We start from the raw sequence: 382,095 nt of genomic DNA on the forward strand, positions 1-382,095 counted from the left end.
CCCCCCGAACACCCGGTTTCAGCGGTTCTCGCGCGTCAGTACGAGCGTGACGGGACCGTCGTTTTCGATGCGTACCATCATGTCGGCGCCGAATTCACCGGTTGCGACCTCGAAGCCGCTGGAGCGAAGCCGATCACAGAAGCATTCGTACAGCGGGATGGCGTGTTCGGGCCGCGACGCGTCCGCGAACGAGGGGCGCCGACCCTTTCCCGCATCCCCGTACAACGTGAACTGTGACACGACGAGCACGCTCCCGCCGACGTCGTCGAGACAGAGGTTCATCTTGCCGTCCTCGTCGGCAAACAGCCGCAGGCCGGCGATCTTGTCGGCCATCCATTCGACTTCCGCATCGGTATCGCCGTGCGTGAACCCGACCAGCAGACAGAAGCCGTGCCCGATGGCACCGGTCTGTTTTCCGTCGATGGAAACGGATGCGCTGGCGACTCGCTGCAGGACGACTTTCATCGGGGATTCCGGCGGCTCGACTACGGCATCGCGCGAATCTCGGCAAATCGCACCGACGCTCAGCTGCCGTTCGGTGTCACGGGTGCCGGCGCGATGGCCGCCGAAGCGTCGATCGCAATTTCCTCCAATTCGGCGGCCGCGCGGGCGTGCTAGGTTGGCGCAATGCCAGCAACCGGTTTTACTGTTTTCGACACGCCGATCGGCGCGTGCGGCGTGGCATGGAGCGCACGCGGCATCGCCGGCGTGCAGCTTCCCGAGGCACGCGAGAGCGCGACGCGCACGCGAATGAAAAAGCGGTTCCCGCAGGCCGAAGAAGGCGCGCCACCGCGGCACGTGGCCGGGGCGATCCGGGAAATCCGCGCGCTTCTCAGCGGAAAGACGGCCGACCTGAGCGGCATCGCGCTCGATACCGCCGACGTTTCGCCGTTCTACCTGCGCGTCTACGAAGCCGCGCGAGCGATTCCGGCCGGACGCACGCGGTCGTACGGAGAGATCGCAACTGCGATCGGCTCGCCGAGCTCCGCACGTGCAGTCGGCCAGGCCCTCGGGCGCAACCCGTTTCCGATCGTCGTGCCGTGTCATCGCGTGATGGCTGCCGGCGGAAAGACCGGCGGCTTCACCGCCGAAGGCGGAACGAAGACAAAGCTGCGGATGCTCGCGCTCGAAGGCTGCGATACCGCAACGAACGGAGCGTCGCGCGCAGCACGTCCGCCAAAGCGCACGACATCGGTACGCGAAACCGTACCCTCCGCGGCTTTCGACCTGCGCCGTGCGGTTCGCGAGCTTCGCGCCGCCGATCCGGTGCTCGCGCGCGTGATCGATATCGTCGGACCGTGCCGGCTCGAGCTCAAGAGCGCCCAGAGCATGTTCGCCGCGCTTTCCGAGGCAATCGTCTACCAGCAGCTCACCGGCAAGGCGGCCGCGACGATTCACGGACGGGTCTGCGCGCTGTTTCCGAAGTCGCGGCGCGGCCTGACACCGCAGCTGATTCTCGGCGCCAGCGATGAAGCGCTTCGCGGCGCCGGCCTGTCGCGCGCAAAAGTCGCTGCGCTTCGCGACCTCGCGAGCAAGGTCGAAGCGCGCGCGATACCCACGCTCGCAGGCGTGCGCGCAATGACCGACGACGAGATCGTCGAATGCCTCACCGCCGTACGCGGCATAGGGCGCTGGACCGCCGAGATGCTGCTGATGTTTCGCCTCGGCCGTCCGGACGTCCTTCCGGTGGACGACTACGGAGTTCGCAAGGGCTTCGCCGTTACGTATCGCAAGCGCGATCTGCCGTCACCGAAACAGCTCGCGCGCCACGGCGAGAAATGGCGGCCGTGGCGCACCGTCGCGAGCTGGTACATGTGGCGCGCGTGCGAGCTTCCCGGGCTCGCCGACCTGGCCGCCGGCAAATGAAACGTCGTGTTGTAAACGGCCGCGTCCCGGTTTAGCGATCGCGCCTGCGGGAGGACACGACATGAGCATCGACGTACTGGACGCCATCCGGCATCGCCGCTCGACGCGCGCGTTTCTCGACCGGCCCGTTACCGAAGAAGACCTGCGGGCAATCCTGGAGACGGCGCGCTGGGCGCCGTCGGGCGGCAACTGCCAGCCGTGGCACGTCTACGCACTGAGCGGTGCATCGATGGGGCGCTTCCGCGCGGAGGTCGCCGCCGCGATCGAGACCAATCCGTTCGGCGAACCGACCGAGTTCCCGATGTATCCGCCCGCAATCAAGGAGCCGTACCGCACGCGCCGCTTCGAATGCGGCGAGGCGCTCTACCGCAGTCTCGAGATTCCGCGCGAAGACAAGGCGGCCCGGCTCGGGCAGCTCGCGAAGAATTTCGAGTTCTTCGGAGCACCGGCCGCGCTGTTCTTCGCGCTCGACCGGCAGATGGGCCCGGGGCAATGGGCACACCTCGGGATGCTGATGCAGACGATCGCACTCGCGGCCGAGGCGCAGGAGCTTGCCACGTGCATGCAGGAATCGTGGATGATGCGCCACGGCCTCATCCGGCGCTTCTTCGCGATCCCCGACGAGCTGCAGTTCTACTGCGGCATGGCCGTCGGGTACGCGGACCAGAGCGCGCCGATCAATTCATGGCGCACCGAGCGGGTGCCGGTCGAGGAGTTCGCAACGTTCTTCAGCTGAACGCCGGCAGCGTTGTTGCGGTGGTGCGGCGGGCGCGGAAACCGGTCCTTCGCGTCCACGCATAAAAATTTGCATGCGCGCACCGTTACTCTCGCGTGGAGATTTTCTTCGGGATAATTTCAGCGGATGGATGACAATCGGATCCGGCCCGGCGTGTGGCTGGCTGTCGTCGGCTCGCTGGGCGTTCTGATCCTCGTGCTGTCGCTGCTCGGCGGCGGCCGCCGCTCCGCAGTCGCTCCGGCGCCGCCCGAAACTGCAGCCATACCTGCCAAACCGGATTCGGCGCCGGTCGCATCGGGACAGCGGTCGCATGCCGCGTCGCGCAGCGCGCCGGCGCCTGCGGCCGTCGAGCAACCCGAATACATCGACGGGCTGGTCTACGGCGACATCGACCTTCGCGAAGCGAAGGCGCTGATGCCGGATAACCTGTACTGGCAGCTCGGAGCCCCGACCAAGGACCCGGAGGTGCTCGCAAAGCGCGACGAAGAGCGCAAAAAACGCAACGAGGAGTACGGGCGGGTCCTGGCCGGCGATGCCAACGAGGACGAAGTCAAGGCGTACTACGACTACAAGACGAAGCTTTCGAGCGACTACCTCGAGTTCGCCGAGTTCATGTCGCGCCGCTACCGCAACTCGGACAACAAGGAGTTCGTCGGCATGCTCGAGCTGGCGACCAAAATGCACGCCGACCGCCTGAAAATGCTGCCCGGCGAGATGGAAGACGCGCTCGAACGAAGCCGCGAGCGCGAGAAGGCGCGCGAAGACTGGAAGCGCCAGCAGGACGAGTTCGGAGCCGCCGGCCGGATTCCGAACGACGACGAAGAAGAATAATCGCCCGGCTCGAGATCCGCGACGAAGAATCAGCCGCTCAGCTCGCGGGCTTCGCGGCTGTCAGGCTGCGGCAATACGGAGCCGTTTCTTCCGCACGCTGCGCTGCCGTGCGACCTTCCTGATCCTTCGCCGTAACGTCGGCGCCTTTCTCGACGAGCACCTTCGCGATCTCGTCGATGCCTTTGTTGCAGGCCTGGATGAGCGGCGTGTCGCCGAAGTTGTCGTGCTGATTCGGATCGGCGCCGGCCTCGAGCATCATCACGACGAGCTGACGGCTTCCTGCAAGCACCGCAGTCTGCAGCGGCGTGCGGCCCTGCATGTCCTTGCGGTCGAGCTTCGCTCCATGCTTGAGCAGCCATGCGGTGATGGCCGTGTCTCCGTTGCCTGCGGCATCGTCGAGCGGCGAGCGACCGGCGGCGTCCGGCTCGTCGACGGGAAGGCCGAGCCCGGCAAGCAGCTCCACGATCTCGAGGCTGCGCCCGTCGCGCACGGCATACGCCAGCGCCGATCGTCCGACCTGGTCCTTGACCTTCGGATCGACTCCCTTGTCGAGGCACAGGCGCACGGCCGCCATGTCGCCGCGGCGGGCGGCGTCGAAATAGCGGTCGGTCAGCGTGAACGGGCGAGGGTCGGGAGCGCCCGCTTTCGGAAAGATCGATGTGGAAGGTTTCGGTTGCGCGGCGTCCGCGGGCGGCGCAGCTGCCGCAGCGTTAGCCGCATCGTCGGCCGGGCCCGGCTTTTCTTCTGCAGATGCCGGGGCGCATCGAAATACGACTGCCGAAACGAAGAATGCGGCGGCAAGGCTGCGAAGGATCGGTTGCATCGTGGTGCGCTCAAAAAAGAACGGCAGGGGCCCGGAGCGACCCCTGCCGTGAATGATCGTGTCCGCTTGCCTGTTAGAGCGCGGCGGAGACGAGGTCGTTGACGATCCCCATGCCGGGGTCTTCGTTGTTGTAGTAGTTCTCCGGCTCCTTGATCCGGCTGCGCGTGCCGCTGTTGATCCAGTTGTCGAAGAACACGTCGAACGGCTTGTTGCCGGACGGGCAGATCCAGCTCTGCCACGGATCGAGCGTGATCGCGTACTCGTACCAGTACTTCTTGCGTACCGTCGGACACGCGTGGCTGCCGATGTACGTCACGATCGTCGTGCAGTGACTGTCGTTCAGCGGCCGGTGCCACGGAATGTGGTAGCTGAAGTTGGTGTACAGGTTCATCTGCGTGATCAGGTTGGCCTGATCGGCGCGCCAGTTCGCCAGGATCTGCGCCTGCGTGATGCCGGGGTAGAACAGCTCGTACGAGAAGCGCGAGAAATTGTAGTCGCTCGAGTAGCCCGTATACGCGTGGTAGTCCGACGGATACTGCGTCGCCAGAGCCCTGGTCGCCGTACCGAAGTCAGCCGGGTTGAAGCTCGTCGGCATCTGCGAGTACACCGAAGCGAGATTCCACGACGACTCGATCTTCTTGTGCAGCAGCCACGACTTGTAGCTCGAGTTCGGCGCCGGGAAGAGCGGGCCCGAATCGTTGAGCGAGTAGCCGCGCGCAGGATTGAGCGTACGGCGCATCGTGTGGAACTCGGTCGCCGTGCCCACGCCGCCGGCGCTGAAGCCGGTCACGAGCAGCTTGTTGATCGTCGGGAAACGCCCGTGCAGGAAGTTCGCGGCGGCCAGCGTGTTGTTGAAGCCGTTGTGATGCCACGTGAGCGGAGGATTCACGCCGGTCGGATCGGTGTACGTCTTGGTGGCATTGCCGGTATGCACGTCGCCCGTGCAGTACGGCATGTAGACCATGTCCCAGCCGTTGGTCGCGATGTAATCCTTCGAACGGAACGGCAGGCCCGGATCGGCGCCGTTGATGATCGGCGAGACGTACTTCGGTTCCATGCCCGACATGTACGTGTCGGGAAGGCCGTTCGGGTTGGATGCGCCGAGCGAGCCCGCGCGACCGCTGCAGGTGTTGTAGTCCCAGCACGCGCCGCCGCCCTCGAAGAGGATGACCATGTTGTTGGATGAGGGGGAGTCGTAGTACCAGAACTTGTACTGCGAGCCGTCACCGCAGACCGTTCCGGGAAGAGCTACCTTCTGCCACGCGTAGGTGTTGCCGCCGTCGACCACGAGATCGACGATCAGATCGAGTTGGGCGAAAGCGGTGCTTGCCGGCAGCAGCGCCGCGGTGAGAACGGCAAGCTTGGCCGCTTGCCAGGTCCGTTTTTGTTTCATGGTCGCGTACCCCTCCGTACGGGAATGAGAACGTTGTGTTTGGATTTCTGCCCCTGTCGCCGGGACAGTGGCGATTTTGTATCCGACTGACGTTAATGCGACAAGACCCATGCGGAACTTTTTTTACAATCTGACACTAAATGGGGATTCACGCTTGATTCGTTTGTTCCAGCGGTGAGAAGCTAACGCGACGCGTTGCGGAAGAGGTCACGGTCAATGTGATCGTTTCAACAATGCGATGCCGGCTAAGGCCGAATCATCATCGATTGTAAGTAAGACCCGCAACGGAACTCCAAGATGTCGAAAGTTCACAACAAAGAGATGCCGCCGGCGACAGCGCCTGCGGACGATGCGAGCCCATCCACCGAGGTCCCGCCTGCTTCGGCTGCGCGCCGCCCGCGCGGCCGGCCTCGCCAGGTCCCGCTCGAAGAACAGCGCGAGACGATTCTTTCGACCGCCACACGCCTGTTCGCAACCGACGGCTTCGACGGCGTGACCAGCGAGCGGATCGCGGAAGCGTCGGGGGTCGGCCGGCCCACGGTCTATCAGCTGTTCGGCTCGAAGAACGACGTCTTCATTGCGGCGATCGACCGGGCGTTCGCGCGCATCCTCACGCATGTCCGCCGCAGCTTCGGCACGACCGTCAACCTTCGCGGTCGCAAGCAGGCCGTCGCGAACATCACTGCGTATTTCGAAATCGTCACGCAGGAACCCGACACGTTCACGATGCTGCTGCTGGCCGACCGCAGCGGTGATGCGCCGACTCGCGAAGCGGCCAAGGTGATCCGGCGCCGCATGCAGGACGCCGTCGCGGCGTACATGCGCGCTACGTGGGAGGGTTTCCAGGACCTGACCGAGCGCGATGCGCAGCTGGCCGCAACGCTGATCGCGTCAGCCGTCGAAACGTCGGCCGTCTATCATCTCGAAAGACCCGACCGGACGACGCCGGAGATCGTGCAGTTCGTTGCCGACTTCGTATGGGCCGGCATCTACGATCTTGCGGTCGGCCACGACATCCCGATGGGCCGCAAGGGCACTGCGCGCAAGCCCGTCTGATTGCGGCCGGGTGCTGTGCGCGAAGCGCGCAGCCGATTCACCAGAAACGCCACGAGATTTCGCTGCGCGCCTGCACGAGCGAGTCGCGCTCTTCGGATGTGTCCGGAGGACGCGTCACCCACAGCGGCGTGTAGAAAACGCCGATCGCGAGCCGCAAGCGGTCGCCGATCGGCAGCGTTGCACCCGCGCCGAGCGAGAACGTCCACGTGTCGGCCGCGAGCCTGGTGCGGTCCGGGGCTCCGAACGTCGTGTTGTGCACGTGAAACTCGGTGTTCAGGTAGTTCGCGCCGAGCGTCAGGTACGGGGCAAGATCGAAGAGCCGCTCGATGCGATACGACCCGGCGAGCTCGAGCCCGACGTAGCGCTGCACGGCAGTATCGTTCGACCGGGTTTCGCATCCGTATGGATTCTGATCCGAGCCCGGTTCGAACCGGATGATGCGCCCGGGACACGTCAACGCACCGCGCAGATGGCCGACCTCACCGTGAAGGCGCGCGCCGACGGTCCACGGACCGCGCTCGAGGAGAGGCCGCTCGATCGCGATCGACAGCAGATTGGTGCGCACGCCGAACAGTCGAATCGGAGGAATGTAGCCGACCGACAGCGCGAATTTCCACGGCAGTCCCACGGTCAGTCCGGGCCGTCCGAAGATGTGCGACTTGTTGAGGTCCTCGACCTTGGTGCCGCCGAAGCCGACCCTTCGTTCGGATTCGCTGAGGTCGGGAAGCGACGCGAGATCGAGAAAGATTTCGAGCGACCATGGCTCGCGTGTCCTCGGAGCTCCCATGCCCGAGAACGACGACGCCGACGTGTAGAAGAACATCGCCCATGACTCGGGGGCATCGGTCGGGAGATGATCCTCACCGGCGTGCACACCCCGCGGGCCGCCGAGAAAGGCAGCGAGCGCGACGGTGACCGCGAAAACCCGGGACCACCGCTTCGTCATGCGTGGGATTCCTCGTGACGGGGACTCCTCGTGACCGACCGGACAGGGGATCGCGCGCACCACGGCGAGCGAGTTCTCGCGCAATTTCGAGCTGGCGTAAACCGAAATCCTGTCCGTATTGGCGGACGCGTGCTTAGCTGGACCCGTGATGGCAGCCGCCCGAATCCCGGAGCCGCCACTGTGGCGGCGACAAACGTCACTTCTTCTCGTCGCGCTGCTCTTCGGTATGCCGACGGTTTGCGGTGCGGAGGCCGCGATGAAGATTGAATCCACCGCATTTGCGCCCGGCGGCGAGATCCCGGTCAAGTACACGTGCAAAGGCGACGACGTGTCGCCTCCTCTTTCCTGGTCGGGAGTGCCGGCCAATGCCAGGAGCCTCGTACTGATCGTCGACGATCCGGACGCACCGGATCCGGCGGCGCCAAAACGAACGTGGGTGCACTGGGTCGTTCATGGACTTGCTCCGGCATCGACGGGTCTGCCGGAAGCCGCGGGCAGCTCGCCGCCTCCTGCGCCCGCAAAGGCCGGCCTCAACGACTGGTCGCGCCCGACGTACAGCGGTCCGTGTCCTCCGATCGGACGCCATCGATACTTCTTCAAGCTGTACGCGCTCGACATCGAGCTTCCCGCGATGGAAAGCGCGACCAAGCCGGCACTCGAGAGCGCGATGCAGGGACATACGATCGCGCACGCCGAGCTGATCGGAACATTTCAGAAATAGAACCGATCAGATCGATGCTGGCGCGCGCTGCCCGGATGTCCGCGAATCCCGTGATTCCCGTGAATTGTGGCCGAGCACGCGCAGGATCTCCTGGTCGCGATCGTAAATGTCCGGCAGGAACTCGACGATTCCGTCGCGGCCGACGCCGACCGACGAATACATCACAAGGACCGGAACCGGATTTCGCAGCGTGATCCACCTCGTCTGTCCGCGCGCAATCGCGCGATTGAGCGCGGCGACGCTCCACGCCGGATCGTCGAGGGCGAGCGCTGCGAGCTCGACCGGATTCTCCACGCGCACGCAGCCGTGGCTGAACGTTCGCGTCGCGCGGTCGAACAGCGATTTCGTCGGCGTATCGTGCATGTAGACGGAGTACGGATTCGGAAACAGCATCTTGATGCGCCCGAGCGCGTTGTCCTTGCCCGCCGCCTGCACGTAATCGTCTCCGGTGCGCACGATGTGCCTTCGGGCAAGATAGCGCGGATCTTTGCGCAGGCCTGGAAGCAGCTCGTTGCGGACGATCGAATCGGGCACCGACCAGGTCGGGTTGAGCACGACCGACTGCATGTCGGCGCGGAACATCGGCGTTTCCTTGTCGCGATCGCCGACGATCACGCGCGAACGCCAGATCACGCGGTCGTTCTCGACGAACGCCACCCGGAACGCCGCAACGTTGACCATCACGTAACGCTCCGGAAGGTCGTGAAGGAACCAGCGGCCGCGTTCGAGGCTCGCGCGGATCTGGTCGATGCGCGCGTCCACCGGCACGTTGAGCGCAGCAAGCGTGCGCGTGCCGAGCGCACCGTCGGCCGCAAGACCGTGGCGCAACTGAAACGCGCGCAATCCGTCGCGAAGCTCGTCGTCGAAAACGTCGCCCGGCTTTCGCATCCATGAGCGGTGAAGATCTCCAGTGACCGCGAGACGCTCACGCAGCGCCGCAACGCGCGGATCACGCTGCCCCGGCTGCAGCGGAGGTCCGGCCGCAACCGTGCGCCATCCGCCGGCGGCGCGGATCTCGCGATAGGTTGCGAGGGCCTGTTTGAGCCTTTCGTACGTCGAGCTGTGCGGCTCGAGCGCTGCGACAAATTCGCGCACCTGTTGGCGGTCGATTGCCTCCTGGAGCTCGGCAGCCAGATCGTCACCATCGGCGAGACTGGCCGGAAGCATGTCGGGACTCGGCGGACTCGGGGGCGCAACGCCGTAGCGCACGTCGTGCGCGAGGCGAACCAGCGCGTCGGTCATCAGCACATCGCGCGCTGCCGCATCGAACGCGGCATTGCCGCTCCCGCGAGCGCGGCCGGCAATCGCGTCGTAGTGGTAATCGCGCGCATCGAGGCCCTGCGCTTCGCCGTCGTGGATCGCGTCGACGAGGTCGGCCACGTTTGCGCGGGCCGTCCACAGCGGCTCGAACTCGCGGCGCCGGTACAGCTCGAAAAGCGTCGCCGACCGCGAGACGGTTTCGCCGGCTACGACGATGCGGCCGTCCTGCTGCATGTCGCCGAGCAGGCGTTCGATGACCGGCTCCTGCGGGGACGCCGCAGCGAGGGCACCGCGGGCAGCGGCGAGAGCAACGAAACACCAGAGACCCATCTGCGCAATCGACTTCATCGGCGCCGACGTTAGCGTGGTTCCGCGACGACAATCACAACGATCGTCGTGTTTCGTAAAAGACCGGCGCTTTCCGCCTCTCCGGCGCTCGTCACGGGGAAACCTGCATTTTGACCGGTGCTCGCGGCGGCGCGATCGAGTGCGATCCGTTTCCTCTGCTCGAACGATCACGTCGGCTTTGTTGTTAGCCCTGACTGCGCGGGTCATTGTCGTTTCGGGAACAACGAAATGGACTGGCGGCGATCAAGACAGAGCGAGAATGTCGTTACCGGCGGCGCTGCGCGCCTCGGCGGCGGCGTGGGACTTGGCGGAGTGGCGATCGTCGTGCTGGTCGGGCTCGTGATGGGCCGGAGCCCTCTCGAGATCCTCGGCCAGCTCGTGAACATGAACGGCGGCGGCCAGTACGAGAGCGGCGAGGACGTTCGTCCGACGACGCCCGAGCAGGGCGAGCAGGTGCAGTTCGTGCGTGCGATCCTCGGAAGCACCGAGGACACGTGGGAAGAGGTTTTCTCCGCCGCGGGAAAATCCTATCCGGCGCCGCGCCTGGTGCTGTTCGGAGGCGCGGTCGAATCCGCGTGCGGCCGGGCGTCTGCCGCGGTCGGGCCTTTCTATTGCCCCAACGACGCTCAGGTTTATCTGGACCTCCAGTTTTTCCGCGACATGGAGCAGCGCTTTCATGCGGCCGGCGACCTCGCGCGAGCGTACGTGATCGCGCATGAGGTCGGGCATCATCTGCAGAACGTGCTCGGCGGAATGAGCGCGGTCGACAGGGCCCGGCAGCGCGGCGCCAGCATGGAAGGCGCCGAGGGACTGTCGGTGCGCCTCGAGCTCCAGGCCGACTGCTTTGCGGGCGTATGGGCCAACCGCAGCGAGGAGCGCCTGCACTGGCTCGAGCCCGGTGATGTCGAAAGCGCACTCGCCGCCGCCACTGCGATCGGCGACGATGCGCTGCAGCGGCAGGCGCAGGGCTACGTGGTCCCCGACTCGTTCACGCACGGAACCTCGCAGCAGCGAGTGAGATGGTTCAAGGCCGGCCTCAAGAGTGGCGACATTGCGAACTGCGATACGTTCAAGGCCGACCAGCTCTGATTCCGTGCCTTTTCCGTAAGTGATAAATCGTCCGCGCTTGCTGCGGCACGGCGCATTCTCCGATATGGGTGCGTTCGTCCTCGCGACCACGCTCGGCGAACCAGGGAGGGCTCACCAATGGCGCATCGTCATCTCGCATTCCGGCTCGGCCTTTTTCTGCTTATCGCAATCGCCCGCCCCTCGGCCGCGGACGAGACCTGCATGTCGCCGTACATGCCGAAGATCACCGGCCAGGAGGATTACGTCTACGTCTGGACGCTCGGCGTCGATGGTCTTGGTGACGGTTCCGACAAGCTCGTGACCGTCGGGGCCAATCCGGCGTCGCCGGATTTCGGCAAGGTCGTATCGTCGACTTCGGTCGGCGGGCGTCACGAAGCGCATCACGGCGGCTTCACCGACGACCGCCGCGAGCTGTGGCTGGCCGGCATCGACGACGGCTCCATCTTCGTCTTCGATGTCGCTACCGATCCGGCCAAACCGAAGCTCACGAAGACGATCACGACGTTCGAGAAAGACAGCGGTCTCGCCGGGCCGCACGGCTTCTATGCGCTTCCCGGCCTCATGCTCGTGCCGGGCCTTTCCAATGCGAAGGATCGCGACGGGCGTACCGGGCTTGCCGAGTACGGCAACGACGGCAAATTCGTGCGCACCACATGGATGCCGGCCGGCGCCGAGTACGGCTACGACGCGCGCGTGCAGCCGCGCCTGAACCGCATGCTCAGCTCCTCGTTCACCGGATGGAAGAACTACATGCGTCCGCTCGGCGACCTGATGAAGGATGCCGAAGCGATGAAGAACTTCGGAAACACGATGGTCGTCTGGGACTTTCACGCGCGAAAACCGCTGCAGACGCTGTCGGTGCCGGGCGCGCCGCTGGAAATCCGCTGGGCGCTTCAGCCGCGTCACGATTATGCATTCACGGCATCGGCGCTGAGCGCCAAGCTCTGGCTCATCGAAGCCGGCAAGGACGGCAAGTTCACGGCGACTGCGGTCGCCGACATCGGCGATCCGTCGAAGATTCCGCTGCCGGTCGACATCAGCCTGTCTGCCGATGACAAGTATCTGTTCGTCGCGACGTTCATGGACGGAAAGGTACGCGTCTTCGACGTCAGCGACCCGCATCATCCGCACGTCGCGCACGAGCAGGTGATCGGCAAACAGGTCAACATGATCTCGGAAAGCTGGGACGGCGAGCGCGTGTACTTCACGTCGTCGCTGCTCGCCAACTGGGACAAGTCCGGCGCCGACAACGAGCAGTTCCTCAAGGCCTACCACTGGGACGGCAAGGAGCTGAAGCCGCTGTTCGCGGTCGATTTCAACGCGGAAAAACTCGGCCGGCCGCATCACATGCACTTCGGCCAGAACGGCTTCTACGCGGGAACGGTCACTCCGAAGCCGGCTTCGTGAAGCGCACAGCCATCGCCGCTGCTCTCGCCGTCGTGCTCCGGGGCGCGACCGGCCTGGCGGCCGCAGCGAACGTGGCCGGCAGCGCAGAGGCCGGCGATCCCGCGCCGTACACGTTCTCGATCGGACCGTTCGTTCCGTCGTACGCGCCGCCGGCGGCCGGAACGTACGAGCTTCCGCCGATCGGTGCGGTCGGCGACCATCCGCTGATCGATGCGTCGGGCGCGAAGACGACGCTCGCTGCCGTCGTCGGCGGGCGCATGGCCGTCGTCTCGTTCATCTACGGCACGTGCAGCGAGAAAACCGGTTGCCCGCTCGCCACGGCAGTCCTCCACCGCCTCGATGAGCGCATTGCCGCGAACCCCGACATGGCGCAGCGCGTGGCACTGGTTTCAATCAGCTTCGATCCTGCGCATGACGCCGACCGCCTCGCTGCGATGCAGCGCATGCGCGCCCCCGGCTCGACGTGGGCATTCGTCACGGCGCCCGACGAAGCTGCGCTCGGGAAACTTCTCGCGGATTTCGGTCAGTCGATCACGATGCTTCGCACCGCGGACGGGCGCGCGACCGGCAAGTTCCGCCATGTGCTCAAAGTGTATCTGCTCGACCGCGCGCAGAACGTGCGCAACATCTACAGCGTCGGCTTCCTGCATCCCGATCTGGTCTGGAACGATCTGGAGACGCTGCGCATGGAACAGGCGTCGAGAGCTTCAGCCGGCGCGGCAAGCCGGCAGAAATCACGGTAACCGTCAGAGAATCACTTCGATCAGCCGCGGGCCGCGGCCTTTCATCGCGCTCGCGAACTGGTCGTCGAGCTCCTCGGTGGTCGTCGCGCGCGAGGCTTCGACACCCAGCGCACGCGCGAGACCGCACCAGTCGATCTCCGGATTGTGAAGATCGAGCATCGACATCGCTTTCGGCCCCGGGTCTCCCGCACCGACGCGACCGAGCTCGATGTTGAGGATCGCATAGGAACGGTTCGCAAAGATCACGGTCGTGACGTCGAGCTTTTCGCGAGCCTGCGTCCACAGCGCCTGCAGCGTGTACATTCCGCCGCCGTCGCCCTGCAGCGCGATGACCTTGTGGGCCGGACATGCGACTGCTGCACCCGTTGCGAGCGGAATCGCAATGCCGATCGAGCCTCCCGTAAGAGCGAGATGGCAGTGCGGCGGCGCGGTCGCGGTCGCGAACGCAATGCCGAGTCCGGAGGTTGCGGCTTCGTCGGCAAGGATCGACTCCTCCGGCAGAAGCCCCGCGATGATCTGACCGACGCTGAACTGATTGAGCCCGCCCTGCGGTTTGGACGGACGCTCGAGCGCGGCGCGGCCCGCCGGTTCCTTCGGCGCGTGCACGGCTTCGGCCAGCGAGCAGAGCGCGGCAAAGCCGTCCTCGTGCGCGTGCGCGAGGTACTGGATCTCGCAGCCGGCCGGCGTACACCAGCTCGGCTTGTCGGGGTACGCGAAGAACGAAACCGGCGGCTTTGCGCCGACGAGGATCAGCACTTCGACGTCGGCGAGGAAATCGACGATCTGCTCGGCGAAATACGGGATGCGCTCGACGGCAACGATGCCGGCTCCGCGCTCGAGCCTCGGCGCGAACGTATCGCACATCAGGCGCGCGCCGGTTGCCGCGGCGATGCGCCCGGCGGCGTCGAGGCCGTCGCGCCGCAGCACGGCGCCGCGCAGAAGGATTGCGCAGCGCTTTCCCGAACGCAGCGCGGTCGCAGCGGCGTCGATCGCATCGTCGGAAACTTCGGCCGCGAGCGGAACCTCGAGCGGCAGCGCGACCGGCCCGCCTTCGTTCCAGGCCGTGTCGGCGGGAAGAATCAGCGTCGCGACCTGGCCCGGCGCCGTGCGCGCAGCCTGCACGGCGCGCGCACCGTCGGCCGCGACCGAAAGCGAGCTCGTGCTCGAATGGATCCAGCCGGAGACCGGCCGCGCGAAGCCGACGATGTCGGATGCGAGCGGCGCGTCGTACTGCGCATGATACGTCGCGTGATCGCCGACGATGTTGACGATCGGCGTGGCCGCGCGTCGCGCGTTGTGGAGATTGGCCAGGCCGTTGGCGAGCCCCGGTCCGAGATGCAGCAGCGTTGCCGCCGGCTTGTCGGCCATGCGGCCGTATCCGTCGGCCATGCCGGTCACCGCGCCTTCGAACAGGCCGAGGATCGCGCGCATGCCTTCGACCTTGTCGAGCGCTGCAACGAAGTGCATCTCCGAAGTTCCAGGATTGCTGAAGCAGACTTCGACGCCGGAGTGGACGAGCGTGCGGACGAGACTTTCTGCGCCGTTCATGGGGTCCCTCGTGCGAAACAGGTTATTCGACTGCACCGCGCGGCGGCGGCTGGCTCGTCTCCGCGTATTTCCGACCACGGGCAAAGTCGACCGCATCGCGCGCCGACGGGCCGTGCGGTCACGCGGACAGTGCGACCACCTCGCCGCTGAGCCGGTCGGTGATTGCGCTCGAGACGCGCAGCAACCCGCGCAGCAGCGCGTTCTGAAGGCCCGGATCGTCACGCCCCATGCGATCGAACGCCTCGCGCGTCAGGATCAGGCATTCGAGCTTGCGGTCGGCGCGCACGTCGGCGGTCCGCTTGCCGCCCTGGAGCACGCCGGCTTCGCCGAACGCCATGCCGGGTGCGATCGTCGACAGGCGCTTCTGCTGTCCGCTCGCGAGGTCGAGCGTTGCGCTGCATTCGCCGGACACGATGAAGAACAGGCGGTCGGCCTCGTCGCCTTTGCGGACGATCATTGCGCCGCGCGCGAAGCTCGCGCGCTCGACGTAGGCGGCGAGCTTCTCGATGTCGTCGGATTTCATTCCCGTGCAGATCTGCTGATGCGGCAGCTCGCACGGTTTGTCCGCGCCGAGGCCCGGCGCCACCTGGTCGATCAATGTGTTCTCGCACCACTCGATGCCGCTCTCGAGCTGCGGGAACGTGCGCACGCCCGCCGTGTTCTCGCCTCCGAGCTGCTCCTCGGCGTGGCGCACGAACGCGTGGACGGTCTGGGTTCCGGTAAGGATCGTGCGTGTTCCGACGCGTGCCATCGTGCGCATGAGATCGACGAGAAGATGCATCGCCGACGAATCGATGCTCTCGACGCGCTTGAAGTCGAGGATCACGAACAGCGATGCTTCGACTCCGGCAAGCAGATGGCGGCTGATGGTCTCGGCGGCGGCAAAATCGACGTCGCCGTGAAGCTCGAGCACGCGCGCGCGGTGGCCGTGCTCGGCAAAGACTTCGAGCTCGCGCGAACGGCGGCGGCGCTTGGAACGCACGCTCGACAGCGAGTACTCGGCGCGCACCGTCGCCATCGACGAGCGCGGCGGCGTCAGAAAGTGCAGGCCCCAGTCGCGCGAAAGACGCTCGCACGCGAGCACGCCGCGGACGCTGTTGCCGCGCGCATCGAGCCGCGGCGAGAACACGCCGATCCCGAGCCGCCCGGGAAGCACCGCCATGATGCCGCCGCCGACGCCGCTCTTGGCCGGCATACCGACGCGGTAGACCCATTCGCCGGCGTAGTCGTACATTCCGCACGTCGTCATCACGCACAGCAGGTCGCGCACGATGGCCGGCGAAACCACGCGTTCGCGCGTGACCGGATTGGTGCCGCCGGCCGCGAGCGTCGCCGCCATCATCGCGAGATCGCGGCATTCGACTCGCACCGAGCACTGCCGGAAGTAGAGGTCGAGCGCCGGATCCGGATTGTCGCTGACGATGTCGAAGTTGCGCAGCATGTGGCCGATCGCGCGGTTGCGATGCCCGGTCTCCTTCTCGGACTGGTAGACCGCGTCGTCGAGGTCGAGCAGGCGGCCCGCATACATCGAGAACAGCGCGAGGATGCGTTCGAAACGATCGGGCTCCGAGCGCCCGGCGACGAGCGACGCGGCCGTGATCGCACCCGCGTTGATCATCGGGTTGAGCGGACGGCCGGATCCCGGCTGCAGGCTGATCGAATTGAACGCGTCGCCGGTCGGCTCGACGCCGATCTTGCGCAGCACGCCTTCTTTGCCGCGGTCCTCGAGCGCAAGCCCGTAGACGAGCGGCTTGGAGATCGACTGGATCGTGAACGGGATGCGCGTGTCGCCGACTTCGTAGACCGCACCGTCGGTAGTCGCGACGGCGATCCCGAACCACGACGGGTCGGCTTTGGTGAGCTCGGGAATGTAGGACGCGACCGCGCCGTCGTCGATCGGGGCAAGCTCGGCGTGGACACGCTCGAGATAGAGCCGGATCGGAGAGGATGCGAGGGGTCGGGTCGCAGCAGCTGTGGACACAGGAACCTCCTGCCGACCGGCTCGCGCCGGTCCTCAGATCGACCGGCCTGCGCCGGTGTCCTCAGATCGACCGGCTCGCGCCGGTGTCCTCAGATCGACCGGCCTGCGCCGGTCTCAATGGGTGGTCCCCGATGGCGTTGTGTCAGAGCCTGAAAATGATGCAACGACCGCCAAACGCGCGCGGCGCCGGTCGCATGAATGCCACCGGCGCCGCGTGTCGCTCTGTCGTGAGCTCAGCCTACTGCCTGCACTTGAGCGCGGTGTCGGACGCAGTGCAGTCCGAAATGCTGCCGGAACGCTCGACCGCCGAATTGTGCAGCAGCGTCACCGTCACCGGGCCGGTAAACGGCGCATCGATCGGCTGGCCGCGAAGCGACAGCTTCAGCAGCATGAGCCCGTCCTTCGGCGTCAGCGTTGCGCGGTAATCCGCGTCCGCGACCGTGTCGCGGCAGGTGATCTTGCCCTTCGCTGTCGTGCGGCAGCTTCCGAACGTGTGCGACACGTCGAGACCGGCAGCGTCCTGGATGCGGACGTTGAACGGCGGCGGCGCGCTGAACTCGGGCGACGCGTCGAACGAACCCTTTGCATCGACGCGCCCGTCCGCGGAGCCGGCGCTCTTTTCCGCACGCACGTTCACGCGCGAGAGCGTCAGGCTGAGCGGCGTGCGCGCCTGCGCGCACGTGTAGTCGACTCCTGCGGTCTCGTCGGGACCGAATGCGTATCCATTTGGAAGGACCTTACCGGACGGTGCATCGATGAGACCGCCGTCCGGCGCCTCGAGCACCGGCAGCCGCAGGCGCAGGTTCGTCACCGTAACCGGCAGTTGGCCGTTCGAGTTGCGACCGTACGGCTGATCCGCCGGAAGCAGCTCGAGCTTCGGAATGTGACCTTCGCGGAACTTCCATCCGTTCGGATGAAGCTGGAACACCTGGCATGACGCTACCGTGTTGATCTCCGGACGATACAGGCCGCGCGCGACCAGCGTTTCGGTTCCCGCCACGGGATCGACATCGAGCAGACGTGCAGCGACCTGCGACGTGGAACCCGGCGAAAGGATGTCGGCAACGATCGTTGCCGATCCCATCAGCGTGTAACCTGCCGCCGGTGCCGGCTCGCCGCGATACGTCGCGGCGCCGGTCTGGTCGTCAGCCGGAGCTGTCGCGCATGCACCGCTGCCGGAGATCGGATCGAATGCCTGTCCGACCTGCTCATCGGTCGGCACGTCGTCGGCGATGATCTGCTGGGCGGCGCTCTCGATGCGTACTTCTCCCGGCGCGAGCGCAGCCCACGTCGGCGCCTGGAACGGACCAGCCGACGGGCCGTCGCAGACCTGCGTCACCGTCTGCACGCCATCGAACGGCGCGGCGCCGTCGCCTTTGACGTAGAAGTCGAACCACTCGTGAAGCTGGGAATTGCGGAACGCGGTGTCTTCCACCTTGTTCTGTCCGCGCTGGTGACCGTGATCGCCGAACATCAGCGAGATCGGCGTGCCCGGATGGTTCGTGCGCGTGCGATTGTAGTAGCGGATCGCTTCGTCCGGCGGGAACAGGTCGTCGGTAAAGCCGTTGGAGATCAGCATCGGCGCCGGCGCGACAGAATCGTCGATGTAATAGCTCGAATGGTGGCGCGTCAGCTCGTCGACGGTGTCGAGCAGCACCGGATTGTCGTCGTACGGCTCGCCGGCGTTGGTGACGGTGAACCATTTGGTCAGATCGGCATCTTCGTCCTGGCCGGTCGGTGCGTAGTTGCTGCCGGCAAGGCCGAGCGCGTAGAGGCCGGCGACGAACGACTGCTTCATTACGCCGCCGCGGCCGCGCGCGTCGTACCGTGCGTCGGCAACGTAATCGAGGGTATGACCGTTCGGCGTGAGCGCATATGCCATGTCGGTCCACGGGATGTCGGGCTGCGCCGCCGCGATCTGCATTGCCTTTCCGCCGGGGCTCACCCACGGCACGAGATGGCCGTCGGCGTTCGGCGAGCCTTCGTGCGCGCCCATCATCTTGCGGTTCCTGAGTGCGCCGAGCGCCATCGAGATGCCGCCGCCGTACGAGCTGCCCATCGACGCGATCTTCTGCGGATCGATGAGGCCTTCTCCGGATCCGCCGGACGCCGCCTGGTCGGCGAGCGCTTCGAACACTTCCTGCGCATCGCGCACTTCGTAGCGCGTATCCATCAGGTGGTTGTAGCCGTTGTCGCAGACGCCGGGCATGAGACGCTTCGGGTCGGTCGCGCCGCACGAGTTTCCCCAGCCGCGATCGCTCATCGAGAACACGGCGTAGCCGTTGTCGAGCCACTGCTGCATCGAATCGGATGTCAGCGAGATCTTCGCGCCGCCCCAGCCATGGAACACACCGACGATCGGGAAGTTGCCGTCGGGGCCCGCAGCCGGCGCGGGCGGAAACGCAACGTTCACGTCGATCGGTGCGCCGTCGAAGCTCGTGAAGATTCCCGAGCAGTGGCGCTCGCCGGCGTTGGCGTCGGCCTGGACGGTGCAGACGACCGTGCCGCCGAAAATACTGGTGATGTCGGCCGACGCCGGATCGGCCATGGATGCGATCGAAAGCGCGGCGACTGCCGCGATCATCTTCTTCATTGAGGGTCCCTCCGCCTTTGGCGGCTCTCAGGCCGCGGGGGCACCCTCTGGTCTGCACCCGGTCACTACTTACAGCAATGACAGTTACATCGATGTCAGCCCGTCGCCCGCATTTTTTCCACGCCTGGGGGTGGCCGTCGGCGGAGACGATTGCGGCCGGGCCGCGCGCCGACTATCGGCCGAGCATGGATTTCCGAGAGGCCATCGAAACCACAGGGACCTGCCGCTTCTTCCGCCCGGATCCGGTTCCCGAGGATGTCTTGAAACGGGTGCTCGATGCCGCGCGCTACGCGCCGACGGGCGGCAACCGCCAGGGAGTTCGGTTCGTCGCAGTTCGCGACGACGCCAAGCGGCGCGCGCTCGCCGGCCTCTACCTGCCGCTGTGGCAGCAGTATGCGTCGCGGGCTGTCGTCAAACCCGGCGCGCCGCTTCCGCGGCTTCTCGAAAATGCCGACCACATGGCCAAGCACCTTCACGAAGTGCCGGTGCTGGTCGTCGTCTGCGCGCAGACGGCCGACCTGATGGCGACCGATCGTCATCTCGATCGCGTATCGGTCGTTGCCGGAGCGTCGATTTATCCGTCGGTGCAGAACTTCCTGCTCGCTGCACGCACCGAAGGTCTCGGCACCGCGCTGACTACGCTGCTGTGCGCCGTCGAGCCCAAAGTGAAGGAGCTGCTCGCGATACCCGACTACGTTGCGACCGCGGCCATGGTGCCGCTCGGATATCCGGCCCGCGACTTTCCGAAGAAGCTCTCGCGGCGACCGATCGAAGAGCTCGTCTTCGCAGATACGTACGGCGAGCGACTGTTCAAGTAGCCCGCCGTACTCCGTTCGTTGAATCGTCACGCCGCCTTCGCGATCACGTAGCCCGATCGCGGAAAGTGCACCGCGATTTCGCCGACCACGGGATCGCTGCGCCGGATCGCGATCTCCTCGCCGGTGACGCGCGCGACGACTCCCTCGACCTTCTCGACTCCGATGTCGTCGGCGCGGATCGAGACCGTATCGCCGACCTCGATTCCATCGAGCTTCCTGCCTTCGATCGGAGCCAGATCGGCCGGCGTCGCGGTGCGCGCGATTTCGAGCGCCGCCGACGGCTCCATTGCCTCGGAGTCGCCGGCGCCGAACGCCGCGATCCTGTCGACCCAGCTCGCGAGCGCGCGCCGCTCGCTGACCGCCTCGAACAGATGCGGAATGTGCCGCATGAACCAGAGCGGGTGGTAACAGGCCGCGTCCGCCAGCGTGAACTCGTCACCGATGAGGAACGACTTCCCGCTGAGCCGGCAGTCGAGCTGATCGAGCGAAAGCAGCGCCTGCGAGCGTGTATGCGGCGCCATCGCGAGCAGGTTCTGCTTCGACAGCATCGGCGACATCTTCGCCCGGTCTTCGAGGATGTCGGCCGGGAGCACCGGCAGCAGCTCGGCGATCACCGACGGAACGACCTGTCCGGTGAAGCGGTGATCGGCCCAGTCCTCGAGCATGCCGATCTCGCCCCAGCGGTCTTCGGGAATGCAGGCCGGATCCGGATGAAGCTGCTCGATGCGGCGCGCGATGCACGCGGTGTCGCAGTAGATGTCCGCGCCCACCTGCATCACCGGAATCTTGCGGTAACCGCCGGTCAGCGGCGCAAGGTCGGGCTTCGGAAGCATGTTCGGCTGCGCGACCGAGCGCCACGGAACGTTCTTGTACGCGAGCAGGCAGCGGATCTTCTCGGCGAACAGCGAGATCGGGTAGTGGTGAAGGATGATGTCGTGCATGGGACCTCCATATTGCTCGGCCTCACGGCCTCGCGAGTTCGCGTTCGGCCTCACGGCCTCACGAGTTAGAGGTCAGCGTACGGCGAATTCGGCGAGGCGATCTTGGAGAATCTTGCGGTCGCCGCGGGCGGCCTTGCGGAAAGCTTTCGGAGACACTCCGGCCGCGCGGCCGAACGTGCGGACGAAGTTCGACAGGTCACCGAAGCCGACTTCGTACGCGATGTCGGTGATCGGGCGATCCTCGTCCGCGAGCAGCCGGGCCGCACGGCGAAGCCGCGAGCGTACGAGATACTGGTGCGGCGTGACGCCGAGCACCGACGAGAACAGTCGAAGAAAATGAAACGGGCTCAGCTCGGCGCCCGCTGCCGCAGTCTCGAGATCGATGTCTTCGCCGGAATGATCGTCGATCCAGATCGCGGCTTCGACCGCGCGGCGACGGTCGCGCGCGACCGGATCGCCGACCGAGCGCTCGGTCGCGAGCCGCACGAAACGCGCCGCCAGCAGCATACCGGCCTCATCGATGCCGACGTCGCTGGTTCCGCCGACCGCCGACTGCGCGAGCTCGCCAAGCACCATCAGCTCCGCGAGCGGAGGCAGGCAACCAACGCGCCATGCCCGGGTGTCATCGTCGATCTCCGCAGCGGCTTCGGGCGTGAGATGGAACGAAAGGCACTCGTCGCCCTGGACGTGATCGTGCGTGCAGAGGAACTCGTCGCCCGGATGTCCGACGAGGAACGAACCGGCAACGAGATCGTGCCGGCGCCCTTGCGAGAGATAGCCGAAGCTGCCCCGCCGCACGTAGGCAATCGAGAAGCCGTGGTGGATTTCGACGAACGACGGATCGTGCGGTCCGAGCTCGCAGCGGTAGTCCTGTACCGACAGCGAAGGACTTTCGAGCACTCGCGTCACGGCCATGACGCGGCGACGTTAGCGCCTGGGAGGGCGTCGAACAATCCGGGAATCCACGAGTTTGTGGTGCTTGGGCCGCGGTGCGCGGTGCAGCTGCCACCTCATCGCTGCCGGCCAATGGCCACTGCCCCTCAACCGCTGGCCTGCCGACGGAGGCCCCGGCCGGTTGCCTCCGGCCGCCCTCCGTGGTCAAACTCCCCGATTCCGATTCCGAGGAGCACCGTAGAGAGCATGTCCGTCAAGATCCGCCTCAGCCGACACGGCAGCAAGAAAAGGCCCTTTTACCGGGTCGTGGTCGCCGACGAGCGCGCGCCGCGCGACGGCCGCAGCATCGTTTCGGTCGGCACTTACGATCCCCTCGTGGAACCGGCGAAGATCAAGCTTGACGCGGAGACAATCGGATCATGGTTGAAGAAGGGAGCGAGGCCGACACCGATCGTGGCGAAGTTGATGAAGCAGGCGGGAATCCCGTCGGCGTAAGCAACGCGCCCGCTGCATCGGGCGAAGCGCCCGTTCAGTTGTCCGAAGCGCCCGTTCAGTTGTCCGAAGCGCTCGTTCAGTTGCCCGAAGCGCCCGTTCAGTTGTCCGAAACGCCCGTTTCGTCGTCCGAAGCACCCGCCACCTCGGGCGAAGCCCCGGCCTTCCTGTTCGATCTCGTCGATTTCCTGACCAGAAATCTCGTGCTTCATCCCGAAGCCGTCGAGGTCAAGCAGAACTCCGCCGAGCATGCGACCAGCTTCGAGCTCCACGTCCACAAGGAAGACCTCGGGCGCGTGATCGGCAAGCAGGGCCGCACGGCCAAGTCCTTGCGAACGATCCTCAACGCGGCCGCCTCGCGTCTCCAGCACAAGGCCTCTCTCGAAATCATCGAGGAGTAAGGCCACGGCCGGCGCACCATGCCTGCGGCCGCAGCAAAATCCCCCGTCACGCTCGGTTACGTCTCGAGGCCCAACGGCCTTCAGGGCGCCGTCGTCGTGCACAGCGATCCGTCGATGACGGGGATGTTCGCCAAAGGGCTCGAGGTCGAGCTCCGGCCACGCAGCGGCACGGTACTGCGGACGACAGTTCGCAGCGCGTCCCATGTGAAGGACGGCGTGCGCGTCACGTTCGACCGCGTCGCCGATCGCGACGCCGCCGAAGCGCTCGTCGGTGCGACGATCGTCGTCGAACGCAACGCGCTCGGCGAGATGCGCGAAGGCGAATACCTGGACACCGACCTCGTCGGCCTCGAAGTCCGGGCGCACGACAACCGCGCTCTTGGGCGGCTCGTGGAAGTGATCGCGACGGGCGCCAACGACGTGTACGTAGTCGCTGCGGCCGACGGTTCGGAGATCCTGATTCCGGCAACCGCGAACGCCGAGATTGAAGTCGACCTTGCGGCCGGGCGCATGACCGTGGCGGCCGAAGCGCTCGAATATGGAGCGCCCCCGCAGAAGAACGACGAAGAATCGCGATGATCGCGTTCGACGTCCTGACGCTGTTTCCCGAATTCATCGAGGCGGGCGCGCGCCTCGGCGTGCTCGGCCGTGCGGCAGAATCCGGTCTGCTCGCCGTCCGCGCGCATCAGCTTCGCAACTACACCGGCGGCAGCCCGCATCCGGTCGACGATTCGCCGTACGGCGGTGGTCCCGGAATGGTGATGCGTCCAGAGCCGATCTATGCGGCGGTCGAAGACATCACGGCACGCTTCTCTCCGCAGCGGCGCGTCCTGCTCACTCCGCAGGGAGCGCCGTTCACGCAGGCCGTTGCGGCGCGCCTCGCGGCGGCCGGCGAATCGATGCTGCTGTTCTGCGGTCGTTACGAAGGCGTCGACGAACGCGTGCGCCCGCTGTTCGATGAAGAGATCTCGATCGGCGACTACGTGCTGACCGGCGGCGAGCTCGGCGCGCTGGTCGTGATCGACGCGGTCGCGCGGCTGGTCCCGGGCGTGCTCGGCAGCGCGGATTCGCCGGCGGCCGAAAGCTTCAGCGATCCGGCGCTGCTCGAGTATCCGCAGTACACGCGGCCGGCCGAGTTTCGCGGCATGGGCGTGCCGAGCGTGCTGACGTCGGGCAATCACGCGGCGATCGACCGCTGGCGGCGCGAGCAGGCGCTCGAACGCACGGCCGCGCGCCGGCCGGACCTCGCTTCAAAAAAGCGGGACTGACGGCCATGCCGGATCTTCTCGTCGCGATCGTGCACTACCCCGTCTACGACAAGCACGGCGACGTGGTGACGAGCGCGGTCACCAACATCGACGTTCCCGACATCGCGCGAAGCTGCCGCACATACGGTGTTTCCGGCTTCTACGTGGTGACGCCCGTGCAGGCGCATCGCGCGCTGATCTCGCGCGTGATGCAGCACTGGGAAGCCGAGGAGCAGCGCGACTACAATCCGAGCCGCAACGAAGCGCTCTCGCTGCTGCGCCTCGAGTCCGATCTCGAAGGCGTCGGCATCGACGTCGAACGCCGCTACGGCTCGCTTCCGCGCATGTTTGCGACGAGCGCGAAGCGACACGCCTCGGCGACGAGCTTCGAGGACATGCGGAGAATGCTCGAGAGCGACGGTCCGCCGTGGCTCATGCTGCTCGGCACGGGCTCCGGCCTTGCGCGCGAAGTCCTCGAGCGCTGCGAAGCGATTCTCGAGCCGATCGACGGATATCGCGGCCCCGACGCTGGAGTTTCCGGTGCCGGTGCGGTCGATTCCGGGGGTGGGACCGCTGCCGGTTCGCCCGAGTACAACCATCTGTCGGTCCGGGCCGCGGCCGCCGTTCTCCTTGACCGCCTTCGATGTCCGCGGTAAACCCCGCGCTTCCGCCTTTTCAAGGAGCCTCCCGTGGACGTCATCAAAGCCCTGAATACCGAGCAACTTCGTAGCGATATCCCCGAATTCCGTCCGGGCGACACCCTCCGCGTGCATGGCATCATCGTCGAGGGCGACAAGGAACGAATCCAGGTTTTCGAGGGAGTCTGCATCCGACGTCAAGGCGGCGGCCCGGCGGCCACCTTCACCGTCCGCAAGAGCTCGTACGGCGTCGGCGTGGAACGAACGTTTCCGATTCACTCGCCGCGCATCGACAAGATCGAAGTGAAAAGCCGCGGCGAAGTGCGTCGCAGCCGCCTTTACTACTTGCGCGATCTTTCGGGCAAGGCTGCCCGCATCAAGGAGCGCAAGAGCGTCGTTTCCTGACCTGATCGCTGCGACCAGGCGATCAGCGTTCTGAAACGAGCGGCGCCGGGAGAAATCCCGGCGCCGCTTTTTTTTGATTCGCCGGCAGCCGCACGAGCGCGCGCACCGCCCGGCCCGGCGCGGTCACGCTGTGAAGATCGACTTGAGCTCCTTCTTCACGATCTTGCCGTTGGCGTTGCGCGGCAGCGTCTCCGGCAGGAACACGATCCTCACCGGCACCTTGAACGCGGCGAGGCGCTGCGCGACGAAATGCCGCAGCTCGTCTTCAGTCGCATTGGCGCCCGGCTTGAGGTGCACGGCGGCAACCGGCTCCTCGCCGAGCGTGCGATGGGGCACGCCGATCACGGCGGCGTCCATCACCGCCGGATGATCGTACAGCGCGTTCTCGACCTCGACACAGTAGATGTTCTCACCGCCGCGAATCAGCATGTCCTTGGCGCGATCGACGATGTAGACGAAACCTTCCTCGTCGATCTTCGCGAGATCGCCGGTCTTCACCCAGCCGTCGACGAACGTCTCGGCCGTAGCTATGGAGTTCTGCCAGTAGCCGCGCACCACGATCGGTCCGCGATACCAGAGCTCGCCGACTTCTCCCGCCGGCAGCGTCTCGCCTTTCGCACCGACGATCTTCGCTTCGCCGGTCGGCGGCACCACGCCGCAGCTCATCGGCTTGCGCTCGTAGTCCTCGGCGAAATTGCTGGTCGCGGTGGCCGAGGTTTCGGTCATGCCCCAGCCCTGCCCCGGCTTGAGGCCGGGAAAGCGCTCCTTCAGACGGCGCACCAGCTCGGGCGCCGACGGCGCGCCGCCGTACGAGATGGTCTCGAGTGACGACAGGTCGAACTCGTCGAAGCGAGGGTGCTCGATGATCTGCCACGCGATCGTCGGTACGCCGCCCGCGGTGTTGATCTTCTCGCGCTCGATCAGCTCGAGGGCCTGATCCGCGTTCCAGCGGCGCTGCAGCACGAGCTTGGTGCCGCCCATCATCGCCGGGATCATCACCGCGAAGCATCCGGTGGCATGGAAGAACGGCACCGACAGCAGCGTCGCTTTCTGCGGCGCGGCGGGATCCGGCGCCGGCAGCTTTTCGCCGCGACGCACGAACGAGCGCGCCTGCGCGCACAGCGCGTTGTAGAAATTCGAGATGATGTTGCGATGCGTGATGATCGCGCCTTTCGGCTTTCCGGTCGTGCCCGACGTGTAGAAGATCGCCGCGTCGTCGTCCGGCGCGATCGCGACCTGAGGCGGCTCGATCGGCGAAAGCGATGCCCACGAGTCCGGCGCGCCGATGACGTCCTCGAGGCGCGCGACGCGCGGATCCGCAATCTCGTTGGTCGAGCGGCTCACATAGATTCGCGTAAGGCTCGGGCAGCGGTCCACGTGCTCGCGCACGCGTTCCCAGCGCTCCGCATCCATGAGCGCGATTTTCGACCCGGAGTCGCAAAGACCGTATTCGAGCTCCGGCCCGGTCCACCACGCGTTCAGCGGCGTGACGATCGCGCCGATTACCGACGCCGCCCAGAACGCCACCGACCATTCGGGAACGTTGCGCATGATGATCGCAACGCGGTCGCCCTTCTTTACGCCGTCAGCCACAAGGCGCGCGGCCAGATGGCCGACCGCGGCGCGATGCGCATCGAACGTCACGCGCTCGTCTTCGAGCACGATGTACGTGCGCGCGCCGAACGGCCGGTTGACGTCGTGGACTTCCTTCAGCGTCGGCGGAGCATTCTTCCACGTACGGATGCGAACGCCGCGGATCTCGCGTTCCTCGATCTCGAACGGCGAGCCCGCTGCGGACACCAGCAGCTGGTGGGCCTGCACGATCGACATTGCGGGAAAACCGGGCGGCAAGGCGGGCGACTGGGAAGTCGTCATGATCGTCTCCTCTCGAACGAAATGGTCGGCGGTGCGATCCTCGCAGAGATTCCGCGATCGGGCGAGCAACCGCTTCTTCGTCGCAGCGAATCGACTAGTATGCCCGCCATGACGACGCCCGGGAATTCGAGCCACCGCGTTTCGGCCTTCGCCGACGATGCCCTCGGCAGCGATGATGCCGTGGAGATCCGACGGCGCCTCGCTGCCGGCGAGGTGAGTTGCACGCAGATCGTCAGCGCCGCCATCGAACGTGCACGCGCCGCCGGTCCGGCCCTGAATGCCATTGCGCACGAAAGATTCGACCGTGCGCTGGAAGAAGCCCGCGGCAACAACCACGGCGCCTTCGGAGGCATCCCGACTTTCGTCAAGGATACCGATGCAGTCGAAGGTTTGCCGTTGCGCATGGGCAGCCATGCGTTGCCGGATGCACCGCAGCCCAAGTCGTCCCAGTTCGTGAAGCAGCTGCTGGGCACCGGGCTGATCTGTCTCGGCAAGACCACGCTGCCGGAGCTCGGCCTGACCGCCACCACCGAATCGCTCGCGTACGGACCGACGTGCAACCCGTGGAACACCGCTCATTCGACGGGCGGTTCTTCCGGCGGCTCGGCGGCGCTGGTGGCTGCGGGGGTGGTTCCGCTTGCGCACGCCAACGACGGCGGAGGCTCGATTCGAATACCCGCTTCCTGTTGCGGCCTGGTCGGCCTCAAGCCGTCGCGCGCGCGGCTCGTCGGCGCGGACGGCGGCAGGCTGTTTCCGATCGACATCATCTCGCAGGGAGTCGTCACGAGATCGGTGCGCGACACCGCAGCGTTTCTTGCCGCAGCCGAACAGGTCAAGCCTTCGCGCCGCTACGCACCGGTCGGCATGGTCGAAGGAGCAGGCGGCAAAGGACTTCGCATCGCGTGCTTCACCGACTCGGCGCACGGCGTGGAAAGTCACCCCGACTGCACGCGAGCCGTCGTCGAGACGGCCGAGCTTTGCGAATCCCTCGGTCACCACGTCGACCGGATCCGCTGCCCGTACGATGAACACGTCGTCGACGACTTCTTCGCGTACTGGGGCTTTGCGCCGTTCGGGCTCGGCCTCGTCGGGCGCTGGGTATTCGGCCCGGGCTACGATCATTCGCGCATCGATGCGTGGAGCCACGGCCTGGCCGAACAGTTTCGCCGCAACATCTGGCGCATGCCCGGCGTGCTGCGGCGGCTGCGCAGTTTTGCGCAGCGCTACGACGCATTCTTTGCGCGCTACGATGTCCTGCTTTCTCCGACGCTGGCCGAGCCGCCGATGCCGCTCGGCTACATCAGCCCCGACATTCCGTTCGCGACGGCCGTCGAACGGGTCATGCGTTATGCGGCATTCACTCCGGTGCAGAACCTGAGCGGCGGCGCGGCGATCTCGCTGCCACTCGGCAGAAGCGCGGACGATCTGCCGATCGGCGTGCAACTCGGCGGCGATCGCGGCTCGGAGCGAAGGCTGCTCGAGCTGGCCTATGCGCTCGAGGAAGCGCGGCCGTGGCCGACGCTCGCCGGGAATTCGCACTGACATTTCGAAATCGGGGACAGACACTGATTTTGCGAATCGGTGTCTGTCCCCGATTGGCCGACGCGAAGCCGTTCACCACCCCACAGGACGGCGCAATCGGGCCTGTCCCGGCAGAAAGGCTCTGGCAACCAGACAGCAGCTGGTCGATGCTGGCCGATGATGCCGCGCACAAGCTCGACAAGACGGTTGCTGCTTCTTGCGGCTCTGCTGCTGGCAGCACCCGCGCATGCCGACGTGAGCATGACGACCGACGTCGAGTGGGGAGCCCCTACCCCGCTATTCAGCAACGGCATGATCCTTCAGCGCGAGATGACGGTGCCGATCTTCGGAAAAGCCGACGCCGGCGAGTCGGTCACCGTCACGTTCAACGGCCAGCAGAAGTCCACGGTCACCGGAGCCGACGGCAGATGGCGCATCGACCTCGATCCCATGGTGGCCGGTGGTCCGCTCACGATGACGGTCACCGGAAACAACACGATCGTCATTTCCGACGTCCGCATCGGTGAGGTCTGGATTGCCGGCGGCCAGTCGAACATGCGAAGGCTGCCGGTCGAGCGCAGCGTGCTCGACGCGCATCCGACAGTGCGCACGCTGATCCGCACCGGATGGAACGATCAGCCGGGCATCAATCCGTATAAATTCGCGCTCGATCTCGAAGAGAGCCTCGGGGTTCCGATCGGCATCCTGAATCTGGCCGTGAGCGGCTCGAGCGTTGCGTCGTGGCTCGGCACGACTGGTGCGACCGATCCGGATCCCGCCGTCCAGCCGTACCTCATCGACGACTGGGGCATCAACTATCGCCGGCTCGTCAAGCCGCTTCAGCCGTTCCGCTTTCGCGGCGTCATCTGGTGGCAGGGCGAGGAAGACGCGCGCCATCCGCAGCGGCATCGCACGCTGTATCCCGCGGTGATCCGCTCATGGCGCGCGGAATGGGGCAACGGAGACTTTCCGTGGATCTCGATGCAGGTCCCGACCGGCCGCGGACTGCGCGCGGACCGCTCGGTCAGTGCGCTGCCTTCCAACGCATCGGCGTCCGACAAGGACTCGTTCATTCGCCAGACCTACGTTCGCGCGCTCGCCGAGTTTCCGTACACGAGCTTCGCGTCGTCGCTCGATCTCAAGGGCGGCACCCATCCGCCGGACACCGATGCGTACTCGACCCGCCTGTTCTACCAGGCTCTCGCGCTCGTCTACGGCGAAAGCTTTCTTTACTCGGGCCCGCTGTTTTCCTCGATGGAGATCGAAGGCAGCACGATCCGGATCCATTATCGCAATGATACCGACGACGGCCTCACCGCGCAGGGCGGCGGCCCGATCCAGGGTTTTGCGATCACCGGCGACAACGTGACGTGGCACTGGGCCGATGTCGCGGTCGACGGCAACGACATCGTGCTGTCGAGCGCGAGCGTCGCGAGCCCGGTGGCCGCGCGCTACGCGTGGGGCAATCGACCGACGTGGGCGAATCTCGTCAACGCAGCGGGTCTCGCTGCGGCGGCGTTCAGCACGGAGGTCACGCCGGGAGAATACGGGCCGTAAGCCGGCGCGATCGCCGCCGACGAATCGTCAGCAGCGATCGCACCCCTTCGTCGACCAGGCTCGCTAGAACCGGCTAAGCGCAGAAATTCTCCGAGACCAGCGTGAACGGTACCGTGGTCTCGCCGCTGCAGAGATCGCACGTGTTGGCGGGGCTGCACGCGTACGACAGGCTCATCACGTAATCGCCATCCCACTGGCACGCACCCGTCGACTTGAAGAACGCCTCGTGCCGGCAGCGATAGTCGCCGCCGCTCGGCGCGCAGGTCGAGCTGGTCGATTCGAGAACGATGCCGGTCGCCGAGGTCGTGACATCGGTTGGAGTGAGCTGGAACGGCGACGCCGTGACCGTGACGATCTCGACTTCGAGATGCGGGACGTCGTTGCTGTCGATCGTGGTGATCTGCTTTGTGATTGCCGCACGCAGGTTCGGACCGTGCATACAGCTCGTGGTCGCGCCGTCCATGCCGAAAACGATCTTTTTGAGCCCTTTGTCGTCGCAGTCGGACATCAGGCTGGCAGCGCTTTCGTCCGATTCGATGTGGGCGGTCACCGTAGCGCCGGCGAACGACCCGGCGGTGATCGTACCGGTCAGGTCGAGAGTCTGGTTGCCGTCCAATGCGACGCTGCCGGGCTGCAGCGAGAACGTTGCCGTCGAGGGGTTCAACTTCGGCGAACCCTTTGCGACTTTCCATTTGAACGTCAGAGCGAGGTCGCTCGATGTCGCGCCGTCGAAGCTCGTGCAGGTGTTGGTCGCGGTGGTGCCGGCGCCCTTCGCCTTGAAGTTCACGATCGACGAGCCGTCACCGGTGCCGCCGCTGCATGCACCGGAGCTCGCTACCTTGAGTTTCACGATGCCCGCCACGCTTCCATCCGTGACGAGCGCCGGCTTCAGATCGATCTTGCCGAGTGACGGACAGGTCGGAATCGAACCGCCGCCGTCGATTCCTGCGGCCTGCGCAAATGCAGGCAGCAGTACGGTCATCGCGTATAGTACGCCGTGTGCAAAAACTGCTCTTCTCATGCGATCCTCCCCTGGACGCGTTTTACACGAAGCATCGTCCGCGCGGTGTTAGTTGCGCGGCGTGCTCCACGCCGTTTTCTTGCGGAGCATGTTCCGCCGTTTTGCGGAACATGCTCAGCGCCGTGTCGATGAGCGGAGGCTTTTGGCACGCGAGCGAACGACGTTGCAACTCTCGACGCGGTCCGTTCGCAGTTTTTTTTCGCACCCCTTCGTCGTGGGGAGAAACGCGGATCGAAAACGCAGCTGCGCCGCGTCAGACAGAAGGAAATCGCGCGCCGAACGGCTCGGGCGCGAGCCGCAACGCATTCGTCGCAAACGAAATCACGTGGTACAGCCCCGCAAGCACGACCAGCTCGATGAGCTGTTCGTGCGTGAATTCGCGCGCCATCTCGTTCCACAGTGAATCGTCGACCGTCGCCGACGCGTGCAGCTCGTCGCACATGCGCAGCAGCAGCTTCTCGCGCTCGCTGAACACCGTCGCAGCCGGATCCTCGCTGCAGATCCCGGCGATCTCCTGTTCGCCGAATCCGACGCGCGCGCCGAAGAACGCAACGTGCACGCCCCACTCGTACTCCGAGCGGCATCGCCACGTGGTGCGGTCGATCACGATCTCGCGCTCGCGCAGCGTGATGCTGCCGCGGTCGAGCAGGCCTCCGGCCATCACGCGCGAGAACACGCGCTCGTTGACGGCGAGCGTGCGGAACAGGAGCAGCGGCTCTATGCCTTCCGGCATGATGCGGCGGAACCAGTCTTCGGCCTGGGCGGAATAGGGCGGTTCCACGGGGGCGATTCTCGGAACGGATGCTGTGCTCATCGGCTTCTCCTTGCGCGCGAAAGGCTGGCTCCAGCTGCCGGCGCCGTGCTATGTATTCCGTAGCAGAGTAGCGCTATGTTTTCCATAGCGCAAGGGACGAGGACGAATGGCCAGATCATCCACGACCAGCCCAGGCACGTCCGCGACGCGAACCGTGCGCGGCTCGCGCACCGGCCGCCCCGTGATGGCGCTGCTCGACCTGCTCGGTCGCCGCTGGACGATGCGCGTGCTGTGGGAGCTCCGCAGCGGCCGTCAGACCTTTCGTGCACTGCAGGAAGCCTGCGACGGCATCAGTCCGGCGGTTCTCAACCAGCGGCTGCGCGAGCTGCGCGACGCTCGCCTCGTCGATCTTGCCGACGGCGCCGGTTACGGGCTGACATCTCTCGGCACCGAGCTTCTCGAGAAGTTCTCTCCGATCGTCGGCTGGGCGGAGAAATGGGCGAAGCGAAAAAGCTGACGGTGTTGCTGTGAAGCGCTCGCCGGGGCACTCTCGCCGGGTCCGGATGGCCCCGTCGACGTACGACTACCCGAATCGTCCGGTTTTTCGTGAGCGGCCCGAGTCCGGGCGATCGATGTCAGAAGCGAACGTGTCAGAAAAGGAAAGCCAGATGCGAACCCGTACTCGAACAATTTCCGCATGGTCGGTGTTCGCCTTGTCGGCCGGCGCGATCGTTGCCGTATCGATCACCGGGTGCTCGATGAAGATGCCGCACGACTACATGGACGAGAAGCCAGGCCTCGGCGACGTCCGCGTGCTCGGCCCGAAGGGGCAGAAGTGCTACGACTTCTGCGCGACGTCGCATGCGAACTGCGACGAGATGTGCCCGCGCACGTCGAACCACGAAGACTACGATTGCGCCGACGATTGCCTGTCCGACTCGAAGGTCTGCCTCGAGGACTGCCCGGAGCTGCAGAGACCGCTCCCGCGAACGCCGAAGAAGTAACGGCGCGGCTAGGGCTGCACCGCGTCGAGCAGATGGCACGCGGCCTTGTGCCCGTCGCGATCGACGAGCGCCGGCACCTCGACGCGGCAGCGATCGAATGCGTACGGGCAGCGCGGATGGAACACGCATCCGCTCGGAGGATCGACCGGGCTCGGCACGTCGCCGCCGAGCACGATCCGCTGCTTTCGCGTTGCGCCGTCGACCGTCGGCACGGCCGACAGCAGCGCCTGCGTGTAGGGATGCTGCGGCGCCGCATAGATGCGCGCCGACGGTGCCGTCTCCACCACGCGTCCGAGATACATGACCGCCATGTCGTGGCTGATGTGCTCGACCACGCGCAGATCGTGCGAGATGAACGCGAACGCGAGGCCGCGCTCCTCCTGCAGATCCATCAGCAGATTGAGGATCTGCGCGCCGATCGAGACGTCGAGCGCCGAGACCGGCTCGTCCGCGACGATGAAGCGCGGCGACAGCGCCAGCGCACGCGCGATGCCGATCCGCTGGCGCTGCCCGCCGCTGAATTCGTGCGGATAGCGATCGTAGGAGTCGGTTCCGAGACCAACGCGGTCGAGCAGATCGCCGACGCGCGCGCGGAGATCGCTTCCGGAGGCGATGCCGTGCGCTTCGAGGCCTTCGCCGACGCTGCGCCCGATCCGCATGCGCGGATTGAGCGACGCGTACGGATCCTGGAACACGATCTGCATGTGGCGGCGCGCGGCGCGAAGCGAGCGCCGATCGAGCGACGCCAGATCGACCCCGTCGAACTCGACGCGTCCCGCCGTCGGCTCGAGAAGACGCAGCAGCAGGCGCCCGAGCGTGGACTTTCCGCAGCCCGATTCGCCGACGATTCCGAGCGTGCGGCCTTCGCGGATCTCGAGATCGACCGCGTCGACCGCCCTCAGCGTGCGTGACTTTCCGAGCGGACCCGAGCTGATGCGGAACTCTTTCGTCAGTCCCACGGCGCGCACCAGCGGCGAGCCGGCTGCCGAAGCATCTGTCGCAATGGCCGCGCTCACGTCGTTCCTCCCGAAGTGTCCGACGTATGGATGGTCACCGGGCACGCCGCGCTGCGGTCGGTGGCGAACGCCTCCAGCGGCGGATCGAAATCCGCGCACGTCGCCAGCGCGAAGTCGCAGCGGTCGCGGAAGCGGCAACCCGACGGCAGCTCGGTCAGGCGCGGAACGTGCCCGCGAATCGTCTCGAGGCGTGCGCGCGTTCCGCCGAGCCGCGGGAGCGAGCGCAGAAGGCCGCGGGTGTACGGATGCTGCGGCGCGCGGAACACTTCGTCGACCGGGCCCTGCTCGACGACACGGCCCGCGTACATCACGAGCACGCGCTCGGCGCGCTCGGCCACCACGCCGAGATCGTGCGTGATCAGCAATAGCGCCATGCCGAGGCGTTCGCGCAGGCCGTCGAGCAGCTCGAGGATCTGCGCCTGGATCGTCACGTCGAGCGCCGTCGTCGGCTCGTCGGCGATCAGCAGCTCCGGCCCGCACGAAAGCGCCATCGCGATCATCACGCGCTGGCGCATGCCGCCGCTCAGCTGATGCGGATACTGGCGCGCGCGCGACTCGGCATCGGGAATCTCGACGAGGTCGAGCATGCGCACGGCCTCCTTCCACGCTTCGGCGCGCGAAACCCTGCGATGGAGCTCGACCGCCTCGGCGATCTGGAATCCGATCGTCAGCACCGGATTGAGCGACGTCATCGGCTCCTGGAAGATCATTCCGATGCGTGCGCCGCGTATCTTGCGCATCTCGCTCTCTGCAAGGGTCGCAAGGTCGACGCCGTCGAGCAGAACCCTGCCGGAATCGATGCGTCCCGCCGGGCCCTGCACCAGACGCATGATCGACAGCGCGGTCACGCTCTTTCCGCAGCCGGATTCACCGACCAGCGCGACGGTCTCGCCTTTGCCGACCGTCAGGCTCACGCCGTCGACCGCACGCACGATGCCGTCCATCGTCCGGAACGAGGTCACCAGGTTCTCGACCTGGAGAAGCGTCGTAGTCCCGTTCAAGATCGTCACCTCGCCTTCAGGCGCGGATCGAGCACGTCGCGCAGGCCTTCGCCGAGAAGGTTGTAGCCGAGAACCGTGATGAGGATCGCGAGGCCCGGATAGACCGAAAGCCACCACGCCACGCCGAGCGTCTGCTTGCCTTCTGTCAGGATATTTCCCCAGCTCGCCGTCGGCGGCTGCACGCCGATACCGAGGAACGACAGCGCGCTCTCGACGAGAATCGCGCCGGCAACGCCGAGTACGGCCGAAACGAAGACCGGCGCCAGCGCGTTCGGCAACGCGTGGCGTACGATGATGCGCACCGGCGACAAGCCGAGCGCCTCGGCGGCGACCATGAAGTCGCGTTCGCGCAGGCTCATGACTTCGGCGCGCACCAGGCGACAGACGCCCATCCACGAGGTCAGGCCGATCACCGCCATGATGTTCCAGATGCTGGCGTCCATGTACGCAATGACCGCGAGGATCAGGAAGAACGTCGGGAACGTCAGCATGACGTCGACGAAGCGCATGACGATCGTATCGACTATTCCGCCGAAGAACCCCGCGATAGCGCCAAGCAGCACGCCGATCGCCGTCGAGATGCCGACGGCCACGAAACCGACCAGCAGCGAGACGCGCGCTCCGAACAGCATCCGGCTGGTGACGTCGCGGCCGAGGCTGTCGGTGCCGAACAGATGCGCCGCGCTCGGGGCTTCGAGCACGTGCTTGGCGTCGAAGTCGTACGGATCCCACGGGGCGATCCACGGCGCGGCAACGGCGAGCACGACCAGCACGATCACGATGATCGCTCCGGCGACGGCAAGCGGATTGGCAAGAAGACGGCGCAGCACTTCAGCGTTTCCTCAGCCGCGGATCGACGGCCACGTAGAGCAGGTCGGCGGCAAGGTTGCCGAGCAGTGTCAGCACCGCGCCGATCATCAGGATCCCCATCACGACCGGATAGTCGCGCGACATGACCCCGGTAAAGAAGAGCCTTCCCATCCCGGGAATGCCGAAGATCGTCTCGGAGATCACCGATCCGCCGATCAGGCCCGGGATCGACAGTCCGAGCAGCGTCACGACCGGCATCAGCGCATTGCGCAGCGCGTGCCGCCTGAGCACCACCCGTTCCTCGAGGCCCTTGGCGCGAGCGGTCTGCACGTAGTCCTGCCGCAGGACCTCGAGCATGCTCGAACGCATGTACCGCGACATCCCGGCAAGGCCCGTCACCGCACCCATCATGACCGGCAGGATCAGGTGTGCGGCGCGATCACCGATTTTTCCGAGCAGCGACATCGAGTCGTAGTCGAGCGATGCGAGGCCCGAGATCGGAAGCAGGTTGAGCTGGGCTCCGAACAGCGTCATCGCGAGCAGCGCGACCCAGAAATCGGGGCTCGCGAATCCGACGAACACCAGCACCGTCGTGATGCGATCACTGGTCGAGTACTGACGTGCGGCCGAATGGATGCCGATCGGAATCGCGATCAACAGGATCAGCGAAATCTCGAGCACGTTGAGCATCAGCGTGATCGGCAGCGCTTCGACGATCTTGTCGAGCACCGGGCGCCGGTCGCGTGAGAAGGACGTGCCGAAATCTCCCTTGACGACTCGGCCGAGCCACAGTCCGTACTGGACGTACAGCGGCTTGTCGAGGCCGTAGTATTTCTCGAGCTGCACCCGGGCTTCGGGACTCGCTTTCGGGTTGAGGTCCGTCATCAGGTCGACCGGGCTTCCGGGAGCGAGCGCCATCACCATGAACGAAACGAACGAGATCCCGAGCAGAAGCGGGATGAATCCGGCAAGACGTTTCGCGAGGTAGCGCAGCATCGGTTACTCGGTGATCACGTACTTCTGCTCGCCCTTCGGGACGTACCAGAACGGGAAGTTCCACGAAATTCCGGCCGGCGCCTCCTCGATGCCGTGAATCCTGGCCGCGACGATCGGAGTCGCCTCGGGTACGTAGAGGAACGTGTACGGCTGGTCCTCGTAGAGGATCTCCTGCAGCCGATCGTACATGCGTTTGCGCTCGGCGACATCGAACGTCCGGCGACCCTTCTCGAGCAGGTCGTCCACCTCCGGATTGTTGTAGCCCACGAAATTGAACTTCTTGTAGCCGGTCTGGGACGAATGCCACATCGGGAACTGGTCGGGATCGAGCGACAGGCTCCATCCGAGCACGATGACCTCGAAGCGGCGCTTGTCGATGAAATCGTTGATGAACGCCGACCACTCGAGCACACGAAGCTGGGCATCGACGCCGATGTCGCGCAGCCTCTTCTGGATCATCGTCGCGGTCTTCAGACGCTGCTCGTTCTGGTTGGTGAGGATCTTGAACGAAAACGGTTTGCCGTTCTTGTCGAGGATTCCGTCGCCGTCGCTGTCGGTCCAGCCGGCCTCCGCAAGCAGCGCCCGCGCCTTTGCCGGATCGAACTCGTAGGGCTGGAGCTTCTCGTTCATCCACGCGGTGCCCGGGCGGTACGGCCCTTCGGCGGGCCGGCCGAGGCCGAACAGTACCGCGTCGACGATCTCCTGCTTGTTGATCGCGTGGCTGAACGCGCGCCGGACGCGCACGTCGGCAAAGCGCTCGTCCGACAGGTTGTAGCCCATGTACGTGTACGAGTTCGAAACGTATCGGTACTTGCGGAAGTCGCGTGCGAACGCCGGGGTCGACGTCTGGCGGCTGTACTGCAGCGGCGTCAGGCCCATCTCGTCGATGCCGCCCGAACGCAGCTCGAGGAACTGGGTGCTCTCGTCGGGGATCACGCGATAGACGACGCGCTCGATCCACGGTCTGCCGCGATAGTAGTCGGGATTCGCGCGCAGCGTGAAAAGCCGGTTGCGTTCCCAGCTCTCGAACCTGTGCGAGCCGAGCCCTACCGGATGCTGCCCGAAATCGGTCTCGTTGATGTTCTTGCCTTCGAGAAGGTGGCGCGGCAGCACCACCATCGAACCCCACGACTCGAGCGCCGGTGCATAGGGTTTTTCGTACGTGACGCGGAAGCTGTAATCGTCGAGCAGCTCGAACGTCTGCACCTGCTTGTAGTCTTCGGCGTACGGCGTCAGCGTCGCCGGATCGCGGATCAGGTTGAAACCGAATTCGACGTCGCGCGCCGTGAAGGGCTGCCCGTCGGTCCAGTGCACGTCATGGCGAAGATGAAACGTGATCTTCTGCCCGCCGTCTTCGACCTCCCATTTTTCCGCCAGGCGCGGTTCGAGCCTGCTCAGCGTCTTGTCGTACTCGACCAGCCCGTCGAAGATGTTGCCCGAATACTCATGAGACGCGCTGTCGGAAGCGAGCATCGGGATGAGCGTCGACGCATCGCCGATGGTACCGAATACGATCGCGTCGCCGCGCGCGGGCGTGGCATCTCCGCTGGCGGGCTGCGCAGCCGGCGGCGTCGCGGCATTGTCGCCGGCGCCGTCGGACCCGCCGCAGCCGGCCGCAAGCACGAGCGCCAGAACGACGGCGAAGCTGCGCTCAGAACGCACCGCGACCTCCCGGGGCATCCACGTTGACGAAGCGCGCGCCGGGCGGATGCTCGATATGGAACGCCTCGTCGGCGACGACGACGTCGCGCTGGATGGACTTGTACACGAGCTCGAGATGGCTGCCGTCCTTGAACGACACGTCGATGCTGTGCGCGACGAACACGCCGGAGACGTCGCGATAGTCGTCGTAACGGATTTCGACGTCGCGGCGCTCGCGGTCGGCCGAGATCTTCACGCTGAGAGGCACCAGGCTGTTCGCCTGCACGACCAGCTCGAGCACGCCGCCGGTTGCGAGACGGCGCTTGAGAAGCCAGCCGCCCTCGGTCGGTCCGATCGACAGCCAGCGCGATTCGCCGAGATTCGGCGGCAGCCCGCGAAGCACGGCCGACAGCTCGCTGGCGCCGAGCGCAATGCCGATGAAATGCCGGAAGCTGTCGGGCTGCGCGTGGCCTTCGTAGAAGACGCTCTTGCGGCGGTCGTACGCGGAGACGAGCTTGCCGTCGGTCGCCACGGTGTAGCTTACGCCGAACGGATTCATCACGTCGATGCGCGCGCTCGATGGCGCGCGCACGACCACGACCTGCGTCGATCGGAAACTCTGCTCCGGCGAGTGGTAGTCGAGCCGAGCCTGGGCCCGGAACTGCGAGAGCGCCTTGTCGCGCGACTCGAGCACGTCGAGCACGCGGCGGATCGTCGGCGCGTTTCCGGTCGGAATCGGTGCGGGAGGTCGTCCGGTCGTGGCGGTGCATGCGGACAACGCGGCGAGTGCGATCGCCGATGCCCGTACGATCAGCCGGCGGTAAGCGTCAGAGGTCCTCACCGCCGAGCGCTGCATTCGAGCCGTTCCAGCGGCTGCGGATCTCGTGGATCTTCCGTTCGAGCGACCGTCTCTGATCCGGATCCTCGGTGCGCGCAGCGGCGTCGCGATAGCTGCGGTCGGCGTCCACCTCGCGGCCGACCTTGAGATAGACGTCGCCCAGATGCTCGACGATCACCGGGTCGCTGCCGCCTTTCTGCGTGGCCTTCTCGAGCTCGCGCACCGACGCCTTGTAGTCCCCGCGCCGGTAGTACACCCACGCCAGGCTGTCGATGATCGCCGCGTTGTCCGGGTGCATTGCCAGCGCTTTGCGGATCAGGGCGTCGGCCTCGTCGATGTTCTCGCCGCGCTCGGCGTACGTGTAGCCGAGATGATTGAGCGCATCCGCATTCTGCGGATTCATCGCGATCACCTTGCGCAGCGTTTCGATCGCCTTGGTCTTGTCGCCGGACTCGTCGTACAGCCAGGCGAGACCGTAAAGGTACGCATCGTTGGCGGGGTCGAGCGCAACCAGCTTCTGCGCCGTTGCAATCGCGTCGCCGTAGCGCTTCTGCTCGCGATAGAGCGCGATCAGGCGGCGAAGCGCATCGACGTTGTCCGGCGCACCGGCGAGCAGCTGCTTCACCGCATCGATGGCCCCGGGAAGATCGTGCTTCTGCTCGAGGATGCTGCTCAGGAACAGGCGCGAATCGGTATAGCGCGGTGAGCGCGGAGAGATCGCCGCCATCTCGCGGGCCGTCCCGTCGACGTCGCCGACCTTGTCGTAGGCGAGCGCCAGCCAGTAGCGGATCTCGTCTTCGCCGGGCCTCGCGCCGAGCACGATGTGGAAGTCGGTGATCGCGCGCAGGAAATCGTTGTGCTGGAAGTCGATCAGGCCGATCTTCGCGCAAGTCGCGAGCGGATCCTCGGCGAAATCCACGAGCTTTTCGTACTTCTTGAGCTTGGCCTCGAGGTCGGGATCGTTCTCGCTGAGCACGCCGATCTGTCGCCTCGCCTGCTCGAGCTGCGGATTGAAGTCGATCGCGCGGTTGAAGCTGTCGGCGGCCTTCTTGTGCAGGCCGAGGCGCTCGTAGACGTACGCGGTATACAGGTGGAGATCGGCAACCGATGCGCTCAGGCGCGCCGCATGCCGAAGCGAGCGCAGCGAATCCTCGTACTGGTTGGTGGCCGCGAGCTCTTTGCCGAGCCCGAAGTTGGCAATGAACGATTCCGGGCTGAGCGCGGTCGCTCGCCGCAGCACCTCGACCGCGTGCGCGTGCTCGCCGATGCGGCTGTAGAGCGCACCGAGCAGCACCAGCGCTTCTTCGTTGTCGGAGTCGAGCTTGAGGACTTCCTGGTAGCCGGCGATCGCGCGCGTGTATTCCTGCAGCGCGATGTCGACGCGCGCAGCAAACAGCCGCGGCTCGACTTCGCGCGGCTGCAGCGCCATCAGCGCCGCCGCCTGCTCGCGTGCCTTGCGGAGCTCGCCGGCGCGAACGTAGAGCTCGGCCAGCTCGGCACGAAGCCGCGGGACGTTCGGATCGGCGGCCACCGCTTTTGCCGTCTCACGCGTGGCGGTCTCATAGTCGTTGTCGAAGCGCGCGACGATCGCCGCAAGAAAATGCCCGCCGGCGCGATCGCGCTCGGTGAGAAGCGGCTTCGCCATGAACTCCGCATCGCCGCCCGCGAGGATGCCACGCGGCTTCGTGGTCGGATGCGACATCGTCGAACAGCCCGACAGCGCAATAAAAATGGACACGAGCAACAGCGCATGAAGACGGACACAGACGCGCCTGCTTCCCGCGCCGGAGCGGACGATGCAAAAACTCGACATGGGAGGCGCGGAACCTACCATGCGCGTTGCGACGGTAACAATTCGCATCGGCGACGCAGTTGCTCGCGGCGACCCTCTCGGTTAGGCCTCGCCCCGTGTTCCTGCGCTGGCTGCTGACGACGTTCCCGCACGAGATGAGACTTGGATGGGCCATGCTGCGGCCCGACCTTCTCCTGTGGCTCGCCTTCGCCTGCCTCATCGTTCTCGCGACCATGTCGATTCCGCTCTCCGGCGACGACCCGCTTCCGCTGGTTCCGTTCCTCATCTTCGCCGTCACGCGGCTCGTGACCGCCATGCTTCCCGCCATCCTGTTCACGGCCCAGCTCGAAGGGCGCCAGCTGAGCTGGGGTCCGGTGCTGCTGCTGATGGCGCGCAGGGCCTTGCCGGTCCTCGTTTACGCCACCATTGCCAATGTCCTGGCGGAGCTCGCCGAGCGCGCGATGGCAGCCTCCCTCGGGCAGGCGCTCGGACCCGGCGCGCCTTCGACGGTGCTCGCGACGATGGCCGGTGTGATCATCTACGTGTCGGTGCTGGTCCATTTCAGCTTTCTTCCGTTCCTCGTGATCCTTCTCGACCGGCCCAGGCTTCCGCCGGCGCTCTGGCAATGGAACCGGCTGCAGGCAGTCGCGCCGGTCTTCTGGCCGCTTACGGCCAGCTCGCGCATGACGGAAGGTTTTCGCTGGAGACTCGCGTTCTACATGCTGCTCGGACGTGTGGTACCGAGCGCCGCGATGCTCGTACCGCCGACGGTTCTGCTTCCCGCGCTGGTCCTCGCGCTGCTCCTGCTGATGACGGTCCAGGCGGTGTTCTTCCTGCACTATCGCACGCGCTGCGAGGAAACCGGCGTTCCGGCGCCCGCGCTGCCGCTCGAACCCGCGCTCGCGATCTGACGTCGCGCCGCAGTCCGCCGCGCGATCAGCCGTGGTGCGAACCCGGCGCGTGCGAATGCGGATGCTCGCCGGTGTGATCGCAGTCGGCGAGCGAGCCGATCCAGACCTCGCCGCCTTCGAAATGTTCTTTCTTCCAGATCGGAGCGACCAGCTTCAGCGAATCGATGCACGAATGACACGCTTCGATCGCATCGCGGCGGTGAGGCGCGGATACCGCGATCGCGACGCTTGCTTCGCCGAGCGGAACGACGCCGACCCGGTGTACGATCGCGACGCGTACGAGCTCCCACCTGCGCATGGCATCGGCGGCGATTTTTTCGAACTCGAGGACGGCCATCTCCGCGTAGGCCTCGTATTCGAGCTTCAGCACGTTGCGTCCCCGATTGGTTTCGCGCGTGGTGCCGAGAAACGTCGCGACCGCGCCTGCCGATGGATCCGACACGTGGCGGATCAACGTCATGATCTCGATTGGTCGATCGGTGATTTCGAACATCGTCTACTCTTCCTTTACGACGCTGCGCGTGCTGGCGACGCTACGCGTGCTGGCGGCGCGCTACGCGTGCGACGGTCGAACATGGGCTGCACGCCGCATCGGAGACGCTCTCTGCGGCGTACGCTCGGCCAGATCCGCCCGCAACCGGCGGGATCACCGCGACCTCGTCTCCGTCGGCGAGCACGTGCCCGTCTCCGACATATTCCCGGTTGACGGCAATGCGCAACGACCCGGCTCCGAGCGCGAGAATGTCGTGGCTGCGCGCGAGATCGGCGACGAGCTCGCCCACCGTGATTCCGTCCGCGCAGCTGCGCGTCTCTTCGCGGCGGCCGAGCCGCTCGCGCACGATCCCGAAGTAGCGAAGGCGCAGATTCACTGCCGGAGCTCCGCGGCTGCCGCCTGCGAGAGAATCACGTGGCCGGCCCGCCGGCGCCGGCAAGGCCGACGAGGTGCGGCAGCTGCGGGACGATGAGCTTTTCCATCGCGAGCCGGCACGCGGCCGTCGAGCCGGGCATCGAGAAGACCGCCATCTCGCCGCAAAGACCGGCGACGGCTCGCGACAGCATCGCAGCCGAGCCGATCTCCTCGTAGCTCAGCATGCGAAACAGCTCGCCGAATCCGTCGATGGTCTTGGTCAGCAGCGTGGAGATGGCTTCGAATGTCGTGTCGCGCGCTGCGATGCCGGTGCCGCCGGTCAGCAGCACGGCGTCGACCAGCCCGCTCGCGGCATGCTGCTCGATCTCGCGGCGAACGAGCGCGGCTTCGTCGCGGACGATCTTCGACGCAACGACGACGTGACCTGCCGCTTCCAGCCGCGAGCGGATCTCGTTGCCGGACGTGTCGTTGTCGGGCGTGCGGGTGTCGGACACCGTAACGACTGCACATCGGATCCGGCGTGCGTCCGCAGCGTGGTGTGCGCCCATGCGTCCTCCATTTCACAGGCACGTTTCGGCGCCAATCCGGTGCTCCGGCTGCGGCGCCGGCGGCCGCGCACGGATCCGGCGGCCGCCGGCGGCAGGTTCTCCCCGAAAGTCTTTCCCGCTATACGTCGGCGATGTCCGCTCCGCACAGTCGGGAAATCGAGGTGTCCGCCGGCGCAGCGCCGCAGCGCACTGTCTATATCGAGACGTACGGTTGCCAGATGAACGTCTCGGACAGCGAGCTCATCCACGGAGTCCTGTCGGCGCGCGGATACCGGACCGTCGCCGAGCCGTCACGCGCGGACGTCATCCTGCTGAACACCTGCGCGATCCGCGAGAATGCCGAAGAGAAGGTCGCGCGCCGCGTGCGCCAGCTGATCTCCGAGCGCCGCAGCGCGCGGCGCGTGCGCATCGGCCTTGCCGGCTGCATGGCGCAGCACCATCGCGACCGCCTGCTCGAAAGCATCCCCGGCCTCGACTTTGTCGTCGGTCCCGACGGCTACCGGCGTCTCGGCGACCTGCTCGAGGCCGAAGAGCCCGCCAGTGCGGTCACGCTCGACCGCCGCGAAACCTACGCCGACATCCTGCCCGTTCGCGAGTCCGGCGTGCGCGCGTGGCTGACGATCATGCGCGGATGCGACCGCTTCTGTACGTTCTGCGTGGTGCCGTTCGTGCGCGGTCGCGAGCGCAGCCTTCCGCCGGCCGTGCTGCGCGAGGAGCTCGTTCGCATCGCAGCCGAAGGCTTTCGCGAGGTGATCCTGCTCGGACAGACGGTCAACTCCTACCGTCATGAAGATACCGGCTTCGGTGACCTGCTGCGCATGGCGTGCGACATCGCCGGCATCGAGCGCGTACGCTTCACGTCGCCGCATCCGGCCGACTTCGACGATTCGACGATCGAGGCCCTGCGCGACTGCCCGAAGCTCGGCTCCTACCTGCACCTGCCGCTGCAGAGCGGCGCCGACCGTGTGCTCGAGTCGATGCAGCGCGGACATACGACCGGCGAGTTCCGCACGCTGGTCGATCGTTTGCGCGACGCCGTGCCGTCGCTCGCGCTCTCGACCGACATCATCGTCGGTTATCCCGGCGAGACCGAAGAGGAGTTCGAAGTCACCTCGCGGATGATGGACGAGATCGGCTTCGATCATGCGTTCCTGTTCAAGTACTCGCCGCGCGAAGGGACCCGCTCGTTCAAGCTCGCCGAGACCGTGAGCGACGAAGACAAGGGCCGGCGCCTCGAGCGCCTGATTGCCGAGCAGCAGGCGCGCTCGCTCCGCATCAACCAGCGGATGATCGGCCGCACCACCGAGGTGCTGGTCGAATCCACGCCCAGGAAGCAGCCCGAATGGCTCTCCGGCAAGAACGGGCAGTTCAAGACCGTGGCGTTCGAACCCGCCGGCGCGCAGCTCGGCGAGATCGCGACCGTGCTCGTCGAAGCGGCTACGTCGCAGACGCTCAGCGGGCGCGAGGTCGCGCGTGCCTGAACGCGTCGTTCGCGTACTTGCCGATCATCCGTACCGCTGCGCAGTCGTCAGCCTTGTCGCGTGCGCGCTTGCCGCATGGGCAGGCTACGGGGCCGGCATGGAGGGACTGCACGCGCTCACCCGTTTTACCGGCCGCGCCGGTCTCTGGTGGTTCGCGGTCATTTTCGTGCTTGCGGCGAAGCATCGCTTCGCCGATGCGGCGCAGGCACGCGACGGACTTCGGATCGTGCTCGGCTTCGGCCTGCACCACACCGTCCATCTCGCGCTGCTGCTCGCGTATCTTCATGCGTCCGGCCATTCGCTGAACGTTTCGCGAGCCGCCGGCGGAATGTTCGGCTACGTGCTGCTGTTCGCAATGATGGCGACTGCGAACGAATCCGCGCGCGAACGTCTCGGCGCCACACGTTGGAGAACGCTTCACCAGGCATCCCTCTGGTACCTGTGGATTGTTTTTGTGCTGACGTACCTCCCGCGCGTGCTCGGCAAGCTTCCGGACGTCGGCGGAGGGCCGCTCGAGTTTGCCGCCGGCTTGTCGCTGCTCGCGGCGCTCGCTCTGTACCGTTTGGGTGCGTCCGTAAAAGGGAAAATACGCACCCACCCGCCTGCACCCGCACGCTGATCTCGCATTAGAAACGCTGGCGCTTCCGCGCGTATTGCACGTGCGCAATCGACGCAGCGCTTCCTTCGTCCGCTCTTAAAAAGTTTTTGCGCCTGGGTGACTCGCAAGGGTTGTGGGTGACTCTTTCGCGTGGCACTTTTCGATCTCCGCATTCGAAGTGGGTCTCGAACGCGGGGTTGCCTTTAACCCTTCAAGGGGGGAGTCCGGAATGACGATAATGAGTCGGCGCTGCCGGTGCGCTTACGCGTTCGGCGGTTTCTTTTTATTCTTTGTACCAATCGCCGCTTCAGCGGCACCAGTTGAAATTAGGGCCGGTAATCGAGGCTTGGCTGCCGCGGCGCGGGCCGTCGGCAAGGGCGCGGGTCTTCGCATCAAAGGTCTCACCCTTCAGGGGCAGACCGAAGGTGCGACGCTCGATCTCAAGCGCTTCGAGGTCTGGGGCCCGGATGCCGTCGTCGAAGTGGACGGGCAGCGGGTTACTCCGCCGTCGACCGCATATTTCCGTGGCAAGGTTGCGGGCGACGACGGATCGGTTGCGGTCGTCTCCGTCCGCGAGAGCGGCGAAGTCCAGGGTATGGTCCAGAAGGCCGGCCATTCCTGGCTGATCGGCAAAGGGCGCAACCACAAGAGCCTGCACTCGCGCAGCACCGACGACAGCGAGCTGCCGCCGTTCGAGTGCGGCAACGACGACGCGTTCTCCGCCGAAGAATTGCTCGGCGTCGACGAGCCCGCGCCGGCGATGCTGACGAGCGGCACCGTGCTCGATCAGACGCACGTTGCGACCATCGCGCTCGACAGCGACTACGAGTACTATGCAAAGTTCGGCAACGTCACGAATGCGCTCGACTACATGGGCGACCTCATCGGTTACGCGGACGTGACGTATTCGCGGGAGATCAACACCGACATGCAGATCGGTTTCTCGCGCCTGTGGACAGGCGGTGCGACGTCGGATCCTTGGACTGCCGGAACCTGCGTCGACGCCAACGGCGACGGCATTTCCGACAATCCGCCGTGCGGCACCAGCGGCGCACTGACCGAATTCCGCAACTACTGGAACGCGAACATGACCGGCGTCAACCGCACGCTCGCCCACATGCTGTCGGGAAAAGGCCTCGGCGGCGGAATCGCGTACGTCGGCGTGCTTTGCCAGAACTACTCCACGTCGAAGGGCTCGACGAGCGACTACGGCGTGTCGTCGAGCCTCGGCGGAACGTTCGTCTGGGACGGCGATCAGACCCACAATCCGTCGAACGTGGTCTGGGACATCGTCGTCACGCAGCACGAGATCGGACACAACTTCAATTCCCCGCACGCCCACGACTACTGCAACATCGGCAACAGCGCGCTGCCGATCGACAACTGCTACGCGGGTTGCCAGGCCGGCGCGACGATCGCGCTGCCGACGTGCTCGCAGCCGACGCCGCGGTTCACGACCGGCAGCGGCGCGGGAACGATCATGAGCTACTGCCACCTTCGCTCGGGCGGTTACGGCAACATCGCGATGACGTTCGGCGAAGGGCACACCTGCGGAACCATGCCGGGCCGCGAGGCCGACCGCATGTCCGCGTTCGTGACCACGCGCGCTGCCACGTATCCGACATGCTTCGCGCCGACTTCGGCGCCGACCTGCGGCAACGGGCTCGTCGATTCGGGCGAGCAGTGCGACGGAACCAACCTCGGTGGTGCGACCTGCACGTCGAAGGGTTTCGCCGGCGGCACGCTGAGCTGCTCGTCGTCGTGCACCCTCGTGACGTCGTCGTGCACGGCTTCTCCGTGCGGTAACGGGATCATCGACTCCGGCGAACAGTGCGACGGGACCAACCTCGGCGGCGCGACCTGCGCGTCGAAGGGCTTCGGTGCCGGCACGCTCAGCTGCTCGTCGACGTGCACGCTCAATACGTCCTCGTGCAGCAACTGCGGCAACAACGTGATCAACGCCGGCGAAGTCTGCGACGGCACGGCTCTGGGCGGCAGCACGTGCGCCCTGCAGGGCTGTACGAGCGGCGGCGTGCTCGCGTGCAACTCGACCTGCAGCGGCTACAGCACCGGCGCGTGCTTCGGCTGCCCGGTCTGCGACCACGACGGCGTCTGCGAGACCGGCGAGCTCTGCTCGACGTGTTCGAGCGACTGCGCAAGCGGAACGACCACCGGCGCACGCTGCGGAAACGGCATCTGCGAAGCCGGAAACGGCGAGGACTGCCTGTCGTGCCCCTCCGACTGCAACGGCGTGCAGAGCGGAAAGACATCGAGCCGCTACTGCTGCGGCGACGGTTCCGGCGCCAACGCCGTTCCGTGCTCGGACGGACGCTGCACGGCGGGCCGTCAGTGCACCACCGTCACGAAGAGCGCGGCGAGCTACTGCTGCGGCGACGGCATCTGCGGAGGCGGCGAGAGCTGCTCGACGTGCGCGCTCGACTGCAAAGGCGCGGTCGAGATCTGCGGCAACGGCATGGACGACAACTGCAACAGCAAGATCGACTGCACCGACACCGCGTGCAGCACGGTCTCGACCTGCCAGTGCCGTTCGCCGGGCGCCAGCTGCACCGTCAGCAGCCAGTGCTGTTCGGGAAGCTGCGCGACGACCGGCAAGAATCCGTACACGTGCAACTGATCATGAGGTGAGTGGTGGGGGTTGCGCGGCCGGTCCCGAGAGACCGGCCGCGTAACGTTACGTTGGTCCACGATTGTGGGCGGACGACGATAACGGCCCATCTGCTTCGTTGGATTCCGCCTCGCATCTGGACCGTTCTCGTCGCCCGCGCATGGAGCGCGTCATCAACTCATTCGCTGCGTGCGGGCGGGTTGATTGCTCCTTCTCTTTCGTCCCAGGCCAGCGGCCAGGCTTCGAGGGCCTGGATGTACCCTTCCGGAAGTCCGTGCTCGCGCGCGCCTTCGATGAGCAGGCCGCGGTAGCGGTGCGACGGGCGGCGCGCCGGGTCGCGGAGCTCGCTGACGTAGGTTTCGGCCACGACAAGGTCGCCCGACGACTCGACCTCGACACGCACGCGGTTGTAGAGACCGTTTCCCACGCCCTCGGTGCGGTCGAGGTGCGCGTGCTGCTCGGGTCCGAGAAGGTAGAGCACGCCCCAGACCGAAGCCCCGTCGTCGATCGCAAGGTTGGCGACGCCGCGCTCGCCCGGGCCGATCGGGATGTCGAAACGCAGGCCGTATCCGGCGAGGCAACCGATGCGCGTCTCGAGCGGCTCGATCAGGCGGCGTCCGCGAAACGTCGCCGGCTGCATGTTGCTGCCGTATGCGAAGTACCACCAGGCGCGATCTTCCATGGGCTCCTGCGGACAGTCTGTGGCCCGCGCAATGCTTCAGGCAAGCATCGCAATCATGCCGGAGGCAGACCGGCGTGACGCTTGAGAAAGTCTCCGAGCTTGTTCGCGAACCAGTCCGGATCCTCGAGGTAGATGCCGTGACCGCGGCCGGCGACGATCTCGATCTCGCTTCCGGCAATCGTGCGGCTGAGGATCACCGAGCCGCCGACGCCGAGAAAATCCTTCTCGCCGACGACGATCATTGTCGGAACGGAAACGCTGCGCAGAGCGGCGGTCAGCGGATTTTCGTTGAGCGTGCGCATCGCGGCGATTACCGGCGCCATGCCCGGGCCGTCCGGCACCGGGCCGCGATCGGGCTTCATCCCCATCAGCTTCATGACGGCCGCGCCGCCTTCGGCCACGGCGATCTCCATGCAGCGCGAGTACCACGCGGCTGTCTTGTCGTTGCATTCGCTGGCCGTGCCGACGAGCCCGAGCGCCGAAACGCGCGATGGAAAGTCCACCGCCGTCTGCTGCGCGACCACACCGCCGGCGCTGTGGCCGACGACGGCAGTTCGATCGATTGCGAGCGCGTCGAGAAGTGCCACGAGGTCGGCCGCAAGGTCGTGACGCGAGCAAGGACCCGCGGGAGCCGTGGTCCCGCCGTGCGCGCGCAGATCGTAGCGCAGCACTCGAAAGCGATCGGAAAGCCGCTCTTCCTGGCCGGACCAGATCTCGAGCGACGCCGCAAGGCCGTGGACGAACGTGACCACCGGGAGCCCGGCATCGCCGGTGAGCTCATAGCGGACGTCGAGTTTGCCGGCGCGAACGTTCATGCGGTTTCCTTCGTTGCCGGGTTCACTGTCCGCGCGAAGACGACGAAAGCTTTTCGAGAGCGACCTCGACATACGCGCTTTCGGCCGGCGACCACGAGAATGCCTTCGCGACTTCGCAGCGCCGGTGACGGACCGAGATGACGATCTGCAGCGCGTCCGGATAGGACGGTTCGCCGAACGGTGTGGCCTGCAGCGTGTCTTCCGCGGAGAAGTACGCGTCGTGATCCGGATGCGAATGATAGAACGCAACCAGCGCCGCACCCGGCTCCTCGGCCGCTTCGAGCGCGGCGCGCAGGTCCTGCGGATGTCCCGTGTACGCCGTGCGCGCGGTGCGCGGATACGAAGCCGGATTCTCGGCGTGCATCTGGTTCTGGATGTTGCGGATGCGCATCGCCTTGGTCGTGCCGTCGGCGAGCGAGACGATCACGCCGCAGCATTCGTCGGGATAGGCCTCTTCGCAGTGGATGCGAAGGTCGTCCATCACGAGGTCGGTCAGAAGGTTCGGCGTCGTCATGTTCACTGGCCGCCGGGAGCACGGCTGCCCACGAGTGCCAGAAGCACGCGGTTGGCGGAAACGTCGACGCCGTGGCTGTCGCCGCGCCGGCAGACTTCTCCGGTGATCGCGTCGATCTCGGTCGGCCGACCGCGCTCGAGATCCTGCAGCATCGACGATCGATGGCGCGCGGTCACCGGAAGCAGGCGCTCGTAGAAGTGGCGGCGATACGCGTCCGCGTCAGGCCACGGCAGTCGCACACCTTCGGCCGTCGCGACGGCGAAGGCTTCGTCCATCACGCGATCCATCACGCGCCGTCTTTCGGGATCGTTCGGAAGGTCGCCGTAACAAAGCCCGAGCAGCGCACCCATCGGATTGAGCGCGGCGTTGTAGAAAACCTTCGCCCACAGCGCGGCCACGATCGACGCTGCCTGATCGGCCGGCGCACCGGCCTTGCGGAAACGCGCCGCCCAGTATGCGGCGCCTTCGTCGTGCTCGTGCAGCGGATGGCCGATCAGCGTGGGCTCGGCCTCGACAGTCACACGCGCGCAGCCGGGCCGCGCGATTTCGGTTCCGAAGATCACGCGGCCGCCGAGCGTGCGCGCAGCTCCGAACACATTGGCTACGCGTTCGACATTGCCCAGCCCGTTCTGCAGCGAGATCACGCGGCCGCGCTCGGCAAGACACCCGGGATCGAGCGTGGCCAGCAGCGCGTCCGTCTGGAACGCCTTGCACGTGACGAGCACGGCATCGAAAGGCCCGGCCGCAGAGCGGCCGTCGTCGTGCGCGTGCGAGAGCGAACCGCGATGTGCGCCCCAGATTCCTTCGAGTTCCATTCCGGCGGTCCGCACGGCATCGAAATGCGCGCCGCGACCGATCGCTTCGACGCGTGAGCCGCTTTCGGCCAGCAGGCACGCGAAGACGGTTCCGATCGCGCCGCATCCGGCGACAAGAACTCTTTCGCTTCCATGCACCGGAGATTCGAAGCGATCGGAACTTTGGACGTCCATGCTCACGATCCTGACCTCGATCCTTCGAAAAGCCGGCCGGGCGCTGCGCCTGGCCGCTCTGCACGCTGCGATTCGTGTAACGCGGGTCGCAGTTTGACGCACTGCGACGCATCGAGTATGGACCGCCTTTTCTTCAAACTTCCAAGACCCCCACAACGATCCGGGAAACAACGCTGATGGAACAAAGCTCCGATTCCACGTCCATGGAACGCTTCCTCAAGCCGAAGGCGGTCTCGTCGCGAAAACTCGCGCGCGACCTGCAGGGCCGCCTTCTGATGGCGGAGGAAAGCGCACTCGATATCGACCGTATCCGCGATGCCGGCATTACCGTGACCGACCTCGGGCGCCGCGTGCGCGTCTATACGTCGGACATGACCAAGCAACTGGCGTCCTACATCGTTCCGGTCGAGGTCTGCCGTCTCACGCCCGACCAGGCGAAACTCTCGGACGGCGCCAAGGTCCAGATCGGAAGGCTGATCGCGAACGAGGGCCTTTATATCCGGCACAATCCGGGGCTTCGCGAAATCGGCATCAACGACCGTGGCGACGTCATCCTTCGCCAGGACGCGGAGACCGCCGAGGACGCGACCATCGGACCGCTGCTCAATTCGCACAACACGACGCAGTCGGTACTGACGGACCGGCTCGTGGCGCGCATCGACAAGAAGACCCACGACCGCGACGTCAAGGAAGCGCGCGCGTGGCTCGAGGCGATGGCGGTCCTGTCCGACGAGAAGACGCTGCGGGCGCGCTTTCTTTCCGGGGGCGTGCAGTGCGAGCATCGCGGCAACATCGACCAGCTTTACCGAACGACGCAGGCGAACTTCTTCCAGCTCAACGATCCGGTCGCTCTCGAGCTGCAGACCGCGCTCGAGGAGCGCTTCCGCCTGCTCGAAAAGCCCGTGCCGATGGTGCGCGTGATCTCGGTGGTCGGCATTCCGCCGAACGAGCGCGCGTACAAGGAATACGTCGCGCAACTCAAGGCGAAGAAGCAGAACCCGATGACGCTCGGCCTTCCGAGCCGTCTTCGCGATTCGCAGTTCTTCGACGGCGCCTCCAAGTCGATCCCGCCGTCGTGCTTCTTCTATGCGTGCCCGCTCGAGGAAATCGGCGAGGCGATCTACGTGATCACGATCAACACCGACTACCACGGCGAGATCAAGAGCCGCGGCATTCACGCGGGCGTGACCACGGTGATGTCGCGCGCCGAAGTGCTCTCGGCGCACGCTTCGTGCGCGATCCTGTCGAGCAACGCGAACTCGACGATCTTCCTCGGCGCGACCGGCGCCGGGAAATCCGAAGCCGCCACGTTCTGGGGCGAGCGCAACATGCATGCGCGCCGTCTCGAGCTCGAGCGCCGCTATGCGATCGACCACAAAGGCGACAAGAAGAAGGCGACCGAGATCATGGGGACCGTCGGGTACATGTGCCAGGACGACTGGATCCACATCGTTCCATCGGGAAAATCGCAGTGGGACGTGTGGCCCTCCGAGCGGTACTTCTACGTACGCTCGCGCAACCTGCTCAGCCGCGATCTGATCCTCGCCGAATCGGAGCCGATCCTCGAGAACGCAACGGCGGACTACGGCGCCGGCGGCGAACGCGAATCGCTCGGCCGCGTCACGCACCAGTACCCGGATGAACGGCTGCTCTACGATCCCGACTCCGATACGTACTACTGCGACCGCGACGTCCACCAGATCGGCACCGTCGTGATGCTCGAGCGTGATCCCGAATACGATTTCGCGGTGCGCCGGCTCTCGCCGTCGCAGGCGATCGAGTTCCTGCTGCGCGGCGGCACGCCGACCGGCGGCTCGCATCCGTTCTACAACGACTACACCGACCTCTCGAGCCTGCTGATCAGCCAGGGCGTCGTCGGCGATCGGCTGCTGTCCGCGTTCGAACAGGCCAAGAAGGGCGACGTGGCGGCGCTCATGAACGGTGACGAGGCGCTCGGAAAAATCGTACTCGATCGCCTGACCGCGCAGATGGAAATCTGGAAGTTCTTCTTCACCGACCTTCCGGTCTTCGTCGTCAACGCGACGGTCGGACGCGACCTGTGCCAGGACATCCTGTGGTACGCGTCCGAGCATTCGGCATTTCTCAAGGCGGGCAAGGAAAAGACCGCCGCGGAGATGCGCGAGCTCATGAAGAAGACCTACCAGGTCGACTACGATGCGGCGGGGAACTGGGTGTCGCTGCCGGCAGCGGCCTGAGGCAGCGGCCGCGCACGAAGCGTAGGCACGGCGGCGCCGCTCCACAGATAGACGACGCCGCCGACCAGCGACGACGCGAGCAGCACGGCGAACCACAGGATGCCGAACGCCGTCGCGGTGTCGACGTCGACGCCCTGCTGCTGCAGGAACCACACGTAACCGGCCTCGCGGATCCCGAGGCCGTTCATGCTGATCGGCACTGCGCTCAGCACCGTGACGAGCGGGTGGAAGATGAAGTAGTAGCGCCAGTCGACGTGCATCGAGATGGCGCTGCCGAGAAGGATCAGCGACGACGCCTGCACGATGTGGAATCCGATCGAGATTCCGGCCGTACGTCCGAGAAGCTGACGGTCGCGCCAGAACGGCTCGAGGTCGCGCTCGACGAGCCGGTTCACTCGCCCGTCTGCGGGTAGAAACCGCCTCGCCAGGGGTGGTACGAGGAACCAGCCGATCACCATCGAAAGCCCGGTCGCGACGACCAGCGCAATCATCGGCAGCGGCAGGCTGAAGCGCCCGAACAACGTGATGGCGGTGACCGCAACGACCACGAGCATCACGAGCCCGGAGAGCCGGTCGAAGATCACGGTATGCATCGCGACCGTGCGCCGGCCTGCGGACGCGCCGAGATAGAGCGCGCGCACCACGTCGCCGCCGAGCGTCGACGGCCCGAAAAGATTGAAAAACATCCCCACGTAGTAGTAGCGGAGAAAGTCACCCGGCGATTCGTTGAATCCGACCCGGCGGGCAATCAGACACCAGCGCCACGCGGTCAGCGCCTGGCCGACGAGATAAACCGCTATGACAACGAGCACATCGGCGGCATCGGCCTTGGCCAGCGCGGTCGCCATCTTGCCGGTGTCAACCTGGCGAACGAGCAGGAAAAGCGCCAGAGCAGAAACCCCGACCTTTGCGAGTTGGGAGGCAATGCGAACCAGCACGGCCCTCCCCGAGCGGCGAGGCTTCGAGCTCACGAAGCGTAGCCGATACCACCGTTCTGCGGGCCGCTCCAAGTCGAATGTGCCGTCCGGTCGCGGGCCTTGCCAGGGGTCCTCGCGGACGCGGACCTCGCTCGCGGCAGGCTGGCGGCGGCGCGGCGCAGCCTTGACACCCCGGCCGTGCAGCTAAAAAATGACCGCCTCGTTGCGTGGCGACGATCGGAGGTACGAAACGACGGACGGCACCCCGGCCTGATCGGTGGAACGCATCGCCTGCGCCACCGAAAACGGCGAGAAGCCATACGGGACATCCGGTCGAAACTCTGCAAACCAACCCGACTTACAAGGACGAGGACGAAGAAGCGGGAAAGACACCAAAGACGCGCGACCACCGTTTCGCGTCCGAATAAGCGTCGGGCTCGCCCGTCTTGTCCACGAATCACCGTCGCCACCAAAGCGGCGGTCACCTGGTCGTCGACCGGGACAACTACTGGAGGATGAAATGAAAGCACCGTTCCGTTCGATTGCCCTGCTTGCCGCTGGCGCGGCCCTGACCCTCTCGGCCTGCGCCGATCCGCAAGCCGTCGGGGACATCAAGGCCTCCGTCGACAGGATTGAGGCTTCGCAGAAGGACATGGTCACCAAGATCGAGGCGCTCGAGAAGAGCAACAAGGAAATGATCGCGAAGGCCGCCGCTGCCAAGCCGGCCGCGCCGAACGCTCCCGATCCGAACAAGAAGTACGACATCAACATCGGCAACGCGCCGTGCAAGGGCCCCGCGAATGCGGCCGTCACGATCGCCGAGTGGTCGGACTTCCAGTGCCCGTTCTGCTCGCAGGCAAAAGATCTGGTTCACCAGATCGTCGACGCGTATCCGAAAGACGTCCGCTTCTGCTTCAAGAAGTACCCGCTTCCGTTCCACCCGAACGCGATGCCGGCAGCCAAGGCCGCCGTCGCCGCCGCCAAGCAGGGCAAGTTCTTCGAGATGCACGACAAGCTCTTCGAGAATCAGCGCGAGCTGAGCCCGGAGAACTACGTGAAGTGGGCCGGCGAGATCGGGCTCAACGTCGACCAGTTCAAGAAGGACATGGAATCGCCGGAAGTCGCCGCCCAGATCACCAGCGACATGAAGGAAGCCGGTGACGTCGGCGTGCGCGGCACGCCGAGCTTCTTCATCGACGGCAAGCAGCCGGCGGGCCGTTCGTTCGAGCTGTACAAGTCGATCATCGACGAGAGCATCAAGAACAAGAAAGCCTGAAGCTCGCGCTCGACCAGTTGAACGAGCAAGGGGGCCGTCCCTCGGGACGGCCCCCTTTTTTTTGACGGACCGGCCGTACACCACTCTTTTCGCGGTTTCGCCGGAACGCGCTCGTCGCCGCAGCCCGGTTTCTGTCGCCTTTCGTGCTGTTTCGGTCCCGCGGGCGACTGTGGCATCCCTGTAGAAGGACCCGCTGTCGATGAAAAAAACGTTCTCCGTGCTCGTCAAGTTCGCGGTCACGATCGCGATCTTCGTCGGGATATTTCTCGAGTTCGGCGGGGGATTCCATCCCGTCCGGACGTCGTCGCTCCGCGAGCCGGGCGCGATCGAAGTTTCCAATCCTGCGTATCCGGGCATCGTCGGACGCATCAAGGCGAAGCTTGCGGGCAAGCCTCTCCCTCCGCCCAGGCTTCCCGCCACCATCGACGATGCGTGCGCGAATCCCGAAGGCGCGGTCTTCGTGCGTGTCGCCGACGGATCGATGCGCCACCTGAAGACCTTGCGTCACTGCGGCGACAAGGCGCTCGCATTTCTCTACACGAAGACGAGCGACGGCGACTATGCGACGGTGCCGCTCGCCGCCGCGCCCGAAGAATCATTCGTTCGCATCCAGGGATTCCAGCTGGTCCCGGCCGATCCCGCCGAGCTGTGGGCCGAGATCCGAAACGTCCGGATGTCGGTGTTCCTGCCGTGGTTCCTCGCGGCCATGGCGATCAAGCTGGTCGGCATCTTCGCGAACATCTGGCGCTGGCAGATCCTGCTGCAGGGCCAGGGCATCCGCCTCAAGTTCGGATTCCTGACCAGCACATATTTCATCGGCCGTTACTTCGGCATCGTCACCCCGAGCACGATGGGCCTCGATGCGTGGCGCATCTACGAGACGGCGCGGCTTACGAAAAAGCCGATCGAGTGCACGACCGCGCTTGCGGTCGAGCGCATCATCGGGCTGGTCGGGCTACTCGCGACGATTCTTCTGTTCATGCCGTTTGCCGGCCGCCTGATCGAAGGGCATTCGTTCGGCGAGATGGTCGGCGCCATGAAGGTCCCGCTCGCCGGCGCGCTCGTACTCGGCGTGCTCATGCTGATGCAGCCGGCGTGGTTCGGACAGCTTCTGCGGCTCATCCCGCACGAGAAAGCGCGAAAGTTCGCCGCCAACGTGGTCCATGCCGCCACCGCGTACTCGAATCGCCGGCTCTACATGCTGGGGGCGCTCGCGCTCGCCGTGATCGGACAGATCACGACCACGCTCATGTACTTCTGCAATGCGATGTCGATCGCGGCCGAAGGCGTCCACACGTCCGAAGTGCTGTTCGCATCCGCCGTCATGACACTCGGAACGTTCATCGCGCCGTCCGCCTCGGGCGAAGGAGTCCGCGAGCTCGTCTTCGTATGGCTGATCGGCAGCAAGACCGGCGCCGTCAAGGCGTTCCTGATCGGCAATCTTGGTTTCTGGATCGAAAAAGTCCCGCTGTCGGTTCCCGGCGGCATCATTCTTCTCATGCGCAACGACCCGACGCTTCATGCCGTGACCGAGGAAGACCTCGCGCGCGTGACCGGCCGCCGGGCCTGAGCGGCCGGCACGACGACGAACAGGAGTAGCGGCTTGCAGGGATTCTGTACGAAATGCGGCGCTGCTCTTCAGGACGGCGCGAAGTTCTGCACGTCGTGCGGCGCGCCGATCGCGCCCGCCGGCGCAGCCGCGAGCTCGGCTCCGCAGGCGCCGGTCGCGGCAATCGTGATGGGCGCCGTGCTGGTCGCGCTCGGCGGCATCGCTGCGTACTTCGCGCTGCGCACGAACACCGATGTTCCCCGCGCCGTTCCAGGCACCGCCGGTACTCCGGGCGCGAATTCCAGAGCGGCCGCAGACGAAGACGGCCTTCCGAACGGACATCCGAGCATCGAGCTTCCGAAAGAAGTCCTCGATTTCCTCGACGGCCTGACGGCCGACGCCGAGAAGAATCCGCAGAGCATCGAGGCTCTCCAGAAGCTCGCGCATGCGCGCTACCGGGCAAGCGTGATCAACGCGTCGTATCGCGTGTCGGCCGACCAGGCGCTCCAGAAACTGCTCGCGCTCGACCCGACCAACATCGACGGCCTTCGCATCTCGGCCAACCTCGCGTACGACGCCGGCGACTATGACGAAGCCCGCAAGCGCTTCGAAGTGTTCCTCGCGAAGTATCCCGACGACGTCAGTGCGATCACCGATCTCGGCTCGACACTGCTGTTCCAGGACAAGGTCGACGATGCGATCGCACAGTATCGCAAGGCGCTCGCGAAAGATCCGAAGTTCATGCAGGCGCAGTTCAATCTCGGCGTCGCGCTCGAGAAGCAGGGCAAGAACGACGAAGCGATCGCATCGCTGCGCAAGGCGCTCGAGCTGTCGGAAACGCCCGACGAGCGCCAGCACATCGAGAACACGCTGGCCGCGATGGAGCATCGCGAGCCGATGAAGATCGCCGGTGCGCGCAGCGCCAGGCCGGGAGCCGGCGCAGAAGCAGCCGGTGGTTCGGCAGGCGGCATGCCCGCAGCAAACGCTTCGGGCACCGCTCCGCCCGCGCAAGGCTCGATGCAAGGCGGCATGCCGATGCCGCCTCCGGCTCCCGATCGCGACGTGCCGACCAACGCGAGCAGCGATTTCCAGCGCCAGGCGGAAAAGCCGTTCGTGACGCATCCGATGATCGGGCCGCGTGTCGTCTCGTTCGAGTGGAAGAGCGCGACGTCGATGGCAGTGAAGATCGCCGACTTCCCGATGGACAAGATGCCGCCGTTCGCGCGCGCGAAGTTCGAATCCGGAATGGCCGCGCGCATCGGCGAGATCGCATCGCGCAATACGGTGGCCGGCCCGGTCACGGTCGAGCTCATCGACAACGCGAGCGGCAGCGTCATGGACAGGATCGAAGCCGGTCCGCCCGCGAGCAAGCAAGCCCCGCCGGCAGCCGCACCAACCGGAATGCCAGGCGCGGTCACTCCGGGACCGGCAGGGAGCGGAAAATGACGAGCCAGCCCGCGCAGCCGTACTATCTTCCGCTCGCCGACGAGGTCGAGGTCTTCGAAGCCGCGTTCCGGCAGAAGCTTCCGGTGCTGCTCAAAGGTCCGACCGGCTGCGGCAAGACGCGTTTCGTCGAATACATGGCGTGGCGCCTGCTTCCGGAGAGCGACGCGCGGCCGCAGTCGCTGATCACCGTCGCATGCAACGAAGACCTGACCGGCAGCGATCTCGTCGGACGATATCTCGTGCGCGGCGACGAGACGCTGTGGATGGACGGTCCTCTGACGCAGGCGGTTCGCGTCGGCGCGATGTGCTACCTCGACGAGATCGTCGAGGCGCGCAAGGACACGATGGTGTTGATCCATCCGCTGACCGACCATCGCCGCATTCTTCCGGTCGACAAGCTGGCCGTCACGTTGACGGCGCACCCGGATTTCACGCTCGTGGTGTCGTACAATCCCGGCTACCAGTCGGTGCTCAAGGACCTCAAGCCGTCGACGCGCCAGCGCTTCGTCACGCTCGAATTCCACTATCCGCCGCGCGACAAGGAGGCCGAGATCATCGCACACGAGAGCGGGATCCCGATCGACGTCGCGATGGATCTCGCGCATCTCGGCGAGCGCGTGCGCGAGCTCAAATCCGGCGGGCTCGAAGAAGGCGTCTCCGCGCGGCTGCTCGTCTATGCCGGTCAGCTCATCCGCCAGGGCATGAAGCCGCATCGTGCGTGCGAAGCGACGGTCGTCCGCGCGCTCAGCGACGACCGCCAGACGCAGGCCGCCATCGCCGAGCTCGTGAGCGCGATCTTCGCGTAGCGTCCGCGGCTGCCGGCGCATCGATGACAACTCCCCGAGCGTCGCGCGCGTGGATCGACAGCCGGCACCTGCGGGAAAGCGCCGGCGGTGCCGCGGCGCTTGCAGGGCTCGATCAGCTTGCGCCCGCGACACGCGAACGACTGCTCGAGCGCGCCGACCGCATCGCCACCGTCTCGACGAGCCTTGCGCACGCGTTCCTGCCTCGCGCCGTCGAGGCTGCGGCCGCGGGCGTACCGGTTTACGACGCGTGGGAAGCCGCGCTCGCCGACGTCGCCGGAGCCGGCGACGTCGCGCGCGAGCTCGCGACGGCGTTCTTCCGGATTGCTCCGCAGGGTTTTGCCGCATGGCCGGAGCCGCGCCGCCGCGCATGGATCGATTCGGTTCGAGCGCTCGCGGAATCGTCGAGACGGCTTGCTGCGTCGATGCTCGATGCTACCGCCGCGATTCTCGACGATGGTCGCACGCTTGACGACGCGTCGCTGGCCGCGTGGCAGCACGCAACCGAAGGCCTGCTTTCGCGCGGCGGCTGGCGAAGCGAGTTCCTCGCGGAAGCGTTCGTCTCCGGCGCGGCGCTTCTCGCCGGTCGCGCGGAGCCGGCCGCGTTCGAGCACTGGGCGACGCTGGTTGCCGTGATCGGAACGACCGGCCGCAATCCGAAGCCGCCGTCGCCGCCTGCGCAGCTTCTCAACCTGGATGCTTCCGCCCTTACCGGCGTCGTCCGACTCTGCGCCGCCGCAGCCGCAACTCACGCCAAAGCGGCACAGAGGCTCCTCGAGCTGATTCCGCCCGCGATCTCGCGGCTGGAGACCCGGCAACGACGCAGCCTTCTCGATTCGTGTGCGCGCTGCCGTTCGCTCGATGCGCTCGCCGACGCGATGGCGCTCGTCGGCGCTGTGCTGCACGGAATCCGCGCCGGTGATCTCGATTTCCTGCTCGCCCAGGCGGCGCGCATCGGCGAGGCGGCGCCGGCGGTGCTGCCCGCATTCCTGCGCACGATGGATCGCGCGATCGACGAAGGCGGCCAGCCCGGCGTGGAGCTGTGGGTCGAGCGCGGCATCGAGCTCGCGACGCACGACCAGAACATCGACGCCGCCGCGGCGCATTTCCGCCTCGAGACGCGCACGTCGCACAAGCTGCTCGTCGAGCGCAGCTCGGCCGTCACGTTCGAAGAGATCGACGGAATGCTGCGCCGCTACCTGACGATGATGTCGCGGCGATCGTTCCAGCTGATGCCGTCGCCGGGAATCTGGATGCGCCCTCCGCTCGTCGCCCCCGAAGACGTCGCGATCCGGCTGCCGGAGCGCGTCGACCTGTTCGATGCGCCCGAGGACAACCAGGCGCTGTACAAGATCGTCGCGACCCACATCGCCGGGCGCTTCGAGTACGGCACCTACGACTTCGACCTCAAGGCCCTGCTCGAGCGCGGGTGGCAGCCGCCGCTGGTCCCCGCAGACGACGGCGAGTATCCGCGCGACATCATCGCGTTCCTCGGCTGCTTTCCGAATCCGCTGCTCGCGTCCGCGCTGTTCGTGCTGCTCGACGGCGTGCGCATCGATGCGTGTCTCGCCCGCGACTTTCCGGGTCTTCGCAGGGAGCTCGAGCGCATGGGGCGGCTCTACGCGTCGACGACCGTGCCGGCCGCGCACGATCGCCATGACGAGCGCCTGCTCGAGACGCTGTTCCAGATCGGCCTTGCGCACAGAAGCATCGCCGAGCTCGACGCGCGGCTTCGCGCGCAGGGCGAATTCGTCATGGCCAGCATCGAGCTGCTGCGCTCGGCCGAAGCGACGGTCTACGACAGCGCGTCGCTTGCGATCGCATATTACGGCGGCCTCGCGTTCGCAGAGGCCCGTGCGCTCGACGACAGCGACGAGACCGCGTTCGCCGAAATGGGCGGCGCGACCGTCATCGATCCGTTCGAGCATCTCGACGGCAGCGACCGCGAGGAGAACACCGCACCGTGGAGACCCGATCCGGTGCGTGCCGAGCCCGGCGGCGAGCAGGCCGAAGTGAAGCTGCAGCTCACCGACGAAGAGACGCCTGCGGGCGGCGGCCGTCCGGTTTCACTCGAAGAGCTGAAATCGCTGCTCGAGCGCGGCGGCGATCTCAAGATCAGCGAAGCACACGGACAGATCGAAGAGGGACTCGGCCTCTACATCACCGACCTGCTCGGGAAAATTCCTGCCGAGCAGCTTCGCGAGCTGCGCGAGAAAATCTCGACCGGCGATGCTGCGGCGATCCGTGCGTGGCTGTCGCGGCAGGCCACCGGCAACAGCTTCTACTACGACGAATGGGACTATCGCATCGCCGACTACCGGCGCCGCTGGTGCCGCGTAACCGAGATCGCCTGTGACGAAGACACCGGCGAATACTTCCAGCAGGCGCTCGCGCGCTCGGGCGAGCTCGTTGGCCAGATCAAGCGCGATTTCCAGATGCTTCGTCCCGACCAGCTGCGACGCGTGCCGCGCGATGAACAGGGCGAGGAGTTCGACCTCAATGCGCTCGTCGAGGCGCACTCGGACCGGCGCGGCCGGCGCACTCCGAGCGACCGGCTCTACGTCGCGCGCAAGCCGGAGGAGCGCGACGTCGCGACGCTGTTTCTCGTCGACATGAGCGCATCGACCGACGAGCCGCTTCCCGGCGAGAGCATGGCCGGACCGAAACGGGTCATCGATCTCGCCAAGGATACGCTCGCGGTGCTCGCGCAGGTGCTCGGCGAAATCGGCGACAGCTATGCGATCTACGGTTTTTCGGGTCACGGCCGGCAATCGGTCGAGATCTATCCGGTCAAATCGTTCGGCGAGCGCCTGAGCGACAAGGTCAAGGGCCGCATCGGCGGCATCGCCCCGAAACGCTCGACGAGGATGGGAGCGGCGCTGCGGCACGCCGGCGAAAAGCTCGCGCGCACGAGCGCGCGCTCGCGCCACCTCATCCTGCTGAGTGACGGCTTTCCTCAGGATTTCGACTACGGCGACGATCGCCGGTCGAACACCTACGGCATCCGCGACACCATGCAGGCGCTGCGCGAGATCGAGAAGCGCGGGATGCAGACGTTCTGCATCACGGTCGATCCGGCCGGTCACGACTATCTCGGCGAGATGTGTCCGTCGGCGAGATACGCGGTGATCGAGGACATCCGCCAGCTGCCGAGCGAGCTGGTGCGGATCTACCGGCGGCTGACCCGGCACTAGCCCCGCATCGGACCGGGAATCAGCCGGCTTGCGAAAGCCGAAGCGCTAACGGCGTGGCTCTCGCATCAGGGCGCTGCGCCAAGCTTCGAGCTTTCGTTCATAGGACCACGATGCATTGGCCGGGCTCGTCGACGGAAGACGAGTCACCGTCAGCGATTCATCGATCTTCATCGTCGCAGCGTGGCGGCGGAACGCATCCCACGCTTTCGTTCCGTTGAGGAGCACGCAGCGGATGTCCGGATGTGTGCGGAAAAACGACTCGAAGTCGTTGGCCGTCTGGGTCTCGCGGTTGATGCTGGTGTCGAGGCTGCCGGTGCGTTCGCACGAATGCAGCACGTCCCACAGCGCGATCCGGTTCGAGACCAGCGCATCGAGGCGCTGCTCGTACGTCGCCGACGGATCGATGCTCAGCAGCTCGGTCATGATGCGCCAGAAGCTGTTGCGCGGGTGGGCGTAGTAGCGGCCGGCGTCGAGCGATGCGACACCCGGCATGCTTCCGAGAATCAACACGGTCGCGTCGCGGCGCTCGATCGGCGCGAAGCTGTGGATGCGCTCGAGGCCGGAAGGCTGGATGTCGCGTGTCGCCGAGGTAACGCGCCGCGGGCCCAACGCTCAGCCTTTGGTCGAAGCGGGCGGCAGCTCGAGCTCGGTTTCGGCCGGCTGCTGCGCAGTGACTTCTGCCGCCGCGCGTTCGAGCAACGCCGCGGCGCCGTCGCAGAGCTCGCGGACAATATCGGCCGCCGGCTCGACGCGCTCCACGGCGCTGACCGATTCTCCGGCGTAAAGCGCCATCGCGTCGACGTGTCCGGTCGTCTCCCGGGTCGGCACCGGCACGGCGAGGCGCGGAATCGGATACGCAACGCCTCCGATCATGGTTTCGCCGGCGACGTCGGCGTCGAGCGCCTGCGCGCGTTCGACGCACGAGCGCAGCACCCGGTGCGGCGCATCCGGCCACATGACGGAGAACGCGTCGGTGAGCACGGTATCCTCCGCCTGCGACCGGATCAGCGCGGCCACGTACGACGGATGCGCGCCCGACTCCGCGGCAGCGACGAAACGCGTGCCGATGCGAACCCCGGAGGCGCCGGCCGCGAGCACCGCAGCCATCGCGCGTGCGGTACCGATTCCGCCGGCTGCAATGACCGGCACGTGCACCGCATCGAGCACTTCGGCGAGCAGCGCCAGCAGCGTGACGGTGCCGCGCACGTGGCCGCCGGCCTGTACCCCCTGCGCAATCACGACGTCGCATCCGCAATCCACGGCGAGCCGCGCCTCGCTGGTCGAACCAACCTGCCAGCACGCAAGGGCACCGGCGCGATGAACGATCTCGACTAGCGACGCATCGGGATCTCCGTAGAAGAACTCGACCATGCGAACACGGGGCGAGACGAGCTCGAGCACTTCGCGATCGAGAAACGGAATCAGGAAATTGACGCCGAACGGCTGCGGCGTGCTGCGAAGCACCTCGTCGAGCGCGCTTTCGACCAGCGCCAGCGGCGATCCTGCCGTCGGCAGCATTGCGAGCCCGCCGGCGTTCGCAACGGCCGCGACGAGCGCAGGGGTGCTCACTCCCGGCATACCCGCAACCTGAAGTGGAAGGCGGCAGCCGACGAGCTCGGTCAGGCGCGTGGTCAGCATGGCGACGAGCCGTTCACACCGTGGCCCCGTGCTGCCATGTTTCCTCGAAAACGATGTCTGCGATGGGCTTGCGTGTGCGCGGCGCACGGTCGCGCTCGCGCAGCGCCTCCGGCGATTGCGTTTCGTCTCCGAGGTATCCGATCGCAAGGCCGGTCAGCGGCTCTGCTTCGGGCGGCACGCGATAGAGCTCGCGGACGCGCTCGGGAACGATGCCGATCATCTGGTGCACGAACAGTCCGCGCGCCGTCGCTTCGATGCAGATGTTGCCGGCTGCGAGCCCGAGGTCGTGCTGCGCCGCCCTGTTCGGCTTGCCGTTGCGCGAGAACGTCATCACCGCGATGCCGATCATCAGAACCGGCGCGTTCTTCGCCCACGCCTGGTTGCCCTCGACGAGGCACGAAACAAGCTTCGCATGGGCGGCGGCATCCGAGCTTCGCGCGAGGATGTAGCGCCATGGCTGCTCGTTGTACGACGACGGCGCCCAGCGTGCGGCTTCGAGGATCGCGCGCAGGTCGCTTTCGGGAACGGGCTTCGTCGAGTAGCAGTACGGGCTCCAGCGGTCTGCGATCAGCGCATGAATCGGGACATCGGGATGGGCCTTCTTCTCGGCAGTCGACATGGTCTCTCTCCTTCGCAGGCTCCGCTAGGCAAGATCGAAAAGCAGCAGCTCGCAGGAATTCCCGGCAACGATCTCGACCAGGCTTTCGCCGCTGACGGCCGCACCGTCGCCTTCGCCGAGCCCGACATCGGAGCCTTCGGCCGCGCCGCGGACGGTGGCCTGTCCGCGCGCGATCTGGATCCAGGCATGACGACCGGGCGCGATCTCGCGCCGGACGCTGCTCGCGGGATCGAGGATGGCGGCATGCATCGAAACATCCTGATGCACGTGCAGCGATCCCTCGCCCGGTGCGTTCGATGCAACGCATACGAGAGCGTTTCGAAGGACTTCCGCTTCGAAGTGCAGCTGCTCGTACGCGGGTGTCAGGCCCGCCGTGTCGGGCACGATCCAGATCTGCAGGAAATGAACCGGCTCCTGGCGCGAATGGTTGTACTCGCTGTGCGTGACGCCGTGCCCCGCGCGCATCAGCTGCACATCGCCGGGAACGATGACCGAGCCCGTGCCCATGCTGTCGCGATGCTCGAGCGCACCCTCGAGCACGTAGCTGATGATTTCCATGTCGCGGTGCGAGTGCGCGGCAAAACCCTTCCCCGGCTCCACCCTGTCTTCGTTGAGGACACGAAGCGCGCGAAATCCCATGTGCATCGGATCGTGGTAATCGCCGAACGAGAACGTGTGACGGCTGTCGAGCCAGCCGTGGTAGGCGCGGCCGCGATCGGCCGATCTGCGCACGGTGATCACCGGGCCTCCGGCGAACCTGTGTCGAAGCCGCCCTTCTTCAGCTTTTCGCGCGCGCTTTTTGCGAGTCGCTCGTAGCGGTCACGGCATTCCGCAAGCTCGGCCTCGTCCATCTCCTCGAGATCGATCAGCGCGTTGTGCGCACCGGTCGTCGCGCGGATCAACTCGTCGAGCTTGACCTGGATGGCTTCGGTGTCGCGGTTCTGGCTGCTCTGGATCAGGAAGACCATCAGGAACGTGACGAGTGTCGTGAACGTGTTGATCAGCAGCTGCCACGTGTCGCTGTACTCGAAGTACGGACCGGTCACGAGCCATACGATGATCGACAGCAGCGCAAGGATGAAAACGATCGGCCTGCCGCTGAACCGCGACGCCTCTCGGGTGAATTGGGAGTACCAGCCGGCCTTCGCCATCCCGGCGTTCTACGCCTTCCGCCCGGATCAGACCACTTTGGGAACACCGTGATCGGCCCGGTCGGTGAGGATCTCGAACGCGGCGCGGTGCTGCGTGAAGAAGGTCTCGTCCGCGAATCCCTTCCTCCTCAGCGTCAGCTCGCACGCGGCGAGCTTCGTGTTGAGACAGGTCTTCGCTCCGCCCGGGGGGTTATCGTACGTCAGTGCAACGAACTCCGACTTCGGCGCCGTGATGCGAATCGAGACGCCGAGCTCGGCGGATCCCGATTCGATCCGCCATTCGAAGAAACGGAAATTTCCGTTCGCACGCAGCGATTGTGCGAGCGAGTTCAGCGGATACTCATTTCCGCCGGTGCGCAGGACCACGAGCGACATGCGCGGAGTCCAGATCGGCCCGATCCGCAGCTGCGCCGTCGAGCATTCAAGAAACGTATCAGGTGCGCCGTCGAAGCCTGCGACCTGGCCCCACGCGTACGAATCGGTGTGACGGCTTCCCCAGTTGTGATTCTGACTGCCCGCCCATCCGTCGATTGCGACGGTTTCGCCGTCGACCGTCATCGAGCCTCGAAACGTTGCGTTCGGCGATCCGACGAGGGCCTTCGCCCTGGGAAGACTGCGTTCGTAGAGCGCCGCCGGAAGCAGCAGCAGCGGCGGCTGCGGGCTCTCGTAGCCGAGCGACCATTTCAGTTCATGACCCGGCGAGCTGGTCCGTTCATCGCTCGGCGAGCTGGCCAATCGATCGCTCGGCGACGTGGTCAATTGATAGCTTGGCGAGCTGGTCATTTGATAGCTCGGCGAGCTCGCTAGGCCTTCGAGCGCGCGGTCGTTCAGGCTTGCAGGGCCGATTCGCACATCGAGAGGGCCCTGTCCGAACGTGCAGCTCGAGATCGGGAACTCTTCCTTGACGGCCGCGATGCGGCCGTTTTCGCCGTCGAAGAAGATCGCCCACAGCTCGCCGAGTGCGCCTTCGGGGCGGCCGCGCGGACAGAAGATCGTGTATCGTATCCAGAATGCCAGCCGCTCGGTCGGATGGTTCGCGCGCTGGAACCAGCTCTCGTAGTGCCCTTCGCTGCTGCCGGCAATGTACCGCGGACGGTTGCAGCTCGCGCGGTCGGCAACCGAAAGCGGCATCATCGCGATGCTCCTGTGCTTACCGCCAGCCGCCGGCTGCGCCATTTCGCTGCGTCGATGCGAAAGCGGTCGCGTTCGAACTCCTCGAGAAATTCCACGCGTTCGAATCCGGCCTTGGCCAGCACGCGCACCGACCGCGTGTTCTGCGGTCGCGCGAACGCGCCGACCTCGCGAAGACCAAGCTCGGTGAAGGCCAGCTCGAGCGACGCTTCCACGATCTCGGACGCGAGGCCTCGGCCCCAGCACGACCGCTCGAGGAAATAGATGACCTCGGTTCCCCACTGCGGCGCCGCCGGATCCTTGTAGAGCCCGCCGTAACCGACGATGCGCTGCTCGCTTCGTAGAACGGCGATCCACGGCGCGAAGCCGTGCCCGGCGCGTCTGGCCGCATGCGACTGGAGATACGCGGCGGTCGCGGCCAGGTCGGGCGCCACCCACGTGTACTGCATTGCATCGGAGTCACGCTGGATCGCATGGACTCGATCGACGTCGCCCGGCTCGAAAGCTCTCAACAGCAGGTGACGTGTCGTGCGCGACGTCGCGGCGAGCGTGCTGCCGGCGAGGATCGAATTTTCTTCGGGATTCATGCTTCGTTCACGCCCGGTACATCCCTGCTTGATGGCGCGCATCACCCAACCATCGATCCGATGGGGGCGGCTTACGGTGTTGCGCCCGCTGCTTGCAGGATCAATCATCCGCCCCGATTTTGCGCGACGGCTTTTGCCGGACAACTCACCCCAGGAGGATCCCCCATGACTCTTCGAATTGGAGACACTGCACCGGATTTCGAAGCAGACACGACCGAAGGCCGCATCCGGTTCCACGACTGGATCGGCGACTCATGGGTCGTTCTGTTCTCCCACCCGAAGGATTTCACGCCGGTCTGTACGACCGAGCTCGGATACATGGCGCGCATGAAGCCCGAGTTCGACAAGCGCGGCGTAAAGATCCTCGGCCTCAGCATCGACCCCGTCGACTCGCATTCGAAGTGGGCCGAAGACATCCGCGAAACCCAGGGCGTGGCACCGAACTATCCGCTGATCGGCGACCCGGATCTCAAGATCGCAAAAGCCTGGGGCATGCTCCCGGCCGAAACCGCAGGAACGTCCCAGGGACGCACCGCGGCCGACAACCTGACCGTACGCAACGTGTTCGTCGTCGGTCCCGACAAGAAGATCAAGCTGGTCCTCGTCTACCCGATGACGACCGGCCGCAACTTCGACGAAGTGCTGCGCGTGATCGACTCGCTGCAACTCACCGCCAAACACAAAGTCGCCACCCCGGTCAACTGGAAGAACGGCGACGACGTAATCATCGCCGGCTCCGTCTCCGACGAAGACGCCAAGAAACAATACCCGCAAGGCTGGAAAGCCCCGAAGCCCTACCTGCGGATCGTACCCCAGCCCCGTTGATCGGTTCGAACAATCGAGGGCCGAGAGGAATCGCGTAGCGAGCCGGCCGTCGAGAAGGGTCCAGATGCAAGGCGGATTCCGGCGTAGAGAGGGAGTCGTACTTCCCGTACGTCGACCGAACGAAGCCGGAATCCAACGCAGCAGATGGGCCCTTATCGGCGGTCGGCCCTAGGTTCGAGGCTGTGACGCGTGATCGAACACGCCGGTCTCAAGAAAGCGGATGGTCTGATCGATGACTTTCGTGTTGCGCATGATGAAGGTGTGCGAGACCGGGATCACCAGGAAATCCTTCATCCCGTCGAGCCGGGCGCTCGCAACCGAAACCTTGCCGTCATTCCGTCCGGGAATGAACGCCGACAACACCAGATTGGTCGTGCGATCACCGGTGATGATCCCGACCTCGAACGGCGCGGGGCCGAGCTTCATCGGAACGGATGCCGCGGTGGTTCCGAGCTCGTTGCCCGCCGGTCCGTTGATGCGCCGGAACAGCCACCAGCTTCCGAACTCGTCGACCAGCTCGCTGCCGTGATTCGGCGGTGCGAGCATCACGACCCGGCCGAACGATCCGATCGCGTGCGTGCTCGCAAGCTGTCGGACGACGATGCCGCCCATCGAATGCGTGACGAAATCGACCGGGGCCGTCGAGCCCGGAAAGCAGCGCTCGACCGCCGGTGCGACGTAATCACGCGCCAGCACTTCGATCGAATGCATGCGCGACGGATACGAGACGTTGCAGACGTTGAAGCCGCGCGCGGCCAGCGAGTCGGCCAGACGCGACATCGACGACGAGCTTCGCAGCAGGCCGTGCAGCAGCACCACCTGCGATCCGGAGGACGCCGCTCCGGCATGCACCGGCAGCAGACCGACCGCGATCAGCAGCGCGGCACGTAACAGACTCTTCATTGGATTTCCCCGTGCACCGGTCCGAACGCCCGGAGTCTAGCTCGCTCGCTTTGCCGATCTCAAGGGATTGCGCGGATTCTTCCGGCGCCGGCGCTGGCGGCACGTCGCCGAAGACTGGCGGGAGGGATTTTTCTGCGCCGCCGCTAGAGCCGGCGCGCCACAAACGCGATCAATCCTTCCGGCAACGCCAGTCCGGCATAGTCCCTGGTCGCGACGGCTGAAAAGCCCGCGTTCGTGAGCTCGCCGGCCACCGTGGCCGGGTCGCAGAGGTACAGGCGATGCTCTTCGAAGTCGCGCCGGTAGAGCGCGCCGGCTGCGCGGAAGCTCGTGATGCGGCGGACGAGCGTACGGGCTTCCGCGTCGAGATCGGTCTCGACCAGCACCGTCCAGCCCTCTCCTTCGACGAAGGTGCGACCGATTCCGCGAGGAGCGCGATCGCAGCCCGCGACGTCGAACAAGAAGATCCCGCCACGCTCGAGCGCGTGATGCACGGTCCGGAACAGACGCGGCCAGGCCGCGGGACTCGCCGCGGAATCGAGCCCGTAACTCAGCACCTCTCCGATCGCGGTCACCGCCACGCACTGCGGAAGCTCGGTCAGGTCGAGCCACGATGCGACGATAAAACGGCCCTCCGGCACGCGGTCGCGGGCGAGAGCGACCATCTCCGGCGAGATATCGTAGCCGCACACGTCGAAGCCGGCATCGACCAGCATGCGGGACGTGATGCCGCTTCCACATCCGAGCTCCACGATCATGCCGCGCGTCACGCCGGCGCGTGAAAGCGTGTCGATGAGCGCCCGCGCCGCAGCGCGCGCGATATCGCCGAAGCCGGAGTCGTGGATGTGAGCAAGGTCAGCGCGATACGCGGCAGGCATCGCAGTTACGCCGGGGCGTCGGAGGACGTTTCCATGAAAATCAGCTCCCACAGGTGGCCGTCGAGGTCCTGGAACGCATGGCCGTACATGAATCCGCGGTCCTCGGGCTCGCGCGGAATCGAGCCGCCGGCGGCCACGGCGGCGGCGACGATACTGTCGACCTCGGCGCGGCTCTCGCACGACAGGCACACCAGCACTTCCGTGCTCGTTTTCGCATCGCAGATCTGTTTCTTCGTGAACGTCTGGAAGAACGGCTCGGCCAGCAGCATGACGAACGTGGACTCGTTGATGATCATGCAGGCCGCGTTCTCGTTCGAGAAGCGCGGCTCGAATGCAAAGCCGAGATGCGTGAAGAATTCCTTCGAACGCGTGACGTCCTTGATTGCGAGGTTGACGTAGGTCTGGCGTGCCACCGGGTCTCCTTGTGCGCCGCTTCTGCACTGTTGCAGCTGCCGTCGCATTCTGCAGCCGCACGGCAGCGCTTCACTGGCTATTTCACCGTCAGCACGGACACGTCGCCTTCGCGACGGGGTACGTGGATGCCGACGTCGTCGCCGTGCCGCGTAAGCACCAGATCGAGCGTCGCATCCGCAACGCGCAGCCCTTCGATCCGGACTTCGTCAAGAAACTGCGGCAGCAGCGACCGCGTGAACGTCACCTTGCGCTCCGCTCCGCATACTTCGAGGCCGAGCGAAGACTGCAGCACGAGCGCGATTGCACCGGCTGCCCAGGCCTGCGGCGCACAGGAAACCGGATACAAGGTCGGGCCTTCGTCCTCGCGGCGCGGAAAGCCGCAGAACAGCTCCGGAAGACGGTGCAGATCGAAGAACAGGCTCGCGTCGAACAGTCCGCGAAGTATCGTTGCGGCCTCCCGCGTCATGCCGTAACGCGCGAGCCCGGCTGCAATGATCGCATTGTCGTGCGGCCAGACCGAACCGTTGTGGTACGACATCGGGTTGTAACACGCCTCGGTGGTCGCAACCGTGCGTACGCCCCAACCCGAGAACGAAGCGTCGTCGCCGACCAGAGTCTGCGCGACACGTGCGGCGCGCAACGGATCGGCAATTCCGCTGAAAAGGCAGTGCCCGGCGTTCGACGTACGCACCTCGCAGCGCCCGCGCGAGCCGTCGAGGGCGAGGGCATATGTGGAAATTTCCTCGCACCAGAAGGCTTCGTCGAAGCGGCGCCGCAGCAGCTCCGCCTGTCGCGAAAGCTGGTCCGCTCGCGCCGCAAGGCCGAGCATCGTCGCGAGCGATGCGGCGGCGACCCTGGCGGCGTACGCGTAACCCTGGACCTCGCAGAGCGCGATCGGCGGCTCGGCCTGCCGGCCGTCCGAATGGAACACGGAGTCGTGCGAGTCCTTCCATCCCTGGTGCACGAGGCCGCGCGGCGACTGGCGCGAGTACTCGACGAAGCCGTCGCCGTCGGCGTCGCCATAGCGGTCGAGCCACGACAGCGCGCGCTCGACGTGCGGCCACAGCGTGCGGATGAAACCGAGATCGCCGGTGCGGTCGTAGTAGGCACCCGCCAGCACAACGAACAGCGGCGTCGCATCGACCGATCCATAGTATCGGCCGAACGGAACTTCTCCGAGGTTGGCCATCTCGCCGGCGCGCGTCTCGTGCAGCACTTTGCCCGGCTGCGCGTCCTGCACGGGATTTTCGGAGTCCGCCTGGGTCGCGGCAAGATACGACAGCACTCCGCGGGCAATCGCAGGCTGGAACCACAGGCACTCGTACGCCGTGATGATGCCGTCGCGCCCGAACGCGGTGCTGAACCATGGTACGCCCGCATACGGATACGGACCGTGCACCGTTTCGGTGCGCATCATGCGAAGATCCACCAGTGAGCGATGCCACCAGTCGTTGAACTGCTTGTTCGACGTCGTCAGCACCGTCTGCTGACCGGCAGATTCGTCGTACTCCGTGCGCGCTTTCGCCGCGGCGTCCTCGAAATGAAACGTCGCCGGCGGGCACGGTCGGGCGACAGAGCCGCCGAACGTGGCGATTTCCGCGCGCTCGGGCTCGCACGAGACCGACCATCGATAGGTCTGCTCGCAGTACGGATCGAGTCGAAGACGGTGACAGGCTGCAGCGTCCGTGAGCGAGTCCGGCGGCGTATCGAAGCACAGCCGCGTTCGCCGGATCTGCCCGTCGAGGCCCTCGTACGACATCACGATCGAGTCGCCGCTGTTGCGTGTCGGCAGCCGCCTGCCCTTGCGCTCCCTGACCTGGCCCCGGACCTCGAAAATGTCGGCAAAATCCGCGTCGATCTCGATCGAAAGTTTCAGGTCGACGGGCAGCTGGCCGTAGTTGTGAATGCGCAGGCGCTCGTAGCAGGCCCGGTCCCACAGGATTCTCGAACGAAACATGTGCACGGTGCCGCGCGGGACGAGGACTTCGCCGGCGCCGACCAGATCGGGATTCATCAGGTCGACGGCGAGGCTCGCGTTGTCGTGCTGGATCGACGAATTCAGGAGCAGCGGGCGCCGGCCTTCGAGGCGAAGGACGAGGCGCGACAGATAGCGGGTGTCCTCGTGATAGATGCCCAGCTCGGCGGGACCGAATCCGTCGATGTCGCCGAACCGGTCGAACACGGCGAACGTATCGCCGTGCTTGAGCACGCGCGTGCGGTCGTCGAGGCGCGCAGACGTCGAGAGGATGTAGAAATCTTCACTGATGCGTACGAGCTCGTCGGCCATAGGCAGCGATCTCCGGTACCCGCATGCTCCCCGCAATCAGGCGTTCGTAAAGACGGATGTAATCGTCTGCCATTCGAGTCGCGGTAAAGCGATCCTCGAATGTTTCCCGGCAGCACGCACGACTCAGCTCCGATATGCGTTCGACCGCGCGTACGCCTTCATCGATCGATCCGACGAGGAAACCCGTGCGCCCGTCGTCGATGATCTCGGGGACGGAGCCATGCGGGTAGGCGATGACGGGAGTTCCGCACGCCATCGCTTCGATCATCACGAGTCCGAAAGGCTCCGGCCAGTCGATGGGAAACAGCAGCGCACGCGCGTTGCCCAGGAAGTCCGCCTTGGCGTCCTCACCGATCTCGCCGATGCACTCGACGATCGGATCGTCGAGAAGCGGGCGAATCTTCTCGTCGAAATAGCGCCGGTCGGCCGCATCGACCTTCGCGGCGATCTTCAGCGGAACTTGCGCCCGCCGCGCGATCTCGATGGCACGATCGACGCGCTTTTCGGGGGAAAACCTGCCGATGAACGCGAGGTAATGGCCGGGGGGAGAACAAAACGGGTAGAGCTGCGACGGCAGTCCATGGTGAACCGTGGCGGTCCAATTCGACCCTGGCAGCGGCTTCCGCTGCGCATCGGAAATCGACACCAGCGGCATGTCGCGGAATTCGCGATAAAGCGGTGCGAGGTCGGGCGTGTCGAGCCTGCCGTGGAGCGTCGTCACGTGCACGTATCCGGCACGGCGCGAAAGCGGATAGTGAAAGTAGTCCGCATGGAAATGCAGCACGTCGAAATCGTCAGCCCTCTGCATCACGTGTTCCAGCGCGAGCACGTGATGCGCCATCTGGTCGACGCAATCCTGGTCGAGGCGGAGCGAGCGCGGGCAACACGGGACGAGCTGCGCGCTCGTGAGCGAGTCACCGCTCGCAAACAGCGTCACGTCGTGACCCTGCCGGACCAGCTCTTCGGTCAGATAGGAAACGACTCGTTCCGTACCGCCGTAATATTTTGGCGGAACGCTCTCATAGAGAGGTGCAATCTGTGCAATCCGCATGACTCCGCCTGCCGAGAAACCACCAGATCGAGCTTGAACCCTAACGACATCGTCATCAATGATCTTCACGGTTATCGCGCTCGTCTGCGCCGACTGGTCGCAGATGCGTGTGTGCGAAGTTCGCCGCACGAGTGTGCGTGCGAACGCGTGCGGATGTTCAGCGCCGGCGCACGACACCGATTTTCGGGCACAGCGCCGCAACCGGACATTCGCTGCAACGCGGTGATGCGGGCCGGCAGATCGTCTGCCCGAACGATACGAGCAGGTCGTTGTATTCGTTCCAGTAGCGTCTCGGCAGTTTCGCGCGCAGCGCCGTCTCGGTTTCCGCGGGATTTTTGGTTCGCACGTAGCCCCAGATGTTCGAGATGCGATGCACGTGCGTATCGACGCAGATGCCGGGCTTTCCGTAACCGGCCTGCACGACGAGGTTCGCGGTTTTGCGGCCGACGCCTTTCAGCGTCAGGAGCTCGTCGATCTCGTCGGGCACGCGACCGTTCCATTCGGCGACGATCCGGCGCGCCATTTCGACGAGCTGCGGCGCCTTGGTGCGGTAGAAGCCGACCGGATAGATGACCTTTGCAACTTCGTCGGCGTCGGCCGCGGCCATCGCGCGAACATCGGGCCAGCGCGCGAACATCTTCTCCGCCGCTTTCGCCGTCGTCGCATCCTGCGTTCGCAGGCTGAGAATGCACGACGACAGCACGCACCACGGGTCCCTTGTCGTCACCGCGATCAGCGTGACCACCGGCGCATCGCGGCGCGCGGCCAGATTTCGCACGCGCCGCAGCACTGCCGCGAGCGAGCGATTGTCGACCGGCCCGATCTTTTTCGCCGCCTTGCGAAAATCGGGGACAGACACCGATTTCGTGAAACCGGTGTCTGTCCCCGATTTCGCCGGCCCGGATTTCGCTGCTTTGGATCGCGCCACGGCGACCGCAATAGGAAGCCGCGCGCCGGCTTGCAAACCGCACGTGCATCTACGGACATCTCCATTTAGCTTTCGCGGATGACGACAGGCGCTCACTCGGGAAAAGCCAGGCTTCGGCTCGCGATCGTCGGGGCCGGAAAGCATGGCAGCCGCTATGCAACCCACGCGGCACGCGACGTCGACGGGCTCGAGCTGGTTGCGGTCTGTCGCCGCGACGAAAGCAAAGGCCGCGAGCTTGCCGCGGATCTCGGATGCGAGTTCGACGCCGACGCCGAGCGGCTGCTGCGGCGGCGCGACATCGACGCGATCGTGCTGGTGACGATTCCGCGGCTGCTTCCCGCTTTCGTCTCGCTCGCCGTCGAGTCCGGCAAGCGCCTCATCATCGAAAAGCCGGTGGCGCCTACGCTCGAAGGCGGCCGCGCGATGCTGGCGATGATCGAAAAATCGGGCGTCTACTGCCTCGCCGGACATACGCTGCGCTTCAACGCCGCGGTCGAATGCCTCCGGCGCGAGCTTCCGTCACTCGGACGACTCGACTCGCTGATCTTTTCGCAGAGATTCCCGCCCCAGCGCGAGCTCGCGTGGCTCGACAATCCGGACGAGTCGGGCGGCGGCAACATTCTTCACACCGGAGTGCACTGTTTCGACCTGCTGCGCTGGCTGTCGGGCCTCGAGGTGAGCTCGGTCGCGGTCGAGGCGCGCGCGATCTGCACCGAACGCACCGAGGATCTTTTCTCCGCACTGCTCGAGATGAACGAGCCGGGCCTCATCGCGCAGGTTGCGTGCTCGCGCACCACCGCGAGCCGCAACGGTCTCATCGAAGCCAGCGGCGAGAACGGCCAGCTGGTGATCGATCATGTGCTCGGCACCGGCTACCGGCTGACGGCGCGGGGGCGAGAGCAACTCGTCATCGAACCGCCGCGCATGACCGTGAAACTGCTTCTCGAGCGTTTCGTCGAGGATGCGCGAAAGGACGCGCCTCCGGCGATCACTTACCGGGACGGTCTCGCCGCAATCTCCGTAGCGGATGCGTGTTATCGAGCGATGGCGTCGAGGTGCTTCGAGGTCGTGCAGCCCGTCTGACCCGTCTGTGGCTGCGATTGTTCCCGCGAAAACCCGTACAAAACCCCGGGGCCTCCCCCGAAGGCATTGTCTTGCGCGAGCAAGGCGCTAAAGTCAGTCCGTGCCGTCCGACCGCCGCGTTACCGTCGTCAGTCACGGACCCAACTGCCTCGACGGACTGACGTGCGCAGTGGTCGCCGCCCGGCATTTTGCCGGACGCGAGTACCATCCGACATTCGCCAGCAATCGCCAGATCGACGACATGCTGCGTCGTTTTTCACCCGCGCAGCCCGAGCGCGAAGAGCTCTGGATCACCGACATCTCGTGGCGCGACGAAGAAACCACGCAGCATCTGAACTCGCTCGTGAAGGACGGCCTCGAGCTGTACTGGGTCGACCATCACAAATCGGCGCTCGAAGCGCGAGAAAAGGGCCGGCTGGCCGCGAACTTCACCGACTACGTTCTCGAAATGCGCTATGCGGCGAGCCGCCTCCTGTTCGACAAGCTCTGCGCCGTCGAGGAAGCCCATGGCGGCGTCAGCCCGGAGCTGCTCTCGCTTCGCAACCTGGTTCTGACGGCCGACGACAACGATCGCTGGATCCTCGCAATCGAAGGCTCGCGCGAGCTCGCACTGACCGTTCGCGCGATGGACCAGCACGAGGCGTACAAGGCGCTTCTCGCGATGAACTCGGACCTCGAGTACGGACCGGAGCTGCGGCGCGCGCACGAACGTGTGCAAAGCGAGCTGGCGATGACGTTCCGGCTGGCCGAAAGTACCTGCGTGGTCAGTGAAGTCCCCGCCCGCGATCTTCGCGTCGTAGCCACCGAATGCGACGGCTATTCGGGCGAGATCGCCGACCGCTGGCGCGGACGCTACAAGCACGCCGTGTTCGCGCTCTACGACCGGCGCGGCGGCGGCATCAGCTTCCGCCGCACGCCGGACTGCACGGTCGACCTTTCGCGCCTCGCGAGCAGCTTCGGCGGAGGAGGCCACGAGGCCGCCGCCGGCTGCGAGATGGAAGTACCAGGTCCTGACCACGCTGCGACGCTCGCCCAGAAAACCGCCGATGCGCTGACGCGCGGAGTGGACCTGTGAGCGTGCAGACTCCCGGCGCACCGGCGGGCCCGCTCGTCGAGGTCACCTGCGAGCTGCCGTCGATCCAGTTTCCGCCGGTCAGCGAGCGCGCGCACGGCGAGGTCTGCATGGCGATCCTGCGGCGCAGCGGACGATTCCTCCTTCAGACCAAGCAGAACTATCCCGGCTCGGTCATGCGCCTGCCTTCGGGAGGAATTCAGCGCGGTGAACGCGTGCAGGAAGCGCTGCTTCGCGAAATCTGGGAAGAGACCAACCTGACCGTCGAGATCGAGAAATTCGTCGCACGCATCGGCTACCAGGCCGGCCGCGCACGCTCGCGTTTCTTCACGCATCTGTTCCTCGTTCGCGAAGTGTCGGGCGTGCTGCAGAGCAACGATCCCGACGAGAAGATCTCCGACTGGCAGGAGGTGCTTCCCGAGGAGCTTCCGGTGTACGCCGACAAGCTCCGTGCGATCACTCCGTCGTGGCGGAGCTGGGGCATCTTCCGCGCGGCCGCGATGGACGTCCTGTTCCAGCACGCTCCGAAGTGATCGCCCGCATCGGCCTTGTCCTCGGCCTCCTCGTTTTTTTCGCCATCGGATTCGCCTCGCCGCCCGCTGGCCTGAGCGCGGCCGGCCAGTGGGCCGCTGCAACCGGCGCGCTGATGTCCGTCTGGTGGCTGAGCGAAGCACTGCCGCCGGCTGTGACCGCGCTGGTTCCGATCGTCGCGCTTCCGATGACCGGCGCGATGGCCGCCGACGACGTCACCAGGTCATACGCGAGCGAGACCAACCTGCTGTTTCTCGGCGGCCTGATGATCGCGATGGCCGTCGAGCACTGGGGCCTGCACCGGCGCATGGCGCTGTGGATCATCGAGAAGTTCGGCCGCACGCCGTCCGGCCTCGTATTCGGTTTCATGGCTGCCACCGGCGCGATCTCCGCATGGATCTCCAACGCGGCGACCACGATGATGATGCTGCCGATTGCCACCGCCGTGCTCGCGCATTTCCGCGAGGAACACCCGAAGCTCGAGCGCGAGCTCGCGCCGCCGCTGCTGCTGTCGATCGCACACGCGTCGACGATCGGCGGGCTCGCCACGATCGTCGGCACGCCGCCGAACGCGGTGTTCGTCGGCCAGATGGCAAAGTTGTTTCCCGACGCGCCGCCGATCGGATTTCTCCAGTGGATGCTGGTCGGCGTGCCGGTGACGCTGCTGTTGCTGCCGGTGACGTGGTTCTATCTCGTGCGTTTCGCGTCGCCGCTGTGGCAGCGCACGTTCCTGCTCGACCACAGCGCAGTCGCCGACCAGCGCCAGGTGCTCGGCCCGATGACGACTCCCGAGCGCCGCGTGATGATGGTCTTTGCCGCCGCCGCGCTGCTGTGGATGCTGCGCGCGCCGATCCACACCGAGAGCTTCACGTTTCCGGGATGGTCGGGACTGCTCTCGGTCCCGCGCGCGGTCGGCGACTCGACCGTCGCCATCGCGATGGCGCTGGTGCTTTTCGTGATTCCGTCCGGCCGCAAACCGGGCGAGCGCCTTCTCGACTGGCCGACGGCCGCAAAGCTTCCGTGGGGCGTGCTCGTGCTGCTCGGCGGCGGCTTCGCGCTCGCCGATGCAACGCGGGCGACGGGCCTCGCCGAATGGATCGGTTCCAACCTCGGGTCGATCGGCGGAGTCAGCGCGTTCGTCAAAGTCGCCACGCTCTGCCTCGTGATCACGTTCCTGACCGAGGTGATGACCAATACCGCGCTGGTCACGATCATGATGCCGGTGCTTGCGGCAAGCGCGGTCGCGAGCGGAACCGATCCGCTGCTGCTGATGCTGCCGTGCACGCTGTCGGCCTCGCTCGGGTTCATGATGCCGTCGGGGACTGCGCCCAACGCGATCGTGTTCTCGACCGGGCATCTGACGGTCGCTTACATGGCCCGCGTGGGGTTCGCGCTGAACCTGCTGTCGGTTGTCGTCGTCACTGCAGCAACGTTCCTGCTGGCGCGGCCGGTGTTCGGAATCTCGCTTGTCGCGCTTCCGCCGTGGGCTCATCCCTGAGATGCTTGCCGCCGCGTCATGAGCAAGCCCACCTGCACGCACGTCGCGCTGTTCTGCCGCGACATCGAGGCATCGGTCGCGTTCTACGCGCGGCATGTCGGGCTCCACGAAGTTCACCGGCGGGTGGACGATGGAACGACCGTCGTCTGGATGGGCGAGGACGCCCGCAAGGATGTGTTCGTGATCGTGCTGCTCGGGATTCCGCATCCGGCCGGGGAAGGACCGGTCGCGCATCTCGGCTATGCGGTCGGCTCACGCGCCGAGGTCGATGCGGCGGCCGAGCTTGGGCGTGCAGACGGCATCGACGTGCAGGGCCCGGTCTATGCCGGGCCGATCGTCGGTTACTTCTGCATGCTGAAGGATCCGGACGGCAACCTGGTCGAGCTGTCTCACGGACAGTCGCTCGGGCCGCAGCCGTGATCTCGTAAAGCCCCGGTCAGCGCGCGTGCGTGAGCCGCGCGCCCTTGGTCGGGTTCTCGAGCCAGGTGGCGATGTCCTCGGCGATCACCGCCATCACCTTGGACAGCATTCCGCAGGCAGTGGCCGACGCCATCGAGGATTCCTTGACGGTGAAATCGCCCTTCACCGATTTTCCGGACATTAGCTTGCCTTCGACGGTGATCCACTTCGGTCCGGAGAAGAAACCACCGTTGGGCGCGTGAACGTCGACGATGCGCAGGTCGAGGTGCGTGCCGGACGGCGAATCGACGAGCGTGACCTTCGTGCTCTTTTCCGCAACGAGCTGCGGCAGCGTCGTCTCGAGATTGCACTCGGAGAGCACCTTGTCGTGCACGTTGATGCCCGCCGACACCGTGGCCCGGCGTGCGAGCTGGATGCCGGACGAGGCCGGCTTTTCGGTCTTCTCGGCTTTGGCAGTGCTCGCGGGCTTGCTGCGTCCGTTCGGACCGCCGGGACCCATCGGCTTCGACGAAGCCGCCTCACCCGCAGCGGAATCTTCCGCGAATACCGGAGTCGTCCGGATCGAGAGGATTGCGGCGAAGGCCAATGCCATCGCGAGACTGGTGGTCTTTACGCTGATGCGTGCGTGCATGAAAAATTCTCCCGCGTCGAGATGTCGACTTCGTCAAACCGTGTCTTTGCGAATCGCGGCGATCAAACGCCGAGCTGCTGCCAGAGCGCATCGGGCGTCTTGAGTCCGAGCACGCGGATCGCGGCGTCGATGCCCGACAGCACTACTCCGTATATTCCGCCGCCCGGACGTGTCCAGTGTCCAGCCAGGTAAAGGCCTGCGATCGGTGTCACACCCATGAGACGACCCGGGCCCACCTGCGCGGGCGACAGCTCCCAGCCGTAGATCGCGCCGCCGGTGTTGCGCGTATAACGCTCCATCGTTCGCGGCGTAGCACCTTCGGCAAAGCGCAGGTTCGCCGTAAGGCCCGGCACGCGAGCTTCCGCCTGGGCGAGCATGCGCTCGACGATGCGCTTTTTTTCCGCGCGCCAGTTTGCGGCGGCTTCCTGCGGCATCAGGGTCGTCAGCACCACGACGCTGTGGCCTTCGGGTGCAAGCGACTGGTCGAGCAGGCTCGGAACCGTCATCGAAAGCCAGTCGGGACTTCCCGCCATCGTGGTTGCGTACGCGCCGTCGTGGTCGTGGCTCGAGAACTGGAAGCTCTCGTGGCAGACGCCCGCCTGCGCAAGGTCCGCGTCGGTCGCCGCGTACACGACGAATGCGGAGATCGACCGGCGCTGGCGCCGCAGAGATCGCATCCATCGTGGCGGCAATCGCGCTTCGCCGACCAGCTCTTCGGCGGTCTGCAGCGCGTCGGCGTTGGAGATGACGACGTCGGCTTCGATGCGGTTGCCCGTCTCCAGCACGACGGCGCGAACGTGTCCGCGCTCGGTCGCGATGCGGCGCACGGCGCTGCGAAGCAGCACCTCGCCACCGGCGCGCCGCACTCCGTCGGCGAGCGCGTTCGCGAAATTCTGAAACGTACCGCGGCAGTACCACGGCCCTTCGACCAGGTACGTGCCGAGCATGTTGGCCCAGTAAAGAAACGACACGCGTGACGGCGGCAGCCCGACGTACGGCCACGTCGTCGACACCAGCGCTCGCAGCGCCGCGTCCTGTATGGATGCGTCGAGCACTTCGGCGAGCGTCGCGCGATGGTACTCGACCAGAGCCGGAAAACGCTCGGCCGATCCAAGGATGTCGAAGGTCGATTCGAGCGTCTGCGCGACGCGGGTCTGTCGGTAGACGTCTTCGACGAGAGCGAGGAACTTCGCGAGCCGCTCGCGCTCGGCCGGAAAGCGTGACGCGTGCGTCTCGAAGAACGCGTCCATCGTGCCCGGAACCTCGATGCGCTCGCCGCCGTAGACGGCTTCGTAGAACGGATCGACCGGTACGAACTCGCACTGGCCCGCAACGCCCGCTCCCGCAAGCACGCGTTCGACGAGGCTGCCGTCGTCGGCGTGTCCGTCGCGTGTGCCGCAGCCGCCGACCAGGTGCACGGCCGAATCGAATCGATATCTGCGCCGCCGGAATGCATGCGCGTAGCCGCCCACGCGGTCGTGGCGCTCGATGACCAGCACGCTGCGGCCCGCGCGGGCGAGCAGCGCCGCTGCGGTCAGCCCGCCGATCCCGCTGCCGACGACAATGACGTCGTAGCGGCTGGCGCTGGCCTCCGAATGGAAGTCGGTACCCGGCGTGCGTCGGCCGGACATCGCGTGTCAGCGCACCCGCAGCTCAGCGCAGTCGTGGCCGTAGGTACCCCACTTCACCATGAAGTCGACGAGGCCGACGCTGTAGCGGCTGCGCGTCGCTTCGCCGGTGAACACACGCGGCATGTGGCGCCCGAAATGCCGGTTGACCACTTTCCATCCGCGCTGTGCCTGTTTGTGCTGGCCGATCTTGAAGAGCGTGAACAGGCTTCCGTTGTAGTAGTAGTCGACGAGCCGCTGCCAGACCGTGAGATTGTAGAGCACGTGCTCTTCGAACTTCCGGAGCGAGCGCTCGCTTCCGGACACGAGCGCCCGCGACAGCTCGAGCGCACCTTCCATGCCGATCAGCAGCCCGCTCGAAAACACCGGATCGATGAAACCGAACGCGTCTCCGACCGTGGCCCAGTTCTCGCCGACCCCGCGCGTCGAGCGCTGCTGGTAGTTGGTGTACTTGACGACCGGCGTGATGCGCTCGGCGTCCGCGCTCCAGCGCGCAAGCAGCGGCTCCTCGCGCAGCGTGCCGGCAAACTGATCCTCGACCGACGGACCGAAGCGTGCCAGGTGCTGCTCGTTGACGACCAGTCCGAGCGAGACGCGACCGGGAAGAGGAATCCGCCAGCACCAGCCGCGCAGCATGCGATCGGTGTGCACGTTGCCTTCGACCACCAGCGGCACGCCCGTAAGATGCGCGTGCAGCGCCGAATCCTTGCGCGGACCTTCGACGTACGGGATGTCGAGCAGGTTCCCGATCGTGCGCGAGCGGCCGGTCGCATCGACGATCCAGTCGGGCTGGCCGGAAAACACGCCGGCGGTCATCTCGAGTGTTTTCGCCGAGAGCCGCACGCGATCCGTCGTGCCCTCGCGCTCGACGCCGGCGGTTGCTTCGATGACCGTCGCACCCGCGTCGCGTGCCGCCTGCAGCAGCACGGCGTCGAACTTGTCGCGCGGGGTGTTGTACGAGTAGTTGACCTCGGCGCCGATGGCCTGGTCGAAACGGAAACTGATGTCGTCCTGGAGGTCGAGCACGAACGTCGCGCCCGGCTTGTACGTGCTGAACGCCTCGACCTGCTGCTCGACGCCGAGGCGACGCAGGAATGGAACGATCGCCGGCACCAGGGATTCGCCGACGATGATCGGCGGGCGCTTGGCCTTGTGGAACAGCACCACGCGCACGCCGGCACGCGCGAGATACGCGCCGAGGCTAGCCCCCGCCGGTCCACCTCCGAGAATCGCAACGCTGCGCGCCGGGCGTTTCGACATCCGCGGGACCTTATACCGGCAGATACTCGGCGCAACGTTGCGAAGCCGGGAACATCGATGCAGCGGCACGATCGCGCGCATTTGACAGCCGCGCCCTGCTCGGGCGAAACAGTCCGTTCGCGCCGCGGCGCATCCGCAATCCACCATGACGAAGCAGGATCTCGAGCAGAAAATTTTCGACATCGTCCGCGAGGAGATTCTGCGCGTGGACGAAAGCTTCACGCCCGAGACGAACCTCGTCGAAGCCGGCCTCGACTCGCTCGCGCTCACGCAGCTCATGCTCGCGATCGAAGAGTCGACCGGCGTCTGGATCGACGAAAGCCTGCTCACCGAAGAAACCCTCGCCAACGTGATCTCGCTGTCGGCGCTGGTCCACAAGGAACTTTCCTAGGCTTCTTTCCCCGATGCCGAGCCGCGACGCCGACGTATTGCCGCTGACCGGCGCGGACTGTTTCCTGCGGGCGTTCGAAGCCGAAATCGGCCGCACCGCGGGCGCGAGCCATCTCTCGCAGCTGGTCCTGCGGCTCGGCCCCGGGTTCGACGCCGGCGCATTTGGCGAGCTCGTCGGCGACATCGCGCGCGCCAATCCCATCATGCGCTCGCCGATCCGGCGTCGCGCTGCGTTCGGTGCGCCGGTTTACCGGCTCGATCGTGCCGCGCCGCCGACGGCCGTGCGCATCGTGGAGCATCGCGACGATTCCGCGGACCGTGACGCAGCTTCACGAAATGAACGCGGCGCAACGCCTGCCGACGGCGACGACGCGCCGCTCGGACCGATCCCGGCCGCGTTCTCGCGCCGCCTCAACGAACGCTTCGATGCCAGGCGCGGCAGTCTCGTCTGTTTCGACGTCGTGCCGCGCGGCGGCGCGCATCCGGGCACCGACGTCGCGATGACGTGGGTGCACATGCTGTTCGATGGCTCGGGCAGCGAAGCGTTCGTCGAGCATCTGGCGGCGTGCAGCGCCGATCCGTCGCACGCGCGCGAAATTGCGATCACCAGGGCCGATCGCGGCGCGTCGTCACCGGCGGCGGCCGAGCTTCCGGCGGCGTCGGGAGCGCGCGGCCACATGGCACAGGCGTGGAACGTGTACATGCAGGGCATGAAGAAACACCCGCCCACGTCGCTCGCCGGACCTCTTCGCCGTGTACGGCAGAATCTCCGTTACCGGCAGCTTCGGCTCGAAGACGGCGAGGCCCGCGTCGCGATCGACCGCGCGAAGAAAACGGCCGGGTTCCTGACCCCGATGCTGTTCTTTCTTGCCGTCGCCGTGCGTGCGCACCAGGCAGTCGCAGACCTGCGCGGCAAGTCTCCGGCGAGCTGGATCGTGCCGCTTCCGGTCAACATGCGGCCGAAAGGAAGCCACGGCGAAGTCTTCCGCACGCATGTCTCACTGCTGTGGTTCCAGGTGACGCCGGAACAGACGCGCGACCTCGCGACGCTGATCGAATCACTGAAGGCCCAGCGCCTCGACGCGATCCGTACGAAGCTCGTCGAAGCCGGAGTGGCGGCGATGGATTTCGCACGTTATGCACCGGCGCGCGCATATTCGTGGATGGCGCGCCGCACGTTCGGCGGCGAGCTCGCCTCGTTCTTCTTCGCGTACACGGCCGAGTTCGCGCCGGCGGCTCAATCGCTGTGCGGCGCGCCGATCCTCGATGCGTTCCACGTCCCGGGCGTGCCTCCGTCTCCGGGCAGCGCGGTCGTCTTCAGCCTGCGCGGCGGCGGGCTCGACGTCGTGCACGTTCATCAGGACGGCGTCCTGTCTGCGCGCGAGCAGCACGTTTTTCAGGACAGCGTGCTTCGCGACCTCTCCGGCACGTGATGGCCGGCGCGCCACCCACCGCTCGCGAATACGACGTCGCCGTGATCGGCGCAGGCTCCGCCGGAATTGCGGCTGCACTCGCCGCAGCCGGCACCGGTGCACGGGTGCTGCTTCTCGAGCGCGAGTCGCATCCGGGCGGCAACATTTCGCAGGCGTTCGTGCACACGATCTGCGGCCTCTATCACGCGTCCGCGCAGCGCGACGCCAAGTTCGCGCATCCCGGACTTCCGCAGGCGCTGGCCGGACGGCTCATCGCGTCGGGCGCAGCGGGCGCAGTCGACTGGGCCGGGAACGCCGCGTTTCTCGCCGTCGATCCGGAAGCGTTCGCCCGCGAGACAGCGAATCTGTGCCGCCGCGACGAGCGCATCGACGTCCGCATGCAGTCCGAGCTCGTGGCGGTCGAGCTTGCCGCCGGTCCGCGCGAATGCTGCTCGATCACGTTCGACGATCCGGACGGCCGCCGGGTGACGGCGATGGCATGGACCGTTGTCGACACGACCGGAGACGCCAACGCCGCCGACCGTGCCGGCGTCCGCACCGAACGTGCTGGGCCGGAGGAGCTTCAGCACGCGTCGTTCATCTTTCGCATCGACGGAGTCGACACCGGCGACCTGACGCCGATGGAGCGCGCGCGCACAACAGCCGCCGTCGCGCGCGCGGCGCGCACCGGCCGCATCGCGCCTACGGCGTCGTCGATCCTCGTACGTCCCGGGCTGCGCCGTGATTGCGTCTTCGTCACGCTCAATTGCCCGAAGTCGCCGAACGAAGCGTTCGATCCCCTCGACAGGGACACGCTCGGCCGCATGCAGGCGGCAGCCGCACGCGACGCCGCGCAGGTGCTCGAGTTCCTCGTCGCCGAACGCGGACCGTTCCGCGGCGCGCGCGTCGGCGCATGGCCGTCCCGAATCGGAATTCGCGAGACTCGCCGGATCGCCGGCATCGAGCGGCTCGAAGCGTCCGACGTGCTTTCCGGACGGCGGCGCGACGACGAAGCGTGCGTTTCGACGTGGCCGGTCGAGCTCTGGGACAGTCACGAGCGAATGTCGTTCCGCCACACGGCCGGACCGTCGTCGATCGCGCTCGGATGCCTCGTCGCCGACCACCCCGGACACCGGCTTGCGATGGCAGGTCGATGCGCGTCGGCCAGTCACGAAGCGCTCGGCGCGATCCGCGTGATCGGCACCGCGATGGCGATGGGCGAAGCGGCCGGCGCCGCCTGCGCGCTCGCCGCCGCGTCACGATCCGATCTGTCTGCCGTCGATGCCGCCGCCGTTCGCGAAGCAATCGCCGACGGGCGAACCATCGCGGCGCCGTAGCTTGCGCGGCGCACTCGCCGCTGGAGCACGCCGGCATTCTCGTGCATCTGTCGGGCCGTGAACGTCTACGAGTGCATCCTCGAGCGCGCCCGCCTGCAGCCGGACCATCCTGCCGTCATCGCCGACGGGGCGCACGCTCGCACGATCACCTATGGCGAGTTGGTGGCCCGCGCGCAGCAGCGCCGCGCCCGGCTCGAAGCGGCGGGAATCCGTCCGGCGTGGCGCGTCGGAATGATCCAGCCGCAGGGAATCGAGTTCATCGAGACGGCACTTGCGATCCTGGCCGCCGGTGCGTGCATGGTTCCGATCGCCGACGATCATCCGGCCGCGACGATCGCCGACATCCGCCGGCGTGCCCATCTGCATGCGCTCGTCGAGCACGACCGCGAGATCGAAGTCGCGAACGACGCAGCCGATGGGCGGCTCGATGAAGGTGTCGAATCTGCATTCGCGGCGTGCGGACCGGCCTATCTTCGCTTCACGTCGGGAACGACGAGCGAGCGCAAAGGCGTCGTGATCGGCCACGATCGAATTCTCGAGCGCCTCGAAGCCGCCAACGCGGGACTTCGCATCGGCCCGGAAGACCGCGTGCTGTGGCTGCTGCCGATGGCGCATCACTTCGTCGTGTCGATCCTGCTGTACCTGCGCTACGGCGCGACCATCCTGCTTCCTTCCGGATCGCTTGCACCGGCGATCCTGTCGATCGCGAACCGCGAGCGCGCGACGGTTCTCTACGCGTCTCCGCATCACATGAAGCTGCTCGCGAAGGATGCGACCGAGGCGCGGCTGGATACGCTGCGCCTTACGATCTCGACCGCCGAAGGCCTGCGCGCCGACATCGCCGAGGCATTCGGCGCGCGCTACGGCATTGCGATCGTGCAGGCGCTCGGCATCATGGAAGTCGGCCTTCCGGTGATGAACACCAAAAGTGCGCGCACCAAGCCGGATGTGCTCGGCCAGCCGCAGCCGGCGTACGAGGTATGGCTGCGCGCCGAAGACGGCCACGCTGCGCGCGGCGACAGTCCGGAGACGACCGGCGAGATCTGCATCCGGGGGCCCGGAATGCTCGATGCGTACCTCGATCCGTGGACTCCCGCGTCGAAAATTCTCGAGCTCGACGGTTTCCGTACGGGAGACCAGGGCTGGTTCGACGAGGACGGGGACCTGCGACTTGCCGGACGCCGTGCGGCGCGCATCAACATGGCCGGCATGAAGTTCTTCTGCGAGGAAGTCGAGGCCGTGCTCGACACGCATCCGGCGATCGAGCGCAGCCGCGTGTCGGCGCGCCAGCATCCGCACCTCGGCGAGCTGCCGGTCGCGGAGATCGTGCTGGCCGCGGGTGAAGCTGCTCCCGCGGCGAAGGAGCTGGCATCGTACTGTCGCGAAAGGCTCGCGGGCTACATGGTTCCGCGCAGCTTCGACGTCGTCGCCGAGCTTCCGCTGACGCCAACCGGAAAGCTTGCACGGCGATGACGCGAAGGAGCGCGCATGCGCGACGATGAGAAGGGAGCGTTGCGGCGACGAATGAAGAAGGAGCGCGCATGCGCAACGGGATGAAGAAGGAGCGCGAAAGCGCGACGGATGAATAAAACGGCATTCACGCGCGGACTCCGCATCGCCGTCGTCGCGCTGGCCGTCGCGTCGTATCCGTTCGTGCTGGTCGCCGGGCTCGATCATCTGGCGGCGCGGACGATCAGCGCAGGCGCGCTTGCGATCCTGCTCGCGGCTTTCGCGTTCTCGGGCACCGGCCGCAAACGCCTCGTCTCCCTTCTCATCCGCCGTTTCGGAATACTTCTGGTGCTGCTCGCGATCGCGACGGCCACCGACGAGCCGGTCCTGCTCAAGCTGCTGCCGAGCCTGACGAGCCTGTGGCTGCTCGCGACGTTCGCGCTGACGCTTCGCGAACGGCACAGCATGGTCGAGCAGTTCGCGATCGCGTCGCACGAAGCCTTTCCGGATTTCCTGCTTCCGTATTGCCGCCGCGTGACTTGGGTGTGGTGCGGGTTCTTCCTCGCGAACGCCATCGCCGGCATCGTGCTCGCGATCGCGGGAACACCGCGAACATGGGCGCTGTACACCGGAGCGCTCTCGTATGTGCTGGTCGGGCTGCTCGCGGCCGGCGAATATGTGTTTCACAAGAGTCGCTTCCGTTTCTACGAGGACGGCTGGGCGGACGGCGTCTGGCGGCGACTGTGCCCGCCCGAACGAACGGCTCTCGGCAGGAGAACGCTCGAGTGGCAGCTTGCACGCCGGAACAAGACAGGCGCGGATGCTTCCGCTATCAGCGAGGATCTCCGCGGCTCGCTGGGAAGCACAGCACGATGACGCACATCGTTTCGTATTTTCGCGGGCTGACGAACGGAAGGATCGTGCTGTGGAGCTATCTCATCTGGTATCTGGTCACGGTCACGACGCACTTCGATGCGCGGCCGCGGCTGTGGGCGACGTCGCTCGGCATCAGCGCGATCATCGGCTTCGCGCTGTGGATCAGCACGAGCTCGTCGAGCGCGGGAACCACCAGGCTCGACCGCTGGCAGATTTTCCGGCTGTTCCTGATGCCGTTCTGCGTTTCGAGCTTCGCGGCGCTCGTCAAGGATGCGGGCTACGTGCTGGTGTTTCCTCCCACGCTCGCGCTCAATGCGGTCGGATTTGCGCTGATCGGTGCGTTCGTGGCGACGGTGCTGTGGCTGCGTCGCACCGTGAGCCTGGCGGAAAGTCCATCGCCGGTTCAGCCGGCGGTCGAGTAACGCCGACGCCTGACGCCGGCTCGCTCTCTGCGCGTTGCAGCGTCTTGTGCACCCGCTACGATACGGCGCTTTCCGATAACCCCTGCATGGCAACGAGCGCCAGCTTTTTCTCCGTGAGATCGTGAGCGACTACCTTTGAAAGACACCTTCGCCGACACCCTTGCGGCTCTGCCGCTCACGCGCCGACAGTTCCTGCTCGGATCGGTTGCCGCAGCGCTTCCGCTGTACGGCCTGTCCTGCTCCAGCAGCGAAAAGAGCGGCTCCGTTCTGCAGGTCGGCGGGCTGCCGGTCACCTGCAACCTGACGCTGCCGGTGGCGTGCTCGTCCCGGCTCAAATCGAACGCGGCCCTTGCGGCCGGCCAGCCGAAATTCGAATACGAGTACAGCAAGTACAGCGGCTGGCCGGAGATCAAGGAATCGCTGATGGCCGGCCGCATCCAGGCCGCGTACATGCTCGCGCCGCTCGTCATGGATCTGGCCGACAAGAAGATTCCGGTCAAGATCGTCTCGCTCGGTCATCGCTCGGGGGCAGTGATCATGGTGCGCACCGATTCGGGCTACGAGCACTTCCGTGAGCTTGCCGGCAAGCGCATCGCAATCCCGAGCCGCTTCGCCGTCGATTTCCTGTTCCTGCGCAAGATGCTCGCGCAGGAGAAGATGACGCCCGACGACATCGAGATCGTCGAGATGCCGCCGCCGGACATGCCCGCTGCACTCTACGCGAAAGCGGTCGATGCGTACTGCACCGGCGAACCGTTCGGCGCGGCCGCGCAAAAGGCCGGCTACGCGAAGCCGCTGCGCATGACGCGCGACGAATGGCGCAACTACATCTGCTGCGTGCTGACGGTGCGCGAAGAGCTGATCGCCACGAACCGGCCGCTGGTGCAGGACCTCGTCGATCACGTGCTCGGCGCGGGCCTCTGGCTCGATGCCGAGCAGGGCAATCGCGACAAGGCCGTCGCGGTCGCGGCCGGAACGAAGTTCTTCAACCAGGATCCGGAGATCCTCCGTTTCGTGATGGAGAATCCGACCGATCGCGTTACCTACGGCGACCTGCGGATGATTCGCGCGGAGTTCGAGGACCTCATGCAGCTGTCGATCGAGGCCGGCACGATCAAGCACCCGGTGCCGTACGAAAGCTACATGGACGAGAGCTTCGCGAAAGCCGCGAAGCCCGCAGCGATCGCGATCTGAGATCATGATCGGCCGCATCGCGACGGGCGTTTTCACTCGGCACGCAATTGCTGCCGTCCTCGTGGCCGGCGCGAGTCTGGTGTCAGCGGCCCGCGCATCTGCCGAGGAGCTTCGCGCCGGAGAGTTCAGCCCGCCGCGTCCTGCTCCGGATTTTGCACTGAAGGGCTCGGACGGAAGCGAGCTGACGCTGCGGCGTTTTCGCGGAAAGGTCGTGATCGTCGAGTTCGGCTTCACGTCGTGCCCGGCGATCTGCCCGACGACGCTCGCGACGCTGGCGCGCGCGCACAAGGACCTCGGCGAGAGCGCTGCGGACGTGCAGGTCGTCTACATCACCGTCGATGCCGAACGCGACACGGTCGAACGGCTGCACGATTACCTCGCGAAGTTCGATCCGACGTTTGTCGGCGGCACCGGCAGCGAGGACCAGCTGACTTCGTTGCGCAAGAGCTACGGAGTCGAAGCGGCGCGGGTGAAGGACGGAGGCGGCTACGTGCACTCGTCGTCGGTCTATCTGGTCGACCCGGACGGCAACCTGCGCGCGCTGATGCCGTACGGACAGACGCCCGACGACTACGTACACGACGCAAAGATCCTCCTCGGTCGATAGCGGGATGCTCGTTTGCTCGCACAAAATCGGGGTCAGACACTGATTTCGAGAAATCAGTGTCTGACCCCGATTTTACGGGTCATTCGCGGCCATCCGCTTCTGTCGGCGCTTGCGTTCGCGGCGCTCGCCGCTACGACATGGGCCGCGCTCGCTCCGATCCATGTCGATTCAGCATCCGGCGCATCCAGAGATGAGATCTTCGTGATTCCGAAAGGAACCTGGGCCCGGCGTATGGCAGGCGAGAAGAACGAAATCCTCCCGGATCACATCCGGCTCGTGCTCGGAGCGCGCGATGTCCTCGTGCTGAAGAATTCGGACGACGTGCCGCAGATCTTCGGACCGACCCTGATGATGCCGGGCCAGAGCCTGCGCCTGCCGTTCCGCACTGCATCGACGAACCAGTTCACGTGCACCGCGCACGCGAGCGGCCAGATGACGGTCGAGGTCGAGCCGTTTCCCGACAATCCGTGGAGGCGGCTTCGCTGGCGCGTGCTCGAGCTGGTGCGTCGCCTGTCCAAAGCGCCCGGGGAATCGCCGGCGTGAACGATTTGCTCCGAAGGTCGCTGCCGTCGATCGCCGTGATGGCGATGATCGTCGCGCTGTGGTGGATCGTCGTGCGCACCACCGAAAGCGCGATCTTTCCGACCCCGTGGCAGGTCGTCACCGGCACCGTAGAGCTCATTCGCAACGGCACGCTGTGGGACCACATCGGCGCGTCGCTGATGCGCGTCGGCGCCGGCTTCCTGCTCGCGGTCGCCATCGGGATCCCTCTCGGCCTGTGGATGGGATGGGTGCGCGGCGCGTTCGATACGCTGAACCCGATCTTCCAGATCCTGCGGCCGATCTCGCCGATCGCGTGGATTCCGATCGCGATCCTGTGGTTCGGCGTCGGCAACGCATCGCCGATCTACCTGATCTTCATCTCGTCGGTGTTTCCGATGATCGTGCAGACCACCGCCGGCGTGCACACGATCGAGAAGCGTTACCTGTGGGCAGCCGAAAACTTCGGCGTCTCGCGCTACACGCTGTTCACGCGCGTCGTGATCCCGGCCGTGCTGCCGCAGATCATCGTCGGCATGCGCATCGGGCTCGGCGTCGCGTGGCTGGTCGTCGTTGCGGCCGAGATGATCGCGCTGCGCTCGGGTCTCGGCTTCCTGATCATCGACTCGCGCAACGCCGGCAACCGCTACGATCTGGTGATCGCGGCGATGATCATCATCGGCCTGATCGGCCTTCTGCTCGATGGAATGATGCGGCTTCTCGAAGGCCTCAGCGTGGTGCGGTGGAGATATGCGCACCAGGATTGAAGTACGCGGCATCCGCAAGTCGTTCCCGTCCGGCCGGGAAACGCTTGCCGTGGTCGACGACGCGTCGCTGTCGGTCGGCGACGGCGAATTCGTCGCGATCGTCGGCCCCTCCGGCTGCGGCAAGTCGACGCTGATGAACATCATCGCCGGCTTCGTGCGGCCCGACGAAGGCTCGATCCTGATCGATGGCGAGGAGCGCACCAAGCCCGACAAGCAGGGAATCCTCATCTCGCAGCACGGCTCGGTGTTCCCGTGGCTCACCGTTCAGGAAAACCTGATGTTCGGCCTCAACGGCCAGTCGCCGCAGGAAAAGACCAGGCTCGCGGATCACTATGCGGCAATCGTCGGACTCAAAGGCTTCGAGAAAAGCTATCCGCACGAGCTGTCGGGCGGCATGCTGAAGCGCGTCGAACTTGCACGCGCGCTCGTCGTCAAGCCCGAGATCCTGTTCATGGACGAGCCGTTCTCGGCGCTCGATGCGCTGATGAACCTGCGCATGCGCGGCGAGCTGCTGCGCATCCTCGCCGAAGAGCGGCACACGGTCGTGCTGATCACGCACGACGTCGAGGAGGCGATCCATCTTGCCGACCGCATCTTCGTGCTGTCGCCGCGGCCGGCGAAGATCCAGGCCGTCTACGATGTGAAGATTGCGCATCCGCGCAAGCTCACGAGTCCGGAGGTTCAGGAGCTTCGCGTGGCGATCCTTCGCGAGCTCGGGGTGGACCGGTCGGACTAGCGATGCAGCCATTCACGCGTCGACTATACGAAGACGGTACACTCCGAGAGGACCGAGTGACTGCTATCACCTCATAGCGTTTTTTCTCGGTCAAACCGAGGGATTTGGAGACTGGTCACCATCCTCTGCATAGCAGAATAAGCCACACGCTGGCCATAGGTTCGCCGCCGTCGTATCGCGTGCGTAAAGTGGCCGCGCTAACCATATACGATTGGAGGGGCTAGAATCGTGAGTTTTGATATCGCGCGTTTCCGAAACTGTGTTCAACAGTCGCGCCAGTACGAGCGTCAACTGAAGCGTCTTACTGATAGCGGAAAGGATGTGAGCTGCATTGAAGTTGCCGCACGAAAAGCCATCGAAAATCTAAGACAGAAGCGCGGAAATTCGTTTGTCATTTATGGCGAACCCCAGAGCGGTAAGACCGAGATGATGATATGCCTTACCGGTTTGCTGATCGACGAGGGGTTCGGCTTTATCCTTCATCTCCTGAACGACAGCGTCGATCTACTCGACCAGAATTTGGGGCGCTTCAAGGAGTCGGGACTCGCACCAGCACCGCGTAACTATTCTGAGATCCTCGACCCTGCCGTGCAGATCGAGAGTTCACAGTACGTCGTCTTCTGTAAGAAGAATGCGAATGATCTACGGAAACTTTCAGAAAAGCTCGATAAATTAGGATCGGTCGTCGTAATCGACGACGAGGCTGACTACGCGTCGCCAAATTCGAAAATCAATCAAGGCGCGCAAACGAAAATCAATGAGTTAATTTCCGCCATATTAGGAACGTCGGGCATCTATATCGGTGTTACCGCCACTCCAGCACGCCTAGATCTTAACAATACTTTCAGCAACGACAGCGAGATCTGGGTGCATTTCCCCGCACACCCGGACTACACGGGCCAAGACGTATTTTTCCCATTGGAAGATGAGCCGCGCTATCGACGGACGTTGCTGCCGGATTCAGGCGCAGACCCTAAATACGCAAGAAACGCCCTGTTCAGCTTCCTAGTAAATGTTGCGTTCCTGAATAAGTACGCGAACGCGCACGAAAAGAACTACTCCATCCTTGTACATACAAGTGGAAAGAAGGTGGACCACAAAACCGATTGGGGAACTATGCATGAAGCGTTGAATGCGCTTCTAGACCATGACTGCGAAAAATTCGCGCCGTATACTAAAAATATTTGGGAACTTGCCGCGGAACGATATCCGGATGCCGACCCTGACCGGATCACACACTACATTTTGGACAATGTTTCCAGGCACTCACTCATCGTTCTGAATAGCGAGCGCGACTGGACCCGAAACGCTTCCGCAGCGATAAACCCGACCAGCCTGTTCACCATCATCATCGGGGGGAATATCGTCTCGCGCGGTGTAACCCTCAACAATCTTCTCTCAATGTTCTTCACGCGCGACGTAAAGCACAAGATTCAACAAGATACTTACATTCAAAGAGCCCGAATGTTTGGGAGCAGGGGTGGGTATCTCCGATATTTCGAACTCACCATGCCGATCGCACTTTACTGGGACTGGCACCGTTGCTTTGTGTTCCACCGACTAGCGCTTGAAGCGATCCGAGCAGGTCAAGGTTCGCTCGTCTGGCTCAGCGACAACCGCATAGCTGCAGCAGCTTCGTCAAGCATTGATCGATCCACCGTTGATCTGAACCGCGGCGAAATGTCCTTTCCGCTATTCGCTCTCTCTAAGAACCTTCGCCACGAACTCGACGAGATTGCCGAAGATGACACCATTTCCGGCAGCGGAAAACTCGCGCAATTTGTGAATCTGATCGGCGATGCTGCCTTTCCAGAGTACGTACGTCGATTTATTGTCCGAATGGACTCGAGTGGAGACGACTCGATTGCGGTCCACCGATGTTCGTCGATAGCTGGGTACCCCGACACAGAAAAAAGCAAAATACGGCGCAAGAAAGGGTTCTTCGGGAAATCACAGATGCAACCCGACAAATTTCCACGAGCGGTACATCACGTTCGAGTGTTCTTTAATGAAGCCGAACAAGCTCGAGTCTTCTATAAATTTGCCGGCTCTATTCAGTTCATCAAGAATAACGCATGATCCCTGACTATAAATTATACCAAGGAGCAGTTCTTGCTGATCTAGTTGATCTAGCGGAGCGCGGTATTTCTATCTCAGAGCTACTCGAAGAAGGGCGGCTGCACTCATATCTTATCGATCAGAAAGTTGGCTTACATGTAAAACATTCAGGCGCCCGGTTGTCACCTTGGCAATTTACGTTTTCACCCGAAAATCGTTCGTCTTTGGAGAAGCTATCAAAAACAGTCGAGCACGTTTTTGTCGTACTCGTGTGCTGGCTCGATGGGATTGTTGCCCTTAGCTCGACGGAATGGTCGGTACTTCTAGGTGCTGACCATGCGCGCCAAGGATGGATCCGCGCGGAACGGCGCAAACGCGGATTATATACAATAACTGGGTCTGCAGGTTCATTGTCATACAAGAAAGAGCAGGGCGTGTGTTCAGTAGTCTCCACACTGGGTGCACCGTAGTGCCATCTTCGTCCAGAGGGGTTTCGTCGAAGGTATCGTCTGATACCGCTACGATTAAAGAGATTTTGGGGCGTGGCCCTGCGCATCCATTTCCGGCGCGTATGGCGCCCGGGATAGCACTCGACGTGCTAGGAAGCGCTCGCACACGATTGCGAATTTTGGACCCGATGATGGGATCTGGAACCGTCTTGGCGGTGGCTCGAGCTCGTGGCCACCGCGCAATTGGCTATGACATCGATCCGTTGTCGGTCTTGATAGCATCCGTTTGGACGCGTTCTATTGATGAAGCAGCAGTCTCGAAGAAGGCAAAAGATGTGCTTTCTCGTGCTCAGGTAATTTTCGGCTCGTCAGATGACGACTATCCTAAAAATAGCGACGACGAGACTCGTCGCTTCATGCGCTACTGGTTCGACAAAAAATGCCGCCGACAACTCACAGCTTTGTCGCAAGCAATAGACCGCGTTCGTGATACCGCCATAAGAGATGTCCTCTGGTGTGGCTTTTCACGCCTAATTATTACCAAGCAGGCAGGCGCTTCTCGTGCATTGGATTTATCGCACAGTCGGCCGCACCGGGTATTCGCAAGTGCGCCACAAGATCCGTTCGAAAATTTTCTCAGACTTGTCGCGGTAGTGGCGAAAAATTGCCCGGCTCGTGGAGCAACGGGACTTGGGCCATCCACGATCACACGCCGCGGCGACGCCCGCAAACTATCGTTAAAGGATTCTTCGATCGATCTTGTCTTAACGTCCCCACCGTACCTTAACGCTATCGACTATCTGCGGACCAGCAAATTTTCGCTTGTATGGATGGGATATACGATCTCCGAGCTTCGCTCGATCCGTGCCAACAGTGTGGGCTCGGAACGCTCTACGAGAGAGGCTCGTGAAACCCTCTGGATCGACAAGCTGGTGAAAGACCTTCTGGGTAGATCAACGCTCGCCCACAGGGAACGCTCACTCTTCGCTCAATACGCTTTGGATATGAGCCGCGCGCTCGCCGAGACATCGCGTGTTCTGATCAATAGAGGTCGAGCGGTGTATGTTGTAGGCGATTCGAATATTCGCGGCACGTTCGTGAAGAACTCGAACCTGCTGGAAGCACTTGCCGAGATTCACGGCTTCTCACTGTATTCACGCTCTGAACGAGCGCTGCCGCCAAACCGAAGGTACCTTCCGCCCCCGGCACGTGCTGACTCAGGATCAATTAATTCCAGGATGCGTCGGGAGATTATCCTGACGTTCAAAAAGCGATGAGCCATATCGACCTGAAAGACTCTCGGCCAATGGACCAAGCTCGCAAGACCGAGTTGATTTCAGCACGAGATGCTTGCCGCAATTAAAGGGGTCGGACGAAGTATGGCCTAGTGCTTGAACCGCCGCGGGCGCGTCCTCGACGTGCAGGAAGTTCGTAAACCTGGTCGCTCACGTCTCGCTGGATGAGCTGCTCCATGCGACGAATGCTGCATCGCACGAGTAATTCGCCCAAGGCTTTCAGCCCAAGACCGCGATCCCGCGGAAATCGGTGCGGTGGGTGAGCAGATACGCATGATCAGACACTTGCCTGCTCGTCATGGCGCCGTTTCGAACGTAGCTATCAAGGCATAGTCAATTCGAGTCCCTGATTGCGAAGCAGGAACTGGGCCATTGTGGAGGTAGGGCTTTTGACACGACGGAATAGGGACAACCGCCACATGCTATCGTGGATTGAGCCAAAGGATGGCATCAGCCTCGTCGCGCTCCTCATATCATTCTCGTCTGCCTACATTTCTTGGGAGGCTTATCTCGCGTCTCGAGCGCCGGCACATTTGGAGGCCCGCTTTGGGCAGAGTGTGTCGCTTGGGTATATGGAGTTCGAAGATGCTACCATTATCGGAACCATCGCAATGACGAATACGGGAGGACGGTCCGGAGTAATCGAACGCATCCTCGTGGTTGTTCAACCGAACCTTCCCGCTACGTCGTCTGGTTCGGAAGAGAGGGGCGATCGTTACGCTCTTCTCCCACGCGAGGAGATAGCAATTGACACGACGCTGAATGAATGGAGTACCATCGGGCCGCCCCTTCCAGTAACCATCAGCGGCAATACCACTCTCGTGCACCACTATCGTTTTCGCGACAAAGCGCACGGCGCATTGCGCTGGGTCGAGCAACGATATCGTTTAACCCTACTCGCGAAAATACCGGGCGAGAAAATGTACAAGCTTCTTGACGAAGCAGTCATTGATATCGGTGATGTAGTCCAGTTAAGTCCTGTGCACGACGCATACCGAGTGATCCCCGTGCGGGTGCTACCGCTTGATCCTGACGGCCTAGTGACTGAATCCGGTAAAATTTCGGAGGGGCACGTACTGGAAGCGCTGTTCACGCGCGGCGCTCGAGAAGCATCAGCAGCTCACTGAAGGGTACCGCCGAAAGACCGCGAAAAGAGGTTAGAGCGGCCGAGATCGATGCGTCGGTTGTAACGATCGCCAACCCGGCGTCCGGCGCGTGCACGAAGCATAGAGTTGGATCGTGTCAGGACTAGTCGGTCGACCCGGCCGCATCGCAGTCCTCAGCGCACAGCCGGAGAACTCATCGAAGTTTCATTCCAACGCCGCCGGGGTGATTGGCGTGCTGATCTTCCCTGACGTGGCCGGACCAACAAGCCATTGCGACTTCACACTCTCTGTCAGCGCAGCCCCAGATCCGCCAGCACTCGTTGCGCCGAATTGTGCCCGGCCGCGCCAATTACCGAGCCGGCCGGGTGCGTCCCTGCGCTGCAGGAATACACGCCGGCAATCGGCGTCGCGTACGGAAGCCGGTCGGCAAACCCGAAGCCGTTGTCGACGTGATGGATGTGGCCGCCGGTGATTCCGAAGTGGCTCTCGATCTTCTTCGGGTGCAGCACGAACGTATCGACGACGAGGTCGGACGTGCCCGGCGCGAAGCGGTCGCACAAAGACAGCAGGTGGCGCGTGTAGCGCTCCTCCTCGATCTCCCACGTGGAATCGCTCAGCTCGTACGGGACCGACTGCACGAACAGCGCCGAGTTGTGGTTGCCGTCGGCGTCGCGAAGCGACGGATCGACGGTGGTGTGGATGTACCATTCGATGGCTGGGAATGATGCGAGCCTTCCCGCCTGAACTTCCGAGAATCCGTGCGCGAGCGTCGCGAGCACGCCGTCCTCGTCCGGAAGAAGATGGATCGTCGGTCCGTACTGCCCGCGATCTTCGGCGAGGCAGCGAAAGCGCGGAAGGCCGCGCAGCGCGAGATTGACCTTCAGCGTCGAGCCGGGCTTGCGCAGCCCGTCGACCATCGTGTTGTAGTCCGGAGTGAGACTGCTGCGCCCGATCATCTGCTGCATCCGGAACGGATCTGCGTTGACGACAACGACACGAGCGCGGATGTCGTCCGCGCTTTCGGTCAGCACGCCCTCGGCGATTCCATGCGAGTGGAGGATGCGCTCGACTTTCGTGCCGCACTCGATGGTCGCGCCGGCGCGGCGGGCGGCGTCGGCCAGGCGCTGCGTGACGGTCCCCATCCCGCCTTCGACGATCATCCACGTGCCGTCCGCGCCGGGAAGGCGGCACAGGTTGTGAACGAGGAAATTCATTCCGCTTCCGGGCGAATCCCAGCTTCCATTGAGACCGGAGAGCCCGTCGGTCACCGCGTACATCGCCTTGACGAGGTCGCTGCGAAAGCCGAAGCGGTCGAGATACGCGCCGACCGAGCCGCGGCACAGATCGACGAATGTTTCGCGCAGCGCCGGACGAACATAGCGGTCGGCCGTCGCTTCGATCGAAAGCGGCTCGGCGAGCCACGTCGGAGCGACGTCTTCGCGCAGGCTTGCGATCTCTGTTTCGAGCGCCTCGTTCGCGCGCCAGTCGGCCTGCGAGAAGAACGACAGGAATTGCTCGCGCATCGCCGCGCGATCGGAGCCGAAAAGCAGGTACCGGTTCGTCGTCGTCGGAAGAAAGTAGTGCGGGTCGCGCCGCCTGAGCGGCAGCTCGATTCCCAGAGTGGCGATCAGCTCGGGCGGCATCAGGCCGAGAAGATACGCGCCGGTCGACGTGCGAAGCTCGGGCGCCCTGGCAAACGGGCGCTCGGTTTTGCATGCGCCCCCGACCTCGCTCTTCTCCTCGACGACGAGCACGGAAAGGCCGCGGCGCGCGAGCAGGCTCGCGGCCACCAGGCCGTTGTGGCCGGCGCCGCACACGATGACATCGAACGTGCGACTCATGGCGGGCTTACCTTGCTCAGAAAAACCCCACGCATTGCAATCGAGTCATCACCCCACATTGCGACGACTTCGATGCCGCCGCACGGAGCACAAACCTGACCCGTCGGCGTCGACCCATAACAGAAAAACGCGCACCGAGGCGAGCGCCTCGCCGATACGGGTTGCCAAATCCACTGACGCTCCCAACTTGGACGGCGAGCATACAGCTCGACCCTGCGGAGGTGACGCCATGCCGACATGCGAGAACTGTGGAAACGACTACGCGAAAACGTTCGAGATCCACTGGGGCAGCGAGGTTCACACATTCGATTCGTTCGAATGCGCGATTCACTCGCTGGCGCCGGCCTGCGATCACTGCGGCACGCCGATCGTCGGTCACGGCGTCGAAGCCGGGAGCCACCTGTACTGCTGCGCGCATTGCGCGCGCGGCGACGGCGAGCAGAAGCTTCGCGATCACGCGTAAACGTGCGCTAACCGTGGCCGGCTGAGCCGGAAGGTCCGGCGGCTTCGCGCAGCCATTTCATCGCTTCGATCATGTCGTTGTAGAAGACCCGGTAGTCGCCTTCGCCGAATGCGAGGCGCGCGAGGTAGGCGAGTTTGCTGTTCGGCACGACGATCGCGCGCCGCAGGTGGATGTCGCCGAGACTCTCGTCGAGCTCACGCTGCACCCACGGAACGTCCACCGCGGGAGGTTCCATCTCGAGCGTATCGTAAAGGACCTTGCCGCGGCCGGAGTCGCGGACGAGCGACAGCACGCGCTGCTGGCAATCGGCGAGCAGCTCGGCCGTCGGCTCGCCACTGAGCCGCGCGACGACGAGCTCGCCGACAAGGTCGATCTGTAGTTGGCCCTGCATGTGCCCCCCTCGCGCCGTTACAGTTGTAGGCCCTGCTGCAGCATGCGAGCAAGCACACGAGAATTTTTTCACGCCGCATGCGCAACGCCGGCACGACCGATGCCTGGCGATGCCTGTTGATATTCCATGCGCGCGGGATCAGACCGGATGCGATGAAGAAACGCTCGAGCGCCGGCTGCCTCCTGTTTCGCCGCACGAATACGTCACTCGAAGTTCTGCTCGCCCATATGGGCGGACCGTACTGGGCGCGCAAAGACGACGGCAGCTGGTCGATCCCGAAAGGCGAATACGACGACGACAGCGAGGACCCGTTCGAAGTAGCGCTCCGCGAATTTGAGGAAGAGCTCGGCTCACCGGTTCCTGCCGAGCACTATCTGGAGCTCGGATCCGCGCGCCAGCCGAGCGGCAAGATCGTGACGATCTGGGCAGCCGAAGGCGACTTCGATCCGGCAACGGCCGTCAGCAATACGTTTACGATGGAATGGCCGAAAGGTTCCGGGAACGAGCGCACGTTCCCGGAGATCGACCGCGTCGCGTGGTTCGACGTCGCGGCCGCGCGCACCAAGCTGCTGAGAGGCCAGGTCGTCTTTCTCGACCGGCTCGTCGAAAAGCTGGAGAGCTCGCCGGAGTGTTCGCCAGCAGCAGTCTGAACACCACGCGTTGGCTCGACGACCGAACAATCTGATCCGCTCCTACGAAATCGTCCCCCACGCATCCGGATGCGACTGCAGGTACCGGTTCACCTTGAGATTGGCGACGAGGTACGCCGCGGTCTCGAGCGAGCGGCGACCTTTCGGCGGCACCAGGCGCCGCAGGATCGACGGCACCGAATAGAACTCGCGGTAGACGCTCTGGAAGCCTTCCAGCATTTCCTCCGACGTCATGTGCGTCGGGCGCACGATCGCGCTGCCGTAGTCGTAGCGTCCCCAGTCCGACTCGAGGATGCGGCCTTCGGCAAGCATGTCGTCGTAGTACTTCGTTCCCGGATATGGGCACGGCGTGAAAAGCTTGAGGAACGAGATGCGGTTGCGCACGAGGAAATCGAGCGAGCGGCCGAACGTCGCCGTGGTGTCGCCGTCGAGGCCGATCATCAGTAGCGCGATCACCTGGATGCCCGCGCGGCGGATCTTGGCGAGGTCGCCGACGAAACGCGACGGCTTGTTAAAGCTCTTCGAGACGCTCGCGAGGCTCGACTCGTCGAGGCTCTCGAGGCCGATCGACAGGCTCACGCAGCCGCTGCGCGCGGCAAGGTCGAGCAGCTCGTCGTCGCGCGCGATGTTGATCGTCGACTGGCTCGCCCATTTCATCTTGAGCGGGATCATCGCGCGGAAAAGCTCCTTGGCTTTTTCGGGATGCGCGACGGGATTGTCGTCGAGAAACAGCAGGCGGTCGGCGCCGAGCGACTTGATGCGCTTGATTTCGTCGATCACCTGCTCGACCGGCCGCGTGCGGAAGCTGCGCTTGTAGAACGTCTGCACGGCGCAGTATTCGCACGGGTGCGGACAGCCCCGCGAGAACGTGATCGGCCAGTGAAAGTACATCCGATAGAGCCAGCTGGAACGGAACGCGTCCCATTTGAGTAGCGGCAGCTCGCGGTGGTCGATGACCGGCATCTTCGCGAGATCGAACCAGCCTTCGGACTTGTAGACGCCGCGGCTGCGGCCCGCCGCGAGATCCTCGAGCAACGACGCCCAGACCAGCTCGGCTTCGCCCGCGACGATCGCGTCGGCATGGCGCAGAGATTCCTCCGGTGCGAGCGTGACCCACGTGCCGCCGAGCACGACCTTGGAGCCGAGCTCGCGGAAGCGGTCGGCGAGATCGTACGCACGCTTGATCTGCGGGCCCATCGCCGTGATGCCGACGACGTCGAATCGCACATCCGGCTGCGCAGTCCCGTTCGGCAGTCCGGGCACATCGGCAAACAGCTCGTCGACCATCGTCACGTCCCACCCGGGCGGCGTGATGGCCTTCAGGTACGGAAGCGTCGTGCCGCTGGTCCAGTAGCGTGTCGTCTTGAGGAGCGCGCCGCTGCGGTCGTAATGCGTCGGAGAAATGAGAAGAAGTCGCATCGCGCGCGCAGTATCCGGGCCGATCCGGCGCGAGTCAATTGCGCGGACGCTCGTGATTTGACTCGACGGACGTCCGCTCGCATGGAGACACGATGTCGAGCGCCGCTCCGCCGGCCGCACTGGATGCGGCGTCGCAATCGCAGGTCGCAGTCTCTCGGCTGCGCGTTTTCACCAACCGGCTCATCTTCCGCACGATGCTGTTTACGATGGGGTCAGCAGCCGTGCTGCTTCATCTGGTCGGCCGCAACGAACAGCGCACGTGGCGATTTGCGAAAGCCCGGGCCCGCACGCTTGCGCGCGTGCTCGGAGTCACGGTCCACGTGCGCGGTCTGGAGCATCTGGACGGCAAGCCGTGCGTGTTCGTCTCGAACCACCGCAGCCACTTCGATATCGCAGCCATTCTCGGGTTCGTCCCGGGCATCAACCGTTTCACGGCCAAGAAGGAGCTTTTCCGCGAGCCGGTTCTCGGGCTGGTGATGCGTACGATGGGAATGATTCCGGTCGACCGCGAGCATCCGGAAAAGGCCATCGAACGTCTGCGCCGGCTGCAGCACGACGGGCACTCGCTGGTGTTCTTTCCCGAAGGCACGCGCAGCCGCGACGGCATGCTCGCGCCGTTCAAGAAGGGCGCATTCGTCACGGCGATCGAGCTCGGGCTGCCGGTGGTGCCGATCGCGTGCCGCGGCAGCGAGCGGATCATGCCGGCAGGCGGCTATCTTGCGATTCTTCCCGGCGAGATGGAGCTCGAGATCCTCGAGCCGATCGCGACGGCCGATCTCAGCTACGAACAGCGGGGCGAGCTCGCGAATCGGGTTCGGGCGCGGATTGCGGAAGCCCTCGGGTAGGCGCGGCGGCATCGGGCGACGCCCAGAAATCGGCAAACTGGAACCACTGGCACGGATGCTCGCGCACGATCGCCTCGAAGTCCTCGGCGACGCGCGCGGCCAGCCCTTCGATGCCCACGCGGCGCGAGCGGCCCGCGACTTCGTGCACGCGCCCGAAGCGGATCTCGTAGTGGCGCACGCCGACACGCGGCGCGAAACACGGAAGGATCGGCGCGCCCGCAACCCGCGCCAGGTGGAACGGGCCGGCCGAGAAGTGCGCGTCCGCCCCGAAGAACGGCAGCCGGATCGTTCGCGCCGATGCATTCGTTCGATCGAGCTGCATGGCGACGATATGGTTCGCGCGCAGCGCGCGCACCAGATGCACCGAAGAGAAGATCGAATTGTCCGAGTACACGACGCGGATGTCGTGCGCCTCGCGCATGCGTTTCACGTATTCGTGCGTGCTCGCGTTGGCTTCGTGGGCCATCACGACGGTGACCGTGCGGCCGTACTTGAGCAGCCGCGCCGCAGCCACGTCCCAGTTGCCGAGATGACCGGTCACGACCACGACGCCGCGGCCGAGCTCGAGCGCGTCGGCCAGCAGATCCGGCTCCGGCACGTCGACGGTGACCGGATGCGGGCGCGGCCCGAAGTATTCCATGGTCTCGGTCATGCAGTTGGCGAATTCGACGAACATCCGCAGCGCCGCGGGCATCGTCACGCTCGCCTCGCGCGTGCCGAGGATGCGGCTCATATTGGCCATCGCACCGCGGCGATTGGCAGGAATGAGTCCGAAGATGATCAGCGCAATGACCGGCGGCGAGTAGCGCTTCCACCACTCCGGTCCGTAGACCGACCCGAGCATCGCAAATTTGCGCCACCACAGGCCGTCCACCCGGAGCTCTTCCGGAAGCGCCTCCGGGGACTTCACGACCGACATGACCGTCGCTGACTACCACGCCGCCGGAGGCGGTCCAACTTCGCCGACACCGTCATCGATGCGGATTGCCGTGATCATACCGTGCCTGGATTGCGCGGCCACGGTTACGAGCGTCGTCGAGAGTGTTCGCGAGCATGTTGCCGACGTTCTCGTCGTCGACGACGGTTCGAGCGACGAGACTTCGGCGCTCGCCGCAGCCGCGGGCGCCGAAGTGCACCGCCATCCGGTGCGTCGCGGCAAAGGCTGCGCGCTGCAGTCGGGCCTTGCCTGGGCGCGCGGACGCGGCTTTACGCACATCTTCACGGTCGACGGCGACGGGCAGCACCTTGCGAGCGAGATGCCGATCCTGCTCGACGCCGCCGCCGGCAATCCGAACGCGATCGTGCTCGGCGAGCGCAGCCGCGACGGGCACGACATCTCGTCGGTCAAGCTGTTCGGGAACCGCTTCGCGAATCGCTGGGTCGAGATCGCCAGCGGGCGGCTGTTCGATGACACGCAGTCGGGGTTTCGCATCTATCCGGTCGCCGCAACGATCGCGCTCGGCGGCCACGCACGCCACTACGGCTACGAAACCGAAGCGCTGATCCGCGCGCTGCGCAGCGGCGTGCCGGTCGAGTGCCGCACCGTGCGCGCGTATTACCCACCGGCAGCCGAGCGCATCAGCTACTACCGTCCGTGGATCGACACGATCCGGATCATCTTCATCGTGGTCGGGCTGATTCTGGGCCTTCGGCGCTAGTTACGGCGTCGCGCCCGCTGGCTGCGATGAAGCCGGTGCCGGCGAAGCCGCAGCGGGCGGCGGCGTTTCCGTTGGCTGCGCTTCGCCCGGCGTCGAAGTCTTCTTTTTTTGCCACCATGCTCCGAGCGACTTTGTCGTGCGCGGGATGATCTTCGTCGGTGCGGCCTGCGGCGTCGTCGTCGAATCCGCCGCGGGTGCTGCGGGCGGCGCGGGCGTGACGGCAGCTGCAGGCGCCGGCGTTGCTTGAGCCGGCGGCGCGGGCGGCACGCCTGCTGGCACTCTTTGAGCTGCCGCCGGTGCAGGAATCGGCGGCAGTGCCGGTGGCAGCGGCTTCGCCGCAGGCGCGTTGGTGACTCGAGGAGTCGACGGCGCTGCGGGCAGCGGCGCAGTCGCAGGCGCAGGCGCAACGCTCGCCGCCGGAGCTGCCGGCGACGGCGCAGCGGTCTTTGCCGGCGCGACTTCCGCAAGAGCCGTAGCCGCCGCGACCGGCGCGGTCTCGAGCACGTAGCGCGCGAGATACTTGCACGTGTTCTGGCGCACCATGATCGCGTCGCCCTGATAGGTGACCTCAACGTCGGGTTTCTGGCCGGCAGCGTTGGTCTTCTTCGCAATGCTGCGGTCGAGCGGACGGCCGTCCTTGCAGTTGTCGCTGACCTGCCAGTCGCCGACCGGTGTCGCGAAGACCCCGTCCTGGCTCGGCGAGCACGCGCTTGGAATCGACATCGCGAGCACGTCGGACATCACGTTCTTCGGCGGCACGCGCTGCGCGGCGCTCATCAGCGTCTGCACGTCGACGTTGTCGCCGCGGCGCACGAGCGTGAACGACTTGGTGCCGAGAGGCGTGAAGCCGATCATCACGAACGATTCGGGCGCGCTCTCGGTGACGAAAGCGAAGTCGCTGTCGACGTGGCGGGCGACGACGCGCACGTGCAGCTGCTTGCGCGACGTTCCGAACAGCGTGGTCAGCGGAACGTCGAAGCCCTCGCAGTCCCGCACCTTGGTCTGCATCAGCTCGCCGACGAGCGTGCAGCCGCACGCACCGACGGACAGCGCGATCAGCGCGGCGGCCAGCGGCCATCGCTGCGGGCCGCGGAGACCGGCGGACGTCCGGCATCGCCAATGATCGAAAATCCGAACGGGCCGAACGGGGTTGATGCGCACGGCGCCAAGATGATGAGGACCGCCATGCGCAGCAAGTTGAGCGCGCATTCGCACTGCGCTGCCAGCGCTCGATTGCACGCACGTGCCGCCACCGACAAGTTCCGCCCGGCGTGGCCGACCTCTCGTTTCGCAGCAATTGCTTTCCAGCCTGGACGCGGGCCGGCATCGGCGTGAAGGATCCGGCGTGACGCGCCGCAGCCGCCTGATCGCGTGGGGAGCTGCGTTCGCGCTTCTCGCCGCGTACTCGCTCCAGCGAATCGAATTCACGACCGACATCACCAATTTCCTGCCCGACGGGCGCGGCGCGGAACCGGCCAGGATCTCGCGTGAGCTCGCACGCAGCGATCTTGCGCGCACGATGGTCCTCACCGTCGGCGCCGCCGATCCGGATCGAGCGGTCGCCGCGATTCGCGCCCTGGCGGCCATGCTGCGCACGCAGCCCGAAGTCGCCTGGGTGCGCGAAGGCGCCGACGAAGAGCTGCTGACCAGGATCTACGACCTCTATTTTCCGCGGCGGCTGTACTTCCTCTCCGAGGATCCGGAGAGCGAGCTGGCGGCACGCCTTTCCGACCGCGGGCTCGAAGAGCAGGCGCGCAAGGTGCGCGAGTCGCTGACGCTTCCGGTCGCATCGCTTCTCAAGCGCGTGCTGCCTGCGGATCCGCTCGGCGGCTTTGCCGCGATCACCGAACGGCTCCGGTCGGAAGAGCCCCCGCTCGCCACGCGCGACGGCGTCTTTACGACGCCGGACGGAAAGTACGCGGTGCTGTTTCTCGCCACGCGCAGCTCCGCGTTCGACTCGTTCGCGCAAAGGCCGCTGCTCGATGCGATCCGCCGGACGTTCGACGAGCAGCGAGCGCTCCTCGGGCCCGACCTCGTGCTCGAACAGAGCGGCGCCAACCGCTTTTCGATCGACGCGGAGAACAAGATCCGCGGCGACGCATCGCTGATCTCGACGCTCTCCGGCATCGGCGTCGCCGCGCTGTCGCTGCTGTTCTTCCGTTCGCTGATCTCGCTCGCGATCGTGACGATACCGGGCGTCGCGGGCCTGCTCTTCGCGCTCGCGGCCGGCCTGTTCTTCTTCGGCCGTCTCGACGGCATGACGATCGCGTTCGGCGCTTCGCTGATCGGCGTGACCATCGATTATCCGACGCACGTGCTGATCCTGTGGAGCCTGTCGAAGTCCGGCGAGACGCCGTGGCAGGTCACGCGCCGGCTTGCCGGATCCCTTTCGATGGCCGCGCTGACGACGATGGCAAGTTTTGCCGGGCTTGCCTGGACGTCGTTCCGCGGCTTCCGCGAGCTCGGCTGGTTCGCGGTGCTCGGCGTCGCCGGTGCGCTCGTGGCATCGCTGCTGCTGCTGCCGGATCTCTTGCCGCGCCGGCGCAGGATCCAGCCGGTTTCCGAAGGGCTCGCGAACGTCCTCGGTCCGTGGCTGGTCCGCCTTCGCGAGCGGCGCATGGTGCTCGCGCTGGCGCCAATCGCGATCGTGATCGTCGCGGCATTCGCGCTGCCGAAGCTCGCATGGAACGACGATCTCTCGCGCATCTCGTCGCCCGATCCGGTGCTCAAGGCAGAGGACGACCGCGTGCGCGAGCGCGTGTCGAACTTCGACCCGGGCCGCTTCGTGATTGCTGCCGGCAACGACGCTGCGGCGATGCTCGAGCGCAACGAACAGGTCCATGCGCGGCTCGAGAAGCTGGTTCGCGAAGGAAAGCTCGGGGGCATGCGCTCGCTGCACGCGCTGCTGTGGCCCGAGTCGCTGCAGCGGCGCAATCTCGAGGTGCTGCGCGCAAGTCCCGATCTTCCGCGCCGGCTAGACGCCGCGTTCGTGCACGAAGGGTTCCGGCCGCAGTCGTTCGCGCCGTTCGCCGAGATGCTCGCGAATCCGCCGCCGCCGCTCGACCTCGCCACGCTTCGCGCGTCGGCGCTCGGACCGCTGGTGAGCTCGCTCGTGCTCGACCTCGGCGACCGCGTCGCGGCCATCACGTATCTGCGCGGCGTGCGCGACGCCGACGCGGTGCGTGCCGCGCTCGGCGATCTTCCCGACGTGACGTTCTTCGAGCAGCGCACGTTCCTCAACGACATCTTCGCGCACTTCCGAAACCAGACGCTGCGCCTCGTCGTCGTCGGCACCGTGCTCGTCTACGTGCTGCTGCTCGTGCGCTACCGCCACTGGCGGAGCGCCACCGCGGCGTTCCTTCCCGCGCTGCTCGTGCCGGTCGTGCTGCTGTCGGGCTTCGCGCTGGCCGGCGTCGAGACCAACCTGCTGCACGCGGTCAGCCTGCTGATGGTGATGGGCATGGGAGTCGACTACGGCATCTTCATCGTCGACACCGCGCGCGACGACGAGGCCGAGGTCGGCGCGACGCTGGTGTCGTGCCTTTTGTGCTGCCTGACGACGATCCTGTCGTTCGGCACGCTCGCGATCTCGAGCCAGCCGCCGCTGCGCGCGATCGGCATCACGACCGGTGCCGGCGTTGCGCTGTCGCTGCTGTTCGCTCCGATCTCGCTGCTTCTGCTGAGCGTCAAATCGCGGTCGCAGCGGTAGCCACTCGGTCTAAATCGACACTCAACTTCCCTTGAGGTAAAGTGTTGTGAAAACATGGCTGCTCTCCTGCGTTGCTGAAGACTCCGTACTGGACGAGTCGGCCGAGGGGCCGACGAGATGGGCCAGTGGGTCAAGAAAGAATACAGCAACAAACGGATCAACGATGCCGCGGCACAACTTGCGCCTTGGTGGCTTCGTCCAGACCGCTCCGCTGCAGACGCAATGGCAGAGGCATACGACGTCGTCGATAACTGGCGGGCTTCACACTCCTTTCCCCTCAACCACTTCCAAGATTCACTGAGGAAACGGTCACGAAAGGTCGATTCGAATGTCATCGTAGCGCGGCGGCTTAAACGCATGCCGTCCGTGTTAGCAAAGCTCGCTAGGTCTCCCTACCCGGTGACAACTATGCAGGATCTAGGCGGCTGTCGCGCGATATTAGGCTCTATGCGTGAGGTTAACGCTGTCCTCGACACATTTATTGGTGAGCCGTCCCTATTTCCGCTGGAAGGGACTCCGCGTCATTACAATTACATACAGAAACCAAAAGCAGACGGTTATCGAGGTATTCACATCGTTGGCCGCTACAAAGCCAAGTCGCAGCAAACAAGCTTTTGGAGTGGGTATAGGATTGAGATTCAACTCAGGACCGTCCTGCAGCACGCGTGTTCGACAGCCGTTGAAACAGTCGCGACATTTACTGGGTTTCCACTCAAATTCGGCAAAGGACCGGATGACTGGAAGCGGTTTTTTGTGCTCGCCTCTTCTGCCTTCGCGATTCTCGAGCGCAGCCCCCTCTGCCCGGGAGCCCCTGAAGACTCCGAAGAAGATACAGCCTCGACCGCTCCCCTCCCCTTCGTCGTCGGGTCTTTCCCCGCTCGGAGCGCCGCCGAAGCGCCGGACGTTTACGGTGCCTGGCTCCCTTAAAAGCTGAGTCATCATGACTCCCACAGTACATGTTCGTGAAGGATCAGATCGTCGCAAACCTTCTGACCCGGAGACTACGGCGGCTTGATGACCGGCGGGCGGCCTGCCCCGGAGTCGGATCGTCGTATGGCAATGCGGCCCCCAGGTGCCTTGCCGACGCCCACAACTGGCCCGGCCAAGGGGCTTCGGGTTTCTCTTAAGTTGGCCACAGCAGTATGGATCTCAGTAGGTGGTTTTTATCGCACAGGGGACGTATTCCAGCTATGAATCCTGTACATTACTTGCCAGCAGTGGCCTTGGCATATATAGAGGCGCGTTGACTCTCGCCGACTCGGGCGCATAGGGAAACCGCAATGACCTCCAAGACTGTAATCTACTCAAGTCCGCGTCTAGCTGAAGCGGTTGGGAAGAAGAGCGCCACTGCGCAGCAGGGATCATTCGAGGTGCAGATTCGTCGGGTCAGGGATGTGCCAAGATACCTGCGGCGACTCCGGGAAATGAAGGACAGCGCGAAGCATAGCGTTCTGCTCTTCCGTTAGCCCCTCACCCTCCGCGTCTCCTCCTCTCATGCCGCAGCCATCGTCCGCTCCGCGGCTATCCCCTTCCCTCACTTGCCGCGTCCATTCGATGGCGCGTCCTTTTTCAAATTTCGACTACGTCGAATCCCACTATCAGCGGGAACCCGCCATTCGTCGCATATTCTCGCAAGCACGAATGCATCATGCCCAATCCTTCGCGGTCGAGGACATCGAAGCAGACGGACTGGTCGCTGACGAAAACGCGGAAATCCATTCGTTCCTGGCGTCCTACCAAATGACAGGCCTGCAGCGTCTCTCGTTCTGGACCGCTCCCAATGACGCTGTAGAGAATGGAAATATCAACAGCGAAAATCTTGTCGGATACGCCGTCGTCAAAAAAGACAGAGTTCCGTCACGACAGAGTCTTGCAAATGGATCATGGCATGTTTTCGAGTCGGTAATTCGGAAATACCCGGATCGACACAATTACATACCAGCCAATCCCAAATTCCCCGTAGTTTTCGGAACCAGACAGTTCCAGCTGCAAGGGGCTCTCTATTGCCAACAAAACGGTTTGAACAAATCTTGTGCTCAGGTCGCGATTCGAAGTTTACTAGCCACGATCTCACCTGAACTCGATATTTCGTATTCGCAGTTGAACGCGATCGCTCGCAACTATCCGCCGCTGACGCCAAGCGAAGGGCTCAGCGTTCAACAGATTAGTGGAATATTTGATAAGCTAGGAATGAAATATACGGCAATCGAATACGGTGAAGACGAATCGAGTAGCGGTGGTAGTGACAGTCCAACTGATCGCGCGGCCTTCCCTTACCAGAAGTTTCTTTACGCGGGAGTCGAGGCTGGCGCCGGAGCGTTGCTTGGATTTCGGCGCGATGCGGCAGAGCCCGCCGAACGTTCTCATATCATCCCATTCTTCGGCCATACATTTAACAGCGATACTTGGGTTGTGAATGCAGATTCTGGCTACTTCTCAATCGGCGAGGCAATACGATACATCCCCAGCGATGCTTGGGTGAACAGTTTCATCGGTCATGACGATAACTACGGATCTAATTTCTGCGTTCCGCGTTTGTACGTAAAACCACAAAACGTAGGGTACGTGCTCGCACTGCATAAGGCAGGATTTGGAACTAGTGGTATTGAGGCCGAAGCAATAGGGAGTGAGTACGTTTATGCGCTACTGGGCGTAGAGACGATTAAGGATTCAACAAATCCTTGGCTCAGAAGGCTAGTCGCTTTTGCGGACCAACAGCGCGTCGTAATACGTGCAGTACCACTTACTCGAGATGAATATGTGTCACATCTGAATGCTGCTCAGGACTGGGAATGGAATCGAGAGCACTCCTCTACGCGTGAAGTAATGAGAGCCCATCTACCGGAGCGACTTTGGATGATAGAGGTTTCTCTACCGGAACTCTTCCCAGCAAATCATCGAAAACTGGGAAGCATACTATTGAATGGGGACGGAGAGTTCGGGGAAGATCTTGACCTCTCCGAGTTCGTCTTTGCCCAATTTCCTTCGATAATCGTCTTCGCTCGTGGCTTGAGCGCAGGTGGCACTCCGGAATTCACTTTCTCCGAGAGCAACCTCAAATCACATATCCCGGTTTATCCGGGCGAGTAATCGTTCCGACAGCTAGGCATCACAACACCGCTCATTCCGAATCGCCCTGACGGTCCGCGGGCGCCGCAGGCCGCGGCTGCGCGAACAGCTCGGCGAGCTCCTGCTCGCTGAATCGGTGCTCGACGTCGGTTTTCCCGAACCGCGTCACGGTGCGGTCGCCGTCCGGCTCGACGGCTTCCATGCGGTCGACGTGCGCGCCGTGGCCGGTCATGTCGAAGTACGAGATCATGCGCTCGAGCGGCATCGAGCGCGGCGACAGGTGCAGGTGCCACTCGCTTCCGCCGGCCTGCGCATCGCCCGCATCGTGCGGCGTTTCGCTGTATTCGGCGCGGTAGAGCTCCTTCAGACGCGCCTCGTCGCCGTTGAACAGCACGACGAAGCTGTCGACGATCTGGCGCGCGATCGGGCTCGACGACAGATCCAGCGCCTTGCTGCCGGTCGCTTCCTCCATGCGCACCTTGTCGCCGTCGACGACGAGTCGCGACCGCGACGGGCTCACGACGACGCGCACGAAACGATGCGGCGGAATGAAGTAAATCGTCCCCGAAGATTCGAGCGGCGCCGACAGCAGCGCAAGCTCCTTCGTTTCGGTGAACTCGGCGACGACGCCGGGCGACGCGCGCATCGCCGACAGCATCGACGACAGATCGTGGACGGCCGCGGGCTCGGTCGCCGCGGCCGGCTCGGCCAGAGCGAGCGCAGCTGGTTCAATGCCGGCAAGGAATGCCGAGCCGCTGAAACCGAGTGCCGCGATCACGCCGCGAGCCGCCGCCGATAGCGCCGCCATTCGCGAAACCCAGGCCAGCCGTCGAAGCTCGAGCTGTTGCTCAGCCACCGATGCGCTCGACAATGCCGGGCGGCGTCTCCAGCAGCAGCCGTCCTTCGAGATCGGTGGTCGCAAGGATCGTGTGGCCGCGCGCCGCGCGCCGCCCCGTCGCGATGTTGGTGACATCGTAGAGGATCCGGATGCGATGGCGGAGGTCGCCGAACCACGCGGAGACGCGCACGTTGTCGCCGTAGCGAAGCGCGGACGTGTAGCGGCAGTGGCTCTCGACGATCACGAACCGGTAGCGCGGCCCGATGATGTCTCCGGAGTCGAGGCCGACGCTGCGCAGCAGTCGCGTGCGCGCGATCTCGAGGTACTTGTAATAGTGTCCGTGCCAGACGATGCCGAGCCCGTCGATGTCGTGAAACGGAACCTCGAGCTCGATCGACGTCTCGCGCAGCTTGTCGGTCATTCCGGTGTCTTTGCCGGTGTGTTCACGCAGGTCCGGGCTCGGGCAGCTCGAGATCGATCGGCAGACCGTCGCTGCGCAGCAGCTCGAGCACGGCCGCAATGTCGCCGTCCTGCCGGCGATCCTGCTCGAGTGGCGGCACGCGGCGCCGAACCGCGTCGTGCAGCGTCGCTACGGCTTCAGGGACCGAGCCGCCGCTTCGCATGCGGAGGTCGACGGCCTGGCACGCGGCCAGCAGCGTAATCGTTGCGACCGTTTCGGCGAGCTCGACCACGCGACGGGCTTCGCGCGATGCGAGCGTACCCATGCTGACCTTGTCCTGGTTGTGCGACTCGGTGCTGCGGCTGAAGACCGCAGCGGGAAGACTCGTCTTGGCCGCTTCGGCCGCGAGCGCCGACGCCGTGATCTGCATGGCCTTGAACCCGTGATGCGACACGCGCGGCGATGCGACCAGATTGGCCGGAAGACCGCCGCTGGTCTCCGGCAGGCACAGCAGCACGAGCTGGCGGTCGAGGAGGTCGGCCGCCGAAGCCATCGCGCCCTTGAGCGCATCGAGCGCGAAGACGACGTGCCCGCCGTAGAAATTTCCGCCGTGCAGCACGCGGCCGGATTCGGGATCGATGACCGGATTGTCGTTGACGCCGGCGATCTCGATGTCGAGCACTCGCCTCGCGAGCGCGCATGCATCGACGAGCACGCCGAGCACGTGCGGAGCGCAGCGCACCGAATAGCGGTCCTGCAGGCGAAGCGGCTCCGGGCTGGGGCCGCCGGCGAGGAACGCGCGGATCCAGCTTCCGACTTCGACCGTACCGGCATGCGGCTTGAGGCCGAGAACCGCGTCGTCGAAGTGCTCGGCGTTGCCGAGCGTGGCCGCGCTCGTCATCGCGGTGATCGCCGCCGCGAGCTTCGCGAGCCGCTCGGCGCGCACCAGCACGAGGCTCGCGATGCCGGCCATCACGCTGGTGCCGTTCATCAGCGCGAGGCTTTCCTTGGGAGCCAGCACGAGCGGTGCAATTCCGGCCGCGGCGAGCGCATCGCGCGCGGGCACCGTCTGACCGCTGACGACGGCTTCGCCTTCGCCCGCCAGCAGCCCGGCGACATACGCGAGCGGAGTCAGGTCACCGCTCGCGCCGACCGAGCCTTCTTCGGGAATTCGCGGCAGCACGCCGCGCGCGACCAGAAGCGCCAGATGCTCGAGCACCACCGGGCGGACCGCCGAGTAGCCGCGGGCAAGCGACGCGAGACGCACCGCAATGACCGCCGAGGCTTCGGTGGGGTCGAGGATTCGTCCGGTTCCGCAGCCGTGAAAGCGGAACAGGTTGCGGGCGAGATCGGCCTGCAGGTGCTCGGGGACATCGTTTTCGACCGATGCGCCGACGCCGGTGGAAACCCCGTAGACGGGTTCCCCGGCCGACAGGCATCGCTCGAGCACGGTGCGCCCGGCTTCGAGGCGGGCAAGGAATGCGGGGTCGGCGCTGATCGCCGGCTCGGCCAGACCGAACGCGATCGAGACGACCTCGTCGACGCCGACCAGGTCCGACCCGAAGACGACGCGTGCTGCAGCCGGCACACCCGCCGCGGCTGCCTCGCTGGTACGGGCCGTCATCGTGCGACGTATAGGGCGGATACCGGCCCGAATCGAGCCGTCCGGGCCCGTCCGGGATGCGGCGCCACGAACGGCCGACGGCGGGCCGCAACTGATCGATTCGCGCGGTGCTGCAGGCCACAAACGCGCCGCAGGCCGTCGCGATCGGCCTTCGTTTTCCGCAGGAGATGAGGTATCGAAGCGGGTGGCAACGTCGCCAGGCGTCGACTGGTTCGAGGTGGAAACGAAAAGCATGCGGCATGTGACGCTCGAGCGGCCCATCCGAGCGCACGCTGACCAGCCGGCCGCACGCGCGACCGGCGAAAGCGGCCGGTCGCTGTCGGTGCGCGGACCCTCATCGGATCGAGATGCCGCGTCCGGAGCCCTGGCCGCAGGCCGTCGGTACTGGCGGCAGATCCGCCTCGCATGCTCGTTTGCCCAGTTCGGGGTGACTGCGCTCGCGGTTGCGTTCGTCGTCGCACCGGTCGTGCGCCTCTCGGCGGCCTCGAGCGAGCAGGCCGAGATGGCGGTGCAGCGCGCGATCCGGCGCGCCTATGCGTTCTCGGTCGCGCTCTGGAGGCTCGTCGGGATCTTCCGGCTGGACGCACGCGGCCTGGCCGGGCTCGCGGACTGCGGCCCGTGCATCGTCGTCGCGAACCATCCGACGCTGGTCGACGTGGTCCTGATCGGATCGGTCCTCGAGCAGATGGACTGCATCGTCAATGCGGGCTGGACCGCGAAGAGCCCGTTTCTGGCCCGCGCCATCGAGGTGGCCGGGTACGTGCGCAACGACGGCGGCGTTGCGGTCGTCGAGCAGTGTGCGCGGCGCCTGCGTTCGGGACGGCGGCTGCTGGTGTTCCCGGAAGGCACGCGGTCGCCGTGGGGAAGTTTTGGAAAGTTCCATCGCGGTGCGGCGCATATCGCGCTCGCCAGCGGCGCTCCGCTGGTTGCGGTGGCGATCCGCTGCCGCCCGCGGATGCTTGGAAGCGGCCGCAAGTGGAGCGACACCGACGGCCGCCGGCCCGCCTACGAGCTCGCGATTGCCGGCCGGCTCGATCCGGCCGACTACGCCGGCATGACGACGCCGCTTGCCGCACGAAAGATGACCGACGACCTGCTCAGGATTTTTCTCGAGGAGCCCAATCTTGCAGACGCGTGACGAACTGACCGCAGACATCAAGGCCATGATCGTCGAAGTGCTCGCGCTCGAGGACATCCGGCCGGAGGAGATCGAAACCGACGCTCCGCTGTTCGTCGAAGGCCTCGGGCTCGATTCGATCGATGCGCTCGAGCTCGCGATGGGCCTCGAGGAAAAGTACGGCGTAATCATCACCGACGACCCCGAACGCAACGAGAAGATCTTCGCGTCGGTCGGCGCGCTCGCCGATCTCGTCACGGCCGAACGCACCCGCTGAGGCCATGACGCGCGAGCAACTCGAAGACGAGCTTCGCTCGATCCTGGTCGCCGAGTTCGAGCTCGCTCCCGAGAAGATCACGCGCGAGGCACGCCTGGTCGAAGATCTCGATCTCGACAGCATCGACGGCGTCACGATCGTGGTTCGTCTCGAGTCGCGCCTGCGCGTGGTGATCGCCGACGAGGAAATCCAGAAGATGCAGGCCGTGGGCGACATCGTCGACGCGCTCGCCGCGCGGCTCGGCATGGCCTGATGCCGGGACTTTGCCTTCGACGTTGCCGAAGTCGCCGATCGAGCCGACCGTTCCGGCGGGGCCGACGTTGCCGGGCATAGTGGCAAGCCGGCCGCTGGTCGGACTTCTGCGCGAGGCGCCGGACGCGAGTCGCATCGTCGCCTTCGGACAGACACCCGACCAGAGTGCGAGTCACGCGCGGCTGCTGGCGGACGTGTTCGCTCTTGCGTCGCATCTCGAAGGCGATCGCGGGAAGCGCTGGCTCATCGAGTCCGAGGACGCCTACCGCATTGCGGTCTCGCTGCTGGCGGCGGCTGTCGCGGGCGCGCGCATCGCGCTGCCTCCCAATCTTCAGCCGGGAACGCTTCGCGAGCTCCGCGCGGAGTCGGATCGCGTATTCGTCGATGACGCAGGGAAGCCTTCCGACGCCCGCACGCTCGATCCGCTCGCGCCTGGTCGCGCGGTCGCGAACGAAGCCCAAAGCACGAGTGCCACCTCAACGGCGGTAGAAACGGCAGCGCGCACCGGAATTGAGATCGACAGGCGCGTTGCGCTCGTCGAGTTGTTCACGTCCGGCACGAGCGGTCCCGGAAAGCGCATCACCAAGGCGCTGTGCCACCTGGAAGACGAAGTTGCCGAGATCGGCGAGCTGCTCGCAGTTGCCGGGCATCGTGGCGGCCGGACCGCGAGCGTGCTCGCGACCGTCTCGGCCCATCATCTGTACGGATTGCTGTTCCGCGTGCTGTGGCCGCTCGCCCGGCATTTTGCATTCTGCCGGCAGAGCGTCCTGCTTCCCGACGAGCTGCTGGCTCGCTGCGCGGAAACCGGCGGCGCGGTCGTCGTCTCGAGCCCTGCCCATCTTCGCCATCTCGCTGCGCTGCCGCGCGCGCGCGAGCATGCCTCCGCAATCCTCGAGATCATTTCTTCGGGCGGGCCGCTCGAGTCGCCCACGGCACTCGCGCTCGAAGACGCGTTCGGGCGCGCACCGGTCGAGATCTTCGGCTCGACCGAAACGGGCGGAGTTGCGCTCCGCCGGCAGCGCGCGTCGGATCCCGATCCTTGCTGGACGACGTTTCCGTCCGTAACCGCAGAGATCGACGACGCGAGCGGCGCGCTCGTCGTCACGTCTCCGTTCGTGACTGCGCCGGACAGTGCCGCCACCGAATCGCAAGCTGCCGATTCGCCCGAGCCGGGGACGATGCGCATGGGCGATCGCGCAGAGCGCGAAGGCGACGGCTTCCGGCTTGCCGGCCGCGCCGACCGCATTGCCAAAGTCGGCGAGAAGACGCTGTCGCTGCCGGAAATCGAAAGCTTCCTCGCCGCGCACGAGCTCGTCGAAAATGCCGTCGCTGCAACGTACCCCGCAAAAAGCGGCGCGCGTCTCGGCGCCGTCGTGGTTCTGTCGCGCGAAGGGCGCTTGCGGCTCGCGCGGGAAGGACGGCGCGCAGTGCAGCGCATCCTCGCGGCGCATCTGGCCGAGCGCTGGAATCGCGTGGCGCTGCCGCGCCGCTGGCGTTTCGTTGACGCACTGCCCGTCGACACGCGCGGGAAGCTTGCGCAGCGCACGGTCGAACAAGAGCTGGCCCGGCCGGTCGAGCCGCCGCGCGAGCCGCTTCTTCTCGATGAACAGAGCAGTGCCGGTCCGGGACTCCTTGCGAGCACGCGAGGCGTCGGCCACCTTCCGGACACGAGAAGCGTGCTGGTGCGCGAGCTTGTCGTACCCCGCGATCTCGCCTACTTTGACGGCCACTACGACGAGTTCCCGCTCGTGCCGGGAGCCGTGCAAATCCACTGGGTCATGCTCGCACTCGGCCGCATCGCCGGCCGGCGCGTCACCGCCGAGCGGATGGAAGCCGTCAAGTTCCGAAACGTTTTGCGTCCAGCCGAGCTGTTCACGATGCAACTGGCCATCGATGAAGCCTTCTCTCATGTGACCTTCACGCTCGGCCACGGATCGCGCGTGTTTTCGAGCGGACGCATCACGCTCGAGCGATAAGCCATGCGACCCGCAACGCCCGACAACGACCGCGCGCACGCGATGCGGCTCTGCCTGCTGATTCCCCACTACGAGCACGCCGGTGCGATCGGCGCGCTGCTCGATCGCCTCGCGCGCTACGACCTGCCGTGCATCGTGGTCGACGACGGCAGCGGCAAGGCTGCTCGCGACGTGCTTGCCGAGCTCGAACGGCGGCTGCCGTGGGTGACGATCGTCTGGAGAAGCGAGAACGGCGGACAGGGCGCGGCCAAGCGCACCGGATATCGTCACGCGCTCGCGGCGGGATACACGCATTCGCTCGAGCTCGACGCCGACGGGCAGCACGACACCGACGACGTTCCGCGCTTCGTCGCTGCGATGCGCGCCAATCCATCTGCTGCCGTGCTCGGCAAGCCCGTGTTCGGCACCGAAGCGCCGAAAGCGCGGCTGTGGGGCCGCCAGCTTTCCGTCGGCCTGGTGTGGCTGGCGTGCGGATCGCGGACGGTTCGCGATCCGCTCTGCGGATATCGCGGGCTGCCGCTGGCGGCCGCCGTAGCGATCATCGACTCGGTGCACACAGGCAATCGCATGAGCTTCGATCCGGAGATGTCGGTGCGTCTGTTCCGCGCCGGGCTTCCGATCGTCACGCTGCCGACGCGCGTGTCGTATCCGACCGACGGCGTGTCGCACTTCGACATGCTGCGCGACAACCTGCGCCTTGCGGCAACCTACCTGCGGCTTCTCGTCGAGCTGCCGCTCGCCGCGCCCGCGATCGTGCTCGCGCGCCGTCGCGCACAGCAGCAGGGCGGAGCGGCATCGTGCCCATGACCGACCACGGCACGCTCGTCGATGCATCGTCCGACGACGTCGGGACATCGCCCGCAGCAGTGCTTCCGAAGACGTCGGGTGCATGGGGAAGCATCCCGGAGCGAGGCTCGATGCTCGCGCTGCGGTTCATCGTCACGGTCTACCGACTGCTGGGCCGGCGCGTGTGCCTGATCATGGTGTACGGCATCGCCGCGTATTTCGCGCTGCTCGCGCACGGTGCGCGCCGGGCATCGCGGGTTTATCTCGAGACGCTGTGGGCGACTCCCGAGGGCCGTCGCGCGCTGGGCAGGCCGCCCGGGTTCCGTCAGGTGCTGCACCACATCCACGAATTCTGCATCAACGTTTTTGACCGGCTCGTGGCGTGGTCCGGCAACCTCGACGAAATCGAATTCCGCCACCGCGGCAGCGAAGTGCTGTTCGACCTCGCCAGGAGCGGCCGGGGCGCATTCCTGATCGGCGCGCACCAGGGCAGCTTCGACATGATGCGGCTGCTCGCAAACAAGTACGAGATGACCGTCAACGTGCTGATGTTCACGAGGCATGCGACGCGCATCAACACGTTCTTCGAGCAGCTCGACCCGAACAGCCGCATCCGCGTGCTCGAGATCGAGCCGAACTCGCTCAAGACGGCGTTTCTCATCCGCGAATGCATCGCGCGCGGAGAATTCGTCGGGATACTGGCCGACCGCATCCATCCGGGAGCGAGGGACCGGCCGGTCGAGCTCACGTTCCTCGGACGCCCGACGCAGTTCTCGCTTTCGCCGTTCGTGCTCGCGGCGACGTTCGGATGTCCGGTCGTGCACACGCAGTGCATCCGTCTCGACGAGCGCACCTACGAATCGTCGGCGACGGTGCTGACCGAACGGATCGATCCGGCGCTGCCGCGACGCAAGCGCGCGGATGCTCTGCTGCGTGCCTACGCTGCCGAGATCGAGAAGACCTGCTGGCGCGTGCCGTACCAGTGGTTCAACTTCTTCGACTATTGGGCCGAAGCGGCCGAGCCGCAGAAGCCGGCGCCGCGTGAAGCCGGACGTGGCGAAGGCGCCCATGGCGGCTGACACCGAGTTTCCGCCGGTGCGCGAGCTGCTCCCGCATCGCGGCAGCGCGGTGCTGCTCGCGCGCGTGCTCGGGCACGATGCGAAGCGAACCGTGTGCGCGGTCGATCCCGACGCCGGGGCGAGCTTTCGCGACGCCGACGGCTCGATCCCGGCCTACGTCGGCCTCGAATTCATGGCCCAGACGATCGCCGCCCACGGCGGACTTCTCGAGCGCGACAAAACCCGCGACAGGAAATCGGGGACAGACACCGATTTCGCGAAATCGGTGTCTGTCCCCGATTTGGCGCAGCCGGCGCCTGACGCCCGGCCGGGCTTCTTCGTCGGGACGCGCCGGATCTCGTTTCACGTGGACCGCTTCGCGCAGGGGCAGCCGCTGGCCGTAACGGCCGTTCATCTGCGCTCGTCGGCAGGCCTTCACGCGTTCGATTGTTCGATCGACGACGGCGCCGGCGGTGCGCCCATGGTTTCAGGTGTCCTCACGGTCTATCTGTTGGAGAGCTTCGAGGCCCTCGCCGAGGACTTTTCCGACAATGACTGAACCCACAACGGCAAGACGCGTGCTCGTCACCGGTGCCAGCGGCGGCATCGGCCGTGCGATTGCCGTCGCGCTCGCCGGAGCCGGCTACGACGTCGTCGTGCATTACCATGCCAACGCCGAAGCGGCCCGCCGCACCGCAGACGAAGTGGCGGCCGTTCGCGGCGCCAGCCCCGTGCTCGTGCAGTTCGACGTCGCCGACCGCGAAGCGACAGCGGCTGCGCTCACCGATGAGATCCGCCAGCGCGGCGTGTTCTGGGGCATCGTGCTCAACGCCGGCATTCACGCCGACGCGCCCCTGCCGGCGATGAAAGGCGACGCGTGGGACCGGGTGCTGCGCACCAATCTCGACGGCTTCTACAACGTCGCGCAGCCGCTGCTGATGCCGATGGTGCGACGCCATGACGGCGGCCGCGTCGTCGCGATCTCGTCGATTGCCGCGCTGGCCGGCAACCGCGGCCAGGCCAATTACGCCGCGTCCAAAGCCGGCATCATCGCGGCGTCGAAGTCTCTCGCGCAGGAAGTGGCCAAGCGGGGAATCACCGTCAACTGCGTTGCACCCGGCCTCATCGAAACCGACATGATCGCCGGCGCTCCAGTCGAGGAAATCGTAAAGAGAATCCCCATGCGCCGCCTCGGTCGGCCTGACGAAATCGCCGCCGCCGTTGCATTTCTGTTCTCGGACGGTGCAGCTTACATCACCGGACAGGTGATCTCCGTGAACGGAGGAATGCTGTGAAGTGGGACGTGGCAATTCTCGGTGGCGGCTTCGCCGGCCAGCTCCTGGCGCGCCAGCTGACGCGCCAGACGCCCGGCCTTCGCATCGCCGTCTTCGAGAAGTCGACCGGCACGTCGTTCAAGGTCGGTGAGGCCACCGTCGAGATCGCCGCCAACTATCTTGTGCGGCGCCAGGGCCTGCTGCGCTACCTGTACGACCGCCACTATCCGAAGAACGGCCTGCGCTACTTCTTCGACAATCCGCAGAAGTCGGCCCCGCTTCAGAGCATGAGCGAGATCGGGCCGATCAATTTTCCGTTTCATGCCGCGTTCCAGATCGATAGGGCACGCATCGAATCGGACCTGCGCGAGATGAACGCGGAGGCCGGCGTCGAGGTGCGGACCGGAGTGCGCGCGCTGCCGACCGATGTGCGCGACGACGGCGGGCTGCACACGATCACCGTCGAATCGGCGAGCGGAAGCGAGGTGCACGAGGCGCGCTGGGTCGTCGATGCCGCCGGGCGCGCGGACCTTCTGGCACGCGCCAAGGGTCTTCGCGTGCGCGAGAACGAGCATCGCCTCGGCGCGGTGTGGGGCCGCTTCGAGAACGTCGTCGACATCGACAGTCTCGGTCCCGACAGCTTCCACGAGCGAGTCCGCCATGCGACGCGCGGACTGTCGACGGTGCACTTCTGGTATCCCGGCTACTGGATCTGGTTCATTCCGCTGCGCGACGGCATCACCAGCGTCGGCGTCGTGGGGCATCCGGTCACCGAGGTTCCCGGCATCCGCACGATCGAAGGCTTCCGCAAATTCCTCGACACGCACGGCGCGGTGCGGATGCTGCTTGCCGGCTCGCGGCCGGTCGACGTCGGCAGCTATTCGAACATGGCTTACAACACGAGCCAGTTCTTCAGCACCGGCCGCTGGGGACTGGTCGGCGAGGCCGCCACTTCGGCCGACGCGCTGTACAGCCCCGGCAGCGACTTCATCGCCATCGAGAACGACATGCTCGCCGACCTGATCGCGCGCGATGCCGGCGGCGAGCCGGCCGCCGAGCTCGCCGAGCGCACGCGCCTCTACAACGAGTTCATGCAGTTCCGCCAGGAAGCCACGCTCAACCTGTATCGCGGCCAGTACTCGACGTTCGGTAGCTTCGAGCTGACGCGCATGAAGTGGGATCTCGACATCGGCTCGTATTTCAACCTGTGGGTTACCGCGTACATGCAGGACCAGCATCTCGACCGCACGTGGCTCCGCAGCCAGCTGCGCATGCGGCCGCTGGTGCTGCAGGCGCTGGTCACGTTCGGAGACCTGTTTCGCGAGATCGCGCAGGTGCTGCGCGAGGAAGGCCGCTTCTACTCGAAAAACCTCGGCCAGTTCTCGTACGGGCTCGAGCGGATCGATTTCGTGCCCGAAGTCGGGCTGCCGCGCTCGCGCCGCCGCGTGCTCGAGAAGCAGACCGAGATTTTCAACTCGGTGCGCCGCAGCGCCGCCGAGCTGCTCGGACGTCCGGGCGATCCGGACGTGATCCCGTCGCTTCCGCTTTCCGCGTTCGTCGGGAACCAGCCGATTCTTTGATCGAACCCGCGATGCCGCTGCGGTCCGAACGACGCCCAGGAACGCAATCCGACAGGCTCGAGCTCGACGACGCGCAGCGGGCCGTGCTCGACCGGCACGCTTCGGCAATCGCCGACCGGCATCATCCCGACGTTGCGCTGACCGCGTCGCACGTGTTCCGTCCTCCGAGCGACATGACCGCCGCGCAGGGACTCGGGCTGCTCGCGGCAATGGCGCTGGTGCTGCTGAGCGGGTTCGCAACCGGGCATCTCATCGAAGCGTTCGGCGTGCGCGCCGCGGCCGTGCTGCTGTTTGCGCTCGCGACCGGCGCGTCCGTCGGCCTCGGCGGGATCTCGCTCGGCGGCGGGCGCCCACTTTCGGTCGTCGAACGATTCGCGATCCTCGGCACTCTCACGCTTGCGATCGCCACCGGCGCAGCTGCTGCGATCGCGATGGTACCGGCAGTCGTCCATCTGCTCGTCGCGCGCGTGTTCGCGGCGAGTCTTCTCGACGACGAAACGCTGATCGAGAAGGCGGCGCGCATCGCGCACCCGCTCGCGCCGCCTTTCATCGCACCGTACTGCCGCAAGCTCACAGCCGTCTGGGCCGGACTGTTCGCCGCGAGCGCGGTGATCACCGCAGTTCTCGCGATACGGGGGCTGCTCGACGCGCATCGCGCGTGGACCGGCTGGATCTTCTGGACAGTGCTCGCGATCTTCTCGCTCGTGGAGTTCCTCTGGCGCAAGGCGTGGTTTCGCTACTACGGCCCGGGACCGTTCGACCGATTCCTGTCGCGCGTGTTTCCGCCAGGCAATACGCCGCGCGGGCGGCGCTCGGCGGCGTACGTCGCAAGCATGCGCTCCGAGCTCGCCCGGCTTGCCGAAGCCAAGCGCACCGCGACGCGTAACGCGCGTCCACTCAACGAGCGCTGACACCGAAAAGACTCGATCGATACTGCCCGCTCCGATCCGCAGGCCGCAACCGCGTGGGAAGCGCATGCAGCGTGTCGCACGCATGCACGCCGGCATCTTGCACGTGCGCGGTAGGCGTGACGCAGCATGCGGGTCAGAAAAACCCGCATGGTGGACTCTTGTGGCCCACCGATCGCCGAACCTTCCCCTGTTGGCATCGCCGAGGTCTGTGCGCCGTGAATTTCCGGTGTCAGCGTTTCATCTGACTTTCATGCTTCGTGCGGTTCCCGCCCGGGTACCGCCCTTGAGTGGAGACAATCCGGTCACGAAGCGGTGGAACGAAGAAGTCGAGGTACGAGCGAGGAGGATGCGATGAACTGGAACTCGAGCCAACGAAACCCGAACGAGTACAAGGGCGCAACCCGGCAGAGACTTCTTGCGATCCTCGCAGCGCAGGGTGTGCTGACCGAAGCTTTGCTGGCGAGGGCGCACGACAGCCCGGACGAGGATGTTCTCGAAATCGAGATCACCGAGTTCGAAGGATGTCTCGGTGGTGACACCGACGACGAGGCGGACGAGCTCGATGACGACGAGCTCGACGACGAAGAAGAGGAAGAAGAGGAGGACGAGGAAGAATAACCAACCGGAGCCGTTGCGATGCCGCCCGGCATCGGCGGGTCCCAAGGAGTAAACCATGCTGCATTACGCGATCGTATTCTTCGTGGTCGCCCTGATTGCGGCCGTACTGGGATTCAACGGCGTCGCCGGCCTCTCGGCCAACATCGGGTGGCTGTTCGCGGTTCTGGCGCTCGTCTTTCTTGCCGTGGCCCTGCTTGGCGGGCGCGGCAGCTCCAATCTCCCCGCTCCGTAGAAGGATGGCCAACAGGCTGCCGCAACTGCCGGGCTCGCGGATCGCGAGCATCCGGCAGGAGCGGGAGAAGCGGACACGCAGGGTCGTGTCTGCGCGGCGGGCGGGATGACCGTCCGCCGGGATCGACCGTGATGCGGCGGCTCTGCGAAAGCGGGGGCGTCGACTCACAAGGAGAACGTGACATGAGAAAGCTCAATTTTGACGGAAGGCTGAAAATGGCCGCTGCGGCTGCCCTGGTTGCGATCATGGTGGGGGCCGGCGCCGCCCACGCGGCCTCTCCGAACGACGCGTGGATCACCAGCAAGGCGAAGCTCGCGCTCATGACGACAGAAGGCGTCAGCTCGAACGCGATCAACGTCGACACCGTGGGACGCAAGGTGACGTTGCACGGAACGGTAGCCACGAACGAAGAAAAGCAGAAGGCCGAGGAAGCGGTCCGTTCGATCGAAGGCGTGACCAGCGTCCGCAACCTTCTTCAGGTGACGTCGCAGAAGCAGAGCGCGTCTGTCGCGCGCGCGGACGACCAGATCACCACGGATGTGCGTGCCGCGCTTGCCCGCCAGAAAGCGCTCGATGACAGCACGATCACGGTTGCGTCCGTGAACAAGGGCGTCGTCCTGCTTTCGGGCAAGGCCGACGACATGACCGACAAGCTCACGGCCGTGCGTACGGCGCGCAGCGTGCCGGGCGTGCGCCGCGTGTCGAGCGAGATCGAAGGCCCCGACACGATCGCGGACACACGCGACCCGCGTGACGAAACGTACGCCGAGCCCGGGCACAAAAGCGTGACCGACAGCGCACGCGATACGGCAAAGTCCGCGGGCGAGACGGTCAGCGACACCGCGAAATCAGCGGGTCATGCCGTCAAGAACGCGGCGAAGTCGACCGGTGAGGTCGTCTCCGACACGACGAAGTCGGCCACCGGCGTAGCCAGCGACATGTACACGACGTCGATGGTCAAGATGCGGCTGCTTGCCGACCGCGAAACGCCGGCGCTCGACATCAACGTCGACACCGACGACGGCGTCGTGACGCTGTTCGGCATCGTTCCGAGCGCCAATGCGAAGGCGCAGGCCGCGGCCGAGGCAAAGAAAGTCGCCGGCGTGAAGAACGTCCGCAACGAGCTTCAGGTCGTCGCCGAAGCGAAGCAGGAAAACGTCAAGGCCAGCGACCAGGAAGTCGCTTCGGACGTGAAGCAGAAGCTGCGCGAGAATGACCTCGACAACGTCAGCGTGGATGTGAAGAACTGCATCGTGCGCCTGACCGGCAAGGTGCCGTCGCGGCAGGAACGCATCGAAGCCATGCAGGTTGCGCGTGCGGCACGCGGCGTGTGTGCGGTCGAGAACGACCTGCGCTTCCAGTAAGCCGGCGGAGCCCCGCGCGCTCGCGCGGTGATGGAATCAGCGGGACGCGGACGCGGTGTCCGCGTCCCGCTGCCACCACCATTCCCTTCCATTTCCTTTCAGCACGAGCCCCGCTTCTTCCGACAGCATCCAGCGAACGAATTCGGCTGCATCCGACCAGCCGCGCCGCAGCGCCTCGTCCGCTGCGACCGCCGTTCCCGGCTTCGCGGGTTGTTCGTCGCCGCGCACGCCGAACCGCACGGCCGTGCCTTCGCCGGATGACGCGAGCACCAGGGCCACCGAGTAGACGGCCGGAGGATCGTCGATCAACGAAGCAAACGCTTCGGCCAGCGTCACGTCGCCCATCACCAGCAGCACCGGCCGCTCGGGCTCGCGGTGAAGATGCGTCGCGGCTTCGAGGAACCCGCACGCGAAGCTTTCCGCCCGCGCGGACAGCGCGCTCGACGCATGCCGGTTTCCGACTGCGATCGAGAACAGACCCGACTGCGCGTTGTGTACGGTGTGGGTGAAGCGCGACGGCGACATCTTCTCGTCGTACGCAATGTTGCGAAGCAGCGGGACCGACTCGTTGATGCTGCCGTAACGCGAGGCAAAGACCGTGCGCACGCTCGACGCGGCAATTCCGCTCGTCGCGCCGTACGCCGCAGTCAGCATCGCGCGCGACAGCGTCGTGCAGCGGCGGCGGATCATCGCGGGCACGGCGCGCGCATCCGGAGCACCGTCGTCGCGCAGCGGCGCCGGCGACGCAGCCCACTCTTGCCACGCTTCGCGGCTTTCGAGCCCCGGCGCCCACGCCGACCAGTCCCGGACAACGGCGCGAATCAACTTCCGACCTCCGGACCGTGCGAGAACACCAGCGTGCAGTTGTTGCCGCCGAAACCGAACGAGTTGCTCATGACGTGGCACGTCTCGCCCGTGACCGCGCGGCGACCATCGCCGGCGAAATCGAGGCGCGGAAGCGCGGGGTCGGCGACGCCGTCCCAGCGGTGCGGCGGCAACACGAGCTCGCGGGCCGCGCGATGAAGGAGGATCTCCGCGCAGAACGCCGCTTCGGTTGCGCCGGCCGCGCCGAGCGTGTGGCCGGTCAGCGGCTTGGTCGAGCTGGCCGGCACGCGATCCTCGAACAGCGTCCAGATTGCGCGGCATTCCATCGCATCGTTGGCCGGAGTGCCGGTGCCGTGGATGTTGAGATACGAGATGTCGCCGGGCGCGAGGCCCGCATCGGCAAGCGCACCGCGCATCGCGGCGAGAGCGCCGGCGCCGTCGGGATCCGGCGCCGACATATGGTGCGCTTCGCTCGACTCGCCGACTCCCGTCAGCTGTACGCCGCCGCTCTCGCGCGTGACCAGGAAGAACGCGGCAGCCTCGCCGAGCGTGATTCCGCAGCGGTTGACGCTGCACGGATTGGTCAGCTCCTCGCAGATCAGCCCGAGCGAGCTGAAGCCGCTCGAAGTGAGGCCGCAGATGGTGTCGGCCGCGCCGCACACGACGGCGTCGGCAACGTCCATCTCGAGCAGCGACCTCGCCGACGCGAGCGCACGCGCACCGGACGAGCAGGCCGTCGACAGCGTGAACGCCGGACCGGTCGTGCCGAGCCACGACGCGACAAACTCGGCGATACCGCCGAACTCGAGCTGCGCGGCGCGAAACCGGCGCGGCAGCGAGCCGGTGCGCTCGCGATGGCGGATGGCTTCTTCGGCATCTCCCACACCGGACGTGCTCGTGCCGGCGACGACGGCGATGCGCCCGCGCCCGAAACTGCGGATCGCATCCTCGATCGGCGCGCGGATCTGCGAGAGCACTGCGGCAACCAGGCGGTTGTTGCGACAGTCGTACTCGGCCATCGAAGGATCGAGCACCGGAAAGTCCGCGTCGATCATTCCGACGAGGATCTCACGGTCGGGAGCGAGGCCGCGGCGGCGGACGAAGCGGCTGGTATCGCCGCCCGCAAGGCGCGGCCAGATCTCGGCGATACCGGCGCCGAGGTTGTTCGCCATCGCGATCGCAGACAGGCGGCATGCGCGAGGCCGGCCGGTCATTTCCGGTTTTTCTCTGCGGCGCGATCCGGTCCCGCCGATGGTGCGTTGCCCGTCCCAGGCTCAGGAAATGTTTCCGGCGTGTCGGTTGGTGAAGACGGCGGCGGCGCGGGATCGTTCCTGTGTACGGCCGCCTCGTGCGCCGCAAGATTGGCTTCGGCGCCGACCGGTACCATTTCTTTCGACGACAGCCAGACCCAGCCGATCGCGATGCCGCCCATGAATGCGCTGTCGCTGCCGACGAGAGGGCTGTTTTCGAACGCCGCGCCGGCAAGATTCGTATAGCGCGCGAAGATGCCGACGTAGAACGGTCCGAAATAACGGCTCACGCCGGTGGAGATACGAAACCCCGCGTATCCGCCGTTCGGGTTGTACGCGCGGCGGCTCGGCGTCTCGAACTGCGGCGCCACGCCGTAGATGTATTCGTTGTATTCGTTGTTGCTGAATTCCAGGCCCGCGTTGGCCTCCACGCGGTAGACGTCCGGCTCGAACCGGTACTGCAGCTTCGGGCTCGCAACCAGCCCTTCGTACGCGAAGTTGTCGAGATCGACGGCGAGCGCCGTGCGCAGCGGAACGTCGACGTCGAGCACGTGACGGCCGTTCTCGCTCATCGCAACGCGGAATTTCACGGTCGGCCCGATCTGCGCGATCCAGTCGAGATCGTGCATCCCGTGACGGCGGTCGTTGTCGTCGCTGTCGACCGAAACCTGGCCGCCGGCCGACAGGTCGAGCCGCACGAGGTCGGTTCCGAAGATCCGCGTCTGCATCGATTCGCGGTCCAGGCGCAGCCGCGAGCCGCGATAGATCACCCACGGAAACGGGATCGGATGGAAGCGGTACTCGTCCGAGCCGACGTAATCGGGCTGCGTGTAGAAGACGCTGCCGACTCCGAGCTCCCACTTCGGGCGGGTCTCGGCCGACGCGCGGTCGCAGGCAATCGCGCCGACCATCACGGAAACGGTAACGATCGACCACGAACGCAGCGACAGAGCCCGACGGGAAGGGAATTTCACCGGCGCAAACTAAGGGCCCTCCGCCGGGCGATCAAATCGCGACGGCAGCCGGTAGCGCCCGCGTCAGCACCTGCAGGCCAGGTTCACCCCGGCATCGACCGCACGCTTGAGCGTGATCAGCGCGTCGGTTGCCGAGAGCGTGCCGTTGCCGTTGGCGTCGCAGATGCAGAACTTGCCGCCGCTGCACTGCGAACCGCCGACTGCCGCCTTGAGAATCGTCAGCGCGTCGGAAGCCTTGACGATGCCGTCCCCGCTGACGTCGCCGCAGATGCTGCCCGGCGGCAGCGACGTGGTCGTGGTGGTGGTGGTCGTCGTCGTGCAGTCGGGAATCGGGGTGTGGGAGCAATGCTGCGGTCCCTCCGTGCACGCATCGGTCGTGCACGGATCGTGATCGTCGCAGTCGCTGGTCGCGCTGCCCGTGCAGGCTCCGGCACTGCTGCACGTCGACGCCTGCGTGCACGGATTGCCGTCATTGCACGCGCTGCCGGTCGGATCGTGCGCCGTGCACGTCTTTGCCTGTTCGTTGCACGACTCGGAACAGTTCGCATCGTTGTCGGGGCCCGGGCACGGGCTTCCGGCGTGCTGGCTGCAGGCCCCGCCGAGGCACGTGTCGAGGCCGTTGCAGAAGATCCCGTCGTCGCACGGGATTCCGTCCGGATCCGGATTGGTGCAGCCGGGCAGGCCGTTGTCGCTGCACGATTCGGAGCAGTTGGCGTCGCCGTCGTTGCCGGGGCACGCAAGACCGATGTGCACGCTGCACTCGCCGAGGTGGCACTTGTCGACGCCGTCGCATGTCAGCCCGTCGCTGCAGTCGCTGCCTTCGGGATCGGCGCCGGTGCACGCATCGGCCACGTCGTCACAGGTTTCGGAGCAGTCGATGTCGCCGTCCGGGCCGTCGCACGGATTGCCGGAATGCGAGCTGCAGGCGCCGCCGAGGCAGGTATCGGTGCCGTTGCAGAACAGCCCGTCGTTGCACGCCGAGCCGTTCGGATCGTTCGAAGAGCACGAATCGCCCGCTTCGTTGCACGACTCGGCGCAGTTGCCGTCGCCATCCGGGCCGGCGCACGGATCGCCGGCATGCTGGCTGCAGCTCCCGTTCGAGCAGGTGTCGGCGCCGTTGCAGAACACGGCATCGTTGCACGCGGATCCGTTGGGATCGTTGGCAGTGCAGGCTTTTGCCTGCTCGTTGCAGACTTCGGAGCAGTCCGAGTCGCCGTCGGGCCCGTCGCACGGATTGCCCGGATGAACGCTGCACGAGCCGTTCGAGCATGCGTCGGCGCCGTTGCAGAAGAGCCCGTCGTTGCACGGCGCGCTATCGGGATCGGCCGCGGTGCAGGTCTTGAGCTCCTCGCTGCACGACTCGGCGCAGTTGGCATCGTTGTCGGGCCCTGCGCACGGGCTGCCGGCATGATGGCTGCAGGTTCCGTTCGAACAGGTGTCGGCCCCGTTGCAGAAAATTCCGTCGTCGCAGGCCGATCCGTTCGGATCGGGATTGGTGCATCCCGGCGATCCGCTGTCGCTGCACGATTCCGAGCAGTCGGCGTCTCCGTCGCTGCCGGGACACTCGACACCGACGTGTACGCCGCATTCGCCGAGATGGCATTTGTCGGTGCCGTTGCATGCAAGTCCGTCGTCGCAGTCGGTGCCTTCGGGGTCCGCGCCGGTGCACGCATCGGCGACGTCGTCGCATGTCTCCGAACAATCGTTGTCGCCGTCCGGTCCGTCGCACGGGTTGCCGGCGTGCGAGCTGCACGCGCCGGCCACACAGGTGTCCGGGCCGTTGCAGAACTGTCCGTCGTTGCACGGCGCGCCGGCCGGATCGTCGGCGGTGCACGAGTCGTTCGCCTCGTTGCACGACTCCGCGCAATTGGCATCACCATCCGGGCCCGCGCACGGATTGCCGGCGTGCTGGCTGCAGCTTCCGTTCGAGCAGCTGTCGGGGCCGTTGCAGAATTCCGTGTCGTTGCAGGCGGACCCGTTCGGATCGCTGGCGGTGCACGCTTTTGCTTGCTCGCTGCAGCTTTCCGAGCAATCGCCATCTCCGTCCGGTCCCCCGCACGGATTGCCCGAGTGAATGCTGCACGATCCGTTCGAGCAGGTATCGGTGCCGTTGCAGAAGATCCCGTCGTTGCACGGGCTGCCGTTCGGGTCCGGCCCCGTGCACCCGCCGGCAGCGTCGCTGCACGACTCGGCGCAGTTCGAATCGCCGTCGGCGCCGGGGCACTGGACGCCGGAATGCTGCGTGCAGAATCCCGTCGCGCTGCAGCTGTCGGCGCCATTGCAGAACAGGCCGTCGTTGCACGGCGATCCCTGGGCTTCGCGCTCGCAGCCGGCCGAGCAGCAATCGCCGCCGGCGGTGTTGCCGTCGTCGCACTGCTCGCCGATCTCGACCACGTGATTTCCGCAGTCGGTCTGGAAGAAGCCGACGTGCAGGAAATAGCGGTTGAGCTTCTTGCCGCCGTACGTCGATACGCGGATGTCGTACTGGCCGGCCGGCAGCCGGTGCTCCAGCCGCGAGCACAGCGAAATCCCCGAGTCGTCGTCGAACGCGATACACGGCAGATCGTCTCCGTACGACGTGCAGGTTCCGCCGGCGCCGGCCTGGCGCAGGGTGATGATCGTATCGCCCGGGCAGCCGCCGAATCCGTTGGTGGTCTCCGCGAGCAGCACGCGCGTGCCCGTGATCTCGAACGTGTAGGTGTCGAACGATCCGGCCGGAAAACCGCCTTCGAAGTCTCCGCCGCCGCTAACGTCGACCGGGATGAACAGCGTCGTGGTCGTGGTTCCCGGCAGCGCAGTCGTGGTCGTCGTCGAAGCGAAGATCTGCGCGTGCGCCTGTCCCGGCGCCAGAGTGGTCGCGAGGATGGTTGCCGGGATGCTCGCGCACATCGCCGCGAGCGTCAGATCCGCCATCACCAGGCGGCGCAGCATCGGTGCCGGGCCGCGCGATCTCGGGAATGTCATCGCTTTCCTCTGGTCACGGAAGAATTCTCGACGCGGCGAGCGCAGGGATCGCTGCCGGCGCGGCGTTCGTGGCCGCCGTCCCTCCACGCAGCCGCTCGCGGAAGAAACCGATCACGCGCGTGACGGCTTCGCGGGTCGGCTCACCGTCCCTGTCGATCAGATGCTCGGTCAGCACGCTGTGCGCCTGCTTCTGCAGCGCATCCGGATTCGCGCAGGAATCCTCGAGCTCGATCCCCTCGAATGCGCTGCCGATCTCGCGGCGCAGGGTTTCGAACTTGGATGCCGGCGACATCGGATCACCCTTGAACCGGAGCGCGAGGACCTTCTCGCCGTCGAGACACCGCTGCTTCAGGCAGGTGAGCTCTTCGGGCGAGACATGAAGCGCCTTGCCGTGGGCGCGGCTGACACAGAACGGCATCGACGGCTGCGACAGCACGGGCGCCTTCAGGCACGGCTCCATCATCATCGCGAGCGCGAAGTTGCCCGAAAAGCACATGCCGAGCGCGCCGACCGGTCCGCCGCCGGTCTCCGCCGAAGCGTGGCGCGCAAGCGCGCGCAGCCAGACCGTGATCGGGCTCGAGCGGTTGGACGCAAGCACCGCGAACTCGCGGCTGACGCAGACGCGCGCAATCGATGCGAGGCCGTAGGCGAGCGTCGGCTCGCGGCCGGCCTCGCCGACCAGAAGCGGCATGTACACGCGGAATCCGGCCTCGACGATCCAGTCGGCAAAGCGCACGACTTTCGGAGTGACGCCCGGAATCTCGTGCATGACGATGACCGCCGGGCCGTCGCCGCGAACATAGACAGGTTTCGTCGTTCCCTCGTGCGAGAAGTCGGAGCGGCGGTAGTCGGCGAGCATGACGGCGGAATCTGAGCCATTTCCGCATGCGGGGCAAGGAAGGGAGGCGGGAAAGCATTTGACGGTACGCAGCGCAGGCTCTACCCCGGCCGGCAGGTCGACGAATCATGGATCTGGTCCATCGCACGCTGGAAGTCCTCGACTGGCCGTTCGTCACCGAAGCGATGGCAAGCCACGCACGCACTCCGGCCGGCCGCGAGCGCGCATTGCGGGTCGATCTGGCCCGGGATGTCCCGACGGTGGAAGAGTCGTTCGATGCAATCGACGAAGTCTTCGCGCTCGTCGACCGGCGCGCCGGCATGCCGCCGGTCGGCGGCATCGAGCCGATCGACGGGCAGCTCGAGCGGGCCGCGCGGGGCGAGGTTCTCGCGACCGACGAGATCGCGTTCGTCGCATCCACGCTCGGTGCGCTCGCGTCGCTCGAGGATTTTGTTCGCCGCCACAGCGCGGATGCTCCGGCGCTTGCGAGGCTCGGCGCGGCAATTTCCCCCGACCGGCGGCTGTGCCGGACGTTCGCGGCCGCCATCGACGAGCACGGCATGCTGTCGCAGCAGGCCTGGCCGGTGCTCGGCGAGCTGCGGCGCCGCATCGCTTCGCTCGAGCGCAGCATCCGCACCACGCTCGAAGCGCTGCTCGATTCGCCCGAGTATGCCGACGTGCTGCAGGATCGCTTCGTCACCGTTCGCGGCGATCGCTTCGTGGTTCCGGTCAAGTCGCACGCGAGAAACCTCGGGCTCGGAATCGTCCACGATGCGTCGCGCAGCGAACGCACCGTGTTCGTCGAGCCGGCATCGATCGTTCCGATCGGAAACGAACGCCGCATGGCCGAGTCGGCGCTCGCCGAGGAAGAACGACGCATCCTTGCGGAGCTGTCGGCCGAGCTCGGCGGGCACGCGGCAGCGCTGCGGGCTGCTCTCGACGGTGCCGCTGCACTCGATCTCGCGTGCGCGCGCACCGACTTTGCTGCGCGCATCGACGGCCACCGTCCGCGCGTAGGCACCGACGGCATCGTGGCCCTCGAGCGCGCGCGGCATCCGGTGCTTGCGCTCGGCCGCGCGAGCGTGGTCGCCAACGATCTGCGGCTCGACAGCGCGCGCCCGGTGCTGGTGCTGACCGGCCCCAACGCCGGCGGAAAGACAGTCGCGATGAAGACGATCGGCCTGTGCGCGCTGCTGGTGCGCGCCGGCTGTTTCATTCCGGCCGCCGGCGGATCGCGCGTCGACATTTTCGACCCGGTGCTCGCCGACATCGGCGACATGCAGACCGTGCACGAAGGGCTCTCGAGCTTCTCGGCGCATCTCGCCACGCTCGCGCGCATGCTCGAGACCGCCGGCCGCGGAACGCTGCTGCTGCTCGACGAGATCGCGGCAGGTACCGATCCTGCGCAGGGCGGCGCGCTGGCGCGCGCGATCCTCGAGCGGTTTGCGGATGCGGGAGCGCGCATCGTCGTGACCACGCACTACACGCAGGTCAAGCGCATGGGCGCCGACGATCCGCGCGTCGAGGTTTCGGCGCTCGAATACGCCGACGGTAAGCCGACCTACCGCGTGGTGCCGGGCTCGGTCGGCGAGAGCCATGCGCTCGCCGCCGCCGGCCGCGCCGGCATCGACAGCGTTCTCATCGAGCGCGCGCGCGAGCTGATGGACGCCGGCGAGCGTGCCCTCGCCGATGCGCTCGCCGCGCTCGAGGCCGAGAAGACCCGTGCCGCCGAGGCGGCCACGCGCGCCGAGGCTCTGGCGCAGTCGCTGGCGTTGCGCGAACACGCCGTGGCTGCGCGCGAAGAGGAGATTCGTGGCCGCGCCAAAGAAGTCGAGCGGCGCGCGGCCTCGAAGCTCGTCGACACCCTGCGCGCGGCCGAAGACGACGTCCGGCGAGCGGTGCGCGAGCTTCGCGAGAACACCAGCCGCGAGCGCGCGGATGCCGCACGCGCAGCAATCGAGACGGCACGATCCGCGATCGCCGAAGCCCGCCGTGACAACGCCGCGCCGCCGCGCCAGCCGAAACCCGGAGACAAGGTGCGCGTAACCGGCGTCGGGCTGGTGGGCGAAGTCGTCGAGGCGCGCGATGGAGAGCTCGAGATCCGCGCCGGCGCGATGACGGTGCGCGCGAAAGTCTCCGAGGTCGAAGTCCTGGCCGCGCCGCGAGCTGTCGGCGCATCGCCGGCGCAGGTGCACAGCGAGCCGAAGCCGCGGCGCGCTTCCGGCGACTGGCTCGACGCGGCGCTGCGCATGCCGGCCAACACGCTCGATCTGCGCGGCGTGCGCGTGGAGGAAGGCCTCGCGCGCCTCGAGGAGTTCCTCGACGAATCGATGCTCGCCAGCCGCGAAGTCGTGTTCGTGCTGCACGGCCACGGCAGCGGCGCGATGAAGAGCGCCGTGCGGCGCGCGCTGTCGCAGTCGCCGTACGTGAGCGCCACGGCGCCGGCGCCGGAAGACCAGGGCGGCGACGCGCTGACGGTGTCGCGGCTGCGCGGGTAGCTTCTTCCGCCGCGCGGCGCGCGAACGCTCGTTCGGCCACTGCTGAATTCGCGGCTGCCGAATTCTCGCTCGTCTCGCGGCTACTTCATCGCATCGAACAGATCGACGTAGCTGTCGGTCCACAGCGCATGCTGCGCGGTGCCCGCAAGCCGCGAGCGTTCGCTCCAGCCGAATTCACGAACCAGCCGCTCGTGCAGCGCAGCATCGCCGGTCATCGCGTACCAGATGCTCGGGAAGCGTCCGGTCGTCCGCGAGACCTCCGGATCGACCACGCCGCGCGCCACCGCGAGCTCGAGGCCGAGCTCGCTGCCGATTCGCGTCAGGATCGGGTCGAGATCGAAAAGCCGGTTGCTGATGTGAAAGAACAGCACTCCGCCGGGCTTCAGCTTGTCGATGTAGAGCGCGACCGCTTCGCGCGTGATGAGGTGAAGCGGCACGAAGTCGCTGCTGAACGTGTCCATGACGAGGACGTCGTAGCGGGCCGGCGGCGTCTTCTCGAGCGACAGCCGCGCGTCGCCGAGCACGACGCGGCTCGGCTCTCCGGCGGAATCGCCGCGGCCGAGAAACGAGAAATACGTGCGCGCGATGTGCTCGACCTCCGGATCGATCTCGTAGTAGTCCCACGACTGTCCCGGTTGCCGGTAGGCGGCGAGCGCGCCGATGCCGAGACCGACGATGCCGGCCGCCGGTGCGCCGCCCGACTTTTCGAGATAGCGGCCGATCGGCGAGTCGCGGTGATAGTACGCGAGCGGCTCGCTGCGCCGCCCGGGATCGAGGCTCTCGACGCCGTGGACGGTGTTGCCGTGGAACAGCCGCCGGAGTCCGCCGCGGTCTTCGACGTGGTAGATCCCGTAGAACGTGCGCGAGCCGTAGACGTCGGCGGCATCGCCAGCGAAGATCGCCGTACCGAACGCCGCCAGCGCCAGCGCCGCCGTGCCTGTCGCAGCGGCAATTCGAAGCGGACGGCCGCGAAGCCACGCCGTCCACCGCGGCGCATCGTGGACGACGAACGCCGCAACGATCAGCGCCGCGGCGAACGCGAAGTCGATCGAATGCGACGCGAGCCAGCCGAACGCGACCGGCGCGACGAGGCCCACCAGCACGCTGCCGAGCCATCCGCCGAGCGAAATCGAAAGATAGAACGTGCCGAGGAATCGCGGATCCGCGGGCCGGCCGCGGATCAGCCGGTCGTGGCACATCATGCATGCGACGAACAGGATTGCGTTCTGGAGCGCGATGGTCGCGATCTCCGGCCGGATCTGGCGGGCGATTGCCACGAACGACGCGATCGCGATCGCAGTGCCGCCGAACGTCCACGCGCGAACGGCTCTTTCGGACGGCGGAGTCGGCGCGAAGCAGATGATCAGTGTGACCAGATAGAGCGTCAGCGGCAGGATCCAGATCAGCGGCACCGGTGCGTCGGTGGAGACGACGCTCGTCACCACCATCAGCAGCGCATTGGCTCCGCCGGAAAGCAGCAGCCATTCGGCACGCGCGGACGCACCGATTGGCGGAAGCCGTTCGTCGAGCGGCGACGCTCGCACCAGCTCCGGAGCAGGCGAATCGCGGGCGACGCGGCGGCTCGCCGCAGCCAGCGACCAGACACACCAGACGTTGAGCAGCGCATACAGTCCGTAGCCTGCGTACCAGAGCAGGAGCTGCGCAGGCAGGTCGAGGCGGCGTTCGATCACGAACGGGTACGTCATCAGTGCGGCGAGCGCACCGGCGTTGGAAAGGCCGTACAGGAAGTATGGGCTCGACCGGCGCGGATGATCGGTGGTCGCGAGCCACGCCTGGCAGATGACGCTCGTCGTCGACAGCGCGATGAACGGCACGCCGGCCGAGAGCATCAGTGCCGACAGGATGCGTGCAACCGGCGGCAGATCCGGCTGCCACAGGCGGAACGGAAAGAATGCGATCGGCACGAGCACGAACGCGACGTGCGCCCAGCGATAGCCGCCGCGCGCGATGCGCCCGGACGCGGCTGCCGCATAAAGATACCCGGCAAAAAGCGCGCCCTGATAAAACATCAGGCACGTCGTCCATACCGATGCGCTGCTGCCGAACGCGGGCAGAAGCAGCCTCGCCATCACGAGCTCGACCTGGAACAGCAGGAACGAACCGACGAGCACCAGCAAGCCGAACGGCGCAGCCGAAAAAGCGGGCGCCGGCGCGGCCGCGGCCTCCCTCGCAGGCGGTGCCGCCGCGCTGCCGGCATTCGGCGCAGAGGAACGGACAGAAGAGTTGGAACGTTGATCGGGCATCCGTGATCGAAGTCGTCGCAGGCAATGCGCTCGACGCGGAGCGATCGTAACCGTCGTCACGCCCCGATGCGATTTGACGGCTCACGTTGACCGCGATGGTCCGGTCGTTGTACAGGCTCTCTCCTCATGGACTGGTGGATCTGGATCATGATCGGCTTTGCGTTTCTCGCGGCCGAAACCGTCACACCGGGCGGATTCTTCGCGTTCTTCTTCGGAGTCTCGGCGATCCTCGTCGGAATTCTCGACGCGATCGGCATCAGTGGCCCGGCGTGGGGCCAGTGGCTGCTGTTCTCGCTGCTGAGCGTCGCGATGGTCCTGTTCGTCCGGCCGACGATCGCGAGCCGCTTCGCCGGAAGCGCCGGCGGCAACACGCCGCTGCCCGAGCTGGTCGGAAACGTCGCCGTGCTGCTCGAGGACCTCGAGCCCGGCGCGGTCGCCAAGGCCGAGCTTCGCGGCACGTCGTGGAGCGTGCGCAGCCGCCACGGCGAACGCATCGCGCGCGGCACGCGCACGACCGTCGAGCGCGTCGAAGGCCTGACGCTCTGGATCGTTCCCTAGATGCGCGTTCCGTTGCGCTGACCTGACCGGATCCGCCGCAGCTACAGGAGATCAGACCGATGCCGGAAACCCTTCTCGTCTTCGTCACGCTTGCAGCCCTGGTGCTGTTCCTCGTCGCAAAAACCGCGGTCGTCGTTCCGCAGCAGAACGCGTACGTCGTCGAGCGGCTCGGCAAGTTCAGCGACACGCTCGGAGCGGGCTTTCACATTCTCGTGCCGTTCGTCGACGTGATCCGCTACCAGCATTCGCTCAAGGAAACGGCGGTCGACATCCCCGAGCAGATCTGCATCACGCGCGACAACGTGCAGGTCCATGTCGACGGCGTGATCTACCTGCAGGTCCTCAACGCCGAGCGCGCGTCCTACGGCGTCAACGATTACCTCTTCGCCATTTCGCAGCTCGCGCAGACGACGCTGCGCAGTGAGATGGGCAAGATCGAGCTCGACCGCACGTTCGAGGAACGCAGCCACATCAACGTGCAGGTCGTCAACGAGCTCGACAAGGCGTCCGAGCCGTGGGGAATCAAGGTCCTGCGCTACGAGATCAAGAACATCACGCCGCCGGCCGACATCCTGGCCGCGATGGAAAAGCAGATGCGCGCCGAGCGCGAGAAGCGCGCCGTGATCCTGACGTCCGAAGGCGAGCGCGACGCCGCGATCAACGTGGCCGAAGGCGAAAAGCAGCAGATCATCAAGTCGTCCGAAGCCCACAAGCAGCAGCAGATCAACGAAGCTGAAGGACAGGCTGCGGCCATACTTTCCGTAGCTGCGGCAACCGCCGACGGAATTCGCCGCGTCGCCGAAGCGATCAACGTCGCAGGCGGCCCCGCCGCCGTGCAGCTACGCATCGCAGAGAGCTACATCGAGCGCTTCGGCCAGCTCGCCAAAGCCACCAACACGGTCATCCTTCCCGCGAATGTCGCCGATGTGGCATCGATGATCGCAACCGCGATGAATGTGATTCCGAAAACAGCCGATCGGCAGCTGTGAGAAAAACTCGCTGATTAGTTTTTTCACACTCTAAGACCACGTCACACCGATGCGCGCACGATGCGCAGTGCAGACGAAATGTGTCTTCCCCCACGCGTGAATCGTTGCATACGTGCATCGATGATCACGCAATCGAAGTAGGCGACCACTCAGCCGAGAAGTATTTCCACAACGCACCACGCATCCGTAGCGAGTTGTGTTTACAGGTTTGCGACTGCGTTCTACGTTCAGCGCGTCACGGCTGGCCGCCGTGATGTGCCGGGGGTGCGGGGGCATCGACGACACAACGGGATGTCGGGGCGGACATTCCACTTAGCACGACCTGAAACACGAGCATGGCCTTCGCGCCGCGCTCGAGCGGACCCGCAAGGGCCCGATGGCATCGCTTTGCGCGCAAAAGGTCAGTGTCGCGGGCGATCCTTTGACGGGGTGGAAAAATGCAACTCGACAGCCCGACTTCGTCCAGCCGCGAACGCGGCGCAATCGCCATTTTCCTCGCACTGACGCTGGTCCTGATCCTCGGGGTCGCGGCTTTCGTCATCGACATCGGAGGCGGGCTCGTCACCCGCGCGCAGCTCCAGAACGTGAGCGACGCGGGCTCGCTGGCGGCAGGTCGCGAGCTGGTGCGGATCTACCAGGCGCTGCCGGCGACGACGAACAACAAGACGTACATGCTCACGCCGGGCGACCAGGCCCGCATCTTCGGCAAGGCGTACGAGTTTGCGGGCGCGAACAAGGCCGGGGGTGTGGCGATCTCGGTTCTCGAGCCGGACCTCATTTACGGCACGTACGATCATGCGACCGGCGAGGTCACCCCGACGACGACCGGTGTGCGCGCGATCAAGCTGCTCTCTCGCCGCGACGATACGGCAAACGGCGTCGTCGAAACGACGCTCGGCGGAGTCCTCGGCGTTCAGACGCTGTCGGTGCGGGCATCGGCCGCCGTCGGAATCAGTGCGCTCGGCACGATGGCAGAAGGGGACGCAGATGTGCCGGTCGGCATCTCGTCGCACTGGTTCGACTCGAACGCGTGCAGCCCGACGTCGACGATCAAGTTCTTCCCGACCGGTACCGCCGACGGGTGCGCAGGCTGGCATACGTTCATCGAATCTCCGGCGAGTGCAGCGCGGCTCGGAAGAATCCTCGATGCGCTTCGCACGGACACCTACGAGTCGCCCGAGACGACCGCAGGCCAGACGTCGTACAATTTTACCGGCGGCACGGTCTCATCGCGGTTCAGCGACATGAAGGCGCTCTACGACGCGAAAAAGGACGGTAACGGCGACTGGTCGGTGCTGGTGCCGGTCTACCAGGACTCGACCTGCAACAACCCGAACGGCGCGCTGCCGATCATCGGTTTCGCTCGTGCGCGCATCTACCAGGTCACGACGGCGCCAAGCCCGACCATCCTGGCCAACGTCGAGTGTGGCGTCGTCAGCGACGGCGCGGGGAACGGGCCGAATGATTATGGGACGCTCTACGCCAGCCCCGGCATGATCCAGTAGCGCGGACGCGGATAAGGGCCGATCTACTTCGTTCGAACGCGGGCCGGTCGCTGCGACGTGGCTCCGCCACGCCTCGCTTCCTTTCCCCGCGTTCTGCCTCGTATCTCGACCCTTCTCCGCGCCCGCGGGTTGGTGGTGGGTCGTGTTTTGCGTCGCGGTTTTTTTGCGTCGGGAGTTGGGGGCTGAGGTTCAGGTTTGCGGGTGCTTGTCATCGCTCGGGGGTTCGTGGGCGATGAAGGAGGGGACGGCGACCTTTTCTACGGCTTGGTCGTCGTGGCCGGGGATTACGATCAGGTGGGGCTCGAGCATCGCGAATTTTCGGATGCGCCAGATCTGTTCCCACCACAGGGTCATGTTGGCGGCGGAGATCGGCATCGCGGGCCATTTCCAGCTCTGGGCGGTCCAGGCGGCGTCGCCGGTCAGGAGGAACGGGGCGTCGGCGGTCTTGATGATGAGGCCGGTGCTACCCGGCGTGTGACCCGACAGGTCTACGGCAAGCAGTGAGCCGTCGCCGAGAAGGTCGTGCGCGGCGAAAAGAGTCGCGAGCGGCTTCTCGTTCTGGAAATCGATGGTCTGCCACTGGCCGATCTTCATCAGTGGGTCGACGTCGACGAAGTCCATCTTCGAAAGGCCGGTCAGCACCCAGTTCTTCTCGTTGGCCGAGACGATGACGGTGGCGTTCGGGAAATCGGGGATCGCGCCGGTGTGGTCGAAGTGCAGGTGCGACAGCACGACCTTCGTAACGCCGAGCGGATCGAGTCCGGCGGCGCGCATCTGCTCGGCAAGGCCCGCGCCGGCGGGAACGTCGAGCATGCCGAGCTTTGCGCCGAGCCATCCGACGTAGTGCTCCGGCTCGGTGCGCGCGCGCTGGGCGATTCCGGTATCGAACACGACGAGGCCGGCGGTCGGGTGCTCGATCACGAACGCCCACGCACCCATGTCGATCATCGACGTCCAGCTGCCGCCGGCGAATGCCGCGCCCTGAGGCGTACGGACAGCGCCGGTACGGAACGCATGGATCCGGATGCCCGAGAGGCCGTGGTATGGCTGCGGCCATCCCTCGAGCGTCGACTTGATCGGAGGAATCGGCAGCGGCTGCTGGCAAGCCGACAGGGAGACGAGGCAGAAGCAGAGCAGGGCGGCGGCGAGTCCGACGCGACGACCGCCGAGCGGCTTCAAGACCAGTAACATCCGTGCGAGTCGCGGGCGATTTCCGAAAGACACTCGTCGATCGAACCGGCGAACGGCTCCGCGCACGGCCCGCAGTACGCGGTCCAGCGACCGCTGCCGTTCTTCCAGAACAGCTGGTACGCATCGCCGCCGATCGCGCGAAGCTGTGCAAAGCGATTCTCGACGGCGTCGGCTGCGCACGTTGCGCGCTGCTGCATGGCGAGCGTGAACACGCCGTCGGCGCTCGCGTAGACGTGCAGCGCCTGTCGACAACCGATGCGCGTTGCCAGGTGACGCCTGGCAAGAGCCGGTATGAATTCGAAGACGGTGGCGAGTCTCGCTTGAAGCGGCGAGGCCGAGGTCAGCGGCATGGCGGCGGACCCTAGCCAAGGTGAAATCGAGGGGCAAACCGACTGTGCACCAGTTTCGCAACGCGGATCGCTGACGGTTATAAGTCAGCAGTGCGACTGACACGTTGTTCGCACCGCTGGTGACCCGTGGATGTGAAGCCGATGCGAGAGTTCCTCTGAAAGGATACGGCAAATTTCTTGCCGGAGCGGCCATTGCTGGCCTGCTCGTCCTGTCTGCCGTTCTCGCTGTGCCCGCCGTCACCGGCCGAACCCCGTTCTATACGCGAGGAGAGCCCCGCGAGGCGCTGGTCGTGCAGACCATCGTTCGCGACGGCCAGCTCGTGCTTCCGATGCGCAACGGCAACGAGCTGCCGTCCAAGCCTCCGCTGTTTCACTGGCTCGGCGCGCTCGCCAGCTTCCTGCACGGACGCGTCAGCGAAGGAACGATCCGCTTTCCGAGCCTCGTCGCCGCACTGCTCGCCGCGCTGGCCACCGCGCTCGCGGCATGGTCGTGGTGGGGCGCCGATACCGCGCTGATGACGGCCGTGGTGCTCGGCACGAGCTACCAGTGGCTCGCGTCGTCGGTCACTGCACGCGTCGACATGGTGCTGGCCGCTGCCGTCACACTGGCGCTGCTGTCGTTCGCGCGGGCGATCGAGACCGGCCGCAGCATCCCGGTCACGGTATTCGTGCTGCTGGTCGTCGCGACGCTCACCAAAGGGCCGATCGGACTCGTCCTGCCGTGCACGATCGCGGGCGTGACGCTGGCACTGCGCGGCGAGCTCGCGTTCCTCGGAATGCGCGAGGCGAGGCTGCTGCTGCTTGCGATCGCAGCGTCGTCGGCGTGGTACGTGGCGGCGTTCTTCGTCGGCGGCGATGCGTTTTTCGCCAAGCAGATCCTCAAGGAGAACGTGTTTCGTGTGCTCGATCCGGATTCGGTCGAAGCCGGACACGTGGCTCCGTTCTGGTTCTACGTACCGCTGATGGCCGCGGGCCTCGCGCCGTGGAGCCTGTTCATCCCGGGGCTCGTCGCTTTCGCGGTAACCAGACCGACGGGAGCGGACACAATGACGGACGGTGCGGGCGCTGCGGTGAGGGTCGTGGCGAGCTCGGCCGCGCCCACGACTACAGCGGCAGCAACTCAGGCGGCGACGACTGTGGCGGCTGCGCCGACGCCGTCGCTGCTCCGGCGCCTCGATCCGCACGTCGTCTTCGCGGTCGTGTGGGGCGCAGTCACGTTCGGAATCTTCTCGCTCGCCGGCTCCAAGCGTGCGGTCTACCTGCTGCCGGCCTACCCCGCCTACGCAATGCTGATCGCAAGGGCGTGGACGAGCGTCATGCGCAGCCGTACGGCGCCCGTTGCGGCCGCCCTCTTCGTGGCCGGCGCCGTGCTGTCGGCGGCCCTGCTTGTCGCGGTTGCGATCGTCGTCGTCGCGGGCGCCGCGGGTGTGCCGATCGACGGACGGCTCGCCCAGTTCGTCAGCAACGCCGACGTCAACAACGTGACGCCCGTGCTCGAAGCCACGCGCGAGCATCGCGCGATCATCATTCCGCTCGGGCTCGTGATGCTGTCGGCCGCATGGGTCACGGTCCGCTCCGCGCAGGGCCAGCGCTGGGCACGCGTCGCAGCCGCAACCGCATTGGCGATGATCGTGCTCCAGGCAACGCTTTCGACGACGCTGCTTCCGGCTCTTGCGTCCAAACGCAGCGCACGAAGCTTCATCAATCATGTGCAGGAGCTCGTTCCTGTCGAAGTGCCGCTGTCTTTTTACCGGGCCTTCGATTATGGGGCCGTGTTCTACCGGGGAGCGCCGATTCCCGTCCGGCAGGCGCTCACCGACGTTCCCGAAATCGACGGAGCATGGCTCCTGACCTGGCCCGCCTTCCTTTCGGACCTTTCCGAAGAAGTGCGGAAACTCGACACCGGCGGCGAAGCAGCCGGAGCGTACGAGGTCGAGGAGGCAATCGCCTCCAAGGACGTCGACCCTTCGGATCGAACTTCGCTCGTACTGGTGCGCATCAAGAGGCGGATCCCAGAGGATCAAACAGGGGATCGAACGGATGAGCGCTCCGGCGACCGAAACTGAGACTCCGGATCACGCCGAGCTTCGGGCGCTGCTCGAAGCCGGCGATGAAGCCGCTGCTCGCGCCGCGATCGCCGACCTGCATCCTGCCGACCTTGCCGACGTTCTCGATGCGCTCGACCAGCCCGAGCGCCAGCTCCAGCTTTTCCGGCTGCTCGAGCCCGAGACCGCCTCCGAAGTCGTCCGCGAGATCAGCGAGCATTCCAAGGCCTCGCTGGTCGAGCTGCTGTCGGACGCGCGCCTGTCGGCCGTCCTCGAACGGCTCGACACCGACGATGCCGCCGACCTGCTCGGCCATCTCGACGAGGACCGCAAGGACCGGCTGCTGCGGCGCACGAGCCCCGAGGCCCGCCGCAACGTCGCCGGGCTGCTGACCTACGCCGAAGACACCGCCGGCGGCATCATGAAGACCGAGGTCGCGACCGCGACCACGCTCTCGACCGTGCGCGAGGTCATCGAGTCGATCCGCCGCCACGCCGACGACTACCACGACATCCAGGAAATCTACGTCACCGACGAGCAGCGCCGCCTGAAAGGCGTCGTCCCGCTGCGCGAGCTGCTGCTGTTCGACGACGAGACGCCGCTCGAGCGCTTCATGCAGACCGAAACGGTCCCTGTCGACGTCGACATGGACCAGGAAGAAGTCGCGCGCGTGTTCGGCAAGTACGACCTCCTGTCGGTGCCGGTGCTCGACTCGCTCGGTCGCGTCGTCGGCCGCATCACCGTCGACGACATCGTCGACGTCATCGCGGAAGAGGCCACCGAGGACATCCTGAAGCTCGCCGGCGTCGGCGACGAAAGCTTCGTCGGCGCCAGCCCGTTCGATGCGGTCCGCTCGCGGTTGCCGTGGCTCGTATTCAACTTCGCGACCGCCGGTCTCTCGGCGCTGATCATCGCGCAGTTCGAGGAGACCATTCGCCAGGTCGCGGTCGCCGCAGCGCTGATGACGGTGATCTCGGCGATGGCCGGCAACGCCGGCACGCAGACGATGACCGTGCTCGTGCGCGCCATCGCGCTCGGCGAGGCGCGCGGTCCGCAGGCCCGCCGGCTGCTGGCCCGCGAGGCGCTGACGTCGCTGATCAACGGTGCGCTGCTCGGCCTTTCCGGCGCGCTGATCGTCTACCTGTGGCGAGGCGACGCGCGCGTCGCGGCCGTCATGGGGTTCGCGCTGCTCATCAACCTGCAGGTATCGGCGGCGGTCGGAACCATGGTTCCGCTGGTGCTGCGCAGCTTCTCGCTCGATCCGGCGGTCGCGTCGTCGGTCCTGGTGACGGCCGCGACGGACTGGGCAGGCTTTTTCGTGTTCCTCGCGCTGCTGAGCGTAATGCTGTGACGACCGGAGTTTCCGAACCTGCGGGAAGCGCGTGGGCGACCGCCACGACCTCCGGCAGGCCGCTGCGTGTCGCGGTCGTCGGCGCAGGTCCGGCCGGGTTCTATACCGTCGAAGCGCTGCTCAAGCGCAAGGACGTCGATGTCGACGTGGATCTGTTCGAGCGCCTGCCCGCGCCGTACGGGCTGCTGCGTTACGGCGTCGCGCCCGATCATCCGAAGATCAAGTCGGTCTCGGTCGCATACGACAGGCTCTGCGAGGATCCGCGCGTGCGCTTTTTCGGCAACGTCCATGTCGGCCGGGGTCTTGCCGTGAGCGACCTTCTCGCGTGCTACGACCAGGTGGTGTTCGCGACCGGCTGCGAGACCGACCGCCGCATCGGTGTGCCGGGCGAAGAGCTCGCCGGCAGCCTTTCGGCGACCGCGTTCGTCGCCTGGTACAACGGACATCCGGAATACCGCTCGCTTCCGGTCGATCTGTCGACCGAACGCGTCGTCGTCGTCGGCATCGGCGATGTCGCGATGGACCTCGCGCGCATCCTGCTGCGCAACCCGGACGATCTCGCGAACACCGACATCGCCGATTACGCGCTGGCCGCGCTGCGCACGAGCCGCGTGCGCGAGGTCGTGATCCTCGCGCGGCGCGGGCCTCGCCAGGCCGCATTTGCCGCCAAGGAGCTCGAGGACATCGCCGAGCTGCCGGGCGTCGGCGTCAGCGTCGATCGCGACCAGGTCACGCACGACCTCGAGACCGTCGATCCGCACCACGGAACCGAGCGCCACAAGCTCGAGGTGCTGGCCGCGATCGCGGACGCCGGTGACGGCGGCGCTCGACGCCGGCTCGAGATCCGCTTCCTTGCATCACCCGCGGCGATCCTTGGCGAGGGAGGCCGTACTGCCGCGATTCGCATCCAGCACAACGAGCTGATCCGCAGTGCCTCGAGCGACGTCGTCGCGCGCGGCACCGGCCGCTACGAGACGATTCCGTGCGGGCTCGTGCTGCGCTCGGTCGGCTATCGCGGGCTTCCGCTCGCCGGCCTGCCGTTCGACGAAGAGCGCGGCATCATCGCCAACGCGGGCGGGCGCGTGCTCGACGGCGGCGTAATCGTGCCGGGCCTGTACGTCTCCGGTTGGATCAAGCGCGGTGCGACCGGCGTCGTCGGTACCAACAAAGGCGATGCGGCGGCCACGGTCGCGAACATGCTGGAAGACGCGGCGACGACGCCCGCCCGCGATGCGGCATCCGTTTCGCGCGGCGCGATCGATCGCGTGCTCGGCGAACGCGGCATTCGCGTCGTCACCTGGGACGGCTGGAAACGCATCGACAGGGTCGAGCGCGAGCGCGGTGCGGCCACCGGCAAAGTCCGCGAAAAGCTGACCGACATCGAAGCCTGCCTCGAAGCCGCCGGCGTCTGAGCTGGAAAATCGGGGACAGACACCGATTTCGCGAAATCGGTGTCTGTCCCCGATTTCGGCTAGCGGCGTCAGATCTCTTCGAAAAGCGTGCGGTACGAAATCAGCTCGACGTTGCTCGTCGCGAGCGCGTCGCGTACGCGGCGGCTGGTGACGATCGCCGCCTCGGCGACGCCGTCGAACTGCGGCAGCAGCGAGCCGGGCCGCGCGACCAGCTCGGTGACGCCGGACGGCAGCGACGACAGCCGCTTTGCCACATCGCCTTCGGTGGCCGGACGGATCGGGCTCAGCACGTCGACACGATCGGGGCCGACGAACGACCGCGCGCGAAAACCGCCGTAACGGATCATCGTGCCGATCAGGTCGCGCTCGACGCGCGCTTCGAAGCTCTGCGGTCCCGAGCGCTTCTCGTAATCGACGAGATGCGTGCACGGCCGCCGCAGCGCGTGGATCGGATAGTCCTCGGCCAGCTCCTTCAGCAGCGAAAGCACCGTCGGATGCAGATGCAGGTTGTGGTGGCCGGTGACGAAGCTGAGGTACAGGCTCGTCGACAGAAACTTCTCGACCTGCGCGCGGATTTCGGCCTTGAGCTGATCGCGAAGGCCGCCGCTGCGGCGGTAATGCCACGCGGCTTCGAGCGGCCGGTCGACGAATCGCCCGGTGCTGTCGACGAGGTCGCGGATGTGACGGCGCGGCAGCGTGGAGTGCCCGTCGCACAGGACCAGCTGCAGGCCGACCGACAGGCCAGGCCGGATGCGTGCCGCCACCGCCGCCGAATGCGAACCGGTCGCAGAGACCCGCAGGCTTGCGCTCGTCACCACGCCGCTTTCGTACCCGGCAACGACAGCGTCGTTGATCTCGGGCCAGAGACCGAAGTCATCGGCAGTAATGATGAGGCGGGGTTTCTTCATGCGGGGACGGAACGGCGGCTCGAAGGGCCGCGCCGGAGGCCGTCGCGGGCGGTTGGCACCGGTTCGAGCCGGTGCAGGTGGATATCAGCCGACCATTTCGCGGGCAAGCAGGCGCTTCTGGTAGAAACTCTGCAATTCCGATCGGTTGAGCAGACCCGCCACGGTGCGTGCATGTTTGTCTTCGACGACGACGATTTCCTCGACGCCGTGCAGGACGACCATCTGCAGCGCATCGTAGAGGCTGTCGCCGAGACGCAGCACCGGACCGTCGCGACGCACCAGCTCGCGCACGCTTCGGTCGGCCCACGAATGGCTCTCGAGCAGCACCGCACGCAGGTCGACCATGCCGACGGTGCCGACGAGGCCGTCGTCGTCGTCGACGACCGGAAACACCGCATGCCGTGACTCGCTGACCGTGCGCACGAGCTCGGCAACCGAAGCATTCTCACGAACCGGCGTGATGTCGCGCGCGACCAGGCTGTGGACGAAAAACTGCCGGAGCACGCGCGTGCGGCCATCCGAATGCAGATGCAGCCCGCGGCGCGCGAGGTCGTACTCGTCGATGCTGGTGGGGACCAGCTGGCGTGCGACCGTGGTGGCCGTGATCGCGGTGATCATGATCGGCACCACGACGCTGTAGTCGCGCGTCAGCTCGAAGAGCAGGAAGATCGCCGTCATCGGCGCATGCGTCGCGGCAGCGAGAAGCGTTCCCATCCCGACCAGGCCGAATGCGCCCGGATGCGCGATCGAACCGGGCAGCACGTGGTTGACGACGACGGCGAAACCGGCGCCGAACGCAGCGCCGATGAACATCGCCGGAGCGAACACTCCACCCGACCCGCCGAAGCCGAGCGTAACGCCGGTCATCACCAGCTTCACGAGCGCCAGCGACAGCAGCAGGCGCGCGCCCATTTCGCCGAGAAAGAACTGGTTGATCACGTCGTAGCCGCTGCCGCCGATCTGCGGGAACAGGACGAGCGCGGATCCGACGATCACCGCACCGGCGACGGGCCGCAGCGCGACCGGAATCGCCGACGTGCCGACCCAGTCCTTGATCGCGTAGAACCCGCGCAGGAACGCGACGGCGACCGGACCGCTGGCGATGCCGAGCAGCAGGTAGAAGACCAGCTCGTGGTTGATCGGAAACTCGAAGTGCGGCGCGGCAAGGACCTGGTGGTAGCCGGTCAGATACTGCGACGTGATCGTCGCAACGCATGCTGCGACCACCAGCAGCGTCAGCGACTGCAGCTGCGACTGGCCGAGCAGCACGATCTCTTCGGCAAACATCACGCCGGCGATCGGCGCACCGAACGTCGATGCGATCGCCGCGGCCGTTCCCGATGCGATCAGCACGCGCAGCCGCTCGGGCGACGGCCGCAGCAGCCGGCTTACCGTCGATCCGATCGCGCCTCCGATCTGCGCAACCGGACCTTCCACCCCGGCGCTCATTCCGGAGCCGAGCGTGATCGCACCGGTGATGGTTTTCAGCGTGATCCAGCGCCTTCGGATGTATCCGCCGCGCACGTTGACGATCTCGAGGAAGCGCGGCAGCCCGTATCCGTGGATCTCGCCCGGAAACCATCGGTCGAGCAGCACCAGCAGCGCCATGCCCGACATCGGCACCAGCGGAATCAGCCACCAGTTGGCGCCGAGCGCCGCCGTCCCGTCGGCGAACACGTCGGTGGTGACGCTTCGCGCGGGAATACCGAGCGCACCGCCGAGCGATCCCCAGAAAACGAAGTGCGCACCTTCGATGGCCGCATGAAAAATGAAGTTGGCGAATGCGGCGGCAATGCCGATCACGATCGCCGCCGCCAGAAGCCAGCCGTCGCTTTCGTGAATGTAGCCGGGGAGCTCGCTTCGATCAGCCGGTTCCGTCACCGCGCAGCGTCCGCGGTCGAGTAGCGACGCCTGTTCTCACGACGCGCCTGGTTCGGACGGAGGCGCGTCACCGCGACACGCCTTTGGCTTTGGCGATGCGATGCACGGTGGCGCCCTGCTGCCTGCGCTGGCTGCCGAGCTCGTCGAGACGAACGGCAAGACGCTCGCGACCGGCGAGCAGGCTGGCTTCGTCGCCTTCCTCGAGCGGAATCAGGAACTCGCCACCGGTCGGATCGGCTTCCTGCAACCAGACGGCGAGAATCGTGCTCGCGTCGGCGATCGGAAGCTCGTCGCGCGGCGGAATCTGCCCGGCCCACACTCCGCGCACCGATGCGGCGACCTGGTCGATGCCGGCGCGGCTCGAAACCGTCCATGTGCCGATGCAGCGTCCCGCGACCACGGCCGCGACGAATACGCCGGGCAACGGACCTGGCGCGCCGGGTGCAACCGCGAGATAGTGAAGCGCGTTGACGAGCCAGTGCGAGCGCTGGGCGAGCCGCTCGAGCCGGCGCGCCGCGGCCTGGAAGCGGCCGTAGTCGCTCGCACCCGAGACCACTCCCGCAGCGGCCATGAGCTCGCGCGGACCGAAGCGGCTGCGCAGGCAGCGATCGAGCGCGTCGATCTGCGCGGCATAGTCGTCGGCCGACACGCTGGCGTTGCACGGGCTCGTGCAGCGTCCGGCCGGACCGAGCTCGCACGGCTGACACGCAGGGTCCGGACGCATCAGGCCGGGGCACGTGCGCAGACGGAACGCGGCCGCAACCAGCTCGGCGGCATCGTCCGCGAACGCGCGGCCGCGAAGCGGGCCGACGTAAAGTGCACCGTCGGCGGATACGCGTCCGGCGACGAAAACGCGCGGGAACGGAGAGCGCACCGTGACCTTGACGAACGAGCTTCGCGGAAGATGGCGATCGCCGCGATTGTACGCCGGCTCGAGACGATGGACTTCGGCGGCCTCGACGAGCGCCGCTTCGAGCGGCGAGCCGCACGCCGTGAACGAAACTTCCCAGGTCTTGGCGACCATCGCGAGCTGGCGATCGCTCATGTGATCGATGTCGAGGAAATACTGCAGCACGCGCTCGCGCAGATTGGCGGCGCGGCCGACGAACAGCGGATCTTCGTCGCGCCCGATCAGGCGGTAGACGCCGGGCCCTTCGGGCAGATCTTCGAGATCCGCCTGGCGTACGCGGATTTCGAGCCGCCGCGGCGCGACCGGATCCTCCTGGGCCTCGATCAGATGATGCACGGTGGTCGCGCCGCGTTCCTGAAGGATCGGAACGAAGCGCGCGAGCAGGTCGACGGTTCGCTCGGCGTCGGCCATCGCGCGATGGCGCGTGCCGGACGTGAATCCGAAATGCTCGCTCAACGCCTCGAGCGACGTGCGGCGCTGCTCCGGCATCAGCCGCTGCGCGAGCTTGACGGTGCACAGCGCAGGCAGCCCGAGCGGACGGCCCAGCCATTTGCGGCACGCGTAGTCGAGAAGCCGCGCGTCGAACGCAGCGTTGTGCGCGACCAATACCGCGCCTTCGGCGAATTCGGCGAACTTTCCGATCACGTCGCGAAGCGGCGGTGCGTTCGCCACCATCGCATCGGAGATGCCGGTCAACTTCGTGACGAAGCCGGGAATCGGCCGGCCGGGATGAACCAGCGTCTCGAAGCGGCCGACTTCGTGAAGGCCTTCGAGGCGGATCGCGCCGATCTCGGTGACGCCGCCGTCGTCGGGACGATGCCCGGTGGTCTCGAGATCGACGACCACGAACGGCGCGCTTGCGAGCGGCGCATCGAGCACGTGCTCCTCGACAAGCTGCCAGATGCCGTCGTCTTCGCGGAAGCGCGGATCGTCGGCGAGAAGCGATGCCAGGAACCTGCGGCCGAACGGCGTGTCGCGACCGCGACCGACGAAGACGATGTCGAGCATCTCCGCCGCCGTCGACATTCCGCCGTGCGAGCTCAGGAGTCGGTGCAGGGTGGCTCTCATGATTCGGGACCCCGCCGCTCAGAATTCGACGAGGAAGCTCTCGAGCTCTTCCGCGGCGACGTCCATCATCTGGATCTTCGCGCGATCATAATCGCCGACCGGATAGTAGACGTAGCCCGTTACCGATGCGCCGGGTGTCAGCTTCGCGGGCTTGAGCTCCTTGTCGACGATGATTTTCTTTGCGGATTCGACGTTGCCGACGTCGGTCTGCGAACCGCTCGAGCCGGCCTTGGCCGCAAGCTTTGCCGCCGCGTCGGCCGGGGACAGGCGCGTCGCCACGTCGCCCGCCTTGGTTCGAAGCGTCAGGCCGTCGAGCGCGAACGTGTAACTGCGCTTGCTGCCGTTGCGAATCGTCACACGGATCGGAAGGATGCCGGCTGCGGCAAGATCCGCATCGAAGTCGAGCACCGTCTCGAAGCCGTGCTGCGGCTGCACTTCGACCAGCACGTCGCCGCTCGGAACCGGTGCGCCTTCGGTCGCCGCCTGCGCGAGATTGAGCGCCGGAGTTTCGCGGCCGGTGACCGAGCCGCGATCGATCTTGAGCCCGCTGCGTCCGGTCACGGAAAGGAAGATTCCGCGCTCGAAGATCTTGTCGCCCATCGATGTCTGCGACGGGTCGATCGTGACGCCCTGGTCGGTGCACGAGATCGTCACTTCCCCGCGGCGGTCGCGCCCGACGGCGGAAAGATGACCGGGCGTACCCGGGTGCGCCTGATTGAACGACGTGACCTTCATCTGCATGTCGCCGACCGCGTCGTAGACGTAGCGGTTGGCTTCGTCGCAATTGATCTCGGCGCTGTGGACGACGTACGACTGCGAAACCGGCGTGCATCCGGCGACGACCGCACCAAGCAGGAACGACGCGATGCGTCCTGAGAATTGGCTCGCGCGACGATGATGGGAAGAATCGGCGACGCGACGCTCAGGGAGACGGACGATCACGCCGGCATTGTAGGCCCGCCGCGCTGCCGGTGGAACATGAGCGCGGCATTCTCGAGAACTGCTGCCGCATTGAGCAAGGCGACGCCCAGCATCGCCGACTCGAGCAGCCTCGGCCCGAGGTCGACGTCGGGCAGCATCTCGAGTGCGCCGAGGATCGCCAGGCCGTAGTTGGCAACGCCCGCTGCGTGGCCGCGCGGCGATCCCTCGGGCTTGCGCGCGGCACGCAGGTCCATGCAGAGCCTCGCGAAGTAAATGCCGAACGACGCCAGCAGCGCGTAAACCGGCACGCGGTTTACGCCGTCCCAGTGTCGCAGCAGATTTCCCCAGACCGGCGGCGACCACAGCTCGGCGCCCGCGTAGAACAGGAACATGCACAGCAGAAAGCCGAAGTCGCAGAGATTGTCGACGAGGCGTCCCGCGTAGTTTTCCCATCGATCGGCGTGCTTCGCCGCGGCTCCTTCGTCGACGCCGAGCGCGGGAGCCCGGCCACGATCGATGGCGCGGGCAACGCGGCCATCGACGAAGTCGCTGACGCACGCGACCGCCACGATCAGAAGCGGCACCGTGGAGCTCGTCGAGACGGCTCCGGACAAAACATAAAGACCGAGAACGGGGCGCAGGAGGCTGATCGCAGACGGCAGGAGAGCAGGCAAGGCCGCAGTCCGTTTCTTCAGGATGGCGCGGAACGCATGCGCGCGTCCCAGCATGCGAAGTGCCCGGAGGCGACCCGATCGACTCGTCCCGCATCGACGAGCGAGGCCACGTAGACGTTGCTCTGCGCGCGCGACGCGATCGGCGCACCGCCCTCGACTCCCATGTGGCCGGCGAACACGAGACGCGTGCCGTCGGCCGAGATCGGAGGGTGCGACACCGCGAACTGATCGAAGAACCACGAGAAGTAGACGAGCTCGCGGCTCGGATAGAAGTTGCTTCCGAGTCGCCGCTTTTCGCATCCGTGGGTTTCGATCACCGTCCAGCACATGCCCGCTTCGTGATCGAAGGCCATCGTGACGAGCCGCTTTGAGCACGGCGTCCAGAAGAAGCTGACGATTTCCGTGTCGTCGACGATGCGCGCGTCACCGGTTTCGACGTCGACCAGCGTGATGCCGGAATAGACGTGCGGCGAGTCTCCGAGTGCCTGCGACAGCGCCAGCGTGCGGCCGTCCGGCGACCACAGCATCGCCGTCTGACCGTGAACCTGGAGCATCACGTCGATGCTGCCGTCGTCCAGACGGTAGAGCGCAAGGTACTCGCCGGCGGGATCGCTGGCATCCACGTAGGCAAGGCGGCTGCCGTCGGGCGACCAGGTCGGCGTGCGGAATTCGCCCGGAGTCAGCTCGACGAGTTTTCGGATCGGCACGCCCGCGCCCTGGCGGTTCGACGCGCCCGCACCCTGATTGATCGGTGCATCACCGCCGACCTGAAAGACCGACAGGCGCGCGTCTTCATAAATGCTGGAGCTGCCGCCGGTGTGCACAGCGAGATAGCTGGCACGCGGAGACCACGACCAGAAAAGCGGCGCGCCGCGATCGACGAGCGTCGTCCGCCCCGGGCGGTCGACGCTGGCGACTTCGAGGTGAAGCTCGTCCTTGCCCTGCAGCAGGATCGCGATCGAGCGCGAGTCGGGTGACCAGCTCTCGCAGACCGGCGCGGCTGCTTCGGTCATGCGCCAAAGCTCGCTCATGCGGATGCCGTCGTTGGCGACCGTGTACAGGCTGGCTTCGGGCACGCTGCCCGAGCGGACGCCGAAACAGGCGATCTGCGAGCCGTCGGGCGAGTACGCAGGCCAGACGTAATGAAGCCGGTCCGAGCTCGACAGCTCGTTCCAGCCCCAGGTCAGCTTGCGGGTCGGGCTCCCGAAGTTCGATTGATAGACGTCGCCGTCGTCTCCGACATAAAGCAGACGACAGGCTTGCTCCGCTTCCAGCACCACCACCTCCGCATCCACAGCCTCCAGCCAGAGCGCAGCGGCCGTCCCGGGACGAGGACGGGCCATTGCGCCGGAGCGAAGCCACAACTTGTCTCGGCAAAAGTGGAAGTAGCGCTTTCGATTACCGCGCTCAGGTCCCCAGAGGACCAGCTCCACCGTGCTCGACGTCGATTCGAGTCTTACTCGAACTGCCGGCTCGCATCAACACAACCAGTGCGCCGACTCCGCCGTCGCAGGCTCTCGCGCTGGCGAATGCGAGCACCCGCCGCGAGCTCGGTCCGCGCGCGAGCCACGCCGGCACGCGTTCGCGCAGCACGCCCTGTCCGTTTGGCGAGTTTTTCCCTTTGCCGGTGACGATCAGCACGCAGCGATGACCCTTTTTCTGCTGTTCGGCGAGGAATTCGTCGACCGCGCGGCGAGCGTCCTCGAACGGCATCCCGTGCAGATCGAGGTGTGCAGAGATCGCGAATTCGCCTTTCTCGAGACGACCGAGCGTCTCGAGGCTGACGCTCGCCGCTCGCGCCCGCACGTGATGGTCTTCGTAGGTGACGTCGAAGCCCTCGCCGCGAGCCATCGCGGCTACCTCTTCCTGGCGGCGCGCCTCGATGTGGGAGAGATCGGGGGGACGGCGGATCCGTACCCGCGTCGAAAGCTGGGCCATGCGCGACGCACCGGCGCGCGAGGTCGCCAGCAATTCTTCGTCGGACATCGCGGGCCCAGCCGCCGATGGCGCGGCTGCCACGCGAGGCGTTGCAGCCGCAACAGCCTTTGGTTGCACTATCGGAGGCCGGGGTGCGGAAACCGGACGGGGCGCCGGCGCTGCAACGAAGGACTTCGCGAAGTCGCGAAACGGCGAGTGGAACGGCGCTTGAACCGCAGGCGCCGGCCCGCTCTTGTCGCGTTTGCCCGAACCCACAATGTCCTCCCGGCGTTTGCGCGCAGATGCGCGAAAACCAGTGGTCAGGATACGGGTCGTAGACTCTTACCGCCAGCCGGCATTCAACAGTTGCCCGCCGAGCCATATCGCGCCGCGTTGGATGCAGGAGACGAGGACGTTAGGATCGGCCCCATGCAAGCGAAGCGTCCTGCAACATTCTCGCTGTTTCTCCCACAGGCCGGATTCCCGCATTCGATGCTGCGCGAGCGCGCGCTGCTGCTCGAACAGCTCGGCTACGACGGGCTGTGGCTGGTCGATCACTTCTGGGCGCGCGGCCTTCCCGATCTCGAGTTCGTCGAAGGCTGGACGACGCTCGCGGCACTGGCCGAAGCCACGTCCAGGCTGCGTCTCGGGCTTATGGTGACGTGCAACTCGTACCGAAACCCCGCGCTGCTCGCGAAGATGGTCTCCACCGTCGATCGCATCAGCGGCGGACGCGTCGAGCTCGGAATCGGCGCCGGCTGGATGGACGAGGAATACCGCGCGTACGGCTACGATTTCCCGTCCATGGGCACGAGGCTCGAGCAGCTCGAGGAAGGCCTCGAGATCGTGACGCGCATGTTCTCGGAGCGCCGCACGACGTTCGAGGGCCGGCACTATCGCGTCGTCGACGCGCCGAACTCGCCGAAGCCGGTGCAGCAGAAAGTCCCGATCACGATCGGCGGCGCCGGCGAAAAGAAGCTTCTGCGGCTCGTCGCGCGCTACGCTTCGCGCTGGAACTGCCCGATGAGCAACGCACACGAAATCGAGCGGCTTTGCGGCGTGCTTGCCGCCCATTGCAGCGACGTCGGCCGCGACGCCGGCGAGATCGTCGTCAGCGAGCAGATGATGGTCGTCATCGGCCCCACCGAGGCCGAGTTCGAGTCGAAGTTCGAAACCGCCAAGGTGATGCTCGGCGGCTTCGCCGACGTCGGCGCGGTCGCAGTGGCCGGAACGCCGGACCGCGTGATTGCCGGGCTGCGCGCGAAGATGGACCGCGGCGTCACCGACTTTGCAGTGATGTTCGGAGATCTCGGACTCGACGACACGCTCGAGCTGTTTGCGCGCGAGGTCATGCCCGCGCTGCGCTGATTTGCAGGCTCAGCTCGCCGCGCGCGTCGTGGCGACCAGGCGCTTGCTGTCGGCCTGCAGGTACTCGATGAAGCGCTCGACAGCCGGGCTGAAGTGCTTGCCGGTGCGGTAGATGATCCCGATCGGACGCGTGATGCCGCGGTCGTTGAGCTCGATGCGCACGAGCGAGCCCGACTGGATCTCGTGCGCGCAGGCCTTGTCCGGAAGGATCGCGATGCCGGCGCCGACCTCGACAAGGCGCTTGACCATCTCGATGTTGTCGAGCTCGGCCACGTACTGCACCGCGACCTGCTTTTCGTTGAACAGGCGGTCGAGCGCGAGACGTGTCGGGATGCCTTTTTCGAAACCGACCATCTTCTCACCGTCGAGATCGGTCACGGCGATGCGCGGCTTGTCGGCGAGCGCATGACGCGGCGAGCAGACGACCACGAGGCGATCGGTGCGGAAATCGAGCACCGTGATCTGTGCGCGCGCGGTCGGGTACGCGACGATGCCGAGGTCGACGTTGCCGCGCAGCACCTGCTCGTACACGTGACTTGCGCGGTCGTATTCGAGGTAGACGTTGACGTGCGGGAAATCGGCGAAGTAGTGCTTGAGCGGCTCGGAAAGCTCGTAGAGACCGATGCTGTGCACCGTCCCGACCCGTATGCTTCCGGTCACGACGTTGCTCAGCCCCTGCAGCTGCGCCTCCATCTCGTTGAAGCTGTGAAGGATCTCGCGACACGAGCGATGCAGGATCTCACCTGCGGCGGTCGGCCGGACGCTGCCGCGCTTGCGCTCGAGCAATCGCTTGCCGTAGCGCTCCTCGAGGCCGCGGATCTGCTGGCTGACGGCGGACTGCGTGATGAAGTTCTGCGATGCGGCCAGCGAGAAGCTCTGGTTTTCGACGACGTCGCAGAAGATCTTGAGCGTTTCGATGTGCATGGCGCGGCTCCGGCCGTATTACCGGCCTTAACGTTCCGGCAAAAATATTTCGCGAATTCTTATAGCGAGGCGATTTCCGACAGCCAAGCGATGCGGGCTAACCCTGTCGATAAGCCCGGCTTCATGGCGGCCCTCTGCACGGCATCGCCGGCGCCATTTGGCCATGTCCGCCGCGATGCTAGACAGGCGCGCCGGAATGCAGCGGCGGGCGGTGCGGTAGAGGGGCCTGCATGGAAGCGGAGCGGGAGTGGAGATGAAAGGAACCAGCAAACTACACGTGCTGCTGCTTGCCGGCGGCCGATCGGCGGAACATCCGATCTCGCTCCGCTCCGGTGCCACGGTGCTCGACGGCCTCGTGAAGGCCGGGCATCGCGTGACGCCGGTGGGGATCACGCGCGAAGGCCTCTGGGTCCACGGCAACCTCGCCGCGCAGCTCGAGAAAGCCCGCACCGGCATCATCGATCTCGACCCGGCCGGCATGACGCCGGTCGCGCTCGTCTGGACCGGGTCGGCGACCCGGCTGATCGCGCCGGGCGGCGAGAATCTCGGGAGCGCGGGCGATCCGATCGATGTCGTGTTCCCGATCCTTCACGGGCCGAACGGTGAGGACGGAACGCTGCAGGGCCTGCTCGAGCTTGCGCGCGTGCCGTACGTCGGCGCCGGGCCGACCGCGAGCGCGATCGCCATGGACAAGCTCGCGATGAAGATGCTCTGCGATGCCGCGGCCATCCCGCAGGTCGAGTTCTTCTCCGCAGGCAGCGATGACGACTCCGCGATCGATGCGCGCGTGTGCTCGTCGTTCGGGTACCCGTGCTACGTCAAGCCGGCCAATCTCGGCTCGTCGGTCGGCGTCACGCGCGTGCGCGAGGCATCCGGGCTTGCGCCGGCTCTCGCCGAAGCCCGCCGCCACGACAGTCGCGTGATCGTCGAGCGCGGCTGCGACGCGCGCGAGATCGAGATCGGAATCCTCGGCAGCAAACCCGGCGAGCTGTCGCCGGTCGGAGAGATCCTGCCGGCCGACGGGATCTACGACTTTGACAGCAAGTACGTCGACGCGAGCGCAGGCCTTCGCGCGCCGACCGAGATTCCGGCGGCGGCGCTCGAGGATCTGCACCGCATCGCGCACCAGGCGTGGGAAATGATCGGCGGGCGCGGCATGGCGAGAATCGACTTCTTCCTGGAGAAATCGACCGGCCGCGTGCTGCTGAACGAGATCAACACGATCCCGGGCTTCACGGCAATCAGCATGTATCCTCGCTTGTGGAACGCGGCCGGGCTGACGCTCGACGAGCTCGTCGACCGGCTGCTCGAGCTCGCGCTCGAACGCAGATGAAGAACCGCGTCGCGCTTGGCGGTCTGCTGGCCCTCTCCGTTGCAGCGGGAGCATGGCTGTTCATGCCGGCGCCGCAGACGGAATCGGTTCGCTCGTGCGACCAGGGCGGAGCATGCACGGCTCCGGAAGTCGCAGCGCCGGACGAAAGCGCGACAGGAGATTCACAGCAGACAAGCGCACCTGACCAGCCGGTCGCGGTGGATCGGACCGCTCAGGCGCCAGCGGCGGCACCAGCCGCACCAACAGCTGCCGCGCCACCCGCGGACGGCATCGCGCTGCGCAAGCAGGCCGACGAGCTTCGTGCGGCCGGCCGGATCCCCGAAGCGATCGTGGCTCTGAAAGCGGCAACCAGGGCGGACCCGAGCGCGCGCAACCACGGCGACCTCGGCGAGATGCTGGCGAGCGTGCTGGCAATGGACGAGGCGCTCATCCACCTGCGCAAGGCTGCAGATCTGGATCCGGGCAACGCCGACCGCTGGATCACGCTCGCCAACGCGTACTACCGGAAAATGGACCCCGGCAAGGCGTGGGCTGCCGAGAAGCGGGCCAAACAGGCCGATCCCGGCCTGGAGCTCGGTTTCGATGCCGGTGGAAGGCGGGTCCGAAAACCCGCCGGGGCGGGTGACTCACCCGCGCAATAGCAGTAGAACGTGTCGCGCTCGGCGGTGACGACCAACGCCGTCCCAGAAACAGAATTGACCGAACTTTCGTCACCATGGTAGGCAGCCGATGGCCTTTGCGATCGGCACCGAGCCTCCCATGGCAAGTCCGAACATGCTGATCCGAAGCGGGAGGGTGCTTCATCCATGAACAATCCAAGGTTTTTCCAATCGATTCTTGCGACCGCGGCATTCGCGCTCGTCCTTGCGGCGCAGCCGGCGTTCGCCGACTGCATCGACGGCCAAGTCTGTCGCGCCTCCACGGGAGTATGCGACGTCACAGAATACTGTGGCAACGGCGGGATCTGTGGGCCCGACACGGTCGCTCCGTTCGGTCTGGGGTGCCGAGCGGCCTCGGGCGAAGAATACGACGTCGCAGAGTTCTGTGACGGCGTGCACCCGACGTGCCCGGGCAACGAAGTCCGCGCGCAGGGCAAGAACGGCGGTTATTTCCGCATGACCTTCCCCGACAACTGGGACGGTGATCTCGTCATCATCAACCACGGCTTCGATCTGAACCCGCTGCACATCCGCCCGCACCACACCTGCGGCGATGCGTCAGCGTCCCCGTGCTACGATGACGTCGACTGCACCGCAGGCAGCGACGCCCAGCAGTTCTGCAACGACATCTCGTACACCGGCCTTGACGATCTCCTGCTCCCGCAGGGCAAGGCAGTCGCAGCCGGCACCTACAGCAGCACCGGCTGGGCGGTCTTCGATTCGGCCAAGGACATCAAGGACATGATGTCGTTCGCCAAGAAGAACGCAGTCGACATTACCGGCACCGAGCTGAAGCGCGTCATCATCACCGGCTTCTCGCTCGGCGGCGCGGTCACCGGCGATGCGATCCTGAAGCTGAAGATCCAGGGCGCGGTTCCGCTCTGCGCCGCAGTCGGCGGCGGACTTCCGACCTGGGACGTGGCCATGGACGTCCGGCTGGTCTACGACTTCCTTTGTGACAACGCGCCGACACTCCCTCCGATTCCGGTATCGCCCAAGTTCAACGAAGCTCCGGATTACGGTCTCACTACGACGAACGACTCGGACGCCGATGCCCAGAACATGGCGCTCAAGGTCAATGGCTGTTTCGGCTGGCTGGCTCCTTCACCCGACTCCGGCGAAGCAGCCGGACAGGCGCAGCGCCTGTCCGACTTCATCGAGCTGACGCAGTTCACCGGATACCCGACTCCGGCAGACGCGATCAACATCCCGAGCGCAATGGGTTTTGCGACCCTCGGGCTCGGAGATTTCGTCCGCGACCCGAACCGCCTCGACTCGAAGAAGATCGGCTTCAACACCGATCCCGACCTCGATTACTCGGCGCTCGGCGGCTCGCCGCTGGCGGGTCCGTTCGACGACGGCGTCAAACGCCTGACCAAGGGCGCGGGACGAAAGACACTGAACAAGTACAGCAACCCGAACTTCCTCAAGGGCAAGGGCAAGAAGGTGAATTTCCCGATCCTGATGATGGCCGGCGCCAACGACTGGCTTGTCATCCCGGAGTTCGAGCGCGTCTTCACGACGGCCCTTGCCGACGGCAGCAAGCCGGTCACGCAGACGTGGATCGATACGTTCGGCCACTGCGTGTTCACCGAGCAGGAAGTTACGGCGACGTTCAACGCGTTCTTTGCGTGGCTCGGACCGTACGGAAGCTCCCTCAACGCGCAGCCGACGAAGGAAGAGATCCACACCGCGTGTCTCGCGCTGCCCGGCGCGACCGCGTCGGACTGCAACTTCAACGATACGTTCACACCGAACGCGCTGATGAACCGCATCCCGGCACGCGAGGACTGGCCGGAGGCAGCCGCCCACCTCTGACCCTGTCATGATCCTTTAGTCGTCCCGGTTCTCCGGGATCAATCCAACGCCCCCGGCAGTCATGCCGGGGGCGTTGTCGTTTTGAGCGTGCGCCGCAGCACCTTGCCGGCTGCGTTCTTCGGAAGCTCGGCGACGAAATCGAACGAGCGCGGCTTCTTGTAGCCCGCCGTGCGCTCGGCTACGTGCGCGGCCAGCTCGCCTGCATCGACGCTCGCACCGGCCCGCAGCACGACGACCGCGTGCACGCGCTCGCCCCACTCCGGATCGCTGCGGCCGACGACCGCTGCTTCGAGCACTGCGGGATGCTCGGACAGGGCATCCTCGACCTCGCGCGGATAGATGTTGAAGCCGCCGCTGACGATCATGTCGTGCAGCCGGTCGACGATCGTGACGAAGCCTTCCTCGTCGCGGACAGCAACGTCGCCGGTGTGCATCCAGCCTTCGGCATCGAGGCCCTTGGCGTCGCCGCGGCTTCCGCCCCAGTAGCCGAGCATCGTGTTGCGGCCGCGCAGGAGGATCTCTCCTGCTTCGCCGGATGCCGCGTCGCCGCCATCGCCGCGCAGGATGCGCAGCTCGCCGACCGCGGTCGGCCGGCCGCAGCTCGACAGCCGTCGTCTTCGCGCTTCGGCGGTTCCTGCGACCACGTGGTCTTCGCGCCGCAGCGCCGCAACCGGCCAGTTCGATTCGGTCAATCCGTAGATCTGGACGAAGACGGGGCCGAGAAGCTCGAGCCCGCGCTCGAGACGATCGGCCGGCATTGACGCACCGCCGTAAACGATCGTGCGCAGGGTCACCGGTCGCTCATTGGCCGGGCATTCGGCGACGGCTTCGATGAAGCGCACGAGCATCGTCGGCACCAGGAACGCGGCGGTGACGCGCTCGCGTCGCACCAGCTCGACGAATCCGCGCGCGTCGAAGTGGTCGGCGAGCAGCGCTTGCGCGCCGCAGACGGCGTGCGGCAGCCACATCGCGCCGGCGGCGTGCGTCATCGGCGCGACCTGCGCGAGCACATCGCTTTCGGCGAGCGGGCCGATCACGTCGGTGACGACCTCGACCGAAGCGTCGTAGCAGCGGCGCGGCAGCACGGCGCCTTTCGGATGCCCGGCGGTGCCAGACGTGTATCGGATGCGAACCGGATCTTCGGGACCCGGCCCGCTGCGAGGCACCCTGGGCTTGCCGGAGCGAAGAAATTCGTCCCAGCCGCCCGACGCGCCGACTTCGATGACCATCGCCCGTTCGGGAAGCGCGCGGCGGTCGATGCGATCGCGGTAGCGCTCGGAAACGACGACCGCCGACGGCGCGCAGTCCAACAGAATGGCCGCGTGCTCGGCTGGCGACGAGCGCACGTTGAGCGCAACCCAGACGATCCCCGTCAGCAGGCATGCCCATTCGCTGGCAACGATCTCGACCGAATTGTCGAGCAGGACCGCGATGCGATCGCCGCGGCGGATGCCATGGGCCGCCAGAGCGTCCGCGAAGCAGAGCGTCTGCCGGTAGAGCTCGCCGTACGACGTCGGTGCGCCGCGCATGTAGCGGTGCGCGCTCTGATCCCATGCGAGCGCCGAGAGCGCCGGACGCTCGCTGTGGCGCTCGGCAAGCTCGTGAAGAAGCTGTACGACCGACGACAACGGTAACGTCACTGCGCCCCGGCGCGCGCCGATTCGATTTCGAGCTGGAGATCGGCCCACGCCGCCTGGACTTCGCCTTCGAGGTCGAGCAGATCCCCGTTGTTCTCGATTACGCGGGTCGCGCCGCGACGGCGCTTTTCGTTGTCGGCCTGCGCGGCCATGCGGCGGGCGATTTCCCCGGGTTCCATGCCGCGAAGCTGAACCAGGCGCTGGATGACGACGTCCGGATCGGCGATCACGGTCCAGAGGCGGCCGGCGCCGCCGCTCCAGCCGGTTTCGGTCATCAGCGCCGCTTCGATCACGACCACCGAGTCCGGATCCTCGTCGACAATCTGGGCAATCCGCGACGCGACTTCGGCGCGCACCAGCGGATGGACGATGCGGTTGAGATCGGCGAGCGCTTCCGGATCGCGAAACACCATGGCCCCGAGGCGTGCGCGGTCGATCGCCCCGTCCTCGCCGACGACGTCGTCGCCGAAGCGCTCGACGATGCTGTCGAAGCCGGCCGTTCCCGGCGCATAGACCTCGTGCGCGACACGGTCGGCATCGATCACATGCGCGCCGCGTTCCGCGAGAAGCTCGGCCACGGTGGACTTGCCCGAACCGATCCCACCGGTGAGCCCGACGATGATTGCCATCGGAAGATAGTAGCAGTCCGCAGCGAAAGGCCCACCGCCAGAGCGCGAGGCGCGCGGAGTGCTTCACTCGAGCGGCAGGAGCGCGCAGCGCTCCGTTAGAGATGGAACCTCGCGACCGGCATCCTTCGCGCCTCTGCTGGAGCTTCGTTGAAATCCCGAGACCGCGACCTCGTCGGCGCCGGCGCGATTTTCGTTGCCGCGATGGCCTATTTCGCGTCGTTCGCGCCATGGACGCGCCCCGTGCTGCTGGACGCCGCGACGTGGGACTACATGGCGCTGGAGACAGCGCGCGGGCTGGTTCCGTACCGCGACGTCTTTCTCCACAAGACTCCGGGTGCAGCGCTTCTCGGCGCCGTGGCAGCACGGATCGGCATGGCTACGGCGATCGAGCCGGTGCTCGCGGTGCACGCGCTGTCGCTCGTTTTCGGTGCGCTGGCGGCGGTGCTGCTGTTCGCGCTGTGCCGCACCCGCCTGCCTCTGGGCGTCTCACTCGCCGCAGCGGTCGGCCTCTTCGCTTACGACGAATGGGTGGTCTCGGCGCTCGAAGGCTGCAGCCCGAAGGTTGCAACCGTGATGTTCGGGCTTGCCTCGATGCTCGCCGCCGAGCGCGGCGCGGCATTCTCCTCGTCGGTGCTCGGCGGATGTTCGGTGCTGTGCTGGCAACCAGGGCTCGCGTTCCTGCTCGGGTCGTGGGCAGCAATCCTGCGCCGCGGTGAACGCCGCCCGCTCGGGCTGCTGGCGATCGCCGCAGCATCGCTGATCCCGTCGATCGCACTGCTGTCGTGGTTCGCCGCCCACGGAGCGCTGCGCGATTTCTTCGACCAGGCCGTGCTGTTCAACCTGCAATACATCGATACGAAGGCGCGCACGCCGCTCGGGACGCTGCGTGCGCTGACGCGCACCATCGGCGAATGGAACGACATCGAGACGCTGCTCGCGCCGGCCGCCATTGCCGGGCTCGTTCTCGGCCGCCGGCTGGCGCCCGGCGGATCGCACGTGCGGCTTCCGGTATCTCTCGTCGTCTACGGTCTCATCTACGGCGGCATGACGTTCGTCAGCTACCAGTCGTGGCCGGATGCGATTCTGCTGGGCCCGATCGTCGCGGCATTGCTTGCGACCGGGCTCTGGTCGCTTCTTCGCCTACGCCTGTCGGATTTCGCGGCAGCGGCGGCGGTCGTCGCGGTGCTGGCGCTGGCCGCGATCCCGGGTGCACGCCCGAGGTTTCATCCACCGGTCGATTTTTCCGAGCAGCGCGAGCGCTTCGCGCAGCTGGCAGCCGGGCTGTCTCCGTCGGACCGGGTAATCTCCGTCAGCGTGCCGGAGTTCCTGATTCACACGGGGTTGCGCAACGGCTGGAAGTGGCCGTACCTGTGGTTCGGCGTCGACAGCTTCGCGGCCGACCACACCGACGGCGGATTCGACGGAATCCTCGGTGATCTCGATCGCAGCCCTCCGGCGCTGATGCTCGTCGGACGGCTGTGGGCGGGACCCGAGCGCGCGCGTTTCGAGCAATGGGCCGCCGGTCGCTACGAGATCCGCAGCGTGCGGATCTTCCCGCACGTCAAACGGCCGCTTCGGATGTACCGGCTCAAAGGCTGAGGGGCGTCGGCGCGCGGGCCCTGGCACCGCTCAGTCTTTCAGAAGTTGTCCTTGAGCCGCCGCGTGGCGGCGAAGATCGACTCGGCGTCGGTGCCGGCGCCGGACTCGCGCGCGCGCACGGACGCCGCGAGCTCCGGGCTCGACCAGCGCAGAAAGGGATTGGTCTGCTTCTCGAGCGCGATCGTCGTCGGAACCGTCGGCTTGCCGGCGCGCAGCAGATCGGCAACTTCTTCGCGGCGCCGCGCGAGCGCTCGGTTCGACGGCTCGAGCATTGCCGCAAACTCGAGGTTCCTCGCCGTGTACTCGTGACCGCAGTACACGCGCGTGTCGTCGGGCAGGCCGGCGAGCTTCGTCAGCGACGACATCATCTGGCGGGCGTCGCCTTCGAACAGCCGCCCGCATCCGCCGGCGAACAGCGTGTCGCCGGTGAACACGACGCGCTCCGCCGGGAAATGGTACGCAAGATGCCCGCGCGTGTGGGCCGGAATGAAGATCGCACGTGCAGCGAGCGAACCGACGGCGAGCTCTTCCCCGTCGGCCAGGCCGCGCGTGATGCCGGGAATGCGTGCGCGGTCTTCGGCGAAGCCGTAGACCTCGACGCTGCCGGCCGGCAGCCTGGCGAGCAGGTCGTCGTTACCGCCGACATGATCGAAATGATGGTGCGTCGAGAGAATCGCGACGATCGTGACGCCTTCGCGGTCGGCCGCGGAAATGACCGGGCCTGCTTCGGCGACGTCGACGACGCCGCAGACGCGCGCAGACTCGTCGATGACGAGGTACGCGTAGTTGTCGGCAAGCTGCGCGACCGGGACGACGCGCACCGGGCTATTCCTGTCCAGCCGGCTTCGCCGGTTGTCCAGCCGGCTTCGTCGCTTCTCCGGCTGGCGTCGCGGGCTGACCGGCTGGCGCGGGTTGCGATGCTGCGGGAGCCGGCTTCGTTGCCGCCGCGGCTGCGCCCTTTGCCGGTTTTTCCGCCTGCAGCTCGCCCTCGAGCATCTCGCTCGTCACGCTGTCCTGTCCGCCGCCGCCGGTCGGTGCGGCCTCGTCGTCATCATCCGGCATCCGCGCGGGCGGGTAGTAACTGATGGATGCTTCCTTGGTGCGAATGACTTCGCCGGTTTCGGGATCGATGTCCTCGGTCGTCTGCTTGTAGCGCTTGATGCTGTCGTCGTTGACGTTGTGTTCGCGCGCGACCAGCTTTTCGTCGCGATAGCTCTCGGCGTATTCCTGCCAGAACAGGCCGTCGCGCATGACGCCGCGGTGAACGGCCAGCAGCTTGCCGTTGCCCCAGACGCGGTATTCGAGCTGATTGCCGTCGAGCTTGACGCCGAAGATCATCCCGCGGCTCGGCGGCTGCTCGACCTCGCCGTTGAACTTCGCGATGCGGAAATGCCCGTACGGATCGCGCTTCAGCGAAGGTCCGCCGATGTAGTATTTGAAGCCGGGCAGGATCGGGATTTTTGCGACGGTGGCCGTGCTTCCGGTCGCGCCGGTGCCGGGAGCCGACGTTTCCTCTTTGGAACATCCGAGCAGCGCGGCGGCGAGAACGGCCGGCAGTAGAATCGCAAATCGCTTCTTCATGCTTTTTTCCTTCCTGGGATTCGAGGCTCGACCGTCGAGCGGGCGGATGCCGGAAGCGTCAAACGTGTTTCACGCCGGGCGAACCTTCGGCTCCAGGCTCGGAAGTCCTTCGAGAATTTTCTGGGCTCCGGTGGTCGGCTTGACGACACGCGACGGCACGCGGCGTGCCCCCGAAGGCTTGACGCCCTCGCCGGTGTCCGCATCGCCGGCAGGAACGAGGCCCACTTCCGCGGCAAGCCGTTCCTCGAGCTCATCGATGCGCTTGCGCAGCCGTTCGACGTCTTCGAGCACGCGTGCTCGCTGCTGCTGAGTACCCTCGATGGAGCCGGCGCTTTCGGCGAGCGCGTCGAGGCGTTGCTGCGTACGCGCCTGCAGGTCGGCGAGCGTTGCCGTCGTTGCGCCGAGCGCCTCGACAGCCATGACCAGCTCCTCGAGTCTTGCGGCCGAAGCCGCCTGCTCGCGACGGACGCGAGCATCGCTGGTCAGCAGCGCCCGCACGTCGCGTGCGAGGGCGTCGACCGCGGCGGCGTCCGCTATGCCGAGCGCAGCGGCCAGCGGCCGGACTGCCTCGGACGACAGGCTTCCGAGCGTGTCGAGCACCCGGCCGATCGCATCCGAGTCGAGACCGAAGCGATCGAGCACGAGCCCTGCCTCGCGTTCGAACATCGCGATCGCGTCGAGCAGGCTGCGAAGGTTTTTATCGAAAGATGAACGACCCGAATCGTGCTGGCTCATGCTGCCCTGTCCCCGCTTCGCCGCCGTCGCGACGGAAATCGGAAGGCGGCACTATCGGCCTTGCGACGCTTCGCCGCAAGCTTCATCTGCGGCGCGAACGCGCCGCAGCGCGATGCGCTATCGGATCGCGAAAGTCGCGGTCACGTCGGCCCCTATTTCGAGACTGCCGGGAGCGACCTCGGTCTGCACCGCAGCCGATTCCATCGCCATCGCCTGTCTTGCGAACACAGGCACCGGAGTGACGCTCATCGCACTCGAGGCCTCGATCACGTCTCCCAAGCCGACATCGAGGCTCTGTGCAATCGTTGCGGCTTCCGCGCGGGCCCTGCGACCGGCTTCGAGCAGCGCCTGGTTTCGCGCCGACTGCTCATCGGCGAGAAAAAATCCGATCGAGTCGATCTGGTTCGCTCCGGATGCAATCGCCGCGTCGATCAGCGCGCCGACGCCGGCGAGATCCGCGCTGACGATCGCGAAGCGGTTGATCGCGGTATAGCCGGCCAGCTTCGGTGCGCGGACAACCGTGCCGTCGTTCTGTCCGTAGTCGTAGACCGGCGTCAGATCGTAGCCGGCGGTCGAGACTTCTCCCGGCGGCTGCACGGCTGCGCGCAGCTTCGCGAGCACTTCCTTGCTGACGCGGGCATTGGTTTCGGAGGCCTCACGGGCGGTGCCGGCCCGTGTCGTTACCGAAACGGCGACGCGCGCGCGATCCGGCTGGGTCTTGACCGAGCCGTGCCCGCTGGCGTGGATCGTCCGCTGCTGCGGCGAGGTCTCGGCGCTGGCGGAAAGCGCGCCCGCGAAAATGATTGCGGTGATCAGCACACGCGCAGCGCGCAGCGGCGAATAGAGCGAGTTCATTCGGATTCCTCCGTTTTGCGTGCTGCCGGTCCGGGCTCGCCCCGTTCAGCGGACGCTGCGCTCGACCGGTCATCCGCAACGAGCCGAGAGGCGGCTGTCGCAGCAATCCGCCGCGAAGCGGCCATGACGTAAATCTCCGACGAGCCCTTGCGTGTCGACGGTGGCCGCCATGCGGTCACGCGTGAAAATGATTCGCGCAGCTTTCTGGTCATCGCGACTTCGACGTCCGAGAAAAGTTTGACGAGCAGACGCCCGTGCGGCGTGAGCACGCGGTGCGCGAACGCAATGGCGACTTCGACGAGCGCTTCTTCACGAGCCTGGTCGGTGGCGCGGATGCCCGTGAGCTTCGGCGAAAGATCCGACAGCACGACATCGATGGGGCCGCCGGCGGCCGCAATCACGCTGGCCTGGATCTCGGGATCGCACGCGTCACCGACGATCGTCGTGACGTTGGCGCGGGCAAGCGGCTCGGTGCGAACCAGGTCGACACCGACGACCGTTCCCGTCGGGCCGACGCGCTGCGCGGCAACCTGCAGCCACGCGCCCGGCCAGCAGCCGAGATCGACGACACGATTTCCCGGTGCGAGCAGGCGGAAACGCTGATCGAGATCCTCGAGCTTGATGCCGGCGCGCGAACGAAGCCCGGCCTTCTTCGCTGTCCGGTACGTCGCGTCCTTGCGTTCGTATGCGCTCATCGGCGTTTCGCGCGCCGGGCGGTTGCCCGACCCGAAGTGCTGGGGCACCATCCCAGTTTCCCCGATGACTCTCAACGCAAGTCAGCTCGAAGCGGTCCAGCATCACGAAGGACCGCTTCTCGTCCTCGCCGGCGCGGGCAGCGGCAAGACACGCGTGCTGGTGCATCGCATCGCACGTCTTCTCGAAAGCGGTCTTGCGTACCCGAACGAGATACTCGCCGTCACGTTCACCAACAAGGCGGCGCGCGAGCTCGTCGAGCGCTGTCGCGCGATGGTCGGACGCGCGGCCGACGAGCTGTGGGTCGGCACGTTTCACGGCATCGGCGCGCGGCTTCTTCGCCGCCATGGCGGGCTGCTCGGATATCCGTCGTCGTTCTCGATTCTCGACACCGACGACCAGGTCCGGCTTTTGAAGGACGTGATCATCTCTTCCGGTTTCGCCGAGGACCGCGTGCGGCCGGAGTATCTCCGCAGCTTCATCGATGCGGCCAAGAACGACGCACGCAACCCGTCGGATGCAATGGCGGCGGCCGAAACGGCGGCGGAAGTCGATGCGGCAAGCCTGTACGCGAGCTACCAGCAGAGGCTCGCGACGATGGGCGCCGTCGACTTCGGCGATCTCATCACCGGCATCCTGCGCCTGTTCCAGTCCCATCCGGAAGTTCTCGAGCGCTACCAGAGGTCGATCCGCTTCCTGCACATCGACGAGTACCAGGACACCAACCGCGCCCAGTACCTGATGGTCGGCATGCTTGCCGCGCATCACCGCAACCTGTGCGTGGTCGGGGACGACGACCAGTCGATCTATGCATGGCGCGGCGCCGACCCGCGAAACATCCTCGAGTTCGAGCGCGATTTTCCCGGCGCGAAGGTCATCCGGCTCGAGCAGAACTACCGGTCGACCCGCAACATCATCGACGCCGCGGCCGCGGTGATCGCAAAGAACGAGAGCCGTCATTCGAAGACGATGTGGACCGACGCCGAGCCGGGCGCGAAGATCACCGTCTACCACGCCAGCGACGAACGCGACGAAGCGCGCTACGTTGCGGCCGACCTGATGTCGCTCGGTGCGGCGCGCGGCCGCGCGGCGGTATTCTACCGCACCAACGCGCAGTCGCGCGCGATCGAGGAAGAGCTCGTGCGCGCGCGCATGCCGTACGTGATCGTCGGCGGCACGCGTTTCTATGAACGCCGGGAGGTGCGCGACCTGATCGCGTACCTGCGTTTCGCGAACAACCCGGCCGACGACCTGAGCCTCGAACGCATCATCAACGTCCCGGCCCGCGGCATTGGCCGGACCACCTGGGAACGCCTTCTCGATTGTGCCGCGCGCGCACCGCGCGACCCGCGGGAGCCGACCAGGGGAACGTCGGTATGGCAAGCGATTGCCGACGACAGCTTCGCGGTGACCCTGGGCGGCGCGGCCCGCTCGCGCCTGGTGCAGTTCCGCACGGCGGCGCACGGCTGGCTGGAAGGCGTCTTCGATGGTGTTGCGCCGCTTCTGCTGCGGATTCTCGACGATACCGGCTACCTCGCGTACCTCGAAGGCCGGCCCGACGACGATCCGACCGGACGCATCGAAAACGTCAAGGAGCTCGTCAGCGTCGCGCAGATGTTCGACGAAGAGTTCGATGCGGCCGCCAATCCGGAAATCCCGTCGCCGCTGGTCGGATTTCTCGAGCGCCTTGCGCTCGCGTCCGACGTCGACAGCTACGAGAGCCGCGAGCAGGCCGTCACGCTGATGACGGTCCACAACTCGAAAGGCCTCGAGTACTCGCACGTGTTCATGCTCGGCATGGAGGAAGGCGTCTTTCCGCATTCGCGCTCGGTCGGTGAGGACGAGCGCGGCGTCGAGGAAGAGCGCCGGCTCTGTTACGTCGGGATGACGCGCGCGCGCGAGCGTCTGGTCCTGACGAGAGCGCGGCGGCGCTACGTGTTCGGATCGGTGCAGTACAACTTCGCGTCGCGCTTTCTCGACGAGATCCCGCCCGCCCTGCTGGTCCACGAGCGCAGCTCGAGCGAGCACCTCGAGCCGGCCGCGCTTCGCGAAAAGCCGGCCCAGGAACGGTTCGACGACGGGTGGTCACGGGAATGGCACGACTGGCGCGACGATGCGCCGGTTCGCAGCGCAACAGTTTCACCGTCGCGCACCATGCGGCGGCCGGAAACAAAGCCGGCGCCGGTCGCGCGTCCCGGCAGCCTTTACAAGCCCGGGATGCGGGTCGTTCATCCGATGTTCGGAACGGGAACGGTGCGCGAGACCGATGGAACCGGCGAAAGCGAGAAGCTGATCGTGCAGTTCCAGCGCTTCGGACTGAAGAAGCTCGTCGCGCACCTGGCGCGACTGGAGATCGTGGCGTAAGCGCCGGCGATTACTTCGGGGAGACTACTTGATGACGTTGGTGCACGAACGGGCGGGCCGTTCGCGCGAGCAGCCGCTGAACGACCTGCTGTCGATGTGCTCATACGGCGCGACGTAGGCGCCGACCCTGGCCATCGGGCGGGTGACGGTCCATTCGAGGAACCTTCCGATCGGATCGATGAAGTAGTGGGCGATCCGCAGCGGATGGTCGCCGTCGGGCGGATAGGTCGAGTTCCATTCGGCGAAGGAAGTCGAAGCCGGAAGCACAATCGCGGAAGCGAGCAGAACCGCCGCGAGACGGGCCCTGAGAACGGAGTCGGATCTGGGCTTCATAAAATTCCTCTCTCTCGCTCGCCGCCTGTTGACTCGTGCCAACCGCCGGCCGCTTCCGAATCTGGCCACGCTCTTATACACCACGCTTGGCGGCCGTTCCCAGCCGCAACCACGTTCGATGTCGAGCCAGCCACCAGCGGTGCCACAGCAGCGACGAGCGGTCACGGACCAGCAGGCGGCAATTCCGGCGCAACGAGACGCAATTCCCCGACAGCAAGCGACTCCAGATGCCCCGCCGCGCTTCCGCCGAGCCGAGCGGCTATCCCCATGGCGCCGGCTCGCCGTGCACGTCTGGCGCGCGCCCACCGATCCGACCGTCTACGGCGTGCTCGAAGTCGACATGCGGAAAACCCTTTCCTGGCTCGCCGAGATCAACGCGATCCCCGGATCGCGCGTGACCCCCACGCACCTGGTCATCAAGGCGATCGCCAAGGCGCTGGCCGAAACCCCTGCCGCGAACGCGATGATCGCACTCGGCCGCGTCTATATCCGCGACAGCGTCGACATCTACTGTCAGGTCGCCACCGACGGCGGCCGCGATCTGTCCGGCGTCAAGGTTCGCCACGCCGACCGCAAGTCGCCCGCCGAGATTGCCGAGGAGCTTGCATACTCGGTCGCCGCCGTACGCTCCGGCCGCGATCGCGGTTCGGAAGCGACGAAGAAATCACTGTCGCGGATGCCCGATTTTCTGCTGCGGCCGCTGCTGCGCCTGACGAGCTTCCTGACGTTCGATCTCCAGCTCGATCTCTCCGCGATCGGCATCGCGTACGACCAGTTCGGCGGCGCGATGGTTTCCAACGTCGGCGGATTCGGGCTCGGCAATGGGCTGGCTCCGCTGGTTCCGATCAGCCGCTCACCGATCGTCCTGCTGGTCGGAGAGATTCGCGAGCGGCCGCTTGCCGAGAACGGGCAGGTGATCGCGGCGCCGATGGTCAACATCGGTGCGACGTTCGACCATCGGCTGATCGACGGTTACCAGGCGTCGGTGATGGCGCGCACGGTGATCGAATCGGTCCGGGATCCCGAAAACGCGTTCGGACCGCCGCGACGCACTGGCACTACTTCCAGCCGATCCAGCTGACCTGTCGTCCGTCGGACCCGGGCTCGGCGCGATACGAATGGTAACGCTCGTGCGCGCAGCGCGTGCACGGACCGACGAGCTGAATCTTCTCTGCGGATACGCCGCTTTGCTCGAGCAGGATCCGGTTGGCCAGTCGCAGATCGAGATGCGGCCGCAGCGCGATGTCAGCCGCAGCGTCCTTGCGCTCGCGATCGTCGCCGCCGTACGCCGGAGCGATTCCGGCACGCGAAAAATCGGCGGCGAGCTCCGGCGATACCTCGTAACAGCACGGGCCGATGCTCGGACCGAGTGCTGCCTCGAGCTCCGATGCCGGCACACCGGCCGCGCGCGCCGCAGCTACCGCTTCCCGCACGATTTCCGCCAGCGTTCCGCGCCACCCCGCGTGCACCGCGGCCGCCCACCGCGATTCGCGCGCAACGAGAAGGATCGGAACGCAGTCGGCCGTACGCACGCCGACGACGATTCCCGGTTGCCGCGCGACGAGCGCGTCGGCTTCCTCGTCGATCCGCCGCAGGCCGTCCGGATGGTCCGCCGCGTACGCCTGCAGATTTCCTTCCACGATTCGGCGGCCGTGCACCTGGCGCACGAGCAGCACCGTTTGCGGCGGCGGCTCGGCGCTGCGGTCACCGAAGCCGCAGAGCAGACCCGGCACGGATAGCCAGCCTGAGGGGACGAGTGGCTGCGGCGGTGCCGGCATCGTCGACGCGTGCGTCACGACGCGAGGATGCCTTCCTCGCGCCGCATCCGAAAACGGTCGCGATGCTGTGAGTTTTGCGCCGAGCTGCGCGCGCCGGGAGGTGCTTCGAGGCGAGAGCGAACCGGCTGCGACGCGCCCCTGCGAGCTGGCTCGAAAAATTGCGGGTCCGATTCGCTGTGATAGGTTCGGCCGTTGGACCGTAGCGGATGAGCCTCCATGGGACACCGCGACCGGCCCGCAGGCTCCGGCTTCGCGGGTCGCGAGCGGCGAAACCAGCCCGGGGGCGAGGCATTCGGTCCGAACGATCGCCCGCTTGAAACGCGCCATCAAAATCGCCGGGGCCCGCACCCACAACCTGAAGGGCATCGACTGCCAGTTCCCCGCGCGCCGGATCTCCGTGGTGACGGGTGTATCCGGATCCGGCAAATCCTCTCTGGTCTTCGACACGCTCTACGCCGAGGGGCAGCGCCGCTACGTGCAGTCGCTGTCGACGTACGCCCGGCTGTTTCTCGAGCAGATGCAACGTCCGGACGTCGATTCGATCAGCGACATTCCCCCCGCACTGGCGCTCGAACAGAAGAACGCGATCAAGAACGCACGCTCGACGGTCGGGACCGTCACCGAAGTCCACGACTACCTGCGGCTGCTGATGACCCATGCCGGCGTCGCGCGCTGCAGCGAGTGCGGCGGCGAGATCCGCGCGGACACGGTCTCGTCGGCGGCCGATGCGCTCACGGCCGCGCATGGCGGACGACGCGTCGCGATCACGGCAAACATCGACTTCCACGGCATGGATGCGGCCGAGGCGCGCCAGACCCTGCAGCGCCAGGGGTACGGACGTGTGATGACAGCAGGAGAAGCTGTCCCGATCGACGAGGTCGACGTCGAAGTTTTCGCAGCGGGGGTCGCGGAAGTCGTGATCGACCGGTTTTCACCGGGGCCCGACCGTCTGACGCGAGCGGCTGAAGCATTCGCGCGCGCGTTCCAGATCGGTGCGGGCTCGGCCCGAGTGCTGCTGCTCGACGACGGCACCGCCGTCGGCTTCACGACGCGCCTCGCATGCCGCGCATGCGGGCGCGACCACGTGGCCGCGAGCCCGCACCTGTTCAGCTTCAACAACCCGCTCGGCGCGTGCGTGCGCTGCGAGGGGTTCGGCCGCGTCGTCGACATCGATCGCGACAAGGTGGTGCCGAACAAGCGCCTTTCGCTGAGCGATGGTGCGATCGCACCATGGAGCACGCCCGCATACGTCGATTTCCAGCAGAAGTTCCTGCAGGCCGCCGAGCGCCGTGGAATCTCGACGCAGGTGTCGTTCTCGCAGCTTGCCGAGGAAGACCGCCGCTGGATCTTCGAAGGCGACAAGCGAAATCCGGGCGTGCAGGGTTTCTTCCGCTGGCTCGAGGAGCGCCGCTACAAGACGCACGTGCGCATCCTGCTCGCGCGCTACCGCAGCTACCGCATGTGCGGCGAGTGCGAGGGATCCCGTCTGAAGCGCGAGGCGCTCAGCGTGCGCCTCGCCGGCAAGAACATCGCCGAGCTGAGCGCAATGGCGATCTCGAAGCTTTCACGCTTCCTGGCACGGCTCGACCTCGATGCTACCGCGGCGAGCCGCACCGAGTCGGTGCTTCGCGAGCTGCGCGCGCGGCTCGGATATCTCGAGGAAGTCGGCCTCGGATATCTCACGCTCGACCGCCAGGCGCGCACGCTTTCGGGCGGCGAAGCGCAAAGAATCCACCTCGCGTCGGCGCTCGGCAGCGCGCTGACCGATACGCTCTATGCGCTCGACGAACCGACCGTCGGCCTGCATCCGCGCGACAGCCGGCGCCTGCTCAAGGTACTGCGACATCTGACCAAGATGGGCAACACCGTGGTGCTGGTCGAGCACGATCCGACCATCATCCAGGGCTCCGACCATGTGATCGATCTCGGGCCCGGCGGCGGCGCCGGCGGCGGCAGCGTGATGTTCGAGGGCAAACCGTCGGGACTTCCCGGGCGTGAGAGCGCCACCGGCAGGCTGCTCCTGATCCGCACCGTGCACCGGCAGGAGAAGCGCGCCGCGAAGGTTCTCGATCGCGGATCGATCGTCATCCGCGGTGCGAAGGAGAACAACCTCGCGATCGACCGCGTCGAGATCCCGCTCGGGCGGTTCGTCTGCGTGACGGGCGTCTCGGGATCGGGCAAATCGACGCTGGTCGAACAGGTGCTCTACGAGAACTGGCTGCTGCAGCGCGGGCTCGGCGGTCACGATGCCGGCCGCTGCGACGGCATCGACGGCTTCGAGCGGCTCGATGACGTGCTGATGATGAGCCAGGCCTCGATCGGCCGCTCGGCGCGCTCGAACCCGGTCACGTACCTCAAGGCATACGACGACATCCGCAAGCTGTTTGCCGCAACGCCGCAGGCGAGGCGCACGAAGATCACGCCCGGTGCGTTTTCGTTCAACACGCCCGGCGGGCGCTGCGAGCACTGCCAGGGCACCGGGATCACGACCCTCGAGATGCACTTCATGGCCGACATCGAAGTGCCGTGCGACGAATGCGGCGGGCGCCGCTTCAAGCCGCACGTGCTCGACGTTCGCTACCGCGATCGCAACATCACCGACGTGCTCGCGATGACGGTCGACGAGGCGGCAGAGTTCTTCTCGGACCGGGGTGCGATCGCTTCCAAGCTGCGCTGCCTCAAATCGGTCGGGCTCGGGTACCTGACGCTCGGACAATCGACGTCGACCCTGTCGGGCGGCGAGGCCCAGCGGCTCAAGCTCGCGGCGTTCCTGGTCGAGGAAAAGCGCGGTCGCGGATCGCTGTTCATCTTCGACGAGCCGACGACGGGCCTTCACCTGCAGGACATTCACACGCTCATCGGGGTGCTCGACGGGCTGGTCGCGCGCGGGCATTCTGTGCTCGTCGTAGAGCACCATACCGACTTCATCGCGCATGCGGACTGGGTGATCGATCTCGGGCCCGAAGGCGGAGATAAGGGCGGCAAGGTGGTCGTGGCCGGAAGCCCGCTCGACGTCGCGGGCTGCGCCGCATCTCACACCGGCGCCGAGCTGAAAGGGCTTCTCGGCCTGTAGCGGTCTGTCGCGGGTTTCAGGCGCGCGCCGCAACCGGCGGTCGTCTCGCGGATTCGCGGGGCGGTCGCGCGTCTTCAGCTTCGATTGGGCAGGACGACCTGCACGAGGTCGACACCCGACCGTTCGCGAAGCTCCGCGATCGTCTCGAGCTTGTACGGCTTTTCGTAGAAGATCCGGCGGATGCCGGTGTTGACGATGGTCTTGAAGCAGTGGACGCACGGCGTGTGCGTCACGTAGATGTCGGCTTCGCGGATTGCCGTTCCCTGCCGCGCCGACTGTGCGATGGCGTTGATTTCCGCGTGAATCGTCCGAAAGCAGTTCTGCACGACCTCCCCGCCGGGATTGCGGGATTCATAGATCTCGCATCCGACGTCGAGGCAGTGCGGCATGCCGGCGGGCGCTCCGTTGTACCCCGTGGCAAGGATGTTGCGCTCGCGAACGATGACCGCGCCGACCTTTGCGCGCAGGCACGTCGAGCGCTCGGCGACCTCGCGTGTGATCGTCATGAAATATTCGTCCCAGCTCGGCCGGTCGTCCATGGCTTGGCCTCTAGCAGATGGACGAAACATTTCTACGGCGGCCGTCGCGTGCGCCCGGCATGTGCATCCCCGCTGCCAATCGGGAACGGGTTGACCCGAGGATCGACCTCGCCCATCATCCGTCGCCGCCAGCTGATGCCGGCCGCGAGCGGGTGTAATTCAGTGGTAGAATGCCAGCTTCCCAAGCTGGACGTCGCCGGTTCGATCCCGGTCGCCCGCTCCACTTCTTTCCGTCCGATCCTGATCGTGCAGGCACAAGTCCCGCCCGTGCCGATGCATCGATTCGTTGGCAGAGTTCCTTTTATGGGCGCCGAGCCTGGCCCGCAGGGATATGCGGCCGGAGAGAACACATGGCATCGACCCTGAGAACCGAGATCGTTCGTGGCGTCGGCCACGTCGTCCTGTCGCGCGCGTCGGAATACAACACGATCACTCCCGCGCTGCGCGACGAGCTTGCCGATGCGATCGACGAGCTCGAACGCGACGAAGAGGTCCACGTGATTCTGCTGCGCGCCGAAGGCCCCGCGTTCTGCGCCGGATACGGCCTCGACTGGTCGACCGTCGGCCAGGCGCGCGAGGACAAGGCTTCGGCCGAGGGAGCGCGCAGGGTCTGGGACTCGGTCGCCGACATGCGGATGATGGGTCGCTTCGTGGAGACCTACATGAAGCTCTGGTACGCCCGGAAACCGACGATCGCCGCCGTGCAGGGGTGGTGCATCGGCGGAGGCACCGACATGGTGCTGTGCGCCGACATCATCCTCGCCGCCGAAGGTGCGTCGTTCGGTTATCCACCGTCGCGGGTGTGGGGAACGCCGACGACCGCGATGTGGGTGTACCGAATGGGTCTCGAGCAGGCCAAGCGCTACCTGCTGACCGGTGACGAGATTGTCGCGAAGAAAGCTGCGGAGATCGGGCTCATCCTGGAAACCGTCCCCGACGATCGCCTGCTCGAGCATGCCACGGCATTTGCCGAGCGCATGGCCCGGGTGCCGACCAGCCAGCTCATCATGCTGAAGCTGCTCTGCAATCAGACCGCGGAGAACATGGGGATGTCGTCGACGCGCACGCTCGGGGTGCTGTTCGACGGCATCGCCCGGCACACGCAGGAGGGACTCGACTTCGTCGCCCGCTCCTCGGACGTGGGATTCCGCCAAGCCGTGCGCGAACGCGACGATCCCTTTGGCGACTACGGCAGCAAGCCAAAGTCCAGAAGCTGAAGGCGCAACCTTCGATCTGGACATCGCCGGGCTGCATCCTACGATGACATCCATGCGCTGCCCGACCTGCAAACAGAGCGTGGAGCCCGGGGCGAGGTTCCGCCCGTTCTGCTGCGAGCGCTGCAAGCTGATCGATCTCGGCCGCTGGCTGGACGGTAGCTATGCAATTCCCGGCGAGCCGGCGTCCGACGAGGAACTTTCCGAAGACCTGCTTTCACAGGGTCCACTCGCTCCGCACGAAGAGGACGATACTCCCGGCCGCGACGCGAAGCCGCGACGACATCGCAACTGACGCGTTTTCGCAGCACGGCAGCGCCAAAAATACGCGGAATGCACCCGTTCGTCCCGGTTGTCCGCGGACCTACCCCGCGTTAGGCTCGCGGTCCGCGCACGCGGATCGAACTCATGGGACGCCAGCTCAAATTCATTGCCGGAATCAGCCTCATCATCGCCACGGTCGGCTATCTGGTCTGGACCAGCGTCGATCAAACCAAGATGTACATGATTACGGTGCCGGAGTTTCTGGGGTCCGGCGAGGCGTATGCCAATTCCACGGTACGGATCGCCGGCAAGGTTGCGCCCGGCTCGATGCAGTGGAACTCGACTGCCCGTGACCTGCGTTTCACCGTCGTCGACATGAACGGTCAGCCCGGAGAAGTGAAGGTCCAGTACGAAGGACTTCTTCCCGACATGTTCGCGGAGAATCGCGACGTCGTCGTCGAAGGCTTCTACACCAGCGCCAGCCCGTTCAAGGCCACCAAGGTGATGACGAGCTGCCCGTCCAAATATCAGTCCAAGGACAACGCCAAGGACAATGCCAAGGACGGTGCCAAGGCCGGCACCATGGATAGCGCGAACGGCGCAGGGAATGGCAAGCCGTCATGATCGAAATCGGCACGCTCGCGATCTACCTCGCCCTTGCGACGTGCCTTTGCGCAATCGCAATGTCGATTGCCGGCGCGCAGCGGTCGCGCCGCCGCATGATCGCCAGCGGCGAGCACGCGGCGTATGCGACCTGGGGCCTCGTGCTGGTTGCCGTCGGCGTGATGCTGCACGCGCTTCTCACCAACGATTTCCGGCTGAAGTACGTCGCAGAATACAGCAGCACGACGCTTCCGCTGCGCTACAAGATCACGTCCCTATGGGGAGGGATGGAAGGCTCGCTGCTGTTCTGGTGCCTGCTGCTGACGACGTTCCTGTCGATCTGCCAGTACCAGAACCGCGCACGCAATCGTGCGCTGATGCCGTACGTCACGGCAACCAGCGCCACGGTCGCCGCGTTCTTCCTGTCGCTTCTTGCGTTCATTACCCCGCCGTTCGCGCTGCTTCCGTACGTGCCCGTCGAAGGCACCGACCTGAATCCGCTGCTGCAGAACTACTGGATGCAGATCCATCCGCCGTCGCTCTACCTCGGGTACGTGAGCTGGACGATTCCGTTCGGCTTTGCGATCGCCGCGCTGGTGACGGGACGGCTCGACGACCTGTGGATCCGTACGTCGCGTCGCTGGGTTCTCACCGCGTGGTTCTTCCTGTCGCTCGGCAACCTCTTCGGCGCGCGCTGGGCCTATGAGGTTCTCGGCTGGGGCGGCTACTGGGCGTGGGATCCTGTCGAGAATGCGGCGTTCATGCCGTGGCTGACGGGGACCGCGTACCTGCACTCGGTGATGATCCAGGAACGCAAGGACATGCTGAAGGTCTGGAACATGGCCCTCATCATCATCACGTTCTCGCTGACGATCTTCGGCACGTTCCTGACCCGGTCCGGCGTGATCTCGTCCGTCCATTCGTTTACGCAGTCCGGGCTCGGGCCGTATTTCATGGGCTTTCTCTGCCTGATCCTGGCGGTCAGCTCGGGGCTGCTCATCTGGCGCCTGAAGGAGCTCAGGCCGCGGCACAACCTCGACAGCCTGCTGTCGCGTGAGTCCGCGTTCCTGTTCAACAACCTGCTCCTCGTCAGTATCGCGTTCGTTACGCTCTGGGGCACGATCTTCCCGGTGCTTTCCGAGGCCGTCCGCGGCATCAAGATCACCGTCGGTCCGCCGTTCTTCAACCTCGTCAACACGCTGCTCGCGATTCCGCTGCTTCTGCTGATGGGCATCGGGCCGCTGATCGCATGGCGGCGGGCATCGATGCGACACCTGCGCGACGTTTTCCTCGTGCCGGCGGGGTTCGGGCTGGTCGCCGGACTGGCGGCTTTCGCGCTCGGAATGCGGTCGATGTCGGCGGTGCTGGTCGTCAGCTTCGCGGCGTTCGTGCTGTTCACGGTCGTGTCCGAATTTCACAACGGCGCACGCGCGCGCATGTCGATGGTCGGCGAAGGATACGGCACCGCGCTTCGCGGGCTGCTGCGCAAGAACCAGCGGCGCTACGGCGGCTATATCATCCACGTCGGCATCGTCTTCATGTTCCTCGGCATCACGATGTCTTCGGTCTACCGGGTCGAAGAGCTGCACACGGTCAAGAAAGGCGAGGAGTTCACCGTGTCCGGCTATACGCTTCGTTACGAAGACTGGCGCGGCGAAGACGATCCGCACCTCCAGAAGCTGATTGCGACGCTGCACGTCTCCGAGGGCGGCCGCGAGATTGCCACGCTCCAACCCGAGAAACGCTTCTACAAACGGCCGGAGCAGCCCGCGACCGAGATCGCTCTTCGTTCGACGATGAAGGACGACCTCTACGTCGTGCTCGGTACGCTCGAGAAAGACGGCACGGCGACGTTCCAGGTTTACGTCAACCCTCTCGTCTGGTGGCTCTGGTTCGGCGGGTTCGTTCTCGTGCTCGGAACCGGCGTCGCCGCGTTCCCTGTACGGCGCGTCGTCGAGCGCGAGCGCGCGAGGGAAACCGCTGCCGTCCACGGCCCGGTTCGTTGATGGCGCGTCTCCGGCTGTCGGTAGCCCTTGCCGCAATCCTGGTTGGACTCTCCTCGTGGACGCCGGCGTTCGGCGTTTCGACCGTCACCCAGCGCGAGATCGAAGAGAGCCTCACGTGCCAGTGCGGTTGCGGGCTGACGGTTGCGTCGTGCAATCACCTCGAATGCGGCTTCGCCGTTCCGGTGCGCAAGCATATCGCCGAAGCGCTCGCCGCAGGCCAGACAGCCGATCAGATCCTCGACTACTACAAGAAGGAATACGGCGAGAAAGTGCTCTCGTCGCCCGTCGCCGAAGGATTCAACCTCCTCGCATGGATCGGGCCGCTCGTCGCCATTGTCACGGCTGCGATCGCCATGTTCGCGTACTTCCGCCGGCGCAGGGTTGCTGCGGCGCCGCCGTCGAACGTCGCTGCGACCCCGGCGGCGGTCGAAGTCGCCGACAGCCGGCTCGCTCAGCTCCGGCACGAAGTGGAGGACCTGGAACGGTGACGGTGGTTTTTGCGATCGTGCTGATCCTGGCTGTCGCCGCATTCGTGATCTCTCCGCTTCTCGCTCGAGACGGGGAGACGGTGGCGGAGGCTCCGGGCCGTCGCGGAGAGCTGTGGGCCAGGGAGAAGGCGGTGGCGGTGCTGGCCATCACCGAAGCCGATTTCGATCGCGCGACCGGCAAGCTGAGCGACGACGACTACCGCGTGCTGCGCACCGACTACGAAGGCCGGGCCCTCCACGCGATGGACGAAATGGACAAGCTGGACTCCGGCCCCGCCGAAGGTCCGGTCCGGTTCTGCGCGGGATGCGGATCGCCGTTTTGCGACTCCGATTCATTCTGCGGCTCGTGCGGCCGGCGTCGTTTTGCCGCCTGAGCCGCCCGCGGCGGCGGCATGGCAATGCGAAAGTCTCTCCTGTAGCGTCCGGCGCGAATTTCCATGGCAGTCAGCAGCAATTCCTCTCCGCTCGTCACGAGCATCGATGAGCTCGAAGCGACCTTCCACGCGGGCGGCAAACCGCGCGACGCGTGGCGGATCGGCGTAGAGTACGAAAAGCCGGTCGTGGACGCGGTGACCGGCGAGGCCGTGCCGTACGAGGGCGAACGCGGAATCGGACGCGTCCTGGAATCGCTGCGGGACCGGTTTCCTCCGTGGAAGCCGGTTTACGAGGACACGAGCGTCATCGCGCTCGAGGATGGGCTGTCGTCGATCACGCTCGAACCGGGCGGCCAGCTCGAGATGTCGGGCCAGCAGTGCGACTCGCTGCACTGCGCGTATGAAGAGCTCCGGCGGCACGTACGCGAGATCCTCGCGGTCGGTGACGACCTCGGCATCCGCTTCCTCGGCCTCGGCATCGTTCCCAAGACGCCGCTCGAGCGCATTCCGTGGATGCCCAAGCAGCGTTACAGGATCATGCGCGAAATCATGGGCCGGACGGGGACTCTCGGTCGGCGCATGATGGGCCAGACTGCGACGGTGCAGGGCAATTTCGACTATTCGGACGAAAAGGACGCGCTCCGCAAGATGCGCGTGTCGCTCGCGCTCGGACCGATGCTGGTCGCGATCTCGGCAAATTCTCCGATCGTCGACGGCGCGCCGACCGGTTTTCAGAGCTTCCGCGCGCACATCTGGACCGATACGGATCGCGATCGTTGCGGATCGCTACCGTTCGTCTTCCAGACCGATTCGCTGTTCCGCGCCTACACCGAATACGCCCTGGACGTGCCGATGTATTTCATCTGGCGCGACGGACGTTATGTCGAGGTCGGCGGGATGAGCTTCCGCAAGTATCTCGAGAACGGGCATGCGGGCGAGCGTGCGACCATCGCCGACTGGACGATGCACCTGACCACGCTGTTTCCCGAGGTGCGGCTGAAGTCGTACATCGAAGTGCGTTCCGCGGACAGCCAGCCGGTCGATCTGATGCTGGGAACGCCGGCGCTCATGAAAGGAATCTTCTACGACGAGGACTGCCTCGACGCGGCGTGGGACGTAGTGCGAAGCTGGGCGCCGTCGAACCTTCCGGAGCTTCATGAAAACGCCGCTCGCAACGGGCTTGCGGGGCGCGCCGGCCGCATGACGCTCGGCGATTACGCGAACGAGATCGTCAGCATCGCCCGCAGCGGGCTCGCGCGTCAGGCACAGCGCAACGGCGAGGATCGTGACGAGGCAATCTATCTCGACGAGCTGGCCGACAACGTGCAGCAGAGACGCAATCCCGCGACGTCGATCATCGAGCGCTGGGAAGGGGAATGGGGGCGAAGCATCGACAGGCTGATCCAGGGGACGTCCTATCGATAGCCGCGCCGCGGCCTTAAAAAGCGCCTTGCCTTTCGTTTTTCTTTCGCTATGCTCAATCCATGGTTGACGCGCCCGCACATGCTCCATCCGAGCGGAAAGCCTGTCGGCAAAGTCGCCGTCCCGACCCTGCCCCGACCCTCGCAACAGCTCCCGAAGGCCTGTCACCCCGGCGCGTAGAACGCTGGCTCGACCTGCCTCCGGGAGCATGGCAGCGGCGGCGGCTCTATGCCTTGCGGGTCAAAGGAACGGCGTTTGAAGGGCTGGGGTTCCGCCGCGGCGACTTCGTGATCGTCGAGCCCGGCGCCAGGCAGCAGCCCGGAACCATTGTCGTCACGCGCAGCCAGCTCGGAGTGTCGCTGAAGCGCGTGGCTTCCCATTCGACCCGTCCCTCGGCCGGCGATCGCCGAATGCCTACGGTGCTCGAGCTTCCGCTTCGCGATCGGTCCGCGGAGATCTCCGAGCATATCGTGGGCTCGGTCATCGGGCGCCTGCGGGCGACCGGTACAGGTGCACTGCGGCCCGTTGCCCTTTACAGCGCGCGACCGAAAAAGCGCGGAGAACCCCGCGACGCAACGCCGGATCGCAGCGCCGCGCCCACAAACGCGGACCTCTCGCCCGATACTCTCGGACGGCTCCATGACCAGTGGCAGAAATGGCTGCGGACGAGGCGCGAATCGGGCGAATCGATGGCAGAAGAGCTCGAGCGCTGGGACCGGCTCGACGGATCGCTCGCCGCGTTGTGCGAATGTCTGGCGAGGACGCATAATACTGAGCTCCGCGCGGCGTTGCTCGATGAAGCGGCGACGCTCACAGCTACAGCGGTCGGCGAAATGCGTAGATATTCCAACTATCCATTTTTGCAGTAGAAGTTGCGTACCTGATCATTGCCGACCCTGTTCCGGCGGCCGCGCTTTGACCGGTTTTCGCCCCCCGACACAGGTGAAATAAGAATCGCTAACTCTCTAGGGGATTTTATTTCATGCGCGTGAATCTTCCATCGCGAGCGGCCGGTGTGTTATATGACGCTCCGCATCAGGCACTTCGGGCTTGAATGCTTTGTCCGTCAAGTGAGGGATCATCATGGCAGACCGATTTGTAAACCTTTTCGAGCCGGACACTTTGTTGCCGGCACAATACTTTGCTGCCTTTGCCCGCGAGGGCGGTCTGGTTCGTGAGCGTCGCCTGATGCTCGCGGTCCTTCAGGACGCCGTCGAGTGTTACCAGAAATACGCGCTGGCTCGTGACCCACGGGGCCGGCTTCTTTTCGAGGATGCGCAGGAGTGGATCGAGTCCGGCGAACGGGAATGGGCCTTCGCCTATGAGAACATCTGCGAGGTCCTCAGCCTGAACGCCGAATACATTCGACGCGGGCTTTCCAAGTGGCGTCAACAGCGTGGACCCGTTCGGCGTTCCGCTGCGAAGATCGTACCTCTGTCAGAGCGCCGTGCACTCGGCGAGCTGATCGAGCTCGGCGAGCAGGAGTTGCAGCAGGCCTCGTAGCTCAGGCTGCGATGCGAAAACCCGAAGCCCGGCTTCTAACGAGGCCGGGCTTCTTTTTTGCCAGGCTTCTGTCTTGAACGGATCAGTTCGCGGTCGCAGTCGGCCCCGCGACCCATCCCACGTCGGTCGGCACACCGGTTCTGGCTTCGATCGTCGCTTCGAGCAGCTCCGGGTCGACCTCCGCAGACCATCCCCGCTTTGCGATCAGCTGCATCGCCGTCTTGTAGAGCGCCGGCTCGAATCCGTAGATGTCGTCGTGGACTTCGACCAGCACGCGGCCGTTGTGTTTGCCGACTTTGACCGGCTGGTAGACGAACGCGCCCGCCGTCCCCACTTCGATCATCGGGAACAGGGTCGCGATGTCTTCATTGTAAAGGCGAAGACATCCGTGGCTGACCAGCATCCCGACTCCCCATTCCTTGTTGCTGCCGTGAAGCCCGTAGGTCGGCAGAGTCAGCTCGAGGCGATACTTGCCGAGCGGATTGTCGGGACTGCCGCCCGGAATCGAATGCTCGCTGAAACCGTTCTCCTGGATACGCTCCTTGCGGATCGTCTCCGGGATCACCCACGTCGGATTGACGGTTTTTCCGCGTACCCGAAAGCTGCCCTGCGGCGTCTTCCAGTCCTCGCGGCCGAGTCCGACCGGGACCGTGATCACACGGCTTCCATGATCGCGGAAGTAGTACAGGCGCATCTCCGGGATGTTCAGCACCAGACCATCCCGCGGTGCGTCCGGAACAAGCCATCGGCTTGGAATGACGAGCGGCTCCTCGCGCTTCGGAATCCACGGATCGGAGTTGCGATTGGCGGCGATGACCTCGTTGTAGCCGAGGTCGAACTGCTCCCCGATTTCGAGAAACGTCTCGCCCTGGCGCGGTACCAGCGAAGTTGCCGTGCCGATCAGCCAGCTTGCCGGGGTAATCGCGTAGGCAGGAAGGTCGCGGGGGCTGGCCTGCATCCCGAGCGGTTCGGGATCGGCCAGGGCTGCGAGAGGAAGCATGACACAAAGCGCTCCGGCGACCGTCCAGGAGAGATCGCAGCAGAGAAAGGTTCTGCCCGACGACGAAGTCCTTCTGCTCATTTCGCCTGCGCCGCGCCCTGTCGAAGAGCCCGTCTCAGCTCGCGCTCCTCGACGATCGGCATCGTACACGTCGTGCCTTCGCAAATGTATGCCGCAGCACCCTCCGCTGGCGGTTTCTTTCCGCGCAGCGCGGAGGCCAGCGACCCGTCGTCAGCGTGGTCGAGCGCAATCACGGTGCTTCCCGGATCGAAAACGAGTCGTGCTGCCCGCGCGAGCCGGCGACGCGCCGACTCTTCGCCCACCACCACAACCGTTTTCAATCCACGCCGATAGCGCGCGGCAACGGTCAGGATCAAGCCTGCTCCGTATGGACGGGCGGCGGCTTCGGGAAGAAATCTCTCGAGCACGCCCTCACCGGCAGCGCGGTAACGCTCCTCGCCGGTGAGCGTCCACAGGCGCAGCAGCAGCTCGGCCGCCACCGAATTGCCGGACGGCACGGCGCCGTCATGAAGGTCGCATGTCCTGGCCACGAGCTTCTCGCCCGTCGAAGCGGTGAAGAAGAATCCGCCGGCGTCGCGGTCGCAAAACTCGGCGAGCAGACGGTCGGCACAGAAAATCGCCGTCTCCAGATGCTCTCCCGCAGGATCGGCGGCGAAAAGATCGAGGCACGCCCGCCCGAAGAATGCGTAGTCGTCAAGGAACGCGGGGATTCTCGCGGCGCCGCCGGCGTGGATGTGCTGCAGTCCGCGGGCATCGATCATCGCGCTGCGGATGAAACGTGCGGCGCGAGCTGCGGCGGCGAGGATGTCGTCGCGGTCGAGGATCGTCGCGCCGGACGCCATCGCGCTGATCATCAGGCCGTTCCAGTCCGCGACGATCTTGCGATCAGTCCCGGGCGGGACACGCGAGCTTCGGCGGGCCAGAAGCTCTGCGCGGGCGGCGGCAAGGCCACGCTCGTCGACGCGCCCGGCCGCCCGGCGCGCGGGGCGATGAAGGATGTTGCGCCCTTCGAAGTTGCCGTCGTCGGTGACGCCGTACTCCTCGCAGAAGATCCGCGCGCGCTCGGGGCCGAGCACATCGACGATTTCGGATTTGGTCCAGACGAAGAACTTGCCCTCTTCGCCTTCGGAATCCGCGTCCTGCGCGGAGAAGAACCCGCCGTCGGGCGACGTCATCTCGCGCGTGACGTAATCGAAAATCTCGAGCGCGACGTTTGCGTAGTCCCGGTCGTCGAAGAAACGAAAAGCCTCGACGTAGAGTGCCGCCAGAAGTGCCTGGTCATAGAGCATCTTCTCGAAATGCGGGACCAGCCAGGTGCGATCGACCGAATAGCGGTGGAATCCGCCTCCGAGATGATCGCGAATGCCGCCGCCCGCCATCGCGTCGAGCGAAGTCCGGACAAGCTCGCGAAACTGCCCGCTGTCCGAGGCTGCTTCGGCCTCCATCATCAGCTCGAGCGACATCGTTCCCGGAAACTTCGGAGCCCGCCCGAACCCGCCGTACTCGGCGTCCATGAGCGGGACCAGCGCCTCGGCAGCACCAACCAGCAGGTCGCCGGACTCCGGAATGTCCGCGGGTTCCCTCGGCGCAGACGCCGCGAGGAAATCGACCATGCGCGCCGCACTCTCGTCGACGTCGCTGCGCTTCTCCGAATAGGCGTTCGCCACGCCGAGCAGAACGCGCGGGAACCCGGGCATGCCGCTGCGGTCCTCGGGTGGAAAGTAGGTCCCGGCGTAAAACGGCTGGGCGTCGGGTGTCAGGAACACCGTCATTGGCCATCCGCCGCGACCCGTCATTCCCTGCAGGGCCTTCATGTAGATGTGGTCGAGGTCGGGGCGTTCCTCGCGATCCACCTTGATGCAGACGAAGTGGCGGTTCATGAGCGACGCGATCTCGTCGTTCTCGAAACACTCGCGCTCCATCACGTGGCACCAGTGACAGGCGGAGTAACCGATGCTCAGAAGGATCGGCCGGTCAAGACTCCTGGCCAGAGCAAGTGCTTCCTCGCCCCACGGAAACCAGTCCACCGGATTCGAGGCATGCTGGAGAAGATAGGCGCTCGACTCGGACGCGAGCCGGTTGCGGTGCGGCGAATGGTCCATCGATCGCACGTTATAGGCGCGATCGAACAGCGTTACGACAAGGCCTGCGGCCCCACCTACGCCTGATCGTCTATCGGGTGCTTGCCGACGACCGCGCTTCGGCGAGCGCAAGCTCGCGAAGAAGCCGCTCTGTGACTTCGGCGCTTTCGGCGCCTCGGGAGAGCTCTTCCTGAACCCGTGCCGCGTCTGCGCGTGCGGCCTCGACGTCGACTTCTTCCGGAAGCTGAGCGTCGTCGGCGAGCACGGTGATCACGTCCTGACGAACCTCGGCGTAACCGCCGCTGATGACCACACGCTTTCGGGTGCCGTCTTCGACGTACGTGACGATGCCCGGCTTGAGGCTGCCGAGAAATGCCACGTGCTGCGGAAGGACGCCGAATTCGCCTTCGGTGCCTGGCGCGACGAAGTCGCTGACCTCGGCGTCAACGACCGGCCGCAGCGGAGTGATGATGCGGAGCCTCATGCTCAGGACGCCATTTTCCTGGCTTTCGCGATCGCTTCCTCGATGGTTCCCACCATGTAGAAGGCCTGCTCGGGGAGGTCGTCGTGCTGTCCGGCGAGCAATTCCTTGAACGCGCGGATCGTATCCTCGCGCTTCACGTACGCGCCGGGTGTTCCGGTAAACGCTTCGGCGACGTGGAACGGCTGCGACAGGAATCGCTGAACCTTTCGCGCTCTGGCGACGAGCATCTTGTCGTCTTCCGAAAGCTCGTCCATGCCGAGAATCGCGATGATGTCCTGCAGATCCTTGTAGCGCTGGAGGATCATCTGCACGTCGCGCGCGACGTTGTAGTGATCCTGGCCGACGATGTTCGGATCGAGGATCCGCGACGTCGAGTCGAGCGGATCGACGGCCGGATAGATTCCGAGCTCGGCGATCTGGCGCGACAGAACGGTGGTGGCGTCAAGATGCGCGAATGTGGTGGCGGGGGCAGGATCGGTAAGATCGTCGGCCGGGACGTAAATGGCCTGCACCGACGTGATCGAGCCTTTGGTCGTCGTCGTGATCCGCTCCTGCAGCGTGCCGAGGTCGGTGGCGAGCGTCGGCTGGTAGCCGACGGCGGACGGCATGCGTCCGAGCAGCGCCGACACTTCCGAGTTCGCCTGCGTGAACCGGAAGATGTTGTCGATGAACAGGAGAACGTCCTTGCCTTCGGTGTCGCGGAAATATTCGGCGCAGGTCAGCGCCGTCAGTGCGACACGGGCGCGCGCTCCGGGCGGCTCGTTCATCTGGCCGAACACGAGAGCGGCCTTGTCGATGACGCCCGACTCCTTCATCTCGTGCCAGAGATCGTTGCCTTCACGGGTTCGCTCGCCGACGCCGCCGAACACCGAATAGCCGCCGTGCTGCTGCGCGACGTTGTTGATCAGCTCCATGATGATGACGGTCTTGCCGACGCCGGCGCCGCCGAAGAGGCCGATCTTTCCACCTTTCGCGTACGGGCAAAGAAGGTCGACGACCTTGATGCCGGTTTCGAACGCTTCGACTCCCGTCGCCTGCTCGGTAAATGCAGGAGCCTCGCGGTGAATCGGAAGATACGTGTCGGTCTTGACCGCCGGACCGCCATCCACGGGCTGGCCGATGACGTTGATGATGCGCCCGAGGACCGCCGCGCCCACCGGCGCGAGGATCTTGTCGCCGGTATCCTTGACCGCAGCCCCGCGAACGAGACCCTCGGTCGAATCCATCGAGATCGTTCGCACGGTGTTCTCACCGAGATGCGACGCGACTTCGAGAACGAGGTTGTCCGGCTTGTCGTCGATGGCGTCGTTCGTCACGGTCAGCGCGTTGAGAATCGGCGGCACCTGGCCGGCGGGAAACTCCACGTCGACGACTGCACCGATGACCTGCGTGATATGCCCAGTTCCCATGATCGTTTGAACTCCTTAGCCCTTGAGCGCTTCCGCGCCGCCCACGATTTCCATGAGCTCGGTCGTGATCGTTGCCTGACGCGCGCGGTTCATCTGCAGCGTGAGGCGTTCGATCATGTCGGATGCGTTTCGCGTTGCACTGTCCATTGCCGTCATGCGGGCGCCATGCTCGCTCGCGGTCGACTCGAGGAACGCCTGAAAAATCTTGGTGTCGACGTATCGCTCCAGAAGGGTGCCGAGCAGCTCGGCAGCCTCCGGTTCGAACAGGTATTCGGCGTTTCCCTCGGTTTCTGCAGAGCGCTCCACGGGAAGCAGCTGCTCGCGCACGGGGAACTGCGAAATCGCGGAACGGAATTTGGATGACACGAGGTGGACGCTTCCCACCTCGTGCTCGCGAAACCGTTTCGACACGAGCGCGGCCACTTCGCGCGCAAGAGCCAGCGTGTACGGCTGGTTGATGAAGTGCGCAGTGATCCGCTGCGGATAGTGCCTGCGAAAGTAGTCGTCGCCGCGGCGGCCGCAGGCGACGACGGTTGCACCCTGTCCGGCCTCGGAGCGCAGAAAGATCTCCGCGGTCTTGATGAGGTTGGTGTTGTAGCCGCCGCACAGGCCGCGATCCGAGGTGACCACGACGAGCTCGGCCGGCTTGGCTGCGCCCGGCTCCAGGAAGGGATGGGATCCGTCGCCCGCGCTCGCGGCGACGCTCGCGAGCAGCTCGTTCAGCCGCGTCCCGTACGGGCGTGCCTTTTCCGCAGCCTCCTGCGCACGGCGAAGCTTGGCCGCGGAGACCATCTTCATCGCCTTCGTGATCTGCTGCGTGCTGCGGACCGAAGCGATGCGCTTGCGTGTTTGCTTTAGATTCGGCACGGCTCGTTATGCGCCAAAAACGCCTTTGAATTCATTCAACACGGCAGTCAGCTTCGCCTTGACGTCGTCGTTCAGCTCTTTCTTCTCGCGGATCAGCTTGAACAGATCCTGGTGCGAACGGTCGAGGAAGCTCGTCAGCTCTTCTTCGTAGCGCCGGATGTTCTTGACGTCGACGTTGTCGATGAACCCGTTGGTCGCTGCGAACAGGATCACGATCTGCTGTTCGACCGACTGCGGAACGTACTGGCCCTGCTTGAGCACTTCGACGAGCCGCTGTCCGCGCGAAAGCATGCGCTGCGTGGACGCGTCGAGATCCGACCCGAACTGCGCAAACGCGGCCATCTCGCGGTACTGCGCGAGGTCCAGTCGAAGCGTGCCGGCGACCTGCTTCATCGCCTTGATCTGCGCCGATCCGCCGACTCGCGAAACCGAAAGGCCGACGTTCACGGCCGGGCGTACGCCCGAATAGAACAGGTCGGTTTCGAGGTAGATCTGGCCGTCGGTGATCGAGATGACGTTGGTCGGAATGTACGCGGACACGTCGCCGGCCTGCGTCTCGATGATCGGAAGCGCGGTCAGCGACCCTCCGCCCTCGGCGTCGCTCATCTTCGCGGCGCGTTCGAGAAGCCGGGAGTGCACGTAGAACACGTCGCCGGGATACGCCTCGCGGCCGGGCGGACGGCGCAGCAGCAGCGAGAGCTGACGGTACGCAACGGCCTGCTTCGAAAGATCATCGTAAATGATCAGTGCGTGACGGCCGCTGTCGCGGAAGTACTCGCCCATGGTGACGCCGGTATACGGCGCGATGAACTGAAGCGGCGCAGACTCCGACGACGTCGCGGCAACGACGATCGTGTACTCCATCGCGCCGTGCTTCTTCAGCCGGTCGACGACCTGGGCCACGGACGAACGCTTCTGTCCGATCGCGACGTAGATGCAGACGACGTCTCCGCCCTTCTGGTTGATGATGGTGTCGATCGCGATCGCGGTCTTTCCGGTCTGGCGATCGCCGATGATCAGCTCGCGCTGGCCGCGACCGATCGGAATCATCGAATCGATGGCCTTGACTCCGGTCTGCATCGGCTGCTTGACCGGCGCGCGCGACACGATGCCGGGCGCCTTGATCTCGATGCGGCGGCGATGCGGCGTCTTGATCTCGCCGAGCCCGTCGATCGGCTGTCCAAGTGCGTTGACGACGCGCCCGAGCAGCGCCTCGCCCACCGGGACGTCGGCGATGCGGCCGGTACGGCGCACTTCTCCACCTTCGCGAACCTTGTCGGGGTCGGCAAAGACCGCCGCGCCGACGTTGTCTTCCTCGAGGTTGAGGACCATGCCCTGTACGCCGCCCTCGAACTCCAGCAGCTCACCGGCGGCTGCGCGCTCGAGGCCGTGGATGCGCGCGATGCCGTCGCCGGTCGCCAGAATGCGACCGGTCTCGCGAACCTCGACCTCCCGGCCGAAGTCGCGGATCTGCTGTTTGATGAGATCGCTGATCTCGGAAGCCTTGATCTGCTGCACCGAATTCCTCCAGACTCTTTACGCTTTTCAGGAGCCGGCGTTTGACGCGGCGGCTTCCAGCGGCCGGCTCAGCCGGCCATCTGGCGCTCCAGTCGCGCCAGCTGTGTACGAACACTACCGTCGTAGACTCGACCTTCGGTCTCGACTGTCACTCCTCCGAGGAGCGAGGGGTCCACTTCCGCGGTGTCGACGACCTTTCGGCCCGTGATTGCTTCGAACTTTTTACCGAGCGCCGTCCGCTCGTCCGCCGAAAGCGGAAAGGCGCTGCGAATGCGCGCGCGGACGCGGCCCGCCGCTGCGTCCTCGAGCTTCTCGTAGGTCTCGCGGATTCTTGGAAGCTGGTCGAGGCGGTCGTTGGCGGCGAGCACACCGAGAAAGCGGCCGAGCAATGAGTCGCCGCCGACACGCAGACCCAGCGCCTTCGCGAGCTGCTGCCTCTGCTCCTCGGTGAGCAACCCGGGAGAGAGCGATCCTTCGTCCAGGCTCGAGACGGCAGAGGCGAGCTCCGTCAGCGAGACGCCCACGGCTTCGACTTCGCCGGCTTCGGTCGCCAGCTCGAACAGGGCTTTGCCGTATCTGCGGCCTACGGATCCCGGCGTCACTGCTTTGCCACTCCCTCGACGAATTCCTTGACCAGGCGCGCGCGGTCGGCATCCGTCAGTCGCGCTTCGACCTCTTTTTCAGCCAGTTCCGCAGCGAGTCTGGCCGCTTCGGCCCGAAGCTCTCGGCGCGCACGGGCAAGATCATGTTCGGCCTGGCGCTCTGCCTCGGTGCGAAGCCTGGCGGCCGCTGCTTCCGCGTCGCGAAGCGACTTCTCGCGATCCGCGACGGCACCCTGGCGGATCTCTTCGAGCATGCGGCGTCTGGTTTCCTCCAGCGCGGCTTCCTTCGCAGCGTACTCGGACCGGATCGCGTCGGCTTCGCGGCGAGCCTGCTCGGCCGCGGCCATCGCATCGGCGACCTCTTTGTGGCGGCTGGCGAGAAAGTCGCGAAGTGCAGGCCACGCATACCGGTACATGAGGAACAGGAAGATGAGGAAGTTGACGGTCGAGAACCCGAGCGACAGCCATGCCTCCGAGCTCGACGAGTCTTCGTGGCCGTGCTCGGCGGCGAACGATAAGGGCTCGCTGCCCGACAGCACCGCTGCGGCAAGCGCCGCACGCATTCCGTTTCGTGTCAGTCGCGTCATCGCGCCGCCTGGCCGCCGAGAATCGCGGTTACCATCGTTTCGGCCATCGCGCGGGCTTCGCCCTTGAGCGACACGCGGGCATCCTCGGTCGCCTTTGCGACCTGCGTGCGCAGCTCGGCAAGCCGCTCGGCTGCTTCGTGCTGGGCTTTGTGGAACAGCGCATCGGCTTCGTCGCGCGTCGTCGCGCGAATCGCTTCGACTTCCGTATTCGCGCTCGCGCGCGCCTTGGCGAGCTCGGCGTCGAGGTGGGAGAGAAGAGAATTCACTTCTGCGCGCGACGCCGCTGCAGCCGCAATGTCGCCCGTCGTTCTTGCGTCGCGCTCGGCGAGCAGCTCGATGAACGGGGCAAACAGCAGACGGCTCAGCACCAGGAACAGGACGAGGAATGTCCCGAGCTGAATGAAGAACGTAAAGTCAGGCGGTAAAGTCAGCATCTCGGGATGCGGCCGTAGTCCTTGCGGTGATTTGCTCCCGAGAAACGCGGGCGTCACCCGAGCCGTGCGTGCGAGCATTCATCGCGCGCATCGAATGCGGAAAGGGCGAGTGAACTTCCCGGCGAGCGGCTTTCGCTACCATCGCACTACCGGGTTGTCAAAGTTAGCCGGACTCTCTCGACGACAGAAGATCGATTAGACGCATTAATTCTTCTTGCGAGTAGTACTCAATTTCGATCCGGCCTTTTTTCATTCCGCCGCGGAAGCGAACTTTGGTTCCGAGCATACGGCTGAGCTTCATTTCGACTGGTCCTGCCGATCGTTTGTCGGCCGGTTTCGACGCGCCGGCCGGATGCTTGTCGTCCGGCTCGAGCCACTCGCGCACGAGTTGCTCCGTCTCTCGTACGGAGAGCGCGCGGCGTACCACCGATTGCATGCCTTCGATCTGGCGCGTCGCGGTCGGCAACGCGAGGAGGGAGCGAGCGTGGCCCTCGGTGATCAGACCCTGTTCCATCGCATCGAGGACCGGCGACGGCAGGCCGAGAAGTCGAAGCGTATTGGTGACGGCTGTGCGGGATTTTCCGACCTTCTTCGCAATGTCGTCCTGAAGCATCCCGTGGGTCTGAAGGAGCCGCTCGTAAGCGCGCGCGCGCTCGAGCGGTCCGAGGTCCTCGCGCTGAAGATTCTCGACGAGTGCGAGCTCGAGCATCTCGCTGTCGGACGTGGTCTCGCGGATCACGACCGGAACCTTTTCCAGGCCAGCGCGCACAGCGGCGCGAAGACGCCGCTCACCCGCGATGAGCTCGTAGCTGCCCCCGAGATCTTTGACGACGAGCGGCTGCAGAATCCCGTTCTCGCGAATCGACGCTGCGAGCTCATCGAGTTGCTCATCAGCGAATATGCGTCGCGGCTGCCCGCGGCCGGCAACGACGCGTTCGACGTGCACCAGCAGTGGTTTCCCTTTTTGTTCGCCCTGAGGAACGGGGCCCGGGCGGGATTCAGCCGAATCCTTCATATTGACGGGCCCGCCGAGAATTGCGTCGAGCCCGCGTCCGAGAGGTTGTCTCATTCTGGCGCCTCCATCTGGGTTTGCTCGGCCGTCGTGGCGGTAAGCGCTGCGACTTCGCGTGCGGCGTTCCGATAGGCGATGGCCCCGAGCGAAGTCGGATCGTAGAGCACGACCGGAAGCCCGTAGGACGGGCTCTCGCTGATCCTGATATTGCGGGGGACCATCGCGCGCAGCACCTTGTCGCCGAAGTATTCGCGGACCTGGCGCGCTACCTGTCGATTGAGCGATGTCCTGGCGTCATACATCGTCAGCACGATGCAGAGGATTCGCAGATCCGGGTGGAACGATGAGCGCACCCGTTCGAGAGTATCCACGAGCGCACCGAGTCCCTCGAGTGCATAGAACTCGCACTGCAGGGGAACGACCACGGCATCGGCGGCGCAGAGCGCGTTGAGCGTGAGCATGCCGAGGGACGGCGGACAATCGATCAGGATGTAGTCGTAGCTCCCACGAAGGGTGTCGAGCTGCTGCCGGAGGCGCGCATGCCGGTCTTCGTATGTGACCAGCTCGACTTCGGCGCCTGCGAGGTCGCGAGTACCGGTCATCAGCGACAAGCGATCGATGCTCGTCGCCCGGACCGCTTCCGAAGCAGCGATCTCGCCGATCAGGACTTCGTAGCTCGAAGTACCCTTGACGGGCGTTTCGCCAAGACCGCTCGAGGCGCTGCCCTGGGAATCGAGATCGATGATCAGAACCCGGGATCCGTCTAGCGCGAGGGATGCGCCCAGGTTGACCGTAGTCGCGGTTTTCCCCACCCCGCCTTTCTGGTTGGCCACCGCCAGCGTCAGGCCCATCTCACCGCCACTCCACGCCAAACAGTTACCATGCTGACGGTGGGAACGCGAAACGGCCGTCGCACAGCCTCGCAACGTTTCACGTGAAACGTCATCGGCGGGGGCGTCGCGATCCAGGTTTCACGTGAAACCTGGATCGCCGGCGACCTTGCCGCGGAAGTGTGCGGACGACGGCGAGCGTGAATCAGCTATGCGGTCGGAAGCTGATGATCGTCCTGGGCTCATCCCCGCCGGGCAGCACGAATCTCTTCTCGTCAGAAGCGATGAACTCCGAAGTGCGCTGGAGCTCGCTCAAAAAGTCGGCGGTGGGGTCGGCCATCAACATAACGACTTGGCCGTCGTCGCGGACGAGCTCGCCGGCAATCTGGAGAAATTCGTGGGGAGGGCGGAATGCACGAGAGATCACGGTGGGGTAACGGTGATCTCGCGAAAGGTCCCGTATATCCGACTGCACGATCTCGACGTTCGTCAGTCGCAGGAGCCGGGAGGTTTCCGAAAGAAAGCTGCACCGTTTGCGGTTGGATTCGACGAGCACGAACCGGACGGCCGGGAGGACGACCGCAAGGACCAACCCGGGAAGCCCCGCGCCGGTGCCGATATCCAGACAGGGCCCGGTCCTGACGAACGGACGAGCAGCGAGAGAATCGAGGAGGTGCAGGCGGACCGCATTCTCACGCGGGATCGTCGTCAGACCCGCCAGCCGGTTCCAGATGTAGATCTGATCAAGGAAAGTCAGAAGGGCCGAGGTCTGTGCAGCGTCAAGCTCGGCTCCGAGCTCGCGCGATCCGGCCTCCAGCAGCTCGCGATCGCGGGCGTGCGGCCCGGTCATGCCGAATGGCGCCTCTTCAGATAGATCGCGATCGCGCTGAGCGCAGCGGGCGTAATGCCGCTGATCCGTCCTGCCTGACCGAGGGTTTCCGGACCGATTCGCCGCAGCTTTTCGGTCGCTTCTGCCGACAGGCCTTCGATGGCGGAATAGTCGATTCCGGTGGGAATCCTCGCCGCTTCGAGCCCCGAGATCCGCGCGACGTCGTCGTGCTGTCGCTGGATGTAGCCGTCGTACGACGCTTCGATCTCGATCTGTCGTTCGACGTCGGCGTCGTATCGCTCGATTCCCGGGATCACCGATGCGACGACGTCATAGGTCATTCCGGGCCGTCGCAGAAGGTCGTATGCCGTCCCGGGAGACGAAATCGGCGACTCGCCGGCTGCGCTCAGGCGGCTCTGCGTCCCGGCATCGGACTTGAGCCGGAGCGATTGCAGGCGTCGGAGACCGTCCGAGATCGCGCTTTCTTTGCGGCGAAGCCGTCTGGTCCTGTCCGGCCCGAGCAGCCCGAGCCGGCCGGCCGCCGCACCGAGGCGGCGGTCTGCGTTGTCTTCCCGAAGCAGCAGCCGGTACTCGGCGCGCGACGTGAACATACGGTAGGGTTCGCCATCCACCCCTCGCGTGACGAGGTCGTCGATCAATACGCCGAGGTATGCCTCGGCTCGCGAGAAGATCAGCGCCGGCTCGCCGCGGACTGCGAGTGACGCATTGATGCCGGCCATCAGGCCCTGCGCCGCTGCTTCCTCGTAGCCGGTGGTTCCGTTGATCTGGCCGGCCAAGAACAGACCGGGCAGTGTCTTCACTTCCAGCGAGGGCCGTAGCTGCGTCGGAATCACGTAGTCGTATTCGATCGCGTACCCCGGCCGCACGATCACCGCGTCTTCAAGCCCCTCGATCGTTCGAACGAAGCGGCGCTGCACGTCGAGCGGCAGGGAAGTCGACAGACCGTTCGGATAGACCTCGACAGTCTCCAGTCCCTCCGGCTCGAGAAAGATCCGATGACGGTCGCGATCCGGGAACTTCATGACCTTGTCTTCGATGGACGGACAGTAGCGCGGTCCTCGCGAGCTGATCGTCTTGTTGTAAATAGGTGATTTATCTATTGATTCTCGAATAACGCTATGCGTCTCGAGATTCGTATAGGTCAGATGGCAGGAAACTTGGCGAAGCGGCGGCGGCGCTCCATCGAACGAAAACCCCTCCGGAGACGGATCACCGGGCTGTTCCTCCAGCCGCGAGTAATCGATCGTGCGCGCGTCGAGGCGAGGACAGGTTCCGGTCTTGAGTCTGCCGGTAGCGAGGCCTGCTCGCTCGAGAGCCGCCGTAAGGCCGATCGCGGCGCGGTCTCCAACTCGTCCTCCGCTCTGCTGGCTCGCGCCGACGTGGATGAGGCCATTCAGAAAGGTTCCAGTCGTCAGGATGACAGCGGATGCGCGCAGCACGTCACCGTGCTCGGTGACGACTCCCGTGACGCGGCCGTCTTCGATCACCAGATCGACGGCCTGCGACTGGCGCGCCGTGAGGTTGCCCGTGCACTCGACGATCCGCTTCATCCGCTGGCGATAGAGCGCCTTGTCGGCCTGGGCGCGCGACGCCTGCACGGCGGGACCCTTGCGCGTGTTGAGCTTGCGAAACTGGATCCCGCACTCGTCGATCGCGCGTCCCATCTCGCCGCCGAGCGCATCGATCTCCCGCACCAGATGGCCTTTGCCGATGCCGCCGATGGCCGGATTGCACGACATCTGCCCGATGCCGTCGAGGTTCATCGTCAGCAGCGCCGTCGAATGGCCCATGCGGGCGGTGGCAAGAGCGGCTTCGATGCCGGCGTGTCCCGCACCGACGACGATGACGTCGAAACGCTCGCTCATCGCATCCGCCCGCTCATCGTATCCGCTTCGCTCCTCGGATCCGCTTCGCTCCTCGGATCCGCTTCGCTCATGGCATCCGCTTCGCTCATTGCATCCAGTTCCTTCTCACTTGCCGATGCAGAACTCGGAGAATATCCGGTCGAGCACCTCCTCGTTGTCGAGCGGCAGACGTATGGCGGCCAGCTCAGCCAGAGCTCCGCGCAGCTCGATTGCCGCCAGATCGCACATTTCTTCCGAGGCCGCCAGATCGCGGGCGCGTTGCAGCGGCAGCAGCATTCTTTCCAGCGCCGCGCGGTGCCGGATCCGGCTGATCCCGGGCGCATCGTTTTCAAGCCTGCGCCGCGCCAGCGCCGTCAATCTTTCGACGAGCTCGTCGCAGCCCTGGCCTGTCACTGCGCTGGTCACGACGACGCTGGCGCCGGCCCATCGTTCGCCGCCGGGACCAGCGGCCAGGCCCAGGTCGCATTTGTTCAGCAGCACGATGCTGTCGGTATCGCCGTCCGCCGCGAGTTTCACGTCGGACACCGATTGCGAACCGTCGAGCACGTGAACGCAGATATCGGCCTCTTCGAGCGTCGCGTGCGCGCGACGGATGGCTTCGGCTTCGGCGCCGCCCGGTGCGTCGCGGATTCCGGCGGTGTCGACCAGCACGAACGCGATGCCGCCGAGATCGACGACCTCTTCGACCACATCGCGGGTCGTCCCCGGCTCGTCCGATACGATCATGCGCCCGCTGCCGAGCAGACGGTTGACGAGGCTCGATTTGCCCGCGTTCGGTCGTCCCGTGAACACGACCCGAAAACCGTCACGCTGGCGTCGCGACGCCGCAAAGCCGTCAAGCAGCTTGCCTGCACGCTCGAGCACCAGCTCGATGGTACGACTGCGACGGTCGAGATCCGGGTCCGGCAGCTCGTCGTCGGTGAAATCGGCCTGCGCTTCGATGTCGGCAAGAACGGCGATCAGCGACGTGCGAAGCTCCTCGAGCTCACTCGAGAGCGCACCTTGGAGCTGGCGCCACGCGCTCCGTGCGCCCGCCGCCATGCGCGCGTGGATCAGGTCGGCAATCGCTTCGGCCTGAAGAAGATCGAGCTTGCCGTTGAGCACCGCTCTCCGGGTGAACTCGCCGCGCTCCGCCGCCCTCGCGCCCGCTGCAATCGCACTGGCCACGATCTGCTCGACGACGACCGGAGAGCCGTGACTATGGACTTCGAACGTGTCCTCGCCGCTGAAGGAAAATGCGGCGGGAAAAAAGACGCCGAGCACCTGGTCGATCGACGACGAGCCGTCCGCGCCGAGAACCGTGCCGAGACGCATCTTCCAGGGTTCTATGGGGCCCGGTGTCGCAGGCACGAATATGCGACCTGCGATCGCGAGACTGTCGGTGCCGCTCCAGCGAACGATCGCGATCGCACCTCGTCCGGCGGCCGTCGCACAGGCGACGATCGTGTCGGCGCGATACAGGCTCCTGGACAACGCTTGCGTGTTCAGTGCTCGGCTTCCGCAAAGCCGGAGATCAGGTCTTCATCCTCGACATCTGCGTTCGCTTCGACGACGGGACCGGTCGCCGCTCCGGCCGGCGCAACGATGACCCGTCGGTAGAAACCTGCTCCGAGCGCGCGGACTTCGACGGCCTCGTCGTCGGCGAAGGCCTGCATGAAGTAACGCCGGTCGCGCGGGCTCATCGGACTGACCTGCACGCTGCGCCGCTCGCCGACCGCACGCGTCCGCAGTCGGGTTGCGAGCTCCTCGAGACTCTCACGGCGCCGGCGGCGATAGTCGCCGATGTCGAGCAGCACGCGACCTTCGACGTACGCCTCACCCCGCAGCGCCATGCGATTGACGATGTGCTCGAGGGAATCGAGAGTCTGGCCGCGTCGTCCGATCAGCAATCCCTCGTTGTCCGACCGCACGCAGACGATGGCTTCGCCGGCCGCGAGATCGCTCGTCGAAGTTACTTCCGCCGCGAAGCCCATCTTCACGAGCAGCTCGCGGACGAGCTCCTCGGCACGCAGGCGAATCGCATCGAGAGACGCAGCGTCGAGCGGTTGGACGTTTTCCGGCGGCTGGCGGCGCGCGCGGCCTTCTTCTGTCGCCCGGGTCGATTGGCCGCGCTCCGTTTGGCCGCGCTCGGCGCGTTCCATCTGGCCGCGCTCAGGGCGATCCATCTGGCCACGCTCCGGGCGATCCATTTGACCGCGCTCGTGTGGAGCCGACTCTACCCCACGCGGCGCGCCTTCGGATTTTTGCGGCGCTTCGCTGCGTCCGCGGTTTCCGCCGGCATCGCGATCGCGGCGCTCGTTCTGCTGCTGCTGGCCTCCGCGCTGCGACGAACGCTCACGCGGCGGATCGCGTCGTTCCTGACCGCCGCGCGGCTGGGCCTCGTTTCTCGGCTGACCCGTGCCGCGCTCACCACGCTGGTCGCCGCGATTGCGGCCGCCGCGCCTGTCTCCGCGTCCCGCGTCTCCGCGATTCCTGGCACCTTCCTCACCGGCAGGTCTCGCATCACTGCGCCGATCGTTGTCGGCGCGCGGCGCTTCGCGCGCGGGCATCGCGGCACGAGCGGGAACCTTCTCGGCTCGCGGCTCGGCTCCTTCGCGACCCGTGCGATTGCGACCTCCACGCCGTCGCCGCCGGCGCGGCTTGTCATCGAGCGAGTCGTCGCCTCCGGACATGTCGAACTCTTCGCCGTCGAGCATCACGCTCTCGCGAATTGTCGCTCGAACCTTGGCCCGGCGCGCGCCGATTCCGAGAAGTCCGCGGCGCGGATGATGAAGGATGTCGATCTCGACTTTGTCGCGGCTGACACCGAGCTGGTTGAGCGCGATCTGGATCGCCTCGTCCACGGTGTGTCCCTGAGCTTCGATAGTGGTGGCCATGATCGTTACTTGCCTTGCCGATTCGACAGATACTGCTGTGCGATCGACAGAACGTTGTTCGACAACCAGTAAAGGACCAGTCCCGCGGGGAAATTGACGAACATGACGGTGAAGACGACCGGCATGATCATCATGACCCGCTGCTGGGCCGGATCGGCAGTGCTGGGAGTCATTTTTTGTTGAAGGACCATGCTCGCTCCCATCAGGAGCGTCATGACCGGAATTCCAGAGGGCTCGACGAACGGTATCGGCATTGCGCCGAGACGATCGGGCTGAGAAAGATCCTGCATCCATCCGACAAACGGTGCATGGCGAAGCTCGATCGACTGCAGGAGCACGTTGTAGAGGCCGATGAACACGGGCAGCTGGACGAGCATGGGAAGGCATCCGGCAAGCGGATTGACCTTGTGCCGCCGGTACAGCTCCATCATCTCCTTGTTCATCGTCTCGCGATCGTCGGCGTAGCGCTCCTGGATTTTCTTGACCTCCGGCTGGATCGCCTGCATCCCCTTCATCGCTTCGATCTGCTTCTTGTTCACGGGGTAGAACATCACGCGGACCGCGACCGTCAGCAGGATGATCGCCCAGCCGTAGTTGCCGATGAGCCCGTGAATCAGACGGAGCGCGACCAGCAGCGGCTTCGCGATGAACCAGAACCATCCGAGATCGATGGCCTGGACGAGCTCTCCACCGGCCTTCTCGAGGTCGTGGAAGCTCTTCGGACCGAGGTAGAGGCCGTAGTGAAGCGCAGTCGCCGGAGTGGTGGTCCACAGCGCGCTGCTTCCGCTCGTCTCGCTCTTCGATGCAACCAGCTTGAGCGGCTCGCGCTTGTCCGCGACGTAGGCGGCGAGAAAGTAGTGCTCGGCGTACCCGCCCCACGAGGCGTTGCCCTCGAACACTTCGGTCTCCTTGAGCGTGGAGGCGTCGAAGCTGTGGAGCTTTCCGTCGAAGTAGCCGACTGCCCCTTCGACATCGGCGCGCGCCTTGTGGGGATGGAGCTTGCGTGCCCACCCGACGGCGAGCGGCGTCTTGCCGATTCCTTCGGTCTCGACCTTGTAGTCGAGCAGATAAGAGTTCGGCGGAATCTCGATGGTTTTGGTGATCGTGCCGCCGGCCTGCGTGCGCCCGCGCATCGTGATCACGACTGGCTTGTCATCGAGGGCGCTGTCGCCGGTTTTCGTGATCTCGTAGACCACCGACCGGTCGTCGACAACTTCTCCCGCCTCGTTGCGCCACATGAGCGCGAGCGGGGCTGGGCTGACGGAGTTGACGAGGTCGTACGGCCCGTCGCCCGGCGCCGGGTCCTTGCGGTACTCCGACAGCTCGAAGCTGATCAGGCGCCCGCCGCGCGACGCAAAACGCGCGCGGAAAAGGCGACTGGAGACGTCGACGGTCGCGCCCGGATCAGCTGTTCCCGGGTCGGGCTCGGGGGCGGCCTCCGTGGCCGGTATGGCCGCAGGCTGCGTGTGCGCAGCAGTCGTCGCAACCACGTCGGATGGAACCCGCTCGGGTGGCCGATGGGGAAAGAGCACCTGAAAGCCCACCAGAATGGCGAGCGACAGGGCAAGAGCCAGAGCTAATCTTCTTTCCACGCTGCCGCCTCCAGCGGCTGCAGCAAGGTTTCCGACCGGCGATTCCCTGCGGGACCGATGCGGCGGTCCCTATTGGAACCGATGCGACGGTCCCTTACGGGACGGATGCCGCGGTCCCTTTGGGACCGGTGTCGTGGTCCTAACGGACCGGATCGTAGCCGCCCTCGCAAAGAGGGTGGCAGCGGGCAAGACGCCCGAGAGCGTACGCGGTGCCAAGAAACGGTCCATACCGGACGATCGCGTCTGTGGCGTAGCAGGAGCAGGTCGGATGGAAGCGGCAGTTCGAGCCCAGCAACGGCGAAATCCATCTGCGATACAGGGCGATCGCGCCCAGCAGGGATGCCGCAAGAACGTTCGACAACGCTTTGAAGAAAGCGGTGAGCGGCTCAATTCCCGAGCCGGCCCTCGACGTTCCCGAATAGAATGCTGCCCAACTCCGATTCCGCATGCTCAAAGCTCAATTTGTCCGCGCCGGCTCTCACGATCACAACGATGTCGGAGCCTGGCTGCAACTTTGCACGATGCAGTCGAAAAACTTCTCGCACGAGCCGTTTCGCACGGTTGCGCTCGACAGATCCCCCGACCTTGCGACTCGCCGTGATTCCGAGGCGGGTCTCGCTGGTCTTTCCGGGACTCTGGAGCACCAGAAAATGTCGGCTCGCTTTGCCATGCCTTCCGCGCTGGATCCGAAGGTAATCCTTGCGCGACCGGACACGGCGCGCCCGTGTCAGCCGAAGATCCGTACTACCTTCGCCCTGGCTTGGGCGGAGTGACGACGGAAAGGCGTTTGCGCCCCTTCGCCCGTCGCCGTTTGATCACCAGCCTTCCACCGGGCGTGGCCATGCGTGCTCGAAATCCATGCCGGCGTCGGCGCCGGAGATTGCTGGGCTGGTAAGTTCTTTTCACGGTAACGGATCCTCTGGCAGAACACCTGGCGGTACACCCGCAGGCGCGCGGTCAAAAAACCGCAATTCGGCTTCTTGTCAGCGAAGTTCCGGATTGTCAACGCACAGGAGGGGTTGAAACGGCTTCACGGAAATTCGGGTTTGAGGCTGCGCCCGAAGAGCTCCTCGAGCGCCTGGCTGGGCGGAAGACCCTCGTAAAGAACCTTGTAGGCGCATTCGACGATCGGCATCTCGACCTTCTGCCGGCGCGCGAGATCGAGAACAGACTTGGTGTTGCGAACGCCTTCGGCGACCATTCGCATCCCGCCTAGAATCGAATCGATGCTTTCGCCGCGTCCGAGACGCAGGCCCACCTGCCGGTTGCGCGAGAGGTCTCCGGTGCAGGTCAGCACGAGGTCGCCGATGCCGGCAAGGCCCGAGAGCGTTTCCGGCCGGCCGCCCATCGAGATCGCCAGCCGCATGATCTCGGCAAGCCCGCGCGTGATGGTCGCGGCGCGCGCATTCAGCCCGTAGCCGAGGCCATCCGAGACTCCCGTCGCGATGGCCATCACGTTCTTCACGACGCCGCCGAGCTCGACTCCGACCATGTCGGTGCTTCGGTAGACGCGCAGCATCGGTGCGTGGAAGTAGTGCTGGACGCGTTCGGCGGTCTGCTCGCTGGTCGCGGCAGCCACCACGACCGCCGGCTGTCCGCCGGCGACCTCCACCGCGAAGCTCGGGCCGGAGAGCGCGGTCACCCGGTGTTCGTCTCCGACCGCGTCGGCGATCACGCCGTGCATCGTCAGCAGCGTATCGTCCTCGATTCCCTTGCTCGCCGAAACCACGAGCGCATCGGAACGCATCACCCGTGCCGCGCGATTCATCGTATCGCGCATCGCATGCGACGGAACGACGGCGACGACGAGCTCCGCATCGTCGAGCGCTTCGTGCAGATCGACGGACGCGCGCAGCGTGCGTGGCAGAGCCACGCCGGGGAGATAAGCCCTGTTCTCGTTGTGGTCGTTGATCGATGCGGCGATTTCCTTGCCGCGCGACCAGAGAATCACGTCGTAGCCTTTGCCGCTGAGCAGGCTCGCCAGGGCGGTTCCCCAGCTTCCGGCGCCGACTACCGCGACCCTGGTATTCATTCGGGCGTCACTCTTCGTCTCCGACCGCTTCCTTTTCCACGACGGGAGCTACCGACACGACGTGCTCGCCGGTCTCCTGGTCGAGCCGCACGAGCGTGACGCCCTGGGTATTGCGGCTCATGACGCGAACGTTTTCCATCGCAATGCGGATCATCTTGCCCTGGTCGGTGACGATCATGACCTCGTCTTCGTCGCTGACGATCTGCAGCACACCGGCAACCAGGCCGGTCTTGGGAGTGACGTTCATGGTCTTGACGCCGACGCTGCCGCGCCGGGTCAGCCGGTAGTCATCGATCGAGCTGCGCTTGCCCATACCGTTGGCCGACACGGTCAGCAGCGAGGCCCCGGGCCGCACGATTTCCATCGCAACCACGCGATCGTCGTCGTCCACGTTGCAGCCGCGCACGCCGCCGGCGCCGCGGCCCATCGCGCGAACCTCGCCTTCGTTGAACCGGACCAGCTGGCCGCTTCGCGTGGCCAGTGCGACCTGGTCGTTGCCGGTCGTCAGCCTGGCGGCGATCAGCTCGTCGTCTTCGGCGAGCGTGATGGCAATGATTCCGCTGGAACGAGGACGCGAGTACTCGAGCAGCGGGGTTTTCTTGACGATCCCGCGGCACGTCGCGAACAGCACGTACGCGTCCTCGCGGAACTCGCGCACGGACAGGAACGCCGACAGCTTCTCGCCGGGGGCGAGCTGCAGCAGGTTGACGATCGCCTTTCCGCGCGACGCCCTGCCGGCCTGCGGCACTTCGTGAACCTTCTTCCAGTAGACGCGGCCGCGGTTCGTGAAGAACAGGATGTAGTCGTGCGTGGAAGCCGTGAACATCTGCGCGACGAAATCGTCGCCCTTGGTCGACGCTCCGACTTTGCCGCGCCCGCCGCGCCGCTGCTGGCGGTAGAGCGTGACCGGATTGCGCTTGATGTAGCCTTCGTGGGAGACGGTCACGACCATCTCCTCTTCGACGATCATGTCCTCGATCGTGATTTCGCCGGAGGCATCGACGATCTGGGTGCGCCGCTCGTCGCCGTACTGTTTCTTCAGACCCTCGAGCTCTCCCGCGATGATCTTGAGGACCTCGCGCTCGTCGGAGAGGATCGCGCGCAGGCGCGCGATCGTTTTCACCGTCTCCGCATGTTCCTGCAGGATCTTGTCGCGCTCGAGGCCGGTCAGGCGCTGCAGGCGCATGTCGAGAATCGCCTGGGCCTGGATCTCGCTTAGCCCGAATTGCGACATCAGGCCGTCTTTCGCGGCCGGCGTATCCTTGGCGGCGCGGATCAGCTTGATGACGGCGTCGAGGTTGTCGAGCGCGATCTTGAGTCCGTCGAGAAGATGGAGCCGCGCTTCGGCCTTGCGCAGGTCGAACGCGGTCGCGCGCGTGACGATGTCCTGCCGGTGCGCGAGGAATTCCTGGAGCAGGTCCTTGAGACCGACGAGGCGCGGCCGGCCGCCGATCAGCGCGAGCAGGATGATGCCGAACGACTCCTGCATCGGCGTGTGCTTGTACAGGTTGTTCAGCACTACGAGCGGAATCGCATCGCGCTTGAGCTCGATCACGATGCGCATGCCGTCGCGGTCGGATTCGTCGCGAAGGTCGGACACGCCGTCGAGCTTCTTTTCGTTGACGAGCTCGGCGATCTTTTCGATGAGCCGCGTTTTGTTGAGCTGGTACGGGATCTCCGTGACGACGATGCGCGTGCGCCCGGTGCGCTCCTCGGTCTCGGTGATCGCCTGCGCCCGCACCGTGAGGATCCCGCGTCCGGTCTTGTAGGCGTCGATGATCGGCTGGCGGCCGTAGATGATGCCGCCGGTCGGGAAGTCCGGCCCCGTCACGATGCGCAGCAGCTTCTCGATCTTGATGTCGGGATTCTCGATCATCGCCAGCAGCGCATCGCAGATCTCGCCCATGTTGTGCGGCGGGATGTTCGTTGCCATGCCGACCGCGATGCCGGTCGAGCCGTTGATCAGCAGGTTCGGGATCCTGCTCGGCATGACCGCGGGCTCGATCGTCGTCTCGTCGTAGTTCGGGACGAAGTCGACGGTCTCTTTGTCGATGTCCGCGAGCATTTCGCTGGCGATGCGGGCCAGGCGGCACTCGGTGTATCGCATCGCAGCCGGCGGATCGCCGTCGATCGAGCCGAAGTTGCCCTGGCCGTCCACGAGCGGGTAGCGCAACGAGAATTCCTGCGCCATGCGGACGATCGTGTCGTAGACCGCCGAGTCGCCGTGGGGATGATACTTGCCGATCACGTCGCCGACGATGCGTGCCGACTTCTTCGGCGCCTTGTTCCACTCGTTGCCGAGCTCGTGCATCGCGAACAGCACGCGTCGGTGCACGGGCTTCAGGCCGTCGCGCGCGTCGGGCAGTGCGCGCCCGACGATGACGCTCATCGCGTAGTCCAGGTAGGACGTACGCATCTCGTTTTCGATGTCGACGGGGACGGTGGGGTTCTTGCCGGCTGCTGCCATGGAAAATGCCGATCAGATGTCGAGATTGCGGACGTTCAGGGCGTTTTCTTCGATGAACTTGCGACGGCCTTCGACGACGTCGCCCATCAGGCGATCGAACATGTCTTCGGCCGCGACGGCGTCATCGACGCGCACCTGCAGCAGCGTGCGCGTTTCCGGATCCATCGTCGTTGCCCAGAGCTGCTCCGGGTTCATTTCGCCGAGGCCTTTGTAACGCTGGATGTCGGTGCCCTTGCGGGCATTGGCCATGATGCAGGCGTGCAGCTCGCCGAGGCTCGCGACTTCCTGCTCGGTCTTGCCGAAGTTGACGACGTAGGGCGCCTGGCCGATGCCGGAAATGCCGGTCAGCAGCCTTCGCAGCCGGAAGAATTCCGGCAGCTCGATGAACGTGCGGTCGATCTCCGTGCGGGCATTGGTTCCGTTGAGCCGGCAGACAATCGAGATCTTCTCGCAGGAGTGCTCGGCATCGCTCGAAAACTCCGCGCGAACCGGTTCGAGATCGGGATATTGCGCAGTGATGTCGGAAATGAGCTTCGCGACCACTCGCCGCAGCTCGTCGGGATCCGCGAATGTCTCGGCGGTGAGCTCCATGCAGGCGGCGACCGAGGACGTGACCTGGCGGTTCTTGCGCTTCTTCTCGAGCACGTCGAGCAGGCGGTCGATCTCGGCCAGCTCCTTGAGCACTTTCTTCAACTGGTCACCGGCAACGCTCCGCTGCGCGCCCTTGGACTTGACCTTGACGTCTTCGACTCCGAGGTCGACCAGATGCGCGGCGAGCGCGCCTTCGTCCTTGAGGTAGCGCTCGGTCTTGCCACGACGGAAGCGGAACAGCGGCGGCTGCGCAATGTAGACGTAACCGTTCTCGATGAGCTCGCGAAAATGCCGGTAGAAGAACGTGAGCAGCAGCGTGCGGATGTGCGAGCCGTCGACGTCGGCGTCGGTCATGATGATGATCGTGTGGTAGCGCAGCTTGTCGATGAGCTTGTCGCCGTCTGCGTCGCCGATGCCCATGCCCAGGGCCGTGATCAGCACGCGGATCTCGTCCGATGAGACGGTTCGATCGAAGCGTGCACGCCACACGTTCAGGATCTTTCCGCGCAGCGGCAGGATCGCCTGGAAGCGGCGGTCGCGTCCCTGCTTCGCCGAGCCGCCGGCCGAATCACCCTCGACGATGTAAAGCTCGCTGCGGCTCGCGTCGCGTTCCTGGCAGTCGGCAAGCTTTCCGGGCAGCGAGAGCCCGTCGAGCGCGCCCTTGCGGCGCGTAAGGTCGCGCGCTTTCCGCGCCGCCATGCGGGCGCGGGCCGCGTCGAGCGCTTTGCTGACAATTTTCCGCGCGTCCGACGGATGCTCCTCGAAATAGGTTCCGAGGCTGTCGTTGACGAGCGCTTCGACGAGGCCCTTGACCTCGCTGTTGCCCAGCTTGGTCTTGGTCTGGCCTTCGAACTGCGGCTCCGGAACCTTGACCGAGAGCACGGCGGTCAGGCCTTCGCGGCAGTCTTCGCCTTCGATCGCCTCGTCGCCTTTCTTGATCAGGTTGTTGGCGGTGCCGTAGTTGTTGATCGTGCGCGTCAGAGCCGAACGGAAACCGGAGAGATGGGTTCCGCCTTCGATCGTGTTGATGTTGTTCGCGAACGTGTAGACGTTCTCGGCGTAGCCGGAGTTCCACTGCATCGCGATCTCGATCTCGATGCCGGACTTCTTGCCCGAGAGATAGACGACCTTGTTGTGGATCGGCTGTTTCTTCTGGCTCAGGTGATCGACGAACGAGACGATCCCGCCCTCGTAGAAAAACTCCTGCTTCTTGCCGGCATCGCGCTCGTCCTCAAGCGATATGCGGACGCCGCGGTTCAGGAATGCGAGCTCGCGCAGGCGGCTCGCGAGGATGTCATAGCTGAACTCGGTGGTCTCGAAGATGCCCGCGTTCGGCAGGAAGTGAACCGTCGTGCCGCGCTTGGTGGTGGTGCCGACTTCGGCCAGCGGCTGTTTGGGAACACCGATGTCGTAGTGCTGCTGGTAGACCTTGCGGTCACGCCGGATCTCGACGTCGAGCCACAGCGACAGCGCGTTGACGACCGATACGCCGACGCCGTGCAGCCCGCCGGACACCGTGTACGATTTCTTGTCGAACTTTCCCCCTGCGTGAAGCTTGGTCAGGACGACTTCCGCCGCCGAGACGCCTTCTCCGGCATGCAGCTCGACCGGAATGCCGCGGCCGTTGTCGACGACCGTCACGCTGTTGTCGACGTGGATCTCGACGTTGATGGTGTCGCAGTGGCCCGCGAGCGCCTCGTCGATCGAGTTGTCGACGACTTCGAACACGAGATGGTGCAGCCCGCGCACGCCGGTGTCGCCGATGTACATGCCGGGGCGTTTGCGCACCGCCTCGAGGCCTTCGAGGACCTTGATCGAGTCCGCGCCGTAGTCGGCGGAAGCCTTCGTCCGGGACGATTCTGTGGACTGCTCGGGAGGCTGCTCTGACATCTCGATGATCCGATTTGGGGTTCCGGGGAAGCTGTGCGCCGGCCTTCGCATGAGTGCGGCGCGGTGCCCGGAACAACCTGCTTCGAGTATCAGGCGACGGGTCGAAAGTAAAATTTTCGAAGTGCTTTATGATCTAAAAATCATATTGGGATTTCGCGTATTTATGCGCACAGGGCGGGGTCAGATCCGCATCGGCATCACGACGTACGAATAACCCGCATCGGCCCCCTTGATGACGCCCGGACTCAGCTGGTCGCCGAGTCCCATTTCGACCTGCGAACCCTCGGGGAAAACCTGCAGCACGTCGAGGATGTATCGGGCGTTGAAACCGATCTCGAGGTCGCCGCCGGCGTAATCCACCTCGAGGTCCTCGCTGGCCTCGCCGAGGTCCGGATTGTTCGCGCTGATCTCCAGGCGCCCGGGACTGAGGCCGAGCCGGATACCGCGTGCCTTCTCGCTCGACAGCAGCGAGACCCGCCGCACGGTCTGGAGCAGGGCGTCGCGGTCGACGTGGACGACCTTGCTGCTCTCTTTCGGGACGACCTGCTTGTAGTCGGGGAATGTCCCCTCGACGAGCCGCATGCTGAGCACGCATCCCGGCAGCTCGACGATGGCCTCGTTTCCTACCAGGCGCACCGTGATCGTCCCGGTCACCTCCGGCAGGACCTTGAGAACCTCGCTCAGACCTTTGCGGGGCAGAATGACCCCCTCTTTGGGCGACGTTCCCTTCGCCTTGCGGTCGACCACGGCGAGCCTGTGGCCGTCGGTAGCGACCAGGCGGATGAAACCCTTCTTGGCGCCGGCATCGAGGTGAACGCCGGCCAGGTTCGAACGGGTGTCGTCGTGAGAGACCGCAAACAGCGTTTTCTCAATGATCTCGGCAAGCTCTTCGGCTTCGAGCTCGAATGCTGCGCCGGGATCGCTGGTCGCGGCGCTCGGCATCCCGGGATGCTCGGACGCATCGATTCCGAGAAGGCGAAAGTTCGAGCGCCCATACGAAACACCGACTCCGTGTCCGTCGAGGCTCCGTACGGTCACTTCCGGCGACGTCGATTCACGAACGATCTCGAACAGCTTGCGCGCCGACAGCGCAACGCTTCCGGGTTCCGTGACTTTCGCGGCGATGGTCTGGCGCAGGCTGACTTCGAGATCGGTGGCGAGGACAGCAATTTCACCAGAGCCTGCGTTGATCACGAGGTTGGTCAGAATCGCCATCGAGTGACGACGATCGACGACTCCCTGCGTCCGTCCCAGGATCTTCAGGAAATCCTCGTTTCCGACGGTGATGTTCATGGCAATCGCTCGCTCCCTGACAGCCTTTAATAAAGGTATTTGTATTCTTTGTTGTTATTGAAGGCCGCAAAATCCGTGGACAGATAACTGAAGCCCGTGTTCCGGCAACGCAAATTTCTGCAGGCGCGCTGTGTGCTGCGCTAACCGGCGCGTGCATAGCCGTTGGCGGACGCGTTGTGAAGTCTGTCGCGCACGCACGAATGAACAGGAGACGCAGAGCTTGTCCACACTCGGGTCGGACAGACGGGAACGAAGCGTAGCCGCGGTCAGCCCGCGGCCCTGCGTGCGCCGTCAGTTCGTCTGGAATCGCTTTGCGACGGTCTCCAGGACCAGGCGCATCCGGGAGTCTTCCTTGCGCCGGCGCTCGATCGACTGGCAGGCATGAATGACGGTCGAGTGATCCCTGCCGCCAAGATGCGCGCCGATCATCGGGTACGAAGCGCCGGCTTTCTGACGCATCAGATACATCGCAACCTGGCGGGCTTCCGCAATTTTCTTGGTACGCCGGCGGGCGCGCAGGTCGCCACTGCGAAGACCGAAGTGACTGATCACTTCTTTTTCGACGTCGTCGAGGCTGACGACGGCGGGCGCCGAGCCGTTCGACTTGTTCTTGCCCAGCAGCTCCTCGGCGAGTCCGCGGTCGATCTCGCGCCCGCTCAGCGACGCGTGTGCGCTGATCCGCGTAAGTGCGCCTTCGAGATCGCGAATATTCGAATCGACCGACCGCGCGATCATGGAGGCGACCTCCATGCTCAGCTCCACGCCTTCAGCGCGGGCCTTGCGCTCGAGGATCGCGATCCTGGTCTCCATGTCGGGATTCTGGATGTCGGCCACGAGGCCCCATCCAAAGCGGTTGCAGAGCCGCTCCTCGACGCCGGGAATCTCGTTCGGGAACTTGTCGCTGGTCAGCACGATCTGCCGGCCGCCTTCGTATAACGCATTGAAAATGTGGAAGAACTCTTCCTGCGTGCGCTCGCGTCCGGCGAGAAACTGGACGTCGTCGATGATCAGCACGTCGACGCGCCGCAGGCGGTTCTTGAGTGCGGCGGCCTTGTTGCGCGCGATCGCTTCGATCAGCTGCGTCATGAACGTGTCGGACGAGAGAAACACGACGCGCGCGTCGGGATCGCTGCGCTGGATGGAATGACCGATCGCGTTGGCAAGGTGCGTTTTGCCGAGGCCGACGCCGCCGTAGAGAAAAAACGGATTGTACAGACTGCCCGGCTGCTGGGCCACGGCGAGTGCGGCCGCTCGCGCGAACTGATTGCTCGGGCCGACGATGAAGTTTTCGAAGTCGTAGCGTTCGATGAGACCGCTCGAGCTGGCGGGCTTGCGGACCGGCACGCGCTTGGCGTGATCGGCTTCGTACTCCTGGAAGAGTTCTCCCTGCAGTCCCGTGCCGTTCCACGTGAATGTGAAACTGGTTTCGTGCCCGTGCGCGTCGACCCATGCCTTGGCAATGAGGTCCAGGTAATTCTCTTCGAGCCAGGATGCGAACAGCTTGTTCGGCACCGAGAGCTCGAGCGTTTCGCTGTTCAGGGAGAGGGGGACGAGGGGACGGATCCAGTTTTCGAAATCGTCGTCGTCGAGGCGCTCGCGCAGCGAGCTAAGTGCACGATTCCAAAGATCTTCGAGCTGGGTTCGGGAAGACGCGACCAAAGCCGACCTCGCTAGTTGCCAACAGCTTTATCCACGCCTGTGGACAACCCACAGGACGAGAGCTTCGATTCGCCCTTTCCTCTTCCGTCGACCACCCAGCATGCCTGCCGTGAGGGTCTGCACGTGGTCCGCTTTTGTTTCGTTCGCGATGTGCGTCGACGCGCGGTGTGTAGTGTTTCGAGTGGAGCGTTGCAAGAGTTTCGTTTCATAAATTTCTAACGTCGCGAGATAACGCGAGTTCATCGGACGAGTTGTCGTCGTCTCCGCGCGCGGCGAACGAAGGTTGACGTAGTCATGAACAAGACCGGACAGACTTCCGAGATGTGGTTTGCGCGTGCACGACGCGTAATTTCCGGCGGAGTCAACTCACCGGTGCGCGCGTGGTCGCAAGTGGGAGGATCGCCGCGCTTCGTCGCATCTGCATCCGCATCTCGTATTCGCGACGTTGAGGGTCGCGAGTACGTCGACTACATCGGATCGTGGGGACCGATGATCTGCGGTCACGCACAAGCGTCCGTTGTCGACGCCATTTCGCAAACGGCGCGCCGGGGAACCAGTTTTGGAGCGGCGACGGCGGCAGAAGTCGAGTTCGCCGAACGCATTTGTGCGAGGATTCCGTCGATCGAGCGCGTCCGTCTTGTCAGCAGCGGCACGGAGGCCACGATGAGCGCCCTCAGGCTCGCGCGCGCAGCGACCGGTCGCGACGGAATCATCAAGTTCGCCGGCTGCTATCACGGCCATTCGGACGGCCTGCTCGTGCGCGCAGGTTCCGGTGCGATGACGCACGGAGTTCCCGACAGTCCCGGCGTACCGAAAAGTGTCGGGGATCTCACGCGCGTCGCGGTGTTCAACGATGCCGAGTCGGTGAATCGCCTTTGCGATTCGAACGTTGCCGCCGTGATCGTCGAACCGGTCGCCGGCAACATGGGAGTGGTTCCTCCCGATCCGCAATTTCTGGAAGACCTGCGCAGCATTACGCACGAGCGCGGCGCGCTGCTGGTGTTCGATGAAGTGATGACCGGTTTTCGCCTCGGTCCTGCCGGTTACCAAAGTCTTACCGATGTGCGGCCCGATCTTACGACGCTCGGAAAAATCATCGGCGGAGGTTTGCCGCTCGCCGCGTACGGCGGACGCGCAGACCTGATGGATCAGATCAGCCCGGCCGGTCCCGTCTACCAGGCGGGCACGCTCTCCGGGAATCCGCTCGCCGTGGCGGCGGGAATGGCCACGCTCGACCTGCTCGAAGGCGAAGAACCGTACGAGCGGCTCGAGCACGCGTCGGCGTATCTCGAAGAAGGACTGAAGGATGCGCTGGGGACGAGACCCGGCTGCGTGCAGCGGGTCGGCTCCATGCTGACGCTGTTTTTCGGCCCCGGCTCGGTGCGCAACTTCGAAGACGCAATGACCTGCGATACCGAACGCTTCGGACGCTTCTTCTCGGCGCTCATCGAGGAGGGGATCTGGATTCCACCGTCGCAGTTCGAGGCATGGTTCGTCTCGCTCGCGCACACCCGCGAAGATCTCGACGCGACGATCTCGGCCGCCGGCCGGGCCTTGCACGCGATCGATTAACGCGCTCCTGATGGCGCCCATGCCTGGCCCATCCCCAGGCCCGTTCCGCGGGCCGTCCAAAGACCGCCCCGCGCTGATGCAGCTGATGGCAATTTCGTGGAACTTCGGCTGGCCGGTGGCCGCCGGCGTCATCGTCGGAAGCTGGGTGGACGGCAAGCTCGGCTCCTCACCGGCCGCGACTCTGACCTTCGGTCTGGGAGCGATGATCACGGCGGTGTGGCGGCTGATTGCGCTCGGAAAACAGGACGCCGTCGAGCGCGAGCATGAGCTCGACGCCGAACGCGAAAAGGAAACGCACCAGCGGTGATCGCCAGAATCGTCCGAGTCGATCGAATCTGGAAAACGACAATTTTCTTAACGGTCGTATTAGCTCTTCTTTGCGGCGCCGCGAGGGTCGCCGATCCGGCAAGCATCGTGCTCGGCGGCGCAATTTCCGTCGCCAACTTCCATTTGATTCGTTTCCTGGTTTCCCGCCTTATGTCACCCGCAGCCGGAGACAGGCTCGCGCTAATAGTCGCGCTGAAATTCCTGTTGCTGCTTACGCTCGTCGCCGTCGCCCTGAAGCGCCTCCCGATCGATCTGGCCTCGTTCCTTGTCGGGACTGGAACGATCGTCGTCGCGATCGTCGTGGACGCACTCTGGCTCGGCGAGCGAGTGGTGGATCCGGGCTGAGCCACTGTCCGCCTGCAGGGAAACGAGGAAATGGAACATCATCCGATCACGCTGCACTCGCTCGTTCCGGGCCTGAATCAGTTGCCGCAGCAGACCTTCTACGCGCTGCTGGCGATGCTCGTCGTGCTCGCGTTCGCCTACAGGGCGACGCAGCAGCTCGAAGAGGCGCGTGCGAAGGGAACGCACCTTACGCCGGACCGCGGGCTTACCGCGCGCAATCTCGCCGAGCTCCTCGTCGGCGGAATCCAGTCGATGTCGCAGGGCGCGCTCGGCGAACAGGGCAAGCCGTACATCGCGCTGTTCGGATCGTTTTTCCTCTTCATCCTCGTCAGCAACGCGATGGGGCTGATTCCCGGGTTCGTGCCGCCAACGAGCAATTTCAACATCACGTTTGCGCTGGGCGTGTTCTCGTTCGTCGCGTTCACGATCATCGGCATCCGCACCCAGGGCCTGGGCAACTACATCAAGCACTTCGCGGGCCCGGTCTGGTGGCTGGCGTTCCTGATGTTTCCGCTCGAGATCATCGGCAACATCTTCCGGCCGATCTCCCTCGGGATGCGTCTTTTCGGCAACATGACCGGCGATCATCTGGTGCTGGAGATCTTCACGGATCTGACGAAGCTCGTGATCCCGGTGATCTTTTATTTCCTGGGCGCATTCGTGTCGCTCGTACAAGCCTTCGTGTTCACGCTGCTCAGCATGGTTTACGTGTCGCTCGCGATGGGTCACGACGATGAAGGCGCCGGGCATGACCATGGTCATGCCGATGCGCATGATACCGTCCCTGCCGTCGCGCACGGGCACGCCCACTGAGCCGGAACTGCGAAGCACGCGCCGTTCGCCGCGGTGGTAGAGGATAGAGGGGTTGTGATGGCGAGGAATGAGACGGCGCAATTCAAAAGGGGCTGAAGGAATCATGAAGAAAATGAAGTTGTTCGTGACGGTATGTGCGGGCGCGATGCTCGCGGTGCTTGCAAGTGCTCCCGTGGCCATGGCGGCTGAGGAAGCCGGTGCCGGCGGCTCGGCCGGAATGATCGCTCTCGGCGCGGGCCTCGCGATCGGTCTCGGGGGCCTCGGCTGCGGAATGGGCCAGGGTCGTGCGGTGGCTTCGGCCATGGAGTCGATCGGCCGCAACCCGAGCTCGGTCGACCGCCTGATGACGCCGATGATCATCGGTCTCGCGCTGATCGAATCGATCGCGATCTACGCGCTCGTCATCGCGTTCTCGCTGCAGGGCAAGATCTGAACGAGCGTTGTCGCCGTTTCCGGCGACGGCAAGACCTGGGAACGGGAGGTTCGGCGACGAGCCTCCCGTTTCTGCTTCCGAGGAGGAACATCCGGTGAACGAATGGCTGCGTGAGTACAAGCGTGAGTGTCTCCTCGACGAGCATCGCTCGCTGTCATCGTTCGTCGAGAAGGAAATCGTCATGACGACGGTGACCAAGCTTGTCGCCGTGGCCCTGTGGCTTGCGGCGATCGGCAACCGCTCGCTGGTTGCGGTCGAAGTCGCCGTGCTCGCGCTCTGGTCGATCGACGTGCTGTACGCGTACTACGGCGACGTCTACAAGCGCCGCCGGCTCCAGGTGCGGGCGTGGCTCGAGCTGCTTCCGCGCTCGGCCGAAGCCGACGTGGCCGCATGGAAGACGCCGGCCAATCCGTTCGACGGGCTGTCGCGCTCGGAGAAAATGTCCGCGCTCACCGGAACGATCGCGAGCCCTGCGGTAAGCGGCGTCTACGTCGCTCTTGCGGTGATGGCCGCGATGCTTTCGCTGGCCTGAGCCGTCCGGGTCCGGGTCCGCCGCGGTTCGCCGTGCAGCGAAACCGCGGCTGCCGGATACGAAATCCCGCCGAGCTCTTTCGCGCCGGATCGGTCGCGAAACCTACTCGCAGCCGGACGACTCGTAGCGGCTGTCGATCACACTCGTAATCCAGTCGTCGAGGACGGCCAGTCCTTCGTCGTGGGCAACGCTGCGGGCGACCGGAGGCATGCGCGCGCCCGGATCGATCGAATGCGCGCGGTACGAAAGAATCGAATCGGCCGCACTGCCGGGAACGATGTCGTACGTGTGGCCGCCTGACGAGCTGCCGGCCGTCGTCGGCGTCTTGCAGACGCCCATGTTGATGTTGACCTTGCGGAAGATGTCGAAGAACACGCCGGTGCTCTGCGCGAGGCCGTTCTGATTGTGGCAGTGCGCACAGTTGGATTCGAGCCAGGCGCGCGCACGCATCTCCTTGTCGATCTCGCCCGACGTCATCTGGTCGAGGCGACCCTGCTCGCTCGCCGGGATCAGGAAGCGATCGTTCGGCACGTTGTAGCGCGGGGTGCGCTGCACGTTGGTAGCGATGCCGGCCGCGTCGACGTCGAGCGCGGGCGCACCCGAGAGAATCCCGAGGTCGATCCAGTGCTGCAGCTGGTTCTCGATTCCGTTTCCGTAGTTCATCGGCCGGTTGAGGGTTCGCACTTTCGGCCCGATCGGCGCGTCGCCCGGCTCGACGTCGTTGCGGATATGGCAGTTGCCGCACTGGTTCGGGTGCGGGATCGCGTAGTGGTCGGTGCTGCCGACGTAGGTCGCCGTCACGTCCGGATCCGGATCTTCGAAGTTCCACGAAACAGCCGCGGTTCCGCCGCCGAGCGCCAGATGCGCGTCGGTACGGTGCCCGGATTCATCGGTGTCCCAGATGTACGGAATTCCTTCCCAGTACGCGTTGCCGTTGCGGTCGCTGCGATGGATGAGCAGCCGCGTCTCGACCACGTTCTCGCCCGCGCCGTTGCGGAACGCGAATGTCTTCGCGATCACGGTGCCGACCGGGAAAACAAGAGTCGCGTTCGGGGCGCTCGCGCTGCCTTCGTACCAGCCGGCCTGCGAGCCGGGCGGAATGAACGCGAAGCGGTATTTCACCGCGTAGTCGGAGAACAGCGGCGTGGTCAGGTCGAACAGCACGCCGCCGTCGTTCGCGCCGCTGCGCGGATCGGTCGGATCCGAGAACAGGTTGTACTGCGAGAGCAGCGGGCAGTTGTACTCAAGCGCCGCGCGGTTGACGAGATTGCCGCTGTAGTCGGCGCAGGTTGCCGCGATCTCCGCCTGCGTCGGCGGCCTCTCTCCGCCGACGCCCGGCTGATACTCGGCAACCACGGCTGGATCGAGAGATGGCAGGCCGGTACCGAAGCGACCGGGGCAGTCGTGCTCGTTGATGTCCACGACCGGCGGATCGGTCGGGTCGGTGTTCTCGAAGTTCATGAACTTGCGGCTGTCGGACGAAAACGTGTTGCCCTGGGGATCGCCGGCGTCGGCGATGCACATCCAGTACTCCGGATGCTTGCGGCTGGCAGGATCCGCGGGGTTGGCGAACTTGTACTTGTTGTAGCGGCAGGTCGGATTGTCGCTCCCGGTGTACTGCGGCTTGCCGTGCGCATCGACTTCGTCGAGGAACTCGGGAGCCAGCTCGCACGCATACGCGCTGTGGTCGTACATGCCGTCCCAGACGATGTGTGCGCCCGTCGGCCCGTATCCGTCGGCAGCGAGCGTGCCCTTGATCTGGATCAACGCAGGCAGCAGCGAGTCGTGCGCGTCGTTGATGCCGGTCGGAATGCACGGGATGCCGGTGTTCCCGCCGGTTCCGGCGGCACAAAGGATCACGCCTTCCTCCGGCGGCTGCGGGGACGTGCCGTTGGTCTGGAAGACGTTGTCGTGAAGGAAAATGCCTTCCGGGTACAGATCCATGCGCCGGTCGGGATTGTCGATGTTGCCGTCGAGGAGCTCGTGGCTTGCGGCAACGAACCCGACGCTGCGATTCCATTCGATCTGATTGCCGAAGACTTCGACGCGGTCGTATCCGAGCTGCAGCATGCCGATGCCCTGCGGCACGCCGGTAACCACGCCGCCGGGCGCGAAGTTCACGGTGTTGTTGTAGCCGGAGTAGTTGTTGAAGATGCGCGTCTCTTCGCCGTACTGGTTGAGGCCGGGAAGATCGAAGACGAGGAAGCCGCCCGTATTGCAGTGCGCGACGTTGTCATACATGTCGGCATCGTCGCTGTTCTCGATCTCGTAGCCGGCCACGTTGAACAGCGCTTCGCTGTTTCGGACGATGATGTCGTTCGATTGTCCGACGTAGATTCCGGCGTCCGACGCGCCGAGCGCCATCACGTCGTCGAGCAGCACATTGTTCGAAAGCACCGGGTAGATCGCGTATCCGCCGTTGCTGCCGTCCGTCGCATAGGGCCTCGGCACTCCTTGAGCGTCCGTGTAGGTCCCGCGGCTTTCCGGAAAGGAGAGCTCGTGCACGCACGTCACGTCGAGCGTCGATGGGATCTTCGGGTCCATTCCGCCGCGATCGTCGGCGCCGTCGCCTGGTGTGGAGTCGGCGCTCGACCACATCGCCCTCAGGCCGCGAAGGACGACGTAGTCGGAGTCGGAGACCTTGACGGAAAAGCCTGGCGTATCGATGACCGTCAGGTCCTCGATCGTGACGCCGGTCATGTGGCTGAGCGAGATGCCTTCCGGCGAGAGACTTTCATGGAAATCGAGGATCGTTTTTCCGCGCCCCTGTCCGCGGATGACGATTCCTTCCTTGTGCGCCATGACGAGCGTCGTGTTGAACTCGAAGGCACCTTCGCCGAATTCGATCGTGTCGCCCGCAGCGGACGCGAAGAATGCCGCGAGTGTCTGCGACTGTTCGTCGGGGCCGTCTTCGATGTGCCAGATGACGCTGCCGCTGCCTTCGGTCGGACACGCGGCCGGAGCGGGAGCACCCGCCGCTTCGAAGCGGCCCGCCCGCGAGCGGCGGATGCCCGAGTCGAACAGCGAGCAGTAGCGAGTGGTGCCGACCGTCAGCACCATCCCGATCCACGCGGGCGATGGCTCCGCCACGGGTACGCCGGTTGCGTCGCCGCGGACAAGGAGCGCGCCATCACGAAGCGAGACGTGGGTTGCCGAGGTTCCGTCACCCGCACGCCGGAATTTGTATGCGCCGCCGTCAGCCGAACGCGTCCACGACGCAGCGGGAAGCCCGAACGTCGCGGTATCGCCAGAGCTCGACAGCACCTGGAGGTTTGCGCCGGTGATCGTCGGGTCGTCGGAAGAGCCGGCCGCCGGTGCCAGGACCTCGTCGCCCCTCGATACCCACAGCAGGTTCTGCTTGCCGGAGGATGCGACGCGCAGCCTCAGCTTGTCACCGGGAATGGTCTGGTCGGCCGCATGGGCGCCGACGGCAACAGCCAGCACGGCCGCGAAGAGCGCGAGTCGGGAACCCCAAGAAACCATCGTGCCACCCCCAAACTGCCGGCACGGCCGGCGAAAAAGCTTGGATTTCCTGCGCAAAAGCCGCCGCAGAATCAGGCAACGGTAAACTTACTTGGATGTCAGTAGCAAGATGGAAGGGCTCCTCCGCGCAAAGATTCCTCCAGTGAGGAGGCTACCCGCAGGCCTTGACGGGCATCGTGCGCGCGAAGTTCGAGATCGTCGCGATCAGCTCCGACGGCTCGACCGGCTTTGGCACGAACACGTTGAAGCCGGCCTCGAGCGCCGCGCGGCGATCCTCCACGCGGACATAGCCGGTCAGCGCGATGGCCGGTATCTGACGCCCTCCGCGTTGCTCGCGTGCTCGAAGACGGCGGATGAACGAGTAGCCGTCCTCGCCCGGCATGGCGAGATCAGAAATGACTACCGACGGCTGGTACCAGCGGAGGATCTCGAACGCCTCCGCCGCGGAGCCCGCCGTGCGAACTTCGGCTCGCTGCTCTCCGAGAATCGCGCACAGCATCGCCAGCGTGTCCGCGTCGTTGTCGACGAGGAGAATCCGCATGCCTTCGAGCTGGCCGGCGCGGCCAGGCGAGGCGGTCGCCTCGTCGCTCGCGCGCACCGGAGCTACTTCGCGGACGCGCGAAACCGGCAGCATCGGAAGACGAACGGTGAACGTCGCACCGTGCCCCGGCCCCTCGCTCTCGGCGCGTACGGTTCCTCCATGAAGCTCGACCAGATGCCGCACGATCGCGAGCCCGAGCCCGAGGCCCTGATGCCGGCGAGTGCTGCTCCCGTCCGCCTGGCGAAAGCGATCGAAGAGATACGGAATGAATTCGGGTTCAATCCCTTCGCCGTTGTCGATGACCTGGATCTCGAGCTCCGACTCGTCTCGAGTCAGCCGCACGTCCACGCGACCGCCGCTCGAAGTGAACTTGATTGCGTTCGACACGAGGTTCCAGACGACCTGCTGCAGACGGATCGCGTCACCGAGAATCGGCTTGTCACCATGGATGCCTGCAGGTCCGATCACGACCGACAGATTGATCAACTTCGACCGCGCGGCCAGCTCCAGCGCCGACGTCGCACCCTCGATGACGCGCAACGGATCGACCGGCGCCACGTTCACCTTGAGATTTCCGGTAATGATCCGCGAAACGTCGAGGATGTCCTCGATGAGCTGCGCCTGGGTGGTCGCGGCGCGCTCGATCGTCTCTACGGCGCGCTCCGCGATGGCCGGATCGAGGGAATCGTCGCGAAGCATGTGGGCCCAGCCGATGATCGACGTCAGCGGTGTGCGCAGCTCGTGGCTCACGGTTGCAAGGAATTCATCTTTCAGGCGGCTCGCTTTCTCGCTCACCGTGCGGGCATCCTGCTCGAGCCGCAGCAGCCGATGCCGTTCTTCCAGCTCGTGCTGGGCCTGGCGATGAAGGCTGACGTTCTCGATCGCGTTGGCCGCCATTTGCGAGAAGAGATCCATCAGCTGCATTTCGCGGTCCGACGGACGGTGCGGCTGGCGGAAATGCACCGACAGCACGCCGATGATCTTGCCGGCGCGCGTGATCAGGGGGGTGCTGTGACAGGCACGAAATCCCGCGCGGCGGGCAGCACCCCGATGCTCCGCGAACAGCGGATCGGTTTCGGTATCTTCGACGACGATGCGCCGTCGCATCGTGAGGCACGAGCCGCAGCTTCCTCCGCCAGGCGGAACCCACGCGACCTCACGCAGGAACTTCGCGTCGAACCCGTTGTGAGCCTTCAGCGTGAGGCCTTCGCGCGTGGTTTCGCAGAGCGAGAGCAGGCCCATATCCGTGCCCTGCACCGCGAGCGCTCCGCGCAGTGCGACCTCGAGGACCGAAGCGATGTCGAGATTCTCGGTCAGCTTCGCGCTCAGCTCGTGGAGCTGGCGCAGATCCTCGACCTGCTGTTCCAGCATGGCGTTGACGCGCGAGAGGGCGGTCTCCGCGCGCTGGCGCTCGTGAACCTCGAGCTCGAGCAGCTGAGCCTTGTGCTGCCACTCGACGATGCTGTGCAGGCGATCCTCGGCGCTATCGAGCCGCGAAAAGCTCTCCGGCGGTATGATGCGCGAGTGACTGCGGCAGACTTTCTCGAACGGAGGGGCCGCGTCGAGCCCGGACATGCCGTGGAACGGATACGCGCAAAACAGCGTGAAGGAGCGCTCCTTCAGCAGCTCGTTCCAGCGCTCCTCGAGCTCGATCGCAGCTTCGCGGCTGCCGCGAGCCCATAACAGCGCAACCATCTCGCCGAACACCCGGACCCGCGGATAGCGCTGAAACGAGCTTTCGACCAGACGGCCGACGATCGTCCGAAAGCGGTCGCGGTCGACGAATCCGTCGACGAGCATCTTTTCCAGAAGCTCTGATGCGTCGAGCATCGTGAGCTGCCCGGTTTCGCTGGCACTCGCGAGGTCGATGCCGGCGTCTGTCAGCCTTACGTGCAGCCTCTGGTTGTGCGCGGACGTCCCCACCACGATGCAGGCCTCGCCGTCTGCGAGACCCTCCGTGACGAATTCGAAAAGCGCAGTCAGGAGGACTTCGTCGTGCTCGAAGAACTGGACGTAGTGCTCGGGTACCTCGCCTTCCCCTGCCGGGCACGCGTGCGGGCCGAGAGGAGGAGCGAACACTGGCGCCGGGGCGCCGGAGTACGCGGTTGGCGAAGTGGATGAAGAACCCATGAAACCTCCGAAGCCGTCCGCTGGCGCGGTCGAGGCCGATGTCGGCCTTCTGCCGTACCGCGTCCCGAAACTCGTCAGCGACGCTAACAAGCAGACACCGGGGCGAGAAGACGTTCTGCCCGGAAGCGAGGAGGTTTTTGTCAGATGGGCCCCGGACGGGGCCTCAAGCCTGCGCAGCCGCGATGATTTCGCTGCGCGTGGCAAGACTCTCGACGATCGCGCCGGTTGCTTCGAGAGCAGCGACGCCATCGTTTTCCTGACGATCGACGACCGTGATGACGAGCGCGACCTTGCCCCCGGCGGCGCGTACGGCATCGATCGCCATGAGCGTCGACGCACCGGTTGTCACCACGTCCTCGACCAGTGCGATGCTGGCATCCGGACGGAACCGTCCGTCGATCTTCTGCGCAGTGCCGTGGTCCTTGACGTCCTTGCGCACGAAGAATCCGTCGAGCGGATACCCGCGCGCCGACGCTGCCGAAAGCGCCGCAGAAACCAGCGGGATCGCGCCGACGGCCATTCCGCCGACGAGAGTGATTGCGTGCGACTGCAGGCGGTCGCACAGCAGCTCGCCGACGGCGCGCGCACCGTCCGCGCGAAACACCGTCTGCTTGACGTCGACGTAGAAATCGCTGTCGCGACCGGACGCGAGCCGGAAGATTCCTTTCCTGTAGGAGAGCCTCGCGAGAAGCTCCACCAGCGTTCGTCGATCCACAGCAGGGGCCATGATTGCTCCTTCGGTCATGATGCACTCACGATCGGGAGTCACGCAGCGATTCCGAGAAACCGGTGCAGATGACCGGTGAACTCGGCGAAGCGATCGTGATGGACCCAGTGCCCCGCATCCGGGACCTCGACGTACGTCGAATCGTGAAACGCGCCGGCGCGGCCGTCCTCGACCGGATTCTGCGCCCAGCTCTGTCCGCCGCGCACGAGCAGCACCGGGCACTGGATGCGGCTCCAGAGTCTTCGCACGCCTTCCGCGTCGTAGCGGTAAGGGCCCCACACCCGCACGTAGTTGTCGAATTTCCAGACGTAGTTGCCGTTTTCGAGGCGCATCACGCCGTGAATGGTCAGGTGGCGTGCCATCTCGACTGAAAGATGCGGATTGGCGTCGCGCATGCGCGCTTCGGCATCGGCAAGAGTCGCGTATTCGTGCGCCTTGCGCGCGGGAAGCGCCTGCGTGCCGGTGATGTACTCGCGGATGCGCTCCTCGATCGGCTTCTCCATGAGATCTTTGAGCATGGCGGGCGGCGGGCCCATGCCTTCGATCGCACAGATTCTCGAAACGCCGTCGGGGAATACGCCGGCGTATTGCAGCACGATCGCACCGCCGAGCGAGTGGCCGACGAGCGTGACCGGAGTCTTGCCGACATGCCGCAGCAGCTGGGCGAGATCGAGGACGTATTCGGCAATCCCGTAACTGGATCCGATCGCCCACGCCGAATCGCCGTGCCCGCGAAGGTCGGGCGCAATCACATGATAGTCGCGGCACAGTGTCGTCGCGACGAAATCCCAGTTGCGGCAGTGATCCTGGCCGCCATGCACCAGCACGCACAGCGGCTTGTCGTCGTTTCCGTAGTCGACGTAGTGCAGCCGCAGCCGCTGGGAGAAGAACCAGTGCGACGTGGGTGAGACGATGGCTTCGGTCGGGAGCACGCCGGTTCCTCCTTGGCTTGCTGAGGCCTGCAGAAAAGCCGCGGTATCAAACCGGAAAAGATTCTCGCAGTCCATGCGGGCGTCTCGTGCGATCATTCCCGCGGGGTCGCGTGCATTCGCCCGCTTGCCGAGGCGGTGCTAGAACGCGCCGCCATGCTGGCCTTCGTGATGGAAGCAGGCGGACCGCGCCTCGAGCGCGAGTACGCCGCGCCGGTTGCCGACGGCAAGCTCGGACAGAACCTCGTCCGCGTGCGCACGCTGGTTGCCGGGATCTGCAACACCGATCTCGAGATCGCCCGCGGATACATGGGTTTTCACGGCGTGCTCGGGCACGAGTTCGTCGGTGAAGCGATGACCGGCGCATGGGCCGGTCGGCGCGTGGTCGGCGGAATCAATTTCGGATGTGGATGCTGCCACTGGTGTGCGAGCGGGCTTGCCCGCCATTGTCCCTCGCGAAGTGTCCTCGGCATCGCCGGTGCCGACGGAGTGCTGGCCGAGGAATTTCTCATCCCCGAGCAGAACCTGCTGGCCGTTCCCGACTCGGTCTCTGACGAAGTCGCTGCGTTTGCGGAGCCGGTCGGCGCCGCGTGCGAGATTCTCGAACAGCTCGGCGCAGCGCCGCGCGGTGACGCTCTGGTTCTCGGAGCCGGCAAGCTCGGAGCGGTCGTCGCGCAGGTGCTCGCGTCGAGCGGCTATCGCGTCGATCTGGTCGGACGTCATCTCGATCGCGTGGGATGGCTCGGCGAGCGTGGCGTGCGGCTGGCCGGTGCCGTGCCGGACCGGACCGGGTACGCGCTCGTCGTCGAAGCAACCGGAACCACCGATGGACTTCGCATCGCGATCGATTGCACGAGGCCGCGCGGACACCTCGTGCTCAAGACCACCGTCGCCGGCGCCCACCAGATCGATCTTGCGCCGATCGTGATCAACGAGATCACGATCGTCGGATCGCGCTGCGGCCAGTTCGAGCCCGCGCTTGCAATGCTGGCCGACGGTCGCGTGTCGGTAGCTCCGCTGGTCGACGCGCGTTACGCGCTCGAGGACGTCGAAACCGCGTTCGAGCATGCCGGCCGCCGCGGCGTGCGCAAGGTGCTCGTGCGGGCCAGCTGATGGATTTCTCGTATACGCCCGAACAGGAACGTTTCCGCGGTGAGCTGCGCGCGTGGCTCGAGCTGCGCAAGTCCGAGGGCGCGTTCGGATCGCGCGAGCACCGCACACTCGACGAGGTCGTCCGCGACGGCCGCCGCTGGCAGGCCACGCTTCACGAGGGCGGCTGGTGCGGCATTCACTGGCCGAAGGAATATGGCGGGCGAAGTGCCGGTCTGCTCGAACAGATCATCTTCCAGGAAGAGCTCGCCCGTGCCGGCTCACCGCAGCTGATCAACCTTCTCGCGCTCAGCATGGTCGGGCCGGTGCTCATCGCGCACGGAACCGAGGAGCAGAAGCGTCGTTATCTCAAGCCGATCCTGACGGCCGAAGAGATCTGGTGTCAGGGCTACAGCGAGCCCGGAGCCGGTTCGGACCTCGCCGCGCTGTCGACCAGGGCGGTGCGCGACGGCGACGCATACGTGATCAACGGACAGAAGGTCTGGACCAGCTACGCGCAATATGCGGATTTCTGCATCCTGCTGGCGCGCACCGATCCCGAAGTGCCCAAGCACAAGGGCATCACGATGTTCATCATGGACATGCGCGTCCCGGGAGTGGAGGTGCGGCCGCTTCGCCAGATGAACGGCGACAGCGAGTTCAACGAAGTCTATCTCGAAGACGTGCGCGTGCCGCGCGAGAACATGGTCGGAAAGGAAGATCAGGGCTGGGACATGGCGGTTGCGCTGTTGATGCACGAACGCGCCACGCTGACGTTCCAGCGCCAGCTTCAGTCGCGCGTTGCGCTTTCCGATCTGGTCCGTTTTGCGAAGGAATGGACCGACGCAGGCCCGCCGCCGATCGAGGATCCGATCCAGCGCCAGCGCATCGCCGAGGCCTGGATCGAGAGCGAAGCCATGCGCCTGACCGCGCTGCGACACCTGACCCGCCAGCTTCGCGGCGGCCATCCCGGGCCGGAAGGGTCGATGGAGAAACTGTTCTGGAGCGAGATGTACCAGCGGATGCTGATGGGCGCGGTCGCGATGCTCGGGCCGTATGGAAACCTTTCGCCGGATGACGAGCTTGCGCCGCGCGGCGGCCAGTGGCCGCACCTCATGCTCTATTCGCGCGGCCGGACGATTGCGGCCGGAACGTCCGAGATACAACGCGGCATCATCGCCCAGCGCGTGCTCGGATTGCCGAAGGATCGCTGAGCTATCCTGCCGGTTTTGCGCGGACTCTGTTATCTATTGTCACTTACTGTGCACAAAAATCTGCATAGTATGACTTGGGACACAGCGTGGCGCGGCGTGGTCTGGTACACCTGACTGCGCAGCTGGTGCCAGCCGGCTGAACTCCGGGGCCGGCTCCCGCGATCTCAACCGTCCCCCGGCGAGGCCGGATGTTCGTGACTCCTCCGCGATCATCCGGCCTTTTTTGGCCTGATTCGCGCACGAACAGCGTCCCGGGATGAAAGGCTGGATGCGTGGCTGCTACAGCGCGCCGGCTTCGCTGCGTCGATCCGCTGAAAAGCTGTTGCGGATTGCCGCCGGCATCCGCTCTGCGAGCAGCGACGGATCGTGCACGATCACGTGGCCGCGGCCCCATTCGATCAGGCCGGCCTTCTTCCAGTCGGATATGACCTTGTTCAGCGCTTCGCGCGACGCCCCGATCGAATCGGCGAGCTCCTGCTGCGACAGGCCGTGCTGGATGACGAGCGAGCTTCCGGTGCGCTGCGACTCGAAGCGGGCAAGGTAAAGCAGCCGCTGGTAGAACCGCGACGGAACGTCGAGAAACCGCATGCTCAGGCTGAGATCGCACGCCGTGCGCAGCTTCGAGGAGACGGCCTCCAGCAGACGGATCGCCACGGCCGGTCGACGCTCCAGAAGGGCGATGAGCTCCACGCGCGGAACGAACGCAATTTCGGTTTCGGTGATTGCGATCGTGCTGGCAACGTAAGCCGGCTGCTCGAACGCGGCGATCTCCCCGAACACGTCTCCCGGCCAGAACATCGCGATGATGAACTCGGCTTCTCCGTCCGGCGACGGAAGCACGACCTTGACGCGGCCCTTTCCGACAACTCCGAGCGAATCGCCCGGAGCACCTCGTCGGATGATCTCGGCGCCTTTCCGGTAGCGTTCCCACAGGCAGCGCGGAGCAAGGCGTTCGAGGTCGGATGATGGCGCCGCCTGGAAAACCGGCGACATCGCGAGGATGCCGAGCGCAGATTCCTTTGTACGATCACCCATAGTGACTCCCCGGCCCCCCGGTGTTGTCGCGGGCGCAGATCCGGAAGGCTTGCTGCAAACGGACAGTGCCTGCCGGTTGTGCAGCCGCGCACCTTAACGTGGCAGTCACAATGTCAGTACTGTTTCGTCACTGTAGAGAAAAAAAGGACAGCAATCAGGTGACTTTTTTCACCTCACGTCCGAAACTCGTCGCACGGGTGCGAATTCCCGAAAATGAAACGGGCGCGGACACCTTTCGGTGCCGCGCCCGGACAAATCCCAACAATTTCCCCGCGCGAACCGTCGCGCGGAGGATCTTCGTCAGCTCGCCTTCGCGTGCCGGATGCGTTTGCGCTCCCGTTTTGCGTTGATGCTGTGCCGCCTGCCGTTGACGCGCCGGAACGGGAATCGATAGACCTGCCCCTTCATTCCGTCGCGCTGCGCTCGTGAGCGCCAGTCGGCAAGTCCGGTGCGCAGATAATCGGGTTCCATGTCGAGTGCCTGGCAGATGCTCGCGAACGAGAACGGCCAGCTCATGTCGTCCGACTGCAGCCACGCCTCCACGTCGAAGTCTTCCGCTTCCTCGATCATCGCCCGCGGCTGGATGAATGCGCGCTGGAACGACGCGATTGCGTCCTCGAGCACGGCCAGCATGAGGCGCTTTTCCGGAACGAGTGACGCCTCGGCGAAGATCCGGTCGTAGAACTGAAGAGGCGTCATCGTGTCGGGCTCGACCATTCTCGTGGCCGGGTCTTCGACACACACCGTTTTCGATTTGCGCGGCTCCGAAGCCGGTTCGGACGCCGCTCGAGCGAGTTGGCTCATGTTCCCCTCATTTTCCTTCTGCGAGACGCAGCCCTCACTCGTCTCGCGTTGCGAACGATAACCCCGCCGGCTTCACCCGGCGGCCTTCGACTTCTTCCCCTCTTCCTTTTCCTGACGCATCTCCTGAATCAGGCGGAGCAGAAGCTTCCGCCGCAGCAGGACGATGAAACGCTCGACGAGCTTGACGCCGGCAAGCGCCATCGTGGCGACCTGCCCTTCCTCGATCTTCCCGGTCACGGCGCGCGAGAACATCTTGAGCTCCTCGCGCGCGAGCCTCTCGACCGCATCGACGTAAATCGGCAGTGAGACCTGCTGGGGAATGAGGTCCTGCCGGAGCCCGGCCTGCTCGAGCTCGGCCATGGTCTCGAGCATCAGCAGATCGTCGCCTTCGAAGTACCGGGTTCCACCGCGATCGACGGGCTCGAGGGCGCCCTGGCGCACGGCGAACTCGATCTCGTCCTTGTCGATGTGGAAACGCTCGACTGCCTGCTCGAGCGTCATCGGAAGCTGGCCGGGAGTGAAATGGATCGCTTCGTAGAACGTCCCCTCGAGCCCCAGCAGCGTGTCGACCTCGCGCGGGCTGATGATCGAATCGTTCTGGTCGAGGATGGCCTTGATGACATCCAAGGGAAGGAAACGCTTCTGCTGAAGCTCCTTGATGAAGCGGATGCGCGTGACGAACGAGCGATCATAGTAGGCCATGTTGCGGCCCGTCTTGAGTGTCGGCGCAGGAAGCAGTTTCTCGCGGATGTAGAACTTGATCGTCGCGGTGGACACGCCGGTCTCACGGGACAGGTCCGAGATTCGAAGGAGCCCGTTCGTCGTAGGAGTTTTTCGGCGCAGCGCGGAGGGCATGACTTGACTCAGTGGAGTGTGTGATCGGGCCCCGCTTCTTACTGAAACGCGTTCCCTTCTGTCAACGAAAATCGTAGGTTATTCGCGATGATGCGAAGCGTCATCGCTTATGCCGCTATCTACTCGACCCGGTTCGCATGACCACGCTCACCGCCGTTTCCGGGTCTGTCGTCCGGGTAATGCATCGCAGGTCACATTTGCCGGGTCCGTGGGGCGATCCGCCACGAAGGCCTGCCGACCGGTCATGCAGACGCCGCCGGCGATCGATTTGTTGACTCCCCGCGGCTGAGGACATAGGCGGCGCGAGTGCAAACCGCCGTTTTCGACCTCACTACGCGGCGAAAAAACCTCGAATTGGCGGCCTCGGCCGTCGCCGATGTCGTCATCGTCGGCGGCGGCATCACCGGCGCCGGAGTCGCACGTGAGGCATCCCTGCGCGGCCTGGCCACGGTACTTCTGGACAAAGGCGACTTCGCCTCCGGCACCAGCAGCCGCTCCTCCAAGCTGATTCACGGCGGCCTTCGCTACCTTGCCCAGGGCGACATCGCGCTGGTGCGGGAAGCTGCCCGCGAGCGAGCGGTGCTTCGAAGGCTGGCGCCGCACCTCGCCGAGCCTCTGTGGATGATGATGCCGACCGCGTCGCTGGCCGGTCGCATGAAGATGCAGGCCGGGGTCTGGACGTTCGAAAAGCTGGCCGGCGACGAAGCCGGCGAACGCTACCAGGTTCTCGATCGCACGCAGACGCTCGACAAGGAGCCGGGACTGAGGCCCTCGCCGCTCGCCGGAGCCGTCGTATTCCAGGAATACCTGACCGACGACGCCCGCCTGGTTCTCGAAAACATCCAGTCTTCGTCGGCGCTCGGTGCACTGGTCGCAAACTATGCCGAGGTCACCGCCGTCGAGAGCGATCCCGAAGGCCTTCGGCTGAGCGTGGTCGACCGCCTCAGCGGAGAGTCGCTCGTCATCCGGGCGAGAAGTCTCGTCAATGCAGCTGGTCCGTGGTTCGAGCGCGTCCAGTCGATGGCGTCGTGCTCGCGCGCGTCCGCAGAAGGCGGCGCACGCCTCGCGCTGACGCGCGGCATCCATCTGGTGGTGCCGCATTCGCGCCTGCCGGTTCGTCACAGCGTGGTGCTGAAGTCTCCCGACGGACGCTCGACGTTCGTCGTTCCGCGCGGCCGCGTCGTCTACATCGGCACGACCGACACGCATTACACGGGGGCTCCGGAAGAACCGGGCGTCTCGGCTGCCGATGCGCGCTATCTGCTCGACTCGGTGGCTGCGACATTTGCCGATGCACCGGCCGCACACGAGATCGTCGGCACGTGGTCCGGCGTGCGCCCGCTGCTGGCACAGGAAGGCAAGTCTCCTTCGGAAATTTCCCGCCGCGACGAGATCATCACGGGCCCCGGGCCGGTCGTCGCGATCGCCGGAGGAAAGCTCACGACGTACCGCCGCATGTCCGAGCGCGTCTGTGCCGAGGTGTTCCGCGTGCTCGGGAAGTCGGCGGATGCTTCTGTCGACTCTTCTCGCATCCCGCTGGCCGGCGGCGGATCGGCCGATCAGGAGACGGCGCGCGCGTCGGCCACGCCGCTGAAGGACTCCGCGCTCGAGAAAAGACTCTGGCGCACGTATGGCACCGCCGCCCGCAACCTTGCGGAAAGCATTCACGCCAATCCGGAGCTCGGCGCGCCGGTCGCAGGCCTCGAAGACCTCACGCACGCCGAAGTCGAGCACGCTGTCCGCTTTGAAATGGCGACCGGGCTCGACGACCTGCTGAGGCGTCGCAGCCGCATCGCGATGTTCGACACGGCTGCGGCAATCGCTGCAGCTCCCGGAGTGGCACGCGCGCTCGGGCGCGTGCTTGGCTGGGACGACGAAAAGATCCGAAACGAGAGCGATCGAATGATCGCGCAATGGACGGGGGAGCTGGCTGTCGTTCGCTCCGCGTGAGCAACGCCGATTTTCAAGAATCCGCGAACCGATTGCCATTCGAACAGGGCGTTCGCGGCACGAGCGGCAACGACGGCGGACACGACACACGTCACACGGCACGATACGCGTCATATCGACACGACGCAGAACCGACGGAGGTAGGACACATGAGCTCGACGATCGCCTGCGCAGACCTCGCACCTGCGCTCGCACGCGAAATCGCCGGACTGGAGATCGTGACCGACGCCGCGTCCGTCGAGGCGAAAAGCCGCGACTCGTGGATGCGGTCGCTGCTCGAATCGCGCCGCAGCGGCGCTCCTCGTGCAGCGGTTGTCGTTCGTCCGTCTTCGGCCGCCGAAGTGGCCGCCGTGCTCGCGTTCGCCGATCGTACGCGTACCCCGGTCGTGCCGTTCGGCCTCGGCTCCGGTGTCTGCGGCGCGGTGCTCGCCGACGGAAACGAAATCATCCTCGATCTCAGCCGCATGAACCGGCTCCTCGAGATCAACGACCTCGCGCTGACCGTGCGGGTCGAAGCCGGAATGCGCGGCTCGGACTTCGAGGAAGAGCTGAACCGGCGCGGCTACACGATGGGCCACTGGCCGCAGTCGATCGGCATCTCGACAGTCGGCGGCTGGTGCGCGACGCGCGCATCGGGCCAGCTTTCGACGCTCTACGGCAACATCGAGCAGATGCTGCTCGGTTGCCAGATTGCACTGCCCGGCGGGCGCCTGATGAACCTGCCCGCGGTGACCCGCTCGGCCACCGGTCCGGATCTTCGCCACCTGTTTCTCGGCAGCGAGGGCACGCTCGGCGTGTTCACCGAGCTCGTGCTGCGGATTCATCCGAAAGCCGAAGCCAGCGTCGGGCGCGCGCTGTCGATGCCGACGCTTCGATCGGGGCTCGAAGCTCTGCGCGAGATGCTGCGCGCGGGCTGGACGCCGGCAGTCACGCGCCTTTACGATGCCACCGAAGCCGGCCGCAATTTCGCAGTGAACGCCGACGGCAATCCCGTTCTGCTGCTGATGAGCGAAGGCGCGCCGGATCGTGTTCGCACCGAAATGGCGGCTGTCCTCGGCATCGCGCACAAACATGGCGGTATCGATCGGGGAGAGGAGCCGGTCGCGAGCTGGATCGAGCATCGCAACAAGGTTCCGTCGTTCGAAAAGCTGCTCGCTCAGGGCCTCGTGGCCGACACCATCGAAGTCGCGATCGGATGGGACCGCATCGGCGACCTGTTCGATACCGTCAACCAGCGCGGCGCGGCGATTCCCGGAGTCTTTGCGATGTCGGGTCACGTCTCGCACTGCTACACGCAGGGCGCGAACATCTATTTCACATTCGTTGCGGCCGAGAGCGATCCGGGTGCCGCGATCGGCATCTACGACAGTGCGTGGCGCACGACCATCGAAACGACCATCGAGCTGGGCGGTACCATCGCCCATCACCACGGCATCGGTCGCGTGCGAAAGCAGTGGCTTCGGCGCGAGCTCGGCGAAGGCGTCGAGCTGCTTGCCGCGCTCAAGCGCTCGTTCGATCCGAACGGCATCATGAATCCGGGGGTTCTGATCGACGCCTGAGCGAAAGCTTTCGCGGACGGCTGCGAGAAGCACGATCGTTCCGGCCGCCGCAGCCATCGCGCCGAACGGTCCGGCAACGTGCGAAGGGGGGAACATGGCGCGTTACGTGATGGGAATCGATGCCGGAACAACCGGCGTGCGGGCGCTCGTTTTCGACGAGCGTGGGCATGCCGTCTCGACGGCGTATCGCGAAATCCACAGCAGCTATCCGCGCCCGCAATGGATGGAGCAGGATCCGCTCGAGGTCTGGTCGTCGACACGTGCGGTGATCGGCGAGGCGATCGCCGCGGCTTCCGCCACGCCCGCCGACGTGGCTGCGGTCGGGATCACCAACCAGCGCTCGTCGATCGTCGCATGGGACGGACCGACAGGAAGGCCGCTCTCGCGCATGCTGATCTGGCAGGACACGCGCACCGCCGAACGCTGCCGCGAGCTTCAGGGCCAGGGCCTTTACATCACGCCGATGATGGCCGCTTCCAAGGCCGAATGGATCGTCCAGAACCTTCCCGAAGCACGCGCCGCGCGCGAGCAGGGGCGGCTGCGACTCGGCACGCCGAACGCGTATCTCGCCGCGTGCCTGTGCGGCGACATCAACGTGAGCGATCACGGCAATGCCAGCCCTACGGGCCTCTACTCGTACTTCGACCACGCGTGGGATCCTGCTCCGCTTGCCGCTCTCGGGCTCGACACGGGCGTGCTGCCGACGCTCGTCGACTCGAGCGGTGAGATCGCGAGAACCAGGCCCGATGCGTTCGGCGCCGAAGTCGCACTCGCCGGCATGGCGGGTGACCAGCAGGCTTCGCTGTTCGGACTCGGCTGCATCGAGATGTCGCAGGCGAAGTGTTCGTACGGCACGTCGGCGATGATCACGATGAACTCGGGCGAATCGGTCGCGTTCGGCGGAAGCGGAACCTATCCCATCGTCGCGTGGCGCTTCGGCGGCAGGACGGTGTTCAGCCTCGAAGGACAGGTTGTCACGGCCGGCGCCGCAGTGCAGTGGCTGCGCGACGGAATCGGTATCGTCGCCGACGCGGCCGAAAGCGCAGCTCTCGCCGAGAGTGCGGGAACCACCGGTGGCGTGTGGGCCGTCCCCGCGTTCCAGGGCCTCGGCACGCCGATGATGCAGGCCGAAGCGAAGGCGATGATCGGCGGCCTCTCGCGCGGCTCGACGCGCGGCCAGATCGTGCGCGCCGTGCTCGAAGGCATCGCGCACCGGGTAGCCGACGTTGCCGAGAGCATCGCCGAAGGCGTTTCCGCGCCGACCATCCTTCGCGCCGACGGCGGCGCGAGCCGCAACGATTTCCTGATGCAGGCGCAGGCCGATCTTCTCGGAGTGCCGGTCGAGCGTTCGAGTTTTGCCGACGGCGCCGCTCTCGGCGCAGCGCGCCTCGCCGGATGCGGCGTCGGAGTGTGGCCGCAGGAGATGACGCACCACTTCGAAATCGAACGCACGTTCGAGCCGGCGATCTCTGCCGACGAACGCCAGAGCCGTCGCGCCCAGTGGAAGAAGCGCCTCGCGCTCGTCGTGGCCGACGCGGGCTGACGGCGTGACCATCCGGCTCGTCATATTCGACTGCGACGGCGTCCTGTTCGATTCCGAACCTGCCAATCTCGCGTTCTATCGTGAGGTGCTGCGTCGTGCGGGAGCTCCGCCGATGCCGGAATCGGTCGAAGCCGCCTATCATTCGCTGGCCTCGTCGCAGCTGTTCGAGAAGATCTTCGCGGATCAGCCGGCGATGCTGGCGACGGTCAAGCAGGTCGCGCGCGAAACCAGTTACGCTCCGTTCTTTCCGCTGATGCAGCCGAAGCCGCTGCTGCGCGAAACGCTGCTGCTCCTGCGATCACGCTATGCGACCGCAATGGCCACCAATCGCGGCCAGACGACCCAGGGCGTGGTGGATTATTTCGCGATGCGCGACCTGTTCGATCTGGCGGTCGGGGTGCTCGATGTTGCACGCCCGAAGCCGGAGCCCGACATGCTGCACAGATGCCTCGACTACTTCGGCGTCGATGCGGACGAGGCGGTCTACGTCGGCGATCAGCCGACCGACCTCGAGGCTGCCGAAGCTGCCACGATCCACTTCATCGGGATGGGTCCGATGTGCGGCCGCACGCCGCTTTCTGCGCAGCGTTTCGAAGAGATTCCGGACCTGGTCGCAGGTCTGGCCTGACGCTTTGCGGCTCAGCTCTCTTCCTCTTCCACCGTACGCGCCTTCGCTCCGCCCGATGCGGGCATGCCGGCGTCGCCGCGCCCGCCGAGCTCGTTCAGGCGGTTGATCAGCATGCGCAGGCGGCCAAACCGCAGCAGGTTGAAGTCGAGGCCGAGCCGGGGAAGCGACGCGACCTCGGGCTCGTCGCTTTCCTCGCGCATCGCCGGAATGCGCCGGATCGGCCGCCCGCCGAGGATGTCGGCGAACTCGAACGACAGTGTTTCGATCACGCTGTCGTCGATCGCATGGTTCAGCCGCAGCACGGTGATCCTGCGGATCGTCCTCATCGAGTGAAACACGCGATAGAACCCGGTGATCTCTTCGACCGCCGACTCGACGTCGTCCGTGATGCGGTACAGTGCGAGATCGTCCTCGCTGATCAGACCGCGCGCGAGCAGCTCGCCGCGCACGAGCTCATCCCACTGCTGCCAGTACGTGCCGCCCGGAACGTCGACGCAGACGATCGGAACCATCCGCGCCTTGCCGGTCTGCACGAGCGTGAGCGTCTCGAAGCCTTCGTCGTGGGTACCGAATCCGCCGGGAAAAAGCGCGACGCCGGAGGCCTCCTTCAGGAAGAACAGCTTGCGGGTGAAAAAGTACTTGAACTCGATCAGCTTCGCATCGCCGATCAGCGAGGCGTGCGGCTGCTGTTCGAACGGAAGCCGGATTCCGACGCCGAAGCTCCTGTCGACCCCCGCGCCGTCGACGACCGCGCCCATGATACCGGGTCCGCCGCCGGTGATGACCATGAAACCCGCCTGCGAAATCCGGCGCCCGAAATCCATCGCCATCTGGTAGACCGGCTCTTCGGGCCGCGTGCGCGCGGACCCGAACGCAGTGACCTTCCGCGGTCCGCTCGTCCACGGGCGGAAAACGTCGAGCGCCTTGCGGATTTCCGAGAATGCCGCCGAGACGAGCTTGAGATCGACGACGCCGTTGCCGTCGGCGACCAGGCCGATCGCATCCTCGATCAGGGCATTGAGCAGGCGGCGCGCCCGCGGGTCGGTGTGACCGAGATGCGCTGCGGCCAGACGCTCGATCAGCTCGAGGTGCAGCGGATCCGGTTCTTCGTTTGCGCTCATGGAAGCCGCATTGTTGGCCGCCCTTGCGGCGGACTCCAGTCGCGGGCACTGCGGGCGCTGCGGGTGCATCCGGGCATCGCAGCCGTTAGCATCGGCCGCGCGATGCGAGACCTGCGCCGCGACACCTGAAGATCGACGATGGAGCGCTCAGCGGCAATTTCCCTGTTCCTGCGGTTTCTCGTCTACGCGGCGCTGATTGCCGGGACGTTCGAGTGGATGGTCGTGGCCGTACGCTCGCACGACCTGCACTGGCTGATGCGCGACGACGGACCGGTCGAGATCACACAGTTGCTCGCGGCGCTGTTCACAGCGGTGCTGTTCTTCATGCTTTCGCGAGAGCGAGCCTCTTCGCGCGAGCTCTTGCGGCTGCTGTCGGCGCTCTCGCTGATCGCGTGCGCACGCGAGCTCGACAATCTCACGCTCGAGCTCGGATCGCGCGATGCCTACAAGTACATGGCGGCGCTTCCGCTCGTCTGGGCGCTGTCGATCATCGGGCGCGCCCGCGGACGCCTGCTCGACCAGCTGGCGGTGTTCTCCCAGACGTCGGGGTTTTCCCTTCTTCTGGCAGGATTTCTCATCGTGGTCGTCTACGCGCAGATCCTCGGACAGAAGGCGTTGTGGATGGCGGTGCTCAGCGCCGACACGTACCGGCCGATCAAGGAGCTCGTCGAGGAATCGTCCGAGCTTCTCGGCTATCTGCTGATGCTCTTCGGCGCGGCCGAAGTCGCCGTCAGCGACGATGCGGAGTAGCGAATGACAGCGGCGCAGTGGCACGACGCGTATGCCACCGGGGAGGAACCCAGCCTTGCCCGCATGTCCGCGTCCGTCGCTGCCGCACTTGCCCTGCATGCGGCCGCCGTCGCGCTGCTTGCTGCACGCGAGACGACCTGGCTCGAGCTGCAGCCGGCACCGATCGTCGTCACGCTATTTCCGGCCGCCAGTCGCACCGAAGGCCCGGGCGCACATTCGGACGAGCTTCATGTCGCAAGTGCTGCGGCCGGGCCCAGAGCCGAGCCGCCGGCGACTGCGGCAAATCCGGTGATGTCGCTGCCGCGCGAACCCGAGGACGTGGCTCCGCCGCATCCCGAGAGTGTGCCCAGGCCGCTGCCGAAACCCGCGAAGAGAATCGCAACGACGGCAAAGCCGCACGCCACCGATCATCCGGACGCCGCAGCAACTCCGCCCGATACCGATACCGGGGCAATCGCCCGCGGCGGAACGGGAACAGCAACGAGCAGCGGGACGAGCGATGCGGCGAGCGCACCGTCGTGGGCGCCGGCTGCGCGCATCCGCTACGAAGAGCTGCTGTTCGCGTGGATCGACCGCCACAAGGAATATCCGCTGCTTGCGCAGCGCCGCGGGATCGAGGGTTCCGGATTGATCCGCGTTCGTATCGGGCGCGACGGCCGCTTGATCGACCGCTCGCTCGTGCGCAGCACCGGGCAGCCGATGCTCGATGATGCCGCGCTCGAGATGGTTCGCCGCTCGAGCCCGTTTCCCGCCGTACCCGGCGAATATTCCGGCGCGAGCTTCGAGTTTGTCGCGCCGGTCGAATACCGCCTGCACTGAAGGAGCTGCCGATGAGCGAGATGAAGCCGTCGCTGTCCTGGAAACGTTGTGGAGTCTGCAAACGCGAGCTCGGCTTCGGCGCCGACTTCTTCGAGTGCAGCGTGTCGACGTGCACGACGGGCCGCAACCATCCGGTCTTCTGCAGCGTCACATGCTGGGAGCAGCACGTGCCGGTGATGCGTCACCGCGACGCGTGGGCGGAGCAGAAGAAGTCGCCGTCGCGGGCGGACTGGGAACGCGATCAGGCGGCGGAAGGCAGTTCGCCGAGCGGTGCGCAGGCGCCTGCGCCGAGGCGCATCGTGGTCGGCGGCTCCTCGAGCGCGGCGCCCGCTGCTCCGCCGGCGGACGACATCCTGATCGTCGTATCCAAGCTCAAAGCCTACATCCGTGCCCGCTCCGGCATGAACACGTCGGAGTCGGTGCTCGACGAGCTGTCCGACATCGTGCGCGAGCACGCCGACCGCGCGATCGAAAACGCCCGACTGGACGGCCGCCGCACGGTCATGAACCGCGATTTCAAACGCTGATCGCCCGCGCGATTCCGTCACAAGAATCGCGAGAGCGATGCTCTCAGAAGGAACGCGAGAGCGATCCGATCAGAAAATCGCCGCCAGCGACAGGATGATACCGACGATGTAGGTCCCGACGGCGCCGACGAGCCGGAGCGGGTGACCCCTGTCGAGCGTCGGCGACAGAATCATTCCGGCGGCATGCGAGTAGCGTACGAACACTGCGGCGGCGTACAGAAGTCCATGCCAGCCGCCGTAGCCGCTGTTCGCGAGCGCATAAATGAGAATTGCGAACATCGGAGCGAATTCGCACGCATTGGCGTGCGCACGGACCCATTTGTAGAGCGGATCGGCCGGATCCTCGTTGCAGCCGATGAACTTGCCGGTCTGGCCGCGCATGCGCGATACGCCGAGTCCGAGCCCAAAGACGAGAAGGCCGAGCAGGCCGATGCAGGTGAGCGCAAATCCCATTTGTTCCTCCACGACTCCGTTTGCCGGAACGGTCGATGTCGCATCATCCGCCAGGGACGGCGCCGCCGCCATCTTCCGCTACGGGTTTGTCGGACCGTTTGCCGATGCTCCGGCCGACGTCGCGGCGCAGCATCTCTGACACCGCCGCGGGATCATCCCTGCCGATAGGCTTCCGCGAGCAGCTCGACCGGATGGCGCACGATCGTCGGAAGCCCGGCTTCGGCGACGGCCTTCGAGATCTGCAGCATGCATCCCACGTTGCCGACCGCCACGACCGTCGCCTTTCGTTCGAGGACCAGCTCCGCCTTGCGCTTTCCGAGCTCGGCCGAAAGCGCCGGATGATCGACGTTGTAGCTGCCGGCGCTGCCGCAGCAGATCGCATTCTCGCCGAGGTCGACGGGATCGCGTCCGATGGCCGCCTCGCAGATCGCGCGCGGCGCCGCCGCAATGCCGCGTGCATGAAGGAGGTGGCACGCGTCGTGGTACGCGACGTTACCCTTGAGCTCGAGCGGTTTCTTCGGACGCTCGAAGCCGATCTCGACCAGCAGCTCGCTGATGTCGCGCGCGCGCGCAGCCAGCTCGCGGCCGCGATGCTCTTCGTCGCCGCCGGCGAGCACGTGTTCATAGTCGCGAAGCATGGCGCCGCATCCGGCCGCGGTCGTCACGACGAAATCCACATCCGCTCCGGCAAACGCGGTGGCATTGCGCGACGCCAGCGCGCGAGCTTCGTCGGGGTGGCCGGAATGCAGCGCCAGCGCGCCGCAGCAGCCCTGCGCCGGCACTTCGACGACTTCGATCTGGTTGCGCTGGAGAACTTCGACGGTGTCGCGATTGATCCCCGGCATCAGCCGGTCGCCGACGCATCCGGTGAGGACGGCGGCTCGCGCCCGCGCGCGCAGCGGCTGATGCATCTGGCTGCGGCGGAGCGGCGAAACCGCCGAGCCAGCGGCCGAACCGGCAGCCGCGGGTCCCGCGGCGGGCAACAGGCCGAGGCCCGGAAGCTTGCGCCGCATCGGCCCGAAGCCGGCGCGGTCGAGCAGGTTTGCGACGTGAAGGCCTGCTCCGACCATCGCATCGCTGGTGTACACCTTGCGTGCGACGCTCCTCCACATTTCTCCGGCGTCGTGACGCTCGGCGAGCCGCGGACGGAACTCTTCGATGCGGCGACCGAAGGAAACTCCCGAAGGACACGCGGATTCGCACGCGAGGCAGCCGAGGCACTGCGACAGGTGAAGCGCCGCTTCGGTGTCGAGCTCGATCTCGCCGCTGTCGATTCCTTCCATGATGTAGATGCGGCCGCGCGGTGAGTCGGCCTCGGTGCCGAGCACGCGGTAGGTCGGGCATGTGTCGAGACACAGGCCGCAGTGGATGCATGGAAGTCCGGGCCCGCTCATCGAAATCTCACAAGCCTCCGACGAAGCGGCCCGGCGACAGTGCGTCGGCCGGATCGAGCCTGCGCTTGACCGCGCGCATGAGCGGAAGCGATGCCGGCGGAGCGCCCCACACCTGGTGCCCCTGCTTGATCGAAACCGGCGCACGCTCGATCACGCGCGTCGCAATGACGCCGTCGGGCTCGGTCGCCGCAAGCAGCGACTGAAGCGCGGCAACGTCGACAGGATTGCCGAACGCGGGTCTCGCCGCCGATCCGCCCGCGTCCTCGCTCGACGAGGCGAGATGAAAGCGCGCGATTCCGGCACCGAGGTGCCCCGCGACCAGCAGCGGAGTGCGTCCGAGCCGCGACGCCGTTTCCTTGAGTTTGCCGAGCACGGATCGCACCGTCCCGACGATGCTCGCCGGCGGCGTGGCGATGCGCAGCGTGGCCCCGCCCGGCGCATCGATATGCGCAGGACTCGTCCAGTCCTCGACCGCATCCGACGGCTGGCGGCCGACCGCGGCGCACACGCGGTCGCCTTGTACGGCAACTTCCTGCTCCGTGCCTTCGACGCGCACGGCAAGAATCCACAGCATCGTCGCTTCGCTCATGTCGACCGCAAAATCGACGGCCGCGAGCGGCAGCGACTGGCCGAGCAGGCGGCCACGTGCCGCGTCGAGCTCGGCCGGCGAGACGAATTCGAAGACGAGCGTTGCACCGGCCTCGGGAAGCGGATGCGTACGCAGCGTTGCCTGCGTGATGATCGCCAGCCCGCCCCACGAACCGGTGAGCAACCGCACCAGATCGTAACCGGCGACGTTCTTGACGACGCGCCCGCCGCAGACGAGCGTACGACCGCAGCCGTCGATCGCCGTCATGCCGAGCACGAGATCGCGCGGAAGGCCGAAGCCGTGGCGCAGTCCGCCGGTTGCGTTGGTCGCGAGAATTCCGCCGATCGATGCGCGGTCTTCGATCGCGGCGTCGATGGCGACGCGCTGGCCGACTTTGGCAAGGCTGCGCTGGAGGCGCGACAGCGAAACACCAGCCTCGCAGATGACCGTCATGTCCTCGGGATTCTGCTCGAGGATGCGGCCGATCGCCGTCATCGAAAGCCGCACGTCGTAGGCCCGCGGCGGCGCTCCGATGTGCAGCATCGTCGCTCCGCCGCTGGTGACGACGCCGAGCCGCTTGGCGCGCGCTTCTTCGATCGTGGCGATCACGTGTGCCGGCTCGCGGGCGGTGATCACGGCCTGAGGCAGCATGCCGTCGATCTCGTCGACGTCGCGACCGGGCCGCAGCTGGCCGGGACCGAGCGACGGAAACGCGGCCAGATCGAGGCGCGGCCGCGCGGCGCTGGTTTCCGCCGCGCTCGTTCCGTTGGCCTTCGCTGCGCTCATCCCTTCCAACTTCGCTGCGCTCGTCCCTTCCGCCTTCGCTGCGCTCATCCCTTCGAACTTCGCTGCGCTCATCCTCCGCCTCGCGGTCGCGGCCTGGTGACTTCGACGCATGACCTCGACGACGGAACGATCTTGCCCGGATTGCACAGCCCGTGCGGATTGAACGCGTCGCGCAGGTCGGACATCGCGGCGAGCGTATCGGCGGTGAATGCCGCCGGCATCATCGCGAGCTTCTCGACGCCGATGCCGTGCTCGCCGGTAATCGAGCCCCCGAGCTCGAGACACGCCGTCAGGATCTCGTCGCCCGCGGCCAGCACGCGCTCGACTTCGCCCGGCACGGTCTCGTCGTACAGAACCAGCGGATGAATGTTTCCATCGCCCGCGTGCATCAGCGTCGCGATGCGAAGTCCGTAGCGTTCGGAGACCTTCGCGATCGTCGCGGCGATCTCGGGCAGGCGGCTGCGCGGAACGACGCCGTCCTGCGTGCAGTAGTTCGGCGTCAGCCTGCCCATCGCGCCGAAGGCACGCTTGCGCGATTTCCACAGCAGCGCGCGCTCGGCCTCGGTGGCCGCACGCCGCACTTCTGTCGCGCTCTCGGTCATGCAGCAGGCTTCGACGCGCTCGGCGATCGGCTCGAGGCTGTCCGCGAGCCCGTCGAGCTCGATCAGCAGCACGGCGCCGGCATCGGACGGGAAGCCGAAGTGGTAGGCCGCCTCGACCGCCTCGATGACGAGCGCGTCCATCATTTCGAGCGCGGCCGGAATGATGCCCGCCGCAATGATTGCCGAAACCGCGCGGCTGGCTTCCCCGACGCCGGGAAAGACCGCGAGCATCGTCGAGACCGCCTCGGGTTTCGCGAGCAGCCGCACCTTTGCGGCGGTGACGATGCCCAGAGTTCCCTCCGAGCCGGTCATCAGACCGACGAGGTCGTAGCCCGGCGCATCGCACGTGCGGTCGAGCCAGACCACCTGGCCATCGGGAAGCACGACTTCGAGCGCGAGCACGTGATTGACGGTGACGCCGTACTTGAGCGTGTGCGGCCCGCCCGAATTCTCGGCGACGTTGCCGCCGATCGTGCACGCCGACTGGCTCGACGGATCGGGCGCGTAATAGAGGCCGTGCGGTTCCACGACGCGGCTGACCTCGAGATTGACCACGCCGGCCTCGACCTCGGCCACGCGGTTTTCCAGGTCGATCGAGCGAATGCGCTTCATGCGCGACGTCCCGATCATGACCGACGAGTCGATCGGCAGACACCCGCCCGATACGCCGGTTCCCGCACCGCGCGGCACGAACGACGCGCCCGCCTTTGCCAGAAGAGAAACCACGCGCGACGCTTCCCGCGTCGTCTCCGGCAGCAGCACGAGCCGCGGGGCGGTCTTCTCCAGCGTGTACCCGTCGCACTCGTAGACCTTGAGGGACGTCCGCTTTTCGACGATGCCGCGATCGCCGACGATGTCGCGAAGCGCCGAGGCGAGCGAAGCGTCCATTTTTACGACGCCCGCGCCCGCGCCGAAGTCCCGCGCGGCGCTTTCGCCGGCGGCTCGCGGAGCTGCGGGTTCCGGCGCGATCGCGGGCCGCGCGGTGTCCGGATGGCCCGCGTCCATGTCCAGACCGTCCGTGCCGGCTGAAGATTCCGTTTCCGTCGTGCTCTGCAATCCGGTCCGCGCTCCAGCGTCTCTTATACCGGTCCCCGGTCCGAGGATGGAATGCGCCGCGCACGCGTGTGCCCGATTGGCCTCACGGCGGCCCCCGCGCTATCGGGCCACCATGAACAACGTCCAGCCGCCGTCGCGCCTGCTGCTCGGCCCAGGCCCTTCCATGGTCAATGCCCGCGTCTACGCGGCGATGGCGCGGCCGCTCGTCGGTCATCTCGATCCGTATTTCCTCGAGCTTCTCGAGCGCGTGCAGGGCGACCTCCGTACGGTCTTCGGAACCGCCAACGCGGTCACGCTGCCGATCTCCGGTACCGGCTCGGCCGGCATGGAGACGTGCTTTGCGAACCTCGTCGAGGACGGCGACGAGGTCGTCATCGTCGTCTCCGGAGTATTCGGCACGCGCATGTGCGACGTCGCGACGCGGCTCGGGGCTCGCGTCGAGCGCGTCGAGGTCGAATGGGGCCGCGTGGCCGATCCGGCCGACGTCGAGGCGGCGATCGGCCGCTGCAAACGGCCGAAGATCGTCGCGGTCGTGCACGCGGAGACTTCGACCGGCGCGTGGCAGCCTTTGCGCGAGATCAGCCGCCTCGCGCACGAAGCCGATGCGCTGCTGCTCGTCGACTGCGTGACGTCGCTTGCCGGGTGCCCCGTCGGCATCGACGAGCTTGCGATCGATGCGGCCTACAGCGGGACCCAGAAGTGCCTGAGCTGCCCGCCAGGGCTGTCTCCCGTGACGATGAGCGAGCGCGCGATGGCCGCCGTCGCGGCGCGCAAGACGAAACCGCGAAGCTGGTATCTCGACCTCAGCCTGATCGGCGCCTATTTCGGCAGTCAGCGCCTCTACCATCACACCGCGCCGGTCTCGATGATCTACGCGCTCGCCGAAGCGCTGACCCTGGTCCTCGAGGAAGGGCTCGACGATCGCTATCTGCGGCACGAGCGCAATCATCACGCGCTGCTCGCCGGCCTCGGCGCGCTCGGCATCCACGCGGCAGCCCAGGAAGGCCACCTGCTGTGGATGCTCAACTGCGTTCACGTGCCGGACGGTGTCGACGAAGCCGCGATGCGCCGCCGGCTTCTCCTCGATCACGGCATCGAGATCGGGGCCGGCCTCGGACCGATGGCCGGCAAGGTCTGGCGCATCGGGCTGATGGGCGAATCGAGCCGGCCGGCCAACGTGCGGCGCGTGCTGCTCGCGATCGAATCCGAGCTGCGACGCGAAGGCCGGCGCCCGCCGGCCGGAGATGCGATCGAAGCGGCCGACCGCGTCTACGCGGAGCGCGGCTGAACCCGATGCGGACGGCCGCGCTGCTGCGACCGCTCGCGATCGTTGCCGGGATCGCAGCCTTCGCGGCTTCCGAATGCCCGGTGGTTTCGCTACGGACGGCCGCGGCGGCGACCGGTGTGTTCGCGCAGAACACCGACGACCTCGACCCGCAGTCGCTTGCCGTTGCCGCCGAGCGCACGGCGAATGCGCTCGATGCGCAGATGGAAACCGGCCCGTTCGTTCTCGGGCACACGCGCGTTACGACTTCGGATCTTGCGGCCAGTGCAAGGATCGTCGCGAAGGTCGCACGCTCCGCCAGGGATCCGCGCGACCTGACCGCCCGGCTTGCTCAGGAATGCACGGCATATCGTTTCCGCTCGGCCGCGAAGATCACCGGCTACTACGAGCCGGTGCTTGCCGCGCGCCGCGCGCGCGATGCCCGCTTCCTGTATCCGATCTACCGCGAGCCGCCGGCGCCCGATCTCGCGGCCGTCACGCAGCGGCTCGGACACGCGCCGCTGCGCGAAGACATCGACCGTGGCGGCGCGCTCGCAGGTCTCGGACTCGAGATCGCGTGGCTCGACGATCCGGTCGAGCGCTTCCTGCTGCACGTGCAGGGCTCGGGCCGGCTCGTGTTCGACGACGGCACGAGCGAGCGCATCGGCTTCGCGGCGACCAACGATGCCGCCTACCGCAGCATAGGCTCCGTCATGCTGAAAAAGGGCATGCTCGCGCGGGGTCATGCCAGTGCGGACGAGATCCGCGAGTGGCTGCGTGCCCATCCCGATCGCCGCGACGCGATCCTTTTCGAGAATCCCCGCTACGTATTTTTCCGCGAGACCGGCCAGGAAGGTCCGGTCGGTTCGCTCGGCGTGTCGCTCGTCGGCGGACGCTCGATTGCGAGCGACGACCGGTACGTGCCGCGCGGAATTCTCGCGTGGCTGGTGACCACGGCGACGGCTCCGGGGTCAACTCCGGTCGCGAGATTCGTGTTCGCGCAGGATGCGGGCGCGGCGATCAGCGGGCCGGCGCGCGTCGATCTCTTTGAAGGATCCGGGGAGCAGGCAGGGACCGCTGCCGGAAAAAGAAACGACAGCGGCGAGCTGTACATGCTCGTCTGCCGGGAAGACGGCCGGCAGGAGTAACGGATCAGGCGTCCGCGTGCTCGGCCGAAACCCGCTCGCGGGTCGCGGCGAATGTGACGTTCGGCCACTGCTTCTGCGCGTAGCGAAGCTCCCAGCTGTTGCGCGCGAGATAGACCGGAGCGCCGTCGCGGTCGTCGGCCATCGCCGAGTGGTTGGCCTCTTCGAAGCGCTTGAGCTCGGCGGGATCGGCCGCGCCGACCCAGCGCGCGGTCTCGTACGGAGCCGCTTCGAACCCGACCTTGATCCCGTATTCGCTCTCGATCCGTGACGCGAGCACTTCGAGCTGCAGGCGGCCGACGACGCCGACGATCCAGTTGGCGCCGAGCTTCGGCTTGAACACCTGCGTGACGCCTTCTTCGGCGAAGCTCTCGAGCGCGCGGCGCAGCTGTTTCGACTTCATCGGATCGTCGAGCCGCACGCGCTGCAGGATCTCGGGCGCGAAGTTCGGAATGCCGGTAAACCGCAGCTCTTCGCCTTCGGTCAGCGTATCGCCGACACGGATCGTACCGTGGTTCGGGATGCCGATGATGTCGCCGGCCCAGGCTTCGTCGACGAGCTCGCGGTTCTGCGCGAAAAAAAGAATCGGATTGTGGACGCCGATGGTCTTGCCGCTGGTCGAAAGGCGAAGCCGCATGCCGCGCACGAAGCGGCCCGAGCAGATCCGCATGAACGACACGCGGTCGCGGTGGTTGGCGTCCATGTTGGCCTGAACCTTGAACACGAAGCCGCTTACCTTGGGCTCGGTCGGCTCGACCGTTCGCGTCGACGTGGCCTGCGGTCGCGGAGCGGGCGCGAAGCGAACGATAGACTCCAGCAGCTCGCGCACGCCGAGCGCGCGCAGCGCGCTGCCGAAGTACACCGGCGTAAGGTGCCCTTCGCGATACTGCTGCTCGTCGAACTCGGGATATCCGGCGCGCGCCAGCTCGAGCTCGTCGCGAAAGATCGCGAGCTCTTCGGGCTCGAGGTGCTTTGCGATCGAGCCGTCGTCGAGTGCGATCGGATCGAGCACGGCTCCGGTGCGGTCGAACGGCAGGAAACTGTTCTTCTCGGCATCGAGCACGCCGCGCAAGAGCCCGCCCGTTCCGGCCGGCCACATCATCGGGGTCACGTCGAGCGCCAGCTGCGACGCGATCTGATCGAGCAGCTCGAACGGCGACAGGCTCTCGCGGTCGATCTTGTTGATGAACGTGATGATCGGGATGTTGCGCATCCGGCAGACCTCGAACAGCTTGAGGGTCTGCGGCTCGATGCCCTTGGCGGCGTCGAGCACCATGATCGCGCTGTCGGCCGCTGTCAGCGTCCGGTACGTGTCTTCGCTGAAGTCTTCGTGGCCCGGGGTGTCGAGCAGGTTGCAGGTGGTGCCTTCGAACTCGAAGGTCATGACCGCCGACGACACCGAGATTCCGCGGTCCTGCTCGATCTTCATCCAGTCGGAGCGCGCGCGGCGGTTCTCGCCGCGCGAGCGCACCTGGCCGGCGAGGCGGATCGCGCCGCCCATCAGCAGCAGGTGTTCGGTCAGCGTGGTCTTTCCCGCATCGGGATGCGCGATGATCGCGAACGTGCGGCGGCTGCGGATCTCCGCGCCGGCGACGCCCTGTCGGGTTGCCTCGGTCGTGCTCAATCGTTGCTCCTGCGTTGCTCCCGAAGCCTTGAGGGCGCGCGCCCAAGGTCCGGTTGCGGGCCTTTTGCGAGCGGTGAACGCGCAAGAAAGCCTCCGGCACAACGGAGAGTCAACGCGAGGCGCCGCAAGCCGCGCCTCGCCTCGGGCCGGCCGTGCGTGTTATAAGCCGCGTCCGGTCGCGCACTACTCCTCCGGTTTCATGGCGGCCCCGGCTGCCGGCGAAAGCGCGAGCCGGCCGGACCGCTCGACGCTCGCGAGAAGCGCCCGGCGAGAAGAATCGCAATGAACAGAACGAACAGGCTGAACGCGATCATTGCCGGGACGAGCATTGCCGCTGCCGTCGTTGCGCTCGCAGGTGCGATTCTGGTGCCCGCAGGCGTGCAGGCGGCCGACATCGCACCCGAGAAAGTCGGCAACGTCTTCGAGCTTCCCGCCAAGCCCGGACCGTCATGGTTCTGGGCGAGCGACATCCTGCTGCATCGCACGGCGCTGTACGACGCGGCCGAAGGGCGCCTGCTCGGCACGATCAGCTCCGGATCGGCCGGAACAGGCTTCGTCGTATTCCCGCTGTTCCCGCCCGCGCACGACGAGATCTATCTTGCCGAGACGTACTGGTCGCGCGGCATTCGCGGAGAGCGCACCGACGTCGTCACTGTCTACGATGCGCGCACGCTGAAGCCGAAGGCGGAGATTCCGATCCCCGCCAAGCGCGGCGAGTACTATCCGGGCAATGCGTCGAATGCGCTGACCGACGACGGTCGCTTCATGGCGGTCTTCAACATCACGCCGGCCACGTCGCTGTCGATCGTCGACGTCAAGGAGCGCCGCTTCGCCGGCGAGGTCGAAGCGCCGGGCTGCAGCCTGGTCTATTCGGCCGGCCCGCGGCGCTTCTTCATGCTGTGTGCGAACGGCAGTGCGCTCGTGATCGATCTCGACGACCGCGGCGGCGTCACCAGGGCCGAGCGCACCGAGCCGTTCTTCGATTCGGTCAAGGATCCGATCACCGAAAAAGGCGTGCGCCGCGACAACGAATGGATCTTCACGTCGTACGACGGCGTGATCCATACGATCGACGTCAAGGGTCCGACGCTTGCGTTCGGCCCGACGTGGTCGCTCACGGACGACGCCGATCGCAGCGGCAACTGGCGCATCGGCGGCCTGCAGCACCTTGCGGTTCATGCCGCGAGCGGACGGCTCTACGTGCTGATGCACCAGGGTCCGGCGGGCACGCACAAGGATCCCGGCACCGAAATCTGGGTCTACGATCTCGAGGAACGAAAGCGCATCGCGCGCTTTGCGGTTCCGAGCCCGCTCGTCACGTTCATCGCCGACCAGGCCAAGCTCGGCGCGATCGACAAGCAGCCGCTGAGCACGCGCGCGACGCGGGCCGTGCTCGAGGCGACGCTGCCGAACGTCGGCGCCGAGCGCATCCTCGTTACGCAGGAGGACAAACCGCTTCTGATCGCGTCGTCGGGCTTTCCGCCGACGATTGCCGTGCTCGATGCCGAAACCGGCGCGGTCGAGCGTGAAATCCAGGAGCCCGGCGTGGGCTTCAGCCTGTTCTTCAATCCATAGGCGCACCGGTGATCGATCCTGCGTTTCAGCTCGTTGTCCGTTCGTCGCTCGCGCTGCTGCTGCTGGCGGCAGCCCGGCACAAGCTGCGCGACCTCTCGCACTTTCGATCGACTGTCGACAGCTATCGGATCGTGCCCGCTTCCGCAGTGGGCGTGCTGTCGATCGCCATGCCGGTTTTCGAGCTCGCGCTGGCGGTAATGATTGCGACCGGCATCGCACTTTCGATGGCTGGCGCCGGCGCGATGGTGCTGCTTGGCGCGTACGCGCTCGCAATCGCGATCAACGTGCGGCGCGGGCGGCTGGATCTCGATTGCGGCTGCATGGGACCGGCCGCGTCGGTTCCCGTCAGCGCGGCGCTGGTCGCGCGCAACGCCGTACTGGTGCTGGCGGCGGCGGTGCTCGTTCCGCCGGTATCCGTGCGCGGGCTGACGCTGCTCGACGGCATCGCGGTGCTCGGTTCGACCGCCGCGCTCGCCGCATGCTGGGCCGCGAGCGAACGCATGCTCGCGCTCGCTCCGCGCGTGGCGCTGGCAAGGCGCCGCGATTCGACGAACGCTGCGAGGTCCGCGTGATCGTCGCGTTGACAGTCTCCGTCGTGCTGCTGTGGATCCTCGTCGCCGTGCTCGCCGGCGTGGTGTTCGCGCTGACCCGGCAGATCGGCGTGCTCTACGAGCGCGTGGCTCCGGCCGGTGCGCTGATGATCGGACGCGGAGTCACGGTCGGCGAGGAAGCTCCCGTCGTTCGCGCAACCACGCTCGGCGGCGAATCGGAAATGGTCGGAGCGCCGTCGGCCGACGGCCGCTCGACGCTCGTATTCTTTCTTTCTCCGACTTGTCCCGTCTGCAAGACGCTGCTGCCGGCGCTGCGCTCGATCGCCAGGGCCGAAGCGGCGCGCGTGCGCGTGCTCATCGCCGGAGACGGCGCGGCCGACGAGCACGAGGCGTTCGCACGGCGCGAAAAGCTCGCCGACCTCGCGTACGTGCTCTCGACGCAGCTCGGGATGACCTGGCAGATCGCGAAGCTTCCGTACGCGGTGCTCGTCGACTCGCGCGGTGTCGTGCGCAGCCACGGCATCGTCAATTCGCGCGAGCATCTCGAAAGCCTGGTCGAGGCCGACGAGCGCGGCGTGGCATCGATCCAGGAATTTGCGCGGCAGGAAGGGCTTCTGCCGGCGCATCACGAACACGAGGCCGGACACGGCACCGCGCCCGACCGGCGCGTGAAGGTGGCATGACGATGGCGACACGCGAACCGTGGAAGCTCTTCGATGCGTGGCTCGAGAACGGCTCGCGGCAGATCGCCCGCCGCAGCTCGCGGCGCAGCTTTCTTGCGCGCGTCGGAACGCTGCTCGTCGGCGGCGCGGCACTGCCGCTGCTTCCGGTCGCGCGCATCGAAGCGGCGGAGGAGTCGCGCGCGCCGGCTCCGGACGAAACCGGCGACCAGACCCAGTGCGAGTACTGGCGTTACTGCGCGATCCACGGCTATCTGTGCGCGTGCTGCGGCGGCGCAGCCAACACGTGTCCGCCGGGAACCGAGATGTCTCCGATCACGTGGCTCGGCACGTGCCGCAACCCGGTCGACCACAAGGAATACGTCATCGCGTACAACGACTGCTGCGGGCAATCGCTGTGCGGCCGCTGCCTCTGCAGCCGCACCGAAGGCGAGCAGCCGGTCTACAACACGTTCCGCAACAACGACCTGCTGTGGTGCTTCGGCACCGAAAGCCGTGCCGTGCACTGCAGCGTCTCGGTCGTCGTCGGCGTCGCAACCAAGACGTAGGCGACGGGTGGGGGTTCCGAGCGCACTGCAGATCGCGCGCGGCGCGGCGGCTGCCGCGCTGATCACCGTCGCACTGTTCGTGTCCACTGCGGCGTTCGCACAGGGCGTCAGCTTCGCATCGCCGGGGCGCGTTCCACGCGCGCAGGACAGCGACATCGGCTCCAAGACGACCGGCGATCCTTCGCTCGACTACACGCTGCATTGCCAGGGCTGTCATCAGGCGGGAGGCGTCGGCCTTGAAGGCTCGGTGCCCGAGCTCAAGGGTTCGGTTGCGCGCCTCGTCTCGCTGCCGGGCGGACGCGAGTACATCGCGCGCGTGCCCGGCGTCGCGCAGTCGCAGCTCGACGACGCTGCGCTCGCTGCGCTGCTGAACTGGCTGATGGCGTATTTCGATGCGGCGCATCTGCCGGCCGACTTCCGGCCGTTCACCGCCGAGGAAGTCGGGCCGCTGCGGAAGAATCCGCTCGTGCATGCGTCCGAGGTGCGGGCTGCGCTGTTCCGTTCGACCGGCGACAGCGCTGCACGCTCGCCGTCGCCCGTGCCGGTTGCCGCGAAACCCTGAGAACGTCCGCTACTCGATGCGCCCGGTTTCGATTTCCTTCGAATTGGCCGGCAGCGTCACCATCAGCCCGTCGCGCGCCATCACGACGCCGCTCGGACGCACGTCGGAAACACCGCGCACGAAGATCCACTCGAGAATGCGCGACGGCGGCGGCGGCGTCAGGTGGTAGAGCACGAGCAGGCCGACTCCCGCTTCGTTCGCGATCTTTGCCGCATCGACCGGCGACGTGTGGTAGCTCGGAATGTCTCCGAGAATTTTTGAGTACTGCGTGGATCCCGCCGCGACGGCTTCTTCGCGGATGATCGAGACCAGGAAGTTCGCCTGCGCTTCGTGGAAGAGCACGTCGGCGCCCTGCGCCGCCGCCACCAGTGACTTGGACGGAACGGTGTCACCGCTGACGGCAACCGAACGCCCCTTGTAATCGAACCGATAGCCGACGGCCGGTTTGATCGGCGTGTGGTCGACGAGGAACGCGCGCACGACGAGCCCGTTCTCCTCCAGAACGACGGTGCCTTTGGGATCGTTCGGATCGACCTCGAACGGCATGGCCTGCATGCGGCCTTTTTCGGGATTCATCACGACCGGACCGTGGTGCGCCGTGCGATACGTGGCGTCGAGCGCATACGCTTCGGTAAAGCCATTGACGAGACGGTCGATGCCGGTCGGACCGAACACACGAAGCGGCCCGGGGCGTCCTGCGCCCCACGTCTGCAGGTTGAACTCGCCGAGCTCGGCGATGTGGTCGGAATGGTAGTGCGTGTAGAAGATGGCGCCGATCTTCTCGGGCGGAACCCGCCACAGCGCGAGGTTCTTCCACGAGCCCATGCCGGTATCGACGATATAGAAATGGTCGCCGGCGAACACCGCGACGCACGCGCTCGCGCGGTCGTGATCGGACAGCGGGGAGCTCGTACCGCAGGCCACGACGCGCAGTGCGTCGTCCTTGAACAGCTCCTCGTGGTGCTTGGTCAGGATGCCGCGCGCCGTGCGGTGCACGAGCCAGTCCTGAAGTGGCTCGAGGCGTGTCACTGCCATGAACAGGCCGAAGCCCACAAAGACGAGTGCCACGAGGATCTGTACGAGACGTCGCATGTTTTTTCTGGCCCCTGAGATTCGCTACCAGGCGGTGTATCCGCCATCGACCGGCACGACAGCACCGGTCACGTACGAGGACGACGGCGACGCGAGGAAAAGGCAGGCGGTGCGGAGCTCGCCCGCCGCACCGATTCGGCCCATCGGATTGCCCGCGGCCATCCGCTCTTCGATGCTTTCGCGAACGATGCTTTCGTGCGTCATCTCGCTCGGAAACCACGCGGGAGCAATCGCATTGACGGTGATGCGGTCGGCGGCCCACTCGACTGCAAGCTGGCGCGTCAGGTTTTCGGCTGCGCCTTTGCTTGCCGCATAGCTCGCCACGCGAAACAGCGAGCTGCCGAGGCTGCCGAAGATCGACGTGATGTTGATGATCCGTCCGCCCGAGCCGGCCCGCTTCATCTGAGCGGCGGCAAGCAGGCTCGCCTGAAATGTCGCGGTCGCGTTGACCGCGAGCGTGTTGTCCCACTGCTCAGGCCACTGTTTTTCGGCGCGGCCCGTGGGCGCGATCCCGGCGTTGTTGACCAGCACCCAGACCGGACCGAGCGACGATTCGACGCGAGCGAACGCGTCCGCGAGTGCCGCACGGTCGGTGATGTCGACGGCGACGGCGAGGGTTTTCACGCCGTATCGCTCGCGAAGATCCTGCTCGACCGCGGCCAGACGGTCCGCGCGCCGCGCGAACAGCGCGACGCTGGCACCGGCGCAGGCAAGCGTTTCCGCGAACTCGATGCCGAGGCCGGAAGACGCGCCCGTCACGATCGCGACGCGACCGGAAAGACCGAAGAGCTGATCGATGGAAACGGACGGGACGGACACTCGGGCGAACCTTAGCGGACGAGCGCGAGGCTGTCACGGCGACGCGCGCGATTCGCATGCGGTCGACGTTGCCAACGGCCGGCCGCATCGAGCTGCGGTGGCGGTCCGTGGCACCGAGCACCTATGGCGTTGGTTGCACCGACCGCGGGAGGTGCGACAAGCCGCGCTGCCCATGGCAGCCGATTCTTCTCCGTTTCCCGAGCGCCGCGACCAGCGGATCCGCGTCGGCAGGCTCATGCTTCACGTTACGGACTGGGGCGGGCATACGACCGACGATGCGATCGTTCTTGCGCATCCGACCGGTTTCCTCGGCGCCGTCTGGAGGCCTCTTCTCGCAAGGCTGCGCGCGCTCGGAGTGACGTCGCGGCTGGTCACGTACGATCAGCGTGGCCACGGTCTTTCGTCCAAACCCGACGACGACTACTCGTGGGAGCATTTCCTGACCGATGCGGTGGAGTTGCTGCGCGCAATGGGCATCCGCAATGCGCTCGGGGTCGGACATTCGGCGGGAGCGACGACGCTCGCCGGCGTTGCGGCTGCGGCGCCCGGCCTTCTGCGACGCGTGGTGATGATCGACCCGGTGCTTTTTCATCCCGAGCTCGCACGTCTCATGCGCGAGATCGATGAAAATCCGATGGCCGCGCGCACGCGCACACGCCGCGTCGTCTGGGGATCGCGCGAAGAGCTGTTCCGCTCGTATCGCGGGCGCGAGCCGTACGACACGTGGACCGACGAAGCCCTGCACGCGTACGTCGACGAGGGAACGTTCGAACGGCCCGACGGCGAGATCGAGCTGCTGTGCCCCGCGCGCATCGAGGCGCAGGTCTATTCGGCCGCGGCCGGTTTCGATGGCTTTGCGAAGGTTGCCGAGGCCGGCGTTCCGCTGCTGTTCGTGCGAGGCGAGCGCAGCACGACGTTCGATGAGGAACGCGCGCGCCGTGCCGTGGAGGTCGCGCGCAACGGTCGGCTCGTGACCGTGCCGGAAACGACGCACTTCGTTCCGATGGAGAAGCCCGACGAAGTTGCACGCCTCGTCGTTGCCGAGCACCGCGCCGAGGCGTAGGACATGCGCGTGGATCGAACCGAAGCGCCCATTCCGTTTGTTCGCGTCGTGTTCGCTCTTGCCGTCCATGGATACACGGCGTTCGGCGCCGTGCTCGGATTTGCCGCGCTGTCGGCGGCGTTTCACCAGGATTACGCGACCACGTTCTGGATGCTGTCGGCCGCATTCCTCGTCGATGCGACCGACGGAACTCTTGCGCGCAAGGCCCGCGTCAAGCACGTCGCGCCGTACATCGACGGCAGCCTGCTTGACAACATCGTCGACTACCTGACGTACGTCGTCGTGCCGGTGGCCGTCATGGTGCAGCCGGGAATCCTGCCGGCCGGTTACGAATGGCTGGCGTTGTCGGTGCTGCTCGCGAGCGCGTACGGATTCTCGCGCACCGACGCGAAGGGATTCGTCGAGCACTACTTCCAGGGATTTCCGTCGTACTGGAACGTGCTGGTGTTCTACTACGTCGTGCTCGGCACGCGTCCGTGGGTCAACCTGTTCTTCCTCGTCTTCTTCGTGACGATGGTCTTCGTGCCGATGCGCTGGCTTTATCCGAGCCGCATGGAAGGCGGCCGCTCGGCAACGATCTGGCTCGGCGTGCTGTGGGGATTGATGTCGGTGGTGCTGATCGTGCAGATGCCGCACCCGTCACCATGGCTGGGGTGGTTGTCGCTGTTCTATCCGATCTACTATTCGGTCGGATCGCTGATGTATCACCTGCGCAGCCGGTGATTCTGCGGCTCTTCCGGTAAGCCGCTACTCGCCGTCTACCTGCTACCGGCCAGCCGATCCGCTACTGGACTCATCCGATCCGCTACTGGCCATCCGATCCGCTACTGCTCGTCGAGCCCGAAGAACCGTCCGATCTTGCGCAGCAGCTGTGCGGTCGGTGCCGGGGCTTTCATTCCGCCCGGCGTCTGCGGCAGGTCGGCGATGCGCTCGGCAGTGTTGCGCGCGCGGGTTTCGAGCGCCGCCGACAGGCCGACGATGATTCCCGTGTCGGCCGTCAGCACCGGTGCGAACGCTTCCTTGCTGACCATGACGACTTCGGTTTCGTCCTCGGCGATGATCGATGCGGTTCGCGGCTCGCCGGTCAGCAGGCTCATCTCGCCGAAGAATTCACCTGCGCCCATCATCGCCATCGTGGTCGCGTGGCCGCCGTCGAGCGATTTGTCGATGCGCACCTTTCCCGAGCGGATCACGAACAGCGATTCACCGCGGTCGCCCTGGCGGACGAGCATCTCGCCCTGCATGAAGCGCTGAAGCGCGGCGGCTCCGACCAGGGTCTGGATCTGCTCGTCGCTGAGCGGCTCGAACACCTGCAGCGGCCGCAGCACCGAGAAGATCTCGCGGCGGCGCTGATCGGCGGCCTGCATCTCCTGCTCGTCGGAGGCAGTGCGGATCGTCACGTCGCGGGTCGGGAACGGGATCGAGATGTTGGCGCGCTGCAGCTCGTACCAGCAGCGTGAGTAGACGTCGTCGGTGATCTGCAGCAGGCGCGAGAAATCCGTGATCCAGAACCGCACGTCGTACGTGATCGCGAAGTCGTCGAAGGATTTGACGAGGATCTCGACCGGCGGATCGGCCGCAACTTCCGGACAGGACTGCGCTGCCCGCGCGAGCGCGGCCTTGACGATTCCCGGAGGATGCCTGTACGCGATGCCGATCGTCGCGTGCGTACGCTGCAGCCTCGTCGGCCTGGAGAAGTTGACGACCTCGGTCTTGGAAACGGTCGAGTTCGGGACCAGCACCTCGTGGCGGTCGCGGGTGAGCAACGTCAGCGTGCGCCAGTTGAGCTGCGTGACGATGCCTTCGTGCGTTCCGATCAGCAGCCAGTCGCCGACCGAAAAGGGCTTCTCGATCTGTACTCCGAGACCCGCCGCGACGTTGGCGAGCATGTCCTGGATCGCGAGGCCGATGACCGCCGAGACGACCGTCGAGGTCACCAGCAGCCCGCTCAGCTCCATTCCGTAGTCGTATTTGAGGATCGCGATGATGACGCCGACGATCGCGATCAGCTTGAACAGATCGACGGCGAGCCGCGGCACGGAAACCTGACGCCTCGTGCTGAGGAACCAGTCCCAGAAGATGAGGTCGACGAGCCGCAGCAGCGTCGCGGTACCGGTCAGCACGAACAGCGCGAACAGCGCCTGCAGGAGCGCCGATTCGTACGGAATGCCGGAGCCCCAGACGGCGATGTACGCTCCGGTCAGCAGCCCTGTCAGCACGGCCCACATCCGCAGCCGCCGGACCGATCCGAAGCCGCGCAGCACGCCGACGAGCGCGGCGGCGGCGAGGGCAAGCAGCGGCGCCATCAGGAGGCGTTCGAGGAAAATCAGCTCCACCTTCGTTCCCGGGGTTCGTGCTCGCGCGCGAGACCGGCGCGGCCCGGCATTCTTGCTTGCGCGCCGACACCGGTCTACCCCTCGCGGACCTCCAATGGCCATCCGCATCGTCCCGGCGCGCCGGCCGCGCGCACAGGACTCGTTCGAAGGAGTACGCCCATGTGTCGTCTCGAAGGAAAAATCGCACTGATCACCGGCGGCGCGTCGGGCATCGGCCTGGCCACGGCGAAGGAATTCCATGCGGCCGGCGCGAAGCTGGCGATCGCCGACATCAACGATGCCTCGGCGATCGCACGCGAGCTCGGCGGGATCGCGATCCGCGTGGACGTGACCAACTCGGACGACGTCGAAGCGATGGTGCAGAAGACCGTCGAGCATTACGGGCGCATCGACGTGCTGTTCAACAACGCCGGCATCGAGCGCCACGCACCGATTGCAGCCATGGACCTCGCCGAGCACCGGCGCGTCATGGATGTCGACCTGAACGGCGTCTACTACTGCCTGCAGTCCGCGATCCGCGCGATGGCGAACAATGAAGGCCCGTGCCGCGGATCGATCGTCAACACGGCCTCGGTGGCCGGACTGATCGGAGCGCCGGGACTTTCCAGTTACAACGCGGCCAAAGGCGGCGTGGTGCTGCTGACCAAAGTCGGCGCGCTCGAAGCCGCGCCGCTCGGGATCCGCGTCAATGCGGTGTGCCCGGGCATCATCCGCACGCCGATGGCCGACGCGTTCGGCGATGGCAGCATGGGACAGTTCACCGTCGAATCGTTCGCGCAGCGCGTGCATCCGCTCGGCCGCCTCGGCGAGCCGCACGAAGTCGCCAAGCTGGTCACGTTCCTTGCCAGTGACGACGCGTCGTTCATCACCGGTGCGGCGATTCCGATCGACGGCGGCATGACGGCGGGAGCACCGGTTCCGGTCGGAATGTAACGGACGTGAGGCTCGACCAGAGAGCCTTTCTTGCCTGTTTCTGCCTGCTGGTGGCCGCGGTCATCGGCAACTTCTTTTATCGTGCGCTGGCCGCACCGGACGTTCAGTTCCTTGCGCCGTCGGCGCGCGGCAGCTGGATCGTGCCTCCCGATCCGCTGCCGGGTTACACGCGCGCGACGTTCACGAACCGCTTCGAGCTCGCCGACGCAGCGGGTCCGTGTCCGGTCGAGATCCGCGCGATGCGGATCGCAGAAGTCACCGTCAACGGCCAGGCGCTGGCGAAGGCAAGCGCGGCCAACTGGAAGGACGCGGTCCACTACGATCTCGGTCCCGCGCTCCGAACGGGAGCCAACGAGATCCGCATCGCCGTGACCAATCCGGAGTCGCCGCCGGCGCTGCTCGTGGAAGGCCCCGAGAACATCCGCACGAGCGAGCGATGGGTCGTCGACCAGGCGCCCGAGAACACAAAAGAGCGCGAGGCTGCGATCGCCGATCACGGCGAGGATTTTATGCGGCCGAAACCGAACGCACTGCGCGCGTCGCCCGACTATCCGATGTGGCGGGCGGCGCTCGCCGCGTACCTGCTGTTCGTCGCATACGCGCTCGTTCCGGCGAGCTGGAAGCCGTGGCGGCGCGGGAAAGACGACGAGCCCGTCCGGCGTCGGCCGGCCGGGCGGTGGGACCTTGCGTTCTGCGCGGCGATGCTCGGCGTGATCGCCGCGATCCACTTCCACAATGCCAGCCGTTATCCGACCGAAGGCGGCTTCGATTCAAAGCAGCATGCCGAATACATCCAGTTCGTCGCCGAGCGCTGGGAGGTTCCCGACGCGAGCCAGGGCTGGGAGATGTCGCAGCCGCCGCTGTACTACGCGCTCGGCGCCGCGCTCTACAACGCGCTCGGAGCGACGCCCGCGGCGCTGCGGACGATCCAGCTGTTCACGGCGCTGACGGCGCTCGCACTGCTGCTGCCGGCCTGGTGGATGCTCGCGATCCTGCATCCGGACAATCCGCGGGCGCGCGTGATCGGGTTTGCCGTCGCGGCCATGGTTCCGATGACGTTCTACATTGCACCGCAGGTCACGAACGAGGCGATGGCGGCACTGGTGATCAGCTCGACGATGGCTCTGGCAGCGTACTCGTCGGCGCGGTCGAGGACGCTGTGGCGTGACGCGGTCTTTCTCGGAGTCGCGTGCGGGCTCTCGCTGCTGTCGAAGTACACCGGAGCGTTCGTCACGGCGGCGGTGCTTGCGCTCGCCGGCTTCCGGCTGCTGACCGGCGCGGCGCGTGCGGATCGCGGCAGCGGTCGCGGCGCGTTTCGCGCGCGCTTCGTCCATCTCGGATGGGCCGTGGTGGTTGCGGCGATTGCGCTCTCGATGTCGGGCTGGCTCTACGCGCACAACATCCGCAAGTTCGGCACGCCGTTCATGGGCGCATGGGACGTGCGCAGCGGCTTCCGCATCGTGCAGCCTCCCGGATACCGCACGGCGGCGTTCTATTCGCGGTTCGGCGCCGTGTTCTGGCAGGAGCCGCCGTTCACGCGCATGACGAGCTTCTGGGACGGGATGTACGGATCGATGTGGTCCGACAGCCACAACGTCTTCGTGAGCCGCGACGCGCCGCAGCTGCAGATGCTGTCGTCGATCGGGCTCTGGCTCGCGCTGCTGCCGACCGTCGCGATCGCAACCGGCTTCTTCGCGGCAATCCGCCGGCTCATCCGCGAGGACTGGGATCATCCGTACTTCGTGCTGGTCCTGACGACGCTGCTCACGGTGGCATCGACGCTGATGTTCACGCTCGAGCACCCCTGGTACTCGACGCTCAAATCGCACTGGGCGCTGTCGCTGGTTCCGTGCGCCGGAGTGTTTGCGGCGCTCGGCTTCGAGATCCTGTGCCGCAATCTCGGTCGGCTTCGCTATCTCGCGTACATTAACGTCGCCGGCCTCGGCGGCCTCGTGCTCTACATATTCTGGTATCGCGGGCCGTAGGCGCTTGCCTGACGATCCGGGACAATCCGCCTTTCCGTGCGGGCCGGCGTTTTGCTTTGCGCGGCGCTGCTACAGCGAGCCCCAGACCTCGAGCTTCTTGGAGACGCGCCCGATCACCTCGTCGGTGAACTCGGTGGTGCCGGTGTGGTGGCCGAGGTCGGCGGTTGCGACGCCGTCGTAGATCGCTTCGAGAGCGGATTCGTAGATTGCCCGCGATGCGCGCTCGGCCTCGGGCGTCCCGACGTACGTCAGCAGCCCCGCGCCGGCGAGGATCATCGCGAGCGGATTGGCCACGTTCTTTCCGAAAAGGCCCGGCGCCGTGCCGTGCGGCGCCTCGGCGACGACGGTCTTCACGTTGAAGCCTTCGTCGAACGCGAGAATCATCGACTCGCTGCCGGCGATCGACCCGAACATCTGCAGCACGAGGTCGCTCAGACAGTCGCCGTCGCGGTTGAGCGCAGGGATCACCAGCGCTTCGCCGGCCTTGACGAGCAGCAGCGCATACGTCGCATCGATCAGCTGCGGCTCATACGGCACGCCGGGATGCCGCAGCGCCGCAGCATCGAGCTCCTCCTTGAGCATCCCTTCGTACGTCGGACTGACCGTGAACTTGGGGCCGCCGAAAACTTTCGCGCGCGTGCGTTCGGCATAGCGGAACGCGAACTCGGCAACGGCATGACAGGTGCCGCGCGTGATCTTTTCGGTGCGGTACGCGATTTCGTCGAGGCCGCTGCCTTCGCGCCATTCCTTGGCGCCGTACGCGTCGTCGACCGCCATGCGCACGACGGCGATCGGCGAATAGACGCCGGCGACCGGCCGCACGTTCGGAAGCCTTCGCCCGACGCGCAGGATCACCTTGCCATCGATTGCTTCGCGCAGGATCGCGTTGGGGCTGCCGGCGTCGCCGGCTTTTTCCGGCGTGATGGTCGCAGCCTTGATGCCGAAGCCGCACTCGCGAAGTCGCGCGGCCGCGTCGAGCACGACCTGATTGCGGGTTGCACGCCGGCTTTCGAGCGACAGGTCGAAGTGCTCGAAAAGGAGCGGAACGCGCGTTACCGCCGGATCGAGCACGCGAAGCGATTCGGCAAGCAGCTCCTGGCCGGTCTGGTCGCCGTCGAGTACCACGATTGTCGTGCTGGACATCAGAAACTCCTCAGAGGCGAAGCGTCGGATTTCGTTCGGCGAACGGGCAGCGTCATCTGTCACCCGCTTCGAGCTCGATCATCAGTGTCGGAACTCCGCACGTTCGCGAACGCACGGTGATCACGCGCGTGCCGGGGCGCCGTCCGGTGCGGACTTCGGAGACATCGACGCCCGCGGCCGACAGGCGTTCGCGCGCAGCCTCGATGCTGCGCACGCGATACGACATGCCGTAGACGCGGTCCGCGGCATCCGCCGCATGCCCGCCGGGAAGCGAGGCCGCGGCGTCGGTGCCGGCAAGCGCGGCTGCGACCTCGACGGTGACTCCCGCGATGCGGAAGAACATCAGGTGCACGCCCCAGTCCGGAAACTTCTTGTCTACCGCGAGGCGAAGTCCGAGCCCGTCGCCGTACAGCCGCCGCGCGGCATCGGCGTCGGTCGTCTGGACGACCGCATGATCGATCGCGTGCACGCACGCCGCCGGATCTCCGGTCGCACCCGCCATCGGCAAGGCGTCCGGCGGCGAATCATGCTGGATCGGGAAAAGGAGAACGCCACGCGTTCGATCGAGCGGCAGGCCGGCCCGGCGCCACGCGCGCTCGCGTCCGGAATTCGAATCGACGCCGCGTCCGGCTTCGACGGGGCCCGGCGCGAGGCCGCGCTCGAGAAGCGCATTGCGGCACGCGTCGATGTCGTCGGTCGCGAACACGAGGCCGATCGCACCGTCGCCGTGCTCGTCGAGCCACGCGCGCAGCATGGTACCCAGCATCCCTTCGCCCGACGGCGACAGCAGCTCGACGTAAGAGTTCTCGAGACGGAACAGAACGTTGGCCGATCCCCACTGCGGATGCGTGCCGCGCCACGACGGCTCGAGCCCGAGGATCGTGCGGTAGTCTTCGGCGGCGGCGCCGAGATCACGGACGGCGATGATCACGTGATCGAGCGCGGTCAGAGCGGGCGACGCGGCCGTCACGCAGGATCCTTCGACGCAAGCAGCCGCGCGGCCGACGGATCCCATACGGCCCACAGCCGCGCGCCAGGCTCGAGCCCATGAGGACGTTCGGACTGGTCGATGTTCGCGATCACGTCGTCGTCCTCGTCGTCGCGCATCAGGCAGCGAAGCACCGGGCCCTGAAAGATCACGTCGCGCACGGTTACCGGAACGACGCAGTGACCGGTTTCGCCGGACGGCGGATTTGCCGTTACCCGGACACGCTCGGGACGCACCATGACGACGCCGCTCTGGCCACCGCCGGCGCCGTAGCTGCACGGCACGCTGGCTCGACGACCGCCGGCGAATTCCACTTCGGCGCTGCCGTCGTTGCCGGAGACGATACGCACCGGAATCAGATTGGCCGCACCGATGAAGCCGGCGACGAATACGGTCGCGGGGCTCAGATAAATCTCTTCGGGCGTGCCGACCTGCTCGATGCGCCCGTTGCTCATGACGGCGGTGCGGTCCGACATCGTCAGCGCCTCTTCCTGGTCGTGCGTGACGAAGATGAACGTGATGCCGATCTCGCGCTGGATGCGCTTGAGCTCGAGCTGCATCGCCTGGCGAAGCTTGAGGTCGAGCGCCGACAGCGGCTCATCGAGCAGCAGCGCGCTCGGCAGATTGACGAGCGCGCGCGCGAGCGCGACGCGCTGGCGCTGTCCGCCGGAGAGCTGGTCGGGGCGCCGGCGCGCAAAATCCCCGAGCCGCACGACCTCGAGCATCTCGATCACGCGCTTTTTGGTTTCGGCTTCGGGCACGCGGCGCGTGCGCGGGCCGAACGCGACGTTGTCGAAGACATCGAGATGGGGAAACAGCGCGTACTGCTGGAATACCGTGTTCACGTTGCGGCGATACGGCGGGACTTTCGAGACGTCGGCGCCGTCGAGAAGCACGCGACCGCTGGTGGCATCCTCGAACCCCGCGATCAGCCGCAGCAGCGTCGTCTTGCCGCAACCGGACGGACCGAGCAGCGAGAAGAACTCACCGCGACGGATCTCCAGGCTCGCGGATTCGACCGCGACAAACGTTCCGAATTTCTTGTGAACGTTCTCGAGCGTGATGACGGGGACGCTGGAGCTCGGCGATGGCAACGCGGCGCTTGTGGCAGAAGCAGTGCCGGCCCGCAACAATCGGGGACAGACACCGATTTCCGGAAATCGGTGTCTGTCCCCGATTACGCGGCGATGCGGTCGAGCGTGCGTTCGACGGCGTCGAACAGAAAATCGATCTCCGCCCTCGTGATCACGAGAGGCGGCGCCATCGCGATGAGGTCGCGGATCCCGCGCACGATCACGCCGCCTTCGCGCGCGAAGCCTGCCGCCTTGACGCCGAGCGTATTCGGCGCTGCGCCGGCGTCCTTCGACACCAGCTCGATCGCACCGATGAGCCCGTCGCCGCGCACCTCGCCGGTAGCGTGATGGCCGGCGAGCGCGAACAGCCTTTTCTGGAAGTACGGTCCGATATCCGTCGCGACGCGTTCGACGAGATGCTCGTCTTCGAGAATCGCGATGTTCGCGAGCGCAGCCGTGGCCGCAACCGGATGGCCGCTGTACGTGAAGCCGTGCGCGAGATAGCCGGCCGGCGACAGCACGCCGCAGATCTCGTCGCTGACCGCAGTTGCACCGAGCGGCACGTAGCCGCTCGTGATTCCCTTGGCCATCGTGATCATGTCGGGCTCGAGCGACCACAGCCCGGACGCGAACCATCCGCCGAGGCGCCCGAAGCCGGTGATGACTTCGTCGGCGACGAACAGGATGTCGTGCTTGCGACACAGCTCGCGAAGCTCGCGCAGATGGCCGGGCGGCGGAACGATGACGCCGCCGGCGCCCTGGATCGGCTCGGCAAACAGCGCGGCGATCGTGTCCGCGCCTTCGGCAAGAATCGTCTTTTCGGTTTCGGCGATGCACTGCGCAGCGTAGTCCGCCGCGGAGAGCGGGCTCTGTACGCCATACGCATGCGGCCCGGGAACCTGCAGGAACCCGGGAAGTGGAAGGTCGAACGGGTCCTGGCAGCTCGCAAGTCCGGTCATGCTCGTCGTCGCGATGCAGACGCCGTGGTACGAAAACGTGCGCGTGAGGATCTTCGTCTTGTGCGGCCGCCCGAGCGTCTTGTTGTACGCCCGCACGAGCTTGAGCGCGGACTCGTTGGCTTCCGACCCCGAGTTCGAAAAGAAAACCCTGCCGAGCCCGTTCGGAAGATGCTCCGCGAGCTTCTCGGCGAGCAGGATCGTCGGCTCCGTCGTCGAGTTGAAAAACGACGGATAGAAGCTGAGATCGAGGATCTGCCGGTGCACCGCGTCCGCGATCTCGCGGCGGCCGTATCCGGCGTTGACGCACCAGAGGCCCGCCAGACCGTCGAGCAGCCGCTGTCCGGTCTCGTCGACTATGTGGCAACCCGATGCGGCCTGGATCACGTGAGTGCCGCCGCGATGCAGGTCGTTGTGGTCGGTGAACGGATGCAGAAGATGAGCCGCGTCCGTGCGGCGCAGCTCCGCGAGGCGAGCGTCGTCGATCCCGCGAAGTTTTTCTGGATGTCCAGCTTCCATGGGTGGTTTAGAGCATAACGACTTCCGGGCAGCCACCTTGTCCGCCTTTACTGCCTCGCCGAAAACCGACACGCTCGCGAGCATGTCTCTCGGACCGTTCGAGCCGCACGCATCCGATCTCGCTCCGGGAGATCGCGGCGTGCTCGAAACTCCGTGGTCGTCGCTTGCAATCGAGCGCATCACGTCGACATCCGATCCGCTGTTCGAAAACGCGTATGCCCGCCTGTGGCAGGAGTTCGGCGAGCGCGGCGAGATGGAAAGACCGGACGTGATCGCCGGCCGTCTCGCATGGGATCCGCGCCGCCCGGTGAACGGATACGCGCTGATGTACGAGATGCTGGTCCTTCGCGACGGCAGCGACGTCATCGCGATCCGCGACCACACCATCATCGTGCCGCCGGACGCGCTGGCGAGCGTTCCGGACGGCGGCAGCGCTGGCGGTGGCGACAACGACGGCAGCGAGGACGGCGATGCCAACGACGCCAGCGGCATCGTCGTGCACCTGTCCCACGTGCTCGTCGAGCCGGCGATGCGCGGTCGCGGCGTCGCCGCGTGGCTTCGTGCGCTGCCGGTCGCGAGTGCTCGCGAGTGCTACCGGATCGCACGCGGTGCGGCCCCGTCAGCTGTCCTGCCGCAGATCACACTGGTTGCAGAAATGGAGCACGACGACGGACAAACCGACGCCGTGCGCCGGCGGCTGCGCTCGTACGCCCGCGCGGGCTTCCGCATGGTCGATCCATCCGCGGCCCGGTACAGCCAGCCCGATTTTCGTGCGGCCGCCGAGATCGACGCGACGTCCGTACGGCCGGTGCCGCTCGGCCTCGTGCTGCGCCGCATCGGACGCGAGCACGAAAACAGCGTTTCCGCCGCAGCGCTCGCGCGCATCGTCGATGCGCTGTACGCGATGTTCGCCGTGCACGTGCGGCGCGATCACATGGACGCCGCGCGCGCTCATCTTCGCATCCCCGCCGGCGACGAGCGGGTCGCGCTGGTCGTTCCCGGGTTTGCCCCGCCGGCCGATCGAAGGGTCATCCGATGACGATCTCGGTGTTCTATCATCCGGGTTACGCGGCCCCGATCGGCAGGCACGTGATGCCGATCGACAAGTTCGAGAAGGTTGCCGACGCACTTCGCTCCGAGCCGGGCATCGCGCTCAAAGAGCCGGCGCCGCTCACGCGCGGCCAGCTCGAGCGCGTTCATACGGCGGACTACATCGACGCGGTTCGAACCGGAGAGCCGCGCGCGCTCGCCGAGTCGCAGAAGTTTCCGTGGACGCCCGAGCTTTATCCGTCCGTGCTGCTGACCGGTGGAGGCTGCCTCGCGGCGGCGCGGCGCGCGCTCGAAGACGGCATTGCCGGAGCGCTCGTCAGCGGGTTCCACCATTCGCATGCGGATCACGGCGAAGGCTTCTGCACGTTCAACAGCCTTGTGGTCGCCGCCGAAGCGCTGCGGGCCGGAGATGCGGTCGCCGGCCTGCCGCCTGCGAAGGTCGAGCGCATAGCCGTGCTCGACATGGATCTGCACTACGGCAACGGCACGGCGTCGCTGGCGGCGGCGCGGCCGTGGCTGTTCAACCTTTCGATCTACGGCAACGACTACGACCGCAACACGGCCATCCGCGACGTCAGCCGGCGCGCGCACGAGGACGGGCCGAACCATCGGTCGATCGCGCTCGGCGCCGGCTCCGGACGCGCCGAGATGCTGGTGGCGATGGACGAAGGCCTCGCGATGCTCGAAGCGTGGGGCAGGCCGGATCTGCTTCTTTATCAGGCAGGAGCCGATCCGTTCCGGGAGGATCCGTACTCGCCGCTCGCTCTCGACCACGACGATCTTCTCGAGCGAGACCGGCTGGCGTTCGCGTACGCGAAGGACGCCGGGATTCCGGTCGCATGGGTGCTGGCAGGCGGCTACACGCCCGACGTCTCCAAAGTCGTCCGGGTGCACACGAACACGTTCGTTGCAGCGCGCGAAGTTTTCGCGTGACGGGCGCGGCCCGCCTTTGCAAAACGGCGGTGCTGTGATGTACGCCGGCATCGTGGCACCGAGCGCACAGACGCCGGCACGGCAGGACAGGTCGGCGTCGTGAAGCGGTTCGAGCGCTTCTTCGGCGCGTGGACCGCAGCGATCCTGGTTTTTCTGTACCTTCCGATCGCGATCCTCGTCGCGTTCTCGTTCAACACTTCGCGGCTGAACATTCTCTGGCAGGGTTTCACGTTCGAATGGTATCGCGCGGTCTGGAGCGACGCGGTGCTGGTGCGGTCGCTCGAAAACAGCCTGCGCGTTGCCGCGATCGCCACCGTGCTGTCGGTCCTTCTCGGTACCAGCGGCGCGTGGCTGCTGCACCGCTACCGGTTTCCCGCGCCGAGCCTGTGGCGCACGCTGGTCTACGTTCCGATGCTGGTGCCGGAGGTGACGATGGGCGTCAGCCTCCTCATCCTGTTCGTCGTCATTCATCTCGAGCTCGGCTTTACGAGCATCATCATCTCGCACGTGACGTTCTGTTTTCCGTTCGTGCTGGTGGCGGTCGACGCGCGCCTGGCCGGGCTCGATCCCGCGCTCGAGGAGGCTGCACTGGATCTGGGCGCGACGCCCGTCCAGGCCTTTCGCAAGGTCCTGGTTCCGTACCTCATGCCGGCGGTCATCTCGGGAGCGCTGATGTCGTTCTCGCTGTCGCTCGATGAGCTGATCGTCACGTACTTCACGGCGAGCGCCGGCTCGCGCACGCTGCCGCTCGAAATCTTCGGGCGCGTCAAGAAGGGTCTCGATCCGACCCTGAATGCGATCTCGACGCTGTTCATTCTGCTGACTGTCGTACTTGCCGTGACGGCGGAGCTGATCCGCCGCCAGGGCACACCGCAGGCGGCCAAACTGGAGGAAGCATCATGAAACGTTCCACTGTTCTTGCTGTCTCGCTGGTGCTCGCGCTCGTGTCGGGCGGATCCACGAGCTTTGTCGTTGCGGCCGAAACGGGCGACGCCGCCAAACCCGACACGGCGGCCGACAAGCAAGCCGCGCCCGCTGCGGACAAGGACGCCGCCGCGGTCGAGCCTGCAAAGGCTGCTGCGCCGGCCAAGCTGCCCGAGGGAGCCGGCAAGGAGCTGAACCTGTTCGCGTGGTCGGAATACGTTCCGCAGTCGGTCATCGACGGCTTCACCGCGGAGACCGGAATCCAGGTCAATTACGAAACCTATGCGTCGAACGAGGAGATGCTGGCCAAGCTCATCTCCGGCGCGCAGCGCTACGATCTGATCCAGCCGTCCGAGTACACGATCGAAGCGCTCGTCAAGGAAAACCAGCTGATGCCGGTCGACTGGTCGAAGGTTCCGAACATCAAGAACATCGGAAAGGAGTTCAAGAACCTCCCGCACGATCCGCAGCAGAAATACACGGTGCCGTGGATGGCGGGCTCGGTCGGGATCTCGATCAACACCGAGAAGGTCAAGGACCCGGTCAAAGGCTACAAGGACGTCTTCCAGAAAAAGTACGATGGCCGCATCGTGATCCTCGACGACCCGCGCGAGATCGTGAGCTGGGCGCTCGAGACGCTCGGGCACGGTCCGAACGATGTGAGCGACGAAACGCTCGCGGCGGTAAAACCCGTGCTGCAGACGTGGCTGCCGCTGGTCAAGGTGTATGATTCGGACAGCCCGAAGACCGCGCTTCTCAACGGCGACGTCGATCTCGGCGTGATCTGGTCGGGCGAAGCCGCGCTTCTCTACAAGGAAAACAAGAAGTTCGAGTACGTCCTTCCCGCCGAGGGCGCGCACCAGTTCCTCGACAGCCTTGCGATTCCGGTCAGCGCAGCGAATCCGATCGGCGCGATGGCGTTCATGAACTACATCCTGCGCCCCGAAGTCAGCAAGCTCATCTCGGCCGATTTCCCGTACACCAATCCGAATCTCGAAGCGCGAAAGCTGCTGACGCCCGAAGAGCTAGCCAATCCCGCAAGCTATCCGAAGGGCAATCCGAAGCTCGCCGGCTTTCGCGACATCGGTGATCGTGCGGCCGCAATCGACAAGCTCATCACGGACCTCAAAGCCGAAGGGTGATGTGCGGTCGTCGAAGAGCGCGCGGTGATGAAGCGCGCACGGCAGGCGACTGATGCGACAGGACACCGTCGACCCGAAACCCGCCGAGGCGCGGCCGCAGCGTTCCGCCACGCCGGCGGCGTGGCTGATGCTGTCGCCGCTGCTGGCGTGGGTTCTCGCGTTCGTCGTCGCGCCGACGCTGCTGCTGCTCGTCTACAGCTTCTGCCGGCGCGGAATGCTCGGCGGCGTCGTCTACGAATTCACGCTCGACAACTATGCAGCCGTGCTCGATCCCACCTACCTGCGGATCTTCGTGCGCTCGATCGTCTATTCCGCTGCGACCACGGCGATGTGCCTCGTGCTCGCGTACCCGGTCGCGTACTTCATCGGCCGCGCACCGCCGTCGCGTCGCGGCCTGCTCATCCTGCTGGTGATGATTCCGTTCTGGACGAGCTTCGTCATCCGCACGTACGCGTGGCTGACCATTCTCAAGAGCGAAGGCCTCCTCAACAGCCTGCTGGTCGCGCTCGGCATGATCTCGTCGCCGCTCGAAATGCTCTACACGCCGGGAGCGGTGCTTCTCGGGCTCGTCTACACGTTTCTTCCGTTCATGATCCTGCCGATCTATTCGTCGGTCGAAAAGCTCGATCCGGCGCTGATCGAAGCCGCGTCCGATCTCGGTGCGACGCCGGGCCGCGTGTTTTCGAGGATCATCGTTCCACTGACATGGCCGGGAATCTCGGCCGGCGCTCTGCTCGTGTTCGTTCCGGCTCTCGGCCTTTACGCCGTCAACGACATTCTCGGCGGCGGCAAAGTCGACATGATCGGCAACATCATCGAAAACCAGTTCAAGAACGCTCGGAACTGGCCGTTCGGCGCTGCGCTCGGAATGACTCTCGTCGCCGCGTTTGCGACCGCGCTGTGGCTCACCAACAGCCGGCAGCCGCGCGAAGCCCGCTCGGGAGTGTCCGCGTGAGTCTCGGCCGGCGCGTACGGCTCTGCCTCAAGGACCTCTACCAGCAGGACATCGTCGAGATGATCGAGCGCGAGAGCCGTCGCTACGAGCTCATCGAGATCGAGCATCCGGACCATCCCGACTTCCGTCGCGCCTACGGGATCCTGAGCGATGCGTTCGGAGCCCAGGGCGAGATGGAGCCCGAACACGCGATCCGCCAGTTCCTTCTCGACGATGCGTACGAAGCGCTTCCGACCGGCACGTTCATTCGCTACTTCCTGATCGTCGCGAAGGATCGCGACGGAAACCTGCGCGGCGTGCGCGACGGTTCGGTCATCTACAATCCGAAGTGGGCGCCCGACCTCTGCACGGTGTACCTCTCGCACATCTACGTGCTGCCCGAAGCGCGTGGAACGGTGCTCACGTACTGGCTGCGCATCGCGCCGGTCGAGCTCGCGATCGAATATCTCTTCCAGCTTCACAAGCGCGGCCTCGTCCGCCTTCCGCTGCCGGACCAGCCGGCGAAGTACTTCGGTGTGAGCCTCAATCTCGCGGCCGAGATGGAATACTTCTCGCCGGAAGATCGCCTTTCGCTGCAGCGGATCCTGTTCTACGGGCGCGGCGGCTTCGACGTGATCGATCCGCGCCATTTCCCGTACCGGCAGCCTGATTTCCGCAGCGCCGAGCGGATTGCCGCCACCGGCCACCGTCCGGTGCCGTTCATGCTGCTGCTGCGAAGAATGGGCCGCGAGCGTCAGGCGCGGCTGCCGCTCGACGAAGCGATGGTCACGATGCGGCTTCTGTACGACGAGTTCGCGTGTTTCTGCTCGAAGAGTCTGCTGCAAAACAGTCTCGACATCGTCCAGCGGCGTCTCGACGAACGGCGCGTTCGCGGCCGCACCGATGTTGCGCTGTTGCCGCTGCCGACCGGTGCAAAAAACCTTCAGCGCCTCAAGAAACTGTTCCGCTACGATATCTACCGCCGCTACTACGACGACGTTCCCGGGCTCGACGCCTATATGCGTGCGATTCACGATCGCATCGCGGCCAATCCGCGCTGGTTCGACGAAGAGGTCGCGCAGCTCGCCGCACGGCTCGAAGCATCACCGCACTACGTCTACGGCTCGCGCGACAAGCGCTACGAGCTCGAGACCATCCCTGCGCTTCTCGCGGAGGCCGAGGAGCAGTCGCGCTGATCCTTCCAACGCGGGCCGACGCGCCCGCCGATCCGCGCCCGTCGACGCGTCGCGGCATTAGTGATCTGCTGCGAAAAGAAGCCAGCCGTACGACTCCGGCAGTCTCGGGTTACGCAATTCCAGCCGGATTTCAGGGTTTGCGACGCAGCGCGGCTCACGTGGATCGGCGTTTTTCGTTGCATCACGTACGTCGGAATCATAGTTAACCGCGGGCCACGTCGCTGGGGACGGCGAGCGGAGGCGCGGCAGCAAACTGCCGGCTTTGGTGGGGTTCCTTCTCTTTTTGATTGCTCATCGGGACCTGCGCCCTCACCATCGCGCCTCGACTGCGTCTCCGCATATACAGGACGGGTTCTGACCGGCAGTCGGACGGGACTCGCAACGAATCCAAATCGTCGTGAGGACGAACAGGACAACGAAAACCTTGGCCAAGCCTTCCGCCAGCGCTTTCCGCCACGTTTCCCGATTTCGCCGGCTCCGCATCGCTGCGACGATCGTCGTGCTCGCCGCGGCGAGCGCCGTGCTCGCGCAGGAGGCCGGTGCTCCGAAAGCCGGCGCTCCGGCAACCGAGGCCGACTACGATACGCTTCGCAAACTGCTCGGCGTTCAGGCTCCGCCGACTCGCGAAGCGGCGCCCGCCGCCGAACCGGAACCGGCTCCTGCGCCGGAACCTGTGCCGTCGGTCGCGGCTCCGGAGCCCGAGCCCGAGCCGGAAGCGCCGGCTAACGGCAAGGGCAGAACCGCTGCGAAGAAAGCCCCACCGAAATACAAGCCGAAGCCTCGTCCGGTCTACGTACCGAAAAAAGCACCCCAGCCGCAGGAAGCCGGCAAGCCGGCACCGGCCGTCGAGGCTCCTGTCGAAGCCAGCGCGCCGGCGGCGACGTTCATCTCGCCGGGCGTTCCGCCTCCGGGCACCGTCGTCGAAGCGTCCAATCTCGATCGCTGGAAGGATTTCATCAGCCCGTCGATCGCGTGGGCGGTGCGGCGCGGCGCAAAGCTGAACGTCGTCGAGAATCAGCCGGTCGAGCTCGAGCCGGCAAGGGCGGAGGCGACGCAGCGCTACAGCGCGCAGGTGCAGCTCTCGCCCGACAAGACGTACATGCAGAACTACGTCGCCGGCATCCCGTTCCCGTTCGTGCAGACCGACGATCCGGACGCCGGCATCAAGATGATCCTGAACTGGGATGCCCGCATCGTCCTCGACGATCTCGACATCCGCAATTTCGGCTGCGAGACGGGCAATTTCGGTGCGAAGACCGGGATGGTGGTCGAGCGCGACTACATCACGGGCCACTTCCGCCGGCTCTACTACCTGTCGCGGCTCTACCACGAGCCGAAGCCGACCTGGCAGAACCCGGAAAACATCCGCTACCGCGAAATGCTGCACCCCGTCCTCGAGCCGTTCGACCTCAAGGGCGCCGGGTTCACGTACAACCGCTACCAGGATCCGCGCCGGCAGGACGATTCGTGGCTCTACTTTCCGCAGACCAAGCGCGTGCGGCGCCTGAGCACGGCGCAGCGGTCCGAAGGCGTGTTCGGCCAAGACATCGATCTCGACAGCTACGGCGGCTACGCCGGCAACCCGTCGTGGACGTCGTGGCGGCTGCTCGGTACCAAGACGATCATCGCGTCGATGCACGGCCGCGAGCTGCCGGCCCCGTGGATGCCGCCGCCCAACGATTTCCTGCACGACGACGTGTGGGAACCCCGCGACGTGTGGGTGCTCGAAGGGCGCTCGCGCCTGCCCGGCTACGCGTTCGGCAGCCGCGTCATCTACATCGACCGCGAGTCTTTCTTCATCCCGTATACGGAGATCTTCGACCTCCAGGGCAGGCTCTGGAAGGGTCTGGTCCAGAACTGGGTCTATCGCGACGGAATGCGCCCCGAGTCGAAGTACAAGGTGGGCTACAACCGCATCGTGCTGAGCAACGTCGAGATGTTTGACATGCAGGCCGGCCACGCGACCCGCTGCCAGTTCCCGGACGAATCGCTCAAGGGCCAGGAGGACGGCTGGTACCTGAACACCGGGTCCGAGGAAGGGACCACGGAAAATGCCTTTGACGTCGCGACGTTCATCGGAGAGGGTCGCTGAGCCGGCGACCGGAAAGGGAGGCAGCAATGAGCGATCCCAAGATCGAAGTCCTCCGCAGGCGGCTTGCCGAGAGCGAGAGGTCGGGACCTGAGATCGAGACGGCCTTTGCGGCGCTGGAGGAAAAGATTCTTCTGCTGGTAGATACCATCGAGTCGGCGCATTCTGTGCGCCTCGAAGAGCTCCGGCAGGAGGCGGCCCGGCTGGCGGCAAGCCGGGCCTTCGGCAGCGACTATTAGGCGGCCTGACGACGACGATGAAACTGGAGACTCCAGAGCCGGCTCTGGCAACCGACGCGGTCCTGAACCGCATTGAAAGCGTCAAGCGCGAGGCCGTTGCGTCGGTCGTCGCCCTTCGCGATGCCCTGCAGTCGCGCGTCGACGTCATCGGCCAGGTCCGCACCGAGCTCGCCCGCGCGCTCGAGACGTTCGAAGAAGAGCGGCGGCTGTTCGACCTTCAGCGCGACGAGCTCGAACGCCGCGCCATCCAGCCGCTCGATCCGGCAAAGTTCGAACAGCACCTCATCGACGAGCGCGACAAGCTCGACGAAGAACGCGCGCTGTTCGAGGCCGAGAAGAAGACGCTGCGCGACCGCGCGGCCAAGCGCGCCGAAGAGCTGACGACCCGCGAGAAATCTTTCCAGGAAGCGCACGACCGCCTCGATGAGGATCTCCAGGCGCTGGCCCGCGAGCGCGCCGCCGCCGCCGCTCAGGCCCAGGCCAGCACGCGCGAGATCGCCGCGCGCGAGGCGATGGTCGTCGCCGAGCGCGCGCAGATTACGCGCGAGATGGAAACCTTCCGCCTCGAGCGTGCCAAGGTCGACGCCAAGGACACCGAGCGCGCCGCCAACCTCGAGCTGCGCGAACGCGAGCTCGAAGCCGGCCGCCTGATCCTGACCGAACAGCGCGCCGAGCTCGAAGCCCGCCTGAAGGAAGCCGAGACGCGCGAGTCCGCCACTGCGCGTGCGTTCGCGCTGCGCAGCCGTGAGCTCGACGAGCGCGGGGCCGCCCTCGAGCTCGAGCGCAACGCGCTGACCGCGGAGCGCAACGACCTCAAGCGCCATCACGACGAAGGCCTGGCGGCGGTCGAAGCGCGCGCACAGGAAGTCGAAGGCCGCCGCCTGCTGCTCGAGAAGGAGCACCAGTCGCTGCGCGACATGGTCGCCGCCGACGAAGCGCGCGTCCGCGAGCTCGAGAAGGCGATTCTCAAGGCCCAGGACGACTTCGCGAAGGATTGCGAGGCCGTCGAAGCCGAACGTGCCGGCGTGCGCGCGGCGCTCGATGCCGAGCAGGTCGCGCTCGACGGGCGCGCCCAGCAGCTCGAGCGCGAGCGTGAAATGCTGGCGCGCGACCGCCAGGGCATGGAAAAAGACGCTCGCGAGCTGCGCGGCGATGCCGAAGCAAGGGTTCGCGCTGCATCCGAGTTGGAGAGCTGGCTCGCGTCGTCGCGCACGAGACTCTCGGCCGAGCTCGCCCGTCTCGAGGAAGAACGCGGCCAGCACGCCGCCGCCGTCGCGAAATCGGAAGAAGAAGGCCGGGCACGCCTCGCTGCGATCGCAGCCGAGCAGGCCGAGCTCGCCCGCAAGGCCGCCGAGCTCGAGGCGCGTCGCGATCAGCTTGCCGTCAGCCTCGACGAACGCTCCGACATGCTCGACAAGCGCGAGAACGAGCTGCTCAAGCTCGACGCGCGGCTGGTCGCCGACCGCGACACGCTCGAAAAGGATCGCAAGGGCCTCGACGAACGTTCCGACGCGGCCGCGCAGGTGATCGCGGCCGGAGAGCGTGCGCTGGCCGAGCGCAAGGAAGAGCTCGCCCAGAGCCGCGAGGATCTTCAGAAAGAGCGCGACAATCTCGAATCGGAGTTCGCCGACCGCAGGAACGAAATCGCGTCCCTCGAGCGCTGGCTTGCCGACTCGCGGATGCGCCAGGAAAGCGAGCTCAACGCGCTCGACGTCAAGCGCCGCAAGCAGGAAGCCGAGCTCGACGAAGCAACCGCGCGCATCGTCGATCGCGAACGCGAAATGGCCAAACGCAGCGAGGAGCTCGACGCGAGCTCGAAGGAGCTCGAAGCGCGCCGCGACGAGCTGTCGGTCGACATCGATCTTCGCGCGGCGGCCGTCACCGAGCGCGAAAAGGCGATGCTCGCGGCCGAGGCCCGTCTCGCCGACGACCGGGCTGCACTGGAAAGCGAGCTCGATGCGCTCGCGAAGAAGACCGAGGAAACATCGCGCAGCTTTGCCGAGCGCGAAAAGGAGCTCGCCGACCGCCAGGCCGAGCTCGCTCGCGAACGCGAGAACGTTGCCGACGAGCGCAAGCGGCTCGGCGTCGAAGCGGCGGCTCGCCTCGAGGAAAGCAAGGCTCTCGAGAAATGGCTCGCCGATGCGCGCACGCGGCTGACGACCGACCGTACGACGCTCGACGCCGAGATGAAGAGCCACGCCGACAAGTCCGCCGCAGCCGACGCCGAGGCAGCCGATCGCGAAGAGGCGCTCGCCGACGCCGAAGCCGAAATCGAGCGAAAGACCGCCGATCTCGAAGCCCGGCGCGACGAAATGGCGATGGACCTCGACGAACGCACGACTGCCCTCGAAGAGCGCGAAGCCGGGCTCGGTGCGGAGCTGGCGCGGCTCAAGGGCGATCGCGAGGCGCTCGAGAGCGAGATCGCGTCGCTCGAAGAGAAGTCGGAGGTCGCCGCGCGCGAATTTGCCGCGCAGGAGCGCACGCTCGACGAGCGTCGCATGGAGCTCGCGCGCGAACGCGACGACATCCAGCGCGAACGCGACAAGCTCGAGGAATCCGTCGCCGACCGGCTCAAGGAAATTTCCGGGCTGGAGAGCTGGCTCGCCGATTCGCGAAAGCGCGCCGAGGCCGACAACGCACGCCTGACGTCGGGCCTTGCGGACCTTGCCAAACGCGAAGGCGAGCTCGCCGAGCTCGCAAAGAAAGTCGAAGCCGATTGGGAAGCGGCCAAAGCCCGCATCGAGACCGAGCGCAAGGCGATCGAAACCGACCGCGCTGCCGCCATCGCGAAGCTGGAAGAGCGCACCCGTCAGCTCAAGAGCGATCGCGAGACGCTCGAAAGCGACCGCCAGGCGCTCGAGGACGAGCTCAGCGCGCTCGAGAAGAAGGCCGAAGAGCAGGGGCGGCGCTTTACCGAACAGGAACGGCTGCTGCGCGAGGCGCGGGCAGCGCTTGCGCGCGAGCGCGAGAGCCTGCTCGACGACCAGCAGCAGCTCGAAACACGCATCGCGAGCCGCCGCAAGGATCTTCTGTCGCTCGAAAGCTGGCTTGCCGACTCGCGCGTACGCCTCGAGACGGCTCTGCGCGAAGTCGCCGAGGAGCGCGAGGACATCCGCCAGGATCGCATGCGGCTTCGTAAACAGGCGCTGGCCAGTGCCACCGATCTCGGGGAGGAAGTGTGAGTCCGATGAACAAGGCGATCGTGGATGACGTGATGAAGATTCGCGGCGTGCGGGGCGCGGCCGTGCTGGCGAGCTCGGGGGAGATCGCGAATTCGAGCATCGGGTCGAAGGAGCTCAACGAGTTCTTCGAGCTTCTGTTCAAGGTGGCATTCGAGGGCAAGAGCGCGGCGTCACTCGGCGAGGTTCGCAGCATGATGGTGCGCACCGACAAGGAAGAAGATCTGTCGCTCGTGATGAAGGACAAACAGGCCCTGGCGATCGTCTCGGAACGCTCGCGGCCACAGACGGAACTCTTCGCCGAAGTGAACGAGTTGATGAAGCGGAGTTAACCGGTGCGTACGCTTTTGAGAGATCTCGGCACCGTAAACGGGGTGCAGGCCGCGTGCATCGTACGCGGCGGGGAAGTGATGGCCTCGTCGTTCGCCGACGGGGATGCGGTCGCGCAGGCCGCCAGTCTCGGCTTCGTGCGCGGGATCAGTGACGGGCTCGAGCTCGTCGATCGCGGCTTCGAGGAGCTGCTGATCGAGTTCGGCGGAAAGTCGCTGATGGTTGCGCCGGTCGAGAAGGATTTCGTGCTCGCCATGCTCGCTGCACCGGATGCCAATCTTCCGCTGCTGCGGGTCGTCATGGGTTCGTCGATTCGCCAGCTTCGCCGCATGCACAACGTGGCGGAGAAGCCCGAGCCAGCTCCGGTGCAGGCCGCAACTCCTCCCAAGGCCGAACCGGCGCCGGCGGCAAAGCCCGCAGCTGCCGCTCCTCCCGCAGCCGCCCCTCCGAAGCCGCAGGCTCCCGCTCCTCCGCCGCCTCAAGCTGCCAAACCGCAGGCGACAGGCCGGCCGCAGCCCCAGCAGCAGGCCAAGAATGCACCGCCTCCGCCTCCGCCGAAGGGCGGCCAGATGCCGCGGCCGCCGCAGCCGCAGCAGGCTCCTCCGCCGCAGGCGAAAGCCGCAGCCAAGCCGGAACCCGCGCCGGCTGCCCCGAAAGCGGCCGACAAGGATGCCGAGCCGATTCTTCCTCAGGTGCTCGCGCTGCTGACGGAATACATCGGTCCGGTCGCACGCGTCACGTTCAAGCGCGGCGTTACGCGCTGGCGCGAGACCGGCACGCCCACGGTGGGCACGCTCGGGGAGCTTGCGAAGATCCTCGCAGCCGACCTTTCGAGCGACAGCGAGAAGAAGGCGTTCATGGACGCCGTCGATCGCCTGAGGGGAAGCTGATCCCTCGGAACAGCCGCCGGCCGTGCAACCGCGACGCGTAGCGTGTAAGTAGTGGCGTTGTCCACAGGCCGCTCCTGCGAGCAGCCTGACGCCCGTCCAATCGAAGGAGAGACGTTTAGCCCATGAGCAGTATGCGCAACAAGCTCGTGCTGGCCTCGGCCGCCGTCACGCTGCCGCCCCTGATCATTCTCGGGTGGTATGGCGGAAGCCGTATCGAGGGAGTGCTGCGAAGCGACGGCCTCGAGCGTCTGGAGGCCAGGATTTCGGGGCTTTCGGCCCAGGTCGAACGCTATCTGGCCGGCGTCGACGGCGACCTCCTGCTGCTGGCCGACACCCCGGCGCTCGCGCAGTACCTGCTGGCATCCGACAGCGGCGACACCGCGCTCATCGACGCCGCCCGCAAGAACCTGTCGCTCGCGTTCGTGCGCCTTTCGGAGATTCGCGGCAACTACTACCAGATCCGCTACATCGACAGCTCCGGCGCCGAGCGGCTGCGCGTCGATCGCGACAAGGACGTGACCGTTGTCGTCGCCCCCGACAAGCTCGAAACCCGGCGCTCGACCCCGGACTTCACGTCGGCGCTCAAGCTGCCGAAGGGCGAAGTGATGATTTCGCCGGTCGAGCTCAACCGCGAGAAAGGAACGCTCGAAGACACGCCGAGGCCGCTCCTGCGCTACAGCACGTCGGTCTTCGACAACACGTCGCGGCGCCGCGGCGTGCTGATCATCGGAGTGTCGGTCGACCCGATCCTCAAGCTGATCGCGTCCGCGCCCGAGAAAGGCGAGACGCTGTTCGTTGCCGACTCGGGCGGCGCGTACCTCAGCCATCCGAACTCGGCGAAGCTGTTCGGCAGCGATCGCGACCTCGCCACCGGCGAGAATCTGACCAAGGATTATCCGGAGCTCGGACCGAAGCTGCTCGCGGCAACCGAGCTGTACAAGGACGAAGGCAAGGACGTGCTCACGCTTGCCAGGCCGATTCCGATTCCGGGCGTCACGCGTGGCGGGCTCGGTGTGCTCGTCGACCAGATGCCGACCGAGATCCTGTACGCGAAGGCGTCCGGGCTGCGCACGGTGTTCAACTGGCTCACGCTCCTGGCGCTCGTGCTCGCGCTCGGCTTCGGCCTGATCGTCGCGCAGTGGGTGACGGGTCCAATCATCAAGCTGACGCAGGCCGTCGAGCGCATGAGCAAGGGCGACCTCGATTCTCCGATCGAATCGGTCTCCGACGACGAGACGCAGAAGCTCGCCAGCGCGATGGAACGCCTGCGCAAGTCGATGAAGCTGATGATCGACAAGCTCTCCGAGGAGTAGCCCTTCCGCCAGCGCATCGAGCGTTCCTGCGAATCGACTCAACGAAAACGCCGCGCAGCACCTGGGGTGCCGGGCGGCGTTTTCGTACGTGGCGCCCGGGAGGGGCGCCTTATGCGGCGGCGAGGCCCGCCGCTACGGCTGCTTCGGAGCGGCGGCATCCGCCGGCGAGGCAGCGGTCTTCGGCTTGTACGGCAGCGCAGTCGGAATCATCAGCCGGCTCGCGGCGATCTGCCAGGTCTTGTCGAGAAGCAACACCGACGTCAGTTTTCCCTCGCGCGTCGGGACGGCCTCGCCGTCGGGCCGCACCGCGCCCGACAGCTCGTAGGTTCCGTCGACCAGCGCGACCGTGTCCGACATGATCCATACGCTTTTCACGGTGAGCTTGAGCGTCGAGTTCTTGAACACGCTCGCATGCTGCTTGGTCAGCAGCGCCGTCACTTCGTCGCGTCCCTTGGCCATCGTGCCGTCGGGCTCGACGTGATCTCCGTCAATCGCCCAGTGCTGCGCCATCTTTGCGACGTCGTGCTTGTTCCATTCCGTTTCGAACTCGGAATAGAGCTTGCGAATGGCGTCCTGGCTCTTGACGTCTCTCGTCGTGCCTCCGCCAAGGCCGAATGCGTGCGACGAGGTCACGTGCACCGGCGCAAGACCGACGGCAGCGATGCAGGCCAGTGAGACGAGGAAGGATTTGTTCGTGATGTAGCTCATGGTGCCGACTTCTACGCCCGCGCCACGAACCACGTCAACGGCTGCGCCGAGGATTTATCCGCTGCGACGCGCACACGCTTCGACGCCATGGCACGGAGCCCGCGAGGCCCGCGCGATCGGGGGCTGACGCGCCGCAGCAACGATCGCGCGGCTTGCCGATCAGTTCTCGAGCGTGCGCATCAGCTGTTTTCGAATGATTTCCTCGGCGTCCGCGACGATCCGCTCGATCAGGTCCTTGCACGTCGGAATGTCGTGGATGAGGCCGGCGACCATGCCGCAGCTCCAGGCGGCTGCATCCATCTCGCCGTTTTGCAGAACCTTGCGATTCTGTGTGCCGGCGACCAGCGGACGGATGTCCTCGATCGTGACCGCCGCGCCCTTTTCTTTTTCGATCTCGCGGATCTTCTCGACGGCCGCGTTGGTCAGCACGCGCTCGGTATTGCGCAGCGAACGCATGATCAGCCGCGTCGACATTTCATCGGCATCGACGAGCGCCTGCTTCACGTTGTGATGGATCGGCGCTTCGACCGTCGCCATGAAGCGCGTGCCCATGTTCATGCCGTCGGCGCCGAGCGCGAGCGCGGCGACGAGGCTGCGCCCGTTGGCCATGCCGCCCGAAGCCACATACGGGATCGTCAGCTCTTCCGCTGCGCGCGCGAGCAGCACGAGGCCGGGAACGTCGTCCTCACCGGGATGCCCGGCGCATTCGAACCCATCGACGCTGACGGCGTCGCAGCCGATGCGCTCGGCCTTGAGCGAATGACGCACCGACGTGCACTTGTGGATGACCTTGACGCCGGCGGCCTTGAGCGTCGGCATGAACGGCTCGGGGCTTCGGCCCGCTGTTTCTACGATCTTGATGCCGCCTTCGACGATGACGCGCATGTATTCGTCGTACGGCGGCGTGACGAACATCGGCAGGATCGTCAGGTTTACGCCGAACGGCTTGTCGGTCATGTCGTGGCAGCGCGCGATTTCTTTGCGCAGGTCTTCGGGCGTGGGCTGGGTCAGGCCGGTGATGATGCCCAGGCCTCCCGCGTTCGAGACGGCGGCGGCCATCTCTGCGTAACCTACGTAGTGCATGCCGCCCTGGATCACTGGATGCTTTATGCCGAATAGTTCGGTGATGCGTGTCTTCACTCTGTCCTCCAGATCGGTGCGACGGCCGCGGATAAGGGCCCATCTGCTTCGTTGGATTCCGCTTCGTTCGCTTCGACGTACGGGAAGTACGCCTCCGCTCACTACGCGGAATCCGCCTCGCATCTGGACCCTTCTCCGCGACCGCTGAGATAGGTGCCCGCGCAGCTTCTTGCTGACTTCGGGCCGGCACGAAAAAAATTTTGCGGAAGGTAGCTTGGGGTTGTGCTCGTTGCTAGCGGAATGCTCGTTTGACGCCGCGGCTTGGGCCGGCGCTATGCTCGTTCTTCGCTTCGCTCAGCTCTTTGGGAATGTTCCGTCCAGGATGAAGCCGAAGGCTGTGAGCGGGAAGAGGTACTGGATCGGCATCAGGATGGCGTAGTCGATGGCGGAGATGAGCGGGGCTACGGGTTTCGGGACGCGGCCGCGGAATTGTTCGGAGTGGTAGTAGTACGGGAAGAGGGCGGCGTTCTCGAGGCGGAGGCGGGCTGCGAGGGTGGTCAGGGTTTTGTACGAGTAGACGTGCAGGTGGTCTTCGTGCTGGCTTTCGCGCGAGGCGAACGACAGCAGGATGTTCAGGATCGACGTGGCGTTTGGTGTCGTCGCGATCAGGCGGGCGCCGGGAGCGGCGGCGGCGGCGCGCGTCAGCCAGCCGAGCGTATCCGGGGTATGCTCGATGAGCTCGCCGGCGACGACGACCTCGGGGCGGAAGTCGCGCATCAGCGCGTCCAGGTCCTCGACTTTCCCATAAACGATTCGCGTGCCGGCGTCGGTGCGGATCTCTCCGCTTTTTCGCACCTCTTCGCCGGCGTCTACGCCGAGCACTTCGGCGGCCGAGCGCGCGATCTCGCGGTGAAGCCATTTCCAGGACGAATGCTGCGGCTTGCCGATCAGCGTTTCGTCGAGCGCGCCGAGGTCGAGCACGCGGCGGCCGGCGCAGCGCTCGACGATGTAATCGATGCGCTCGACCGGCCTGGCGACCGACAGCTTCTCGAGTGGATGATAGGTCAGCGCGTGCATCGAAGCCTTACGAGCCGGCGTGGTGCCTGCCGGTGATCGCCCACGCAAGACCGCCGACGGCGAAACCGACGGTGGCTCCGGTCAGCGTGTTCCAGCACATGCACGGCGCTCCGCACAACGGATTGGAAAGCCCGACGAAGCCGAGCGGGATCATCGCGAGCGCACCGCAAAGAGGACCGCGCAGGTACCACGGCGGCGGCACGCTGGTGATGCCGACCCACAGGCCGATCGACATGCGCGCGACGTAGTAACCCCACACCAGGATCCCGCCGGCGACTCCGTACACGCTCCACTTCTCCGGCACCGGCCCATGCACGAGCGCAGGCATCCAGCCGAGGACGAGCCCGAGCAGCACGCAGACCAACGTGTAGCCGAGCCTGGCGGGCGAGGAGCTCACCCGTCGTCAGGCTTGCGGCAGCAGGCGCGCGACGAGCGCTTCGCAGTCGGCCATCTCCATGTAGCGCGGCACGGGATAGTTCATGCGCGCTTCGGCGAGCGCGGCACGGGAGATCTCGGGAATGTCGTGGCGCTGCAGTGCTGCGAGCGTCGGTGGAATGCCGACTCTCGCCGCCAGCTCGCGCACCGCATCGAGAAACGCCCTGGCCAGTGCGAGCTCGCCGGTTCCTTCGAGGCCGATCATGCGCGCCATGTCGGCCATGCGCGAGCTTGCCGAGTCCATCGAAAACTCGAGCACGTGCGGCAGCACGGTCGCGTTCGCGAGCCCGTGCGGCGTGCGGTAGTGCGCGCCGAGCTGATGCGCGATGGCATGCACGTATCCGACGCTCGTACGCGTGAAGGCGAGGCCTGCGTAGTATGAGGCCAGCGCCATTGCGCGACGCGCATCCAGGTTCGAGCCGTCTTCGTAAGCTTTCGGCAGATTCGTAAAGATCAGCCGTATGGCGGCCGACGCCCAGCGCTCGGTCTGCTGGTTGGACGTCTTCGAAAGATAGGATTCGATCGCGTGCGTGAGCGCGTCCATGCCGGTCGCCGCGGTCACCGCGGGCGGAAGCCCGACCATCAGCTCCGGATCGAGGGCCGTCATCAGCGGCAGAAGCTTGGGATCGACGAAGAACTTCTTGGCGTGCGTGACCGGATCGGAGACGACGGCGGCAATCGTCACCTCGGAGCCGGTGCCGGCCGTGGTGGGAATCGCGTACAGCGGCACCGGCTGGCGTCGGACTTTCAGGAGGCCTTCGAGCTTGCGCAATGGCTTGTCGTTGGTTGCCGCGGCGGAGATGACCTTCGCGGCGTCCATCGGTGAGCCGCCGCCGATGGCCACGATCGCATCGCAGCGCTCGCGCTTCAGCATCGCGAGGCCCGCGGCGACGTGATCGGACGTCGGATCGGGCTCGACGCCGTCGTAGACGCACGTCGCAACGCCGCATTCCTCGAGCGCGCTGGTGATGCGCGCGACGATCCCGAGCTTGACCAGCACGGCGTCGGTGACGACCAGCGCCTTTTTCACGCCGGCTTCTGCGATCGCGGAGCATAAATCCCTGGAGGAGCCGGCGCCGAGCAGCGTCATCGGGACGCGATCCGGAATCAGTCGGGATGCCACTCCGGTTACGGCGATCGCGATGTCGTGCGCGGCCTTCAAGGCAGTCGTTCGCATGGTGCTCATGGGCCCGCTTGTAGCGAGTCGGTGCCGCGAGGTCATGCGGGATCGTATCGACGGCCGTCCGCGAAACGTCCGCAGCTTTTGGGCAGGCTGGTTGCGACGTTCCGTAACGACGCTGCGCGGCAAGAAAACGCTGCGCCCCCTCGCTTGCGCCGAGTCCGACCGTGAGAGTACTCTGTCGCCGCGACCGTGTTCTCGGGGGATCCGGACGGGAAAGACTGGAGGGAAACATGAACCGATTCGCACGCCCGCCTCACGGCGAGTTTCCGGCGTTCGCAATGCGCCGATCCGGAGAGATCGTCCCATCCGTGCTCGCCGCGGCGCTTGCACTCGCTGTCGCCGGTCCGGCGCGCGCCGCGGATAACGCGTCGGTCGCGCGCGCCGCCGACGCCCCGGTTTCCCGCAACTCTGCAAAGGCCGCGCCGGTGGCGGTTCCGCCGCCGGGTACAGTCGTAAGCGCGGCCAACGTCAACCAGTACCGCCACCTGCTGAGCCCGGGCATGCAATGGCTGGTCGAGCGCGGAGGCGCGATGCCGGTCCGCGCGTACGAAAAAATCGACGATCCGCCGCCGTATATCGAAGCCACCGAGAAGTTCGCGGGCCAGGTGTCGCTGTCGCCCGACGGCGTGACGCTCGTCAATCACGTCGCGGGCAAGCCGTTTCCGAAGATCGATCCGGACGATCCGTGGATTGCGAACAAGCTGATGTTCAACTTCGGCGCCGCGATCGCGATCGACGATTCGGATACGCGCAACTTCGACTGCGACACCGGCCAGGTCGGCGCCAAAGGCAATCCGACTCGAGTCGAAAAGCATTTCCTCATCGATCACATCCGCCGGCTCTTCTTCCGCGAACGTCTGGTGGTCGATCCGAAACCGGCGATGGCCAACCGCGACCAGGCGCGCTTCAAGGAAGCGCTCTATCCGCTGATCGAACCGTTCGACCTCAAGGGAACCGGATTCACGTTCACGCGCTACACCGACAACGCGCGCCAGGACGACACGTGGCTGTACCTGCCGCAGCTTCGCCGGGTGCGGCGACTTTCTTCGGCGCAGCGCTCCGACGCGCTCTTCGGCCAGGACACCGACGCGGACAGCTTCGAAGGCTACCAGGGCAACATCGCGTGGATGACGTGGAAGCTCGTCGGCGAGCAGAAAATCCTCGGCACGATGCATGCGAAACAGCTGCCGGTGGTCTGGCAGAAAGGCTCGGGCGATTTCCTCCACGACGACGTCTGGGAGCCGCGCGATGTGTACATCATCGAAGGTGTCTCGAAGCTGCCGCAGTACGCGTATTCCAAGCGCGTGATCTACCTCGACAAGGAAGTCTTCCGCGTGCCGTTTACCGACATGTACGACAACGGCGGCGAGCTCTGGAAGGTGTGGGTGAACAACTACAAGTTCGCCAAGGAGCCGATTGCCGGCGCGAAGTACGGCATGCCGTGGGTGTTCGGCTATCGGCCGTCGATCTCGATGGTCGACATCCAGCTCGAGCACGGAACGTACTGCTCGCTGCCGAGCTCGCGGTTCCCCGGCGAACAGGGCTGGTACGTCGACCTCGGTGACAAGGAAGGGACGACGGAAGAATTCTTCGATCTGTCGGCGATCATCGCTGCCGGCCGCGGTTAGGCGGCCGGCAGCTTTCGTCGCACGATCCTGTCGGCCCGCACGATCAGGTCGGACAGACCAGCGAGACCACCTGCGCGACGGCGGCCTTGAGGATGCGCAGCGCATCTGAAGCCAGCACGGTCTGATTGCCGTCGACGCTGCAGACACGCGGGTCGCAGAGCGTTCCGCTTACGGCCGCTTTCAGCACGAACAACGCGTCACTCGACTTCGGAAGGACGCCCGTCGAGTTCGTGGGTTTGCCGCAGGGGATGCGCACGCAGTCGACGCCGCAGTATTCTCCCGGCGTGAACGTCTTGTTCCCGTCGTCGCACGCCTCGCCTTCGTCCACGTTGCCGTCTCCGCACTGGCCGTTGCAGGGATGGATAGGCGTCGACTCGCACACCCCTCCGACGCATTCGTCGGTCGTGCACTGGTCACCGTCGTCGCACGCGGTGCCATTGGGCTGGAAGGAATCCGTGGGGCAGCTCGCCGACGTGCCGCTGCAGTTCTCCGCCTTGTCGCAGACGCCGGCGGAGGCGCGGCAGATCGTCGACGAAACGCTGAACGAGTTCGCGGGGCATGCCGCCGAGCTGCCGCTGCAGGTCTCGGCAACGTCGCATAGGCCGGCGGAGCCGCGGCACGTGGTTGCCGCGCTGCTGTAGGAACAGTCGCTCTCGCAGCACGCGCCGCCGTCGCAGTCCTCGCCGGCGTCGACGATGCCGTTTCCGCAACCGGCCGGTGCGACGCCGCAGATCGATTCGCAGCCGGACTCACCCGCAGTGCAGCGACAGAGTTTTACGAAGGTATTGATCCGAAGGTCCGCAGGGCCGGTCAGCCCCACCACGTTGTTGATGAGGGTCGAAGTCGATGCCGGAACGCAGAAAAGCCCGGCCAACTGCTCCCGGGTCGAGTCCGGTGCGCAGAAGTCGCCCGTGGCCGTACAGTCGGCATTCGATGCGCAAGTCTTGTCCTGGAACGCGCAGAACATGCCCACCGGCGAAGCGTCGCCGGAGCGGGTGATGCGTGATTCGTAGCAAGGTCTGCCCGCGACGATGCAGGTGCCTGCGATCTCGTTCTCGCAATCGGCGTTACTGTTGCAACCGAGATACGGCTTCAGCGAGCAGCTCCTGGTCTTTGTGACCTCGCAGCGCTCGCTCTCGTTGGTGCCGCAGATGCCCTTGTCCTGCGAGCAGTCATTCGGCTTCTGCTGTGCAAGGTTGGGTGACGTCACGCCCCCGGTGCCTTTCTGGCAGGTCTGTCCGGCCGAACACTCGCTGCTTTCGAAACACGGCTGCGCGGGATCGTTGTTGCAGAACCCGCAGTGGCACCAATACCCGCACGTGACGGGCTGTTCCGGTGCTTCGGCACAAACTCCGTGGCCGGTGCAGTTTCCGTCGCCCGCGCAATGGATCGACGAATCGCCGGTGCAGCGCCTGCAGTCGGCATTGCTCGTGCATACACCTCCCGTCGGGTCGTCGGTGCATTTCGGGTTGGTGGCGGGATTGAGGGGATTGGCCGCGAACGATCCGTTCCCGCACTGCAGACCGGCGGTTCTCGTGGTCGTGCCGGTGCCGAGATCTCCTATCTTGAAGACCAGGCCTGTACCGGCGATGTTGTCTGCGATTGCCGGCGCACAATCCGACGATGTCCCGCCAAAAAACGGGGTAACGCCCTCGACCGTGCAGGTCGCGCCATCGGACGGCCCTCCTTCGCAAGTGAACGTGTCACCGACCGCCGGGCTCTGGTTCGGCGGCCCGCAACGCGGACACGGCTGCGCCGAGCTGATGCCGAGGTACAGCCGCGTGCGCAGGACCGCCGACAGCGAGGTCTCACCGGTCGCCGTATCGAACGTTCCCGACGCGACGCTGTCGTAAGACGTAACGGCGCAGAACGGGGTGTTCAACAGCGAAAGGGGAATGGGCGGTTCGAACAGCTGCACGCACGCGACATTGGTCGGGCAGTCGGCGTTGGTCGAACATTCGGCGAGCGTCGTGGCGCAGCTGCCGGTGCCGACAGGCCCGGCGATCTCGCACGTCGAGTCGGCATTGCAATCGCACGTCGCGGTGCACTGGCCGCCGCCGCAATCGGAGTTGGCGCTGCACGGCTCCTGATTGTTCGAGCATCGCCGGACGATTTCCCACGAAGTGCCAAAGCCAGCCGGAAGACTGCGATCGTCGCCAATGCCGGCCCATCCCAGGCTCAGCGAGGACCCCGGCTCGCTTTCGATGACGAGGCCCTCGCAGGCTGGCGCGCCCGCGCTCGCGCCCGCGCGGAGCGTGACAACGATCGCAACTGCGATCGTCACCAATGGCCGATGACGCCGCAACGATTTTTCCTGCAGTTTGCTGGTTCTCAATTGCTCACTCCTGACGAGAATGTGACGAAACGAACGGCCTTTTGCGGTCAGCGCTGTTCGTCAGTTAAACGGTAGGCGCGCTCTTGTCCAGAAAATTCGGCCCGGCTACGACCGCGCATGATCGAAGTCCGACTCGCCTGCTCCACCGAGATGGAGCAGCTGTTTGCGATCCGCCGCGAAGTGTTCGTTCGGGGTCAAGGCGTGCCGATCGATCGAGAGATCGACGGACTCGACGGCGATGCGACCCATTTCATTGCAGTGATCGGGGACAAAACCATCGGCACGGCGCGTCTTCGGGTCGTGGATGGCCATGCAAAGGTAGAGCGCGTGGCCGTCCGCGAGCCGTGGCGCGGTTGCGGCGCGGGAAGCCGCCTCATGGATGCGGTCGAGTGTCACGCACGGGCCATTGGCCTCACCGAGGTCGTACTGTCCGCGCAGGTTGCCGTCATCCCGTTTTACGAACGGCGCGGTTACGCGGCACACGGGCCGGTATTCGAGGATGCCGGAATTGCGCATCGATCGATGCACAAGACGCTGTGCCGGGAATGATCCGCTCGCGAGCGGCTCGCATTTCTCGACCGGCTTTCTCGCGTGCCGAACATTCGCTGCGCGGTGGCGTTTCTGGCTACTTGATCGCCACCGCATTCGGCGGCGTCGCGATGCCGCCTTCAAGGTGCATCGGCGCCGACACCAGCATGAATTCGTAGCTTCCGTCGGCGGCGCAATCCGCCGCGAGCTCGTCGAGGACGAACTGCTCGCCGAGCGGAAGACCCATCAGCGAAAGCGTGCGGTAGTGGAGCGCGCTCTCGTCGCCGAACGACCACGGCCACGGTTCCACGGCCGGGCAATCGGTGCCGATCGCGGCCACGCGATGATCCCACAGCCATGCGATGAGCTCGCTCGACGATTCGATCCCGCACGCTGCGAGCGCATTGAGCGGAGCCATCGCGATCTTCTGTTCGTCGCTCGATGCGAGATAGGCCCCGAGCCAGCCGGTGCGCACCAGCAGGATCGATCCGGGCTCCAGCGTGGCGTGCTGCGCGGCCAGCGCATCCTCGAGGTCCGCCAGCGAGTAGGAGGCGCTCGTGAGCGGATCGATCGGTCGCCCCAACTTTTCGGTATGCGCACGCACGTCGATCAGCACGCCGCGGCCGACGAACTTGTTCGACCACTTATGGATTCCGAGCTTGCCGCCGGTGCCGTCCTGGATCTGGTCGTCGGTGACGCCGTTGTAGTACGCGCGATGGCGGACGTGGCCGACATGCCCGAGTCCGTCCCACTGGCTGCCTTCCTGCGTGTTGTATGCGTCGAGCGAATCGTCATGGCCGAGAAGCCCGTACTGCTCGAAGCTCACGATCGTGTGACGCGCGGGGCTGCGGTTGAACAGCGGCGGCGTTGCGTAGTTGATCGGCGTGTCGAGCCGGAACACACGGCCCTTGCGCACCAGCTTTGCAGCTTCGACGACGCCGCGCGCGGTCAGGAAGTTGAGGCAGCCAAGCTCGTCATCGTCACCGAATACGCCCCAGTTCGATTCGGGAGGCGCATCCTTGCGGACCGGAAGCTCGGAGAAGCGCGGGATCTTGTCGAAGTCGATGTCGGCCATGGCGGCGACGGTGCCACGTCCGCGCTGCTCAATCACGCGAAGCCGGGTTCGACGTCAGATGGCCGCGTCGAAACCCCGGAATGTGCACGGAATCGCCTTGAGATCCGCGACCAGCTCGGCCGCCTGCTCCGTCGAGACGCCGCGCGGGAAATCGATCGTGATCGAGTCGGCGATGCCGCCGAAGCGCTTCGCGACGGCCGCCGCGAGCTGGTCGTAGCGGCCAATCGCGACGAACTCGTAGAGCAGGTCGTCGGGAACTTCCGCGGCCATTTCCTTCCAGCGGCCCTGCTTCGACATGTCGTGCAGCTTGTGGCCGAGCTCTTCGGCGCCGTGCGATTCGAGCACGCCGTGGTAGCTGCGCGTCGAGCCGTAGAACGCGATCCGGTAGCGGATTGCTTCGAGCGACTTCGCCACGGCCTCGTCGTCTGCGCCGGTCGCGATGAAGCCTCCGCCCCAGATCTCGAATGCCCTCCGCTCGCGCCCGCTCGCGCGCAATCCTTCCTCGAGCGCCGGCATCGCGACGGTTTCCAGGTAGCGGCGCGTTGCGAAGCCGTGCAGGCGGATGCCGTCGCACAGGCGGCCGGCAAGTCCGATCATCGCAGGCTTTACGGCTGCGATCGTCACCGGAATCGGACCGAGCCCGGTCGGCGGCGGCGAGAACTCCGGCGTCATCAGCGTGAACGTGTAATGCTGCCCTTCGAACGCGAGCTTTCCTCCGGTCTCCCAGCAGCGCCAGATCGCGCGCAGCGCTTCGACGTATTCGCGCAGCCGCGGAAGCGGCGCCGTCCATGGAACGCTGAAGCGGCGCTCGTTGTGCCCTTTGACCTGCGTGCCGAGGCCGAGCGTGAAGCGCCCGCCGCTCTCGGCATGAAGATCGCGGGCGATGTTGGCCATGACCATCGGGCTGCGCGGAAAACACACGGCGATCGCGGTGCCGAGACGCACGCGTTCGGTCGCGGTCGCGGCGATCACCAGCGGCGCGAAGGGATCGTGTCCGATCTCGTAGCTGAGCACGCCGTCATAGCCTGCAGCTTCGGCCCTGCGGGCGTGGTCGGCGACGCTGCGCCAGTTGCCAAGTGGGAGACCGGTCTCTACGCGCATGGACAAATCCTTTGCCGGACGATGTGCCGGACGATCTGCGAAACGGAATGCGAGCGTATCGGCGTGACGAAGCGCGCTACTCGGGCAGCCGCGCGCCGGCGGCGATTGCCTGCGCGGTGACGCGATTTTCGTAATCCGGTGCCAGTGCCTTGATCGGATGACTTGCGGTCACCTGTCCGATGAATGGCGGGTGTATCGAATAACCGAGCAGCGCCTGCAGCCGCGGCGGCATCTGGCGGGCAACGTCGATCGGAACGCCGAGAAAGAAGTTTTCCTGCGGGCGAGCCCACGGCTGGCAGTACTGGTTCGAGAACGCGAGCCGCGGCGCATTGCTCGAGTTCGCACCGCCGCCGTGCAGCAGCGTCCCCGAGAACACGATCGCCGCACCCGCCGGCATGATTGCGGGAATGGCCTGGCGCGCGAGGCTCTCCATGTTTTCGTCGTGCCCCGGCCGGAACGAATACTGCGCGCTCGCGCGTTCCTCGTCCCACAGGTGGCTGCCGGGGATGATGCTGGTCGCTCCGTTGTCGGCGGTGAACGCGTCGACCGCGACGATCGTCGAGAGCGAGATCATCGGACGCGGCCGCGGCAGCAGATGGAACGAATCGTCGCTGTGGACCGGCTGCGGCGTCTCTCCGGGAAGGATGCGGATCGCCTGCGACGCGGTCAGCAGGTAGTTCGGAAGCAGGAAGCGATCACAGAGCGCGAGCACGCGTTCGTCGAGCACGATGTCCCAGAACACCCGCGCCCGCGCCACCAGCGTATAGACACGCTCGGTCTTGAGCCCTTCGAAGTCGTTACGCCCCGAGTTGGTATCGAGATACAGCGCCAGGACCCGCCGCACCTCCGCGAGAACGTCGGCGGACAGGAAGTCCTCGATGACCGTGTAACCGTCGCGTTCGATCCGCGCGATGTGCGAGGCCGTGTCGAAATCCATGCGCGCAGAAAAAAGCGGTCGGCGCCTGCGCAGTCAACAAACCTGACGCGCCAGGCGCGCACGATCGCGGGGAAGCCGTGGCCGCAGGCGCCGCAGGATGCCGGCCGGACCGTCGGCGATGCGCCGTTCCCGGCGCTGACAAGTGCGGCCAGGGCCATTCCCAATCTCGCCAAAATCTGCCCGGTTCATCGATTTGCGACGCAGCGTGCGGATGGCAAAGGCCTGCTGTTTCGGTGCTCGAGAACGGCTGTCCGGCCTCGGCATGCTTCCTGCTCAGACCAGCGCGCAATGTTCTACCGGGAAGCACTTCGCCGATGCTCCGCACTCGAAGACGAGGTGGCGTCCGCGTACGCGGCACTGGCGGCTTCCCCCGCGGTCGCATCGGAGCGAGCAGCCGCATGGGCAAGCGCCGCCGCGGGCGAACGGCAGAAGGCGAGGCTGCTGCATGCCGCTGCCGAGATGTCGGTCGCCCTCGGAGACGACGGGCCGTTTCTCGTCCAGGTCCCGCTGCAACTGGCTTCGCTTCGAAAGGCCGTAGACCGCGTGCGCGCGCGTCTGGACGAGGCGCCGGACGAACCGAGCGCGATCCAGCTGGTCGAATCGCTCGACGCCGCGCCGCGCAGCGAGCTCCATTCGACCCTCCTCGAGGTTGCCGGAGTCGAGATCCGTCGCGTTCTTCGACTGATCGAATCCGACACGAAATCCGCGAAACGCGGACGCGGCGCCGTTCGCAAGGCAACGTCGCACGACAGGACCGGCAAGCCTGCGGCGTTGCCGGTTCACTCGTAGGCTAGGCAGGCAGATGAACGACGAAGCGTGTTCCGCGTCGCGGAGATGGCTGGAGCTCGAGCAGTCCTCCCATGCGGTCGCATGCCATGCGGCAGAACGGCAGGCCGAGCCCGCTGTCCACGTACGCTCCCACATCGGTTCGGGGCCGAAGCGAACCCGGGTCCTTCAGCGCATCGCGAATCGTTGCCGGAAGTCCCGGGCCATCGTCGGCCACGACGACTCGGCACCAGTCCCCGTCGCGCACGCAGCCCACTTCGATCCTGCTACCGGCCGGAGTGTGACGGCACGCGTTGACGAGAAGGTTGGAGATCACGCGCCGCACCAGCACCTTGTCGAGCTGCGTAGACGGCGTGGGCGCAAGCATGGAGACGACCATCGTGTGGCCGGTCTGTTGCGCGAACGGCATCAGCTGCGAGACGCATGCGCTGACCACCTCGGAGACGTCGAACGGCTCGGCCACGAGCGGCAGCTCGCCGCCCGGAGCGCGCGCGTGCGAGACCATGTTGTCGATGATGTGCAGCACGTTCTGGCCGGTGGCTTCGACGAGCGCGAACTGCTTGCCGGGGCTTTCGGCGACATCGCGATAGCGCCGCAGCGCGGCCCGCGCGGTCGCCATCATCGCCGTGACGGGGCTACGAATGTCGTGCACGACCATGCGCAGAAGCTCCTCGCGCTTTTCCTCTTCCCGCACCTTGTTCTCGAGCGCTTCGTTGGCGAGCGCGGCTTCGTACGCGCGAACGTCGGCGGTGGCGCGCTCGACGAAGCCGCCGTAGATATACGCGTCGGTGGCAAGCGCGATGTCGAGCATGATGATCTTGCCGAAGGCTCGCGTGCAGCGCTCGGCCTGGTCGGGCTCCCCGCGAAAGCGTTCGAGGAAACATTGCCGGACGTAGTCGATCTGCACGAGGTAGCCGCCCAGGTACAGGTGCGGCTCGAGCCGGATCCGTGCGTGCGCAAGCCCAACACGAAGACGGCTCTCGAAGTACGCTTCGTCATACGGTCCGGTGCAGAGCTGGATGAAGTGCGCGCGCTGCGCCGCCTTGAGGCGCGTGACGAGAGCCGGGTCTTCCAGAAAACACCGGGTTTCCGGAAACGCCAGGATTCGCCGGTAGAACACGTCGACCATTCCGTCGGCGATCGACTCGACGAACTCGGCCTGGGCCCCGAGCAGGCTCCTGTCTTCCTCGGTGATCCCGAGGAATTCCATCCGACGCGCGCGGGCCTCCGCGTCGATACCGACAAGCTCGAGGAGCGTCGCCATGTGGACTGATTCGCACCGCACAACCAGTGAGTCAACGACTGGCGCATTGCAGCAGCAGCATCCCTGGACAAAGGTGGCACCCGATATGGCGCGCGGTTCTATTCTGGTCGTCGACGACGAGGCGGCAAGCCGCGAGAGTCTGAAGGACGTGCTCGGCGACGAAGGCTACGACGTCACCACCGCTGCCGACGGCAAGCTGGCCGTCGAGCTTCTGCAGAACAGCGAGTTCGATGTCGTGATCACCGACCTGCGCATGCCCGGGCTCGACGGCGTCGAGCTGCTGCGCGAGGTACGCCGCGTCTGCCCGCAGACCCTCGTCATCCTGATGACCGCCCACGCGAGCGTCGAGACGGCCGTCGAAGCGCTTCGCCAGGGCGCGCACGACTACATGATCAAGCCGCTGTCGTTCGACGACGTGCTGGCCAAGCTCGGACGTCTGCTCGAGCGCCGCGAGCTCGCGTGGCAGATCCAGTACCTGCGCCGTGAGGTCGAATCGAAATACGACTTCGACAACCTGATCGGCGAGAGCGCGTCCATGCGCCGCATCATGGCGCTGATGCACAAGGTGGCCGCGACCAACTCGACGGTGCTCATCACCGGCGAAAGCGGAGTGGGCAAGGAGGTCGTTGCGCGCGCGATCCATCGCGACAGTGAGCGGCGCGACAGTATCTTCCTGCCGGTGAACTGCGGCGCGATTCCCGAGACGCTTCTGGAAGCGCAGCTGTTCGGTCACACGCGCGGTGCGTTCACCGGAGCGGTGACGGCGCAGGAAGGCCTGTTCCAGCGCTCGCGCGGCGGAACCATCTTCCTCGACGAGATCGGCGAGATGCCGCTGTCGCTTCAGGTCAAGCTGCTTCGTGCAATCGAAGAGAAGGAGATCCTGCCGGTCGGCGGCACGACGCCTTCGCGCGTCGATCTTCGCATCATCGCCGCGACCAACCGGGATCTCGCGAAATGCTGCCAGGAAGGCACGTTTCGCGAAGACCTGTACTATCGCCTGAACGTGTTCGGCATCGAGATCCCGCCGCTGCGCGAACGGCGCGAGGACATTCCCGCGCTCGTCGAGTTTCTCGTGCGGCGCCACAACACCGAGATGAACCGCCGCTTCCGCGGCGTGGACAATGCGGCGATGAAAGCGCTGCTGCGCATGCCGTGGAAGGGAAACATCCGCGAGCTCGACAACGTGATCGAGCACGCGATGATCGTCGGCGACGGCGAATGGATCACGACCGCCGATCTCCCCAACCGGGTGGCCGCCGCTTCGGCAGCCGACGGCGCTGCGGTCGGCGACGAGCTGAAGAGCGCGATCCAGTTCTACGAGCGCGGACATATCGGCAACGTCATGCAGCGTTGCGAAGGCGACAAGAAGAAGGCCGCCGACCTGCTCGGCATCAGCCTGTCGTCGCTGTACCGCAAGATCGAAGAGCTCGGGCTCTAGCGGAAATCGGGGACAGACACCGATTTCGGAAAATCGGTGTCTGTCCCTGATTTCCTGCGTTCCGTGCATTCCGGCGCTCGCCGCACCGCGGCGAAAGGTCGGCGTGCAGACGGACTCTCGCGCCGCGCGTTCTGCGATGGATTCCACCCGCCGATCGGCCATACATTGGGCCCCCGGCGCCGCATTCGACCCGGTTTCGCGCCCACACATCGATGATCACAACACGACGAATGTTTTCCGTCGCGGCGACGGTCGTTGCGGCCATCGTGCTCGCGGCAACACCCTCGCACGCCGTGGGCGTCGACCAGCACCTGTTCACCAACGGAATGGTGCTGCAGCGCGGGATGCCGGTTCCAATCTGGGGCACGGCGAATGCGGGCGAACAGGTCACCGTGACGTTCGCCGGCCAGAACAAGATCACGACCGCCGCGGGCGACGGAACGTGGCGCATCACGCTCGATCCGCTGGTTGCGAACGCGGGCCCGCTGGGACTGATCATCCAGGGAACCAACCAGATCGCATTGACCGGAGTGATGGTCGGCGAAGTCTGGCTGTGCGGCGGCCAGTCCAACATGGTGCTCGAGCAGCCGGGACCGGTGCGCCTCGCGGCGAATCCGGAAGTGCACGCGCTGCGGTTCAACGACTGGTCGGACGCTCCCGGCGACATCTGCTGGGAGTTCGCGCTGACGATGCACGACGTGCTCGGCGTTCCGATCGGCATCATCAACAACGCGAAAGGCGGCACGCGCATCCGCACGTGGCTTCCGCCGTCGACGATCAATGATCCCGATCCGAAAGTGCCGGAGATTCTCGCGAACTATCCGATCTGGGGCGACGTCTGGCAGGAAGTCGGCGTACATCTGGTTCCGTACGCGATGCGCGGCGTGATCTGGTGGCAGGGCGAGGCCGACAGCCGCACGGCCAATGACCACCGCTACATCCTCCCCGCGATGATTCGCGCATGGCGGCGCGAATGGAACCAGGGCGATTTCCCGTTCGTCTACGTCCAGCTGCCCAACGGCAAAGGACTTCCGTTCGGCGAGCCGGTGCGAAACCTTCCGGCGGGCAGTCGCGGCAGCCCGTGGGCGTCGACGCTGCGGCAGGCATTCATCGACACGCTCGACGTCGTTCCGAACACCGCCATGATCGTCACGTCGGACCTGATCGGCGGCATTCATCCGCCGCCGCAGGAATATCCCGAGTACGCCGCGCGGCTCGCCGACGCCGTCCTCGTCGAAGTCTACGGACAGGACTTCACGTATTCCGGCCCGATCGTCGAGTCGGCCACGGCCGAAGGCAGCAGCGTTCGCATTCGCTATCGCTCGCACACCGCCGACAGCCTCCAGTTCACCGGCGCCGCCCTCCAGGGATTCGCGCTCAGCGCCGATCACGAGAACTGGGAATGGGCCGACAGCGCGGCCATCGACGGCAACCAGGTCGTGGTCGCGAGCTCGCTCGTCCCGTCGCCGGTCGCCGTGCGCTACGGCTTCGCGTCGAAGTTCCGGTGGGCAAATCTTTACAACGAAAGAGACATGGTCTCCGGACCGTTCCAGATCGACGTCGAGCCGGCTCCATGAACAGACTTTTCCGTTTTTTCCTCGCCGTTCTGGCGGTCCTGGCGCCGGCAGGTTACGCCGGCGCGCATTCGAGCACGCCGGTGCTGATCCAGGTCACGCGGAACACTGTGGGCGAGATCGAGGCGCCGAAGATTCGCTCGCAGCAGGGCAGCTCGATCGTGTTCGTCTCCGACGGCGACGTGCTCGGTCCCGGCACCGCGCCCGGTCACCGCGAAGTCTACATGTACAGCGCCGAGAGCGGCGCGATCACGAGGATCACCAATACGGTCGCCGGCGAGAGCTATGAAGCTTCGCGCGAGACCGACGACGTCAACAGCGGCCGCGACGTGCTGGTCGCATTCGTCTCGACGGGCGATTTCGATCCGTCCGTCGGCAACGCCGACCACAATCCGGAAATCTTCCTGTGGTTCGAGCAAGACGGCTCGTTCCTGCAGGTGACCGACACCGTGGCGCCGGTCGTCAACGGCGAAGTGTACGCGAGCGAAAGCGGCAAATGCCTGACGTTCCGCAGCAACGCCGATCTCGACGACAACGACGGCTCGGACGTCGGAAATCCCGGCAGGGGTTTCGGGAACGCGGACGGAAGCGACGAGGTCTTCAACCTGTCGTTTGGCGACAACGATCTCGACCGCAACTTCTGGGTCACGACGCAGGTCAGCAACGGGCCGGCGGGCACGGCGAGCTCGCATCCGGTGGTCGGAGGCTACTGGTTCACGCGCCAGTGCCGCTCGAATGCGTACCAGTCCGATCACGACCAGCTCGGCAACGGCTCGTCGGGGTCGCACATCTACAACTACACGAAGAACACGGGCGTGATCGAGCAGCTGTCCAAGCCCGGCGCCGGCATCAACCGCAACCCGGCGATGTCGAGCGCCAGCAACTTCGCGCGCGGCCCGTTCGTCGTCTACGAGACCGATACCGATCCGATCGGCAACGGAAGCTCATCGTACGAGCTGTTTCGCTTCCGCCTGTTCAAGAACGAGCTGTGGCAGTACACGTTCGCGACCGAGGACAGCGCGCGCCCGGCGATCAGCGACGGCGGCGGCCGGATGACGTTCGAATCGAAGGCCGATCTTTTCCGGCCGAACCGGCCGCTTCGCACCGGCGACATTCCGCCGTTCAACAGCGATGCGAACCCCGAGATCTTCCTGACCAAGGGAAAGCACCAGATCACGCAGGTCACCGAAACCGTCGGTTGCGAGAACAACTTCCCGACGCTTCGCGACACCGGTGACGCGGTTGCATTCCGTTCGACGTGCGACCTCGTCGGGCTCAATCCCGGCGGCGTGCCGCAGGTGTTCCACTACGTGCTCGTCGATCGCGACGATCCGCTCGCGACGACCGCCGGCTGCCAGACGGCCGACGGCTGCTGCAACGAGGCCAACGGCTGTTTCTATCTGCTGTTCGGCGCGAAGCAGTCGCCGCCGCGCGAAGGCATCCACCCGGATTACTAGAGGGGGTGTCTTATGGACGGGTCCTCGCCTTGAACGAGTCGTGTTGATTGATGTCTGCGCCGGCGACGGAATACTGCGACGTCGCGCAGAAACCATTCGCGCCGACGAGACGTACCGTGAGGATGGCCGACTCGTCGAAGTAGCTGGTGTCACTTACCGGCGGAGGAATCGCCGCGACCCCGTACGACGAGCTCGCCTTGAACATGGCATCGGATTCGGTCGGTGACGGGCGCATCCTCAAGTTGCGAACTTCATCGGGGTTGAAGCCCTGCGCTGCGTGGAACGACCATCCGCGGGGATCGAAGTCGGTCCACCTCGTTGCCTCGTCGTATCCACCATAAGCGTCGAACCAGGTCTTCAGCCGCTCTACGCCGGAGATCTCCTCGTACACGCATAGCGTGAACCGATTGTCGATTGTCGGCGTTCCGAGCTCGCTGTGATCGAAGGGCTCGCCTTTCTTCCAGGTCCACGTGAGCGAGTCGCGGGGCCTGCGGATTTTCAGCACCGTATCGCCGGCCAGATAGCAACTCGCCCAGTCGGAGATGACGTGGAGACAATCGGATTCGACGAGCGAGCCTTCGCCGTCGAACGTCGCATCGGGAGACCCGTCGGTGTTTACGCGCACGACCGCGGTGGTCGTGTTCCCACCATGGTGCCAGGATCCCGCGCCAACGAGCTTACCGTCGGCCTGAAGCGCCATCGCCGTAAACTCGCCGTAGGCCATGTCGCCTCCGCCCGCGTCCGTGGAGGAGATGCCGCTTACGCCGAAGGTGGTGTCGACGGTACCGTCGCCGTTCCAGCGATCCGCTGTGAGCCCGCCGCCATACGGTGCAACGATCCGTCCATCCGGCTGAATGATCAGATCCCGTCCGCCGCTGCCGGAGTAGCCGGGAGGATTCAGGACCCCGTCCGCAGCGAACGTAGTGTCGAAGGTCCCGTCGGGGTTGTACCGTGCGATCACGCCCTCCGACTCCAGCCCATACTTGACGACGACTTTGTCGTCCGGCTGGACGGCGACGCCGCCAGGCCGGCCGTCCGTCAGGCGGGAATCCGAGCTCGCGTGGAACGTTCCATCGAGCGAACCGTCGGGATGGAACCGCGCGATCGGCATCGGCCCGCTGCTCACGACGACGATGTCGCCATCCGGAGCGATCGCGACATCCCATGCCCGCGCATCGATTCCGAGGCTGGCGCTTCCGCCAGAGCCGAACGCAGCGTCGGGTGTGCCGTCTTCGTTGAAGCGTAGAAGTGCACTCCCGGCGGCAAGGATCTTCCCGTCATCCTGGATCGCGATCGGCTCGATCGAAACGGCCGTGGTCACGATCCCCCCGATTCCGAAATCCGGATCGAGACTGCCGTCGGAGAGATACCGCACCAGCCGGAATTCGTCGTCCAGCAGCGCGCTCGCCACGATTTTCCCGTCGGTCTGTATTGCGAGGTCGTAGGGGGTCTCGAAACCGCTTCCAAGCGTTGTCAGGACGACCCCGTCCCCTCCGAACGTTCGATCCGGCGCACCGTCGGCATGGTAGCGAGCGACCGCAAACCGTGAATAGGACGAGTGAATCGCGACGGCGATACTCCCGTCGGTGTGCACGGCGACTGCGGTGGCATACGACTCCAGCCCGAGAAGCGAGGCCAGTTGGGCTTGCGTCGCCGATGCCGAGAGAAATACCCCACAAAGCGCGCCGATCACGTCGCGAACGAGACAGTACATGAGCTTGCCATTACCAGAGAGCCCAACTTCAGCGCAATGACGTGTTCGCCGGCAGGTCGAAGAGCGTGGTTCGAGGGGGCCTTGAAACCCGGCGGGCCGCCCAGCCCCGTTGCGATCGACGAATACGTAGTGGAACACCTGCGATACCAATCCGCTCGCGACGACCGCCGGTTGCCAGACGGCCGACGGCTGCTGCAACGAGGCCAACGGCTGCTTCTACCTGCTCTTCGCGGCCAAGCAGTCACGGCCGCGCGAAGGCATCCACCCCGAGTACTGAATCATTCCGTGTGACATCCGCCGTCGCAGCCGTCGCCGGCCTCGGTGTTGCCATCGTCGCAGGTCTCGCCGTCGTCGACCTCCGAGTTTCCGCAGTAAGGGCAGTCCGCGCGCCCGAGGCCGATCACCAGGCCCGCTACTGGCGAGACGTTGCCGAGGATGACCGGAGGATTGTCGGCGTGGGCATAGCGCATCCAGCTCTGGCCGCCCGACGTGCGCACCGAGCTACCCGCGAGCGTCGTCAGGTCGTCGAATGCCGTCAGCGTCGTGTACGTGCCTTCGCCATGGCTGCTCAGCGAGCCGGACAACTCGACGTTGCATCCATCGATCTCGATCTCGCCGTCTTCGCCGCGGATCTTGATGACTCCCGGGACGCCGACATTCGCGTGGTCGGAAAAAAGCTGGACGCTTCCGCCGTAGCCGGACGACTTTGCGCTCGCATTCGCGTGGCCGCGGAAGTCGACGTTTCCGCCGGCTCGAATTTCGAGGATCCCGCCGTCGGTGGCGGCAAGATTGACATCCCCCGACTCGGATACGACCACATCGCCGTCGGCGAAGATCTCGGCATAGCCGCCGTACCCGTAGTCGAACGCCAGCGATTTCCCGGAGAACTGGCCGTCCAGCTGCACGTCTCCGCCGGACTCGACGTAGAGCCACCCGCCGCCCGACCCGGACGAATTTGCCGAGATACGGCCGCCCAGTTTGACGTTGACGCCGCCGTAGACGAGGAGCGCGCCGCCGGCTCCGTACGGTACCGCGCCGTTGGCGGCCACGCGGACGTCCGAGGCGATCGTTACCTTTCCTCCCGCCTCGAGATCCACCTCACCACCGTTGCCGCCTCCATCGTCGCTGAAGTAGCTGCTGCCATAGCCGTTCGCGAGCAGCGAGAACGTCCTGTTTCCGTCGACGAGGATATCGCGGTCGGCGATTGCGGTGATTCGACCGCCCCATCCTCCATTGGTCCGGGAGCTCACGTTGATCCGCGCGGCGATCGTGATGTCGCGCCCGGCGGCCAGTTCCAGACCGTCGACGTCGTAGTAATTGCTGCCGGTCAGATCGATCGGCGCCGAGATCACCGTATCCTGCGAAGCGTCGATCGAGACGTGCCCGCCTCGCCAGAGATTTGCGGTCGCCCGGATCTCTCCGCTGATGCTGGCGTCTCCGTCGAGCGCATGGACCGTCAGGCTGCCGGCCGCGTAATCCGCAGAACAAGACAGGTCGACGTCGCCAGCGATCGACACCGAGCCTGCCGCGCGCAGCGTAACGCTGGCAGGAGCGTCCGAGCGCCCGTCGATGCCGCCGCCGATCATGATCGAACCGTCGCCGACCGTGCACGTACCGAGGTCGCAATCGGCGTCGTCGGCGCACGCGACGCTGGTTCCCTCGTGAAGGCGCGAGCAGGTCGGCTGCGAGCCGCATGCGCCGAAATCACAATCGGCGTTGGTACTGCAGGAGAAATAGCTCTCGGAGTTCGTACAGCTGGAGCCGTTGCAGGGACCTGCCTGGCAACGATCATCGGAAGTGCATATCAACTGTGCATTGCCCGAGCAGCGGTAGTAACCGCAGGTTCCGAGCTGGCAGCTGGCGTTCGTTTCGCAGGTGTCCGCCGGGCCGCCGGTCGAACAAAGACGTCGTGTCGTGATCGTGATCTTTCCGCTTTCGGTCTGGCCGGAGCCAAGCGTGACGCGCGATCGGATGGCCGGTTCGGTCGTCGCGGCATGGAACAGTCCGCTCAGGATCGTTCCTTCGCCGTCGCCGAAATTCAGCTGACCGGCGCCAGTCACGTTGACCGTGCGCGTCTGGAAGTCGAGGACCGCTCCGTCAGTTACGTCGACCGGACCGGTGATATTGCAGGGATCGGCGTCGCTCGCACAGACGTCGTCGGCGATAGTTGCCGTAAGCGCATGCGCGTGTGCGGCGGACAAAAGAATGACGGCGCAGGCCGCCGCGACGGCTCCGTACCTTCGGATTTGCATGGCGGCGGTCCCCTTGCGATCGATGCGCTCGTGTCGCGCGTTACAACACTACTTCCGTGCTCGAGCCAAAAACCAAGCCTGGTCGATCCGCACCAGCCAATTCGACGAGGACGCGAGTCGATAACGACAGATCTGTACCTGCTTACGGCGCCGGCGTTTCCGTAGTCGAGAACGGCGCAGTGCCGAGGCCGGTGCCGTTGAAGAGATTCGCCCAAGTCGGGAAGTGATCCCACGCGTAATGCACGACGGTCGGCGCGGCGATCGCATCGTTCCAGACCACGACTTCGTTGCCCTGGATCTCGGCCTCAGCCCACACGAAATTCTCTCCGTCTTCGGAGATCGAGAATCCCTGCAGCGGGCCGCCTTCGGCAACGAGACCTTCGGCGGTGTTCGGCTTGAAGCGAAGACGCACGCGACCGGCAGCTTCGAGCGTCATCGACGCGTAGATCGGACCCGAATACGCGAAGCTCTCGCCGTATGCGCTGCCGCCGAGCGCGGCGTTGGCGAGGCGGTAGCCGTAGAGCTCGCGGTCCTTCGGATGCACCGCGCCTTCGACGTCGACCGACACCATCAGCGTCGTTGCCGGCTCGCTGAGCCCGTTGAACGTCGCCTGGCGCATGCGCACGGCAATGCCTTCCGCAGGCGGCGCGAGCGGCAGCGGAGCAACGGTTTGTTCGAGCTGCAGCCCGCCGCCGGTCGGAAGCTGCACGAGCACGAACGGAATGTTCCCGCTCTGCCAGTCGGCACGCCACGATCGAATGAGCGCGGGCAGCAGGTGATAGAAAATATCGATGTTGCCCGGATGCTGGCGCGCGAGCTTCAGATCCTGTTCGCCCTGCCAGTAGAGAACTCCGCGGATTGCGTACCCGGCAAACGGCTGCACCTGCCGCTCGTATTCGTCGCCCCAGCTGTCCCACGTCGAAACGATCGCCTGCACGTCCGGATCCGGATCCGATGCGGCCGACGGCGACAGCCAGTTGCGCATCGACGTGCCGCCGGCTGCGCGATTGATCAGACCGATCGGCACGCCGAGCTCGGCATTGAGCTCGCGCGCGAACGCGAACGCCATCGCCGACGGTCGCTCGTCCCACTGGCCGCCGCGACCCATCGTGCGGATGGTCGGGTACAGGTCGAGCTCGCTTTGCCGCGGTCGGCGTATGACGAGGTTCGATTGCCCCGCGCATACCCAGACATCGCCGGCGAGAACATTGCCGATGGTGATCGTGTTGTTGCCATGCACGACGAGCTCGTACGGGCCGCCGGCAGCGACCGGATCGAGCTCGACCCGCCACGTGCCGTTGGCAGCCGCGACCGTGCTCTTGGTCTGCGAAGCGATCGTGACTTCGACCGCTTCGCCGGGATCCGCCTTGCCGAAAACCGGAACGACGGCATCGCGCTGCAGCACCATGCCGTCCGAGAACAGCGACGGCGGCTCGCCCTTGGACGAATCGAGCGCGAGACTTACGTCGGCGCCCGCGCGCGCCGGGCCGAGCGTTACGACAAGCGCTGCAGCCGCCACGATGGAAAGGCCGCGAACGCCGCAGAGGCCCGCAGACCGGAGCGCAATGCGGATAAATGAGCGGACGGAAATCATGCGCCCGGCTTTACGGCCACGGGGCCGGCGCGGCGTCGGTCGTGAACGTCGGGCAGCCGAGCTCGCCGATTTCGGAGTAATTGAACAGATTGGCGAACGTGTAGTCCTCGTCGTAGCCGTAGCGGACTTCGACCGGAGTCGGAACGTCGTCGCTCCAGACGACGACTTCTTCGCCCTGGATTTCGGCGTTCGCCCACACGTAGTGCTGGCGATCGGCGGTAATCGAGAATCCCTGCAACGGACCGCGCGAGTGCAGCTCGTTTGCGGTGTGCTCGCGGAAGCGGATGCGGACCTTGTTGCCGTCCTCGATCGACATGCCCTGGTAGGTCGGACCGGTAAACGTCATGTCGTAGCCGTAGACGAAGCCGAGCACCGCGCTCTCGATGCGCAGCAGGTAGCCGGCGCGGTCCTTCGGATGCAGGCCGCCGACCAGATCGGACGACGTGATGACCTGCGTCTCGGGCAGCGCGAGACCTTCGATGAACGCCTGGCGCATGCGCGCGACGGGGAACGGATCGTCGTTGTCGGCGGCCGGATACGGGCTCGGCAGCGGCTGCTCGGGCTGCAGGCCGCGCCCGACGGACTCCTGAAGGAAAAGAAACGGAAGGTCGCCGCGGTTCCAGGCGTTGCGCCACGACTGGATCATCGCCGGGAATGCATGGCTGTAGAACGGACCCGGATCGGCACGCCGCCGGATGTCGCTGGCGCCCTGCCACCAGATGAAGCCTTTGACCGCGAAGCCGGTGACGCCGTCGATGACGGCCTCGTACGACTGGCCGTAGTCGCCGGTCGCGACGACCTCCTGGATCACCGGATCGGTAGAATCGACAACCGAAGGGCCGAGCCACGTGCGCACGAGGCCGGACGATCCGCGCATCGCGCGCTGCAGCACGCCGACCGGAACGCCGAGGTCCTCGTTCAGCGTTCGCGCGAAATCGAACGGCAGCCCGCCGGGTCGGCTGGTCCACGTGGTCTTGAACACGCGAGCGTTCGGATAGTCATCGACCTCGCCGGGCCACGGACGCTTGATCATCATGTTCGACTGGCCGCTGAGCACCCAGATGTCGCCGAACAGCACGTCGTGCAGCGTGATCGTGTTGTTGCCCTGGATGACGAGGTCGTAGGGCCCGCCGGCCGGCACCGGGTCGAGCTCGACGCGCCAGTGGCCGCTGGCGGGAGTGACGGTCGTCTTGGTCTGGCCGGCGACCGAGACGCTGACTGTTTCGCCGGGATCGGCCTCTCCATAAACCGCCGCGTTGGTATCGCGCTGCAGCATCATGTGGTCGTCGAAGAGCTGCGGAACGCGGCCGTGGTCGATGTCGATCGCCAGCGTGACGTCGGCCCGACCCGGCGCCGCCGGGAAGAGCGACAACAGCATGACGACGGCGGTGAGCGCACCCAGTGAACCGAACTGTCGCATGAACCCCTCTATCAGTTCCGGCGGGTGTCGGGGCCACGCGAACGAGGTGCCCGGCTGCCTGAATTGGTCGCCGAATATCGACCGCTACCGGGCCGCTAGTCAACCCGCATTGCCTGGACTGCCGGAACTGCTTTGCGCGGGCCGGGGCTTCTTCCCGCGCATTCCCGTCTGAAGCGCGGCGTGAGTCGCGAAGGCGTCTCCCGCGGCGTCAATCCGGACCGCATATCTGCGACATCGGTAGCTGCACTTCCCAGCTCTGGGAATCCTGGATGCACGGAAATCGTCAACTGCGCCGAAAAACAGCGACTTCCGCTCGCACGCCGCGTTGGCCGAGTCCTTGCTTTCGGCGCTGTACGCCGCACGGCGTCTCAAGAGGAATCTGGGGAATTTCATGGACAGGCGCGGGAGAGAAAAACCATGACCGAAGTTGTCGTCACGCAGCGAGCCGATCGCATGGGCCTGGCCGTCGCGCTGCTCGCGGCAGTTTTCATGCTGATCGCGAGCATCGCATCGGCCGAAGAGATTCCTGCGGCAGCGACGCAGGAGGCCGACACGGTCTGGCAGCAGCGCTGCTCGACGTGTCACGGCGCCGGCGGAAAGGGTGACGGCGCTGCGGCAGCAGCGCTCGTTCCGAAGCCGCGCGATTTCACGTCGGCCGACTGGCAGAAATCGGTCACCGACGACCATCTCCAGAAAGTCATTCTCGAAGGCGGCCAATCGGTCGGGCTGAGCATGCTGATGGTCCCCAACGCGGATCTGGCCCCCAAGCCGGACGTCGTCAAGGCGCTCGTCGCCCATGTTCGCGGCCTCGGCGCCAAGTAGGAACTCGCCGATATGAGCAATGCGGTGGCAGTGGCGCCGGACGACTACGACTACGGCGTCGTCCGCCAGTTTGCGGTGATGTCGCTGGTCTGGGGCATCGTCGGAATGCTCGTCGGGCTGATCCTTGCGATCCAGCTCGCATGGCCGGACGTCACGCCGGCGGTTCCGTTCCTTAGCTACGGAAGGCTGCGGCCGCTGCATACCAACGCGGTCATCTTCGCGTTCGGCGGCTGCGCGCTGTTCGCGTCGGCGTACCTCGTCGTGCAGCGAACGTGCGGAGTGCGCCTGTTCGCGCCGGCGCTCGCGAAGTTCACGTTCTGGGGCTGGCAGCTCGTGATCGTGCTTGCCGCCATCACGCTTCCGCTCGGGTACACCACGGCAAAAGAGTACGCGGAGCTCGAGTGGCCGATCGATCTGCTGATCGCGGTCGTGTGGATTTCGGTCGGCGTCGTGTTCTTCGGCACGATCATGCGTCGCAAGACGCCGCACATCTACGTCGCCAACTGGTTCTTCGGCGCGTTCATCATCACCGTCGCGCTGCTCCACGTCATCAACAGCCTCGAGATCCCGGTCTCGCTCTTCAAGTCCTACTCGATCTACGCCGGCACCGTCGATGCGATGGTGCAGTGGTGGTACGGCCACAATGCGGTCGGTTTCTTCCTGACCGCGGGCTTTCTCGGAATGATGTACTACTTCGTTCCGAAGCAGGCCGGGCGTCCCGTGTATTCGTACCGACTTTCGGTCGTGCACTTCTGGGCGCTGATCGGCATCTACATGTGGGCCGGCCCGCATCATCTGCACTACAGCGCGCTTCCGGACTGGGCGCAGAGCCTCGGCGTCGTCTTCTCGATCCTGCTGTGGGCGCCGTCCTGGGGCGGAATGATCAACGGGCTCATGACGCTCTCGGGCGCATGGGACAAGCTGCGCACCGATCCCATTCTCCGATTCATGATCGTCGCGCTGTCGTTCTACGGAATGTCGACGTTCGAAGGGCCGATGATGTCGATCAAGACCGTCAACGCGCTCACCCACGACACCGACTGGACGATCGCGCACGTGCACTCGGGCGCTCTCGGCTGGGTCGCGATGATCACGATCGGCTGTCTGTACGCGATGCTCCCGAAGCTGTGGGGCAAGCAGAAGATGTACAGCACGCCGCTCGTCAACGTGCATTTCTGGCTGTCGACGGTCGGAATCGTCCTCTACATCGCGGCGATGTGGATTGCCGGCCTCATGCAGGGCCTGATGTGGCGCGCGTTCAACGAGGACGGCACGCTGACCTACACGTTCGTCGAAGCGCTGCAGGCGACGCATCCGTATTACGTCGTGCGCGTCGGCGGCGGCCTCGTGTTCTTCATCGGAATGCTGGTGATGGCGTGGAACGTCTGGTGCACGCTGACGGCGGAGGAAGCCGACGAGCCGGTGCTCGAAGCGCTTGCCGAACCGGCTGTCGGCTGAGCGGGTCCGGGGAACCGTCATGGCAAACCAGACGCCTTTCGAGAAGAACATCGGCCTGATGGGAGTGCTGATCGTCGTCGTCGTCAGCTTCGGCGGCCTCGCCGAGATCGTCCCGCTGATGTTCCAGGACGACGTTTCGGCTGCAGTCGAAGGCATGAAGCCGCTCGACGCTCTCGCCCTCGAAGGCCGAGACATCTACATCCGCGACGGCTGCCACGTCTGCCACACGCAGATGGTCCGGCCGCTGCGCGCGGAAACCGAGCGCTACGGTCACTACTCGGTCGCCGGTGAATCCGTCTACGAGCATCCGTTCCTGTGGGGCTCCAAGCGCACCGGGCCGGATCTCGCGCGTGTCGGCGGCCGCTACAGCGACGAGTGGCACAAGGTGCACCTTCGCAACCCGCGCGACGTCGTGCCCGAGTCGAACATGCCGGCGTTTCCATGGCTGTTCGACAACGCGCTCGACGGTGAAAACACCGGAACCAAGATGAAAGCGCTGCGCGCCGTCGGGGTGCCGTACACCGACACCGACATCGCAGGCGCCAAAGCTGCCGTTGCGGGAAAACAGGAAATCGATGCGCTCATCTCCTACCTGCAGCAGCTCGGCCTCGTCATGAAAGGCAAGAGGTAGGGCCATGCCGATTGCGGGATGGATCGACGAGGGAGTCATTCGCGGGATCGGGACGGTGCTTCTGCTTCTGTCGTTCGTCGCACTGTGCGTGTGGGCGTGGGCCCCGGCGCAGCGGCGCCGCTTCGAAGACGCATCGATGCTGCCGTTCGTCGACGTCGGTGATGCGAACTTCCGCCCGGATGCTGCACGCAAGGAAGCACGATGAGCGCGCCCGATGCAGCAGCCGCCGCCGTCGGACTGACGGGAGGGTGGAGCGCGTACGTTACGCTGATCGTCGTCGTCAACGTCGTCGCATCGGCGTGGATCCTGTTCTGGGCGCGAACCAAAAGCGTCGATGACGGTGCTGCCGGCGAGACGATGGGCCACTCGTTCGACGGAATCGAAGAGTACGATCTTCCGCTTCCGCGCTGGTGGCTGTGGATGTTCGTCGGGACGATCGTCTTCACGATCGTCTACTGCGTGCTTTATCCCGGCCTCGGCAGCTTCGGCGGTACGCTCGGCTGGTCCGCAAAAGGTCAGTACGACGACGAAGTGCGCGACGCGCAGGCGAAGTACGGGCCGATCTATGCCGCGTTTGCGGCAAGGCCCATTACGGACCTGATTCACGATCCGCAGGCCGTCGGCATCGGCCAGCGGCTGTTCGCGAACAACTGCGCGGCCTGCCACGGCGCCGACGCGCGCGGCGGCGTCGGCTTTCCAAACCTGACCGACGACGACTGGCTGTTCGGCGGAGAGCCGGAGACGATCCAGACGACGATTCTCGGCGGGCGCTTCGCGATGATGCCGCCGTTTGCGCCCGCGCTCGGCGGCGATCAGGGCGTCAAGGAAGTCGTGGCGTATGTGCTGAGCCTTTCGGGCCAGCCGGCCGACGCAAAGCTCGCCGAAGCCGGCAAGGCGCGCTTCAACACGATCTGCATCGCGTGCCACGGCATGGACGCCAAAGGCAACAAGGCGATGGGCTCGCCGAACCTGACCGACGACATCTGGCTCTTCGGCGGCAGCGCCGAGGACATCGAGTTCGGGCTGCGGAGTGGCCGTTCCGGCAAGATGCCGGCGCATGCCGACATCCTCGGCGAGCAGAAAGCGCACCTGGTTGCGACGTACGTCTACAGCCTGTCGCATCCGGACGTCGCCGCGAGATAGAGCGATGAGCGCCGTGCATGCCCCGCGGACGGTCGACGACGCTGCGCGATCCTGCGCGACCGTCGAAAGCTCGCCGTCGGGCGCATCGGGCCGCAAGCCGGCGCAAAAGCAGATACCGCTCTACGCGCCTCGGGAGGAAATCTACCAGCGCGAAATCCACGGACCGTGGCAGAAATGGCGGGCGCGGATTCTTTTCGTTCTCGCCGGATTCTACGTCGTCGTTCCGTGGGCAACCTGGAACGGCCGGCAGGCGGTGTGGTTCGACGTGCCGGCGCGCAAGTTCTACCTGCTCGGCGTCACGTTCTGGCCGCAGGATTTCATCTTTCTCGCCGGCCTCCTGATTCTCGGTGCGCTCGGCCTGTTCTTCTTCACGACCATCGCCGGCCGGCTGTGGTGCGGGTATGCGTGTCCACAGACCGTCTGGACCAGATTTTTCATGTGGATCGAGTGGCTTGCCGAAGGCGATCGCAACCGGCGCATTGCGCTCGATCGCGGGCCGTGGAATCGCGACAAGATCCTGCGCAAGGCCGCCAAGCACGGCGCGTGGCTGGCGTTCTCGGGCGTCGTCGGCGTGACGTTCGTCGGATACTTCCTGCCGATCCGCGAGCTGCTTCCGCGCATCGGCGCGTGGCAGGTCACGCCGCCGGAGATGGTGTTTCTCGCCGTCGCGTCGCTGGCGCTTTACGCCGACGCCGGATTCATGCGCGAGCAGATCTGCAAGTACGCGTGCCCGTACGCGCGCTTCCAGGGCGCGATGTTCGACCGCGCGACGCTGACGATCTTCTACGACCCCGCCCGCGGCGAGCCGCGCGGCCACCGCAGGAAGAATACCGATCTGGCGCGCGCGAACCTCGGCCACTGCATCGACTGCAGGCTCTGCGTGCACGTGTGCCCGACCGGCATCGACATCCGCGAAGGCACGCAGTTCGAATGCATCGGCTGCGCCGCATGCATCGATGCCTGCGACAGCGTCATGGAAGAAGTCGGCTATCCGAAGGGCCTCGTCCGCTACACGACCGAGAGCGCGCTGGCCGGAAAACCGAAACCGCTGCTGCGCGCACGCGTCGTCGGTTACGGCGCGGTTCTTGCGATCGGTGTGGTGGCTTTCGTCGTTGCGCTCAGCCAGCGCATGCCGCTCGGCGTCGACGTGATCCGCGACCGGGCGCGCCTGTACCGCGAGATCTCCGGCGGGCAGATCGAGAATGTCTACACGCTCAAGCTCATGAACAAGTCCCAGCAGGGCCAGACGTACCGGATCGGGGCCGAAGACGGGTTCACGTTGATCGCGCCGGCCAGCGTCGCGGTTGCTCCGGGCGAGCTCAAGGACGTTCCGGTCCAGCTGCGCGCCGACCGCGCAAAGCTTGCAGCCACGTCAACGCCGGTTTCGTTCGTCGTCGAGTCCGAGAGCGATCCGTCGATTCGCGTGCGCGAGAGCGGCCGCTTTCTCGCGCCGGCTCCGATCGCAGCGGCGAAGCACGAACACGAGCACGACGACGAACACGGCGAGGAACACAAAAAGCAGCACGAGAAGGCGGGACCACTATGACCACCGCCGTCCGCATCATCGCCGAAGCGCCGCCGCGGTCTTCGCTGCGCACGGATACCAAAGCCTGGTACCGGCAGTTCTGGCCGTGGTTCGTGATTTCGCTTCCGGCCGTCAGCGTCCTGTTCAGCGTGGCTACGCTCGTGGTCGCGGTGCGCAGCGCCGACTCGCTGGTTCGCGACGACTGGTACGACGCAGGCATGACGATCAATCGCGAGTTCTCGCGTGAGCATGCAGCCGCCGCGCTCGATCTGAAGGCGACGCTGCGCGTGGCGGAAAGTGGACGGCTCGAGCTGGTGCTCGACGGCACGGCCGCCGATCCCGTGCGGCTCGACGTGGCGATGTCGTGTCCGTCGGATGCGTTGCGCGACCAGCTCGTTGAGCTTTATCCGGTTAGTCCACGGACGTTTGCATCGCGCGACCCGCTCGCGAGCACCAGAGGCCACTGGGACGTCGCGATCACCCCGCCGGATTCTTCCTGGCGCGTCGCCGGGCGCATCGAGCTCACCTCGAGCGCCGTACTCGCCGCACGGCATTGAAGCGACGTGAGCATTTCCGCGACATGCTTTCATTGCGGCCTGCCGGTCCCGCCGGGCGTCCGCCTGCATGCGGTCATCGACGGCGAGCCGCGCGCAATGTGCTGCCGCGGCTGCATGGCCGTCGCCGATCTGATCGCCGGCCGCGGCCTTGCGGCGTACTACCGCTATCGCGAAGCGCCGGCGGCGAATCCCGAGCAGACGGCCCGTACGAACGACGAGCTTGCCTGCTACGACGAGCCTGCGCTCGAAAAGTCGTACGTGCGCCGCGGCGACTTCGACGAAAAGTCCGCGACGCTGTCTATCGACGGCATGCGGTGCGCGGCCTGCGTATGGCTGCTCGAACGCACCCTCCGCGCGTGTCCGGGCGTGATCTCTGCGTCCGTGAACCTCGGCGCCGAGCGCGCCGAGCTATCGTGGCACGCCGATCGAACCAAGCTGTCGGTCGTTCTCAGCGAGCTCTCGAAGATCGGATACGCCGCGCGCCCGTACCGCCCCGACTGGAACGAGCAGGCACGCACCGACGAGTACCATGCGGCGCTGCGCCGTCTGATCGTCTCCGGGCTCGGCGCGATGCAGGTCATGATGTACGCGGTCGGCCTTTATGCCGGCGCGCTCGAGGGCATGGCGGATGCGCATCGGCTGCTCCTGCGCGTCGTCAGCGGCATCGTCGCGACGCCGGTGCTGTTCTATTCGGCGCGGCCGTTTTTCTCCGGAGCATGGCGCGACCTGCGTAACCGCCGGCTCGGCATGGACGTACCGGTCGCGCTCGCGCTCGCGATTGCGTACTCGGCAAGCGTCTACGCGACGGTGATGCGCACCGGCGAGGTCTACTTCGATTCGGTCGCGATGTTTGTGTTCTTCCTTTCGGTCGGACGCTTCGTCGAGATGCGCGCCCGACAGCGGGCATCGGCGGCGGTGGAGACTGCACTGCGCCGGCCGCCGGAAACCGCGACGCGGATCGTCGAGGGCAACGCGACGGTCGAAAATCCGGACAGCCCGGGTTTTCGTACCGAGGTCGTCTCCGCGTACGAGCTCGCGCCCGGCGATCGCGTGCTGGTGCGTCCCGGAGAATCGTTCCCGGTCGACGGCACGGTCGCGAGCGGCAGCGGCTGGGTCAACGAATCGATGCTGACCGGCGAGCACTGGCCGCGCGAGAAACGCTGCGGAGATGCAGTGGCCGGAGGCACGCAGAACGGCGAAAGCCCGCTCGTGGTCGTCGCCGTTCGCACGGGCGCCGATACCGCATGGTCCGCCATCGTGCGGCTCGTCGATCTGGCGGGGCGCGCGCGTCCCGGCATCGCGCGCCTTGCCGATCGCGTGGCGCAGATCTTCGTGCCGGCCGTGCTTGCGATTTCCATGGCGACTGCCGCCGCATGGTGGCAGCTCGATTCGTCGCGGGCGTTCTGGATTGCGCTGTCCGTCCTGGTCGTCACGTGTCCGTGCGCGCTCTCGCTGGCAACTCCAGCCGCGCTGACCGCGGCTGCCGGCGGTGCGCTGCGCCGGGGAATCCTGCTGCGCAGCGGACACACGCTCGAGATCCTTCCGCGGGTAACCCACGTCGTGTTCGACAAGACCGGAACGCTCACGTTCGGCCGCTTCCGCCGGCGCGCGCTGCGGCGGTTCGGCAGCGTTGCCGAGGCACGCTGCCTCGCGATCGCGGCGGCTCTCGAGCGTTACTCCGAGCATCCGATCGCGCGCGCATTCGACGACGTCGACTCGTCGCGGATCACGCTCGCGGACGTGACGGCGTCGGCAGGCGCAGGCGTCGAAGGTCGGCTCGACGGGCGCGTCGTGCGCATCGGCTCGCCGGCGTGGGTGCGCGAGCTGTGCCGCCGCGACGCCGGCGCGACGACAACCGCTGCGGATACGAGCAGCATCCTGCTCGGTGACGAGTCCGGACCGCTGTGCGGCTTCGACCTCGAGGATGTCGTGCGTCCGGGCGCGCGAGAGCTGGTCCGGCGGCTCGAGCAGGCCGGTCTTCACGTGATGCTCGCAAGCGGCGATGCGAAGGGGCCGGTCTGTGCGCTCGCCGGCGATCTCGGAATCCGCGATGCGAGGTGGGGAGCCAGTCCCGAGGAGAAGCTCCGCACGGTGCGCGAGCTTCAGGAACGGGGCGCGGTCGTGCTGATGGTCGGCGACGGCGTCAACGACGCGCCGGTGCTCGGCGCCGCGCAGGTTTCGATTGCGATGGGCAGCGGAACCGACCTCGCGCGCAGCCGCGCGGGCGCCGTTCTGATGAAAGAAGATCTTTCCGCGATCGCCGACGCGCTCGTGCTGGCGGGCCGCACACGCCGCGTGATGCGACAGAACCTTGGCTGGTCGATCGCGTACAATCTCGTTGCGCTGCCGCTCGCGTCGACCGGACACATCACACCATGGTGGGCAGCGATCGGCATGTCGCTCAGCTCGCTCGTCGTCGTGCTGAACGCCGTGCGGCTCGGCAAGCCCACGTCGTCTGCGCCTGGCGCCGAAGGTCGTCCGTCGATCGACATGGTGGAGCGCGCACTGCGGCCGCAGCTCGAGGAGGCGGCATGAGCATCATCTTCGTGCTGATCCCGATCGGACTCCTGCTGCTCGCGCTCGCGATCGCGGCGTTCTTCTGGGCCGTCGGGAGCGGCCAGTTCGACGACCTCGAGACCCCCGGCACGCTCGTGCTGTTCGACGAGGAGCCGAACCGGCCCGCGCCGGTGGGCGGGCGGCAAGCACGCGAAGCGATACCGGCAACGACGGTGCCGCGATGAACATTGCGCTGGCAGGCCTCGCGATGGGCTTTCTCGGCAGCTCGCATTGCATCGCGATGTGCGGCGGACTTGCCGCTGCGCTGCCGTCGGCGACCGGCAACAGCGCTCGCGGTCGCAACGTGCAGCGCACCGCCTGTTACAACGCCGGACGCATTGCGAGCTACGCCGTCGCCGGCGCGATCGCCGGCGGCGCAGGCGCTGCGTTCGCCGGTCTTGGCGGTGCGAGCGGCGTGCTCGTGCTGCGCGGCGTGTCCGCGCTGCTGATCATCGCCGTCGGTCTGTATGTTGCGGGCTGGTCGAATGCCGTCGTGCGCATCGAACGCCTCGGCGGCGGCATCTGGCGCACCATCGCTCCGCACGCGCGCCGTGCGCGCGAGTCCGACTCGCTGGTTGCGAGCACGCTGTTCGGTGCGATGTGGGGCTGGCTGCCGTGCGGCCTCGTCTACAGCGCGCTGGTCGTCGCGGCGTCATCCGGCTCGAGCGCAAGCGGCGCGATGACGATGGCCGGCTTCGGCCTCGGCACGCTGCCGGCAATGACCTTGATCGGCGTCGCCGCAGGCCGGGGCGTGCGGCTGCTGCGCGGAACCAGGGCCAGGCAATTTGCCGGCGCGCTCGTCATCGTGTTCGGCGCGTGGACGCTCGCGTCGGCCGCGGTTTCATCGGTCGAGGTCGCGGCGCACGGACCGGCGTGCCACGCGGTTCACGCTCCCAAAGCAGGAGCGGTGTGGGCGAAATGACCCAACAGGGATGGTCCACATGCCAGCCTTGGCCGCGTGAGACGCCGGTCGGTGGCGGGGACTGGCCCGACCAGCGTTCGAGGCCTTTGCTGCGGCTCGCGCGGCATCGCATTTGTCGACCGGCGAGATGCGCACGAGCGTAGACTTATCCTCTGCAACTCGATCAAAGCAGTTTTCAATGTGCGACGTTCGGAACAATGCGGGTACATGCGCAGCAGCATATTAGGTCAATTCTCGCATTCGATACCCGCGTGCGAGAAGGGGCTCGACATCTCTCCAGAACTTCCCGCGACGGGCAACTGGCGAATGGCATGAGCTTGTTTCAGATGCTCGCCGTGACCAAACCGTAATCGCGGCTTGGCGGATATCCCGTTCGCTAGGTATAGGAGATTTGAACTAGGCAATGAAGACAGTATTTGTCAGTCACGCTACCACTGATCGACCGTTCGTCGAGGGTCAGCTCATTCCGTTCATGCACTCACACGGCTTGCAGACTTGGTACTCGAAGGACGCCATCAGCACGGGAGCTCACTGGGAAAGGGCCATTCGCGCTGGTCTGCAGGCCTCGGACTGGTTTCTGCTTGTCGTCTCGCGAAGCGCGATTGCCTCGGAATGGGTCGGTTGTGAAGTTGATTGGGCGCTGGAGAACCGGGCTTCTCGTCTGGTCCCCGTAGTCATTGCGGACGCGAGTGCAAGCGAGCTTCATCTTCGCCTGCGTCTGATTCAATCGGTAGATTGGAGATCATCGCCGTCTGAGGCGAAAAGGAAGTTGCTCGCAATATGGGGGATCTCCAGTCGTACAGAAAACGCTGACCCCGCCCGCCCGCATGAAGATCTAAAATTTGATGATTACTTGTACGCGCGACCAAAAAACTGGCACTGCATTTTTTGTGGATGGAAGTGCAACGAAGATTATAACGACTACCTCTGCAAGCAATGCAGCAAGATACGTCCATTCGTGGGCGGCTCGGCCACCATGGTCAAGTGTGGGTCATGTGAAGGTTATAGTCTTGGACTTGCTGAGTACTGCGAGTGGTGCGGCAAACGCTTTCGCGCGTAACCCTTTCCTATCGAGGCACGTCTGATGGCGGCTGGGGTGCTCCAGCACTGCACATGCGGCTTACGCTTTTTCCCCGCGAGTACGCTCGAGGATCGATGATGCTGAATTGCCCGCGGCATCGACCGAAGCTTTTCAATTGGATGTGGCGAGCGTTTGCTTCACCAGTTGAACGAGATCGGCAATTGCGTGATCCACATATACGTTCTGCTGGTCGAGAAGAAGAATCGCGTCGTAGTCTAGTAGAGCTTTTACTGCTGGGTCATCCGATGCGATGTTTTCGCGCTCGAATCCCTCCTGAAACACGGGGATCATAGGCCGGCCAAACTGATAAGCCGCCCCAATCTCTTCCCGGACCCAGCGTGACTCCAGTGTTCCAGGTGCGAGCAAACAGACAAAGACCTCGCAATCCTGAATTGCGCGCAACAGTTTCTCGGGAAACCTGACCGCACCGTCGAGCCGCTTGGTATCAACGAACGTCGCGATGCCATACGAGTCCTTGAGCTTGTCAGAAATAAAGCGGGCCGCCATTGAACTCTTCTCACGGTTGTAACTGAGGAAAACCGGCGGCGCGTTATCCGATCGCAGTTTTCCATTGAGAGACGAATCGAATGCCTTGAAGAATATTTCCATCGACTCAAAGCGCTTCTGCGGATCAGTAGCTAAGCCGCGCTCCAGCACGTTGGACAACGGCGCGGGGAAATCTGGCCAACGATTTCGCTTCGCCTCCTCGTGAGCTTTCGTAGGGCCACGAAGGAAATTGCGCGCTCGCTGCTGGGGATCGTTCTGTCCATGAAACGGACGCGAACCGGTCACCAGAAGGTAAGCAAGAGCCGCAAGAGCGAACTGGTCGCTGCTCGCCGTCGCCGATTCCGCGTCCCACTGTTCGGGCGCCATGAAAGCGGGTACCCCGGTAACAGGACTGCGACCCGCGCTAACCGAGCTGACAAAATCTGTAAGATACGCGTTCTCTTCGGCATCGAAACAGACGGCCGTCGGCTTCAAGTTGCCGTGGACCATGTTCTGGCGGTGTGCGTATGTTAGCGCGCTGGAGAGTTGCTGCATCCATTTGACGATCAAATTCCGCGCGATCGGTTGCGTAGGCAAGAGTCGATCGGCCAGATTGCCGCCGTCCATAAGTGTCGAACACAGGTAAGGTATTCGAAGAGATTTCCCTTCGACCGTAATCTCTGCCGTCCCATAATCGCGAACGGAGCATATATGAGGATGTTGAAGTTGCTGTGCAATTCTGGCCTCTCGTTCAAAGTCTTCGCAGTATCCCGCGTAGTTCGTTAGCTCTGCTGAGAGCAATTTAATGGCGACCTTTCCTCCGCGCGTGTCGTCGGCACTGTAAACCGCACTCTTAGCGCTCGATCGAAGACAAGTGCCGAGATTGTAGCGGCTAGCGATCGTGTGCCCGGTGAGATCCGGCAGGGTGGTGTCCAGAGCGTGGCGGAACGTAAAAACCGTGTTTCCGATCCGGATGCTGGCGCCGAAGAACAATGGTGTCTCCTCCTCCGCCACGATTCGTCGGCCATTCATGAAAGTACCGTTCGTGCTTCCGAGATCGAGGATTACAAACCCCGAATCGACGCGGCGAACTCGTGCGTGGCGTCGAGAAAGTTCCGGATCGGAGAACCGAAGGTCACAGCCCGCATCGCGTCCGATCTCGAATTCTGATCGAGCGATTGCGTAGCTGCGCCCGACTGAACCTGCGTCACTCGATTCTGTGATTACGATCTGCGCCTGACTGGAGCTCGTAGGCGTGACCATCTGCGTAGGGTCAAATGCGCTCTCGGCGGCGGATGCTTTGCCCGCAGCAACGGCATGCGGATTAGCCGGCGGCGTTCGGAGAGGCGCGGACGGTGCGATTCGAGTCGCGTCGCCCGTGTCTACGGGATCTGACCCGTCGTGCGTCGCAATCTCGACGCGCTCTGGCGTCGGTTTGTCGCTATTCCGGGGAGGGTTTTTTTCCGACTCAGGATTCAGGTTGGGCGACGGAGGCGTCTGTCGTTCAACGCGGCCCAAGGCTGCAACAAAGGCGCCGCCAATCGCACGAAGTCGCGCAAATAGCCTGAAAACAGGCTGACCAGTCTGAAGATTTGACCCTTCGCGATTCTCGACGTCCGGCCTTTCGCGAACAGAACCACGCCTCGCGTTTTGCGCAAACGGCGCAATTATACGCTCACGGGTTCGCTCAGCGTGCTCTCGTAGTGCGGAAACACGCGCGGCTTGGTCGGCTGTCGGTGGGATGTCCTCGACTTGGTCGAGAATAGTCAGGCAGAGCGCAACGTCACCTGTTTCAAGCGCTACATTCGCATCATCGATGAGACGGTGGGCTAGAAGCTGACGTCGCTGCGAGGCCTCGAACTCGCGCGCCTCTTCGAGTATCGCACGAACCGAAGAGTGTTCAGGGAGTTCCAGAAGGATCGCCTCGCATCTGGAGATGACCTCCGTCGCGTTTCCAATCCGTAGCATCCCCTTCAGCGCGGGCATTTCAGATTCGAGTTCGTGCGCCCGAATGATGCCGCGCCGCAACGCATTGAGTCGGGAATCGAGTTGGCCTTCCAAATCCTGCAAGGTTTGGAGGCCGATCTGGCGACCGGCGCTAACATCGACTGCTTCGGCAATGGCACTGCCGACTCGCTTCTCGAACGATTTCTGAAGCTTTTGCAGCTCCGAAAGTCGAGGGGCTAGTTTCTGGCGTAGCTTCCCAGCTTCTGATCTTAGACGATCAAGAACCGACTCGAGCTCGAACTTCATCTCGTCAAGGTCGGCAAATCGATCAGTAGCCTCCCTTCGAATGGCACGCTCAACGATGACTGCGAGATCCTCCGGTATCTTCTGATCGAGGCTCCGTAGCGGCGGGATCTTTGCCGATCGAATATGATCCAGAAGCTCTATCGGATCGTCGCCTTGGAACGGTGGCCGATAAGCGAGCATCTCGTAGCAAACCGCGCCGAGGGAATACTGGTCGGACCTCGCATCAGCGCGACCACGAACCTGCTCTGGCGACATATACTTCAGGGTGCCCATGATCATTCCGGTACGTGTCGAAGACGTGGACGCCGTCATCTTCGCGATTCCGAAATCAATGATCTTGACGCGACCATCGCGTTGAACGATCACATTGCCTGGCTTGACGTCGCGATGAATTATTCCCTGACTGTGTGCATAAAAGAGCGCATCGCAGAGCTGGATCATGATCCAGACTTTTTCTTCTATGTCGATCTTGACGTGATCAGCGAGGAGCCGCTTGAGTTCCTGACCCTCGAGAAGCTCCATTACAATGAAGATGCGGTCATCTTCTTCTCCGACATCGTATATTGTGACGATGTTTTGATGGCGGAGACCGGCACACGCCTGTGCCTCTGAGATGAATCGGGTTCGAAGTTCGTCGTTGGTTTCGACGTCTGGCGAAATCGATTTTAGGGCAACGAAACGATTCAGACGTGAATCGCGCGCCTTGTAGACCGTGCCCATGCCGCCACGGCCAATTCGTTCAACAAGCTCATATTTTCCTATACTCTCGGCCATCTGAAGAGCTCCGGGCGATTGTGAATCGGGAGTTTAATGGACGTCGCGTTCGTTAGTCGAGCTCTGCTCGCGGCCCAAGCCTACGGAAGAGTCGAGGAGGTGTCGGCAGTCACCTCGATCCGATTTCGCCGCATTTTCCTCGCCAGGATATATTCCCTCCACCTTAAATCGGTGGCCGTGCGGTTCGCCTACTCATCCAGTTTTGCCATCCACCCACGGTTTTCCGCGGAGATCACGTCTTCGCACTGTCGGACGAATTCTGACCACGCCGCACCCGAAGCATTCGTCTTTAGTGCACGCCATTCGGCGAGAAGATCGGTGAGCTGTCGGGCAGTCGCCGCAAACGTGGTAGCTTGGAAGTCATAGCGGCTTGCAGCTGCATGAGCCGTTATGGCTCCGGTGACCGTCGTGACCACGGCGACCCAGGGACCCAAAACGATTTTTGAATCCGATCCGACGGCGGTAACGATTCCACCCATCACGGCGGCGGCTAGTCCTAGAGCAAGTTCGATCAGCCTGTATTGCTCCGCGCGGGTCGCATTCCAGACCGATTTTGGGCGATAGTAAGAATTGATCTGTTCGTCGATTCGGAGATTCAAGTAATCTTCCGGCTTGGTGAAAGATGGAGCGGCCATTTTGATCTCACCCGTTTTTGCGCGCGCAAGCTCTAGCCCCATTCCCCATTCACGAATTTCTTTGCATTTTGTGCGGAGGGCGGCCGCCGGATCCGTGAGCGATGCGTACTTGTCGACCTGAGCGAGAAATTGGAAGACCTCGGTTTTGATGGCTTCCGATATCGATCGAGCACGTTGCCAACAACTTGTGTGTTCTCGCGAGAGGAAATTCGCCGTCACAAATGGTGCTACTGTCAGACAAGCTGCGCCTGCTGCCGCAATTCTCGTGTTACCACCGAACGAAGCCGCAAGGGTCTGCAATAGTGCACCGCTCGCTGTAAGTACCAAGACGGCTGTTCGGGAAATCGCGATTGAACGTTTGAGCCGATCTGCGGTAACTGACCATCCAACATGTTCATTCCATTGCGCACGCACGTCGGCCTGACTCACGGCTGGTCCTCAAGGCGTCGACTATTGCGGGTCGCAGATAGGCCACTCAGTGGGTATTGCATAGAGTCCTTTCCACCCGATTGTAATCCGCGTTATCGATCTGGCTTAAGCTATGGATTTCTATTCAAGTGTCTGCGTGTGTAGAACCGCAATGACGGTCTGCGGCCGAGCTAATGTGCCAAGTCTGCAATCCTAAGGAAACGTCTGCAGTTTCATGTCCCGTCATGCCTTGAGTCTGCCCTCAACTTGCACGATTGGACGCGTCGTCGACCTGGCAACGTGCGCATCCGAACGCGACAGCAGGTAGATGCTGGCTGTAGGGCTCATTGGCGGGACCTCAACCCTGCAGCTTTTGTGCACGGAGTACAGACTATCGGACAGGGAACCGAAGATCGCAGCAGCGCGTACGCAACGGAAATGCCCGCTGGAATTCCTCTGTGGCCGTCTGACTAAATCACCTTGCGAAGGACCTTGCTTGCAAAGCCACGAGCGGCGCAGCCATCAGTCTGCGACCGGCACCGCCGGCACGCACAGCTCGGCTTCGCGCGACGTCGAAAAGATCGATTCCGCAAACAGATCGGCAGCGTTCACGCCGAGCGCCGGGATGTGCACGGGCGATAGTTTGCTGCGGGCCGCCTTGTAGCAGAGCAGGTGCCGTCCCGGCGTCTTGACCGGGCCGTCGACGGCGGCCGGCACGCAGACCTGGGTCGGCGGACGCAGCACGTAATCGCGCGACTCGAACAGATCCTCGAAGTGCACCTGCGCGTTCGGCGGGAAGTAGCGCGGCAGGTTCTTCGACAGCGACGCGCGGTAGCACTTGTAGAAGTCGACGCCGTGCGAACCGAAGTCCGGCGACGAAACCGGCGCCGCCAGATCGATGACGGCCGGCGCAAGCAGGCGAAGCGGCTTGCCGATGTCGAGATAGAACGGACCGAGCGCGCTGTCGTAGTGCTGCGCGAAGAGCGGCACGTGCAAAGGCTCGCCGTCGATCGGCTTCAGCGGATACGACCGCAGATGCGTCGAGTCGTCGATCGCCGCGGTGCCGTCGCGTTCGCCGGCAACGCAGATCGATTGCGCGACCGGCAGCTCGTAGCTGACCGCGCCGTCGAGCTCGTCGTCGATCGTGATCTCGACCGGCGCGAACGGCTGGCCCTGCTTCGCGGCGTAGCAAAGGAAGCTGTCGCCGGCGTCCGGTGCTTCCGTGGCGTGCGACGCCGACGAACACTGCAGGTCGGCCATGTCGATGGTTCCGTCGGCGTCGTTGTCGATGCCGTCGTTGCACTCGGGCACCTCGGTCTCGGCGCTTGCGCCCGCACACCCGGCGTCTGCAAGGTCGATGAAGCCGTCTCCATCGTCGTCGATGCCGTTCGAACAATGCGGCGGTTCCACCGAACCGGGCGTACCGGCGTTCATCGCGCTCGCCTTCCAGCCCGACGCGAGTCCCCACGCCGAAAGGTCGGCCGTCGCATCGCGAATGACGAGCGACCTTCCGGGACCGTCGGTCGACGGATACCACGCGTCGTCGTACTCGAAATCGTGGATCACCGAGTTGTCGGCGGCCACGAGCGTGATGCGCTCGCCGCCGTTGTCGAGGCGCCCGCTGTACTGTCCGAGCACCGGATGGCCGGGTCCGTAAACTGCCGGGAACGTCGTCGTGCTCTCGACCGCAACCGCAACTGCTCCCGCGCCGAGCATCGTCGCGGGGAAGTTGAACGTGACGCCGGCAGTCAGGCGCACGCCGGCAAGGCTCACCGGCGACGCGCTGATGTTGCGGATCTCCAGGTATTCGGCCCCGGTGCCGGCCGACGGATTGTACATGAGCTCGGTGATGCGCAGCGGCGATACCGGCGTGAACGCGGTGTCGGAGATTGCGCTCCACACATTGCCGGACGAAAGCGCGCGCGCGCGGATCGTAACCGCTGCGCTCAGCGTGATCGCTCCGGAGTACGGACTTGCCGACGGTGAGACCGCGCCGCCGGGAATGCGCGGATCGCTGCCGTCGGTGGTTACCCAGATGACGGCTCCGGCCGGCCCCGAGATCGTGACCTGATCACCGGCGAAGAACTGGCCGCCGTTTTTCGAGAATTCCGGTGCATCGACGGACGGATACAGGCCGGCGCTGCGGAACTGGTCGACCTGGATGCGCGTGCGCGCCGGAAAGTAGTTGAGCAGCAGCCGCTGGTTCTCGGCGATCCATTCGATGTCGCGCGTGTACGGGATCGTGCGGCGATGATCGCCCCAGCGCGCCGATTCGCCGACGATGGCGTGGTAGATCTGGTCGCGGCGCTTGCGCCAGCGCACCTTGGCGGCTTCCGGTGTCAGCGCACCGCCGTTGAAGAAGTGCTTGTGCACGCGATCGGCGAACGCGAGGCGGAACTCCGGGCTCTTGCGCAGGTTCGCGTAGACCGCGCCTGGCGTGTCGATGGCTCCGAGGCTCACGCGATTGGCGTTCGGCGAGTTGAACGTGTCCTCGCCGTCCCAGTTGAAGAAGCGGAATCCGGCTCCGGCCTCGCGCTTCCGGCCGGCGTACCAGTTCTTCTCCGGCCAGTCGTAGTTGGCTGCGTAGATGTTCGAGATCATGTAGTCGGAGAAGTTGTCGACGTCGAGGTACTGGCGCACGGCATCGTAGCCGGCGAGCGTCTCGACCGGTCCGGCCGCGAGATCCTGCAGCGTGTCCCACGAATTGCGGTCGCCGTCGATGACCTTGCCGGCGTTGAGCGCATCGTAGTCTTCTTCGACGCCGCCGAAGTACGACGCGAGGAACGGACCGCTCGGCCTTTCGGTCGGACGGTACATGCCCCAGTAACGGCCGTTGATGAACAGCTGCACGTACGTCGTGTGCGCCGAGGCCTGTCCCATCGCGAGCTGCGTGTCCTTGAGCCACGTGTCGCGAATGTATTCGGCGCGTGAGAAGCCGGCCGGCCACGAATTGCCGTGCGTGGCCGTCAGCGTGATCGTATCGAAGCTGTCGACCGGCGAGTCCGGGAAGAACGGATAGACGAGCTTGGACGGCCCGTAGATGCTCTTGAACAGCAGCCGCAGCGAGTATTTGCCCATGTCCGAAAGGCGGCTGACGCCGCCCTGGATGCGAATTCCGCAATTGATCTGGAAGCCCGCCGCGCCGTCGTCGCGGATCATTTCGACCGAGGTCGGCCGTTCCCACTCCACACCGGTGCCGAGGCGGTGGTTGTAGATCCCGTTCTGCGGTCCGAACAGGTGATCGACGTCGGTGACGATCGAAAGTGCCGGGATCGCCTTGAGATCGCCGATGATCTCGGATGCATAGCGCGGGTCGTTTACGACATCCGGATCCATGTCGTAGTCGGCTCCGGCGAAGAGATACTCCGGCGGCTGGTCGGCAATGGTCTGCGTCAGGATGTCATTGAGATAGATGTACGTGTGCGTGACCGACGGCGTCGGATCGAGCCCCGGACCGAACGCCATTGCGCGGATCATCGCGTTGGTCGTCACGCTGATCGGCGCTGTGTACGGGGTGCCGTGCGTGGGCGTCGGATCACTGCCGTCGGTCGTATAGTTGATCGTCGCGCCGGGTGTCGCCGTCGAGATCGTGACCGCAATCGGCGCGTCGTAGTAGCCGCGCGCCGGACTGAACGTGACCGGTGCGGTCGTCACGCAGTCCGCAGTTTCGTTGTTGGCCGCGCCGGGCGTCGGAATGATGAAGCAGCGCTCGGTGACGAGGTCGGATGCGAGACCGTAGCTGCGGTCGGTCGACATCGCCGGAAACGACGGAACGTATTCGTCGATCACGGTCGTGCCGTCGGCTGCGATCAGTCCGAGATACTCTCCGCTCGACGAGAGCTTGAAGTTGGTGTGCAGCGGCTGCCCGGAGACCTGACGGTTCTTGTCGGACGTCCAGACGATCAGGTACTGGCCGGCGCCGAGTGTGGTTGCCGGGAATTGCCATTTGGTCGGCAGCGACTCGTCGTCGGTCAGGTACATGCCGCCGAGATTCGCGGTCGACGCGCTGTTGTTGAAGATCTCGACCCAGTCCGAATACTCGCCGTCCTCGTCGGTGATCGTCGTAGCGTTGGAAGCCATCAGCTCGGAGATCACGAGCGCTCGCGCCTCGCACGGAAGGAGAAACAGCGCAGCGAAAACGGCCGCGAACGGGCGAAGCGAGAATGGACGCATGGATCCCTCCGGAAGCGAGTTGGGCAACCGGTTCTATCGCCCCGGCCGGGCCTGAGTAAACCGACTATTCAGATTGGCCCGGCGGACGATTCCGAACCGCCCGTCGCAGACGAAAAACCCGGAAAATGTGATGCAGTCCTCGTGACTTTTCGACGGCCGTGGCGGCGTTCCAGGACCCGATGCTGTTCGCAACGCCGCGGAAACACTCCGTCATTCCGTGGCTGGCCGCGGCGCTGCCAGGCTGTAATCTCGGTCGCTTTGGAGCGGCCGAGCTCAGTGCGTACGGGAGCGCGTGGACGACGACTGTTTCGCATATTCGCTCGGCGCAACGCCCGTCCAGCGCTTGAACGCGCGCGAGAACGCGCTGGTGTCGGCAAAACCGAGCACGAACGCGATCTCGGTAACGGGCAGGCGGCCTTCGTCGAGATAGTTCTTCGCGAGCACGAGCCGGGCCTCGGCGAGCATCTCCTTGAACGACGTCTGCTGGGTGGCGAGCAGCCGCTGGAGGCTGCGCGCGCTGGTTCCGAGGCGTCGTGCGATCTGCGGCTTCGTCGGCGCGCCGCTCGGCAGGCATTCGATCAACGCTTCGCGGGTCTTGCGCAGCACGTCGTGTTCGGCGTGGCGCGCGAGATAGCGCACGACGACTTCGTCGTTCTGGCGCGCGAGCTCGGCGTTGGCGGCCGGCAGCGGGCGATCGAGGTCTTCCCTCGAATAATCGACGAACGTCGCCGGCTGTCCGAACGCGACCGGTGCGCGCAGCGCGCGCTCGAACGGCGACGGATCCTCCGGCGCCGGACGTTCGAGCGAAATGGCCAGCGGACAATAATCGCGGCTTCCGATCAGCAGGCCCGCCTGCCGTACGGTGACCGCGACGAACGCGTCGACGGCCTCCCACGGGACGATTCCGTTGCCGGCCGACACGTCGATGAAGAAGCGTGCGCGATCGTCCAGGTCCTCGAGACGAAGCTGGATGATCTCGCCGATCAGGCGGCGGTAGCGGATGATGCGCTCGAGCGCCTCTCGAAGCGTCGCGCTCGCGAGCACAGCGTAGCCGAGCGCATGAAACGTCGTCTGCATGGTGTAGCGCGCGGCGACCAGCCCGAACGCCGGGTTGCCGCTCTCTTCGACCGCGAGCTGCCACAACCGCGTCAGCGACTCGCGCGGGATGCGGGCATCGGGGTCGGCGAGTGCAGCCGAATCGATTCCGGCACGCGAGGCGATTGCGGTGCCATCCAGCCCCTCGCCGTCGAGAGCGCGCACGATCGTCGCGCTCCAGCTCGAGAGCGTCGATCGGGACTGGTCGGGAGCGGTTGCCATGTTTCGATCGTATGCCCGGGACGCTCGTCTGGTCCGCGTTTGGGCCGCATCTGGCCCGAGGGAACAACAAGAAGGCTCCTCCGGCCAAGCGCCGGACGCCGCAGGCCGCGCATACTATGGCCCATGGAGACCACGAACCAGCACACCAATGGAGCCGCCGGTCCCGTGATCCGCGTGGCGGACGCCTGCTTTCCACGATTCCAGGCGCCGGACCTCGGCCGCATGCAGGCGTTCCTCGAAGCGTTCGGGATGCAGACCGCCGCGCGCACCGATACGGCGCTCTACATGCGCGGCACCGACGGCGATCCGCACGTGCACGCGACGCATCTCGGCGAGCCGGCGTTTCTCGGGCTCGCATTCAAGGCGTCGTCACGCACGGACCTCGAGCGGCTCGCGGCGGCGACCGGGTCCGCCATCGAAACCCTCGACGAGCCCGGCGGCGGCGAGGCCGTGCGGCTTCGCGATCCGGATGGACGCATGGTCGACGTCGTGTTCGGCATCGAGGCCGTGCCTGCCATCCCCGTGCGGACGCATCCGCCGCTCAACTCGGGCGAACGCCGCGAGCGCGTCGGCACGCTTCAGCGCGTCGGGCAGGGCCCGGCGCAGGTCAAGCGCTTCGGGCACTCGGCGATCAAGACGACGCGGCTTCGCGAAGTTTCCGAATGGTATCGCCGCACGCTCGGGCTTCTGGTGTCGGACGACATCTACATGGAAGGGCCCGAGCAGCCGATCGGCAGCTTCCTGCGCTGCGACCGCGGCAGCGATCCCGCCGACCACCACACGCTGCTCCTGCTCGAGGCTCCCGAGGCAAAGCTCGGCCACTGCGCATGGGAAGTCGCCGATTTCGACGACCTGATGGTCGGGCGCGAACATCTGCTGATGAACGACAACGGCGGCCATCCGTACTGGGGCATCGGGCGACATATCCTCGGCGGGCAGATCTTCGACTACTGGAAGGATCCGTTCGGCTTCACCGTCGAGCACTGGACCGACAGCGACCTGCTGCGTGCCGACGCTCCCGCGGGCTCTCACCACATCATGAACGCTCTCAACCAGTGGGGGCCGATGCCGCCACCCGATCTCGATTTCTGAAGGAGCCGGCGTGAACCTCGGAATCCGCGGCCGATCGGCCATCGTCTGCGCATCGAGCAAAGGGCTCGGAAAGGCCTGCGCGACCGCGCTCGCGCGCGAAGGCGTGAGCGTCACGATCAATTCCAGAAACGCGGAGCATCTTGCCGCAGCGGCCGAAGAAATCCGGCGTGAGACAGGCGCGGTCGTGACCGAAGTGGTCGGCGACATCGCGGCCGAATCGACGCGCAAAGCGCTGCTCGAAGCGTGCCCGTCGCCGGATATCCTGGTCACCAACAACGGAGGCCCGATGCCGGGCCGCTACCAGGATTGGGACCGCGACGCGTGGATCGCGGCGCTCGACGCGAACATGCTGGCTCCGGTGCTGATGATCGGCGCCGTCGTCGACGGCATGGTCGAGCGCGGTTTCGGCCGCATCGTCAACATCCTTTCGGCGATGGTGAAGTCTCCGCTCGCGCCGATGGGTCTTTCGGCGGGCGCGCGCACCGGCCTCATGTCGTTCTGCAAAGGCGTTTCGCGCGAAGTCGCGCCGTTCAACGTGACGATCAACAATCTGCTTCCGGAGCGCATCGACACCGAGCGCCAGCGCTTCATGGCCGAGCTCGCGGCGGGCATGCGCGGACAGACCATCGAGCAGGCGTACGACGACATCCGCGGTTCGATCGCGGCGCGTCGGCTCGGAACGCCCGCGGAGTTCGGCGACGCATGCGCGTACCTGTGCTCGTCGCAGGCCGGATTCCTGTCCGGCCAGAACCTCTCGCTCGACGGCGGCACCTATGCAGGAATTCTCTGAGCGGAAATCGGGGACAGACACCGATTTCCCGAAATCGGTGTCTGTCCCCGATTTAACGAAATCAGTGTCTGTCCCGGATTTTTCGCGATGAAGACGATTGAAACCGATGTGCTCGTGGTCGGCGCGGGGCCGACGGGTCTCTCCGCAGCGCTTTTCCTCGCGCGCGCGGGGCTGTCGTCGCATGTCGTCGAGCGGCGGCCGGGACCGCAGCGCGCGCCGGCCGCGCATGTCGTCAACGCGCGCACGTTCGAGATCTGGCGCCAGGCCGGCCTCGACATGGACGCGATGCTCGCGCTCGCCAAGGATCCGCGTGACGCCGGGCAGGTGCACTGGGTAACCAGGCTCGGCGGCGAGATTCTCGGGAGCCTTCCGTACGAGCGCCAGACGGGCGACGTGCTCGATGTGACGCCGACTCCGCTTCGCAACCTGTCGCAGCACCGGCTCGAGCGCTTCCTGGCCGAGGAGATCTTCGCGAAGACCGGCGTGCGGCCGGCGTATGCGCATCGCTGGGACGACTCGACGCAATCCGGCGGCGGCGTCACGTCGCGCGTGCGCGACGTCGCGACCGGCGATGTCTACGAGGTGCGAAGCCGCTACGTGATTGCCGCCGACGGCGCGGGAAGCCCGCTTCGCAAGTCGCTCGGCATTTCGTGCCTCGGCCCGGACCGCATCCAGGCGTTCGTGATGATCCACTTCGAAGCGAACCTGCGGCCGCTCGTTGCGGACAACCCCGGCGTGATCTTCTGGATTTCCGATCCGTCGTGCGCCGGATGCCTCGTCGCGCACGACATCGATCGCGAGTGGGTCTTCATGCACGCGTGGGATCCGTCGGTCGAATCGTTCGAGAGTTATGACGACGCGCGCTGCATGGATCTGGTGCGGCGCGCGATGGTCGCCAGCGACATTCCGCTGACGATCCGCGCCGCCGCGCCGTGGCTGATGACGTCACAGATCGCCGAGCGATACCGCGAAGGCCGCATCTTTCTCGCCGGCGACGCCGCGCACCGCTTCCCGCCAACCGGCGGCATGGGCCTGAACACCGGCGTGCAGGACGCGCACAACCTCGTCTGGAAAATTGCCGCGGTCGAAAAAGGCTGGGCGGACCCGACGATCCTCGACACGTACGAGAGCGAACGCCGGCCGGTCGCGAGCTACAACGCCGAGCAGAGCCTCGCGAACGCGGTCCGGCTGATGGAGGTTCCCGTCGCGATGGGGACCGCCGATCTACCGGACGCCGCGCGCCGCAGCTTCGACGAGATGCTCGAGAGTCCTCGGCGTCGCGCGGAAGTCGCTGCAGCCATTGCGAACCAGGCCGAGCATTTCGACATGCTCGGGCTGCAGATGGGCTTCGCGTATCCGGAGGGCGCAGTGCTGAGCGACGGAAGCGAAGCGGTCGGCCTGTCGAATCCGATCCGCGAATTCGTGCCGTCGAGCCGGCCGGGCTCGCGGCTTCCGCACGGCTGGATCGTGAAGAACGGCGCGCGCGTCTCGACGCTCGATCTGATTTCTACCGACAGGCTCACGCTGCTGGTGCCGAAAGGATCCGGTTTGTCGACGACGAGCATTGCTGCGCCGATTCGCGTGGTCGAGTGGGGTAAAGACGTCGACGATCCGGACAACTGGTGGGAACATGTCGCGGCACTGGCCGGCGGCGGCGGTCTTCTGGTGCGACCCGACCAGCACGTCGCGGCGCGTTTCGTGCGCGTGCCCGCGGCGGACGAGCTGATGGCCGTTCTGGAAAAGTTGCAGTTTCTGTCGCACGCCGGCGGTGCGCGCCGCGCAGCCGGAGCCTGAAAGATGCTGGCATTCGTATTCAACCTGATGGCGTCGCTGCAGGGTTCGTGGGAGCCGGCATTTCAGGAAGCGCTGAAAGAAGGCGAACGTGGGGACGTCCAGATCGCGGATCTCACCGACGCACTGACGTTCGCACGCGCCGACGTCGACGGACGCCGCCGAGTTCTCGCTGTAACGCGCTATCGCGGCGGCAACATCGATGCAGTCGATCTGTCGGCCGTTCTTTCTTCCAATCCGACGGATCCGATCGCGGCCTTCGGGCAGCGCGGCTACGACCAGCTGCTTTCCGATATCCGAACCGCGCCGCCGGGCGCGCACGTGCGCGTTCCGGCATCCGCGCTCGTCATCCCGTTCGATTGCGCCGATCACCACATCGCCGTCGGCACGAACTATCCCGAGCACGCCGACGATGCCGGAACGGTGCGCCCGTTCCTGTTTCCCAAGCTGGTCCAGGCCGGAGCGTCCGGCGATGACGTCGCGGTGCGCGGCGGGCTGCTCGACTACGAAGTCGAGATCGCCGTGGTCACGCTCGAGCCGCTGGCCGGCCGGGATCCGGATCACCTCGGCCTCGTGCTTGCCAACGACTTCACCGATCGCGAGGCGCTGATGCACGCGGTCGATCGCCACGACATCGAATCGGGCAAAGGCTTCACGACCGGCAAGAGCTTTCCCGGCTATCTCCCGGTCGGAAACCTTTTCGTGATTCCGCGCGACTGGAAGACTTTCGTGCGCGGCCTCGAGCTGCGGCTGTTCGTGAACGAAGCGCTCCGCCAGCGATCGTCGTCATCGGAAATGGTCTGGGACGTCAGCGAAGTGCTCGCGCAGACCCTCGCCCGCAAAGGCGTGCGCTGGGAGCATCGTGGGAATGACATTCCACTGTTCGACGGCGACGCGATTCCCGCGCGGACGCTCATTCTGACAGGTACGCCGCACGGCACCGTGTTCAGCGGCGTACCGGCTGCGGTGATCGCATCCGGGCTCGTGCGATGGCTCGCGGGCGGATGGAACGAAGGGCTTCCAGGAAATGTCATCCGCGCATATGTCGATGCGGCACGCCACGCCGAAGCGTACCTTCAGCCGGGAGACGAAGTCTTCATCCACGTCGCGCGGCTCGGCGAGCTGAAGAGTCGCGTCGTCGACTGACTCAACGCACGCGCGACGCAGCCGCACGCACGCCCTCCTGCCAGCTCGAAGAGGACGTATCGATGCGGATGCCCCCGGACCATTCGACGGGCTCCTCGAATTCCGCGCGGATCGAATCGTACAGGCCTGGACCCGCTTCCGACGCATCGTTGCCGGCCGCGGCGCGCTCCGCCAGCCGCTCGAGGATTTCTTCGCGTGGTGCGACCACTTCGACGAGCATGCAGCGCACGTCGTGTTCTCGCGCCCACTGCGCTGCAGCGTCGCGCCACGCGCGCCGCGAATACGTCGCATCGAGGATCGCCGTCCGTCCGGATACCACGACATGGCGCGCTTCTTCGAGCATGCGACCGTAGATCGCTGCGCGGCCGGCGTCGCTGTAACGACCCTGTGCGTACGATCCGCCGCCCGACGGTGCGGACACGTGCCGGCGTACGCGGTCCGACGAGATCACGACACCGCCGGTCGCGTCGGCGATGGCTTCGGCAACCGTCGTCTTGCCGGTGCCGATCATTCCACACAGCAGCACGACTGCGCCCGGGCCGCGCGGCTCGAGAAACCGGAAGCCGAGATCCAGATGCTCCCGGGTGCTGTCCTTCGCGTGCGCCCGCTGCTCGTCGGGCAGCGTCCGGTCTACGGCGACGAGCGACGCAACCTTCGCACGCACCAGCGCCCGGTAGCTCAGGAAGTAATCGACGACGCTGAACAGGTGGTAGTCGCCGCTCGCTGCGGCATAGCGGCGAAGGAACCTGCCGGCAAGGTCGCCGCGGCCGCGGTACGTCAGGTCCATCGCCAGGAACGCAGCGTCCGAAGCGGCGTCGATGCGCCGGAAGTCCTCGCGGAATTCGATGCAGTCGATCATCACCGGATCCGATTCGTCGCGCTCGAACCACACGTGCTCCGAGTGGAGATCGCCGTGTCCGTCGACGACGCGCCCGCGCGTGCGGCGCGCCTCGAAATCCTCGCGCCTCGCCGCGACGAGCTCGCCGGCCCTGCGCCGCAGCTCTTCGACTTCGTCCGGCGGCGCGATCTCATGCGGCGCAGCGCGCAGCGCATCGACGTTCGCTCGCGCCGGTCCGGTGGTGCGCGCAAGCCATTCCTCGCTGGCAAAGGGAGCCGGTGCGCCGAGCGAATGCTCGTGATGGAACGCGGCGAGCCGAACGGCGATGCGGTCGATCTGCGATACCGTCACCGCGCCGCGCTCGACGAGGCTTCGCAGATCGCGGCCTTCGGCAAGACGCCGCATGACGACGCAGTGCTCGACCGCAAGCGGATCGCTGCTCGGACCGTCGGAAATCGCGCCGATGCGGACGCGCTCGCCATCGAAGATGACCGGTGCGATCCCGAGATACACGTCCGGCGCGAGCCGGCGATTGAGCGCGATCTCGCGAACGCTGTCCGCAAGACGCTCGCCCGGATCGCTGAAATCGAGGAAAGCGAGCTTTACCGGGCGGCGAAGCTTGTAGACGTGACCGGCGGTCAGGAACACGTGAGAAATATGGGTGTCGACGCGAGCAATGCCCCCGGCTGCCCCCGGATCATCCGGATAGGCCGCCGCATCGAGGAGGCGGGCGAGCCACGGGTAATCGCGTACGGTCCCATCCATCCGCGCCTTCTAGCGGCCGTCGGTCTCTCGTACGAGCGCGGTGCGGCCCGCGATTGTGAATTTTGCCCGGTGTTTCCCGCCATTGCCGAGGTTACACTCGCCCGCTCATGCCCAGCCCTGGCCTCACCAGGCGGACGCCGCGAACGCTGCGGTTGCCCGTCCGTCCTCGAATGCTGCGCGGTGTGCTTCCGGCGTTTCGCCGGTGGATGCCGTGCGGGCTGCCCGGTCGGACGCTTCGCATGCAGCGGCCGGCGGGCTCCATGGTCCTTGCGGCATTCGTGATCGCGTCGTGCCGCCCTGCTGCGGCAATCGACACGGCCGACCGCTGCTTCGTCGACAAGATGCGCGCCATGCGCGTGGTTGCGGCGCGCGAGTTCCGTTGCGGCGACGACGAGCAGTGTCTCGACAAGGCGGCGGTGCACGCCGACCACATCGTCGACGCGGCCGATGCTCGCGCGTCCGCCGCGGGCTTCACGTGTCCGGCGACCACCGAATCGCTCGGCCTCGCCGGCGCGGTCTCGTGGCCGGTGCGTTTCGTTCAGGACCAAGCCGGCAGCGGCCCCGATCACTGCAACTCGCGGCAGACGCGGGCGGCGGCCAGATTCGCGTCGGCGTACAGCCGCTGCGTTTCGCTGCGCGTGACCGACCCGCCCGCTTTTGACGAATGCGCCGGGAGCGCGCGCGAGTCGTTTGCCACGGCATGGAATGCCGCGCTGGCCGCCGATTCCTGTCCGGGAGCCGGCGACAGCGAAGCGGCAGCGCGTATCGAAGAGGAAATCGAACAGAGCGCGGCGCGTCTCGAAGTGCGCTGCGGCGACGGCCACGTGGCCGGAACCGAAGAGTGCGACGACGGCAACACCGACCCGAACGACGGCTGCAGCGCCGACTGCCGCACCGAATCGTGCGGCCGTGTTGCGGGTGAGGTCCGCTGCATCGTCTGTCCGCCCGATTCGGTGCCGAACGATGCGTACGACGCATGCCGCTGCGACGACGGTTTCGGCGGCGAGCCCGGCGCGTGCGTCGACGTCGACGAATGCGCTGCCGCCGAGAGCCCCTGCCCCGTCGAGTCGCCGTGCGTCAATCTGAAAGGCACGTACGCGTGCTCGATCGCATGCACCGCCGATGCGCTGCATGCGGCGCTCGCATCATGCGGCGCGCCGAACGGTGCGATCGCGTTCAACTGCACCGACACGGTGATTCCGATCCCGGGCGGCATGGCCGGTGCGCTTCTTCGCGAGAGCCAGTGCAACGGGCTCGTCATCGACGGCGCCGGCCGCAACATCACGTTCGAGCTCGATCCGGTCTGCTGGCAGACGCCGCTTCTGCCCGAACAGTGTCCCGGCGGCCTCGAGGAAGACGGCACGTGCTGGTGCCCGAACGTCGATTCGGGCGAGGAATTCCTGCTGCTGCGCGGCAACGACAACGTCGTGCGCGACCTGACGGTGCGCGGGTTCTTCGAAGGCATTCCGGTGCGCGGCCGCGGCAACGTCGTCGAGAACGTGCGTTTCGATCGTATGTGCGACGACGCATTCGGCAGCGTGATGACCGGCATCGGCAACGAGTTCCGTCACCTGACGGTCACCCGGGGATGCGACAAGTGCTCGGAGAACGGCGGCGTCCTCGAGGACACCGACCCCGATCCGCGCGTCGCCGAGCATTACAATGCGATCCTGTCGGACATCGACTTCGACGGCTGCCGGACGCCGGTGCGTGCGGCGTCATCCGGCCGCTTCCGTCTCGACAACCTGCGCATGCATCCGGCGGAGGAGCCGGACTTTCCGTGCGACGGACCGCGTTTTTCGGCCGGCAGCGACGCGTCATCGGTGGTCGTCGAGATGACCGGCAGCACGATCGAAGACTGCCGTCACGGCGTGCGGCTCGGCCGCGGCACCGATGCGGTGATTTCGAGCTCGCGCATTGCCGGCTGCGCGCTGCGAGGGATCCGCGCGGCGGGCACGGCGCGGGTTTCGGTCGAAGAATCGCGGATCGAAGATAACGGCGGCTCCGGATCGTCCGAGCCGGGTTTCGGCGGTGCCGCGGCCGTCGGCAGCGCCGCGCTCGATCTTGGCGGCGGCAGTCTCGTCATCGATGGTGCGCCGCGTTCGAGCGCCGGCGGCAACTGGCTGTGCGGCAATCATGGGCCGAACGGAACGCTGCGCGACCTCGACATCGAGGCGGGCCTTACCGCGACTGCGATCGGCAACTGGTGGTGCTCGCTCGATTCGCCGGCCGGCCGCATCGTCGGCGATGCGTCGATCGATCCCGTCCTTCCACGCGCTCCGCTCGAACCGTAAAAACGACCGGAAGTATGGACATGTCGAACGAGGGCAGGAAGGATGTGGCCACGATGATCCGCTGCAACCACAGGTTCGCTCGCCCGCTGCTTCTTGGTGCATGGCTGCTGATGACGCCGCCCGTTCCTTTGGGAACCGAGCTGCCTCCGATCTCGAGATGGACGCAGGCGTCGTCGCATGAAACCTCCGCGGACTGCGAGAAGAGCAGGGAACAGATGCGCAGCAGCGCGCGCTTCATCGTTACGAGCGTGCCCAACGCGAGTGCGCTGGCAATTGCCGCGGCGCTCGGCCGGCTGCAGGCAAGATGCATCGAGAACGCTCCGGCCGCAGCCAAACCGTAATTTCGACCGGCTCCTGCGATTCAAAAAAAAGGGGACAGGCACACGCGCCTGTCCCCTTTCTCGATGTCCGTTGCTTTACGCGGCCTGTGCCAGCGCCGTCCGGAACGTGAGATGCGCATCGCCGTCCGACTTGTCGACGACGATTTCCATGCCGTCGCGGATCTCTCCACCGACGATCCTCTTCGCGAGCTCGTTTTCGAGCTCGCGCTGGATCGTGCGCTTGAGCGGCCTCGCCCCGTACGCCGGATCGTAGCCGACCATCGCCAGATGGTCGCGCGCCTGATCGGTGAGCCGCAGCGTGATGTTGCGCGACTCGAGCCGTGCAACGAGCCTTGCAAGCTGCAGGTCGACGATCTGGCGCAGCTCCTCGCGCGTGAGGCCGTGGAACACGACGATCTCGTCGAGCCTGTTCAGGAACTCGGGACGGAACTCGCGTGACAAGAGGCCGAGCACTTCGGTCTTCATCCGCTCGTACGTCTCGGTGTCCTCGGCGCCGCGGTACGCCAGGATCTCGGCGCTGCCGATGTTCGACGTCATCAGGATCACGGTGTTGGTGAACACCACCGTGCGGCCCTGGCCGTCGGTCAGGCGGCCGTCGTCGAGCACCTGCAGCAGGCTGTTGAAGACTTCGCGGTGCGCCTTCTCGATCTCGTCGAGCAGCACGACGGTGTACGGGCGGCGGCGCACGGCTTCGGTGAGCTGGCCGCCTTCCTCGTAACCGACGTAGCCCGGCGGAGCGCCGATCAGGCGCGAGACCGAGTGCTTCTCCATGTACTCGGACATGTCGATGCGCACCATCGCGTGCTCGTCGTCGAACAGCTCAGCCGCGAGCGCCTTGGCCAGCTCGGTTTTGCCCACGCCGGTCGGTCCGAGGAACAGGAACGAGCCGAGCGGGCGATTCGGGTCCGAAAGGCCCGAGCGCGCGCGCACGACGGCGTCGGCGACGGCCTGCACCGCTTCGTGCTGGCCGACGACGCGCTCGTGCAGGCGGTCGGCAAGATGGATGAGTCGTTCCGCTTCGCCTTCCATCAGCTTGGAGACCGGAATGCGCGTCCAGCGCGAGACCACCGCTGCGATGTCGTCCTCGCTGACTTCCTCGCGCACGAGGTGGCTCTGCTCCTTGCTGAGATCGGCTTCGGCCTCGGCGAGCTGCTTTTCGAGCGCGACGAGCGTGCCGTACTTGAGCTCGGCGGCCTTGTTCAGGTCGTAGGCGCGCTCGGCCTGCTGGATCTGGGTTCGCACGTCTTCGATCTGGCTCTTGAGATCGCGAAGCTTCTGGCTCGCGCCGCGCTCGACTTCCCAGCGCGCCTTGAGCTCGTCGTGCTCGGAGCGCAGCTCGGCAAGCTCCTTCTCGAGCTTTTCGAGGCGCTGGCGCGATGCGGAGTCGGTCTCGCGCCTCAGCGCCTCGCGCTCGATCTCGAGCTGCATCACGCGCCGCGAGACTTCGTCGAGCGCGACCGGCATCGAATCCATCTCGGTGCGAAGCCGGGCGGCGGCTTCGTCGACGAGATCGATGGCCTTGTCCGGCAGGAAGCGGTCGGCAATGTAACGGTCGGAAAGGATCGCGGCCGTCACCAGCGCGGAGTCCTTGATGCGCACGCCGTGGTGGATTTCGTAGCGCTCCTTGAGGCCGCGAAGGATCGAGATCGTATCGGGGACCGACGGTGGAGCCACGCGCACCGGCTGGAAGCGGCGCTCGAGCGCGGCGTCCTTCTCGACGTACTTGCGATACTCGCTGAGCGTGGTCGCACCGATGCAGTGCAGCTCGCCGCGTGCGAGGAGGGGCTTCAGGAGGTTTCCGGCGTCCATCGCGCCCTCGGCCGCGCCGGCACCGACGACGGTGTGCAGCTCGTCGATGAACAGAATGATCTGTCCTCCGGACTCCTGCACCGCCTTGAGGACGGCCTTCAGCCGCTCTTCGAACTCGCCGCGGAATTTGGCGCCCGCAATCAGCGCGCCCATGTCGAGCGCGATCACCTTGCGGTCTTTGAGGCCTTCGGGAACGTCGCCGGCCACGATGCGGCGCGCGAGGCCTTCGACGATCGCGGTCTTGCCGACACCCGGCTCGCCGATCAGCACCGGGTTGTTCTTGGTGCGGCGCGACAGCACTTCGATCACGCGGCGGATTTCGTCGTCGCGACCGATCACGGGATCGAGCTTGCCGGCCGACGCGGCATCGGTCAGGTCGCGGCCGTACTTGGTGAGCGCTTCCATCGTCGCTTCCGGATTGCCGGACTCGACATTCGCGCCCTGGCGAAGCTCGCGGACGATCTTCTCGACGGCCGCTTGCTTGATGTCGAATTCGGCGAGGATCCTGCCGGCCTCGCCCTTGTCCGCGATGAGCGCGAGCAGCAGGTGCTCGACGCTGACGTACGAGTCGCCGAAGGTTTCCATCACGCGGCTCGCTTCGCGAAGGACTTTCGCGAAGCGCGTGCCGGCATGAAGCTGGTCGCTTCCGCCGGGGGCGGTCGGCAGCCGCGACAGAGCCGTCTCGAGCCGGTTTTTGAGCGCGGACGGCTCGCGGCCGAGCCGCCGGATGATCGTCGGCACCAGGCCGTCCTGCTGCGTGACGAGCGCGAGCAGCAGATGCTCGGGCTCGATCGTCGTATTGTTGCGATCGAGCGCGAGACCCTGGGCCTCGGAGATCGCCGCCTGCGTCTTGTCCGTATAATTTTTGTCCATATCCGCTCCCTTGCGAGCTTGTCGCGGGACCGCGACTTATTCCGAAGTAAGCACGAAGATCCGGGGGGCAACCGGGAAATCCCGTGCGCCGGGCCGGCGGCCGATCGGCCGCCGCGACTGCGGAAAACGTGGCAAAACATGTCCGGCCAGTCCAGCGATCTGCGGGCGCGCGTGCGGCGAAATGCGCCGGCTGTACGGCGCATCCATTGACCAGCCTGCATCGATCGGGATACCTCGATGCACCAGATGCGGTCGCGTTTCAGATTCCCGGCGCTCGTCGGAGCCTTCATCGGGGCGGCGTGGTGCCCGCATGTGGCGGTGGCCGCACCCGATCACGTCGTGATCGCAATCATGGAGAACCGCTCGTACGATTCGATCATCGGCTCGGCCGATGCGCCGTACATCAACAGTCTGGTCGCGGATGCCGCGCTGATGACGGCGTCGTACGGCGTCACCCATCCCAGCCAGCCGAATTACTTCTGGCTGTTCTCGGGCTCGAACCAGGGCGTCACCGACAACACGTGTCCGGTCGGGCCGTTTGCGACGGACAATCTCGGCAGCCTGCTGGTCGCGGTCGGCTACACGTTCACCGGATATTCCGACGAGCTGCCTGCTGCGGGATCGACGGTCTGCAGCTCGGGTGCATACCGGCGCAAGCACAATCCGTGGGTCAGCTTCTCGAACATCGCTCCTGCGCAGAACCAGCCGTTCACTGCGTTTCCTGCGGATTTCACGACGCTGCCGACGGTATCGATCGTGGTGCCGAACCAGCTTCACGACATGCACGACGGAACCATCGCCGAAGGCGACGCGTGGCTCGCAGCCAACCTCGACGCCTACGTCCAGTGGGCCGGCGATCACAACAGCCTGTTCGTGCTGACGTGGGACGAGGACGACAACCTCTCGGGCAACCATATTGCCACGCTCATCCTCGGCGCGGGGGTGGTGCCCGGCGCGTATGCGCAGGTCATCGACCACGTCGATCTGCTGCGGACGATCGAGGACCTCTACGGCCTCGGTTACGCAGGCACGAGCGCGTCGGCGACGCCGATTGCGAACATTTTCGCGTCGTGCGGCAACGGCATCGTCGAGAGTCCTGAGGAATGCGATGGCAGCGACGCGGGCTGTGGCGCGGGCGAGAGCTGCAGCGCGTGCCAGTGCGTGACGATCGCCGCGTGCTCGAGCGGAATCGTGCTGTCGGACGTCTCGCTGAGCCTCGCGGCGGATCCGTTCACCGTGCGGCTCCGGGCGAGCGCGATTCTTCCCGCTCCGTTTGCCGGCGTGAATCCACCGGTGGCCGGAGTTCGCGTCCGCGTCGACAGCGCGAGCGGCACCGATGGTTTCGACGCCACATTGCCCGGCGGCGCCGCGTGGACGACGAACAGTGCCGGAACGCGCTGGACGTATGTCGACCCGACCGCAAGCGTGGCCGGCATCACGAAGGCCGTCGTCATCGATCGGTCGGCGAAACAAAGCGGCGAGATCCGGATTCTCGTCAAAGGCCGCGGAGGGGCGATCGTGCTGCCCGCACCCACCGGGATCCGAACAGCCGTCGTGTTCGGCGATCCGGACGAATGCGCGTCGGCCGAGGCCGCAGACACGCTTTCGTGCTCCGGCGATTCCGAACGCGTGCGCTGCCGGTAGCTCGATCCGGATCGGCTGCCGTGCTTAACATGCGCGCGGCCCGGACCTCGTCGCCGGCCGAATCGATCTCGAAAGGAACACGCTCATGGAAGAGAAAGACCGTCTCGGCGCCAAGCTGCACGACAAGGGCAGGGGCGACGAAGACCAGTACATGGCACAGGTGGAGCGCGAGCGTCTCGCCAGGCTGAGCGCCGGCGGAGGCGTCGGTGCGCGTGCGTGTCCGCGCGACGGCGACTCGCTCGTCACGCGCATCGAGCACAAAGTCTCGGTCGACGTCTGTCCGACCTGCCATGGAATCTGGCTCGACAACGGCGAGCTCGAAACGATTCTCAGGAACGAAGAAGAACCGAGCGTGACACGCTGGCTTCGCGTGCTGCTCGGCCGTTGAGCCGGCCGAACGGTGTTCACCGGCATCATAGAGGACGTCGGCCGCGTCGCCGGGTCGGAAGACCTGGAGGCCGGACGTCGACTCTCGATCGCCACGTCGCTTCCCGTTGAGACGTTCCAAACCGGCGAGAGCATCGCGATCGCCGGCGCCTGCATGACGGTCGTATCGGCGGCCGGCGGCTGCTTCGCCGTCGACGTGTCGGCCGAATCGCTGCGCCGTTCGACGCTTGGCGATCTGGCCGTCGGCGACGCCGTCAACCTCGAGCGCGCGATGCGCCTCGGCGATCGTCTCGGAGGCCACATGGTCTCCGGCCATCTCGACGGCACGGGCACCGTCGACTCCATCCGCGACGAAGGCGAATCGAAGGTGTTCACGTTCCGGGTCGACGCGGCGATGACGAAAATGATCGTCGAGAAGGGCTCGGTCGCCGTCGACGGCATCAGCCTGACGTGTTTCGGCTGCCGCGACGGATGCTTCGATGTCGCGGTCATCCCGCACACGCTGGCCGTCACGACGCTCGGTCTGCGCAAGCCGGGAGCGCGCGTGAACATCGAGCTCGACGTGATGGGAAAGTACGTCGCGCAGCTCGTCGACGCTGCGATCGCGGCGCGCATCGACGCCGGAGGGCGGCGCCCGTAACCGCGCGGCTACTTCGTTCCTGATGCCCCGAGGAACGGCAGGATCGCCGCAAGCGGATTGACCTGCGAATCGAGCGTCTTTCCGATCCCTGACAACAGTCCCATCACGCGCAGCACCAGCATCAGGTCCGACGGCGCGCGCACGATCGGGTTCGCCCGGATCGCGGCGAGCAGCTCGGTCTGGATGCGGTCGACCATTTCCATGTTCGCGTATGCGCGGCCGGACTGCAGCGCCTGGCCGAGAAACAGCTCGCCGAGCGCGACGAACGTGTCGTCGCCGCCGTCGCGCAGCCGGAATCCGAGCGCACGGAACGCTTCACCGGTCGCATGCGGATCCTTGCCGATGATCGCCACGGTGAGCCGGATGATGCCGTCGCGAAGCTCCGGCGTGAATGCCTTGGCGAGGCCGAGGTCGAGCACGACGAGCTGGATCCCCGTCGGTTCCTTGCGGATCAGGAGATTTCCGGGATGCGGATCGCCGTGGAAAAACCCGTGCTCGAGGATCTGTCGCACACACACGCGCGTGAGCAGCTCGGCGACCTCGTGCTTGTCGATGCCGAGCGCGGCCAGCGCATCGAGATCGGTGATCTTGACTCCTTCGATGAAGTCCATCGTCAGCACGTGGCGTGACGTGAGCTCGGCGATCGGGACCGGAAAGCGCACCGAAGGATCTCCGGCAAAATCTGCGGCGAAACGGCGGGCGTTGGCGGCTTCGCGCACGAAGTCGAGCTCGAGCGGAATCAGGTTCTTCACTTCCTCGAGCACGATGCGCAGGTCGAAGTTGCGCTCGATGCGCACGAGCAGGTGCACGAAGAACGAAAAGTTCGCGAGGTCGGTCGCGACTACCCGGTCGATGTCGGGGTACTGCACCTTGATCGCCACGTCGCGACCGTCCGTCGTGCGTCCGCGATGCACTTGCGCGAGCGATGCCGATGCGACCGGAGTCTCGTCGACCGTTGCGTAACACTGCTCGAGCGGGCGTCCGAGGCTCGCCTCGATGTGCGGGCGGATCTGGCCGAACGGACGCGGCGGCACGCGATCGTGCAGCTCGCCGAGCACACGGATGAAGCTCGGCGGCAGCACGTCGGCGCGGCTGCCCATGAACTGGCAGACCTTGATCAGCAGGCCTTCCATGTCGACGGCGGCGTCGCGCAGCCGGCGCGCGGCGCGCTCGTGCTGATGGTCGTACCAGTCGGCTTGCGCGCTGCCGCCGGTGATCCGGCCGTGAATCTGGCGCGCCTTGTAATCGGCGTAGACGGACACGACGAGCCGCGCGACACGCAGGAAGCGCCGCGTACGTACCGGCAACGGCAGTGGCTGCGCCCGAAGGACGGCCGGAGATTCGAGCTCGTTCAAGCGCGTCGGACCCCGTCAGCGACCGCTGCGCGACCCGCGCCCGCCGATATCGGACTCGCGCTCAATTTCGTCCATTCGCGACTCGCTTTTGAGCTCGTCGATGCGTTCCGAAAGCCGCCTGGTGGCCTGCGTCGCGCGCCAGGCGAAGAAGAAGACCAGAAGGAAGACGAGGCCGTAGGCCGCACCGACGTGGTGAAGCTGCCGTGCGGCAAGATCATCGGCTGCTGATCCTGCCTGGGTTTCCGCCGTCGTCTCGTTCATCGCGGTAGGTTCCTTGTTTCGGCGGCACCGGGCGATGAGCCCGGTCGATGAAAGTCGGCGGCCAGATCGCCTTCGAAAAGCTCGATCCACGCCGCCGCGCGAAGCTCGGCGAACTTGATCGCCCACAGCCATGCGAGAAGCGGCAGGAAGGCCGCGAGACTGACGAGCAGCGTCGTCACCATCCGCGGATCGTCGATGCCGCCTTTCGGATTGTTGATGACCTGCGGATGGATGGTGTTGAACATGCGGGTTGCGAGAATCACCAGCGGAATGATCGCCGCGCCGAGGATGGCGAGCACGGCGGCGTAGCGCGGCGCCATTTCATTGTCGCGCGCGAAGATCCGCAGCAGCACGTACGATGCGAACACGAGCCACAGCACCAGGAACGTCGTCAGTCGGGAATCCGGCGTCCACCACGTGTTCCAGGCGGTGTGCGCCCAGATCGAGCCGGTACCGAGCACGATCGTCGCAAACACCATCCCGACCGATACCGCGGCGTGCGCCGCGTGATCCCAGACAACTTTTCGCGACAGCAGGAACGCGACGCTCGCGAGCCCGGCGCCGACGAATGCCACGTAGCAGAACGTGGCCGCCGGCACGTGCCAGTAGAAGATCCGCTGGCTGAATCCGAGTGTTTTTTCGGTGGGCACCCAGAAGAAGATCTGGATGAGCGAGACGAGCATCAGCGGAAGAGCGATGAGCGGCGCCACGCGCAGGATCCACTTCTGTATTTGCGAGGCTGCCATCGTTTTGCCGCGGGCCAGTGTGCTGGTGCCGGCCCGGCGAGTCTAATCCGCCGCAACGGCTGCGGCCGGCGAAGCGAGCGGCCGCGCGGGCCTCCCGCCGCGCCGATCAGTCGACGAGCACGAATTCGAACAGCATCCAGCCGGCTGTCACGACGACGATGTCGAAGGTGACGAGAAGCTGCCCCGGCATGCCGAGTGCACCTGCGCCTGCCCCGCCGAGCGCGAGCTGCGTGGCCTGCACGGCGGCGATCAGAAGCGGGATCTGCAGCGGCAGCACCAGCAGCGGCAGCACCATTTCACGGGCGCGTGTCCCGAGGGCGGCGAGCGCGAACAGCGTGCCGACCGCCGCGAGACCGACTGTCCCGAGCAGCAGCACCGCGACCAGCGCGACGGGACTTGCCAGCAGGGAAACTCCGTACATGAGCGAGAACGCGGGTACGAGAAGCGTCTCGAATGCGACCAGCAGGATCACGTTGACCGCGAGCTTGGCCAGAAAGATCGTGCCGCGGTCGAGCGGAGAAGTGAGCAGTCCTTCAATGCACGCGTTCTCACGCTCGATGAGAAACGTTCGCCCGAGCGCGAGCACGGCCGCAAAGACGACGGCGACCCAGAGGATTCCGGCGCCGAGCCGGGCCGAATCCTCCGGCCTGAGCGCAAGCGCGAACTGGAAGACCACCAGCACGAGCAGGCCGAGCACGAACAGCGCCGGCAGCGTTTCGCGCGAGCGGGCTTCGAGCACGAGATCCTTCCACAAAAGCGCAAGCACGCGGATTCCTGCTCCCGCTATCTCGATGATCCGGCGGGCGCCGCGATCTCTGCGCAGCGCGCCGAAATTTGTGCGGCGTCGGGTACGCCGACGCCATTGCCGTCCGCCGCGCTGTCCCACGCGACCTGCCCGCGGTCGAGGATGACGGCGCGCGTGGCCGACTCGAGCGCACGATCGATGTCGTGCGTGGCCATGACGATGGTGACGCCCTGCGCGCGCCGTTCGTCGAGGATCTCGCTCAGCAGGCGGGCTCCGGCCGGATCGAGGCCGGTCAGCGGCTCGTCGAGAAGCAACAGGTCGGGTGCGTGGAGCAGCGCGCGCGCGAGCCCGAGACGCTGCAGCATACCGCGCGAATACGTGCCGACGAGCTTGGTGCTTGCATGCGCGAGCCCGACGCGCGCAATCATTGCGTCAGCGCGCGATGGATCGTGCACTGCGAAAAGGCGGCCGTAATACGCAAGGTTCTCGCGCGCATCGAGGTCGCGATACAGGAACGACTCGTGGCCGAGATAACCGATCCGGCGCCGCAGGTTCGCGCTCGCCGGCAGCGCCGCTCCGAACAGCTCGACGGTGCCGGACTCCGCGCGCAGGAGGCCGGCCAGCATGCGCAGCAGCGTCGTCTTGCCGGCGCCGTTGGCGCCGAAGATCGCGACGCACTCGCCGCGCGTGACCACGAGATCGACGCCGCGCAGCACCGGTACCGCAGCGAAACGGCGCCGCAACGACTGGATGCGGATTGCCGGACCGGACTCTTCGGATGCGGCCGTGGTGCCGGCAGCAGCATGGCTGGTCGCAGCGCTCGTCATGGAAAAAGGGTGTGTCTCAGGCTGCGCGGCCGAGAGCCATCGGACTGCCCATATCGCGCGGGCGCGTGATCAGCCACAGCACGTAGAACAGATGACTGGCGACGGCAGCCGCGAGCAGGAAGAGATCGAGATTGCCGGTCACGGCGGCGAACAGGAGCGCGTACGCGATGCCGTCGCGCTGTACGAAACGCGAGACGAACTCGTCGCCGGCGGCCGGAGCATGCGATGCCGGCGCGCCGCGCATCGTCGAAAGCGCCTGGACGCCGGCAGGCTCCGCGGACGCCGCTGCGCTGGAGCGTGTCGCGGACGTGCGCCTGCGCGCGTCCCAGGATTCCCTGATGACGAAGACATACGCGATGCCGGTGCTGACGAGCACGCCGATGGTCGCAATCGTTGCCAGCAGCACGCCGGACGATTCGCGCGCGGCTCCGCCGGCCAGGCTCCACAGCAGCGCGATGTGCAGCACGGTGTCGCCGGCCAGATCGAGCTTCTCGCGGATGTCGGCGTCGGTGAAGCTTGCGCGCGCCAGCACGATGCCCGACGCGCCGACCAGCCGCGCGAGAAAGTAAAGGAACGCGCCGACCACGCCGGCGGTAAAGCTTCCGCCTTCGAGGATCCACGCCGCAGCAAGGCCGATGACGAGCTTGATCGCCGAAATGCCCGCGGGCCCGAGCGCGGTGCCTCCGAGCAGCTCGGCCAGCGGTGGAGCGAGTGTCGGGCGCAAGCGCAGCACGGGAAGCACGCGCTGCGGTCCGAACAGGTTCTCGATCAGCTTCTCTTCGGCATGCGCAGTCGAAACGTTGTCGCTCAGGCGCTGCTCGGAATGCGAATCCAGATCGACGAGAGCGGCGTCGCGCGCCGAGTCCTCGTGAATCAGCGCGCCGAGGGCGGACGCAGCCGACGTCGTGCCGAGCTGCGCGGCAACACGCACGGCGTCTTCCCGCGTCACGCAGGCGATCGGCGCCGAGATGCAGCCGCGCTCGCAGACACGGCCGAACGCCGGGAGCCTGCCGGCGTCCCGAATTGCGATCATCGCCGTCAGCGAAAGGTACCATTCGGCGGCAATCGCGAGCATCGCGTCGTGCGGAGCGCCGGGAAGCTCGGCGAACTGATCGGCAGGCATGCAGCGCGTGGACGAATCGAGAAGCCCGCGGATTTCGGCGCCGAGCGCGCGGCGCTCGGGCGGATAGACGACGATGACGTCGAGACCGAGCAGGTGGCCGGCCTGCACGTGGCGCTGCACGGACGGCACTCCGGCCAGCGTGGTAAGCGCTCCCCGGCCGCTGACCAGTACAAGGAGCGTTTCGGCCATCGACAGCCTGTATATCGAGCCGGACCCCGGTAATCGAGCGGAAAGCTCGCAGCCGCCGGGCGAAGAGCGCGCAAGCATCGGTGCCGTGCCCGCAGGCGATTCTCGCATCATGACGGTTTGCGCCAGTGGCGACGGCCCGCGAAACTCCGGCCCATGACTTCGAGAAGCTCCGTGGTTTCGAACTGGGGCGCCGTGATCGCGACCCAGAATCTGCCGAGAGGCGCCGAGATGGATCTCGTCTCGCGCTGGCTGCTGATCATTCGCGCAAGCGTTTTCCCGATGACGCTGTGCTCGGGCCTGATCGGCGGGCTGCTCGCCGTGCATTCGCCGGATACGAGCTTCGGGTGCTTTTTCCTCGCGCTCGTCGGCCTCGTGGTCGCGCACGCGGCCAACAACATGATCAACGACCTGTTCGACGTGATCGGAGGCGTCGATACGGCCGGTTACGTTCGCACGGTGTACGCGCCGCACCCGATCCTGTCGGGCCTGATCTCGAAGCAGGGGCTGATTGCAGCGATCCTCGTCGCCAACGTCATCGATCTTGCGATCCTCGTCCAGCTCGTCTCGCTGCGCGGGTGGCCGGTGCTCGTGTTCGCGCTGTCGGGCCTGTTCATCAGCGTCTTCTACGTGGCGCCGCCGCTCAAGCTGAAGCACCGCGGCCTCGGCGAGCCCGGCGTTGCGATCGTGTGGGGACCGCTGATGATCGGCGGCACGTACTTCGTGACGACCGGCTCTGCGCCGCCGTGGGTGTTTCTCGCGAGCCTTCCGTACGCGATGCTGGTGACGACCGTGCTGTTCGGGAAGCACGTCGACAAGCTCGATTCCGACGCGGCGAAGGGAATCCGAACGCTGCCGGTCATTCTCGGACGGGAACGTGCGCTGTCGTGGACGCGCGCGATGATGGCGGCGTATTTCGTGCTGGTCGCGCTGCTCGTCGTTACCGGCGTCGTCAGCGCATGGTGCCTGCTCGTGGTCGCCGCAATTCCGCGCCTGCTCGAGACGCTCGAGACGTTCCGAAAGCCGCCGCCGGACGGGCCGCCGCCGGGCTATCCGATCTGGCCGCTGTGGTACGTTGCGTGGGCGTTCCGTCTCAATCGCCGCGCCGGCGGGCTGTTCGTGCTCGGGCTGCTCGCCGATTGCCTGATCCCGCTGCACGTCTCGCTGCATCCGTAGCGGCACAGCGGCTCGGCACATGGTGGCGGTGCCTTACCAGCATCCACCGCGTGCCCGCCGATCGGGCAGCGCGCGTGTGCGGCGTTCTCTTGCCGGGCAGCGCTGCGGGCGCTCGGACGCGCGAAACTCCCGCAATTTCGCGGACGCACCAACGCCTGCGCGGAAATTGCGCTGGCCCCGGCGACTGCGGGTGCCGTGGCATGGCCGTTGCTGCTTCGACCGCGTGCTCGGTCTCGTCATGACGGCAGGCGGCGCACGCGGCGCCTACCAGGCCGGCGTAATGCGCCGGATCGCCGAGATTCCGTCGCTGCGCAACGCACCGTCGCCGTTTGCGATCATTACCGGCGCTTCGGCCGGGGCGATCAACGGGACGGCGCTTGCAGCGCGCGCAGCCGACTTCGGCGATGCCGGCGTCGACGTTGCGCGGCTGTGGTGCGAGCTGACCGTCGAGAAGGTTTTCCGCTCCGACATTCCGTCGCTCGTGACCACCGGCGCACTGCTCGCGCGCGATTTCCTGCTTGGCAGCATCCTCGGCCACACGGTCACGCACGGAATCTTCGACACGTCTCCGCTCGAGGCGATGATGGAAGCGGCGTTTCCGCCGCACGGGATCGCCGATGCGATCCGTCGCGGACAGCTCTACGCCGTCGCCGTTACGGCAACGAGCTATCACTCCGGTCGGTCGTATACGTTCGTGCAGGGGCGGCGCGGGCATCCGGTCTGGTCGAAGTCGCGGCGGGTCGTGCTGCCGGCAGTCCTGACGCATCGCCACGTGCTCGCGTCCTCCGCGATCCCGATCCTGTTTCCGCCGGTCCGTATCGAGGAGGACACGGGGGGACTGTGGTTCGGCGATGGCGCGCTTCGCCTCGTTGCGCCGATGAGCCCCGCCATCCGCCTCGGCGCAACGCGTATCCTCGCGGTCGGCGTGCGTTCGTCGAGGGCGGCCGATACGCTCGCGCACGAGGAACGTGCGCCGACCACTGCCGACGGTGAGTCCGGACATCTCGCCTGTCCGCCTCTTGCCCAGGTCTGCGGCGTATTCTTCAACGCGATCTTCCTCGATCATCTCGACGCCGACATCGATCACCTGCGCCGCATGAATACGCTGCTCGCGAATCATGTTCCGGCAGTCCACGAAGGAGCAGCCGGTGAGCCGGCCGCGCCGGCAGTCGAAGGCATGCGGCCGATCGAATCGCTGGTCGTGTCGCCTTCCGAGGATCTCGCGCTGATTGCCCAGCGATTCGCCCACCGGATGCCGCGCATCGTTCGCTACGTTCTCGACGGTCTCGGCATCCCCGACGCGCAGAGCGCCGACCTGATGAGCTATCTTCTGTTCGACGGGGCGTTCACGAGAACGCTCGTCGAAATTGGCTGGCGCGACGCCGATGCGCGCGCGGCCGAAATCGAGGATTTCATCCGCGGCGCCGAGCCGATGGCAGAACGGGTCACGCGCGCACCGCGAAAGCTGCGCGCGGTGCCGACGGTCGCCGGGGAAGCGGCCGAGCGCGCGTAGCCGACACCCGGGATCGCCGCGTTTCCAAACCCGCCCGTTCCGCATAAGTTCCCGCCGCCGGCAAAGGGAAGCCTTGCCGAGCCCCCGACCTTCAAGGAGTTCGTTTCATGCGAGAAGCCGTCATCGTTGCGAGCAAGCGCACCGGCCTGGCCAAGTCGTACCGCGGATCGTTCAATGCGACGCGTCCGGACGAAATGGCGAGCCACGTCATCAAGGCTGCGCTCGAGCAGGTTCCCAGACTGGACCCGAAAGAAATCGAGGACTGCATCCTCGGCTGTGGATTCCCCGAAGGCGCGCAGGGAATGAACGTCGCGCGCGTTGCCGCACTCGGCGCCGGGCTTCCGGAGACCGTGGCGGGGACGACCGTCAACCGCTTCTGCTCGTCGGGCCTGCAGGCGATCGCGATGGCGGCGCACCAGATCATCAACGAAGGCGCCAACGCGGCGATCGGCGGCGGCGTCGAGAGCATCACGATGGGCCAGGGCAAGATGAACGCCGACGGCATCGTCAGCCAGAAAGTGTTCGACATGTGGCCGGGCGTCTACATGGGCATGGGCGAGACTGCCGAGGTCGTGGCCGAGCGCTACAACATCTCGCGCGAGGACCAGGACGCGTTTGCGCTGCGCAGCCAGCAGCGCACTGCCGCTGCGCAGGCGAACGGGATCTTCAACGACGAGATCGCACCGATGCAGGTGCAGTTCGCGCGCAAGGGCAACGACGGGAACATGGTCATGGAGGACAAGCTCGTCGATCGCGACGAGTGCAATCGCGCGAGCACCACGCTCGACGCGCTCGCGTCGCTGCCGCCGTCGTTCCGTCCGACCGGAACCGTTACCGCCGGTAACGCGAGCCAGCTGAGCGACGGCTCTTCGGCAACCGTGCTGATGTCGGCCGATCGCGCGAAAGAGCTCGGCATCCAGCCGCTCGGCATCTACCGCGGCTTTGCCGTCGCCGGATGCCGTCCCGAAGAAATGGGCATCGGACCGGTCTACGCCGTACCGAAGCTTCTCAAGCGCGCAGGCCTGAAGATGTCGGACATCGACATCGTCGAGCTCAACGAAGCGTTCGCGTCGCAGCTTCTCTATTGCATGCGCCAGCTCGAGATCTCGGACGAGCAGATCAACCCGAACGGAGGCTCGATCGCGATCGGCCATCCGTACGGCATGACCGGCTCGCGCATGACGGGACACCTGCTTTACGAGCTCCGCCGTCGCGGCGGACGTTACGGCATCGTGACGATGTGCATCGGCGGCGGGCAGGGAATGGCCGCGCTGTTCGAAGCCTGCTGAACGAGACGGAATCCATTCAAGGGAAGGCTTGCCTGCCAACCGGGGCAGGAATGCAGTGCGCTTCGCAAAGAGGCTCATGACCGGGGCAGGCAGCCTTTTCTTTTCGTGCTACAACTCGAGTCGTGGATACGACTCGTAAAGTGATCCTGGTCGCGAGCGCATCGAGCCCGGACCGTGCGATTGCGCTCGAGCGCCTGCTCGGCGCCGCGGCGGCTCGTTCCGGCTGGGGGGAGCGCCTGGAGATCCGCGTCGGAGGCATCGAAAGCGGTGCCGGCCGGCTCAGCGATGCCGGAACGGCTGCGCTCAAGGCGCTCGGCATCGACGCCGAAGGCTCGATCTGTCCCGATCTCGACCGCCGCCCGCAGCTTCTCGAGAACGCGGCAATCGTCGTCTGCGATCGCGGCGACGTGGCCGATGTGCTCGTCGACTGGGACGAAGCCGGCGAAGCCACGTTCGTCTGCGTGAGCGAGCTCGCCGACTCCGACGACGGAAGCGACGACGAAGACGCTTTGCCGATCGGCGACGAGGTTCGCGGCTACGAAAGTCGCATCGACGAAGTGCTGCGACGCACGGTGGCAGACAGCGCGGCCTGAGCGCTGCCCGCAACGCTACTCTGCTGCGTCTCGCGCAACCACAGCGGGCGCTTCACGACGGGAAATGCCGGCGCATTGAATGAGCGCATTTCCTTGACGTATAACCGAAGGCTTGGAGAATTCCCCGGATACGTCTCCCGTCGCTTCCGTTCCGCAAGCTCGTGGAGTCGAACGCGGCAAGGAGCGGTTGCTCCGCTGGCGTCCGCTTCGCCAGGCCGCTGCGATCCTCGTGGCGGCGCCGGTTCTCGTCGCGCTGCGTCTCGGCGATCCAGGGCCCGGCACCACCGAATGGCCGCTCGCCGAGCTGCCCGAACCGTCGGGCATCGTCTATCACCCGATTCGCAAGACCCTGTTCGTCGTCGGCGATGAAGGCGACATCGGCGAAGTCTCACTCGACGGAAAGCTCGTGCACGAGCTGCATCTCGGCGGAGATCTCGAGGCCATTTCCGTCGATCCGAAGAGCGGCCTTCTGTATGTCGCGCGCGAAGGTCACGAAGTGATCTTCGAAGTGCGGCCCGACGATTTCAGGATCGTGCGGCGTTTCACGATCGATCGCAGCTACAAGGGAGACCCCAACTTTCTTCGGCGCGGCGGAGACGGCGTCGAAGGCCTCGCGTTCGTTCCCGACGACAGTGATCCGGAAGGCGCGCATCTGTGGGTCGTCAACCAGTACGATCCTCCGGTGCTCGTCGAGCTCGCGATCCCGATGCGCACGTCGAAGGAGAAGTTTCTGACGGCGACGATCCGGCGCGCGATTCCGATCGATTCCGCGCCGCTTTCCGAAGTCACGTGGATGCCGGGGTCGCGCGAGTTCCTCGTGCTCTCCGCGCTGTGGAAGCGCGTCTCCGTGCTCGACGCCGACGGCAACTACGAGCGCAGCGTGCGCATCCCCGGATTCATGCCGGAGGGAATCACCGAGCTGCCCGGCGGCCGTTTCGCGATCGCACAGGACTCCGGCGGCCTCGTCGTGTGGAAACCCGAGAGCGACCCGTTCCGCGGCGACGCTGCCACCGGGCCGCCGCCTCCCGACAAGCGCGACGACGTCCGCGGAGCCGCCTCCACGTTGCCGGTTGCCGCAGCGCGCAAGCCGCCGCCCAAAACCGCCCACTGAAATCGGGGACAGACACCGATTTCGTCAAATCGGTGTCTGTCCCCGATTTCGATCCGCGGCGGCAGTCGATGTCGCCGTCAAACTCGAATATTGTCGGCTTTTTGCGAGAGCCCGAGTTCCCGATCAGGTTCCCACGTTCCCAGGTTCCGATGACGACCGGCAAGCGATGACAACCAGCAAGCACACATCGAAGAAGACTCCTTCCGCGCCGAGGTCCGGTGCCCGAAAGCCGACCGCCCTGGTCACCCGTACGCAGCCGAGGAAGCTCGCGGCTGTCGTGCTCGCGGCCGGACAGGGCAAGCGAATGCTCTCTCCCCGCGCGAAGGTCGTTCATGAGATCGCTGGATTGCCGCTGGTCTCGCATGTGCTCGCGGCGATCGAGCCGCTCGGCTGTGCGCCGGCGGTCGTCGTGGTCGGCCACGACGCCGATTCGGTATGCGCCGCGATTGCCGGAAAGGCCGCGACCGCCGTGCAGCGCGAGCAGCTCGGAACCGGGCACGCCGTGCTGCAGGCGCGCAAGGCTCTCGCCGGCTTCGACGGCGACGTGCTCGTTCTTTGCGGCGACGTTCCGCTGCTGCGCACCGAGACCATCCGCGAGCTGGTGCGCCTGCACCGCCGTGTCGGTGCCAAGGCCACCGTGCTGAGCGCCGTCGTCGACGATCCGTCGGGATACGGACGCATCGTGCGTGGCGAAACGGACGGCGACATCCGCATCGTCGAGGATGCCGATGCGAGTCCCGACCAGCTCGAGCTCGACGAGATCAACACCGGCACGTACTGCTTCGACGCGGGCTTCCTGTTCCAGCGCCTTTCACGGCTCGAACGCAACAACGCGCAGGGCGAGTACTACCTGACCGACCTCGTCGAAGCCGCCGCCGCCGACAACTCGGCCGCGTGCGTGACGCTCGAAGACGGCGAAGAGGGCCACGGCGTGAACACGCGCGCCGACCTCGCGCGCATCGAAAGCATTCTGCAGGAGCGGCTGATCACTCGCGCAATGGAAGGCGGCGTCACGTTTCTCGACCCTGCGACCGCAATCCTTTCGACGCGCACGCAGATCGGACCCGAGACCGTCATCGGCCCCGCGGTCCGGCTCGAAGGCGATGTCCGCATCGGTCGCGGCTGCGTTCTCGAGGGCTCGACGCACCTTCGCGATACCGTCGTCGAAGACGGCGCGCTGCTGCGCTGGGGCGTCGTCGCCGATCGCGCGCACATCGGATCCGGAGCGCGGGTCGGGCCGTTCGCGCATCTGCGGCCCGAAGCCGAGCTCGGCGAGGACGTGCACATCGGCAACTTCGTCGAGGTCAAGAAGGCCACCGTCGGTGCGCGTTCGAAGGCGAATCATCTCGCCTACATCGGCGACGCGACGGTCGGCCGCGACGTCAACATCGGCGCCGGCACGATCACCTGCAACTACGACGGCGTCGACAAGCACCGGACAATGATCGGAGATCGCGTGCAGATCGGCAGTGACACGCAGCTGGTCGCCCCGGTCAGCGTGGGCGCCGACGCGTACATTGCGGCCGGATCGACGATCTCGAAGGACGTCGAGGCGGGCTCGCTCGCATTCAACGAAAAACCGCAGCGCGGCCGCAGCGGATGGGTCGAGGCGTTCCGCGCGCGCAAGGCCGCAGCCAAGCCTTCGCTTGCGAAGTCCGCAACCAAGCCTTCGCTCGCCAAGTCTGCGGGCAAGTCGTCGCTCGCCAAACCTGCGGCCAAGCCTTCACTCGCGAAGCCTGCAACCGGGACCGCGCGCGCGGCAAGGAAGCGATAACGGTATGTGCGGAATCGTCGGATACGTCGGGCACCGCGAAGCCGAGGGCGTGCTGGTCGGAGGCCTGCGCAAGCTCGAATACCGCGGATACGATTCCGCCGGCCTTGCGATCCTCGACAGCGGCCGGCTCGACGTTCGCCGTGCAGTCGGCAAGCTCGACAATCTCCAGTCGCTTCTGAACGGCCATCCGATGGCCGGCACGACCGGGATCGGACACACGCGATGGGCGACGCACGGCCGTCCGTCCGAGCGCAACGCGCACCCGCATCGCGCCGGCGACATCGTCGTGATCCACAACGGCATCATCGAGAACTTTCTGCAGCTGCGCGGCGAGCTCGCCGCTGCGGGCTGCGAGATGACGTCGGATACCGACACCGAAGTGATCGGGCACCTGATCGAAATGGAGCGGCGCAGCGGAAAGACGCTGGCAGACGCGACGCGCGCAGCGATCGGCCGACTCCGCGGGTCGTTCGCGATCGTCGCATTGTCGTCGTCGGAGCCCGACCGCCTGGTGGCGGCCAAGAATGCGACCCCGGTCGTCGTGGGCATCGGCGACGGTGAGAACATCGTAGCGTCCGACATCCCGGCGCTGCTCGACTACACGCGCGACGTGCTGTTCCTCGAGGACGGCGAGATGGCCGAAGTGACCGCAACGTCGGTCGTGGTCACGACGTTCGCCGGCGCGCCGGTCAATCGCGCGTCGCGCCGCATCACGTGGGATCCTGTGACCGCGCAGAAAGGCGGATACAAGCACTTCCTGCTCAAGGAGATCCACGAGCAGCCGGTCGCGATCGTCGACACGCTTCGCGGGCGGCTCTGCCAGGACACGCAGACGGTCTGCCTGGATGAGCTCGAGGCCCTCGAGAAGCAGCTCGACCGCATCGACCGCCTGACGATCGTCGCATGCGGCACCGCGTGGCATGCCGCACTGATCGGCCGCTACGCGATCGAGCGCCTCGCCCGCATCCACGTCGACGTCGATTACGGCAGCGAATACCGCTACCGCGATCCGGTCGCCGACGAGCGCACGCTGATGATCGTGGTTTCGCAGTCGGGCGAGACGGCCGATACCCTCGCGGCGGTCGACGCCGCGCACGAGCGCGGCGCTCCGGTGCTGGCGATCTGCAACGTCGTCGACTCGTCGATCGCGCGCCGTGCCGACCACGTGCTGTACACGCATGCCGGCCCGGAGATCAGCGTCGCGAGCACCAAGGCGTTCACGACCCAGCTGTCGGCGCTCTACCTTCTCGCGGTCTGGCTGGGGCGCCGCAAGGGCGCGCTGTCGAGCGAGGACGAGGCGCGCTACGTGCAGGCGCTCGTCGAGCTTCCGCTGCTGATGGAAACCGCGCTCAAGGAAGAAGAGAAGATCGCGCGCATCGCGCGCCAGATCTCGCCGGCGACCGACATGCTCTACCTCGGCCGCGGCGTGAACTATCCGGTCGCGCTCGAGGGCGCACTCAAGCTCAAGGAAATTTCGTACATCCACGCCGAGGGCTATCCGTCCGGCGAGATGAAGCATGGGCCCATCGCGCTGATCGACGAGACGATGCCGGTGCTGGTGCTCGCGCCCAAAGACGACGTCTACGAGAAGACGATCAGCAACCTGATGGAAGTCCAGTCGCGCGGCGGCCGCATCTTCGCCGTCACCGACCAGGCCGACGACGAGCTCATGCGAATCTCCGAGTGGGTCATTGCGGTGCCTCACACCGAAAGCCTGATGATGCCGGTGCTGCTGACCGTGCCGCTTCAGCTTCTGGCGTATCACGTGGCCGTCGAGCGCGGCACCGACGTCGACCAGCCGCGCAACCTCGCCAAGAGCGTGACCGTGGAATGATCGCAGTCGAGACCGCCGCAGGCAGAGCCGGCTCGGCGGAGCCCAGCCTGTTTACGACCGACGCGGTTGCGTACTCCCGGTCGTGGAGGATCGCGGCCGCAGCGCTGCGGATTTTCTCGCGCGGCGGCCTGTTGCTGATGCTTGCGGCGCTGACACTGTCAGCCACGCCACCGTCCAATCCGTTCAAGATGATGCGGCTGTTTGCGGCATTGTTCCTCGCGCCGGAGCTTGCATCGTGGTTCATCGCGCGCGCGTTCGCCGCATCCATTCGAGTGGACGACGGGCGCCTGCGCATCGAATCGCGCGACGAGACCATCGAGATTCCGTTGTCGTCGATCGCCGCCGCCGAGCCGTGGAGATTTCCGGCTCCGGCGCTCGGCCTGGGGATGCTGCTGCGGTCCGGCCGGCGCATCCCGCTGGAGATCCGGACCGAGGATCCGGTTGCCCTCGTCGATGCGATGATTGCGGCCGGAGCTGCGCCGGAGCTGCGCAACGGGCTCGAGCATCCGCTGGTGATGTTCGCACGCGCCAGGCTCGCGCATGGCCCTGGCCGGCTCGAGAACCCGTTCCTCAAGTTCGTTCTGTTCTCGCTCGTGCCGACGATCCCGATCTTCCGGCTGCACCAGTACATCGCGTACGGCGGAGCGTTCGGCGAGTACTACACGTACGGGCTCCAGATGTATCTGGTCGGTTTCGGCATCTGGTGGGCGAAGCATGCGATCTGGCTGGTGCTGATCGCAGCGGCGTTTCGTGCAGTCGTCGAAGTCGTCGCATTCGCCGTCGCGGCTGCCGCGCCTTCTCTCGCGACGGGTGCCCGGTTGATCCTCGAGGTCCTCCAGCGCCTGCTTTACTACATCGGAATCCCGCTGCTGATTTACCTGCGCCTGACGGCGTAGACAGACGAGCCTGCGCTGACGGCGCGGGGTTGTTCCTGCGTCGCTCTGCGCGCCGCACGCTCCAATAAAAAGGCCCGGATGCATCGGGGTGCATCCGGGCCCTTCTACCTTCGGCCGTTACCGGCCTCAGGCTCGTTGGATCACGGAGTAGCCGGGTTGAAGACCGACAGGGCCCAGCCCATGCGCTCGTGTCCATAACGGTTCCAGAACGACGTCTTGCCGCCGACGTACGAGCTGTCCGGGAGATCCGGCGGACCGGAGCCGCTGGCGTCGCCGCCCGGCCAGATTCCGGTGCCGACCGTTCCGCCCGCGTAAGTCGGATGCGTGTCGTCGGACTGGATGTAGTCGTAGCTGGTCGTCGAGCTCGCGTAGTGCGTGTTGGCGTCGCGGATCGTCGACTTGAGCGTCGACGTGATGCGCGTGACGTACGCCGCTTCCGACTCGCCCTGGACGTACTTGAGCGCGTTGGAATCGATCTGGCCGTCGCCGTTGCTGTCGTAGTCCGCGCCCATGAAGTTCGCGAAGCTGTCGACGCACACGAAGCCGTACGTGTTGGCCGTGTTGCATGCACGCCAGTTCATCTTCGCGAGGTACGGAAGGAACTTGTTGCGCATGTTCACCGGCGAGCCCGTGGCCGGATCGTAGCAGCTGCTGTTGACGTTGTCCGCGTTGTAGCCCGGGTAGAAGAGGTTCGAGATCGCCTTCACCCGCACATTCGCGCCCTTGTTGGCGTTGATGTACGACATCGCCGCGTTCTGGTACGTCGTGCAGTTGTTCAGCGCGGTATCGAGCACGCCGAAGTTGCAGGCGCCCGACTGGCCCTTCAGGTTGCTTCGCGCCTGGAGACCGTCGTTGCCGCACATCTCGAACGTGACGACGCGAGTGTTCGACGTCTGCATGTACGAGCGCTCGTTCACGATCTTCTCGTTGTAGACGCCCGAGGCGAGCGCGCCGGACTTGCAGCGGCGGATGCTCTCCATGTCGGCGTTCCACTTGTTCTGCAGGTAGTCGGCGTCAACGGTCGGCGCGGCGAACAGCGCCTCTTCGAACAGCGAAGTGTTGTATCCGGCGTAGATCGAGTCGCCGTATGCCGTCACGCGGTACTTCGCACTGGTGCCCGCGCGGTCGATGGTCCAGGACATGTTCTGAGTCAGCGTGCTGGCGTAGGCCTGGGTGCCCAGCACGATAACTCCGATTGTCGAAAGCAGAGTGAAACTCCGCCGCAAACTCCTCTGATTCATTCGTACCCTCCGGTATGTGTTCTGCGATTGGGATGTCGCGGCCTTTGCTCGAGGTGGTCTCCGCGACTCAGCATGGTGTACCACTCTGCATGCCGCACGGGAAGGCTTTTGGACCAACAAAAAGCGGTAAGTAACGGTATCTAGTGCACTTTTTTCAAATTACCATACGCAATTGCGTACCGTAACAACCCGTCCGGGGCCTACGCAGTTGCGTACCGGACGAGTCGATCCGCGGGATGGCCGGCATTCGGAGATCGGGCGGCGGATGGTCCGGCGGGCTGTCCCGGAGCCGGAATCGCACGGGAATCAGCTGCCCGGCTCCGGCGTTTTGGTCCGGTCGTGCGGCCGCGATACGGTCGCGCGATGAGCACACTTTACGATTTCCGCATTCGATCCATCGACGGGAAGACGCGTTCGCTCGACGAGCTGCGCGGAAAGACCGTCCTGATCGTCAACGTCGCTTCCCAGTGCGGGCTGACGCCGCAGTACGCGGGCCTCGAGGACCTGCAGAAAAAGTACGCGGACAAGGGCTTCACCGTGCTCGGCTTCCCGTGCAACCAGTTCGCCGGCCAGGAGCCCGGAGACGAGGGCGAGATCCAGAAGTTCTGTTCGACGACTTACGGCGTGACGTTTCCGCTCTCGTCGAAGGTCGACGTCAACGGCGACTCCCGCGACCCGATCTATGGCTGGCTCGCCGAACAGCCGACCGCGCCCGACGGGCCGGGCGACATCAAGTGGAACTTTGCCAAGTTCCTGATCGGTCCCGACGGCAACGTGGTCGCGCGGTTTTCGCCAATGGTGACGCCCGACGATCCGGCCCTCGTAGCCGCGATCGAAAGCTCCATAGGCTAGCTGCCGAACCGCGGCCGCGGGCAACGCCGGCGGCTGCCCATTCCACTTCGTCCGCCGTGCCGTGCGGCGGCGGACGCGCGCGTGCCGTCTGTCTCCGCACCCGGCGTGACTCGTTTGGCAACGTTGCCGAGGGGGGTATAGTCCCGCCAATGTTCGCGAAATCTCCTCAGCCGCTGCAGGCCGCCAAGGCCTCGCCGATCTCACCGGTAGCCGATGTGATCGACGAGATCCGCCGCGGACGGATGATCGTGCTGATGGACGACGAGGACCGCGAGAACGAAGGCGACATCGTGGTTGCGGCCGAGAAGGTCACCGTCGAACAGGTCAACTTCATGATCCGGCACGCGCGCGGCCTGATCTGCATGCCGATCACCGAAGACCGCATGCAGAAGCTCGGACTTCGCATGATGGTGCCCGAGAACACCGCGCCGCTCGGCACCGGCTTCACCGTTTCGATCGATTCGCGCTCCTCGACGGCGGGCGGCGTAACCGCGGCCGATCGCTGCCGCACGCTGCGCCAGGCCGCCGACCCGACGTCCGAAGCCAGCGACTTCGTGATCCCTGGCCACATCTTCCCGCTGCGTGCCCGCGAGGGCGGCGTGCTGGTACGAACCGGCCAGACCGAAGGCTCCGTCGATCTTTGCCGGCTCGCAGGGCTCGAGCCCGCCGGAGTGATCTGCGAGATTCTCAACGAGAACGGCACCATGGCGCGGCTGCCCGACCTCGTCCGTTTTGCCGAGACCCACGGCCTCAAGATCTCTACGGTGGCCGACCTGATCCAGTACCGGCTTCAGAACGAGTCGCTGGTCCGGCGCATCGCCAGCGCCCGCCTGCCGACAAAATACGGCGGAGAGTTTACCGCTCACGTCTATTGCTCGAGTGTCGAAGAGGGCGAGCACATTGCGCTCGTCAAAGGCTCGATCGATCCCGAACGCCCGTTGCTGGTCCGGGCGCATGCCGAATATCTGCCCGGAGACGTTTTCGCGTCGGTGCAGCGAAACACGGGCGACGTGCTGCACCGGGCCATGGCCAGGATCGCGGCGGAAGAGAACGGCGTGCTGCTCTACGTCCGCCGGCACCGGCGCGGCGCCGAGATGCTGGCGGAGGCGGGAGGGGGCCCGGCCACCACCAATCCCACCGCCCGCCTTGCGAGCTTCAAGGACTACGGCATCGGAGCGCAGATCCTGCGCGACCTCGGCGTGAGGCGCATCCGGCTGCTGACCAATTCGCCGTTCCGGCTCCCCAACCTCGCCGGTTATGGGCTCGAGGTCGTCGAGGTCGTCAGTATCTGAGCTCGCCGAACGGGCCTGGCTCGAAGGGGCGGCCGGCGCGCGGTGACGGGGGTCTCACGCCGAGCGGAAAATCGATCAAGCTCTAGCTATGACGAGGGCTTTCGGTTACCAACAGGGGTACACGCCGATGGCCGAGAGGCCCGGCAACGCGGTACGGTCCGGCATCCCGGGAGGTGCTTATGAGAAAGTTCACTCTAGTCGCAGCGCTCTTCTCACTCATGATCGCCAACGTCGCGCTGGCCGGAGACACCATCGGCTATGTCAAGACGATGACCGGCAAGGCTTCGGTTGTTCGGGCAGGTGCTGAGCACCCGCTCGCCGTCGGCGCTCCCCTCTACGAAGACGACCTTCTCAAGACCGCGGCGGAGTCGAGTCTCGGCGTCACGATGAAGGACGGCACCATGCTGTCGGCCGGTCCGGAGACAGAGCTGCTTCTCGACAAGTACGCATATGCGCCGAAGTCGGGGCAGATGGGGTTCGTCGCGCGTGTCAGCCAGGGCACGCTCGATTTCGTCTCGGGCATGCTCGGCAAGCTCGCGCCGGAGTCGGTTGCGATCGAGACGCCGACGGGCGTGATCGGCATGCGCGGAACGCACTTCGTCGTGCGCGTCGCACCCGGACAGAAGTTCGCCGACGAGACGAATTCGAAGCACAAGAAGGGCTGAACCGGTTCCGAGAACGGTCGTCGGGTCGGGAGAAAGGCTGGGATCGATGAAGCGCAGTGCTGTTGTCTTCGCGCTGGTCCTGGTCTTCGCTGGCTGCGCGCCCAGAAATTACGTGGTTCTTCTGGACAATCCGGGCGGAGGGTCCGGAAAAGTCATCGTCTCCAACAAGAAGGGCACCCAGCTGCTCGACAAATCCGGCTCGGCAACCGCGATCGATCGGTCGAACAAAGCGCCGAGCAGTCCCTGGGAACTTTCCGTCGAGAAAATCACGAAGGTGTTCGCACGCGCATTCGGGGCGCGTCCGGGCAAATTCATCAAGTACACCATCTACTTCAAGACCGGCGAGACGAAGGTCGATCCGAAGTCGAAGGTGGAGTTTGACGCGATGCTCGCCGAGGCCCGCCGCCGCCCCGGCGTCGACGCGACCGTGGCCGGGCACGCCGATCGAACCGACAACGACAGGTTCAATATCGCGCTGTCGCTGCTGCGCGCGTATGCGATCCGCGACGCACTCGTGAAGGCCGGAATTCCAATCGAACGCATCGAGGTCGATGCCTACGGCGAAACGCTGCCCGCCGTGCCGACGCCCGATAATGTGCCGGAGATCCACAACCGGCGCGTCGAAGTCACGATCCGCTGATCCCAGTCGGTTCTCTACTTTTCGGTAAAGACCACGTTGGCGCCGGTTTCGCCGCGACGAAGGCGCGCGAGGTGGAACGCCGCGAGCCCGTCGTCGGGCCACCTGGCGACGACGCCGGCGAACGCGTCGAGAGCCGACGGATCTTCGGCGGCCATCTTCTCGAACGCCGCCAGATAGGCCGCCATCGACGCAGTCCGCGGATCGCTCGGTGACACCGCCTCGAACACTTCGACGCCTAGCGTCTTGCCCTTGAGCTGAATCGAGCCGGCCGGCCGGCCGGTGAAATTGGGGCAGCGGCTTACCGTCGCACCACTGACGCAGATGCGCGTACCGAGCTGGCGGTTGGCGGTTTCGAGTCTCGCGGCCGTGTTGATCGGATCGCCGAGCGGCCGGTAGTCGAAATGCGAGCTGCCGCCGAAGTTGCCGACGACGACTTCGCCCGTGTGCACGCCGATGCGCGTCATGCCGAACGGGATGTCCTGCCTGGTGCAGCTCATCGAATACTCGTGCGCGAACTTATCCATCGCGAGCGCACAGCGCACCGCGCGCTCCGGATGATCGGGCTGCGTCACCGGCGCGGAAAAAAGCACCGCGACGGCGTCGCCGACGATGCGATCCAGCGTGCCGTCGTGCTCGAACGCGATGCTGACCATGCCTTCGAGATAATTGTTGATGATCTCGGTCAGCTCCTGCGGATTCGCGATGCCCTCGACGAGCGTCGTGAAGCCGGCGACGTCGGTGAGTACGAACGAGCACTCCCTGCGTTCGCCGCCGAGCCTGAGCTCGCCGGGATTCTGGATCAGGTGCTCGACCAGGTTGGGAGAAAGATAGTTGGCGAACACGCCGCGGATCCACTGCCCTTCGCTCTCGGTCGCGAGCTGTCGTGGAACCGTGTACGCGACGAACGTCGCCAGCAGCACGAGGCTCGCCAGCAGCGGATCGGCAAGGACGAGCTCGGTGCGCCACGCGTAGATCGCGCCCGCCGTCATCAGGATCATCAGCACGGCGGTCGCGATCGCGGCCGGCATCACGCGGCGGCGGGATCCGAAGCCGAGCATGATCAGCCACGCGACAACCATCACGCACGATTCGAGGCCCTTGACCCATTTCGGACGCGTCGCAAAGACACCGAGCATCGCCTGTTCGGTCAGCTGCGCATGGATCTCGACTCCCGGGATCTTCTTGCCGAGGGGACCGAAGCGCAGATCCATCAGACCGGTCGCCGACGTGCCGACGTAAACGATGCTGCCCTTCGGAATCAGGCCTGCGGCCTCACCGAGCATGACTTTCCACGCCGGGACGTATCGCTCGGCGACCGGCGTCGTCAGGTATACGAGAACGTCGCCCGACGTGTCGGTCGGTATCGTGTAGTTCGCGATTCGCACGGACGTCAGTCCGGCGACGCCTGGAAGGACAGGTTCCTCGTACGTCGTCAGCGCGTAGTTGGCGGTGCCGGTCGACACCCGCAGCGCTTCGGAGTCGAGACTCGGATAGAGCTCGTCGCCGTGCCGCACGAACAGCGGGACGCGACGGACCACGCCGTCCTGGTCGGGAGCGAAGTTGATCGCGCCGTTGCCGCTCGCCGCCTCTTGCAGAATCGGCAGCGAGACGACTGTGCCCTGCGCATGAATCGCGGCAATCGGGCTCGGATCGCCTTTGCGGATATAGCGGCCTTTCTGGATCGGGGCCGAGCCGCCGGGCTCGTCGATCAGCGAGAATCCGACGACGACGTTTCCGCGGCGCAGCTCTTCGGCCAGAGCGGCATCGTGATCCGGAAGCTTGTCGAGCACGGAAGCGACATCGGGCTTGTCTTTCCATTCGGCGGCCAGCCACGACGGAGACGTCCGGTCCGGCTCGGCGAACAGCACGTCGAAGACGATCGCCGACGCACCGAGGTCGCGCAGTTTCGAAACCAGCTGCGCGACCTTGTCGCGCGGCCACGGCCACTGTCCGAGCTTGGCGAGGCTCGCTTCGTCGACGTCGACGATGCGCACCGGCACCGGCTGGTATGCGCGCGGCTGCGTGCGCTGGTACGCGTCGAAGACCACGTTGTGCAGGTTCGGGACCGGCCACGGCTCGCTGCGGTCGGCCCACAGGCCGAGCACCACGACCGCCGCCGACAGCACGATGCTGATGAAGCGCAGCCTTGCCGGAGTAAGGCCACCCTGCGCTCCAGCGGTGTTCGCGTTGTCGGCGCTCGCCATGGCGCGCCTACTCGACCGACAGTGTCAGGAAGTGTGCGTTCAGGCCGTCGTTCCGGTCGTCGAACAGGCCCGCGTGCGACAGGTGACGGAACCGGTATCCGATCGACCAGCGGTGCGCGCTTCCGAACGTGACGCCGATGCCGGCGTTGTCGCTGAACTCGACTGGCGAGCCGAGCCCGTAGTTGTGCAGCGTGATGTAGGCGAGGCCGATGCCGCCTTCGAAATACGGGACGACGTTCTCCCAACCGAGCGGTGCGAGCCGCACGTACGGCACCACCGAGGTTTCGAACGCGGTCGCATCCCCGAACAAGCCGCCGACGAGCGGCTCGACCGCCCATGAGAAATCGATGTGCCCCCGGGCCAGAAAGTCATCGATGCAATCGGCGCCGTCGAAGCGCCAGCGCCAGCCGACCGATGCAAGCACCAGATCACTCGGATCGTGGGCTCCGTCCGCATCGCCGGAATATCCGAGGATCGCGGCCGGACCGCTGCCGATCGGACCGGCCACGGCGGGCGGCGACAGCGCAACCAGAGCGATCCATGCGAGAGCGAGAGAAGCGAAACGTGCCAACGATCGCGTGCTTAGCGGTCGGACGGCCGACTCGCAAATCCGTCCGTGCTCGGTTACGTTTGCGGCGCTCGCCATGCAGCGCAGAACGTCGTGACTGGAACCGGATCGGACCGAGGTGACGCCTCATTCTTCGCTCGACCTGCCCGCCTCGCACGAACGCGGATGGTCGTCCTCTTCGCGGCGATTGCGATCGCGGCGTCCGCCGCCGCCGGATCGGAGCCACAGGCTCCGGGCGCGAAAGCCGCCGAGGCCGCGGCGCCTGCATCCGACGCACCGCAGCTCCGGTTCGAGCCTTTCCAGGACGACGCATTCATTGCGGCCCGCAAGAGCGGCGCCCCCGTCGTGCTCTATTTCGAAGCCGACTGGTGTGCGCCGTGCAGGGAAATGCACGCGCGAACCTTCCCGGCGCCGCAGGTGCTGTCGGCGTCGTCGGGCATCCGGTTCTTCCGCGTCGACATGACCAAGCCGAACCGTTATCTCGCTCTCGTCCAGGAGAGCTTTCAGATCCTCGGTGAGCCGACCGTGGTCATCTTCGGTCCGGACGGAAAGGAACGATCGCGCCGTTTCGGATTCGTTCCGCCCGACGACTTCGCGAAGATGCTGAGCGAGAGCCGGACACCGCCGCCTGGCACGTGAGCGAACCCGATGTCTTCCGTCGAACCTGCCGTCAAGAATTCCTCCGTCACGCTCGCGTTCTCCGAGCTCGAGCTTCCCGATCCGGTGCGTCGCGGCATCGAGGATGCCGGCTTCACCTGGTGCACGCCGATCCAGTCCGAAACGCTTCCGACCGCGATCACGGGACGCGACATCGCCGGTCAGGCGCAGACGGGAACCGGCAAGACCGCCGCTTTCCTGATCGCGGTCTTCACGCTGCTTCTGAACAAGCCGCGCCGGCATGAGGGCAAGGGCTCGTGCCCGCGCGCGCTCATCATCGCGCCGACGCGCGAGCTGGCGATGCAGATCTACGAGGAAGGGCTGCTGCTCGGAAAGCACACCGGGCTGGTGCTGCACGCGGTCTACGGCGGCGTGGACTACATCCGGCAGCTCGACCGCCTTGCCGCCGGCGTCGACGTGCTGATCGGAACGCCGGGACGCCTGATCGACTACTTCAAGCAGAAGGTCTTCACGCTTCGCGATACCGAGGTTCTCGTCGTCGACGAAGCCGACCGCATGTTCGACATGGGGTTCGTCGACGATCTTCGCTACCTCGTCACCAAGATGCCGCCGTCGACCGAGCGCGTGTCGTTCATGTATTCGGCGACGCTGTCGTACCGCGTCCTCGAGCTTGCCTACGAGTACATGCACGACGTGCATCGCGTTGCGATCGACGAAGAGCAGGTTACCGCCGAGCGCGTCGAACAGCTCGTCTACCACGTCGGCGTCGACGAGAAGCTGCCGGTGATGCTGAACGTGCTCGCGCAGGAAAATCCGGCTCGCGCGCTCGTGTTCGTCAACACGCGGCGCGGCGTCCATTTCGTGGCCGAGCGCCTCGAGCGCTTCGGCTATCCGGTCGGCGTGCTGGTCGGCGACGTCGACCAGAAGAAGCGCATCCGCACGCTGCGCGATTTCAAGGACGGAAAGATCAGCATCCTCGTCGCGACCGACGTCGCATCGCGCGGCCTGCACATCGAAGCCGTCACGCATGTGTTCAACTACGACCTGCCGCAGGATCCCGAAGACTACGTGCACCGCATCGGCCGTACGGCCAGGGCGGGCGCGTCGGGCAAGGCGTTCTCGCTTGCCTGCGAGCATCACGTCTATTCGCTCGAGGCCATCGAGGAGTTCGTCGGCATCTCCATCCCGCATGCTTTTCCGGCTGCCGAGCTCGTGCGCATGCCGCGGCCGCCGGCGCGAGTCGTCCGCGAGGCCGTGCGCGAAGACACCGAATCCGCAGAAACGCCGCCCGGGCCGGCACGAACCGGAGACGACGGCGCTCCGCGCAAGCGTCGCTCGCGCTCGCGCCGCAAGGGTTCCGTAGAACGTACCGAAGAAGGTGCATCGCATTCCGCGCCCGCTCCAGCCGTCGTTTCCGGCGAGCAGCCGGCGGAAGCCGGCGATGCACCGCCAAAGAAGAAACGCCGCCGTCGCCGGCGCCGGCGCAGCAGCGCCGAGGTCGACGCCGCGCCGGGCAGCGAGCGCGGCGAATCGTCCTGAGCGCTGCAGTGTTCTCGCACTCTTCGCACGATCCGCACCACGTCGATGCTGCCTCCGCGGCGCCGCGCAGCCGGATCGAGCGGTTTTCCGTCGACCATGAGCTTCGCGAGCGGCTTCGTCCGCTCGCCAGGTTTCTCTTCCATCGCTGGTGGCGAGTGGCCGTGCGCGGGCTTGCGAACGTCCCGCGGCGCGGGCCTGCGATTCTCGTCGGCAACCACTCGGGCGCGATTCCGGTCGATGCGCTGATGCTGGCGTACGCGCTGGACCACGATCACGACCACAGTCCGCGCCGCGTGGCGCGCGTCCTGTACGACCGCTTCATCGACGGGATTCCGGCGCTCGCCGAGCTGTACAAGCGATGCGGCGGAGTGCCCGCGCGCTACGCGACCGCCGATGCGCTTCTCGGCCGCGGCGAAGTGGTCGTGATTTTTCCCGAAGGGGTCGGCGGCGTCGCGAAGCTGTTCGACGAGCGCTACCAACTGCAGCGTTTTTCGACATCCGCCGCGCGTCTTGCATGGAAGCACCGCGCGCCGGTGATTCCGTTTGCAGTGATCGGGGCCGAGGAAGCCTACCCGGTGATCGGTCGCAGCGAAGAGGCCGGCGCACGCCTCGGCGCGCCGTACCTTCCGATCACTCCGTTCTTTCCGCTGCTCGGGCCCGTCGGCGTGATGCCGCTGCCAAGCAAATGGACGATCGCGTTCGGAGCGCCGATCCGGCTGCATCGCGAAAAGCGGTTCGTCGCGCGGCAGGACTACGAAGCGATGACCGAGCGGCTGCGCCGCAGCGTTGGCGCGCTGATCGAGCGCGCACTCTGCGAGCGCGAGTCGGTGTTTCTCGGATAGATGGAAAGGCGCCGGTGGCGATCACGCTCTACAGCCTTCCGTGTTGTCCATACAGCCGCGCACTGCGCGAGCGTCTCGTCGCACGCGGCTCGCCTTTCACCGAGATCGATCTCGCGGCGCGGCCCGAGTGCGTGCCGGAGCTCGTCAAGCTTACACGGCGGCGACGCATCGTGCCGGTCCTGGTCGACGGTTCTCGCATAGAGATTGCACCGGACGGCGGAACCGAATTCTGATCTCGCCCGGTGAACGAGCGAGGGTGGTCGATGTCGCTTCGCGGGCATCAAAAAAGACTGGTCACGCGGCGTTTGAGCGTGTATGGTCCCGCCTCGTGGAGGAAAAGCGCCTCTACTTGCGCCTCGGCGATCGTGTCTATTCCGACTCTCACGAAGAGTGGGGCACCGGCGCTGTCGTCGAAGAAATGACGTCCACGATCGTCGGTGGCACGTGCCTCGTACGTGTCCTGTTCGAGGACGGACACCAGCGCACGTTCCACAACGATCTCGATCACGAGATGTGCTGTTATTTTCTCGGCGTGCGTCGCGAGCTGTCGTTCGACTGGGATCGGATGCAGCGCGTAAGATCCGGACCGGGTTCGCGCCGCCGAGTTTCGTCGCGCTGACGGCGCGCCGTCTCAACCTCTTCGATCGGGCTCCTGGCTTCCGGGCGGAAGCGGCCTGCCCTTCGCATCGGTGCGCTGGATGCGCAGCATCTCGAGCGTCTGGAGCGTGTCGGGGTGAACCCATCCGACGCCGCGCGCACACGGCCGGGGCTGCCCCTCTTCGGGAACGAACGTCGGGCCCGGCTTGTGAAAATTCACCTGCAGTCGTTTTGCCATGTCGGAAGATTTAGCGCGCGCAGGCGCGCGATTCCACCTCATTGCGGCTCGTCTCGCGCCGGCTCCCCGGCAGCGCCGTGCGCCCGCTTGACGCGTCCCCGGAGCGGCCCAATCTGAAACCCGGTGATCCGTGTGAAAGCCGCGCGCACCAGCCAGCAGTCCCGGACGGTTTCCCGCGCACCGGTCCCGCCGCGGCCGACGCTTGCGTCGCTTCGCAAGGCCGCTGCCGGCTGCAAGGCCTGCGACCTGTGGAAGATCGGCACCCAGACCGTTTTCGGTGAAGGCAAAAAAGGCGCCCGCCTGCTGATGATCGGCGAGCAGCCCGGCAACGACGAGGATCTCGCCGGTGCGCCGTTCGTCGGTCCGGCGGGACGAATGCTCGATCGTGCGCTCGCGGCTGCGGGAATCGAGCGCGATGACGCCTACGTGACCAACGTCGTGAAGCACTTCAAGTGGGAGCCGCGCGGCAAGAGACGGATCCACAAGAAGCCGAACGCGATGGAAATCGTCGCCTGCCGGCCGTGGCTCGAAGCGGAAATCGCCGTCGTTCGTCCCGAGCTGCTCGTGTGCCTCGGGGCAACGGCAGCGCAGGCGCTTTTCGGCAAATCGTTTCGCGTGACCGAGCAGCGCGGACGGATCCTGGAGTCGCCGTTCGGTGTTCCTGCCATGGCAACGGTGCATCCTTCGTCGCTGCTGCGGGCGCCGGACGACGAGACACGTCGGCGCGAAACCGAGCTGTTCGTCGCCGATCTGCGCGTGGCGCGAAAGCACCTCGGCTGACACCGCAACGCGCGGCCCTTCGGCGTCCTGAGACGGAAACGTCCTCGCTGCCGAGGCGCTGCAGGTTGCCCGGTGCGAACCCTGTTGATAACTACGCCGCTTTCGCGAAACCGAAATGGACTACAAACACACGCTGCAACTGCCCGCAACGGCCTTCCCGATGCGCGCGAACCTGCCCGAGCGCGAACCGGCGATGCTCGAGACGTGGGAACGCGACTCGATCTACGAGCGGATGCTCCAGCGGCGAAGCGCTTCGCCGATGTTCCTGCTCCACGACGGTCCGCCGTACGCGAACGGCAACATCCACATCGGCCACGCGCTCAACAAGATCCTCAAGGACATCATCGTCAAGTACAAGACGCTGGCCGGGTTTCGCGCGCCGTACCGGCCGGGCTGGGACACGCACGGTCTGCCGATCGAGCTCGAAGTCGAGAAGAAGGTCGGACGCAAGGCGCGCGCCGAGATGAGCATCGTCGAGGTGCGGCGCCTCTGCCGCGACTACGCGGACCGATTCGTCGATATCCAGGGCCGCGATTTCCGCCGGCTCGGCGTGTTCGGCGAATGGAACCGTCCATATCTGACGAAGGACTTCGATTACGAAGCGCGCGAGATCCGCGAGCTCGCGACCATTCTCGAAAGCGGTGGAGTCTTTCGCAGCCGCAAGCCCGTCCACTGGTGCGCGTCGTGCCGTACCGCGCTCGCCGAGGCCGAGGTCGACTACGAGACCAAGAAGTCGACGTCCGTGTTCGTGGCGTTCGAAATCGAGGCCAAGGGACCGCTGGCTCCGTTCGCCGACCGGCGGCCGGCAATCGCGATCTGGACGACCACGCCGTGGACGCTTCCGGCCAACCTTGCGGTCGCGGTGGGCCCCGACTTTTCGTATTCGCTCGTGGAATCGGGCGAACGCACGCTCGTCGTCGCGACCGATCTTCGCGAGAGTCTGGCGCGGCATTTTCCGATCGGTGCCACGCTCGCGACGTTCCAGGGTCGTGAGCTCGAAGGCCTCAAGGCGCGCCATCCGTGGATCGCCCGCGACTCGCTCGTGATCACCGGCGATCACGTCGCGCTCGATGCCGGAACCGGTGCAGTGCACACCGCGCCCGGTCACGGACACGACGACTACGTGGTCGGGCGCAAATACGGGCTCGAAGCCTACGCGCCGGTCGACGCCGGCGGATGCTTCACTGCCGAAGTGCCCGAATTCCAGGGCCAGTTCGTCTTCGCCGCCGACAAGGGCGTGATCGACCTGCTCGCGGCGCGCGGCATGCTGCTCGCGGAAGAAGAAATCGAGCACAGCTATCCGCACTGCTGGCGGTGCAAGAAGGCGATCATCTTCCGTGCGACCGACCAGTGGTTCCTGTCGATGGAAGACGGCGACCTTCGCAAGCGAACGCTTGCGGCGATCGACCGTGTCACGTGGATTCCGTCGTGGGGCCGCGAGCGCATCTATGGAATGATCTCCGGCCGCCCGGACTGGTGCCTCTCGCGCCAGCGCGCGTGGGGTGTGCCGATCGTCGCGGTGCACTGCCGCAAATGTGCGACCGTGACCGCAACCGCCGAGCTCGCGCGCAGCGCCGCCGACATCTTCGAGCGCGAAGGATCGGATTCGTGGTTCGCTCGTCCGGTGGAGGATTTTCTTCCCGCGGGGTTCCGCTGCCCGTCGTGCGGAGGAGGAGAGTTCGATCGCGAGACCGACATCCTGGACGTATGGTTCGATTCCGGTGTCAGCTTCTCGACCGTCGTCGAAGCCGACTTCGGAGACGGCACCGTCGCCGATCTCTACCTCGAAGGCAGCGACCAGCATCGTGGCTGGTTCCATTCGGCGCTGCTCACATCCGTGGCCACGCGCGACCGCGCGCCGTACAGGTCGGTGCTCACGCACGGCTTCGTGCTCGACGGCGACGGGCGCAAGCAGTCCAAATCGCTCGGCAACACGATTGCCCCGCAGGACATCCTGAAGACCTACGGCGCCGACATTCTCCGCCTGTGGGTCGCGTCCGAAGACTACAGCGAGGACGTGCGCATCTCCGAAGAGATCCTGAAGCGGCTCGCGGATTCGTATCGCCGCATCCGCAATACCGCGCGCAATCTTCTTGCGAATCTTGCCGACTTCGACCCTGCGACCGACAGCGTCGCGCTCGCCGATCGCAATGAGATCGACCGCTGGATCGACGCGCGGCTCGAGGATTTCCTGACGCGCTGCCGTCGCGCGTACGATGCGTACGAGTTCCACATCGTCTTCCACGCGCTCAACAACTTCTGCAGCGTCGACCTGAGCTCGCTGTATTTCGACGTCGTCAAGGACCGACTCTACACGAGCGCGCGCGGGTCGCAGGCACGGCGCAGCGCGCAGACCACGATGCACGAGATCCTGCTCGCGCTGGTGCGGATCATCGCACCGATCCTGTGCTTCACGGCCGAGGAGATCTGGCAATCCATGCCTGAGGCGGTGCGGCGGGCGGCCGGAGATGCGAAGAGCGTGTTCCTGACGGATCTTCCTGTGCCGGAACCTGCGCGCCGGGACGACGCGCTGCTGGCTCGCTGGGAGCGGCTCTGGGAGATTCGCGGAGTCGTGACCAAGGCGCTCGAGGAGCGGCGCCGCGAAGGCTCGCTCGGGCAGTCCCTCGAAGCGCGCGTTCAGCTGGCGGCTTCCGCGGCCGACGCGCGGGTTCTCGAATCCATCGGCAATCGCGCGCTGTGTGAGATGTTCATCGTCTCGCAGGTCGGCGTCGAGGCGGGCAACGGCGATCTTCGCGTCGACGTCGACAAAGCCCTCGGCAGCAAATGCGGTCGCTGCTGGAACTACTCGGAAGCGGTCGGAACGTTCCCCGACCACAGCGATCTCTGCGAGCGTTGCCATCCGGTGGTAACGGCCCTGTGAGCGTTCGCGTCTCGGCGCTCCTCGCCCTGCTGATCATAGCGCTCGACCAGTACACCAAATCGCTCATCTCGAGCAGCTGGCGGATCGGAGAGTCGCATCCGATCGTCCCCGAAATCTTTTCGCTCACGTACGTGCGCAATCGCGGCGGCGCATTCGGACTGATGGCGGATCTTCCGGAGGCCTGGCGCGTCGCATTCTTCGTGATCTTCGCGATTGCAACGGTCTCGGCGCTTCTCTGGATGCTGCGCAGCACGCCGCGCGGCGACGTGCTGCAGCGTTTCGCGCTCACGGCCGTGATCGGCGGCGCGGCGGGCAATCTCTACGATCGCGTGCGCTACGGCGAGGTCGTCGATTTCCTCGACGTGTACTATCGCGACTGGCACTGGCCGGCATTCAACGTCGCCGACAGCTTCATCTCCTGCGGCGTAGTACTGCTGCTGATCGGCTCGTTGCGGCACAGTCGCGACGTCGATCGCGGCACGTAGTCGTCTCGATTGGTGGGCCGGACGTCGATAAGGGCCCATCTGCGGCGTTGGATTCCGGCTACGTTCGGTCGACGTACGGCAAGTACGACTCCCTCTCTACGCCGGAATCCGCCTTGCATCTGGACCCTTCTCGCCGCCCGGCTCGTTTTACGGGCGCTCTCGTCGCTTGATCGAATACAATTGGCATTCGTGCGGTCGAACGGCCCGCAAGTGCCTTCGGCTTTCGCCGGGCATCTGCCTACGGAGGAATTGATGAACAAGTTTGATGTCGGTCTTCGAATGTCTGCGGCGATCCTTGCGGTGAGCTTTGCGGGTTGCGCGTCCGGGCCGATGTCGGCTCGGGAGCAGGGGGCGCTCGGCGGTGCGGCGGTCGGGGCGACGTCCGGTGCGATCATCGGGAGTGCGAGCGGCGATTCGGCGGAAGGCGCGCTGATCGGTGGTGCGCTCGGAGCCATCACCGGTGCGATCGTCGGCGACAGCGTGGACGCGCAGCGCCAGCGGATGCAGCGCGACGAGGCGCTCACGAACGAGCTTCGCGAGCGCAACCTTGACGCGTATCGCACCGATCGCGGCGTGGTCGTCAATATCCCCGACGTGCTGTTCGAGTTCGGCCGCGCCGAGCTTACGCCCGGCGCGTATCGCAAGATCTCGGGCATCGCCGATGTTCTCGCCAGTCCGGGTGTCGCCTGGCGCCGGGTGTCGGTGGAGGGTCATACGGACTCGATCGGATCGACGGAATCCAATCAGCGCCTGTCCGAGCGGCGCGCGGACGCGGTTGCGAATGCGCTCTCCCGCCAGGGCGTTGCGCCTGCGCGCCTGTCGACGCACGGCTTCGGCGAAGCGTATCCGGTTGCCGCCAACGTGCACGGCGACGGCAGCGACAATCCTGCCGGACGCGCGCGCAACCGCCGAGTCGAAGTCGTGATCCTCGACGAACAGGGTGACAGCTCGCGGCCGGGACCGCAGCCGGCGCGCCAGTACGAATCGGCCGATCCGAATGACGAGCCCGGCTACCCGGAGCCTGCGCCCTATCCGTCGAGGCCTGCGGGGCCGCCGCCCGGCTATCCGTCTGCACCTCCGGGCTATCCGCCGGGGCCTCCGCCGCCGTACGGTTACTGAGTCGCAGGACTTCGAAAACAGAAACGGCCCGCTCCTTCGAAAAGGAGCGGGCCGTTTTGTTCGTGGCGATCCGTGACTTGATCAGAACGCTCGGGGGATCCCCTCGCGACGGCTCCCGCTGCTCGCTCAGGGTAGCGAATTGATCAGGTCTGGACCGGCCCCGCGAAGCGACCTTGTTTTCCACCACAGCGTGGCCGCGTGGCTGTTGCCCGAGTCGTGCGCCTGCTTCCAGTTGTACGAGCCGTTGCACGTCGAGCCGTTGCTCACGATGCCGATCTCGCCGAGCGCGACGGCGTGGTCGTCGCCGTCGAAGTATCCGGGATGCTTGCACAAGCCTGCGACGTCGAGGCCCTTGGCCTTGTTGCCCGACGTCAGCGTGTCGTCGATCTCGCCGGTCGCGCACGCGCTTCCCATCGAGAACGTGGGGCTGGTCGTGTTGTACGACAGCGACGAAGTCGAGTTTGATCCGGTGGCCGCAACCCGCGGCGCCGCGACGAACAGCCAGTCGAGAATGCGATTCTTTGCGGCGTCGCGCGCAGCGGCATGGTTCGGGTCGCTGCCGGACGTGATCGTGCTGTGACAGAACGATCCGTACTTCGTTCCATGCGAGACCCGATAGGTCTGGCCCGGCGCCGGAGTCATGTCGAGGCCGACGGCCCACGGACTGCCCTGCGCGTCGTACGGCAGGGATCCATCGCTGTTACCGGTCCACAGCGACGGCGAGCAGCTCGCCCACCCCGTCAGCATCATTGCGCGCTTGTTGTTGGAGACCCAGTCGGCGGCCGAAAAGCCGCTGATGCGCCCGGCATACTCGCACCACCCGTTGCCCTGCGCGCACGAGCTTCCGAATCCGGCGATCGCATCGCCGTTCTTGCACGTGGTTTCGAAGCTGAGCGGACCGGCGACGTTGTACTTGCTGGTGCCGAGCGAATCGATCATGCCGTGAACGGTCACGACGCCGGCAATCCGGCTCTGCACGCCCCAGTCCTTTGTGCCGACTCCGCCGGTTCCGTAGTTCGCTGCGACTTCCATCGCGACGCGCCCGCCGGTGCTGTGGCCGATCAGGATGACGTTCTGTGCGGGCGACGGGTAGTAGTAGTTGATCTCCTTCGCGAGCCGGTAGCGCCATTCGTATGCGGTCGTGCACGGATCGCCCTGCGTGGTCGTCGTGCAACCGGGGTCGCCGACTTCCCAGTCGTCCATGTTCAGCGGGTTGGTCGAATCCGAAGGATGATACGGAGAAGGTGTTGCCGTGTAGAGGTTCGCAAAACGGCGATTGACGACGACGGTGTCGCCGGGATGCGCGGTCTGCCAGGCCGAGATCCTGGCCGGCAGGTCGGTGCCGATCGCGGTGTCGAGATCCTTCAGCGATCCGGCGGCATTCTGCCGGTCGGTGGTGCAGCCTTTGACGCCGTGCACGTAGAGCAGGTTGAGCGTGATCGTGCGCGCAGACGCTGTCGTTGCGCCGGCAAGAACGAGAACGGTGGATGCAAGAAGAGCGCGGCGCCAGTCTGTCATGAGAGCCTCCGTGGACGAGAGACGTCCGGCCTGCATAGCAGACGGGCCGTCGGCGAGTCTTTACGGAACTCTTACGCGCGCTCGGAAACCGCAAAGTTCCCGTCCGTTTTGCGGAAATCGCACTCCGGCGCCGCCGGGCGCGGTGCACGCGATTGCGTACGCGCCGCGACCGTCGGCAACGCTCTCGTCAGGTAGCCGTCGATCCGTTGCGATCGCGAAGCAGCGACTCGGATCGCCACCACTTCTCGATGCGTGCCGGTCGTCCGCCGGTTGCGCGCATCACTTCGTCGACGACGTGGTCGGCAACGGGGCTGCCCGAGAGATTGTCGAGCAGCCGCTGCGTGGCAGGGCGATCGAGATCGGTGAGCTCGAAGCGACGATGTCCTTCGCGCTCGCGCATCGCGTCAAGCACCACCGCGAGTTGCGGCGTCATGGCTGACCATCCGACCGCAATCAGGACGGGTGCCGACGCGCAGATCGGCAGCAGCCGGCGCAGCAGCGACAGCGAACCGGTGTCTGCACGTTCGACGTCGTCGAACAGCAGCAGCACCGGCCGGTCGGCGGCCGCCGCCCGCATGGAGATTGCGACCGCTTCGAGGAGCGAGTCATGAAATGCGTCGGTATCGTCGATCGATTCGGGTTCGGCCCATCGTCCGAGAAAAGGAACGATCGAGGCCAGGCTGCCGAGGTGCCGGCCCATCGCGAGCCGCACCGAACGCGAGTCGTAACGCGTGACGTAAGCGGCGACGACCTGCGCCCATAGCGAGTACAGCGAGTTCGTCGCGCCCGGAGCGGGGGCGGCCCGCAGAACTTCCATGCGCCGGCGGCGCGCGTACGTGCCGATTTCCTCGAGGAGCGCGGATTTGCCGACGCCTTCTTCGCCGGTGACTTCGGCCGTGCGCAGGTTGGTCGACGACAGCGCGTCGACGATCGCCTGAAGGTCGCCGAACTCGCGCTCGCGTCCGACAAACGGGTCGCCCGACCATGTGCCCGCTGCGCGCCGGCGCGTTACCTCCACCGGCCCGCTGAAGCGGTAACCACGACGCGCCACCGTAAGGATCATCGGCGGCCCGTCGCGCTCTTCGATGAGACGCCTCGCGCGATGCACGCAGATGCTGAGCGCGCCTTCCTGAACGTCGCGATCGGGCCAGAGCCGGTCGAGCAGCTCGTCTTTCATGACGACCCGGTCCCTGTGCCGGATCAGATAGGACAGCAGATCGAAAACGCGCGGCTCGACGGCAATCGGAATTCCGTCGCGCGAAAGCTCGCAGCGATGATCATCGAGCTCGAGCCCCGCAAAACGTACGCGCATCGTCGTCGGTTACCCTGGCGGGCAGGCGAAGAAGTGAACCCCGCGCCGAGGCAATGCAAGGTCCCGCCGGATGATGGCCGCCTCTACGATTTTTCCGGCAGCAGATCGAGAACCGATTCGGAGGGCCTGCACAGCCTGGTGCCATGCGGCGTCACGACGATCGGACGGTTGAGGAGGATCGGATAGCGCGCGACGAAATCGAGCAGCTCTTCTTCGCTCCACTTCGGGTCATCGAGTGACAGCGCCTGGTATTGGGCTTCCTTGGCTCGAAGCAGCGGCCGGATGCTTCCTCCGGTTGCCGCGGCCAGCTCGCGCAACGTGGCTTTCGACAACGGCTCTTTCAGATACTCGACGATCTCGGGCTCGATGCCGGCGCCGCGCAGCAGGGCCAGCGCATTGCGCGACGTGCTGCATGCGGGATTGTGGTAGATCCTGACGTCCTTCATCTCCCGCGCTCCGTGGCTTCATCGTTGCCGATTCGAAGGCCAACGCAAGGCCTCCCGGCTTTCCCGGACAGCGGCGTTCTATTCGTCGTGTGCATGCAGGTTCCGGCGCCCGGCGCGTGCAGGACAAAAAAGGGAAGCGCGCGTGGAACGCGCGCTTCCCCTTCTTGTGCCGGCAAAGTGCAATCCCTGCTGTTGATCAGTGACCGTTAATCGTCATGTCGACGGTCGCCCCAGCGATGATCGTCGCGATGATCATCGTCGCGGTCATGGTCCCAGCGGTGAGCGTCGCGGTCGTCGTGCCACCGGCGATCGTCGTGGTCGTGGTAGTACACATGGCTGCGATAGACGTGGGGTCCATATCCGTAGCCGCCCCGGTAGTACCCGTAGTACGGGTCCCTGATGATGCAGCCGGACGCGCCAAGCGCCACGAACAGCCCCAGCCCCGCCATCGTTACTTTCGTGCTCGTTTTCATGACCTCACCTCTGGCGGACCGAGCCGCCGGCCAAGAAGACCGGCAGCGGATCCGGCTTGTTCACGAATGCGCCGCGTCAACCGCAGATAGCCGGCAGACAGCCGGCCAATCGGGGTCTTTACAGCGCACGCGGTTTTGAGATTTGTCATGTTATTGCCCCCGCGAGGCTGGTGTTCCACACGTACTGACTGGTAAGTATGTTCACGGCCAAGCTCCTTTGGCCGCAACAAAACAGACCCTTGGAGGAGGGAAAACATGACCAGGCAACTTGCCCTGAGGAAGAGCTTTACGCTCTTCGCGACCGCCGGAGTGATCGTGATGGCTTCCCAGGCCATGGCGAGCACGCTGACGCAGAACGTTTCGTGGACCATCGATCGAAGCGGCACCACCACCAAGTATCGGATCACCGCTTACGGCGATTCGATCTATGCCGGCTACAACGGTTCGACGCTGAACGCGGCAAAGAACGCGGCGACGACGGTCGACGCCGAGTATCTTTCGGCCTTGTGGAACGCAGACATTGAAAACGTTCGTCGCTGCAAGTCGGGCGCAGTGGCTTCGGACATCTACAACAACAAGATCGTCGCCGAGCGTTCGTACATGCAGGCCACGAGCAACCGCGTGACCACGTTCGAGATGTGCGGCAACGACGGTCTTCAGGCGCGCAGCAGCTTCAAGGGACAGACCGGCACGTGCAACTATGGCGTGATGGACACGGCCCTGAACAACTGTACGACCTACCAGCAGAACGCAATGACGTACATCAACGCCAACCAGTACGCCGGTACGAAGCTGAAGGTCATCGCGAATCTTCACTATCCCGGCTACAACGCCGACAACGTGCTGAGCTCGTGCACCGATGCGACCACCGGTGCCAAGGTGAACCTGCGCGACAAGTTCCTTCCGTACATCGCGAAGATGAACTGGAGAGCATGCAATTTCGCGAACACCTACGGCTTCGCATGCGTGGACAATTTCGCCGAATACATGGGCGCCGACTACGACAGCAATGGCGACGGCCTGATCGACTCGGCGGCGCTGAAGTACGTGCCGGGCGAAAGCGAGGCGACCTACGTCACGCGCATCACGTCGACGCTGAAGTCGACGCTGCGTGACTCGAACACGCACTTCGCGACGTCCACGACCAGCTATGACTACATCCAGTCGGACGACACCCATCCCACCTACAACGGCGGGACGGTGACGGCCGGTCTGTTCGGCGGCACGACGGGAACCGGCGCGGCGCGCTACACGTCGTTCACCGGCGGAAAGAACCCGATCTGGAACCAGTACGGTCACGAGCGCTCGGGATGGGCGCTGTCGACCTGGAACCCGGCGACCCCGTAAGAGCCGAGGTCCGAACGAACGACAAAGGCCCCGTCCGGCAATGCCGGGCGGGGCCTTTTTTATGAAGTGCTCGCAGGCTCAGAGGCAATGACGACTGACGACTATAGAGCGCTCGTGGATTGTCCGTCGTCGCGAGAGATTCGCGCCACATGTCAACGTTAGTCCCGTTCGGGGGCGCATTTGCGCGGATCGGGTTTTTGACCGTCTGCTGACGCACTAGACTGGCGCGAATGACGTCGTCCCCCGCAATGCTGGTCATCCGTTTCATGCTTCGCTACCCGTGGCGCGTTGCCGCCGGTCTCGGTCTGGCGGTGGCCGGTTCGCTGCTGGGCTTTGTCTTTCCCGGGATCACACGCTGGTTTCTCGACGACATCATTCCGTCGGGTGATTCGTCGCGTATCGTGCCCGCCGTCCTGCTCGCGCTCGGCGCCATGGCGCTGCGGCAGCTGTTTTACGCACTGAGAACGGTCGCCAACAACGCGTTCGAGCTGCGCATGACGCACGACCTGCGCAGCGGCCTGCACGACAAGATCCAGCACCTGCCGCTGAAGTGGTTCGACCGCCAGACGACCGGCGACATCCTGATGCGGATGTCGAACGACGTGCCGGCCACGCAGCGTGTGATCATCGAGGGAATCGACCAGACCGCTCCGGCGCTGATCCAGATTGCCGTCACGATCGGAGTGATGCTGTGGGTGCATCCGAGCCTGGCGCTGGTCACGATGATCCCGGTGCCGCTGATCGCATCCGGCGGCTGGATCTACAGCCGCTGGGTCCAGCCGCGCGCCAACGAGGCCCGCGATTCGGCAGGCGACCTCAGCGCCCTGCTGCACGACAACATCGCCGGCATCCGCCAGATCAAGAGCTACACGCTGGAGCCGGAAAAGCAGCATGCGTTCGACCAGTCGAGCATGGTCTATCGCAGGCAGCAGACGCGCCTTCAGCGGGCGTGGGCCATCTACGGACCGATGATGGGTTTCTTCGGAGACGCGGGGCTCATCCTTCTGATCGGCTTCGGTTCGTGGTGGTGCATCCAGAAGGACATCTCGGTCGGCCAGCTCGTGCAGTTCCTGATGCTGCTGGCGATGCTTTACGAGCCGATCGGGAGGCTCCACACGCTGATGAGCTCGTTGATGACCGGCCTGATCAGTGCCCCGCGGGTGTTCGAGATCCTCAAGATGGAAGAAAGCGAGGATCTGCAGAGCGGCCGGCAGCTCACGCACGTCGACGGCGCCATCCGCTTCGACGACGTCTGTTTCCAGTACGACGAGCACCGCCTGGTGCTCGATCACGTGTTCATGGACGTACGCCCTCGCCAGACCGTTGCTCTCGTCGGCGCGACCGGTTCGGGAAAGTCGACGATGTTCCAGCTGCTGACGCGGCTCTACGAGCCGACGCACGGCGCAATTCTTCTCGACGGCACGCCGATCGGCGAGTTCAGCAAGGCGAGCCTTCGCGATGCGATCGGCTACGTGTCGCAGGACAGCTACATGTTCAACACGACCGTGCGCGAGAACCTGCTGCTCGGAAAGTTCGATGCCACCGAGGAGGAGCTGTGGGAGGCGCTGCGGCATGCGTCGGCGGATGAATTCGTCGAGCGGCTGGAGGGCGGTCTCGACGCCGAGGTCGGCGAACGCGGCAGTCATCTGAGCGGCGGCGAGCGCCAGCGCCTGTCGATCGCCCGCGCATTCCTGAAGGACGCGCCGATCCTGCTGCTCGACGAAGCCACCAGCGCTGTCGACGCGAAGAGCGAACGCCTCATCCAGTCGGCGCTGCGCAAGCTGCGGCACGACCGCACGTGCCTCATCATCGCGCACCGGCTTTCCACGGTTCGAGATGCCGACCAGATCTACGTGCTGCGCGCGGGAAAGGTCATCAGCCACGGCACCCACGACGAGCTGGTGCGAAGCTGCGATTACTATGCGGAGCTTGCGCGGCTGAGTTTCGGAGCCTCGGCCGCCGAAGAAGCGGCCTAGCCGGACTCAGCGCGTCGAAGCGATATCAGCGCGAAGTCAGCGGCAGTCGCCGATCCTGCGACCTTTGAACGCTCCGGTTACCGGAATCTCGAGCGCACCGAGGGCGACCGTCATCTCGACGGATCCCGCGACGGCGACCGGCGACGAGCGCAGCGAACCGGTTCCCGTCATCGGTCCGGCCGGCGTGTCGCAGCGCATTTTCCATCGGGCCGTAGGACCGTGAATGACCGCGTTCGAGATCCGGCACTGTTGCATCTTTGCGTTGACGCGCTCGGCCGTGATGACGCGGTCGCGAACGCACGTGCGCTCGACCTGGCGAATCGGTTCGCCGCGAAGTGGATCGGGCATCGACCAGGTGACCTCCCACAGCCCGGGCTCTACGGGCAGACCTTCGGCGTGCACCGAGCGCGACGCGGCAACGAGCACGGCCGCCGCGAACAACACGCGCACGAATGACCGCAAATTCCCCGCTGCGAGCACCGCACCGACCAATGACCTGAGCCTCCCCGCCTCCACACGCCGAGGGTACCCGCGCAGGATCCGTGCGTCTACATCGACGCCGACACGAAAAACCGCCGCTGAAAAAAATTCCGTGGTGCGATCTTGACCGGAAATCGGGCTTGCTTAATTTCGCGCGCAAAAAAAGACGCCCGCCCGATCCGGTGCGCCGGCGTCGAGGAGGCCAACTCATGTCCAACCGTTTCATCCGTCCTGCCTTCATCGCCGCAATCGTCGCCGGCGTTTCGGCATCGCTTGCCGTGCCTGCGTGCTTCGCTGCGGACGCTCCGGCGACGGGCAAAAAGGAAGCTGCAGCGGCCGAGGCGCCGCAACGGGCAAAGCTCACGACGCTCAGCTGCACGAACCTCAAGCTGAAGGCTGCGTGGAAGGGAGCCGGAGTTACCGTGGTCGACTACTACGCCGCCGGCACTCCCGTGCTTCAGGTCAGGCAGGATCCTTCGCCGGCCCAGACCAGCACCGAGATCACGTTCGGCAAGGAGTGGGGCGGGCGCACGGTGGACGTGCGGATCTGGGACAAGGACATCAAGCTCCTCGACACCGAATCGGTGGACTGCAAGGCGCCAGCCTGACGGCGCACTCTCACAGCGCGCAAAAGAAACGGCCCGCCTCCTTCCGGAAGCGGGCCGCTTTTTTCTGTCCCGCAGTCGACAGCCGAGAGACTGCCTTCTGAACGTCGCGCTCGCGCGCTCCTACTCAGCAGTCGTAGTACAGCTCGAACTCGTGCGGATGCGGGCGAAGGCGGATCGCGTCGATCTCCTTCTCGCGCTTGTGCTCGATCCACGTCTCGATGAAGTCCTCGCTGAAGACGTCGCCCTTGAGCATGAACGCGTGGTCCTTCTCGAGAGCGGCGAGCGCGTCGGCCAGCGAGCCCGGGACGCTCGGCACGTCCTGCAGCTCGGCCTTCGACAGCGAGTAGATGTCCTTGTCGAGCGCAGCGCCCGGATCGAGCTTGCGCTCGATGCCGTCGAGGCCGGCCATCATCATCGTTGTGAACGCGAGGTAACCGTTGCACGCCGGATCCGGGAAGCGCACTTCGATGCGCTTGGCCTTCGGCGACGGCGAGTACGTCGGGATGCGGACCGATGCCGAACGGTTGCGGCTCGAGTACGCGAGGTTGACCGGAGCTTCGAAGCCCGGAACCAGGCGGTGATACGAGTTCATCGTCGGATTGGTGATCGCACAGATCGCCGGTGCGTGGTGCAGGATCCCGGCGATGTAGTGCAGCGCCATCTGCGACATGCCGCCGTACTTGTCACCGGCGAACAGCGGCTTGCCGTCCTTCCACAGCGACTGGTGGCAGTGCATGCCCGATCCGTTGTCGCCGAACAGCGGCTTCGGCATGAACGTGGCGGTGCGGCCGTGGCGGCGCGCAACGTTCTTGACGATGTACTTGTACCACATCAGCCAGTCGCCCATCTCGACGAGCGGCTGGAAGCGCATGTCGATCTCGGCCTGGCCGGCGGTCGCCACTTCGTGGTGCTGGCGCTCGATGCGGATGCCGACGCTCTCCATGACCTGGCACATCTCGGTGCGGATGTCCTGGAACTGGTCGCTCGGCGCGCAGGGGATGTAGCCTTCCTTCGAGCGGATCTTGTACGCGAGGTTCTGGCCGCCGTCTTCGTCGGTGTTCCAGTTGGCTTCGCACGAATCCACTTCGTAGTAGCCCATGTTCGAGCGCGTCACGAAACGCGCGGAATCGAAAATGAAGAACTCGGGCTCGGGTCCGAAGTAGCAGGTGTCGGCAAGGCCGGTCGAACGGAGGAACTCGACGCCGCGCCGGGCGATGTTGCGAGGATCGCGATCGTAACGCTCACGCGTGAGAGGATCCTCGATGTCGCAGATCAGCGACAGAGTCGGCCTCTCCATGAACGGATCCATGCGGGCCGTGGCCGCGTCGGGGATCACGAGCATGTCGGATGCGTTGATGGCCTTCCATCCGCGAATGGAGGAACCGTCGAAACCGAGGCCTTCTTCGAAAATGGCCTCTTCGAATTCGCTGGTCGGCGTCGTGAAATGCTGCCACGTGCCGAGCATGTCGCAGAACTTGAAGTCCACCATCTCGACCTTGTTGTCTTTGGCGAACTTCATCGCTTCTTTCGCTGCTGTCATTGTAACTCTGGTCCTCCTGACGATTTAAAGGGATTGCGTGCGTGCGGATTGTTCGGACGGCTGCCGGTCGCCTAGAGCGCCGACTCGCCGGTTTCCCCGGTGCGGATGCGAACGACTTCGTCTACCGTCGTGACGAAAATCTTTCCATCGCCGATGCGGCCGGTGCGGGCTGCCGCGGTGATGGCTTCGACGACCGGATCGACCTGGTCGTCCTTGACGATGATCTCGAGCTTGACCTTCGGCAGGAAGTCGACGACGTACTCGGCTCCCCGGTACAGCTCCGTGTGACCGCGCTGCCTACCGAACCCCTTCACCTCGCTGACGGTGATGCCTTGGACGCCGACACCGCTCAGGGCTTCCTTCACCTCGTCGAGCTTGAAGGGCTTGATGATTGCTTCGACCTTTTTCATTTCTTGAACTCCTGACGTTCGAATATGCGGCCGCTGTCGGCTGCCGCGATGCCGAGCCGTAGTCCGTCGCAGATGCCGGTCGGGCCGGGCCGCGGCGCGAAGGCTGGGGTCTGCGCGATTACCGCGTTCTTACGGGGATCGTTGTGCAATTGCGATGCCACTGCCGCGGCGGCAAATCCGAAGCATTCGCAAGCATTTCCGCCCAAGTGGCTGCCACGTTTCCCGGCACTGCCCGCATCTTGTGCATGGGAGCGCGCGCCGAACGGTTCGCGTCCCGCCGGTTTCGCCGCCGCTTCGAGCGCGCGCGAAGCGGGCGCTACGTGGCCAGCCCGGCGGCTTTCCTATGTAGCCAGGCCAGAGGCCTTCAATGTGTCGTATGCCGCATTGATCCGACGCATCCGTTCTTCTGCAACGCGCCGGAATTCTTCGCCGAGATGCGTGACCCGGTCCGGATGATTCTCCTTGGACAGGCGGCGCCATGCCTGCTTGATCTCGATCGCCGATGCACCGGGCGCAAGCCCGAGGACCGACAGGGCTTCGGCGGTGCGGTCGGGCGGCGGCGCTTCGCGGCCGT

Annotated in this window: 340 protein-coding genes and 1 tRNA gene; 181 read left to right on the forward strand and 160 right to left on the reverse strand. The window is 65.6% G+C overall.

Annotation, left to right across the window (positions count from 1 at the left end; translation table 11 throughout):
* Positions 1-18 precede the first annotated feature (18 nt).
* A complete protein-coding gene (dtd, locus tag VN634_06770) occupies positions 19-465 on the reverse strand; it encodes a D-aminoacyl-tRNA deacylase (protein HXC50564.1) in 447 nt (148 codons plus the stop codon).
* A gap of 162 nt (positions 466-627) precedes the next feature.
* On the opposite strand from dtd, the gene VN634_06775 reads away from it, so the two are divergent.
* From VN634_06775 to VN634_06785, 3 genes are all read left to right on the forward strand, one after another.
* On the forward strand, positions 628-1,866 hold the full coding sequence (locus VN634_06775; GenBank protein ID HXC50565.1) for a methylated-DNA--[protein]-cysteine S-methyltransferase: 1,239 nt from the start codon (positions 628-630) through the stop codon (positions 1,864-1,866).
* 61 nt (positions 1,867-1,927) lie between these two features.
* Positions 1,928-2,602, forward strand: a complete 675-nt coding sequence (locus VN634_06780; protein ID HXC50566.1) for a nitroreductase — start codon at positions 1,928-1,930, stop codon at positions 2,600-2,602.
* A 126-nt stretch (positions 2,603-2,728) separates the two neighbouring features.
* On the forward strand, positions 2,729-3,433 hold the full coding sequence (locus tag VN634_06785) for a hypothetical protein (GenBank protein ID HXC50567.1): 705 nt from the start codon (positions 2,729-2,731) through the stop codon (positions 3,431-3,433).
* Positions 3,434-3,470: 37 nt separating this feature from the next.
* Here the strand turns inward: VN634_06785 and VN634_06790 are convergent, their stop codons facing one another.
* Both VN634_06790 and VN634_06795 read right to left on the reverse strand, forming a co-directional pair.
* On the reverse strand, positions 3,471-4,256 hold the full coding sequence (locus VN634_06790; GenBank protein ID HXC50568.1) for an ankyrin repeat domain-containing protein: 786 nt from the start codon (positions 4,254-4,256) through the stop codon (positions 3,471-3,473).
* A gap of 73 nt (positions 4,257-4,329) precedes the next feature.
* Complete coding sequence (locus tag VN634_06795) at positions 4,330-5,649, reverse strand: pectin acetylesterase-family hydrolase (GenBank protein ID HXC50569.1); 1,320 nt, start codon at positions 5,647-5,649, stop codon at positions 4,330-4,332.
* Between the two features lie 297 nt (positions 5,650-5,946).
* Here VN634_06795 and VN634_06800 point away from each other — a divergent pair, with 297 nt between their 5' ends.
* Positions 5,947-6,705, forward strand: a complete 759-nt coding sequence (locus VN634_06800) for a TetR/AcrR family transcriptional regulator (GenBank protein HXC50570.1) — start codon at positions 5,947-5,949, stop codon at positions 6,703-6,705.
* A gap of 37 nt (positions 6,706-6,742) precedes the next feature.
* On the opposite strand, the gene VN634_06805 is transcribed toward VN634_06800, so the two are convergent.
* Entirely contained in the window at positions 6,743-7,651 is a 909-nt protein-coding gene (locus VN634_06805; GenBank protein ID HXC50571.1) for a hypothetical protein, read from the reverse strand.
* Positions 7,652-7,907: 256 nt separating this feature from the next.
* Here VN634_06805 and VN634_06810 point away from each other — a divergent pair, with 256 nt between their 5' ends.
* Positions 7,908-8,372, forward strand: coding sequence for a YbhB/YbcL family Raf kinase inhibitor-like protein (locus tag VN634_06810; protein HXC50572.1), 465 nt, complete (start codon positions 7,908-7,910; stop codon positions 8,370-8,372).
* A 6-nt stretch (positions 8,373-8,378) separates the two neighbouring features.
* Here the strand turns inward: VN634_06810 and VN634_06815 are convergent, their stop codons facing one another.
* Positions 8,379-9,980 (reverse strand): L,D-transpeptidase family protein, encoded by a 1,602-nt coding sequence (locus VN634_06815; GenBank protein HXC50573.1) that lies wholly within the window; start codon positions 9,978-9,980, stop codon positions 8,379-8,381.
* 228 nt (positions 9,981-10,208) lie between these two features.
* Between VN634_06815 and VN634_06820 the strand changes: the two genes are divergently transcribed.
* From VN634_06820 to VN634_06830, 3 genes are all read left to right on the forward strand, one after another.
* The gene (locus VN634_06820) at positions 10,209-11,069 is read left to right on the forward strand and encodes a neutral zinc metallopeptidase (protein HXC50574.1); all 861 of its coding nucleotides are present in this window, start codon (positions 10,209-10,211) and stop codon (positions 11,067-11,069) included.
* 117 nt (positions 11,070-11,186) lie between these two features.
* Positions 11,187-12,476, forward strand: coding sequence for a selenium-binding protein SBP56-related protein (locus VN634_06825; protein HXC50575.1), 1,290 nt, complete (start codon positions 11,187-11,189; stop codon positions 12,474-12,476).
* Complete coding sequence (locus VN634_06830) at positions 12,473-13,219, forward strand: SCO family protein (GenBank protein ID HXC50576.1); 747 nt, start codon at positions 12,473-12,475, stop codon at positions 13,217-13,219. Before VN634_06825 ends, VN634_06830 begins: the two co-directional genes overlap by 4 nt.
* 3 nt (positions 13,220-13,222) lie before the next feature.
* On the opposite strand, the gene VN634_06835 is transcribed toward VN634_06830, so the two are convergent.
* From VN634_06835 to VN634_06845, 3 genes are all read right to left on the reverse strand, one after another.
* Entirely contained in the window at positions 13,223-14,767 is a 1,545-nt protein-coding gene (locus tag VN634_06835) for an acetolactate synthase large subunit (GenBank protein ID HXC50577.1), read from the reverse strand.
* Between the two features lie 118 nt (positions 14,768-14,885).
* Entirely contained in the window at positions 14,886-16,748 is a 1,863-nt protein-coding gene (gene glsA, locus VN634_06840; GenBank protein HXC50578.1) for a glutaminase A, read from the reverse strand.
* A gap of 238 nt (positions 16,749-16,986) precedes the next feature.
* Positions 16,987-19,341 (reverse strand): CocE/NonD family hydrolase, encoded by a 2,355-nt coding sequence (locus VN634_06845; protein HXC50579.1) that lies wholly within the window; start codon positions 19,339-19,341, stop codon positions 16,987-16,989.
* Positions 19,342-19,526: 185 nt separating this feature from the next.
* Between VN634_06845 and VN634_06850 the strand changes: the two genes are divergently transcribed.
* Positions 19,527-20,159 (forward strand): nitroreductase family protein, encoded by a 633-nt coding sequence (locus VN634_06850; protein ID HXC50580.1) that lies wholly within the window; start codon positions 19,527-19,529, stop codon positions 20,157-20,159.
* A gap of 26 nt (positions 20,160-20,185) precedes the next feature.
* Here VN634_06850 and VN634_06855 read toward each other — a convergent pair whose 3' ends face one another.
* Complete coding sequence (locus VN634_06855) at positions 20,186-21,100, reverse strand: glutathione S-transferase family protein (protein HXC50581.1); 915 nt, start codon at positions 21,098-21,100, stop codon at positions 20,186-20,188.
* A gap of 72 nt (positions 21,101-21,172) precedes the next feature.
* Positions 21,173-22,015, reverse strand: coding sequence for an AraC family transcriptional regulator (locus tag VN634_06860; GenBank protein HXC50582.1), 843 nt, complete (start codon positions 22,013-22,015; stop codon positions 21,173-21,175).
* A gap of 225 nt (positions 22,016-22,240) precedes the next feature.
* On the opposite strand from VN634_06860, the gene rpsP reads away from it, so the two are divergent.
* From rpsP to rplS, 6 genes are all read left to right on the forward strand, one after another.
* Positions 22,241-22,489, forward strand: a complete 249-nt coding sequence (gene rpsP, locus VN634_06865; protein ID HXC50583.1) for a 30S ribosomal protein S16 — start codon at positions 22,241-22,243, stop codon at positions 22,487-22,489.
* A 200-nt stretch (positions 22,490-22,689) separates the two neighbouring features.
* Positions 22,690-22,887, forward strand: a complete 198-nt coding sequence (locus tag VN634_06870; GenBank protein ID HXC50584.1) for a KH domain-containing protein — start codon at positions 22,690-22,692, stop codon at positions 22,885-22,887.
* Between the two features lie 18 nt (positions 22,888-22,905).
* Positions 22,906-23,466 carry a ribosome maturation factor RimM gene (gene rimM / locus VN634_06875; GenBank protein HXC50585.1) on the forward strand — a complete coding sequence of 187 codons (561 nt, stop codon included), beginning with the start codon at positions 22,906-22,908 and terminating at the stop codon, positions 23,464-23,466.
* Positions 23,463-24,155 (forward strand): tRNA (guanosine(37)-N1)-methyltransferase TrmD, encoded by a 693-nt coding sequence (gene trmD, locus VN634_06880; GenBank protein ID HXC50586.1) that lies wholly within the window; start codon positions 23,463-23,465, stop codon positions 24,153-24,155. The genes rimM and trmD overlap by 4 nt, the downstream gene beginning before the upstream one ends.
* A gap of 5 nt (positions 24,156-24,160) precedes the next feature.
* The gene (locus VN634_06885) at positions 24,161-24,790 is read left to right on the forward strand and encodes an RNA methyltransferase (GenBank protein ID HXC50587.1); all 630 of its coding nucleotides are present in this window, start codon (positions 24,161-24,163) and stop codon (positions 24,788-24,790) included.
* A gap of 33 nt (positions 24,791-24,823) precedes the next feature.
* Positions 24,824-25,177: a 50S ribosomal protein L19 gene (gene rplS / locus VN634_06890; protein ID HXC50588.1), complete on the forward strand. Its 354-nt coding sequence runs from the start codon at positions 24,824-24,826 to the stop codon at positions 25,175-25,177.
* A gap of 123 nt (positions 25,178-25,300) precedes the next feature.
* On the opposite strand, the gene VN634_06895 is transcribed toward rplS, so the two are convergent.
* Positions 25,301-27,052, reverse strand: a complete 1,752-nt coding sequence (locus tag VN634_06895; GenBank protein HXC50589.1) for a class I adenylate-forming enzyme family protein — start codon at positions 27,050-27,052, stop codon at positions 25,301-25,303.
* 108 nt (positions 27,053-27,160) lie between these two features.
* Between VN634_06895 and VN634_06900 the strand changes: the two genes are divergently transcribed.
* Entirely contained in the window at positions 27,161-28,594 is a 1,434-nt protein-coding gene (locus VN634_06900; protein HXC50590.1) for an amidase, read from the forward strand.
* A 156-nt stretch (positions 28,595-28,750) separates the two neighbouring features.
* Complete coding sequence (locus VN634_06905) at positions 28,751-30,130, forward strand: sialate O-acetylesterase (GenBank protein HXC50591.1); 1,380 nt, start codon at positions 28,751-28,753, stop codon at positions 30,128-30,130.
* Between the two features lie 73 nt (positions 30,131-30,203).
* On the opposite strand, the gene VN634_06910 is transcribed toward VN634_06905, so the two are convergent.
* Positions 30,204-31,151 carry a hypothetical protein gene (locus VN634_06910; protein ID HXC50592.1) on the reverse strand — a complete coding sequence of 316 codons (948 nt, stop codon included), beginning with the start codon at positions 31,149-31,151 and terminating at the stop codon, positions 30,204-30,206.
* 253 nt (positions 31,152-31,404) lie between these two features.
* Complete coding sequence (locus tag VN634_06915; protein HXC50593.1) at positions 31,405-31,965, reverse strand: hypothetical protein; 561 nt, start codon at positions 31,963-31,965, stop codon at positions 31,405-31,407.
* Between the two features lie 106 nt (positions 31,966-32,071).
* Between VN634_06915 and VN634_06920 the strand changes: the two genes are divergently transcribed.
* Together VN634_06920 and VN634_06925 are read left to right on the forward strand one after the other, a co-directional pair.
* The gene (locus tag VN634_06920) at positions 32,072-32,422 is read left to right on the forward strand and encodes a helix-turn-helix domain-containing protein (GenBank protein ID HXC50594.1); all 351 of its coding nucleotides are present in this window, start codon (positions 32,072-32,074) and stop codon (positions 32,420-32,422) included.
* A 151-nt stretch (positions 32,423-32,573) separates the two neighbouring features.
* Complete coding sequence (locus VN634_06925; protein HXC50595.1) at positions 32,574-32,909, forward strand: hypothetical protein; 336 nt, start codon at positions 32,574-32,576, stop codon at positions 32,907-32,909.
* Positions 32,910-32,917: 8 nt separating this feature from the next.
* On the opposite strand, the gene VN634_06930 is transcribed toward VN634_06925, so the two are convergent.
* From VN634_06930 to VN634_06960, 7 genes are read right to left on the reverse strand one after another with little or no spacing between them, the layout of a single operon-like run.
* A complete protein-coding gene (locus VN634_06930) occupies positions 32,918-33,925 on the reverse strand; it encodes a dipeptide ABC transporter ATP-binding protein (GenBank protein HXC50596.1) in 1,008 nt (335 codons plus the stop codon).
* Complete coding sequence (locus VN634_06935; protein HXC50597.1) at positions 33,922-34,926, reverse strand: ABC transporter ATP-binding protein; 1,005 nt, start codon at positions 34,924-34,926, stop codon at positions 33,922-33,924. Before VN634_06935 ends, VN634_06930 begins: the two co-directional genes overlap by 4 nt.
* Before the next feature lie 5 nt (positions 34,927-34,931).
* The gene (locus VN634_06940; GenBank protein ID HXC50598.1) at positions 34,932-35,756 is read right to left on the reverse strand and encodes an ABC transporter permease; all 825 of its coding nucleotides are present in this window, start codon (positions 35,754-35,756) and stop codon (positions 34,932-34,934) included.
* 1 nt (position 35,757) lies between these two features.
* Positions 35,758-36,732 (reverse strand): ABC transporter permease, encoded by a 975-nt coding sequence (locus VN634_06945; protein HXC50599.1) that lies wholly within the window; start codon positions 36,730-36,732, stop codon positions 35,758-35,760.
* 3 nt (positions 36,733-36,735) lie between these two features.
* Positions 36,736-38,394 carry a peptide-binding protein gene (locus tag VN634_06950; protein HXC50600.1) on the reverse strand — a complete coding sequence of 553 codons (1,659 nt, stop codon included), beginning with the start codon at positions 38,392-38,394 and terminating at the stop codon, positions 36,736-36,738.
* Positions 38,384-39,214, reverse strand: coding sequence for a DUF4292 domain-containing protein (locus VN634_06955; protein ID HXC50601.1), 831 nt, complete (start codon positions 39,212-39,214; stop codon positions 38,384-38,386). Before VN634_06955 ends, VN634_06950 begins: the two co-directional genes overlap by 11 nt.
* The gene (locus VN634_06960) at positions 39,201-40,949 is read right to left on the reverse strand and encodes a tetratricopeptide repeat protein (GenBank protein HXC50602.1); all 1,749 of its coding nucleotides are present in this window, start codon (positions 40,947-40,949) and stop codon (positions 39,201-39,203) included. The genes VN634_06955 and VN634_06960 overlap by 14 nt, the downstream gene beginning before the upstream one ends.
* Before the next feature lie 170 nt (positions 40,950-41,119).
* On the opposite strand from VN634_06960, the gene VN634_06965 reads away from it, so the two are divergent.
* Positions 41,120-41,914: a hypothetical protein gene (locus tag VN634_06965; protein ID HXC50603.1), complete on the forward strand. Its 795-nt coding sequence runs from the start codon at positions 41,120-41,122 to the stop codon at positions 41,912-41,914.
* Positions 41,915-41,939: 25 nt separating this feature from the next.
* On the opposite strand, the gene VN634_06970 is transcribed toward VN634_06965, so the two are convergent.
* The 3 genes from VN634_06970 to VN634_06980 are packed head-to-tail and all read right to left on the reverse strand — an operon-like array spanning position 41,940 to position 43,330.
* Complete coding sequence (locus tag VN634_06970; protein HXC50604.1) at positions 41,940-42,407, reverse strand: molybdenum cofactor biosynthesis protein MoaE; 468 nt, start codon at positions 42,405-42,407, stop codon at positions 41,940-41,942.
* A 40-nt stretch (positions 42,408-42,447) separates the two neighbouring features.
* Positions 42,448-42,783, reverse strand: a complete 336-nt coding sequence (moaD, locus tag VN634_06975) for a molybdopterin converting factor subunit 1 (protein ID HXC50605.1) — start codon at positions 42,781-42,783, stop codon at positions 42,448-42,450.
* 34 nt (positions 42,784-42,817) lie between these two features.
* Entirely contained in the window at positions 42,818-43,330 is a 513-nt protein-coding gene (locus VN634_06980; GenBank protein ID HXC50606.1) for a molybdenum cofactor biosynthesis protein B, read from the reverse strand.
* 161 nt (positions 43,331-43,491) lie between these two features.
* Between VN634_06980 and miaB the strand changes: the two genes are divergently transcribed.
* The 3 genes from miaB (at position 43,492) to VN634_06995 (ending at position 48,044) form a co-directional block, all read left to right on the forward strand.
* Positions 43,492-44,811 (forward strand): tRNA (N6-isopentenyl adenosine(37)-C2)-methylthiotransferase MiaB, encoded by a 1,320-nt coding sequence (gene miaB / locus VN634_06985; GenBank protein ID HXC50607.1) that lies wholly within the window; start codon positions 43,492-43,494, stop codon positions 44,809-44,811.
* A complete protein-coding gene (locus VN634_06990; protein HXC50608.1) occupies positions 44,804-45,430 on the forward strand; it encodes a hypothetical protein in 627 nt (208 codons plus the stop codon). The genes miaB and VN634_06990 overlap by 8 nt, the downstream gene beginning before the upstream one ends.
* A gap of 325 nt (positions 45,431-45,755) precedes the next feature.
* On the forward strand, positions 45,756-48,044 hold the full coding sequence (locus VN634_06995) for a M12 family metallo-peptidase (protein ID HXC50609.1): 2,289 nt from the start codon (positions 45,756-45,758) through the stop codon (positions 48,042-48,044).
* Between the two features lie 169 nt (positions 48,045-48,213).
* Here VN634_06995 and VN634_07000 read toward each other — a convergent pair whose 3' ends face one another.
* The 4 genes from VN634_07000 to VN634_07015 are packed head-to-tail and all read right to left on the reverse strand — an operon-like array spanning position 48,214 to position 51,035.
* Positions 48,214-48,717, reverse strand: a complete 504-nt coding sequence (locus tag VN634_07000) for a gamma-glutamylcyclotransferase (GenBank protein ID HXC50610.1) — start codon at positions 48,715-48,717, stop codon at positions 48,214-48,216.
* 53 nt (positions 48,718-48,770) lie between these two features.
* Entirely contained in the window at positions 48,771-49,532 is a 762-nt protein-coding gene (locus tag VN634_07005) for an alpha/beta hydrolase (GenBank protein HXC50611.1), read from the reverse strand.
* Positions 49,533-49,554: 22 nt separating this feature from the next.
* Positions 49,555-50,046, reverse strand: coding sequence for a M67 family metallopeptidase (locus tag VN634_07010; GenBank protein ID HXC50612.1), 492 nt, complete (start codon positions 50,044-50,046; stop codon positions 49,555-49,557).
* A gap of 2 nt (positions 50,047-50,048) precedes the next feature.
* Complete coding sequence (locus tag VN634_07015; protein HXC50613.1) at positions 50,049-51,035, reverse strand: ketopantoate reductase family protein; 987 nt, start codon at positions 51,033-51,035, stop codon at positions 50,049-50,051.
* Positions 51,036-51,211: 176 nt separating this feature from the next.
* Here VN634_07015 and VN634_07020 point away from each other — a divergent pair, with 176 nt between their 5' ends.
* The gene (locus VN634_07020) at positions 51,212-53,251 is read left to right on the forward strand and encodes a hypothetical protein (protein HXC50614.1); all 2,040 of its coding nucleotides are present in this window, start codon (positions 51,212-51,214) and stop codon (positions 53,249-53,251) included.
* Here VN634_07020 and VN634_07025 read toward each other — a convergent pair.
* Complete coding sequence (locus VN634_07025; protein ID HXC50615.1) at positions 53,206-54,222, reverse strand: lysylphosphatidylglycerol synthase transmembrane domain-containing protein; 1,017 nt, start codon at positions 54,220-54,222, stop codon at positions 53,206-53,208. The genes VN634_07020 and VN634_07025 overlap by 46 nt on opposite strands.
* 466 nt (positions 54,223-54,688) lie before the next feature.
* Between VN634_07025 and VN634_07030 the strand changes: the two genes are divergently transcribed.
* The 5 genes from VN634_07030 to VN634_07050 all read left to right on the forward strand — a co-directional run bounded on the left by VN634_07030 (position 54,689) and on the right by VN634_07050 (position 62,436).
* The gene (locus VN634_07030; protein HXC50616.1) at positions 54,689-55,444 is read left to right on the forward strand and encodes a thioredoxin domain-containing protein; all 756 of its coding nucleotides are present in this window, start codon (positions 54,689-54,691) and stop codon (positions 55,442-55,444) included.
* Between the two features lie 199 nt (positions 55,445-55,643).
* Positions 55,644-57,014, forward strand: coding sequence for a lysylphosphatidylglycerol synthase transmembrane domain-containing protein (locus VN634_07035; GenBank protein ID HXC50617.1), 1,371 nt, complete (start codon positions 55,644-55,646; stop codon positions 57,012-57,014).
* Positions 57,015-57,047: 33 nt separating this feature from the next.
* Positions 57,048-58,439 (forward strand): tetratricopeptide repeat protein, encoded by a 1,392-nt coding sequence (locus VN634_07040; GenBank protein ID HXC50618.1) that lies wholly within the window; start codon positions 57,048-57,050, stop codon positions 58,437-58,439.
* Positions 58,436-59,245 (forward strand): CbbQ/NirQ/NorQ/GpvN family protein, encoded by an 810-nt coding sequence (locus VN634_07045; GenBank protein HXC50619.1) that lies wholly within the window; start codon positions 58,436-58,438, stop codon positions 59,243-59,245. Before VN634_07040 ends, VN634_07045 begins: the two co-directional genes overlap by 4 nt.
* A gap of 23 nt (positions 59,246-59,268) precedes the next feature.
* Positions 59,269-62,436 carry a VWA domain-containing protein gene (locus VN634_07050; protein HXC50620.1) on the forward strand — a complete coding sequence of 1,056 codons (3,168 nt, stop codon included), beginning with the start codon at positions 59,269-59,271 and terminating at the stop codon, positions 62,434-62,436.
* A gap of 45 nt (positions 62,437-62,481) precedes the next feature.
* Here VN634_07050 and VN634_07055 read toward each other — a convergent pair whose 3' ends face one another.
* The 7 genes from VN634_07055 to VN634_07085 are packed head-to-tail and all read right to left on the reverse strand — an operon-like array spanning position 62,482 to position 67,562.
* Complete coding sequence (locus VN634_07055) at positions 62,482-63,045, reverse strand: DNA-deoxyinosine glycosylase (GenBank protein ID HXC50621.1); 564 nt, start codon at positions 63,043-63,045, stop codon at positions 62,482-62,484.
* 3 nt (positions 63,046-63,048) lie between these two features.
* Positions 63,049-64,074 (reverse strand): nitronate monooxygenase, encoded by a 1,026-nt coding sequence (locus VN634_07060; GenBank protein ID HXC50622.1) that lies wholly within the window; start codon positions 64,072-64,074, stop codon positions 63,049-63,051.
* Positions 64,075-64,087: 13 nt separating this feature from the next.
* Positions 64,088-64,693 (reverse strand): nitroreductase family protein, encoded by a 606-nt coding sequence (locus tag VN634_07065; GenBank protein HXC50623.1) that lies wholly within the window; start codon positions 64,691-64,693, stop codon positions 64,088-64,090.
* 24 nt (positions 64,694-64,717) lie between these two features.
* On the reverse strand, positions 64,718-65,434 hold the full coding sequence (locus tag VN634_07070) for a pirin family protein (GenBank protein ID HXC50624.1): 717 nt from the start codon (positions 65,432-65,434) through the stop codon (positions 64,718-64,720).
* Positions 65,431-65,844, reverse strand: coding sequence for a low affinity iron permease family protein (locus tag VN634_07075; GenBank protein HXC50625.1), 414 nt, complete (start codon positions 65,842-65,844; stop codon positions 65,431-65,433). The genes VN634_07070 and VN634_07075 overlap by 4 nt, the downstream gene beginning before the upstream one ends.
* A 27-nt stretch (positions 65,845-65,871) precedes the next feature.
* Complete coding sequence (locus tag VN634_07080; GenBank protein HXC50626.1) at positions 65,872-66,978, reverse strand: hypothetical protein; 1,107 nt, start codon at positions 66,976-66,978, stop codon at positions 65,872-65,874.
* Positions 66,975-67,562: a GNAT family N-acetyltransferase gene (locus VN634_07085; protein HXC50627.1), complete on the reverse strand. Its 588-nt coding sequence runs from the start codon at positions 67,560-67,562 to the stop codon at positions 66,975-66,977. The genes VN634_07080 and VN634_07085 overlap by 4 nt, the downstream gene beginning before the upstream one ends.
* A 165-nt stretch (positions 67,563-67,727) precedes the next feature.
* Here VN634_07085 and VN634_07090 point away from each other — a divergent pair, with 165 nt between their 5' ends.
* Positions 67,728-68,387, forward strand: a complete 660-nt coding sequence (locus VN634_07090; protein HXC50628.1) for a peroxiredoxin — start codon at positions 67,728-67,730, stop codon at positions 68,385-68,387.
* A 168-nt stretch (positions 68,388-68,555) separates the two neighbouring features.
* On the opposite strand, the gene VN634_07095 is transcribed toward VN634_07090, so the two are convergent.
* From VN634_07095 to nth, 6 genes are all read right to left on the reverse strand, one after another.
* Complete coding sequence (locus tag VN634_07095; protein HXC50629.1) at positions 68,556-69,290, reverse strand: alpha/beta fold hydrolase; 735 nt, start codon at positions 69,288-69,290, stop codon at positions 68,556-68,558.
* Positions 69,291-69,433: 143 nt separating this feature from the next.
* Positions 69,434-70,165, reverse strand: coding sequence for a class I SAM-dependent methyltransferase (locus VN634_07100; GenBank protein ID HXC50630.1), 732 nt, complete (start codon positions 70,163-70,165; stop codon positions 69,434-69,436).
* 5 nt (positions 70,166-70,170) lie between these two features.
* Positions 70,171-70,578 (reverse strand): VOC family protein, encoded by a 408-nt coding sequence (locus VN634_07105; protein ID HXC50631.1) that lies wholly within the window; start codon positions 70,576-70,578, stop codon positions 70,171-70,173.
* A gap of 77 nt (positions 70,579-70,655) precedes the next feature.
* On the reverse strand, positions 70,656-72,866 hold the full coding sequence (locus VN634_07110; GenBank protein HXC50632.1) for an amylo-alpha-1,6-glucosidase: 2,211 nt from the start codon (positions 72,864-72,866) through the stop codon (positions 70,656-70,658).
* Positions 72,838-73,917, reverse strand: coding sequence for a glycosyltransferase family 4 protein (locus tag VN634_07115; protein HXC50633.1), 1,080 nt, complete (start codon positions 73,915-73,917; stop codon positions 72,838-72,840). Before VN634_07115 ends, VN634_07110 begins: the two co-directional genes overlap by 29 nt.
* A gap of 157 nt (positions 73,918-74,074) precedes the next feature.
* Complete coding sequence (gene nth, locus VN634_07120) at positions 74,075-74,776, reverse strand: endonuclease III (GenBank protein ID HXC50634.1); 702 nt, start codon at positions 74,774-74,776, stop codon at positions 74,075-74,077.
* Positions 74,777-74,923: 147 nt separating this feature from the next.
* Between nth and VN634_07125 the strand changes: the two genes are divergently transcribed.
* The 5 genes from VN634_07125 (at position 74,924) to VN634_07145 (ending at position 79,449) form a co-directional block, all read left to right on the forward strand.
* The gene (locus tag VN634_07125) at positions 74,924-75,928 is read left to right on the forward strand and encodes a Gfo/Idh/MocA family oxidoreductase (GenBank protein HXC50635.1); all 1,005 of its coding nucleotides are present in this window, start codon (positions 74,924-74,926) and stop codon (positions 75,926-75,928) included.
* A 100-nt stretch (positions 75,929-76,028) separates the two neighbouring features.
* Positions 76,029-77,003 carry a hypothetical protein gene (locus VN634_07130; GenBank protein HXC50636.1) on the forward strand — a complete coding sequence of 325 codons (975 nt, stop codon included), beginning with the start codon at positions 76,029-76,031 and terminating at the stop codon, positions 77,001-77,003.
* Positions 77,000-77,533: an NUDIX hydrolase gene (locus VN634_07135; GenBank protein HXC50637.1), complete on the forward strand. Its 534-nt coding sequence runs from the start codon at positions 77,000-77,002 to the stop codon at positions 77,531-77,533. Before VN634_07130 ends, VN634_07135 begins: the two co-directional genes overlap by 4 nt.
* Positions 77,530-79,029 carry an SLC13 family permease gene (locus VN634_07140; GenBank protein HXC50638.1) on the forward strand — a complete coding sequence of 500 codons (1,500 nt, stop codon included), beginning with the start codon at positions 77,530-77,532 and terminating at the stop codon, positions 79,027-79,029. The genes VN634_07135 and VN634_07140 overlap by 4 nt, the downstream gene beginning before the upstream one ends.
* A gap of 18 nt (positions 79,030-79,047) precedes the next feature.
* Positions 79,048-79,449, forward strand: a complete 402-nt coding sequence (locus tag VN634_07145; protein ID HXC50639.1) for a VOC family protein — start codon at positions 79,048-79,050, stop codon at positions 79,447-79,449.
* Between the two features lie 16 nt (positions 79,450-79,465).
* Here the strand turns inward: VN634_07145 and VN634_07150 are convergent, their stop codons facing one another.
* The 3 genes from VN634_07150 to VN634_07160 all read right to left on the reverse strand — a co-directional run bounded on the left by VN634_07150 (position 79,466) and on the right by VN634_07160 (position 82,968).
* Positions 79,466-80,080 carry a hypothetical protein gene (locus tag VN634_07150; protein HXC50640.1) on the reverse strand — a complete coding sequence of 205 codons (615 nt, stop codon included), beginning with the start codon at positions 80,078-80,080 and terminating at the stop codon, positions 79,466-79,468.
* A 62-nt stretch (positions 80,081-80,142) separates the two neighbouring features.
* Complete coding sequence (locus VN634_07155; GenBank protein ID HXC50641.1) at positions 80,143-81,711, reverse strand: NAD(P)/FAD-dependent oxidoreductase; 1,569 nt, start codon at positions 81,709-81,711, stop codon at positions 80,143-80,145.
* Between the two features lie 6 nt (positions 81,712-81,717).
* Positions 81,718-82,968, reverse strand: coding sequence for an NAD(P)/FAD-dependent oxidoreductase (locus VN634_07160; GenBank protein ID HXC50642.1), 1,251 nt, complete (start codon positions 82,966-82,968; stop codon positions 81,718-81,720).
* A 145-nt stretch (positions 82,969-83,113) separates the two neighbouring features.
* Here VN634_07160 and VN634_07165 point away from each other — a divergent pair, with 145 nt between their 5' ends.
* The 15 genes from VN634_07165 to VN634_07235 all read left to right on the forward strand — a co-directional run bounded on the left by VN634_07165 (position 83,114) and on the right by VN634_07235 (position 97,627).
* The gene (locus VN634_07165; protein HXC50643.1) at positions 83,114-83,359 is read left to right on the forward strand and encodes a phosphopantetheine-binding protein; all 246 of its coding nucleotides are present in this window, start codon (positions 83,114-83,116) and stop codon (positions 83,357-83,359) included.
* A 13-nt stretch (positions 83,360-83,372) separates the two neighbouring features.
* Positions 83,373-84,791 carry a hypothetical protein gene (locus VN634_07170; protein ID HXC50644.1) on the forward strand — a complete coding sequence of 473 codons (1,419 nt, stop codon included), beginning with the start codon at positions 83,373-83,375 and terminating at the stop codon, positions 84,789-84,791.
* Positions 84,791-86,107 (forward strand): FAD-dependent oxidoreductase, encoded by a 1,317-nt coding sequence (locus VN634_07175; protein HXC50645.1) that lies wholly within the window; start codon positions 84,791-84,793, stop codon positions 86,105-86,107. The genes VN634_07170 and VN634_07175 overlap by 1 nt, the downstream gene beginning before the upstream one ends.
* 57 nt (positions 86,108-86,164) lie before the next feature.
* Positions 86,165-87,580 (forward strand): class I adenylate-forming enzyme family protein, encoded by a 1,416-nt coding sequence (locus tag VN634_07180; protein ID HXC50646.1) that lies wholly within the window; start codon positions 86,165-86,167, stop codon positions 87,578-87,580.
* Positions 87,581-87,688: 108 nt separating this feature from the next.
* Positions 87,689-88,432: a hypothetical protein gene (locus tag VN634_07185; protein HXC50647.1), complete on the forward strand. Its 744-nt coding sequence runs from the start codon at positions 87,689-87,691 to the stop codon at positions 88,430-88,432.
* A complete protein-coding gene (locus VN634_07190) occupies positions 88,429-88,854 on the forward strand; it encodes a hypothetical protein (protein ID HXC50648.1) in 426 nt (141 codons plus the stop codon). The genes VN634_07185 and VN634_07190 overlap by 4 nt, the downstream gene beginning before the upstream one ends.
* 135 nt (positions 88,855-88,989) lie before the next feature.
* Positions 88,990-90,048 carry an ABC transporter substrate-binding protein gene (locus VN634_07195; protein HXC50649.1) on the forward strand — a complete coding sequence of 353 codons (1,059 nt, stop codon included), beginning with the start codon at positions 88,990-88,992 and terminating at the stop codon, positions 90,046-90,048.
* Positions 90,049-90,052: 4 nt separating this feature from the next.
* On the forward strand, positions 90,053-90,655 hold the full coding sequence (locus tag VN634_07200) for an SCO family protein (protein ID HXC50650.1): 603 nt from the start codon (positions 90,053-90,055) through the stop codon (positions 90,653-90,655).
* Positions 90,656-90,856: 201 nt separating this feature from the next.
* Positions 90,857-91,198 carry a hypothetical protein gene (locus VN634_07205; protein HXC50651.1) on the forward strand — a complete coding sequence of 114 codons (342 nt, stop codon included), beginning with the start codon at positions 90,857-90,859 and terminating at the stop codon, positions 91,196-91,198.
* The gene (locus VN634_07210; protein ID HXC50652.1) at positions 91,195-91,962 is read left to right on the forward strand and encodes an ABC transporter permease; all 768 of its coding nucleotides are present in this window, start codon (positions 91,195-91,197) and stop codon (positions 91,960-91,962) included. Before VN634_07205 ends, VN634_07210 begins: the two co-directional genes overlap by 4 nt.
* The gene (locus tag VN634_07215; GenBank protein ID HXC50653.1) at positions 91,946-92,698 is read left to right on the forward strand and encodes an ABC transporter ATP-binding protein; all 753 of its coding nucleotides are present in this window, start codon (positions 91,946-91,948) and stop codon (positions 92,696-92,698) included. The genes VN634_07210 and VN634_07215 overlap by 17 nt, the downstream gene beginning before the upstream one ends.
* 228 nt (positions 92,699-92,926) lie before the next feature.
* Positions 92,927-94,777, forward strand: coding sequence for a Z1 domain-containing protein (locus tag VN634_07220; protein ID HXC50654.1), 1,851 nt, complete (start codon positions 92,927-92,929; stop codon positions 94,775-94,777).
* Complete coding sequence (locus VN634_07225) at positions 94,774-95,226, forward strand: hypothetical protein (GenBank protein HXC50655.1); 453 nt, start codon at positions 94,774-94,776, stop codon at positions 95,224-95,226. Before VN634_07220 ends, VN634_07225 begins: the two co-directional genes overlap by 4 nt.
* A gap of 167 nt (positions 95,227-95,393) precedes the next feature.
* On the forward strand, positions 95,394-96,482 hold the full coding sequence (locus VN634_07230; GenBank protein HXC50656.1) for a hypothetical protein: 1,089 nt from the start codon (positions 95,394-95,396) through the stop codon (positions 96,480-96,482).
* Between the two features lie 590 nt (positions 96,483-97,072).
* Positions 97,073-97,627, forward strand: a complete 555-nt coding sequence (locus VN634_07235) for a hypothetical protein (protein HXC50657.1) — start codon at positions 97,073-97,075, stop codon at positions 97,625-97,627.
* Between the two features lie 269 nt (positions 97,628-97,896).
* Here VN634_07235 and VN634_07240 read toward each other — a convergent pair whose 3' ends face one another.
* Positions 97,897-99,447, reverse strand: a complete 1,551-nt coding sequence (locus tag VN634_07240) for an NAD(P)/FAD-dependent oxidoreductase (protein HXC50658.1) — start codon at positions 99,445-99,447, stop codon at positions 97,897-97,899.
* Between the two features lie 229 nt (positions 99,448-99,676).
* Here VN634_07240 and VN634_07245 point away from each other — a divergent pair, with 229 nt between their 5' ends.
* Complete coding sequence (locus tag VN634_07245) at positions 99,677-99,910, forward strand: hypothetical protein (protein ID HXC50659.1); 234 nt, start codon at positions 99,677-99,679, stop codon at positions 99,908-99,910.
* Positions 99,911-99,917: 7 nt separating this feature from the next.
* On the opposite strand, the gene VN634_07250 is transcribed toward VN634_07245, so the two are convergent.
* Positions 99,918-100,301, reverse strand: a complete 384-nt coding sequence (locus VN634_07250) for a hypothetical protein (GenBank protein ID HXC50660.1) — start codon at positions 100,299-100,301, stop codon at positions 99,918-99,920.
* Positions 100,302-100,453: 152 nt separating this feature from the next.
* On the opposite strand from VN634_07250, the gene VN634_07255 reads away from it, so the two are divergent.
* Positions 100,454-100,951 (forward strand): NUDIX domain-containing protein, encoded by a 498-nt coding sequence (locus VN634_07255; protein ID HXC50661.1) that lies wholly within the window; start codon positions 100,454-100,456, stop codon positions 100,949-100,951.
* Positions 100,952-100,993: 42 nt separating this feature from the next.
* Here the strand turns inward: VN634_07255 and VN634_07260 are convergent, their stop codons facing one another.
* The gene (locus tag VN634_07260) at positions 100,994-102,370 is read right to left on the reverse strand and encodes a radical SAM protein (protein ID HXC50662.1); all 1,377 of its coding nucleotides are present in this window, start codon (positions 102,368-102,370) and stop codon (positions 100,994-100,996) included.
* A gap of 92 nt (positions 102,371-102,462) precedes the next feature.
* Between VN634_07260 and VN634_07265 the strand changes: the two genes are divergently transcribed.
* Entirely contained in the window at positions 102,463-103,215 is a 753-nt protein-coding gene (locus VN634_07265; GenBank protein HXC50663.1) for a lysophospholipid acyltransferase family protein, read from the forward strand.
* On the opposite strand, the gene VN634_07270 is transcribed toward VN634_07265, so the two are convergent.
* A complete protein-coding gene (locus VN634_07270) occupies positions 103,148-104,134 on the reverse strand; it encodes a lysophospholipid acyltransferase family protein (GenBank protein HXC50664.1) in 987 nt (328 codons plus the stop codon). The genes VN634_07265 and VN634_07270 overlap by 68 nt on opposite strands.
* On the opposite strand from VN634_07270, the gene VN634_07275 reads away from it, so the two are divergent.
* Positions 104,133-104,873 carry a glycosyltransferase family 2 protein gene (locus VN634_07275; GenBank protein HXC50665.1) on the forward strand — a complete coding sequence of 247 codons (741 nt, stop codon included), beginning with the start codon at positions 104,133-104,135 and terminating at the stop codon, positions 104,871-104,873. The genes VN634_07270 and VN634_07275 overlap by 2 nt on opposite strands.
* Here VN634_07275 and VN634_07280 read toward each other — a convergent pair whose 3' ends face one another.
* Complete coding sequence (locus VN634_07280) at positions 104,874-106,082, reverse strand: DUF3261 domain-containing protein (protein ID HXC50666.1); 1,209 nt, start codon at positions 106,080-106,082, stop codon at positions 104,874-104,876.
* 136 nt (positions 106,083-106,218) lie between these two features.
* On the opposite strand from VN634_07280, the gene VN634_07285 reads away from it, so the two are divergent.
* Entirely contained in the window at positions 106,219-108,582 is a 2,364-nt protein-coding gene (locus VN634_07285; GenBank protein HXC50667.1) for a hypothetical protein, read from the forward strand.
* Positions 108,583-110,136: 1,554 nt separating this feature from the next.
* On the forward strand, positions 110,137-111,672 hold the full coding sequence (locus VN634_07290; GenBank protein ID HXC50668.1) for a hypothetical protein: 1,536 nt from the start codon (positions 110,137-110,139) through the stop codon (positions 111,670-111,672).
* A gap of 31 nt (positions 111,673-111,703) precedes the next feature.
* On the opposite strand, the gene VN634_07295 is transcribed toward VN634_07290, so the two are convergent.
* Genes VN634_07295 through VN634_07305 form a run of 3 tightly spaced genes read right to left on the reverse strand, consistent with a single transcriptional unit; the run spans position 111,704 to position 114,513 of the window.
* Positions 111,704-112,507, reverse strand: a complete 804-nt coding sequence (locus tag VN634_07295; GenBank protein HXC50669.1) for an outer membrane lipoprotein carrier protein LolA — start codon at positions 112,505-112,507, stop codon at positions 111,704-111,706.
* A complete protein-coding gene (locus VN634_07300; GenBank protein ID HXC50670.1) occupies positions 112,500-112,910 on the reverse strand; it encodes a thioesterase family protein in 411 nt (136 codons plus the stop codon). Before VN634_07300 ends, VN634_07295 begins: the two co-directional genes overlap by 8 nt.
* A gap of 22 nt (positions 112,911-112,932) precedes the next feature.
* Positions 112,933-114,513, reverse strand: a complete 1,581-nt coding sequence (locus tag VN634_07305; protein HXC50671.1) for an aromatic amino acid ammonia-lyase — start codon at positions 114,511-114,513, stop codon at positions 112,933-112,935.
* A gap of 427 nt (positions 114,514-114,940) precedes the next feature.
* Between VN634_07305 and VN634_07310 the strand changes: the two genes are divergently transcribed.
* From VN634_07310 to VN634_07370, 13 genes are all read left to right on the forward strand, one after another.
* The gene (locus tag VN634_07310; GenBank protein ID HXC50672.1) at positions 114,941-115,651 is read left to right on the forward strand and encodes a lysophospholipid acyltransferase family protein; all 711 of its coding nucleotides are present in this window, start codon (positions 114,941-114,943) and stop codon (positions 115,649-115,651) included.
* On the forward strand, positions 115,638-115,907 hold the full coding sequence (locus VN634_07315; GenBank protein HXC50673.1) for a phosphopantetheine-binding protein: 270 nt from the start codon (positions 115,638-115,640) through the stop codon (positions 115,905-115,907). The genes VN634_07310 and VN634_07315 overlap by 14 nt, the downstream gene beginning before the upstream one ends.
* Positions 115,908-115,911: 4 nt before the next feature.
* Entirely contained in the window at positions 115,912-116,160 is a 249-nt protein-coding gene (locus VN634_07320) for an acyl carrier protein (protein ID HXC50674.1), read from the forward strand.
* Positions 116,161-116,170: 10 nt separating this feature from the next.
* On the forward strand, positions 116,171-118,135 hold the full coding sequence (locus tag VN634_07325) for an AMP-binding protein (protein HXC50675.1): 1,965 nt from the start codon (positions 116,171-116,173) through the stop codon (positions 118,133-118,135).
* Between the two features lie 3 nt (positions 118,136-118,138).
* Positions 118,139-118,942, forward strand: coding sequence for a glycosyltransferase family 2 protein (locus VN634_07330; GenBank protein ID HXC50676.1), 804 nt, complete (start codon positions 118,139-118,141; stop codon positions 118,940-118,942).
* Positions 118,939-120,000 (forward strand): hypothetical protein, encoded by a 1,062-nt coding sequence (locus tag VN634_07335; protein ID HXC50677.1) that lies wholly within the window; start codon positions 118,939-118,941, stop codon positions 119,998-120,000. The genes VN634_07330 and VN634_07335 overlap by 4 nt, the downstream gene beginning before the upstream one ends.
* Complete coding sequence (locus VN634_07340) at positions 119,990-120,538, forward strand: hypothetical protein (protein HXC50678.1); 549 nt, start codon at positions 119,990-119,992, stop codon at positions 120,536-120,538. The genes VN634_07335 and VN634_07340 overlap by 11 nt, the downstream gene beginning before the upstream one ends.
* Positions 120,531-121,274, forward strand: a complete 744-nt coding sequence (fabG, locus tag VN634_07345; protein HXC50679.1) for a 3-oxoacyl-ACP reductase FabG — start codon at positions 120,531-120,533, stop codon at positions 121,272-121,274. The genes VN634_07340 and fabG overlap by 8 nt, the downstream gene beginning before the upstream one ends.
* Complete coding sequence (locus VN634_07350) at positions 121,271-122,833, forward strand: NAD(P)/FAD-dependent oxidoreductase (GenBank protein HXC50680.1); 1,563 nt, start codon at positions 121,271-121,273, stop codon at positions 122,831-122,833. The genes fabG and VN634_07350 overlap by 4 nt, the downstream gene beginning before the upstream one ends.
* 11 nt (positions 122,834-122,844) lie before the next feature.
* A complete protein-coding gene (locus VN634_07355; protein HXC50681.1) occupies positions 122,845-123,744 on the forward strand; it encodes a hypothetical protein in 900 nt (299 codons plus the stop codon).
* Between the two features lie 351 nt (positions 123,745-124,095).
* On the forward strand, positions 124,096-124,362 hold the full coding sequence (locus VN634_07360) for a hypothetical protein (protein HXC50682.1): 267 nt from the start codon (positions 124,096-124,098) through the stop codon (positions 124,360-124,362).
* A gap of 55 nt (positions 124,363-124,417) precedes the next feature.
* Entirely contained in the window at positions 124,418-124,594 is a 177-nt protein-coding gene (locus tag VN634_07365; protein HXC50683.1) for a DUF1328 domain-containing protein, read from the forward strand.
* Positions 124,595-124,776: 182 nt separating this feature from the next.
* Positions 124,777-125,958, forward strand: a complete 1,182-nt coding sequence (locus tag VN634_07370; protein HXC50684.1) for a BON domain-containing protein — start codon at positions 124,777-124,779, stop codon at positions 125,956-125,958.
* A 36-nt stretch (positions 125,959-125,994) separates the two neighbouring features.
* Here VN634_07370 and VN634_07375 read toward each other — a convergent pair whose 3' ends face one another.
* The 5 genes from VN634_07375 to VN634_07395 all read right to left on the reverse strand — a co-directional run bounded on the left by VN634_07375 (position 125,995) and on the right by VN634_07395 (position 132,830).
* Positions 125,995-126,783 (reverse strand): beta-ketoacyl synthase chain length factor, encoded by a 789-nt coding sequence (locus VN634_07375; protein ID HXC50685.1) that lies wholly within the window; start codon positions 126,781-126,783, stop codon positions 125,995-125,997.
* Entirely contained in the window at positions 126,780-127,997 is a 1,218-nt protein-coding gene (locus VN634_07380; GenBank protein ID HXC50686.1) for a beta-ketoacyl-ACP synthase, read from the reverse strand. The genes VN634_07375 and VN634_07380 overlap by 4 nt, the downstream gene beginning before the upstream one ends.
* Complete coding sequence (locus VN634_07385) at positions 127,994-129,007, reverse strand: MipA/OmpV family protein (GenBank protein ID HXC50687.1); 1,014 nt, start codon at positions 129,005-129,007, stop codon at positions 127,994-127,996. The genes VN634_07380 and VN634_07385 overlap by 4 nt, the downstream gene beginning before the upstream one ends.
* A 63-nt stretch (positions 129,008-129,070) precedes the next feature.
* A complete protein-coding gene (locus VN634_07390) occupies positions 129,071-131,971 on the reverse strand; it encodes a dockerin type I domain-containing protein (GenBank protein HXC50688.1) in 2,901 nt (966 codons plus the stop codon).
* 13 nt (positions 131,972-131,984) lie between these two features.
* Positions 131,985-132,830 carry a dienelactone hydrolase family protein gene (locus VN634_07395; GenBank protein HXC50689.1) on the reverse strand — a complete coding sequence of 282 codons (846 nt, stop codon included), beginning with the start codon at positions 132,828-132,830 and terminating at the stop codon, positions 131,985-131,987.
* A gap of 107 nt (positions 132,831-132,937) precedes the next feature.
* Here VN634_07395 and VN634_07400 point away from each other — a divergent pair, with 107 nt between their 5' ends.
* Complete coding sequence (locus VN634_07400; protein HXC50690.1) at positions 132,938-135,307, forward strand: Smr/MutS family protein; 2,370 nt, start codon at positions 132,938-132,940, stop codon at positions 135,305-135,307.
* A gap of 80 nt (positions 135,308-135,387) precedes the next feature.
* Here the strand turns inward: VN634_07400 and VN634_07405 are convergent, their stop codons facing one another.
* Positions 135,388-137,571, reverse strand: a complete 2,184-nt coding sequence (locus VN634_07405) for a fused MFS/spermidine synthase (GenBank protein ID HXC50691.1) — start codon at positions 137,569-137,571, stop codon at positions 135,388-135,390.
* A gap of 126 nt (positions 137,572-137,697) precedes the next feature.
* On the opposite strand from VN634_07405, the gene VN634_07410 reads away from it, so the two are divergent.
* From VN634_07410 to VN634_07420, 3 genes are all read left to right on the forward strand, one after another.
* A complete protein-coding gene (locus VN634_07410; GenBank protein HXC50692.1) occupies positions 137,698-138,129 on the forward strand; it encodes an NfeD family protein in 432 nt (143 codons plus the stop codon).
* Positions 138,130-138,188: 59 nt separating this feature from the next.
* Complete coding sequence (locus tag VN634_07415; GenBank protein ID HXC50693.1) at positions 138,189-139,118, forward strand: stomatin-like protein; 930 nt, start codon at positions 138,189-138,191, stop codon at positions 139,116-139,118.
* Positions 139,119-139,555: 437 nt separating this feature from the next.
* Positions 139,556-140,623: a pilus assembly protein TadG-related protein gene (locus tag VN634_07420; GenBank protein ID HXC50694.1), complete on the forward strand. Its 1,068-nt coding sequence runs from the start codon at positions 139,556-139,558 to the stop codon at positions 140,621-140,623.
* A 189-nt stretch (positions 140,624-140,812) separates the two neighbouring features.
* Here VN634_07420 and VN634_07425 read toward each other — a convergent pair whose 3' ends face one another.
* Complete coding sequence (locus VN634_07425) at positions 140,813-141,802, reverse strand: MBL fold metallo-hydrolase (protein ID HXC50695.1); 990 nt, start codon at positions 141,800-141,802, stop codon at positions 140,813-140,815.
* Entirely contained in the window at positions 141,799-142,164 is a 366-nt protein-coding gene (locus VN634_07430) for a hypothetical protein (protein HXC50696.1), read from the reverse strand. Before VN634_07430 ends, VN634_07425 begins: the two co-directional genes overlap by 4 nt.
* A 290-nt stretch (positions 142,165-142,454) precedes the next feature.
* Between VN634_07430 and VN634_07435 the strand changes: the two genes are divergently transcribed.
* From VN634_07435 to VN634_07445, 3 genes are read left to right on the forward strand one after another with little or no spacing between them, the layout of a single operon-like run.
* On the forward strand, positions 142,455-144,230 hold the full coding sequence (locus tag VN634_07435; protein ID HXC50697.1) for a glycosyltransferase family 39 protein: 1,776 nt from the start codon (positions 142,455-142,457) through the stop codon (positions 144,228-144,230).
* Positions 144,205-145,560 carry a magnesium transporter gene (gene mgtE, locus VN634_07440; protein ID HXC50698.1) on the forward strand — a complete coding sequence of 452 codons (1,356 nt, stop codon included), beginning with the start codon at positions 144,205-144,207 and terminating at the stop codon, positions 145,558-145,560. Before VN634_07435 ends, mgtE begins: the two co-directional genes overlap by 26 nt.
* Positions 145,557-146,972 carry an FAD-dependent oxidoreductase gene (locus VN634_07445; GenBank protein HXC50699.1) on the forward strand — a complete coding sequence of 472 codons (1,416 nt, stop codon included), beginning with the start codon at positions 145,557-145,559 and terminating at the stop codon, positions 146,970-146,972. Before mgtE ends, VN634_07445 begins: the two co-directional genes overlap by 4 nt.
* Positions 146,973-147,040: 68 nt before the next feature.
* On the opposite strand, the gene VN634_07450 is transcribed toward VN634_07445, so the two are convergent.
* From VN634_07450 to VN634_07480, 7 genes are all read right to left on the reverse strand, one after another.
* On the reverse strand, positions 147,041-147,880 hold the full coding sequence (locus VN634_07450; protein HXC50700.1) for a ChbG/HpnK family deacetylase: 840 nt from the start codon (positions 147,878-147,880) through the stop codon (positions 147,041-147,043).
* An 84-nt stretch (positions 147,881-147,964) separates the two neighbouring features.
* The gene (locus tag VN634_07455; protein HXC50701.1) at positions 147,965-149,761 is read right to left on the reverse strand and encodes a chloride channel protein; all 1,797 of its coding nucleotides are present in this window, start codon (positions 149,759-149,761) and stop codon (positions 147,965-147,967) included.
* A gap of 67 nt (positions 149,762-149,828) precedes the next feature.
* Complete coding sequence (locus VN634_07460; protein HXC50702.1) at positions 149,829-151,739, reverse strand: exonuclease domain-containing protein; 1,911 nt, start codon at positions 151,737-151,739, stop codon at positions 149,829-149,831.
* Positions 151,740-151,757: 18 nt separating this feature from the next.
* On the reverse strand, positions 151,758-152,681 hold the full coding sequence (locus VN634_07465) for a hypothetical protein (protein HXC50703.1): 924 nt from the start codon (positions 152,679-152,681) through the stop codon (positions 151,758-151,760).
* The gene (locus VN634_07470; protein ID HXC50704.1) at positions 152,678-153,334 is read right to left on the reverse strand and encodes a CDP-alcohol phosphatidyltransferase family protein; all 657 of its coding nucleotides are present in this window, start codon (positions 153,332-153,334) and stop codon (positions 152,678-152,680) included. Before VN634_07470 ends, VN634_07465 begins: the two co-directional genes overlap by 4 nt.
* A 17-nt stretch (positions 153,335-153,351) precedes the next feature.
* Positions 153,352-154,677 carry a hypothetical protein gene (locus VN634_07475; GenBank protein HXC50705.1) on the reverse strand — a complete coding sequence of 442 codons (1,326 nt, stop codon included), beginning with the start codon at positions 154,675-154,677 and terminating at the stop codon, positions 153,352-153,354.
* A 64-nt stretch (positions 154,678-154,741) separates the two neighbouring features.
* Positions 154,742-155,320: a Smr/MutS family protein gene (locus VN634_07480; protein HXC50706.1), complete on the reverse strand. Its 579-nt coding sequence runs from the start codon at positions 155,318-155,320 to the stop codon at positions 154,742-154,744.
* 360 nt (positions 155,321-155,680) lie between these two features.
* Here VN634_07480 and VN634_07485 point away from each other — a divergent pair, with 360 nt between their 5' ends.
* Positions 155,681-156,619 (forward strand): LLM class F420-dependent oxidoreductase, encoded by a 939-nt coding sequence (locus VN634_07485; GenBank protein HXC50707.1) that lies wholly within the window; start codon positions 155,681-155,683, stop codon positions 156,617-156,619.
* A 9-nt stretch (positions 156,620-156,628) separates the two neighbouring features.
* Here the strand turns inward: VN634_07485 and VN634_07490 are convergent, their stop codons facing one another.
* Positions 156,629-157,543: a LysR family transcriptional regulator gene (locus VN634_07490; GenBank protein ID HXC50708.1), complete on the reverse strand. Its 915-nt coding sequence runs from the start codon at positions 157,541-157,543 to the stop codon at positions 156,629-156,631.
* Between the two features lie 253 nt (positions 157,544-157,796).
* Here VN634_07490 and VN634_07495 point away from each other — a divergent pair, with 253 nt between their 5' ends.
* From VN634_07495 to VN634_07505, 3 genes are all read left to right on the forward strand, one after another.
* Entirely contained in the window at positions 157,797-158,876 is a 1,080-nt protein-coding gene (locus VN634_07495; protein HXC50709.1) for a D-alanine--D-alanine ligase family protein, read from the forward strand.
* The gene (locus VN634_07500; GenBank protein ID HXC50710.1) at positions 158,873-159,517 is read left to right on the forward strand and encodes a tetratricopeptide repeat protein; all 645 of its coding nucleotides are present in this window, start codon (positions 158,873-158,875) and stop codon (positions 159,515-159,517) included. Before VN634_07495 ends, VN634_07500 begins: the two co-directional genes overlap by 4 nt.
* Before the next feature lie 165 nt (positions 159,518-159,682).
* Positions 159,683-161,353, forward strand: a complete 1,671-nt coding sequence (locus VN634_07505; GenBank protein ID HXC50711.1) for a hypothetical protein — start codon at positions 159,683-159,685, stop codon at positions 161,351-161,353.
* A gap of 59 nt (positions 161,354-161,412) precedes the next feature.
* Here VN634_07505 and VN634_07510 read toward each other — a convergent pair whose 3' ends face one another.
* Together VN634_07510 and coaE are read right to left on the reverse strand one after the other, a co-directional pair.
* A complete protein-coding gene (locus VN634_07510; GenBank protein ID HXC50712.1) occupies positions 161,413-162,993 on the reverse strand; it encodes an AMP-binding protein in 1,581 nt (526 codons plus the stop codon).
* Positions 162,990-163,619: a dephospho-CoA kinase gene (gene coaE, locus VN634_07515; GenBank protein HXC50713.1), complete on the reverse strand. Its 630-nt coding sequence runs from the start codon at positions 163,617-163,619 to the stop codon at positions 162,990-162,992. The genes VN634_07510 and coaE overlap by 4 nt, the downstream gene beginning before the upstream one ends.
* A 147-nt stretch (positions 163,620-163,766) precedes the next feature.
* Between coaE and VN634_07520 the strand changes: the two genes are divergently transcribed.
* Positions 163,767-165,218: a hypothetical protein gene (locus VN634_07520; GenBank protein HXC50714.1), complete on the forward strand. Its 1,452-nt coding sequence runs from the start codon at positions 163,767-163,769 to the stop codon at positions 165,216-165,218.
* A 38-nt stretch (positions 165,219-165,256) separates the two neighbouring features.
* Here the strand turns inward: VN634_07520 and gloB are convergent, their stop codons facing one another.
* From gloB to VN634_07545, 5 genes are all read right to left on the reverse strand, one after another.
* Positions 165,257-166,039, reverse strand: coding sequence for a hydroxyacylglutathione hydrolase (gene gloB / locus VN634_07525; protein ID HXC50715.1), 783 nt, complete (start codon positions 166,037-166,039; stop codon positions 165,257-165,259).
* Between the two features lie 4 nt (positions 166,040-166,043).
* On the reverse strand, positions 166,044-166,799 hold the full coding sequence (locus VN634_07530) for a hypothetical protein (protein ID HXC50716.1): 756 nt from the start codon (positions 166,797-166,799) through the stop codon (positions 166,044-166,046).
* A 69-nt stretch (positions 166,800-166,868) separates the two neighbouring features.
* Entirely contained in the window at positions 166,869-167,534 is a 666-nt protein-coding gene (locus tag VN634_07535) for a hypothetical protein (GenBank protein ID HXC50717.1), read from the reverse strand.
* Between the two features lie 117 nt (positions 167,535-167,651).
* Positions 167,652-168,389 carry an SIMPL domain-containing protein gene (locus VN634_07540; protein ID HXC50718.1) on the reverse strand — a complete coding sequence of 246 codons (738 nt, stop codon included), beginning with the start codon at positions 168,387-168,389 and terminating at the stop codon, positions 167,652-167,654.
* Positions 168,386-169,084: an RlmE family RNA methyltransferase gene (locus VN634_07545; GenBank protein HXC50719.1), complete on the reverse strand. Its 699-nt coding sequence runs from the start codon at positions 169,082-169,084 to the stop codon at positions 168,386-168,388. Before VN634_07545 ends, VN634_07540 begins: the two co-directional genes overlap by 4 nt.
* A gap of 64 nt (positions 169,085-169,148) precedes the next feature.
* On the opposite strand from VN634_07545, the gene VN634_07550 reads away from it, so the two are divergent.
* A complete protein-coding gene (locus VN634_07550; protein ID HXC50720.1) occupies positions 169,149-171,446 on the forward strand; it encodes a UvrD-helicase domain-containing protein in 2,298 nt (765 codons plus the stop codon).
* 24 nt (positions 171,447-171,470) lie between these two features.
* Here VN634_07550 and VN634_07555 read toward each other — a convergent pair whose 3' ends face one another.
* On the reverse strand, positions 171,471-171,779 hold the full coding sequence (locus tag VN634_07555; protein HXC50721.1) for a hypothetical protein: 309 nt from the start codon (positions 171,777-171,779) through the stop codon (positions 171,471-171,473).
* Positions 171,780-172,062: 283 nt separating this feature from the next.
* Here VN634_07555 and VN634_07560 point away from each other — a divergent pair, with 283 nt between their 5' ends.
* Entirely contained in the window at positions 172,063-172,860 is a 798-nt protein-coding gene (locus VN634_07560) for a 2-oxo acid dehydrogenase subunit E2 (protein HXC50722.1), read from the forward strand.
* Here the strand turns inward: VN634_07560 and VN634_07565 are convergent.
* Positions 172,838-173,512 (reverse strand): polyphenol oxidase family protein, encoded by a 675-nt coding sequence (locus tag VN634_07565; protein HXC50723.1) that lies wholly within the window; start codon positions 173,510-173,512, stop codon positions 172,838-172,840. The two genes, VN634_07560 and VN634_07565, sit on opposite strands and share 23 nt — an antisense overlap.
* A gap of 358 nt (positions 173,513-173,870) precedes the next feature.
* Between VN634_07565 and uvrA the strand changes: the two genes are divergently transcribed.
* Positions 173,871-176,630, forward strand: a complete 2,760-nt coding sequence (uvrA, locus tag VN634_07570) for an excinuclease ABC subunit UvrA (protein HXC50724.1) — start codon at positions 173,871-173,873, stop codon at positions 176,628-176,630.
* A gap of 74 nt (positions 176,631-176,704) precedes the next feature.
* On the opposite strand, the gene VN634_07575 is transcribed toward uvrA, so the two are convergent.
* Complete coding sequence (locus tag VN634_07575; protein ID HXC50725.1) at positions 176,705-177,169, reverse strand: cytidine/deoxycytidylate deaminase family protein; 465 nt, start codon at positions 177,167-177,169, stop codon at positions 176,705-176,707.
* Between the two features lie 148 nt (positions 177,170-177,317).
* Here VN634_07575 and VN634_07580 point away from each other — a divergent pair.
* The 10 genes from VN634_07580 (at position 177,318) to VN634_07625 (ending at position 185,043) form a co-directional block, all read left to right on the forward strand.
* Positions 177,318-177,392: transfer RNA gene (locus VN634_07580), tRNA-Gly, on the forward strand.
* Positions 177,393-177,519: 127 nt separating this feature from the next.
* Positions 177,520-178,386, forward strand: a complete 867-nt coding sequence (locus VN634_07585) for a crotonase/enoyl-CoA hydratase family protein (protein ID HXC50726.1) — start codon at positions 177,520-177,522, stop codon at positions 178,384-178,386.
* Between the two features lie 43 nt (positions 178,387-178,429).
* Positions 178,430-178,678 carry a DNA gyrase inhibitor YacG gene (locus VN634_07590; protein HXC50727.1) on the forward strand — a complete coding sequence of 83 codons (249 nt, stop codon included), beginning with the start codon at positions 178,430-178,432 and terminating at the stop codon, positions 178,676-178,678.
* Positions 178,679-178,791: 113 nt separating this feature from the next.
* Positions 178,792-179,271: a cytochrome c maturation protein CcmE gene (locus VN634_07595; GenBank protein ID HXC50728.1), complete on the forward strand. Its 480-nt coding sequence runs from the start codon at positions 178,792-178,794 to the stop codon at positions 179,269-179,271.
* Complete coding sequence (locus tag VN634_07600; protein HXC50729.1) at positions 179,268-181,256, forward strand: heme lyase CcmF/NrfE family subunit; 1,989 nt, start codon at positions 179,268-179,270, stop codon at positions 181,254-181,256. Before VN634_07595 ends, VN634_07600 begins: the two co-directional genes overlap by 4 nt.
* Entirely contained in the window at positions 181,256-181,744 is a 489-nt protein-coding gene (locus VN634_07605; protein HXC50730.1) for a cytochrome c-type biogenesis protein CcmH, read from the forward strand. Before VN634_07600 ends, VN634_07605 begins: the two co-directional genes overlap by 1 nt.
* Positions 181,741-182,118 (forward strand): hypothetical protein, encoded by a 378-nt coding sequence (locus VN634_07610; protein ID HXC50731.1) that lies wholly within the window; start codon positions 181,741-181,743, stop codon positions 182,116-182,118. Before VN634_07605 ends, VN634_07610 begins: the two co-directional genes overlap by 4 nt.
* A 63-nt stretch (positions 182,119-182,181) precedes the next feature.
* Positions 182,182-183,543 (forward strand): glutamate--cysteine ligase, encoded by a 1,362-nt coding sequence (locus tag VN634_07615; protein ID HXC50732.1) that lies wholly within the window; start codon positions 182,182-182,184, stop codon positions 183,541-183,543.
* A 59-nt stretch (positions 183,544-183,602) separates the two neighbouring features.
* A complete protein-coding gene (locus VN634_07620; protein HXC50733.1) occupies positions 183,603-184,409 on the forward strand; it encodes a S24 family peptidase in 807 nt (268 codons plus the stop codon).
* A 214-nt stretch (positions 184,410-184,623) separates the two neighbouring features.
* The gene (locus tag VN634_07625) at positions 184,624-185,043 is read left to right on the forward strand and encodes a hypothetical protein (GenBank protein ID HXC50734.1); all 420 of its coding nucleotides are present in this window, start codon (positions 184,624-184,626) and stop codon (positions 185,041-185,043) included.
* 82 nt (positions 185,044-185,125) lie between these two features.
* Here VN634_07625 and VN634_07630 read toward each other — a convergent pair whose 3' ends face one another.
* The 17 genes from VN634_07630 to yidD form a co-directional block, all read right to left on the reverse strand.
* A complete protein-coding gene (locus tag VN634_07630; GenBank protein HXC50735.1) occupies positions 185,126-186,043 on the reverse strand; it encodes a L,D-transpeptidase family protein in 918 nt (305 codons plus the stop codon).
* Positions 186,044-186,120: 77 nt separating this feature from the next.
* Positions 186,121-188,166 carry a thioredoxin domain-containing protein gene (locus VN634_07635; GenBank protein HXC50736.1) on the reverse strand — a complete coding sequence of 682 codons (2,046 nt, stop codon included), beginning with the start codon at positions 188,164-188,166 and terminating at the stop codon, positions 186,121-186,123.
* A gap of 70 nt (positions 188,167-188,236) precedes the next feature.
* Positions 188,237-188,629: an ATP synthase F1 subunit epsilon gene (gene atpC, locus VN634_07640; protein ID HXC50737.1), complete on the reverse strand. Its 393-nt coding sequence runs from the start codon at positions 188,627-188,629 to the stop codon at positions 188,237-188,239.
* A gap of 2 nt (positions 188,630-188,631) precedes the next feature.
* Positions 188,632-190,038, reverse strand: a complete 1,407-nt coding sequence (gene atpD / locus VN634_07645) for a F0F1 ATP synthase subunit beta (GenBank protein HXC50738.1) — start codon at positions 190,036-190,038, stop codon at positions 188,632-188,634.
* Positions 190,039-190,053: 15 nt separating this feature from the next.
* Positions 190,054-190,905, reverse strand: a complete 852-nt coding sequence (gene atpG / locus VN634_07650) for an ATP synthase F1 subunit gamma (GenBank protein ID HXC50739.1) — start codon at positions 190,903-190,905, stop codon at positions 190,054-190,056.
* Positions 190,906-190,911: 6 nt separating this feature from the next.
* Entirely contained in the window at positions 190,912-192,423 is a 1,512-nt protein-coding gene (atpA, locus tag VN634_07655; GenBank protein ID HXC50740.1) for a F0F1 ATP synthase subunit alpha, read from the reverse strand.
* Between the two features lie 68 nt (positions 192,424-192,491).
* Positions 192,492-193,025 (reverse strand): ATP synthase F1 subunit delta, encoded by a 534-nt coding sequence (atpH, locus tag VN634_07660; protein HXC50741.1) that lies wholly within the window; start codon positions 193,023-193,025, stop codon positions 192,492-192,494.
* The gene (atpF, locus tag VN634_07665; protein ID HXC50742.1) at positions 193,022-193,612 is read right to left on the reverse strand and encodes a F0F1 ATP synthase subunit B; all 591 of its coding nucleotides are present in this window, start codon (positions 193,610-193,612) and stop codon (positions 193,022-193,024) included. Before atpF ends, atpH begins: the two co-directional genes overlap by 4 nt.
* Positions 193,609-194,046: an ATP synthase F0 subunit B gene (locus VN634_07670; GenBank protein HXC50743.1), complete on the reverse strand. Its 438-nt coding sequence runs from the start codon at positions 194,044-194,046 to the stop codon at positions 193,609-193,611. Before VN634_07670 ends, atpF begins: the two co-directional genes overlap by 4 nt.
* 163 nt (positions 194,047-194,209) lie before the next feature.
* Positions 194,210-195,115: a ParB/RepB/Spo0J family partition protein gene (locus VN634_07675; protein HXC50744.1), complete on the reverse strand. Its 906-nt coding sequence runs from the start codon at positions 195,113-195,115 to the stop codon at positions 194,210-194,212.
* On the reverse strand, positions 195,112-195,909 hold the full coding sequence (locus tag VN634_07680; protein ID HXC50745.1) for a ParA family protein: 798 nt from the start codon (positions 195,907-195,909) through the stop codon (positions 195,112-195,114). Before VN634_07680 ends, VN634_07675 begins: the two co-directional genes overlap by 4 nt.
* 184 nt (positions 195,910-196,093) lie before the next feature.
* On the reverse strand, positions 196,094-196,738 hold the full coding sequence (rsmG, locus tag VN634_07685) for a 16S rRNA (guanine(527)-N(7))-methyltransferase RsmG (protein HXC50746.1): 645 nt from the start codon (positions 196,736-196,738) through the stop codon (positions 196,094-196,096).
* The gene (mnmG, locus tag VN634_07690; protein HXC50747.1) at positions 196,735-198,603 is read right to left on the reverse strand and encodes a tRNA uridine-5-carboxymethylaminomethyl(34) synthesis enzyme MnmG; all 1,869 of its coding nucleotides are present in this window, start codon (positions 198,601-198,603) and stop codon (positions 196,735-196,737) included. Before mnmG ends, rsmG begins: the two co-directional genes overlap by 4 nt.
* Before the next feature lie 105 nt (positions 198,604-198,708).
* Complete coding sequence (gene mnmE, locus VN634_07695) at positions 198,709-200,076, reverse strand: tRNA uridine-5-carboxymethylaminomethyl(34) synthesis GTPase MnmE (GenBank protein HXC50748.1); 1,368 nt, start codon at positions 200,074-200,076, stop codon at positions 198,709-198,711.
* Positions 200,077-200,087: 11 nt separating this feature from the next.
* The gene (gene jag, locus VN634_07700) at positions 200,088-201,479 is read right to left on the reverse strand and encodes an RNA-binding cell elongation regulator Jag/EloR (GenBank protein ID HXC50749.1); all 1,392 of its coding nucleotides are present in this window, start codon (positions 201,477-201,479) and stop codon (positions 200,088-200,090) included.
* Between the two features lie 5 nt (positions 201,480-201,484).
* On the reverse strand, positions 201,485-203,071 hold the full coding sequence (gene yidC / locus VN634_07705; GenBank protein HXC50750.1) for a membrane protein insertase YidC: 1,587 nt from the start codon (positions 203,069-203,071) through the stop codon (positions 201,485-201,487).
* A gap of 139 nt (positions 203,072-203,210) precedes the next feature.
* Positions 203,211-203,519: a membrane protein insertion efficiency factor YidD gene (gene yidD / locus VN634_07710; GenBank protein HXC50751.1), complete on the reverse strand. Its 309-nt coding sequence runs from the start codon at positions 203,517-203,519 to the stop codon at positions 203,211-203,213.
* Between yidD and VN634_07715 the strand changes: the two genes are divergently transcribed.
* On the forward strand, positions 203,518-203,844 hold the full coding sequence (locus VN634_07715; protein ID HXC50752.1) for a hypothetical protein: 327 nt from the start codon (positions 203,518-203,520) through the stop codon (positions 203,842-203,844). The two genes, yidD and VN634_07715, sit on opposite strands and share 2 nt — an antisense overlap.
* Here VN634_07715 and rpmH read toward each other — a convergent pair.
* The 6 genes from rpmH to dnaA all read right to left on the reverse strand — a co-directional run bounded on the left by rpmH (position 203,816) and on the right by dnaA (position 213,003).
* Positions 203,816-203,977 (reverse strand): 50S ribosomal protein L34, encoded by a 162-nt coding sequence (rpmH, locus tag VN634_07720; GenBank protein ID HXC50753.1) that lies wholly within the window; start codon positions 203,975-203,977, stop codon positions 203,816-203,818. The genes VN634_07715 and rpmH overlap by 29 nt on opposite strands.
* Positions 203,978-204,101: 124 nt before the next feature.
* Positions 204,102-205,103 carry an NAD(P)H-dependent glycerol-3-phosphate dehydrogenase gene (locus VN634_07725; GenBank protein HXC50754.1) on the reverse strand — a complete coding sequence of 334 codons (1,002 nt, stop codon included), beginning with the start codon at positions 205,101-205,103 and terminating at the stop codon, positions 204,102-204,104.
* A gap of 7 nt (positions 205,104-205,110) precedes the next feature.
* Positions 205,111-207,570 (reverse strand): DNA gyrase subunit A, encoded by a 2,460-nt coding sequence (gene gyrA, locus VN634_07730; protein ID HXC50755.1) that lies wholly within the window; start codon positions 207,568-207,570, stop codon positions 205,111-205,113.
* A gap of 12 nt (positions 207,571-207,582) precedes the next feature.
* Positions 207,583-210,051: a DNA topoisomerase (ATP-hydrolyzing) subunit B gene (gene gyrB / locus VN634_07735; GenBank protein ID HXC50756.1), complete on the reverse strand. Its 2,469-nt coding sequence runs from the start codon at positions 210,049-210,051 to the stop codon at positions 207,583-207,585.
* A 180-nt stretch (positions 210,052-210,231) separates the two neighbouring features.
* Positions 210,232-211,344, reverse strand: coding sequence for a DNA polymerase III subunit beta (gene dnaN, locus VN634_07740; GenBank protein ID HXC50757.1), 1,113 nt, complete (start codon positions 211,342-211,344; stop codon positions 210,232-210,234).
* 291 nt (positions 211,345-211,635) lie between these two features.
* Positions 211,636-213,003 (reverse strand): chromosomal replication initiator protein DnaA, encoded by a 1,368-nt coding sequence (gene dnaA / locus VN634_07745; GenBank protein ID HXC50758.1) that lies wholly within the window; start codon positions 213,001-213,003, stop codon positions 211,636-211,638.
* Between the two features lie 294 nt (positions 213,004-213,297).
* Between dnaA and hemL the strand changes: the two genes are divergently transcribed.
* The 6 genes from hemL to VN634_07775 all read left to right on the forward strand — a co-directional run bounded on the left by hemL (position 213,298) and on the right by VN634_07775 (position 217,025).
* Positions 213,298-214,575, forward strand: a complete 1,278-nt coding sequence (hemL, locus tag VN634_07750) for a glutamate-1-semialdehyde 2,1-aminomutase (GenBank protein HXC50759.1) — start codon at positions 213,298-213,300, stop codon at positions 214,573-214,575.
* Positions 214,576-214,594: 19 nt separating this feature from the next.
* Positions 214,595-214,882 (forward strand): AtpZ/AtpI family protein, encoded by a 288-nt coding sequence (locus VN634_07755; GenBank protein HXC50760.1) that lies wholly within the window; start codon positions 214,595-214,597, stop codon positions 214,880-214,882.
* Positions 214,879-215,247, forward strand: coding sequence for a hypothetical protein (locus tag VN634_07760; protein HXC50761.1), 369 nt, complete (start codon positions 214,879-214,881; stop codon positions 215,245-215,247). The genes VN634_07755 and VN634_07760 overlap by 4 nt, the downstream gene beginning before the upstream one ends.
* A 30-nt stretch (positions 215,248-215,277) precedes the next feature.
* Entirely contained in the window at positions 215,278-216,060 is a 783-nt protein-coding gene (gene atpB, locus VN634_07765) for a F0F1 ATP synthase subunit A (GenBank protein ID HXC50762.1), read from the forward strand.
* 103 nt (positions 216,061-216,163) lie between these two features.
* Entirely contained in the window at positions 216,164-216,493 is a 330-nt protein-coding gene (locus VN634_07770) for an ATP synthase F0 subunit C (protein HXC50763.1), read from the forward strand.
* 94 nt (positions 216,494-216,587) lie between these two features.
* Positions 216,588-217,025: a hypothetical protein gene (locus VN634_07775; GenBank protein ID HXC50764.1), complete on the forward strand. Its 438-nt coding sequence runs from the start codon at positions 216,588-216,590 to the stop codon at positions 217,023-217,025.
* A 102-nt stretch (positions 217,026-217,127) separates the two neighbouring features.
* On the opposite strand, the gene VN634_07780 is transcribed toward VN634_07775, so the two are convergent.
* The 4 genes from VN634_07780 to VN634_07795 all read right to left on the reverse strand — a co-directional run bounded on the left by VN634_07780 (position 217,128) and on the right by VN634_07795 (position 224,838).
* Positions 217,128-220,508 carry a parallel beta-helix domain-containing protein gene (locus VN634_07780; protein ID HXC50765.1) on the reverse strand — a complete coding sequence of 1,127 codons (3,381 nt, stop codon included), beginning with the start codon at positions 220,506-220,508 and terminating at the stop codon, positions 217,128-217,130.
* Positions 220,509-220,659: 151 nt separating this feature from the next.
* Entirely contained in the window at positions 220,660-223,179 is a 2,520-nt protein-coding gene (locus tag VN634_07785) for an ATP-binding protein (protein ID HXC50766.1), read from the reverse strand.
* A 163-nt stretch (positions 223,180-223,342) separates the two neighbouring features.
* Entirely contained in the window at positions 223,343-223,906 is a 564-nt protein-coding gene (pyrE, locus tag VN634_07790; protein HXC50767.1) for an orotate phosphoribosyltransferase, read from the reverse strand.
* A gap of 38 nt (positions 223,907-223,944) precedes the next feature.
* Complete coding sequence (locus VN634_07795; GenBank protein ID HXC50768.1) at positions 223,945-224,838, reverse strand: alpha/beta hydrolase; 894 nt, start codon at positions 224,836-224,838, stop codon at positions 223,945-223,947.
* A gap of 153 nt (positions 224,839-224,991) precedes the next feature.
* On the opposite strand from VN634_07795, the gene VN634_07800 reads away from it, so the two are divergent.
* Positions 224,992-225,948, forward strand: a complete 957-nt coding sequence (locus VN634_07800) for an alcohol dehydrogenase catalytic domain-containing protein (protein ID HXC50769.1) — start codon at positions 224,992-224,994, stop codon at positions 225,946-225,948.
* Complete coding sequence (locus VN634_07805; protein ID HXC50770.1) at positions 225,948-227,138, forward strand: acyl-CoA dehydrogenase family protein; 1,191 nt, start codon at positions 225,948-225,950, stop codon at positions 227,136-227,138. Before VN634_07800 ends, VN634_07805 begins: the two co-directional genes overlap by 1 nt.
* 279 nt (positions 227,139-227,417) lie before the next feature.
* Here the strand turns inward: VN634_07805 and VN634_07810 are convergent, their stop codons facing one another.
* The 3 genes from VN634_07810 to VN634_07820 form a co-directional block, all read right to left on the reverse strand.
* Positions 227,418-228,173, reverse strand: coding sequence for a Crp/Fnr family transcriptional regulator (locus VN634_07810; GenBank protein ID HXC50771.1), 756 nt, complete (start codon positions 228,171-228,173; stop codon positions 227,418-227,420).
* Positions 228,174-228,473: 300 nt separating this feature from the next.
* Complete coding sequence (locus tag VN634_07815; protein ID HXC50772.1) at positions 228,474-228,977, reverse strand: hypothetical protein; 504 nt, start codon at positions 228,975-228,977, stop codon at positions 228,474-228,476.
* Positions 228,978-229,049: 72 nt separating this feature from the next.
* Complete coding sequence (locus tag VN634_07820; GenBank protein HXC50773.1) at positions 229,050-229,832, reverse strand: MerR family transcriptional regulator; 783 nt, start codon at positions 229,830-229,832, stop codon at positions 229,050-229,052.
* A 306-nt stretch (positions 229,833-230,138) separates the two neighbouring features.
* On the opposite strand from VN634_07820, the gene VN634_07825 reads away from it, so the two are divergent.
* From VN634_07825 to VN634_07840, 4 genes are all read left to right on the forward strand, one after another.
* The gene (locus tag VN634_07825) at positions 230,139-231,782 is read left to right on the forward strand and encodes a glycerol-3-phosphate dehydrogenase/oxidase (GenBank protein ID HXC50774.1); all 1,644 of its coding nucleotides are present in this window, start codon (positions 230,139-230,141) and stop codon (positions 231,780-231,782) included.
* Between the two features lie 149 nt (positions 231,783-231,931).
* Positions 231,932-233,341 (forward strand): FAD-binding oxidoreductase, encoded by a 1,410-nt coding sequence (locus VN634_07830; protein HXC50775.1) that lies wholly within the window; start codon positions 231,932-231,934, stop codon positions 233,339-233,341.
* A gap of 94 nt (positions 233,342-233,435) precedes the next feature.
* Positions 233,436-234,884, forward strand: a complete 1,449-nt coding sequence (locus tag VN634_07835; GenBank protein ID HXC50776.1) for an FGGY family carbohydrate kinase — start codon at positions 233,436-233,438, stop codon at positions 234,882-234,884.
* 4 nt (positions 234,885-234,888) lie between these two features.
* Entirely contained in the window at positions 234,889-235,512 is a 624-nt protein-coding gene (locus tag VN634_07840) for an HAD family hydrolase (protein ID HXC50777.1), read from the forward strand.
* A gap of 11 nt (positions 235,513-235,523) precedes the next feature.
* Here VN634_07840 and VN634_07845 read toward each other — a convergent pair whose 3' ends face one another.
* On the reverse strand, positions 235,524-236,633 hold the full coding sequence (locus tag VN634_07845) for a TIGR00730 family Rossman fold protein (GenBank protein ID HXC50778.1): 1,110 nt from the start codon (positions 236,631-236,633) through the stop codon (positions 235,524-235,526).
* A gap of 138 nt (positions 236,634-236,771) precedes the next feature.
* On the opposite strand from VN634_07845, the gene VN634_07850 reads away from it, so the two are divergent.
* From VN634_07850 to VN634_07860, 3 genes are read left to right on the forward strand one after another with little or no spacing between them, the layout of a single operon-like run.
* Entirely contained in the window at positions 236,772-237,383 is a 612-nt protein-coding gene (locus tag VN634_07850) for a hypothetical protein (GenBank protein ID HXC50779.1), read from the forward strand.
* 3 nt (positions 237,384-237,386) lie between these two features.
* A complete protein-coding gene (locus VN634_07855; GenBank protein ID HXC50780.1) occupies positions 237,387-238,202 on the forward strand; it encodes an energy transducer TonB in 816 nt (271 codons plus the stop codon).
* 11 nt (positions 238,203-238,213) lie between these two features.
* The gene (locus VN634_07860) at positions 238,214-238,729 is read left to right on the forward strand and encodes a hypothetical protein (protein HXC50781.1); all 516 of its coding nucleotides are present in this window, start codon (positions 238,214-238,216) and stop codon (positions 238,727-238,729) included.
* A gap of 69 nt (positions 238,730-238,798) precedes the next feature.
* Here the strand turns inward: VN634_07860 and VN634_07865 are convergent, their stop codons facing one another.
* From VN634_07865 to VN634_07880, 4 genes are all read right to left on the reverse strand, one after another.
* Positions 238,799-239,182, reverse strand: a complete 384-nt coding sequence (locus VN634_07865) for an MAPEG family protein (GenBank protein HXC50782.1) — start codon at positions 239,180-239,182, stop codon at positions 238,799-238,801.
* 152 nt (positions 239,183-239,334) lie between these two features.
* Complete coding sequence (locus VN634_07870; protein ID HXC50783.1) at positions 239,335-240,576, reverse strand: (Fe-S)-binding protein; 1,242 nt, start codon at positions 240,574-240,576, stop codon at positions 239,335-239,337.
* Positions 240,577-240,583: 7 nt separating this feature from the next.
* Positions 240,584-241,951, reverse strand: a complete 1,368-nt coding sequence (locus tag VN634_07875; protein HXC50784.1) for an FAD-binding oxidoreductase — start codon at positions 241,949-241,951, stop codon at positions 240,584-240,586.
* Positions 241,952-242,019: 68 nt separating this feature from the next.
* Positions 242,020-243,558 (reverse strand): FAD-linked oxidase C-terminal domain-containing protein, encoded by a 1,539-nt coding sequence (locus VN634_07880; GenBank protein HXC50785.1) that lies wholly within the window; start codon positions 243,556-243,558, stop codon positions 242,020-242,022.
* A gap of 163 nt (positions 243,559-243,721) precedes the next feature.
* On the opposite strand from VN634_07880, the gene VN634_07885 reads away from it, so the two are divergent.
* Together VN634_07885 and VN634_07890 are read left to right on the forward strand one after the other, a co-directional pair.
* The gene (locus VN634_07885) at positions 243,722-244,897 is read left to right on the forward strand and encodes an alanine--glyoxylate aminotransferase family protein (protein HXC50786.1); all 1,176 of its coding nucleotides are present in this window, start codon (positions 243,722-243,724) and stop codon (positions 244,895-244,897) included.
* 5 nt (positions 244,898-244,902) lie between these two features.
* A complete protein-coding gene (locus VN634_07890) occupies positions 244,903-246,021 on the forward strand; it encodes an MltA domain-containing protein (protein ID HXC50787.1) in 1,119 nt (372 codons plus the stop codon).
* A gap of 4 nt (positions 246,022-246,025) precedes the next feature.
* Here the strand turns inward: VN634_07890 and VN634_07895 are convergent, their stop codons facing one another.
* Entirely contained in the window at positions 246,026-247,642 is a 1,617-nt protein-coding gene (locus VN634_07895; protein HXC50788.1) for a peptide chain release factor 3, read from the reverse strand.
* 282 nt (positions 247,643-247,924) lie between these two features.
* Between VN634_07895 and VN634_07900 the strand changes: the two genes are divergently transcribed.
* Genes VN634_07900 through VN634_07920 form a run of 5 tightly spaced genes read left to right on the forward strand, consistent with a single transcriptional unit; the run spans position 247,925 to position 251,558 of the window.
* Positions 247,925-249,217, forward strand: coding sequence for an amine dehydrogenase large subunit (locus VN634_07900; GenBank protein HXC50789.1), 1,293 nt, complete (start codon positions 247,925-247,927; stop codon positions 249,215-249,217).
* A gap of 8 nt (positions 249,218-249,225) precedes the next feature.
* Positions 249,226-249,789 carry a MauE/DoxX family redox-associated membrane protein gene (locus tag VN634_07905; GenBank protein HXC50790.1) on the forward strand — a complete coding sequence of 188 codons (564 nt, stop codon included), beginning with the start codon at positions 249,226-249,228 and terminating at the stop codon, positions 249,787-249,789.
* Positions 249,786-250,451, forward strand: coding sequence for a methylamine dehydrogenase accessory protein MauD (gene mauD / locus VN634_07910; protein ID HXC50791.1), 666 nt, complete (start codon positions 249,786-249,788; stop codon positions 250,449-250,451). Before VN634_07905 ends, mauD begins: the two co-directional genes overlap by 4 nt.
* 2 nt (positions 250,452-250,453) lie before the next feature.
* The gene (locus VN634_07915) at positions 250,454-250,996 is read left to right on the forward strand and encodes a methylamine dehydrogenase light chain (GenBank protein HXC50792.1); all 543 of its coding nucleotides are present in this window, start codon (positions 250,454-250,456) and stop codon (positions 250,994-250,996) included.
* A 7-nt stretch (positions 250,997-251,003) separates the two neighbouring features.
* Complete coding sequence (locus tag VN634_07920; GenBank protein ID HXC50793.1) at positions 251,004-251,558, forward strand: hypothetical protein; 555 nt, start codon at positions 251,004-251,006, stop codon at positions 251,556-251,558.
* Between the two features lie 9 nt (positions 251,559-251,567).
* On the opposite strand, the gene VN634_07925 is transcribed toward VN634_07920, so the two are convergent.
* Together VN634_07925 and VN634_07930 are read right to left on the reverse strand one after the other, a co-directional pair.
* Positions 251,568-252,650, reverse strand: a complete 1,083-nt coding sequence (locus tag VN634_07925) for an MBL fold metallo-hydrolase (protein ID HXC50794.1) — start codon at positions 252,648-252,650, stop codon at positions 251,568-251,570.
* 24 nt (positions 252,651-252,674) lie between these two features.
* A complete protein-coding gene (locus VN634_07930) occupies positions 252,675-253,469 on the reverse strand; it encodes an SDR family oxidoreductase (protein ID HXC50795.1) in 795 nt (264 codons plus the stop codon).
* 172 nt (positions 253,470-253,641) lie between these two features.
* Here VN634_07930 and VN634_07935 point away from each other — a divergent pair, with 172 nt between their 5' ends.
* Positions 253,642-254,532 carry an alpha/beta hydrolase gene (locus tag VN634_07935; protein HXC50796.1) on the forward strand — a complete coding sequence of 297 codons (891 nt, stop codon included), beginning with the start codon at positions 253,642-253,644 and terminating at the stop codon, positions 254,530-254,532.
* A gap of 3 nt (positions 254,533-254,535) precedes the next feature.
* Positions 254,536-255,255: a hypothetical protein gene (locus tag VN634_07940; GenBank protein HXC50797.1), complete on the forward strand. Its 720-nt coding sequence runs from the start codon at positions 254,536-254,538 to the stop codon at positions 255,253-255,255.
* Positions 255,256-255,356: 101 nt separating this feature from the next.
* Here the strand turns inward: VN634_07940 and VN634_07945 are convergent, their stop codons facing one another.
* Positions 255,357-256,868 carry a mechanosensitive ion channel family protein gene (locus VN634_07945; GenBank protein ID HXC50798.1) on the reverse strand — a complete coding sequence of 504 codons (1,512 nt, stop codon included), beginning with the start codon at positions 256,866-256,868 and terminating at the stop codon, positions 255,357-255,359.
* 159 nt (positions 256,869-257,027) lie between these two features.
* Between VN634_07945 and VN634_07950 the strand changes: the two genes are divergently transcribed.
* Positions 257,028-257,801, forward strand: a complete 774-nt coding sequence (locus VN634_07950) for an SDR family NAD(P)-dependent oxidoreductase (protein ID HXC50799.1) — start codon at positions 257,028-257,030, stop codon at positions 257,799-257,801.
* A 5-nt stretch (positions 257,802-257,806) separates the two neighbouring features.
* Entirely contained in the window at positions 257,807-259,786 is a 1,980-nt protein-coding gene (locus VN634_07955; GenBank protein ID HXC50800.1) for a hypothetical protein, read from the forward strand.
* Between the two features lie 69 nt (positions 259,787-259,855).
* On the opposite strand, the gene VN634_07960 is transcribed toward VN634_07955, so the two are convergent.
* From VN634_07960 to VN634_07975, 4 genes are all read right to left on the reverse strand, one after another.
* Positions 259,856-260,929 (reverse strand): isocitrate/isopropylmalate family dehydrogenase, encoded by a 1,074-nt coding sequence (locus tag VN634_07960; protein ID HXC50801.1) that lies wholly within the window; start codon positions 260,927-260,929, stop codon positions 259,856-259,858.
* A 52-nt stretch (positions 260,930-260,981) separates the two neighbouring features.
* Entirely contained in the window at positions 260,982-261,899 is a 918-nt protein-coding gene (locus VN634_07965) for a VOC family protein (protein HXC50802.1), read from the reverse strand.
* Positions 261,896-263,011: an ABC transporter ATP-binding protein gene (locus tag VN634_07970; GenBank protein HXC50803.1), complete on the reverse strand. Its 1,116-nt coding sequence runs from the start codon at positions 263,009-263,011 to the stop codon at positions 261,896-261,898. Before VN634_07970 ends, VN634_07965 begins: the two co-directional genes overlap by 4 nt.
* A gap of 83 nt (positions 263,012-263,094) precedes the next feature.
* Positions 263,095-264,465, reverse strand: a complete 1,371-nt coding sequence (locus tag VN634_07975) for an aminotransferase (protein ID HXC50804.1) — start codon at positions 264,463-264,465, stop codon at positions 263,095-263,097.
* A 37-nt stretch (positions 264,466-264,502) separates the two neighbouring features.
* On the opposite strand from VN634_07975, the gene VN634_07980 reads away from it, so the two are divergent.
* From VN634_07980 to VN634_08035, 12 genes are all read left to right on the forward strand, one after another.
* On the forward strand, positions 264,503-265,504 hold the full coding sequence (locus tag VN634_07980; GenBank protein HXC50805.1) for a hypothetical protein: 1,002 nt from the start codon (positions 264,503-264,505) through the stop codon (positions 265,502-265,504).
* On the forward strand, positions 265,501-266,448 hold the full coding sequence (locus VN634_07985) for a histone deacetylase (GenBank protein ID HXC50806.1): 948 nt from the start codon (positions 265,501-265,503) through the stop codon (positions 266,446-266,448). The genes VN634_07980 and VN634_07985 overlap by 4 nt, the downstream gene beginning before the upstream one ends.
* Positions 266,449-266,547: 99 nt before the next feature.
* Positions 266,548-267,351, forward strand: a complete 804-nt coding sequence (locus tag VN634_07990) for an ABC transporter permease (GenBank protein HXC50807.1) — start codon at positions 266,548-266,550, stop codon at positions 267,349-267,351.
* Positions 267,348-268,514: a spermidine/putrescine ABC transporter substrate-binding protein gene (locus tag VN634_07995; protein HXC50808.1), complete on the forward strand. Its 1,167-nt coding sequence runs from the start codon at positions 267,348-267,350 to the stop codon at positions 268,512-268,514. The genes VN634_07990 and VN634_07995 overlap by 4 nt, the downstream gene beginning before the upstream one ends.
* A gap of 52 nt (positions 268,515-268,566) precedes the next feature.
* Positions 268,567-269,469, forward strand: coding sequence for an ABC transporter permease (locus tag VN634_08000; protein ID HXC50809.1), 903 nt, complete (start codon positions 268,567-268,569; stop codon positions 269,467-269,469).
* Positions 269,466-270,644 (forward strand): hypothetical protein, encoded by a 1,179-nt coding sequence (locus VN634_08005; protein HXC50810.1) that lies wholly within the window; start codon positions 269,466-269,468, stop codon positions 270,642-270,644. The genes VN634_08000 and VN634_08005 overlap by 4 nt, the downstream gene beginning before the upstream one ends.
* Before the next feature lie 424 nt (positions 270,645-271,068).
* A complete protein-coding gene (locus VN634_08010; protein HXC50811.1) occupies positions 271,069-272,736 on the forward strand; it encodes a DUF1329 domain-containing protein in 1,668 nt (555 codons plus the stop codon).
* A gap of 26 nt (positions 272,737-272,762) precedes the next feature.
* Complete coding sequence (locus tag VN634_08015; GenBank protein ID HXC50812.1) at positions 272,763-272,972, forward strand: hypothetical protein; 210 nt, start codon at positions 272,763-272,765, stop codon at positions 272,970-272,972.
* 17 nt (positions 272,973-272,989) lie between these two features.
* On the forward strand, positions 272,990-276,154 hold the full coding sequence (locus tag VN634_08020; protein HXC50813.1) for a hypothetical protein: 3,165 nt from the start codon (positions 272,990-272,992) through the stop codon (positions 276,152-276,154).
* A 5-nt stretch (positions 276,155-276,159) separates the two neighbouring features.
* Positions 276,160-276,483: a hypothetical protein gene (locus VN634_08025; protein HXC50814.1), complete on the forward strand. Its 324-nt coding sequence runs from the start codon at positions 276,160-276,162 to the stop codon at positions 276,481-276,483.
* A 3-nt stretch (positions 276,484-276,486) separates the two neighbouring features.
* Complete coding sequence (locus tag VN634_08030; protein HXC50815.1) at positions 276,487-277,371, forward strand: roadblock/LC7 domain-containing protein; 885 nt, start codon at positions 276,487-276,489, stop codon at positions 277,369-277,371.
* Between the two features lie 122 nt (positions 277,372-277,493).
* The gene (locus VN634_08035; GenBank protein HXC50816.1) at positions 277,494-278,684 is read left to right on the forward strand and encodes a cache and HAMP domain-containing protein; all 1,191 of its coding nucleotides are present in this window, start codon (positions 277,494-277,496) and stop codon (positions 278,682-278,684) included.
* A gap of 132 nt (positions 278,685-278,816) precedes the next feature.
* Here the strand turns inward: VN634_08035 and VN634_08040 are convergent, their stop codons facing one another.
* The 5 genes from VN634_08040 to VN634_08060 form a co-directional block, all read right to left on the reverse strand.
* Positions 278,817-279,392 (reverse strand): SgcJ/EcaC family oxidoreductase, encoded by a 576-nt coding sequence (locus tag VN634_08040; GenBank protein ID HXC50817.1) that lies wholly within the window; start codon positions 279,390-279,392, stop codon positions 278,817-278,819.
* A gap of 159 nt (positions 279,393-279,551) precedes the next feature.
* Positions 279,552-280,532, reverse strand: coding sequence for a nitronate monooxygenase family protein (locus VN634_08045; protein HXC50818.1), 981 nt, complete (start codon positions 280,530-280,532; stop codon positions 279,552-279,554).
* A 294-nt stretch (positions 280,533-280,826) separates the two neighbouring features.
* Complete coding sequence (locus VN634_08050) at positions 280,827-281,549, reverse strand: methyltransferase domain-containing protein (protein HXC50819.1); 723 nt, start codon at positions 281,547-281,549, stop codon at positions 280,827-280,829.
* A gap of 7 nt (positions 281,550-281,556) precedes the next feature.
* Positions 281,557-281,946 (reverse strand): hypothetical protein, encoded by a 390-nt coding sequence (locus VN634_08055; GenBank protein HXC50820.1) that lies wholly within the window; start codon positions 281,944-281,946, stop codon positions 281,557-281,559.
* A 6-nt stretch (positions 281,947-281,952) separates the two neighbouring features.
* Positions 281,953-283,170 (reverse strand): iron-containing alcohol dehydrogenase, encoded by a 1,218-nt coding sequence (locus VN634_08060; protein HXC50821.1) that lies wholly within the window; start codon positions 283,168-283,170, stop codon positions 281,953-281,955.
* Between the two features lie 227 nt (positions 283,171-283,397).
* Here VN634_08060 and VN634_08065 point away from each other — a divergent pair, with 227 nt between their 5' ends.
* Positions 283,398-284,795 carry a DUF1329 domain-containing protein gene (locus tag VN634_08065; protein HXC50822.1) on the forward strand — a complete coding sequence of 466 codons (1,398 nt, stop codon included), beginning with the start codon at positions 283,398-283,400 and terminating at the stop codon, positions 284,793-284,795.
* Between the two features lie 43 nt (positions 284,796-284,838).
* Here VN634_08065 and VN634_08070 read toward each other — a convergent pair whose 3' ends face one another.
* Positions 284,839-287,130, reverse strand: a complete 2,292-nt coding sequence (locus VN634_08070) for a hypothetical protein (GenBank protein HXC50823.1) — start codon at positions 287,128-287,130, stop codon at positions 284,839-284,841.
* Positions 287,131-287,247: 117 nt separating this feature from the next.
* Here VN634_08070 and VN634_08075 point away from each other — a divergent pair, with 117 nt between their 5' ends.
* Positions 287,248-287,679: a GNAT family N-acetyltransferase gene (locus VN634_08075; protein HXC50824.1), complete on the forward strand. Its 432-nt coding sequence runs from the start codon at positions 287,248-287,250 to the stop codon at positions 287,677-287,679.
* A 76-nt stretch (positions 287,680-287,755) separates the two neighbouring features.
* On the opposite strand, the gene VN634_08080 is transcribed toward VN634_08075, so the two are convergent.
* From VN634_08080 to VN634_08090, 3 genes are all read right to left on the reverse strand, one after another.
* Entirely contained in the window at positions 287,756-288,769 is a 1,014-nt protein-coding gene (locus VN634_08080) for a cyclase family protein (GenBank protein ID HXC50825.1), read from the reverse strand.
* Positions 288,770-288,787: 18 nt separating this feature from the next.
* The gene (locus tag VN634_08085) at positions 288,788-289,834 is read right to left on the reverse strand and encodes a TIGR03617 family F420-dependent LLM class oxidoreductase (GenBank protein ID HXC50826.1); all 1,047 of its coding nucleotides are present in this window, start codon (positions 289,832-289,834) and stop codon (positions 288,788-288,790) included.
* 76 nt (positions 289,835-289,910) lie between these two features.
* Positions 289,911-290,771 (reverse strand): phytanoyl-CoA dioxygenase family protein, encoded by an 861-nt coding sequence (locus VN634_08090; protein ID HXC50827.1) that lies wholly within the window; start codon positions 290,769-290,771, stop codon positions 289,911-289,913.
* A gap of 288 nt (positions 290,772-291,059) precedes the next feature.
* Between VN634_08090 and VN634_08095 the strand changes: the two genes are divergently transcribed.
* On the forward strand, positions 291,060-291,560 hold the full coding sequence (locus VN634_08095; GenBank protein HXC50828.1) for a hypothetical protein: 501 nt from the start codon (positions 291,060-291,062) through the stop codon (positions 291,558-291,560).
* 1 nt (position 291,561) lies between these two features.
* Here VN634_08095 and VN634_08100 read toward each other — a convergent pair whose 3' ends face one another.
* Positions 291,562-292,821 carry a protoglobin domain-containing protein gene (locus VN634_08100; protein ID HXC50829.1) on the reverse strand — a complete coding sequence of 420 codons (1,260 nt, stop codon included), beginning with the start codon at positions 292,819-292,821 and terminating at the stop codon, positions 291,562-291,564.
* An 85-nt stretch (positions 292,822-292,906) separates the two neighbouring features.
* Here VN634_08100 and VN634_08105 point away from each other — a divergent pair, with 85 nt between their 5' ends.
* From VN634_08105 to VN634_08115, 3 genes are all read left to right on the forward strand, one after another.
* The gene (locus VN634_08105; protein HXC50830.1) at positions 292,907-294,259 is read left to right on the forward strand and encodes a sigma-54 dependent transcriptional regulator; all 1,353 of its coding nucleotides are present in this window, start codon (positions 292,907-292,909) and stop codon (positions 294,257-294,259) included.
* A 230-nt stretch (positions 294,260-294,489) separates the two neighbouring features.
* Entirely contained in the window at positions 294,490-295,836 is a 1,347-nt protein-coding gene (locus VN634_08110) for a sialate O-acetylesterase (GenBank protein ID HXC50831.1), read from the forward strand.
* The gene (locus VN634_08115) at positions 295,833-297,290 is read left to right on the forward strand and encodes a hypothetical protein (protein ID HXC50832.1); all 1,458 of its coding nucleotides are present in this window, start codon (positions 295,833-295,835) and stop codon (positions 297,288-297,290) included. Before VN634_08110 ends, VN634_08115 begins: the two co-directional genes overlap by 4 nt.
* Before the next feature lie 10 nt (positions 297,291-297,300).
* On the opposite strand, the gene VN634_08120 is transcribed toward VN634_08115, so the two are convergent.
* The 4 genes from VN634_08120 to VN634_08135 form a co-directional block, all read right to left on the reverse strand.
* Positions 297,301-299,004: a hypothetical protein gene (locus VN634_08120; GenBank protein HXC50833.1), complete on the reverse strand. Its 1,704-nt coding sequence runs from the start codon at positions 299,002-299,004 to the stop codon at positions 297,301-297,303.
* 278 nt (positions 299,005-299,282) lie between these two features.
* Entirely contained in the window at positions 299,283-301,256 is a 1,974-nt protein-coding gene (locus tag VN634_08125) for a hypothetical protein (protein ID HXC50834.1), read from the reverse strand.
* A gap of 142 nt (positions 301,257-301,398) precedes the next feature.
* Positions 301,399-302,850 (reverse strand): sialate O-acetylesterase, encoded by a 1,452-nt coding sequence (locus tag VN634_08130; protein ID HXC50835.1) that lies wholly within the window; start codon positions 302,848-302,850, stop codon positions 301,399-301,401.
* Between the two features lie 10 nt (positions 302,851-302,860).
* Complete coding sequence (locus tag VN634_08135; protein HXC50836.1) at positions 302,861-304,270, reverse strand: sialate O-acetylesterase; 1,410 nt, start codon at positions 304,268-304,270, stop codon at positions 302,861-302,863.
* A 417-nt stretch (positions 304,271-304,687) separates the two neighbouring features.
* Here VN634_08135 and VN634_08140 point away from each other — a divergent pair, with 417 nt between their 5' ends.
* Genes VN634_08140 through VN634_08185 form a run of 10 tightly spaced genes read left to right on the forward strand, consistent with a single transcriptional unit; the run spans position 304,688 to position 313,884 of the window.
* Positions 304,688-305,092, forward strand: a complete 405-nt coding sequence (locus VN634_08140) for a c-type cytochrome (protein HXC50837.1) — start codon at positions 304,688-304,690, stop codon at positions 305,090-305,092.
* Positions 305,093-305,104: 12 nt separating this feature from the next.
* Positions 305,105-306,550 carry a cytochrome-c oxidase, cbb3-type subunit I gene (ccoN, locus tag VN634_08145; GenBank protein HXC50838.1) on the forward strand — a complete coding sequence of 482 codons (1,446 nt, stop codon included), beginning with the start codon at positions 305,105-305,107 and terminating at the stop codon, positions 306,548-306,550.
* A gap of 19 nt (positions 306,551-306,569) precedes the next feature.
* Positions 306,570-307,181, forward strand: coding sequence for a cytochrome-c oxidase, cbb3-type subunit II (gene ccoO, locus VN634_08150; GenBank protein ID HXC50839.1), 612 nt, complete (start codon positions 306,570-306,572; stop codon positions 307,179-307,181).
* Between the two features lie 4 nt (positions 307,182-307,185).
* Positions 307,186-307,386, forward strand: coding sequence for a CcoQ/FixQ family Cbb3-type cytochrome c oxidase assembly chaperone (locus tag VN634_08155; GenBank protein HXC50840.1), 201 nt, complete (start codon positions 307,186-307,188; stop codon positions 307,384-307,386).
* On the forward strand, positions 307,383-308,324 hold the full coding sequence (ccoP, locus tag VN634_08160) for a cytochrome-c oxidase, cbb3-type subunit III (GenBank protein HXC50841.1): 942 nt from the start codon (positions 307,383-307,385) through the stop codon (positions 308,322-308,324). The genes VN634_08155 and ccoP overlap by 4 nt, the downstream gene beginning before the upstream one ends.
* 4 nt (positions 308,325-308,328) lie before the next feature.
* The gene (gene ccoG, locus VN634_08165) at positions 308,329-309,870 is read left to right on the forward strand and encodes a cytochrome c oxidase accessory protein CcoG (protein HXC50842.1); all 1,542 of its coding nucleotides are present in this window, start codon (positions 308,329-308,331) and stop codon (positions 309,868-309,870) included.
* Positions 309,867-310,406: a FixH family protein gene (locus tag VN634_08170; protein ID HXC50843.1), complete on the forward strand. Its 540-nt coding sequence runs from the start codon at positions 309,867-309,869 to the stop codon at positions 310,404-310,406. Before ccoG ends, VN634_08170 begins: the two co-directional genes overlap by 4 nt.
* Before the next feature lie 6 nt (positions 310,407-310,412).
* The gene (locus VN634_08175; GenBank protein ID HXC50844.1) at positions 310,413-312,941 is read left to right on the forward strand and encodes a heavy metal translocating P-type ATPase; all 2,529 of its coding nucleotides are present in this window, start codon (positions 310,413-310,415) and stop codon (positions 312,939-312,941) included.
* On the forward strand, positions 312,938-313,147 hold the full coding sequence (ccoS, locus tag VN634_08180; protein HXC50845.1) for a cbb3-type cytochrome oxidase assembly protein CcoS: 210 nt from the start codon (positions 312,938-312,940) through the stop codon (positions 313,145-313,147). Before VN634_08175 ends, ccoS begins: the two co-directional genes overlap by 4 nt.
* Complete coding sequence (locus VN634_08185; protein ID HXC50846.1) at positions 313,144-313,884, forward strand: sulfite exporter TauE/SafE family protein; 741 nt, start codon at positions 313,144-313,146, stop codon at positions 313,882-313,884. The genes ccoS and VN634_08185 overlap by 4 nt, the downstream gene beginning before the upstream one ends.
* A 1,192-nt stretch (positions 313,885-315,076) precedes the next feature.
* On the opposite strand, the gene VN634_08190 is transcribed toward VN634_08185, so the two are convergent.
* From VN634_08190 to VN634_08205, 4 genes are all read right to left on the reverse strand, one after another.
* Positions 315,077-318,478: a protein kinase gene (locus VN634_08190; protein ID HXC50847.1), complete on the reverse strand. Its 3,402-nt coding sequence runs from the start codon at positions 318,476-318,478 to the stop codon at positions 315,077-315,079.
* A 188-nt stretch (positions 318,479-318,666) separates the two neighbouring features.
* Complete coding sequence (locus tag VN634_08195; GenBank protein HXC50848.1) at positions 318,667-319,542, reverse strand: DUF4231 domain-containing protein; 876 nt, start codon at positions 319,540-319,542, stop codon at positions 318,667-318,669.
* A gap of 501 nt (positions 319,543-320,043) precedes the next feature.
* Positions 320,044-323,694, reverse strand: coding sequence for a lamin tail domain-containing protein (locus VN634_08200; GenBank protein HXC50849.1), 3,651 nt, complete (start codon positions 323,692-323,694; stop codon positions 320,044-320,046).
* Between the two features lie 273 nt (positions 323,695-323,967).
* Positions 323,968-325,011 (reverse strand): AraC family transcriptional regulator, encoded by a 1,044-nt coding sequence (locus VN634_08205; GenBank protein ID HXC50850.1) that lies wholly within the window; start codon positions 325,009-325,011, stop codon positions 323,968-323,970.
* Positions 325,012-325,134: 123 nt separating this feature from the next.
* Here VN634_08205 and VN634_08210 point away from each other — a divergent pair, with 123 nt between their 5' ends.
* The 4 genes from VN634_08210 to VN634_08225 all read left to right on the forward strand — a co-directional run bounded on the left by VN634_08210 (position 325,135) and on the right by VN634_08225 (position 329,830).
* Positions 325,135-326,103 carry a hypothetical protein gene (locus tag VN634_08210; protein HXC50851.1) on the forward strand — a complete coding sequence of 323 codons (969 nt, stop codon included), beginning with the start codon at positions 325,135-325,137 and terminating at the stop codon, positions 326,101-326,103.
* 10 nt (positions 326,104-326,113) lie between these two features.
* Positions 326,114-326,893 carry an SDR family oxidoreductase gene (locus VN634_08215; GenBank protein ID HXC50852.1) on the forward strand — a complete coding sequence of 260 codons (780 nt, stop codon included), beginning with the start codon at positions 326,114-326,116 and terminating at the stop codon, positions 326,891-326,893.
* Between the two features lie 87 nt (positions 326,894-326,980).
* Entirely contained in the window at positions 326,981-328,687 is a 1,707-nt protein-coding gene (locus VN634_08220) for an FAD-dependent oxidoreductase (protein HXC50853.1), read from the forward strand.
* 3 nt (positions 328,688-328,690) lie between these two features.
* Positions 328,691-329,830, forward strand: coding sequence for a fumarylacetoacetate hydrolase family protein (locus VN634_08225; protein HXC50854.1), 1,140 nt, complete (start codon positions 328,691-328,693; stop codon positions 329,828-329,830).
* Between the two features lies 1 nt (position 329,831).
* Here VN634_08225 and VN634_08230 read toward each other — a convergent pair whose 3' ends face one another.
* The gene (locus VN634_08230) at positions 329,832-331,433 is read right to left on the reverse strand and encodes an AAA family ATPase (GenBank protein HXC50855.1); all 1,602 of its coding nucleotides are present in this window, start codon (positions 331,431-331,433) and stop codon (positions 329,832-329,834) included.
* A 239-nt stretch (positions 331,434-331,672) separates the two neighbouring features.
* On the opposite strand from VN634_08230, the gene VN634_08235 reads away from it, so the two are divergent.
* Positions 331,673-333,727: a right-handed parallel beta-helix repeat-containing protein gene (locus VN634_08235; protein HXC50856.1), complete on the forward strand. Its 2,055-nt coding sequence runs from the start codon at positions 331,673-331,675 to the stop codon at positions 333,725-333,727.
* A gap of 20 nt (positions 333,728-333,747) precedes the next feature.
* Positions 333,748-334,068 carry a hypothetical protein gene (locus VN634_08240; protein ID HXC50857.1) on the forward strand — a complete coding sequence of 107 codons (321 nt, stop codon included), beginning with the start codon at positions 333,748-333,750 and terminating at the stop codon, positions 334,066-334,068.
* A 75-nt stretch (positions 334,069-334,143) separates the two neighbouring features.
* Here the strand turns inward: VN634_08240 and clpB are convergent, their stop codons facing one another.
* Complete coding sequence (clpB, locus tag VN634_08245) at positions 334,144-336,750, reverse strand: ATP-dependent chaperone ClpB (protein HXC50858.1); 2,607 nt, start codon at positions 336,748-336,750, stop codon at positions 334,144-334,146.
* 246 nt (positions 336,751-336,996) lie between these two features.
* Here clpB and VN634_08250 point away from each other — a divergent pair, with 246 nt between their 5' ends.
* From VN634_08250 to VN634_08260, 3 genes are all read left to right on the forward strand, one after another.
* Entirely contained in the window at positions 336,997-338,394 is a 1,398-nt protein-coding gene (locus VN634_08250) for an alkaline phosphatase family protein (protein ID HXC50859.1), read from the forward strand.
* An 85-nt stretch (positions 338,395-338,479) separates the two neighbouring features.
* Positions 338,480-338,782: a zf-TFIIB domain-containing protein gene (locus VN634_08255; GenBank protein HXC50860.1), complete on the forward strand. Its 303-nt coding sequence runs from the start codon at positions 338,480-338,482 to the stop codon at positions 338,780-338,782.
* 12 nt (positions 338,783-338,794) lie between these two features.
* Complete coding sequence (locus tag VN634_08260; protein ID HXC50861.1) at positions 338,795-339,421, forward strand: riboflavin synthase; 627 nt, start codon at positions 338,795-338,797, stop codon at positions 339,419-339,421.
* 8 nt (positions 339,422-339,429) lie between these two features.
* Here VN634_08260 and VN634_08265 read toward each other — a convergent pair whose 3' ends face one another.
* The 6 genes from VN634_08265 to VN634_08290 form a co-directional block, all read right to left on the reverse strand.
* Complete coding sequence (locus VN634_08265) at positions 339,430-340,728, reverse strand: AarF/ABC1/UbiB kinase family protein (GenBank protein ID HXC50862.1); 1,299 nt, start codon at positions 340,726-340,728, stop codon at positions 339,430-339,432.
* 63 nt (positions 340,729-340,791) lie between these two features.
* Entirely contained in the window at positions 340,792-341,037 is a 246-nt protein-coding gene (locus VN634_08270) for a hypothetical protein (protein ID HXC50863.1), read from the reverse strand.
* Complete coding sequence (gene ccsA, locus VN634_08275; GenBank protein ID HXC50864.1) at positions 341,034-341,783, reverse strand: cytochrome c biogenesis protein CcsA; 750 nt, start codon at positions 341,781-341,783, stop codon at positions 341,034-341,036. The genes VN634_08270 and ccsA overlap by 4 nt, the downstream gene beginning before the upstream one ends.
* Positions 341,784-341,889: 106 nt before the next feature.
* Positions 341,890-342,549, reverse strand: coding sequence for a heme exporter protein CcmB (locus tag VN634_08280; protein HXC50865.1), 660 nt, complete (start codon positions 342,547-342,549; stop codon positions 341,890-341,892).
* Positions 342,550-342,566: 17 nt separating this feature from the next.
* Positions 342,567-343,355 (reverse strand): heme ABC exporter ATP-binding protein CcmA, encoded by a 789-nt coding sequence (gene ccmA, locus VN634_08285; protein ID HXC50866.1) that lies wholly within the window; start codon positions 343,353-343,355, stop codon positions 342,567-342,569.
* Between the two features lie 16 nt (positions 343,356-343,371).
* Positions 343,372-344,667, reverse strand: a complete 1,296-nt coding sequence (locus tag VN634_08290) for a hypothetical protein (GenBank protein HXC50867.1) — start codon at positions 344,665-344,667, stop codon at positions 343,372-343,374.
* 153 nt (positions 344,668-344,820) lie between these two features.
* On the opposite strand from VN634_08290, the gene VN634_08295 reads away from it, so the two are divergent.
* The 8 genes from VN634_08295 to VN634_08330 all read left to right on the forward strand — a co-directional run bounded on the left by VN634_08295 (position 344,821) and on the right by VN634_08330 (position 354,850).
* Positions 344,821-345,840, forward strand: coding sequence for a prenyltransferase (locus VN634_08295; GenBank protein HXC50868.1), 1,020 nt, complete (start codon positions 344,821-344,823; stop codon positions 345,838-345,840).
* Between the two features lie 190 nt (positions 345,841-346,030).
* Complete coding sequence (locus VN634_08300) at positions 346,031-347,353, forward strand: patatin-like phospholipase family protein (protein ID HXC50869.1); 1,323 nt, start codon at positions 346,031-346,033, stop codon at positions 347,351-347,353.
* A gap of 107 nt (positions 347,354-347,460) precedes the next feature.
* Complete coding sequence (locus VN634_08305; protein HXC50870.1) at positions 347,461-348,642, forward strand: thiolase family protein; 1,182 nt, start codon at positions 347,461-347,463, stop codon at positions 348,640-348,642.
* 122 nt (positions 348,643-348,764) lie between these two features.
* Positions 348,765-349,235, forward strand: coding sequence for a hypothetical protein (locus VN634_08310; protein ID HXC50871.1), 471 nt, complete (start codon positions 348,765-348,767; stop codon positions 349,233-349,235).
* A gap of 187 nt (positions 349,236-349,422) precedes the next feature.
* Entirely contained in the window at positions 349,423-350,346 is a 924-nt protein-coding gene (locus VN634_08315; GenBank protein HXC50872.1) for an SdiA-regulated domain-containing protein, read from the forward strand.
* Between the two features lie 166 nt (positions 350,347-350,512).
* Positions 350,513-352,120 (forward strand): bifunctional UDP-N-acetylglucosamine diphosphorylase/glucosamine-1-phosphate N-acetyltransferase GlmU, encoded by a 1,608-nt coding sequence (gene glmU, locus VN634_08320; protein HXC50873.1) that lies wholly within the window; start codon positions 350,513-350,515, stop codon positions 352,118-352,120.
* Positions 352,121-352,124: 4 nt separating this feature from the next.
* Positions 352,125-353,954: a glutamine--fructose-6-phosphate transaminase (isomerizing) gene (gene glmS, locus VN634_08325; GenBank protein HXC50874.1), complete on the forward strand. Its 1,830-nt coding sequence runs from the start codon at positions 352,125-352,127 to the stop codon at positions 353,952-353,954.
* Positions 353,951-354,850: a hypothetical protein gene (locus VN634_08330; GenBank protein ID HXC50875.1), complete on the forward strand. Its 900-nt coding sequence runs from the start codon at positions 353,951-353,953 to the stop codon at positions 354,848-354,850. The genes glmS and VN634_08330 overlap by 4 nt, the downstream gene beginning before the upstream one ends.
* 140 nt (positions 354,851-354,990) lie before the next feature.
* Here the strand turns inward: VN634_08330 and VN634_08335 are convergent, their stop codons facing one another.
* The gene (locus tag VN634_08335) at positions 354,991-356,034 is read right to left on the reverse strand and encodes a hypothetical protein (GenBank protein HXC50876.1); all 1,044 of its coding nucleotides are present in this window, start codon (positions 356,032-356,034) and stop codon (positions 354,991-354,993) included.
* Positions 356,035-356,454: 420 nt separating this feature from the next.
* Here VN634_08335 and VN634_08340 point away from each other — a divergent pair, with 420 nt between their 5' ends.
* The 4 genes from VN634_08340 (at position 356,455) to VN634_08355 (ending at position 359,540) form a co-directional block, all read left to right on the forward strand.
* Positions 356,455-356,943 carry a glutathione peroxidase gene (locus tag VN634_08340; protein HXC50877.1) on the forward strand — a complete coding sequence of 163 codons (489 nt, stop codon included), beginning with the start codon at positions 356,455-356,457 and terminating at the stop codon, positions 356,941-356,943.
* 149 nt (positions 356,944-357,092) lie between these two features.
* Positions 357,093-358,235: a 3,4-dihydroxy-2-butanone-4-phosphate synthase gene (ribB, locus tag VN634_08345; protein ID HXC50878.1), complete on the forward strand. Its 1,143-nt coding sequence runs from the start codon at positions 357,093-357,095 to the stop codon at positions 358,233-358,235.
* Between the two features lie 179 nt (positions 358,236-358,414).
* A complete protein-coding gene (locus tag VN634_08350; GenBank protein ID HXC50879.1) occupies positions 358,415-358,900 on the forward strand; it encodes a FecR domain-containing protein in 486 nt (161 codons plus the stop codon).
* Positions 358,901-358,946: 46 nt separating this feature from the next.
* Positions 358,947-359,540: an OmpA family protein gene (locus VN634_08355; GenBank protein HXC50880.1), complete on the forward strand. Its 594-nt coding sequence runs from the start codon at positions 358,947-358,949 to the stop codon at positions 359,538-359,540.
* A gap of 14 nt (positions 359,541-359,554) precedes the next feature.
* On the opposite strand, the gene VN634_08360 is transcribed toward VN634_08355, so the two are convergent.
* Together VN634_08360 and VN634_08365 are read right to left on the reverse strand one after the other, a co-directional pair.
* Positions 359,555-361,744, reverse strand: coding sequence for an adenylate/guanylate cyclase domain-containing protein (locus VN634_08360; GenBank protein ID HXC50881.1), 2,190 nt, complete (start codon positions 361,742-361,744; stop codon positions 359,555-359,557).
* A 7-nt stretch (positions 361,745-361,751) separates the two neighbouring features.
* Entirely contained in the window at positions 361,752-362,315 is a 564-nt protein-coding gene (locus tag VN634_08365) for an acyloxyacyl hydrolase (protein HXC50882.1), read from the reverse strand.
* A gap of 162 nt (positions 362,316-362,477) precedes the next feature.
* Here VN634_08365 and VN634_08370 point away from each other — a divergent pair, with 162 nt between their 5' ends.
* From VN634_08370 to VN634_08385, 4 genes are read left to right on the forward strand one after another with little or no spacing between them, the layout of a single operon-like run.
* Positions 362,478-362,951 (forward strand): thioredoxin fold domain-containing protein, encoded by a 474-nt coding sequence (locus VN634_08370; GenBank protein ID HXC50883.1) that lies wholly within the window; start codon positions 362,478-362,480, stop codon positions 362,949-362,951.
* A gap of 9 nt (positions 362,952-362,960) precedes the next feature.
* Positions 362,961-364,469: a DEAD/DEAH box helicase gene (locus tag VN634_08375; GenBank protein HXC50884.1), complete on the forward strand. Its 1,509-nt coding sequence runs from the start codon at positions 362,961-362,963 to the stop codon at positions 364,467-364,469.
* Positions 364,470-364,477: 8 nt separating this feature from the next.
* Positions 364,478-365,311 carry a lysophospholipid acyltransferase family protein gene (locus VN634_08380; GenBank protein HXC50885.1) on the forward strand — a complete coding sequence of 278 codons (834 nt, stop codon included), beginning with the start codon at positions 364,478-364,480 and terminating at the stop codon, positions 365,309-365,311.
* 14 nt (positions 365,312-365,325) lie between these two features.
* Positions 365,326-365,544, forward strand: coding sequence for a glutaredoxin family protein (locus VN634_08385; GenBank protein HXC50886.1), 219 nt, complete (start codon positions 365,326-365,328; stop codon positions 365,542-365,544).
* Between the two features lie 47 nt (positions 365,545-365,591).
* Here VN634_08385 and VN634_08390 read toward each other — a convergent pair whose 3' ends face one another.
* Positions 365,592-365,819 (reverse strand): hypothetical protein, encoded by a 228-nt coding sequence (locus VN634_08390; GenBank protein HXC50887.1) that lies wholly within the window; start codon positions 365,817-365,819, stop codon positions 365,592-365,594.
* Between the two features lie 123 nt (positions 365,820-365,942).
* Complete coding sequence (locus tag VN634_08395; GenBank protein HXC50888.1) at positions 365,943-366,146, reverse strand: hypothetical protein; 204 nt, start codon at positions 366,144-366,146, stop codon at positions 365,943-365,945.
* Between the two features lie 132 nt (positions 366,147-366,278).
* Between VN634_08395 and VN634_08400 the strand changes: the two genes are divergently transcribed.
* From VN634_08400 to VN634_08415, 4 genes are all read left to right on the forward strand, one after another.
* On the forward strand, positions 366,279-366,926 hold the full coding sequence (locus tag VN634_08400; protein ID HXC50889.1) for a UdgX family uracil-DNA binding protein: 648 nt from the start codon (positions 366,279-366,281) through the stop codon (positions 366,924-366,926).
* Between the two features lie 115 nt (positions 366,927-367,041).
* Complete coding sequence (gene ileS, locus VN634_08405) at positions 367,042-369,807, forward strand: isoleucine--tRNA ligase (protein ID HXC50890.1); 2,766 nt, start codon at positions 367,042-367,044, stop codon at positions 369,805-369,807.
* Positions 369,804-370,292 carry a signal peptidase II gene (gene lspA / locus VN634_08410; protein HXC50891.1) on the forward strand — a complete coding sequence of 163 codons (489 nt, stop codon included), beginning with the start codon at positions 369,804-369,806 and terminating at the stop codon, positions 370,290-370,292. The genes ileS and lspA overlap by 4 nt, the downstream gene beginning before the upstream one ends.
* Positions 370,293-370,544: 252 nt before the next feature.
* The gene (locus VN634_08415) at positions 370,545-371,411 is read left to right on the forward strand and encodes an OmpA family protein (protein ID HXC50892.1); all 867 of its coding nucleotides are present in this window, start codon (positions 370,545-370,547) and stop codon (positions 371,409-371,411) included.
* 126 nt (positions 371,412-371,537) lie between these two features.
* On the opposite strand, the gene VN634_08420 is transcribed toward VN634_08415, so the two are convergent.
* From VN634_08420 to VN634_08435, 4 genes are all read right to left on the reverse strand, one after another.
* Complete coding sequence (locus tag VN634_08420) at positions 371,538-372,929, reverse strand: hypothetical protein (protein HXC50893.1); 1,392 nt, start codon at positions 372,927-372,929, stop codon at positions 371,538-371,540.
* Between the two features lie 187 nt (positions 372,930-373,116).
* Positions 373,117-374,241, reverse strand: a complete 1,125-nt coding sequence (locus VN634_08425) for an AAA family ATPase (GenBank protein ID HXC50894.1) — start codon at positions 374,239-374,241, stop codon at positions 373,117-373,119.
* 83 nt (positions 374,242-374,324) lie between these two features.
* Positions 374,325-374,687: an arsenate reductase (glutaredoxin) gene (gene arsC / locus VN634_08430; protein HXC50895.1), complete on the reverse strand. Its 363-nt coding sequence runs from the start codon at positions 374,685-374,687 to the stop codon at positions 374,325-374,327.
* Positions 374,688-374,893: 206 nt separating this feature from the next.
* Positions 374,894-375,160 carry a hypothetical protein gene (locus VN634_08435; GenBank protein HXC50896.1) on the reverse strand — a complete coding sequence of 89 codons (267 nt, stop codon included), beginning with the start codon at positions 375,158-375,160 and terminating at the stop codon, positions 374,894-374,896.
* A gap of 255 nt (positions 375,161-375,415) precedes the next feature.
* Between VN634_08435 and VN634_08440 the strand changes: the two genes are divergently transcribed.
* Complete coding sequence (locus VN634_08440) at positions 375,416-376,507, forward strand: hypothetical protein (protein ID HXC50897.1); 1,092 nt, start codon at positions 375,416-375,418, stop codon at positions 376,505-376,507.
* Positions 376,508-376,737: 230 nt separating this feature from the next.
* Positions 376,738-378,483, forward strand: a complete 1,746-nt coding sequence (locus tag VN634_08445; protein HXC50898.1) for an ABC transporter ATP-binding protein — start codon at positions 376,738-376,740, stop codon at positions 378,481-378,483.
* 36 nt (positions 378,484-378,519) lie between these two features.
* Here VN634_08445 and VN634_08450 read toward each other — a convergent pair whose 3' ends face one another.
* Complete coding sequence (locus VN634_08450; GenBank protein ID HXC50899.1) at positions 378,520-378,933, reverse strand: DUF3617 family protein; 414 nt, start codon at positions 378,931-378,933, stop codon at positions 378,520-378,522.
* 239 nt (positions 378,934-379,172) lie between these two features.
* Here VN634_08450 and VN634_08455 point away from each other — a divergent pair, with 239 nt between their 5' ends.
* Positions 379,173-379,571: a hypothetical protein gene (locus VN634_08455; GenBank protein ID HXC50900.1), complete on the forward strand. Its 399-nt coding sequence runs from the start codon at positions 379,173-379,175 to the stop codon at positions 379,569-379,571.
* Positions 379,572-379,695: 124 nt separating this feature from the next.
* Here VN634_08455 and glnA read toward each other — a convergent pair whose 3' ends face one another.
* From glnA to VN634_08470, 3 genes are all read right to left on the reverse strand, one after another.
* The gene (gene glnA, locus VN634_08460; GenBank protein HXC50901.1) at positions 379,696-381,111 is read right to left on the reverse strand and encodes a type I glutamate--ammonia ligase; all 1,416 of its coding nucleotides are present in this window, start codon (positions 381,109-381,111) and stop codon (positions 379,696-379,698) included.
* A gap of 71 nt (positions 381,112-381,182) precedes the next feature.
* On the reverse strand, positions 381,183-381,521 hold the full coding sequence (locus VN634_08465; GenBank protein ID HXC50902.1) for a P-II family nitrogen regulator: 339 nt from the start codon (positions 381,519-381,521) through the stop codon (positions 381,183-381,185).
* 341 nt (positions 381,522-381,862) lie between these two features.
* On the reverse strand, positions 381,863-382,095 hold a 233-nt coding region (locus VN634_08470), incomplete at its 5' end, for a J domain-containing protein (GenBank protein ID HXC50903.1).

This window comes from Candidatus Limnocylindrales bacterium (assembly GCA_035571835.1).
Taxonomy (GTDB): domain Bacteria; phylum Desulfobacterota; class Binatia; order UBA1149; family CAITLU01; genus DATNBU01.

Bases quoted from the DNA above. Each gene is read 5' to 3' on its own strand.
- VN634_07280 (HXC50666.1), bottom strand. From the start codon at position 106,082: ATGCGCGCTCAACTTGCTGCGCATGGCGGTCCTCATCATCTTGGCGCC.
- VN634_08170 (HXC50843.1), top strand. From the start codon at position 309,867: ATGACCACCGCCGTCCGCATCATCGCCGAAGCGCCGCCGCGGTCTTCG.
- VN634_07555 (HXC50721.1), bottom strand. From the start codon at position 171,779: ATGAAGCCCAGATCCGACTCCGTTCTCAGGGCCCGTCTCGCGGCGGTT.
- gyrB (HXC50756.1), bottom strand. From the start codon at position 210,051: ATGTCAGAGCAGCCTCCCGAGCAGTCCACAGAATCGTCCCGGACGAAG.
- VN634_07635 (HXC50736.1), bottom strand. From the start codon at position 188,166: ATGGACCATTCGCCGCACCGCAACCGGCTCGCGTCCGAGTCGAGCGCC.
- VN634_07450 (HXC50700.1), bottom strand. From the start codon at position 147,880: ATGAAGAAACCCCGCCTCATCATTACTGCCGATGACTTCGGTCTCTGG.
- VN634_07505 (HXC50711.1), top strand. From the start codon at position 159,683: ATGAACAATCCAAGGTTTTTCCAATCGATTCTTGCGACCGCGGCATTC.
- coaE (HXC50713.1), bottom strand. From the start codon at position 163,619: ATGGCAATCATCGTCGGGCTCACCGGTGGGATCGGTTCGGGCAAGTCC.
- VN634_07815 (HXC50772.1), bottom strand. From the start codon at position 228,977: ATGAGCCAACTCGCTCGAGCGGCGTCCGAACCGGCTTCGGAGCCGCGC.
- VN634_07535 (HXC50717.1), bottom strand. From the start codon at position 167,534: ATGAGCCAGCACGATTCGGGTCGTTCATCTTTCGATAAAAACCTTCGC.
- VN634_07395 (HXC50689.1), bottom strand. From the start codon at position 132,830: ATGCTCGCCGACTACCGCCGCTCCGACTTCTCGCACGAGGGAACGACG.
- VN634_07480 (HXC50706.1), bottom strand. From the start codon at position 155,320: ATGTCCGACGAAGAATTGCTGGCGACCTCGCGCGCCGGTGCGTCGCGC.
- VN634_06945 (HXC50599.1), bottom strand. From the start codon at position 36,732: ATGCTGCGCTACCTCGCGAAACGTCTTGCCGGATTCATCCCGCTTCTG.
- VN634_08225 (HXC50854.1), top strand. From the start codon at position 328,691: ATGCTGGCATTCGTATTCAACCTGATGGCGTCGCTGCAGGGTTCGTGG.
- VN634_07270 (HXC50664.1), bottom strand. From the start codon at position 104,134: ATGTCGGTCGTGAAGTCCCCGGAGGCGCTTCCGGAAGAGCTCCGGGTG.
- VN634_06785 (HXC50567.1), top strand. From the start codon at position 2,729: ATGGATGACAATCGGATCCGGCCCGGCGTGTGGCTGGCTGTCGTCGGC.
- VN634_08435 (HXC50896.1), bottom strand. From the start codon at position 375,160: ATGAAAACGAGCACGAAAGTAACGATGGCGGGGCTGGGGCTGTTCGTG.
- VN634_08000 (HXC50809.1), top strand. From the start codon at position 268,567: ATGCGACAGGACACCGTCGACCCGAAACCCGCCGAGGCGCGGCCGCAG.
- VN634_06895 (HXC50589.1), bottom strand. From the start codon at position 27,052: ATGACGACTTCCCAGTCGCCCGCCTTGCCGCCCGGTTTTCCCGCAATG.
- VN634_07785 (HXC50766.1), bottom strand. From the start codon at position 223,179: ATGGGTTCTTCATCCACTTCGCCAACCGCGTACTCCGGCGCCCCGGCG.
- VN634_08415 (HXC50892.1), top strand. From the start codon at position 370,545: ATGAACAAGTTTGATGTCGGTCTTCGAATGTCTGCGGCGATCCTTGCG.
- VN634_06810 (HXC50572.1), top strand. From the start codon at position 7,908: ATGAAGATTGAATCCACCGCATTTGCGCCCGGCGGCGAGATCCCGGTC.
- VN634_06910 (HXC50592.1), bottom strand. From the start codon at position 31,151: ATGAGAAGAGCAGTTTTTGCACACGGCGTACTATACGCGATGACCGTA.
- VN634_06825 (HXC50575.1), top strand. From the start codon at position 11,187: ATGGCGCATCGTCATCTCGCATTCCGGCTCGGCCTTTTTCTGCTTATC.
- VN634_07230 (HXC50656.1), top strand. From the start codon at position 95,394: ATGATGGGATCTGGAACCGTCTTGGCGGTGGCTCGAGCTCGTGGCCAC.
- VN634_07400 (HXC50690.1), top strand. From the start codon at position 132,938: ATGGATCTGGTCCATCGCACGCTGGAAGTCCTCGACTGGCCGTTCGTC.
- VN634_07780 (HXC50765.1), bottom strand. From the start codon at position 220,508: ATGGTTTCTTGGGGTTCCCGACTCGCGCTCTTCGCGGCCGTGCTGGCT.
- VN634_08200 (HXC50849.1), bottom strand. From the start codon at position 323,694: ATGCGTCCATTCTCGCTTCGCCCGTTCGCGGCCGTTTTCGCTGCGCTG.
- VN634_08040 (HXC50817.1), bottom strand. From the start codon at position 279,392: ATGAGCTACATCACGAACAAATCCTTCCTCGTCTCACTGGCCTGCATC.
- VN634_07670 (HXC50743.1), bottom strand. From the start codon at position 194,046: ATGCTGACTTTACCGCCTGACTTTACGTTCTTCATTCAGCTCGGGACA.
- arsC (HXC50895.1), bottom strand. From the start codon at position 374,687: ATGAAGGACGTCAGGATCTACCACAATCCCGCATGCAGCACGTCGCGC.
- VN634_07200 (HXC50650.1), top strand. From the start codon at position 90,053: ATGATCGGCCGCATCGCGACGGGCGTTTTCACTCGGCACGCAATTGCT.
- VN634_08445 (HXC50898.1), top strand. From the start codon at position 376,738: ATGACGTCGTCCCCCGCAATGCTGGTCATCCGTTTCATGCTTCGCTAC.
- VN634_07855 (HXC50780.1), top strand. From the start codon at position 237,387: ATGACAGCGGCGCAGTGGCACGACGCGTATGCCACCGGGGAGGAACCC.
- VN634_07340 (HXC50678.1), top strand. From the start codon at position 119,990: ATGGCGGCTGACACCGAGTTTCCGCCGGTGCGCGAGCTGCTCCCGCAT.
- VN634_07245 (HXC50659.1), top strand. From the start codon at position 99,677: ATGCCGACATGCGAGAACTGTGGAAACGACTACGCGAAAACGTTCGAG.
- VN634_07015 (HXC50613.1), bottom strand. From the start codon at position 51,035: ATGGACGTCCAAAGTTCCGATCGCTTCGAATCTCCGGTGCATGGAAGC.
- VN634_08355 (HXC50880.1), top strand. From the start codon at position 358,947: ATGAAGCGCAGTGCTGTTGTCTTCGCGCTGGTCCTGGTCTTCGCTGGC.
- VN634_08020 (HXC50813.1), top strand. From the start codon at position 272,990: ATGAAACTGGAGACTCCAGAGCCGGCTCTGGCAACCGACGCGGTCCTG.
- VN634_06900 (HXC50590.1), top strand. From the start codon at position 27,161: ATGACGACGCCCGGGAATTCGAGCCACCGCGTTTCGGCCTTCGCCGAC.
- VN634_07460 (HXC50702.1), bottom strand. From the start codon at position 151,739: ATGAGAGCCACCCTGCACCGACTCCTGAGCTCGCACGGCGGAATGTCG.
- VN634_08050 (HXC50819.1), bottom strand. From the start codon at position 281,549: ATGCACGCGCTGACCTATCATCCACTCGAGAAGCTGTCGGTCGCCAGG.
- VN634_07215 (HXC50653.1), top strand. From the start codon at position 91,946: ATGCGCACCAGGATTGAAGTACGCGGCATCCGCAAGTCGTTCCCGTCC.
- VN634_08240 (HXC50857.1), top strand. From the start codon at position 333,748: ATGTCGAACGAGGGCAGGAAGGATGTGGCCACGATGATCCGCTGCAAC.
- VN634_08185 (HXC50846.1), top strand. From the start codon at position 313,144: ATGAACATTGCGCTGGCAGGCCTCGCGATGGGCTTTCTCGGCAGCTCG.
- VN634_08100 (HXC50829.1), bottom strand. From the start codon at position 292,821: ATGGCGACGCTCCTCGAGCTTGTCGGTATCGACGCGGAGGCCCGCGCG.
- VN634_07075 (HXC50625.1), bottom strand. From the start codon at position 65,844: ATGGCGAAGGCCGGCTGGTACTCCCAATTCACCCGAGAGGCGTCGCGG.
- VN634_06835 (HXC50577.1), bottom strand. From the start codon at position 14,767: ATGAACGGCGCAGAAAGTCTCGTCCGCACGCTCGTCCACTCCGGCGTC.
- VN634_08230 (HXC50855.1), bottom strand. From the start codon at position 331,433: ATGGATGGGACCGTACGCGATTACCCGTGGCTCGCCCGCCTCCTCGAT.
- VN634_07875 (HXC50784.1), bottom strand. From the start codon at position 241,951: ATGAGCGCAGCGAAGGCCAACGGAACGAGCGCGGCGGAAACCAGCGCC.
- mgtE (HXC50698.1), top strand. From the start codon at position 144,205: ATGAGCGCTCCGGCGACCGAAACTGAGACTCCGGATCACGCCGAGCTT.
- VN634_06775 (HXC50565.1), top strand. From the start codon at position 628: ATGCCAGCAACCGGTTTTACTGTTTTCGACACGCCGATCGGCGCGTGC.
- VN634_08305 (HXC50870.1), top strand. From the start codon at position 347,461: ATGCGAGAAGCCGTCATCGTTGCGAGCAAGCGCACCGGCCTGGCCAAG.
- VN634_07885 (HXC50786.1), top strand. From the start codon at position 243,722: ATGAACAACGTCCAGCCGCCGTCGCGCCTGCTGCTCGGCCCAGGCCCT.
- VN634_07010 (HXC50612.1), bottom strand. From the start codon at position 50,046: ATGACGACGCCGAACCTTCTGACCGACCTCGTGATGGACGACCTTCGC.
- VN634_06805 (HXC50571.1), bottom strand. From the start codon at position 7,651: ATGACGAAGCGGTGGTCCCGGGTTTTCGCGGTCACCGTCGCGCTCGCT.
- VN634_07160 (HXC50642.1), bottom strand. From the start codon at position 82,968: ATGTCGAAACGCCCGGCGCGCAGCGTTGCGATTCTCGGAGGTGGACCG.
- VN634_07240 (HXC50658.1), bottom strand. From the start codon at position 99,447: ATGAGTCGCACGTTCGATGTCATCGTGTGCGGCGCCGGCCACAACGGC.
- VN634_08035 (HXC50816.1), top strand. From the start codon at position 277,494: ATGAGCAGTATGCGCAACAAGCTCGTGCTGGCCTCGGCCGCCGTCACG.
- VN634_08110 (HXC50831.1), top strand. From the start codon at position 294,490: ATGTTTTCCGTCGCGGCGACGGTCGTTGCGGCCATCGTGCTCGCGGCA.
- VN634_07370 (HXC50684.1), top strand. From the start codon at position 124,777: ATGAGAAAGCTCAATTTTGACGGAAGGCTGAAAATGGCCGCTGCGGCT.
- VN634_07830 (HXC50775.1), top strand. From the start codon at position 231,932: ATGAGCTCGACGATCGCCTGCGCAGACCTCGCACCTGCGCTCGCACGC.
- VN634_07335 (HXC50677.1), top strand. From the start codon at position 118,939: ATGACCGACCACGGCACGCTCGTCGATGCATCGTCCGACGACGTCGGG.
- pyrE (HXC50767.1), bottom strand. From the start codon at position 223,906: ATGGCCCCTGCTGTGGATCGACGAACGCTGGTGGAGCTTCTCGCGAGG.
- VN634_07090 (HXC50628.1), top strand. From the start codon at position 67,728: ATGACTCTTCGAATTGGAGACACTGCACCGGATTTCGAAGCAGACACG.
- glnA (HXC50901.1), bottom strand. From the start codon at position 381,111: ATGACAGCAGCGAAAGAAGCGATGAAGTTCGCCAAAGACAACAAGGTC.
- VN634_07820 (HXC50773.1), bottom strand. From the start codon at position 229,832: ATGCCCTCCGCGCTGCGCCGAAAAACTCCTACGACGAACGGGCTCCTT.
- VN634_07005 (HXC50611.1), bottom strand. From the start codon at position 49,532: ATGAACGTTCGCGCCGGCAAACTCGACGTCCGCTATGAGCTCACCGGC.
- VN634_07870 (HXC50783.1), bottom strand. From the start codon at position 240,576: ATGAGCGGGCCCGGACTTCCATGCATCCACTGCGGCCTGTGTCTCGAC.
- VN634_06780 (HXC50566.1), top strand. From the start codon at position 1,928: ATGAGCATCGACGTACTGGACGCCATCCGGCATCGCCGCTCGACGCGC.
- VN634_07050 (HXC50620.1), top strand. From the start codon at position 59,269: ATGACAACTCCCCGAGCGTCGCGCGCGTGGATCGACAGCCGGCACCTG.
- VN634_08250 (HXC50859.1), top strand. From the start codon at position 336,997: ATGCGGTCGCGTTTCAGATTCCCGGCGCTCGTCGGAGCCTTCATCGGG.
- VN634_07800 (HXC50769.1), top strand. From the start codon at position 224,992: ATGCTGGCCTTCGTGATGGAAGCAGGCGGACCGCGCCTCGAGCGCGAG.
- VN634_08425 (HXC50894.1), bottom strand. From the start codon at position 374,241: ATGCGCGTACGTTTTGCGGGGCTCGAGCTCGATGATCATCGCTGCGAG.
- VN634_06925 (HXC50595.1), top strand. From the start codon at position 32,574: ATGCGAACCCGTACTCGAACAATTTCCGCATGGTCGGTGTTCGCCTTG.
- VN634_07095 (HXC50629.1), bottom strand. From the start codon at position 69,290: ATGAAGAGTCTGTTACGTGCCGCGCTGCTGATCGCGGTCGGTCTGCTG.
- VN634_08105 (HXC50830.1), top strand. From the start codon at position 292,907: ATGGCGCGCGGTTCTATTCTGGTCGTCGACGACGAGGCGGCAAGCCGC.
- VN634_08255 (HXC50860.1), top strand. From the start codon at position 338,480: ATGGAAGAGAAAGACCGTCTCGGCGCCAAGCTGCACGACAAGGGCAGG.
- VN634_07550 (HXC50720.1), top strand. From the start codon at position 169,149: ATGACTCTCAACGCAAGTCAGCTCGAAGCGGTCCAGCATCACGAAGGA.
- VN634_08140 (HXC50837.1), top strand. From the start codon at position 304,688: ATGACCGAAGTTGTCGTCACGCAGCGAGCCGATCGCATGGGCCTGGCC.
- VN634_08190 (HXC50847.1), bottom strand. From the start codon at position 318,478: ATGGCCGAGAGTATAGGAAAATATGAGCTTGTTGAACGAATTGGCCGT.
- VN634_08085 (HXC50826.1), bottom strand. From the start codon at position 289,834: ATGCGCGTAGAGACCGGTCTCCCACTTGGCAACTGGCGCAGCGTCGCC.
- VN634_07590 (HXC50727.1), top strand. From the start codon at position 178,430: ATGACATCCATGCGCTGCCCGACCTGCAAACAGAGCGTGGAGCCCGGG.
- VN634_07620 (HXC50733.1), top strand. From the start codon at position 183,603: ATGGTTGACGCGCCCGCACATGCTCCATCCGAGCGGAAAGCCTGTCGG.
- VN634_08130 (HXC50835.1), bottom strand. From the start codon at position 302,850: ATGATTTCCGTCCGCTCATTTATCCGCATTGCGCTCCGGTCTGCGGGC.
- VN634_06795 (HXC50569.1), bottom strand. From the start codon at position 5,649: ATGAAACAAAAACGGACCTGGCAAGCGGCCAAGCTTGCCGTTCTCACC.
- VN634_07770 (HXC50763.1), top strand. From the start codon at position 216,164: ATGAAGAAAATGAAGTTGTTCGTGACGGTATGTGCGGGCGCGATGCTC.
- VN634_07890 (HXC50787.1), top strand. From the start codon at position 244,903: ATGCGGACGGCCGCGCTGCTGCGACCGCTCGCGATCGTTGCCGGGATC.
- VN634_07725 (HXC50754.1), bottom strand. From the start codon at position 205,103: ATGAATACCAGGGTCGCGGTAGTCGGCGCCGGAAGCTGGGGAACCGCC.
- VN634_07995 (HXC50808.1), top strand. From the start codon at position 267,348: ATGAAACGTTCCACTGTTCTTGCTGTCTCGCTGGTGCTCGCGCTCGTG.
- VN634_07260 (HXC50662.1), bottom strand. From the start codon at position 102,370: ATGCGACTTCTTCTCATTTCTCCGACGCATTACGACCGCAGCGGCGCG.
- VN634_07845 (HXC50778.1), bottom strand. From the start codon at position 236,633: ATGAGCGCAAACGAAGAACCGGATCCGCTGCACCTCGAGCTGATCGAG.
- VN634_08205 (HXC50850.1), bottom strand. From the start codon at position 325,011: ATGGCAACCGCTCCCGACCAGTCCCGATCGACGCTCTCGAGCTGGAGC.
- VN634_07225 (HXC50655.1), top strand. From the start codon at position 94,774: ATGATCCCTGACTATAAATTATACCAAGGAGCAGTTCTTGCTGATCTA.
- VN634_08420 (HXC50893.1), bottom strand. From the start codon at position 372,929: ATGACAGACTGGCGCCGCGCTCTTCTTGCATCCACCGTTCTCGTTCTT.
- VN634_07490 (HXC50708.1), bottom strand. From the start codon at position 157,543: ATGCACATCGAAACGCTCAAGATCTTCTGCGACGTCGTCGAAAACCAG.
- VN634_08015 (HXC50812.1), top strand. From the start codon at position 272,763: ATGAGCGATCCCAAGATCGAAGTCCTCCGCAGGCGGCTTGCCGAGAGC.
- VN634_08340 (HXC50877.1), top strand. From the start codon at position 356,455: ATGAGCACACTTTACGATTTCCGCATTCGATCCATCGACGGGAAGACG.
- VN634_06845 (HXC50579.1), bottom strand. From the start codon at position 19,341: ATGAAGAAGATGATCGCGGCAGTCGCCGCGCTTTCGATCGCATCCATG.
- VN634_06820 (HXC50574.1), top strand. From the start codon at position 10,209: ATGGACTGGCGGCGATCAAGACAGAGCGAGAATGTCGTTACCGGCGGC.
- VN634_07595 (HXC50728.1), top strand. From the start codon at position 178,792: ATGGGACGCCAGCTCAAATTCATTGCCGGAATCAGCCTCATCATCGCC.
- VN634_07035 (HXC50617.1), top strand. From the start codon at position 55,644: ATGAAAAAAACGTTCTCCGTGCTCGTCAAGTTCGCGGTCACGATCGCG.
- VN634_07940 (HXC50797.1), top strand. From the start codon at position 254,536: ATGCGCGTGGATCGAACCGAAGCGCCCATTCCGTTTGTTCGCGTCGTG.
- VN634_07540 (HXC50718.1), bottom strand. From the start codon at position 168,389: ATGAACTCGCTCTATTCGCCGCTGCGCGCTGCGCGTGTGCTGATCACC.
- VN634_07190 (HXC50648.1), top strand. From the start codon at position 88,429: ATGACGCACATCGTTTCGTATTTTCGCGGGCTGACGAACGGAAGGATC.
- VN634_07900 (HXC50789.1), top strand. From the start codon at position 247,925: ATGAACAGAACGAACAGGCTGAACGCGATCATTGCCGGGACGAGCATT.
- VN634_07320 (HXC50674.1), top strand. From the start codon at position 115,912: ATGACGCGCGAGCAACTCGAAGACGAGCTTCGCTCGATCCTGGTCGCC.
- dtd (HXC50564.1), bottom strand. From the start codon at position 465: ATGAAAGTCGTCCTGCAGCGAGTCGCCAGCGCATCCGTTTCCATCGAC.
- VN634_07150 (HXC50640.1), bottom strand. From the start codon at position 80,080: ATGCACGCACGCATCAGCGTAAAGACCACCAGTCTCGCGATGGCATTG.
- VN634_07175 (HXC50645.1), top strand. From the start codon at position 84,791: ATGGCCGGCGCGCCACCCACCGCTCGCGAATACGACGTCGCCGTGATC.
- ccoN (HXC50838.1), top strand. From the start codon at position 305,105: ATGAGCAATGCGGTGGCAGTGGCGCCGGACGACTACGACTACGGCGTC.
- VN634_07030 (HXC50616.1), top strand. From the start codon at position 54,689: ATGAAAGCACCGTTCCGTTCGATTGCCCTGCTTGCCGCTGGCGCGGCC.
- VN634_08370 (HXC50883.1), top strand. From the start codon at position 362,478: ATGGTCGTCCTCTTCGCGGCGATTGCGATCGCGGCGTCCGCCGCCGCC.
- ccoO (HXC50839.1), top strand. From the start codon at position 306,570: ATGGCAAACCAGACGCCTTTCGAGAAGAACATCGGCCTGATGGGAGTG.
- VN634_08090 (HXC50827.1), bottom strand. From the start codon at position 290,771: ATGGATTTCGACACGGCCTCGCACATCGCGCGGATCGAACGCGACGGT.
- VN634_06970 (HXC50604.1), bottom strand. From the start codon at position 42,407: ATGTTCGAAATCACCGATCGACCAATCGAGATCATGACGTTGATCCGC.
- VN634_07935 (HXC50796.1), top strand. From the start codon at position 253,642: ATGGCAGCCGATTCTTCTCCGTTTCCCGAGCGCCGCGACCAGCGGATC.
- VN634_08360 (HXC50881.1), bottom strand. From the start codon at position 361,744: ATGGCGAGCGCCGACAACGCGAACACCGCTGGAGCGCAGGGTGGCCTT.
- VN634_08395 (HXC50888.1), bottom strand. From the start codon at position 366,146: ATGGCAAAACGACTGCAGGTGAATTTTCACAAGCCGGGCCCGACGTTC.
- VN634_08235 (HXC50856.1), top strand. From the start codon at position 331,673: ATGCAGCGGCCGGCGGGCTCCATGGTCCTTGCGGCATTCGTGATCGCG.
- VN634_07330 (HXC50676.1), top strand. From the start codon at position 118,139: ATGCGACCCGCAACGCCCGACAACGACCGCGCGCACGCGATGCGGCTC.
- clpB (HXC50858.1), bottom strand. From the start codon at position 336,750: ATGGACAAAAATTATACGGACAAGACGCAGGCGGCGATCTCCGAGGCC.
- VN634_07585 (HXC50726.1), top strand. From the start codon at position 177,520: ATGGCATCGACCCTGAGAACCGAGATCGTTCGTGGCGTCGGCCACGTC.
- VN634_07060 (HXC50622.1), bottom strand. From the start codon at position 64,074: ATGCTGACCACGCGCCTGACCGAGCTCGTCGGCTGCCGCCTTCCACTT.
- VN634_07960 (HXC50801.1), bottom strand. From the start codon at position 260,929: ATGTCCAGCACGACAATCGTGGTACTCGACGGCGACCAGACCGGCCAG.
- VN634_07625 (HXC50734.1), top strand. From the start codon at position 184,624: ATGGCAGACCGATTTGTAAACCTTTTCGAGCCGGACACTTTGTTGCCG.
- ccoS (HXC50845.1), top strand. From the start codon at position 312,938: ATGAGCATCATCTTCGTGCTGATCCCGATCGGACTCCTGCTGCTCGCG.
- VN634_07420 (HXC50694.1), top strand. From the start codon at position 139,556: ATGCAACTCGACAGCCCGACTTCGTCCAGCCGCGAACGCGGCGCAATC.
- VN634_07110 (HXC50632.1), bottom strand. From the start codon at position 72,866: ATGGCCGACGAGCTCGTACGCATCAGTGAAGATTTCTACATCCTCTCG.
- VN634_08125 (HXC50834.1), bottom strand. From the start codon at position 301,256: ATGCAAATCCGAAGGTACGGAGCCGTCGCGGCGGCCTGCGCCGTCATT.
- ccmA (HXC50866.1), bottom strand. From the start codon at position 343,355: ATGACGAGCGCTGCGACCAGCCATGCTGCTGCCGGCACCACGGCCGCA.
- VN634_08075 (HXC50824.1), top strand. From the start codon at position 287,248: ATGATCGAAGTCCGACTCGCCTGCTCCACCGAGATGGAGCAGCTGTTT.
- VN634_07165 (HXC50643.1), top strand. From the start codon at position 83,114: ATGACGAAGCAGGATCTCGAGCAGAAAATTTTCGACATCGTCCGCGAG.
- atpD (HXC50738.1), bottom strand. From the start codon at position 190,038: ATGGGAACTGGGCATATCACGCAGGTCATCGGTGCAGTCGTCGACGTG.
- fabG (HXC50679.1), top strand. From the start codon at position 120,531: ATGACTGAACCCACAACGGCAAGACGCGTGCTCGTCACCGGTGCCAGC.
- VN634_07410 (HXC50692.1), top strand. From the start codon at position 137,698: ATGGACTGGTGGATCTGGATCATGATCGGCTTTGCGTTTCTCGCGGCC.
- VN634_07380 (HXC50686.1), bottom strand. From the start codon at position 127,997: ATGACCGGCCGGCCTCGCGCATGCCGCCTGTCTGCGATCGCGATGGCG.
- VN634_07265 (HXC50663.1), top strand. From the start codon at position 102,463: ATGTCGAGCGCCGCTCCGCCGGCCGCACTGGATGCGGCGTCGCAATCG.
- VN634_08115 (HXC50832.1), top strand. From the start codon at position 295,833: ATGAACAGACTTTTCCGTTTTTTCCTCGCCGTTCTGGCGGTCCTGGCG.
- VN634_07680 (HXC50745.1), bottom strand. From the start codon at position 195,909: ATGGGCCTGACGCTGGCGGTGGCCAACCAGAAAGGCGGGGTGGGGAAA.
- VN634_07305 (HXC50671.1), bottom strand. From the start codon at position 114,513: ATGACGGCCCGTACCAGCGAGGCAGCCGCGGCGGGTGTGCCGGCTGCA.
- VN634_07365 (HXC50683.1), top strand. From the start codon at position 124,418: ATGCTGCATTACGCGATCGTATTCTTCGTGGTCGCCCTGATTGCGGCC.
- VN634_06885 (HXC50587.1), top strand. From the start codon at position 24,161: ATGCCGGATCTTCTCGTCGCGATCGTGCACTACCCCGTCTACGACAAG.
- rsmG (HXC50746.1), bottom strand. From the start codon at position 196,738: ATGACCGGGCCGCACGCCCGCGATCGCGAGCTGCTGGAGGCCGGATCG.
- VN634_07275 (HXC50665.1), top strand. From the start codon at position 104,133: ATGACCGTCGCTGACTACCACGCCGCCGGAGGCGGTCCAACTTCGCCG.
- VN634_07810 (HXC50771.1), bottom strand. From the start codon at position 228,173: ATGGGTGATCGTACAAAGGAATCTGCGCTCGGCATCCTCGCGATGTCG.
- VN634_08095 (HXC50828.1), top strand. From the start codon at position 291,060: ATGTTCTACCGGGAAGCACTTCGCCGATGCTCCGCACTCGAAGACGAG.
- VN634_07950 (HXC50799.1), top strand. From the start codon at position 257,028: ATGTGTCGTCTCGAAGGAAAAATCGCACTGATCACCGGCGGCGCGTCG.
- VN634_07925 (HXC50794.1), bottom strand. From the start codon at position 252,650: ATGCGACGTCTCGTACAGATCCTCGTGGCACTCGTCTTTGTGGGCTTC.
- VN634_07860 (HXC50781.1), top strand. From the start codon at position 238,214: ATGAGCGAGATGAAGCCGTCGCTGTCCTGGAAACGTTGTGGAGTCTGC.
- VN634_07675 (HXC50744.1), bottom strand. From the start codon at position 195,115: ATGAGACAACCTCTCGGACGCGGGCTCGACGCAATTCTCGGCGGGCCC.
- VN634_07300 (HXC50670.1), bottom strand. From the start codon at position 112,910: ATGACCGACAAGCTGCGCGAGACGTCGATCGAGCTCGAGGTTCCGTTT.
- atpF (HXC50742.1), bottom strand. From the start codon at position 193,612: ATGACGCGACTGACACGAAACGGAATGCGTGCGGCGCTTGCCGCAGCG.
- VN634_07850 (HXC50779.1), top strand. From the start codon at position 236,772: ATGGAGCGCTCAGCGGCAATTTCCCTGTTCCTGCGGTTTCTCGTCTAC.
- rpsP (HXC50583.1), top strand. From the start codon at position 22,241: ATGTCCGTCAAGATCCGCCTCAGCCGACACGGCAGCAAGAAAAGGCCC.
- VN634_06790 (HXC50568.1), bottom strand. From the start codon at position 4,256: ATGCAACCGATCCTTCGCAGCCTTGCCGCCGCATTCTTCGTTTCGGCA.
- VN634_07390 (HXC50688.1), bottom strand. From the start codon at position 131,971: ATGACATTCCCGAGATCGCGCGGCCCGGCACCGATGCTGCGCCGCCTG.
- VN634_07115 (HXC50633.1), bottom strand. From the start codon at position 73,917: ATGCGGATTGCACAGATTGCACCTCTCTATGAGAGCGTTCCGCCAAAA.
- VN634_07975 (HXC50804.1), bottom strand. From the start codon at position 264,465: ATGGAAGCTGGACATCCAGAAAAACTTCGCGGGATCGACGACGCTCGC.
- VN634_07530 (HXC50716.1), bottom strand. From the start codon at position 166,799: ATGAAGAAGCGATTTGCGATTCTACTGCCGGCCGTTCTCGCCGCCGCG.
- gyrA (HXC50755.1), bottom strand. From the start codon at position 207,570: ATGGCAGCAGCCGGCAAGAACCCCACCGTCCCCGTCGACATCGAAAAC.
- VN634_07915 (HXC50792.1), top strand. From the start codon at position 250,454: ATGGCGACACGCGAACCGTGGAAGCTCTTCGATGCGTGGCTCGAGAAC.
- VN634_07985 (HXC50806.1), top strand. From the start codon at position 265,501: ATGACGATCTCGGTGTTCTATCATCCGGGTTACGCGGCCCCGATCGGC.
- VN634_07145 (HXC50639.1), top strand. From the start codon at position 79,048: ATGAGCAAGCCCACCTGCACGCACGTCGCGCTGTTCTGCCGCGACATC.
- VN634_08220 (HXC50853.1), top strand. From the start codon at position 326,981: ATGAAGACGATTGAAACCGATGTGCTCGTGGTCGGCGCGGGGCCGACG.
- VN634_07600 (HXC50729.1), top strand. From the start codon at position 179,268: ATGATCGAAATCGGCACGCTCGCGATCTACCTCGCCCTTGCGACGTGC.
- hemL (HXC50759.1), top strand. From the start codon at position 213,298: ATGAACAAGACCGGACAGACTTCCGAGATGTGGTTTGCGCGTGCACGA.
- VN634_07170 (HXC50644.1), top strand. From the start codon at position 83,373: ATGCCGAGCCGCGACGCCGACGTATTGCCGCTGACCGGCGCGGACTGT.
- yidD (HXC50751.1), bottom strand. From the start codon at position 203,519: ATGCGGAATCGGAGTTGGGCAGCATTCTATTCGGGAACGTCGAGGGCC.
- VN634_07125 (HXC50635.1), top strand. From the start codon at position 74,924: ATGACGACAGGCGCTCACTCGGGAAAAGCCAGGCTTCGGCTCGCGATC.
- VN634_07290 (HXC50668.1), top strand. From the start codon at position 110,137: ATGGCGCGTCCTTTTTCAAATTTCGACTACGTCGAATCCCACTATCAG.
- VN634_06980 (HXC50606.1), bottom strand. From the start codon at position 43,330: ATGGGCGCACACCACGCTGCGGACGCACGCCGGATCCGATGTGCAGTC.
- VN634_07360 (HXC50682.1), top strand. From the start codon at position 124,096: ATGAACTGGAACTCGAGCCAACGAAACCCGAACGAGTACAAGGGCGCA.
- VN634_07255 (HXC50661.1), top strand. From the start codon at position 100,454: ATGAAGAAACGCTCGAGCGCCGGCTGCCTCCTGTTTCGCCGCACGAAT.
- VN634_07835 (HXC50776.1), top strand. From the start codon at position 233,436: ATGGCGCGTTACGTGATGGGAATCGATGCCGGAACAACCGGCGTGCGG.
- VN634_07755 (HXC50760.1), top strand. From the start codon at position 214,595: ATGCCTGGCCCATCCCCAGGCCCGTTCCGCGGGCCGTCCAAAGACCGC.
- ccoP (HXC50841.1), top strand. From the start codon at position 307,383: ATGAGCGCGCCCGATGCAGCAGCCGCCGCCGTCGGACTGACGGGAGGG.
- ribB (HXC50878.1), top strand. From the start codon at position 357,093: ATGTTCGCGAAATCTCCTCAGCCGCTGCAGGCCGCCAAGGCCTCGCCG.
- ccoG (HXC50842.1), top strand. From the start codon at position 308,329: ATGAGCGCCGTGCATGCCCCGCGGACGGTCGACGACGCTGCGCGATCC.
- VN634_07080 (HXC50626.1), bottom strand. From the start codon at position 66,978: ATGATGCCGCTTTCGGTTGCCGACCGCGCGAGCTGCAACCGTCCGCGG.
- VN634_07065 (HXC50623.1), bottom strand. From the start codon at position 64,693: ATGTCGACTGCCGAGAAGAAGGCCCATCCCGATGTCCCGATTCATGCG.
- VN634_07100 (HXC50630.1), bottom strand. From the start codon at position 70,165: ATGCCTGCCGCGTATCGCGCTGACCTTGCTCACATCCACGACTCCGGC.
- ileS (HXC50890.1), top strand. From the start codon at position 367,042: ATGGACTACAAACACACGCTGCAACTGCCCGCAACGGCCTTCCCGATG.
- VN634_07500 (HXC50710.1), top strand. From the start codon at position 158,873: ATGAAGAACCGCGTCGCGCTTGGCGGTCTGCTGGCCCTCTCCGTTGCA.
- VN634_07235 (HXC50657.1), top strand. From the start codon at position 97,073: ATGGAGTTCGAAGATGCTACCATTATCGGAACCATCGCAATGACGAAT.
- dnaN (HXC50757.1), bottom strand. From the start codon at position 211,344: ATGAACATCACCGTCGGAAACGAGGATTTCCTGAAGATCCTGGGACGG.
- VN634_07085 (HXC50627.1), bottom strand. From the start codon at position 67,562: ATGAATCCCGAAGAAAATTCGATCCTCGCCGGCAGCACGCTCGCCGCG.
- atpB (HXC50762.1), top strand. From the start codon at position 215,278: ATGGAACATCATCCGATCACGCTGCACTCGCTCGTTCCGGGCCTGAAT.
- VN634_06915 (HXC50593.1), bottom strand. From the start codon at position 31,965: ATGAGCACAGCATCCGTTCCGAGAATCGCCCCCGTGGAACCGCCCTAT.
- VN634_07715 (HXC50752.1), top strand. From the start codon at position 203,518: ATGCTCAAAGCTCAATTTGTCCGCGCCGGCTCTCACGATCACAACGAT.
- VN634_06920 (HXC50594.1), top strand. From the start codon at position 32,072: ATGGCCAGATCATCCACGACCAGCCCAGGCACGTCCGCGACGCGAACC.
- VN634_08330 (HXC50875.1), top strand. From the start codon at position 353,951: ATGATCGCAGTCGAGACCGCCGCAGGCAGAGCCGGCTCGGCGGAGCCC.
- trmD (HXC50586.1), top strand. From the start codon at position 23,463: ATGATCGCGTTCGACGTCCTGACGCTGTTTCCCGAATTCATCGAGGCG.
- VN634_07000 (HXC50610.1), bottom strand. From the start codon at position 48,717: ATGGAAGATCGCGCCTGGTGGTACTTCGCATACGGCAGCAACATGCAG.
- ccsA (HXC50864.1), bottom strand. From the start codon at position 341,783: ATGGCAGCCTCGCAAATACAGAAGTGGATCCTGCGCGTGGCGCCGCTC.
- VN634_07155 (HXC50641.1), bottom strand. From the start codon at position 81,711: ATGTCCGGCCGACGCACGCCGGGTACCGACTTCCATTCGGAGGCCAGC.
- VN634_07020 (HXC50614.1), top strand. From the start codon at position 51,212: ATGGAACAAAGCTCCGATTCCACGTCCATGGAACGCTTCCTCAAGCCG.
- glmU (HXC50873.1), top strand. From the start codon at position 350,513: ATGACAACCAGCAAGCACACATCGAAGAAGACTCCTTCCGCGCCGAGG.
- VN634_08060 (HXC50821.1), bottom strand. From the start codon at position 283,170: ATGAGCACCATGCGAACGACTGCCTTGAAGGCCGCGCACGACATCGCG.
- VN634_07545 (HXC50719.1), bottom strand. From the start codon at position 169,084: ATGAGCGCATACGAACGCAAGGACGCGACGTACCGGACAGCGAAGAAG.
- VN634_07630 (HXC50735.1), bottom strand. From the start codon at position 186,043: ATGCTTCCTCTCGCAGCCCTGGCCGATCCCGAACCGCTCGGGATGCAG.
- VN634_08375 (HXC50884.1), top strand. From the start codon at position 362,961: ATGTCTTCCGTCGAACCTGCCGTCAAGAATTCCTCCGTCACGCTCGCG.
- VN634_06800 (HXC50570.1), top strand. From the start codon at position 5,947: ATGTCGAAAGTTCACAACAAAGAGATGCCGCCGGCGACAGCGCCTGCG.
- VN634_06905 (HXC50591.1), top strand. From the start codon at position 28,751: ATGATGCCGCGCACAAGCTCGACAAGACGGTTGCTGCTTCTTGCGGCT.
- atpC (HXC50737.1), bottom strand. From the start codon at position 188,629: ATGAGGCTCCGCATCATCACTCCGCTGCGGCCGGTCGTTGACGCCGAG.
- VN634_07865 (HXC50782.1), bottom strand. From the start codon at position 239,182: ATGGGATTTGCGCTCACCTGCATCGGCCTGCTCGGCCTTCTCGTCTTT.
- VN634_08350 (HXC50879.1), top strand. From the start codon at position 358,415: ATGAGAAAGTTCACTCTAGTCGCAGCGCTCTTCTCACTCATGATCGCC.
- VN634_07185 (HXC50647.1), top strand. From the start codon at position 87,689: ATGAATAAAACGGCATTCACGCGCGGACTCCGCATCGCCGTCGTCGCG.
- VN634_08065 (HXC50822.1), top strand. From the start codon at position 283,398: ATGAACCGATTCGCACGCCCGCCTCACGGCGAGTTTCCGGCGTTCGCA.
- VN634_07495 (HXC50709.1), top strand. From the start codon at position 157,797: ATGAAAGGAACCAGCAAACTACACGTGCTGCTGCTTGCCGGCGGCCGA.
- VN634_07615 (HXC50732.1), top strand. From the start codon at position 182,182: ATGGCAGTCAGCAGCAATTCCTCTCCGCTCGTCACGAGCATCGATGAG.
- VN634_08025 (HXC50814.1), top strand. From the start codon at position 276,160: ATGAACAAGGCGATCGTGGATGACGTGATGAAGATTCGCGGCGTGCGG.
- VN634_07430 (HXC50696.1), bottom strand. From the start codon at position 142,164: ATGCCGCTGACCTCGGCCTCGCCGCTTCAAGCGAGACTCGCCACCGTC.
- VN634_08465 (HXC50902.1), bottom strand. From the start codon at position 381,521: ATGAAAAAGGTCGAAGCAATCATCAAGCCCTTCAAGCTCGACGAGGTG.
- jag (HXC50749.1), bottom strand. From the start codon at position 201,479: ATGGCCACCACTATCGAAGCTCAGGGACACACCGTGGACGAGGCGATC.
- VN634_07045 (HXC50619.1), top strand. From the start codon at position 58,436: ATGACGAGCCAGCCCGCGCAGCCGTACTATCTTCCGCTCGCCGACGAG.
- VN634_08440 (HXC50897.1), top strand. From the start codon at position 375,416: ATGACCAGGCAACTTGCCCTGAGGAAGAGCTTTACGCTCTTCGCGACC.
- VN634_07880 (HXC50785.1), bottom strand. From the start codon at position 243,558: ATGGACGCGGGCCATCCGGACACCGCGCGGCCCGCGATCGCGCCGGAA.
- VN634_08155 (HXC50840.1), top strand. From the start codon at position 307,186: ATGCCGATTGCGGGATGGATCGACGAGGGAGTCATTCGCGGGATCGGG.
- mnmG (HXC50747.1), bottom strand. From the start codon at position 198,603: ATGAGCGAGCGTTTCGACGTCATCGTCGTCGGTGCGGGACACGCCGGC.
- rimM (HXC50585.1), top strand. From the start codon at position 22,906: ATGCCTGCGGCCGCAGCAAAATCCCCCGTCACGCTCGGTTACGTCTCG.
- VN634_08290 (HXC50867.1), bottom strand. From the start codon at position 344,667: ATGGCCGAAACGCTCCTTGTACTGGTCAGCGGCCGGGGAGCGCTTACC.
- VN634_06815 (HXC50573.1), bottom strand. From the start codon at position 9,980: ATGAAGTCGATTGCGCAGATGGGTCTCTGGTGTTTCGTTGCTCTCGCC.
- VN634_08210 (HXC50851.1), top strand. From the start codon at position 325,135: ATGGAGACCACGAACCAGCACACCAATGGAGCCGCCGGTCCCGTGATC.
- VN634_07415 (HXC50693.1), top strand. From the start codon at position 138,189: ATGCCGGAAACCCTTCTCGTCTTCGTCACGCTTGCAGCCCTGGTGCTG.
- glmS (HXC50874.1), top strand. From the start codon at position 352,125: ATGTGCGGAATCGTCGGATACGTCGGGCACCGCGAAGCCGAGGGCGTG.
- VN634_08120 (HXC50833.1), bottom strand. From the start codon at position 299,004: ATGTACTGTCTCGTTCGCGACGTGATCGGCGCGCTTTGTGGGGTATTT.
- VN634_08455 (HXC50900.1), top strand. From the start codon at position 379,173: ATGTCCAACCGTTTCATCCGTCCTGCCTTCATCGCCGCAATCGTCGCC.
- VN634_07355 (HXC50681.1), top strand. From the start codon at position 122,845: ATGCCGCTGCGGTCCGAACGACGCCCAGGAACGCAATCCGACAGGCTC.
- VN634_07605 (HXC50730.1), top strand. From the start codon at position 181,256: ATGGCGCGTCTCCGGCTGTCGGTAGCCCTTGCCGCAATCCTGGTTGGA.
- VN634_08135 (HXC50836.1), bottom strand. From the start codon at position 304,270: ATGCGACAGTTCGGTTCACTGGGTGCGCTCACCGCCGTCGTCATGCTG.
- VN634_08295 (HXC50868.1), top strand. From the start codon at position 344,821: ATGACTTCGAGAAGCTCCGTGGTTTCGAACTGGGGCGCCGTGATCGCG.
- VN634_07475 (HXC50705.1), bottom strand. From the start codon at position 154,677: ATGGCCCGTCCTCGTCCCGGGACGGCCGCTGCGCTCTGGCTGGAGGCT.
- VN634_07575 (HXC50725.1), bottom strand. From the start codon at position 177,169: ATGGACGACCGGCCGAGCTGGGACGAATATTTCATGACGATCACACGC.
- VN634_07405 (HXC50691.1), bottom strand. From the start codon at position 137,571: ATGCCCGATCAACGTTCCAACTCTTCTGTCCGTTCCTCTGCGCCGAAT.
- VN634_07250 (HXC50660.1), bottom strand. From the start codon at position 100,301: ATGCAGGGCCAACTACAGATCGACCTTGTCGGCGAGCTCGTCGTCGCG.
- VN634_06855 (HXC50581.1), bottom strand. From the start codon at position 21,100: ATGCACGACATCATCCTTCACCACTACCCGATCTCGCTGTTCGCCGAG.
- VN634_06860 (HXC50582.1), bottom strand. From the start codon at position 22,015: ATGGCCGTGACGCGAGTGCTCGAAAGTCCTTCGCTGTCGGTACAGGAC.
- VN634_08270 (HXC50863.1), bottom strand. From the start codon at position 341,037: ATGAACGAGACGACGGCGGAAACCCAGGCAGGATCAGCAGCCGATGAT.
- VN634_07805 (HXC50770.1), top strand. From the start codon at position 225,948: ATGGATTTCTCGTATACGCCCGAACAGGAACGTTTCCGCGGTGAGCTG.
- VN634_07485 (HXC50707.1), top strand. From the start codon at position 155,681: ATGCAAGCGAAGCGTCCTGCAACATTCTCGCTGTTTCTCCCACAGGCC.
- VN634_06850 (HXC50580.1), top strand. From the start codon at position 19,527: ATGGATTTCCGAGAGGCCATCGAAACCACAGGGACCTGCCGCTTCTTC.